This window comes from Devosia sp. ZB163 (genome assembly GCF_028613635.1).
In the GTDB taxonomy this organism is placed as follows: Bacteria; Pseudomonadota; Alphaproteobacteria; order Rhizobiales; family Devosiaceae; genus Devosia_A.
Genome location: NZ_JAQRMY010000003.1, coordinates 171,725 through 630,268 on the forward strand (window position 1 = coordinate 171,725; position 458,544 = coordinate 630,268).

Consider the following 458,544-nt stretch of genomic DNA (forward strand, 5'->3'; position numbering starts at 1 on the left):
ACGCACATCCTCGACAACAAGCACCGCACCACCGTGCTGCTCACGGCCGACCCCGACAAGGCGGCCAAGGAGAGCGCGGCCGAACGCGCCCGGCTCGATGCGGCGCAGGCCGGGCTCGATGCCAGCGGGCTCGCTGCCGTCGCCGAGCAGACGAGGCACCTCAAGGAGCTGCAGGAGCAGGCCGATCCGCCGGAGGCGCTGGCCCGCATTCCGACGCTCACGCTCGAAGACCTGCCGCGCGCCAACAAGGCAATCCCCATTGCCGAGGAAGAGCTGGCCGGCATCACGCTCTATACGCACGAACTGCCGACCAATGGCGTGGTCTATCTCGATGTCGGCTTCAACCTCGACCGGCTGCCCGGTCGCCTCTTGCCCTACCTGCCGCTGTTCACGCGGGCACTGACGCAGACCGGAACGAGCAAGGAAGACTTCGTTTCGCTCACCCAGCGCATCGGGCAGCTCACGGGCGGTGTCGGTTCCAACCGCTGGATCTCGACGCGCCGGGATGGCTCGGGCACGGCGGCGTGGCTGTTCGTGCGCGGCAAGGCGACGCCCGATCATGTCGGCGACCTGCTGGCGATCCTCCATGACGTCATCACCGATGCCCGGCTCGATAACCGCGAGCGCATCCGCCAGATGGTGCTCGAATCCAAGGCCGGGTTCGAGAGCTCGCTCGCCGGCATGGGCAACGGCATCGTCTCGATGCGCGTGCGCGCCGGGTTCAGCGAGGCCGACTGGCTCAACGAGAAGCTGGGCGGCGTCAGCCACTACTTCTTCCTCAAGGACCTCGCGGCGCAGATCGACGGCAACTGGCCGGCGGTGCAGGCGGCGCTCGAGGAAATCCGCTCGCTGCTGCTCGGCCGCAGCGGCATGATCGCCAATGCCACCGCCGACAGCTTCGCCATCGGCGCGCTGCGCCCGCAGCTCGAGTCATTCGTGAAGGGCCTGCCGGGCGGCGCCGGCAAGTCGACCGAAGGCTGGGGCTTCACGCCCGGGCCGCAGTCGGAAGGGCTCACCTTCCCGGGCCAGGTCAACTATGTGGCCAAGGGCGCCAACCTCAAGGAACTGGGCTTCGAGCCGACCGGGGGCACGGCGGTCGCCATCAAGCACCTCAACACCACCTACATGTGGGACAAGGTGCGCGTGCAGGGCGGCGCCTATGGCGGCTCGTCGGGTCTCGATCCGTTCGCCGGTACCTTCGCCTTCACGTCGTACCGCGATCCGAACCTGCTCGAGACGATCGACGTCTACGACAAGGCCTCGAGCTTCCTGAAGGCCGGGGTAGGGGAGCAGGACCTCGTCCGCTCCGTCATCGGCGTCATCGGCACGGTCGATACCTACCGGCTGCCCGATGCCAAGGGGTTCACGTCGCTCGCCTGGGAACTGGCCGGCGATACCGAGGAAGCCCGCCAGAAGCGGCGCGAGGAAATCCTCGGCGCCACCAACCGGGACTTCAAGGCGCTGGCCGAAGCCCTCGATCAGGTGGCGCGCCAGGGCCAGGTCGTGGTGCTGGGCTCGGAAAAGGCGATCAAGGCCGCCAACGACGAGCGCGGCGGGTTCCTCAAGGTGACGAAGGTTTTGTAGTGGCCGCCGCCAACCGCAGGCTGCGAGCACTGCTTCGCGCTCTATCGCCGTCATCCCCGGGCAAAACCCGGGGACCCGGCGATGCAGTATCCCATGGGTCCGCGGGTCAAGCCCGCGGATGACGACCGATGCATCGTCAGTGGAGTCGTTACTCGGAAGCCATAGCCGGGATCAAACCCTAGGAGCCGTATCATGTCCGACCAGATCATCGTCTGCCCGCATTGCGGCAGCAGCAACCGCATCGCCGCCGGCAGGCCGCTGAAGGAAGCCAAGTGTGGCAAGTGCCATCAGATGCTGTTCGACGGGCAGCCGGCGCCGGTCGACGCCGCTGCGTTCGACAGGCACGTGCAACGCAGCGACGTGCCGGTGGTGGTCGATTTCTGGGCCGACTGGTGCGGCCCCTGCCACGCCATGGCGCCGTCCTTCGAGGCCGCCGCGCGCGAGCTCGAACCGCGGATGCGCTTCCTCAAGCTCGATACCGAGGCTGAGCCCCAGATCGCCGGGCGCTACAACATCCGCGGCATCCCCAACCTGATCGTGTTCAAGAAGGGCCAGATCCTCGGCCAGCGCGCCGGCGCGATGGATGGACGCACGCTGACCAGCTGGCTCTCGCAGTACGCGACTTAGCCTCTATCGGTTCAGGATGGTCCGCAGCGCGGTGACGACGCCGTTGCCCCTCGGGTCGGGCGGGCTCTCCATGCGGTTGGTGAGGTAGGCGAAGCCGACCTTGTGCTCGGGATCGGCAAAGGCCACCTGGCCGCCGGCGCCATCGTGGCCGAAGCTGCGGGGACTGAGCAGCCGCCGTGCCTCGGCGTCGAGCATGAAGCCCATGCCCCACCGGTAGTATGGCCCCGGCCCGGGGTAGATGCCCGGCCCCTCGGACACCACGCGGGTCGCCTGCTCGACGACATCCGGGCCGACGAGGCGAACGCCCTCGGTTTCCGTCACGGCCGCCGACCAGACAGTGGCGAGACCTTCGGCCGTGGCGATGCCTCCGGCGCCGGGGATCTCGGCGCGGTGAAGGCGGGGATCGTTGAAACCGCCGGTTTCCGTCACCAGCGTCGGAGGCAGCGCGGCGCCGAGGGTTGCGGCACGCAGCGGCCAGTCGGGATTGGGCGGCGGCGGGCCCTCGGCAGGTGCAGGGGCGGGCGGAATGACCTCGAGGTGCGCGACCTGCTCGATCCTTTCGGGCTGGCCGATCCATACCTCCGCCCCCACCGGAGCCGCGATGTTCCGGGCGAAGTAGGCTCCAGGCGACAGGCCAGTCACCCGCCGGACGATTTCGCCGGTGAGCCAGCCATGCGTCAGCGAATGATAGGCATAGCCGGAGTCCGGTTCGAAGAGCGGCTCCTGTTCGGCCAGCACCCCAACCATCCGCTCCCAGTCGACGATGTCGTCGAGGGTCAGGTCGATGCGCGGCGCCAGCAGCCCGGCGCGGTGTGCCATGGCCTCGCGAACGGAAATGTCGGCCTTGCCGGCAGCCGCGAACTCCGGCCAGTAGCGCGATACCGGCGCGTCGTAGTCGACGAGGCCCTGCTCGACGAGTTGCGCGACCGCGAGGGACATCAGCCCCTTGGTGCACGAGAAGATCACGCTGGGCGTATCCACGGTCCAGGGGCGCCCCGACCGCGCATCGGCCGTTCCGCCCCAGAGCCGGGCCACCGTCTGCCCTTCGAGCCGGATGGCGAGCGACGCGCCCATACCCGGCCGGCCCTCGAAGCTCTGCGCGAAGGCGTCGGCGACGCTCTCGAAACCGGGGGCGACGGTGCCCTCTATCCTGATGGTCATGTCCGCCCTTTCGCGACGCTGGGGCCGAATTGATGGCGCATCCCGAGGCGGAAGGCGACATCGCCGAAAGGCGTATCCGACGGAGCTCAGTTCCGCGAAGCGTCGTCGCCGTCGCCGAACATGTCGTGGCGGTCGACGGTGGCGTAGTGCTTGTCGTCGCCCGGCATGTGGAGGGCCGACAGGATCGCGCCGAGCAGGCCGTGCTCGGGCTTGCCGGTGTGCTTGCGCGTCAGGTCCACGAGGTAGGCGGAGGTGGCATCGAGCCGGTTCGCCATCAGCCAGGCGAGGCGGAAGGTCAGCTCGGGGTCGGTCTTGAGGTACTGCCGCGCGTCGGCGATCACGCGGACGGTGGTTGGCTTGCTGGCACGTACCGTTGCGCTGGCGGGGCTGCCCAGCACCACCGACATCTCGCCGATGAGCGAACTCGGTGTGACGATCGTCGCGATGGAGATACCGTCGCGCTCGACGCCCAGTTCGCCGGACACGAGGACGAACAGGTCGCCGCCCGGCTGCCCCTGCGCGATCAGCGTCTCGTTGGGCGACAGCGTGCGCAGGGGGTGCGACGCGGCGAGGTCTAGCAGGCTCTCCATCGATCGGCTCCGGTTCGGGTCGGGCGGCAGACTATTCTGTAGAGTTGAGCGCGGATAGTGTTCCGATTCAGCATGTTGTGCGTTGAGACAGCAATCAGCGAATTGTTCGGTCCATGATCCCGTTTCTTGAACGCAACCTGCGCATTACTCCCATCGATGCCTATATCGACCCGCCGGTCCCACGGGCGCGGGCCATCATTACGCATGGTCATGCCGATCACGCGCGCGCTGGTCACGGCGCGGTGCTGGCGACCCCCGATACGATCGCGATCATGAAGGTGCGCTACGGCGAGGACGCGGCGCAGCGCTTCCAGCCGCTCGAGTTCGACACGCCGCTCCAGGTCGACGACGTCAGCATCACGCTGAAGCCCGCCGGGCACATCCTCGGCTCGGCCCAGGTGCTGATGGAGCACAAGGGGCAGCGGATCGTCGTCACCGGCGACTACAAGCGGCTGCCCGACCGCACGGCGCAGCCCTTCGAGCTTGCCGAATGCGACCTGCTGGTCACCGAGGCGACGTTCGGACTGCCGGTCTTCCAGCATCCCCGCCCGCTCGACGAGATCGGGCGCCTGCTGCGCTCGGTCCAGACCTTCCCCGACCGCGCCCATGTCATCGGCAGCTACGCGCTGGGCAAGGCGCAGCGGATGATCGCGCTGCTGCGCGACGCGGGCTACGACGCGCCGATCTACCTCCATGGTGCGATGATCCGGCTGTGCGAGCTCTATGTGGAACGGGGCATCGACCTGGGTGAACTCCGGCCCTCGCTCGAAGCCAGCAAGGCCGAGCTCGCCGGGCAGGTGGTGATCGCGCCGCCTTCCGCCATCAAGGACCGCTGGAGCCGCCGCCTCCCCGATCCGGTCCTCGCCGTCGCCTCGGGCTGGATGAGCGTCAAGCAGCGCGCCCGCCAGTCGGGGGTGGAACTGCCGCTCGTCATCTCCGATCATTGCGACTGGAACGAGCTCAACCAGACCATCGCCGAGACTGGCGTCAGCAAGGTGTGGGTGACGCATGGACGCGAGGATGCACTGGTCTATCAGTGCCGCAAGAACGGTCTCGAGGCGGAGCCGCTGAACATCCAGGCCTATGAGGAAGGCGAGGAGGGCGACGCATGAGGCGCTTCGCCCAGCTGATGGAGCTGCTCGCGCTCACGCCGTCGCGCAACCGCAAGATCGAGGCGCTCAGCGAATACTTCCGCGAGACGCCCGACCCCGACCGGGGCTACGCCCTCGCCATCCTCACCGGCGCCATGACGTTCAAGAACGTGAAGCCGGCGATCCTGCGCGACGTGGTGCTGGCGGAGGTCGATCCGCACCTGTTCGCGCTCAGCTACGACTATGTCGGCGACCTGGGCGAGACCATCGCGCTCATCTGGCCGCATCACGGTGACACCGAGCCGCTGCCCTCGCTCAGTGATCTGGTCGAGCTCTTCAACATGACGAGCAAGGCCGAGCTGCCGCGGCTCATCGGCTCGCTCCTCACCCGCGCCTCGATCAACGAGCGCTGGGCGCTGGTGAAGTTCGCCACCGGCGCGCTCCGCATCGGCGTCAACGCCCGTCTCGCCAAGACCGCCCTCGCCGAGATGAGCGGCAAGGACCTGCAGGACATCGAAGAGGTCTGGAACGGGCTCTCGATACCCTACACCGACCTCTTCGACTGGCTCGAGGGCAGGGCGGAGCGGCCCGAGATCGACCACACGGCGCGCTTCCATCCGCTGATGCTCTCCAACCCGATCGACGAAGAGAAGGACCTCGCGACGCTCGATCCGGCCCATTGGGTGGCCGAGTGGAAGTGGGACGGCATCCGCGTCCAGATCATCGCGGCGAAGGGCCGGGTCTCGATGTTCTCGCGCACCGGCGACGATATCGCGGCGGCGTTCCCCGATATCGTCGACAACGTCTTCGGCGATGGCGTGCTCGACGGTGAGTTGCTGGTCGGGGAGGGCTTCGAGCCGCTGCCGTTCAACGATCTCCAGCAGCGCCTGAACCGCAAGGTGGCCATAGGCAAACATCTGCAGACTTTGCCTGCATTTGTGCGCGTCTACGACATGTTGTTCCAGGGCGGTACAGACATCCGCAGCCTGAGCTGGACCGAGCGCCGCCAGCACCTCGAAACGTGGTTCGCCCAGCACCCGCAAACCCGCCTCGACCTCTCGCCCATCGTTCCGTTCACGAACTGGGACGAGCTCGCCGAAATCCGCCGGCGCGGCGCCGCCGAGCACGGGCACGAGGGGGTAATGCTGAAGCTGAGGAGCTCGCCCTACGTGCCGGGCCGACCTAAAGGCCTGTGGTACAAATGGAAACGCGATCCGAACGTCGTTGACGCGATCCTCATGTACGCCCAGCGCGGCCACGGCAAGCGCTCGTCCTTCTACTCGGACTACACGTTCGGCGTCTGGAAGGGGAACGAGATCGTCCCCATCGGCAAGGCCTATTTCGGCTTCACCGACGAGGAGCTGAAGCAGCTCGACAAATGGGTGCGCAACAACACCGTCGCGAGCTTCGGCCCGGTCCGCGAGGTATCGAAGGAACTGGTGTTCGAGGTCGCCTTCGACAGCGCCCAGCAGTCCGGCCGGCACAAATCCGGCATCGCCCTTCGCTTCCCGCGCATCAACCGGATAAGGTGGGACAAGCCGGCCAACGAGGCCGCGACGCTCGAAGACATGCAGGTCTTCCTCACCGCCACCTGAGGCCGGAAATGTCCCTTGCCGCCATCGAAAGGAAGATCATCGCGCTCGAAGGCGAGATGCTCGCCGCTGTCACCCGCGAGGACTACGAGACGGCCGCGCGGCTGCGCGACGAGATCGCTGCACTGAGGGGCAGCGGCGCAGTGCGCAAGCCGCCGCCGGGCGAGATGGGGCTCGGGACCCAAGTCCCGGTGGTCGAGCCGCCCAAAGGCTGGAAACGGCCCAAGAAGCCCGACCTGATGACCAATGTGAAGAGCCGGAAGCGGTAGCTACTTGTGGTAGTGGTACCGGCACTGCGCGATGATCAGGTTATCGCCCTCAGCTCGGTAGACTAGTCGGTGCTCTTCGGTGATGCGCCGCGACCACCACCCCGAAAAGTCGTCCCGTAGTGCTTCGGGCTTGCCGGTGCCTTCGTACGGTGTCCGGCTGCACTCCTTGAGCAACGCGTTCAACTTGCGCAGAATTCTTGGATCCGACTGCTGCCAGTGCTGATACTCGTCCCAACCGCGCTCGGTAAACACCAGCCTCATTCGGGCCAGGGGACTTCGATCAGCTTACCTGCCTCGTACTCGGCAATGGATTCACGGAGTTGCCTGGCGTTCTCCGGGCTCTTGAGGAGATGCTGCGTAGCCTCCCACGATCCGAACTCCTCAAGCGACATCAGGATGGCCGCCGGCTTTCCGCCCGATCGTACAATGATCAGCGGCTCGCGGTCGTTCTCGACACGATCGAGTTCGCTGGCGAGGTTCTTGCGGAAGTCGGTAGCAGTAGTGGCGCGCATGGCAGGAAAATATACGCTATCGCGTACGTTTTCAAGCCCGCGCCATCTGTTCGCCCGCGAGCTTGCGGATCTCGCGCAGCTCGGTGATCGTCGTCTCGAGGTCCTTCTTCTGCCGCTCGAGCAGGGCGAGGCGCTCGTCTACCTTGTCGGACAGCATCCTGACCTGGGCGCTCTGCGCGTGGGCATCGTAGAGGCTGAGATAGTCCGAGATATCGCGCAGCGAGAAGCCCAGCCGCTTGCCGCGCAGGATGAGGATCAGGCGGGCGCGGTCGCGGCGGCGGAACACGCGGGTGCCGCCGACGCGTTCGGGGTTGAGCAGGCCCTTGCTCTCGTAGAAGCGGATGGCGCGCGTCGAGATGTCGAACTCGCGCGCAAGGTCAGCGATCGCGAACAGATCGCGGCTTTCTTGTTCAGGCCGGTTCATGTGTCTTGCCCCGAGCTGCGTATTCCTCGCGCAGCTCCTTCTTGCTCAACTTGCCGATCAGCGTCTTGGGGAGCTGATCCTTGAAGATGATTTCCTTGGGCATTTCGATCTTGTTGAGCGTTTCCGCAAGGAATTTCTTGAGTTCGGCCTCGGTGACCTGCTGGCCGTCGCGCAGCTTGACGAAGGCGACGGGGGCTTCGCCCCGGTATTCGTCGGGCACGCCGATGACATTGACCTCGTCGATCGCCGGATGGTGCATCATCGCTTCCTCGATGTTGCGCGGGTAGACGTTGAAGCCCGAGCAGATGATCAGGTCCTTGATGCGGTCGACGAGGAAGACGTAGCCCTCGTCGTCGACATAACCGACGTCGCCGGTCCTCAGCCATCCGTCCATGAAGGCGTCGCGGGTCGCGTCGGGGTTCTCGTAGTAGCCCAGCATGACCTGCGGGCCCTTCACCTGCAGCTCGCCGCGCTCGCCGAGCGGCACGACCTCGCCGGTCTCGATGTTGACGAAGCGGATGTCGGTCGCCGGCAGGGGCTGGCCGATCGACATGGGTTTGCTCGGGACGCGCAGCGCCGCGCAGCAGACCACCGGGGAGGCTTCGGTGAGGCCATAGCCCTCGGCGAGGAGGGCGGTGCTCACCTTGCTCCAGTTGTGGCGGACCTCGTCGGCGAGCGGCGCACCGCCAGAAATGGTGACCTCGACTGAAACGAGGTTCGCCTTGGCCCGGTCGCCGGCCTTGGACAGGGCCTGTACAAGCGTCGGCACGGCCGGCAGCACGTTGGCGCCGGTGCGGCTCACGAGGTCGAGGAAGGCCTTGAGCTCGAAGCGCGGCAGCATCACCACCTGCGCACCTACCGACAGCGGCACGTTCATGCATACCGTCATCGAGAAGATATGAAAGAAGGGCAGCACCGCAACGACACGGCTGGGCGGATAGAACAGCCCGCAGCCCCAGGCATCGATCTGGCTGAGGTTCGCCGCGATGTTGGCGTGGCTCAGCATGGCGCCCTTGGGCAGGCCGGTCGTGCCGCCGGTATATTGCTGCACCGCGACGTCCGTGGCCGCGTCGATGGCGACCGGGGCCGCGGCAAGCTTCTTCGCGACGAGCGACTCGAAGGTCACCACGCGGTCGGCAATGTCGCTCTGGCCGGGCTTGGCCAGGTCCTTGCCCTTCACCATGGTGAAGAGCGTCTTCTTGAGCCCGGGCAGGGCGCTCGGGAAATGGCAGACGATGAGCTTCTTGACGTGGCCTGCTTTGACCAGCGCCTCGGCTTTGTCGAAGGTCAGCTTGAGGTCGAGCGTGATCATCAGCTCGGCGCCCGAATTGCCGACGATGTGGCCCAGTTCCTTGACCGTGTAGAGCGGGTTGCAGTTGACGACGATGCCGCCGATCTTGAGCACGGCGTAATAGGCGAACACGTAGAACGGAGTGTTGGGCATCAGCAGCGCGACGCGCGTGCCCTTCTTGACGCCAAGTTCCCGCTGGAGCGCGCCGGCAAGAGCTTCGATCTGCTTCGCCAGGTCGCCGAACTTGGTTTTCTTGCCCAGGAAGTCGAGGGCATCGGCATCGGGGGTGCGGCCGCAGGTGCGCAGGACCTGCTCATGCACCGGTGTGGTATCGATCGCCGTGTCCCAGGAGATACCCTCGGGATAGTGCTTCACCCACGGGCGGACAGCGCCCTCGGCTGCCGTTGCGGCCATATGCTCCTCCTCCGGACTGTGTCGCCCGCTTAACGCAAACTATCCCATCGATTGACGTAAGCGTCAAACGGGGGACGCGCCACTTTGATCCCGCGGAGTCCGGCATAGACGTTAACGTCCTTATGTTGACGTTAACGTCAACCAACGCTATCCTATGGCCAAGGGTGCAAGCTCGCGGCTAGACTTCGCAAACAGGAGTCGGACCGGGCGCGTGCAGGGCGGTGGTCTCCCATCGATCCAGCCAGCACCCGGCCGACCGGTCGAGGAGGACATTGATGGTCTGGATGCTCTTGATCCTGTCACTCGTCGCGTTCGCGGTGCTCGCCATGCGCCGTGCCCCGCTGTGGCAATGGGCGATCGCCGCGCTGGTGATCGGCGCGCTGAGCCGCATCTCGACCGCCAATGGCCTGTGGCTGATGACGGATACGCTGGGCTGGGTGCTCGCGCTCCTGCCGGCCGCCATCCTGGGCCTTCTCTCTCTCACGCCCATCCGCAAGCTCGTCCTGACCGGCCCGGCCTATGGCATGGTCAAGGCTATCCTGCCGCGCGTCAGCCGCACCGAGCAGGAAGCGCTGGACGCCGGTACCGTCGGCTGGGACGCAGAACTGTTCTCCGGCCGCCCGGACTGGACCAAGCTCCTCGGTGTCAGGAAGCCGACGCTCTCGACCGAAGAGCAGGCCTTCCTCGACGGGCCGTGCGAGAAGGTCTGCTCCATGATCGACGACTGGGACACGCGCAACAACCGCGCCGACCTGCCTCCCGCGGTCTGGACCTATCTCAAGGAGCAGGGCTTCCTCGGCATGCTCATCGGCCGCGAGCATGGCGGCCTCGGTTTCTCGGCCCAGGCGCAGAGCCAGGTCGTTTCCAAGATTGCGTCGCGCTCGATCGCGGCCGGCATCACCGTGATGGTGCCCAATTCGCTTGGCCCCGGCGAACTGCTCGAAAAGTACGGCACCGACGAGCAGAAGAAGAAGTACCTCCACCGCCTCGCCAAGGGGCAGGAAGTCCCGTGCTTCGCGCTCACCGGCCCGCATGCGGGCTCGGACGCGGCGGGCATGCGCGACGTCGGCGTCGTCTGCTACGAGATGTACGAGGGCAAGAAGACGCTGGGCGTCAAGCTCAGCTGGGACAAGCGCTACATCACGCTCGCCCCCGTCGCGACACTGCTCGGCCTCGCCTTCCACCTGCATGATCCCGAGCACCTGATCGGGGACACCGAGAATGTCGGCATCACACTGGCGCTCGTTCCGGCCAACCATCCCGGCGTGAAGATCGGCCGGCGGCACTATCCGTCGCGCTCGGCCTTCATGAACGGCCCGACGCAGGGGCGGAACGTCTTCGTCCCGATGGATTTCCTGATCGGCGGCACGCAGTATGCCGGGCAGGGCTGGCGCATGCTGATGGAGTGCCTCGCCACGGGCCGCGCCATCTCGCTGCCGGCCATCGGCACCGTCTCGATCAAGTACGCGCTCCGCGTCACCTCCGCCTATGCCCGCATCCGGCGCCAGTTCGGCATTCCGGTGGGGCTCATGGAAGGCGTTGCAGAGCCGCTGAGCCGGATGGTTCGGTCGTCCTACCTCTACGAGGCATCGCGCGCGCTCACCGCGTCGATGGTCGACGAGGGCCAGCGGCCGTCGGTGCTGTCGGCGTTGCTCAAGTATCGCACCACCGAGGCGATGCGCGACACGTTCAACGACGCCATGGACATCCATGGCGGGCGCGCCGTGCAGGACGGGCCGACGAACTACCTGTTCTCGGGCTATGCGACGACGCCGGTCGCCATCACGGTGGAAGGCGCGAACATCCTGACGCGCACGCTCATCACCTTCGCGCAGGGCGCGCTCCGGGCGCACCCCTATCTCTATGCCGAGATTTCGGCGGCGCAGAACAAGGACAGGAAGGCCGGCATCGCCGCGTTCGACAAGGCGTTCGCGGGCCATATCAGCTTCATCCTCCGCAACATGGCGGGCAGCTTCCTCCACGCCATCAGCGGCGGCCGGTTCGCCTCGACCCCGGTCGATCACGAGATGGCGCGCTGGTACCGCCAGCTCGCCCGCTACACGCAGAGCTTTGCGCTGGTGGGCGACTGGACCGTGGCCTTCCTCGGCGGCGACCTGAAGCGCAAGCAGCGGCTGTCGGGCCGCATGGCCGACATCCTCTCCGACCTTTACCTCCTCTCGGCGACGCTGAAGCGCTACGAGGACGATGGGCGGATCGCCGAGGACAAGCCGGTGGTCGATGCCGTTGCGCGCGACCTCATCTTCTCGATCGAACAGAGCTTTGCGGCGGTGTTCGCCAACTTCCCCAATGTCGTGCTGCGGAACCTGATGCGTGTGCTGGTGTTTCCGCTCGGACGCCACGCCAAGCCCGCATCCGATCGGGCGACCTACCGGCTGGCGCGTTCGGTCATGCAGCCCGGCGCTTTCCGCGACCGGCTGACCAAGGGGGTGTACGTGTCGACCGATCCAAAGGACATCACGGGCGTGCTCGAGGATGCGCTGGTGAAGGTCACCGGCGCAGCCGAGATCGAGACCAAGTTCGTCCGGGCCATCAAGAAGGACGTCATCGAGCGCCGGCTCGATCGCGACGCGATCTCCGATGCCGTCGAGAAGGGCGTGCTGACCGAGGCCGAGGCAGCGACCCTGCGGCTCGCCGACCAGGCCACCGACCGTGTCATCAAGGTCGACGATTTCGATCCCGACGAACTCGGGTCGCGGCAGGTGCGGCGCGAGCCGACACTCGAAGCCGCCGCCGAGTAGCAATCCCAACGAGGAGCCGGAAATGGCCCAAGTGCAGATGCCGCCGAGCCGTGCCTGGACGTTTCATACCGATTTCGAGGGCATCGGCTGGCTGACTATCGACGTCCCCGACGCGCCGGTGAACACCCTGAGCCGCGAGACGTTGACCGAACTGACCGGCATGGTCACGGCGATCGAGGAAATGGTGGCGGGTGGCGAGATCAAGGGCCTCGTGCTGCTCTCGGGCAAGGATTCGGGCTTCATCGCCGGGGCCGACATCACCGAGTTCGACGACATGGGCGATCCGGGCGTGCTGCGCGCCGCGCTCGACCGGGCCCATTCGCTGTTCGACCGGATCGAGGCGCTGAAGGTGCCGGTGGTCGCGGGCATCCACGGTTTCTGCCTCGGCGGCGGGCTGGAGCTGGCACTCGCCTGCCACTACCGGATCGCGGTGAACGACGACAAGACGCGCATCGGTTTCCCCGAGGTCAATCTCGGCATCTTCCCCGGCTTCGGCGGCTCGGGCCGCTCGGTCCGGCAGGCCGGGCCGGTCGATGCGATGCAGATTATGCTCACCGGCAAGATGCTCCGCGCCAGCCAGGCACGGCGCCTCGGCCTCGTCGACAAGCTGGTGCGCGTGCGCGACACGCTGCGCTGGGAAGCACGCAAGGCGGTGCTGCAGGCACGGAAGAGCAAGGAAGCGCCGTTCGCCAAGCGCGCCATGGCGCTGGGTCCGCTCCGCGGCTATGTCGCGGGCAAGATGCGGACCGAGGCCGGCAAGAAGGCGCGGCCCGAGCACTATCCGGCGCCCTATGCGCTGATCGACCTGTTCGAGGAGCACGGCAATAACTGGCGGGCGATGAAGGAGGGCGAGGCTGCCCGGTTCATCCCGTTGATGGCGTCCGACACCTCGAAGAACCTGCGCCGCGTGTTCTTCCTCTCGGAAGGTCTGAAGAAGCAGGGCGTGCGCGGCGCCGACAAGCCCGTGTTCCGGCGCGTGCATGTCATCGGCGCCGGCGTCATGGGCGGCGATATCGCTGCCTGGTGCGCGCTGCGCGGTCTCGGTGTCACGCTGCAGGATCTCGACATGGAGCGCATCAAGCCGGCGCTCGACCGCGCGAAGACGCTGTTCAAGAAGCGGCTCAGATCCAGGACCGAGATCGACAACGCAGTGGCCCGGCTCGAGGCCGATGTCACCGGCAAGGGCCTCGCCCGCGCCGACGTCATCATCGAGGCGGTGGTCGAGAATCTCGAGATCAAGCGCAAGATCTTCGCGGAGGCCGAAACGAAGGCGCGGCCGGGCGCGATCCTCGCCACCAATACGTCCTCGATCGAGCTCGAGCGCATCGCCGAGGGGCTGACCAATCCGGGCCGGCTGATCGGGCTCCACTTCTTCAACCCGGTGGCGCAACTGCCGCTGGTCGAGGTGATCCGCTCGAAGTTCAACACCGATGCCGATATCGCGCTCGGCGCCAGCTTCGCGCTCGCCATCGGCAAGTCGCCGGTGGTGGTGAAGTCGGCTCCCGGTTTCCTCGTCAACCGCGTGCTCATGCCCTACATGCTGGGCGCCGTGCAGCGGGTCGAGGCGGGGGCCAACAAGGAGCAGATCGACGCCGCGGCCGTCGCCTTCGGCATGCCGATGGGGCCGATCGAGCTGATGGATACGGTGGGCCTCGATGTCGGCAAGTCGGTCGCCGAGGAGCTCGGCAGTCCGGTGCCCGACAACAGCCAGTTCGCCCGGCTGATCGCCGACAAGAAGCTCGGCCGCAAGACCGGGCAGGGGTTCTACACCTGGACCAACGGCAAGGCGGTGAAGGGCGAAGTGCCCGAGCATGCCGATCTCGCCGGGCTGGGCCGGGAACTGGTGCAGCCGCTGGTCAATGCCACGGCCATCGCAGTGGCCGAGGGCGTCGTGTCTTCGGACGATCTCGCCGATATCGGTGTCATCTACGGGACGGGCTTTGCGCCGTTCCTCGGAGGGCCACTGCAGGCCCGCAAGGACGGGAGAGCCTGATGGTGGAAACTCGCAAGGTCGCCATTGTCGGCTCGGCCCGCATTCCCTTCGCCCGCGCCCATACCGGCTACGCCGAGGAGGGGAACCTCTCGATGCTGGGCGCGGCGCTCGGCGGTCTCGTCGACAAGTACAACCTCAAGGGCGAGGCGATCGGTGAAGTCATGGCCGGCGCCGTGCTCAGCCACAGCCGCGACTTCAACCTCGCCCGCGAAGCCAGCCTCGATGCCGGATTGTCCCCGCGCACGCCCGGCACGAACGTGCAGATCGCCTGTGGCACCTCGCTCCAGGCGGCGCTGTCGCTCGGCGCCAAGATCGCGGTCGGCGAGATCGACAGCGCCATCGCGGCGGGCTCGGACACCGTCTCGGACAGCCCGGTGGTGTTCGGCGACAAGTTCCAGCATCGCATGATCGAGCTGAGCCGCGCCCGCACCACGGGCGAGAAGTTCAAGGTGTTCAAGGGCTTCAACCTGGGCGAGCTCACCCCCATCGCGCCCTCGACGCAGGAGCCGCGCACCGGCCTCTCCATGGGACAGCACTGCGAGTTGATGGCCCGCCAGTGGGAGATCACCCGCGAGGAGCAGGACGCGCTGGCCCTCAAGAGCCACCAGAACGCCGCCCGCGCCTATGACGAGGGCTTCCACGACGACCTGATCGTCCCCTTCGCCGGCGTGCTCAAGGACAATAACGTGCGCGCCGACACCAGCCTCGAGAAGATGGCGGCGATGAAACCGGCCTTCGACAAGCAGTCGGGCAAGGGCACGCTGACCGCTGCCAATTCGACCCCGCTCACCGATGGCTCCGCCGCCGTGCTGCTCGCCAGCGAGGAGTGGGCCAAGGCGCGCGGCCTTCCCATCCTCGCCTACCTGACGCTGGGCCAGGTGTCCGCCAACGATTTCGCGCATGGCGAGGGGTTGCTGATGGCGCCGACCATTGCCGTCTCGGAAATGCTGCGGCGCTCCAACCTCACGTTCGACGACATCGACCTGTTCGAGATTCACGAGGCCTTCGCGGCGCAGGTGCTGTGCACGCTCAAGGCGTGGCGCGATCCGGACTACAACCGCAACACCCTCGGCCGCGAGACGCCGCTCGGCGAGATCGATCCCGACAAGATCAACACCAGGGGATCGAGCCTTGCTTACGGGCACCCGTTCGCGGCCACCGGAGCCCGCATTCTGGGGCTTACGGCCAAGCTTCTGGCGACGACGCAGAAGCAACGGGCGCTCATCTCCGTCTGTACGGCGGGCGGCATGGGCGTGGCTGCGCTGGTCGAGCGGGCGGCGTAACAAGTAACGCCGGGATCAACACTTTTCCCCATGCCCTGTAAGACTTGACGCATACGTCAAGTCACCGCTTGTCACGACATTTCTGATGCCATAGGGTCCGTACCCAATCCGGCGGTTCCGACCAGTCCGGTAAGAAAAAAGGCACGGCTTGCTAATGGCCGGCCCGATCTGGAAACGGTCTTTCAGGAGATGGGACAACAATGAGAATAACATCGGTCCTCAAAGCGGCCGCGACCGCTGGCGCGCTCTCGCTGCTGATGGCGAGCACGGCGCTGGGCGTCACGCTCAACACCATGAACGGCTCCGAGCCGGGCACCCTCGATCCGCACAAGGCGTCGGGTGACTGGCAGAACCGCATCATCGGTGACTACATCGAGGGCCTGATGGCCGAGGACGCCAAGGCCGCTCCGATTCCGGGCCAGGCCGAGTCCTACACCCTGTCGGAGGACGGGCTTGTTTACACCTTCAAGCTGCGCGACGGGATCCAGTGGAGCGACGGCACGCCGGTGACGGCCGCGGACTTCGAGTTCGCCTTCCGCCGGCTGTTCAACCCGGCGACCGCCAGCGAGTACGCCTACCTGCAGTATCCGATCAAGGGTGGCTCGGAGATCGCCGAGGGCACGATGACTCCTGATTCCGCCGATTTCGGCGTGAAGGCCATCGACGACAAGACGCTCGAGATCACCCTCGAGGCGCCGACCCCGTACTTCCTCGACGCGCTGACCCACTACACCGCCTATCCCGTGCCCAAGCATGTGATCGAGGCCAAGGGCGACGCCTGGACCAATGTCGAGAACATCGTCGGCAACGGCCCGTTCAAGGTCACCGAATGGGTGCCGGGCAACTACGTGAAGTCGGTCAAGTCCGACACTTACTATGACAAGGACAACGTCAAGATCGACGAAGTCCTCTACTATGTGCAGGACGACCTGGCCGCGGCGTTCAACCGCTATCGCGCCGGCGAGTACGATATCCTGACCGACCTGCCCGCCGACCAGCAGAAGATCGTGACGGACACCATGCCCGGCGAAGGCCGTTTCGCTCCGTTCCAGGGCATCCACTACTACGTGATCAACCAGGAGAAGGCGCCGTTCGACAACGTCAACGTGCGCAAGGCGCTCTCGATCTCGATCAACCGCGAGATCATCGGGCCCGATATCTGGGGCTCGGGCGAGCCGGCCGCTTATGCCTGGGTGCCGCCGGGCACCGGCAACTACGAGGGCGTCACGCCCTACACGCCGGAATATATCGAGCTGACGTACGAAGAGCGCGTCGCCGAGGCCAAGAAGCTCATGGCCGAGGCCGGGTACACGCCTGAGAACCCGCTGAAGCTGCAGCTGCGCTACAACACCAACGACAACCACCAGAACCTCGCCATCGCGATCTCGGCCATGTGGCAGGAGATCGGCGTGCAGGCCGAGCTGTTCAACGCCGAAACGCCGGTGCACTACGATGCCCTGCGCGCCGGTGACTTCGATGTCGGTCGTGCCGGCTGGCTCAACGACTACTCGGACCCGAGCAACACGCTCGAGCTGCTGAAGTCGGGCACCAAGCAGGCTGACGGCACCATCAACTGGGGCAACAACTACGGCCGCTATTCCAACGAGACCGTGGACAAGCTGGTCACCGATGCTGCCTCCGAGCAGGATCTGGCTGTCCGCGCCAAGCTGCTCGGCGATGCCGAGAAGCTCGCGATGGACGAGTTCGCCGCGATCCCGCTCGTCTGGTACCTTGCCAGCAACGTCGTCAAGCCGTCCGTCCAGGGCTTCGAGGACAATGCCAAGGACACCCACCGTACGCGCTGGCTGTCCAAGACCGAGTAACCCCGTATCCGGAACTGGCGCGGGCGCGAGCTTCTCAACTCGCGCCGGTTCCCCTTTGCCCGGCTTCTTGCTCCGGGCGGCAGCAGGAAAGGTGCGAACCGAATGCTCGGTTATGCGCTGAGGCGTGTGCTGTCGGCTCTGCCGATCGCGCTGATCGCCATCACGGTTTGTTTCTTCATCCTCAGATTGGCGCCCGGCGGGCCGTTCGACACCGGTCGACAGCTGCCGCCGGATACGCTGGCCAATCTCAGGGCGCACTACAATCTCGATCAGCCACTGTTCATGCAGTACCTGATCTACCTGGGCCGGCTGTTCCAGGGCGACCTGGGTCCCTCCATGGTGTTCGACGACTTCTCGGTCGCCGAGATGCTGGCTATCGGCCTGCCCTTCACCATGATGCTGGGCTTCTCCGCCTTCACGGTCGCGACCCTTGTCGGCCTGGTCGCGGGTGCCGTCGCCGCCATGAACCAGAACCACTGGCCGGACTACGTGCTGGTGGCGCTGGTGATGGTCGGGCTCGTCATTCCGAACTTCCTCATGGGCAGCCTGCTGCAGCTGGTGTTCGGGGTCTATCTCGACTGGTTCCCTGCAGGCGGCTACGTCCCGGGCTCCATCCCGCACCTCATCCTGCCCATCACCGTGCTGGCGCTGCCGCATGCCGGGCGCATCGCGCGCCTCACGCGCGGCTCGATGATCGAAGTGCTGGGCACCAACTACGTCCGCACGGCGCGCTCCAAGGGGCTCGGCGCACGGCTCATCCTCGTCCGCCACGCCATCAAGCCGGCGCTCATCCCGGTCGTCTCCTACCTCGGGCCGGGCCTCAGCTACCTGCTGACCGGTTCGCTCGTCGTCGAGCAGATCTTCGCGCTGCCGGGCATCGGCAAGTACTTCATCACCGGCGCGCTCAACCGCGACTACGGGCTCGTGCTGGGAACCACCATCCTGTACCTCTTCATCATTCTCGTGCTCAATCTGATCGTCGACGTGATCTACGCCTGGCTCGATCCCAAGGTGAGGTTCCGCTGATGGCCGGGATCACAGGCAAGGACGCCACCCTCACCGCATATGCGGAAGCGCTGGCCAAGGCCCCGAAGGGGCGTTCGCTCACCCAGGACGCATTTCGCCGGCTCAGCCGCAACAAGGCGGCGGTGGTCTCGATCTTCGTGGTCGTCGCGATCGTGCTGTTCGCCTTTGTCGGGCCGTACTTCGCGCCGTGGGCCTATGACAAGGTGGATTGGTCGTCCATCCGCAAGCCGCCCAACTTCGACAAGGGGCACTACCTCGGTACCGACGCGAACGGCCGCGACATGCTGGCCCGCGTCATGCAGGGCACGCAGATGTCGCTCATCGTGGCCTTCGTCGCCACGATGGTGTCGGTGGTGATCGGCATCACCTATGGCGCCATTGCCGGCTATTTCGGCGGCAAGGTCGATGCGGTCATGATGCGCTTCGTCGACATCATGTACGCACTGCCCTACATCCTGTTCGTCATCATCCTCGTGGTGATCTTCGGGCGCTCGCCGGTCCTGCTGTTCGTCGGCATCGGCTGCCTCGAGTGGCTCACCATGGCCCGCATCGTGCGCGGCCAGACGCTCAGCCTCAAGCAACGCGAGTTCATCGAGGCGGCCAAGGCCGGCGGGGCAGGGCCCTTCACCATCATCTTCCGGCACATCGTGCCCAACCTCACCGGGCCGGTGGTGATCTATGCCACGCTCACCATCCCCGAGATCATCATCACCGAGAGCTTCCTCAGCTATCTCGGGCTCGGCGTGCAGGAGCCGCAGACTTCGCTCGGCACGCTGATCTCGGCCGGTGCGCCGGTGATCGAGACGTTGCCCTGGATGCTGCTGGTGCCCGCGGCCGTGCTGATCACGATGCTGCTCTGTTTGACTTATCTGGGCGATGGTCTCCGCGACGCGCTCGATCCGAAGGACCGCTAGAATGGCCGATGTCCTCGTCGTCGATGGACTCGACGTCACCTTTGAGCTTCACGAATCCGAAGTGAAGGCCGTCTCCAATCTCGATTTTTCCCTGGCCGAGGGTGAGACGCTCGCCGTCGTGGGCGAAAGCGGGTCGGGCAAGAGCCAGGCCTTCCTGTCGATCATGGGCCTGCTCGCCAGGAACGGCCGGGCTTCCGGCCGCGCCATGATGGGCGATGTCAACCTGATCGGGCTCCCTCCCAGCGAGCTCGACCGCTATCGCGGCAAGGACATCGCCATGATCTTCCAGGATCCGATGACCTCGCTGAACCCCAGCCTCCGGCTGCGGACCCAGCTCGCCGAGGTGCTGGTGCGGCACCAGGGCTACGACAACGACAAGGCCTATCGTGCCGTGATCGAGATGCTGGAGCGGGTCGGTATCCCCGAACCGGTCAAGCGCGCCAACGCCTATCCGCACGAGCTCTCGGGCGGCATGCGCCAGCGCGTGATGATCGCGATGGCGCTGCTCTGCCGGCCCAAGATCCTCATCGCGGACGAGCCGACCACGGCGCTCGACGTGACGGTTCAGGCGCAGATGCTCGATCTGTTCAAGACGCTCACCAACGACTTCGGCACCGCGCTCGTCCTCATCACGCACGATCTCGGCGTCGTCGCCGGCGTCGCCGACCGCATGATGGTGATGTATGGCGGGCGCTGCATCGAGAAGGGGCCGACGGACAACCTGTTCTACGATCCGCGCCACCCCTACACGCTGGGGCTGCTGCACTCGACGCCTCACGTCGGCAAGCGTGCCGCGCGGCTCGATCCGATCCAGGGCCTGCCGCCCAGCCTCGAGCACCTGCCCAAGGGCTGCGCCTTCCACCCCCGCTGTGCCTTCCGCTTCGAGCGCTGCTTCGAGGAACGGCCGCCGCTGCTGCCCGTCGAGGACGTGCGCGAGAAGGCGTGCTGGTACCAGGGTGAACTCAAGTACGGGAAGGTCGCGTGATGCTCGATCGCACCGAAGACCTGCTCAAGGTCGAGAACCTCTCCAAGAACTTCTCCATTTCGGCGGGCCTGTTCTCCCGCCCGTTCCAGTTGCGTGCGCTGCAGGACATCAACTTCACCGTCAAACGAGGCGAGACGCTGGGGATCGTGGGCGAATCCGGCTGCGGAAAGTCGACGCTCGGGCGCTGCATCCTGCAACTGCTCTCGCCCGACGAGGGCAAGGTGCTGTGGCTCGGCCAGGACATCTCGCGCCTGCCCGAAGCCGAGATGCGCAAGAAGCGGCGCGACCTGCAGATCATTTTCCAGGACCCGCTGGCCTCGCTCAACCCGCGCATGACCGTGGGCGAGATCATCGCCGATCCGCTCAAGACGCTGATGCCCGAAGTCGACGCCAAGGGCCGGCGCGAACGCGTGATCAAGACCATGGAGGCCGTCGGCCTCCTGCCCGAGATGATCAACCGCTACCCGCACGAGTTCTCGGGCGGGCAGGCACAGCGCATCGGCATCGCGCGGGCGCTGATCAGCGAACCCAAGCTCATCGTCTGTGACGAGCCGGTGTCGGCGCTCGACGTGTCGATCCAGGCCCAGATCCTCAACCTGCTCTCCGACCTCAAGGAGCGGCTGGGCCTGACGCTGATCTTCATCTCGCACAACCTATCGGTCGTGCGGCACGTGTCGGACCGGATCATGGTCCTCTACCTCGGCCGCATCGTCGAACTCGCCGAGGGCGACGACCTCTACGAGGACCCCAAGCACCCCTACACCCGGGCGCTGCTCACGGCCGTACCCATCCCCGATCCCAAACGGGCGCGCCAGCGCTCGATCGAGGGGCTGGTGGGCGAGATCCCGTCGCCGATCAACCAGCCTTCGGGCTGCACCTTCCGCACCCGCTGCCGATTTGCCCAGCCGCGCTGCGCGGAGAAGGTGCCAACCCTCGAGACGCTCCCGGACGGCCGCGGCGTCGCCTGCATCCGCTGGCAGGAGATCGAACTGGCCTCCGGGGCATAGGCGTCCCAAAAAGGTCGAGTGGGATCAGTTGCCGTTGCGGCGCTCGTCGCCCTTGTAGGTGGCGCGCTTGCGGCGCCTGTCGGGGCCGACAAAGGCCTTGTCCTCGATGAACTCGCGGGGAGCCGCCAGGATCGAGACCAGGCGGCTCTCGATGTGCTGGGCCGAGAACGGCTTGCGCAGGAACTCGGTGACGCCGGCGTCGCGGGCCCGGGCGATCTGGTCGGCATCCGGGGCCGACGACATCATGATCACCGGCGTGTCGCGGTTGAGGCCCGCCGAGGCCTGGCGCAGGGCGCGCACCATGGCGATGCCGTCGGTCGGCATCAGGGTGTCGTTGATCATGACGGCGCCGTAGCGGTGCGTCTGCAGCATCAGCGAAGCGCCGTCCGCAGTCACGGTTTCATCGACGCGGCGGACCTTCAGGTGGCGCAGCATCTGCCCGATCAGCGCCGCCATATGGGGCGACGGATCGACCACAAGTACATCGAGTTTGCCAAAGCCGGGTTTCTGCATGATGGCGGAGAATGCCACGGGTGCATTTCGCCCAGGTTAATCTGCATGTAAGCGTTGACAGCCGGGGCTTTTGCCCTTAATCACAGCCGCAATTCGAAGGGCGCGCGGCGCCTCTTTTTATTTCGGTTCCGGGGTTTGGAATGAAGGTCACCAATTCGCTCAAGGCTCTGATGGGTCGCCATCGCGCCAACAAGCTCGTGCGCCGCCGCGGCCGCGTGTACATCATCAACAAGGTGGACAAGCGCTACAAGGCCCGCCAGGGCTGAGCTGCTGCTCACGACTGCACGTCATTGAAAGGCCCGCGAAAGCGGGCCTTTTGCGTTGGTGGGTCACTGAGACGGACGGCCCCCTCCCGGCCTCCCCCATAAAGGGGGAGGTGAAGAGACGGGGCTGTGGCTCGATCGTGCCTACGCACCGGAGGCCGGGAGGGGGCCGTCTCTCTCAGTCAGATCCCTACGCCGCAAACGCCGCGATGATCCGCAGCCACGAGCGGATACCCTTGTGGTAGCTCCTGAGGTCGTACTTCTCGTTGGGCGAGTGGATGCGGTCGTCGTCGAGCGCGAAACCGATCAGGAGCGTGTCGAGCCCGAGGATCTTCTTGAACTCGCCGGCAACCGGGATGGAGCCGCCCGAACCGATGAGCGCGGCCTCGTTGCCCCACTCGTCCTTGAGCGCGGCCGCGGCCTGCTTGAGGAAGGCGCCATCGGTCGGCACGGAGACGGCGGGGCTGCCGCCATGCTCTCCAAAGGTCACGGTGGCGTCGGGGGGCAGGCGGTCGGTGACGTGCTTCCTGAACGCGGCCCGGATCTTCGCCGGGTCCATGCCCGAAACCAGGCGGAACGAAATCTTGGCGCTCGCCTTGGCCGGGATCACGGTCTTGAAGCCGTCGCCGGTGTAGCCGCCGGTGATGCCGTTGATCTCGCAGGTCGGGCGCGAGCGGGTCTGCTCGAGCACCGAGCGCCCCTTCTCGCCGGCCGGGGTGGTCAGCCCGGCGCCCTTCATGAAGGCGGCCTCGTCATAGGGGAGGCGCTTCCACTGCGCCGCGATCTCTGCCGGCAGTTCGGCGACGTCGTCGTAGAAGCCCTCGACGGCGACGCTGCCATCCGGGTTGCGCAGCGAGGCGATGATGTCGGCCAGCACCTGGATCGGGTTGCGCGCCGCGTTTCCGTACATGCCCGAGTGCAGGTCATGGCTGGCGCAGGTGATCTCGACCTCCTCGCCGACGAGGCCGCGCAGCGAAGTGACGATGGCCGGGGTGTCGCGATTCCACAGGTCGGTGTCGCAGACCAGTGCGACGTCGGCTGTTCCGAGTTCGGCCCGGTTGGCCTCGAGGAAGCCGGGGAGGCTCTTGCCGCCCGACTCTTCCTCGCCTTCGAAGAACAGCGTCATCTTGATGGGCAGCGCGCCGTTGACCGCCTTCCAGGCCCGGCAGGCCTCGACGAAGGTCAGGAGCTGACCCTTGTCGTCGGAGGTGCCACGACCAAAGATCCGGGTCTCGCCGTCGTCGCCCACTATCGGCGTCGCGGTGAAGGGATCGGTGTGCCACAGGTTCAGCGGATCGACCGGCTGTACGTCGTAGTGGGCATAGAACAGCACGTGCGGGCCGCTCGCGGCCTGGTCGTGCGCCACCACCATCGGGTGCCCCGGGGTCTGCCGCACCGAAGCATCGAAGCCGAGCGCCGTGAGGTCAGCGGCGAGCCAGTCAGCGGCCTTCCGCACTTCGCCGGCATAAGCGGGGTCAGTGGAGATCGACTTGATCGCCACCAGTGTCTTCAGCCGCTCCACGCTTTCGTCGATGTGGGCATCGGCATGGGCGAGGGCGGCGTCGAGTGCGGTGGACATCGGGGCAATCCGTTATTGAAAGCAAAAATCCCTCCCTTTTTAAGGGAGGGATTGAGAAGTGACAGCCTAGGCAGGCAGGATCAAGAGGATCCGGCGCCATCCTGGCGGACGAAGGCGATGCGCAGCATGTTGGTCGCGCCGGGCGTGCCGAGCGGAATGCCGGCGGTGATGGCGATGCGGTCACCCGGGCGGGCGAGTCCCTCGTTGTAGGCGATGACGCAGGCGCGATCGACCATGTCCTCCAGGTTCACCGCATCGGGCGATTCCACGCAGTGGATGCCCCACACCACCGACAGGCGGCGCACGGTCCTGAGGTTCGGCGAGAGCGCGAGGATCGGCTTGGAGGGCCGCTCGCGCGCGGCGCGGATCGCGGTCGAACCCGACGAGGTGTAGGTGACGATGGCGGCCAGATCGAGCGTTTCGGCCACCTGGCGGGTCGCCGCGGAAATCGCGTCGGCTGCGGTCGCCTCGGGCTCGGCGGCCTGGGCGCGGATGATGCCGCGGTAGTTGACGTCGCTCTCGACGGCGACGGCCACCTTGTTCATCATGGCCACCGCCTCGACCGGGTACTGGCCCGAGGCGCTCTCGGCCGAGAGCATCACGGCGTCGGCGCCCTCGAAGACGGCGATCGACACGTCCGAGACTTCGGCGCGGGTCGGCACCGGCGAGGTGATCATCGACTCGAGCATCTGCGTCGCGACCACCACCGGCTTGCCGTAGCGGCGGGCGATGCGGATCATGCGCTTCTGCAGGCCCGGGACCTGCTCGAGCGGCATCTCGACGCCGAGGTCGCCGCGCGCCACCATGAAGGCGTCGCAGAGCTTGATGATTTCCTCGAGCCGCTCCACAGCCTGGGGCTTCTCGATCTTGGCCATCACGCCCGCCCGGCCCTGGACGATCTTGCGGATATCGATGATGTCCTCGGGCCGCTGCACGAAGCTGACGGCGATCCAGTCGGCCTCGGCCTCGAGGCCCTTGAGCAGGTCCGCGTGGTCCTTCTCGGTCAGCGCGCCCATCGGCAGGAGCGTATCGGGCAGGCTGACGCCCTTGCGGTCGCTGAGCTTGCCGCCGTAGATGACCTCGGTCTCGATCGCCCCGCCGCCGACCTTGGTGGCCCGGAGCTGGAGCTTGCCGTCGTCGAGCAGCAGGCGGTCACCCACAGAGACGGACTCGATGATTTCCGGATGGGGCAGGAAGACGCGTTCGACGGTGCCCGGTGCTTCGGAGCTGTCGAGCGTGAACTTGGCGCCAGCGACCAGCTGCACGGCGCCATCGGCGAAACGGCCGACGCGGAGCTTGGGGCCCTGCAGGTCGACCAGCACGCCGATCGGATGGTGCAGGCGCGCCTCGACGCTACGGATATAGCCTACCGTCTGCTTGAGCAGCTCGTGGCTGGCGTGGCTCATGTTGATGCGGAACACGTCCGCACCGGCTCGCGCCAGTTTCTCGATCGTTGCTTCGTCGTTGGAGGCGGGCCCCAGGGTCGCGACGATCTTCACGCGTCTCATGCGTTTCATTGAGTATCTGCACCTTCATCAGTGGGTGTGTCGTCCGCCGGCAAATTGCCGCCGTCGGTCGGCAGGTCGCCCTCCAGCGGGACGGTTTCGTCCTCGCCGCCGACCATGTCGCCCTCGGTCAGCTGCAGCGTCCAGTCGCTGCGATTATGGGTATCGACCTCGAAGAAGCCCGTGCGTTCGTAGCCGCGGGCCAGGCAATCCTCAACGCCGAAGATCGTGAAGGTCTCGTCGCGGGTGCACATGAAGACGCTTCCGTCCCAGGTCCCGCCGGTCACGTCGTCGGCAGCGTAGAGATAGTAGTAGCGGCGCGCCTCGAGGTTGCCGCGGAAAATGGTGACGCAGGCGCTGGGCTCAGCCACCCACCAGCCCTCGGACTGCCAACCCTTTTCGGCGCGATAGCCGAAGGCGACCGATATGCGGTTGGCGGTCTCGTTGCAGACGCGAAAACTGCCTTCGCCCGCATCTTCTGCGGCGGGTGCCGCCGGCTGTTCCTGCGCGATTGCTGCGGGCGCCGTGCCGCCGGCCCGAGGCAGAATGACCCAGATGGCCACGGCAACGAAAGCCGCGGCGAGCACGCCAGCAATGGCCAGGATATAGCGCAAGGGACTGTCCGGGTCTCGACGTCTGAAATCGTTTGCAGCGCGCGGACGTTTGTGCGCACCGCTCCGCCTGCTGTCAACCGCTATCGAAGGCTTTTGGCGGAAATGCGGGACCATGCGGGCGAGGGATGTGGATAGGTGTCGAACGGGCTTGAACCGCTCGCCGCGAACAGGTTGAACGGGCGCCTGAACGAATAAGGAATGTGACCATGTCCATCGTCTCCAGCGACAGCGTCGCGCAAGACCAGATCAAGGCTTTCATCGAACGCATCGAGCGGCTCGAGGAAGAAAAGGCCGCCATCGCCGGCGACATCAAGGAAGTCTACGCCGAGGCCAAGGGCAATGGCTTCGATACCAAGGTGCTGCGCAAGATCGTCTCCATCCGCAAGCAGGACGCCAATGAGCGCATGGAGCAGGAAGCCCTGCTCGAGCTCTACCTGACCGCGCTCGGCATGGCGGTGGCACCGAGCGACGACGACCTGTAAGCCTTTGGCGGCGGAGCATTGCTCCGCCGCGCCACCCCGCCCAAGGCGGGGCTTGCCCCCGACGCCGCGCACCGCTCTTCTGGCGCCCGCTACCGGAGGACCCCGCAAATGTCGAACATCCTGCTGACGGGCGCCTCGGGCCTTTTGGGCACGCATATGCGGCGCTGGTTCGCCGCGCGCGGGCGAAGCGTCGTTGCGACCGACATCCGGACCTCAGCTGACGGTGGCGACATCGTCCTCGCCGACCTCTCCGACCGGAGCGCGGTCGATGCGCTGATGCAGCGGGACATCTCGGCGGTGGTGCACCTGGGCGCCCACGCCACCGAAGCCGGCTGGCGGACCATCCTCGATGCCAATATCGTCGCCGCCTATAACATATTCGAAGCCGCACGGCAGGCGGGCGTGCGCCGCCTGATCTACGCCTCGAGCTACCACGTGGTGGGGATGTATCCCGCCGGTGACTTGCCGCTCGGACCCGACGCGGCAGTGCGACCGGACTCGCTCTACGGGGTATCCAAGGTCTTCGGCGAAGCGCTGGGCCGGCTCTATTTCGACAAGTTCGGCATCGAATGCCTCGCCATCCGCATCTGCACGGCGGGCGATCCGGGCACGCCGCGCGAGGCGCGCCTCTGGTGCAACCGCGATGACCTCGCCGGGTTGATCGAAGCCGGACTCGATGCGCCGGAGCTCGGCTACCGCATGGTCTACGGCATCTCGGCCAACCCCAATGCACCAGTGCCCGTCGAGAACGGAGCCAATCTCGGCTGGCGGCCGACCCATGCGTCGCCGGAACTGGGCACGCACGATCCCCACGCCGAACTCGATCCGGCCGACCCCCGGCACAAGCTACTCGGTGGAGCGTTCGCCCTCTGGGGACATCCCGACGACTAGGCTATTCGGCCGCCGTCCGCTCGTCATAGTCCGGAGCGTCGGGGTTGCCGGGGCCGGTCTCGGCACCGAGGTCGGGGAAGGCGACGATGCGCTGGTTGCGCAGGTCCATGCGGACGACGAGCAGTCCGCGCTCCTCGAAATAGGCGAGCAGGCGCCGGGCACGGCCCGTCGAGTGCGTGCCGTAGGCGCGGGCCAGGGATGCGTCGGAGGGGCAGGGCAGTCCTTCCACGGCGGCGCGGGCCAGAACGAGGAACACGCCCTGCACATCGTCGGCGAGCTGGTTCGACAGCGCCAGCGCCGTCTGCCAGGTTTCCGACTGCGCCGTCTCGTCGGCGACGCCGGCGCGGACGACTGCGAGCTTGCGGCGGAATGCGGGCAGGGCGAGTGCCTCGCCAGGGACGCGGCGGATGCGGCAGCGGACGAGGAAGTCCTGGTAGAGCACCGCGACCGAGCGATAGGCCGCGTCACGATCCTCGAGCAGTTCGCGGATGACGTCGTCGATGGCGCGGTCACGCTCGGCTGCATCGACCACCGGCTCATCGGCGCGTGGCTGCGGCACCTGCGTGCGCACGAGTTGCGCGAGCAGGTCGTTGGTCGAGGGGGGCGGCGGCGGGGGCGGGCGGCGCACCAGGCGCGGTGCGGCCTCGGGCAAGGGGGCGAAGATCAGCTCCCTGGCGTCAACCGGCGCATCCGGCAATGGCATCAGTTTGGGGCTCGACGAGCGCGCCGAGGTCTCGACCGGGCCGATCACCATGGGCAGCGGGCGGCGCGACATGGCGGGGCCGAGCGCGACGAAGTGCCCGCGCGCCAGATCGCGGAACATCTCGGCCTGGCGCCGCTCCATGCCGAGCAGGTCGGCGGCCCGCGCCATATCGATGTCGAGGAAGGTGCGGCCCATCAGGAAGTTCGACGCCTCGGCCGCGACGTTCTTCGCCAGCTTGGCGAGGCGCTGCGTGGCGATGACGCCGGCGAGGCCGCGCTTGCGGCCGCGGCACATCAGGTTGGTCATCGCGCCGAGCGAAAGCTTGCGCGCTTCGTCGGAGACTTCGCCGGCAATGGCGGGGGCAAAGAGCTGGGCCTCGTCCACCACGACGAGCATAGGGTACCAGTAGTCGCGGTCGGCATCGAACAGCCCGCCGAGGAAGGCGGCGGCGCAACGCATCTGCTGCTCGACATCGAGCCCCTCGAGGCTGAGCACGACCGAAACGCGGTGCTGGCGCACGCGGGTGGCGATGGTGGTCAGTTCGGATTCGCTGCGGGAGGCATCGACGACGAGGTGGCCGTACTTGTCGGCCAGCGTGACGAAATCGCCTTCGGGATCGACGATGCACTGCTGCACCCAGGGCGCGCTCTGTTCGAGCAGGCGCCTGAGGAGGTGGGACTTGCCGGAGCCGGAGTTGCCCTGCACCAGCAACCGCGTGGCGAGCAGTTCCTCGAGGTCAAGCTTCGCCTCGGCGCCACCCTGCGCCACACCCATGTCGATCGCGACCTGCATGGGACTTGGTTAGCTGATTCTTCGGTAGTTGCGTTCGCGGCGGCGCCCTCTCCCACACACATCGGTGGCTGTGGCGATGTGCGTGGCCCGCAGCCCGGGCAGCTTACGCCTTTGTCGTCCGCGGCACCGACTCGCTGTCGATGCCGAGCGTCGTCAGCGCCGTCGCCACGATGCCTGCGCGGTCCAGTCCGGCAACGGCATACATGTCGTTGACACCGGCCTGCTCCACGAAGGTGTCGGGGATCATCAGGGGCCGGAATTTCAGCTTGCCGTCGAGCAGGCCGTTGGTCGCGAGGAAGCTTGCGGCGTGGCTGCCGAAGCCGCCGATGCCGCCTTCCTCGATGGTGATCAGCACCTCGTGCTCGCGGGCGAGACGGGCGAGCAGCTCCTCATCGAGCGGCTTCAGGAACCGCATGTCGGCGATGGTGGGGTTGAGGCCGTAGCCCATCAGCTTCTCGCCGGCGGCGATCACTTCGCCGAGCCGGGTGCCGAAGTTGACCAGCGCAACGGACTTGCCTTCGCGCAGCACGCGGCCCTTGCCGATCTCGAGCACGGAACCGCGCTGCGGCAGGTCGACGCCGAGGCCGTCGCCGCGCGGATAGCGGAAGGCGATCGGGCCCTCGTCATAGGCCGCAGCGGTCGCCACCATGTGGCGCAGTTCGGCCTCGTCGCCGGCGGCCATGATCACCATGCCGGGGATCGCGCCGAGATAGGCATTGTCGTAGTTGCCCGCATGGGTCGGACCGTCGGCCCCGACATAGCCGGCGCGGTCGATGGCGAAGCGGACGGGCAGGCCCTGGACGGCGACGTCGTGGATCACCTGGTCGTAGGCACGCTGCAGGAAGGTCGAGTAGATGGCGCAGAACGGCTTCAGCCCCTCGGTCGCCATGCCGGCGGCGAAGGTGACGGCGTGCTGCTCGGCGATACCGACGTCGAAGATCCGGCTCGGGAACAGCTCGGCGAACTTGTCGAGGCCGGTGCCGTTGGGCATGGCGGCCGTCACCGCGACGACGCGGTCGTCGGCCCGGGCTTCCTCGATCAGGCTGTGCGCGAACACCGAGGTGTAGCTCGGGGCGTTCGACTGCGGCTTGGTCTGGGCGCCGGTGATGACGTTGAACTTGTTGACGCCGTGGTACTTGTCGGCCGAGTTCTCGGCCGGCGCGTAGCCCTTGCCCTTCTTGGTGACGACATGCACCAGCACCGGGCCGCCCTCGTGGTTCTTCACGTTGTGAAGCACGTCCATGAGGTCGTTGACGTTGTGGCCGTCGATGGGGCCGACGTAGAAGAAGCCGAGCTCCTCGAACAGCGTGCCGCCGGTGAAGAAGGAGCGGGCGAATTCCTCGGTCTTGCGCGCCGTCTCGTGGATCAGGCGCGGCATCTTCTCGGTGATCGATTTCGCCGTGTCGCGGACGCCGCGATAGAACGGGCCCGACACCAGCTTGGCGAGATAGGAGCGCATCGCCCCGGTCGGCGGCGCGATCGACATGTCGTTGTCGTTGAGGATGACGACGAGCCGGGCGTCCATCGCTCCGGCATTGTTCATCGCCTCATAGGCCATGCCGGCCGACATGGCGCCGTCGCCGATCACGGCGATGACGTTGCGCTTCTCGCCCTTGAGATCGGACGCGACGGCCATGCCGAGGCCGGCGGAAATCGAGGTCGAGGAATGGCCGGCGCCGAAGGGGTCGTATTCGCTCTCGGCCCGGCGGGTGAATCCGGACAGGCCATCCTTCTGGCGCAGCGTGCGGATGCGGGCGCGGCGGCCGGTCAGCACCTTGTGCGGGTAGGCCTGGTGGCCGACGTCCCAGATCAGGCGGTCATTGGGGGTATCGAAGGTGGCGTGGAGCGCGACGGTCAGCTCGACCACGCCGAGCCCAGCGCCAAGGTGTCCGCCGGTCACCGACACGGCGTCGATCACCTCGGCGCGCAACTCGTCGGCGAGCTGGCGCAGCTCTTCGCGCGACAGGGATTTGAGGTCAGCGGGAGTCGAAACCCGATCGAGCAGCGGTGTTTGCGGCTTGTCCAAAAAATACCGATCCTTCGCCGGTGACGGCCCGGTCTCAGTATCAGAGACTTAGAGGCTCAGGTTCGGCATTGCAACGCCTTGAGGGCGCGGCGTCTTAGCGTTCTGCAACGAGCTGAATGCCGCTCGTGACGAAGCGGTCGTAGGAGGGAATTACGGCATTGTCGGGAAGGAAGCCGACGCGGCCGGTGAGGGGACCGAGTTCGGTGGTCTTGTCGAGATAGCCCTCGGCCTCGAAGAACTCGGCCCAGAAGGCGGTTTCCATCGAAACCGGCTGCACCAGGGTGTCGTTCACGTGGTCGATCTCGGGCGCCACGAGTTCGGTCGAGCGCAGCGCGATGCTGAGGTTCGGCTGACGGCTCTGGGCCAGATTGGCCAGCGCCTGCTGCATCTCGGTGGGCGTCGAGTTCCCAACAAGGGCAACGAACGTCTGGTCGAACATGCCCTTGGCAGCCGCGAAGGTCTCGGCGCCGCCGAGCGAGGCGGTGTGGATATTGTCGGGCGCGAGCAGCTGTTCGCGGGAAGGCAGTTCCGGCACAAGCGCCGTCTCGCGCTCGATGAGCATCTGGAGCGCCTGCTGGGCGGCCGGGTTCACGCTGGTCGACACATAGGCGGCGAGCACTTCGCCCTCCCGGGGCGACATGTGGACGCGCGGCTTGGGCAGCGGCTGGTCGATGGAGGCGAGCGCGGCAATGGCGGTGTCCGCGCCGATCTCGCCACGCGTCGCGAGCTGGATACGCTCGGACTTGCTGAGCGGCACCGGCGCGCCGACTGCCTCGTAGGCGGCGATGTCGGCAACAGTCGTCGGGATGGCGCCGGCACGGTTCAGCGGCAGGGGCGCCGTCACGGCGAAGGTGGGCACCATGCGCTGGGCGGGTTCCTCGACCGAGGCGAGCATCACTGCGGCGCCACCGCTCAGGGTGCGCGGGCGGATGGCCGGGATCGGGGCCGTGGTCTCGTTGCCGTTGTCGGCCAGCATGATGTCCGGCTCGGGCGTGTAGATGGCTTCACCGTTGCAGGGGACCATGCGGCACTTGGTCCACTGGGCCTGCGCATAGGCGCGGCCATCGCTGGAAAGCGGCTTGCCGTCGGCGGGCAGGTGCAGGGTCTTGCCGTCGGGGAAGACCTTCTTGAGCTGGGCGCGGGTCATGCGCGGCCAGGCGCGGACATTGCCGGTATCCATATGGACGAACGGGCTGCCCGAAGTCGGGTAGTAGCCGACGCCGCCAACCTGGTGGCGCATCGCGGCGGCGCGCAGCTTGTCGAGGTTCACCCCGGGGATGAACACGTCCATCGCCTTGCCGCGCATGTGCTGGCTGTTGTCGGCGACGCCCGACGACTTGGAGGCCAGCATGGCGTTGGTCTTGGGCGAGCGGTAGGACGAAACGATGTTGTAGGGCTGCTTGGCGCCGACGTCCTGGTAGACTTCCCAGAGCAGGTCGAAGAGGGCGGGGTCCATCTTCGTGGGCTCTTTGGTGCGCCAGTCAGCCAGGAAGACGTTGAGCTGGCGGAGGACCGACTGGTCGTATTTGCCGTTGCGCTTGAAGGTGAAGCGGCCGGTTTCGCCGGTGTGGGTGTGGTGCAGCCAGATGGTCCGATCGCCCTCGGACCGGGTGGAGCCGAAAGCGGCGCTCACCGGCACGGTGGTCGGTGGCACAATGACGGTCAAAGCCATCGACGCGGCAAACAGCAGCCGCGGAAGCGTCCGCCAAATTCCCAACAGTTTCCCCGACACGCCCCGAACGACCCGTTGCAACCCGATAGACGAGAAACCGTAGCTCCAGTTGGATTAGAACTGATTAACGCTAACAGCCGGTGGCCGAGTGAGGCGGCCACGATGTGCATGTCTAGTGTCGGAATCCGGCCGAACCAAGGCTGAATTCCTAAGCAGCCGTAAACGCTTGGCCGCCAGGACGCAAGAACTGGATACGCAAAGGGCCGGTGCGTGCCCCGCAACCGACCCTCGAAATCTACGCATCAACCCGCAGCAGTTCTATAGCTCGAGCAGGTCTTTCAACCGCTGATTGTGCCCGTACACGTCGCCGTAGGAGCGGATCGTGCCGTCCTTGTCCACGCGTAGCGTGAAGTAGGAAAGGTGCACCGGAATCTTGGTCTTGAGGTTGAACCACTTCTCCTTGTCGCCGAAGGCGGCCTTGAGCGTGTCGGCGGTCATTTCCGGCTCCAGCGCCAGGAGGGCGTCGGCGAAATCCATCGGGTTCTCGACGCGCACGCAACCATGGCTGTAGGCGCGGAACGAGCGCGAGAACAGCGACTTGGACGGCGTGTCGTGCAGATAGATGTCGTGCTGGTTGGGGAACAGGAACTTCACCTGGCCCAGCGCATTGCCCGGCCCGGGCTTCTGGCGGATGTGGAACTGCTTGATGTTGGCCTGCGTCCAGTCGATCGCCGAGGCGTTCACGACCTTGCCGCCGTACAGCATCTCCATGTTCTGGCCGGAAAGGTAGCCGGGATTGGCGAGCAGGTGCGGCTTGATCTCGTTGACGGCGATCGAGGCGGGGACGTTCCAGTAGGGGTTCACGACGACATGCTCGATCTCGTCGTTGAACACCGGCGTCTGGTTCTTGGCCGTGCCGACGACGACGCGGGTCGTGTAGTGGACCGCGTCCTTGTTCATGATCCAGAGCCGGAACTCGGGGATGTTCACCGCGACGTGGAACTCGCCGAACGCGTTGGGCTCCCAGCGCCAACGCTCCATGTTGGCGATGATGTCTTCCTTGGTGGTCGCCGAGCCACCGTTGAGGGCGGCGATCGTCGCCGGGCCGATGGCGCCGTCGGCGTTCAGCCCGAGGCCTTCCTGGAAGGCCTTCACCGCCGCGACCAGCGGCTCGTCATAGTTGATGTCGGCCTTGGCCTCGGCGCCGGCCGTCTCCGGGATCTCGGGCTCGGGCACGTCGAGGCGCTGGCGCAGCAGCGTCACCCGCTCGTCCTGCATGCCGGGCTTGAGCAGCTTGCCCTCGGGGATGGTGATGGCCGCATCGATCACCGAGCCATCGTAGAAGCGGGCGAGCGCGGCCTTGAGGCCGAGGAACTCGGGCTGGGTCGGCGACAGCGCCAGCAGCACCTTGTCGGGCTCGCGGCTCTCGGCCAGCTTCACCAGAAGCTCGGCCTCGTTGATGCGCTTGGGCGTGATCGTCCAGTTCTTGTCGATATCGAGCGGGTTGACGCGACCGCCGAACGCATCCTGCGCGTAGCGGATGGCGGCGGCCGAGAACGCCGTCTCGAGCGCGGCGAGCTTGGCCGGGTCGGTGCCGGCCGCGGCAACGTCGAGGTTAGAGGTCAGGTAGTCGGCGGGGCGGAAGCCCTCGAGTTCGGCCTTCTTGAAGACGTCGACGATCTTTTCGGCATTGGGCGAGAAGGTGATGTCGCCGTCTTCGGTCTGGCTCAGCCAGAGCGGCTCGAAGTGGCGGGCGCCATAGAAGAAGTAGAGCTTCTGGGTCTGCTGGTAGGACCGCGAACCCTTCGTGGCCGAGGCATAGGCCTGCGACAGGCCGGCCTTGATGATGCGGGCAAGCTCGGTCTTGGGCGGCGCGATGACCACGCGGGTCGCCTCGATGCCGGCGACGTTCACCACTTCCTGCGCCAGCGCAGCAGCGGGCGGCGCAATCGCCACCGTGCTTGCCAACAACAAGGCCCTCAGCTTGTTCATCAAGTACTCCGTCCCCCGGGGTTCAAAAGCCAGCAAGGGACGCTGCTACGACCCGGGAGGAGTCGGACGTTGCCCCATACACAAAATTGCTTAGCTCATGAATCTCAATGCTGACAATTCCTCGCGAATTTGTGAGATCGAACTGTGGACTCGGAGCAACGGAGACCCCCGCTTTCCTAGGCCGCTTCGCTCTCCAGTCCCTCGTCAAAACCGTACTCGCGCAATTTGCGATAAAGTGTTGATCTGCCTATGCCGAGCGCCCTCGCGACCCGCGACATGCGGTAGCCGTAGTGGCGCAGCGCGAAGCCGATCAGTTCGCGCTCGACGTCTGCGAGAGGGGCAACTTCGCCACTCTCGGCAACAAAACGATCCGGGATCGCCCCCTTGCCCTGCTCACGCGGCATGAACCTCGCATCATCGATGTGAACCGGGGCTGAAGGGGCGGGCACGGCGCTGGTGAGTTCGCGCGCCGCGCTCTGGCCCGAAGAGAGGGCAACGATCTGAGGGAAGTCGGTCGTTTCGAGATAGGCGCCATCGCAGAGCACCACGGCCCGGTAGACCGCGTTCTCGAGCTGGCGGATGTTGCCCGGCCACTTGTACTGCTTCAGCATGAGCAGGGCGGCCTCGGATATCCCCACGACACGCTTGCCGGCCTCGGCGCCCAGCCTGGCGATGAAGTGGTCGATCAGGTTCGCGACGTCCTCGGCCCGGTCGCGCAGCGGGGGCACGTAGATCGGGAAGACATTCAGCCGGTAGTAGAGGTCCTCGCGGAAGGCGCCGTCCTTGGTCAGGTTGAGCAGGCGGCGGCTGGTCGCGGCGATGACTCGGACGTTGACGCGGGCCGGCCGGTCGGTCCCCGCCGTCTCGATCTCACCGTTCTCGACCGCCCGCACCAGCTTGGCCTGCGTTTCGAGGGGGAGCTCGCCCACTTCGTCGAGGAGGATCGTTCCGCCATTGGCTTCGGCGAACTTGCCGAACAGGTGAGCCTCGAGCTCGCCCGATGGGATCGCGCCGCAGTTCACGACGACGAAGGGCTTGCCGGCGCGGTCGCCGGCGCCCTGGATGATGCGTGCGACCAGCTCCTTGCCGACGCCGGGCTCGCCTTCGATCAGCACGGGGATGGTGGACTTGGCGGCCTTGGCCGACAGCGACATGACCCGGTCCATCACGGGGGCGCGCGACTTCAGGTCCTCGATCCCGAGCTCGCCCTTGAGGCGGCTGCGGTCGGTCCGCACCATGGCCTCGAGTTCGCTGAGTTTGAGGGCGTTGCGCAGCGAGACGATCAGGCGCTCGGGCGCCACGGGCTTGACGAAGAAGTCGGCCGCACCCTGGCGCATGGCGCTGACTACGGTTTCCATCGACGAATGCGCGGTCTGGATGATCACCGGCGTCGACAGGCCCTCCCGCCGCATGGCGTCGAGCACGCCCATGCCGTCGAGGTCGGGCATGACGAGGTCCAGCACGACGACGCCGATGCCGCGGTCGGCGCGCAGCCGATCCAGCGCCTGCATGCCGCTGCTTGCGGTCACCGCGGCAAAGCCGGCCCGGCTCGCAACTTCCGAAGTCAGCCGCAGCTGGACGGGGTCGTCATCGACGATCAGAACGCGCGTCATGGTCCTCCAAGACTCTGTCGTTGCGCGTACCCTCACCGGCGAATCGCGCTGTGCCGTTTTGATGCAGGGTGAATCGACTGAGTTAAGAGGCGATTAAGCCTAATGAATCCCCATTCGGCTTCACATCGGCCGGGGCGCTGGATAAGGTCGCGCGCGTCCGATTTTCCGAGGTGATCCAAGTGAGAAGCCAGCTCCCCCGCGCCCCCGAAGCCCAGGCACAGAAGGGCCATAACGAGCTCGGCGAACTGCCGGTCTGGAATCTCGACGACCTCTATCCCGGCAACGACTCGCCCCAACTCAAGGCCGATCTCGAGGCCGCCAAGAAGGAGGCCAAGTCGTTCGAGGCCGACTACAAGGGCAAGCTCGAGGACCTCGCCAAGTCAGGCCAGCTGGTTGCGGCGATCAAGCGCTACGAAGCGCTCAGCGACCTGACCGGCAAGCTCGGCTCCTACGCTTTCCTCCAATATGTCCGGAACACGCAGGATCCCGAGAAGGTCAAGTTCCTCGGCGACCTCAGCCAGGCGCTGACGGACCTCTCCACCGGGCTCATCTTCTTCGGCCTCGAGCTCAACCGCATCGACGAGGGTGTCCTCGAGACGGCCCTCGCCGGAGATGCCGAGCTCGGCCGCTACCGGCCGTGGTTCACCGAACTCAGGAAGGCCAAGCCCTACCAGCTCGAGGATCGCATCGAGGAGCTGTTCCACGAGAAGTCGGTCACCGGCGCCTCGGCCTGGAACCGGCTGTTCGACGAGACCATGGCCAGCCTCAAGTTCGACGTGGACGGCGAGGAGCTGAACCTCGAGTCGACGCTCAACTACATGTCGGACAAGAATGAGCAGAAGCGCGAAGCCGCCTTCCGCGGCATCTCGACGACGCTGCACGGCAACGAGCGCCTGTTCACGCACATCACCAACGTGCTGGCCAAGGACAAGGAGATCGCCGACCGCTGGCACGGCTTCCAGGATATCGCCGACAGCCGCCACCTCGAGAACTCGGTCGAGCGCGAGGTCGTCGATGCGCTGCAGACGGCCGTGCGCGCCGCCTATCCGCGGCTCAGCCACCGCTACTACAAGATGAAGGCCAAGTGGTTCGGGAAGGACCAGCTCAACGCCTGGGACCGCAACGCGCCGCTGCCGACCTCGGATGATCGCGTCTACGACTGGCAGAGCGCAAAGGACACGGTGCTCGAAGCCTATGGCGCGTTCTCACCCGCACTGGTCGAGATCGCCGAGCCGTTCTTCGCCAAGGGCTGGATCGATGCGCCGACCAAGGACGGCAAGTCGCCGGGCGCCTTCGCGCATCCGACCGTCCCGTCGGCGCATCCGTACCTGATGCTCAACTACCTGGGCAAAGCGCGGGACGTGATGACCCTCGCCCATGAGCTAGGCCACGGCGTGCACCAGGTGCTGGCCGGCCCGCAGGGCGCGCTGATGGCGCCGACGCCGCTGACGCTCGCCGAGACCGCCTCGGTCTTCGGCGAGATGCTCGCCTTCCGCTCGATGCTGGCCAAGACCACCGACCCCAGGCAGCGCTTCGCCATGCTCTCGAGCAAGGTCGAGGACATGCTGAACACCGTGGTGCGGCAGATCGCGTTCTACACCTTCGAGCGCGAGGTCCACACCAAGCGCAAGGAAGGCGAACTGACCACGGCCGATCTCAACAAGATCTGGCTCGATATCGGCGCCGAGAGCCTGGGGCCGGGGATCAAGCTCAACGACGGCTACGACATCTTCTGGGCCTACATCCCGCACTTCATCCACTCGCCGTTCTACGTCTATGCCTATGCCTTCGGCGATTGCCTCGTGAACTCGCTCTACGCCCAGTACGAGAAGTCGAGCGAGGGCTTTGCCGAGCGCTATTTCGAGCTGCTCAAGGCCGGCGGGTCCAAGCACCACTCGGAACTTCTGGCGCCGTTCGGACTGGATGCTCGCGATCCGAAGTTCTGGGACCTGGGGCTCGGGATGATCGAGCGGCTCATCAACGAGCTGGAAGCGACGCAGCCGTGAGACTTGCGTCGGAGTGACCTTCCGCCGCGCGTCCTTGTGCGGCGGATATGAGCGAAGTAAGAGAGTGCCCGAGGGCCGCTCCGATATTCGGCGCATCGCGCTGGTCGCGCCGGATCGGGGCCGCCGAGAACCATTCGACGATATTGGACTGAGGACCAGATGGCCAAGAAACCAGCCACCGCGCACGCCGACGAGATTCCCCCCGCCATGGATTATGCCCAGCACGAGGGGACCTACCGCGGCTTCATCGAGTTCGTGAAGTGGTCGATCGTGGCGATGGTGCTGACCGTGCTGTCGCTCTATGCGTTCATCGAAGGGCACGCGCCCATCATCGGCACGCTGCTGCTGCTGGCCATTCCGGTCCTGATCATCGGGGCCGTGGTCCTGAGGTCCCGCCGCACCTGACGGCTGGACCATTGCAGGCAGTGGTCGGCACGGCCGACTGACGGGGGCTTCGGAGACGTTCATGAAGATTGCAGTGTTGCGGGAACGCTCCGAGGGCGAAACCCGGGTCGCGGCGACGCCGGAAACCGTCGCCAAGCTGATCGGACTCGGCGCCGAAGTTGCGGTCGAGGCAGGGGCAGGGGAGTTCGCGCGCCTGCCTGACGCCGACTATGCGACCGCTGGCGCCTTGGTGGGCAATGCCGCGGCGACGATCAAGGGTGCCGACATCGTCCTTGCGGTACGTCGCCCGCTGGCCAGGGACATCGCCGGTGCTGCCGAAGGCGCGCTGGTGATCGGCACGATGGATCCCTACGGCAACGAAGGCGAGATCGCGAGCCTCGCCAAGGCCGGCGTTACCGCCGTCGCCATGGAGTTCATGCCGCGCATCACGCGTGCGCAGGTGATGGACGTGCTGTCGAGCCAGGCCAACCTCGCCGGCTACCAGGCCGTCATCGACGCGGCTGGCGCGTTCGATCGCGCCATGCCGATGATGATGACGGCGGCCGGCACGGTGCGTCCGGCGAAGGTGTTCGTCATGGGCGCCGGCGTCGCCGGCCTCCAGGCCATCGCCACCGCCAAGCGCCTCGGCGCGGTGGTCACCGCCACCGACGTGCGCGCCGCCGCTGCCGAGCAGGTGGCGTCACTGGGCGGCAAGTTCATCATGACCGACGCGCTCAAGGATGCGTCGGGCACCGGCGGCTATGCCCGCGAGCTCACCAAGGAAGAGCAGGCGGCGCAGGCCGAACTCGTCGCCGGCCATATCGCCAAGCAGGATATCGTCATCACCACGGCGCTGATCCCGGGCCGGCCGGCGCCCAAGCTCGTCAGCGCGGCCATGGTCGCCTCGATGGCGCCGGGCTCGGTGATCGTCGACCTCGCGGCCGAGCGCGGCGGCAATGTCGAGCTGACCCAGCCGGGCAGCGTGGTCACCACCGCCAATGGTGTTACCATCATCGGCTACCTCAACGTGCCGGGCCGCCTCGCCACGTCGGCGAGCCAACTCTATGCCCGCAACCTCTTCGCCTTCCTCGAGACGCTGATCGACAAGAAGGAAAAGAAGCTCGCGGTGAACTGGGACGACGAGCTGGTGAAGGCGACCGTCCTCACCCGTGGCGGCGCCGTCGTTCACCCCAACATCAAGGTCGAGGCGGCTGCTGCAGCCCCAGCCGCGGCAAAGAAGCCCGCTCCGGCCAAGGCCGAGACGGCTGCTGCGCCTGCCAAGGCGGCTCCCGCCAAGAAGCCGGCGGCCAAGAGGCCTGCCGCCAAGGCTGCTGCGGCCGACCAGCCCGCGGCTCCCGCCGCCAAGGCTCCGTCCAAGAAGGCCGCTACCGCCAAGGGGAAGAAGTAAATGGAACAGACCGCTGCACATGCGGACGCCATTGCGGACATGGCGAGCGCCGCCACGGGCGGTGCGATCGACCCGTTCGTCTTCCGCCTCTCGATCTTCGTGCTCGCGATCTTCGTCGGCTACTACGTCGTCTGGAGCGTGACGCCGGCCCTGCATACGCCGCTCATGTCGGTGACCAACGCCATCTCGTCGGTGATCGTGGTCGGCGCGCTGCTTGCCGTGGGCGTGCCGCTCGCGGCCGACAGCAACTGGGTGAGCAAGCTGTTCGGCTTCCTCGCGCTGGTCCTGGCCAGCGTCAACATCTTCGGCGGCTTCCTCGTCACCCAGCGCATGCTGGCGATGTACAAGAAGAAGGAAACCCCGACCAAGCCTGCGGCCGGGGGCCACTAAATGCTGTTCGACGCCAATATCGCGGCCGTTTTCTACCTCGTTTCCGGCGTGCTGTTCGTTCTGGCCCTGCGCGGACTTTCGAGTCCGGCAACGGCCCGCCAGGGCAACGTGTTCGGCATGGTCGGCATGGCCATCGCCATCGTCACGACGCTGCTCGTCGCCGGCATCCGTGACTGGGAGAGCTGGGCGCTCATCATCGGTGGCCTCGGGCTCGGCGGCGTCTTCGGCGCGGTCGTCGCGCGCAAGGTGAAGATGACCGACATGCCGCAGCTCGTCGCGGCGTTCCACTCGCTGGTCGGCCTTGCCGCCGTGCTGGTCGCCGCTGCTGCGCTCTATGCGCCCGAGGCATTCGGCATCGGCACGCCCGGGCACATCCACGTCCAGGCCATTGTCGAGATGAGCATCGGCGTCGCCATCGGCGCCTTCACCTTCACCGGTTCGGTGATCGCCTTCGCCAAGCTCAACGGCAACATGAGCGGCAAGCCGATCCTGCTCCCGGCGCGCCATCTCATCCACATTGCGCTGGGCGTGCTGCTCCTCGTCCTGATCTGGCTCTTTGCCGCCACTGTCGATCCGCTGTGGTTCTGGGCCATCACCATCGTGGCGCTGGTGCTGGGCGGCCTGATGATCATCCCGATCGGCGGCGCCGACATGCCGGTGGTCGTCTCCATGCTCAACTCCTATTCGGGCTGGGCGGCGGCAGGCATCGGCTTCACCGTGGGCAACACGGCGCTGATCATCACCGGTGCGCTGGTGGGCTCGTCGGGCGCCATCCTCAGCTACATCATGTGCAAGGCGATGAACCGCAGCTTCATCTCCGTGATCCTCGGCGGCTTCGGCGGCGACGCCGCTGCCGGTGGCTCGGGCGAAGAAGAGACGCGTCCGGTCAAGCAGGGCTCGTCCGACGACGCGGCCTTCATGATGAAGAACGCCGGCAAGGTCATTATCGTGCCGGGCTACGGCATGGCCGTGGCCCAGGCCCAGCACGCGCTGCGCGAGATGAGCGACCTGCTCAAGGCCGAGGGCGTGGAAGTGAAATACGCCATCCACCCCGTCGCCGGCCGTATGCCGGGCCACATGAACGTGCTGCTCGCCGAAGCGAACGTGCCCTATGACGAGGTGTTCGAACTCGAGGACATCAACTCCGAGTTCTCGCAGGCCGACGTCGCCTTCGTCATCGGCGCCAACGACGTGACCAACCCGGCGGCCAAGACCGACAAGACCTCGCCGATCTACGGCATGCCGGTCCTCAACGTCGAGGACGCAGGCACGGTGCTGTTCATCAAGCGCGGCATGGCGGCGGGTTATGCCGGCGTCCAGAACGAGCTGTTCTTCCGCGACAATACGATGATGCTGTTCGGCGACGCCAAGAAGGTCACCGAGGACATCGTCAAGGCGCTGGGGCACTGATCCGGGAGGGCAGGGATGCTGGAAGCGCTCCTGCCCTTCATCCTCACCAGCTTTGCCATGGAGCTGACGCCGGGCCCCAACATGGGGTACCTGACCGTGCTGAGCCTCGACCGGGGCCGCAAGGCGGGCCTCGCAGCCGCCGCGGGCGTAGCACTGGGGCTGCTGATCCTCGGCCTCGCCGCAGGCTTTGGCCTTGGCACCATCATCAGCGAGACGCGCTGGCTCTACGAGGCGCTCCGCTGGGGCGGGGTCGCCTATCTCGTCTGGCTCGCCTGGGATTGCTACCGGGAATCGCGCCGGCCGCTCGATGTCAGCGACACCGAGCGCAACCTCTCGGGCTATTTCGGCCGAGGCCTGCTGACCAACCTGCTCAACCCCAAGGCCGCGGTGTTCTACATCGCGGTGATGCCGAACTTCGTCGTCGTGGACCAGCCGACAGCGCCGCAGGCGCTCATCCTCACGCTGACCTATGTCGGAGTGTCGACGATCGTCCACCTGGGCATCGTCCTCCTCGCCAGCACGCTCCAGCCGCTCCTCGCATCGGACCGGACCAGGCGCGTCGCCGGCATCGTGTTCGCAGTGCTCCTCGTGTTCATCGCCATCTGGCTGGCGATAACGACGCATCGCGTGTGGTAGCCGTGTTCGCCGCATAGCGCGCCGCTCCGGCTTGTCCCGGTGATCCGCCCAGCGTCCCCTGGGGCAAAGGCCCTCCTCGCGAGGGGCTATGCCGATCCCACCCAACTGTGAAATGCTCCGGCCGTTGGCCCACCTTGGGGAATGGGGGCGGATATGACTGCAGCGAGCAGGATCAAGCGGCAGGCGGTTGTCGTCGTCCATGGTCAGGGCCAGCAGCGCCCGATGGGCACCATCCGCGATTTCGTCGAGGTGCTATGGACGGCCAATCCGGATGTGAAGCCGGATCCGCCTTATGGCCACGACACCTGGATCGTCCCGGACGAGAAGAGCGGGCTGCACGAGATGCAGCGCATCACTACGCCGCCGCACGGCGGGCGGCGCACCGACTTCTACGAGCTCTACTACGCCGACCTCCTGGCCGATACGCCCGTCCGCAACCTCTGGCGCTGGCTCGAGCGCCTGTTCTGGATCAGCCCGCTCGAGGTGCCCGCACGCATGCGCCGCCCGTGGCGGGCCTTCTGGTTCGCCAGCCTCTTCGCCATGCTGCTCGCCGCCTGGGTGGTCCTCGATGTCCCCCAGCTCCTCCACACCAACTGGATGCAGCCGTTCGAGGCAGGCAACCGGCTCGAAGTCGTGATCGGGGTGGCGATCATCGCCATTTCGCTGATGGTGCTGATCGTGCCGCAGATCTTCCCGTCCACCGTTCAGGCCAAGACCATCTCGCGCTGGGCCGTTGTCGGCGCCGTGTTCATCGGCCTCAGCCTCATCTCCTGGCACTCACCGGTTATCATCGCCGCGGCGGCGCTTGGGCTCATCGTCTATGTCGGGGTCACGACGCTGCTGCCGCTCTTCGGCGATGCGGCGAGCTACCTCAGCGCGCAGACCGAGACGGTGCGCAGCCGGCAGGCCATCCGCGAGCGCGGGCTGGCTCTGCTCAAGGCCCTGCACAACGACCCCGAGTGCGAACGCATCGTCATCGTCGCCCATTCGCTCGGCACCGTCGTCGCCTACGATCTGCTGCAACTGCTCTGGCACAGCGTGGGGCCGACCAAGAACAACTCACCGGACGCAAACGCCGCGAAGGCGCTGAAGGCCGTGCAGGACTTCGCCAAGGCCCCCAAGCCGGGCTGGGCCGATGGTGGCGTCGCCGTCTACCAGGACCGGCAGTGGAAGGCGTTCCTCGCGCTCAGCCGGCAGCCGCCGGTTACCCCCGAGGATGGCGGGCCGACCAGGCGCGGCTGGAAGGTCAGCGACTTCGTCTCGCTGGGTTCGCCCCTCGCCAACGCCTCGTTCCTCGTCACCGAGGGAAGCGCCGACTTCGCCAAGATGAAGACCGAGCGCGTGCTGCCCATCTCGCCACCCGAGCCGCGCGGCAAGGAGGAGGGCTTCCTCTACAAGGACGACGGACACTGGGTCACCCACCACGCCGCCGTCTTCAGCACCGTGCGCTGGACCAATATCTACGACGAGTTCGATCCCGTCTGGTTCTGGCTGGGCGATGTGATCGGCGGCGCCGTGTCCCCGGTCGGTCTCTTCGGTCCCGGCATCAAGGATGTGAAGGTCGATATCCTCGAGAACGGCCGCCGCACCTTCAGCCACAACCTCTACTGGGTCGACACCCGCGGGAAGGGCGAGACGCCGGTGGGCAGGGGGCGCTATGCGCCGCCGGTGCGCAGTGACGAGGCCGCCGACCAGATCGTCGAGCTGCGCGAGGCGGTCGGCATGGAGCGCGACTGAGCCCAACAAAAAAGGCCGCAGCATAAGCTGTGGCCTTCCGTGAGCATTATCGATTGTGGGTTCTTACGACCCGTTTGCCTGCACGCGGGTCAGTTGGTCCTTGATCTCCAGCTTCTTACGCTTGAGTGCCGCGATGTAGAGGTCATCGTGGCTGGGATGGCTCATCTCGTCCTCTATTCTTCGGTCGAGTTCGCGGTGACGCCGCTCCAACGACTCGATGTGGCCTTCAGTCGTCATGACAACTCCTTCCCACTGTCTCGGACGACTCAATCGTCACAAAAAATTCACGCGCTGTCGACGTGGCAAGGGTGCAACAGTTCGCGAGAGGTGGAAAAGCAGGTGCAAATATGGGCCTTATCGGATAGTTCTCAGGGCACCGGACACCTGCATTTGAGAGGGGCCACAGGTACCGTCGCGATGCTGCCGCTGACCAAGGAACAAGAAGCCGCGCTGGGCCTCGAACTGGCGGCCAAGCGCCAGGAGCACGCCGATCTCGACGCGGCGATCGCGACCCTGTCGACCTCCGGCTACAGCGACCAGATGCTGATCCAGCGGATGAAGAAGCGAAAGCTGTCGCTCAAGGATCGCATCGTCCAGCTCGAGAACATCCTGCTGCCCGACATCATCGCCTGAGCGCCCTGGCTTCGCGCCTCCGCGCGGCCCCTCCCCATTGGCGACCAGCCATGCTACAAACTGACCGACCGTTGGTCGGTGTGCCGTCAGCTTGCCCCTGGGAGGCCGAGATGCCGTTTCCTCGTATCGTGAAGGCTGCGCCGGTCCGGCGCGACGAAATCCTCGATGCCGCACAACGGCTGTTCGCCGGCAACGGGTACGATGCGACCTCGGTCAGCCAGATCATCGAAGCGGTGGGCGTCTCCAAGGGGGCCTTCTACCATCACTTCGAGTCCAAGGAGGACCTGATCGAGGCGCTGGCCTGCCGCTACGCGCGCGAATCCGCAGCCCTCGCCGACGAAGTGCTGGCCGACCCCACACTCGATGCCTTTTCCAAGCTCGTCGCCTTCCTCGGCACCATGCGCCGGCACAAGGCGGAGACGGCCGCGGAGCTTCGCGCCACGTTCGAGCCGATGTTCCGGCCCGAGAACCTGCAACTGTTCGAGCGGACGCAGCGGGCCGTGGCCGATGTGGTCCGCCCCATTCTTACGCGCATCATCGTCGAGGGCGTGGCGGAGCGGACGTTCGATACGCCCGATCCGGAGAACGCGGCCGAGACGATCATGCACCTGCTCACGGCTCACCGCGAACTCAGCGCGCAACTGCTGATGGCCCGCGACCGGCTGGCGTTCGAGCGGATCTCGCGGGTGCTGCTCGACAAGATGACCTATCTCGGCACGGTCATTGACCGTATCCTGGGCCTGCCCGAAGGCTCCATCGAGCTTGCGGACCGCTCGGTCCTCGATGCGCTGGCTTGTGGACTGGACGTGCCTTCGAGCGCCGCCTAGACCATCGGCGGCTTGCGCGCCGCCGGGCTCTTGCCTAAGGGTGGGCTTTGACGCGCGTGACACCCCGGGGGGACCAAAGTGCCGAGCTCGCCACCCGTCGCCATCATCATGGGCAGCCAGTCGGATTGGCCCAACCTGCGCCATGCCGCCGAAACGCTGGACGCGCTGAAGATCGACTATGAGACGCGCATCATTTCGGCGCACCGCACCCCCGACCGCATGTACAAGTTCGCCAAGGGCGCCAAGGCCGAGGGCTTCCAGGTGATCATCGCCTCGGCCGGCGGTGCCGCACACCTGCCCGGCATGGTCGCGGCGCTGACGCCGCTGCCGGTGCTGGGTGTTCCGGCCGAAACCAAGGCGCTGGGCGGCGAGGACAGCCTGCTTTCGATCGTCCAGATGCCGCCCGGCATTCCGGTCGGCACGCTCGCCATCGGCCGGGCCGGGGCGATCAATGCCGCGCTGCTCGCCGCCGCCATTCTTGCGCTCGCCGACCCCGAGGTCGCCGCGGCGCTCGACGATTTCCGTGCCGACCAGAGTGCTTCCATTCCCGAGTTTCCCTCCGACGATGTCTGACCACGAGCCGCTGCCACAGGGCAGCACCATCGGTATCCTGGGCGGAGGCCAGCTCGGCCGCATGCTGGCGCTTGCCGCCGCGCGGCTGGGGATGAAGACCCATATCTACTGCCCGGACGCGCACAGCCCCGCCTTCGACGTGACGCCGAACAAGACCGTCGCCGCCTATGACGACGAGGAGGCGCTCTCCGATTTCGCGGCACGGGTCGACGTCATCACCTACGAATTCGAGAACGTGCCGGCAAAGACCGCCGCGTTTCTGCAGGGTCTCAAGCCGTTGCGGCCGGGGGCCAATGCGCTGGCCGTGGCGCAGGACCGGCTGGCCGAGAAGGCCTTCCTCACCATCAACCGCATCCCCGTGGCGCCCTTTGCAGCCATCGCCGACCTCGACCGGCTCGAGGCCGAGCTAGAGGAGATCGGCACCCCCGCCGTGCTGAAGACCACCCGTCTCGGGTATGACGGCAAGGGCCAGCGCATCGTCAAGAACATGGAAGACGCGGCGCTCGCCTGGGAACTGCTCTCGCCCAAGCCGCTGGTGCTCGAAGGCTTCATCGCGTTCGAGCGCGAGATTTCGGTGGTCGTCGCGCGCAACGCCGCAGGCGAGGTCGCCGCGTTCGATCCGGCCGAGAACGTCCACCGCGACCATATCCTCAAGACCAGCACGGTGCCGGCGGAGATCAGCAAGAAGACGGCCAAACGCGCGATCGAGATCGCCGGCCAGATCGCCGAGGCGCTGGACTATGTCGGCGTGCTGGGCGTCGAGTTCTTCGTGTTGCCGGGGGGCAAGCTGCTCGTCAACGAGATTGCCCCGCGCGTGCACAATTCGGGGCACTGGACCGAGGCGGTGGCCATCACCGACCAGTTCGAGCAGCACATCCGCGCCGTGGTCAACTGGCCGCTGGGCGATCCAAGCCGGCTTGCCGACGTGGTGATGGAGAACCTGATCGGCGACGAGATCACCGCCATCCCCGGACGACTCGGCGAAGGCGCGCGGCCGCATGCCTACGGCAAGGCGGAGGCGCGCAAGGGGCGCAAGATGGGCCATATCAACCGGATCGCTCTCAAAAAGCGGGGAAAATGAGCGGTTTCGCGCACCCATAGGGTGTGGACAAGCCGCGGGGATTGGCCTATATAGCCGCCCACGAACTGACCGGCTCGCCGGTCGGCGCCCCTTTGGGACGCTCTCACCAGACAAACTGACGGATCATGAAGGGCGGTTACGCTTGCAAGTAGTTGTTCGCGATAACAATGTGGACCAGGCGCTGCGCGCGCTGAAGAAGAAGCTCCAGCGCGAAGGCGTCTTCCGCGAGATGAAGCTTCGCAACTACTACGAGAAGCCCTCCGAGAAGAAGGCTCGCCAGAAGGCTGAGGCCGTGCGCCGTGCGCGCAAGCTGGCCCGCAAGCGTGCCCAGCGCGAGGGCGGCCTGCCGTCCCCGGCCGCTGCTGCCCGGTCGGCCCGGCCGTAGGATTCAGGAACCATTTTGGGTTCCGTTCAGATTTAGTTCAGGAACGCCGCCTCAAAAGGGCGGCGTTTTTGTTATGTGCCGACGGCGGATCAGCGAGGGCTACTTGCCGCTGCCGGCATGGGATAGACTGCGGCCCGACTGGGTCGACTAAAACGCGTCAAACATTGGGGACTCCACAAGTGAAGAAACTGGTCGCAGCGGCTCTGGCCGCCACTATGCTCCTGTCCGCCGGCGCCGCCGAGGCTGCCACCAACGTCAAGGTGGGCGTGCTTTCGTGCAGCGTCGAAGCCGGCGTCGGCTTCATCATCGGCTCGTCCAAGGACATGACCTGCCGCTTCAAGCGCGACGGCTACAAGACCGAAGTCTATGACGGCAACATCAAGAAGCTCGGCATCGACATCGGCGTCACCGGCCGCACCGAGATCGTCTGGCTGGTGTTCTCCGCTTCGGACACCAAGTACGGCAAGGGCTCGCTGGCCGGCACCTATGTCGGCGGCTCGGCCGAAGCCACGATCGGCGTCGGCCTTGGCGGCAACTGGCTGATCGGCGGCTCGCGCAAGGGCTTCGCCCTGCAGCCCTGGTCGATCCAGGGCCAGACCGGCCTCAACTACTCGGTCGCCTTCTCGGGCCTGACTCTCTACTGAGCCGATCGCTCCACCAATTCGAACGCCGGTCCCTTGGGGCCGGCGTTTTTGTTTGGGCGCCCCCTCAGCCGGAACCGCTTGACCCGGAATATGCATCATCATACATATGCATGATGATGCAATCTCTCATGTTCCAGACATTGGCCGACCCCACGCGGTTACGCATCGTCGAGGCGCTGGCCGGCGGCGAGCAGGCGGTGGGTGACCTGGTTCGTGCCGTGGACATCGATCAGTCCGGGGTTTCGCGGCACCTGCGGATCCTCGGCGAAGCTGGCTTCGTCGCAATGAGGCCTGATGGGGCGCGGCGCCTCTATTCGCTCCGACCAGAGCCGTTCCGGGCGATCGACGATTGGGTTCGAAGCTATGGCAAGCTTTGGGAAAGCCGGCTCGATCGCTTCGACGCAGCCCTGGCGCGACGGCAGCGCGAGGAGCAGAAGTGATGGCGCATATCGGCGAGGTGGGCGCGGGAGCGATCAGGTTCGAGCGGGTCTACGACGCGTCGATCGAGGACGTCTGGGCGCTGTGGACCACGAAGGAAGGGCTCGAGGAGTGGTTCGCGCCCGAGGGTATGCGCTTCGAGGTGTCCGTTCTCGAACTGTGGGTCGGTGGTGCGTTCGGTCACGTGATGACGGCTGTTGGTACCGAGCAGGTCGCCTATTTGGCGAACCTCAACAGGCCGCTGTCGGCCTGGGTGAGCGGTCGGTTCATGGAGATCGTGCGCCACCAGCGACTTCGGATTCGCTTCGACATCGACTTCGTCCCTGGCGTCGAGTCGTATCCGTACGACATGCTGGTCGAGCTCCACGCAGAGGCCGGGCGAATTCGCATGGTCCTGACGGCCGATCGTCACCCGGACCCCGAAATGACACGCGGCGCAATCCTTGCGCTGACCACCCAGTTGCAGCGCTTCGACAGGGCCGTCGCGGCACGAGCAGCAAAGGAGCAACGACCCTGATGCGACCGCTTCTCTATTCCATCAACGTGACGCTCGATGGGTGCGTCCACCACAACGCCATCCCGGCAGGCGAGGCACTGCAGCAGGAGCAACTGCGCGCGACGCATCTGCATGCCACCGAGAGCATCGGCCGTGCCGACGCCCTGCTGTTTGGTCGCGTTACCTACGGCATGATGGAAGGGGCGTGGCGGCTGGAGACGCGGACCAGTACGCCGCCCGACTGGACGGAACCCTTCGCGCGGACCATCGACGCGATGAAGAAGTACGTCGTTTCAAGCACGCTCGACCGGGTCGACTGGAATGCGGAGCTCGTGAGCGGAAACCTGGGCGAGGCGGTACAGAAGCTCAAGCAGCAGCCGGGCAAGGCGCTGTTCACGGGCGGCGTGAAGCTCCCGATGGCGCTGGCGGAGCTGGGCCTGATCGATGAGTACGAATTCGTGGTCCAGCCCAGAATTGCCGGTCACGGGCCCACCTTGTTCGCCGGGCTCTCCAAGTACGTCGAGTTGAAGCTCATCGACCGCAAGGAACTCAGCTCAGGCGCCGTGGCGCTTCGCTACGAGCCGAGACGGTAGCGAGACCTTGCACCAGGCAGTGCCTCGTCGCCCTTCGGCCGAACGTCCGCTTGGGGCCAGAAGCGGTCATCTGCCAGCAGAGCTAGCCGCGGTTGACGATCCGTCAGCGGCGGCCAATAATCTCACCAGTATCTCCTAAATCTCGAATCGGAAGGATCATATCCCTGATCTAGGATCGCTGTTCTGACCTTCACGCTTACTTCCCTAAGAGTGGCGTACAGTCGGTTCAGCTCAGGCAGGCCCCCCATTTGTTCGGGACCGTATCGAACGATGAGATACTCCCGCAGATCGTGAATCCTAAGCAGATGCGCCTGCGTCTTGGTCCTGAGTATGAGACCCTTCTGCGTTACCATAGCAACCCGTTGCGCCAGATCATGCTGCATTCCACGCACCTCACTGGGGCTCACGTCGTGGAAGACGAGAAACGCATTGAGGTACATTTCGACGGCATGGATGGCGCAGAGTCGTGCTGGCGCAGACGATGAGCTGCTTGCGCGATCCGCCTGTGACAGCAAGACGTAGGCGGCAACGCAGTACTCGTCCGCTAATCCGATAAACTGCCCAACTGTGGCGTTGCTGCCGGGGTACGACATCTTCTGCGCGTTGGTCGCCACTGGCTGCTGCTCGTTAGCGGTGTCGGCCCCGGGAGACTTCATCTGCCTGCAATCACGCGCTGAACAAGTCTAAGACGGTTCATGTAGGAAGGGGCGAGGCAGCTACCGTTTCCTAGTCGTCTCATCGAGCGCCCGTGCCCCTACGGCTCACCATGCATGCATGGCTAGCGAAATTGGCGGATCCTGCAAGCGCCAACCCCGCGTTGCACCGGACTGGATGCCCAAAGCGTTAAGGGAAGCTTCCTGGGCCGAATGTCAGCTTCGGGCCAAAAGCGGTCACCGAAAAGGTCCGCATGCGCCAGAAGCGGACACCCCACGCCTTGCAACTCCTTTCCGACGCGGTCCTTTTGGCGCTAGCCTGCATAATGATGTAGGAGAGGTGACAGTGCACGAAGCTGAACTGAAGGCAGCACACGAGCATTCCTGGAAGCATAGGCAGGAAGTTGAGAGCAGCACGACTTGCGGCTGCTACTTTTGTCTCGCCACCTTTGCGCCTAGTGACATTACCGAGTGGATCGATGAGGGCTCGTGCGCAATGTGCCCACGCTGCGGGATCGACGCGGTGCTTGGCGACGCTTCAGGGCTTCCGGTGTCCGACGACGAATTTCTGCTTTTGATGCGCCGGGAGTTCTTCGGTCTCGATGACATAGCTATTCCCACGCCCTAACCTCGGGCTTCGGGCGTACTGGGGGCAACACCGGACCGGCGGCATTGCTGGGGGCAAGGGGATGCCAAGCCTACAGAACGGGTTTGGCCTCGGCCCGCCCGAAGAACGCCTTGGCGCGCTCCCAGATTCCGCGCGCCCACATGTCGCCATGGCCGGCGCCGGGTTCGATCCAGAGTTCGTCCTTGTTGGGCGCGAGCGCGTAGAGCCGTTCGCCGTGCTTCACTCCAATGGTGGTGTCTGCCGTGCCATGGGCGACCATGACCGGCTCGGCGACGTCGGCGATCCAGTCATCGACGTGGAACTGGTCGAGCATCAGCCAGTCCACCGGCAGGAAGCCATAGCGGTCGTGGGCGACCGACACGGCCGAGTCGAAGGGGGTTTCGAGCAGCAGGGCGTCCGCCTCGCGGTTCTTGGCCACCCAGGTCGAGGGGCCGGAGCCGAGCGAGCGGCCCCAGAGCACGATCGGGAAGCCCCTCGCCGCGGCCCAGTCATAGGCGGCAAGGCCGTCGTCGAGGATGTTCTGCTCGTTGATTTCGCCGGGCGAACCGGGGAAGCCGCGATAGTCGAAGGCGAGAAAGCCGTAGCCGTCGGCCACCATCGCCTCGTAGCGCTCGTGCTCGCGCGAAAAGCTCTGGGCGTTGCCGCGGAAGTAGAGGATCAGCGGCATTCCGGGCGCCGGGGCCTGGTACCAGCCGGCGAGCCTCGCGCCGCCCGTCGTCGGGATTTCCACCAGCTCGGCGTTGGCAAGCTTGGTCTCGGAGAGTTCGAACAGCCGCCCCGAGCGGTCGTACTGGAAGTCGCGCTGGAAGACGTACATGCCGCCCAGCGCGAGGCCGTAGGCGAGGGCGAACACGCCCACGAGCCCGATCGCTATTCGCCGGAACCACTTCATCGCTGCCTCCCCGACTCCTGTTGAGATGGCACGGCGAGTATGGCGAGGCAATGTCAGGCGTTAGCTGCCTTCAGCTTTTCGGGATCGAGCGCGAACTCGAAGGCGCGGGCGAACACTTCCTGTGGCTGGCAGCCCGAGACGGCGAACTTGCCGTCGAAGATGAAGAACGGCACGCCCTGGATACCCTGCCGGGCGGCATCGATGGCCAGTTCGTGGGTGATCGCCAGCTCACGCGGGTTGCGGACGGCGTCCAGCGCTTCCTCGCGCGTGAAGCCGTGCTGTGTCGCAATGTCGGCCAGCACCTCGTCGTCATTGATCAACTGATGATCCATGAAATAGGCCCAGGCGATGGCGTTGGTGAGCGCGTGCTGCGTGCCCTTGTCCCGCGCGAGCCGCGCCAGCGTGTGGCCCTTGCGGGTGGGGAAGGAGCGCGGCTGCTGGCTGAGATCGAGAGCGATGCCGGATGCCTTCGCCTCGTTCTCGACCCGCTCCCACATTTCCTTGGGGTCGCGTCCATACTTCTCGCGCAGCATGTCGGCGACGACGACGCCTTCCTCGGGCGTGTCGGGCGAGAGGTAGAACGGGTGGTTCTCGACGTCGACCTCGACGTCATCGGGCAGGGCGGCGATCGCCTGGTCGAGGCGTTCGGAGCCGACCAGGCACCAGGGGCACACGGTGTCGGTGAAGAGGTCGATCTTGATCTTGCGGGTCACGGGACATCCCTTGCTGCAGAAACCGAGACATGGCGGCTCGGCTCGCCGGACGCAAGAACGCACATGGAGGTGACTAACAGGCGGGCAGGGGCTCTACGGCTTGAAGTCGTTGATCTCGAACCAGTAGCCGTTGGGGTCCTCTACGAACACTGCGCGCATTCCGTCGGGCCGGACATTCACCTCGCCCACGTCGCCCTTCATGTTGGAGAAGGGGACGCCCAGGCCGCGCAGGTGGTCGAGCACGGCGTCGAGATCGGGCGCCGAGAGCGCGAAGTGGGTGCGCTTCTCGACATGGGTACGGCTGATATCGCCCGCCTGGACATGGAAGCGCTGGCCGTTTCCGAACTCGAACCAGCGGATCTCGGTGCCGCCCATCGGGTTGGCCACGGCCCGAACCTGCAGCACCTCGGTCAGGAACTTCGTCGTCTCGTCGAGGTCGCGGACGAGGAGGGCGATGTGGTCGAGGCGATAGTCGATGCTCATGGATCGCGACCTCAGGCAGTGGCACTGGCGAAGAAGACGTCGATCACGCCATCATAGATGAGCTTGAGCGACAGCAGGAACACCAGCCAGTAGGTCAGCTGGTAGAAGCGCTTCACCGAGATGCGGCGCACGGCCCAGACGCCGACGAAGACGCCAACGATCGCCACCGGCGCGAGGAAGGCGCCGTAGGTCAGGTTGGTGACGTTGAGCTGTCCGAGGAAGAAGTAGGGGATGAGCTTGGCCGAGTTGACGATGGCAAAGAAGAAGGCGGTCGTGCCCGAGTAGATCACCGGGTTCAGCCGCTGCGGCAGCACGTAGATCTGGAACGGCGGGCCGCCCGTGTGGCTGATGAAGCTGGTGAAGCCGGCAAAGCCGCCCCAGAAGGCGCCCCAGGGCTTCGAAGGCGGCAGACCCTCGAGTTTCTTGCGCAGCGGCAGCAGCGCATCGAGGATGAACAGCAGGGTGATGACGCCGACGAAGAGCAGCACCATGGCGTCGCTCACCACGGTCCACAGCGCCCAGCCGATCAGCGTACCGACGGCGGCGCCGGGCAGCATGATCTTCAGGATGTGCCAGTCCGCATCCTTGCGGTAGGTCCAGATGGCGATCGCATCCATCACCAGCAGCAGCGGCAGCAGCATGCCGGCCGCATCGCGCGGCGACATGACCAGCGAGAGCATGGGGACGGCGACCATCCCGAGACTACCGAGCAGGCCGGACTTGCTCAGGGCAACAATGAAGACGGCGAGGACCGCGACGGTCCAGAAGGCAAGATCGGGCATTTGGGCTGAAGCAACGGGGGCTGGAGGCGGGCCCCTACTCGGATGCCCGCGACGACTTGTTGTCAACCTCCGGTGGCGCTTCGTCCCCCGCTTGGGCGGTGCTGTCGCGATCGGCCTTCATCACGGCATCGAGCATCTCGGTGGAGCGGCGCACGAAACCGATATAGGCGGCCTGGTCGTGCCTGACCGCGTAGCTCTCCTCGAGCATCCTCGTGTCGTGCCGCTCGAAGGCCTCGGCGACACGCCGGGCGCGGTCCTCATCGTGGCCGAGGGCGACCAGCGCCTGCTCGCCCAGGCTGATGGCGGCGCGGAAGGTCTCGCGCTCGATGACATGGACCCCGAGCGCCATGAGGTCATGGGCATGCGAGCGGTCCACTGCACGGGCCGCCACGATCACATGGGGGAAGTTGCGTCGCACCTGCTCGGCAATGCCGAGGATGCGGTCGCCGCCGGCGACCGTGATGATCACCATCCGGGCCCGGTCGGCTCCGGCGGCGCGCAGGATCTCGACCCGCCCCCCATCGCCGTAGAAGACCTTGACGCCGAAGCGCTTCACCAGCTCGATCTGCGCCGGATCGTCGTCGATCAGGGTCATCTCGAAGCCCTGGGCGCGCAGCAGCCGCGTCACGATCTGGCCGAAGCGGCCGTAGCCGAGGACGATGACCTTGTCGTGCGGATCGACGACGTCGGGGCCGGGCGGCAGGTCGTCCTCATCCGTGTTGCCGGCGTTCAGCCGCGGGGCCCACAGGCGATCGTAGAGGAAGAGCAGCAGCGGCGTCGTGGCCATGGAGAGCGCCACCACGACGGTGAGCAGCTCGACTTCCGGCCCGCTCAGGTTGCCGGCGGTGCGGGCGAACTGCAGCACGACGAAGGCGAACTCGCCCGACTGGCTCAGCAGCACGCCGAGCAGGAGGCGCTCGGCCATATGCATGCGGAAGAACGTCGCGAGCACGAACAGCACCAGCATCTTGACGGCGATCAGCGCCACCACCAGCGCCAGCACCAGCAGTGGGTTCTGCACCACCACGTTGAAGGCGATGGACATGCCCACCGTGATGAAGAAGAGCCCCAGCAACAAGCCCTTGAACGGCTCGAGATTGCTCTCCAGTTCGTGCCGGTACTCGCTGTCGGCCAGCAGCACGCCGCCGAGGAAGGCGCCGAGCGCCGGTGAGAGGCCGAAGCTCTCGGTGACGAGCGCGGCGCCGATCACCAGCAGCAGGGCGAAGGCGGTGAAGGCCTCGGGCACGCGCGTTCGGGCCAGCCAGCTCATCAGCGGGCGGATGACGAAGCGCGAGCCGAACAGCGCCGCGATGAAGGCGCCGACGACGACGAGCGCCAGCCACCAGTCCGTGGGATTGTCCACCGCATCCAGCACGCCCTCGCCAATCGCCTCGACGGGAGCTCCCCCCATGCTGGCGAGCAGCGGGACCAGAGCGAGAACGGGGATCACGGCAACGTCCTGCACCAGCAGGATCGCCAGCGACGCCCGACCGGTATCGGTGCGCGTGATGTTGCGCTGGTCGACGGACTGCATGGCGATGGCGGTCGAGCTCATGGCCAGCGCGAGGCCGATGACCACCGCATCGGCCCAGGCGAAGCCGACGATGCGGACCAGGACGGCGATGATTGCGCTGGTCGCCAGCATCTGCGTCAGCCCGAGGCCCAGCACCTTGTGGCGCATGCGCCAGAGGTCGGTGCCATCGACCTCGAGGCCGATGAGGAACAGCATCATGACGATGCCGAACTCGGCGATCTGGTGGACGATCTCGGTATCGGAGACGAGGGCAAGGCCAAACGGCCCGATCAGCACGCCAGCGGCGAGGTAACCGAGGATGGTGCCGAGCCCGGCCCATTTGAACAGCGGAACGAGGAGGACCGTCGCTGCAAGCAGGACGAACATGGCCAGCAGCAGACTGACTTCCATCGTTTTGTGGCGCGCCGGGCGCGCCGCTCCCTCAGCTGTTGCTCAACCGTCGTAACGCGGCAACGCGGCCGCATGAAAGCACAAAGTGCAAAGCAAAAGGCCGTTCCCGCCAATCGACGGAAACGGCCTCGAAAAAGCTGCCTGCGGCGGGGGATTACTCCTCGTCGCTGTCCGCGCCCTTGAGCGACTTGAGCTTGGCGAAGACCGAGTCCGCGTCGATCTCTTCCTCCCGCTCGGGACGGCGGTCGCCCTGCTCCTCGTCGTCGACGTGCCCGCGGTTGGCGCCGGCCAGCGCTTCCTCGGCGGTGAGCAGCATGGTGCCCTGCTCGGCGATCTCGGCGCCCGGGGTGCCCTTGCTGGCGCGGCTCACTTCGAGGTCGAGGTCGATCTGGCTCGACAGGCCCAGCGTCACCGGGTCCATCGGGGTGATGTTGGCGTTGTTCCAGTGCGTGCCCTCGCGCACCGCGTCGATGGTCGACTTGGTGGTGCCCACGAGGCGCATGATCTGCGCGTCCTTGAGCTCGGGATGGTTGCGGAGCAGCCACTTGATCGCGTTGGGGCGCTCGTTGCGGCGCGAAATCGGGGTGTAGCGCGGGCCCTTGCGCTTGGGTGCAGCGACGCGGACCTTGGGCTCGCTCATCTTCATGCGGTAGTTCGAGTCGGCCTCGGCCTTCTCGATTTCCTCGCGCGTGAGCTGGCCGTTCTGGATCGGATTGGCGCCCATGATGCCGCTCGCCACGTCACCGTCGGCGACGCCCTGGACCTCGAGCGGGTGAAGTCCGCAGAAGGCCGCGATCTGCTCGAACGAAAGCGCGGTATTGTCGACCAGCCAGACGGCAGTTGCCTTGGGCATCAGAAGGGGCGTGGCCATCGGTAATATCTCCTTGAGGCGCGGCCCGGTTTTCCTCCGAACCGCTCCGCCTCGGGGTTTAATGCTGAGGGGGAACTACGGCCTATATACGCGCCGGCTCAAACCGATTCAATCGGATTGTCTGCATCGCCGCCAGTCTTGCGCAGGGTTTCACCCCACGATGTTATGAGGATCAGCTTGCCGAAGTTGTCCGAGCGCTCGAGTTCGACATGGCCGCGCGCCGCCTCGGTCAGCGGCACGGCACGGATGCGGGGCGGCCGGATGCGGCCGTCCGCGAGCCCGGGCCAGACATTGGCGCGGAGGCTCTGGGCGATCGCTGCCTTCACCTCGCGGGTCTGCGGCCTGAGCGTCGATCCCGAAAGGGTCAGCTGCTTCATCATCAGGAGGCCGGCATTGATCTCCGCCTTTGGCCCGGCCTGGGTCGAAACCAGCACGATGTGTCCGAAGCGGGCCGAAGCCCGGATGTTGCGATCGAGCGCGTCGCCGCCGACGATGTCGACGATCCGCTCGGCTCCCGTGCCGCCGGTGATCGACAGGGTACGCGCGACGAAATCCTCGGTCTTGCGATTGATGATCTCGGCAGCGCCGAGGTTTTGCGCATAGGCAGCCTTTGCGGCGTCGGAGACCACGGCGATGGGGATCGCTCCCGCCAGCTTCACGCGCTGGATGGCCGCGCCGCCGATGCCGCCCGCGCCACCGTGGATCAGCACGTGCATGCCGGCTTCGAGCCCGGCGCGCATCACGAGCGTCTGCTCGACGGTGAAGAAGGTCTCGGGGAGGGCAGCCCCTGCAAGCAGCGACCAGCCGAGCGGCAGGGGCAGGACCTGGCCGGCGGGCACCGCGACATACTCGGCGTAGCCCCCGCCATTGGTGAGTGCAACGACCGGGTCGCCCGGAGTGAAGTCCCTGACTCCCGGGCCGAGCGCGGCGATCTCGCCGCCGACTTCGAGACCGGGGAGGGGAGAGGCGTCGGCCGGCGGGTTGTATGTTCCGCGGCGCTGGCCGAGGTCGGGGGCGTTGAGGCCGGCCGCCGCGACCCGGATCAGCACCTCGCCCGGGCCGGGCACCGGGACCGGCATCATGACCGGCTGCAGCATTTCGGGGCCACCGAACGCGGCGATCTCGACGGCGATCATCTCGGCGGGGACGCTCATCACCTAGCTATGCGTCCGGTTACTCGCGCTGACAACCCGTTGAAGGAGTTGAACTCGGGGGCAGGCGGGCTAGAATTCTCCCTCAATCAACAAGAAGAGGGAGACGGCGATGTTCGAAGACGACCAGGTCAAGCGTCCCAAGGGCCATGAGGTCGGGATGCCGATCGACACCATGTCGGTCGAGGAACTGAACGATCGGATTGCGTTGCTGAAGCAGGAAATCGCCCGTCTCGAACAGGCCATCTCCGCCCGCGAGAAGACCCGCTCGGAGGCGGATTCGCTGTTCAAGCTTTAGGCGCTGGCGGACCGGGTCGCAACTGCACGGGAAGGCGTCGCGGTTCGGCTCGCGCCGTAAGCCTCGGGCGGTTCGCGCAGCCGGCGCAGACGCACCCCCCCCCTTCATTGTCACTCCCAGGAAGAGCGGAGCCCCTCCGTTCTTTGCGGCACGTCAGAGGTCACAGTTCGGCAAGGTTAAGAAAGCGATTCCTGTTAACCTCGAATTAACACTTCGGCGTTAACTTCGTCGTCATCCAGTTCTCTGGATTTGCAGAGTGGTTTCTCCCTCTGTTTGACGCCTCCCTGTTAACTTTCGAGAGCCGCCATTCGACGGCTCTTTTTCTTTTTTGGCGTTAAGCCAACGGCAATGCGCCGGGCGCAACATCGACCTGTTGGCCTCGCGGGGCCGTTTCGTTGGGCGCAGAAGCGTGGACGACAGCAGAAGCAATCGCAGCGCCGTGGCCCTGGGGCCGCGCATCGTGGCCTCGGGCGGGTTCGGTTCGCTCTATCGCGAGGGCATGGCCCTTATCGAGGAGGTCGCGGCCTATCTCGATGGCGAGGGGCGCACCGAGAGCAAGGTGCTCGGCCGCGAGGCGTCGCTGATCTATGCGACCGAAAGCATGCGGCTCACCACCCGCCTGATGCAGCTTGCCTCCTGGCTGTTGCTGCAGCGCGCCGTCAATGAGGGCGAGCTTACCCCCGAGAATGCCCGCGTCGAAAAGGAGAAGGTCCGCTTCTCCGCGACCCCCTCGGTCCGCGGCGGTCCCGGTTTCTCCGATCTCCCCGAACGCCTGCGCGGCTTCATCGCCAAGGGCGACCGCCTGTTCGACCGCGTGCAGCAATACGACAAGCTGGAACGCGGCGGCGTACCCGACTACGCCCCAGCGGCCGAGGGCGGCATCGCCGACCAGCTGAGCCGCCTCAAGGCCGCGTTCGGACGGCTCAAGGAATAAGTCGTCTCAAGCAATAGCGTGGACAGCAAAAAGCCCGGCGCAATGGCCGGGCTTTTGCAGTCTCGTCGGTGCGACGGCTTCTTAGAAGCCGAGGCCCTTGAACTTGTCCTTGAAGCGGGTGACGCGGCCACCGCGGTCCATCAGGTTGCCCTGGACGCCGGTCCAGGCCGGATGGGTCGTGGGGTCGATGTCGAGCTGCAGCGTGTCGCCTTCCTTGCCCCAGGTCGAACGGGTCTGGTAGGTCGTGCCGTCGGTCATCGCCACGTTGATGGTGTGGTAGTCGGGGTGGATGTCGTTCTTCATGGCGCTCGCCTCAAATCAAACGGGCGCCACGGCGCCCGGACTTATTCGAATTCGGATTGGCCGGGTTCATAGAGAAAATCCCGCCCTTGCGCAAGTGTGCGCCGCAGCTTGTCGTCAGGCGCGAGCGCAGCTCGTCGTCAGGCACGAGTTCGGCTTGTCGTTTAGCGCAGGCGCGGCTTGTCGTCATGCGCAAACGCGGCTTGTCGCCGGGCGCAAGTGCAGCTTGTCGCCGGGCGCAAGCGCAGCTTGTCGCAGGGGTGCAATTGGGTTGCGACGTAGGGCGCATGTGCCTATACCGGGGACGACTTGAGAAAACCCATGCCCAGCAAAGACCCAGCGGTCCCGACCGACAAGTTCGGCCCGAAGCAGTCGCGGGACCTGCGGCCGATCCAGCGGCTCGCCCCATTCGTCTTCAAGTATCCCTGGCGCCTGGGGCTGACCATCGGCTTCCTGCTGGTCTCGGCCATCTCCTCGCTGGTCATTCCCTCGCTCGCCGGCAAGATCATCGACAAGGGCTTCATCGAGAAGAACCTCGATATGGTGGCCCAGTACGGCATGCTGGCCATCGGCGTCGCGCTGGTGATGGCGCTCGCCAGCGCTGGCCGGTTCTATTTCATCTCGATCCTGGGCGAGCGCGTCCTTACCGACCTCCGGCGCAAGGTGTTCGAGCACCTGCTGACGCTCGACTCGCGCTTCTTCGACCTGCATCGGGTGGGCGAGCTCACGTCGCGCCTCAATGGTGACGTGGCGACGATCCGCGGCGCGATCGGCTCCAGCCTGTCGATGATGCTGCGCGGCGTGGTCACGCTGGTCGGCGCGGTCATCCTGATGTTCCTCACCAGCCCCTACCTGGCGCTGACGATCGTCATCATCGGGCCGGCCATCCTCGTTCCGGTTCTCCTCTATGCACGCCGGCTGCGCCGCATGTCGCGGCGGACCCAGGATGCGCTCGCCGACATGTCGGCCCTCGCCACCGAGGCGCTGGGCGCGAGCAAGACGATCAAGAGCTTCGTGCAGGAGCCGGAGCAGTCGCGCGTCTATGGTGAAAAGGCCGAGATGTCGTTCGAAGCGGAGGTGAGTCGCCTTGGCACGCGCGCAGCGCTGCTCGGCGGCCTGCTGTTCCTGTCGACGACCGGGCTGGTCGTTCTCGTCTGGTGGGGCGCCAATGCCGTGTTCCAGGGCACGGTCACGGTCGGCGAACTGGCGCAGTTCATGATCTATGCGCTGATGGCGAGCAACGCGCTCACCAATCTCTCCGAGATCATGGGCCTGCTGCACACCGTGTCGGGCGCAACCGAGCGGCTGGTCGAGATCCTCGATACCGAGCCCGCCATCAAGTCGCCGGCCAACCCCGTGCCGCTGCCCGAGCCGCCGCTGGGCACGGTCGAGTTCGACGAGGTCGATTTCTCCTATGGCACGCGCGACGACGAGCCGGTCATCGACAAGGTGAGCTTCTCGATCGCGCATGGCGAGACCGTCGCGCTGGTGGGCGCCTCGGGTGCCGGCAAGTCGACGATCTTCGCGCTGGTCCAGCGCTTCTACGATGTCACCGGCGGCCGGGTCCTCGTCGACGGCCTCGACGTCAGGGATGTCGAGCCGGCACAACTGCGGCGGCGCTTCGCCTATGTCGAGCAGGAGCCGACCATCTTCGCCGGCACCATCGCCGACAACATCCGCTTCGGGCGGCCCGAGGCGACGTTCGCCGAGATCGAGGCAGCAGCCAAGGCTGCGCTGGTGCACGACTTCGTCGTCGATCTGAGCCGGGGCTACGACTCGATCGTTGGTGAGCGCGGCGTCATGCTTTCGGGCGGGCAGAAGCAGCGGCTCGCCATCGCCCGGGCGTTGCTCAAGGATGCGCCGATCCTGCTTCTCGACGAGGCGACGTCGGCGCTCGATGCCGGCAGCGAGCGGCTCGTCCAGATGGCGCTCGATCGGCTGATGGAAGGGCGGACCACGCTGGTCATCGCCCACCGCCTCGCCACGATCCGCGATGCCAACCGCATCCTCGTCCTCGAGAAGGGCCGGGTGATCGACCAGGGCACGCACGAGCAGCTGGTCCGCAAGGGCGGCAAGTATGCGGAGCTGGCGAAGCTCCAGTTCCGCGACGAGATACTGCCGGCCGTAGCCGAATAGCACTATCGGTTCGGCGGCTCGGCGCTCAGCAAGCGCCGGACCAGGGCCGACCGGCTCCTGGCACCGGTCTTGTCGAACGTCCGCTGCAACTGGGTGCGCACGGTATTGATGCTCACTCCCAGCACCTCCGAGGCGGACGACAGGTCATGTCCGTCGACGATCAGCCGGGCCAACCTCGCCTGGGCCGGGGAAAGCCTGTAGACGGCCTCGGCTCCGGCGACGTGGCGTTCGACCATGTCGGCATGGTCGAACGAGACCATCACCTTGCCGTCCTCCAGCAGCACCCAGCAGAACAGCGGCTCGGCGGAATCGTCCGCCCCGAGCTGAACGGCCCAGTCCTGTCGGGGGGAGACGTTCAGCGGCACCTGCGCGTCCAGTTCGTCGAAGGCGAGGCGCAGCGTCTCGCGCAATTGCGACCGGCGCGCCCGCTGCCGGGCGAGCAGGCGGCCGCCGGAAACGACAAGGCCCGCGTGCTCGCGGATACGATCGCGCGCCTGCCCGTTCACCCAGACAACATGCGCGTCCCTATCGACCTGAATCAGTGGGCAGGAGGATTGTTCGGCGATGCTCTGCATCACCGAGAGGCAGGCAATCCTCCAGCCGCCGTCGACGCGATGGACGACCTTCAGCAACCGCTTCATGTCGGTGATGTCCTCGAGACCGATCTGATCGTAGGTCACCCAGCCCATGTTGCCATCGACGACGATGTTCACATTCTCCCAGCGCACCCGGCCTTCGAACGCGCTTGGTGTGGGGTGCCGCTGCATGACCTTGCGGATATGCGCCGCGATGGCGTCCCAGCCCTCATCCACGCGCACGCCGGTCGATGCGAACGAGTGCAGCCTGCGGGACTGTGGCGAGTGGACCCAGCAATCGGCCAGCGCGTCGAAATCGCGGCGAAGCCAGGCGTCGGTCTCGGCCCTGAGCATGGCCATGATGGCGTCGGCGTCCACGCCTGCACCGCTCATCGCGTTCATGCCCAGTCCCTCCGGATTTGTCATGCGCCCGCATGACACCTCGGCTCGATCGACTGTAGCACCATCCGGCCGTGCGGGGACGAATGGAGCGCCGGGAAAGATGCAGCAGAAGCTTATGGAAGAATCGAGGACATCCCTCGGTGTTTCGCCGCCCTTTGACCCCGAGTTCCTGGACGGTCTGATGGAGGTCGCGGGCCTCGACGTGCTCATCGTCACGTCCAGGCACAACGTCCAGTACATGCTCGGCGGCTACCGCTTCTTCATGTTCGACTACATGGATGCGATCGGCCTGAGCCGCTACCTCCCGATCTTCGTCTACCACCGCGGACACCCCGCCGAGAGCGCCTATATCGGCAACACGCACGAGGCTTTCGAGCAGGAACTGGGCCGGTTCTGGGTCGCCAATGTGCAGGCGACCTCGCGGACATCGGCCGATGCCATGCAGCTCTGCATCGAGCACCTTCGCCGCATCGGCCTCCCTTCGCGGCGCATCGGCATCGAGGCGGGCTTTCTCCCGGCCGACGCGTACCTGGTCCTCCGCGATGCGACGGAAGGGAGCGAGATCGTCGATGCAGTCGTGACGCTCGAACGCCTGCGCGCGGTGAAGACCCAAGCCGAACTGGCGCTGCTCCGACATGCATCGGAAAGCGTCGTCGATGCCATGCTGACGGTGTTCTCCGAGCTACGACCCGGACGGACAAAAAGCAATGTAGTTGAGGCACTTAGGCGTGAGGAGACCACGCGCGGCCTGATGTTCGAATACTGCCTGCTGACCGCCGGCCGGAGCTTCAATCGCGCTCCATCCGATCAGGTCCTCCGGGACGGCGATATCATGTCGCTGGATTCCGGCGGCAACTATCGCGGGTACATCGGAGATCACTGCCGCATGGGCATTCTTGGGGAGCCCGACGCCGAACTGGACGACCTCCTCGGGCAGATCGAGGAGGTCCAGCAGGCGGCCCGGAAGCCGCTCCTAGCTGGTGCGATCGGTGGGGACATCTACGCTGCCGTCGAGCCCTTCTTGGCGCGCCTGACGGCTGGCAAGGCGAGCTTTGTCGCCCATGGCATGGGCCTGATCAGCCACGAAGCGCCCCGCCTGACCGCAGACAGCCCGTGGCCCTATTCCGCCTACGACCGCGAGCGTCCGCTTGCTGCCGGCATGGTCATTTCGATCGAAACCACGCTCCAGCACCCCAGCCGGGGCTACATCAAGCTCGAGGACACCCTCGCCATCACGGCCAGCGGGTACGAGGCCTTCGGCGACCGCGGACGCGGCTGGAATCGCGCCGCAATCGCTGGACAACGGAAGAGCGGGCAGGGCGAGCAACGAACCGGATAGGTGCAGCAATGCGCACGGACGAAATCAGGTCGGCATATGCGTGCAGCGTGGCCCTGCTTGCCGTCGCAGGCGTGCTCCTCGTGACGAGGGAGTGGGCCGCAGTCCTGGCGGTCTTTCCCCTCTACTTCGCTCTCCAGATCGCGTGGTCGCAGTACTGGCTGGCTCGCAACAGGAGGGGCCCCCGAGCGGCGAGCGAGCAGAGGTACTGAGGCCGGATCAGCCGTCGGTCAGCTTGAACTCGATGCGGCGGTTGCGGGCGAAGGCTTCTTCGGTCTCGCCGGAGTCGATCGGGCGGCTATCGCCGAAGCCGGCGGCGACGAGGTGCTGGGCCGGAATCCCCTGCTCGACGAAGTACTTGGTCACCGCAATGGCGCGGGCGGCCGAGAGCTCCCAGTTGGAGGGAAACTCGGGCGTGTTGATCGGGCGCTTGTCAGTGTGTCCGTCGATGCGCAGCACCCAGTTCACGTCGTCCGGGATCTGCGACTGCAGTTCGCGGATGGCGGTCGCGAGCTTGGCCATTTCCGTGCGGCCCGCATCCGAGATGGTGGCCTGGCCGGCGGGGAAAAGCACTTCGGACTGGAACACGAAGCGGTCGCCGACCACCCTGACGTCGGTGCGGCCTTCCAGTACTTCGCGAAGTTTACCAAAGAAATCAGAGCGATAGCGGCTGAGGTCCTGCACGCGCTGGGCGAGGGCGAGGTTCAGCCTGCGGCCGAGATCGGCGATCTGGGTGCGGCTCTCGGTATCCTTGGTTTCCGACGCCTGCAGCGCCTCTTCCAGCGCGCCGATCTGGGTGCGGAGGGCGGAGAGCTGCTGGTTAAGCAGGGCGACCTGCGCCGCCGCCTCGTCGGAAAGCTCGGTTTGCGCCGCGAGATTGGACTCGAGGGCGGCGATCTGCGCGTCCTTGCCATCGCTGCCGCTGCCGATGCCGGCGAGCTGCGCGGTGACCCGGTCGCGCTCGTTGGACGTCGTGGTCAGAGTCGCGGAAAGTGTAGCGATCGTGGACTCGAGGTCGCTGGAGTTGGCCTTCTCCAGTTGCAGGAGTTCAGTGAGTTCCGCAATCTGGGCGTTCAGCCGGCTCATCGCGGTATCCTTGCCGCTGATCTCCTGGCCGAGGAAAAACTGGCTCAGCATGAACAGCGAGAGCAGGAAGATGATGACAAGAAGCAGGCTCGAGAGCGCGTCGACGAAGCCGGGCCAGTAGTTGGTGGTCTGCGATCGGCGTGAGCGGGCGAGGGCCATGGGGCGTGCTCCGGACTAGTTCGGACGCCGGTCGGATTCGCCTTCGCGGATCATGGCTTCCATCAGCTGCTGGAGCTTCTTGTTGGTTTCGCCCTGCTGGATGATGTGGCCGCGCAGGTCTTCCTGCTCGGCCCGGATGTGCTTGACGAGGCCGTCGATGCCGCGGGCGAGTTCGGCCATGGCGCGGATGGCGTTCTGCGAGGAATTCGAGTTCTGCAGGCTGTTGCCGAACTGGGCGAGCATGGCGCTCATTTCATCGCCCGAGAGGCCGAGGCCGGTTGCCTGCATCTGGGTGATGGGATGGTCGAGCTCAGTCATCGAGGTCATCCAGTCCTCGAGGTCCGTATAGAAGGCGTTCTGCGCCTGGCTCGCCTGGAGGTCGAGGAAGCCGAGGATCAGCGAGCCGGTAAGGCCGAGCAGCGAGGCCGAGAAGGCGGTGCCCATGCCGCCCAGCGGCGCGGCAAGGCCTTCCTTGAGGTTGGAAAAGAGCGTCGCCGTGTCGCCGGCCGTGGCATCCAGCGCCTGGATGGTGGTGGCAACGTGGGTCACCGTCTCGAGCAGGCCATAGAAGGTGCCGAGCAGGCCGAGGAAGACGAGGAGGCCGGTGAGATAGCGCGAGGTATCCTTGGCTTCGTCGAGGCGGTTGCCGACGGAATCGAGGATCGAGCGCATCGAGGACGGCGTGATCACCGCCTCGCCCAGCCGGTCGCGCAACAGGTTCGCGACGGGCGCAAGCAGGCGAGGCTGCGTCGAGGGCATGCGGCCCTCCTGCAGCGAATTCACCCAGTTGATCTCGGGAAAGAGCCGAACCACCTGGCGGAAGCTCAGGACGATGCCGATGCCGAGCGTCAGCAGGATCAGGCTGTTGATGAAGGGGTTGGCCCAGAAGAAGATCAGCAGCTGGTTGAACAGGATCGCCGCAATCAGCGCCACCAGCACCAGGAACACGATCATCTTGACGAGATAGACCGCCGGGCTCGCTAAGCGGTAGGGGTCATAGCTCTGCGACATCTCGCTGCCCTTGGTCGAGTGCAATCAGCCCGACAATACGGTGCTTCGGCGAAGCCACGCAACGGTCGGGGGCCGGCAAACCCGGTTAACCCCATGAAATGCCGGTAGTGTGACGTGAGGGTGGCGGGCTCGCGCAGTCGCGAGCCTACTTCACGCCCTTCACGATCTTCAGCAGCTGACCCTGGATGATCTCGTTGCCCGAGATCACCTGGCCGTTCCAGACCGAACCGGTGGTGCCGGCGAAATCGCTGGTGGTGCCGCCGGCTTCGCGCACAAGCAGGATGCCGGGCGCGACGTCCCAGGGCTTGAGGCCCGCTTCCCAGTAAGCATCGAAGCGGCCGGCTGCGACCCAGGCAAGGTCGGTGGAGGCCGAGCCGGTGCGGCGGATGCCGGCGACGGCGGGCGTCACCTGGGCGAGCTGTTTCAGCTGCATCACGTCGAGGGCGCGACCCTGCGAGTTGATGCCGGTGACGACGACGGCATCAGCAAGGTGACGACGGTTGGCGACGCGCAGGCGCTTGCGATCATTGAGCCAGGCGCCACCGCCCTTTTCGGCGGTGTAGAGCTCGTCCATTATCGGGTTGAAGATGGCCGAGGCCACGATCTCGTCGTTGCGCTCGAGCGCGATGGCGACGGCGAACATCGGAATGCCGTGGAGGAAGTTGGTGGTGCCATCGAGCGGATCGACGATCCAGCGGTGCTGGCCGTCCGAGCCCTTCACCTCGGTGCCTTCCTCGCCGAGGAAGGAGTAGGTCGGGCGGGCCTTCTGCAGTTCCTCGAACACGATCTGCTCGGCGCGCCGGTCGGCGTTCGAGACGAAATCGGCGGGGCCCTTGAGGGAAACCTGCAGGTTCTCGACCTCGCCGAAATCCTTGGCGAGGGAGCGGCCTGCCTTGGTTGCAGCCTGGACCATGATGTTGAGAAGCGCCGAGCGCATGGGGGGAACTCCGCGCGGAAAAGCAAGGGAACAGGGGAAGGCCGCTATGTGCCCGAGAACGGCGGCAAGCGCAAGCCGGGCTAGTTGCTCTTGGGCGAGGCTGCCGCCTTGCTTTCGGCCACCCTGGTGGGCGGCTCCGAGGGCCAGAAACGGGCGCGTTCCTCGGCCCGGGCCAACTGGTCGGCTGGCATGCCGGCGAGCAGCTTGTCGAGTTGGGCATCCTTCATGCCCTGCCGGCGGGCCAGAGACCGGTACATGGCGGCCTTCTCCAGATCGGCAGTAACGCCTTCGCCCGCTGCAAGAAGCTTGGCGTAGCGGTTCTGCGCCACGGGATTGCCGCCTTCGGCGGCGCGGTCATACCATTGCGCCGCCGCAACACGATCCTGCGTCACGCCGCGACCGAGATAGAGCATGGTGGCGTATTCGACCTGCGCAGAGGTCAGCCCATCTTCGGCGGCAAGGCGGAACTGTTCCGCCGCCGCCGCCGGGTTGGGGGCGATGCCAGCGCCTTCGGACAGCATCCCGCCGTAGTCGTAGCGCGCCTCGGGAACGCCAGCATTGGCTGCCTCGCCGATGAGGGCCGCGGCCTTGGTGAGGCTCGGCTCGACGTAGACACCTTCGACATGGAGCAGGCCGAGATTGTACTTGGCCATCACGTTGCCCGCGTCGGCCGACGTCTTGAACAGCTCGGCGGCGCGCTTGCGGTCCTTCTCGACGCCGCGCCCTTCCTGGTAGAGCAGGGCGAGCTCGAATGTGCCGAGGGCATCGCCGTTCTCGCTCGCCAGCCGGTACCAGTCGGCGGCCGCCTTGAGGTTCTCGCCGACGCCCAGTCCCTTGGCGTAGATCTCGCCGATCAGGGTCTGTGCGGGGGCATCGCCGTTCTGCGCACGCGGCAGGGCGAGTTCGAGTGCCGTCAGGTAGTAGCCGCGCTGGAAGGCGCCGAAGGCCGGGTCGGCCTTGTCGCCGAAGATGGCGCCGCTGATGGTTTGCGCGTCGCTGGGGGTGCCGGAATAGAACTCCTCGGGCACGGGCCCGATCGGCAGGTCCAGAATTCCGAGGTTGTCCAGCTGCATGCCCTTGGGGCGCAGGTCGATGAAGTCCTGCGCCGCTTCCTGCGCCATTGCCGGCAGGCTCAGCGCAGCAGCCAGCAGGGTGAGTGTCAGGCGCGCCTTCACTGGGCGGCCTCAGCTATCGGCAGGGGCAGACCGATGAATTCGCAGCCTTCGGATTCGTAGCTCGAGGGTCCGGCCTGCGGGTCCGACAGCACGCTTGGAATCTCCATGGTCTCCGCCCACCAACGCGCCAAGGCGCGCGCCTCGGCAGATATGGAGCCCGAAAGCGGCCCAAATAGGATGTAGTCGATGTCGAGCTCGCCCTTGTGCATGGCGTCGTCGCGCGAGCCGATATCGCCGATCCCCACGATCAGGTCGGGCTTGAGCGCGGCGATGGCTTCCTTCACTGCCTTGACCCCGCCCTGCACATGGAGGCCGTCGGCGCCGAGGAGCCGGACGAGCCCGGGTTCGCCCTCGACCAGTACGGCAGTGCCGTTAGCCTGGGCCAGCGGCACGATGGTCTTGGCCAGCGCCTTGTAGGCGTTCTCGCCGAGGCTGCCGCGCGGTAGCAGCAGCGCCGCCACTTCACCCTGGGCGAAGGCGCCCTTCAGGGCTTCGGCAAGCTGATCGGCGGCAAGGTCGGTGCGGGCGATGAGGAAGGTTTCGGCTGACATGGCGGTGTTATAGCGGCGGGAGCGCCGATGTGGAGCCGAATTCTGGCAGGAAACGGGCAGTCGGTTAGCGGAAAAGAAAAAGGGGCGCCGAAGCGCCCCAGTCGGGAGATCAGGAATGGTCTGTCAGGCCGCGAGGTCGAGGCCCGGGTTGTACTGGCCGATGGCGGCCAGTGCATTCATGTGGGCGCGGTGCGCGAAGGCCTGCTGGGCCGCCGGCACGTTCTTCGCCTCGCCGTTCCAGGTGACGAGCGCCGAGGTCTGGAGCGCGCGGCCATAGGAGAAAGTCAGGGCCCAGGGAAGGTTGTCGAACTGGTTCATGGCCGAGAGGTGGGCGGTGGCCTCCTCGTCGGACTGGCCGCCCGACAGGAAGGCGATGCCCGGAACCGCGGCGGGGACATAGCGGCGCAGCGTCTCGACGGTGCGGCGGGCCACTTCGTCGACGCCTGCACGATCCTTCGAACGCACGCCCGAAGTCACCATGTTGGGCTTCAGCAGCATGCCGCTCAGGTCAACGCCCGCAAGGCGAAGCTCACGGAACACGGCTTCGAGCGTCTCGCCCGTCACATCCTCGCAGCGCTGGATGGAGTGATCACCCGGCTCGCCGTCGGCAAGAACCTCGGGCTCGACTACCGGCACGATGCCGGCTTCCTGGCAGTACATGGCGTAGCGAGCCAACGCGTGGGCGTTGGCGCGAATGCCGTTGCGGGAGGGGGCATAGGAGGTGATTGCGATGACGCCGCGCCACTTGGCGAAGCCGGCGCCGAGCTTGGCGTAGTGCGCCAGACGCTGGCGCAGGCCATCGAGGCCCTCGGTGATCTTCTCGTCCCTGGTCCCCGGCAGGGGCAGGGCACCGCGATCGACCTTGATGCCGGGGATAACGTCGGTTTCCTCGAACAGCTGCCGAAACGGCGTGCCGTCCTTGGCCTTCTGCTCCAGCGTCTCCTCGGTGAGGATGACGCCCGAGATGTAGTCACGCATCGCGTCGGTCGAACGGAACAGCATCTCGCGATAGTCGCGGCGCGATTCCAGCGTGACGGGCAGCCCGATCAGCGCGAAGCGCTTGGCGATGGTGCCTTCGGACTCGTCGGCGGCAAGGATGCCCTTGCCGCGGGTGACCAGTTTCTTGGCGATTGCATTGAGCGAGGCCATGGGAGGGAGGGTCTCCGTTTGCATGGCCGAATAATGCCCTGCCGCCCCCGCCGGTTCGATTAGACGTTCAGTTATTAGACGTTCGTTTTCAGACGAAAGAGGGGATTACCCTTTCAGCGCCTCGACGCCGGGCAAGGCCTTGCCTTCCATCCACTCAAGGAAAGCGCCGCCGGCCGTCGAGACGTAGCTGAACTGGTCCTTGACGCCGGCATGCGCGAGCGCGGCGACCGTATCGCCGCCACCTGCGACCGAGACGACCTTGCCGGCCTTGGTGCGCTGGGCGACATACCGGGCGATTTCGACCGTGCCGTGGTCGAAGGGCTGCATCTCGAAGGCGCCGAGCGGGCCGTTCCAGACCACGGTCCTCGCCTCGTCGATGGCGGCCTTGATGCGCTCGATCGAACCGGGACCGACGTCGAGAATCATGCCCTCGGGATCCATGGCGTCGACGCCGTAGAAGCGATGCGGGGCATTGGCCTCGAAGTGCCAGGCGACGGTCGCGTCGATGGGCAGGATGATGGCGCAGTGGGCCTGATCGGCTTTCTCGCGGATGCGGTTGGCGGTGTCGGCCAGGTCCTTCTCGGCCAGCGACTTGCCGACGCCGAGCCCGCCGGCGTGGAGGAAGGTGTTGGCCATCGCGCCGCCGATCACCAGGGCATCGACCTTGGAGATGAGGTTTTCGAGCAGATCGAGCTTGGTCGATACCTTGGCGCCGCCGACGATGGCGATCACCGGACGTTCGGGAGCGCCGAGGCCCTGCTCGAGGGCCCGCAGCTCCTGCTCCATCGATCGGCCGGCAGCCGAGGGGAGCAGCCGGGCGATGGCCTCGGTCGAGGCGTGGGCGCGATGGGCTGCAGAGAAGGCGTCGTTGACGTAGATGTCGCCGAGCTCGGCCATGCGCTTGGCGAGTTCGAGGTCGTTCGCCTCCTCGCCCGGATGGAATCGGGTGTTTTCGAGCACGAGGATCGAACCGGCCGGGGCCTCGTCGATCGCCTGCTTGGCCTTGCTCACATCGACCCAGTCGGTCTCGACGAAACCAACGGGATGGCCGGTTTCCTCGGCGACGGATTGCACGACCTGCTCGAGCGAGAACTCGGGATCGACCTTGCCCTTGGGCCGGCCGAAATGGCTGAGGATGATGGCCTTGCCATCGACCTTGATGATCTCGCGGATCGTGGGCACCAGCCGCTCGATACGGGTGGCGTCGGTCACCTTGCCGTCGGCGACCGGCACGTTGAGATCGGCGCGCACCAGCACCCGCTTGCCCGAGAGATCGAAGTCATCGAGGGTCTTGAAGGCCGGCATCTGATGCACCTGCTGATGAAGTTAGGTGCCGCTGCTATAGCAAGGATTGTGGCAGTGGCAACAGCGGTACCAGCAAAAGCGAAGGGCGCCACGATGGGCGCCCTGCAGGTTTGTCAGATGCTTCAGGGCCGATCACGGCACAAGCATAAACCCGACCAAGGGCGCGCCCAGCGGCTTGACGGCCTCGAGCGATGCGCCGTTCCGGTCGCGATCGAGCAGAGTGTCCTCGCCAAGGGCGAAACGCGCGCCGACCAGGAAACGGTGGTCACGAACCTCGTTACTTGGGCCCTGATCAAATGAGGTCGACGCGTAATCGTAGCTGGCGAACAGCGACAGCGGCAGGTCGTCGAACTTGTACTCCGCTCCGATACCCGCGCTCACCGTCGTGAGGGTTGCATCGAAGATCTCGAACTCAAGCGTGTTTATCCCGACCCGTCCCTCGATGCTGAAATTCGGCGTCAGGAAATAGCGGGCCTCGAGATTGCCGAACCAGCCCGACAAGCCGAGGGAAGGGCCGCCAGATCCAAAGTCGTACTTCTGCATGCCGCCCTGACCATAGAGGGTCAGGTTGTCGACAAATACCTGAGCCTCACCGCCGAGATAGCTCCGGTTGGTTTCGCCGTCGCTGAAGCCGTTGTAGTCGGCGTTGTCGCGTCCGATCTGCACAAAGCCACCGACGAGGAAGCCTTCCTCGCGGTAGAAGCCGTGCAGGGCGCCGTCGAAATTCGATAGGGTGAGATCGTCCGACGACTCAGAAAGTGTACGCTGCATGAAACGGACATCGCCCTGTGCGCCCAGAACGGACGTGAACATGTAGGCGCCGCTCGCGAGGGCTTCGATCGCCCATCCGTCAACCACATCGGGGCTGCCGCCATCGAATTCGAGCGAAGTCGGGCCGACGCCGAGCGAGACGAAGCCCGTTGGATCGGCCAGTGCAGGTGTGGCAAGGCAAAGCGTTGCGAGGGACGCAGTGGCGCCCAGCATTCCAAATCTTGTCATTGGGAGTCCTCTAGGATCGTCAAATCAACGGAGCGATTCAATATGTGTTTCAATAGGCTGCCAGGCTCATGCGATCAACCCGGTGAACGGTCGTCTTCCACGGTAGTGGCTAGAATCCCACGATGCCTACAGCCGTCCCGGCGACTGCGAACAGCAGCGCGCCGAGGGCGATATGGCAGGCGGCGAAGTAGAGGTTGGTGTTGAAGGTGAAGCGGGCGAAGCCTTCGCTCGGCCAGTGCCGCGGGCCGATGCGGCGGCGCAGGGCGCGGTCGGCGAGAACCACGTAGAGGGCGAAGGCGGCGAGCTGGATGGGAAACCAGGCAGGATCGTGCCTGACGCCCATCAGCAGGCGGCCGGACAGGTTGGCGGCGACGAGGAGCCGCTCGATATCGCGCACGGGAACTGCCCCGAAGCAGGTTCGAATGGCTGAATGATAGGGGCGCCACGTAACGGTTTGCCGACTGATGCGCAAACCTGAGGTGACGGAGCCCGGCAGCTAGGTCCGGCTGAAGAGGGTTGGGTAGTCCACCACGAACCCGCCCCCGTCCACCGTGAGCACCTGCTCGAAGCTGCCATCGCCGGACTGGTAGCGGTAGTGGGTGGTGTCGAGCCGGGTGTAGATCTGGCTGTCGCGGAACGGCTCGAGGCTGTCGAGCGGCACCCAGGCCATATCGAACTGTTGCGGCACGCCGTCGGCGAAGCTGGTTCGGCGGATTGGCAGGGTGTTGGTGAAGGGCGTGCCGGAGATGTCGATATCGACGCAACCCTCGAGCCCGGGCGCGCGCTGGCCGTTCACCTTCCAGTCGCCCAGCCCGTTCGACAGCAACCGGAGCACGCGGCCATCGTGCAGGCGGAGAGTGAGGGAGCGGAAGGTCCAATCGGGTTCGAGCTGGATGTCATACTGGGCGCCGTAGGCGAAACCTTCGAACTCGCCGATCAGTACGCTGCGGACATTGATGCCGTCAGGGCTTTCCCAGACACGGCAATGTTCAAGCCCGACCTCACCGACTGGCTTCCAGCGGAGGTCGAGCTCGAAAGGCATCATCGTCGTCGTCGTCAGAGGGTCTTGGCGAACGCAGCCGTCATGTCGGCCATGCGGTTCGAGAAGCCCCACTCGTTGTCGTACCAGCCGAGGATGTTGACGAAGTTGCCGTCCATCACCTTGGTCTGGTCGAGCAGGATCGTGCAGGAATGCGGGTCGTGGTTGAGGTCGCTCGACACCAGCGGGTGCGTGGTGAAGGTCATCACGCCCTTGAGCGGGCCGTTGGCGGCCGCGATCAGCGCATCGTTGACTTCCTGCGGCGTGGTGTTGCGCTTGGACACGAACTTGAGGTCGACGAGCGATACGTTCGGGGTCGGCACGCGCACCGAGATACCGTCGAGCTTGCCCTTGAGCTCGGGGAGCACGAGGCCGATGGCCTTGGCGGCGCCGGTCGAGGTCGGGATCTGGCTCAGCGCGGCGGCGCGGCCGCGGTAGAGGTCCTTGTGCATGGTGTCGAGCGTCGGCTGGTCGCCGGTGTAGCTGTGCACCGTGGTCATCATGCCCTTCTCGATGCCGACGAGGTCGTTCATGACCTTGGCCATCGGCGCGAGGCAGTTCGTGGTGCACGAACCGTTGGAGATGACGACGTGCTCCTTGCCGAGTTTGTCGTGGTTGATGCCGTAGACGACGGTGAGGTCGGCATTCTCGGCCGGGGCCGAGACGATCACCTTCTTGGCGCCGGCGGCGAGGTGCGCGGCGGCCTTGTCACGGGTGGTGAAGATACCGGTGCACTCGAGCACGATCTCGACACCGAGCTCCTTGTGCGGCAGCTGGGCCGGATCCTTGACCGCGGTGACCTTGAACTTCTGGTTGCCGGCGGTGATGACGTCGCCTTCGACCTTCACTTCATACGGGAAACGGCCATGCACGCTGTCGTAGCGCAGCAGATGGGCGTTGGTCTCGACCGGGCCGAGGTCGTTGACGGCAACGACCTCGATATCGTTACGACCGCTTTCGACGATGGCGCGCAGGATGTTGCGGCCGATGCGGCCGAAGCCATTGATTGCGACGCGTACAGCCATGATGGCTCCTTGAGCAATTCTGGAAGTAGAGAGGAGAGGCGCGGTCTCTTACAACTGCGCCTTGACGGCTTCAACTGCCGCCTGCGCGGTGATGTGGAAGTGCTCGTAGAGTTTTTCGGCCGGGGCACTGGCGCCGAAGGAGTGCATGCCGACGAAGCGGCCCTTGTCGCCGAGCAGCTTCAGCCAGCTCATCTCGATGCCGGCCTCGATCGCCACCTTGGCGCGCGGCTTGCCGATCACCTCGTCGCGGTAGGACTGCGGCTGGTCGAAGAACAGCTCCATGGACGGGACCGAGACGACCTTGGCGTTGATGCCTTCGGCCTTCAGCAGCTCCAGTGCCGAAACGGCGATGGCGACCTCGGAGCCGGTGGCGAAGATGACCACGTCGGCATTCTTGTCGCCGGCGATGACATAGGCGCCCTTGGCGGACAGGTTGCCTGCGACGGTTTCCGTGCGCAGTGCCGGCAGGTTCTGGCGCGAAAGCGCGAGGATCGACGGCTTCTCGGCCTCGATGGCGAGCTGCCAGCACTCCAGCGTCTCGACCGCGTCGGCCGGACGGAAGACGAGCAGGCCCGGGATGGCGCGCAGAGTCGACAGGTGCTCGACCGGCTGGTGGGTCGGACCGTCCTCGCCGAGGCCGATCGAGTCGTGGGTCATCACGTAGATGACCTTCTGCTCCATGATGGCCGAAAGGCGGATGGCCGGGCGCGCGTAGTCGGTGAAGACGAGGAACGTGCCGCCATAGGGGATCAGGCCCCGGTGCAGCGCAATGCCATTCATCGCCGCCGCCATCTCGTGCTCGCGGATACCGTAGCGCATGTAGCGGCCGGTACGGTCCGTGGCGGTGAAGGGCAGGGTCTCGGGCGTATTGGTAAGGTTCGAGCCGGTGAGGTCGGCGGAGCCGCCGATGGTTTCGGGCAGTATCTTGTTGATCACCTCGAGCGCCATCTGGCTCGACTTGCGGGTCGCGACCTTGGGCTTGTCGGCGACGAGCTTGGCCTTGAAGGTCTCGATGGCCTCGTTCCAGCCCTTGGGCAGTTCGCCCCGGACGCGGCGCTCGAACTCGGCGCGCTTGTCGGCTGGTGCGGCGGCGAGGCGGCCTTCCCAGGCGCCGCGCTCGTTGGCGGAACGACGGCCAGCGGCGCGCCAGGCGTTGAGCGTATGGCTCGGAATCTCGAAGGCCGGGTAGTCGATGCCGAGCTTCTGCTTGGCGCCGGCCAGTTCGGCCGCGCCGAGCGGCGAGCCATGGACGCCATGCGAGTCGGCCTTGGTGGGCGCGCCAAAGCCGATGATGGTCTTGGCGGCAATCAGCGTCGGCTTGTCGGTCGACTTCTTGGCGTCGAGCAGAGCCCTCTCCACCTGATCCTGGTCGAGGCCGTCGATCTCGATGGTGTTCCAGCCACTGGCCTTGAAGCGGGCGATCTGGTCGGTCGAGTCGGCGTTCGAGACGCGACCGTCGATCGTGATGTTGTTGTTGTCCCAGATGACGACTAGCTTGTTGAGCTTGAGGTGGCCGGCCAGCGAGATGGCCTCCTGGCTCACGCCTTCCATCAGGCAGCCGTCACCGGCGATCACCCAGGTGTAGTGATCGACGATATCGGAGCCGAATTCGGCGGCGAGCTTGGCTTCGGCGACGGCGAAGCCGACCGAGTTGGCGATGCCCTGGCCGAGCGGGCCGGTGGTGGTCTCGATACCGGCGGCGAAGTGGTATTCCGGGTGACCGGCGGTCTTGGAGCCGAGTTGGCGGAAGTTCTTGATCTCCTCGATCGTCATGTCCTCGTAACCGAGGAGGTAGAGCGAGGAGTAGAGCAGCATCGAGCCGTGGCCGGCCGAGAGGATGAAGCGGTCGCGGTCGAACCACCAGGGATCCTGGGGATCGAACTTCATGACCTTGGTGAAAAGCACCGTCGCAATGTCCGCAACGCCCATCGGCAAGCCGGGGTGCCCCGAGTTGGCTTTCTCCACCGCGTCCATTGAGAGCGAGCGGATGGCATTGGCCATTTCATTGGCTTGGGCGGAGTTGGGCATGGGACCTGCTTTCGGCTGGCGGTGAAAAAGCCCGGAAACCGGGCGCCCCGCACCCTCCTAGCAAGGCGGCGTTGAGGCTTAGCAGGTTCCCTTGACCTGTCAATGTCGCCTCCCGGAGGGGGTGCAGTTGCCACGGCGCTCCAGCTTTGCGCTATAGTCGTAGGTGGAATCGCTATTTTTCCGCGACGGGGGGCACCGTGGCCGAGCCAGGCTCCGAGGATGGATATGAGGCAGCCGCCAGCCGGCTGGACAAGGCGTTTGCGCGCCTCGAAGCCAGCGTGCGCAGCCTGAACGGCCGGATCAGGGCGCATAGCCGGATCGAAGCGGACACGCAGAAGCTGATGGGCGAGCGCCAGCGGCTCGCCTCCGAGCTCGACAAGGTGTCAGCCAAGGCGAAGCGTCTCGACGACAGTTCGGCTGAGGTGGCGCGCCGGCTGGTCGTCGCCATGGAGTCGGTGCGCGAGGTTCTCGCCAAGGGAGAAACCTGATGCCCGAGGTCAATGTCGACATCAACGGCCGCAAGTACCGGATGGCCTGCGAGGAGGGGCAGGAGGAGCACCTGCTCAACCTGGCCCAGCAGTTCAACCGCTATATCGACGGCTTCAAGGGCGAGTTCGGCGAGATCGGCGACAACCGGCTCACGGTGATGGCGAGCATCGCCATTCTCGACGAACTGGCCGAGGCGAACCGCAAGATCGGTGAACTGCAGCAGGACGTTGCGAGCCTCAGCCGCGCCGGCGAGGCCATTTCGCACGAAGCCGAGGCGCTCGAGCAGAAGTTCGCCAAGCGCCTCAACGACGCCGCCCGCAAGATCGAGGCAATCTCCCAGGCCATCGACGAGACCGGCGCCGGGCCGGGCGGCTAGTTCTTCCGCACAATGCAGGCGCCGCCGGCGTCCTGCAGCTGGGCGCAGAGTGCTTCTGCGTCTTCGCGCTTCTCTCGACCGATCATCGCAATGTGTCGAAGCCGCGGGCCGAAGCTGGGGTTGCGGGCCATCAGCAGCATCATCTTTTCGTCGCCGATGACCTTGGAATAGGCGGCCTGGACGCGCTCGAAGCGGCGGACGACGACACCTTGCGAGAAGTTCTGGGCCAGCATCACGCCCCAGGGCTTCCACTCGCTGGGCGGCCGGTCCATGCGCGGCACTTCCTCGGCCTCGGCCATCTTCACGCAGGATTCGAGGAAGCCGCCAGACTTGTTTAGCGCGTAGTCGACGTTGTCGACATCGGTGAGCCAGGCTTCGGCCGCCAGGCCAGTGATGATCTGGACATACTTACGGGTCTCGCCCGGCAGATAGCCGCCCGCGTTCACATAGCTCGAGGCGCGCGCCTCACCACTATTGTAGGCGACCGCGGCGAGGCCGAGGTTGCCGTACTTGTTGGCGAGGAAGCGCAGGTAGCGTGCCGATTTCGCCAGCGCCTCGCTCGGATCGAAGGGGTCGGCGAGGCCGCGCAGCCGGGCCGTCGAGGGGATGAACTGGGCGATGCCCTGGGCTCCGGCGGTGCTCAGCGCCGCAGGGTCGAAGCGGCTCTCCTGCCAGATCAGGCGGGCGAAGTAGCCTTCGGGCAGGCGCTCACGCCAGGCGAAGATGTTGATGGCGCTGCAGGTGTCGCGGAAGAAGTGCTCCTGGCGGATGCAGACCGCCGTCCAGGGCGGAGCCGCAGGATCGGCGAGGAAGCATGAGCGGGGCGCATCGGTCTTCTCGGCCTCCACCGCCGGGACGGCGGAGGAGAACAGCAGGCTCAGAAGCGCAAATCCTAGGCCGATCAGGGGTCCGGCACGCATGATGGGGGAGGCTAGCCACGCCTCCCGGCGCATTCAAGCGCAACGCCCTGGGAAAGTTTGCCAAAGTTTTCGCGGCATTCTCGGGGTTGTACTTAGGTCAGCTGTTGAAGCGGCCCGGCTCCCAGTTCGCCAGCACGGCCTGTTGCAGGTCGATCTCCTCCATGATCTCACGCAGTACCTCGTCGTCGAGCTTGCGTTCGTCGCGGGCAGCAACGAGCGCGGCGCGGCGGGCTTCGAGCACGGTGCGTCCGAGATCGAGCACGAGTTGGTCGTGGTCGCTGTGCGACTGCCGCTCGGCTTCGTTGCGGACTTCGGTGCGGCCTGGATGTTCCGGCCCTCGGCCCAGATGGTCACCGCGAGTGCCGCGACCATGACGATCAGGATCTGTGAAACCACTGGCGAACCGGGCCTTGCTGCGTGCTTATGTGGGTCTCAGGCATGAAACAGAAAGAAACCGACTTGGCGTCGGCGCCATTGCCCTCCTATATTGTGATAGCTGCCCGGCGCGTGTTGGATCATTTTTCCCCGGGGCCGTACTGATCCTTATGGGAGCTGTCCCCGCCCGGACCCGTGGGTTCGGGCACACGGCGCCCACCTACGTAAGTAGGTTCCCGGGATCTGTATCCCACGGCCAGGGCGGCACCTGAATTCTCGCCAGAAAGCCTCGATGAGCGACGCAACGATCGAAGAAGCGAAAGCGGCGCTCAGGGCGGCGGCGCACAAGAAGCGGGCGGCCTTCCACCCCTCGCTGCGCGATGAAGCCGCCAAGGCCGCGGCGGCGCACTTCCTCGATACGATCCCGTTGCGGCGCGACGAAGTCATCGCAGGCTACTGGCCAATCCGCGACGAGATGGACGTGAAGAGCCTCCTGGGACGGCTCATGGACACCGGCCAGCCGGTCTGCCTTCCCGTCGTCCTCGGCGACGAGCAGCCGCTCGAGTTGAGGCTCTGGGAGGAGGGTGCTCCGCTCTACGAGGCCGGCTTCGGCACGCTGGCTCCGGCCGAGGAGGCGCCGCGCGCCGAGCCCGACGTGATCCTCATGCCGCTCCTTGGCTTCGATCGCCACGGCACCCGGCTGGGCTATGGTGGCGGCTATTACGATCGCACCCTTGCCAGCCTGCACAAGCGCCCGCGCCTCATCGGCTTTGCCTTCGCCTTGCAGGAAATTGACCAGATCCCGCGCGACGCGCACGATGTACCGCTCGACGCGATCGTCACCGAGCAAGGCGTCCGCCATTTCGAAAAGGCCCCCGTTACGTGAGATTGCTGTTTCTTGGTGACGTCGTCGGTCGCGCCGGCCGCGACGCGGTAGCCGACCGGCTCGCGGGTCTCATCGAAAAGCACAAGTTCGACTTCGTCGTCGTCAACGGCGAGAACGCGAGCCATGGCCGCGGGCTGACCGAGGGGCATTTCAGCGAGATCAGGGCGGCGGGCGCCGACGTCGTGACGCTGGGGGACCATGCCTTCGACCAGCGCGACACGCTGAGCTACATCACGCGCGAGCCGACACTGCTGCGGCCGATCAACCTGGCGCCCGGCACGCCCGGTCGGGGCGCCAATCTCTACGAGAGCCGGAACGGCTACCGCGTGCTGGTTATCAATGCGCAGGGCCGGGTGTTCATGGACCCGGTCGACGATCCGTTCCGCGCCGTGGAATCGGCCGTCGCCGCCTGTCCGCTGGGCGAGCAGGCCGATGCGATCGTCCTCGACTTCCACACCGAGGCAACCTCGGAGATCCAGGCCATGGGGCATTTCCTCGACGGCAAGGTCAGCCTCGTGGTCGGAACCCACACGCACATCCCCACTGCCGATCATCGCATCCTCAGGGGTGGGACGGCGCTGATGGCCGATGCCGGCATGTGCGGCGACTACGACTCCGTGATCGGGGTCGAGGTGGATGAGCCGCTCAACCGCTTCCTCACCGGCATCGCCAATGCGCGCTTCACGCCGGCCGAGGGGGAGGCGACGCTCTCGGGCGTCGCAATCGAGACCGATCCGGGGACGGGCCTTGTCACCAGGCTGTTCCCTGTCCGGGTGGGGGGTACGCTCGCGCAGGCCGAACCCGCGTTCTGACGGACCGTCTTCACATCACCGGGCGGTTTCAATATAAGCCCGGCCATCAATTTCTGGCTCTGACAACACGAGGAGTGACCGCATGGCCGGCCATTCACACGCCAAAAACATCATGCACCGCAAAGGCAAGTCCGATGCGGCGCGCTCGAAGGTCTTCTCCAAGCTCGCGCGCGAAATCACCGTCGCCGCCAAGCTCGGCATGCCCGATCCTGCCTTCAATGCCCGCCTACGCCTCGCGGTGCAGAACGCTCGCGCACAGTCGATGCCGCGCGACAATATCGAGCGCGCCATCAAGAAGGCGTCGGGCAATGACGGCGAGAACTACGATGAGATCCGCTACGAGGGCTACGGTCCGGGTGGCGTTGCCGTGATCGTCGAGGCACTGACCGACAACCGCAACCGCACTGCGTCGAACGTGCGCTCCACCTTCTCCAAGAATGGCGGCGCGCTGGGTGAAACCAACTCGGTCGGCTTCATGTTCGATCGCGTTGGCGAAATCTTCTACCCGGCATCGGTCGGCTCGGAAGACAAAGTGATGGAAGCCGCCATCGAGGCCGGCGCCGACGACGTCGAGAGCGACGACGACGGCCACTGGATCTACACCGCGTTCGAGTCCCTCAACGAGGTAGCTGCCGCGCTGGAGAAGGTGCTGGGCGAGGCGGAATCGGCGAAGTTCATCTTCAAGCCACAGAACGAAGTGCCGGTGGATGCCGAGAAGGGCGCGACCCTGCTCAAGCTGATCAGCATCCTCGAAGAGGACGACGACGTGCAGAACGTCTACGCAAACTTCGACATTTCCGATGAAGATATGGCCAAGATCGAAGCCTGATCAGGCCGCTGCCGCCGGCAGCGTTTCATAGTGCGAGATGGACGCGACCGCGACCTGGTTGCGTCCATTCTGTTTTGCGGCATAGAGCTGCTGGTCGGCGATGCGGAAAAGCTCGGTAAAGGGCAGGTAGCGGTCGTAGACAGCGCCGCCCACGCTCACGGTCAGCGGGTGCCGCTTGCCTTCGGGAACGAACTCGATGGCGGTCACCGCGATCCGCAGGCGCTCGGCGACTGCCTCGGCGACGAGTTCGCTGGTGCCGGGCAGGAATACTGCGAACTCCTCACCGCCGATGCGGCCCACCTTGTCGGCGGTGCGCAGGACGCCACGGATGGACTTGGCGATCAGCCGCAACGCGGCGTCGCCGTGCTCATGGCCGTAGGTGTCGTTGATGTCCTTGAAGTTGTCGGCATCGATGACGAGCAGCGAACCACGGGCGCCATCGGGCGCAAAGCGCGCATCGGCGAGGGTTTCCTCGACCTCGTCCGTAAAGGCAGCACGGTTGAGCAGCTTGGTCAGGCTGTCGCTGGCGGCGTGCTGGCGCAATAGCTCATGGGCTATCGCCAGCTCCCGCAGCTTGCTGAGGAGGAAGAACAGCAGCGGGAACGCAAGCCCCATCGGCACGAGTACATCCACGGCGATGGCACGCCGCAACTCGTCGGGGTTCAGGTTGGCGAAATTGAAGGAGTCGACGAAGACAGCGACGGCAATGCAGCCGAGCGTTCCCAGCACTGTCCAAAGAATAACGCGACCCCAGCCGGTGGGCGAAAAATCCAATGCACCGTCCTCGGCAGACCACGGAAAACCGGGGGACGGTAGCCGCGGGGGGTTGCGAAGGCCTGAAGCGCCGCGGTGCGATTTTATCTTTCGGCCAGCCCTGAGGCCAGCCGGGCAACCGCGGCGTCGTCGATGCTGCCGCCCAGCTTGACCCGGTTCCTGCCACCGTTCTTGGCGCTGTAGAGACGGCGATCAGCCACGCGGAACAGTTCGGCGAAGCTGACTTCCCCGGCACAGACGGCGCCGCCGATGCTCACCGACAGCCGTTGCACGAGGCCGTCGGAGGTGACGAACAGGGCGTTGACCGCAGCGCGTATCCGCTCGGCCGCGTGGTGGGCACTCTCGAAGCCGGCGCCGGGCAGGTAGACGCCAAACTCCTCGCCGCCGATGCGTCCGACCAGGTCGGTATCCCGGACGGACTGCCGGATCGCTTCCGCGACCATCTGCAGCACCTCGTCGCCACGATCGTGGCCGAAGCGGTCATTCACGCTCTTGAAGTTGTCCGCGTCGATGACGAGCAGGGCGCCGGACCCGCTCGCCTGGCTAAGGCACTTGCCGACCCGCCCGGTGAAGGCGCGACGGTTCAGGCAGTTGGTCAGCGAGTCCGTCGATGCGAGGGTTTCGAGGCGGCGATTGGCGTCGCGCAGCTTGGCCGACTGAATCTGGAAGTACAGCAGCATAGGGCCGCCGAGCAGGATCGGAAGGATGGCGGCGGCAATCGCCCCAGCTAGGTTCATGCCCTGCGAGAGAATCTGCATGACGATTTCGGAGAGGGCGACGGACGCCAAGGCACTGAGGATCGCGACCACCAGCGTCCTTCGCCAGACTTGCGCCCAGGCCGAAGCCGGCAACCTGATCGTATTCATCGCGCGCCCCAGATAGTTCGGGCAGACCGATAGGGGGCAATGCTTGAGTGCGAATTAACTCGGTCGCTCACATCGCGCCTAATCCCTCTGCTTTGTTTCCGTTTCGTTCACAAAGGCCTTGGTAGGGTCCGCGACCTGGCCTAATGCTCGGGAATGACGGAAACCGTGCGAATCATCGGCATCGACCCCGGACTCAGGCGCTGCGGCTGGGGGATCATCGAAAGTGTGGGCAACCGGCTGGCCTATGTCGCCTGCGGCACAATAACGCCGCCGACCGACGCTGCGCTCGCCGATCGGCTGGTCGAGCTGCATCGCGGCATCACCACAGTGCTCGACGAGTTCGCACCGGACGAGGCCGCGGTCGAGGAGACGTTCGTTTCGGCCGGGGCGCGTTCGGCCCTGCAACTGGGCCAGGCGCGCGGGGTCGTGCTGATGACGCCGGCGCTGCGCGGCTTGCCAGTGGGCGAGTACGCGGCAAACCTCATCAAGAAGTCGGTAGTCGGCACCGGACACGCCGAAAAGGGCCAAATCCAGATGATGATCAAGATCCTGCTGCCGACCGCCAGCTTCAAGGGAGCCGACGCAGCGGATGCGCTCGCCATCGCCATCTGCCATGCGCACCACCGCGCCATCCGCAAGCTGAGCATCCCGGCATGATCGGCAAGCTCAAGGGTCTCGTCGACGGGTTCGGCGACGACTTCGTGCATGTCGATGTGAACGGAGTGGTCTACGAAGTTTTCTGCTCGGCCAAGACGATGGCCTCGATGCCCCAGGTCGGGCACGCCTCGGTCGTCCATATCGAGACCATCGTGCGCGAGGATATGATCCGGCTCTACGGCTTTTTCACCGAGGCCGAGAAGGCGTGGTTCACCACGCTCATGACGGTGCAGGGGGTGGGCAGCCGTGTCGCCCTCGCCATCCTGTCCGTGCTAACCCCATCCGAGCTCGCCAGCGCCATCGCTCTGCAGGACAAGGCCATGGTCGGTCGCGCCAACGGCGTCGGCCCCAAGCTCGCCGTCCGCATCATCACCGAGCTGAAGGGCAAGGCCCCAGCGCCGGGCGCCATAGATGCCGGCGTACTCGGGCTGCAGGCAGCACTCGGCGAAGGTGTCGCCTCGGGCAATGTCGCCGACGCTGTCTCGGCGCTGACCAACCTCGGCTACTCGAGCGCCCAGGCCTCGGCAGCGGTGGCACGCGTCGTGGGCAAGGAAGGCGAGAGCCTCGCGACGGACAAGCTGATCCGGCTGGGATTGCGGGAGCTGAGCAGTGGCTGACCTGACCTCCGCCACCGCCGGGCGCGACGATCCGCTGGACGTCTCGCTCCGCCCGTCCGGTTTCTCCGAGTTCATCGGACAGGCCGAAGCGCGGGCCAATCTCGAGGTGTTCATCCAGGCGGCGAAGCATCGCGGTGCGGCGCTCGACCATGTGCTGTTCGTGGGACCGCCCGGCCTGGGCAAGACGACCCTGGCCCAGATCGTGGCGCGCGAACTTGGCGTCGGCTTCCGCGCAACCTCGGGTCCAGTGATCGCCAAGGCGGGGGACCTCGCGGCCCTGCTGACCAATCTCGAAGAACGCGACGTGCTGTTCATCGACGAGATCCACCGGCTCAACCCGGCGATCGAAGAAGTGCTCTATCCGGCGATGGAGGACTATCAGCTCGACCTGATCATAGGCGAGGGTCCTGCGGCCCGCTCGGTGCGCATCGATCTTGCGAAGTTCACACTGGTCGGCGCCACTACCCGCGCGGGGCTGCTCACCACGCCGCTGCGCGATCGCTTCGGCATCCCGATCCGTCTGAACTTCTACACGCCGGAGGAACTGGTGAAGATCGTCGAGCGCGGTGCCCGCCTGCTCGGCACACCCATGGCGCCAGATGGGGCGATGGAAGTGGCGCGCCGGTCAAGAGGCACGCCCCGTATCGCAGGCCGGCTGTTGCGCCGGGTCACCGATTTCGCGCTGGTCGACGGTGCGAAGGAAATCACCCGCTCGGTCGCCGACAAGGCGCTGCTGCGGCTCGATGTCGACGCGCGCGGGCTCGACCAGCTCGATCGTCGCTACCTCAAGGTGATCGCCGACTTCTACGGCGGCGGCCCCGTCGGCATCGAGACCATCGCCGCCGCGCTAAGCGAGCCGCGCGATGCGCTCGAGGAAATCGTCGAGCCCTACCTGATCCAGCAGGGTTTCATTCAGCGCACCCCGCGTGGCCGCATGCTGACGGCGCTGGCCTTCCAGCACATGGGTGTCAGTGTCCCGCAAGGCTTCGTCGGCATGCAGGGGAGCCTGTTCGAGGAGCCGGGCGACGATACATGACGACGCCCCCTACCATCGATCGCAGGATGATCTCCTTTCCCGACGGTGATCGGTTGTTCACCTGCCGGGTCGGGGCGATCGTCCGGCGCAACGGTCACGTCCTCGTTCATCGCGTGGTGGGCGATGACTGGGTGGTGCTGCCGGGGGGGCGACTCGAGCTGGGCGAGGCAAGCGATGTCGCCGTCGTGCGCGAGATCGGGGAGGAACTGGGCGTCGCCGCCGAGGTCGGTCCGCTTCACTTCCTGTTGGAGGGCTTCTATCGCGACCGCGGCCGTACCGTGCACGAACTCGGCTTCTACTACGAGGTCTCGCTGCCGGATGCCTTTCCGTTCAGGGTTGGCGAGGTGTGCCACCGTATCGAGGATGGCGGAGTGATGCTCGAGTTTCTTTGGGTGCCGTCGGACGAGGCGGGCCTGAACGAGGCGAACCTCTATCCCGGCATCCTGCGCGACCGGCTGGCAGAGCCGCCGGCGACGACCACCCACCTGATCGTCAGCGAGCTATGAGCATCAGCCATTTCACCGCGCGGGTTTACTACGAGGACACGGATTTCTCGGGAAACGTGTACCACGCGGCGTACCTCCATTTCTTCGAGCGGGCTCGGACCGAGTTCCTGCGCGAGCGTGGCATCCATCATTCCGAGCTGGTGAAAGACGGGATCGCCTTTGCGGTGCGCTCGATGAGCATCGACTTCAAGGCCGCCGCGCATATCGACGACCTGCTCGAGGTGACGACCGAAGTTGCCTCGATGACGCCGGCCCGGCTGAATCTCGTTCAGTCGATCCATCGCGACGGGGTGGAAATCACGCGCGCCGAGGTGCAGGTGGTGGCGATCAAGACCAGCGGCGGTGCGGTGCGCATGCCGCGCGAGCTCGCCGCGCTGCTCAAGGCATAGCAGAGGCCGCCCAGGGGCGGCCTCTGGTCAATCGTGGCAGATGCTTGCCCTACATGGCGGCAGGTTTCACCTGACCGCGGATCTCGCCGTCAGGATGCGCGGCAGTGTGGATGTTGAAGTACCACTGGCCATTTTGCAGCTGGCTGATCTGCTCGTCGGTCAGCGTCGCGTTGCCGCTGATCGGGCTGGCGAGGGCGCCCTCGATGGGCACGACCGGGGCGGCATTGGCCCCTTCAGCTGCCGGGCCGTGGAAGTGGGCGGCGGTCGCCTCGCCACTCAGGCCTTCGTAATTGATGGTCCAGGTGAAGACCTTCGAGTCGGTGTCGAGCGAGGCCTCAACCTTGCCGGTTGCGGTCGTTTCCACGGGCGGGACTTCGGCGGCGCCGGTCAGGTCTGCGGTGAAGTTCTCCATCGCGGCCCAGGCGGGCAGGCACGACAGTGCGAGAAGGGCGGTCGCACCGAGCAGGGCAGGGGGCAGATAACGCATAGTACCTTCCTCCACATCTTGTTGGTGCCGGCAGCGATCCCCCTCTCTGCGGGCTGCCCCCACAACGCCAGCTCGCGTCGGCCAGTTGCGCCGCGCCGATCTGTCGCGATCACAGGAACGCGATGAATCCCTTTCTTAACACTTGCTTGACCATAACTAAGGCAGTGCATCCCGAGCGCTGCCAAAGGTCCGGAAATCCGGGCTTTTCTCTTAAATTTGACAAATTTGGACCGCATCGACCCGACGATCAGGATTCGGTCGTAGTGGCCGGACTGAGAAGGACCCTTACATGGAAGCCATGGATGCCGTTGGCACGGTCGCTCCGCATGCCGACCTTTCGATCTGGGCGCTGTTCTGGCAGGCCGACCTCGTCGTAAAATCAGTGATGATCGGGCTAGTCGCAGCCTCCGTATGGTGCTGGGCCATCATCGTCGACAAGTCGATGCTGTTCGGCCGCGTGCAGCGCGAGATGAACCAGTTCGAGCGCGTCTTCTGGTCCGGCCAGTCGCTGGAAGAGCTCTATCAGCAGATGAGCGAGCGTCCCTCCATCGGGTTGGGCGCGGTGTTCGTCGCGGCGATGAAGGAGTGGAAGCGCAGCCACGAGCAGAACGCGTCCTCGTTCATCGGCGTGCAGGGTCGTCTCGACAAGGTGCTCGACGTGGCCATCGCACGGGAAAGCGAAGCGCTGGAGAAGCGACTCGGATTCCTTGCTACTGTGGGCTCGGCTTCGCCCTTCATTGGCCTCTTTGGTACGGTATGGGGCATCATGAACGCATTCACGGCCATCTCGGCCGCTTCGAGCACCAACCTCAGCGTAGTCGCAGGGCCGATCGCCGAGGCGCTGTTCGCGACCGCGCTCGGACTGCTCGCCGCTATTCCGGCGGTTATCGCCTACAACAAGCTCTCGGGTGATGCGAACAAGCTGATCGGCCGGCTCGAAGGCTTCGCCGACGAGTTCTCCACTATCCTCAGCCGGCAGCTCGAAGCGCGGGGCGCCCGCTAATGGCAATGGCCGTATCGAGTGGGGGCAATGGGGGCGGTCGCCGTCGTGGGCGCCGTCGTGGCGGCGGTGCCAAGCCCATGAGCGAGATCAACATCACCCCGATGGTCGACGTGATGCTGGTGCTGCTGATCATCTTCATGGTGGCGGCGCCGCTGATGACGGTGGGCGTGCCGATCGAGCTGCCGCAGACGCAGGCCAAGCAGCTCGACACCGAGCAGAAGCCGATCACAATCTCGGTCACCAACGAGGGCGCAATCTTCCTCGATGACAATCCGGTGACGCTCGAGGACCTGACGAACCAGGTCGCGGCGGTTGCCGTCAACGGTACAGAGGACCGCATATACGTGCGTGGCGATCTCGCAGCCAACTATGGCTCGGTGATGCAGGTGATGGGCGCGCTGTCAGGCGCTGGCTATGCCAAGATCGGCCTCATCACGGAACAGGCCGCGCAGCAGCAGGGCCAGTGAGCTGATGCGCACCGGGTTCACGGTTTCCACCATCGGGCATGTCGGACTGATCGTTCTCGCGGTCGTCGGCATCGGCATGGGGCGGCCGATGGACGTATCGCCGGTGGAGTCGATCGCGGTCGATCTGGTGCCGATTACGGAGTTCGACAACATCCGAAGGGGCGTGCTCGATAGCGAGATCGTCGAGACCGAGGCGCCCTCGATCACGCAGTCGGAGGTGCCACCCGAACTGGCGCAGCCCACGGGCAATACGCAGGAAGACCAGCCGACGCCGGCCGACAACGAGAAGGTCACCCCTGCGCCGACAGAAAATGCGGCGCCCGCGCCCGAGGCAGCTCCGGAACCAACTCCCGAGCCGGAGCCGGTTGAAACGCCGCCGGAGCCGGCAGCACGTCCCGAGCCTGCGCCGCAGCCCGAACCGGAGCCCGCTCCAGAGCCGGAACCGGCGCCCGAGCCGGAACCGGCCCCCGTCGCAACACCGACCGAGACCCCTGATCCGGCCGAAGCCGCGCCCAAGCCACGCACGCATACTGCATCGCTCGAGCAGAAGCGCGCCGAGTTCAAGAAGCAGCAGGAAGCGCAGAAACAGAAGCAGGCCGAGGAGAAGGCGGCAGAGGCCGCGAAGAAGCAGGCCGAGGAAGAAAAGAAGCGCAAGGCCGCCGAAGAGCAGAAGCGCATCGAGCAGGCCAAGGCCGACGAAGCCAAGAGGCTCGCCGACGAGGTCGCCAACATCATCAACAACGAGGACTCGCGCGGCGCGACGACGGGGCAGGGTGGCCAGGCCACCCTCGGCAAGGAAACCGGCCGCTCCGCGACGCTCAGCCAGTCCGAGATCGGTGCCCTGGTTGCGCAGATCCGTTCCTGCATTACGATGCCGGCCGGCGCCGAGGACGCCGATGCACGGGCGGAGTTCACGTTCACGATTGGCAACGACGGTATGGTGGTCGGCAGGCCGCAGATGACCAGTTCGCCGGCCAGTCAGATTGAAGACGCCTATGCCCGTGCGGTGTCGCGCGCCCTGCAGCGCTGCGGCCCATACACGATGGCAATGGGCCAGGACATTCGAGCCCAATTCTTAGCGCGGGAATTCTGAGTGAGCCTTGCGCCAAAAAGACAGATGGAGACGTAAGATGCCCCTGATCACCCGGCGCAACGCGCTGAAACTCGGCCTCGCCGGCGGTGCCTTCGCGCTTGCTACACCATCGCAGGCGCTGGTCGAGATCGTCGTCACCGGTGGTAACTTCACCCCGCTGCCGATCGCCATTCCCGACTTCGCCTCGTCCGACCCGGCCTTCGGCGCCGAAATTGCCGAGATCGTGCGCGCCAACCTGCGCCGCTCCGGTCTGTTCGTGCCTCTCGATCCTGCAACCTTCCCGTCCCGCGTCGGCGATGTGCAGAACGAGCCCGATTTCGCAGCCTGGCGCGCGGCTACGGTCGATGCGCTGGTGATGGGTTCGGTGGAGCGCGGCGCGGAAGTATCGTCGCAGGTCCGCGTCTGGGACACCCAGGCTTCGGCGCAGGTGGTCGGCAAGTCCTATCGCACGGATGCGCAAAACTACCGCCGCATCGCGCACATCGTCTCAGATGCGATCTATTCCGCCCTTTCCGGCGGCACGGGCTACTTCGATACCCGCATCCTCTACGTTGCGGAGACCGGTCCCAAGGCCAACCGCGTGAAGCGCCTCGCCATCATGGACCAGGATGGCTTCAACGTGCAGTATCTGAGCTCGGGCAAGGCCCTGACGCTCACGCCGCGCCTGTCGCCGGATGGTGGCTCGGTTGCCTTCACCTCCTATGAGGACGGCAATCCGCAGGTTTACGTTGCAGGCCTCGGCGGGGCCTCGAGGAAGCTGATCAATGGCGCGCCGATGTCGTTCGCGCCACGCTTCTCGCCCGATGGCGGCTCGGTGGTGTTCTCGGTGTCGAACGGCGGCACGACCAACGTCTATGCGGCCGGTGTCGGCGGCGGCAATCCCACCCAGCTCACCAGCGGTGCGGCGATCGATACCTCGCCCTGCTATTCACCCGATGGCTCGCGCATCGTATTCGAGAGCGATCGGGGCGGCAGCCCGCAGCTCTACATCATGGGCGCGGGCGGCGGCGGGGCGCAGCGTGTCTCCTATGGCGAAGGCATCTATTCCACGCCGGTCTGGTCGCCGCAGGGCGATCTCATCGCCTATACACGCCAGTCGGGCGGCCAGTTCCACATCGGCATCATGAAGCCCGACGGGTCGGGCGAGCGTATCCTGTCGTCCTCGGGCCAGGTTCAGGAAGGTCCGACCTGGGCTCCGAACGGCCGCGTCATCGGTTTCTTCCGCGAACCTGGCGGCGATGCTGGCCCGAGCCTGCACTCGATCGACATCTGGGGCCGCAACGAGCAGAACCTCGCCACCGAATCCTTCGCGTCCGACCCGAGCTGGTCGCCGCTCAGGGGGTAACAGCCCCGGAAGTAACGGCATGGAGACTGGTGGCTGCTCGGCCGCCGGCTGCTGTGCAGCGCCTTCCCTCCAGACGGAATCATGAAGCCAGTCGCGGTGCGATCATCGCGGCTGCCAGGGGTGGTCTATTGAAGTCGACGGCCGGGCAACACGTACGAGAACGTTAGCATCCTCCACCGGCTCATCACCGATTTGTGGCCGTGTCCTCCTGGCAACACCCACGGAGAAGCCCGGAATCTGGTCACATTCGTGCCCCAATGACCAAGAATTAACCAAGCGCGACAACCCCGGCTTAACATTACCGGCGGTATAAATTCGCCAATCAAATTCGTCCGACTAGGAGACAAAACCGGATGCGTTCTGTAACGCCCCTTACTGCCGTATTGCGCGCTGCCGCGCTGGTGGTTCTCGTGGTCGCCGTAGCGGCCTGTTCGCGCAATGGTGCTGGCGGTACCGGCGTAGGTAACCTCGGCCCGGGCGGCGGTGCTCCCGGCAGCCAGCAGGAATTCCTCGTTTCCGTCGGCGATCGCGTGTTCTTCGAGACCGATTCCTCGAACCTCACGCCCACTGCCGTGGCCACCCTCGACAAGCAGGCGCAGTGGCTAAACCGTTATACCAACTACCGTATCATGATCGAAGGTCATGCCGACGAGCGTGGTACCCGCGAGTACAATATCGCGCTGGGCGCACGTCGCGGTTCGATCGTTGTGAACTACCTGGTGTCGAAGGGCGTCGACCAGCGCCGCATCACCACCAAGTCGTTCGGCAAGGAACGTCCTGTGGCCATCTGCAATGATATTTCGTGCTGGTCACAAAACCGCCGTGCTGTGACGGTCGTACAATAGGTCGAGCGGGCTTCGGGGCGGGGCGCTGCTCATTCAGCGGCGCATTTCCCGTGCGTAATCCCCGAAGTTTGTTCGCTGGAGGCAAGAGCGCCGGGCGCCGCGTTGTTGGGCCCGGCGCTTTCTTTTTGTCGAAATCTTGCGCTAATCCAATGCTGTGCAGAAATTGGCCTGCTCAGACCCCGATGGAGCATCGATGCTGAAACTCCCTCCCATCCGCGGATCGGCCGTCGTCCGGCCCGCGCTTTTGGCCACTTTGTTCACGGCCGTAGCGATGCCTGCGCTTGCCGCCGGCGGCGATTTTGCGCTCACCCCTGACGCATCGGCGTCGCGGCCGGTGGCGGAAACGCGCATCCATGTGGCGCAGAACCAGCAGAACACGGCCCAGCTGCTCGTGCGTATCCAGGATCTCGAGAACCTGATCCGCACGCTCACGGGTCGGATCGAGGGGCTGGAGTTCCAGCTCACCCAGATGCAGACGCAGCTCGCCAAGCAGGCCGAGGACAACGAATTCCGGTTCCAGGAACTGGAAGGCGGTGCTGGGGGAAAACGACAGGCGGCAGCGCCAACTGACGGCGCGACGCCGTCCGATACGCTGCCGCAGACCCCGGCCCAGCAAGCACCTGTCGTCGCCGCAACGCCGGAGCAGCCGGCCGCGGGAGCGCCGCAGGATGACCTTCCCCTCGTCGATCTCGGCGATGGCGAACCCATGGACGGCGAGCCCATGCACGGTGACGTGGGCGATTCGGCCGATCCCCTGCTCAGGGGCGGTGTCGACCAGCTCGGCGCCTTGCCGGACGACCTGAGCCTCGACAGCGGACGTCCGCTCGACCTGTCCCTCGATGGAGGCCCCATCTCCAGCGGCGATGCCAAGGCGCAGTACGATGCGGGCTATGACGCCATTACCCGTGGCGACTATGCCTTTGCCGAGGATCAGTTCGGCCAGTTCGTGGCGCTGTATCCCGACGATCCGCTTACGCCCGACGCGATCAACTGGCTCGGTGAAGCGCTGATCCAGCGTGGTGCCTTCACCGACGCCGCACAGGTCCTCGCGGACGGCTACACCAAGCATCGCGAGAGCAAGCGCGCACCGGACATGATGCTCAAACTGGGCGTGGCGCTGGTTGGTGCCGACCAGGTGGATGTCGGCTGCCGGACCTTCTTCACGCTCAAGCAGCGGTACCGCGATCTGTCCCCCGCCTTTCAGAAGCGGCTCGACGAGGAGCAGCAGAAGGCGAAATGTCCCGTGACCAACTGATCGACAGCGAGGCGGTCTTCGCCCCGCTGTCCCAGTTCCGCCGTATCGGGCTCGCCGTCTCCGGCGGGCCCGACAGCCTGGCCCTGATGCTGCTGGCCGCCGACTACGCGCGGACACACGACCAGCATGGTCGCTTCACGGTCTATTCCGTCGATCACGGTCTGCGACCGGAAGCGGCCGATGAGGTCAGGTTCGTCGTCGAGACCGCCGGTCGACTCGGTTTCGCCGCCCGGGGCCTGCGCTGGGAAGGCGAAAAGCCCACCACAGCCGGCCAGCAGGCGGCGCGTCAGGCGCGCTACGCCCTCATCGCGGCCGCCATGGCTGAGGATAGCGCCGAGATTCTCGTCACCGCCCACCACCTGGGCGACCAGTCCGAGACGGTGGTGATGCGGCTTGCCCATGGCAGCGGCGTCGAGGGCCTGCGTGGCATGGACTATTTCGCCAAGGTGGCGGGGTTGGCCATCTGCCGGCCGCTGCTCGGGGTCGATCCGGCCGATCTCGCGGCCCTCGTCGCCGCCGCCGGGCTTACACCGGTCTTCGATCCCAGCAACAAGGACACCGACTACGAGCGCGTGCGCTGGCGCCAGATGCTGCCGCAGCTGGCGGCACTCGGCCTCGATCCGCGGCGCCTCTCGCGCTTTGCCGATCGCATGCGAGATGCCGACGAGGCCATCACAGCCATGGCCACCACGATCGGGGTCGAGGAAACGCCTGGCGCGGCCAGCCTTCAGCGCCAGGCGCTCATCGACGCGCCCCGTGCTGTTGCGATCCGAGCCATGGCGAACCTGCTGCGGCAGGTTGGCGGAGCACGCAAGCCGCATGACCTCGCGCCAGTCGAGGCGCTCACAGATCGGTTACGAGCCGAGGTAGCCCTGAAGCGGACAAGTTTGCATGGTTGTCTGGTGTCCAGTGATGGCACGACAATCGTCGTGGCGCGGGAACCAGGCCGTTCAGGCAAGGTTCAAAGCCGCAGGGATACGGCGGCCCCGTGACGTGGAATTAACCGGAAGAGAGCAAGCTGGCTCGACTTTCCGGCCAAACCGCCGCACCAGTCTACCTTGTAAGGCACTAGGGCGACGCCTACATTCGCCCTAACTTCCCGGCCCCCTTCCGGCCGGCTTCAGGACAGGATGATGAACGTCAATTTCCGGAACTTCGCCATCTGGCTGGTGATCTTGTTCATGCTGATGGGCCTGTTCCAGGTCTTTCAGTCGTCGACCCGCTCCATCGCGGTGTCGGACAAGAGCTATAGCCAGTTCGTTTCCGACGTGGACGCAGGCAGCGTTAAGTCGGTGACCATTACCGACAATATCGTCTCAGGCGAGCTCAGCAACGGCAGCAAGTTTGAGACCGTGCTGCCGCAGGGCGCCGATATCATTTCGCGCCTCGAGGACCGCGGCGTGCAGATTACGGCCCACCAGCCGGAGTCGAGCCCCTTCTGGGGCATGCTCCTCACCTCGTGGCTGCCGTTCCTCGTGATCATCGGCGTGTGGTTCTTCTTCATCCGGCAGATGCAGGGTGGGGGCCGTGGCGGTGCCATGGGCTTCGGCAAGAGCCGCGCCAAGCTGCTGACCGAGTCGCAGGGCAAGATCACCTTCGAGGACGTCGCCGGTGTCGACGAGGCCAAGCAGGATCTCGAGGAGATCGTGGAGTTCCTCCGCGATCCCGGCAAGTTCCAGCGCCTGGGCGGCAAGATCCCGCGCGGCGTGCTGCTGGTCGGCCCGCCGGGTACCGGTAAGACGCTCATCGCGCGCGCCGTCGCCGGCGAAGCGAACGTGCCGTTCTTCACCATCTCGGGTTCGGACTTCGTTGAAATGTTCGTCGGCGTGGGCGCTTCGCGTGTCCGCGACATGTTCGAGCAGGCCAAGAAGAATGCCCCGTGCATCATCTTCATCGACGAGATCGACGCCGTCGGCCGTCACCGTGGCGCAGGCCTTGGCGGGGGCAACGACGAGCGTGAGCAGACCCTCAACCAGCTGCTGGTCGAGATGGACGGCTTCGAGGCGAACGAGGGCATCATCCTCATCGCGGCGACCAACCGTCCGGACGTGTTGGACCCGGCGCTTCTGCGTCCCGGCCGCTTCGACCGCCAGGTCGTGGTGCCGAACCCGGACGTGCAGGGCCGCGAGAAGATCCTCAAGGTTCACGTCCGCAAGGTTCCGCTCGCTCCCGATGTCGATCTCAAGGTTCTCGCGCGCGGTACTCCGGGCTTCTCCGGCGCCGACCTCATGAACCTCGTCAACGAGGGTGCCCTGCTTGCGGCTCGCCGCAACAAGCGCTTCGTCACCATGGCGGAGTTCGAGGACGCCAAGGACAAGCTGATGATGGGCGCCGAGCGCCGCACCCTCAGCATGACCGACGAGGACAAGAGGCTCACGGCTTATCATGAGGCCGGGCACGCGCTGCTCGCCATCAAGATGGAAGCCTCGGACCCGATCCATAAGGCCACCATCATCCCGCGCGGTCGCGCGCTGGGCATGGTGATGCGCCTGCCGGAGCGTGACCAGGTCTCGCTGACCCGCCGCAAGGCCTATGCCGACCTCGCAGTCGCCATGGGTGGGCGCGTCGCCGAAGAGGAAATCTTCGGCTACGAGAAGGTGACCTCGGGCGCCTCGGCCGACATCAAGATGGCCACGGGTCTCGCCCGCGCCATGGCGACCGAGTGGGGCATGTCCGACAAGCTCGGCCCGCTGCTCTACGGCGACGCGCAGGACGAGGTGTTCCTCGGCCGCTCGATGATGCAGCGCAACACCCACATGTCGGACGAGACCCAGCAGGTGGTCGATGCCGAGGTGAAGCGCTTCGTCGACGAAGGCTACCAGACGGCGCAGAAGGTCATTCGCGAGTACATCGACGACCTTCATGCCATTGCCAAGGCGCTGCTCGAGTACGAGACGCTGACCGGCGACGAGATCCGCGGGCTGCTCGAGGGCAAGATGCCCCTGCGCCCCGAGGATACCGATCCTCCGGTCAAGTCGACCGGCGTGCCGACGGCTGGCAAGACCGGCAAGAAGCGCCCCGACGCCGACCCGGGCACCGCGCCCGAGCCGCAGCCGGGCAGCTGACACCAGCCAAGATCCCACAAGGGCCGCTCCAAAAGAGCGGCCCTTTCGTTTAGCAGGCCCACGGCTGCCTACATGGCCTCAGTGATTGCCGGTGGCGCCGTCGCCACACTTGCGAGGTCGCCCGCAGGGTAGCCCCAATCCCGCCCGTATTTGCCGGTTAACGAAACGGCACTATCTCTTTCGTATGTTGGGACCTCGGCGCTAGAACTGTGCCTAGATCCATCTGAGGGCTCTCATGGCGCGCAAGTATTTCGGCACGGACGGCATTCGTGGGCTGGCGAATGGGGACAAGCTGACGCCGGAACTCGCCATGAAGGTCGGCATGGCCGCGGGCCTCAAGTTCGTCAACGGCGACCATCGCAACCGGGTGGTGATCGGCAAGGACACGCGGCGCTCGGGCTATATGCTGGAGAGCGCGCTTACCGCAGGCTTCACAGCGGTGGGGATGGACGTCTATCTCCTCGGGCCAATGCCGACGCCGGCCGTCGCCATGCTGACTCGCTCGCTGCGCGCAGACCTCGGCGTGATGATCTCGGCCTCGCACAATCCGTTCGAGGACAACGGGATCAAGCTGTTCCGCAGCGACGGCTACAAGCTCTCCGATGCGCTCGAGGATGATATCGAGCGTCTGATCGATTCCAACATGCTGAGTGCCCTGAGCAAGGGCCGGGACATCGGGCGCGCCCATCGCGACGAGGCGGCGCAGACGCGCTACATCGAATACGCCAAGCGCACGCTGCCCAAGAATGTCGACCTCACCGGCCTGCGCGTGGTGCTCGATTGCGCCAACGGCGCCGCCTACAAGGTTGCGCCTACGGCTCTGTGGGAGCTGGGCGCGGAGGTGTTCACCATCGGCGTCGAGCCGGATGGCTTCAACATCAACGACAAGGTCGGCTCGACTGCACCCGAGGCGCTGATCGCCAAGGTCAGGGAGCTGCGCGCCGATATCGGCATCGCTCTCGATGGTGACGCCGACCGGGTGATCATCGTCGACGAGAAGGGCGACATCGTCGATGGCGACCAGTTCATGGCGGTGATTGCACAGTCCTGGCACGCGCGCGGCGACCTGCGCGGGGGCGGGCTCGTTGCCACGGTGATGAGCAATCTGGGTCTCGAGCGTTACTTGGGCGGTATCGGGCTCAGCCTCGAGCGGACCCAGGTGGGTGACCGCTATGTGCTCGAAGCCATGCGGGCCAAGGGCTTCAATGTCGGCGGCGAACAGTCCGGCCACATCATCCTTTCCGATTTCACCACGACCGGCGACGGTCTCATTGCCGGGCTGCAGCTCCTGGCCGTGGCCAAGCAGGCGGGCAAGCCGGTGTCCGATGTCTGCCGCCGTTTCGACAAGGTGCCGCAACTGCTGCAGTCGGTGCGCTACAAGGACGGCAAACCCCTGGAGCACAAGCTGGTCCAGCAGGCGATCAAGGAGAGCGAGGCCCGGCTCGGTGGATCCGGCCGCCTCGTCATCCGCGCGTCGGGCACCGAGCCTGTGATCCGGGTGATGGCCGAGAGCGACGACGAGGGGCTGGTTGCGGCGATCGTCAGCGAGATCACGGCGACGATCAACAAAGTGGCCTGAGAGCAGTTTCTGCGTACTGCCAAGTTACTGACTTGGCTTGTATTACTCCCATCTGTGTGCGGTCTCGTACCAAGGCTGCCTAACGATGGCATCACGCTCCGGCAACGGACGGGCGCGCCTTGATGGGGCGTGTCTTCCAAGTCGGGGGCACGGAGGCAATGGGGCCCTGGCTGTCGCGACCACAGCTGGGGTTCTCCGCTTTTTGGGTCGGGCCAAGTAATCGTCGGCCAGGGTGCAAGAGTTCGTTAACACTCCCGCTTCAGCCCGTATTAGGGATATCCGTTAGGGTTAAACGTACTTTAAGAAGTACTACGCATAGTTGTCCGCACTCGACTGACGTCGACGTGGCAACAAGGACGTACTCATGCGCAAGATTTTTGCTTCAGTGGTGGTGGCAGGAGCCGCGCTGCTGACTGTTGGCTCCGCCGCTGCAGCCGACATGCCCGAATACCCCGACATCCCGGAAGTGGATTACGACATCGGTGGCTCGTTCTACCTGCGCGGCAGCGCGGCGCTGAACTGGCACTGGGGTGGGGAGCTGAACCATCCGCTCGCGAGCGAGACCTGGGAATACACCGAGTACGGCTACGGCTACAGCTGGGGCGCGGGCTTCGGCTACGAGACCGGCACTGGCCTCCGCTTCGACGGCACGATCGACTCGGTCGAGACCACCGGCCTCAAGATCACCAAGGCCGGCATGCCCGACCCGGATGCAAACGGCGACTACACGCTGATGCTGCGCTCGACGGTTGCACTCGCCAACGTCTACTACGATTTCGGCCTCGGCGGTGACTGGGGCTACTCGTCCGGCTCCGGCGGCGCCTTCGGCTATGTCGGCGCCGGTCTCGGCGCGGCCTGGAACCACTCCGAGGTCAACGCCCCCGTCAACAATCCGGTCCCCACCGGTACCAATGTCAGCGTTGCGGGCGCCCTCATGGCCGGCGTCGGCTACGACATGGGCACCTGGGTCGCCGATCTTGGCTACCGCGCCCTCTACATCGACCAGGTCAGCAACGCCCCCACCGCGGACGCCGACCTCTACTACGAGGCCGACAACAACTGGATCCATGAAGTTCGCGGCACCGTCCGCTATCGCTTCAACTAACCAGCCGCGATTGACAGCAGTCTTCATTGGAACGGCGCCCAGAAGGGCGCCGTTCTGCTTTGCGCCGCCAGGCCGGCTTGCTCACACGGGGGCACCTCGACCGACTCGGCCCGGGCAGCTACACCCACTGCATGCGTCCACCCGCCATCACCATCGAAGATCGTACGCTTGCTCGCGCCGATATCGTTGCCCTTCAAGGCGATGATCCGGTTCGTCTCGTCGGATGCGCCCTTGACGAAACCAAGCTCTCCGATCTCGATTTCACCGGCTGGGTATTCGAGCGCTGCAGCCTTGCGCGCGCGGACCTCGGCAACGCCGTGCTTGAGTTCAGCCGCTGGCTTAACTGCCGCGGGGCGTTCGCGCTGTTTCGCGGCGCCAATCTCGAGGATGCGGTGTTCCGGTCGTCGGACTTCAACAACGCGAGCTTTCGGGCGGCGACGCTCTCTTCGGCCGCATTCGAGGACTGCAAGCTCACGGGCTGCGATCTCACCGACGCCAAGTCGATGGATGTGCGCTTCACCAATACTCTGCTGGTCTCGGCCAAGCTCCCCGAGTTCAACTTCCGCAAGGACAAGCTGGTCGGCGTCGATCTCAGCTCGGCCGAACTCGTCAAATGTGATTTCCGCGAAGCGACGTTCGAGAACTGCAGTCTGCGCGAAGCCAATATCGATCAGGCGCGTTTTCAGGACGCGGACCTGCGCGGGGCCGATCTCGGCGGGTTGTCGATCCTCGCGCAGGCGGGCCGCTTCAAGGGTGCCGTCGTGTCGGCGGCTCAGGCCGAACTGATCCTCAGTCAGACGGGACTAAAGGTGCGAGCGCGGTAGCGCCCACCGATTTGTCGGACGAGGCGATATCCAGTGCGGGTGCGGTAGACTCGTTGCTGGCGAGCTGGAACCGCTCGAACCGGCCAAGTTCCTCCTCAACCATCGCCTTGTGCTCGGCGGCGTTGCCTTTGCCGACCCAGTGCCAGGACTGGATCAGCATCTTGCCGGCCGCACGGTCGGTCTTCAGGTCCTGCGCCGCAACGATCTCGTCCCCCGCCAGCACCGGCAGGGTGAAGTAGCCGAACTTGCGCTTGGCCTTGGGAACGTAGGCCTCGAACACATGGTCGTAGCCGAAGAACAGGCTCAGCCGGCGGCGCTGGATGATCAGCGGGTCGAACGGCGAGAGGATGTGGACGAGGGGAGGACCCTGCGGCTCGGGTGGCTCAAGTGCTTCGGGGCGGGCGTAGTGGATCGTCGGGTCATCGCCAACCGTCACCGGCACCAGCTTCTTCGTCCGCACCCGCGTCTCGATCAGTTTGGCGATGCCGGGAGTGAAGCGGAGCTTGGGGTGCATCACCGATGGGCCGCTGATCAGGCCCTGCGCGGTGAGGGCCCGATCGACCAGGTGCTCGTCGATCTGCCGCTCGGTAGCGGCGCGCGGGCGCGGAGGCCAGCCGAAATGGCGGTCGATCAGCTCGTAGGTCTTCACCATGCCGTTGCGCTCGGAAATGGTGAGTTCGCCCGAGTAGAACCCGTACTGGAGTACGCGCTTGGATGGCTTGCGACTGGCCCAGGGATGATCCTTCTCGACCAGTTCGTCGTCCTCGATATCGCGGATCGAGATGGCGCCGTCCTTCCTGATCTGGCGCAGGAGGCGTTTCAGGTCGTTGGGATCGGCATCGGCGTACCAGCGAAGCGGCTCGGAACGGTGCTGCCGCATCTCGTCGAGATAGAACGGCATGTCGCGCAGAGGCACGTAGGCGAGGGCGTGGGTCCAATACTCGAAGATGGACTTGTCCTTCGACTGCGCATGCGCGAGGTCGGCGCGGCGGTAGTTCGGGATGCGCGAGAACAGGATGTGGTGGTGGGCGCGCTCGATCACGTTGATCGTGTCGATCTGCACGTAGCCCAGGTGTTCGATCGCGGCCTGCGTCGCCGTCGGCCCGGCGCCGAAGGGCTGGCGTTCGTCGAGCCGCTGTGCGTGCAGCCAGACGCGGCGGGCGTGGGGGACTGTGAGGGCGACCGGTTTCTTCATGGTGACAAGCGTAACGCGGGACCCTGCCAAGGCGTGTCAGGCTTTGTCATTTCTTCCACATGGCAAGGAGGCCCGCACCGATATCGACGCGCGGTGCTGCGGGGGCGATGCCGCGGATCTCGGCCGGCTTCACTGCCGGCCAGAAGACGTCGTCAAACAGCGGGAGCATGGCCTTGGTGATGAAGCGGGTGCGCTGGGCGTAGACGTGCTTGTCGCCATAGGGCGTCTGCTGGTGGACGTAGAAGCGCTGCGGCACCATCAGGTGCAGCTCGTCCTTGGCGCGGGTCATCGCCACGTACAGCAGCCGCCGCTCTTCCTCCAGCTCGTGGGTCGAGCCGGTGCCGAGATCGGAGGGGATGGCGCCGTCGACGACGTTCAGCACGTGGACGTTCTTCCACTCCTGCCCCTTGGCCGAGTGGATAGTCGAGAGGATGAGGAAATCCTCATCGAGCATGGGGACGCCGGCCTGGTCGGACGTGGCGTCGGGCGGGTCCAGCGTCAGCTCGGTGAGGAAGCGCTCGCGGCTCGGGTAGCCCGATGCGATCTGCTCGAGCTGGTGGAGGTCTTCCTTCCTGACTTCGGCATCCTCGTAGACCGCTTCCATCAGCGGCTCGTACCACATCCGAGCGCGCAGGAGTTCCGACGGCCAGCCGCCTCCGCCTTCCCCCAGATGGCGCACTGCCTCGATGAAGCCGGGCCAACCCTCAGAACCGCGGGGCGGAGGCGGCGCGTTCAGCAGCTCCATTAGCGGATCGGCGCTCTCGGCCATGCGGTCGAGTAGCTTGCCGGCGGCGCCCGGGCCGACGCCGGGGAGAAGCTGCAGCACGCGGAAGCCGGCGACGCGGTCGCGCGGGTTGTCGACGAAGCGCAGCAGCGACAGCATGTCCTTGACGTGCGCGCTGTCGAGGAACTTAAGCCCGCCGTACTTCACGAACGGGATATTGCGGCGGGTGAGCTCGATCTCGAGTTCGGCCGAGTGCGAGGACGTCCGGAAGAGCACCGCCTGCTGCTTCAGCGTCGTGCCGCCCTCACGGCAGGCGAGGACGCTTTCCACGACGTAGCGGGCCTGGCTCGGCTCGTCCTTCACCGTCACGAGGTGTGGTTTCTCGACAGCGATACGGTCGGTCCAGAGGTTCTTGGTGAAGCGCTCGGCGCTTTCCGAGATCACGGCGTTGGCGGCCTCGAGGATCGGCTGGGTCGAGCGGTAGTTGCGGTCGAGCGTCACCATGCGCGCGGCCGGGCTGAACGACGCCGGGAAATCGAGGATGTTGCGCACGGTGGCGGCACGGAACGAGTAGATCGACTGGGCGTCGTCGCCCACGACCGTCAACCCTTCGCCGGCCGGCTTCATGGCGAGCAGGATCGAGGCCTGCAGACGGTTGGTGTCCTGGTACTCGTCGACCAGCACATGATCGAAGCGGGTGCCGATGTCCTCGGCGATCGAGGGTTCGCGCATCATGGCGGCCCAGTAGAGCAGCAGGTCGTCGTAATCGAGCACCTGCTGGCGTTGCTTCTGCTCAACATAGGCGGCGAAGAGGTCGCGCAGCTCGTTGGCCCACATGGCGACCCAGGGGAAATGGGTCTTAAGCACCGGCTCGAGTTCGTCCTGCGCGTTGACCACGCGCGAGTAGATAGCGAGGCAGGTGCCCTTGGTGGGGAAGCGCTTCTTGGCTTCCGAGAACCCCATCTCGTGGCGGATGATGTTGATGAGGTCGCCCGAGTCCTCGCGGTCGTGGATGGAGAAGCCGGGGGTGAGGCCGATCTGCTCGGCATGCTCGCGCAACAGGCGCGCGCCGATGCCGTGGAAGGTGCCGGCCCAACTCAGCGCATCGGTGACGACGCCGGCCTTGGCACCCAGCACCTGCGCAACGATGCGCTCGACGCGACGCTGCATCTCGCTCGAGGCGCGGCGCGAGAAGGTCATCAGCAGGATGCGACGCGGGTCGGCGCCGTTGACAATGAGGTGCGCGACGCGGTGCGCCAGCGTGTTGGTCTTGCCCGAGCCTGCACCGGCGATCACCAGCAGCGGCCCGCCCAGATGCTCCACGGCCAGCCGTTGCTCGGGGTTCAGCTTGTCGAGATAGGTCGGGGCAGTAGCAGGCAACACGCGAATCGATCCGGAAGAGAGATCGGATCAGGAAGCATCATTCCTGCTTTGTTCGCAATTCACGGTACGTGGGCGGCAGCTACGAGGCGGGGCGAAGGCGCTGCCCATACATGATCTCGCCGGTGCAGGTGTCGACGTCCAGCAGGTAGACCCAGTCACCCTGCGTTGCACGCACCTGGATACGATCGTCGTTTCGCACGTTGAGATAGATGTTGCTGAAGCCTTCGTTGGCGATGACCTGGCGTATGCGGTGGTCGGTCAGCTCGATGGGGCAGCCCGGCCAGTACCAGCTATCGTCGTCGTCCATGAACATGGTCTGGCCGTGCGCCGGTGCGGCAAGGGCAATCATTACGCCAACCAAGGCGGCACGGCAGAACGGAGCCGCAGGCATCTCATCCTCCAATCCTGGGCAGGGCCGCAGTTCGCGGTCCTGAAGCTTTATCAACGCGGTGGGGTCTCAAGCGTTGCCAGACGGCTTCGCGGCCCCTAGTCCCCGGCCTTGCCCAGCTCGCGCTGCTTCTTGAGGAAGGCGACACCGGCCGTGTAGCGGTCATGCATGCGGGCGAAGCGGCCAAGGGTATCGCTGGGCAGGCCCAGTTCGATCAGCTCGGCGTGGATGTCCTTCAGGCTGTTCTCCATCTCGTCCATCTCGACGAACATGCGGTCGATCTGCTCGCGGGACAGACGCACCATCGTTGCCATAGCCGTCTCCTCCGGGCCGTTGCAGATGTTGCCGGCTACGAGCTTGCCATGACTATCAGCAGTCGTCGATGTGTGCTGCTATGCATTTGTAATCATTGAACGATTCTGACGATGCTCTTGTCATGAGCGCCGACGCAGCTGATATTCTGGACAGGTCACATGCTGCTGGAGGTGAATTTCATGCCGTCAGTGACCAGGTTGGGCTCGGCTGTCCATGGTTATGGGCTGACGACCGCCCAGATCATCTACCACGTGCCCGACAACTACGCGCTGCTGCAGGATTTCCTCTGGCAGGAGTACGATGTGTTTCCGGAGTTCCCGACGCTGAGGAAGTTCCTCGCCTTCTGGGAAGATCAGATCGAGGGTCGGCTGCATTCCATAACCGTTGCGCACGCCTGCCTGATCCACCCGATCGAGCTCTACCCGTTGCAGAGCACCAGACTGCACTAGGCGGCCATGTTCCGGAGGTAGTGACGCCAGGCGTCGGACTCGACGAACTGCCAGTCGGGGGCAGGGCCGCGGCCGGCTGGCAGGGTTCGCAGATGCTCGATCAGGAGCAGTGCGTCGGCAGTCTTGGCCCCGATGCGCGCTTCGCGATAGGCGGCCCTCAGGTGGGGGAGACCGGCGGTGGAGACGATCTCGTCGACGGTACGGTCGGCGAAATAGATCGATTGCGCGGCCGCGAGCAGGTCCCTTGCCTCGGACTGTGTGGCGAGCCCGCGCCCTGCCATCGCCACGACAGTTGCTTCGACGTCGACCAACGGTTCGCTCAGCGGCATGAAGTCGAGCTCGCCCGGGGCGTGCGCCAGGCACACATCGGCATCCTCGATCCGGTGGCCGTCGCGATAGCTCCGCGCGATGGGACCGACGGCCTCCATGCCGAAGGGCGCGCATTCGGCAGCGCGCAGCGCACCGAGCGAGGCCGCGCCCAGCACCCGCACGCCCTGCTTGAGGGCGAAGAGGATTTCCTTGTGCCAGACCGACGGCACGAAGCCGAAGACCCCGTCGACGAGGCCGATCGCATCCGCGCCCTCGAGCACAGCGCGGTGGAGGTCGCCCTGCCGTGCCGGCGGGCGTACGTCGAGGCCGTAGGGGTCGTAGCTGACGCCCCAGAGCGAGGGGCCGACGAACAGGACCTTCACATGAACCCCAGCATGGCTGCGGCAGCCCGCGACCCGGGGCGCCAGTTGCGATTGGTGAGCCGGTCTTCGAGACCGGGGACGAAAACCTTGACGACGTGGATGCCCATCCGCTCGCCACCCACGGGGACGACGATGACCCGACGCAAGCCGGCGCGGGCCAGGCCGGCGCGCAGCGCTGCCAGCAGGCCCTCTTCACCGACCGGACTCGCGAGGCCGGTTGGGGCCGCCCGCGTCGCCGACGAGGCCTCGGTCAGCACGGCAATGGTGCGTCCCAGCGTCATGTCGTATTCGGTTTCGACAATATCGTCGCGGGCCCCGGCGATGTTGGTGATCCGGGTCTGCGCCGCCTCGACGATGGCGCGCCGCGCTGCCACGGCCCCCACGGGATGGCAGCTTGCTCCGGTCGCTACGTCGAAGTGCTTGTCGGCGCCGTCGGAGGGCCAGAGCACGGCATAGAGGGTCGGCAGTCCGGTATTGCTGGTTTGGTCGTAGAGGCGCAGTCGATAGCCGGCTTCAGTTATGCGGAAAACGAGGGCGTCGATGTCGGGATCGTCGAAGGCGGCGGGCTCGACCGCTGTCGCGCGGGCGGCCACATCGCTCTTATAGCCCCAGAGACAGACCGCATCACGCTCGATCGCTTCGCACAGCGCATGGACCAGCGCCCCGGAGTGGCTGATGCCTGCTGCTATGCCGTTGGTCGATTGCGCCAGGCCAGGGAGGTCAGCCGGCGGCGTTCCCAGCACCACCGCGTCGTAGGGTACCAGCACCGTGGTGCCGGTCTCCAGCGCGTAGCCCTCGAGCCAGCGGATCGGCCTGTGCTCGTCGAGCACGAAGTCGCGCGGCATCAGTGGGGCGATGTCCATGGTCTCGATGCCGGCAGACTGCGCCTCGGCGTGGCTCATGAGCCGCTGCGGTGTCTCCGGGGCCTCCGCAACCGCGTATTCGGCTGCCTCCATGACTGCCGAGATCTGGGCCGAGACATCGTCGATGCCCTTGCCCTGGTGGCTGGCGATGGTGGCCGAGTTTGGCCGGATTGCCGCGTAGCAGGGGATACCGATCCGATCGAGGCCGGTCTGGCGGGCGAGCCGGGTGATGCCAATTTCTCTAAAATGCAAAGACAAATCCCGCAGCAATGCCGCGGGATTCCTCTGCTCGCCGGTGGAACTGGCCGCCGGGCGGGTGCTGTCTTGGTGAAGCAAGGCTTACTTGGCGTGGAAGTGCCAGACGGCGCTGCCGTCTTCGCGCTGGCCAGCGGCCACTGCGATATCGATGCCGTCGACGATGGTGTTGCCCGCGGCGAGTGCAGAGCGGACGTTCGAGGGAACCACGGTTTCATGATCCACCGGGGTAACAGTCATCAGCTGAGTATCCACGACGAGCAGCTGAGAGGAATCTTTCTGACCAATAATGACGTAGCGCATAAGTATTTCTCCTTTTGCGGCCTACTTGAATCCGGCCTTTCGCAACGCCTCTATATACAGATCGACATCCGCAGGATCGCGCTGTGGCATTCGAGATACCCAACGAGCGGTTGTAAAATCCGGCTGCAATTTAAGCGCTTGCAACCGATAGCGTCGTGCCAGATCCATCTGGCCGGCCATCGCGGCAGCCGCCGCCATGAGGCGGAATGCGGGTTCCGGATTGCGCATCTGGTTGAGGTATCGGAGCGCCTCCTCCCAGCGTCCCCTGAAGAAATTGATGCCGCCCAGGGTCCACAGATACTCGTCCGGCGGGACCGGATTGAGCCGCACTGCGGCCTCGATCTTCTCCTGCGCGGCAGCGAAGTCGGAGTTGTGGACAAGTGTGTCTGCGAAGTCGGCCAGAACGTCGGCATGGTTCGGCGCGAGGTCGGCCGCCATCGCCATATGGGCAAGGCTCTGGTCGAGGTCACGGTCGAACAGCGCGACGCGGCCGAGCTCGCGATAGGCCGTGCCGTCATTGGGGTCGATCGACACGGCGCGCTCGGCGTGGAGCTTGGCCTTGTCGAGCAAGGCCCGGTCCGAACCGGCCCGCAGTACCCACTCAACCACGTAGGAACGGGCGAGGGCGCTCTCGATCGAGGCCTGGTCCGGATCGATGTCGCGGGCGATGCGCAGGGACTTCCTGCCGCGCCGGATCTTGGGCAGGTCGAAGGTGCGCAGGTTGTGGCGCCCGGCCAGATAATGGGAATAAGCGTCGGCATCGCGCTGGGTGCGCTCCTGCTGGAGCTCGGCCGTCTCGATCGAGTCGGCCAGCGCACGGGCGACGCCGTTGGTGAAATCCCAGTAGTGCTCGGGCGCCTTCAACGTCGAGAACGAGAACTTGTCGGCCCAGACGATTTCGCGCCCGGCGGCGCGAACGAGGCGGATCGCGAGCGACAGTCCATCACCCGAGAAGTGGGGGGCGATGCGGCTTTCGACGGCATAGTCGATCTGGTGCGAGCGGATCTCGTCGAGCGCCGAGAAGGGATCGAGCTGCCAAGCCGTGTGCGGAGCAATGACCGCGACAGACTTCAGTCGCGAGAGGCCTATGGTGACGTCCTCAACGAGCGCCGGGGCGAGATGCTTGGGCACCTCGGCGTGCTTGTAGTCCTGAAGCGGTGGCAGCAGCACGACGCGCGGCACGAAGCTCTGCCGCTGTTCGCCTTCGTCGGCGCCCCGCCGTGCGACGGCCCGCGCCTGGGCAGGGGAGGAGGCGGGGCTGTCCTCGGGGCCGAACATGTCCGCCGTCTCGGCGGAAGGCTCGAGGCCCAGGCCGTGGCGCAGCCGGTTGCGGAAGGCGGCGAAGGCCGCTCGGGCGCCGCTCTCGTTGTTCTCGGCACGGAACAGCTCGATCGTGGCGCGGCACACGACATCGGAATAGGGCAGGCGCTCGGTCAGGCGGCTCAGGGCCGAGTGGCCGGCGCGACCGCCGATCCGGAGCGCCGCTTCGGTCGCCTGCATGGCGAACTGGTTCTCTATCCGTGTGCGCTCGAGGGTGAGCCACTGGCTGAGCTCGGGACCGAGACCATCGACGGCGGCAAGCAGTTCGCCTCGGTACATGGAAATGAGCCGCTCCAGCTCGGCGCCATCAGCGGCGGTGCGGATGCGGCCGATCTCGCGCAGGTCGAGTTCGATGTTGCGCGCCAGCTCGATCTCGGTGGCGTCGGCATCGAACAGCTGGAAGCCGTGCTTGGATTCGAGCTCACGCGTATGCAGCAGGGTCTGGCGAAGGTTGGTCATCGCCTGCTCCGCCGTACTCGCCTCCCACACGCGCTCGGCGAGGGTTGAGCGGCGGGTCCGATTCGAGAACTCCAGGTAAAGAACGGCGGCGAGGGAGAACGCCTTCTGACGCAGCTTGACTGCCGAGCCGTCGGCCAACCGAAGGACTGGGTTGCCCAGAAGCTGCAGAGTGACGATTTCAGCCATGCAAAGCGTTCGACATTGTTAAGATATTCCTTGAATCCGAGGAAGTTTACTTGACGAAGTAAAGGCCAAAGCGTAGCCACGTAACGGCTGGATAACGCGTTGAAGTAAGCTAGGACTGTGCGGTAGGCCAGCGAAATAAAGGCGCGAAACTGCGAAGGTGGGTCGCAGTTTCTCGCGCATAGGACCCGAAACCTAGGCAACATTCCGAGGGAAGTATGGAATCTGGAACGTCGAACCTTGCCGCAGCAGCAGCGGTCTCGGAAGCGCGTAGTTCCCAACTGGTCGAACTGAGCGCTGATATCGTCAGCGCTTACGTGAGCCACAATGCACTCAGCGCAAGCGACTTGCCCAAGCTGATTGCCAGCGTGCATTCGGCCCTGACCGGGCTCGGCGGCGTCGTTGAGCCAGAGGTGGTCGTCGAGCTCAAACCGGCCGTGCCGGTGAAGAGGTCGATTACTCCCGAGTATTTGATCTGCCTGGAAGACGGCAAGAAATTCAAGTCCTTGAAGCGTCATCTCAGGACCGAGTACGACATGTCGCCCGAAGAGTACCGGGCCAAGTGGGGCCTGCCGCCTGACTATCCCATGGTGGCTCCGACCTATTCGGAGGCCCGCTCGCGTCTCGCCAAGACCATAGGCCTCGGACGCAAGCCAAAGGCGACCTCGTCGCGTGGCCGCGCCAAGGTCGTCGCCTGACACGACCGACAAACTGATTGATCCCTGCGCCCGCTCCGGCGCGAAGGGTCACGGGCGGCGTCCGCCGCCTTGGCAATGTGAAGCTGCTCCCTCGTCTGGTGGGGGAGGGAGCAGCCTAAGGGCACAGGACCCGAGTATCCTATGCACGCCCATGCTGTGCCATATCTCGTGATGTCCCCGTTATGCTCCGAACCGTTTGAGCCGCACGGGGGTGCGGAATCGTACACACCTCATACCAGAGCAGATCGAGGCAGCGGGCGATGCCCTCGGCCCGAAGGGTTGTGCCGGAGGTGTGGCGCTAAGTCATTGGATTGACACATGGCCCCCTGACGAGCCCGAGGCCCGGCCAACTCCTGATGCCGGCTTAAGCGAGCGAAATCCACAGCGGCACTTGACTCGCGGACATTTCGACGGAATTGTGAAACCGGTTTCAACGCGGGGCAATGAGCGGTTGCGGATTGATCTGACCATCCTCGGTCCTCATCTCGGCTTTCTTGCCGAGGGGGCATTGCTGACGGCGGAGGTCTGCGGGCTCGCGCTGATCGGTAGCGTCATCCTGGGCATGCTGGTCGCCATCGCGCGCACGTCGCAGGTCAAGTGGGTGAACGGGCTTGCGTTTGCCTATGTCGACCTCTTCCGCAACGTCCCCTTCATCGTCCAGCTCTTCTTCTTCTATTACGGGCTGCCAGAGATCGGCATCTATATCGACGCCTTCACCACCGGCGTCATCGCCCTCTCGATCTCAGGTGGCGCCTATGCTTCCGACGCCATCCGCGCGGGCATCCTTGCCATCGACAACGGCATCCTCGAAGCGGCCGAGGTCAGCGGGCTGCCGCGCCGCGTGACCTTCACGAAGATCGTGCTGCCGATTGCGCTGCGTACCTCGGTCCGGCCGCTGGGCTCGGTGCTGATCAACATGATCCTCACCTCGTCGGTGCTCTCGACCATCACTCTCAACGAGCTCACCGGCAATGCCAAGATCGTCGCCTCGGACACGTTCCGTCCGTTCGAGGTCTATGTCGTTCTGCTCGTGGTCTATGCCGCGCTCACCTACCTCGTCTCGATCGGCGTGAGCATGCTTCACCGCTGGCTCAACCGTGACATGCAGGAGCGGGTGAGCTGATGCGCTATACCGAGTTCACTCCCTTCGATCTGTGGTTGCTGGCTCAGGGGCTGGGCGTCACCATCGGGCTCTTCCTCGTCACCTCGCTGATCGGGCTCGCGATCGGCACGCTTTGGGGCGTTATCCGTTTCTATCGCGTGCCGGTGCTGACAGAGGTCGTGACGTTCGTTGCTGAAGTCCTCAAGAACTCGCCCGTTCTGGTGCAGCTGTTCCTGGTGTTCTTCGGCTTTCCGGCCTTCTTCAAGGTCAACATGACCCCGGTCGAGGCCGCGGTCATCACGCTCTCGGCCAACACGGCCGCCTTCGTCTACGTGATCGCGGTGTCGGCCATCGAGTCGATCGGCCGCGACCAGATCGAGGCAGCGCGCGTCTTCGGCCTCTCACGCTGGCAGGTGCTGCGCCATGTGATTGCGCCGCAGGCGGCCGCTTTCTCCATCGGGCCGCTGACGGCGCTGCTGGTCAACCAGCTGCAGGTCACCTCGCTGATCTCGGTGATCGGCGTGATGGATCTCGCCAAGATCGGCGCCAACCTCAACCTGAGGACGCTGAAGCCGTTCATCGTGTGGACCGTGGTTGGCATCCTCTACTACCTCACCGCCAAGCTCGTCGCGATGCTGGGCGCCAAACTCGAGAAGCGCCTCCGCGCGCACAGCGCATTCCGGGGCCTTTAAGCGATGCTCAAAGTCGAAAACGTCAAGAAGTCCTTCGGTGCCGCCACGGTGCTCGACGGCGTCAACCTCACGGTCAACCCGGGCGAGGTGGTGTCCATTCTCGGCTCGTCCGGCTCGGGCAAGTCCACGCTGATCCGCTGCATCAACGGGCTCGAAAAGCTCGATGGTGGCCGCATCACCGTCGACGAGTTCGACGTTGCCAAGCCCAAGGAACTGGCCGAGGCGCGCAAGCGCTCGGGCACGGTGTTCCAGCTGTTCAACCTCTACCCGCACATGACGGCGTTGCAGAACGTGGCGCTCGCGCCGGTCGAAGTACTCAAGCGCCCGCGCGCCGAGGTCGAAGCCGAGAGCCGCGCACTTCTCACCTCGGTGGGGCTCGGCGATCGTGCCGACGCCTATCCATCGCAGCTCTCGGGTGGCCAGCGCCAGCGCGTCGGCATCTGCCGGGCGCTCGCCATGAAGCCGCGCTACCTGCTTCTCGACGAGGTCACGTCGGCGCTCGATCCCGAGATGACGGCCGAAGTCCTGGCGATCCTCGCCAAGCTCGCGGGGAGTGGCACCACGATGGTGTTCGTGACGCACGAGATCGAATTCGCGCGGCAGATCTCGAACCGCATCGTCTTCCTCGAGAAGGGCAAGCTGATCGTCGACCTGCCCACAGAACAGTTCTTCGATTCCCAGGGCGGCCTGGCGCAACCGCGCGTCGCCCAGTTCCTCTCCAAAATGCGGAAAGACTAGTCGTTCCATGTTGTTGCTCGCCAATGCCGAGGCCTGGCCCGGCTTTCCCACCAGCGTCGAGATGCTGAAGGCCGGCGCTGACAGTCTCACCGCGATGGTCGAAGGGATCAGCAAGGTGGAGGCCGATCCGCGCGTCCGCAGCGTCGGATACGGCGGCTGGCCCAATATCCTTGGCTTCATGGAGTGCGATGCGGCCGTCATGGACGGCAACACGCGCGAAATCGGCTCGGTCGGCGCGGTGCCCAACACGATGCCGGTGGCAAGGCTCGCCCACGAGGTGATGAAGCGCCTGCCGCACGTCATGCTGACCGGCGACGGCGCGCGACGCTTTGCGACTGAAACCGGTTTCGCTGTCGACGACATGCTGCTCGACGACAGCAAGCGCGTGTGGTGGGAGCGGCTGGTCAAGGAAATGAGCCTCGAGGATGTCGAGCACTTCCCCAACGTGCCGCTGGCGCCGCTGCTCAAGACGATCACCGATCCCGAGCGCGTGCGCGACACTACGGTGTTCCTCAGCGCCGACGCGGGGCGCGGCATCCATGCGGCGACGTCGACGTCCGGCTGGGCCTGGAAGTATCCCGGCCGGCTGGGCGACAGCCCGATCCCCGGCGCCGGCTTTTATGCCGATAGCCGCTACGGCGCGGCCGCCTGCACACATACCGGCGAGATGACGATGCGCTGCGGCACGGCCCGCACGATCGTGCTCGCGATGAAGCTCGGCCACTCCCTTTCCGACGCGGTGAAACTCGCCGTGGAGGAACTGGACGAACTGGGCGGCGGGTTCCTCGGCGGGGTGGTCATCCACGCCGTCGACGCCAAGGGGAACCATGAGGTGGTGAATTTCCGGTGCGAGGGCGAGATCCGCTACTGGCTCTGGGATGACTCGATGGCGGAGCCTGAGCTCCGTCCTGCGAAGACTGCTTGATCCACAGGAGAGGAATGAAGATGAAGCGCATCCTGACTGCTATTGCCGCGCTGGCGCTGGTCGCCGGTACGGCTGTCCCGGCCATGGCCGGCATGATCGACGACATCCGCCAGCGCGGCGTGGTCCGCATCGGCGTGTCGCTGGGCGGCGAGCCGATCGGCTTCCGCGATGCCCAGAACAACCCGGTCGGCTACGACGTCGACGTCGCCACCATGCTGGCTGCCAAGCTCGGCGTGCCGGTCGAGTTCACCGACGTGTCGGGCGACGCCCGCGTCTCGATGCTGGTCTCGGGCCAGCTCGATATCGTCGTCGCCAACACCTCGGCGACGCTCGAGCGCGCCAAGTCCGTCAACTTCTCGATCCCGTACAACCGCGCTGGTCTGCGCGTGATCGTGCAGGCGGACTCGGGCATCACCACGCTCGAAGGCCTCGCCGGCAAGAAGGTCGTGGTTGGTCGCGGCACCACCGGTGAGACGTTCCTCAAGACCGCCGTGCCGACTGCCGAGCTCGTCTATGTCGACCAGTTCGCGCCCGATGGCGTGCTGCAGCTGCAGCAGAAGCGCGTCGATGCGGCCATCGAGGACTCGTCGCTGCTCGACTACCTCGCCACCCAGAACCCCACGCTGGTGACGATCCCGGGCCTCTATTCCAACGATCCGATCGGCATTGCCGTCGCCAAGGGCGACCCGGAATTCGTGCGCTGGATCGACATGTTCGTGTCCGACTACATCCAGTCGGGCGCCTACGCGGCGAACTACAAGAAGTGGTGGGGCGAGACCGCCAACCCGCCGCAGCTCAATCCCATCTGGTAATCGATCGCCAGACCTGAGCGTTCGGGGTCGCAGCAATGCGGCCCCGATCTCATTCAGCCGGCGCTGGCGCGAGACACGAAGCGTGTCGGCACCACTACCGGCGGACGACCGGGCGTGAAGTTCTCGGGGTCCGAGATCATCCGCACCATCTCCTGCACATAGACGGCCTTGTCGTAGCCGATCGAGGCGATGGGGTAGGCGTCGAAGTCGAGCAGCGAGAGATCGTCGAAGCCGTAGAGACGGAAGGCCCGTGGCTTGTTGTTGGCGAACTGCTCGCGGTACACGTCGAAGATACCCATGGCCATGGCATCGGACGTGCAGAACACGGCGTCTGGAAGTGCCTCGCCTGCGAACTCGGCCGCTGCGGCGTGCCCGCTGACATATGAGTAGTCGCCCTGGACAAGCTTCATCAGCTCGATGCCATGCCGCGTGAGCGCCTCGCGATAGGAGGCGACGCGCGTCTGCTCAATCAGCGACGTGGCGCGGCCGGTCACGAGGATCGCTGTCCTGACGCCCTTCCTGGCCGCGTCGGCCACCGCCTCGCCGATGCCCTGCGCCTCGTCGGGCATGATGGCGGGCGAGAGCCGGTCGTGCCGGGCGTTGAGCATGATGACGTGGTCGGTGCGGAACATCCGGCGCACCGTGGCGGCATCGGCAAAATCGGAAAACACCAGCGCGGCATCGACATGGTAGGCGACGCCCCGGCGCAGGAACTCATCGACCTTGTCGACCGAGCCGACGCGGATGAGGATCACCTGCTTGCCCACGGCCTGGATATCGGCCAGCAGCCGGTCGAAAAGGTCAAGATCGGACAGGTCGTGGATATGGTTCACCACCACGGCGACGAGGTTCACCGTCTTGGTGGTGAGGCTCTGCGCCAGGAGGTTGACGCGAAAGCCGAGGCTCTTGGCTGCAGCGAGCACACGCTCGCGCTTGTCGGCAGAGACCGGGCGCGGCTGGGGCGAGAGCGCGCGCGACGCAACGGCCTTGGACACACCGGCCACGCGCGCCACGTCGGCAATGGTGACCTTGGCTCCCGATGCCGCATCGTCGTTCATTGCAGCACCTTCACAACATCCACCGAACCGGGCGCCTCAAACGCATGATTACCTGCTTAGACATCGGCGGTTCGGGCATCAAGGGCGCCGTTGCGCGAAGCGCTGCCGACCTCCAGATGCTCGGCCGCCTGGGTACCCCGCTCAATGACTGGGAGGCCTTCGTGGCGGCAGTCGGCGAGGTCGTGGCCCTGAGCCCGGCACCAGCGGGCTCGCCCGTTTCGATCGCCATCACCGGTGTCATCGATCCGGTCACCGGCATCATCAAGTGCGCGAACATTCCCTGTATCGACGGCCGTAAACTGGCTTCCGAGCTCAGCGAGCGGCTGGGTCGGCCGGTGCTGGTCGCCAACGACGCCGATTGCTTCGCGCTCGCTGAAGCGGTGGTCGGGGCGGGCAGGGGGCATCGCATCGTCTTTGGCGCCATTCTGGGCACCGGGGTGGGTGGCGGGCTCGTCATCGAGGGCCGGATGATCGTCGGGGCCGGCGGTATCGCCGGGGAATGGGGCCACGGTCCCATTGCGGCGATGCGCGTCGGCGATCCGCCGGTCGATCTGCCGCGTCTCCCTTGCGGATGTGGACAGGTTGGTTGCCTCGATACGGTCGGCGCGGCGCGCGGCATCGAGCGGTTGCACCGGTATTTCCACGGCGAGACGCTCGATAGCGTTGCGATCATCGAGGCATGGGAGCGGGGCGACGCCCGCGCTGCCCGCACGGTTGCCTACTATCTCGAACTCGTCGCCGAGCCTCTGGCGCTGGTCGTCAACGTGGTCGGTGCGGATATCGTGCCGGTTGGCGGCGGCCTCTCGAAGGCCACGCGCCTGATCGCGCGCCTCGACGAGGAAGTGCGCAGGCGCATCCTGCGCAGGACCGACGCGCCGCTGGTAGTGCCCGGACAGCTGTCTATAGAACCCGGCCTGATCGGCGCCGCGACCCTTGGGGGACTCTCATGAAACTGGAAGTATGCGTGGCCGACCCCCGCAGCCTGATCGAGGCCGTCGCCGGCGGGGCCGACCGCATCGAGCTTTGCTCGGCGCTGGAACTGGGCGGGCTGACGCCGCTGCCCGGCGTGATGGCGCTCGCCGCGGCCTCGGGTGTACCGGCCTATGCCATGATCCGCCCGCGCTCCGGCGACTTCGTCTTCGACGAGGCCGATGTCGATGCGATGCTGCGCGACATCGATGCCGTTCGAGCGGCTGGCCTCGCCGGTGTGGTCATCGGGGCCAACCGGTCCAGTGGCGAGCTCGATGTACCGCTGCTCGAGAAGCTGCTGGCGCATTCGGCGGGTCTCGGCTCGACCCTCCATCGTGCCATCGACCTCGTGCCCGACTTTGCCGAGGCCACCGAAGCAGCGGTAGGGCTTGGCGTTGAGCGTATCCTCACCTCAGGCGGCGCGCACACAGCACTCGAGGGGATCGACCAGATCGCCGTCGCCCATGCGACGGCGCGCGGCCGCGTCGTCATCATGGCCGGCTCAGGCCTTCGCCCCGACAATGTCGCGCAGCTTCTCGCCGCGGCTCCGGTCGATGAGGTTCATTCTTCGTGCGCCGCCAGTGTTGGCGAGTCCGCGTCCGGTGCGGTTCGCCTGGGCTTTGCGGCGAAGACCCGTCGAGCCACCGACCGCGCGGTCGTCGGCGCGTTCAAGGCCGCACTGGCAGCCTCAGGTCGATAGCGCTTACTGGTTCGGCCGACTCACCGAGTTGCGGACGATGAGCTCGCTGCGCAGCAGGATCTCGTTGCGGTCCGGGCGGTTGCCCTCGAGCAGGCCCAGCAGCATGTCCATGGCGGCCTCTCCGATCCTGAGGCGGGGCTGCTTCATTGTGGTCAGCGAGGGCGTGACGAAGCTCGCGAACGAGATGTCGTCGAAGCCCATCACCGAGAACTGGCGGGGCAGGTCGTAGCGGCGCGTGTTGAGGGCGATGATGACACCCAGCGCCGTGGCGTCGTTGACGCAGAGAAAGGCGGTGGGCAGCACATCGCGCACGAACATGTGCTCGGCCGCCTGCCGGCCGCTCTCCGTCGTGCCGTCGCCATCGAGGATCAGCAGGGGGTCGACAGCAATCCCGGCGCCTTCGAGCGCTGCGCGGTAGCCGCGCTCGCGCAACTGGCTGACGGCGCGGCTGGTCGAGCGGCCGATGAAGGCGATGCGGCGATGTCCCTGCGAGATCAGGTGCTCGGCCGCGAGGCGCGCGCCCTCGAAATTGTCGACGCCGACGAAGGGTACGTCGCTGCCGGGCACCGGCTCGTTGACGGCCACCATCGGTGGCAGACGGGTTTCGGGCCCATGCTGGTGACCGAAGGGGAGGTGCCCGGTGAGCAGGATCAGCCCGTCCGCCTGGTTCGAGCTGATGAAGCGGAGATAGTCGGTCTCGCGCTCGGGGTCGTTCTGGGTATTGCCGATCAGCACGCCGTAGCCGCGCTTGCTCGCCTCGGTCTCGAGCCCGACGAGGATGTTGGAGAAGTTCGGGTCACCGACATCGGGCGCCAGAATCAGGATCATGTTGGATCGCCGCATGCGCAGCGACCGGGCCATGGCATTGGTGGTGTAGCCCGTCCGCGCAATGGCGTCGTTGACCTTGCGGCGGGTCTCGTCGGCGACCTTGGTGGGCTCGTTGATGGCGCGGCTGACCGTGGCGATGGAAACGCCGGCAATCGCCGCAACGTCTTCAATCGTAGCCAGTTTCTGGTGCTGCACGCGGCGCTCCGTCCACCGCCTCCAGGCGCGGTGGTCCCCTGAGTCGGGTTTATCAGAAGGCGTGGGTTTCGCCAGTCATCGCGCGCCGAAGCTACACGATTAGCCTGCCATGTAAACCTTTACATAGATCATGAAAACCTTTACATCGCTCGGTACGGAGGCAGAGCACGGGCAAACCGGCCGCTTTCGGGGGAGGGCTCACGACATGACGGATGCCGCTGACGCATCAGCGCCGCCAATCCTTGCGGCGAGCCGGATCTCGAAGTCGTTCAACGACGTCCCGGTGCTGTTCAGCGTCGATTTCGACGTGAAGCGCGGCGAGGTCCATGCACTCATCGGCGAGAACGGGGCCGGCAAGTCGACCCTCATCAAGATTCTCTCCGGCATCGAGCAGCCGAGCTCAGGCACGGTGATGTTCGACGGCAAGCCGGTCACGCTGCCGGCCGACGGGCAGGCGGAGGCGATGGGCATCGTGCTCATCCACCAGGAACTGAACCTCGCCGAGCACCTGACGGTGGCGGAGTCGATCTTCCTCGGCCGCGAGATCCGGCGCTTCGGCTTCCTCGACGTGCGCCAGATGCGCGACAAGGCGCGCGACATCATGGAAAGCCTGCATGTGCATGTCGATCCCGACGTGCGCATCAGCACGCTGTCGGTCGCCGACAAGCAGATGGTCGAGATCGCCAAGGCGATCAGCCGCGATGCGCGCGTGCTCATCATGGACGAGCCGACGGCGGTGCTGTCGGTGGGCGAGACGGAGACGCTGTTCGAGCAGATCCGTCGCCTTACGGCGCGAGGCGTCGCCGTCATCTTCATCTCCCACAAGCTCGACGAGGTCATGCAGCTGGCGCAGCGCGTCACCGTCCTCCGCGACGGCCAGCTGATCGCCACCGTGAGCGCAGCGGCGCTGACACCGGACTCGGCGGCGCAGATGATGGTCGGCCGTGAGCTCAATAACCTCTACCCGCCCAAGCGTGAGCCCGATGTCGATGCGCCGGTCGTGCTCGCAGTGCGCGAACTCCGCGCGCCTGGCGTCAAGGACATCTCGTTCGACCTGCGGAAGGGCGAGATTCTCGGCTTTGCCGGCCTCATCGGCTCGGGGCGCACGGCGGTAGCCGAGGCGATAGCGGGCCTCAGCCACAAGACGGGGGGCGAGGTCGAGATCAACGGCAAGCCCATCAGTTTCACCCGCGTGTCCCAGTCGGTTGCGGCCGGCCTCGCCTACATGACCAAGGACCGCAAGGGCAGGGGACTGCTGCTCAACATGGGCCTGCAGCCGAACCTCACGCTGCTGACGCTCAAGAAGCACCTCAAGTTCGGTTTCCTCGACAGCGCGAGCGAGGCGAGTGCGCTGGAGCGTGCGGTGCGCCGCTTCGATATCCGGGCCCGCGATCCCTCCGTCGCCGTGGGCCGCCTCTCCGGTGGCAACCAGCAGAAGCTGATGCTTGGCAAGACCATGGAGAGCGAGCCCGAGATCATCATCATGGATGAGCCGACGCGCGGCATCGACGTGGGCACCAAGCAGCAAATCTACCACATCATCGCGGCCCTTGCCGCCGAGGGGAAGTCGATCATCGTCATCTCGTCCGAGATGCAGGAGGTGATCGGGCTCAGCCACCGCGTGGTCGTCATGCGCGAAGGGCGCCTCGCCGGCCTGCTCGAGGGCGCCGAGATCACCGAAGCAGAAATCATGCGGTACGCCGCCGGCATCAAGCAGAGTGGAAATGATGAGCGCATCAGCGCCTGACATATCGGCCAAGCCGACCAAGGGCTTTCGCCTCGACCTCAAGACTGTCGGACCGCTGGTGGCGCTGCTGCTGCTGGTGATCCTCGGCATCTCACTCAACGAGAATTTCCTCAGCTACAACAACCTCACCAACGTTCTCGCGCGCTCGTCTTTCATCGGCATCATCGCCATCGGCGCCACGTTCGTCATCACCGCTGGCGGGCTCGACCTGTCGGTCGGTTCGATGGCTGCGGTGATCGCGGGCATCATGATCATCGTGATGAACTCGCTCATCCCCTCGATGGGCGTCACCTGGGGCGTCGTCCTCATCGGCATGGCGGCCGGGCTGCTGCTCGGTGGCACAGCCGGCGTCGGCAACGGGCTGATGATCACCCGCGGGCGCATCGAGGCGTTCATCGTGACGCTCGGCACCATGGGCATCTTCCGCTCGCTGGTGACCTTCCTCGCCGATGGCGGCACGCTCTCGCTGAACTTCCAGGTCGCCGACCTTTACCGCCCGGTCTATTACGATGGCCTGTTGGGCGTGCCGTGGCCGATCATCGTCTTCGCCCTCGTGGCGATCGGCGGCGAGATCGTCATGCGCCGCACCGCCTTCGGCCGCTACTGCGCCGCCATCGGCTCCAACGAGCAGGTCGCACGCTACTCCTCGATCAGCGTCGATAACGTACGGCTGCTGACCTACATCCTGCAGGGCGTCCTGGTCGCCGTCGCGGTGCTGCTCTACGTGCCGCGCCTCGGCTCGGCCTCGAGCACGACGGGCGTGTTGTGGGAGCTCGAGGCGATCGCTGCGGTGATCATCGGCGGCACCACGCTCAAGGGCGGCTATGGCCGGATCTGGGGCACCGTGGTGGGCGTCGTGATCCTGGGGCTCATCGGCAACATCCTCAACCTGCAGAGCTTCATCAGCCCGTACCTCAACGGGGCTTTCCAGGGCGTCATCATCATTCTCGCCGTGCTGCTGCAGCGGGGCCGCCGCAGCGCCTGAGCGACTGCGCGTTCGCATCGCCCATCAAAGGGCATTTTGGGAGGACTACGAATGAAACTGGTGAAATCCATGCTGGCCGCGGCAGTTATCGCCGGCAGCCTCGGCGGTGTCGCCGTCGCCCAGGACAAGGTGACCATCGGCGTCTCCGTGCCGGCGGCCGACCACGGCTGGACGGGCGGCGTCAACTACTTCGCCCAGCAGGCCATCGAGCGGCTCAAGACCACCTACCCGAACGTCGATTTCGTCTTCGCCTCGGCGCCCGACGCGCCCAAGCAGATCGCCGACATCGAGGACATGGTGTCGACCCGCAACATCGACGCGCTCGTCATCCTGCCGGGTGATCCGGACGCGATGACCTCGGCCATCAAGCAGGTCAAGGATGCCGGCAAGTTCGTCACCGTCGTCGACCGCCAGCTGTCGATCAACGGCGTCGAGAACCTCTATGTCGCCGGCGACAATCCGGGCCTCGGTGCCAACTCGGCCGAGTACTTCAAGCAGGCGCTGCCCGAGGGCGGCAACATCGTGATCCTGCGCGGCCTGCCGATCCCGATCGACCAGCAGCGCTTCGACGCCTTCGTTGCGGGCATCGAAGGCACCAACATCAAGGTGCTGGACGACGAGTTCGCCAACTGGAACCGCGATGACGGCTTCAAGGTGATGCAGGACTTCCTGACCCGCTTCCCCGACATCAAGGCGGTGTGGGCGCAGGACGACGACATCGCGCTGGGCGCCATCGAGGCGATCAAGCAGGCCGGCCGCGAGAACGACATGTTCATCGTCGGCGGCGCGGGCATGCAGCAGATGCTGCAGCGCGTGGCGGCAGGCGACAAGCTCGTCCCGGTCGACGTGAGCTACAGCCCGGCGATGATTGCCACGGCCATCGAGCTGACGACGTCGCACTTCACCGGCGGCATCCAGGTGGCGGGCCGCTACATCCTCGACTCGACGCTGATCACCAAGGAAAACGCGGCCGAGTACATCGACGCCGAGAGCCCGTTCTGAGGTAGTTCGACACCGGGAGGCGCAGTACCTGCGCCTCCCATGACCATGAGAGCGGGTCCCGTCATGGGGCCCGCTCCTTCGTTTGGCGGCCAGGCATCGATTGGCGCTCTGGTGCTGGCCACGATGGTGAAGTAGCGCTGCCTCGAACTCCTGGCGCCTGTCACTCCCGCGTTAACGATTTATCAACCACACGCATTGTGGCCGCATTTGTTCTGGTACGGAACTATGCGCCAGCGCCCCGTGTCCGACTGTGACTGCGCGGTTGCTGGCAACTGCAGCAGCATGAGGATCGATCGGACAGGTGAACTGGTTCAAGCGCAAGCTCAGCGACTGGGTGGTGGAAGCCCATACGCGCGACCTCGCCCAGTTTCTCGAAACCTTGCCGAGGGATGCGCGCACCCTTGGCGCGGCGGCTGCCGCCGCCAACGACCTGCGCCTGCGGATGCTCCATGGCCATGGCTGGGACCTTCGTGACCCTTCCGTCATGCGCAAGAGCCCCAAGGCAATGGCCGAGCTGGGTGCCTTCATCGAGAGGCTCCGCAAGGAAGGGCAGGACGCTCTCGCGGCCGTCGCCATGATCTGGCTGCACACGATCCGGGCAACGCAGTGGCCCGAGCTGCGTCCGCTGGCCCTCGAGATGTGGCAACTCATCGCCGAAGGCTTCGATCACATCGAGCAGGTGGAGGAGGAGCTGTTTGCCGCGACCGGCAGGCGGCACCTGCTCGACGACGCTACCGTGATCCCGCCCGTCCTCTTCCGCCTCCGCTAGCGGAGCAGCGCCGAAGGCAGGGGCAGCTGCGTCAGCGCTCCTAGCGGCTGCGCCAGTGGGCGACCGGCTCACTGAGCGTCTGCAGGATCTCGGGGGACTCGCCTTCGATGCGGCGGAGAAGCAGCCGGGTCAGTTCGAGCCCGGCCGCGTAAACGTCTTCCTCGATCGTGTCGACGCCCGGGAAGACGGTCGAGAGAATGTCCGAAGTCTGCTTGCAGATGAAGTTGAGATCGCGGCCCAGCAGGACGCCGCCATCCTCGAGGCCGCACAGCATCGAGATGGCGCGGGTCTCGCTGTCGCAGATGATGCCGTCGGGGCGATTGGGCTGGTCTGCGAGATCGCGGCCGAACTGGCGCATCTCCGCCGATGCCGGGCGGATGCCGTTCTGCACGACCACACGGCCGTTGAGACCGAACCGCGCCGTCATGCGATCGAAGGTCGTGATGATGTTGTGGTAATTGTTGGTGGTGTCGTCGCCGACCGACATCAGCACTTCGTGCGCGCCCTTTTCCGCCAGCCGCTCCACCGCCATTTCGATGAACGTCTCGGAATGGAAGTCGTGGAAGGGGTGGGGAGTGAAGAACTCCGTCCGCCCGTGGCAGACGAACGGGAAGTCGTGCTCCATCATCAGTTGCACCCGCCGATCCCGCGCGCCCGTGTGGGTGATGATCACCCCATCGGCGGTGCGGTTCTCTAGGATGTAGCGGATCGTCTCGACCGAGCGGGTCCGGTCGAACTCCGGCATCACGGTCAGGTGGTAGCGCGTGCCGCCGATCGCCTCGCCGATGCCGCGGATCATGTGGCGTGCGAAGTCGATGGCCTCGTCCGAGCCATCGAGCACCAGGGCGATCACGTTCGTCTTGCCGGTCCTGAGGCGCACGCCGGCGCGGTCCGGGATGTAGCCCACCGACGCCGCAGCCTCGGCCACCTTCCGCCGCGTCTCCTCCTTCAGCGCCGCGCCGCCCCGCAACGACAGGGAGACGGTGGAAAGGCTGAGGCCGGTGATCTCGGCAATGGTCTTGAGCGTCGCCCGCTTGCCATGCGGCCGCCGCGCTGCCTTCTCGCTCCGGTTGATTTTCTTCGTCATGTCCACGCCTGAGCCCGCCCCCTCATACACTGACGCCAGCCCGAACGGAACGGCAGAAAATTGCATCGATGCAAACGATTGCATGCTCTGGGTGTGGCTGCTCGGCGCCTAGTAATAGACTGAAGTATCAGCGAATCTTTCCACCACAGGTGCTCCGTTCCACATTCTACATCGCATGCATTGCAACGTTACAATAAATGCGCTTAGCTTTGCCCGCACTCAGGAGGTGCCGCGCAGCCGGCGCATGACGGTTGCGACGCCGAACATTGGAGGAGGGACACATGCTGAAGAGGACTTTGCTGTCGTCAGCCGCTGCGCTGACGATGCTGGCGGCTGCGGTGATGCCAGCGCAGGCGGTGAGCATCGCCTATGCCGAGTGGCTTGCCTCGCTGGTCGAGCCCGGCATCGCCGCCTACGAGGCGGCCACCGGTGAGAAGGTCGAGGCGATCAAGCTGCCCAACCAGGGCTTCGACACCCGCATCCCGCTCGATCTCGCCTCGGGCTCGGCAGCCGACGTGGTCGCCGTGGATAGCTTCATGGTCTCCGAGCTCGCCTCGTCGGGCTACCTCGAGCCGCTCGACGACATGGCCAAGGGCTGGGACCAGTACCAATACTACATGAAGGGCCTGCTCGATGTCGTCTCCTACGACGGCAAGGTCTACGCGCTGCCCACCGACACAGACGTGCGCATGCTGTGGTACAACAAGGCCAATCTCGAGAAGGCCGGCATCGCGCTGCCGTGGGAGCCCAAAAGCTGGGCCGAGGTGCTCGACGCCGCCCAGAAGGTGAAGGATGCCACCGGCATCGAGAACGCTTTCATCCTCCCTGCGGGCACCAAGCAGGGCGAAGCCGCCACCATGCAGGGCTTCTACATGGCTCTGCTCGGGGCCGACGTTCCGGAAGCTGGCCGCAACCGCCTGCGTGACTGGGCTGCCGGCAAGTGGGTGGGCGACAGCCCGGGCCTCCGCCGCACCGCCCAGCTTTATCACGACGTCTATGTCGACAAGAAGCTCGGTACCTCGGCCATCAACTATGCCACCGATATCGGCGCAGCCGTGCGTGAAGCCATCACCTCCGGCCAGGCCGGCATCGTCGCCTCGGGCTCGTGGGAGAACTCGTGCTTCTGGGATTGCTCGGGCGAAGGCATCCCGAGCCAGGACGAGCGTAACGCCATCGTCGGCTGGACGCCGTGGCCGGGCTCCGGCGAGCCGGGTACCCGCACGTCGACCAATATCTCGGGCGGCTGGGCCATCGCCCTGAACTCCAAGGCCGCAGACAAGGCCGCCGGCTTCAAGCTGCTGACCTCGATCTTCGACAAGGCCAACTTCATCGACTGGACGGTCCGCAACAAGCGCATGGCGGTCCGCACGGACATCTCGGAAGACCCGGCCTACACGTCGGATGCGTACCTCGCCAAGGCGACGGCGCTCGCCGCCGAAACGACCGGTCGCGACACCTATCCGGGCTACCAGAAGGTCTCGGCCCTGGTGCAGCAGATGACCGCTTCGATCCTCGATGGTGCCAGCGTCGATGACGCGATCAACGAGTATCACGCCTCGCTCGTCGACGAGTTCGGCGAAGAGAACGTCATCACCTACGAGTAGCAGTCCGACCTCCCGGCGGACGGCGGCACCCGGCGCATAAAGCGTCCGGTGCCGCCGCTTACCCGGCACGTACCAGCGAGACCCGAGCGCAATGAAAGCCAGCGCACCACCGTGGCTAGCCTCCGGGCGCGGCCTGACGATCGTCGCCATGCTGCCCGCCCTGATCCTCATCCTGGCGCTGATCTACTTCACCGTCTGGGTGATCGCGTTCAGCTTCACCAACCTCGAGCTGGTCGGCCCCAGGTCGATCAACTGGGAATGGATCGGGCTCGACAACTACGCCCGACTTTTCACCCGCAAGGGCTTCCTGGATTCGCTGTGGACCAGCATCCTGTTCACGTTCTTCTCCGCCATCGTCGGCCAGAGCGTGCTGGGCTTCCTGTTCGCTGTCGCGATGCGGAACAACTACTCCGGCCTCAAGACGGCCTTCGAAGTCGCGATCATGCTGGGCTGGCTGCTGCCCGATGTCGTCGCCGCGTTCCTGTGGTCCTCGACCCTGTCCGACAACGGCCTCGTCAACACGCTGGTCGTCAAGCCGCTGGGCCTGTCGTCCGTCAACTTCATCAACCAGTTCGCGCTCCCGGTGGTGATCATCGCCAATATCTGGAAGGGCGTCGCATGGTCCTACCTGCTGTTCTCGGCGGCCCTCGACTCCATTCCGCGCGAGACCATCGAGGCCGCCAAGGTGGACGGCGCGTCGGCGTTGCAGCGCACCTACCTCGTCATACTGCCGATGCTGCGGCACCACATCGCGACGAACCTGCTGTTCATCACGATCTGGACCTTCACCTACTTCCCGCTGATCTACGCCATGACGGGCGGCGGACCGGGACGGCAGACCGAGGTGCTGCCGGTGTTCATGTACAACCAGAGCTTCGGCATCGGTAAGCTCGGCTATGGCGCGGCCATCTCCGTCGCAATGCTCCTCGTCGTCGGGTTCCTCTCGATCTTCTACCTGCGCATGATGAAGGAGCCCAAGTGATGGCGAGCAATACCATGCACTCGCGGCTCACCTCGGTCGCGCTGGCCTTCGCGGCGGTTATCTGGGTCAGTCCATTCTCCTGGCTGATCCTCACCGCCTTCGACGACCGGGCCAAGAACCTGCTGCGCCTGCCCGAGCAGTTCGGCGTCGCCAACTTTGCGGAAGCGCTGAGCGGCATGGCCGGCCAGCAGCTGCTCAACTCGGTGTTCATTGCCGCCGCCACCGCGACGCTGACCACCCTCGTCGGAGCCGCCGCGGCCTATCCGCTGTCGCGCATCCGCGTCCCGGGCCGGAACGCGTTCCTCTGGACGCTGGTGCTGCTGCGCCTGCTACCGGCGGCTGGCGTGATCGTGCCGATCTACTTCACCGCGCGCTGGCTTGGTGGGCTGAACAACTTCGGCGTGGTCATCGCGCTGACCATCCTCAACCTGCCGTTCACGCTGCTGCTGCTGAAGAACTTCTTCGACACGGTGCCGATCGAGCTCGAGGAGGCCGCCTACGTCGAAGGCGCGACGCTCTGGCAGATCGTCACCCAGATCGTCGTGCCCCTGTCGCGGGCGGGCCTCGCCGTGGTGTGGTTCTTCTCCTTCACCGGCGCCTGGAACGAGTTCCTGCTGCCGCTGATCTTTTCGCGCACCGAGGCGGGGTTCCCGATGTCGGTCGGCCTCTATGCCGCCTTCGGCATCCAGGGCGCCATCGATTACGGCTTCCTCGCCGCCTTCTCCATCGTCTACGCCGCGCCGGCTATCGGCGTCTATTTCCTGCTCCGGCGGAACCTCAACACGGGGTTCGCGGGCGTGGGTGTAAAGGGATAGTTCAAATGAACGCGCTTTCTTCCAGGCTGGGCCTGCTCGATGACGACATCAAGCAGGAGGAGAAGCTCTTCCGCCTCTGCAGGGACCTGCATGCCAAGATCCTGACGCCGATCGCTGGTGATTTCGCCTGGCGCTACCAGCCGGCCGACATGGATGCCGCGGCAGCCCTCGCCGCCGACTGGTGCAGCTGGCCCGAGTTCACGCCAACCACTGTCTGGGCCAAGAAGCAGGGCCATACGTGGTTCGCCGCCGAGGTCACCGTGCCCGAGGCGGCGCGCGGCAGGACGTTCGTGTTGCGCTTCACCTCGCAGTGGCAGGATCGTCCCGGCACGACCGATCCGCAGTGCCTCGCCTATCTCGACGGCAGGATCGCGCAGGCGATCGACGGCAATCACAACGAGCTGGTTATCGCCCGTGACGCGGTTCCCGGCACCAAGCGGACACTCCTCGTCAACGCCTTCACCTTTTTCGATCGTCCGCTCGTCGGCTTCAAGGTTGAGCTGATGGTTCGGCACGCCCGCGCCGAAAAGCTCTACTTCGACCTGATGACGCCGCTCGAGGTCGCGAGCCGCCTGCCGCAGACCGATGCGCGCCGCCACGCGGTGCTCAACCTCGTCGAGAAGTCGCTGCGCGCCATGGACCGGCGCGACGGGGTGACGCCTGAGTTCGAGGCCTCCCTCGATGCGGCGGAGGCAATCGCCGGCCAAATCTACGAGCTCGTCGATACCGAGGTGCAGCCGACCATTTCCGCCGTCGGCCATACCCATCTCGATGTCGGCTGGCTGTGGCGGGTGATGCACACGCGCGACAAGACGGGCCGAAGCTTTGCCACCGTGCTCAACCTGATGGCCGAGTACCCGGACTTCGTCTTCATGTACAACCAGTCGGTGCTTTTCGACTTCCTCAAGCGCGACTATCCCGAGCTCTGGGAGGGCGTCGTCGCCCGGCAGAAGACCGGCCAGTTCGAGATCGAAGGCGCAATGTGGGTCGAGCCCGACGCGAACATAGTCTCGGGCGAGTCCATGGTCCGCCAGATCATGCGCGGGCGCCGCTTTCACATCGAGCACTTCGGCGTCACGCCCAAGACCGTGTGGCTGCCGGACACGTTCGGCTATTCCGCCAACATGCCTCAGATCCTCGAGCGCTCCGGCCTCGAGTATTTCGTCACATCGAAGCTCAGCTGGAACGACACCGACCGGCACCCGTACGACACGTTTTTCTGGCGCGGCATCGACGGCACCAGGACCAAGGCGCAACTGATCACCGCCCAGCGGTTCGAGAGCGACCGGATCTTCACCACCTATAACTCGGACCTCTCGGTGAGCGAGGTGATGGGGGCCTGGAAGCGCTACGAGCCGAAGGCGGTGAACGACGAAGTGCTGGTCTGCTACGGCTATGGTGACGGCGGCGGTGGCCCGACCCGGGCCATGATCGAGCGCGGCATGCGCCTCGAGCGCGGCATCCCCGGCGCCCCCAAGGTGAAGCTCGAGGGCATCGGTCCGTTCCTCGATCGGCTCGGCAAGCGCATGGACGAGAACGCCACGCGCTTTCCGACCTGGAACGGCGAGCTCTACCTGCAGTACCACCGCGGCACGCTCACCAATGTCGCCAAGAACAAGGCCAACAACCGCAAGGCCGAGCGGCTGCTGCGCGAGCTCGAGTTCCTCAGCGCCATGGCTATGCGGAGCGGCACGCCATATCCCAGCGAGAAGCTCAACGAGTTCTGGGAACTGGTGCTGATCAACCAGTTCCACGACATCCTGCCGGGCACCTCCATTCCCGAGGTCTACGAGGATTCCGACGCCGAGTACGGCATGCTGTTCTCGACGCTCGGCTCAAAGAACGGCCCCTGGCACAGCGCCGCAAGCGCCGTTGCTCCGACAGGCGCCGGGACGCTGCGGCTCTTCAACTTCACCGGCCATGCCCGAGACAAAGCTCTGGTCCGGATCGAGGGCGCAGCCGAAGGCGCGGCCCTCACCCAGGGCGGCGAGACGCTGCCGCTGCAGGCGCTCGTCTCCGCCGACGGCACAGCTACGCTGGGCGCGCCGGCCAGCGTTCCGGCGCTCGGCTGGGCCGCAGCCTCGCTCGTCGTCGGGGCGGGGGGCCCGAAGTCGACTCTCTCGGCCTCCACGGGCCATCTCGAGAACGAGTTCGTCCGCGTCACGTTCGACAAGAAGGGCGAGATCACCTCGGCCTTTGACAAGCGGCACGGGCGCGAACTCATCGCTGCGGGCGAAGCGGCGAACCGCCTCGTCGCCTATGAAGACAAGCCCCTCAACTGGGATGCGTGGGACATCGATCGCTACTTCGAGGAGCAATCCTGGCGACTATCGGCGGGCGAGGCGAAGATTGAGCTAGTCGAAACTGGCCCGTATCGCGCTGCCCTGCGCATCGAGCGCAGGTACCAGAAGTCGCGCATCGTGCAGGTGGTTTCGCTCGAGGCGGGCGCCCGCCAGGTCGAGTTCGATACGTTCGTCGACTGGCAGGAACGGCAGACTGTGCTCAAGGCGGAGTTCCCGTTCGATCTCAATGTCTCGGAGATCCGCTCGGAAATCCAGTTCGGGCATGTGACGCGCGCCACGCACCGCAACACCAGCTGGGATCGGGCCCGCTTCGAAGCCAGCATGCACCGCTGGGTCGACATCAGCGAGCCCGACTTCGGCGCGGCGCTGCTCAACGACTGCAAGTACGGCTATGACGCCGTCGAGCAACTGGTCCGGTTGACGCTGCTCCGTGGCGCCACCTTCCCGCACCCCGAGGCTGACCGCGGCGAGCACCGGCTGAAGTACGCACTCTTCGTCCACGACGGCCTCCGCGACTTTGCTGACGTTCCGGTCGCTGCGGAGCGCTTCAACAACCCGGTCGCAGTGTTCGGCGACGCGTCGGCCATCTCCGATGGCCCCGCCACTCCGGCAACCTTCTCCTTCGCGTCGGTCGACAAGCCGAACGTGACGCTCGAGACGGTGAAAAAGGCCGAGAAGAGCGACGCGCTGGTCCTTCGCGTGTTCGAGCACGCCAACGCCCGGGCCAACGCCTCCATTTCGTTCGGCGTGCCGATCCGCTCGGCCAAGCTGGTCAACCTGATGGAGGAGGGCGGAGAGCCGGTCGAGGTGACCGACAACACCATCACGCTCAACCTCAGGCCATTCGAGATCGCTACGGTGAGGCTCGAACCCGACTGAGCCGGTCCCACCTCTCTTAAGCACGGGGCGGCGCTGTGCGTCGCCCTTGTTCATCCCAGTCGCGATTGCGGTTCCAGTTTCAAGTATGTCCGGCGGACTGGAATGGCCGCATGAGTCATTCTCTGCTACGACAAGCGTGTCGATCTGATGTTTGGCGACTCATTGTGCGGTATGGTACGAAGTTGCTGTAATGAAATAAGTATTTACAGTCAGTCGGTGGCCGTTTAACCAATGTTTAGGGATTTTCTACCAAATATTAATGGGTCGTTGTAGCGTGCTGCTAGGCGATCGTCGCAAGTGCCTGATTTGGGTGCAGGAATGTCGAATCTCTGTCGGGTTGCGTTTGTAGATGACCATCCTGTCCTGCTCGATGGCATCGCGGTGCTTTTTGGCCGCAATCCCGCGTTTGAAGTCGTTGCGACAGGGAATTCCGCCGATGCAGCGCTCCGCATCGTCGAGAAGCACGCCCCGGAAATACTGTTCCTCGACCTGAGCATGCCGGGCAATGTATTCGGCGCGATCGCGGAGATCTCGCGCAGCCAGCCCAATGTCAAGACGGTCGTCTTCACTGCATTCTCCAGCGTCGACTCCGCACTGCGCGCCCTCGATGCTGGCGCCATGGGCTTTGTGCTGAAGGGCAGCACGCTGACCGAGATGTTCGAAGCAACCGAGGCGGTCCGGCACGGCGAGCTTTTCATCACCAAGCAGTACGCCAGCCAGGTGATGGGCGGCCTGAGAAACCGGGCGCGACAGGACGAGATCAACAGGGCGATCAAGCTCAGCGTGCGCGAGAAGCAGATACTCGAGCACCTGATGCACGGCAGGACCAATCGGGAGATTGCCGACAGCCTCCTGCTCAGCGAAAAAACGGTCAAGCACTACATGACCAACATGATGAGCAAGCTGCACGCCCGCAACCGGGTCGAGCTGGTCATCGAAGCGCAGAAGTCCGGCCAGCGCGAGCAGTTCGCACCTGCTAGGTACTGATCGGCAGCGTAACGCGGATCTTCCGGCCGCGCGGTCGCAGCGCCGTGATCTCGAGCGTTCCCTTCAGCGCGCCGACGCGGTTGCGCATTCCGGCAAGCCCGAGCTTGTGGCCCGCCTTGGGCGCCTCGTCGCTGGGGGCGGTCCCGCCTGTATCGGCAACTTCGATGATGAGGTCGGTCGCAATGCCCCGCGCGCTGACGGTCACCTCGGCCCCCGGTGCGTGCTTGAATGCGTTGGTGAGGCCCTCCTGCACGACCCTGTAAGCGCAGGTCTTGACGGCATCGGAGACTGTCTCCGGCAAGTCACTGAACGTCGCGAACACCTTGGAGCCCGTCAGGTCCTCGTGGCGGAAGACCGCGAGTTCCAGCGTCTCGCGGATGCCGATGTCGCCGATCTCCGGGAGGCTGAGGCCGGCCGAGTTGTTGCGCAGTTCGGCGAGGCACGTCTGGGTGATGGTGATGAGTTCGTCGACCTGACTGGCGGAGAGCCCTTCCGGTGGCACCGACGAGGTCCCCGCGGACAGGCGTAGCATTACGAGGCTCAGCAACTGCACCGGCCCATCGTGCAGGTCGGAGCCGATCCGGGCCAGCAGGTGCTCGTTCGCTTCGCTCGCATCCAGCCTGGCCCTGTCGGCGCTCAGCATCAACTCGCGGTTGAGCGATGCCAGCTGCTGGGCATCCTCGACGTGTTGCCGAAGGTCGGCCCGCTGGCGAGCAATCGTGAGCGTGCCGTGATGCACGATGAAGTAGAGCGCCCCGAGCATGAGGGCGGTCGTCAGGCTCACAGTCATGAAGGTCGTGGTCCGGCTGTTCGCGAGCTCCGAGACCAGGAGGTCGGCCTCCTCGTAGAGCTCTCCTACGGCAATGACCTCGCCGGTTCGCAGGTCGTGCAGAGGCGCGTAGACCTCGATCAGGGGAACGCCCAGGTCGTTCTCGTGCTCGCTTTCGGGCGTATCCGCGTCATCGAGCGCGACGACCGTCTTGCCGCTTGCCGCCGCCGGCACGTCGTCCACGTCGAAGACTTCGCCGACATTCTCCTTAAGGGTGCTGTAGAGCAGCTTGCCGTTGAGCGACCAGATCTTGATCGAGACAAGGCGTTCGCCGAGCGGCGTGTCTACGAACAGCGCGTCGAGCTCGCCCACTTCCTGCGCTGTAAGCGGACCTTCCGGCGCCATCTGCTGGATATGCGGCTCGAGAAACGCACCGAGGAATGCTGCCCATTCCTCGCCGGCCGTGCGCAGCGCCGTCTGCCTGATGAGGTCCCCCACCAGCGTTCCAAGGATCGCCATCGACAGGGTCAGGACGAGTCCGCCGACGGCAAGGAATTGTACCGACAGGCTGAGATTTCCCCACCTGGGGAGGGTGAAGGTTCGGGACTTTGGTCTGATCAGATCCGGCACCAAAGTCCTGCACCTCGGAAGGTCGAAGGGGGAAGCAGATCACCAGACCTTCTACGCTAACGCTCGACCACGAGAACCGGCAACCCTCAGGGTAAGGCAATCCCCCGTGTTCGGCGTGGGTTGCAGGGGCGCGCTCAGGTCCCCGTCAGCAGGAGGGTTACCATGGTTACCTACATCCGGTCGGATCTCGACTTCATCCTCGCGCAGATCAAGATCGCCGAGGACCACGCGCTTTATGTGCAGAGCGGCGGGACGCAGGGTAAGCCGCTCTACGGACCCGGCGGTTCGATCCCGACCTACAATCTCTCCTGGGGCCTGCGCTCCGTCGACGGGACCAACAACAACCTCCTCCATCCGACCTGGGGCTCGGCCGACCAGCCCTTCCCGGAGAACCTGGGCACGGTGTGGCGTCCGGGGCAGGTGATGAATTTCGGGCCCGCCGGCTCCACGGCTGCGACCTATCTGCCGATGTCGGGCACTCCGACTTCGTCGCAGGATCCGAACTTCCTAGTGGTCGACTCGAGCCTCCGAACGATTTCGAACCTGATCGTCGACCAGACCCTCGCCAACCCCTCCGCGATCCTCACCGCCCTGCAGCGCGCCGGCGTCGATGCCGGCCAGCAGATGGCCATCACCGCGCAGATCTCGGCTGCCTATGCACCGGTCCGCCCGCTCTATGAAGACCTGGGCGATGCGCAGCGCGCCTACGCCAACGCTTCCGCCGCCGCAGCCGCGAGCCCGAACAACGTCGCACTGCAACAGGCTGCCGCAACTGCCTTGGCGGCTGTCAACGCAGCCGAACAGGCAATCGCCGACTCTCCGGCAAATGCTGCGCTCCTCACCCTGCTCGAGGCCAACGGCATCGAGATGGACGGGCTCAACGTATCGATCCCGAACGTTGCGCCGGACGAGGGCCTGTCCGCGCCCTTCAACTCGTGGTTCACGCTGTTTGGCCAGTTCTTCGATCACGGCCTCGACCTCGTCGGCAAGGGCGGGAGCGGTACGGTCTACATCCCGCTCCTCCCCGACGACCCGCTCTTCAACGCCGCCACACCGGGGCTCAACTTCATGGTGCTCACCCGCGCCACGGTGCTGCCCGGCCCCGATGGCAATATGGGCACCGCCGACGACATCCGCCCAGTCAACACCACGACGCCGTTCGTCGACCAGAACCAGACCTACACCTCGCACCCCTCGCACCAGGTGTTCCTGCGCGAGTATGCGCTGAACGCGGCCGGCAAGCCGGTCTCGACGGGTGAGCTTATTCAGGGCGTGCACGGCGGCATGGCGACGTGGCTCGACGTCAAGATTCAGGCGGCCGATCTGCTCGGCATCCAACTCCTGGACTCCGACGTCGGCAACATTCCGCTATTGGCGACCGACGCCTATGGCGAGTTCATCCGTGGCGCCAACGGGTATCCGCAGATCGTCACCGGGACAGGTCTGATCGAAGGCAATCCGGCGGCCAATGGCGGCCTCGGCGTGCTGCTGCCGGCCAATACGGTCTACACCGGGCATGCATTCCTTGCCGATATCGCGCACAGCGCGGTGCCGACAGGCCTCGCTGACGGCGACATCGAGATCGGTCTCAACAATCCGGGCAACTTGCCGGGCGTCTATGACAACGAGTTGCTCGACGCGCACTACATCGCCGGCGATGGCCGCGCAAACGAGAACATCGGCCTGACCGCCGTGCACCACGTGTTCCATGCCGAGCACAACCGGCTGGTCGAGCACACCAAGGTTACGGTGCTCGAGTCGCGCGACGCGGCCTTCATCAACGAATGGCTGCTGACCGATCTGACCCAGGCACAGGTTGATGCACTGGTCATTCCGCCGGAGGGGCCGGCGCGTGACACGTTCCTCGCCACCTTCACCTGGGATGGCGAGCGGCTGTTCCAGACAGCCAAGTTCGGCACCGAGATGCAGTACCAGCATCTGGTGTTCGAGGAGTTCGCCCGCAAGATTCAGCCCAACATCAACGTCTTCCTCGTCCCGGACGGGTATGACGTGACGATCAACCCGGACATCGTCGCCGAGTTTGCGCACGTGGTCTACCGCTTCGGGCACTCGATGCTGACCGAGTCGATCGACCGGTACGACCCGACTTTCACCGATAGCGATATCGCCCTCGTCGAGGGCTTCCTCAACCCGGTTCAGTTCGAGACCAACGGGACCACCTCGCCGGTCGACGCCGAGATCGCGGCTGGCGCCATCATCCGCGGCATGACGCGGCAGGTCGGCAACCAGATCGACGAGTTCGTCACGAGCGCCCTCCGCAACAACCTGCTCGGGCTGCCACTCGACCTCGCGACCATCAACCTCGCCCGCGGCCGCGATACGGGCGTGCCCTCGCTCAATGCGACGCGCCGCGAGTTCTATGAGGCGACCAACGAGGAATCGCTGCTCAAGCCCTATGAGAGTTGGGTCGATTTCGCCGGACACCTCAAGAACGAAGCCTCGATCATCAACTTCATAGCGGCCTATGGCACGCACTCGCTGATCACCGGTGAGACCACCGTGGAGGGCAAGCGCGACGCCGCGCTGACCCTGATCACGGGCGTCGCCGTGGGCAAGTTCGCTCTGATCCCCGGTTTCGTCGTGCCGACGGACGCCGTGGACTTCCTCAACGCCACCGGCACCTATGCCGGCGGCGCGCTCGGCGGCCTCGAGAATGTCGACCTGTGGATCGGCGGCCTTGCCGAAGAGACCATGCCGTTCGGCGGCATGCTGGGCTCAACCTTCAACTTCGTCTTCGAGACGCAGATGGAGAAGCTGCAGAACGGCGACCGCTTCTACTACCTGCAGCGCCTTGATGGCCTGCACCTGTTCAGCGAGATGGAGGCCAATTCGTTTGCCGCCATGATCATGCGGAACACCGACGCCACGCACCTGCCTTCGGACGTGTTCTCGACCCCCGGCCTCATCCTCGAGGTTGACCGGACCAAGCAGTACAACGAGGGCCTGGGCGAAACGGCCGGCGCCGACGGCATCCTGCTCGATGACCCGAATACCGCGGTCAACGAAGCCGCCGACAACCTCGGCAACGACCCGACCGGCGGCGGCATCCTGACCCCGCTGGTGATCCGCAACAACCCGGCCACGGTCGGGCCGGACACCAACTACCTGCGCTATACCGGTGACGAGCACGTGCTGCTCGGCGGCACAGACCAGGCCGACATCCTGATCGGCAGCATCGGTGACGACACGTTCTTCGGCGATGGCGGCAATGATCGGATCGACGGCGGGTTCGGCAACGACATCATCAATGGCGGCGACGGCGACGACATCATCCGCGATGCCGGCGGCGACGACAACATCAAGGCCGGCAAGGGCAATGACGTGGTCAACGCCGGCAACGGTCTCGACCTGGTGCTCGCCGGCGACGGCCAGGACTTCGTGGTGCTGGGCACCGACATGGGTTCGGAGGTGTTCGGCGGCCTCGGCAACGACTTCATCCTGGGCAACAAGAACGCCGAGCGCATTCTCGGCAACGAGGGCGACGACTGGCTGGAGACCGGCACGTTCGACGGCGCGCCCGGCGACAACTTCGACGAGATCTTCGCCCGTGACGGCATCGACGGAAACGATGTGTTTCTCGGCGATGGCGGTTTCGACGAGTTCATCGGCGAGGGTGGTGACGACGTCTTCGTGGGCAGCCCCGGCCGCGGCAAGATGGCCGGCATGTCGGGCTTCGACTGGGCGACCTACAAGGACAACGCCGCCTTCGTGAATGCCGACCTGTCGGTGGGCATCGTGTTCGACGAGGCGCCCACCCTGCCGCAGAACTCCGCGCTCGACGAGTTCGAGTCCGTGGAGGGTCTCTCCGGCACCCAGTTCGACGACGTGCTCAAGGGCTCGAACGAAGACGCGACCACCATGCTGCCGCTCGCCCAGGGCGGCTCGACCGGGTACCTCGGCAGCGCACTCGACGCCCAGGGCATAGCGCTCATCAATGGCCTGCAGGCCGTACTCGGCGCCGGCGTCACCTCGTTCGCCTCGGGCGATATCATCCTTGGCGGTGACGGCAGCGATCGCATCTACGGCCAGGGTGGCGACGATATCATCGATGGCGACAAGTGGCTGAACGTTCGCATCAGCATCCGCCAGTTCGTCGTCGGGACCCCCGGCGGGATGGGTGCCGAACTCTATGGCGCCAACAACCTCAAGAGCATGACCAGCCCGGTCACCATCAACGGCGTCACCAAGCCGCTGACTGCCTGGATGCTCGAGGGCACCATCAATCCCGGCCAGTTGACGATCGTACGTGAAATCCTCTCGGACCCGACACCGGGCAACAGCATCGACACCGCTGTGTTCCTGGGCAATCGCTCGGAATACACATTCGCCGCGACCGCGGACGGGCAGGTGATCGTCACGCATGCGATCGAGAACCAGCTCGATGGTACCGACAAGCTGCGCAACATCGAAAAGGTCGAGTTTCTCGACGGCAACGCGCTGAACATCATCACCGGCACTCCGTACAACGATAACGGCGTTGCGCCGCTAGGCGCTCCGCCGCTGAACCAGCCGGTGCTCAACGGCACGGCAACCGGCGACCTGATCCTCGGCCTCGCGGGCACCGACGTGCTCAACGGCCTCGGCGGCAACGACGTCCTCGTCGGCGGCGCTGGCGGCAACACGGGGACCTTTGCAGACGACTTCAGCTCGACCAGCAACAACAATCGCTACAACGACTCCGACGGCACGCTGACCTGGGCATCGAACTGGAGCGAGTCGGGCGACGACAACAGTTCCACGTCCGCGAACGGCCAGATCCGTGTCACCGATGGGGTGCTACAGTTCGACTCCGGCGACGGCGCCTCGATACAGCGCACGTTCAACCTCACCGGCGCTACGGCCGTGAATCTGAGGTACTCCATCGCCGAACAGAACCTCGACCTGAACACCGACGACGCCATCAACGTGTGGTTCTCCCGCGACGGCACCGAGGCGAACTATGTCCTGATCGACACTATCAACAGTGCCACCAACACCGCCTCCCGCAACATCGACCTCTCCGGCTACGGGCCATTCGGGACGGCGTCCATCCGCTTCGTCGCTTCCGGACTTGAGGCAACGGCTGGCAGCTCCGACATCGTCAACATCGACAATCTCGTGGTGACGGCATCCATTCCCACTCTCCACATCGGAACGGACACGCTCAACGGTGGAGCCGGCGACGACACCTACTCGTTCACGATGGGGGATGGCGACGACGTCATCAACGAGCTCAACAACGAGGGCTCGGCCGACCTGATCTCGATCCTCGCCCCGACCACGGGCGTCGATCCGGCGACCGACCTGCCGATCCGGACATTGACGGCGTTGAATGCCGCCGACAATGACCAGGGTACCGCCAATGGCGACCTGGTGCTCAACTACAGCCTGACGGACGGCGCGACTACGGTCGCGCAGACCATCACCGTGGTGAACCACTTCGACGGTGCGAACAACACCCAGCAGGGCGTCGAGCGCATCAACTTCAACGGCGCCAGCTTTGCCGGCTACGCACTCGGCAGCGCGGACTACCTGATCAGCCGGACCGATCCGGCGAACCGGGACAGTGCCGCCAACGGCGTCAACCTCTCCACCTCGCTGGCCAACAATATGATCGTCGGCGAGAACGGGACCGCCGACGCGATTACCGGTGGTCTCGGCAATGACCTGATCTTCGGCGGCACCGGCGACAACGACCTGTTCGGCGGCGACGGCGACGACCTGCTCGTCGGCGGCTCGGGTAATGGCGACGATGACCTGATCGATGGCGGCCTCGGGGCAGACACGATGGTCGGCCTCGCCGGCAACGACGACTACGTGGTCGACGACGTGCTCGACGTCGTGGTGGAGGCCGCAGGTGGCGGCACCGACGAGGTGCTGACCGAAATGGCCGCGCTCTCCATCGAGCTCATGGCGAACGTCGAGAACCTCACCTACACCGGCATCGATGCCGACCAGTTCGTCGGTACCGGCAACAGCATCGCCAACGTCATCTCCGGCGGCGACCTGGCCGATACGCTGAACGGCCTTGCCGGCAACGACACGCTCAATGGCGGTCTGGGCGCCGATATCCTCAACGGCGGCGACGACAACGACACGCTGAACGGCGGCGACGACAACGACACATTGAACGGTGGCCTCGGCAACGACACTCTAGATGGCGACGCCGGAGCCGACACCATGACAGGCGGTGACGGCAATGATGTCTATATCGTCGACGATGCCGGCGACACGGTCAGCGAGACCAATGCGGCCGCGGCCGGCGGTATCGACCGGGTCGAGTCCTCGGTGAGCTTCGTCCTCGGAGCAAATGTCGAGAACCTGACGTTGACCGGCGGTACTGCCGCGATCAACGGCAGCGGTAATGCACTCGCCAACACGATCCTCGGCAACGACGGCAACAACCAGCTGTTCGGCGGGGACGGGGCCGACACCATCACCGGCGACGACGGCAACGACCTGATCGACGCCGGCCGGGGTGACGACAACATCATCGGCACCGACAACGACGACAACGACATAATCATCGGCGGTGCCGGCAACGATACGATCAACGTCGGCGGTGGCTTCAATACCCTCGTCTACAACGCGGGCGGTTTCGGCAACGACACCATCACCAGCTTCGACGCTGATGGCGGCCAGGCCACCAACCAGGACAAGATCGACCTGAGCGGCCTGGGTATCACATCGGTCAACTTCGCGGCCCGCGTGACTGAAACTGCAGTCACCGGACCGGCCGGCCGGCTGCTTACCATCAACGACGGCAACGGCAACGTGCTGGGCACGATCCGCATCAATGGCGTCACCGACGCCCAGATCGACATCAGCGACTTCACCCTCGCGACCGTCCCGACGACCACGATCAATGGCCTCCAGACCGCCCAGACCACGACCGGCGGAGCGGCCGCGGAGATCATCAACGCCAATGGCGGCAACGACACGGTCAACGCCAATGGCGGCAACGACGACGTCAGGGGCGGCGAGGGCGCCGACGTGCTCAATGGCGGCGACGGCAACGACACGCTGTCGGGCGGTATCGGTTCGAACACCGGCACCTACGCCGATACCTTCCAGACAGTCTCTTACAGCAACAGCAACGGTACGGTCCCGTGGGTGGGTGGCTGGACCGAGGGTGGTGGCGAAACGACAGATCCGAACGCTGGAGATATTCAGATCAACACCGCCAACGGCAGCCGGCTTCACTTCGAGGAAGGCATCGACGGTGGCGAGTTCATCCAGCGCTCGTTCAATCTGACCGGAGCGACATCGGCCTCGGTTCAGTTCACCTACGTGGGGGATAGCAGCCTCACGGGCACCGAGAACGTGACCGTCCAGGCCTGGAACCACACCACGAGCAGCTGGCAGACCTTGACCGGCGGCGTTCTGAGCACGGCGAGCGGCACCTTCAATGTCGCCTTGACGGCTGCTCAGATCGGGCCTCAGTCGGCCATACGCTTCCAGGCCAATGGCGCCTGGGATAATGGCGACAACTTCTTCGTCGACAACTTCACCGTCACCGTCACGGCTCCGAACCTCAACGCCGGAGTCGACACCATCAACGGCGATGCCGGCGACGACACGATCACCTGGGCCGCGAACGCGGCAGGCACGCCGACAGACGGCCGCGACGTCGTCAACGGTGGCACCGAGATCGCCCTCGGCGACACCTTCGCCATCACGGGTAATTCCGAATCCGAAACCTACCGCATCTACGCGATGACGGCCGGGCAGAACGCGACGCTTGCCGCAACGCTCGGAACAGTCTTCGCGGCGGGCACCGAGATCGTCATCACCCGCACCGTCGGTGCGACGACTTCGGTGGTGGCCGAGCTCTCCGAGATCGAGGAAATCCGTATCAACGGCGCGGATCCCTCCGGTAACGGCAGCTCGGGTGGCGACAGCTACGAGGTGTTCGGCGACTTCTCCTCGACCAGCCTGCGCCTCAACACCATCACCATCGATGGCGACGCCGGCAACGACACGATCGACATCACCGGGCTCGACTCGGCCCACCGCATCGTGTTCCGCTCCAATGGCGGGCACGACACCATCATCGGGACGCTGCGCCCCGAGGACGTGATCGAACTGCCGGGCGGAGCAAGCGCCTCCGGGTATCAGAGCACGACCGACCAGGACGGCGTCACGACCGTGACCAACGGCACCAACTCGGTCAGCTACAAGTCGACCGGCACCGGACCGCAGATTGGTGGTCCGGGTACTGGTGGCGAGCAAGAAGAAGCGCCGCCCAGCCCCGTGGTGTCAGAAGAAGAGGACGAGGTAGCTCTCGCACCCCGCACCGGCACCTCCCGCAGCGACATTCTCACCGGGACGAGCTCTGACGACCATCTGATCGGGCTTGAAGGCAACGACGTGATCATCGGCCGCGGCGGCGCGGACCTACTGCTGGCAGGAGCTGGCGCGGATTTCGTCGCGGGCTCGGCGGGCCAGGACACCATCTACGCCGACGCCGGCAATGACACCGCCATGGGTGGCGATGATGCCGACCTGATCTATGGCGGAGATGGTGACGATCGCCTCTTCGGCAACGATGGCAACGACACGATCGACGGTGGCAACGGCAACGACAAGGCCATCGGCGGACATGGCAACGATCGGTTCGTCGCCCAGGTGAACGACGGCAACGACTCGTACTTCGGCGACGACATGTCAGGCGGCAACGGCAACGATACGCTCGACATGGCCGCGATCACCGCCAACATCACCGTCGACCTGGGCACGGGTGCCCAGGGGCACGGCAGCGCAACGAGCTCCCAGTCGGGTTCGGATACGCTGTGGGGGATCGAGAACGTCGTTACCGGCTCGGGCGCCGACAGGATCATCGCCAGCGAAGCCGTCAACGTGATGAACGGCGGTGCAGGGAACGACACGTTTGTCTTCAAGTCGGTGGCTGCCGCCAATGGCGACACGATCGTCGGCTTCCAGGCGGGCGACAAGATCGACCTGAGCAACATCGACGCCAACACGACCGTCTCCGGCAACCAGGCCTTCGGCACCACCATCGTCAGTTCGGGCGTGGCCGCCGTCGGTCAGCTGCTCGTCACACATGAGACGATCAACGGCGTCGAACACACGGTGATCCAAGGCAATGTCGACGGCGACAACCCCGCCGAGTTCAAGCTGAACATCGTGGGGAACCACAACCTCACGGCCAGCGACTTCACGCTCTGATCTGTCGGGGCGGTGCCAATGGCACCGCCCCGTTTCGATAGCTGCAAGCGAGATCGTTGGGGACCCTTATGCGCATCAACAATACCAAGGCGCTGGCCGAAGAGCGCGTCAACGACGCGCTCAAGCGCGAGTTCCGGGGGATCGGGCTCTACCTGTTCTCCGTCTCGGGCATCATCAACATCCTCGCCCTCACCGGCGCGTTCTACATGCTGCAGATCTACGATCGGGCGCTCGCCAGCGGCAGCATCCCGACGCTGGTGGCCATTTCCGCCCTCGCCATCGGCCTCTATCTCTTCCAGGGGCTGTTCGACATCGTGCGCTCCCAGATCCTCGTGCGCGTCGGTGCGCGCCTCGATCGCAAGTTCGCCCCGATCGCCCACAAGGTTGCGATCGACATGCCGCGGTTCGGTTTCTCCACCGCCGAGTCGCTCGAGCGTGGCCGGGACGTCGATACCGTTCGCGGCTTCCTCGGCAGCCAGGGACCGATGGCGATCTTCGATATGCCATGGATGCCGGTCTACATGATCTTCGTGTACCTGCTGCACCCGCTGCTCGGTGCCATGACGCTCGGCGGCGCCGTGATCCTGACACTGCTGACGATCATCAACGAGCTGCTTTCGCGCCGCCTCGCCAATGCGACGCAGCAGGCCGTCGTCAGCCGCAACGCCGTCGCCGATTCCAATGCGCGCAACGCCGATATCCTGAAGGCCATGGGCTTTGCCGGCCGTGCCGTCGCCAGGTACGACAAAGCCAATCGCGAGCACCTGACGCTCCAGACCAGGGGCAACGACATCAGCGGCACGCTGGGCGCCATGTCCCGCGTGCTGCGCATGCTGCTGCAATCGGCGCTCTTGGGCCTCGGGGCCTATCTCACCATCATCGGCGATCTTTCCGCTGGTGCCATCATCGCCTCGTCAGTGGCTGCAACCAGAGCCCTTGCTCCCATCGACCTGGCCATCGGCAACTGGAAGAACGTCGTCGGGGCCCGCAACTCCATGCGCCGCCTGCGTGACACGCTGGTCTCCCTCGGCGACGCCAAGGAGCCGATGCCGCTGCCGGCGCCCGCGAAGTCCCTCAAGGTCGACAAGATCACCGTCTCGGCGCCCGCCAATGGCCGCGTCCTCCTGAGCGAGGTGAACTTCGAGCTCCAGGCCGGACAGGCCCTCGGGATCATCGGACCCAGCGCCGGCGGCAAGACGACTCTCGCCAAGGCCCTTACCGGCATCTGGCCGACGTTGCGCGGCAGCGTGCGGCTCGACGACGCCGACCTCGGCCAGTGGTCCGACGAAGCACTGGGCAGCCACGTCGGCTACCTACCGCAGGACGTTGGCCTGCTTGACGCGACGATCGCCGAGAACATCTCGCGGCTGGGCGTCACTCCCGATCCCGCCCGCATCGTGGCTGCGGCCAAGGCTGCCGGCGTCCACGACATGATCGTGCGGCTCGACGGCGGCTACGACACGCCGCTTGGCCCCCAGGGCAACGTCCTCTCGGCCGGTGAGCGCCAGCGCATCGGCCTCGCCCGCGCGCTCTATGGCGACCCCTTCCTCGTCGTGATGGACGAACCGAACTCCAACCTCGACGGCGAGGGCGAGCAGGCGCTGACGCGCGCCATCGAGGGGATCAGGGAGCGTGGGGGCATCGCGGTGATCATCGCCCACCGCCCCAGCGCCCTCGTCGCCGTCAACCTCGTTGCGGTGATCCAGAACGGCCGCATGACGGCATTCGGGCCCAAGGACGAAGTGCTGCAGCCGCAGCGCACGACCAGCAACGTGGCCCGGGCCGACTTCTCCAAGGGAGGGGCAGTCGCATGACGATCCAGGTAAAAGGCACCAAGGAAGCCGAAGCCGCCTCCCCGGCCGAACGCTACCGCTTCCGGCCGAGCCAGGCCGCGACCAGGCTTCCGTTGTTCTTCGGCGTCGTTCTCGCCGCAGTCCTCGGCTTCATCAAGACGGCGATGTCCTCGACGGAAGTGACGGTTCACAATGAACCCGAAGCGACGGCGGATCAACGACCGCGCGGCATGCCGTCCGCACCGTCCGATGACGCGAGCCAGTCGGCCAAATCGGCAGCCGCCGAAGATGGGGAGACAACCAAGTCCCCAGGGGTGCGCGATGATTTCGACAGCACCCGCTCGTTCCATCGCACCGACAATGTGGTGCCGTTCCCGGTCCGCAAGCACACGCTGGTCGACTCCCCGCCGATCGACAGTTCCAGCATCCTTGCCCCACAGGCACCGCCCCCGATTGAGGCCGAGCCCCAGGCCGGCGAGCGTGCTCGTGTCCAGGGCGGCTCCTCGACGCAGTCGCCAGGCAGCGGCGGAGGCGCGTCGTCCGGCGAGCCACAGCGGCGCAACCGTGCGCCCGATGTCCGCGATGGGCCGATCCTGCTGCAGGAGGCGTTTGCGGGGACCGCCGTCGTCATCGGCCTCGATCAGTTGCTGGCGCAGGCCGTCGATCGAGATGGGGATCAGCTCACGGTCAGGAACGTCACCGTCTCCTCGGGGGCGATCGTCCAGACGGAGGCGGGCTTCATCTACAACTCGGGCCCACAGGCCGCCGCAGGCCAGGTCCAGGTCAACTTCGAGATCAGCGACGGCACGACGAGCGTCCCCCGCACGGCCTTCATTCCGATTGTCCGCGGTCCCGTCAACGGGACCGAGGCCGCAGATCAGATCGCGGGCACCGAGGGACCCGACACGATCCATGCCCTCGCCGGCGCCGACCTTGTCAGCTCCCTGGGCGGAGACGACTTCATCGTCGGTGGAGACGGCGACGACAAGATTTCCGCAGGTGCCGGCAACGATGTGGTCTGGGCCGGCGCCGGCAATGACGTCGTCCTCGGCGGAGATGGCAAGGACACGCTGTCCGGCGGCGATGGCGATGATCGGCTGGCCGGCGAGGCAGGGAGCGACGTGCTGCTCGGCGAGGCGGGGAACGACATGCTCCTGGGCGGCGCCGATGACGATACGGTCGTCGGAGGGGAGGGCGCCGACATCATTGATGGTGGCGAAGGTGCCGATCTCCTGCAGGGAGACGCGGGCGCCGATGAAATCCACGACGGCGCTGGCGAAGACATCGTTTTCGGCGGTGAGGGCAACGACCTGGCCGTCGCCGCGATGGATGCAACCGTCGACTACCTCGAGGGCGGCGAGGGCTTCGACACCATCGACTATTCCGCCGCCAGCGCGCCGATCACCTTCGACCTCACTGCCGGCTCGATCATCAGCGACGAGGCCGGAGACGACAAGTTCAGCGGCTTCGAGGCCGTCGTCGGCGGCAGCGGTGCCGACATCTTCATGGTCGGCGACGCCGAGATGCAGCTGACCGGGGGCGACGGAGAAGACACCTTCATCTTCGCGCTGCCGGAGGACGTCGATCGACCGACGCTGGTCCACGACATCCTCGATTTCGTGGTCGGCGATCACATCCAGGTCGAGGCGTTCGAGTTCACGATGTCCCAGGACGAGGCCGCCGAGGATCGCTTTGGTCACTACTACCGTGACCGGGACGAGGATGATCCGAACGCCCTCAGGCTGCGCATCCGCTACGTCGATGACGATGATGGCAAGGAGCTAACGGTCTTCGAATTCGACACCGACGGCAACTTCGAGTTCGAGATGACCGTCACCGTTCAGGGCCATCAGCAGCCCTTCGTCTACGAAACCGCTGCGGTCTAGGGGAGCACGAGGATGGCTACGTTCGATATCCCGACGGGTGGCGCTGCCAGCTTCGAAAAGCGCAAGCCGGCCAAGCGTGTCCGCGAGAAGTCCTTCGGGCTTGGCGGGCATGTCGCCTTCGGCTTCGTGCTCGCCTTCGCCCTGATCGGTGGCTGCGGCTACTGGGTGTCCAATACCGTCATATCTGGCGCCATCATCGCGCCGGGACTCGTCAAGGTCGTCGAGGACGTCAAGACCGTCCAGCACCGCGACGGCGGTATCGTCGCCGAGATCGCGGTCCGCCAGGGCGATACGGTCGAGGCCGGCCAGTTGCTGATCCGGCTCGACGATGCGCAGACCCGCGCCGAGCTCGCGATCATCAACGGGCAGCTCGGCGAGCTGAACGGGCGCCGTATGCGCCTCGTCGCCGAGCGGGACGGCAGCACCGAGCTGGTGTTCCCGGATACGTTCGACGCCGCCGATCCGGCACTTGCCGACCTGATTGCCGGAGAGAGCAAGCTGTTTGCCGGCAACCTCCTGAACCGGACCCGGCTCAAGGCCCAGCTCGAACTGCAGCAGCAGCAGCTCGACCAGGAACTTGCCGGCCTGCAGTCGCAGCTCGACTCCCTCAACGACGAGATCTCGCTCGTTTCATCCGAACACCGGAACCTTGTGCTGCTCAAGGAGAACGGCCTCATCGAGGGGTCACGTGTTGCCGCCAGCAGCCGTGACCTCACCCGCATGGAAGGCCAGCTCGGCGAGATCAGCGCCTCGATGGCTCGCACCCAGTCGCGCATGGGCGAAGTTGCCCTGCAAATCCTCGCCGTCGATGAAACCGCCCGCAACGATGCGCAGCGCGAGCTCCGCCAGCTCGACGCCCTCCTCGCCGAGCTCGAAGAGCGCGGCATAGCGATCGAGGACCGGCTGTCGCGAACCGACATCCGGGCGCCGACAGCCGGCACGGTGAACGAGCTGCATGTCACGACCATCGGCGGCATTGTCACGCCCGCCGAGACGCTGGTCACCATCGTTCCCGCCGATGCCGAACTGCAGGTCGAGGTGCGCCTGCGCACCATCGACGTCGACCAGATCACCGTCGGTGGACCCGCACGGCTGCGGTTCTCTGCCTTCAACTCCCGCACCACCCCCGAGGTGAAGGGCGCAGTCCGCCGGGTCTCGGCCGCGGCGCAACGCGACCCCGCGACCGGCGAGACCTACTACCTCGCCGATATCTCCTTCGACCGCAACGAACTGGCCGACAGCCTCGATCTCCGCCCCGGCATGCCCGTCGAAGCTTTCGTCGAGACCGCGCAGATGACCCCGCTGGCCTACCTCGCCAAGCCGTTCACCGATCAGATCGCGAGGGCGTTCCGGGAGGAGTAAGGGCGAGGGCTGTTGGTGGTGCGACGGCGGGCTGGGGAGTGAACTCTCTCCTGCCAACTGGTGCGTTAACGTACCATCAACCACAAATCCGGCCATCTGAGGCGGGTATCGTCGCGATTCGTCTTGCTGTCGTTCCATCAGCGGAAAAGCTCGCCGGGCGAAGTGCAGTGCCCGGTTCGGTTCAATATTTCCTAGAGCAATTCCATGACGAAGATCCTGCCTGTCCTCATCGCGCTAGCCCTGCTGCCGTCGCTACAGCTTCCCGCCCTTGCGGGTACGCAGCTCGCCAATTCCGGCCTCAGCCCCTACTGTGGTCCCGATGGGGCCGCAAACTACAAAGCCCCGGGTGGCTTCTGCGACCAGCTCGACGACCTCAACACGCTGATGCCCAAGGGTGATGGCGAAGTGTGCGGCAACGTGGCCGAGACGCGCATCACCTTTGACGACAAGTCTGGCCGCCTCCTTGTTGCCGTGCCGGACTACGATCCCTGCTGCCACGTCACCTGGCTGAACAATGTTGACCTGCCGGTCGAAGCCATCCGCGTGGCCACGGCCTGCTGACAATCCTCGTCGGCGGTAACGCCGACATCGGATCACATATGTGAATGCCGGCTCCGCAGGCCGGCATTTCACTTCCGTGACTGTCGCTAGGCCTGTCAGGCGATGAGCGGCAATTTGCAACGGCGCAAGCGCCTTCCCCAGCGCATCGATCTTCGATACTCGTCCCGCCGCACGTGTAGATGGCCGGCTCCTCCGGGAGGCGGACTGGTTCGAGTTCGGAATAGCGCATGATCCGCCTGGAAAGTATCGGCAAGCAGAACGGCAAGCAGATCGTCTTCATCGAGGCGTCGGCCTCGCTGCTCAGAGGCGAGAAGGCCGGCCTCGTCGGTCCCAACGGGGCGGGCAAGACCACGCTGTTCCGCATGATCATCGGCGAGGAGCAGCCCGATGAGGGGCAGGTCTCCGTCGATCGCGGCACCAGCATCGGCTATTTCAGCCAGGATGTCGGCGAGATGAGCGGTCGCAGCGTCGTGGCCGAAGTGATGGACGGCGCCGGGCCGGTCAGCGAACTCATGGCCGAAATGGCTGTCCTCGAAGCCGCCATGGCCGATCCGGATCAGGCCGACGCCATGGACGACATCATCGTCCGCTATGGCGACGTGCAGGGCCGCTTCCAGGAGCTAGACGGCTATTCGCTCGATGGCCGCGCCCGCGAGGTGCTCGACGGCTTGGGCTTCTCGCAGGAGATGATGGAGGGCGATGTCGGCGCGCTGTCGGGCGGCTGGAAGATGCGCGTGGCGCTGGCCCGCATCCTGCTGATGGCGCCCGATGTGCTGCTGCTCGACGAGCCGAGCAACCACCTCGACCTCGAGAGCCTGATCTGGCTCGAGGCCTTCCTCAAGACCTATTCCGGCGCGATCCTTATGACCTCGCACGATCGCGAGTTCATGAACCGCATCGTCAACAAGATCGTCGAGATCGATGGGGGCGCGCTGACCTCCTACACCGGCGACTACGATTTCTATCAGCAGCAGCGCGCGCTGTCCGACAAGCAGCAGCAGGCCCAGTTCGAGCGCCAGCAGGCGATGCTCGCCAAGGAGATCGCCTTCATCGAGCGCTTCAAGGCGCGCGCCTCGCATGCCGCGCAGGTGCAGAGCCGGGTCAAGAAGCTGGACAAGATCGACCGGGTCGAGCCGCCAAAGCGCCGGCAGACCGTCAATTTCGAGTTCCGCCCTGCGCCGCGGTCCGGCGAAGACGTCGTGATGCTGAAGAACGTCGCCAAGCGCTATGGCAGCCGTACCATCTACGATGGCTTCAGTTTCCATATCCGCCGCCAGGAACGCTGGTGCATCATGGGCATCAACGGCGCCGGCAAGTCCACGCTGCTGAAGCTGGTCGCTGGCGCGGCCGATCCCGACGACGGGACGGTCAACCGCGGCCCCAGTGTCAAGATGGGCTATTTCGCCCAGCACGCAATGGACGTGCTGGATGGCGACCGCACGGTGTTCGAAACGCTGCAGGACAATTTCCCGCAGGCGAACCAGGCGCCGCTGAGGGCGCTGGCCGGCTGCTTCGGCTTTTCAGGCGACGAGATCGACAAGAAATGCCGGGTGCTGTCGGGTGGCGAGAAGGCCCGCCTCGTGATGGCGATCCTGCTGTTCGATCCGCCGAACCTGCTGGTGCTCGACGAGCCGACCAACCACCTCGACATCTCCACCAAGCAGATGCTGATCTCAGCGCTGTCGCAGTACGAAGGCACGATGCTCTTCGTCTCGCACGATCGGCACTTCCTCGCCGCGCTGTCCAACCGCGTGCTCGAACTGACGCCCGAGGGCATCCACACCTACGGTGGCGGCTATACCGAGTATGTGCAGAGCACCGGCCAGGAGGCGCCGGGCCTGCGCAGCTGAGCCGGAGCCACGCTCCCGGACGAGTTGGGCCCGCGTAATACCACTTCCTGGCCCTGCGGGTCGCCGTCGGCTCGGACCAGACAGGAAGTTCATGGATTCCCAATAGCTTGAGTCATCGCGCCCGGCTGTTCTGGAACCAGCACAAAAAGCCCGAAGCCGCAGAGTGGTCTTCTTGACTCCGACATGAGATCGATCTCAGCATGGGATCGGTCCCACATGGACCGGGGGAGAGTTCGGGGCGAATGGCGACCATCACTGATGTGTCGAAGCGGGCGGGGGTATCCCGTTCCACCGTCTCCCGGGTCGTTGCCGGCAACGGCTATGTCTCGGAGGCGAAGCGTCGCGACATCGAGAAAGCCATCGCCGAACTCGGCTACCGTCCGAACACGCTGGCCCGGTCCCTCCGTTCCAACCGCACGAACATGATCGGCGCGGTGATGGTGGACGTGGGTACGGCCTACTTCGCCAACATGGTCTATGGCCTGCAGCGGGCTACGCGCCGCGCCGGCAAGGCCCTGATGGTGAGTTCGGGCTATGCCGACCAGGACGAGGAAGCGCGCGCCATCATCGAACTTGTCGATCGCTCCTGCGACGGCATCCTGCTCTATGTCGAGCAGCCCGTACGTGCCGACGCGGCGGAAATCCTCCGCTCAGCCCGCATCCCCGTGGTGAACGTCGGCAGCAAGGGCGGCGAGGTGGCGCAGGGAACCGTGACGCTCGATAATTTCGGCGGCGCCCGCGATGCGCTCAACTTCCTGCTCGCACGCGGTCACCGCAAGATCGTCTACCTCTCCGGCCAACCCGATTTCGGCGACACCATCGCGCGCCGCCAGGGCATTGCCGCGGCGCTGGCCGAGCACGGGATGAGCATGGACGATATCTATGTCGTCGGTGGCGAGTTCAGCCAGGAGTTCGGGTACGCGGCCACCATCGCACTGATCGAGGAGGGCCGCGATTTCACGGCGATCTTCGCCGGCGACGACGACATGGCAGCCGGTGTCCTGCAGGCGCTGCGGCACAAGGGCAAGTCCGTACCGGACGAGATTTCGGTCATCGGTTTCGACGACACCTTTCACGCGCAACACCTGTGGCCGCCGCTGACGACGATCAGGCAGCCGGTCGATACGATCGGCGAGACAGCGGGCACGCTGCTTCTGAAGCTGCTGAGTGAGCCCGGTTCCGGACCGCTCAGGTCCGTCGTCGACACCGAACTCATCGTTCGCGAGAGCGTGGGGCCGGCACGAGATCAGTCGAGGGAGGCATAGGGAGCAAGGATCGAACCGCGTGTCCGGCGGAGGGAAGCCGGGCAGGGCGGGGACGTGACTGAGCCATCGGCACGGCCCCGCCGCGGCCGAGGCAGGGAGTTTATGGGATCGATCTCACACTCAGATGTGGGCGACCCGTCAACAGGAGGAAAGATTGCTTAGAACCAGTTGTTTGACGGTCCTGGCCGGCGTTCTGCTGACCACGAGCGCGTTTGCGCAGGACGAAGTGATCCTGCGGTTGTTGCCGTATCACACCGACGCAATGGTGGAGAATTTCAACCCGAACAATCCCACCGGCCCGCAGCAGCGGACGCGCGACTTCACCTACGAGCCGATGTGGATCGACAACCTGTGGCACCCGGGTGAGAACGAGGCGGCGCTCGCCGTGTCGTTCGAGATCCCCGAGGACCTCAAGAGCATCACCTACAAGCTGCGCGAAGGGGTGAAGTGGAGCGACGGCGAAGATTTCGACGCCGACGACGTGGTGTTCAGCTTCGAGTACGCCAAGGCGCACCCCGACTTCCCGATGGGCATCGACGTGTACAATGCCGAGGCCGGCACCGGTAACGTCGTCAGCGCCGAGAAGATCGACGACCACACCGTCAAGTTCAACCTCAACAAGCCCGATGCGCTGGCCCGCTATGGCCTTGCCGGCCTCTATCCGCTGCCCGAGCACATCTGGAAGTCGGTTGACGATCCGAAGAACTTCGCCAACCTCAATCCGGTGGCCACCGGTCCCTGGACCAAGGTACGCAACTTCTCGCGCAACGGCTACGAAATCTGCCGCAATGAGCTCAGCCGCTTCAACGCCGAAAATGCGATCGACTGCCTGAAATTCCCGCAGATGAACGGCAACGAGCAGACCGTGGCCGCTCTCTCAGCGGGCGAACTCGATTGGCTCGGCGACGGACTCACCGACCCCGACGTGACCTTCCTGCCGCAGTCCGAGTTCAACAATTACTGGCTGCCCGCCGGGTCGGACGTGAACCTGCAGCTCAACACCACCAAGGCGCCCTTCAACAACCTCGAGTTCCGCAAGGCCATGTCGGTCGCCATCGATCGCGACACGCTGGTCGAGATTTCGACCTTCGGGCTGACGACGCACACGAAGTTCCCGATCGGCACCGGTGAGATGTTCAACACCTGGTACAACGAGGCGGCGCTCGAGCCCTATACCTGGCTGATGAAGTACGATGCGGAGAAGGCCAAGGAACTGCTCGACACGGCCGGGTTCGTCGACAAGGACGGCGACGGCTGGCGCGACAATCCGGATGGCACGCCCATCGCCTTCGGTATCTCCATGCCGTCGGGCTGGACCGACTGGGTCAACACCGGGCAGACCGTGGCCGAGAACCTTCAGGACGTCGGCATCAACGCCAGCCTGAAGACGATGGACCAGGGCGCCTGGTTCGACGGCGTGCCGCAGGGCAACTTCGACGTCTACGTGATGTGGACCAATGGTGGCCCGACGCCGCACAGCCAGTATCACCCGATGTTCAATCCGCGCCAGATGGTGCCCGGCCAGATCGACTTCCAGGCCATGCACCAGATGCCGCTGCCGGCTGCCGAGGAGGCGCTCGTCCGCTTCCAAAGCACGTCCGACCGCGATGCGCAACTCGCGGCTCTGCTCGAGGTGCACAAGGCCGTGGCCGAGAACGTGCCGGTGGTGTCGCTGTTCGCCAACCCGACCTGGTTCGAGTACTCGACCCGCCGCTTCACCGGCTGGGTGACCAAGGAGAACCCGTTCGTCCGTCCGCAGGTGCATGACGGCACCCGCGAACGCGTCTTGCACGCCCTGGCATTGAAGCCGATCGCGCAGCACTAAGGCTCGAATCCGCGGGCGATCCCCAGGAGTCCCAACGCTCCTGTGTGGATCACCCCGGTGTAGCGGGCGGAGGCGGTCCATCCGGCTCCGCCCGGCACTGGCGAAGGAACAGGACGGATGATCTTTCTGCTGCGGCGGCTCGCCTTCTATCTGGCGGCGCTCCTTGTCGCGATCACGCTGAACTTCTTCATACCCCGGCTGATGCCGGGCGATCCCTCGGCACGCATCATTGCGTCGTTCCAGGGCCGGCTCAACGAGTCGCAGATCCAGGCGATCCGCCAGTCCTACGGCCTCACGGGTTCGCTGTGGGAGCAGTACCTCACCTATCTGGGAAGCGTCGCGCGGCTCGATTTCGGCATTTCGACGGTGCAGTTCCCCGAGCCGACGGCGTCGCTGCTGTTCTACGGCGCCGGCTGGACGCTGGTGCTGGTGGGCATCGCCATCTTCTTTGCCTTCATCATCGGTTCGCTGATGGGCATCCACGCCGCCTGGCACCGCGGCAGCTTCTTCGACAGCGTGTTCACGCCGATCAATGTGATCCTCAACGCCTTTACCCCCGCGATCGTGGCGCTGCTGCTGTTCTACGCCTTCTCGCTGGAGCTCAAGTGGTTCCCCCTGGGGCGGGCACATGATCCCAACCTGATGCCGGGCTGGTATCCTGAGTTCATCCTCAGCGTCCTCTACCACGCCACCCTGCCGGTGCTTTCGATCTTCCTCGTCAGTTTCGGCGGCTGGCATCTGGGCATGCGCAACGTGATGATCAACCTGCTCAACGAGGACTTCGTCGTGCTGGCGAGGGCCAAGGGCCTGTCGGACCAGCGCGTGCGCTACCGCTACGTGGCCCGGAACGCGATCCTGCCGCAAATCACCGCGCTGGCCCTGTCTATCGGGTTCCTCCTCGGCGGGGCGCTGGTGACCGAGCAGGTGTTCAACTACCCGGGCCTCGGCAAGTTCACCTTCACCGCCATCCAGAGCCGGGACTACTCCTTCATCCAGGGGCAGCTCCTGCTGCTCACCATGTCGGTGCTGGTGGCGAACCTCGTTTCCGACATCGCGAATGTCATCCTCGATCCCCGCCTGAGACGCTGAGAAGGCAAGCAGATGAGCGAACTCACTCAGTCGTCACCCCTTGCGCTCGGAGCGCAGCCGGACACGGGCGCGGCACTTGCTCCCACGCAGCTCGAGCTGATGCGCGAGCTGGGCGTCAAGCCCCGGCCGGGCTGGACCAGCCGACTGTCGCCCGGACTCGCAGCGTTCGTCACCAACGGCAAGGGGATGGCGGGCATCGTCATCCTGCTGATCCTGGTGCTGACCTCGCTGTGTGCACCGCTGCTCACCGATTTCGACCCCAAACGGCGCGCCGGCAAGCCGCATGTCGAGCCGGGCTACGAGCACGTCCTCGGCACCACGCGCATGGGAAAGGACGTGTTCACCCAGCTCGTCTATGGCGGCCGGGTAAGCCTCGCGGTGGGCTTTGGTGCCGGCATCGCAGCGGCGATGATCGGCCTCGCCATCGGCATCTCGGCCGGTTACTTCGGCGGCCGCGTCGACGATATCCTCAGCTTCTTCGTCAATGTGGTGCTGGTCCTGCCGGGGCTGCCACTCATCATCGTGATCGCGACAATGGTGGAGGAAGCCAGTCCGCTGGTCATCGGCCTGGTCCTTGCCCTGACCGGCTGGGGCTGGGCCGCGCGTACCATACGAACGCAGACGTTGGCCCTGCGAACACGTGAGTTCGTGCTCTCCGCGGAGCTGATGGGCGAGAAGAAGTGGCGGATCATCCTCGTCGAGATCTTCCCCAACATGCTGAGTTTCGTGATGGGCGGGTTCGTCCTGGGCACGATCGCGGCGATCCTTGCCGAAGCCGCACTCGAGTTCATCGGGTTGGGCGATCCCAACGCGGTGACCTGGGGCACGATGCTGTTCTGGGCGCAGAACAACCTCGCCCTGCAGAGTGGTGCCTGGTGGGAAATCTGGCCCCCGTGCATCGCGATCATGCTCACCGGCGCCGCGCTGGTGCTGGTCAACTTCGCAGTGGACGAGATCACCAACCCGCAGCTCAGGGCGAGCCGCCGGATCGGCGGCATCCGCCGCTTCCTCAATCGTCGCGGGAGGAGCGCCGATGTCTTCTAGTCCAGTCTCTCGTCCGCTGATGGAAGTGCGGGGCCTCACCGTCGACTACGTGGGCGAGACAAGCGTCGCCCGCGCCGTCAACGGCATCGACTTCGACATCCGCGAGGGCGAGGCGTTTGGCCTTGCCGGCGAAAGCGGCTGCGGCAAGTCCACCGTCGCCTTCGCGTTGGCTCGACTGACCCGGCTACCCGGCCTCGTCAGCGGCGGTTCGGTCCGGTTCGGCGGCGAGGAAGTGCTGAGCTTCGGTAAGGCCCGGCTCAAGGCCTATCGCTGGCGCGAGGTGAGCTTCGTGTTCCAGTCGGCGATGAACGCGCTGAACCCGGTGATCCCGGTGAGCGAGCAGATCATGGACGTGATCGAGACACACGAGCCGCGGCTCGGCGAGAAGGGCGCCCGCGCCCGCGCGGTCGAGATGTTCGAGCTCGTCGGCATCCCGCCGGCGCGGCTCGACGACTACCCGCACCAGTTCTCGGGCGGTATGCGCCAGCGCATCTGCATCGCCATCGCGCTCGCCCTGAAGCCGCGCCTCATCATCATGGACGAGCCGACCACCGCGCTCGACGTCGTGGTGCAGCGCGACATCATCGAACAGATCGTCGAGCTCAAGGCGCAGCTCGGCTTCTCGGTGCTGTTCATCACCCACGACCTCGGCCTGATGATCGAGTTCTGCGATCGCATCGGGGTCATGTACTCGGGCGAACTGGTGGAGGTGGCGCCGGCGAGTTCAATCCTCACCAACCCGCAGCACCCCTATACGAAGGCGCTCGGCAACAGCTTCCCGCCGCTCACCGGTCCGCGCCAGCGGCTGGAGGGCATCGCCGGATCGCCGCCCGACCTCAGGATGCTGCCCAAGGGCTGCCGCTTTGCGCCACGCTGCCCGCACGCGATGCAGGTCTGCGCCGACACGGCGCCCGAGCTGCGCTTCTACCCGGCCCAACAGAGCGAGGCGGCATGTCACTTGCTGAACTAGAACGGAGCGGGCCGGCCACCGCCCCCGGTCGTACGGTCGTCGAGATGGACGGCGTGGACAAGGATTTCGTCCTCGGTTCGCTGCTCAACCGCACCGTGCTGCGCGCTCTTTCGGGGATCTCGCTGAAGCTCGTCAGCGGTCGTGCTCTTGCGCTGGTCGGTGAATCCGGCTCGGGCAAATCCACCTGTGCGCGCATGGTGGCCCGGGTGTTCCAGCCGACGCGGGGCACCATCAGTTTCGAAGGCGAGAACATTGCCGGCTTCACCGGCCGGCGCCTCGATCGCTACCGGTCCGAAGTCCAGATGGTGTTCCAGGACCCCTTCGGCTCCCTCAACCCGACCCAGACCATCGGCTATCACCTCGAGCGGCCGTTGCGGCTGCACCGACCTGAGATATCCGGCAAGGCGGTCGAGGAGGAGATGCTGGCGCTGCTCGAGCGCGTCGGCCTGAGGCCGGCGGCGGACTATCTGAAGCGCCGCCCGCACGAACTCTCCGGCGGCCAGCGCCAGCGCGTCGCCATCGCCCGCGCCCTCTCGGTGCAGCCCGTGGTACTCCTGGCCGACGAGCCGACCTCGATGCTCGACGTGTCGGTGCGGCTGGGCATTCTCAACCTGCTCGAGGACATGAAGTCGCAACGCCAGCTGGCGGCGCTCTACATCACCCACGACATCGCCACGGCGCGCTATTTCGCCGAAGATACGGCGGTGCTTTATGCCGGCCATCTGCTGGAGCAGGGGCCGAGCGAAGAGATCACAGAGCGACCGCAGCACCCCTATACGCGGTTGCTCATCGAGGCCGTGCCCAACCCGGCGCGCAAGATCTCGACGACGCGATCCCGGCGCGCCACCGACATTCCGCTCTGGACCAACCAGAGCCGCGGCTGCCCGTTCGTCTCGCGCTGCCCGCGCGTCACTGCGATCTGCAAGGAAACCATGCCCGCCCCGACGCAGATCGGCTCATCCCATACGGTTCGCTGTCATAATCTTTAGCGCGGCGGACGCCAGCCGATCAGCCGGCATCCTCGAGGATCATGGTTGCTGCCTTCTCCGCGATCATGATGGTCGGCGCATTGGTGTTGCCCGAGGTGATGGTCGGCATCACCGAGGCGTCGGCGACGCGGAGGCCGGCAAGGCCGTTCAGCCTCAGTCGCGGGTCGACCACCGCGACGGGGTCGCTGCCCATGCGGCAGGTGCCAACGGGGTGGAAGATGGTGGTGCCGATGTCGCCCGCGGCTTGCTCCAGTTCGGCATCGCTGTTGAATCTGGCGCCCGGCCGGTACTCCTCCGGCCGGTGCGGCGCGAACGCCTGGCTCTCCAGCACGATCCGCCGCACCAGCCTGATACCCTCGACCGCCACCTCGCGATCGGCTGATGCCGAGAGATAGTTGGGCTGGATAAGCGGCGGCGTCGACGGATCGGCGCTGGCCAGGCGGATGTGGCCCCGGCTTTGCGGGCGAAGGTTGCAGACCGTGGCGGTGAACGCCGGGAAGCGGTGCAGCGGCTCGCCGAACTTGTCGAGGCTCAGCGGCTGGACATGGAACTGCAGGTCGGGCGTGGCGCGCTCCGGCGACGAGCGGGTGAAGCCGCCCATCTGCGAGGGCGCCATGGTCATCGGCCCGCGCCGCGCCAGCGCATACTGCATCGCCATGCCGGCCTTGCCCGCGAGGCTGTTGGCCGAGACGTTGAGCGTCGGCAGGCCACTGACCTTGAAGATCATGCGCAACTGCAGGTGATCCTGCAGGTTCTCTCCCACCTGCGGCAGCTCGTGCTTCGTGGCGATGCCGTGCTCGGCCAGCAGTCCCGGGTTACCGATGCCCGACAGCTGCAACAGTTGCGGCGAGTTCACCGCACCGGCGGAGAGCACGATCTCGCGGCCGGCGCGCAGGAGCTTGGTCTGGCCCTGGTGCCGGATCTCGATACCGGTGACGCGACGTCCTTCCACGACGAGGCGCAGCGCCTGCGCGCCGGTCCATAGGGTCAGGTTCGGCCGGCCGAGCGCCGGCTTCAGGAACGCCGAGGCCGCCGACCAGCGCAGGCCTTTGCGCTGATTGACCTCGAAATAGCCGACACCCTCGTTGTCGCCGCCGTTGAAATCACTGCTTGCGGGAATGCCCTGCTCGATCGCCGCGGCGCGGAACAGGTCGAGCACCTTCCAGCTGAGCCGCATCTGTTCGACCCGCAGTTCGCCATCCTGGCCGTGGTGCGGGCTCGGCGCGCCCTCGCGGCGCTCGCTCCTGAGGAAATGCGGCAGCACGTCGTCCCAGCCCCAGCCGGGATTGCCGAGCTGGCGCCAGTGGTCGTAGTCGGCGGCCTGGCCGCGCATGTAGATCATGCCGTTGATCGCCGACGAGCCGCCGATCACCTTGCCGCGCGGATAGCCCAGCGACCGCCCATTCAGTCCCGGTACCGGCTCGGTGCGATAGCACCAGTCGGCCCGCGGGTTGCCCATGGCGTAGAGGTAGCCGACGGGAATGTGGAACCAGATCCAGTCATCCTTGCCGCCGGCTTCGAGCAGCAGCACCGAATGCCGGCCGGACGCTGTCAGCCGGTTGGCGAGCGTGCAGCCGGCGCTGCCCGCCCCGACCACGATGTAGTCGAAGCGCGGCGCGCCCGTGTCGACGATCTCGGCGTTCAGCTCAGCCCCCTCTGCTCCCCGTCCGCACTGACCACGCGTTCGCCGAGATCGTCAACCTCCCAGCGCCTCATCGAGATTTCTGCAAATTTGCAATGAACTGTTGCAAGCATGATTTTGCGCTGCTAGCGTCCGGCACGATCCGATCCCGACGGTGCGGGGAAGTCAGCGAAGTCTGGCGCCAGCCGCGTGGGACGATCGGGGACCGAGGAATCCTGAGGAGGAAAAACTGGACAACACGGTAGGACGTTTGTTTGCGGCAACCGGGCGCCTGACGCGGCTCGCCCTTGCCACCACTGCACTCGCGACGCTCGCTACGGCCGCGTCGGCGTCGGAGCTGTCGGGCACCATCACGGTGTGGAGCTGGACGGCGCCGGCCGATGGCCTCGAAGCGGCGGTCGCCGGCTTCAACGAGCTGCATCCCGGAGTCACCGTGAAGGTGGAAGACGTCGGCAACCCGGCGATCTGGGACAAGATCACGACCGGTATGGCGGCCGGCGGGGCGGGGCTCGCCGACGTGCTCAACATCGGCATCGACTATATCGGCAACTACATCGAGACCTTCCCCACCGGCCTCGTCAACCTGAGCGAAGTGGGCGCGGACGACCTCGCGGCGCAGTTCCCGTCGGGCATGTGGGCCAGCGGTTCGTCAGCCGACGGCGCCGTCTACGGCATCCCCTACGAGGTCAACACCTCGGGCTTCTTCTACCGCAAGGACCTGTTCGATCAGGCCGGCATCGACATCAACTCGATTGTCACCTGGGACGACCTGATTGCGGCTGGGCCGAAGCTGAAGGAAGCCACGGGGGCGGACCTCATCGCCATGGACAAGGCGGCGACGGTCGCCGACTCCGCCGGGCTATGGCAGCTGCTGACCAACCTGCAGGGCGCATTCTACTTCAACGCCGCCGGCGAGATCACCATGAACGGGCCGGCCGGCCTGCGCTCGCTCGAACTGATCAAGAAAGCCAACGACGCGGGCATCGTCGCCGACATCCCGGGCGGCTGGGACAACTTCATGATGCAGATCAAGGGGCAGACCAACGTCGCGGTCATCCCGGCTGCCTCGTGGGCCGCCGGTGTGTTCGAGAACGAGGCGCCCGATATGGCCGGCAAGTGGCGCTTGCGCCTGCCTCCGTCGGTCGAGGCCGGTGGTCTGACCGCAGCTATCTCGGGCGGCACGTACCTGTCGGTGGCGGGCACCAGCCCGAACAAGGAAGCGGCCTGGGAGTTCGTGAAATACGCCCTGGGCACGCTCGAGGGCCAGCAGGCGACCTATGAAGGCGGCGGCATGTTCCCCGGCTTCAAGCCGATGCTGGAGAGCGACGGCTTCGTCAAGAAGAGCGACTACTTCGATGCCGAGGTGAACAAGTTCTTCATCGACGAACTGGGCCAGAACACCCCGGTGGTGAACTACACCACCGACTACGCCCGGGCGCTCAAGGCCTATACCGACGCGCAGACGCAGGTGCTGCTGAGCGGCGCCGATCCGAAGACCGTGCTCGACGAGGCCGCTGCGCTGGTCGCCGGCCAGACCGGCCGGACCATCGCCGCCAACTGATACGCTCCGCCTGAGCGTTACGGCGGCAGGATGCCGGGTTTCCTCCCCGTCCTGCCGCCACCCTTTCCCTTCGGTGGTCCAGATGACGTCGTCCAAGCTGCAGCCGGCCACGCGCCGGCGCTGGCGAGGCTCCGCGCCGCGCCTCACGCCCTACCTGTTCCTGCTCCCCGTGCTGGTGCTGTTCGCGGGCTTCAAGGTCTACCCGTACATCTATGCGGCCTGGCTGAGCCTCACCAAGATCATCAAGGGCCAGACAACCTTCGTCGGGCTGGGGAATTACGGGCGGCTCGCCACCGATCCGATCTTCTACAAGGCGCTGACCAACACGCTGATCATCCTCGTCACCCAGGTGCCGCTGATGCTGGGGTTGGCGCTGCTGCTGGCGGTCGCCTTCAACTCGACGTTGCTGCGCTTCCGCGCCTTCTGGCGCACCGCCTACTTCGTGCCGATCGTCATGGGGCTGGTCGCCTACGGCATCCTGTTCTCGACGCTGCTCAATAGCCACCACGGGCTGGTGAACTTCCTGCTCGAGTCGGTGGGGCTGCCACGCGTGCCGTGGCTCGCCGATCCCGTGTGGGCCAAGGTCTCCATCATCATCGCGCTGACCTGGCACTACACCGGCAACAGCGCGGTCATCTACCTCGCGCAGCTGCAGTCGATCCCCGGCGAGCTTTATGAAGCGGCCGAGATCGATGGCGCCACCGCGTGGCAACGCTTCTGGCACATCACCCTGCCGGGGCTCAGGCCGGCCATCACCCTCACCGTCGTGCTCTCGACCATCGGCACCCTGCAGCTCTTCGACGAGCCGTACGTCTTGACCAATGGCGGCCCTAACAACGCCACCCTGACCATCGGCATGTACCTCTACCAGAACGGCTTCAAGTACTTCGACTTCGGCTACGCCTCAGCCATCGGCTACGTGCTGACCGGCATCATCGGCGTGATCGCTCTCGTCCAGTTCCACTTCCTCAGGGAGAGGCAGGCATGAGGATCAATCGCAGCCCGCAAACTCGCGTTGCCAGTCTCGCAGTCAGCGCCGTCGTCGCCATCGGCGGCGCGCTGATGCTGGCGCCGTTCTACTGGCTGATCGTCGCCAGTACGCACCGGACGCGCGACATCTTCTCCAACCCGCCGAACCTCGTGCCCGGCGACCAGCTGTGGACCAACCTCGTCAACCTGTTCGTGGGCGAGGGGTTCGGCCACGCCGTGCTCAACTCGACGCTGGTCGCGACGATCTACGCGCTGCTCGGCGGCCTGGTGTGCACGGCGGCGGGCTACGCCTTCGCCAAATTCCGCTTCGCCGGGCAGGGTGTGCTGTTCGGCATCGTGCTGGTGATCCTCGCACTGCCCTCGCAGGTGACGCTGGTGCCGCTGTTCCAGATCATGGTGCAACTCAACTGGCTCAACACCTACCAGGCGTTGATCCTGCCCAACCTGGCGCTGCCCTTCGGCATCTTCCTGATGCGGCAGACCATGCAGTCAGTGCCGGATGAGCTGATCCAGGCGGCGCGCGTCGACGGAGCCGGCGAGTTCCGCATCTTCGCGCAGATCGTGTTGCCGACGATGCGGCCGGCACTCGCGGCGCTGGGCATCTTCCTGTTCCTCGCGCAGTGGAACGACTTCGTCTACCCGCTGATCGTGCTGCGCACGTCGGACGCCTACACCGTGCCCGTCGCCCTCGCCTCGCTGCAGGGCCTCAGCGACACCGATTACGGCCAGCTGCTGGCCGGCACGATGGTGTCGGTGCTGCCGGTACTCGGGCTGTTCCTGTTCCTGCAACGTCATTTCGTCGCCGGCATCCTCGCCGGGGCGGTCAAGCAATAGCATCTCAAGGAGACTGGCACCGTGTTGCTGGAAGACTACGTATCCGTCATGGCCCCCGCCGCCACCGGCATTCCCGGCGTCGAGGTGACGATCGGCACCGGCTGCCGTGTGGTAGGGAAACAGACCGTCGGCGCGCTGGAAATCACCACGATTGAGACCGATGGCGCGATCGTCCGGGTCTCGCTCGAGGTCCCCTTGGGCGACGTCGAGGGCTACTGGTACCCGAACGGCTCGATGCGCGCGCTGCCCGCCGACTGGAGCGGCCGCGACAAGACCAGCATCATTTCGTCGAGCCCGCTCGGTTGCGTCTACGACCGGCAGGGCAAGGCCATCCTTGCTTTCTGCTTCGACCAGCAGATCGAGGAGAGCCAGCTCCGCTTCGGCGTTTCCGAGGAGCACAAGAGCTTCGTCATCTACTACGAGCACGACCCCAAGGGTCCGCGCACTATCCGTCTCGCAACGGCACGCGCCGGCCTCGATCATGCCGAAGCGGTCGGGCTGCTGCGCGACTGGCTGCGCGACGATATCGGCAGCCCGCTGCCGGTGCCCTTCGCCGGGACCGTGCCGGTCTACTGCACCTGGTATGCCTATTCGCAGAACATCGACGCGCAAAAGGTCGAGCGCGATGCGGCGCTGGCGGCCGAACTCGGTTGCCGCGCGGTGATCATCGACGATGGCTGGCAGAAGCTGGCCACCGGTCGTTGGTATGCGGGATGCGGCGACTGGGTGGCCGATCCCCGGAAGTTCCCCGACATGCGCGGCCATGTCGAGAGGCTGCACGAACTCGGACTGTCGGTGATCCTCTGGGTCGCGCCGCTGCTGCTGGGCGAGAACAGCGACGTCTATCCGCGGCTGAAGCGCTTCGCGCCCTATCATAATGGTGACGGCTGGCGCGCCTCCGCGCTTGATCCGCGCTATCGCGAAGTGCGGGATCACTTCGTTCAGACCTGCATCCGGCTCGTCCGCGACTATGGCGTGGACGGGCTGAAGATCGACTTCCTCGATGGCGTCGTCGCCTACCAGGGCACGCCAACCGGCGGTGACATCCCCGATATCGGGCAGGCGCTCCACGCCACGCTGCAGCAGTTGCAGGCGGAGCTGAAGGAAGCCGGGCTCGACGAGGTGCTGATCGAGTTCCGGCAGGCCTATGTCGGGCCGGCAACAGCGCCCTATGGCAACCTGCTGCGGGTGGGCGATTGCCCGGTCGACGCCAACCAGAACCGCCGTGCCACGGTCAACATGCGGATGATCGCGGCCGGGCAGGTGATCCACTCCGATCCGACCGTGTGGGACCACCGCGCCGGCGCGGAGCCCGCGGCCCGGCAACTGCTCAACGCCTATTTCAGCGTGCCGCAGGTCTCGATGGACCTCACCAGCCTGCCGCAGGTGCAACGCGACGCGGTTCAGACGGTCCTGTCGCACTGGATGGAAGACCGCGAGACGGTGCTGTTCGGTCAGGTGCGCGCCGGGTTGCCGTCGGAAGGATATCCGGTCGTGCAGGCGCGGCATGAGGACCGGCTGGTCGTCGGGGTCTATCAGCCGCTGGTCGTCGAAATCGACCTCGATGGCGTCGACGAGTTGCGGCTGCTCAATGCGACTTCCCACGATCGGATCGTTGTGCGATGGACCGGCAGGCGCGTGCGGCTCCGGGGGATCGCCCATTCCGCCCGCGGCGACGCGGGTACGCAGATCGAACTTGCCCAGACGCAGGGGCTTACAGAGCTGCAGATTCCGGTGTCTGGTATTGCGACGCTGCATGTCTTGAACGAGTGACAACAGGGGAAACGTGGACAGGTCCGATGACAGCAATGGGCAGCGCAACCAGCGCGGTCGCACCGGCGGGACGGAAGGCGCGGCCCATCGGCCCCGCCCCCGTTCGCCAGCTGCCAATATCGGGCTCGCCACTGTCGCGGAGCTCGCCGGGGTCAGCGAAGCCACGGTCAGCCGCGTGCTCAACCGCAAATATGGCGTATCGGCCGCGACGCGCGAGGCGGTCGAGGCCGCCCTGCGCAAGTCGGGCTATGAGCGCCAGCTGAAGGGCGAGCTGGTGCTGCTGCTTGTGCCGGGCGTGGGCGAGCAGATCTTTGCCGACATGTGCGAAGCGATCGAGAACGAGATCGCGCCCTACGGCTTGCGCGCCGTGATCTGCCCCGGCACGCAGCGCGAGCGCGACTATGTCGAGGCGATGATCGACGCCGGTATCGCCGCCGTTGTGTTCCTGTCGTCGAGCAACACGGTGCGCAACGCCGATCCGGTAGCGCGCCAACTGCTGCAATCGCGCGGCATCCCGTTCCTCTGCGTCAACGGCGGCTTCCCGGATACGCCCTCGCCGGTGTTTTCGACCGACGACTGGCGCGCCGCCGAGATGGCGGTGGCGCATCTCTACGATCTCGGGCACCGGCGGATCGGCATGTGCGCCGGCCCGGTGGGCAACACCCCGGCCGACCGGCGCGTCGAGGGGTTCGTCCAGGCAATGGACCGGCGTGACCTGCCCAACTCCGAGGATTTCGTCGTTCGCCAGTACTACAACATCGAAGGCGGTCGGCATGCTGCCGAGGAACTGCTGCAGATGGGCGTCACCGCGATCGTCGCCTCCAGCGACGACATGGCGCTCGGCGCAATGCGCGCCATCCAGCGCGCCGGGCTCAAGATCCCCTCCGACATCTCGGTGATCGGCTACAACGATTCCTACATGCTGGATTTCACCGATCCGCCACTGACCGCGGTGCGTCAACCGGTCGAGCGCATCGCCGAGAACACTACCCGCGCCATCGTGGCGCTGACCGCCAACCGCTCCCTGCCGACGGCCGAAGTGCTGATCGAGCCGGAAATCCGCCTCCGCGGCTCAACCGCGCCGGTCTCAGCAAAGTAACGAACGCCGCCCAGCGGCCACACCGTGTATGGACATGGCCGGGCGCTCCGTTGGCCTCGCCGCTGCAGTGCGCGCCGCGTCACCCGCCCGGCCGCATTTGTCAATGACGATGACGGAATCGTACAAATGGTCCAGAAATCAACCAAAGGCGACCCAATTTTGCGCCTGAGTTCATCGGTTTCCCATGACAATGTCATGGTCATTGACAAATGTGGCCTGCCGGATAACCTGATGACGCTCCCGATGGTCGGGTATGCCATTGGCGCCCAGACCACCCACACCGCCGCCGTGGGACGTTGCGCGGCCTGTGACTGCCTAGCGGGACGCAACAGGGGGATTGAAAATGGGTTCGATTACGAGACGTCTGTTCCTGGGGACATCGGCTGCAGCCTTGGCTGTGGCAGCGAGCGGCATCCTGCCGGCACTGGCTGCCGCCGCCACGGGCGAAGCGCCGATGCTGAAGGCGCTGGTCGATGCCGGGACGCTTCCGCCGCTGGCCGATCGCCTGCCGGTCAACCCAATGGTGGTGACCCCGCTCAACGAGGTCGGCAAGTATGGCGGCACCTGGCGCAGCGCCATTGTCGGTGGTGGTTCGCTGTCGATGCTGTTCCGCTACCAGGCCTATGAGCCGCTGATGCGCTACAACCCCGAATGGACGGGCGTGATTCCGAACGTGGCTGAGTCCGTCGTCGCCAACGATGCCGCCACCGAGTTCACCTTCAAGCTGCGTGAGGGCCACAAGTGGTCCGACGGGCATCCCTACACCACCGATGATGTGATGTTCTGGTACGAGGACGTGTTCTCTAACCCCGAGATCGAGGTCACCAACCAGGACCACCTGATCATCGGCGAAGACAAGGCGGTGTTCACCAAGGTCGACGACGTCACGTTCACCGTGAGCTTCAAGAACTCCAACGGCCTGTTCCTGCTGCTGCTCGCCTGGGCCGATAGCGACCAGACGACGCGTTTCCCCAAGCACTACCTCAGCCAGTTCCTGCCCAAGTACAATCCGGACGCCGACAAGCTGGCGACCGAGCAGGGGCTGTCGGGCTGGTTGCAGTTGTTCCAGAAGAAGTCGGGCGCGGCGCTCGAGGATGATTTCTTCCTCAACAGCGAAATCCCGGTCCTGCATCCGTGGAAGATGAAGGTGGCGCCGGGCGAGAGCACCGAGTTGGCGGTTGCCGAGCGCAATCCGTTCTATTTCAAGGTCGACACCGCCGGGAACCAGCTGCCCTACCTCGATGCCATCAACTACGCGCTGGTCGCCGATGCGCAGGTGCTGCTGCTCAAGTGCCTGCAGGGCGAGATCGATCTGCTCGACCAGTACATCGGCACCCCGACCAACAAGTCGGTGCTGTTCGACGGCAAGGAACAGGGCGATTACGACTTCTACACCACGCTCTCGACCCAGCCCAACGAGATGGCGATCTGCCTCAACATGACCCACCCGGACGCGGTCAAGGCGGAGCTCTATTCGAACAAGGACTTCCGGATCGGCCTGTCGCACGCCATCGACCGCCAGGCGCTGATCGACTCCGTCTTCGTCGGCATCGGCTCGGCGTCGCAGCCGGCCATTGCCGAGGGTGACCCGCTCTACAACGAGCGGCTGGCCAAGCAATTCACCGAGTTCGATGTCGCCAAGGCCAACGAGTTCCTCGACAAGGCGGCGCCGAACAAGGATGCCGAGGGCTATCGCCTCGACAGCTCCGGCCGCCGGATCACCATCGTCTTCGAGCAGGACCAGAACCGGCTCGAAATGGTGGATATGATGCAGCTGATGATGCCGATGCTGAAGACCGTGGGCATCGACGGGCAGCTCAAGCTCATCGACCGCTCGCTCTGGGAAGTGCGCATTCGGCAGAACATGGACTACGACGCCACGACCAACCGCTTCGGCGGCGGCATCGGCCTCGCTGCCCTGCTCGATCCGCGCTACTTCGTGCCCTACAGCGGCAACGCCTTCTACGCCATGGGCTGGCAGATCTGGTACAACGACAAGACCGCCGCAAACGCCGTCGAGCCGCCCGCCCAGGTGAAGGAAGCGCTTGCCCTCTACGACGAGATGAAGAGCACGATCGACGACGCCAGGCGAGTCGAGGCGTTCAAGCAGATCCTCGAGATTGCTGCCGACCAGTTCTATTCGATCGGGATCAAGGTGCCCAACGACGCCTACGGCATCGTGCGCAACAACTTCCACAACGTGCCAGAGCGCATGCCGAACTCCTTCGGCTATCCCACTCCGGCACCGACCAACCCCGAGCAGTACTTCAAGGCCTAGAGCGTCCACCCCGCTCTAGTCTTCCGATGGGAGTGGGGCGCTTCGGCGCCCCCCGATCGTCGCGCCATTTTCCTATTTCTGCGGAACCACGATGAACGAGACTCTAAGGGTTACGGGCGGCTTGCGGTCGTCCACATGGTACGAGACGGCGACGCGCTGGACCCAGCTGACGCTGGTCGAAGACGACCCGCAGACCTACGACCTCGATTTCTGGCTCCGCATCTTCGACGAGACGGAATCCAACGCCACGTGCCTGTCGGCCGGCGGCTACGTCGCCTACTATCCCTCCAAGATCCCGTTGCAGCATGTCAGCCGCTCGATTGGCGACGCAGATCCGTTCGGAGATCTGGTTGCCGGGGCGCGGGCCCGCAACATGCATGTGGTGGCGCGGGTCGATCCGCATGCCGTGCATGCCGATGTCGCGGCGGCGCATCCCGAGTGGATTTCGGTCACCGCCGAGGGCGAACTGAGGAAGCACTGGTCGTTTCCCGACGCCTACATCACCTGTGCCTGGGGCGACTACAACCGCGGCTTCATGAGCGAGGTGATCCGCGAGGTCGCCGCCAACTACGACATCGACGCGGTGTTCGCCAACCGCTGGTCGGGGCATGGCGTCTGCTACTGCGCGCATTGCAGCGCCACCTTCAAGGCCGAGTCCGGCTACGACCTGCCGCGCCAGAAGGACCCGCATGACAAGGTCTGGCAGGCCTGGCTCAACTGGTCGCGCCGGGTGCTGACCGACCTCGTGGCGCACTGGAACGGCGTCGTCGCCAGCGAGCGTCCGCACGGCCGCTTCATCCCCAATATCGGCAATTCCTCGATGCTGGAGTTCGATCTCGACGAGATCGAGAAATACTGCCCGATCCTGTTCGTCGACCACCAGGGCCGCACCGGCGTGGTGCCGATCTGGTCGGCCGGCCGCGACGGCAAGCGCATGCGCGGCGCCATGGGTGACCGGCCGATCGGGCTGATCACCTCGACCTCGGTGGAGGAGAAGTGGCGCTGGAAGGACTCCGTTCAATCGCCCGAGGAAATCCGCATGTGGATGACCGACGGGTTGGCGCATGGGCTGCGCCCCTGGTTCACCAAGTTCAACGCCAAGGTGCCGGACAGCCGCTGGGTCAAGCCGATCGCGGAGAGCTTCCAGCTGCACGCGCGGCTGGAGCCGGAGCTCGGCCCGCTGCATCCGACGGCCGAGATCGCCATGCTCGATCCCTCGACCACGCTGCGCAGCTGGGATTCCGACGATCGCGAGAGCGCCGAGGCGCATGAGTTCGGGCTCTATCACGCGCTGGTCGAGGCGCGGCTGCCGTTCGAGCTGCATGCCGATCTCGATGTCGCCGACGCCAAGCTCGATCGCTACAAGCTGATCGCGGTGGCCAACGCCTCCTTCCTGTCCGAAGCGCAGTGCGACAGCCTCACCCGCTATGTCGAGCGAGGCGGTAGCCTCGTCACCAGTTTCGAAACCTCGCTCTATGACGAGTGGGGCGTGCCGCGGGCCGATTTCGGGTTGTCGAAACTGTTTGGCGCCAGTGTCGCCGGCCCGACGACTGCGCATGCCAAGAACACCTACGTGCAGCTGACCTCGGATCATCCGCTGACCGCCGGGTTTGGCGACGCGACGCGCATCATGGGCGGCACGCGGCAGATTCCGGTGCGGCTGCATGAGGGGGCCGGGTCGGAAATCCCGTTCCGCTTCATTCCGGCCTTCCCCGACCTGCCGATGGAAGAGATCTATCCGCGCGAGCCGGCGACGGCACCGGCGGCGATCGTCCGCACCTTCAAGGGCGGCGGCCGGCTGGTGTACTTCCCGTGGAATCTCGGCGAGACGTTCTGGGAGGTGCTGAACCTCGACCACTCGACGCTGATCGGCAATGCCGTGCGCTGGGCCCTCGGAGCACGGTCGCGTGTGGACGTATCTGGTCCGGGCGTACTCGATATCGCGACGCGCGAGGGGAAGGGCAGGCTTGCCGTGCAACTGGTCAATCTCACCAACCCGATGATGATGAAGGGGCCGATCCGCGAGATTATCCCTGTAGGGAAGCAAGTCGTCTCGGTGGCGCTGCCGGCCGGCGTGACAGGCGCGGCGGTGCGGCTGCTGGTGTCGGGCGTGTCGCCAATGGTGTCGGTTGGCGGCGGGCGGATCGATATCGAGGTGCCGCAGATCGTCACCAACGAGGTCGTCCTCATCGACTTCGCCCGCTAGGATCAACCGGATATGCTCAGCTTCATCCTCAAGCGCGTGCTCTACATGGTCCCGACTTTGATCGGGATGTCGCTGGTGTCGTTCTTCATCATCCAGCTGCCGCCGGGGGACTTTCTCACCTCGCTGATCTCGGCCATCGCCGATTCCGGGCAGAGCCTCGACTCGGCGACGGTGGCCGCACTCACAGCGCAGTACGGGCTCGATCAGCCGTTCTACGTCCAGTACTGGAAGTGGATCTCCGGCATCCTGTTCCGCGGCGATTTCGGCTGGTCGTTCGACTGGGGCCAGCCGGTGAGCAAGCTGATCTGGGACCGCATGGGCATCACCCTGTTCGTGTCGACGCTGAGCCTGATCCTGATCTGGGCCGTGGCACTGCCGATCGGCATTTACTCGGCGGTGAAGCGCTACTCGATCGGCGACCACATCTTCACGCTGCTGGGCTTCATCGGCCTCGCCATCCCGACCTTCATCATGGCGCTGGTGCTGATGTACGTGTCGTACAAGTTCCTCGGCCAGAGCGTCGGCGGGCTGTTCTCGCCCGAGTATCAGGATGCGCCATGGAGCTGGGCCAAGCTCTGGGATCTCTGCCTGCACCTCTGGATCCCCATCGTCGTCATCGCCACCAACTCGACCGCGGCGCTGATCCGGGTGATGCGGGCCAACCTCTCCGATGAGCTGAACAAGCCCTATGTGGTGACGGCGCGGGCCAAGGGGCTGAGCGAGTTCACGCTGATCATGCGCTACCCGGTGCGGATTGCCCTCAACCCGTTCATTTCGACCATCGGCTGGGTGCTGCCGGCGCTGATCTCCGGCGTCACCATCACCGCCATCGTCCTCAACCTGCCGATGGCCGGGCCGCTGCTGCTGCGCGCGCTGGTCAGCCAGGACATGTACCTGGCGGGCGCCTTCATCCTGCTGATGAGCGTCCTGACCCTGGTCGGCATGCTGATCTCCGACATCCTGCTCGCTGTGCTCGATCCGCGGATCCGGCTGCAATGAGCCTAGAACCCGACAAGGCCTTCATGTCTGCCGCCGACCTCACCGCCGACCTGCCGCCCGAAGAGGAGACGCAGTTCGTCGCCAGCGCCGGAGCGAGCGCCGCCGTCGCCGGGCAGTGGACGCTGATGCTGTGGAAGTTCCGCCGCCAGAAGGTTGCGATGGCCTCTCTGTTCATCGTGCTGCTGCTCTATCTGGTGGCGATCCTCGCCGAATTCCTCGCGCCCTACGGCGTCGACATGACCCGGCCGCAATATACCTACGCCCCGCCGCAGGGGATCAGCCTGTTCGTCACCGGCGCCGATGGCGGCTGGCAGTTCCTGCCGCATGCCTCGGGCTACAAGATCGTCGTCGACCAGGAGGCCATGCGGCGGACGTTCGAGGTCGATCCGGACAAGATCATCCCGATCGGACTGTTCGTTACCGGCGAGACCTACAAGCTGTGGGGGCTGTTCGAGAGCAATCTGCATTTCATCGGCCCGACCAACCCGGCCGACACGGTGTACTTCCTCGGCAGCGACCGGATCGGGCGCGACGTGCTCAGCCGGCTGATCTATGGCACCCGCATTTCGATGTCGATCGGCCTCGTCGGCGTGGTCATCAGCCTGGCGCTCGGCGTCTTTCTCGGCGGCATTTCCGGCTACTATGGCGGGGCGCTCGATACGGCGATCCAGCGTCTGGTCGAAGTGGTGAGCGCCATGCCGACCATCCCGCTCTGGATGGGACTGGCGGCGGCGATCCCGCTCGCCTGGCCACCGGCGCTGGTCTATTTCACCGTGACGGCGATCGTCTCGCTGCTGGGCTGGACCTCGCTGGCGCGCGAAGTGCGCGGACGGTTCTTCGCGCTGCGCGAGGAGGACTTCGTCACCGCGGCGCGGCTCGACGGGTCGAGCGAGATGCGGCTGATCTTCCGGCACATGCTGCCTTCGATCACCTCGCACCTGCTCGCCATGGTGACCCTCGCGGTGCCGGCGATGATCATCGCCGAGACCTCGTTGAGCTTCCTCGGCATCGGACTGAAGCCACCGGTGGTGAGCTGGGGCGTGCTGTTGCAGGATGCGCAGAATCTCCGCGCCATCGCCAATGCGCCGTGGCTGCTATTCTGGCCGGCGCTGGCGGTGATGGTGTCGGTGTTGAGTTTCAACTTCCTCGGCGATGGCCTGCGCGACGCGGCGGACCCCTATGACAACTGATCTCCCCACCACCGCCCCGACCGTGCTGGAAGTCCGCAGCCTCTCAGTCGAGTTCGCGCTGCGTGGCGGCACCTTCACTGCCGCCCGCGATGTCGGCTTCAAGCTGCAGGCGGGGCGGACCCTATGCCTCGTCGGCGAGAGCGGCTCTGGCAAGAGCGTCACGGCGCGGGCGATGATGCAACTGATCGATGCGCCCGGTCGCATTGCACGCGGCAACATCATGCTCGGCGGCGCGGGCGCGCCGGTCGATATCGCGACGCTCAATCCGCGCGGCGAGGCGATCCGCGCCATTCGCGGCCGGCGCATCGGCATGATCTTCCAGGAGCCGATGAGCTCGCTGTCGCCGGTGCACACCATCGGCGCGCAGATCGTCGAGGTACTGCGGCTGCACTTGAAGATGGACGCCAAGCAGGCCCGGGCGCGCACCATCGAGCTGCTGCGGCAGGTCGAGATTCCCGATCCCGAGCGCAATATCGACCGCTACACCTTCGAGTTCTCCGGTGGCATGCGGCAGCGGGCGATGATCGCCATGGCGCTCGCCTGCAACCCGCAGGTGCTGATCGCCGACGAGCCGACCACCGCGCTCGACGTGACCACCCAGGCCGAGGTCCTCGACCTGATCTCGCGCATGCAGCGCGAACTCGGCATGGCCATGCTGCTGATCACTCACGATATGGGCGTGGTGGCGGAAGTCGCCGACGACGTGGCGGTGATGTATCGCGGCAAGATCGTCGAGGCCGGGCCGGTGGACGAGGTGTTCCACAATGCCCGTCATCCCTACACGAGGCGGCTGCTGAGCTCGGTGCTGAAGCTCGAACGGACATCCGAACTGAAGCAGGCGCCGGCTGCCGCGGCGGCCGAGCCGATTCTCTCGGTGCGCGATCTCGGCAAGGTGTACCAGCCGCGCAAGAGCCTGCTGAGCCGCACGCCTAAGGTGGCCGTCAAGGCGGTCGATGGCGTTAGCTTCGACCTCATGGCCGGCGAAAGCCTCGGCATTGTCGGCGAAAGCGGGTCCGGCAAGACCACGCTCGGCCGGCTGATCCTCCGCATCGTCGAGCCGACCGATGGCGCGGTGACCTACCGGCCGCAGAGCGGCGCGCCGATCGATGTGCGCGGGCTGGACAAGCAGGGGCTGCGCAACCTGCACCAGCAGGTGAGGCTGATCTTCCAGGACCCGTTCGCCTCGCTCAATCCAAGGATGACCGTGCGCCAGATCATCGCCGATCCGCTGGTGGTGAACCGTATCGCCAGCGGCGCGGCGCTCGAGGCGCGGGTGTCGGAACTGCTCGGCATGGTCGGGCTCGACCCGGCGGTGATGGAGCGCTATCCGCACGCATTTTCCGGAGGACAGCGGCAGCGTATCGGCATCGCCCGGGCGCTGGCGCTCAACCCGCGCATCCTCATCGCCGACGAGGCGACCTCGGCGCTCGACGTCTCCATCCGCAGCCAGATGCTCGACCTGCTGCTGGAGCTGCAGCAGCGGCTCGGCCTCAGCTTCCTGTTCATCAGCCACGACATTGGCGTGGTGCGCTATTTCTGCGACCGGGTGGCGGTGATGCGGCGCGGCAAGATTGTCGAGATCGGAGCGGCCGAGACTATCTGCACGGCGCCCGAACACCCCTATACCAAGGCACTGATTTCGGCCGTGCCGCATCCCGATCCGCGGCACAAGCGCATGCGAACGCGCACCCACCTCGACGCCTGACAAGTACAACAAGGACAAACGACAAATGGTGAAAGCAGCATTCCTGGGCCTCGGCGTGATGGGCTACCCGATGGCGCGCCACCTCAAGGCCAAGGGCCACGACGTGACGGTTTACAACCGCACCACCGCCAAGGCCGAGAAGTGGGTGTCTGAGCACGGCGGCCGGCTGGCCAGGACCCCGGTTGAAGCTGCCGAAGGCCAGGACATCGTCTTTGCCTGCGTCGGCAACGACAACGACCTGCGTGAGGTGACGCTGGGCGAGCAGGGCGCGTTCAAGGGCGTGAGGAAGGGCGCGATCTTCGTCGACCACACCACCGCCTCGGCCGGCATCGCGCGCGAACTCCATGCTGCGGCGACTGCCGCCGGCTTCGGCTTCCTCGATGCGCCGGTTTCGGGCGGGCAGGCGGGCGCCGAGAATGGGCAGCTGACGGTGATGGTCGGCGGCGACCAGCCGGTGTTCGATGCGGCGCAGCCGACCATCATGAGCTTTGCCAAGGCGGCGCGGCTGTTGGGCGAGTCCGGCGCCGGCCAGCTGGCCAAGATGATGAACCAGATCTGCATCGCCGGTGTGGTGCAGGGTCTCGCCGAGGCTATCCATTTCGGCAAGGCGTCGGGTATGGACATCGAGGCGGTGATCGACGTCATTTCCAAGGGCGCCGCGCAATCGTGGCAGATGGAGAACCGCTACAAGACCATGAACGCCGGCAAGTTCGATTTCGGCTTCGCTGTCGACTGGATGCGCAAGGACCTCGGCATCGTGCTCGAGGAAGCGCGCTCGAATGGCGCCAAGCTCCCGCTGACCGCACTGGTCGACCAGTTCTATGCCGAGGTGCAGGGCATGGGCGGCCAGCGCTGGGACACGTCGAGCCTGCTCGCCCGGCTCGAGCGCTAGGTAACGCGCGCATGGCCAAGGCACAGTCTCCACCGGTCGCCCGCCAACTATCGGTGCGGGCGATCATGGAGGCGATTCTCCACAAGGGTCCGACCTCGCGCGCCATGCTGGCCAAGCTCACCGGCCTGTCACGGCAGACCACGACGCAAGTGGTATTGGAGCTGGAACGCGACGGCCTTCTGCAGGTCAGCGGGCGCATGCAGGGTCCGGTCGGACGCAGCGCCCCGACCTACGAACTCAATCCGCGTGCCGCGTACGTTCTGGGCATCCGCCTGGAAGGCAGCGCCGTGCAGATGGCGTTGGCCGATATCCGTGGCGACCTGGTGGCGGAGCTCTCGGAGCCGACCCATCCAAGTGGCGGCCTCGAGGTCGTGCGACAGCTTGGCCGGCTCTTTGTTGCCCTGCTCGCGACTGCGCATGTGGAACGTGATCGGGTCCGCTTCGGCGTCATGGGCAGCCCCGGCGTAGTAGATCCCAAATCGGGCCGCATCGATATCGCGCCGAGCATCCCGCATCTGGGCGACATAAACGTCGTGGAGTCGGTGCGCAGCGAGCTTGGCGTGGAGCTCACGATCGAGAACGGCGTCAAGCTCGCCGCGCTGGGCGAGCTCTGGCAGGGTGAGGCTCGAGGCGCCCGAAACTTTGTCTATTTCGGCATCGGCAGCGGTGTTGGCATGGGTATCGTCTCCGAGGGCAAGCTGTTGCGTGGCGCGCGAGGTGCAGCCGGCGAGATTGCCTATCTGCCCATCGGTGGCGACCCCTTCGATCCGGCCGGCTTCGCCAACGGCACGTTCGAAAGCTCCGTCGACAGCGCCGCCATCGTCCGCCGCTACGAAGGCTACGGCGGTGAACCCGACCAGGACGTAGCTGCCATCCTGGCGCGCCTCGATACCGGCGACCGGTTCGCGGCAGCGGCGATCGACGAGACGGCTCGCCTGCTTGTCCTGGCGATCAGCGCAGCATGCGCCGTCGTCGACCCCGAACTCATCGTGCTCGGAGGCAGCGTCGGCGCGCGGCCTGAGATCTCCCGACGGGTGGGCAACCTGTTGCCCCGCGCGATCCCCCGACCCTTGCCGGTAAGGTCCAGCGCCCTCGGCAACAGGGCGACACTGGTGGGTGCGCTGGGCCAAGCCCTGAACCGCCTCCACGCCAATCTCTTCGGCGTCGAGGCCGTGCGCGGCGAGTCGACGCCGACAACCAGCTTTGCAGCCCCGCCCGAGACCGCCAGGTCAAACGCACCCTAGCTGCCTTGCCGAATGTCCCCTGCGAGCAGCTGCAGCTTGCGGAAAGCGGCGAAGCGCCGGTGATGGAATGCCTGCAATCCTTCGTCGGGGGTAATCACTTCCGCGACCGATGACATTGCGGACATCGCCTCGATCAGAGAGGCGTACGCTCCGGCGGCGCTCGCGCCCAGCATGGCGGAGCCGAGCAGCACCGGCTCCGGCGATGCCGTAGCGACGACCGGCAGTCCGCTAGCATCGGCGAGTAGTTGCCGGACAAGACGCGACTTGCCGGCACCGCCCTGTTGTTGGTCGCGTAAGCGAACAGCCCCATTTGCAAGGTTTGCCGGCGCAAGCGAGTTTGGCAGGGGGCTACGCTCCGGCTGTGCCCGCCTCCGCTTCGATGCACATGGCAATACCCATGCCCCCGCCGATGCAAAGGGTGGCGAGGCCCTTGCGAAGGCCTGCCCTCCGCAAGGCATGGATGAGGGTGACGAGGATGCGCGCTCCCGAGGCGCCGATGGGGTGGCCGATCGCGATGGCCCCGCCATTGATGTTCACCTTGGCCGGATCCCAGCCCAGCCGGGCGTTGACCGCGAGCGCCTGCGCTGCGAAGGCCTCGTTGGCTTCGATGAGCTCGAGATCGTCGACTGACCATCCTGCCTTGCCGAGCGCCTTCAGGCTGGCCGGCACGGGCCCCAGGCCCATGATCTCAGGTTCCACCCCAGCGGTTGCCCAACTCGCGATCCGTGCGAGAGGCGAGAGGCCGCGTCGTGCGGCCTCCTGCTCGCCCATGAGCACCAGGGCAGCAGCACCATCGTTGAGTCCCGATGCGTTGCCGGCCGTTACGGTGCCGCCCTCGGCAAAGGCGGGCCATAGGCCCGCAAGGGCTTCCGCTGTCGTTTCGGGACGCAGGTGGTCGTCGGCGGTCACAAGACGCGTCCCGCCTCGCTGCGGCACCGAGACCGGCGCGATCTCGGCGTCGAACCTGCCGTCCGAGCGCGCCGTTGCCGCCTTCTGCTGGCTCGCGAGCGCGAAGGCGTCCTGCTGTTCGCGGGTGATGCCCAGGCGCGTTGCTACCGTCTCGGCAGTCACGCCCATGTGGTAGCCCCCGAATGCGTCGGTGAGCCCGTCGAGCACCATCGAGTCGGCGAACTCCAGTGGGCCGGGCCGCGTGCCGGCACGCAGTCTGGCGACGTGGGGGGCGCGCGACATCGATTCCTGGCCGCCCGCCACGACGATGTCGGCGTCTCCCGCGCTGATCTGCTGGACGCCAAGGGCTACTGCCCGCAATCCCGAGCCGCACACCTGGTTCAGTCCGAAAGCCGTCGCGGAGTCGGGTATGCCTGCACAGATCGCTGCTTGCCGGGCGGGGTTCTGGCCCGCTCCGGCGGTCAGCACCTGTCCCAGGATCACCTCGTCCACCCGCTCGCGCGGAAGTCCTGCCCGCTTCAGGGCGGCGCGGATCGCTGTGGCCCCCAGGTCGTGGGCAGGCACGCCCGCCAGCGGGCCGAGAAAGCTGCCCACGGGCGTGCGCGCTGCTCCAACGATCACCACATTGCTCAAGGTTTTCTCCTCACTTCTGGCCGTCAGGCTCTTGCCGTCCGTTGACTCACAGGATCGGGTATGCATATAACCGGCCGGCCGGTAAGTAATTATCCGCGGCGGTTGTGGCAAGCGTATCGTGATGCCAGATTGGCGCTGTTCGCAGGAAGCGGATGGCAGGTGAGGGGACGGACTGAACGATGAAGGCCCTGGTCGGCGTCAAGTGGGTGCTGGATTTCAGCGTCAAGGTTCGCCTCAAGAGCGACGGCACCGGCGCGGATCTTGCCGGCGCGCGCATGAGCATGAACCCCTTCGACGAGATCGCTCTCGAACAGGCGATCCGGCTCAAGGAAGCCGGAGCGGTCGATGAGATCGTTGTTGTCTCGGTCGGCCCACGGCCTGCAGCCGACATTCTGCGCCGCGCCCTCGCAATGGGTGCCGATCGCGCTGTGCTGGTGAGGTCCGACGCACCGGTCGAGCCACTCGGGGTCGCAAAGGCGCTCAAATCCCTGGTCGAGCGCGATGGCGCCGGTCTGGTCCTGCTGGGCAAGCAGGCCATCGACGACGACAACAACCAGACCGGACAGATGCTCGCCGCGCTTCTGGGCTGGCCGCAGGCGACCTATGCCGCCGAGCTGGCGGTCGAGGGCAACGTGGCGACCGTGACCTGCGAAAGCGACGATGGCCTCGAGACGGTCAGGCTCACCCTGCCGGCAGTGGTGACTGCGGATCTCCGCCTCAACACCCCGCGCCACATCTCGCTGCCAAACATCATGAAGGCCAAGAACAAGCCGCTCGAGGAGATCGCTCCGGAGGCCCTGAACGTCGACCTGCGGCCACGCCTGAAGGTCCTCAGGACCGATGAACCGGCAAAGCGCCGGGCCGGTGTCATGGTGGCCAGTGTCGATGAGCTGCTCGACAAGCTCCGGGGCGAGGCCAAGGTAATCTGAGGCAATGCAACAGATGTACGAGACGATGACGCGATGAGCATTCTGGTATTGGCCGATCACGCAGCAGGCGCCCTGCAGCCGTCGACGGCGCGGGTCGTTACGGCTGCACGGCAGATAGGTGGCGACGTCGTTCTGCTCGTCGCCGGCCAGAACTGCGCTGCCGTCGCCCGGGAGGCGAGCGCGATCGACGGAGTCGCCCGGGTTCTGCTCGCCGATGCCGACGCCCTCGCGCACCAGCTGCCCGAGGCGCTTGCAGCCCTCATCGCGGAGCTGGCGCCGGACTACGATGCCATCCTGGGGTCGTCCGGACTGGTTGCCAAGCGCTGCCTGCCCCGCGTTGCCGCGCTGCTCGATGTCATGCAGGTTTCCGAGATAATTGCCGTGGTGGCTCCGGACACATTCCGGCGCCCGACCTATGCGGGCAATGCGATCGAGACCGTCCAGTCGACCGACTCGAAGCGGGTCCTGACGGTCCGCACCACGGCCTTTGCGCCCGCTGGCGCTGGTGCATCTGCCCCGATCGAAACGATCTCGCCAGGACCATCCGGCGATACACGCTCGAGCTTCGTCGGTCGTTCGTCGACCGGCTCGGATCGTATCGAGCTCGGCTCGGCCCGTCGGGTCGTGTCGGGAGGGCGCGGGCTTGGCTCGCGCGAAAGCTTCGACAAGCTGGTCTATCCACTCGCCGACAAACTGCAGGCGGCGGTGGGGGCCTCGCGTGCGGCCGTTGATGCCGGTTACGTGCCCAGCGACTGCCAGGTCGGCCAGACCGGCAAGGTGGTGGCGCCCGAACTCTATCTGGCACTGGGCATTTCCGGTGCCATCCAGCATCTGGCGGGTATGCAGGACAGCAAGGTCATCGTGGCCATCAACAAGGATCCCGATGCACCGATCTTCTCGATTGCCGACTACGGCCTCGCGCAGGACCTCTTCGAGGCCGTGCCCGAGCTGATTGCCAAGATCGGCTGACTAGGGGAGGGCCGGGAGTGATGACAGAGCATTGCGATCATCGCCCCGTCCTTCAGCGTAACGGAGCCGGCGTTGCGGGCACTTGCGCCCCGGCTTCAAGTCAATCCGCGATGGTCGGGCGCCGATTGCGTCCGGCATCGCCGATCCGAACGGTCCAGGCGGAGTAGTCACAAGCCAAGGTCTAGTCGCTTAATACTCAGGGCCAATAGCGTCGGCCAACATTCTATATAATATGGAATGCGCCAGGACCGTGTTCACGTTCCTGAGCCAAAAAGGAGGAAAAGGTGGAGGAGTGCACGAAGAAGACTGTCACGGCGTGGGGCCCGTCGCTGATGCGGCTGACCGGTGCGGGCGTGGCGCTGACGACCGTATTGCTGGGGTCGGCCTGGGCGCAGGACCAGGTCGAGATTCGCATCATGGCCGTCGATTCCTATGCCAAGAGCTGGCAGGACAACCTTGTTCCCAAGTTCAACGAGGCATTCCCGAACATCAAGGTGACCATCGACGCCACGACCGGCGCGGAAATGCTCGCCAAGATGATGCTGGACGCGGTCGACCCCAACCCGGTCTACGACATCGTGCTGGCTGACGATCCGTGGGTGCCCCAGCTGGCCGAGATCGGCGCTCTCAAGGACCTCAAGGGGCCCGAGATCGCTGCCATGACTGATCCGGGCTACGACTGGGACGACTTCAACGCCACCCCGCTCGCCGCAGGCGAATGGAAGGGCGGCCAGTATGCCGTGCCGGTGCGCTCGAACATGCTGCTCATGTTCTACAACCGCGAACTCTACCAGAAGGCAGGCCTGCCCGAGCCGACCCCGGCACTCACCTGGGACGATTTCTTCGAGCAGTCCCCCAAGCTCTTCCTCGACACCGACGGGGACGGCAATGTCGACGCCTGGCCGTTCACCACCTTCTTCTCTCGTGACGTGCTGACGCCGACCATCTGGCAGACCATCCTCAATTCCAATGGTGGCCAGCTGCTCGACGAAAACGGCAAGCCGGCCTTCAACAACGAGGCAGGCGTCAAGGCCGCGGAAATGCAGAAGCGTCTGATCGAGATCGCCCCGCCGGGCGCGCTCGGCCACGGCTTCTCGGAATCGCTGCAGGCGTTCCGCCAGGGGCAGGCCGCTGTCATGTTCACCTGGGGTAGCGTCTACAAGGCGACCGCGCTCGATGCGACCATCAGCAAGGTGACCGATGGCAAGCTCGGTATGCAGACGCTGCCGGTCGGCTCCGTCAGCGGCGGCGCACATCGTGGCATCTGGAATGCCGGCATCATGGCCAAGACCCAGCATCTCGAGGAGGCCTGGACCTTCCTGCAGTGGCTGACGTCCAAGGAAGGCGAACAGGTCAACGTCTCGACCGTGGGCTCGTTCCCGGCGCGCAAGTCGACGCTCGCCGGCGAGCCGCCGCAGGAGTGGATGCGTCCGGTCTTTGCCACCCTGCAGCAGGCCTATGACGTGGCCGCAGAGGGCAAGATGTGGCGTATCCGGAGCCCCAAGTCGGACGCGACCCAGCAGATCCAGGCCGACGAGATCGCCCGCTTCCTCGCTGGTCAGGCGACGGCGGAAGAAGCTCTGAACTCGGCGGCCCAGCAGATCGAGGGCGTCCTCGAATAGGCAGTGCGCAGGCGTCGCGACGCCGTGCTGCCTCATCCCCACGAAGGCTGCGCCCGGACTTCCAAGTCCCCGGGCGCGGCCCAACCAGGCCCACACATGGCTGTTCGCGCCAGACGCTTGTCTGGCGTGGGAACAACCGAGGAACCCATGCGAAACAAAGCGATCATTGCCGAGGTTAAGACGCTCTCGGCCAACATCTCATTCCGTAACTATCAGTTCTTGAAGATCACGGCCGAGGACGGCACGGTCGGCTGGGCCGAGTTCGACGTCAACTTCGGCTCGCCCGGCGTCGCTCACATCATCAACGAGCTCAGCCATCGCCTGATCGGCCAGAGCGCGATGTACCACGAGTTCATCTTCGAGGATCTGCGCAACATGACTCGCCCCGGCTGGGGCGGCGTCATCGGCGAAGCGCTGGGCGCGATCGAGAATGCGCTGCTCGACCTCAAGGCCAAGTCGCTGGATGTGCCGGTCTACATGCTGCTGGGCGGCAAGGTTCGCGACAAGCTGCGGGTCTACTGGTCGCATTGCGTGTCCTATCGCCATGGACGGGCCAGTCACTACCCCGAGGACAAGCGCATCTACGACATAGACGGCGTGCGCAAGATCTCGCGCGAAGTGGTGGACCAGGGCTTCACCGCCCTCAAGACCAACATCTTCCAGTATGACGGCGAGGGCCGCATCTCGGGCTGGGGCCCGGGCATGGGCGCGCCCTACGAGCCGGGCCGCAACATAGAGCGCAAGACGATCCGCGACCTGCACCACCACCTGAGCACGATGCGGGAGGCCGCCGGTCCTGATGTCGACATCCTGATCGACCTCAACTTCAACATGCGCACCGAGGGCTACCTCAAGGTCGTCAAGGCGCTTGCCGACCTCGATCTGTTCTGGATCGAGATTGACACGATGGATCCCAAGTCGCTGGCCTACATCCGGTCGCAGAGCAAGCACCCGATCTCGTCGTGCGAGACCCTGATCGGACTGAACCAGTTCCTGCCCTATTTCGAGAATCAGGCAGTCGACGTCGCCATCGTGGATACCCCTTGGAACGGCGTCTGGCAGTCGATGAAGATCGCCGCGGCGGCCGCTGCCTACGACGTCAACGTCGCGCCGCACAATTTCTACGGGCATCTCGCGACAATGATGAATGCGCACTTCTCGGCGGCAGTGCCGAATTTCCGCATCATGGAAACCGACATCGACCGCATCGCGTGGGACCATGAACTCTTCACCCATGCGCCCGAGTACAAGGACGGCTACCTGATCGTTCCCGATCGGCCGGGTTGGGGCACCGAACCCAACGAAGCTGCGTTCGCCAAGTACCCGCCGAATCCCGCGCTGGGGCCGGCCAAGCGCACGACGCCCGGCTTCCTGACAATCTAGCTGGCCAACTGAAGTACCGAACGGACCGTCCGATGGTTGAAGTCAACGAAGCAGTCGATGTCGTCATAGTGGGTGCCGGAGCCTCCGCCGCAGCCTTTGCATGGAGTCTTGCCGAAACCGGTATGCGCATCCTCTGCGTCGAGCAGGGCGACTGGGTGAAGGCCGACTCCTTCCCCAGCGTCGGGCGGGATTGGGAAGAGCGCGCGGCAACCGACTTCGCCATCAGTCCCAACGTGCGGCGGCGACCGGAGGACTATCCGGTCAACGACGCGGACTCGCCCATCGCGGTGGCCAACTTCAACGGTGTCGGGGGAGGGACCATGCTCTATGCAGCGCACTTCCCCCGCCTTCATCCTTCCGACTTCCGCGTGAAAACGCTCGACGGGGTCGCCGACGACTGGCCTGTCGACTATGCGACGCTCGAGCCCTTCTTTGCGCTCAATGACGAGAAGATGGGCGTCTCCTCGCTGGCCGGCGATCCGGCCTATCCGCCCAAGCCGCAGGTCATGCCGCCCATTCCCATGGGCCGTTCCGGCGTGACCATCGGTCGGGCCATGAACAAGCTGGGCTGGCATTGGTGGCCCTCGGACGCGGCCATCACCACCCAGACCTATGCCGGGCGCGCACCCTGCATCAACCTGGGCCAATGCGGCTCGGGTTGCGCCCAGGGCGCCAAGGCCAGCACCGATGTGACCTACTGGCCCGAGGCCATGCGCGAGCGCGTCGAGGTGCGGACGCACTGCCGCGTCAGTCGCGTCGAGACCGATGAGAACAACCGGGCGACCGGGGTCTACTATTACGACGGCGACAACATCGAGCGCTTCCAGCCCGCCGAGATCGTGGTGATGGCTTCCAACGGCGTTGGCACGCCGCGGCTGCTGCTCAACTCGGCATCCGAGCGCTTCCCAAATGGGCTCGCCAACTCGAGCGGTCTCGTCGGCAAGAACCTGATGCTGCACCCCTATGCCCAGGTCCGCGGCTACTTCGACGAGCCGATGGATGGCTATCGCGGACCGCACATCTGCACCTGGAGCATGCAGTTCTACGAAACCGACCCGAGCCGCGATTTCGTGCGCGGCTACAGCTACCAGTTCTCGCGCGGCCACGGCCCGGTGACGGCTGCCGTCAACGGCATGGCTGACGGCCTCATTCCCTGGGGCGAGGGGCATCATGAGGCCTTTCGCTCAGTCTTCGATCACTCCGCCGGCATGGTCTCGATCTGCGAGGATCTGCCCGAGGAGATCAACTCGGTCACGCTCGATCCCAATCTGCGTGACAGCAACGGCATTCCGGCGCCGAAGCTGACCTATCGGCTGAGCGAAAACACGAGGCGCATGCTCGATCATTCGGTGGCGCGCGGTCGCGAGATACTGACGGCCGCCGGCGCGCGGCACATCACCTCGCGGTCGCCGCTGCCCTACGCGGGCTGGCACCTGATGGGAACGGCGCGCATGGGGACCGATCCCCGGCGCTCGGTGGTCAACGAATGGGGCCGCAGCCACGACGTCAAGAACCTCTTCGTCATTGACGGCAGCGTCTTCGTGACCAGCGGAGGGGTCAATCCGACTTCGACCATCCAGGCCCTGGCGCTCTACTTCGCCGACCAGGTGAAGTCGCGCATCTACGATCTGTTCGATTGAGGGGCCAGGCATGAGCACGAACGATCCATACGACTTTTCGGCCCGTGAGCGCGACATTCTGCGCATCGTCGTCGGGCATATCATTCCGGCCAGCGCCGCCTATGGCCTGCCCGGTGCCGACGATGGGGCGATCCTTGCCGACATCCTGCGCTCGGCCTGGCGCGAGGGGCGCAAACTCCATGAGGCCGCGGCCGAGATCGATGCGGCCTCGGGCGGCACGTTCGCGACGATCCCGACAGGGGAACAGGCGACCGTGCTGCAGCGCTTCCGCGAGCAGCATCCGGGTCTGGCCCGTGCCTGCGAGGTGGTCACGGCCCGCTGCTACTACCGCGACGACCGGGTCATGCGTTCGATCGGAATGGAAGTCCGGCCGCCGTTTCCGCTCGGCTTCGCGGTCGAGCCAAGCGAACTCGACCTGCTCGAGCCCGTCCGCCAACGCGGCAAAATCTACAGAGACGCGAACTAAGGGGAGAAGAATGGCGGACCTGACCGTTTCGTCAGCCAGACCGGCACGCACCGTTGCGACCTGGAACAAGCTGAGCGACCTGACATCGCGCTGGTCGTTCATGCTGCCAACGATCATCCTGCTGACTGCCGTACTGGCCTATCCACTGCTCTATGCAGTGCAGATCAGCTTCTCCAAGTTCGACCTCATGACCTTCGGTCCGGGCGACTGGGTCGGCTTCAGCAACTACATCAAGGTGCTGTCGGACTACCGGTTCTGGGACTCGATCCGCGTGACCCTGGTCTACCTGGCCTTCGCGCTGCCCATCCAGATCGCGCTCGGCTTCGGCATCGCCTATGTCATCAACGCACCCTGGTGGGGGCGCTCGGCTGTCCGCGCGCTCTTCATCATTCCGCTTGTGGTGGCCCCCGTCGTCGCCGGTGGCATCTGGCGCATGATCCTCGACCCGCTCTGGGGCCTGATGAACTGGGTGCTCGGGCTCGTCGGCATCCCGGCACTCGACTGGTTCGGCGATCCGAACCTCGCCATGGCGACGATCGTGATCATCGACGTCTGGCGGTGGACGCCCTTCGTCGTGCTCATCGCCACCGCGGCCCTGCTGTCGCTGCCCAAGGACGTGTTCGAGGCTGCCCGGATCGACGGCGCAAACTGGTGGCAGACCCTTTGGATGGTGGCGTTGCCACTGCTCGTGCCGGTGCTCGCCGCAACCTTCATCGTGCGCTGGCTCGGGGCGGTCAAGATGTTCGACATCGTCCTCGCGTCGACCTTTGGCGGACCGGGCAAGTCGACCGTGGTGGTCAACCTCTTCATCTACCAGGAGGCCTTCCGGTCCCTGCATTTCTCGGAATCGGCCGCCATGGCGATCATCGTCCTGGTGCTCACCATGATCATCACCGGAATCCTGCTCGGCCTCAGCCGCAAACTGGAGGACGTGCAGTGAGCACTCTTGTCCATCGACGTCGGTTTCGGCTGGGCCACACCGTGCGCGTGGTCTCGGGCGTCCTCATCGCCCTGCTGTTCCTGTTCCCGATCTTCTGGATGGTGCTGACCTCGTTCAAGCAGCAGGTCGATATCTTCGTCAGCCCTCCCAAGCTGATGTTCGAGGTGTCGTTCGATGCCTACATCAAGTACCTCGAACGACCCGACATCATCCACAAGCTGGTCAACACGATCATCGTAGCGGTCGGTTCGGCGCTGCTTTCGATCGTTGCCGGCTCGATGGCCGGCTATGCGCTGGCCCGGATCAAGCTCACGGGAGCCAACGCCATCGGCGTGCTGATCCTGCTGTCGCGCGGCGTTCCGCCGATCGCCCTGGCGGTGCCGATGTTCCTTGTGGCGCGCAAGCTCGGGCTCACCGACAAGCACATCACTCTCATCGTCGCCTATGCCACCTTCCTTATCCCCTACGTGATGTGGCTGATGCGCGGCTTCTTCCTCGCGCTTCCCAGGGAGCTCGAGGAAGCAGCGGTGATCGACGGCTGCTCGCGCTTCGGCGCCTTCATGCGGATCATCGTTCCGCTCTCGATGCCGGGCATCATCTCGACCTTCATCTTCTCGATGATCATGGCCTGGGAAGAGCTTCTGTTCGCCCTAGTGCTCACCAATCGTGACGCTACGACCATTCCCGTCGTCATCGCAGGTATCGCCGGAGATACAGATACCGGTGCGAACTGGGGTGCATTGACGGCGATGGGAACCATCACTGTGGTTCCGGTGGTGATAATTGCGCTACTAGTACAGAAGTGGCTTATCCAAGGCTTGGCAGACGGTACGACAAAATGACGGCCGGCGGACGAGTAACCGAAGACCTGAGCTGGCTCGACCTGATCAACAAGGAAAGCGTCGTCCTCACCAAGTCTCAACTGGCGCGGCGACACATCCAGAAGATGATCCTGTCGGGCGAGATTCGACCGGGCGATCGCCTGACCACGCGTGAGGTGTCGCAGGCACTCGGCATCAGCGAGACGCCGTGCCGCGAGGCGGTCAACAGCCTTGCGGCTGAGGGCTGGCTCGAGGTGCAGAGCCATGTGGGCGCGGTCGTTCAGGGGCTGCGCATCGACCAGATCAAGGAGATCAGCGCGCTGCGCGGGTTGATCTGCGAACTGGCGATCGAGCTCAACGCGTCGCGCTACGATGCCGACTTCCTCGGCCGGCTGGACGAGAATATCGAGCGCTCGTTCGCGGCGCTCGAGATCAACGACTTCGGCACGTTCGGGGCGCTCAACTATCAGTTCCACAAGATGCTCTGTGACGGCCCTGGCAGCCCCTACAGCTATCGCATCCTCGAGAACATGCTCGGGCTGATGTCGTCGCGACGACACGGGATTCCCGCCTACCGGGAGCGGCTTGAGGAGGCCATCCAGGAGCATTGCCAGATCCGGGATCGGCTCAAGTCCGGCGACTTCGAAGGCGCCGCCCGGATCGCCCGCCAGCACGAACTCAACACCGGCAAGTTCCTCATCCGCAAGATGGCCGAACTCGAGGAAGCCAAGGCCGGGACCTCGCCCTGACGTCATTCCCATGCCGCAGCGCTTCGCGGGGCAGCCCATCTGGTTGTCCGCGGTTGCGGGGTGGCCCTGTTGTTACGGAACAGAAACATGCGCAAGCTCGACAAGCACTATATCGGCGGCCAATGGGTGCCCTCCCGAGGCAAGCGGGAACACCCCATGGTCAATCCCTCCACCGAGGAGGTGATCGGCGCCGTGACCCTTGGCGATGCCGCCGATGTCGAGGCGGCCGTCGCGGCCGCCAGCAGCGCTTTCCCGAAATGGTCAGGGAGTCCCGTCGAGGAGCGTATCCGGCTGATCGAGCGGACGCGGGAGATCTACAAGCGGCGCCTCAACGAAATGGGTGCCGCCATCTCCGCAGAGATGGGGGCGCCCATCGACCTCGCTGGCGAGCGCCAGGCGCCGGCGGCCGCCAATCACATGACCAACTTCCTGCGCGTCATGGAGACGTTCTCGTTCTCCGAGCCCTTCGCCGACTACGCGCCTGACGATCGCATCCTGATGCAGCCGATCGGCGTCGTTGGCATGATCACGCCGTGGAACTGGCCGATGAGTCAGGTCGGCCTCAAGGTGGTCCCGGCCTTGCTCGCCGGTTGCACCATGGTGCTCAAGCCGTCCGAGTTCGCTCCGCTCTCATCGAACCTGCTTGCCGAAATCCTTGACGAAGCCGGTGTTCCGGCCGGCGTCTTCAATCTCGTGCACGGCGACGGCGCCGGCGTTGGAGCGAGCCTGTCGGCGCATCCGGGTGTCGCCATGATGAGCTTCACCGGCTCGACGGTCGCCGGGCGCGCTGTCATGAAGACCGCCGCCGACACGTTCAAGCGCGTGGCACTTGAACTCGGAGGCAAGGGCGCGAACCTCATCTTCGCCGATGCCGACGACAAGGCCGTCGAGCGCGGGGTGCGCCAGTGCTTCTCGAACAGCGGACAGAGCTGCAACGCGCCGACGCGCATGCTGGTCGAGCGATCCATCTATGCCCAGTCCGTCGAGCGTGCCCGTGAGGTGGCCGAGTCGGTCGTCGTCGGAAAGTCCGACGCTTCTGGCCCGCACATCGGCCCGGTGGTTTCCGGCCGGCAGTACGAACGCATCCAGGCCCTTATCGAGACCGCACTTGCGGAGGGGGCGAGGCTCGTCGCCGGTGGACCGGGCCGCCCGAGTGGCTTCAACAGCGGTTACTTCGTTCAGCCCACGGTCTTTGCCGACGTCACTCCCGACATGACGATTGCGCGCGAGGAGGTCTTCGGGCCGGTGCTTTCGATCATTCCGTTCGAGGACGAACGGCACGCCCTCGAAATCGCCAACGACACGCCTTACGGGCTCACCAACTATGTGCAGACCCAGGACCTCGAACGTCGGCGTCGCCTGGCGCGCCACCTGCATTCGGGCATGGTCGAGATGAATGGGCAGCCGCGCGGCGCGGGCGCACCGTTCGGGGGTGTCGGCTTCTCGGGCCTTGGCCGCGAGGGAGGCAAGTGGGGGCTCGAGGAGTACCTGGTAGTCAAGTCCGTTTCGGGCTGGAACTAGCGGGTCACCCGGTCACGTCTTCATGATGCCATGAGCCAGCATGTCGAAATAGTCGTCCGCGAACTCGACGGCGCGCCGCGCGCCCTTGGGATCGAACCAGCGCGTCATCCAGTTGAGCATCGAAAGCGCGCCCAGCGCCACCACGGCGGCATTGGCCTCGCGCAGTTCGCCGCTGGCGATGCCGCTGCTCACGATGCCGCGGAACAGGGTCTCGTACTTCTTGCGGATCGCCCGTTCCTCGTCGCTGACGACGCGATTGAGGCCGCCGAAGCCGTGCAGCAGCGTGACGTACTCGGTGTAGTTGCTTTCGAAGAACTCGGCATGGGCGCGCATCGCCGCCCGCAACCGCAGGGTTGCACTCTCTTCTTCGGGCGGCAACGCGGCGCCGACATGGTCGTGGAGTCGCTGCAACAGGTCGGTCACGATCGCTTCGTAGATCACCTGCTTGGTCGAAAAGTAGTGATAGACCGCCGCCTTGGAGACACCGACGGCGCTGGCAATGTCCATCAGCGAGGTTTCCGCGTAGCCGCGTTGGGCAAACAGGTTCGACGCAAGGCGCAGGATGGTCTCGCGCGGTGCATCCATCGAGGACGGTCGGCCAACTCGCCTGGGTTTCTGTGCCGACACGCCCTGTTCCTCCGTCGTCGTCCCGTCACCCCTGTTACACCAATCATCGTTGCGTCGAGAAGCATGCAAAGCCCCCTTGCCGGTAGGCCGCTAGCGGAAGTGGTTGAATCATGAACCTGCCGCTCGAAGGTGTCCGCGTGCTCGACCTGTCGCGGGTGTTGGCCGGCCCGCTCAGCGCCATGGTCCTCGCGGATCTCGGGGCCAACGTCATCAAGGTCGAACGCCCGGGCTCCGGGGACGGCACGCGCGACTGGGGCGTCGAGCTCGGTCCGCGTGAGAGCACCTATTTTCACGCGTTCAATCGCAGCAAGCGATCGGTTACGGCCGACCTGGGCAGCCCGGAAGGGCAGGGGCTGGTGCGTAGCCTCGTCGCGGAGGCGGACGTCGTGGTCGAGAACTACCTGCCCGGCACGCTCGAGCGGTTCGGGCTCGGCTATGAGGACCTGCGCGCGGTGAACCCACGCCTCGTCTATTGCGCCATCTCGGGCTACGACAGCGCCGGACCCGAGGCGGGACGCGCCGGCTATGACCTGGTGCTGCAGGGCGAAACCGGAGTCATGGCCACCAACGGCGAGGCAGACGGCGCGCCGCTCAAGCTCGGCCTGCCGGTCGTCGATCTGTTCACCGGGATGTACGCGGCGCAGGCCATGCTCGCGGCCCTGCTGCGCGCCCACCGGTCGGGCGCCGGCTGCCGGATCGATGTGTCCCTCGCCGATTGCGGCCTCGCCATGACGTCCTACTACGGCATCGAGGCCATGGTGCAGCGGGCCGAGATGCCGCGCTATGGGAACATGCATTCCTCGATCGTGCCCTATGGCGTCTTCAATGCCGCCGATGGGCCCTTCGTCCTGGCCGCCGGCACGACGGCGCAGTATTCCAAGCTCTGCATAGACATCCTTTGCCGTCCTGACCTGGCTGACGACGAGCGATTTGCCACCAACCTCAGTCGTGTCCGCCACCGCGCCGTTCTTCTCGATGAGCTCGGCCGGGCCTTCTCGGAGCGGGAACGCGATCGGCTGCTGGCACAGATGGCCGAATGCGGCGTGCCGGCGGGCCGGGTCGAGGGTCTGTTTGCGGCGCTGGACAGTGGTCGTGCCGAGGCGATGACGACTGTTCATCGCGAGCCGGGAAAGCCAGATGCCCCCGGCTTTCTGCCGCCCTGGCGCTTCGACGGTTCCCGCCCTCCGGCCCAGCGTCCTCCGCAACTCGGCGAGCATGATCACGACGTCCGGCAAGGGCTGTGGAAGACCTGAATCCAGGGGTCCAAGACACTGTGCGTGAACGAAAATAATTATTGACCGGCTGGCCGGTAAATATTAGATCGGTTGGACAGGCCAAGATGGAAAAGGTTGCCGCGATGTCGTTCGACTGGAGTGATCCCCTTCTGCTCGAGCACGAGCTGGATCAGGATGAGATCATGATGCGCGACGCCGCCCGGTCCTTCGCGCAGGATTGCCTCGCTCCACGCGTCAACCGCGCATACATGGACGAAGTGGTCGATCGCGACGTCTTCAACGAGTTCGGCGATCTTGGCCTCCTCGGCATCACCATCCCGGAGGCCTATGGCGGTCTGGGCGGCAGCTACGTGACCTACGGCCTTGTCGCCCGCGAGATCGAGCGCATCGACTCCGGCTATCGATCCATGCTGAGCGTCCAGTCCTCGCTGGTGATGTACCCGATCCATGCCTTTGGCACGGAGGAGCAGAAGACGCGCTATCTGCCGCTCCTCGCCCGCGGGGAGATGGTCGGCAGCTTCGGCCTCACCGAAGCCAATGCCGGCTCCGACCCTGGCGGCATGACGACGCGCGCGGTCAAGATCGAAGGCGGCTACCGCATCAGCGGCAGCAAGCTCTGGATCTCCAACGCGCCGATCGCCGACGTCTTTGTCATCTGGGCCAAGTCCGACGCACATGACGGCAAGATCCGCGGCTTCCTCGTCGAGAAGGGGACCAGGGGCCTGTCGGTCAACAAGATCGAGGGCAAGCTTTCGCTCCGCGTCTCGGTCACGGGCGAGGTCGTACTCGACAATGTCGAGGTCTCGGACGATGCCATCCTGCCTGGCGTCTCCGGCCTGCGTGGTCCGTTCGAGTGCCTCAATCGCGCTCGCTACGGGATATCGTGGGGCGTGATGGGGGCCGCCGAAGACTGCTGGCACCGGGCCCGGGCATATGGCCTGCAGCGGGTCCAGTTCGGCCGGCCGCTCGCTGCCACCCAACTCTTCCAGAAGAAGCTCGCCGACATGCAGACCGAGATCGCGCTCGGCCTTCAGGCCGGGCTCAGGGTCGGGCGCCTGATGGACGAAGGCAAGCTCGCGCCGGAAATGGTTTCGCTCATCAAGCGCAACAATGCCGGCAAGGCGCTCGATATCGCGCGCACGGCCCGTGACATGCTCGGCGGCAATGGCATCCAGATCGAGTACCACGTCATGCGGCATGCCCAGAACCTCGAGACGGTCAATACCTACGAGGGCACGCACGACATTCATGCCCTGATCCTGGGGCGCGCGCAGACTGGTCACCAGGCGTTCTACTGACGCAACCCGACAGGTGGATTCCGTCATGCCCAGCCCGAGCCATGTCCGCTGCTTCCGCGACGACGACATTGCCATCGTCGAGGTCGACAATCCGCCGGTCAACGCGCTCAGCCACGCCGTGCGGCGGGCGTTGTTCGACACACTGCAGGACCTCGAGGCCGACGCCAATGTCGCCGGCGTCGTGATCGCCTGCCGCGGCAAGACCTTCTTTGCCGGCGCCGACATCGCCGAATTCGACAAGCCGCCTGAAGCGCCGGTGCTCGGCGATCTCATCGCCCTGCTCGACCAGATGACGACCCCCACCGCTGCCGCGATGAAGGGCACGGTCCTGGGCGGCGGGCTGGAGTTTGCTCTGGCCTGCCGGATGCGTATTCTCGACAGGGACGCGGTGGTCGGACTTCCGGAGATCAAGCTGGGCCTCATCCCCGGTGCCGGGGGCACCGTACGCCTGCCGCGACTAGTCGGGCCCGATGTCGCGCTCGGGATGATTGCGACCGGCGAGACCCTCGATGCCTCCCAGGCGCTGGCGCACGGACTGGTCCACGCCACGGTCGACACCGATCTGACCGCGGCGACAATCGCCCATCTACGGGCACATCTGCACAGCCCGCCCGCGCGAGTGCGCGACATGGTCGTCCCGGCTTATCCCGCCGGCCTCGATGCCTTTGAAGACAGGGCCGGGGGCCTTGCTGAAAAGTCTCCGGGAGACGGAGCGCAGGCCGCAGCCATCAAGGCCGTACGCAACTCCCTCGCACTCGGCTTTGACGCTGCGCTTGCCGAGGAGCGGCTGCTGTTCGAGGCGCTGCGCGCCAGTCCTGCCTCCAGGGCGCAGCGCCATCTCTTCTTTGCCGAACGACGCACCCTTGTTCTTCCCGATCTCGACCTGCGCTCCATTACGCCGCGGCCGGTGCAGTGCGTCGGAGTTGTCGGGGCAGGGACGCTGGGAAGCGGTATCGCCGCCGCGCTCGCCGCGGCCGGCTACACGGTGAGGATACGTGAAACGTCCGAGGCGGCGCTCGAGGCTGGTCGCGAACGCGTCTGGCGCATCTTCGACAGCATGGCGAGGAAGGGCGGCCTTGATGCCGCGGCCGCCCGCGACCGCGTCATAGGCACACTCACGCTGTCCGATTTCGCCGACTGCGATCTCGTGATCGAGGCTGCCTTCGAGGACCTCGACGTCAAGCGCGCCATCTTTGCCGAGCTCGACCGGGTTACGAGACCCGGAGCGATCCTTGCGACCAATACATCCTATCTGGACGTCAACGTCATCGCCGAGGCCACCGTGAGAGTGGCGGACGTCGCCGGCATGCACTTCTTCTCGCCTGCGCATGTCATGAAGCTGGTCGAGGTGGTGCGGACCGGCCGAACCGCACCCGACGTGCTCGCGACCCTCGCCCGGGTCGCCAAGGTCATGGGCAAGGTGCCCGTGGTCGTCGGCGTCTGCCACGGCTTCGTCGGCAACCGCATGCTCGGCGCCCGTAATGCACAGATCCCCCGCCTGCTCATGGAAGGCGCCCTGCCACAGGACATTGATGGTGCCCTGCGTGACTTTGGCTGGCCCATGGGGCCGCTGCAGATGTGGGACATGGCCGGCCTCGACATTGCCTGGCGCAACCGCAGGTTTCTCGGAGAAGCCGAGCCCATCGGCGATGGTCTCTGTGCCCTTGGCCGCTTCGGTCAGAAGACCGGCCGCGGCTACTACTCCTATGTCGACGGACGCCGCGACCCGCTCCCCGACCCGGAGGTTGCAGATCTGATCAAGCGCCTTTCCAGTGAGGCCGGCATCACCCGTCGGCGCGTCTCCAGCGAGGAGATCATCGAGCGCACGCATCTCCCCATGATCAACGAGGCCTGCAGGATTCTCGAGGAGCGGATCGCGGTCCGGTCGGCCGACATCGATGTGATCTGGGCCAATGGCTACGGCTTCCCACGCGCGCTTGGCGGGCCGATGCACTGGGCCGAGCGCCTTGGCTGGCGACGGATCGTCGATGGTCTCTCCACTTGGCACCGCGAGACCGGCGACGACGTGTTCAGGCCGTCCGATCGTCTCCTCGCAATGTCCGCTGCTTGAAGGCAGAGCCATGACCAGCCGGGACCGCATTGATGTGGATGTCGTCATCGTCGGCGCAGGCCCGTCCGGGCTCGCCGCTGCGATACGGCTCAAGCAACTCGCCGACGCCGAGGGCCGACCGCTGTCGATCATGGTGCTCGAGAAGGCCGCTGATATCGGCGCGCATGTTCTGTCCGGCGCTGTGATGGATGTATCCGCCCTCGATGCACTCCTCCCTGATTGGCGCGAGCAGGGGGCGCCGCTCGGATCCGAGGTCACCTCCGATCATTTCGTCTATCTCACGCGCAGCGCCGCGATCGAAGTTCCGCACGCACTCTTTCCCCCGCAGCTCGACAACAGTGGTTGCCGGATCGTGAGCCTCGGTCTCGTCTGCAGGTGGCTGGGTGAGCGGGCGGCGGAGATGGGCATCGACATCTTCCCCGGCTTTGCCGCGTCCGAAGTGCTCTTCGACGACAGCGGCGCCGTCGCAGGAGTCGTCACCGGCGACACGGGTCTGGCCCGCGATGGCCAACCCAAGGGCAGTCATGCCCCCGGCATGGAAATCCGCGCCCGCTATACGCTGATCGCCGAGGGCGCGCGCGGATCGCTCGCCAAGCAGCTCATCGCCCGCTACCGGCTCGATGCCGATTGCGACCCCCAGCACTACGGGCTTGGCATCAAGGAGACCTGGGAGATCCGGCCCGACCGGCATCGTCCCGGTCTCGTCGAGCATCATTTGGGCTGGCCGCTGTCGGACGACACCGGCGGCGGTGGCTTCGTCTATCACACCGAGGGGAACCGGGTCTCGCTCGGCTATGTCGTTCACCTCAACTACACCAACCCCTGGCTCTCGCCATTCGACGAGATGCAGCGCTGGAAGACCCATCCCCGGCTGCGCGTGCTGCTCGAGGGTGGCCGGCGCATCGGCTACGGCGCCCGGGCCATGACTTCGGGCGGATGGCAGTCCATTCCCGAGCTGGCCTTTCCCGGAGGCGCTCTTGTCGGTTGCTCCGCCGGGTTGATGAACCTGCCGCGCATCAAGGGCATTCACAACGCCATGTGGTCGGGCATGCGGGTCGCCGAGGCCCTGTCCGAGGCGCTGCACGCCGGCCGAGGCAACGACCTGATCGAGGGCCTCAAGGATCAGGTGCTGCGCGGACCCATCGAAGCGGACCTGCGCCCGGTCCGCAACGCCAAGGCGCTGCTGTCGAAGCTGGGCACGCGGCTGGGCCTGCTCGTGACCGGCTTCGACCTCTGGTGCGCGGCACTTGCCGGCAGGTCGCTGCTCGGCACGCTGCGGCATCGCACGCCCGATCATGCCACCCTCGCGCCGGCCGCCCGAAGCCGGCCCATCGAGTATCCGCGGCCCGATGGCACGCTGACCTTCGACCGGGCCTCGTCGATCTTCCTTGCCAACCTCGCGCATGCCGAGGATCAGCCGGTCCATCTCCGCCTGCGCGATCCCGATCTGCCGCTGCGCATCAACCTTCCGCTCTACGCCGAGCCCGCCCAGCGCTATTGCCCCGCCGGGGTCTACGAGGTCGTGCGCGACGAGACAGGCCAGCCCTCCCTCCGGATCAACAGCGCCAACTGCGTGCACTGCAAGACCTGCGACATCAAGGATCCGCAGCAGAACATCGACTGGGTCCCGCCCGAAGGTGGCTCGGGGCCCAACTATGCTGGAATGTGAGAAGGCGTACCGGAGGTGTGAGTGATGGCCGAGGCATACATCTGCGCCTACCGGCGCACACCGATTGGCCGGTACGGCGGCGCCCTTGCTTCGATCCGCCCCGATGATCTCGGAGCGGTTCCGCTCAGGGCGTTGATCGCCGAGCATGCGAGCGTCGACTGGGAAGCGGTCGCCGACGTGATCCTCGGCAATGCCAATCAGGCCGGCGAAGACAACAGAAACGTGGCGCGCATGAGCCTGCTGTTAGCGGGCTTGCCCGAGAGCATCGCCGGCACGACGGTCAACCGGCTTTGTGGGTCCGGCATGGATGCGTTGATCGTGGCGGCCCGCGCAATCAGGTCGGGGGAGGCAGAACTGGTGATTGCCGGCGGCACGGAGTCCATGTCCCGTGCGCCCTTCGTGCTGTCCAAGGCCGACGCGGCATTCTCGCGGGCTGCGGAAATCCACGACACCACGATCGGATGGCGCTTCATCAATCCGCTGATGAAGGAGCAGTACGGCGTGGACCCGCTACCCCTGACGGCCGAGAACGTGGCCCGGGAAGCGGGGGTGGACAGGCAGACCCAGGATGCATTCGCCCTGCGCAGCCAGACGCGGGCCGTGGTGGCGCAACGGAACGGCAGGCTGGCGCGGGAGATCGTGCCGGTTGCGGTTCCGCAGCGCCGCGGCGGGCCGGTCACTGTCGAGCAGGACGAGCATCCCCGCGCCGATACCACCCTCGAGGCGCTCAGCAAACTCAAGCCGCTCTTTCCGGATGGGACCGTAACGGCGGGCAACGCCTCCGGGCTAAACGACGGCGCGGCCGCGTTGATCATCGCGTCCGAACAAGCGGCCGCAAGGCACGGCTTTACCCCTCTTGCCCGCATTCTCGGCGGCGCGGTGGCTGGGGTCGCCCCCCGGCTCATGGGCATGGGACCCGTTCCGGCGTTCCACAAGCTCAGTGCACGGCTCGGCCTTCCAATATCGGATTTCGACGTCATCGAGCTCAACGAGGCTTTTGCCAGCCAGGCCGTCGCAGTCCTGCGCGAGCTCGGCGTCGCCGAAGACGATCCACGCGTGAACCCGAATGGCGGGGCCATCGCCCTTGGCCATCCCCTTGGGATGAGTGGCGCCCGGATCTCCGGCACGGCCGCGCTGGAACTTGCCCTCACCGGAAGGAAGCTGGCCCTGGCGACGATGTGCATAGGGGTGGGGCAGGGCATCGCCGTCGCCCTTGAACGCCCGTGATGAAGCAGCCAGTGACCAAGGTGCTAGCTCGATAGCATGCCGGCAATAGCGATCAGTTCCTTCTCGCGTTCCTCGTTCCAGCGAGATGGAAAAAGATCAGCCTCGACACTCGTTCTCGATGATCGACTCCGGCTTCATCTCGATGGAGAAGCCCGGACGGACCGGCGGCATGCAGGCAGCGTTCCGGATCACACACGGGTCGACGAAATGTTCGTGCAGGTGATCGACATACTCGATGAAGCGCCCGTCCTTTGTACCCGACACGACCAGGTAGTCGATCATCGACAGGTGCTGGACGTATTCGCAGAGGCCGACGCCACCGGCGTGCGGCCAGAACGGCAGGCCGTACTTGGCCGCCATCAGCAGGACTAAAAGCACCTCATTGAGTCCGCCGATGCGGCAGGCATCGATCTGGACGATGTCGATGGCGCCTTCCCTGATGAACTGCTTGAACAGGATGCGGTTCTGGCACATCTCGCCGGTCGCGACCTTGACCGGGGCGATGCCGGCGCGGATTGCCTTGTGACCCATCACGTCATCGGGACTCGTGGGCTCCTCGATGAAGTAAGGGTTGAAGCGCTTGAGTTCGTTCACCCACGAGATCGCCTCGTGCCTACAGACCGACGCACCGGCAAGCCGCTAGGCAAGGCGGACATGGAGTGGTTCTTCAAGAACGTCTTGGTTCAACTGATGACGCTGCTGATCCGAAGGTCCCCTGCTCTCTCGCCGTTGCTGCCGCCTCGCCGATCATCGACGACCACACCAAGGCCGGCGAGGGCCGAGGGCCACTCGAAGCTGAAGGCAAGACCGCACCAGAGCCGGCGCTGAGCCCCAAGCACCAGAAACAGCTGGATGAACTCAACGCCGCCGACCGACAAGTTCGATACGCTTTATCTCGATATCCAGGCTCAGGCACACATGGAAGCGATCGCGCTCTTCCGCACCTTCGCCGGCTCAGGCGACGACCAGACGCTGGTCGGAATCGCCAAGGAAGCGCTGCCGACGCTGGAGACGCACATGGCACACGTAAAGAAGCTCATCGGATCGGACTGACCAATAGGAAGGGGCGAGTAAGTATCCGCCCATTCGAAGTTGAGGACATCGACCACATGCTTGGGCAACCCGCCGGCTGCGAATGCCTGCTGCGCCGATACGGCGAGGACGAGGGGAGCACTGGCGACGAGGGCTGCCGGTGCGGCCAGCGCGAGAACAGGTGGCGGCGGCTGGCGTCGATGCGCTCGCCAACGTCCTGGTCAATATCGTCGAAGATGAAGGTTTCATTGCTCATGATCGATCTCCCCAAGCGAGCGAGTTGGCGGTAGCAGCCGTGACGATGAACGGCGCCGCCTTCGGCAGCACATCCGATGGCAGCAGCGCTGCGTCGAGACCCTTGGAGTCGACCTTCTTGCCGCCGGCCGCATTGCTGCCGAAGCCGGACAGCAGGAGAGCGATGGTTGCGGCGTGGCGTGCCTCGACCGAGACGATCGAGCCCGCAGCGGCGAGGCAGTCGACGTTCTTGATCAGCTGGCCAGCACCGTCATATGCGGCGACGCCCAGGTTCTCGAACACGTCGGCGGTGCCCAGCACGCTCTTGCGGCTGGAGAAGTCCACGGCCGAGAAGTCGACCTTGAGCGCGGGGATGGCTTTGCGACCAAGGGCTCCCTTGAGGAACTTGGCGTGCGCCACCTCATGGTCACGGATGACCTTGAGGTTCGACAGCTCGGTGCTGGTTGCACCCTCGTAGGGTGTCTTGACCACCTGCGTGTAGAAGGCAGCCTCGAGCTGTTCGAGCGCGTAGGCGTAGTTCAGGACGCCCACGTCGCCCTCGCCAAGGTCGGCAGCCAAAGCGGCTGAGATGCCGAAATTAGGAAGGACGGCGCCGGCAATGGCGATGCCTGCTGCGGCACCGGACCATTTGAGGATGTGACGGCGGGATAGTCTTGGCATGTTGATCTCCCGATCCTAGTTGCGCGTGGAGCAACCGGATCGGCGGAATCTAGAGTTTCCGGCAAACCCCGATCAAATCTGCCCCTTGGCGAGAAACTATTGCAGCGAAGTGTAGTTCGCGCGTGCGGCTCTGGGCGCCAGTTCGGTATACGCAGGATTTTAAGGGCTTCTGGCTATGGTACTACCACCTAGTACGAGGTCGGCGATGACAGCGAACGGTGCGGTACACTTGTCCGAGGTTGTGGGCGCACTCAGCTATGCCCTCGACATTACCGAGGGCCAACCGGTCGGACACAGCATTCGTAGCTGTTGGCTTGGCATGCATGTCGCGCGACATATTGGTCTTTCTGAAACCGCGCAATCCGACCTCTATTACACTCTGCTCCTCAAGGACATCGGCTGCAGCTCGAACGCTGCGCGCATTTGCCGGCTCTATCTGGCCGATGATCTGAACTTCAAGCAGGCCTACAAATTCGTCGACAGCCGGTTGCCCGACGTTCTCCGTTTTCTCATCGCCAATACGGCGAGAGGCTCGGGCATGGTCGAGCGCTTGCAAACCCTGGTGCACATCGCGCGAAACGGCGGTGAAATCGCCCGGGAGCTGATCGAGACGCGTTGTCAGCGCGGAGCGGACATTGCCCGGACGATGCGCTTTGGCGAGGATGTCGCGCAGGGCATCCTCGATCTCGATGAGCATTGGGACGGATCAGGGCATCCGCTCGGCCGGACGGGCGAAGAGATTTCGCTCTTTTCTCGCATCGCGCTTCTTGCCCAGGTTGCCGATGTGTTTTTCATGCGCGGAGGACCTGATGCGGCCTTGGCCGAGGTAGAGTCCCGCAGCGGCAGATGGTTTGATCCAAGCATCGTCGATGCCTTCAAGGCCGTCGCCAACAATCCGCACATCTGGAACACGATGCGGTCCGACGACCTTCCCGCTCATGTCGTCGCGATGGAGCCGGTCACCCTCGTGCGTGAAGTCGACGAGGACTATCTCGACGATATCGCGGCAGGCTTCGCACAGGTGGTCGACGCCAAGAGCCCCTTCACTGCAGGCCACAGCGACCGCGTGGCGCTGTTCGCCGACCTCATCGCCGGAGAGCTAGGATATAGCGCCACCCGGCGTCGATGGTTGCGCCGCGCTGCGCTGCTCCACGACATTGGCAAACTCGGCGTTCCGAACTCGATCCTCGACAAGAATGGCAAGCCTGATCCCGAGGAGTGGGCGAGTATTCGCCGACATCCGGAACTTGGCCGCACTATTCTCGCCAAGATTGCTGCGCTCGAGGACACGGCCACCATTGCCGGCAGCCACCATGAGCGGCTTGACGGCGGAGGGTACCCTCGAGGCATCGGCGCGAACGAAATAGATCTCGACACTCGTATCGTCACAGTCGCCGATATCTTCGACGCTCTGACGGCCGATCGCCCATACCGCAAGGCGATGCCGCCGTTGCAGGCCTTCTCCGTGATGCAGGCCGATATCGGCACTGCAATCGACGAAGCCTGCTTTGCAGCCCTCCAGCGTGGCTTCGTTCGGATGAAGGACGTCACCAACGATGGTGAGAACCTTCGGCAAGCTTCTTAGCGACCGCTCTTGGCCATAGCGGTCGCTGTTGCTCGCTGCTCAAATAGCGGACATTCTTGCACCGAAGGCGGCGCCAGGATGTCAGGTGAAGCGGACCTGAGGCTTGAACCAGCAGCTTTTGGCAGACCAGCAGGGAGCTGAAGGCGTGCTCCGGGACGATGAGCGCCGACAAGAGTTTTTGTTCAGACTCACCGCCGTGATGGGAAAACTACCGAAAGCGCTCCTCGCGAAGGTCGAGGCGTTCATTGAACTAGCGCGAAACCACCTCAACCCAAGGCAGTTGAATGACCCAGATCTCGAAAAGCTTGCGATCGGGCTGAAGGCCAGGCCCCTTTCAAAGGGGTGGGTGACGCCTGAGGATTTCGTCGAGAAGATACTGATCTACGCCGATGATGCAGAAGGCTGTCAAGTATCATTTCCAACATCAACAACGCCACCAGCCTGAGCGATCTGCTTCAGCGTCACGACATCAAGTTTGACGGACTGACCGACCGCTAGATCTATAGCTGTCGGCCTCAGAGCCCTATCGCCTTCGCCAGAGTGTGTTCGATCACTAGATCCGACCGGCCGCCCCTCTACCGCAGCCCCTGGGCGCAGATGATCTTGGTGCCTTCGTGAGAGTGCTTCCAGTCGCGCGAGGCTGTGACCGCGATCAAGGTGTTGGTCTTGCCGCAGACACTGTCTTTGAACTGGCCGCCCCGATCGACGATCATGCTCGCGACAGCCTTCCGTGGGCCGATCTGGAACTTGCCCGTGAGGACAAACATGCGGCCGTCGAGGACGACCTTGGAGTGGTCCTAGACCGCGCCGTCGACGATAGGCGCCGCGTAACCCTCCGCGCATCGCGTGACGATGGCGTCCACCTCGGGGCGCAACTGGTCAGGACTGTCTTCGATCCGGATTGAGGACCTGCGCGATCAGCGCTTCACCGTAGGAAGGGCGTGGGCACCGCACGACCGGTGTTGGCAGCTCCACTCACAGTCCGGGTCACGGACCGCTAGGTTCGTGACTCAGCTGGCGCAGGGCACGGCTGACCAAGTGCGCGCCTGGGGACGCCTCCATGCCGACGCCACGGCGACAGCTTCTTGAACGTCTCGATCAGAGTGAGCCGCCCAATCTTGCGTCGGAACGCAATCTTGCCGTCAGTGCCAAAGCCCACAAGGTGCAAGACCTCCTTGCCAATGTCGATGCGAGGGGAGCGGTGGTTGTGTCCATGGCCTGTTTCTCCCACAGAAGCGGAGCAGTCTAGAACCGCGCCGCGGGGGAACAGCCGGTTCATCCCATCAACGGACCGCCTGCCCATCCGGCGAACATCTCGACGCGCGGCACGAAAGGCGCCGAGGAACGTTCACGGAGTACAAGGAGTGTCCCGATGCCGGACAACGCCGAAGAACGTCTCCCCGCCAGCAGCCTGCACGATACCGACGCAGTCGCCGAGGACGGTTTTGTACATGTACGTGGCGCTCGCGAGCACAACTTGAGAAATGTCGATGTCGATGTTCCGAGGAACGCCCTGGTGGTGTTCACCGGTGTGTCCGGATCGGGCAAATCATCGCTCGCGTTCAGCACGCTGTATGCCGAAGCACAGCGGCGATATCTCGAGTCTGTCTCACCTTATGCCCGTCGCCTTTTCCATCAGCTCGGTGTTCCCGATGTCGACCAGATTGGGGGGCTTCCCCCCGCGGTGGCGCTGCAGCAGCAGCGCGGGTCGCCCACTGCTCGGTCTTCGGTCGGAAGTGTCACCACACTCTCCAACCTCCTTCGGATGCTATACTCCCGCGCCGGGAAATATCCGCCGGAGCAGCCGCACCTCGATGCCGAGTACTTCTCGCCGAACACTCCAGAGGGTGCCTGCCCGAAGTGCCACGGGCTCGGCCGCATCCATGAGGTTACTGAGGCGTCGATGGTGCCTGATCCGTCGCTGACCATCCGCGAACGCGCGGTGGCAGCATGGCCCAGCGCGTGGGGTGGGCAGAACCTGCGCGACATCCTCATCACGCTCGGCATCGACGTCGACACTCCCTGGCGCGAGCTGCCCAGGAAGACGCGTGACTGGATTCTGTTCACCGACGAGCAGCCCGAGGTTCCCGTCTATCCCGGCTACACGACCGCTGAAGTCAAGCGGGCCATCCGCGGCAAGGTGCAACCGGCGTATATGGGCACATTTTCGAGCGCTCGCCGGCATGTGACGCACAGCTACGCCACCACGATGAGCGCGATGATGAAGCGACGCGCTGCGCGGTACATGGTGAGCCGCCCCTGCACGCTTTGCGGCGGGCAGCGCCTCAGGCGCGAGTCGCTGTCGGTCACCTTCGCGGGATTGAACATAGCCGAACTCGGCGACCTGCCGATGAGCCGGCTGGCGTCGATGTTCGCTTCCTACGCCAAGGGCGAGAAGCTACGGAGCCTGCGTGAGAAGTTTCCCGAGAAGGCGGTTGTCGTCGAACGCATCGCTTCCGACCTGTGCCGGCGGCTCGCCGTCCTTCTGGATCTTGGCCTCGGCTACCTCACCGTTGAGCGCTCGACGCCGACATTGTCCGTCGGTGAACTGCAGCGACTGCGGCTGGCAACGCAGGTCGTCTCGAACCTGTTCGGCGTGGTCTACGTGATGGACGAGCCTTCGGCTGGACTCCATCCGGCCGATACTGAGGCGCTGCTCCGTGCCCTCCGCCGATTGAAGGACGTCGGAAACTCGCTGTTCGTGGTCGAGCATGAACTCGACATCATCAAGCAGGCCGACTGGGTCGTCGATGTAGGTCCTGGCGCGGGGGAGATGGGTGGTCGGATAGTCTATAGCGGCCCGTTGGCTGGACTGACAGCAGTCGAGACATCGGAGACCGGTCGTCACCTTGCTCGAAACCATACTGAATCGAAACGGGCGCTGCGGGAACCGAAGGGCTGGTTGAAGCTGGAGGGGGTGACACGGAACAACCTGCGCGATCTGCATTGCGAATTTCCTCTAGGGGTCCTGACGACGGTGACGGGGATCTCCGGCTCCGGCAAATCGAGCCTGGTGGCACAGGCCTTGGTCGACCTTGTCAGTGATGCATTGGGAAAGGTGCCGCGGATCGAGGTCTCGACCGACACGGACACCCCAGAGGAGGATATCGTGCCCCCGACGGAGGGCAGGATCGTCGAGGGCATGGAGCAGATGCGCCGCCTTGTGGAAGTCGATCAGAAGGCGATCGGCCGCACTCCACGCTCGAACCTGGCGACCTATACCGGCCTCTTCGATCACGTACGCTCGCTTTTTGCCAGCACGCCGCTGGCCAGGCGCAGGGGCTACGATGCCGGACGGTTTTCCTTCAATGTGGCCAAGGGGCGCTGCCCGCGTTGTGACGGAGAGGGCTTTGTGATGGTCGAACTTCTGTTCCTGCCCAGCGTCTACACCCCTTGTCCCGTCTGCCACGGCTCGCGTTTCAACGAGAAGACCCTTGAGGTCGAATACCGGGGCAAGACCATCGCGCAGGTCCTCGAAATGACGGTGAACGCGGCCGCCGATTTCTTTGCGGAAACGGCGCCGATCAGCCGACCTCTACAGGTCCTCAAGGACGTAGGGCTGGGCTATCTGCGGCTCGGCCAGCCGGCGACCGAGCTTTCCGGCGGCGAGGCGCAACGGGTGAAACTGGCGACCGAGCTGCAGCGAGGCGGCAGGGGCGGCACGCTCTATATCCTCGATGAGCCGACCACCGGTCTCCACCCTAGCGATGTCGAGCGCCTGCTGACGCACCTGAACGCTTTGGTCGACGCGGGCAACACGGTGATCACCGTCGACCACGACATGGGCGTCGCCGCCGCCAGCGACTGGGTCATCGACCTTGGGCCGGGCGCTGGGGACGAGGGGGGGCGAATAGTGGCCAGCGGAACTCCAGCCCAGGTGGCTGCGAGTGAGAAGAGCAGGACGGCCCGCTATCTGAGAAACTACCTTTAGCGTTGGTGCCCTATCTTCGTATGCGGGCAAAGTTTCTGAGGAGAACCTGCGGCTGCGGCTGCTGGTTTTCGTCACCGAGACAGGACCGTTAGGCCCTGCCAAGGTCGCTTCGAGCCTAGGCGCCGCTCCTTATCCTGAATTCACAGCACAGTGCAAAATCGTCCCTGACGGTTACCCGCATGGACTTCGCAGGGCCGTCATCAGGCAGGATGTTGGAGGCGACCTCGGTCAAGACGGCGACGGCGTTGCGCGTCAAGGTCGGCCAGCTCCTGACCGACATCGTCGATCACCACCAAATTGGCTTTGAGCGGCCAGGCGCACTCTCTACTTTGCCGACTCGCCGTAAGCGATACGCCAGATGCTGCCATTGCCGTCCTCGCTGACGAATAGCGAGCCGTCCCGCCCGACGGCGACGCCGACCGGGCGGCCCCAGACATCGGTATCCGAAACCACCATTCCAGTCATGAAGTCCTCATAGGCGCCGGTCGGCTTGCCAGCCTCATCGAACAAGAGGCGGACAACCTTGTAACCGGTGCGCTTGCCGCGGTTCCAGGAGCCATGCATCGTAACGAAGGCGCTGCCCTTATATTCGGCCGGGAACATTTCTCCCTCGTAAAAGGCGATCTGCAGTGGCGCCGAATGGGCCTGCATCAGCACGTCTGGTATCGTCACCTTGTCCTTGAGGTCGGGACGCTCGCCGGCGTGACGCGGGTCTTCGTGTCCGCCGATATAGTACCAGGGCCATCCATAGGTCGTGCCCTGCTGCATCGCGGTGGCATACTCGAATGGTACGTCGTCGCCCAGCCCGTCCCGCTCATTGACGACGCACCAGGGACTGCCCGTCGCTGGTTGGATGGCGATGCCCGAGCAGTTGCGGAGCCCGGTTGCATAGACCTGCTGGTTCTTGCCGTCCGGATCATAGGCAAGGACCATGGCCCGCCCTTCCTCCGTGTCCCAGGTCGCGCCGAGCGGCAGGTTCTTGTTGACCGCGTCGATGCCACCCATGAACGAGACGGGGAACATGTCGAGCGCGACATTTGATCCCGACCCCACCGTGAGCAGCAAGGTCTTGCCATCGGGCGTAAAGGTGATGTCGCGGGTATAGTGGTGCGTCCACAGGATGCGTGGAACAATGACTTCAGGCTCGCCTTTCGCCCTGATGTCACCGCTCTGGTAAGGGTAGCGGATGACGCTGTCGCTATTGGCAATGTAGATCCACTTCGGGTCGGCGCCCGCCGGATAGAATGCTATGCCGTAAGGTTTGTTCAGGCCGTTGGCGAAGACTTCCGGCTGTGCCGTCTTGCCGTCTTCTCCCACGCGCAGCACCTTGACATCGTCCGACATGCTTTCGGCGATGAACAGGTCGCCATTGGGGGCAACGCGTATGGCTCGCGGTCCCTTGAGATTCAGCGCAATCGGTTCGACGGTGAAACCGTCTGGCACGAGCGGCCTGGCACCGTCCGGGATCGGAACGATCGTGCCAAAATTCTGCGTTTCGCTCGCGGTGGGCTGGGGCATATCCTCAACCGTGAACTGGCGGCCGACGCCCGGCTTGTCCTGCTCCCAGCCGCCGAAGGCGTCGGGGCCGGTCAAAACCTGGCCGCTGTCCTGCGCCTTGGCATGCTCAAGCCCGACACCTGCCAGTAATGTCAATGTCAGCATGACAGTCCTTGCAACGCCAAACATATGAATGCTCCTTTCGCGCGGATCGTCTCCGACGCCGGGCAGACTGCAATGGCTGGCGGGTTGGTACCCTGACGGCTGTCAACACGTGAAAGGCGTCCCGGCCATCACCCCACTGCCGCATTCACCCCGTCGACTATCGCGATATATGGCGAGTCCGAGGTGACGATCCGGGTCGTCAACGACACCGGTGAAACGTCTTTCGGGTCGTTGTCGATCAATTCGTTGCCGCCGCTACCAGATGGTCGGGAGTTCGTCAGCGGTCCACATATCCGCGACTGCGGGTCACTCGACGAACTGCCGTCCGGTTCCTCCTGCGAGATGACGGCAACTGTCATAGGATATAGCCTAGGCAGTCTTGACTGGCCGGGCATCGGCAGCGGTGAAGGCTATGGCCGCCCCGCTGGTCGTCTACATCCCACCAAAGAAGCTGAGCACCGGCTTCTCGGGCTTGGACGGCTCCGGCGCCCTTGGTTCCGTCGCCACCGGCCTCAGCTGGCAAAGCCCGGGCGCCCTGAGCCTTGACGGCGGGCTGCTGTTCAACATCGACGGTAGTGGGGAGACTTTCGTCGGGGCACGCGTCGGAAGTTCCACGCGCTTCTGACCAACATGACAGAACCTCAGTTCGCACCATCATTGAGGGCAAGTCGTCCATCTCCGCTGTGGTGTGGTCGGCTGCGTCGCCTCTCATCTTGAGTGGTGCATGCCACTGCATATTCGAGCTGCGTAGGTAGGTCAGCAAGGACACGACGCCCCTCGCGCTGCTCCAAGGCGACTGCTGGAGGCCGTCGCTGCGGCTGGATTGCATCTGGCTTGGGGCAACAGCCGCATCGCTTCCCCCATTGACGCCGTCCTGCCTTGGGGAGTATCTGCCCGTCTCAGGACACCTTGCCCTAACGCAAGGCTTTCGACCTGGGAGGGTCGCCATGGCTGATATGCCCCTGACTGCGCCGGCAGTGAAACCGGCTAACCCCAATTTTTCGTCGGGCCCCTGTGCCAAGCGTCCTGGTTGGACGGTGGATGTGCTTGCCAACGCGCTCGTTGGCCGCTCGCACCGCGCCAAGCCGGCAAAGCAGCGCATCGAGAAGGCCATCCAGCTCACCCGTGAGCTGCTGGAGGTCCCGGCCGACTATCTGATCGGCATCGTCCCCGCGTCCGATACCGGCGCCGTCGAGATGGCGCTGTGGTCGATGCTCGGCGCCCGCGGCGTCGACATGCTGGCCTGGGAATCGTTCGGCGAGGGCTGGGTCACCGACGTCCAGAAGCAGCTCAAGCTCGACAACGTCCGCACGCTCAAGGCTCCGTACGGCGAGCTGCCGGACCTCTCGACCGTCAACTTCGACAACGACGTGGTCTTCACCTGGAACGGCACAACCTCGGGCGTGCGCGTCCCGAATGCCGACTGGATCCCGGCCGACCGCAAGGGCCTCACCATCTGCGACGCGACTTCGGCCGCCTTCGCGCAGAACCTCGATTTTTCGAAGCTCGATGTCGTGACCTTCTCCTGGCAGAAGGCGCTCGGCGGTGAAGCCGCTCACGGCGTGCTGATCCTCTCGCCCCGCGCTGTCGAGCGGCTCGAGACCTACAAGCCGGCCTGGCCGCTGCCCAAGATCTTCCGCATGACCAAGGGCGGCAAGCTCATGGCCGATATCTTCGAGGGCGCCACCATCAACACCGTCTCGATGCTCTGCATCGAGGACGCGGTCGATGCGATGGAGTGGGGCAAGACCGTGGGTGGGCTCAAGGGCATGCAGGCCCGGGCCGACGCCAACTACAAGGTGCTGGCCGACTGGGTCGCCAAGTCCGACTGGGCGGCGTTCCTCGCCAAGAACGAAGCCGAGCGCTCGAACACCTCGATCTGCCTCGTCATCAAGGACCCGGCAATCACGGCGCTCAGCGACGACGCACAGGCGGCCTTCGCCAAGGCGATCGTCTCCCGCCTCGACAAGGCCGGCGTCGCCTATGACATCGGCGGCTATCGCGATGCTCCGACGGGCCTCAGGATCTGGGCCGGCTCCACGGTCGACACCGCGAACCTCGCGGCGCTGACCCCGTGGCTGGACTATGCCTTCGCCGCCGAGAAGGCCGCGCTGGCGCAGGCCGCCGCCTAAGCATCGATGCTTCAGCCGCCCCGGTGGGGCGGCTTCTTCCCCCACAGTTTCATGCGGTCTGAGGCCAAGCCCGGAGCCGCAACATCATGGAGGGCGACATGCCCAAGGTTCTCGTTTCGGACAAGCTGTCGAAGACCGCCGTCCAGATCTTCAAGGACAACAATATCGACGTCGACTACCTGCCCGATCTCGGCAAGGACAAGGACAAGCTGTTCGAGGTCATCGGCCAGTATGACGGCCTCGCGATCCGCTCGGCCACCAAGGTCACCGAGAAGATTCTCAGCGCTGCCAAGAACCTGAAGGTCATCGGCCGCGCCGGCATCGGCGTCGACAATGTCGATATCCCGGCCGCCACCAAGGCCGGCATCATCGTGATGAACACGCCGTTCGGCAACTCGATCACCACGGCCGAGCACGCCATTGCCATGATGATGGCGCTGGCCCGCCAGCTCCCCGAAGCCGACGCCTCGACCAAGGCGTCGAAGTGGGAAAAGAACCGCTTCATGGGCGTCGAGGTCACCAACAAGACTCTCGGCCTCATCGGCGCCGGCAATATCGGCTCGATCGTCGCCGACCGGGCGCAGGGCCTCAAGATGAAGGTCGTGGCGTTCGATCCGTTCCTGACGCCCGAGCGCGCCCAGGCGATCGGCGTGGAGAAGGTCGACCTCGACGAGCTCTTGAAGCGCGCCGACTTCATCACGCTGCACACGCCGCTGATCGATGCGACCCGCAACATCATCAATGCCGACGCCATCGCCAAGATGAAGGACGGCGTGCGCATCATCAACTGCGCCCGCGGTGGCCTCGTCGACGAAGCGGCGCTCTACGATGCGCTGAAGTCGGGCAAGGTCGCGGGCGCGGCGTTCGACGTCTTCGTCGAGGAACCGGCTGAGAACAACCCGCTGTTCGAGCTCGCCAACTTCATCGCCACCCCGCACCTCGGCGCCTCGACCACCGAAGCGCAGGAGAACGTGGCGCTGCAGGTAGCCGAGCAGATTTCGGCCTATCTCAACACCGGCGAGATCACCAACGCGCTGAACTTCCCCTCGATCACCGCCGAGGAAGCGCCGCGCCTCACCCCGTGGGTGCGCCTCGCCGAAGCGCTGGGCTCGTTCGCCGGCCAGCTGACCGAGACCTCGATCAAGGGTATCCGGATCGAGTACGAGGGCAATGTCGCCGCGCTCAACACCAAGCCGATGACGGCGGCCGCGATCAACGGCGTGCTGAAGCCGCAGGTGGCCGAGGTGAACATGGTTTCGGCCCCGCAGATCGCCAAGGATCGCGGCATCAATGTCGAGATCATCACCCGCGACCAGCAGGGCGCCTATGAAGGCTACATCCGCCTCACGGTGATCACCGAGCGGCAGGAGCGGGGCCTTGCCGGCACGATCTTTGCCAACGGCAAGCCGCGCATCATCCAGGTCAAGGGCATCAACATGGATGCCGAGCTGACCCCGGCGATGCTCTACGTCACCAACGAGGACAAGCCGGGCCATATCGGCCGCCTCGGCACTCTGCTCGGCAACCTCGGCATCAACATCGCCAACTTCAACCTCGGCCGGGCCGAGGTGGGTGGCGATGCCATCGCGCTGCTCTCGATCGACGGTTCGGTCACGGCCGATCAGCTCAACGAGATCGCGGCCCTGCCCGGCGTGCGCCAGGCCAAGGCACTGGCTTTCCAGTAAGCGAACGAGGCGCCGGCAGCAGCAATGCCGGCGCCTCTTCTCCTCTCGGGCAGGCTGGACGCTCGTCACGATCCCAGCGCGATTATGAGGTCCCCCGCCCAAGGGGAAACTCAGGCCGTGGTGCGCAGGCCGATCCTGCCGAGGCCGATCCACTGCATGGCTGCCAGCGCAGCCACCGCGACAGCCTGGACGATGACGAAGCCGACTCCGAACATGGTGAGAGGCAGCACGCCTGGCACCAGCACAATGGCACTGCCGATCACCCACACGCAGTTGATCAGGACGATCAGCATGGTGGGCCCGCGCGGCGTCTCGCGCTGAGCGGCAACCCAGGCAATGAAAGCGCCAAGTGCCAGCAGGAACAGCCCGAGAGGCATAGATATGGCGGCTGGGATGCCTGTGAGGCTGGCGACGAGTTCGCCGCCGGCGACAAGCAGCAGCCCGCCGGCAAGGCCTCCTGCAGCATCCACGACAAGGGCGAGGCGGGTGAGGTTCATTTCATTTCTCCGTCGGGTTCGTGATTGACGGCGACACATTTCTACCTCCCGCTTCCTCGTCTCAACTAACGCAGAGGTAATTGAACCGGCGGTGCGACCGGATAGGGTTCGGCTCATGACACATGCACAGGCCACAGCCTCCGACCGCTCCATCGGCGACTACATCCGCGACTGGCGGCAGCACCGGCGCTTCAGTCAGCTGGCGCTGGCACTCGAGATCGAGCTTAGCCAGAAGCACCTGAGCTTTATCGAAAGCGGCCGATCGATCCCGAGCCGCGAGGTGGTGCTGCGCATCGCCTCGGGCCTGTCGGTCCCGCTGCGCATACGCAACCTGATGCTGCTCGCCGCGGGCTACGCTCCCGTCTATCCCGAGCGGCGGCTCGATCACCCCGATCTCGCCCCGGCACGCGCCGCAGTCGACCTGGTGCTGAAGGCGTATGAGCCGTACCTGGCGATCGCCGTCGATCGCAGCTGGAACCTGGTGTCGGCGAACGCGGCGGTGGCGCCGTTTCTTGCGCAGGTCACCAATCCCGAGCTGCTGCAGGAGCCGATAAACGTACTTCGCCTCAGCCTTCATCCGGAGGGTCTGGGCCGGTTGATCGTCAACTACGACGAGTGGGCACGCGACCTGTTGCGGCGGGTTGCGGCACAACTCGAAGCAAGCGGCGATCCGGCGATCGCCGATCTGCTCGGCGAATTGCGCGATCTCTCCGGCATTGCCGCCGGCCATGAGGGTCGCGACGAGCATGGCGGCGTGTTCGTGCCGATGAAGGTGCGGTTCGGCGACGCGATCGCGAGCTTCATCTCCACCACGACCGTGTTCGGCACGCCCACCGAGATCACCCTCAGCGAGCTGGTGATCGAGGCGTTCCTCCCGGCGGATGCAGAGACGGCGGCGTTGCTAGCGGCAGTGGCGGGGTGATCAGGTTGCAGCATTCGGGCAGTGGCCACCCCCACCCTTACGCCGGCTTCCACTCGTAGTAAGCGATCGGATCACCGAAGATCGGGTGGAGTTCGTCCCGCAGGTGCATCAGCCCGTGCTTCTCGTAGAACCGTCGCGCCGGCATGTTGCCGGTGCGGGTGAACAGCGCGAAGCCGCCGGGCATCTGGGCCTTGGCGGCATCGAGCAGGACGAGGCCGAGGCCCATGCCGCGCGCTTCGGGATGCATGAACAACTGGTCGAGAACGCCGGCCGCCGGCTTGATGGCCAGGAAGCCGATGAGTTCCGCGCCGGCTAAAGCCACCGTCACCTGCCACCCGGCCTCGATCTCGACATCCACCCGTGCCCTCAACCGGTCGAGTGTCGGCATCGCAGCCGGGCCGACCCCCGGCAAGCTGGCACTCATGTGCCAGATCGCAGCGATCGCGTCGTAGTCGGTCGGTGTCGCCGGACGGAGCAGGATCTCAGTCATGCTGCGCGCCGTGCGCTCCACTCGGCCAGCACGATGCCGGCGGCGACCATTATCGCGGCAACGAGGTGGAAGGGCTGCAGCGCTTCGCCGAGCACGATCACCGATCCGACCGTGCCGAACAGCGGGATCAGGTTGACGAACAGGCTGGCGCGGTTGGAGCCGATCAGTTCGACGCCGCGGACATAGAGCATCTGCGAGATCACCGAGGGGAAGATCACCGTGTAGGCGGCAATCATCCAGCCCTGCATGTCGATGGCGGCGAGGTTGGCGGGGAGGTTCGCCGTGCCGTTGCCGAGTGTCCCCTGGTAGGCGAGCGAAGCGATGATCGCGCCGGTGCAGGTCGCGGCGAGAAAGCTCATCCAGTGGGTCTGTGGCCTCCAGCGCAGCGCGATCGAATAAATGGCGTAGGCGAAGCATGCGAGGATCACGAGGAGATCGCCGAAGTTCACCTCGAGCGTCAGTATGCGGCTGAGGTCGCCATGTGTCGCGATGATCGCAACGCCCAGAATGGTGACAAGAACGCCCAGCAACTGCAGGCTGCTGACGCGCGTGCGGAACAGCGCGAAGTTGAGGATGATGACGAAGATGTTGACCGCCACCTGCTCGAGCGAGGTGTTGACGCCCGACGTGTAGTAGGCGGCGACGTAGACGAGCACGTTGAAGGTGGCAAAGCCGACGGCGCCATAGAAGAGATAGAGCCACCACTTGGCGCGGATCACCGGCCAGTCGCGCTTCAGCGGTCCGATGGCGAAGGGCAGTACCAGCAGCAGCGCGCCGGTCCAGCGCAGGATCATCAGCGAGTGCGCATCGATGTGCCCGACGGCCAGCTTGCCGGCGACGACATTGCCGCCCCAGAAAAGGGTAGTGAGGACGAGGATGAGGTAGGGCCGGTCCATCAGCGCAAGCGAGGACTGCGCCGGAGCGGGGGAGGTGGTCATTGGCATCGTCTGGTATGAGGCCAGCCGCCACCGAAGCGGCGGCCGATCGAAAGCGCGACCTTATTCAGGCCGATCGGGTTCCGCCAGTCAGGCCGGTGGGATGTTCTGGTTCAGCCTGAACAGGTTCTGAGGGTCATACTGGCGCTTGACCTGTCTGAGCCGGTCCCATGTCGCACCGGGATAGGCGGCGCGAACGCGTTCCGGACCTTCGTCGCCGACGAAGTTCACGTACACACCGTCATCGCCCTGGTGCAGCGCCTCGGCGAAGTCGCCGACCCAGCGCTGCTTGACCGGTTTGTCGGCCTCGCCGGCATAGAAGGCCGCAACGTTGATCATGATCGGGCTCTTGCGGTGGGCGTAGGCCGTCGCGTCGGGGGAGACGCGGCTGAGGGCGCCGCCGAGCACCCGGATCTGGCAGACGCGGAGCGGCGCGTCCGACTCCTCGAGATAGCCGATGATCGTCTGCGCCTCGTCGCGGCCGATCTGCCTCGTCATCAGGTTCAGCGACACCGCCGTCGGGTGGTAGTCCGGGTCCTCCGGCGGATACATGCCGGCATAAGGCCCTGGCTTCACGAAGTCGGCGATCGGCGTCGCGAGGGCGCGGAACGGGGCGAGGGCGCGCTGGGCCGCGTCGTCGTCGCCGGCAAAGGCCATCATCCCCATGATCACCATCTTGCCGTGCGCCTCGGCGGGCAGGAACGGCATGGGTGGCGCGGGCATGACATTGGCGATGGTCGACAACTCCTCGGGGGCCTCGGCCGCCGCCTTGGCGAAGCCGGCGATGGTCTCCGGAGTTGCAGGTAGCAGCAGCATGCCACCGGTGAAGGCCGGGAGCGGGTGGAGCCTGAACTGCAGCTTCGTCACCACGCCGAAGTTGCCACCGCCACCGCGCAGCGCCCAGAACAGGTCCGGGTGGCTGGCTTCGTCGACCAGCAGCACCTCGCCGTTCGCGGTGACGATCTCCACCGCAAGCAGGGAGTCGATCGAAAGACCGTGCTTGCGGGAGAGGTAGCCGACACCCCCGCCCAGCGTGATGCCGCTGAGGCCTACGGTTCCGGCATCGCCGAAGCCGACGATGAGCTGGTGTTCGGCAAGGGCCTCGGTGAGTTCGACCGCCGTAGTGCCGGCCCCCGCCCATACGGTCCGTGCGGCTGGGTCGATGTCGATGCTCTTGAGGTTGCGCACATCGATGACGAGGCCGCCATCGGTGGTCGAGTGGCCGGCGGCGCTGTGGCCGCCGCTGCGGACAGCGAGTTCGAGCCCGTTGTCGCGGGCGTGGGCAATCGCTGCGATGACATCGTCGGTGTCGGCAACCCGCAGGATTGCGGCGGGGCGCTTGTCGAGGCCGCCGTACAAGACGGTCCGGGTTTTTTCGTAGTCCGGATGATCGGGTGCAATCACGGCGCCGGTGATGTCGGCAGGTAGTCGGGTGGTGGTCGCGGCAGTCGAGGTGAGGGGCATAGGAATAGCCTTGGTTCTCGGGTTGTCGCGCTGGGCTGCGGTAACATGGGTGTGACCATGTGTGATTTCAATGCGTGCGTCTTGACCTGCGATGTTTCACGTAACATATGAAGTTACATGAAACGAGACAGCCGCCTTTCCACCGTCCTCCACGTCCTCCTGCACATGGCCGATCCAAGCGGTCCGGTGCGGTCCGATGTCATGGCCAGGGCGGCGAACACCAATCCGGTGGTCATCCGCCGCACCATGGCCGGCCTCAAGCAAGCGGGCTTCGTGCGCTCGGAGAAGGGCCATGGTGGTGGTTGGGAGCTCAACTGCGACCTCGACAAGGTGACCTTGCGCGACATCTACCTCGCGCTGGGTTCGCCCACGTTGCTCGCCATGGGCAACCGCACGGAGTCGCCGGGCTGTCTCGTCGAGCAGGCCGTCAACCGCGCGCTGGGCCAAACCTTCGATGAGGCCGAGGCCCTGATCCTCGAACGCTTCGGCGGGGTGACCCTGGCCCAGCTGGCAGCCGATATCCGCGGCAACCACAAGCACCAGGAACACACACATGCTTCATGACGCCATCGTCATCGGCGGCAGCTTCGCCGGCCTCTCCGCCGCAACCTACATCGCCCGCGGACGACGGACGGTCGCCATCATCGACACCGGATTGCCGCGCAACCGGTTCGCTGCCCACTCACACGGCTTCCTCGGGCAGGACGGCAGCGAGCCGGGCGCCATCCTTGTCACGGCGCGGGCGCAGGTCGAAGCCTATCCGACCGTCAGCTTCATCAGCGGCGAGGCCATCTCCGTTTCAGGCGCGCGCGACGGCTTCGTCGTGAAGCTCGCCGACGGCACCGAGGTGGAAGGTCGGCGCATCGTTCTCGCCTTCGGCGTCTCCGACAGCCTGCCGGACCTGCCGGGTCTCCGCGAGCGCTGGGGCAACTCGGTGATCCACTGCCCCTATTGCCACGGCTTCGAGTTCAGCGGGCAGCAACTGGGCGTCCTCAACATGCACCCGCGCTCGAGCCATCAGGTGCAGTTGATCTCCGAATGGGGCCCGACGACGTTCTATCTCAACGGGGGCGAGATCGCCGACGATGCCCGCGGGGAACTCGAAAAGCGCGGCGTCGCGATCGAGTCGCGTCCCGTCACCGCACTCCACGGCGAGGGCAAGAGCCTCTCCGCCATCGAGTTCGCCGACGGCACGGAGCGGGCGATCGATGCGCTCTATATCGGCGCACCGACGCGCCTCAACAGCTCGATCGCAGCCGAACTCGGATGCGCGATGGAGGAGGGGCAGGTCGGCCCGTTCATCAGGACCGATGGCATGAAGATGACCAGCGTGCCGGGCGTCTACGCCGCCGGCGACATCACACGGGCCATGCACAATGTCACATTTGCGGCATCAGACGGAGTAATGGCGGGCGTCGCAGTGCACGCGTCCTTGATCTTCTAAGTGCCGGGCTGCGACGCATCGGCGTTTGTCATTCGCCCCCCTTTGCTCTAAAGCACGTCCGCAACTGCTGCGGACTGCCCTTTTGTTGCGTCCGCCGGCAGCTTGCAGCGACATCGGAGCAGAACCTTAGCAGCTCCCGGCAAGAGGCCGGCGGGCTGCCGATTCCTGAGGGGCATCAAGCGCATGGCAAATGTGATCGTCGTCGGCAGCCAGTGGGGTGACGAAGGCAAGGGCAAGATCGTCGACTGGCTGAGCGAACGGGCCGACGTGGTCGTGCGCTACCAGGGCGGGCACAATGCCGGCCACACGCTGGTGATCGACGGGACCAGCTACAAGCTGGCGCTGCTGCCCTCGGGCGTCGTGCGCGGCAAGCTCAGCGTCATCGGCAACGGTGTCGTCGTCGATCCGCACCACTTCGTCGCCGAGGTCGAGAAAATCGGCGCACAGGGCATCGAGATCACTCCCGAAGTGCTGAAGATCGCCGACAATGCGCCGCTGATCCTCAGCCTCCACCGCGAGCTCGACGCCGTGCGCGAGAGCGGCAATTCCGGGCTCAAGATCGGCACCACGCGCCGCGGCATCGGCCCGGCCTACGAGGACAAGGTGGGCCGCCGCGCCATCCGCGTCTGCGATCTGGCCGAGCCCGAGACGCTGATGCCCAAGATCGAGCGCCTCCTCTCCCACCACAACGCGCTGCGCCGCGGCATGGGCCTCGCCGAGCTGTCGGCGGAGTCCCTCTACAACGAGTTGACCGAGGTCGCCGGCAAGATCCTGCCCTATGTCGATCAGGTCTGGCGCCTGCTCGACGACAAGCGGCGCGCTGGCGCACGGATACTGTTCGAAGGCGCACAGGGGGCGCTGCTCGACAACGATCACGGCACCTATCCGTTCGTCACGTCGTCGAACACCGTCGCCGGCCAGGCGTCGGCCGGCTCGGGCCTTGGCCCTACGGCGATCGGCTATGTTCTCGGTATCACAAAGGCTTACACGACGCGCGTGGGCGAGGGGCCGTTCCCGTGCGAGCTCGATGACGAGATCGGACGGCACCTTTCGACCGTCGGCCGCGAGGTCGGCGTGAACACCGGACGGCCCCGGCGCTGCGGCTGGTTCGATTCCGTACTTGTCCGACAGACCGTGAGAACATCGGGGATAAACGGCATCGCGCTCACCAAACTGGATGTTCTCGATGGCCTCAAAGAGCTCAAAGTATGTGTGGGCTATGAGCTGGACGGTCAAAAAATTGACTACTTGCCTGCCTCAATGGGGGCACAAGCTGCTGTTAAGCCGATCTACGAAACCCTTGAGGGGTGGTCGGAGACAACAGCTGGGGCAAGAAGCTGGTCTGAACTCCCGGCCCAAGCGGTGAAGTACGTTCGGTACATCGAGGAACTGATCGGGGCACCGGTAGCCATGCTGTCCACGAGCCCCGAACGTCTGGATACCATTCTGGTGCAGGACCCGTTCCAAGACTGAGAATTTTTCGTTAGAACAGGCCCTAAAATTATGGATGTCGTTTAGCGAATGGCGGACTACAAAGAGCTGTTGCGCAGGGCCGTAGAGGCGCTGCCCGAGAATAACGGAGCGGCGCGTCGCGCGGTCTACGAGAAGGCACGCGCCGCGCTCGTGGGGCAGTTGCGCGCCATCAATCCGCCTCTCGCAGCTCGCGACATCACCGCGCACCGTCTCCAGCTCGAAGATTGCATCCGTCAGGTCGAGCAGGAAGCCAGCGAGGCCGTTATCGCCGGCCTCGGCTCGGGCAAGGAAGACAATCCGCCCCCGCCGCCGGTCTATTTCGAGCCCCCGGCCAAGAAGGCTGCGCCCGCCGTGGCGCGTCCTGTCGCCAAGGCGGCGCCGGCTCCCGTCAAGGAGCCGCCCAGGCCGCTGCCGCCGGGCGGCACGATCGAGGAGATCATCGCTGCGGCCAATGCCGAGCAGACCCAGCCCCAGGCCGACCAGTCGCGCCAGATCGTGCGCGCCGACGCCAAGCCGATGGGCAAGCCCGTGCCCAAGCTCGTCCCTTCGAGCCGGCCGCAGATTGCCGCTCCCGTCATCCACGCTGCACACGCAGAGGATGAGGTAGAGGAAGAGGCGCCGCGCGCGCCCGTTCGTCCGAACAGCGGCGGTCGTCCGCTGCCGTCGATCGTCGCACGCGCCGAAGCCGCCAAGAGCCGTACCGGTAACGCCGCCTTCGGCGCACCCATCGGTGGCCCGGCCCGTGGCCCGGTACTCGAGCCGCGCCGTGACATTGCCGCTCCCCGGCTTGAGCCGGCCGCCCGCAACGGTCAGGCAACCGCCCGCCAGCTCGAATCCGACCCGGTTGCCCTGTTCGAGGAGCCGCCGATCGCTGCCGCCATGTCGGCCGTGCGTGAAGTCGAAGTCGAGCCCGCTCCGGCGGATCCGCAGGGTGCGATCGATCGCGCCATCGCGACGCTCGACCGCGAGGCGCGTGGCGATGCTGATCTCGACGAGGGCCTGAATGCCTTCGACACCGAGGACGATGGTGACGAGGAGCCCGCGCACGTCAACGGTTTCGCGCCCTCCGTTCTCAAGGCCGACGCACCTTCGCGCCCGTTGCAGGGCAAGACGGCAAAGGCCACTGATTTCGCCCGCGATGCTCGTGCTCCGCGCAAGCGCGAGGCCGAGCCCCGGATCCCCCGTGCGCGCCAGGAAGATGACCGGCGCGGCCTCGGGGCCGTGACCATTTTCCTCATCGTGTTTGCGGTCCTGCTCGTTGGCGCCGGTGGCGCCGGCTTCTGGGCCTGGCGTGAGGGCTTTATCGATCTCGATGCCATGTTCGGGCGTGCGCCCACGACCGAGCAGGTTGCCACCGCTCCGGCTACTCCGGCCGAGACGACCGCCGAGGGTCCGGCGACGGGGCCGGGCAACACCGATACGCCCGCAGAAGCCGCGGCTCCGAAGGTCGAGCTCGAGCGCCTTGGCGCCGATCCTGCCGCTGCTGCCGCGCCTGCTGCCGAAACCGCGGCGCTGCCGCTGGTCGAACCCAGTTCCGAACGGCTCGGGGCCGAGCCCACTCCGGCTGCCGCCGCCTCTGCCGAGCAGGCGGTCGCGGCCGTCGATCCGGCTAACCTTGCCGGCAGCCAGTCGCTGCTGCTCGAGGCCTCCGACAGCGGTACCACGGGCGCCGTCCCGTTCTCGGGCACGGTCGAGTGGAGCCAGGGGACCGACGAGATGGGCCTGCCCACTCTGGTCGGCAAGGCAAACATCCCGGCGCGCAACCTCGCCGTTGACGTGCTCATCCGCAAGAACTCCGACAGCAGCCTGCCGGCCAGCCACCTGATGGAAGTCAACTTCCGGGTGACCGACAGCTTCATCGGCGGTTCGATCGCGGGGCTCCCGGGCGTTCTGCTCAAGAACGAAGAACTGGTGCAGGGCACGCCGCTGGTCGGTGCTTCGGCCCGGGTCGTCGGCAACTCGTTCCTGTTTGCGCTCAGTGCCACGCCGGCCGATATCACGGCCAACTCGGCCCTGCTTACCTCGCGCAAGTGGATGGACCTCGCCCTGATCTACGCGACGGGCAAGCGCGCCATCATCACGCTCGAGAAGGACGCGACCGCAGAGAAGATGTTCGCCGACGTGGTGGCCGAGTGGAACAAGCAGGTCGCCGCACAGGCCAACTGATCGCGTGAAACAGAATCATCGAAACGCCCGGGCCCCAGGTCCGGGCGTTTTTGCTTTGTGGGGACCGCTGTTCACCGGCTGTGCCACATCGCCCCCTCGCCCCTCTGGGGAGAGGGCCGGGGTGAGGGGCGCCAAGCGCACCGATGGCGGCCCCTCACCCAGACCTCACGCCTCTGGGAAGAGGCGACGCGCCTTGCACCGCCATACGCCCAACGACTAAAGCTGCTTCAACACCCGCGAAAGGCGTCGCGCAGGGCGTCGAGGTCGTCGAAGCCAATATCGCTGAGCCGCGCCGAGAGCCGGACGGCGCGCTGAACGTTCTCGAACATCTTCCGCCCCTCGGGGGAGCGGGCTGGGCTGGCTTCGGTCATAGCGCGGGTCCGGTGGAATCGATGGTAAGCCCATGCCGCCGGCTTGGCGTGCGCCTTATGTCTCGAACAGCATTCCGTCGCGCAGCTGGTAGCGCCGCGCTGCCAGTGCCTCGACGTCGTCCACGTGGTGGCTGACCAGCAGGGTGATCCAGCCGTGCCGCGCGGTGAGCGCCTTCACCAGCGAGCGGATGGTGGTTCGCGTCTCGTCGTCGAGAGCGGAGAACGGCTCGTCGAGCAGCAGCACCGGCCGGTCACGGAGCAGGGTGCGGGCGAGCGCGACGCGCTGCCTCTCGCCGCCCGACAGGGTATCGGCCCGTTGCCCGAGCACATCGGGGAGGCCCACTTCGGTGAGGGCGGCGCTGATGAGCTGGTGCTTTTCGTCCCGCGGCTTGCCGCGGGGCAGGCCGAGTTCGAGGTTGTGGCCGGCAGAGAGGTGGTCGAACAGGGTCTCGGACTGGAACAGGATGGAGACCGGCCGTTCCTCCGGCTGGAGGCGGAGGAGGTCGATGCCGTCCAGTGTCAGCGTGCCGGCCGAGGGTTCGAGGAAACCGGCGACGAGGTCCAGCAGCGTCGACTTGCCGGCGCCGCTCTGGCCGCTGATGGCGGTGACCTCGCCCGGACGCGCCGAGAAGCTCAGGTCGAAGCGGCGGGTCGCGCCGGGATGCGTATAGGTCAGGTGGGAGGCTTCAAGCATCGGTCAGCTTTCCAACCAGCTTCGGCAACAGCACGAAGGCGGTGATAGTGAGGACGAGCATCAGCGCGGCGATGGCGGCGGCGTCATTGCTGCGATAGGCGCCGAGGGCCCGGTACATGAGGAGCGGCAGCGTCGCGAAGTCCTCGGTGCCGAACAGGGCGATGACGCCGAGATCCCCAAGCGAGAAGCAGAAGCTCAGGGCGAGGACGACGCCGATATCGCGTCCGATCAGCGGCCACTCGACCGCACGGAACTGCTGCCAGCCCGTCAATCCGAGCGAACGGATCAGGCGGCCGCGCTTCTCCGCGATAGCGTCGAGCGGCGGAGCCAGGGTCGCGAGCGCGAAGGGCAGCGACAGCAGCGCGTTGGCGCAGAGCACCACGACCGGAGCCGCCGTCTCGGGCAGCAGTCCGGCGTTGCGGACGAGGAGGAACGCGCCGAGCGAGAGAACAACCGCGGGCACCGCGAGGTAGGCGTAGGCAGGAGCGCCGATGCTGATCCGCAGCAGCGGGGCCCGGGTGGCAGCCCGTCCAAGACCCACGCCAAGGGCGAGAGTCAGCGTCAGAAGCGCCGATCCGGTGCCGATAGCGAGACTGGTGCCGAGCGCCCGCCAGAAGCTGGCCCGGCTCATCACATCCGCGATGCCAGGACCGATACCATCGATCAGGATGGCGACGAGCGGCATGGCGAAACCGACGATACCGAATGCGAGCACCGCCCACTGCAATGCCCGGGTGAGGCCGTGGTCGCGCCAGCGCGGCGGCGCCGAGGCCCCTGTGCTGGCGGAGACGGGAGCGAAAGCTGCGGCAGCGAGAATGATGCTGCTGCAGATGCCGATCTGGACCAGCGCCAGCGTCACCGCGCCCTGGAGGTCGAAGTCGAGCCGGACGGCCGCATAGATCGCGACTTCGAGCGTCTGGTTCGCCGGACCGCCGCCGAGGAGGAGGACGATCGGGAAGCTCGTGAAGGCGAGGAGGAAAATGATGGCGGCGAGACCGGGGAGCGACGAGGCCAGCATCGGCCAGTCGATCACCCGGAAGCGCGTCCATGGGCTCAGCGCCAGGCTTTGTCCCGTCTTCAGCCGCCGCTCGGGAATGGCGTCGAGCCGCGCGAGGAGGATGCGGGCGGCAAAGGCGCCGTCGAGGATGACGTGGGCGGCAAGGATGCCGCCGAGGCCGAAGATGGGGACCTCGAACGAGTGACCGGTCAGCGCCAGCGCAGTCTGGTTGATCCAGCCGGAGCGGCCCCACACGGCGAGCAGTCCGAAAGCGACGATCAGTCCCGGCGTGACGATGGCCGAGGCGAAGAGCCCGACGATCAGGTCGCGGCCAGGGAAGCGCAGGCGGTTCAGCGCCCAGGCGATCGCCGTGCCGACGAGCAGCGACAGCACGGTGGTGAGCCCGGCCTGGATGCTGGTCATCCCGACGAGATGCAGGACGTCGACACGGGAGGATTGCGCCGCAGCACCCGCCGCGGTCGTGAAAATCGCGTAGAGCACCGCCACCACCAGAGTGGCGATGGCGGTGGCGATGGCCGCCCCGGCGAAAAGCCGGAGCGGGCGGTTGGGCAGGGTGCGGCTATTGAAGGGCGGCGAGAGCAGCATCGACCCAGGCCCGACCATTGGCAGCAAGCGTCGCTTCGTCGATCGGAAGCACCTTGTCGGGCGGCGTGCCGAACGCCGCCGGCAGCTCGTCGCCGATGTCGATGACCGGGTACATCCAGTTGGTGGTCGGGATGATCTTCTGCGCCTCAGGCGTCATGAGATAGGCGAGGAACGCCTTGCCGAGGTCGGGCTGGTCCGAGCTCTTGAGAATGCCGGCAACCTCGACCTGCGCCACGTAGCCCTCGGAGAAGGGGGCGTAGGCGTAGTTGTCCTTCTGCTCGGCAATGGCGTGGTAGGCGGGCGAGGTGGTGTAGCTCAGCACCATGTCGGCCTGGCCGTCGAGGAAGAGGCCATAGGCCTCGCTCCAGCCGCGCGTCATGGTCAGCACATGCGGCTTCAATCCCTTCCAGATCTCGGGGGCGCGATCGCCGTAGGCCGCTTGAATCCACAGCACGTGGCCGAGGCCGGGAGTGGACGAACGCGGGTCCTGGATCACGACCTTGAAGCTGTCGGGCAGTGCGATCAGTTCCTCGAACGAGGTCGGCGGATTTGGCGTCTTCGCCTTGTCATAGACATAGGCGAAATAGCCGTAGTCGAAGGGGATGAACTCGGGATCGCTCCAGGGCAGGACGAGGCCTTCGGGCGTCAGTCCGTGCGGCGCGAAGAGGCCGGTGGCGCGGGCCTCGCCGGAGGTTGCGGTATCGAGGCCGAGGACGACGTCTGCCTTGGTCGCTGTACCCTCGAGCTGCACCTTCCTCAAGTTCGAGATCGCGTCCTCGGAGGTCGTGAACGCGATGGTGCAGTTGCAGGTCTTTTCGAAGCCGGCCTTGAGTAGCGGCCCCGGGCCCCACTCGGAGGCAAAGCCGTCATAGGTGTAGACGTCGAGGACCGGCTTGTCCTCAGCGAGGGCAGGTGAAGCGGTGGCGCAGATAACTGCCGCCAACGCGAAGAGCTTGAACGAACGCATGTCGTTCCCTTCGGTTTGCGGCCATGTGGATTGAAGGGCACGTGCATGGATCGGACGCCTGGGCGCCCTTGCCATCTCGAACTTCCTCCGCCAGCATGACCTGGTTCAGGTTCAATGGGTAACTCTCAGCTCCGGATCAACCGGAACACCCCAGCGAGACGCCCTGAGACATAGACAGAGTTTCCCCTCCGTGCAAGCACATGCCCCTCAGCCTTCCGTCGCTGTGTTCGACGACCTTCTCGTCGTCGTGGGCGGTGGAACTGTCGACAACGACCTGATCCAGGAGCTCTACGCCTCGGGCGGGCATCTGGTGGGCGCCGATGGCGGCGCCGACCAGATCGTTGCGGCCGGGCTCAAGCCTGAACTGATCGTGGGCGATTTCGACTCGCTCAAGAACCCGCACTCGTGGCTGGGCAAGACGCGGCTCATGCAGATCAGCGAGCAGATGACCACCGACTTCGAGAAGGCGCTCTACTCGACCCGCGCCCCCGTGACGGTGGCGCTGGGCATGACCGGGCGGCGCTTCGACCATACGCTGGCCGCGCTCGACGCGGTCGCCAAGTACGCGCATCGCCGCCGCATCGTGCTGGTCGACGAGCAGGACATCGCGCTGGGCCTGACCGAGACGTTTTCGTTCAAGGTCGAGCCGGGCGAGCGCGTGTCGCTCCATCCGCTGATGCCGGTGACCTTCTGGCGCTCGGACGGGCTCAAGTACCCGCTGGATGCGGTCAAGCTCGCGCCCGGCGTGCGCACCGGAACTTCGAACGAAGCCCTGAGCGGCCCGTTCACCGTGGTGCCGGAAGAGGGGGTGCATGCGCCCTATCTGCTCATCCTGCCGCGCAAGTACCTGGCGTCGCTGATCGCCAAGCTGCTGCTCGAAAAGCGGTAGCTGTTCGTCGCGGTCACACTGCAGATGAATCCGGCAAGTAACTGCGGGGCCATCCAAATTCCGCCAACATCGTTCTTCATCCCCGCCGGCATAACTTGGGGCATATCGTGAAAGCATTGTTTTTGGCGCTGGTGCTGGCGCTTGCCGGTGTTTCGGCGGGCCGGGCCGAGGTGGTTTGTACGCTCATGGTGGATGCGGGCAGCGGTGCGGTCCGCCTGCAGGAGGGCGGCGGGTGCGAGGTGCCAGCCGCGCCGGCCTCGACCTTCAAGGTGCCGCTGGCGGTGATGGGGTTCGACGCCGGCGTGCTCGCCTCGCGCACCGAGCCGGCCTGGCCGTACAAGGAGGAGTATCGAGCCCAGCGGCCGCGGTGGCGGGTGACCATAACGCCCGAGAGCTGGGTGCATGAATCGGTGCTGTGGTACTCGCGCGAGCTGGTGCAGCGCCTGGGGGCCAGCAAGTTCGCCCGCTATGTCGCAGCCTTCGACTATGGCAATGCCGATGTCAGCGGCGACCCGCGCCGCAACAACGGCCTGACCCATTCGTGGCTCAACTCGTCGCTGAAAATCACGCCGGCCGGGCAGGTGCAGTTCTTCCGCCGGATGCTGGCGGGCGAGCTACCGGTCACGGCCGAGGCGCATCGGCTGACCATGGACGTCATGCCGAAGTTCCTCGCCGGGCGCTGGATGGTCTGGGGCAAGACCGGCACGTACTACGAGCGCCACGGCGATGGTTCGACCAACACCAATCGCCAGTACGGCTGGTTCGTGGGCTGGGCGGAGCAGGGCAAGGAGCGACTGGTCTTTGCCTACCTGATCCACGACACCAAGAAGATCGGCACCCCCGCGGGCCCGCGGGCGCGCGACGCGCTGCTGGCGCGCTTTTCCAAGCTCGGCTGAGCCCGGAAACAAAAAGGCCGCCCGGAGGCGGCCTTTCTTTATCGTGCTGACAATCGCTACAGCGCCGCTTCGCGGGTCTTGGCGTGGGCGGCCTTCTGAACGGCCTCCTGCACCTTCTCGAACGCGCGCACCTCGATCTGGCGGATGCGCTCGCGGCTGACATTGTATTCCTGAGCCAGCTGTTCGAGCGTGGCCGGATCGTCGCGCAGGCGGCGGGCCTGGAAGATGGCCTTCTCGCGCTCGTTCAGGTCCTGCATGGCGTTGTTGAGCAACCCCATGCGCTCGCTGAACTCCTCGGACTCGCCGAGCGTCGTCTCCTGGTCAGGCGAGTCGTCGGTAAGCCAGTCCTGCCACTCGGAGGCGCCTTCGTCGGCGCGCATCGGCGCGTTGAGCGAAGCGTCGCCGGAGAGCCGCTGGTTCATCGACACGACGTCGGCTTCGGTGACGTTGAGCGTGGTCGCGATCTGCTTGATCTGGTCGGGGTGCAGGTTGCCGTCATCGAGGGCGGCGATCTGCCCCTTGATCTTGCGCAGGTTGAAGAACAGGCGCTTCTGCGCGGCCGTGGTGCCGATCTTCACGAGGCTCCACGAGCGCAGCACATATTCCTGGATGGCAGCGCGAATCCACCACATCGCGTAGGTCGCGAGGCGGAATCCCTTCTCGGGCTCGAAGCGCTTGACCGCGTGCATGAGGCCGACATTGCCCTCCGAGATCACCTCGGAGATGGGCAGGCCATAGCCACGGTAGCCCATGGCAATCTTGGCCACGAGCCGCAGATGGGACGTGATAAGTCTCTGGGCCGCAGAAGGATCCTCATGCTCGCGATAGCGCTTGGCGAGCATGTATTCTTCGTTGGGCTCCAGCATCGGAAACTTGCGAATTTCCTGGAGATAGCGGCTGAGGCCACCCTCGGCCGACAGCACAGGCAGATTAGTCTGGGCCATGATGCACCCTCGTCTTTCCCCCGTCGTCACGGGCAGATGTCAGCCCGCATCCAGTCCGGCATGTGGGCTGACTGTCTTGATTATATAGGTCGAAAACGAGCTTTGATAAGACCCACTTCGACCCCACCGGAATGCACGAAGTCGCATTACGGTTGCATGACATGAACCTTACATTTTCGTCAGGTCGGTATCCGGGCGACGACACGGTCGAAGGGCTCGATGGCGTCCTGCAGGGCTTCGAGGTCCGGCGGCAGGGGAGCCTCGAAGGCCATCTCCTCGCCCGTCGTGGGGTGCTCGAAGCCGAGTTCGGCGGCGTGCAAGGCCTGGCGGCCCAGCGCCACAACGGCAGCCTTGGCCGCCTCGGGAAGGCGATTGACCTTGGTGGCAAAGCCGGGGGCATAGAGCTGATCGGCGACCAGGGGATGGCCGATATGGGCCATGTGGACGCGGATCTGGTGGGTGCGCCCGGTTTCTAGTTCGCAGCGGATGCGCGTGATGTCCCAGCCTTCGTCGCCGTAGCGCGCCTCGACGGCATAGTGGGTGATGGCCTCCCGGCCGTCGCGGCGCACCGCCTGCTTCAGCCGGTTGCCGGGATCTCGGCCCAACGGGGCCTCGACCGTTCCGGCCGCCTGCTGGGTGCGTCCCCAGGCATAGGCGATGTAGGCGCGGTGCAGCGGTCCGGTGCGGCCGTGATCGGCGAACTGGGCGGCCAGGTGGTTGTGCGCGGTCTCGGTCTTGGCAGCGACCATGACCCCCGAGGTGTCCTTGTCGAGCCGGTGGACGATGCCCGGGCGCTTGACGCCGCCGATGCCCTTGAGGCTGTCGCCGCAGTGGTAGAGCAGGGCGTTGACGAGCGTGCCGTCGGGATTGCCGGCGGCGGGATGGACCACCATGCCCACCGGCTTGTTGATGACGATCAGGTCGTCATCCTCATAGAGAATGTCGAGCGGGATGTCCTGGGGGACCGGCTCGGCTTCGACCGGCTCGGGGGCGACGAGGAGGATCTCCTCGCCTTCGCGGAGCTTGTATTTTGGCTCCGCGACGGGTCGTCCATTGATCGAGACGCTTCCGGCAAGTATCAGGTCCTTGATCCGGTTGCGCGAGAAGACCGGCACAGCCCGGGCCAGCGCCGCATCGAGACGGCTGCCGGCGTCGGTCGCGTCGACCGTCACCAGCCATTCCTGTTCCTCGCCGGAAAAGTCCTGCATGAGCGATCCTCAAGAGAAAGACAAGAACACCGCGGAGCTGACGCCAGAGGTCAAGACGGTGCTGAACCGCGCCCGGAAGAGCTTCTTCGTGTCTATCGGGCTGCTGGTGGTTGGCCTTATGGCCGTAGGGGCGGCGCTTGTCTACCGCTCTTCGCAGAACGAAGCCAAGACCGGCGGCGACTATGTGATCACGGCGCTGAAAATTCCCGAGGGCGGGGAAGTCGTCTCGGCGGTTGCCGCCGACGGGCGCGTGACGGTGACCTACAAGCTCGGGCCGATGACGAGCGTACGCGTGTTCGACGGCAAGTCCGGCGAGATGATCCGCGAAATCCCGGTGGTCAGCGAGTAGCTTCCCCGAGGTCAGCGAGCAGCTTCCCTGGGGTCAGCGAGTAGCCTCCCTGAGGTCAGCTCAGCGAGCAAGCTGACGTCCCGTCAGTTGCCGTCCCGCATTTCGCGCAGCGCCTGCAGGCGGTCGGAGACGGTGTTGCCTTCCGGCACATTGCCGTTGCGGACAGCGGGGCCACGCACCGGCGCCTTGGCTGCGGCCTCCTCGGCATCGACGAACTTCTGCATGCGTGCGGCGAGGCTCTCCTCCTCGTCGATCGGCTCGTTGCCTTCGAGGGCATAGACCAGTCGGCTGACATCCGAGGCGATGTCGTTGAGCTTCTCGCGCAGGTGCGACTGCTCGATGCGGTCGCTGTCCCAATCGGCCATGACGGTCTGCTCGACGCCGGCAATCTTCACGCGGAGCTTTTCCATCTCGTCCTCGAGGCTAAGCTTTTCGGCGAGCAGCATGTCGCGCTTCACATCGCCATCCTCGACCAGCTTGGTGGTTTCGGCGAGGAGGGTCGAAACCCGGCTCTCGGCGTCGGCGATGCGGGCCTCTGCCTCGGCCAGCTCGCTCTGGGTGGCGGTGGCGGAGTCATCGCTGCGGCTAAGCTGCTGGCGCAGTTCGGCGGCTGCCGACTGGGCGGCGGCGAGGCCCGAGTTGGCGCTCTCGAGCTGGGCGATCAGGTTGCCATTCTGCGTCTCGAGGAACGAAGCGCGCTTCTTTTCGATCTCGAGGTAGCTCAGGAGTTCGTCGATATCGGCGTTGTAGTCGCCGCTGAGCGTCTTGCCGTCGATCTTGCGGGGCTTGGGGCCGCTGCCGCGCAGGCTCTCGCGCGCTGCCTCGAGCTGGCTCGATTTCTCGCCGAGCTCGCGATCGCGCATCCTCAGCTTCTGGGCGAGGTCGGCGCCTTCCTTCTCGAGTTCGAGGATGCGCCGGCGGGCTTCCGCCTCGCGCTCTTCGAGCTCGCGGACGACCTGCAGGTGACTGTCGCGCTCGCCCTTGATGCCCCCGAGCTCGTTGCGCTTGCGGTTGATGTCGCGGAGCTGGTCGGCGAGCCGGCGGCGCAGGGCCTCGACGTTCATCTCGAGACGGCGGGTGGAAAGGGCGAATTCGGCGCGCAACTGATCCTTGTCGGCGCGGAACTCCGCCATGGTCATGGGCGTCGCCGCCTCGATGCGCTTCTTGGTGAGGCGCACGGCGCGGCGCCAGACGGCAGGCAGGATGATCAATGCCAGGAGCCCGGACATGAGAAGCCCGAGCACGAAGTACATGATGTTCTCAATGACCATTATTCAACTCCGCCAGCGCACGGGGCGGCCCTGCGCCCTCAGATTAGCGGAAGTCGAGAGCCCGGTCACGGCACGGTTCCGTAAACCGGGCCGTGACCCACATCTATCTGATGTATGCGGAGGCTGAGTGACGCCTGAACCGTCCCGCGGTCAGAACGGGTTCCAGGTCGGTTCCTGGGTGAACTTGAGATAGCCCACGTTGACGCCGAGCCGCGCGCCCACGCCGGAGCGGATCGGGACCATGACGACGTCGCCGTACTTGATCACGGTCATGCCGAGCCCGCCGACCACATAGGCGGAACCGTCGACGCCGGGGTAGCGGCCATAGACGTCGGAGACCGAGGCGAGGTTGTAGACCAGCATCATGACCTTGGAGCCATCGCCGCCGAAATCGAGCCCGACGGTCGGTCCCTGCCAGAAGAGGGGGTGTTCGCCCTGGTTGCGCGTGTACATGGTGCCTTCGCCGTAGCGGGCGCCGGCAAAGATAGCGCCCCCGGCTTCCTCGCCCAGCACATAGGCATTGGGCAGGCCGAACTGGCTCACTGCCCGCTCGACCAGCGAAGCGAGGCCCTGCGCGACCGAGCCGAAGAATTCATGGCCGGTGTTGACCAGTTCCTCGCCCGAGAAGGTGTCGGAGAGCGAGCCCTGCTGCTGGGCTTGGGTGAGGGTGGGGGTGAGAACGAGCGTCGCTGCGGTCAGTGCGAGGAACGCAGCGAGGATCAGGTAGACCATGCGATTGAGCATGTGGGCGCTCCCGGGGGGCTTAGTTCGAGCGGCGGACCATTTACGCGGTACTTACCGTGTGACGCTAAGGTTCAGCGCATCCGGTCTGCCTGAGGGGCCCTCAAGCTAGGCCTTCATGGCGGCAATGATGCGGCAAAAGCGTAAACAAAACTTAACCATAAGCGGGTTTTTTGCAGCACTAACGGTGCTCTACGCACTGGCCGGTATGCCGGCTGTGGCGGCCTCGCTCGTCAACGCGATCGTCACCGATCCGCTGACCGGGGTGGCGCTCGAGGGCTACGATCCGGTGAGCTACTTCACCGACCCGGAGCCGGTCGCAGGCTCATCCGAGCATGGCTACGAGTGGGCGGGCGTACACTGGTACTTCAGCTCGCCCGCCAACCGCGACGTGTTCATGCGGAACCCCGAGATCTATGCGCCTCAGTATGGCGGGCATTGCCTCGTCAGCCTGTCGCGCGGGTTTCTGTCGGACGGCAACCCGCGCCTGCATGCAATCAAGGGCGGCAAGCTCTATCTCTTCTACTCGGTGGCCAACCGCGAGGCCTTCTTCCGGAGCCAGGACGGAGTCGTGGAGAGCGCCGACAGCAACTGGCCGGGGCTCAGGAAAGGGCTGACCGGGGAAGAGGAAAGCACCGTCGACGCCCTGGCGCCGCCGGCAGGACACTAGACCGCCTAGGGCAGGTAGCCCGTTGCGGGTACTGTTACGCAAACTGATTCGAAGGCAAGGACTCCATCAATGTCGGATATCATCGAGCTCAAGGCGACCGACCTGGCGGCCATGCTGTGCTCCCGCGTTTGCCATGACCTCATCAATCCGGTGGGCGCGATCGGCAATGGTCTCGAAGTGCTCGCCGATCCGAGCCAGACGGCGATGGCCGAGGGTGCGCAGGAGCTGATCGCCAATTCGGCCAAGCAGGCCCGCGCCAAGCTCGAGTTCGCCCGGCTCGCCTTTGGCGCCTCCTCGACTGCCGGCACCGATTTCGACACCCGTGAGTGCGAGCGCGTCGCCCAGCTCTATTTCGAGATCGAGAAGGCCGACCTCGACTGGCAGGTGCCGCTGATCCTCTTGCCCAAGCACAAGGCCAAGCTGCTGATGAACATGCTGCTCATCGCGGCGATGTCAGTGCCGCGCGGCGGTGTCGTGACGGTCAAGGTCGAAGGGCCGGCCGGTCAGGAGCGCTTCACGATCACCTCGAAATCCGATCCGGAGAAGCGGCAGAAGACCCTGATGCCGCAAGGCACCGAAGGGCTGCTGGCGGGCAATCCCGAAGGCGGCGTCGATGCGCGCGGCATCCAGCCGTTCTACACGGGCATCCTCGCCCGCATGACCGACATGGAACTCAAGGTCGGCATCGAGAACGACGTGTTCGAGTTCACGGCGACGCCCAAGGCCGTAGCGGCGGCGGCCTGACGGCCGCCACTGGGTCCGGCGTCAGCGAAGTCGACGTACTCGACCCGCAGGTCGCCTGCGCTGCCGGAGACCGACGCGGGCCTGAGGCCCGTTCGGCGGGAAAAATAAGGACATAGCTGCCCAGGAAATGGGCAGCCGACAATGGCCAGCCGTTCGGAATGGTGGCTGCCGCGCAAGCGCGCAGCGGCCTCAGCTGATCTCCGGCATCGGGCGAGTCCCCGACAGCAGCAAGGTCAGTTCGGCCTGCCGCCGCGTGCCGGTCTTGTTCAGTACCGCGTTGAGCTGGTTGCGGATCGTCGCCGGCGACAGGTTCAGCAGTTCGGCGAGGCCCTCGACGTTGAGACCGGACGCGATGCCGCGCGCCACCTTGGCCTCGGCCGGCGTCAGGTCGAAGAGCCCGGTGAGGATATGGGTGAGCGGCGCCTCGGGCATGGTGACCGGGGTGACCACGATCAGGCCCTCGGCGCGGGTGAAGACGTCACCGGCGGCGCGGCGGATCGGCACCAGGTGGACGACCAGGGCGGACTCGGCCTCGGTCGCGCGCACCGGTATGGAGCGGATGATGGGGTTGAGCTCGTAGCGCAACTGCCCCATGGCGGCGGCCACCAGTTTCTGCGCGTCGGTATCGGCAAAGGCGAGCCCGCCATGGGCGGTGAAGACGATCCGCGGCGCCAGTTCCTCGAACGGGGAGTTGACCGCGAGGAGCTTGCCCATCCGGCCAACGACGGCGCAGGGCAAGCCGACGTGCTGCAGTGCTTCTGCCTGGCTCGAGGCGGCCCGCATGCCCAGGCGGTGCGACACCAGGGCGGCCCGGGCGAGGTGCGGGCGATATCCGTCGAGCAGGCCCATGATCTCGCGGCTGAAAGGGTCCGCCCCGCGCCGACGGGCGAAATCGAAGACAATGAGGTCGCCGGTCGGCGTGGGAACGGCCGTGCCGGCCGTCCAGTCGAAGCCATGCTTGCGCACGAACGAGGTGTAGATGGGGTCGGCATCGAGTTCGGCCGCCGTACAGAGCTCGAGGTCGGTCGAGAAGGCGCTGGGGTAGCGTTCGAGCGAGCGCGCGAAACGGACGTTGGGATACTCGCGGCCGTTGGCGACATAGTCGGCATAGCCGTCGCGATAGGCCTCCGTCGCGATGTAGCGGCCATAACCGTCGTTGTCGGCTGAGAGCAGGGCGGCCGCATCGGCGCCGGCGAGCAGGTTGAGGCGCTCAAGTACGCGCGGCCAGAGCTCGGGTATGGCGGCCGCCTCGTAGATGGAGTCTGGCAGACTGTCCGGCTCGTTCACCGCAGTCTCTCCACATGTTGTCGAGAGCGCGGCTGGGTCGAGTAAGTCACGTATGAGCCCCTGGATACGCACGATAAGATTAAGTTCGAATTCAGTAGTAACACGGATGCCGCTATCCGACAAACCGCGTTCCGAACGAATTGGTGCGTACTCGGTTGCCCCCGAACACCCCCGTCATTGCGTCGCGCATCTTCATTCAGTCGACGCGAAAACATCGCGGGAGGCGAATCTAGTGGATTTCGCACGCCGTGCCGACAAAAATGTTGGTCAGGTGCCGTCTGTTGCCAAAAAAGTTCGTGAACAGACGGTCGAGTGGCGTTGCGATCACGCAGTGCCATTCGCCGCATCCGTAATTGGGCGCTAACCATTCATAGGCAGATTTGAAGGATAGGAGATGCGAGCGGCCACCCGCCGCCGTCGGAGAAGCGTCATGAAGTCCTGCCTGGTGGTCGATGATTCCAGCGTGGTCCGGAAAGTCGCGCGCCGTATCCTCGAGGATCTCGACTTCATCGTCGACGAGGCCGAGGACGGGCAGGAAGCCTTCGACAAGTGCCGTCAGGAGATGCCCGACGCAATCCTTCTTGACTGGCAGATGCCGATCATGAGCGGGCTCGAGTTCCTCAAGCTGCTGCGCGGCTATGTCGGTGGGCATGTCCCCCGCGTCGTCTACATGGTCACCGAGAACGACATCGGCCAGATCGCGATCGCGCTGAAGGCGGGCGTCGACGACTACATGATGAAGCCGTTCGAGCGCGACCACCTCGAGTCCAAGTTCACCGAGATGCAGAAGGGGCGCGTTAGCGTCGCTTGAGCGTAGGCGGCTTACAACGCCGTTCGCTCAGTTGCCTGCCCACCACGGTCGTTTCCCGATCCCATTGCCGAAACACCCAGCCGTCAGTCCCGCGGAAGCGGGAACCTGGTGCGGTATCCTGGGTGCTGGCGGGTGTTGCAGGCATCCCCCTTGGTTTAGCGGGAATGACGACGGGGGTTGGTGCCCAAAACAGAAACCCCGCGCCTCTCGGCACGGGGTCTCAGGTCCGCCGCAAGCAGACGTAGAAATCAGGCGACGCTGGATTCCGCGAAGCTCTCGTTCTCGTCGGGCTCGCGCAACACGTAGCCGCGGCCCCAGACTGTCTCGATGTAATTCTTGCCACCCGTGGCGACGGAGAGCTTCTTCCTGAGCTTGCAGATGAAGACGTCGATGATCTTCAGCTCGGGCTCATCCATGCCGCCGTAGAGGTGGTTGAGGAACATTTCCTTGGTGAGGGTCGTGCCCTTGCGGAGCGAGAGGAGCTCCAGCATCTGGTATTCCTTGCCGGTGAGGTGCACGCGCTGCGACTGCACTTCCACGGTCTTTGTATCGAGATTGACGCTCAGGTCGCCGGTATTGATGACCGACTGGGCATGGCCCTTGGACCGGCGTACGATGGCGTGGATACGTGCGACCAGTTCGTCCTTGTGGAAGGGCTTGGTCATGTAGTCGTCGGCGCCGAAGCCGAGGCCGCGCACCTTGTCCTCGATGCCGGCGAGGCCGGAAAGGATCAGGATGGGGGTCTGCACCTTGGCTACGCGCAGGGTGCGCAGCACTTCGTAGCCCGACATGTCGGGCAGGTTCAGGTCCAGCAGGATAATGTCGTAGTCGTAGAGTTTGCCGAGATCGACACCCTCTTCGCCCAAGTCCGTCGTATAGACGTTAAAGCTCTCAGACTTGAGCATCAGTTCGATGCTCTGCGCCGTTGCGCTGTCGTCCTCGATCAAGAGCACACGCATGCCGTCAATCCCCTTAAACCGTTCCTGCTGGAACCATGGATGAAGCGCCCTGCGCCTTCACCCTTAACCGAACCCTACTGGATATGACCCAAACCTAAGCGCAATTAGTTAACAAAGTTTAATTCTGATCCGCAAGATGCAAACCTTATCTCGCTAACGATATATTAAATCGTTGAAAATGCTGAATAATTTGGCGCTCCGTAACTTAATTTTTTAGGTTAAGAAAGCTCTTCAATCGACTCTCGTGACTCATGGAAACCGGGCCCCGGATGTGGAAATCCCGGAGGGGCGCAAAATGGGCGGAGGTCGGATGAGAACGCCATGGTTAACGCTTTTTGCTTAACGTTCGGTTACCCTCAAAACCTAGCGATTCGTTAGCCCCGATCGAGGTCTATGCAGTCCCTAAAAGCCTCAATCGATGCCATCGAGGACGTGGAAGTCTTCGGACGGGTGAAAACCGTGCAGGGTCTGCTCGTCGAGATCGTCGGGCCGGTGCGCGAGCTTCGCGTCGGCGGGCGGGTGGAGATCGAAACCAGCGCTGGAGCCATGCTCGGGGCCGAGATCATCGGCTTCCGCGACGGCCATGCGCTCTGCCTCCCGTTCGGGGCTCTCACGGGCGTGCGGCTGGGGTGCCGGGCGCTGTTCAAGAAGCATGACGGGGCCGTGCAGCCCTCCGAGCACTGGCTCGGACGGGTGATCAACGCCGATGGCCAGCCCATCGACGGCAAGGGTCCGCTGCTGGCGGGAACCACGGCCTACCCCCTGCGCCAGGTGCCGCTGCCGGCGCACGAGAGGGTGCGCGTGGGTGACCCGCTCGACATGGGGGTGAGGACGCTCAACACCTTCACCACCATGTGCGAAGGCCAGCGCATGGGTATCTTCGCCGGTTCGGGCGTGGGCAAATCGGTACTGATGTCGATGCTGGCGCGTAATGCGCAGGTCGACGTGGCGGTGATCGGGCTCATCGGCGAGCGCGGCCGCGAGGTGCAGGAGTTCGTCACCGACTATCTGGGCGAAGTCGGCATCCAGCAGGCGGTGGTCGTCGTCGCGACGAGCGACGAGGCGGCGCTGATGCGCCGGCAGGCGGCCTATCTTACTCTGGCGCTTTCGGAATTCTTCCGCGACCAGGGCAAGCGCGTGCTGTGCATGATGGACAGCCTCACCCGTTTTGCGCAGGCGCAGCGCGAGATCGGGCTGGCGATCGGCGAGCCGCCAACCGCCAAGGGTTACCCCCCGACAGTGTTCACCGAGCTGCCGCGGCTGCTCGAGCGGGCAGGACCTGGGTTAAAGGACTCAGGCTCCATTACCGGACTGTTTACCGTTTTGGTGGAAGGTGATGACCACAATGAGCCCATTGCGGACGCCGTACGCGGCATCCTCGACGGGCACATCGTAATGGAGCGCTCGATCGCGGAACGGGGAAGATACCCGGCGGTCAACGTGCTCCGGTCCATCTCGCGTACCATGCCGGGATGCGTGCCGGTGAATATCCGGCCCATGCTGCAGAAGGCGCGAGAGCTCATGTCGACATTTGCCGACATGGAGGAACTGATCCGGCTGGGGGCATACCGCAAGGGATCGGATCCGGGTGTGGACCGTGCCATCGCAATCAACCCGGCGCTGGAGTCGTTTCTCACCCAGCAGCGGGAAGAGCGCACCTCGATCGCCGACGGCTATGTGATGCTGCAGGCAATCCTGGACAAGGTGGGCGGGGAATCCGCACCAGTGAAGTGAATGACTTGAGTGTGTAAGGAGTACAAGTCATGAAGTCGCGCAGCGAAAGCCTGATCCGGCTCAAGAAGTTTCAGGTGGACGAGAAGCGCCGGCAGCTGACGCAGATCGAGATGATGATCGCCGATTTCGAGCGCATGGCGTCCGAACTGGACCAGCAGATCGAGATCGAGCAGCAGAAGACCGGTATCTCGGACGTCGCCCATTTCGCCTATTCGACCTTTGCCAAGGCCGCCATCGCGCGCCGTGACAACCTGCTTGCCTCGGCCCGCGACATGAAGGGCCAGCTCGAGGCCGCCCAGGATGCGCTGGCCGAAGCGGTGGAAGACCTCAAGAAGGTCGAACTGCTCGATCAGCGCGAGCACAGCCGCGAGGCTGCGGCGGAGGCGAAGGCCGAGCAGTCCGAATACGACGAGATTGGCCGTCTGCGCCACATCCGGCGGTAGTCAAAGCCAGCCGTGAACAGGGAAAGGCCCGCTTGCGCGGGCCTTTGGCGTTTGTACCTCAGTTTGCAGGAACTGTTGCGCCGTCCGCCGCCGGGGCGCCGGCGTCGGTCGTCTCGAACCCGGGGGCGGCTTCGAGGGCCTCCTTGGTGGTGGGGAGGACGAAGCGCTCCGTGCCATCCTCGGCCGTGACCCACTCGAGCTCGGCGTAGTTCACCGCGACGTTCTTCTCGCCGATGCCGAGGAAACCACCGACACCGATGACAACGGCGCCGATCTGGCCGTTCTCGCCGACCACCAGGTTGTTGACGTCGCCGATATGCTCGGCGTCGGCCGCGGTGGAGGAATAGACCTGCTTGCCGATGATCTCGGTGGCGAGGTTATCCTTGTCGGTGACGGTGTATCCGGTCGCGAGGATGGAGGTCGGAGCGGTCACCGCGGTCGTCGCCGCCGGAGCCTCGGTGGTGGCCGGCGTATCCTGGGCCATGGCGCCAGTCGTCAGCAGGGCGGCAAGCGCGGTCGTGGTCAGCAATGTGCGGAACATTGTATCGTCCTCTCGTTCGTGTCTGTCAAAAACAAGGCCGTGCGGCACACGCTTGGCTGTTGCGTGCTGCACGGCCCGATGCAGACTGAACGTGACGGAGTGCGAGTTGTTCCCCGTCGCGGACGGTCAAAAGGCCGGCCCCGTTTTCCGAGGTCCGGCCTTTCACGCCTCCCAGCGTGGGTGTGAGGCGGCATGTCGCCTCTCATCACTACAAATAACGCAAAATTGTCGGCAACGGGCGGATCGCCGGGTTAACGGGTGAACGAGCCGTTAACGGGCGGGCCGATCAGTAGGTCTTCATCGACCGGTGCAGGATCCCCGAACCGTCGTCGAAAGGCTCGCCGAAGGCCGCAAAGCCGAGCTTTTCGTACACTGCCAGCTTGTCGTGCTGGGCGGCGAGATAGAAGCGGGCTCCGCCTCTCGCCCGCACCAGTTCCATCGCGTGGTGGAGAAGCCTCGTCGAAATGCCGTGGCCGCGCCAGTGCCGGGCGACGACCACGCGGCCGATCTTGGCGTGCTCCGGCGTGTCGATGATCCTCAAGGTGCCGACGACGGCGCCTGCCGCGATTGCGACCACATGGGTCGCGGTCAGGTCGTCCGCGTCGAACTCCTCGGATTCCGGGATGCGCTGCTCGAGGATGAACACCTCCCGCCGGAGCGCGAAGGCGGCGTTCGCGAGTGGGGAGAACACGGGAACCGTGAGGATTGTGATGTCGTCGGCCATGGCCGGGAGACAATCATATCGATGGCGCCGGCGCTACGGTCACTGCGTGATGGGAACGTTGATCGGGATCGGCCCCGAGGGCCCGGGGACGGTCCACAGCGATGTCCCCGCTTCATGGATGATGCGGAGCACGAAGCCGAGCTTGTCGATCACCTCAGGCGTCAGGACGAACGGATAGGCGTCGTGCTGGCCGACCGCGCGATTGAGGTTGTTGATCAGCGAGGACAGCGGGACCCAGTTCTCGACCAGCTCGGCGATGTCAGGCTCGTCATAGGGCTGGTAGTCGAGGTCGACGGTGAGCTGGCCGGACTTGTCCACCTTGGGCTTCAGCTGCACGCCGAACGCCGCCGCCATTTCCGTAGTGTCCACCAGATGGAGATAGTGTGCAAAGGTCTCGGCGAAGTCCTCCCAGGGGTGGGCGGTGGCATAGGCCGAGATGTAGCGCTGCTGCCATTCGGCGGGCGCTCCGCGCTCGTAATAGTCCTTCAGCCCGTCCGCATAGCTCGGATCGTTCTCGTCGCCGAACAGACGCCTGAACTCGGCGTGGGAGGGGCGGCCGTTGACGAGGACGCTCCAGTAGTAGTGGCCGATCTCGTGGCGGAAGTGGCCGAGCAGGGTCCGGTACGGCTCCTTGAACTGCGTACGCCGATACTCGCGCGCCGCATCGTCCGCTTCCTTCAGCGCAATCGTGATGATGCCGCTCGCATGTCCGGTGAGGACCGGCGTCGACGACAAGTCCTCGTTGGGAAAGCGGAAGCCGAGGCCATGCACCGGATCCTCGACACGATTGGCGAGCGGCAGGTGCAGCCGCAGCAGCGAATACACGAGCCGCTTCTTGGCCCGCTCGATGGATTGCCAGCGCATGAGGTCGACCGGCTGGTCGATGTCGGGCACCAGCTCGTTGTGCCGGCAGGCACGACAGTAGGGGCCCGCGCCCGGTGAATGGATGATGAGCCAGTTGCAGGCGCCATGGGCGGCATTGGCGCAGAAGACGAACTGCATGTTGTCGACGAAGGGTGCCGTCCATACGTCGGGACCGCCTTCGAGCGAGAGCATGCGGTTCAGCAGCGGCGCATAGCCAAGCCGCCGGCCGCAGCGTTCGCAGCGGGTGTTCTCGAAGTAGAGCAGGTTGCCGCAGTGATCGCAGCGGAAGAGCTTCATGGCCGGAGTCCGGGACGCCCGCTGACAATGCCTCATGGTGTTGGACAGTTCCTGTGCGGGAGGCCGAAAAATTAAGGCTAAACCGGCAGGATCGGCCGCGAGAGGGCCCGGATGCACACCAGACTCGAACAGCTCCCGCAGCCGATGCGATGGGCGCCCGTCGCCGTCGCGGCTGCCGCAATCCTGCTGCTGCTCTGGCTGCTGGCCATGCCGGGGTCGGCGCCGGATGCAGGGGCGGCCGCGGTGCCCGGGGAGGGCGACCTCGTCAGCTACCAGCGCATCGTCGAGCGGATGAAGTCCGGGGCCGACTACTATGACGCGGCCCACGGGGTGCTGGTGGCGGACGGCTACGGCACTCGCTCGGTGTTCAACTGGCGGACGCCGGCCTGGCCGATGCTGCTCTCGACGCTTCCCCTGGCGGCGGTTCAGGGCCTCGTCGGGGCACTGGCGGTTGCAGGGCTGGCCCTGACCTACTGGGTCCTGCGCCGCGATGCCGGCGTCGCGGTCGCGGCGCTCGGGCTCGTTGCCGTCGGCGGCAGCCTCGGAGCGATCGTCTCGCCGGCCAGCCTCTATTTCTCGGAAGTCCCGGCGGGCACGCTGATCCTGCTGTCGGTGGTGGCCTATGCCAATGGCTGGCGCCGGGGCGGGCTCGTCGCGGCTCTTGCGGCGCTGTTCCTGCGCGAGTTCGCCGCGCCCTATGTCGTGATTGCCGCCATCCTCGCCCTGCGCGAGCGGCGCTGGGGCGAGGTCGCAGGCTGGACCGCGGGCGCGATCGCGTACGCCGCCTATTTCGGCTGGCACTGGTGGCAAGTTACCCAGCAGCTTGGGCCGATGGATCGTGCCGACCCCGAGAGCTGGCTGCAGTTCGGCGGCATCGGGTTCGTGCTGAAGACCGTGGGCTTCAATGGCCTGTGGAGCCTCGGCCCCGAGTGGCTCGCGGCAATCTTCCTCCCGCTCGGGCTGCTGGGGCTCTGGGCCTGGCGCGGCGGCACGCTGGCGCTCGCCGCGGTCGTGGCCTATGCCGTGCTGTTCGCGGCGGTGGGCAAGCCATTCAACTCCTATTGGGGGGCAGTCTACACGCCGCTGCTGATGCTAGGAGTGGGGTGGGGGATCGGCGCGCTTGCCGGCCTCAGACCCAGGTTGACCGAGAGCCCGCAGCCGTGACCAAACGCATGTCGAAGACCCTCGCCACCGAGATCGCGGACCGGACGCTCAAGGTGGTAAACCCGGCAAACCGGCCGCTCGCCCTCGGCGAGGCACTCCGTCGGCACGGCTTCGGCTCCGCCATCCTGCCGCCGGACGGGCTGCCTGCGGACCGGGCGGCGCTGGTCGCGTGGCTGCTGGCGACCTACGCCGACTGACCGCGGCGCTTCGGGAGCTAGATGCTCCCGATCGTCTTCAGCCGCACGCGCGGATGCACTTCGTTCTGGCTCATGACCACCGTCTGCGGGCGGAAGCGCTCGATGATGGCGCGGACATGCGGGCGGATACCTGGCGAGGTGATAAGCACCGGGATCTCGCCCATCTGGGCCGCGTTCTCGAAACCCTGCTGGATGCCGACGATGAACTGCTGCAGGCGCGAAGGTGCCATGGCGAGGTGGCGCTCGTTGCCATCCCCGATCATGGCCTCGGCGAAATCGCGCTCCCACTGCGGTGACAGCGTCAGCAGCGGCAGGTTGCCGTCTGGCCCGAGGTTAGCGGCGCAGAGCTGGCGCGACAGGCGCGAGCGGACGTGCTCGGCGATCGACTGGGCCGTGCGGCCCGGGCCGGCGATCTCGGCGATGCCCTCGAGGATGGTGGGCAGGTCGCGGATCGAGATGCGTTCGGTGAGCAGGGTCTGCAGCACGCGCTGGATGCCCGACACCGAGATCTGGCCGGGCACGATGTCCTCGACGAGCTTCTGCTGGTCCTTGGGCAGGCCCGAAAGCAGCGACTGGACGTTGGCGTAGCTCAGGAGGTCCGAGACGTTGGCCTTCAGCACCTCGGTGAGGTGGGTCGAGATAACCGTCGAGGGATCGATGATCGAATAGCCGCGCAGCTCCGCCTCGTCGCGCAGGGCCGGCTCGATCCAGGTGGCGGGCAGGCCGAAGGTCGGCTCGGTGGTGTGGATGCCGGGCAGGTTGATCTCCTTGCCCATCGGGTCCATCACCATCAGCTGGTGCGCGAAGATCTGGCCGCGGCCGGCATCGACCTCCTTGATCTTGACCCTGTAGTCGTTGGGCTCGAGCTGCATGTTGTCGAGGATGCGGACCGGCGGCATGATGAAGCCGAGTTCGGTCGCGAGCTGGCGCCGCAGCGCCTTGATCTGCTCTGTGAGCCGGTCGGTGCCGGTGTCGTCTTCCTTGACCAGCGACAAGAGGCCATAGCCCAGCTCGAGCTTGAGTTCGTCGATGCGCAGGCTGTCGGTGATCGGCGCTTCCTCGGACGGCTTCAGCTGCTGCGCCTCGGCCATGGCGGTCTCGATGATCGCCTTGTCGGCAGCGACGGATTTCCGCTTGCCGGACTTGAAGGCGAGCCAGCCGACGCCACCGGCGAGGGCGAGGAACGGGATGATCGGCATGCCAGGCAGCAGGGCGAGGCCGCCGATGACGGCCGCCGACATGCCGAGGGCCTTCGGATAGTGGGTGAACTGGGTGACCAGCGCCTTGTCGGCCGAGCCGGTGACGCCGGACTTCGACACGAGGATACCGGCGGCGGTCGAAACGATGAGCGCCGGGATCTGGCTGACGAGGCCGTCGCCGATGGTAAGCAGGGTGTAGACGCCGCCAGCTTCCTGGAAGCTCAGGCCTTCCTGCAGCATGCCGATGACCATGCCGGCGATGATGTTGATGAAGGTGATGAGCAGGCCCGCGATGGCGTCGCCGCGCACGAACTTGCTCGCACCGTCCATGTTGCCGAAGAAGGCGCTCTCGGCTTCGAGATTGGCGCGGCGTGTCTTGGCGGTCGTCTCGTCGATGAGCCCGGCCGACAGGTCGGCGTCGATGGCCATCTGCTTGCCCGGCATCGCGTCGAGGTTGAAGCGCGCCGCGACTTCGGCAATGCGGCCCGAACCCTTGGTGATGACGATGAAGTTCACGATCAGGAGGATCGCGAAGACGACCACGCCGATGACGAAGTTGCCGCGCGTGACGAACTGGCCGAAGGCCTCGATGACGTGGCCGGCGGCATCGGTGCCGTTATGGCCCTCCGACAGAATCAGTCGGGTGGTCGCGAGGTTGAGTGCCAGGCGGAGCAGCGCCGAGATCAGCAGCACCGTCGGGAAGGACGAGAACTCGAGCGGCGTCTGAATGAACAGCGCCGTCATCAGGATCAGGACCGAGAACACGATCGAGATGGCAAGCAGCAGGTCGAGCAGCAGCGGCGGCAGCGGCACGATCAGGACGAGGATGATCCCCATCACGCCTGCGGCAAGACCGATCTCGGACGTGCCGATCGCCTTCATCAACCCCTTCAGTGAGAAGGCAGGGAGCTTCATGCCACGGTCGGGGCCGGGGGCGGAAAGATCAGCCACGGACGGCCTCGAAAGTCAGTGCCTCAAGGTACTCCCCACCCTGTCCCTCCCCCGCAAGGGGGGAGGTGACCTGCGCTCGCAAGTCGTCGCGGGCCACGGGCAGGTGTGATGACGTCTCCCTCCCCCTTGCGGGGAAGGAACAGGGGTGGGGGTACGTTTCGAGCACCAGACTATCCATCCTCACGCCGCCGAGTTCCGCTGTTCACCCGGGCCGGGCACGGGGATGCCTTCGTCCATGTACTGGTTGAGCTTGTTGCGCAGGGTGCGGATCGAGATGCCGAGGATGTTGGCGGCGTGGGTGCGGTTGCCGAGCACGTGATCGAGCGTGTCGAGGATGAGGTCGCGCTCGACGTCGGCGACGGTGCGGCCGACCATGGAGCGGGCGATGGTCTCGGCGGTCTGCGCGGCCTGGGCGGCGAGCGACGCGGTGGCGACCACCTCGGAGAGGCCCGTGCCGTCGGGCATGGCGATGGCATCGGGGCCGATGACCTCGCCACCGGAAAGCAGCACCGCGCGATGGAGCGTGTTCTCGAGTTCACGCACGTTGCCCGGCCACGGGGCCTTGAGCAGAGCGGCGCGGGCCTCCTCGGAGAGGGTGCGCTGGCCGAGGCCGTTCGCCTTGGCATACTTCTCGACGAAGTGGTCGGAGAGGGCGGCGACGTCGGCCGGGCGTTCGCGCAGCGACGGGAGCTTCAGGTTCACGACGTTGAGCCGGAACAGCAGGTCTTCGCGGAAGCTGCCCTCTTTCACCGCCTCGGCGAGGTTACGGTTCGAGGTGGCGATGATGCGGATATCCACCGGCACGGGCTTGGTGCCGCCGACGCGGTCGATGAGGCGTTCCTGGATGGCGCGGAGGAGCTTGGCCTGCAGCCGCACGTCCATCTCGCTGATTTCATCGAGCAGCAGCGTGCCGCCCGAGGCTTCCTCGAACTTGCCGATACGGCGGGCGATGGCGCCGGTGAAGGCGCCCTTCTCGTGGCCGAACAGTTCGCTCTCGAGCAGCGCCTCGGGGATGGCGGCGCAGTTGATCGAGATGAACGGGCGCGAGGCGCGCTTGGAACGGGAGTGGAGGTACTTGGCCATCACCTCCTTGCCGGTGCCGCTCTCGCCGGTGATCAGCACAGAGGCGTCGGACGGGGCGACCTGGTCGGCGAGCTTCACCACGCGAGACATGGCCGGGTCGCGATAGAGGAAGTCGGTCGACTCGCGGGCAACGGCGGCGATCACCGCGGCGATCAGCTCGGCGTCGGGGGGCAGGGGGATGTATTCCTTGGCGCCGGCGCGGATGGCGTTCACGGCCGCCGCGGCGTTGCTCTCGGTGCCGCAGGCGACCACGGGAATGACGAAGCGCTCGGCCTCGAGCCCGGCGATCAGCCCGGCAATGTCCATCATCACATCGACCAGCATCAGGTCGGCGCCGCGCCCGGCGCGGAGCGAGGCGAGCGCGATCTCGATGGAGGGAGCGTGGGCAACCTTGGCGCCGCCATCCATGGCGAGCTTGGTGGCGGTGGTGAGCTGGCCTTCGAGGGCGCCGACGATCAGTAGCCGCATGGTGCGCTCCTACGCTGCCTTGATAATTTCAGTCATGGTGACGCCGAGCCGGTTCTCGACGAGGATGATCTCGCCGCGCGCGACCAGTCGGTCGTTGACGTAGATCTCGACGGCTTCGCCCACCTGGCGATCGAGCTCGACGACGCTGCCGACATCCATCTTGAGCAGGTTGGCAACGGGGACCTTGGCGCGCCCGAGGACGACCGAGATGCGGACGGGGACGTCGAAGACCGCTTCGAGGTCGGCGGCCGTCTTCTCGCCGGCGGCCATCTGGCCGTCGCGGCCCGGGGCCGTCATTTCCTCGAACTCGACCCCGGGGTTAATGCCGCCGGTGCTCATTGTTCGGTCTCCTGGTTGCGGATGCCGCGGGCGGCAAAGTATTCGGCGATCTTCAAGTCGATCTCGGTGCTGAGTTTGCGGATGTCGCGAACCACCCCGCCATCGGCCCATTCGATGCGCGCATCGCCGATGGCGACATCGGGGTCGCCGAGGACGACGAGGCGGCCGGTGAAGCCGGAAGTGGTCATCTTGCCGGTGGCGATATCGCGCACGGCGTCGGCAAGCATGGGCTCGCAGCGGATGACGAGATGGGGCACGCCGTCGAGCGTCGCCATGCACTCGGCAACCAGGGTCTCGATCTCGACGGTCGGTTCGCGGGCGATGAGGCCGCCGGCAAGCTTGCGCGCAATCGAGAGCGAGAGCTCCACGCCGTCGGCGACGGCCTGCTTGCGGGCATCGTCCATGGCGGCGGCCATGGCGGCGACGCGCGATCCGAGAGCTTCGGCTGCGGCGGCCTGGGCCTTGGCGGCATTGGCGAGGGCGGTGCGCTCACCTTCGGCCCTGCCGGCGGCGACGCCTTCGGCGCGCGCGGCGGCCAGCAGCTCGACCATGGCGGTCTCGGGGACCATCGAGTGGCTGTCCTCGTTGCGGCCGAGGTCGAGGTCGAAGGTGAAACGGGCGGGAGAGGCGGTCATCAGCCGATCATCTCCTCATCGGCCTTGCCCTTGGTGATGACGATCTCGCCCCGGGCGGCGAGGTCCTTGGCGGTGGCGACCATGCGGCCCTGCGCCTCGTCCACGTCCTTGAGGCGCACCGGGCCCATGGCCTGCATGTCTTCCTTGAGCATCTTGCCGGCGCGAGCCGACATGTTGGCGAAGAACACGTCCTTGACCATGTCGTTGGCGCCCTTGAGCGCAAGCGCCAGCTCCTTCTTGTCGAGCTTCTGGACCAGGGTCTGGATGGCGCCGGCTTCGAGGCGGGCCAGGTCCTCGAAGGTGAACATCAGGGCCTTGATGCGATCGGAGCCGTCGCGGTCGCGGTCCTCGAGCGTCGTCAGGAAGCGTGCTTCGGTCTGGCGGTCGAAGGCGTTGAAGATCTCGGCCATCTGCTCGTGGCTGTCGCGGCGCTTGGTGGTCGAGAGCGTCGACATGAACTCGGTGCGCAGCGTCGTCTCGATCTTCTCGAGGATTTCCTTCTGCACCGGGTCGAGCGCCAGCATGCGCTGGACCACTTCCATCGCCAGCTCCTCGGGCAGCGAGGCCAGCACCTTGGCGGCGTGGTCGGTGGCGAGCTTGGAGAGGACGACGGCGATGGTCTGCGGGTACTCGTTCTTGAGGTAGCTCGCGAGCACGTCTTCCTGAACGTTCGAGAGCTTCTCCCACATGTTGCGGCCGGCCGGCCCGCGGATCTCCTCCATGATGGAATCGACCCGGTCCGCCGGCAGGAACGAGAGCAGCAGGCGCTCGGTGGTATCGGTGTTGCCCGAGAGCGAGCCGTTCGAAGAGATCGTTGTCACGAACTCGATGAACAGTGTGTCGAGCATCTCCTGGGTGATGGGGCCGAGCTTGACCATGGCGCGGGAGAGCTGGCGGATCTCCATCTCGTCCAGCTCCTCGAGGATCGGCTTGCCGAAATCCGGACCGAGCGCCAGCAGCAGGACGGCGGCCTTCTCGTCGCCCTTGAGGGTGCGCTGCTTGGCATCGGCGCCGACCACCAGCTGGGTGGTGAGCGCCTGTTGAGTATCGTTTTGTGCGAGGGAGTTGGGGGGCATCTAGTTCATCCTCACGCGGCGCTGGCGAGCCAGTCGCGCACGATCAGCGCGGCCTGCTTGGGATGCTCTTCGACGAGGTTGCCGACGGTGCGAAGCGTGTTGGCCTGGGTTTCACCCATCGACTTGGCGTTCTTCATCCAGGCGGGGTCGCGCGGCGTGCTGGGGCCGTCCTCGTCCTCGAACTCGCCGTTGAGGCTGGGAAGCGATGAGGGGGAGCCATCGGGGCCGAAGCCGCCGGCGCCGGGAATGGCGCCAAGCTCGGCGCTCGGCGGCAGGGCCAGGGTCTTGGGCTCGGGCGCCAGCACGCGCTTCAGCAGCGGACGCAGCACGAAGAAGACCAGCGCCAGCGCGATCAGCAGCGTAACCGCCATCTCGGCGCCGTTCATCAGGTCGTCGCGGGTGAAGTCGAAGAGGCCGGCTTCCGCGGTGCCCACGGCCGCGAGCTCCGGGCGATCGGCGAACTGCAGGTTCGCGACTTCCACCTGGTCGCCGCGGCCTTCGCTGTAGCCGGAGGCCGACTTCACCAGCGCGATGATCTGGTCGATCTCGGCCTGCGAGCGCGGCGTGTAGGTGGAGGTGCCGCTGGCGTCGGCAACATAGGTGCCATCGACCACGACCGCGATCGAGAGCCGCTTGATGCCGCCGGCTTCGGTCATCTCGGTCTGGGTGACCTTGGAGATTTCGAAGTTCGTCGTCTCTTCGGTGGTGGTCGAGTCTTCGGCGGCGCCGCTGGCCGAGCCGGTATTGGTCGAGGCGCCGGGAAGCTCGTTCGAGACGCTGACCTGGCCGCTGTTGCCGTTGGTGGACGAGTTGGCGAGGTCGCGCGTCTGGGTCGAGCGGACGACCTGGCTGTTCGGGTCGAACGTCTCCGACGTCTTGCTCAACCGGTTGAGGTCGAGCTCGGCGTTCACCTGCACGCGGGCGCGGCCGGGTCCAACGACATTGGCGAGCAGGTCCTCGAGGCGGGCGCGGAGGCGATTCTCGAGATTGAGCGTGCGCTCCTCGGTCTCGCCGGCGATCATGTCTTCCGCGCCGTTCCCGGCGCCGGAGGCGAGGAGGCGACCGGTGTCGTCGACCACCGATACGCGCGAGGGGGTCAGTCCTTCGATGGCGGACGCGGCGAGGTGCTGGATGGCCCGAATCTCTCCGGCGCTCAGTTCGCCGCGGACGGAGAGGACGATCGAAGCCGTGGGGTCCTTCTGCTCGCGGCTGAACAGGGCCCGCTCGGGCAGCACGAGGTGGACACGGGCGCTCTTGATGCGGGCGAGGGATGAGATGGTGCGGGCGAGCTCGCCCTCGAGCGCGCGGACGTTATTGATGTTCTGAACGAAGCTCGTCGCGCCCAGTGTCGACTGCTGGTCGAAGATCTCGTAGCCGACCTGGCCGCGGGTGGGCAGGCCGTCCTGGGCGAGCGACATGCGAATCGTGGTGATCTGGTCGCGCGGCACCAGTATGGTGTCGCCCTCACCACGGATTTCGTAGGTGACGTTCTGGGTCTGCAGCTCGCTGACGATTGCCGCCGAGTCCTCGAAGGACAGCCCTGAGTAGAGCGGCGCCAGCGGAGGGGTCGAAGCGCGCATGATGAGGAAGGCGAAAAAGCCCAGCATCACCACAGCGATCACGCCCATGGCGGCGACCCGCGCCAAACCAAGGCGGTTGAAGAACGTTACCAACCCGTCCACGCGGGATCACCCCTACCTAGTCGTGGGTGCGCGTGAACGCACCGAGCCCATAGGCAAAAATTACCGACCTGATGGTAAACAAGGCGTTAACTCGGTATCGCAAAATGCGAAAAGCGGCAGGGTTTGCCCAGTGACAGTTAAGGAGAAGTGAGTATGGGGGACCTTCGAATCCTGGGACGGGTTACGTCGATCAACATGCGCAAGGTGTTGTGGACGGCGGACCTTATCGGCACCGAGTACGTGACGGAGCTCTGGGGGCTGCCCCACCGCGACCCGCATGAGCCGGAATACCTGGCGCTCAACCCCAATGCGCTGGTGCCCGTCATCATCGACGACGGGTTCGTCCTGTGGGAGAGCAACGCCATCATGCGTTATCTCGCCGACACGCGGCGAAGCGGGCTCTGGCCGGTCGGCGCCAAGGAGCGGGCACTGGTCGACCAGTGGCTGACCTGGCAGGTGGCCGAACTCAATGCGCAATGGGGCTATGCCGTGCAGGCGCTGATGCGCCGCAACCCCGCCTTCACCGACGAGGGGCGGATCGCCGAGTCGATCAGGAAGTGGACGGCGGCGATGCAGATTCTCGAGAACCAGTTGATCAAGGGCGGCGGATATGTCGCCAACCACCGGATGAGCATCGCGGACCTCGCGGTGGCCCTATCGGCGCACCGCTGGTTTTCGACCCCGTTCGAGCACCCGGACTTTCCGGCGATCAGGGACCACTACGAAAAGCTGAAGGCGACGCCCGAAGGGCAGAAGTACATGAGCGCGGAAACGCCGTAGCCGCCAAGCTCGCGGGTTGTCGCCCCGGCGGAAAGCACCGCACTCGCCACTCCATCCACCGTCATCCCCGGGCTTGACCCGGGGACCCAGCGATCTCTCAGCGCACTCCGCCGCTCATCACCGGGCACCGATCGCGAAAAGCCCGCCCAAAGCAACAAGCCCGCCGCGGCCTTGCCGGGCGGGCTCGAAACTCATGGGCGAAGGGCTCAGCCTTCGCGGTAGTGCTGAATCCAGGTCGTACGGAGCCCGGCAAGGCCATGCTTGTCGATGGCGGCCTGCCAATTGAGGAACTCGTCGACGGACAGCGTATAACGTTGACAGGCCTCCTCGAGGCTCAGCAGCCCTCCGCGAACGGCGGCGACGACCTCAGCCTTGCGGCGGATGACCCAGCGGCGGGTGTCCTTGGGGGGTAGGTCCGCAATCGTCAACGGACTCCCATCCGGACCGATTACGTACTTTACACGGGGACGCATTTGGACGGTCATTGTACTCACTTACTCAACCTGACCACGCCGCAGAAGCTACCGGATCGCGCTTAAAATTCGCCTAAGGCATTACTTAAAATGCGTTAAGAGCGGATGCCCTGTGGATATGCGGTCGCTTGTGAAGTCGAGGTAGGCGAGAGGTAGTTCCTGCGCAAGATTTGGTCGCAAGTTGTATCGAATGTGACGGGTCGGGGTGCCAGTCGACTGTTGAAAGGGGCTCTGCATGGCCAAGGACTTTCCCGCGCTGAACGCGCACCACCGCGACTTCATCGGCCGCCAGCATTTCTTCTTCACCGCGACGGCGGCGGCGGGCGCGCGCATCAATATCTCGCCGCGCTCGACTGACCTGTTTCGGGTCATGGGCGACAATTCGGCCTGCTACCTCGATCGCACCGGGAGCGGCAACGAGACCGCGGCGCACCTCAAGGCGGACGGTCGGATGACGATCATGTTCTGTGCCGTTGACGGGCCGCCGCTGATCCTGAGGCTCTACGGACGCGGGCGGATTATCCCGCGGGGTGGCGAAGAATATGCGCGCCTGCTGGCCGAGCAGTTCGCCGGCACCGAGCCGCTCGGCGCACGGCAGATCACCTGGCTCGACTTCGACCTGGTGAAGACCTCATGCGGCTACGGTGTGCCGCTGATGGACTATGTCGGGGAGCGTGACACCATGGATCGCTGGGCCGAGGCCAAGGGGCCGCAGGGGATCGTCGACTACTGGGCCGAAAAGAACATGGTCAGCCAGGATGGGCTGCCGACGGGGTTCGGGGAGTAGGGGCCGGTCTCCTCCCTTCTGGGAGGTTCTTCTCCTTCTGGAGAAACTGACCAGCGACCGAGAACGGGCTAGGCCGGCGTCTCGGCCGGTTTGTCGTCCGCCGCCGTCTTGGCGCGTACCGAAAGGATGGCCGACATGTTGATGCGGGCGCCGCCGACGATGAGCACCGGTTCGGATCCCGTAAAATCGATGCCGGTGACTTCGCCGGTCATCTCGGTGGCGACGCCGACCAGCTTGCCGGTCGCGGTGTCGCGCGCCTCGATGCTGACAGTATAGCTGCCGTCGGGCTTCTCCTTGCCGTCATTGCCGATGCCGTCCCAGGTGAAGACGCTCTCGCCCTTATTCACCGTGCCGGTCTTGGTGTAGACGACGTTGCCCTTGGCATCCTTCACCGTGGCGACGATGTCGGCCTTGCTGTCGACGGCGAAGTGCCAGGTCGCCTTGCCGTCCACCAGCTCGGCCTTCGTGCCGGACGCGGTGACGATCTTGCCGACGTAGCTCACGGCCTGCGAGTTGTTGGCGGTCTGGGTCGAGGTCATCATGGCCTCGAGGAATTCGTTCGTCTTGAGCTGCTGCTCGACGCCGGTGAACTGCACCAGCTGCTGGGTGAACTGGTTGGTATCGAGCGGATCGAGCGGGTTCTGGTTCCTGAGCTGCGTGGTGAGCAGTTGCAGGAACGTGTCGAAGTTCTGCGCGATGGTCTGGCGGCTCGTCGAGGCGGCGCTACCGCCAGGGGAACCGACTCCGGAAACGGCCATCTTTGTCTCCTCTGGGCGGGATCAGGAAAAGTTGCAGACTTTTCCGGTTCGATCCCGCGACAAGCAAAAAGCTAGGGCAGCACGCCCTAGACGAACAGGTTGACGCCGCCGGCCGAAGCCGTGCCGCGGTAGGTGGATGTAGCGATCTCGGATGCCAGGGGCTCTTCGCCGCCCAGGCCGGAGCCGTTGCCGGCAAAGCCCGGCTGCTGGCCTTGGCCCTCGCCCATGCCACCCTGGCCGGCGAAGGGGTTCTGGCGCAGCGAGAACTCGAGGTTGGTCTTGCTGGCATCGAGGCCCGCCTGCTGCAGGGCCTGCTGCAGGGCGCGCTGGTCGCGCTGCATGAGATCGAGCGTTTCGGGGCGTTCGACTGTCATGCGCGCGTTGACCGTGCCGGACTTGTCGACCTCGAGCTTCACGTCGATACGGCCAAGATCGGGCGGATCGAGCCTGATCTGGAACCGCGAGTTGCCGGCCTCGAACTGGCGCACGACCTCGAAGGCCACCTGCGGCAGGTTCACCTGCTGGAGCGGCGTCTGGTAGGCGGCATGGACAGTACGGGCGGCTTGCACCGCGGCGGGCTGGGTCGGCTGGGCGGCGGTGCTCGAAGCATCTGCGGCAGTCGACTGCGGTGTCGAAGCCTGAGCGGGCGCCGGGGCGGGCTTGGCTTCGGCCGTGTCCGGCTTCTCCGGTCGGGCCGTGGTCGACGCCGCGACGGGGCGGGCGATCTCGGGCTCGGTGGCTTCGAGCTTGGGCGCCGGATCCGACACGGCGGGAGCGGCGGCAACCGGCTCATCCTTTTTCGCCGGGGCAATGACGGCCTGGGGCAGTTCGAGCGACGGCGCAGCAAAGGTCTTGGCTTCCACCGTCTTGGTGGCGGTGGGCTTCGGCGCAGCGAGGGCCTCGAGGATCCGCCCGAGCTCAGGCTCGGCTCCGGCATCATCGAGCCCGAGGGCGGTTACGAGTTCGTCTGGCAGGGTGCCCGACTTCAGCGTCTCGGCCAGCGCGTCGAGCTTCTTGGCGAGCTCGGGGTCCTGGGCAGCCAGCTTTTCGCTGAGCTTGCCGATGTAGAGCCCCATCTGACGCAGGGCCGGCGGCGCCTCATCGAGCGTCGTCGCACCCTTGGCCGGCGCCGGCGCAGCGGCGGTGCCCGGGGGTTCCTCGGCAGCGGCCGGATCGACACCGGCCACGAGCCTGGCGAACTCGGCGGGTATCTCGGGCAGATCGGCGGCTGGCGCAGGCGGCGCCGGCTGGGGCGCAGTCGCGGCGGCCTCTGGCCGATCAGTGGTTGGCGAAGCAGCGGTCGGCGGTGCCGGTGCGGGCGGCGGGGCTTCCGTTACACTCGGCAGCACGCCCTCGCCGCTCGCGAGCGCGCTGATGCGCGGGTCGACGCTGGGCGGCGGGCTGACGGTGCCGAGGTAGATGGCGAGGGCGTCCATCGCCTCGTTGAGCTTTTTCTCCAGCGCCGGGTCGACGGGCTGGCCGGACTCGACCGCATCGCTCAGCGCAACGAGAGCGTCCCCGAGGTCCTTGAGCAGCGACTTGCCCTGCGTCTTCTGCAGGTCCTTGAGCTGGGTGCCGACGGCCGTCGATGCTTCTGCCGAGTTCTCGGCATCATCGACCTCGTCCGGCTGGCCGTCCTTCTCGGGTTCCTTGGCAGGGGAGGTGGCTTCCGCTGCAAGGGTCTGGATCAATGCGCCGAACTCGACCGAGGTGATCTTGTCGGTTGCGGCCTCGTCCGGCGTCTGGCCGGGAGCGAGCATGGCGAGGAGCGCTGCGAAGAGACCCTCGGATGCCCCCTCATCGGCGGCAGCCGTCGTCCCTCCGGTAACCAGACCGGGAGTAGTCGCAGGTGCAAATCCGACCGTAACCGTCACGAACGCCTCGCGGGACACAATGCTCCAGCCAGAGCAATGCAAGGCGCGTGCCGGATGGAAGAGTTATGTATTTCAATCGGTTAAAGCTGGATCAGCGCCGACCGGATCGGCAAAGCCTGCGCGGGGCGGCAAAATGTGCCCAGCAGCCTGTCGCTTGCTCCCGCGGCCGTTCCCTCTTATACCGCGCCGCATCCGTCGGACCTTGAACCCTTCTGGATGAGAGATATGGACCTGAATTCGCTTGATCTGCCCAAGCGTCCCGAGGACACGCGCGTCGTCGTCGCGATGTCGGGGGGCGTCGATAGCTCCGTAGTCGCCGGGCTGCTGGCCCGCCAGGGCTACGATGTCGTGGGCGTCACCCTCCAGCTTTACGACCACGGCGAAGCGACGCACCGCAAGGGCGCGTGCTGCGCCGGGCAGGATATCCATGACGCGCGGCGGGTGGCGCAGGCGCTTGATATCCCGCACTACGTGCTCGACTACGAAGAGCGCTTCAAGAACTCGGTGATGAAGCCGTTCGCCAACGCCTACCGGCAGGGCGAGACGCCGGTGCCGTGCATCGCGTGCAACCAGAGCGTCAAGTTCGTCGACCTGATGGAAGTCGCCAAGGACCTCGGCGCCGACGTGCTGGCGACCGGTCACTATGTGCAGAGCAAGCTCGTCGACGGCCGCCGCCGGCTGTTCCGGCCGGTCGATGACAGCCGCGACCAGAGCTATTTCCTCTTCGCCACGACGCAGGATCAGCTCGACTTCCTGCGCTTCCCGCTCGGTGGCATGACCAAGCCGGCGGTACGCGAACTCGCCCGCGAGTTCGGGCTCGAGGTCGCCGAAAAGCACGACAGCCAGGACATCTGCTTCGTGCCGCAGGGCAAGTACACGGACGTGATCCGCAAGATGCACCCCGAGGCGCTCGAGAAGGGCGAGATCGTCCATCTCGACGGGCGCGTGCTCGGGCAGCATGACGGGATCATCAACTACACGATCGGCCAGCGTAAGGGTCTCGGCGTCGCCGCGGGCGAGCCGCTCTACGTGGTCAAGCTCGACCACCGCACGGGCCGGGTCATCGTCGGCCCGCGCGAAGCGCTCATGACCAGGACGGTGCGCCTCCGGGACGTGAACTGGCTCGGCGATCGCGCGCTGGAGTCGCTTGCCTCGGGCAACGGCATGCCGGTCGAAGTGAAGGTCCGTTCGACCCGGCCGCCGCAGGCCGGCGCCGTGCACATGGAAGATGGGCAGGTTTTCGTGACTTTGTTCGCGGGCGAATATGGAATTTCACCAGGCCAAGCCTGCGTGTTCTATGCCGATCCAACGGACACGACCGAGGTCCTGGGCGGCGGCTTCATCGCCGAAGCCGTGCCAAGGGCGCTGGTGGCGTAGCCTCAGTTCCCGGCCGGCGCCGGCTCGGCCGGTGCCTCTGTCCCGGCCTTGGCGGCCTGCGTAGCCTCCTTCAGCTCCTGGTAGTTCGTGAGACCACCGAACAGGGCGGAGATGAAGTAAACCACGAGCAATCCGCCAAGAACCAGCAGCACGACGCGGCTCGAGTTGAGCTTCCAGGGGCTCTGAGGCTTGTTCGCGTCTTCGCTCATGGCGGTGGGGTACGCCTTGCGCGGGCCCGGTGCAAGGCGGAGGGTTGTCGCGGGGCCTTCGCGAAAAAGTGCACCGCCAACCCAAGGATCAGCTGGCGTTCATCGTCTCACTTCTAGAGTGCCGCGCGAAAGCTCCTGAAGGTGCTGAGATCCTTGACGTCTGAGTTCATCGACACCGGGGTGATGGATGCCCCAACCGCCGACGAGGCGCTGATCGCTCGCGCGGTTGGCGGCGATCGCGTTGCCTTTGGCGAACTGATCGAGCGGCACTACGACTTCGTCTTCCGCACCGCCTGCAAATGGTGCGGCAAGGTGTCGGACGCCGAGGACGTGGCGCAGGAGGTCTGCATCAAGCTTGCCTCGACGCTGCGGAGCTTCGATGGTCGCTCGGCGTTCACCAGCTGGCTCTACCGCATCACGCTCAATGCGGTGCGCGACATGCAGCGGGCGCGTACCAGGCACGGGCGTCGCCTCGACCGCTATGCCGAGGTGGCGCCGGACGAATACCTGCCCGAGCAGGAAGATGCCGCCGCAAGCCGCGAACTGTGGGAGGCGGTCCGCCGCCTGCCCGAGCAACAGCGCGACGCGGTGCTGCTGATCTACTCCGAGGGGATGAGCCACGCCGAGGCCGGCGCGGTCATGGGCTGCAAGGAGGCAACCGTTTCGTGGCACGTCCACGAGGCCAGGAAGACGCTGAGGGGGCTCCTATGAGCAACCACATGAACGACAAGCTCAATTCCCTGCGCGGCGCGCCGACGCCCGGCCCATCCGAGGCGGCGCGACGCCGTGCGCTCGATGCGGCAATGCTCGCGTTCGATGCCGAGCAGGAGAAGACCAGGAATCCTGCCCAAGGAAATCCGTTGATCGAACGTCTCAGGTCCATTCTCGCCAATGCGAAAGGGATCTGGACCATGGACAACCGCCTCTCCTACGGCCTCGGCACTGCGGCCGTTGCACTGCTGCTTCTGCCGCTCGGCTACCAGCTCTACACGTCGACGGCGATCACGCCCATGGGCGTGCCGCCGGTGGTGGTCAGCACCACTGACGCGGACAGGCCGGTGGCACAGCCCGAGCCGGCGCCGTTGGAAATCGGTCGTGCCGACGAGCTGAAGAAAGAAGCGGCCGGCAACGCGGCTGCCGCGACCGCTGCGCAGGAAGTTCCGGCAGCTGTCGGGGCCGATGCCAGCACTTCAAACCTTGCGGCAGCCATGCCGGAAGGCGAGGCCGACCTTGCGCTGCGCGACGAAGCTGCACCGCAGAGCAGCATGGCCATGGATGCTTCACCGCCAATGGTGGCGCCGGCGCCGATGGCCGAGATGCGGATGGCAGCTCCCAAGCAGATGGCCGCGCCCGGCGTGTTGCAGGTCGAGTCGTTCGCCTCGACCCCAGCTCCGATGACGAGGCAGGAAAGGATCGTGGTCCTGCCCACTGAGCCGAGCGGCGACGCGTTCACCGGGTTCACGGAGTCGCCGGTCAAGGTGGTGAAGACCGATCCGGTCTCAACCTTCTCGATCGACGTCGACACGGCCTCCTACGGCTATGTGCGGCGCTCGCTGACCGAGGGCTGGGTGCCGGAGCCCGATACGGTGCGGCTCGAGGAGCTGATTAACTACTTCGACTACAACTACCCGCTGCCGACCGACGCTGCGGCGCCGTTCAAGCCGACATTCTCGGTGTATCCGACGCCGTGGAACGGCAAGACGCAGATCGTCCAGATCGGCATCAAGGGCTACGTCCCGCCGGTCACCGAAGACAAGGCGTCGAACCTCGTGTTCCTGATCGACACCTCTGGGTCGATGGACGAGCCGGACAAGCTGCCGCTGCTGAAGCGGGCGTTTGCTCTCCTGGTCGAGCAGCTCGGCGCCAACGACACGATCTCGATCGTTGCCTATGCCGGCTCGGCCGGCGTGGTGCTGGAGCCGACCAAGGGCAGCGAGAAGGCCAAGATCCTTGGGGCGCTCGAGAACCTATCGGCGGGCGGCTCGACTGCGGGCGCGGAGGGGATCGAGCTCGCGTATCGGCTGGCCGAGCAGAGCAAGGTGTCCGGCGGCGTCAACCGGGTGATCCTCGCGACCGACGGCGATTTCAATGTCGGCATCGACGATCCGGAAGACCTCAAGACCTTCATCAAGGGCAAGCGCGACACCGGCGTGTTCCTGTCGGTGCTCGGCTTCGGCCAGGGGAACCTGGGCGACGACACGATGCAGGCGCTGGCGCAGAACGGTAACGGCAATGCCAGTTACATCGACAGCTTCAAGGAAGCGCAGAAGGTGCTGGTCGAGGATGCCGGTGGCACGCTCGAAACCATTGCCAAGGACGTGAAGATCCAGGTCGAGTTCAACCCGGCGGTGGTCAGCGAGTACCGGCTGATCGGCTACGAAACACGGGCGCTGAACCGCGAGGACTTCAACAACGACAAGGTCGATGCCGGCGAGATCGGGGCCGGGACTACGGTCACCGCGCTCTACGAGATCACCCCAGTCGGCTCGGGCGCCGAGTTCAGTGACCCGCTGCGCTACGAACAGGGTGGAACGGCCGGTGCCGCGGCCGTGCCCGCCAGTACAGGCGAGATCGGCTATCTCAAGCTACGCTACAAGTTGCCCGAGGGTGACAGCTCAACGCTGGTCGAGCAGCCGATCGGCCGGGACCTCGCGGTGACTGACCTCGGCCAGGTCTCGGACGACTACCGCTTCGCCGCCGCGGTCGCCGCCTTCGGGCAGAAGCTCAAGGGCTCGAACTATGGCGAGATGAGCTGGAACGACATCCGCACCCTTGCCCAGGGTGCTCGCGGTGCCGACGAAAAGGGCTACCGGGCCGAGTTCATGCAGTTGGTGGACATGGCCAAGGTCCTCGCGCCGGATGACCGGCAGTAACAAGCGTTGGCCGTCAGCCAGGGTGGTTTGTGAGCAGCGAGGTCGCACCGCCACAACTTCGCAGTTGTGGCGGTGCATGGATGACTAGGCCAACGGCTTCAGGCCTGCCTCGATTTCGGTCCGACGACCTTCGAGGAAGGGCGGGAGCGCGAGACGTTCGCCCAGGGTCTCGAGGGGCTCGTCGGCGGTGAAGCCTGGGCCGTCCGTGGCGATCTCGAACAGGATCCCGTTCGGCTCGCGGAAGTAGAGCGACTTGAAGTAGAAGCGCTCGACCTCGCCGGAACTGCGGATGCCGAACTCGGCAGTGCGCTTCACCCACTCGTCGAATTCGCCCTTGTTGGGGGTGCGGAAGGCGACATGGTGGACGCCGCCGGCGCCCTGGCGGGCCATCGGCAGGTCGGGGTTCACCTCGACATGAAGCTCGGACGGTGCGCCACCGGGGCCCATTTCGAAGACGTGGATCTCGCCGCTCTTCTCACGCGCCGGGTAGGAGCGGACCTCGCGCATGTTCATGACGCGGGTCAGCACCGGCTCGGTGCGGCGCAGGTCGGGGACAGCCAGGGTGATAGGGCCGAGGCCAAGAATCTGGCGTTGGGCGGGGATGGGGCTCTGGTCCCAGGGATGGCCGTCGGCTGCCTTGGGGTCGGCAACGAGGCGGAAGCGCTGGCCTTCGAAGTCCTCGAAGTCGAGCGACAGGTGGCCGGCACGTTCCTTGATGTTGCCCGACGCGATGTCCTGCTCGGCCAAATGCTCCTTCCACCACTGGAGATCGGATTCGGAGCGGACGCGCAGGCCAGTGCGGGAGACCTCGTGATTGCCGCGCTTGGCCGGGGCTGCGGGCCAATCGAAGAAGGTCAGGTCAGCGCCCGGGGAGGCGACCGCGTCGCCATAGAACAGGTGATAGGCGCTGACGTCGTCCTGGTTCACCGTCTTCTTGATGAGCCGTAGGCCCAGGGTACGGGTGTAGAAATCGACATTGCGCTGCGCCTGCGCCGTGATGGCGGTGAGGTGGTGGATGCCGGTGAGCTCGAGGGTCATCGTGACCTCCCTGGGTTGATCGTTGCCCATACTTAGTCGCCACGGGCGGCGGAACAGAGCCCCGCGGAGCATGACGCGCCGTCAACGCAGAGTGAACAATCGTCGTTCCAATGGGAGGCACAAACGAAAATGGGGCACCTCGAGTGCCCCATCCGGTATTCACTGGGTCCGTATCGGACCGCTTTTGCAGGACCGATCAGTCCTTGGCGCGCTCGACGTAGCTGCCGTCTTCGGTCATCACGACGACGCGGGTGCCGACACCGATGTGCGGCGGGACCATGGTCTTGACGCCGTTGTTGAGCGTCGCGGGCTTAAACGAGGAAGAGGCGGTCTGGCCCTTCACCACCGGCTCGGTATCGACGATCTCGAGGGTGACGCGCTGGGGCAGTTCGATCGACAGGGCGACGCCTTCGAAGGTACGGATGTAGACTTCCATACCGTCGACGAGATAGGCGGCCTGGTCGCCGATGACGTCGTCCCGTACGGCGATCTGCTCGTAGGTGGTGGGCTCCATGAAGTGGAAGCCTTCGCCGTCGTGGTAGAGGAACTGGTAGGCGCGCTCGTCGACGTCGGCCTTCTCGACCATCTCGACCGTACGCCAGCTGGCGGCGACTTTCACGCCATCCGAGATGCGGCGCATGTCGACCTTGGTCACCGAGTTGCCCTTGCCGGGATGGATATTTTCGGCGACCAGCACGATGTAGAGCTTGCCGTCGTCGTGCTCCACAACGTTGCCCTTGCGCAGCGACGAGGCGATGACCTTGACCATTAGTTCTTCCTTGTTCAACGGTTGGCGAGGGCCTAGAGAGCGGCAGCAAAAGGCCGGGCCGAACGCGCTAATCTGATGTATCGGTGCCGCCGATACCCTAATTCCGCGAAAACCGCCAGTCCCGAGCCGAAAGACGCGCCTTGCCCGCTCCCTCATCAGTCCCGCCGGTCTCCCCGTGGTGGACGCCCTCGGTGCATGCCGACCGGCGCCCGGTGCTGCTGGCGCGCAACCGGATCGAACTGGCGGTACGCAAGTACCTGGCCGAACGGGATTTTCTGATGGTCGATCCGCCGGGATTGCAGCGCAGCCCGGGCAACGAAACCCACCTCCATGCCTTTGCCACGACGGCCATCGGCAATGACGGGGTGGGTGAGACGCTCTATCTCCATACCTCGCCGGAATTCTCGATGAAGAAGCTCCTGGCGGCGGGGGAGCGGCGGATCGCGAGCCTCGGGCATGTCTGGCGGAATCGGGAGCGGAGTGCGCTGCACCATCCCGAGTTCACGATGCTGGAGTGGTATCGGGCGGGGGAGCCGTATGACGCGGTGATCGCCGACTGCGTGGCGCTGCTGCGGATCGCGGCGGAGACGGCCGGGGTGACGGCGCTGCGGTTCCGGGGGCGGGAGTGCGATCCGTTTGCGGAGCCGGAGCGGCTGGGAGTTGTCGAGGCATTTCAACGGTTTGCGGGGATCGACCTGTTCGCGACGATGGATGCGGATGGGGTGACCGACGCGGAGGCTCTGGCTGCCGAGATGCGGCGGGTGGGGCTGGAGGTGCCGCGGGAGTACACCTGGTCGTACCTGTTCAGCCGCGTGCTAGTGGAAAAAGTCGAGCCAAATCTGGGGCTTGGGCGGGTGACGGTGCTGGATAGGTATCCGGCGGCGGAGGCCGCACTTGCTCGTCGCACGGCGGGCGACCGGCGGCTGGCGGAGCGGTTCGAGCTCTATGCGTGCGGGGTGGAACTGGCGAACGGGTTCGGCGAACTCACGGATGCGCCCGAGCAGCGGCGGCGGTTTGCCGATGAGATGAACGAGAAACAGCGGCTTTATGGCGAGCGTTATCCGATCGATGAAGAGTTGCTGGCAGCGCTGCCGCTGATGGATGACACCAGTGGTGTGGCACTCGGGTTTGACCGGCTGGTAATGCTGGCGGTCGGCGCACGGCGGATAGAAGACGTGCTGTGGGTGCCGGTGGTCGGAGGCGACAGATGAAGCAGGATCGCGCGATACGGACGGCCAAGGAGCTGGTGTCAGCGGGGCTGCTGGATGCCGGGCGGCTTGATGATGCCGAGGCGGTAGCCAAGCAGTATGCCATTGCCATCACGCCGACGGTGGCGGGGCTGATCGATCGGGAGGATCCGGCTGATCCGATTGCGCGGCAGTTCGTGCCGGACCTGGCTGAGCTGGCGACGACGCCGGAGGAGCGGGCGGACCCGATCGGGGATCAGACTCACTCGCCGGTTGAGGGTATCGTCCACCGTTATCCCGACAGAGTTCTGCTCAAAGCAGTGCATGTTTGCCCGGTGTATTGCCGCTTCTGTTTCCGGCGCGAGATGGTGGGGCCGGAGGGGCTCGGGACGCTGTCGCCGGAGGCGATGGACAGGGCTATCGGCTACATCGAGACGCATCCCGAGATCTGGGAAGTGATCCTCACGGGCGGCGATCCCCTGGTGCTGTCGGCGCGGCGGCTTGCCGAGATGATGGCGCGGCTCGCGCATATCCCGCATGTGAAGATCGTGCGCTTCCACACGCGTGTGCCGGTGGTCGAGCCGGAGCGGGTGGACGACAAGCTGATCGCGGCGCTGAAGGCGAGCGGCAAGACGACGTACCTCGCGCTCCACGCCAACCACCCGCGTGAGCTCACGGAGGCGGCCCGCGCTGCCTGCGGGCGGCTGGCGGATGCGGGCGTCGTGCTGCTGAGCCAGTCGGTGCTGCTGCGTGGCATCAACGACGATGCCGATGTGCTCGCGGCGCTGATGCGCGGGTTCGTCGAGGCGCGGGTGAAGCCCTACTACCTGCACCATCCCGATCTGGCTCCGGGGACGGCGCATTTCCGGCTCTCGATCGCCGAAGGGCAGGCGCTGGTCGCGGCGCTGCGTGGGCGGGTGTCGGGGCTGTGCCAGCCGACCTATGTGCTCGATATCCCGGGTGGCTACGGCAAGGCGCCGATCGCTGCGAGCAATGCCGAGGCGACCGGTGAGGGGACCTACGCAGTGTCGGACTGGCAGGGCGGGGTGCACCAGTATCCACCGGCCGGGAGCAACGAGGCGCCATGAGCGACAAACGCTGGCCATTCCCGTGGCCCGAGGACAGCATCGCACACTACACGGCCTATCGGGTGCCCGAGCCGCCGGCGATCGACGGCAGGCTCGACGAGGCAGCCTGGGGGCTGGCGCCGCGTTCGCCGCGGTTTGTCGACCTGATCACCGGCAAGCCGACGGTGCACGACACGCGGGCTGCGGTGCTGTGGGACGACACCCATCTCTATGTCGGGTTCTGGGTGGAGGAGCCGTTCGTCGAGGCGAAGCTGACCGAGCGGGACTCGCTGATCTGGAGCGAGAACGACATCGAGGTATTCGTCGCGGGCGCCGACGCCTATTACGAGCTCGAGCTCAATGCGCTGGGGACGATCTACGAGGCCCTGTTCGTGTGGGAAGACGCCTACGAGCGGGCCGGCTTCAGCAAGGCGCCGGAGTTTTCACGAACGGCGCCGGGGGCAAAGCCGTGGAACGGGGTGGGGTTCGACAAGCACCCGCGCGGGCCGCGGCTGGGGCTGTTCAACTGGGATATGCCGGGGCTGCGGGCTGCCGCTGCCGTAGACGGGACGATCAACGACAATGCCGACCGCGACCGCGGCTGGACGGCCGAGATCGCCATTCCGTGGGCCAGCATGGGGTGGCTTGCGACCGACGGACGGGCGCTGCCGCCGCGCGACGGCGACACCTGGCGGATGGATTTCTCGCGCTTCAACACCTATCGCGGGGCAAAGCCCGCCGAGGATTCCGGCGGCTGGGCGTGGAGCGCGCACGGGGTGTGGGATTCGCACGTGCCCGAGCTGTTCCCGCATGTGCATTTTTCGACGAAGGTGGTCGGCGGGGAGGGGTAGGGCCGCACACGTCTACGTCGGTGGATATGTCGGGAGCAGCGCTCGGCAACCCACTCGATGTCATCCCAGCGAAAGCTCGGACCCATCTATCCGCTGGTGCGGGCTGGGAGTTGGGTCCCAGCTTTCGCTGGGATGACATCCGGTGGCGTGGTGTGCTCCGGTTATCCCCTGACGCCGCTCAGTTCCCCCAATAGTTCGGGTCGAGCAGCTTGCCGTGGGCCCAGGCTTCGATCAGGGCGCCGGCGATGGCGCCGGGGCGGGGGCGGTTGATATCGGGGTGGGTGCCAGCGAGGATATCGAGCACTTCGGCACGGCTGACCCAGCGGGCGTCGGAGAGTTCGACCGGATCGATGGTGATGGCTTCACTCAAGGCATCGCCCTGGCAGCCGAACATCAGCGACATCGGGAACGGCCAGGGCTGCGAGGAGACATAGCGCACCGGGCCGACCTTGATGGCGCTCTCCTCCAGCGTCTCGCGGCGGACGGCGGCCTCGATGGTCTCGCCCGGTTCGACGAAGCCGGCGAGCAGCGAATACATGCGCTCGGGCCAGCTCGGGCTGCGGCCGAGCAGCAGCAGGTCGCCGCGGGTGATGGCCATGATCACCACGGGGTCGGTGCGGGGGAAATGCTGGGTGCCGCATTGCGGGCACTTGCGGACCCAGCCGCTGCTCTCGACGCCACTCGGCGCGCCGCAATTGGCGCAGAAGCGGTGGGTGGAGTGCCAGCTGATCAGTGCGCGACCGGTGGCGACGGTCTCGCCCTCCAGCCGCGTCAGCGTCGGCATCAGGCCGCGGATCTCCATGAACTTCATGTCCGGGAAGCCGGGGTGGATCTGCTGGGTCTGGTCGATGAACTGACCGATGGTGGTGGCGTCCTCGGGCGGCGACCAGAGCGGCAGGTCGGCCGCAAAGCGTGGGCCGTCGGGGGTCAGGCCGACGAAGAGCGGCGCTTCGCGGCTATCGGAGAGGGCGGGGTGATCGAGCGGCACGGCGGCGGGGCGGCCATCGGCATCGGCGAGGAGCTTGCCGCGCCAGAGCACCAGCGTACGGGCCCGGGCGTCATCACGCGCCTCGGTGGTGGTGCGCAGGTGCGCGACGCGATCGAGCTCGCCCGGCTTGAATGCAAATGAGTAGTCCACGACCCGCCCCTCCAGATGGTCGGGAGGGTGTAGGGGGATGCGGGGCGAGCCGCAAGCGGGTGCCGTGTCAGAAATTCCACTTCATACCCGTGCTGATGCCGCCGTCGGCGGGTCATCGAGCATCCGGGCGGGGGGAGATTGTAGGATCGCCTGCCCGACGACCCTACAACCCCCTGATCCGCGATTGCCACCGGCGGATCATTTCTTCTGCAGCCGCTTCCGCGCCCTGCATGTTGGCACTCTGGTAGACATCGACTTCCACGCCGCCAGCCGCGAGCTTGTCGACGGCTTCGGCGACGACGGTATTGAGGATGAAGACCCCGGCAATGGTCGAGGTCGGTCCCATGCGTCGCTCGTGGCCGACGACGAGGGCGGCATCGCCATACTCGCCGCCGTTGTCGAGCACGAGGTCGGTCACCTGATAGAGGAGCTTGCCCGAGCCGTGCCGGGAGGTGATGGCGGCGGCGTGGCGCATCGAGGTGAGCGCGATCGTCGTGGCGCCGCGCGCCCTGCAGGCGAGAGCCATCTCGATGGGGTAGGCGTTGCGGCCGGAATTGGAGGCGATGAAGACGACGTCGCCGGGCCCGACGGGGTAGTCGGCCAGGACGCGCTCGGCGCGGCCTTCCTCCCGTTCGAGCAGGGTGGAGCGTTCGGCTCCCAGGTGCAGCATGAGGTCGGGATCGAGGATGGCCTGGGCAGCGGCGATACCGCCGGCGCGGTAGAAGACTTCTTCGGCGATCAGGTGCGAATGTCCGGAGCCGGCCACGTAGATGAGCCGGTCGGCGGCGAGCGCGGCGGCGACGGCGTCGCGGGCAGCGTCGAGCGAGGCGACCTGCTCTGTCAGCACGCGGTCGATGATGCCGACAACCTGGTTGCGGTAGCGCTGGCGGGGGGTGTCGATCATGACGTTAGCCCCTGATTTCGCCGACATACTTGTAACGGTCCCCGCGGTACCAGGTCATTGCATCCTCGACGACCGTGCCGGTCTGGCCATAGCCGAGCTGCGCGACCTCGAGCACGGCGGCGCCCGGGCGGATGCCCAGGTGGGCGGCGAGCGCTTCGTCTGCCTCGGTGGCAGAAAGGCTCTGCAGCACGCGGTGGGGGCGGGCGTTGCGCGCATCCATCCGCTCGTAGAGGGAGCCCGAGCCGTCGTAATCGGCGCCGACGGCCTCGACCGGAACCACGGCGCGCTCCAGCGCGATTGCCTCGCCGCCGGCGAGGCGCAGGCGAACGAGCGTGAGGATGGGCGAGCCAAGCGGCAGGCCCGTGCGGAAAGCGGCATCGGCGCCGATCCGGCCGATGGAGCACTCGAGCACCCGGGACGTCGGTTCGAGCCCGCGCAGGCGCATGTCTTCGGTGAAGCCGGAGAGGCGCGAAAGGGCCTTGGGGATACGACCGACAACCACAGTGCCGGCGCCCGGCCGCGTGGCGACGATGCCCTGTTGTGCGAGCTCCTTCAGCCCCTGCCGGAGAGTGGAACGCGACACGTTCAGTTCATCGGCCATCTCGCGCTCAGAAGGGAGCGATTCGCCGGGCGCAATGGCGCCCGAGTCGAGCACGGCGGTCAGCGCATGGCGTAGCCGCTCGCCCAGAGGGCCGTGCTGTGCCGCCATCCTTTCGAGTACCGCTGCGTAGAAGTCCAAGAGTCCTCCGGACACTGGTTGGGTGCCTGATCTTTTGGCAACTGGTATGATTTTGGATTGGTGTTTGCAAGCCTGTTGCGCGGAATGTCGCTGTTATTATCGGTGCTAGACAAACTGGTTTAAACCAATAACATACCAGTTTGGCAGGGGAGATAGCTGCCGAGGGATTTGGGGCGAAAACAGGGTGTTACCTAGGATGGCCAAGAGATTCACGCTGGCGACAGCCACCGCATTGCTGCTGCTGACCACGGCGGCGATCGCGCAGACCGAGGTGCGGTTCACGCACTCCATTACCGGCGGCGCGAGCCGCGAGGCGCTCGATGCGATCATTGCCGATTTCGAGGCGGCCAACCCCGACATCAAGATCAAGGAAATCGTCTTCGACGACGATCAGTATTCCAACCAGGGCCTGATCACGCAGCTCAAGAGCAACGAGGTCCCGGACATCTTCTTCGAATGGGCCGGCTATCCGGTGCAGCGCGATGTCGAGGCGGGTTATGCCTATGACCTCAGCGAAGCCATGGCCACCGACGGCTGGAAGGAAAGCTTCTCCGACGCGGTGTGGACTGATGGCGCCGGGACCATGGTCGACGGCAAGCCGTACCTCGTGCCGCTGTCGCTCGATCTGACCAACACCATCTGGTACAACAAGAAGATCTTCGCCGAGCACAACCTGACGCCGCCCAGGACCTGGGACGAGTTCGTCGCGCTCAACAAGACGCTGGCCGAGGCTGGCGAGACGCCGATCGTCGAGGGCAACAACGAATTCTGGCCGCTGGGCAACTGGGCCGGCCACATCGCCGCCATGGTGGTTCCGCCCGACGCCTATGTCGCCGCCTTCAAGCAGGAAGCGCCGTTCAATACGCCGGAGTTCGAGAAGGCGCTGAACCTGCTCGTCGGCCTGCACGAGGTCGGTGCGTTCAACAAGGACATGCAGGCGCTGGGCGCCGATCCGGCGATGGCGACGTTCTTCCAGGAAGGTGCCGTGATGCACCCGATCGGATCGTGGCTGGTGTCGGAGACGGGCAACCTCGCCGACGAAGGCTTCGAATACAGCCAGTTCAACACGCCGCCGATCGATCCGGCTCACCCGCTGGCCAACAGCGTCATCGGCACGATCACCGGGCTCGTCGTCCACAAGAACGCGCAGCATCCGGCTGAGGCGATCAAGTTCCTCAAGTTCCTCACCTCCGAAGCCAGCCAGGTCAAGTGGGCCGAGAGCGGGCAGATGAGCCCGGTGCAAGGCGTGAGCGACAAGGCCAAGCTCGACGAGCAGACGCAGGCGATGCTGGCGCTGATGAGCGGCGCTTCGGGCATCGTGCCGCCGCCGGACAACAAGTACCCGGTGCCGGTCGCCGAGGCCTTCTACCAGGCCGCCGCGTTTGCGGCGTCGGGCGAAAAGAGCGCCAAGGACGCGCTGGTCTGGCTCGACGAGACGCTTGCCGCGATGGGCAAGCAGTAAGCCGGCGCCGTATTTTGCAAGACCGTTCGGCCCCAATCAGCACCGGCGCCGCGAACATGTTGTTCGCGGCGCCAGCGATGCTCCTGTTCGCGACCTTCGTGCTGCTGCCGCTGGGCGCGTCGGTCTATTATGCTTTCACGTTCTGGGACGGGTTCAGCGCGCCGCGGTGGGCCGGGTTCGCCAACTTCGCCCGGGCGCTGACCGATCCGACGTTCCTCATGTCGTTCGTCCACGTCGTCTTCTACATCGCCGCGACGCTCATCTTCGAGGTGACGTTCGGGCTGGTGATGGCGGTGCTGCTGAACTCGGACCGGCGTGGCTTTTCGCTGATGCGCGGGATGTTCTTCGCGCCGGTGGTGCTCTCGATGTCGGCGGCGGGCGTGTTGTGGAAGTTCGTGCTCGACTACCGCACCGGGCTGCTCAACTCGACGCTGAGGTCGGTGGGGCTGGGTGACTGGGCGCAGCCGTGGCTGGCGCAGCCGGAGACGGCGCTGCTCTTCATCTGCATCGTCTCGGGCTGGAAATATGCCGGTTTCTACATGGTGATCTTCTTTGCGGCGCTCAGGCGCATTCCGCGCAACCTCTACGAGGCGGCGCGGCTCGATGGGGCCAATGGCGTGCAGCAGTTCACCGCGATCACGCTGCCGATGCTGAAACAGAACGTCATCGTCTGCATCCTCCTCGCGGTGACCGGCGGCTTTGCCGGGTTCGACCTGTTCTTCACCATGACTAACGGGCAGCCGTTCGGGGCGACGGAAGTCCCGGCGACCTGGATCATCAAGCAGGCCTTCGACCAGAACCAGATCGGCTATGGCGTGGCGCTCACGGTGGTGCTGACGGTGGTCGTGTCGCTGATCTCGATCGCGTACCTCAAGATTTCGGAGCGCGGCAATGTCACGCGCTACTGAACGGCGACGCAACGCAGCCGAGTGGCTGCAGTTCGGCACCGCCGGCGTCATCGTGCTGGTGATGTTCTATCCGGCGATCTGGATGGTCTATTCGTCGTTCAAGTCGAACCGCGAGATCTTCCGGGCGCCGTTCGCCCTGCCGTCGCAGTGGCGCTGGGAGAACCTCATCGAAGCCTGGAATGTCGGCGGGCTCGGGACGCTCTACCTCAACTCGGTGTTCGTGACGCTCGTTGCCGTCAGCATGTGCGTGCTGTTCGCGACGGCGGCGGCGTTCGCGTTCACGCGGCTCGAGTTTCCGGGGCGGAAGCTCATGTACCGGATCCTGCTGATCGGGTTGCTGCTGCCGCCGCCTTCGGTCGCGATCGCGCTGTTCACGCAGTTGCGCGACATGCACCTGCTCAACACGCCGTGGGCGCTGATCCTGCCCGGGGCGGCGTGGCAGCTGGCGTTCACCGTGTTCCTGATGCGGGCCTATTTCATCTCGATCCGACCCGACATGGAGGAAGCGGCGCGGCTCGATGGCGCCAACACCTGGGAGATCTTCTGGCACGTGTCGGTGCCGATGGTCTGGCCGGCCATGCTGACGATGGTGGTGCTCAACACGATCAGCGTCTGGAACGAGCTGCTGTTCGCGCTGCTGTTCATCACCGACGACGCGCAGCGCACCCTGCCGGTCGGGCTGGTGCGATTCTCGGGTTACCACAGCACCGACTATTCGCTGGTGTTCGCGGCGCTGACCATCACCACGGTGCCGATCCTCATCCTCTACTTCATCCTGCAACGGCATGTGATCGCCGGGCTGACCGCAACAGCGATGGACTGACCCATGGGAACTGTTCACGACTTTCCGAATGTCACGGCATCGCCGCCCGGCCTTTCCGGCTGGTCGCTCGAGGTGCTGCTGGATCAACCCGAGCGGCGAGGCAGCGGGGCCGTCAAGGCGACGCCGGCGTTTCTTTCGGGCGTGATCGAGGGCTTCTACGGCCGCGCCTGGACGCATCCGCAGCGGGTCGAGATGCTCGACTGGATCGCCAATGCCGGGATGAACAGCTTCGTCTACGGACCCAAGGACGACATCAAGATCCGAGCGCGCTGGCGCGAACTCTACAACGCGGCGGAAGCCGCAGCACTCCGGGAGCTGGTCGAGGCGGCACGTGCGCGCAAGCTCAACTTCATGGTGGCGATCGCCCCATGTCTCGATGTCGTCTATTCGGACGCAAGCGACCTCGAGGCGCTGAAGCGCAGGCTCGACCAGCTCCTGGACCTCGGCATCACGCATTTCGCACTGCTGTTCGACGACATCCCGCCGACCATGATGCCGAGCGACGAGAGGGCCTTCCCGTCGTTCGCGGCGGCGCAGAGCTATTTCGCCAACGAGGCGTTCCGGCATGTGCGGGCGCGGGCGCCACAGGCGACGGTGCTGTTCTGCCCGACCGAGTATTGCGGGGCGTTCGCAGGGCACGACGTGCCGGGCTCGAAGTATCTCAATACCATCGGCGCCGAGCTCGATCCCGAGATCGGGGTGTTCTGGACGGGGCCGGATATCGTCTCGAAGACGATCAGCGCCGAGAGCCTGCGCGAGGTCGGCCGGGTGCTGAGGCGCAAGCCCGTGATCTGGGAGAACTTCCACGCCAACGACTACGACATCCGCCGCATCTATGCGGGCCCGCTCGGCGGGCGGCATGCCGACATCCTGCCGCTGATCGGCGGGATCATCACCAACCCCAACAACGAGTTCGAGGCGAACTTCGTGCCGGTGCAATCGACCGGGGCGTTCGCGTCCGGCTCGCATGACGAGGCGGCGGTATTCGCGGTGGCGCTGAAGGCCTGGCAGCCGCGGTTCCGGCTGGCCTTCACCGGGCAGACCGAGACGCTGACTGAGGAGGAAATCCGGCTGCTCTGCGAGCTGTTCTACCAGCCGTTCCGGTGCGGGCCGCAGGTCGAGGGGCTGCTGCAGACGGCGCGCCGGCTGATGAGCGAGTGGCGGCCGGACGTGCGCAGCGAGAGCTGGCAGCAGGGACACGACGCGCTGGTGGGGCTGCGCGACCGCGTTCGCGAGCTGTTCAACCGCATGACCGAACTCGAGAACCGCGACCTGTTCTATGCCTTCCACCCCTATCTATGGGAGGCGCGGGAGGAGATGACGCATCTGGTCACCTATCTCGACTGGCTGGCGGGCGATCCGCCTGATCATGCCGAGTTTCCCGATCGCGACCGAATCTATAACTTCTACCGCCTTGGGTTCACCGTCGCCGTGCAGGAGCTGCTGCCGCGCGATGCGCGAGGGCGATATAGGCATGGACGTTGATCTTGGTGACGGCTACCGGCTGAGGAACGCGACTGAAGCGGACCGGCCGGCGCTGGAGATGGTCTGTCTCAAGACGGGCGACTCCGGGAAGGACGCGACGGCGCGGGAAGACGATCCCCGGCTGCTCGGGCTGATCTATGCCGTGCCCTACCAGGTATTCGCGCCCGAGTTCGCCTTCGTCATCGACGGGCCGGACGGGGTCGTCGGCTATGTGCTGGGGGTGAGCGACACCGAGGCCTACGACAAGTGGGCGACGGAGGAGTGGTTCCCCGAGGTGGCGCGGACGCTCGACGATCCTGGGCCGGACAAGGCGAAGTGGCAGGGCAGCGACTGGGCCCGCCGCGCCATCCACTACCCGAGCTTCACGCATCTGGAGGCGCTGCGTCCCTATCCGGCGCACGGGCATATCGACCTGCTGGAGACGGTGCAGGGCAGGGGCTTCGGGCGCAAGGCGCTGGATCACCTGACGGCGGCGATCGCCGCGTCCGGCGCCAAGGGACTGCACCTGGCGGTCAGCCCGACCAATACGGGCGCGCTGGCGTTCTACGAACGGGTCGGGTTCAGGCGGCTGACGGGCGGGGATGTTCCGCGCGGTGCGGTGTACATGGTGAAGGAGCTCTAGGAGCTCCTTCTGCCTATGGCCTGTCCGGCATGATGCGGAAGTCGGCGCCTTCGGGCAGCAGTTGGCCGCCGTCGACGACGATGGTGGTGCCGGTGATGTAGGCCGCTTCGTCCGAGGCGAGGAACAGGAAGGCGTTGGCGACGTCGCGCGAGCTGCCGAGGCGGCCGAGCGGGATGGCGTCCTCCATGCCCTTGATGAACTCGGGCGAGCGATGGAACTGCATGGCCTCGGTCATGATGTTGCCGGGCTCGACGCCGTTGACGGTGATGCCGTAGCCGGAGAACTCGAGGGCGGCGGCGCGGATCAGGCCGTTGATGCCGGCCTTGGTGGCCGAGTAGTGGCCGTGGCCGGGGCTCGTGACGTGCGGCCCGGTGATCGACGAGGTGAAGAGGATGCGGCCCGAGCGCTGGCGCTTCATCGGCTCGAGGGCGGCGCGGGCGGCGATGAAGCTGCCGCGCAGGTTCACGCCCATGACGCGATCCCAGTCGTCGACCGAGGTGTCTTCGAGCAGCTGCCAGGGATAGATGCCGGCGTTCTGGACCATGATGTCGAGCCGGCCGAAACGCTCGACGGCGAGGGCGACGGCGGCTTCGGCGTCGGCGAGCTTCGAGATATCGACATAGGCGAAGGTGGCGCCGAGTTCGGCGGCGGTGGCGGCACCGGCCTCGCGCTCGGTATCGGCGACGATCACGCGGGCGCCTTCCTCGACGAAGCGGAGGGCGGTGGCCTTGCCGATGCCGCGCGCCGCGCCGATGACGATGGCGACCTTGCCTTCAAGACGTCCGGTCATGCGAGTTTCTGCCTCAGTCTGAGTTTCAGGGCATCGAGCAGCACCGCGGCGAGGACGAGCAGGCCATGGATCACCTGGGTGAAATTGGCCTGGACCCCCATCAGGTTGATGGCGGTGTTGATCGAGGAAAGAAGGAGCACGCCGGCATAGACGCCGGGCAGGGCGCCGACGCCGCCCTTGAGGCTCACGCCGCCGATGACGACGGCGGCGAAGGCGTTGAACAGCATGCCGGTGCCGAGGTTGGCGGTGGCGCCGGAGGTGCGGATGGCGAGCAGCCAGCCCGAGAGGCCGGCGATGGCGCCGGCGAGGATGAAGGTGATGACGAGGATGCGGTTCACCTTGATGCCGGCGCGATAGGTGGCGTTCTCGTTGCCACCGATCATGATGAGATGGCGGCCGAACGGGGTCTTGGCCATCACGAACGAGAAAGCCACGAAGCAGAAGATGGCGATCCACGCGGTCAGCGGCAGGCCGAGCAGGCGCTGGATGCCGAACCAGCGGATGGCGGGGGCGAGGTCCTGGGCCGAGCGCCCGCCCGACACGGCGAGCACGATGCCGCGCACCCAGATGTAGCTCGCCAGCGTGACGATGAAGGCGTTCATCCGCAGCTTGACGATGAGGAAGCCGTTGATGGCGCCGACGATGCCGCCGGCCAGCATGCCGAGGAACAGCGAGACCGGGACCATGATCCAGGCGGGCTCGAGCGTGATGCCCATGCCGATGCCGGCCGAGCAGAAGAGAATGCCCACAGTCATGGCGCTGAGCGCGGCGACGGACTCGACCGAGAGGTCCATGTGTCCGGCGATGATGACGAGCGCGAGCCCGATCGACATGACGCCGAGGACGCTCGAGGCCTCGATGATGTTGGCGAATATGCCGAGCTGGAAGTAGTTCGGGATGAACAGCGAGAATGCCGCAAGGATGGCGAGCAGCATGAACCAGACGAGGTTATCGAGGATGAACTCGAGAGTGCGGCGGGTGCGTGGGGTCATGCTCGTGGATGGCTCGGTTGCGATGTCTCAGTCGGTCTCCCTCCCCTTGATGGGGAGGGGTAGCGTAGCTTGGTCGCATCGCGACCTAGCGAAGCTGGGTGGGGTGGGCGGCAGGTCGGATCGAGTGTGAGTCTACCCCCACCCTAGTTCCGCTACGTCGCTACCGCTCCCAGCTCCACTACCCTCCCCACAAGGGGGAGGGAGGGGCGGTGTGCTTGGCGCCCCCTCACCCTGACCCTCTCCCCCAAGGGGAGAGGGGACGATGTGGCACCAGCAGTGGCTACTCGATCGACTTCACCGTGTCGGTCGGCGGCTTGAGGTTGCCCCAGAACTTGGGGTCATCGACGTTGGATTTGTCGATGGCGGCGCCCGGGAGCTTGATGTTGGGGCCCCAGGCTTCGGTGGTGACGGTGCCGTCGAGGCCGATGATGTCGTACTGGCCGGGTGCGATCTCGGCCTTGTTGACGATCTTGTCCATGAAGGCGGCGACGGCGGCGGCCTGGGCGTAGAGCGGCTGCTCGACTTCGACGTTGAGCCAGCCCTTGCGGATCAGGTCGAGGCCGACCGGGGCGCCGTTCGAGCTCATCAGCATGATGTCGCCAGGCTGCTTGCCGGCCGCTTCGAGCGCGGCGACGACCGCGACCGAGAGGTGGGCGGCGTGGCTGAAGATGAGGTCGATGTCGGGATTGGCGACGAGCTGGTCAGCGGCGATGGTGCCGGCGTTGCTGGCTTCCCACTGCATGGCCGGCACGGAGATGATCTTCACGTCCGGGAACGCGGCCATCTTCTCCTCGAAGCCCTTCTGGATGTCGAGCGTGTACGGGTCGCCCGGATCGCCGAGGATCTGCAGGATCTTGCCCTTGGGCGAGCCGTGCTTCGCAGTCAGCAGCTTTTCGGCCTGCTCGGCGGCGATGTAGCCAATCTCGACGGTGCCGGCGACCGAAGTGAAGGCCGAGGGGGTCGAGGTGATCTGGCGGTCAAACTCGACCACCGGGATGCCGGCGGCCATTGCCGCCTCGATCGAGGGCTTGAGGGCGTTGAAGTCGACGGCGGCGAGGACGATCGCAGCGGGCTTGAGCGCGATGACGTCGTTCATCTGGCTCTGCTGCATGTCGGTCTTGTTGTCGGCGTTGAGCGTCTTCACCTCGTAGCCGACCTGCTTGAGGAAGGTCTCGAGGGCCGAGACCGAGCCGGTCTGGAATTCGTCGAGCAGCGTCGGCACGAGGTAGTAGACCGTGCCCTTGGTCTGGGCGAAGGCCGGCGTCAGCATGGCAAAGGCCACCGCCAGAACGCCGAAGACGGATAGGAGTATTCGCTTCATTTCGTTCGCTCCTGTTTGCCGGATTCCCTGTTACTGCCCCTCAGCCTGCCGCTCCGGCAGCGGCGAGGGTTTCCCCGGTGATCATCCTGACCACCGCATCGGGGCTCGTATCCTTTCGGGCAACGTCGCCGGCCACGACGCCCTGGCGGATCACCACGATCCGGTCGGCGACCTGGAAGGCCTGCTGCATGATGTGGGTGATGATGACGACGCCGATGCCCTGGTTGGCGACGGCGCGGATCATGTCGAGGCCGCGGCGCGTCTGTTCGACGCCGAGGGCGGCGAAGGGCTCGTCGAGCAGGACGAGCTTGCCGCCCCAGTGGACGAACCGGTTGAGCTCGATGGCCTGGCGCTGGCCGCCCGAGAGATGCTCGACCTTGGTGCGCAGCGAGGGGATCCTCGTTCCGGCATTGGCGAGCGCCTTGGCCACCACGGCCTCCATGGCCTTCTCGTCGAGGACGGGGATGCCGAGCACCCGGCGCGTCAGTTCGCGGCCCATGAAGAAGTTGGCGACGACGTCGACATTGGTGGCGAGCGAGAGGTCCTGGTAGACGGTCTCGATACCCGCCGCCTTGGCCTCGGCCGGCGATTTGGCGAGGAACTCGCGGCCCTCGAAGAGCATGCGGCCGGAGGTGGGTTCGAGGCCGCCCGAAATGATCTTCACCAGCGTCGACTTGCCGGCGCCGTTGTCGCCGAGGAGCGCCACTACCTCGCCCTTGCCGATGGTAAAGCTGATGCCTTTCAGCGCTTCGATGGCGCCGAAGTTCTTCCGGATATCCTCGAGGACGAGCAGGGGCGCGAAGCTGGTCATGCGGCGATGCCCTTTGTCTGGTCGCGGCCTGGTGCGAAGAGTTGGCCGAAGCGGGGGGAGAGGACGCCGGTGACGGCGAGCGCAGCGGCGCCGCGCAGCACGGTGTGCGGGCCGCCCTTCGAAACGATGAGCCGCGGCACCTTGCGGTCGCTGCGGGCGGAGACGGAGTTGGGCAGATCGGTTGCGGCGCGCACCAGTTCGTCGACGAGGCCGGCATGGGCGAGGCCGCCCAGGATCACCGTTTCCGGATCGAACAGGTTCTCGATGGTGATGAGCGCGGCGTGCAGCAGCGGGCGGATCTCGTTGACCCAGTCGGCCTCGCCGAGCCCGCGGCGGGCGAAGGCATCGAGCGAGATGTAGCGCTCGAGGCAGCCGCGATTACCGCAGGGGCAGAGTTCGCCGCCTGGGACCAAGGGGATATGGCTGATCTCGCTGGCATTGCCCCAGGCGCCGCGCAGCGCCACGCCATCATGCACCATGATGCCGCCGAGCCCGACGCCGATGAACAGGTAGTAGAAATCGGCGAACTCGGCGCCCCGGCCGTAGAGCCGCTCGCCGAGCGCGGCGGCAGCCATGTCGGACTCGATGAAGGCGGGCAGCCCGGTGACTTCGGCAAGCCGCTCACGCAGCTGCACGTTGCCCCAGCCGACCATGGTGGTGGGGCCGACGAAGCTCATCGACGCGACACCGAACGGGCCGGGCAGCGACAGGCCGACGCCGAGCATGCGGGCGCCGTGCCGCATTGCGCGCAGCTCGTCGACCATGGCGCGGATCAGGGTGAAGGCCTCGTCCGGCGTGGCGCGGGTGGCGCTGCGATGCGTGCTGCCGATGACGTCGCCGGCGAGGTTGATCAGTGCCGCATCGATGCCCAGCGGGGTGATGTAGACGCCGATGGCGTAGCCACCCTCGGGATTGATGCGCAGCGTCGTGGGTGGCAGGCCGCGGCCGCGCGGTTCCTCGCGATTGGCGAGGATATAGCCCTGTTCCTCGAGCTCGCGGATGATGGTGGAGACGGTCTGGACAGTGAGCCCGACCTCGGCTGCGATGCGGCCGCGCGTGGTGGGGCCACCCGAGCGGATCGCTTCGAGCACGATGCGCCGGTTGTATGGCCGGCCGAATTCCTGGTTCGTCCCTCTCAGGCCCAAGGCGTCCCTCCCGAGCGGGGGCAGACTGAACCCGCGGATTTATTAAGTCAAATGGAATTCAAAAATGGCCCGCGACTGCGATGCTGGGTTGCAGGCGACAGTGCTTGCGTACGCCTTCGGAACGTGGCGATTAGTCGGTCATGCCGGCAGCAGACCTCTCGATCCTCGTCATCGACGAAAACCGCATCCGCGCCACGATCATCGAGGAGGGGCTGCGCGAGGCGGGGCATACGCGCGTCACCGTGGTGCACGAGATCAACGAGGTGGCGCGCGTGATCGAGCGCGAGGCGCCCGACGTGGTGGTGATCGACCTCGAGAACCCCAATCGCGACCGGCTCGAACATTTCTTCACGCTGAGCCGCGCGCTCAAGAAGCCGATCGCCATGTTCGTCGACCGGTCCGACTCCGCCCAGATCGAGGCGGCAGTCGAGGCGGGGGTTTCCGCCTATGTCGTCGACGGCCTGAAGAAGGAGCGGGTGAAGCCCATCCTCGACATGGCCGTCAGCCGCTTCAATGCCTTCGCCCGGCTCACGCGCGAGCTGGAGCAGGCGCGCAGCGAGCTCGAGGATCGCAAGGTCATCGAGCAGGCCAAGGCGATCCTGATCAGGACGCGCGGGCTGCAGGAGGCCGAGGCCTATGCGCTGCTGCGCAAGACGGCCATGAACCAGGGCCGCCGCATCATCGAAATTGCCCAGAACCTCGTTACGGCCGACAGCCTGCTCGGCCCGAAGGAATAAGCCATGTCCCTTACGCCACTGACCGCCGGTTTCCTGCCCCTCTTCGACAGCGTGCTGCTGGTACTGGCGCGGGAGAAGGGGTTTGCGGCAAACGAGGGGATGGACCTGCTGCTGATGCGCGAGACCTCCTGGGCGAACATTCGTGACCGGGCGGCGCTGGGGCATTTCGATTTCGCCCAGATGCTGGCGCCCATGCCGATCGCGGCGACGCTGGGGCTCAACCCGCTGTCGGCGCCGATGATCGCGCCGATGACGCTGGGGCTGGGCGGCAACGGCGTGACGGTGAGCGCCGACCTCTGGGCGCGGATGGCCGAAGCGGGAGCGCCGGCGACGCTCGAGGCGGGGCCGGTGGGAGCCGCGCTGGCGAAAGTGGTGCGTTCGCATGAACGCAAGCTGCGCTTCGGCGTGGTGCACCAGACCTCGCCGCACAATTACGAGTTGCGCTACTGGCTGTCGGCGAGCGGCATCGTGCCAGACCGGGACGTCGAGATCGTGGTGCTGCCGCCGCCCTACCTGCCGGACGCGCTGGGGGCAGGCGGGATCGACGGCTATTGCGTGGGCGAGCCCTGGAACACGGTGGGGGTGAAGCGCGAAGGCGGACACATCGCGACGGTGAAGGCTGCCATCTGGCGCAACAGCCCGGACAAGGTGATCGGCATGCGGGCGGCCTGGGCGGAGGCCAACAGCGAACTCGTCGCCGGGTTGATCCGTGCTGTGCATCACGCGGCGCGCTGGTGCGGCGAGCCGGCCAACCATGCGGAGGCGGCCGCGATCCTGTCGGCGCCGCAGTACCTGGACCTGCCGGGGGAGGTGATCAGCCCCTCGCTTACCGGCCGGTTCGATGTCGGTGCCGGCGTGGCGGTGACCGTGCCGAACAGCTTCGTGCCCTATGCGGGGGCGGCCAACTTCCCGTGGACCAGCCAGGCGCTGTGGTTCTACAGCCAGATGGTGCGCTGGGGCGAGGTCGAGCACAGCGCCGATCGGGCGCGGGCGGCGGCGGCGACGTTCCGGCCGGATGTGTACCGCTCGGCGCTGGTCCCGCTTGGGGTGCCGACACCGGTGGCCGACAGCAAGATCGAGGGGCTGTTGGCGGAGCCGACCGAGGTGGCGGCGACGGGCGGGACGCTGGTCATCGGGCCGGATGGGTTCTTCGACGGGCAGGTGTTCGATCCGGCGGCGTTGGATGCGTACATCGCGGCGCAGCGCCGGTAGCGGCGTCCCGGCTCGGGGCGGCCGGGTGACGCTTCGTTAAGCTACTGACAGGCCTTCATTCATTTGTTGTTCAGGCCCGTTCATCTTAGGGTAGGACAGCGTCCAGGACAGATTCAGGGGTGAGGGTTATGAAGCGGCTTGTTCGGTCCGCCTTTTGGCTTGTGGCGACCGCGTTTCTCTCCCTCAGTCCGGTAGCGGCCCAGGAGCGCAGCATCACGCTGCTGCCCGGGACGGACCTGCCCGGCTTCGACTATTCGGTGAAGAAGGACGTATCGCTCGACGCCTGCGAGGCGGCGTGCACGGAGGACCGGCTGTGCCGGGCCTTCACCTTCAACGAGAGCGCCAAGTGGTGCTTCCTCAAGGGCGATGTCGGCACCGAGGCGGCCTTCGAGGGCGCGACCTCGGGTCGTGTCGAGTTCACGCCGACGCGTGACGAAATCAACCAGCAGCGGCTGGGGGAGCTGCCGTTCCCGGCGCAGGACCTGCTCGACTCGGCGCGCTACTACGCCAATGGCCTGCCGCAGACCGATGCGCCCCCGCCGGGCGTAACCTATGACGACCTGGTCGCTTCGGGCGACGAGGCATCGGCACAGTCGAATCCGTCCGCGGCGATGGTGTCGTACCGCCAGGCGCTGGCGATCAACCGCAACGATCCGGCGCTGTGGCTGAAGCTTGCGGCCGAGGGCGAAGCGCGGGCCGATATCGAGGCGGCGGCTGGCAACGGCACGTATGATCTGGCGGTGAACGGCTCGTACGCGGCGCTCAATGCCTTTATGCTGTCCGAGACGCCGCAGGAGAAGGCGGCAGCGCTCGGGGTGCTGGGCAAGGCGCTCGAACGGCGCGAGATGTGGCGCGAGTCGATCGCTGCTTATCGCGCCAGCGTCGGGCTCATCGACGATACCGTGCTGCAGGCCCGTCTCGACAAGGTGGTGGCTGAGCACGGCTTCCGCGTGACCTCGAACCAGGTGGATGCCGAGGCGGCCGAGCCGCGGATCTGCGCGGTATTCTCCGATCCGCTGCCGGCCGGTGACACGGACCTGTCGAGCTATGTCGTGGTCGACAACGCGCCGACCGTCGCCATCGAGAGCGACCAGAGCCAGATCTGCGTGACCGGCGTCGAGCACGGCCGGCGCTACCATATCCGGCTGCGTGCCGGGCTGCCCTCGGCCAATGGCGAGCAGCTGCGTTCGGACGTGGAGCTCGATCTCTATGTGCCCGATCGCGCGCCTTTCGTCGGCTTTGCCAACAACGCATACGTCATGCCGGCCGGGCTCGGTGGCGGGCTGCCGATCACCTCGATCAATGCCAAGAGCGCCGACGTAGTGATCTACCGGATCGGCGATCGCAACATTGCGACGGCTGTGCGCAACGGCATCTTCCAGCGCACGCTCGACGGCTATTCGGCCGAGGACGTGGCCAACAGCTATGGCGAGAAGACCTGGGAGGGGTCGGTCGACCTCGCGCAGGGCGCGCCCAATGCGATGACGGTGACGGCCATTCCGGTCAGCGAGGCGATCCAGCAGCTGCAGCCGGGTGCCTACGTGGTGACCGCCAAGGTGAGCAGCAGCCAGCAGGAATACTGGCGCGAGATGGCGACGCAGTGGTTCATCGTCACCGATCTCGGGCTGACGACGGTGTCGGGAGACGACGGCGTCCATGCCTTCGTGCGCTCGCTGACGAGCGCGCAGCCGGTGGCGAATGCCAAGGTCCGGCTCGTTGCGGTGAACAACGAGATCCTCGGCGAAGCGACGACCGACGCCGAAGGGCGGGCCGACTTTGCGCCGGGCCTCGCCCGCGGCGAGGGCGGACGTGCGCCGCAGCTGGTCGTGGCCGAGACGGGTGGTGGCGACTACGCCTTCCTCGATGTGTCGAAGTCGGCGTTCGACCTCACCGATCGCGGCGTCGAAGGGCGTCCGTCACCCGGGCCGCTCGATGTCTTCGCGACCACCGAGCGCGGTGTATACCGGCCGGGCGAGACCGTGTTCCTGACGGCGATCCTGCGCGACATCAAGGCCAAGGCGGTCACGGACCTGCCGTTGACCATGCAGGTGCAGCGGCCGGACGCGGTGATCGACGAGACGCAGGTGATCAATGACGGTGGCGCGGGCGGCTATTTCCAGGCCATCGACCTTGCGCCCGAGGCGATGCGCGGCTCGTGGTCGATCCGGCTCTATGCCGATCCCAAGGCTTCGGCGCTGACCACGGTCGGCTTCCTCGTCGAGGACTTCGAGCCGGAGCGCCTGGCCTTCGAGATCAGTGCTGCGGACGAGCCGATCGTCACCGGCGAGGTGACCCCGGTCACGGTTGCAGCCAAGTATCTCTATGGCGCGACGGCGCCGGATCTTGCGATCGAGGCCGACGCAGTGCTGCGTCCGGTGAGCTCGCTGCCGGGCTTTGCGGGCTATACGTTCGGCCGGCTCGATGATCCGTTCCAGACGTCGCGTGAGCCGCTGGGCGTGGTCGGTACGACCGATGCGGACGGCAATGCCACTGCCGAAGTGGTGGTGAGCGAGCCGCAGGCGACGACCAAGCCGCTCGAGGCCCAGCTCATCATGCGGCTGGTCGACTCCAATGGCCGCGCCGTCGAGCGCAGCCTCAGCCGACCGGTGCTGGCGACGACCGATCGTATCGGCGTCAAGCCGCGCTTCGAGTCGGCGGACGGGCTGACCGAGGGCAGCCAGGCGGTCTTTGACGTGATCGCGGTGGCGCCTGACGGCGCCCAGATCGACAAGGCCGGGCTCGAGTGGAGCCTGTCGCGCGTCGAGACCAACTACCAGTGGTATCGCAACAGCGGCGTGTGGAAGTGGGAAGCCATCACCACGACGCGCGAGGTGGCGAACGGGACGGTGGACACGACCGCTTCCGGGCCCGCGGCCATCTCCGCGGCTGTCGACTGGGGTCTCTACCGGCTCGAAGTGTCGAGCACGGGCGAGGGCGCCACGTCGACGAGCTACGAGTTCTATGCGGGCTACTACTACCCGCAGGTGGGTTCGGACACGCCGGATACGCTGTCGGTTGCGCTCGACAAGCCGGCCTATCGCTCGGGCGAGACGGCGGTGCTGAAACTCGATCCGCAGTTTGCGGGCACTGCGCTGGTGATGGTGGTCGACGACCGCATCATCGACATGAAGGCGGTCGAAGTGCCGGAGGGCGGGGCCTCGGTCGAGCTGCCGGTCACCGATGACTGGGGGCCGGGCGCCTATGTGACGGCCATGCTCTACCGGCCGGCGAGCGCTGAAGCCAAGCGCATGCCGGCGCGGGCGCTCGGTGTCGCCTTTGCCGATGTGGATCCGGGTGACCTCAAGCTCGACATGGCGCTCGAGGCCCCTGAGACGGCATTGCCGCGGCAGGCCTTCAGCACCACGGTGAAGCTGGCCAACGTGCAGCCGGGCGACAAGGCCTATGTGGCCGTCGCGGCGGTGGACCTCGGCATCCTCAACCTCACCAAGTTCCAGGTGCCGGATCCCGACGGCTACTTCTTCGGCCAGCGCCAGCTCGGCATGGAGTTCCGCGACCTCTACGGCCAGTTGATCGATCCGATGCAGGGCACGCCCGGCGCGTTGCGCGTCGGTGGTGACGAAGGCGCGTCGCGCCTCGGCACGCCGCCGGCGACGACCGTACTGGTGGCGCTCCATTCGGGCATCGTGGAAGTTGGTCCGGACGGCACGGCCACAGTCAGCTTCGACATGCCGGACTTCAACGGCACCGTCCGGCTGATGGCCATGGCCTGGTCGGCGAAGGCCGTCGGCCATGCTTCGGCCGACGTTGTCGTCCGTGATCCGGTGGTGGTGAACCTGAGCCCGCCGCGGTTCCTCCGCTATGGGGATACGTCGCGGCTGCTCGTCGAGGTGACCAATATCGCCGGCCAACCGGGCACCTATACGGTGTCGCTCGATACCGGGGAGGGGCTCTCGACGGATGCGCTTGAGAGCACGATCGAGCTTGGCGTCGGCGACAGGGCGGGGCTCGACCTCAAGCTCACCGGCACGGGGATCGGCGACAACAAGCTCACCGTGACCGTGCGGGCGCCGAACGGCGATGCGCAGGTGAAGGAACTGACGCTCGGCGTCCGCGCGGCAAGTGCCCCGCAGACGACGAGCCAGCTGATCCCGCTCGCCGTGGGCGAGACAGTGACGCTCGACGGCAGCCTGTTCGACGGCATGGTGCCGCACACAGGCGAAGTAACGCTGGCGCTGGGCCCGATCGCACGTCTCGACGTGCCGGGCATCCTGCTGGCGCTCGACCGTTACCCCTATGGCTGTGCCGAGCAGATTTCGAGCCGGGCACTGCCACTACTCTATCTCAACGAGGTCGCCTCGATGGTGGGGATCGGCACCGATGCCGAACTCGACCAGCGCATCCGCGATGCCATCAGGAACCTGCTCAGCAAGCAGACGTCGAGTGGCGGCTTCGGGCTGTGGGATCCGTATTCGACGACCGACCTGTGGCTCGACTCCTATGTCAGCGAGTTCCTGATCCGCGCCAAGGCGGCCGGGTACGAGGTGCCGGAGCTGGCGATGTCGCGGGCGCTGGACAACCTGAGCAACCAGGTGTCCTACGCGGCCGACTTCTCGCTGGGCGGCGAGGACGTGGCGTTCGCGCTCTACGATCTCGCCCGGGCCGGCCGGGCCGCCATCGGCGACCTGCGCTACTATCTCGAGGCACGGCTGAACAACTTCGGCTCGCCGCTGGCCAAGGCCCAGCTAGGTGCGGCGCTCGCCCTCTATGGCGACCGGACGCGCGCGGCGACCGCCTTTGCGGCGGCGGTCGAGGGCCTCGGCGTGGCCGAGGAGCGCTACAAGTACCGTGGCGACTACGGCAGCCTGCTGCGTGATACGGCCGGCGTGCTGGCGCTTGCGGCGGAGTTCAAGCCGTCGGGCGTGGACATCGCGGAGCTGACGACCAAGCTCGCCAATATGCGTGATCGCGAGCGTTGGACGTCGACCCAGGAAGACGCCTGGACGCTGGTTGCCGCTTCGGCACTCGGCCAGTCGGCCGCAGATGGGTCCCTCGCCATCGACGGCGAGGCGCTGACCGGTTCGCCGTACCGCCGGTATGACCAGGAGCATTTCGACGGGCTGACCGTCGAGGTGACCAACAACGGCAACCAGCCGACCGACATGAAGGTGACCACCACGGCCATCCCGGCCGAACCGCCGACGCCGAGCGAGAACGGCTTCACGCTCACGCGGGACTACTACACCGTGACCGGCGAGCCGGCCGACTTCTCGGCGGTGCGCCAGAACGACCGGTTCGTGGTGGTGCTGACGGCGCAGCCGACGCGGCTGGGTTCGGGCCAGTACGTGATCGCCGATCCGCTGCCGGCCGGGTTCGAGATCGAGAACCCCAACCTGCTGCAGGGTTCGGGGGTTGCCGATCTCAGCTGGCTGACGGTGGACCAGCCGACGCACGTGGAGTCGCGGACCGACCAGTTCGTCGCGGCCTATCGGTTCACGTCGGATATCTCGAGCGTCACCGCGGCCTACCTGGTCCGCGCCGTGTCGCCGGGGACGTTCGTGATGCCGGGAGCGACGGTCGAGGACATGTATCGTCCTGATCTGCGCGCCAACACCAGTGCGGGCTCGATCGAGATCGGCCCGACCGGGCCGTGACGATGGGCGGCAAAGCCGGTGCGGAGGGCTCCCCCGCACCCCAGCCCTCTCTCCAGCGAGGAGAGGGGGCGCGACGCCGGCGACTTGTGCCGGGGTTCCTCGCTGCGGGGTTGGTGCTCCTCGCATGGAGCGGGCTGATGGCGGGCCAGTACGGTCTCGCCGTGCTGCGCGACATCCGGGAGACCATTCCGGCGCCGCCGGCGATCGCGACGCTGCCGGTATCGAAGGCGGTGGTCGACAAGGCGGGACTGCTGTTGCGGCCCTTCACCACCGATGGCGGGCGCTGGCGGCTGCCGGTGACGATTGCGGACGTCGACCGGCGCTTCCTCGACATGCTGCTGGCCTATGAGGACCAGCATTTCGCCGAGCACCACGGGATCGAGTGGAGCGCCATGGTGCGCGCCGCGCTGCAATATGCGGGCGCTGGCGGGCAGATCGTTTCGGGCGGTTCGACGCTGACGATGCAGGTGGCGCGCCTCCTGGAGCGTGAGCCGACGCGGAACCTGGGCGGCAAGATCCGGCAGATGGTGCATGCCGACATGCTGGAAGGGCGGCTCAGCAAGGACGAGATCCTGACGCTCTACCTGACGCTGGCGCCCTATGGCGGCAATATCGAGGGTATCCGGGCGGCGAGCCTCGCCTATTTCGGCAAGGAGCCGAACCGGCTGACGACGGCCGAGAGCGCCCTGCTGGTGGCTCTGCCGCAATCGCCCGAAGCGCGGCGGCCGGATCGCGACTCCAAGGCAGCGCTGGCGGCGCGCGACCGGGTACTCGACCGGATGGTGGCGCAGGGCGTGATCAGCGCCGAGGAAGCCGAGATTTCGCGGCTCGAGCCGGTGCCGACGATGCGGCGCGAGTTTCCGATGCATGCCGCCCATCTCGCCGAGCAGGCCGTGAAGGCGCGGCCCAATGCGCGCGAGATCGAGTTGACCGTCGACCGGCGACTGCAGGCGGCGCTCGAAAAGCTCGGGGCGGACCGGGCGGCGCAGCTGGGCTCGAAGCTTTCGGTGGCGATCGTGGTTGCCGATCAGGCGAGCGGGAACATTCTTGCTTCGGTGGGATCGGCCGGGCTGTTCAACAGCGAGAGCGACGGCTTCGTCGACATGACGTCGGCGGTGCGCTCGCCCGGCTCGACGCTGAAACCGCTGATCTACGGGCTGGCGTTCGAACTGGGGATGGCGCATCCCGAGAGCCTGATCGAGGACCGGCCGACGGCGTTCAACGGCTACGTGCCGGTCAATTTCGACGGCTTCAACCGAGGCACGGTGACGATCCGGCAGGCGCTGACGGAGTCGCTCAACATCCCGGCGATCGTGGTGCTCGACGCGGTCGGGCCGGCCCGGCTCGTGGCCCGGATGAAGCGGGCGCATGCCAAGCCGCTGCTGCCGGTGGATACGGCGCCGAGCCTTGCGGTCGGCCTCGGCGGCGTGGGCGTGACGTTGCGCGACCTGGTCTCGATCTATGCGGCGATCGCGCGTGGCGGCTCGCCGGTGGTGCTGCGCGACGGCGTGCAGCCGCCGCCCACGGAGGAGGCCGTGCCGGCGCCGGTGCTCGACCCGGTGGCGGCCTGGTATGTGGCCAATGTTCTCGCCGACGTGCCGCCGCCGCTCAATGGCTCGGCGGGGCGGATCGCCTACAAGACGGGGACGTCCTACGGCTATCGCGACGCCTGGGCCGTCGGCTTCGACGGCAAGACCGTGATCGGGGTGTGGGTCGGGCGGCCGGACAATTCGGCGGTGCCGGGGATCACCGGCATTTCGGCGGCGGCGCCGATCCTGTTCGAGAGCTTCGACCGGCTGAGCCGCACCACGGTGCCGCTCCGCGAGGCGCCGCGCGGGGTGATCTTTGCCTCGAACTCGGAGCTGCCCAATCCGCTGAAGCGTTTCCGGCACCCCGACGAGCAGAAGGTGAAGCGCGATGCGGCGCCGGAAATCGCCTATCCCGAGGACGGCGTGGACGTCGATCTCGGCATCGCGTCGGGCGACAGCGTGCCGCTGATCGTCAAGGTGCGCAACGGCGTGCCGCCCTTCACCTTCTTTGCCAACGGGGCGCCGTTCGGACGCTCGGCCTTTGCCCGGCAGGAGAGCTGGCGGCCCGATGGGCCGGGCTTCGTGACGCTTTCGGTGGTGGACGCCGAGGGGCGCTCGGACAGCGTGAAGGTGTTCCTCGACTAGCCGTCCGGCGGCTACTCGTATTTGGCGCGCAATCTATTCGAATCCGCCGCGCGGGGCTCAGCATTCGGCAAGCTCTGGCGGTCAGTGTCGGCACTGCCTCACACCACTTCTGCCGCCGCGCCCCCGCGTGGCGGATCAAACGGGTGAGCATTCATGCACAGACCAACATCCAATCCGGCGCTTGCCCTATCGCGGGTGACGCCCGTTTCGATGTTCGGCCGACTGGCTGTCCTGGGAGTTGCCCTGGCGCTGTCCCCGATGCTTCCCGTTCCGGCGGGGCAGGTGGCGGTTCGGGACGATGCCAGGATCGTGCAGGTCGCGTGCCTCGTCACCGACTACCGCAAGGGACAGTGCGACCGCCCGACAAGGGGCTGAGGCCGCACGACAGGGTGTTACCGTTCCGGCTTCCTCACGGCCACCTCGAGAGGACTCTCGCCATGCCTTGGTTCCACGACAAGTTCACGGCCCTTATCCGGGGCTCGAAGCCCGACCGCGCGCCCGTACGCATCACCAAGGCGTGGCTAGGGATACCCGACGCCCGCGGTGGGCTGTTCGGAGCGCAGGCGCCGGCCTATCGGCCCGTGCGCGTGCGGCGAGACCGCTGATGCTGGCCTGCTGCTCGGTCCCCGACTATCGCGAACTGATGCGCATGGCCGCTGCCGGCCGCGACCGAGGCCGCAAGGCAGAAGAGCGGGTGGCGGCCTCAACTGACGAGCGAGGGCAGGGCGCCCCGGCGGAAACGACGCCAGCGGCCGACAGACCCAGCGAACTCGATCGCGCGACCAACTGAGGAGGAACCGATGGCCAAGACCGACAAGCCAAACATCCTGATCATCTGGGGCGACGACATCGGCTGGTTCAACATCAGCGCCTACAATCACGGGATCATGGGGTACCGGACCCCGAACATCGACCGCGTGGCCAAGGAAGGCGTAATGTTCACCGACTGGTATGGACAGCAGAGCTGCACCGCCGGCCGGGCCGCCTTCATCACGGGCCAGAACCCGATCCGCACCGGCCTTACCAAGGTGGGGCTGCCGGGCGCCGACCTGGGGCTGAGGCCCGAGGATCCGACGATCGCGGAGCTGCTGAAGCCGCTGGGCTATGTGACCGGCCAGTTCGGCAAGAACCACCTGGGCGATCGCGACGAGTTCCTGCCTACGGTGCATGGGTTCGACGAGTTCTTCGGCAATCTCTACCACCTCAACGCGGAGGAAGAGCCGGAGAACCCGGATTACCCCAAGGACCCGGAGTTCAAGAAGAAGTTCGGGCCGCGCGGGGTGCTCCATTCGTGGGCCAACGCGGACGGCTCGCAGAAGATCGAGGATACCGGGCCGCTGAACACCAAGCGGATGGAAACGGTGGACGAGGAGTTCCTCGACGCGAGCCTCAAGTTCATGAAGAAGGCGAATGCCGACGGCAAACCTTTCTTCTGCTGGTGGAACTCCACCCGCATGCACGTGTGGACGCACCTGAAGAAGGAGTCCCAGGGCAAGACCGGCCTCGGGACCTATCCGGACGGCATGGTGGAGCATGACGGGCATGTCGGGCGGCTGCTCGACTTCCTCGATGAGCTCGGCATCGCCGACAACACGATCGTCATGTACTCCACCGACAACGGCGCCGAGGTGATGAGCTGGCCCGACGGCGGGAGCACACCGTTCCGCGGCGAGAAGGACACGAACTGGGAGGGCGGCTGGCGCGTGCCCTGCGCGATCCGCTGGCCCGGCGTGCTGCCCAAGGGTGTCGTCTCCAACGAGATCTTCGCGCACATGGACATGTTGCCCACGCTGGTCGCGGCCGCGGGGGACCCCGACATCGTCGCCAAGTGCAGGAAGGGGCACAAGGTCGGCAGCAAGACCTTCAAGGTCCATCTCGACGGCTACAACATGCTGCCCCTGATCAAGGGCGAGGCGAAGGAAAATCCGCGCAAGGGCATCATGTACTGGAGCGATGATGGTGACCTCATGGCCATCCGCATCGGCCCGTGGAAGGTGCATTTCATGCTTCAGGAGGCGGAAGGCTTCGGTGCCTGGGAGCGGCCGTTCGTGAACCTCAGGTTCCCGGACCTCTACAACCTGCGGTCCGATCCGTTCGAGCGGGCCGACACCTCGATCTTTTATGGCAAGTGGAAGGGCGACCGCATGTTCGTGGTCGTGCCGGCCCAGGCGATCGTCGCGGACTTCCTCAAGACGTTCCAGGAGTTCCCGATCCGGCAGAAGCCCTCGAGTTTCTCGCTCGACGACGTCATGGCCCAGGCAGAACGAGCCCACAAGCAACTCGAAGGCGCGACCGGCGGCGGACCGAAGTAAGCGCCCTCTCGGAGCGGCGGGTAGGCCTCCGCCGCTCCTCCCCATTACGGAGGACCCTCACTCCTCGCGGACGACATCAAGGAGTGAGACGACATGGCAAAGACCGACAAACCCAACATTCTCGTCATCTGGGGCGACGATATCGGCCAGTCCAACCTGAGCTGCTACACGCACGGGCTCATGGGTTACCGGACGCCCAATATCGACCGGATCGCCAGGGAGGGGATGCTCTTCACCGACAGCTACGGCGAGCAGAGCTGTACGGCCGGGCGGTCGGCGTTCATCACCGGACAGAGCGTCTATCGTACCGGTCTCAGCAAGGTCGGCGTCCCGGCGGCACCGCAGGGGATGATGGACAGCATCGTTACCATCGCCCAGCTGCTGCGCGACCAGGGCTATGCAACGGGCCAGTTCGGCAAGAACCACCTCGGCGACCTCAACAAGCACCTGCCGACGGTGCACGGGTTCGACGAGTTCTTCGGCAACCTCTATCACCTCAACGCCGAGGAAGAGCCGGAGATGTACAACTACCCCACGGAAGAGGAGATCCCCAACTTCCGCGAGCGGTTCGGTCCGCGCGGCGTCATCCATTCGTGGGCGACTGACAAAGACGATACGACCGTGCAGGAGCGCTGGGGCAAGGTCGGCAAGCAGAAGATCGAAGATACCGGCCCCTTGACCACGAAGCGGATGGAGACCTGCGACGACGACTTCGCCGCTGCAGCAACGGACTTCATCAAGCGCGCCGAGAAAGCCGGCAAGCCCTGGTTCGTGTGGCTCAACACGACCCACATGCACCTGTTCACGCACACCAAGAAATCGAGCCTCGGGCAGGCGGGCCGCTGGCAGTCGCCGTACCACGACACGATGATCGACCACGACAAGCTGGTCGGGCAGGTGCTCGATCTACTGGATGATCTGGGGATCGCCGAGAACACCTTCGTGCAGTACTCGACGGACAATGGTCCGCACCGAAACTCGTGGCCGGATGGTGGAATGACGCCGTTCCGCTCGGAGAAGAACACCAACTGGGAAGGTGCCTTCAGGGTGCCGCTGCTGATCCGTTGGCCGGGCCATGTGGCAGCGGGCTCGGTGGCGAACGGCATCGTGCAACACCACGACTGGCTGCCGACGTTCCTCGCCATGGCTGGTGCCCCCGACATCATCGACAAACTCAAGAAGGGCTACAAGTCCGGTGATGGCAGGACCTACAAGAACCACATCGACGGGTTCGACCTGGGCGATTACATCGCAGGCAAGTCCAAGGAGAGTCCACGCAACGTCTACTTCTACTTCTCGGACGATGGCGACGTGCTGGCCATGCGCTACGACAACTGGAAGATGGTGTTCATGGAGCAACGGGCCAAGGGCACGATGCAGGTCTGGGCAGAGCCCTTCACCAAGCTCAGGTTGCCCAAGCTCTTCAACCTGCGGACGGACCCCTACGAGTTCGCCGATATCACTTCGAACACCTATTACGACTGGTTCATACACAACGCCTACTTCATCTATGCGGCGCAGGCGGCGGTGCAGAAGTTCCTCGATACGTTCAAGGAGTTTCCACCGGCACAGCATCCCGGCAGCTTCACCGTCGAGGATGCACATCAGGCTGTCGTCTCGTCCGCGAGCGGCAACTGAGCGATACCTCCGGGGCGGCGCTCGCAACGCCGCCCCGTACCATCAGGGCAGAAACAGAAGACTGACCGGAGCCCCCCGATGGAACGTGACGACAATACCCACACGGCAATGGCGACCACGCCGCTTGCTTCGTGGAACGAAGGCCCAGCCAAGCAGGCGATCATGGATTTCGTCGAGCGCGTGACGGTGCCGATCAGCCCCGATTTCGTGCCGGTAGCCCAGAGGATTGCGACCTTCGACAATGACGGAACTCTGTGGTGCGAGCAGCCGATGCAGGTGCAACTGTACTTTGCCGGTGAGCGCCTCGATCAACTGGCGAAGAGAGATCCGTCGCTAAGGGATCGCGAGCCGTTCAAGTCGTACCTGGCCCGGGACATCGAGAGCATGAAGCGTTTCGGCAAGCGTGGCCTGCTCGAGGTTGGCCTCGCGGCGCATGCCGGCGATACAGAGGAAGAGTTCGAGGTTGAGGCGCGCGCCTGGCTGGACCGGGCGCGGCACCCGAAGCTCGGGGTGCTGTTCAAGGAACTGACCTACCAGCCGCAGCGTGAGCTACTCGACTATCTCAAGGCACATGGATTCAAGAACTTCATCGTGACCGGCGGCGGGATCGATGTGGTAAGGGCGCTGGCCGAGGACGCCTATGGCATCCCGCCGGAGCAGGTCGTGGGATCGAGCAACAAGACGAGCTTCGAGATCCGCGACGGCAAGGCGGTGGTGGTCAAGCAGGCCGAGCTCGGCAGCTTCGATGACCGCGAGGTGAAGCCGCAGAACATTGCGCTCCACATCGGGCGGCGGCCGATCCTCGCCTTCGGCAACTCGGACGGCGACCTCGCCATGCTGCGCTACACGCTGACCGGCGGCGGGCCGCGTCTCGGGCTGCTGCTGCATCACGACGATGACGAGCGCGAGTTCGCATACGATCGCGAGTTTCAGCTGAGCCCCCTGGTAGAGGCCCTCGACCATGCCGATGAGTACGGCATCACGGTCGTGAGCATGAAGAGCGACTGGCGGACGGTGTTTGGCGCCGACGTCAAGCAGGCCGCGGCATGAGGGGGAGGCGGGCCATGCAATTCTCTATCCGGGTTCTCCTCCTGTGCGGCAGCGCCGTCGCGTCCCTCGCCATCTTCACCTTTGCCGCGGCGCAGGTGCCGGAGACGAGCCGGCCGGTGGTCGAGGTCGACAGGGTGGCGTGGCCGATCTGCCTTGCAGATGCGGCGATCGTGGCGAGCGATGGCCTGCTGCCATGGACGATGGACGCGAGTCCGAAGCAGTCCAGGGGCAGCCGCGCGAACGAATGAACTCATTCTCCAGGGCCAAGCAACGCAAGTAACCGGCCAAGGAGCAGGCGATGACGACCGCGACGTTCAAGGGCAAGATCAGCCTCGATATCCGGGACTCCAAGCCCGATTGGACGCCGTTCCTCGCCAAGAAGGCGCCAAAGGATTCACCCAACGTTCTGGTCGTACTCTACGACGACACGGGCCTGGCGGCCTGGGAGCCGTTCGGCGGGCGCATCGAGATGCCGACGCTCAAGAAGCTGGCGGATCGTGGGCTGCGGTTCTCGCAGTGGCACACGACAGCGCTCTGCTCGCCGACGCGCTCGTGCTTCCTGACCGGGCGTAACCACCACCAGAACGGCTTCGCCACCATCTCGGAGGCGGCAAGCGGGTTCCCCGGCTACAACTCGCACATCCCGCCGCAATGCGCTTCGATGGCGACAGTGCTGCGCGAGGCCGGATGGAGCACGTTCTGGGTCGGCAAGAACCACAACATCCCGGTCGACGAGTGGACCATGGGCGCCTCGAAGAAACGCTGGCCGCTCGCCCAGGGCTATGACCGGTACTACGGCTTCGTCGGCGGCGAGACCAACAACTGGTACCCGGACCTCGCCGAGGACAATCACTACATCGACCAGCCCTACCTGCCGGAGCAGGGCTATCACCTCAGCAAGGACCTCGCCGACAAGGCGCTCGAATTCATCCGCGACAGCCGGCAGACCGAGCCGGACAAGCCCTGGTACCTGTGGTTCTGCCCGGGCGCCAACCACGCGCCGCACCACGCTCCCAGCGAGTTCATCGACAAGTACCGGGGACGGTTCGACGACGGATACGAGGCCTATCGCGAGTGGGCGCTGCCGCGGATGATCGAGCGCGGCATCATGCCCAAGGGAACGCAACTGACCCCGCTCAATCCGATGGCCGAGGGCACGTTCAGCCCGGCCGACGCGGTGCGGCCGTGGGACACGCTGTCGGCCGACGAGAAGCGCCTCTTCTCGCGCATGGCGGAGGTCTATGCCGGCTTCTCCGAGTACACCGACAGCCAGGTGGGGCGCATCGTCGAGTATCTCGAGGAATCCGGCCAGCTCGACAACACGCTGGTGATCTACTGCGCCGACAACGGCGCTTCCGGGGAGGGGTCACCGAACGGTTCGGTGAACGAGGGCAAGTTCGCGAACGGCTATCCGGACGACATCGAGCAGAACCTGATGCTGATCGACAAGCTCGGTTCGCCCGACACCTACAACCACTATCCCACGGGCTGGGCCGCGGCGTTCTCGACCCCCTTCCGCATGTTCAAGCGCTACTCGTACCAGGGCGGCGTGGCCGACCCGCTGGTGATCAGCTGGCCGCGCGGGATGAGGGCGCGCGGGCAGGTGCGCAGCCAGTACCACCACTGCACCGACATCGTGCCCACGATCCTCGATTGCTGCGGCGTGAGCTTCCCCAAGACGGTCGACGGCTACGAGCAGGTGCCGTTGCCGGGGGTGTCGATGCGCTACAGTTTCGACCAGCCGCACGCGCCGACACGCAAGGAAACGCAGTACTACGAGATGCTGGGCACGCGCGGGATCTGGCATCGCGGCTGGAAGGCCGTGACCGAGCACGGGCCGATGACCGACCTGGGGCACTTCGACAAGGATCGCTGGCAGCTCTTTCATACCGAAGTCGACCGTTCGGAGGCCCGCGACCTTACCGAGCAGTATCCCGACCGGCTGAAGAAGCTGATCGCCCTCTGGACGACGGAAGCCGAGAAATACAACGTCCTGCCGCTGTCCGACCTGGGGCTGATGGGACTGCTCAAGATGGAGTTCAAGCCGCCGGTGCCGGAGAGCGGGCAGTTCGTCTACTATCCGGGAACGAGCGAAGTTCCCGAGCGCTCGGCCGCCAATACGCACGGCGTTTCGTTCAAGGTGCTGGCCGACATCGAGTTCACCCCAAGGACCCAGGGCGTGATCTTTGCCCATGGCTCGCGCTTTGGCGGTCACTCGCTGTTCGTGAAGGACGGTAAGGTCTACTACTCCTACAACTTCCTCGGCATCGCGCCCGAGCAGAAGCTGGTGGGCGAGGCGCCCAAATCCGGCGAGCACGTGGTGGGCGTCGAGTTCACCAAGGAGCGCTCGGGCTCGTTCCAGGAGTCCTACGGGCCGGCCAAGCTGTATATCGACGACAAGGTGGTGGCCCAGAGCGAGATCCGGACGATGACCGGGCACTTCGCCATCACCGGGGAGGGGCTGTGCATCGGCCGTGACGGCGGCGACGCCGTCTCGAGCGAGTACGAGCCCAATTTCGACTTCACCGACGGAAAGCTGGGACGCGTCGTCTTCGACGTGGGCAAGGATGCCTACATCGATGTCGAGGCGCACCTGGCGGCCGCCATCGCACGCGACTAGCGGAGGGCAGCATGACCGTAGCGCAAATGCTGCTGATCGTCCTCAACGTGAGCATCGCAATCGTCGTCCTCGGCCTGGGGCTGGGGGCGAGCCTCAACGATGCCGCCTACCTGGTCCGTCGTCCCGGGGCGCTGCTGCGGTCGGTGTTCTCGATGCATATCGTAATGCCGGTGGTCGCGGTCGTGCTGGTGATCGCGTTCGGTATGCGGGGGCCGATCGGTGTTGCACTGCTGGCGCTCTCGCTGTCGCCGATGCCGCCCTTCCTGCCGCTGACCCAGACCAGGGGAGGGGGAACCCATGCCTATGCCATCTCGCTGCTCGTGATCACGGCACTCCTCGCCGTCGCCGTGGTCCCGCTGGGTCTCATGGCCATCAGCGTGGTCGCCGGCGCCAAGGCCGATGCTCCCGAGATCGCCGGAACGCTGGCGCTCACCGTGACACTGCCACTCGTCACCGGCATGGTCGTGCACGACCTCTATCCCGGTCTCGCGCGGCGCCTGGTGAAGCCGATATCGACGCTCGGCCTCGTGCTGCTCGTCCTCGCGTTCATCCCTGTCGCTGCATTCGAGTGGGGCAGGATGTGGTCGATGGTCGGGAACGGGGTGCTCGGGGCGCTCGTGATCTTTGCCCTCGTGGGGATTGTGGTGGGCCATTTCCTGGGAGGGCCGACCTCCGCTGACAGGCTCGTCCTCGCCACGGCCACCGCCGCCCGGCATCCGGGCATCGCAATCGCCGTGGCCGCGGCGAACTCCGAACAGGTGACGCTGGTTGCCGCGGTGGTCATCTGGCATCTGCTTGTGGGGGCGGTAATGGCCATGCCGTACACGCGGTGGATGCACCTGCTGCCGACGCCGGAACCTCAACAAAAAGCGGACAAAACCCCCCGGCATTTCCCGCCAATTAGATAAGACTGCGGGCTTCTGCCTTCATCAGAACGGAAGGCCGCTCTCCCGATACTGATAGCGCCTCACTCAAGCCGCTCGGCAGACTATCGGCCGGGCGGCCTTTCTAGCGGACTCGTTCCGCCTTGAGTGAGGACGGACGATGGCCCTCCCCCTTCAGCAGCCGCCAGTGCGGCCCGAGCGCTTCAAGGCGCCGCCGCTGCCGGCGATGCCCGTGGTGGACCTCAGCAAGCCGGACGTAGCCTCAGTCGAATACTCCCAGCACCGCACCGGCCTCAGCCGGCACCGCACGGAACTATCGGAACACCGCACGGACCTCTCGGAGTTCCGCACCGATCTTTCGGGCGAGCGCACCGAGATGTCGATGCGGCGGACCGGCATGTCGTTCCAGCGCACACGGCTGAGCGCGGAGCGGACCCTGATGTCGGTGATCCGCACGTCCCTGTCGCTCATCAGCTTCGGCTTTACGATCTTCCAGTTGATCCGGGGACTGGCCCAGACGGGCACGATTGAAGTGGGCCAGCATGCGGCGCGGAACTTCGGCGTGACCCTGGTCGGACTCGGCATCCTGCTTCTGATCGTCGGGATCATCTACCACATCCAGTTCATGCTCGGGCTGCGCTACGAGCGCGACGACATGCAGAGGGAAGGGCTGGTCTACGCCCAGAGCCACTTCCCCATCTCGTTCACATTGATCACGGCCTTCGTCCTGCTGGCGATCGGCGTTTCCGCCATTACCAGCATGGTCTTCCAGGTCGGCCCCTTCTTCTGAGCAGGCGGGACAGATAATGACATCGGCAGCAGCGAAGGAGCGCGTGAGATCCAAGGGCGCCCCTCCGACGGAGAGCCTGGTCTGGATCCCGGGCGGCACCTTCACCATGGGTTCCGACGTGCACTATCCCGAGGAGGCGCCGGCGCATCGGGTGACGGTCGACGGGTTCTGGATCGATCGGTACACGGTGACCAACCGCGAGTTCGAAGCGTTCGTCGCGGCAACGCGCTACGTGACGCTTGCCGAGCGGCCGGCCAATCCCGACGACTACCCGGGCGCGCTGCCGGAGTTGCTCGAGCCAGCGTCGACCGTATTCAGCCGGCCGCTCGGTCCGGTCGACATGCGCAACCACTACAACTGGTGGAGCTATGTGCGGGGCGCCAACTGGCGACACCCGGGCGGGCCGCATACCAGCATAGACAGGCTGGCCGAGCATCCGGTGGTGCATGTGGCGCTCGAGGATGTCGAGGCCTATACGCGCTGGATCGGCAAGGAGCTGCCGACCGAAGCCGAATGGGAGTTCGCGGCGCGCGGCGGGCTCGACCATGCGGAATTCGTGTGGGGCGACGAGATGGCGCCCGACGGACGCCACATGGCCAACACCTGGCAGGGGACGTTCCCCTATCTCAACACGGCCGAGGACGGGTTCGAAGGCACGGCGCCGGTCGGGAGCTATCCGGCCAACGGGTACGGGCTCTACGACATGGCCGGCAATGTCTGGCAGTGGACGCAGGACTGGTACACGCCGCAGCACATGCCGCACCTGGCCATCAATCCCCACGGGGGCACGCGCGAGGGCAGCTTCGATGGCCGACAGCCGGGTGTGCAGCTGCCGCGCCGGGTGACCAAGGGCGGCTCGCACCTGTGCGCCCCGAACTATTGCCGGCGGTACCGGCCGGCAGCACGGATGGCGCAGCCGGTCGACACGTCCACTTCGCACCTGGGTTTCCGTTGCGTGGTGCGGCCGGGCAGGTAACCGGCCGGCGCCGTCCTTAGGAACCCAGCAGGACAGGGCCCGCCGATCTGGCGAGCACCAGGGTGGAGGAAACAAAGGCGATCACCAGGGCGACGGCGATGACCGCCACCATGGTTCGAAATGTGGAACGCCCGGGAAGGACTGGCATGCAGATACTCCTCGCTCCGGCATCGGGCGGCTACGTCGCCCTGACCGAATGGCGCCATCCGGTGGCGCGGGGCCGTCGCGCACGGAGGGCGGATCGTCAGCCGGCCTGTGCCGGGTGTGGAGTGAGGCAGCTCACTATGGGGCCGCCGGCCCGGAGCTCAAGTCCAAACGCCATGCAATATTTCCACATAATTGACGGCCTGGCGGAACTTGCCGCCAATCCGGTGGTGCCGGCGAAAGTAATCGACCGAGCCGGCGCCGTTGTCCGGCGATGCATACAAGATCGGAGGAACGAATGACTGCCAGTCGTCTCGCGTCGCTTGTCGGGCTTGTTGTAATCCTATGGACGCCGTCCGCCTTTGCCGGACAGGTCGAGCGAGGTTGCAGGTTTGCCTGCTACGAGTATCTGCACGTGGAGCAGATCGGGTATGATCGCTACCATGTGTGCCGTAGTGGCAGGTGCATCGACTTCTCGGATCCCTGCTTCCGCAGGAGCAAGCCGTCGTTCGACGGGTGGACCCGGGACGTTCCCGACCCCAGTGTGTACGGGCTGTACTAGCAGTTCGATCCCTGTGGCCGCTTCCGCGCTGCCAACGTGCGCTTGGACACTGAGCGCCGGCGGCTGGTTGACTCTCCATCGCTTCGCCGAACACGCTGAAGAACTGCCCGCCCCACCGCTTTGCCACGTGCCGAAATCTTCGTGATCCCAGTGGCTTAGTGACAGCATCAGATATCGGCGCGTCGGGCCTGCGCTCCGGAAATCGTAATTTTCGCTGCCCGTTCCCGCGAGAGGAGCGAGCGCGACGACGTTCCAGGTCCTCTTTACGTGGACCCTGGAGAGCGCTGCGAGGCCGCAGCGAGTGGAGACAACTCCTCCCCCTCCCTCGGGCGGTCTCGCAGCGCAGTTTTTCCGATGATAGGTAGTAATACTCTCGAGATATTTCACATTGTGCGGTATCGAACAAAGAACAACAAAGGTTAGTTCAAGCTTGTTTGATCTGTGCTATGATAGATATACGCGTCCGGTACCGCACACCATCGTCTGAAAATTGATTGAACAACAGGTACACTTATACCATCTTGGTTTCTGTTTTCATTAAGACTTGGAAATAGGGTGGTTCATGTCGAACGAGGTTGAGATGTGAGGCCTCGGCTTCGTTCGGTTCGACCTCGTGCCCATGTTTCCAGGTGGCTCCCCATCGCTGACTCGCGAGCCCCCAAGGCCACCAGTGACCGACGCAACCCTCGGTCGGAAACTGCATAGGGTCGATAGGCCATCCGGGCGGAGGCCCTGCCGTCCGGATGGCCACCCCTCAAGCCGCCATCGCGGGCCATACTGCCTGGCGGCGGATCCAACCACCGAGCTGGAGATACGTTGATGCGTAGGATGCTTGTTGGCTTGTCGGCAGTGCCAGCCCGGACATTGGCGCAGGGGACGTCAAGGCAGGCGCTCGGGCAGGGCGCCTACCTTTGCGGGCTCGACGCACTCGCCCTCACCAGTTCGCTTGAGCCGGAGCTTTGGGTGCTCCAGGGCAATCAGGCCGCCGGCATAGTGGTCCCAGAACCACGCTAGGCGACAGCGAGAGATCGCCAGGGCCCCCGACACCGCGCAACTCCGGCGGCGTCCACAAATCCGGCACCCAGGTGCCCGCCTCACATCTGAATTCTCCGGCACGTTTCGGGCTGGAGCTTATGGATCGGATGCGCGGCGGCATCATTCCTTTCGTCCGTTCGTCCGGTAGCCAAGGCCTCGAATTGAGGCCGCTCGAGCGCAGCTGCAGCTCCACACCGGGGCTCGGCGCACTCGCAGAGATGGGTCCTGAAGTGGGCCACCTAGTGAGGCATGAAAGGAACTGGACTATGACTTCTCGTCTGAAAGTTGCGGCCGCCGGCGTCATCGTCGCGGCCTCGCTGGGGGGCATACCCCCGGCCATGGCACAGACCTACCTGGGAGCACCGGTTGTCGTAGACGTTGCCCCCTTCCAGGTCGCAGAGCGGCTTTGCCTGAGGTTCGACAACAAGTCGCTCATCGACAGGGATGATGAAGGACAGGACGCCTATGACCGCGCTGCGGCCCTGGGCAACCGGTGCTTCAGCAACATCCGCCGGCTGAACTACGGCGTGACCATCCTGCCGTTCCCGCGTAGCGACACGCTCAACGATCGTGACTTCTACTTCCTGACGCGTGAGCAGCGTCGCGCTCTCGGGATTGGCGATCCTCCGTGAGCCATTCTACGGCCGCCGCTGCTTCGGCAGCGGCGGCTCCTTCGTGCCACCGGCGCCCACTGGAGCGCCGGAGTACCCGGCGGTGACCGGCACCGGAGGCAGTTTCCAATGCTCCCCTCAAGTCTGAGACCAATGCTCTTCGCGGCGCTGGCCGCGCTGCCCGCAATTGCCTACCCCGTCGCGCCCCCAGCTATGGCCACGAGCCTCCTCAGCGACGACGACGATGATGATGACGACCACCCGTGCATGACTTCAAACCGCATGCGGCAGTTCCTCGCCAGCAAGGGTTACCAGAACATCCGGTTGAACAGTCCGATCGGAAGCCGGTGGCAGGCCAAGGTGGAAAGCCATGGCCAGACGCTTCTGGTCGTGGTCGATACCTGCAGGGGCGTCATTGTCGGGCGCCAGGTCCTGGGCACCAACTAGCGGCAGTCAAGACCTTCTTCAACGACCGATCCACTCGATCGACCGGAGCAGATTTGCTTGCGGGCGACAGGACTTACGACGGTCGTGATGGGTGTCCGCAAAACTGTTCCAGCCGTGGAAACGACGAGCGACAGTTGGTGTCGAAGGCATAGTAATTCATTTCATGTTGGTCGTAACGGTGTGCTTGATCTGAATAGGCTTGTGTTATAGCGTACGGACTAGTCGGCATGACTAGTCATATGTGCGCAAGCGCACGTATCGGCGAAGTACTTGTGTACAATTGGGTGTGACTTGCAGGGTGATACCCTGCAGCCCCAGGGCCATAGTGCGGAGCAGCGTAACCGCCCCGCCGCCGACTTGGTACCGAGACGGCAGAAAGCCGTCAGTGCTTCGACATGGCTACGTGCCATGTGGCGCCGGAGCACGTGGGAACTGCGTGGGGGGCAGATTCTCCTGATCGTAGGTTTGGCATGAGCGGTTACCCGAAACCGTTCTGACGCGTGTACGCGTTGGCCGCTGTCCTGCGGACGGCAAAGGGTGGTCGCTCCACGACAGGGAGCGCATGTTGTCGATTATTTCCCCTCGGTTCGAAAACGGGCTGTTGGCGAGGCTTCCAGATTTCGATCTGGACCTGCTTGGGCCCTTGCAACGGATTGATCTGGCCCCACACAACGCACTCGAAGTAGCAAATCGGGAAGTGGATTCGATCTACTTCATCGAGAGAGGCTTTGCTTCGGTTGTCGCAGACGATGCTGACGGCGGCATCATCGAAGTGGGGCTCATCGGCCCGGAAGGCATGACAGGTCTTGCGGTCGTCCACGGTGCTGAACACAGCCCGTTCTCGACCTTCGTGCAAGGCGCTGGCAGTGCCATCCGAATAGACCCCGACAATCTTCGGGAAGCCATGCGGGCAAGCCCGTCGCTACACAACCTGTTCATGCGTTATGCGCAGGCGTTCGCGATCCAGGTGGCGTCGACCGCGTCGGCGAACGGGTTGCTGCTGCTTGAGCAGCGGGTGGCGCGCTGGCTGCTGATGGTCGGTGACCGGCTCGGCGAGTCCTTCCAGATCACGCACGAGTTCCTGTCCGTCATGCTGGCGGTACGGCGGGCGGGTGTTACCCGCGCGCTGCAGGATCTCGAGGCCCGCGGGCTCATCCGGACGATGCGTGGCGTGGTTTCCATCGTCAACCGCAACGGCCTCGCGCAGTTCACGAATGGCGCCTATGGCGTCGCCGAGCGCGAGTACGAGGCGTTGATGGGCGACTACCACCCGCAGCCGGTCGAAGAGATCAGGCACGCGAGCCACAAGGTCGGCTAGTTCGCGCGCCTCAAAGCAAAAGGGCTCCCGACGAGGGAGCCCTTCATTGCCCGGATCTGCCGATTAGTTCTGGATGACCATCTTTTCGAGGGCCGCAAGGTCGGTCGGGAGTTCGGCGTCGCCCACGGGCAGGCCATTCACCTGCAGGATGTAGGCCACGAGGTCGGCATAAGTTCCGTCGCCCAGTTGTCCCGGGCGGGACGGCGGCATGCGATCGTGCGCGTGCGTGTAGAGAGCCGCCGCAGTCTTTCCCATCCACTTGCCATCGAAATAGGCGCCTGCCAGGGGCGGGCCGTAGTTGGCGCTGATCAGGTCCGGGCCGTGGCACGAGACGCAGTTGGCGTCGTAGGCAGTCTTGCCGCGGGCGGCCTGCTCGGCGGTGAAGCTTACGGGCTCGCCGGATGCGCCGACGGTGGCAGCGTCGCCGGCGGCGGGGGTTTGTTCCGTCGTTGCCGCGGCGGCGCCATCGCCCTCACCGGTATAGGTGTAGACGAGGATGGCGCCGGGGTTCTGGAGGGTCGTGCCGGCGCCGCCATCCATGGTGCCCACGAGGCCGCTGACGTCGGTCGCCACGTACATGGTCTTCATGTCGGGGCTGAGGGCCATGTCGCGCAGGCGGTTCTCGGACTGGAAGTAGCGCTCGATCGGGCCGGCGACCGTCTTGCCGTCGGCGTCGAGCGGGATGCGGTAGATCGAGCCGCGCTTCAGCGTCGTGACCAGCAGGGAGTTTTCCCAGCCCGGGATGCCTTCGCCGGCTGCGGGGAAATAGGCCTGCATCGACGAGGTGGCGACGGTCGGCCAGCAGATGAAGTCGATGCCGCCGCAAGCCGGGTCGGTGAAGTCCCAGTCGCTGGGCACGGTGAACAGGGTCGCGACGGGATCCTGCATCTCGTTGGGCCAGCTGGTCTCGTCCTCGACCGGCACCGAGGGATCGATCTTGATGTCCGAGAAGGTCAGCTGGGCGCAGGGCGTGGTGGCGTCGACCCAGCGGGCGCGCTGATAGGCGCTGTCGTCCCTGAAGCCGACGACGTGCGGCCAGCCGTAGTTCCCCCCGGCGACGAGGGCGTTGACTTCGTCATCGGTCTTGGGGCCCTGCTCGGACGCGTAGAGGGTGCCGTCGGGGCCGAAGTCGATGCCCTGCATGTTGCGGTGGCCGTAGGTGAAGACGTGGCTCCTGACGCCCTCGATCTCCGGGTTGTCCTCGGGGATCGAGCCATCGATGTTGAGCCGCAGCGACTTGCCCTGGTAGGCGATCCAGTTGCTGGCGCCCACCTCGTCCGCGGTCGGCAGGCGCTGGGCCTCGATGGGGATGCACCAGTTGCCGAGCTGGTCCTTACCGCCGTCGCCGATGGTGTAGTAAAGCTTGCCGTCGGGGCCGAGCTTGAGGCGGCCGGAATTGTGGTCGTTGAAGGCGGGAAGGCCGGCGATCACTTCCTTCGCCTCGCCGAGGGTGCCCGCGTCCTTGTCGAAAGTGAAGCGCACGATCTTGGTGAAGAGGTCGTGGTAGGGACTGGCGGGGTCGGTGACCCACGGCACGCCGCCGCGCGCGGTATCCACGTAGGTGTAGGCGGCATAGACGTGGTCGTTGCCGGTGTCCTGCAGCAGGCCTGGATCAAGCGCCAGACCGAGCAGACCGTCCTGTCCGCCGGGTGCCGAGACTTCCTCTATGTCGATCGCTACCTGTTTGGTCCCGTCCTCGGGATTGACGCGGGTGATCTTGCCGCCGGTTCGTTCGGTGACCCAGAGCCAGTTGTCCGGACCCCAGGTAACCTCCCACGGGCCCTCGAGGCCATTGGTGAGCTCCCTGACCTCGAACTGCTTGGTGCCGGTGACGGCCGAGTCCGGAGGGTTCTGGGCGAAGGAGGGGGCGACGGCTCCTGCGATGAGCAGGATGGAGGCAAAGGCTAACGTTGCGGAAAGTCTCATGCGTTCCTCCAATGGCAATTGATCAAAATAATACCTGAACCGACCGCTCCGTTCCGTGGGACCGGCAGCCATCGGACGCAGGAGGACGCGGGCATGAAAACGCCCGCGACCAGCTGGGACTAAGCGTCGTGCTTCCAGCCGAGGATGCGTTCGGCCTTGGTGGAGTTGAAGAAGCTCTTGCGGCCGCTCATGTCGCCCTTGATCGCGACGCCCGGGAAGAAACGCTGGGCGATCTCGAGGCTGGGGACGTTGGCCGTTGTATCGGGTGCCACGATGTAGAAGGCCTCGTGGCCCTTGAACCGGCCCTCAAGGCTCAGCAGGCACGCCCGCGCCGCCGCATCGAAGCGGGTGTAGGCGAACAGGTGCTTGCCGGGCGCCGGGGCGTCGAGGGTGAAGTTCCTCGCCGCGAGTTCCCGCTCGGGCACCACCCAGTGGAAGCGCATCGAGGCGATCGAGATGTCTTCCCAGCGACGGGCGAAGGCATCGGCCTGCGCCTCGCAGATCCACTTCGACAGGCTGTAGGGCTCCTCCGAGTAGTTCGGATGCTCTTCGTCGATGGGGAAGTAGTCGTAGCGCGGGTCACGGCTGTAGGAGTGGCCGATGGCGTTGACGCTCGACGCCTGGCAGATGCGCATGATGCCGTTTTCGACAGCGGCCTGGAGCGCGTTGTAGCTACCCACGACGTTGTTGTTGTGGACGACATGGTCGGGGTGCCGGCCGGGGGAGGGAATGGCCGCCATGTGAATGACGGCATCGCATCCCGCGAAGGCGGCGACGAGCTTGTCGTACTCGTCCATGTCGGCCTGGATGAAATGCAGGCCCTTGGTCTCTTCGGTCTCGGGCGCGGCGACACGGTCGATGCAGACGAGGTCGTGACCCTGGCGGCGGGCTTCCGTGATGATGGCGCGGCCGACGCCGCCGGATGACCCGGTGAGTGCAATCTTCATTTTTGAAATCTCAGCCCTTATAGACGGCTTCGTGGAGGCCGCGGATGTAGCCGATGGCGTAGAGGCGGCCAAAGGCGGAATAGCCGGCGTGTTCGTTGCTGTCGCCTTCGACGGTAGGGACGTGATCGGGACGGAGGACGCCGTCGAAATCGATGTCCTTATACGCCTTCATTGTTGCGAGCATGTCGGTCTTGCCGGCGTCGTGCCAGGTCTCGTGGAAGTTGGTCGGCACACCCGCGACGTCACGGAAGTGGACGAAGCTGATGTTCTTCTTGCCGAAGCCGCGGATGACCTTGGGCAGGTCGTCCGTCATCAGGGTGAAGTTGCCCTGGCAGAGCGTGATGGTGTTGTAGTCGGACGGCAGCATGTCGACGAGTCGCTGGAAGTTCGGCACTGTGCGCATAATGCGGGAAACGCCCTTGATCGGGGTGATCGGCGGATCATCGGGGTGCATCGAGAGCTTCACGCCGGCCTTCTCGGCGACGGGGAGCACGCGGCGGAGGAAATACTCCAGCGTCTCCCAGAGCTTTTCTTCCGAGATCGGCGGGTTCGAGGTGATCGAATCCGGCACGTCGTCGACGTTGAAGGCGGTGACCACGGAGCCGCCGCGGCTCGGGAGCGCCATGTTGGTGCGGACCCAGTTGAAATCGGTCATCCACTCGTAGCACCAGACCGGGATGCCGAGCTTGCCCATGTTGGTGATGAGCTCGCAGACGACATCGATCTCGGCGTCGCGCCCCTCGAGGCCACGCTTGGCGAGGTTGAGCGGCGGACGGCTCTCGATGACGCGGATCTCGTAGCCACCCTTTTCGTACTCGTCCTTCATGCGCTGCAGCGCGCTGAGCGACGAGACGCGCTCGTTGGCCTGCAGGCTGTCGAAGGGCAGGCCGGCTACGGCGAGGTCGACGCCGCACTGCTTGGCGAGCTTCCAGACGGGGGAGTATTTTGGAGGGATGACCTCGGCGATCTCGAGCATTTTCTATCCTGGGGCGGAGATGCGGGCCGCGCACAGGCGGCTCGGGAAATGAATGGCGGCCGTTCGGCCGTTACAACGTCAGTTGATGGCAGTGCTGAACCGGGCGGGTCGGCCGCCCGATGCAAAGGAGGTCGAGCGCCTGCACCGGCCTCAGGTCGTCTCGCTGTGGAACTCGGCCTGCGATTCCTTGGACCGGATCGAGTGCTGGCCCCACTTCTGGTCGAGATTGGGCCACGGGATCGAGTCGACGAGCAGGCGTGTGTAGGCGTGCTGCGGGTTGCGGATAACCGTCTCCACGTCGCCCTTTTCCACCACGTCGCCGCGGTAGAGCACAGTGATCGAGTCCGCCACGTGATAGGCCGTGGTCAGGTCGTGCGTGATGTAGATGATGGTGACGCCGTGCTGGGTGTGCAGGTTCTTGAGCGACTCGAGGATGTTGGCGCGCAGCGAGGCGTCCACCATCGATACCGGTTCGTCGGCGATCAGGAGGCGCGGCTTCAGCAGCAGGGCGCGGGCGACGTTGATGCGCTGGCGCTGGCCGCCCGAGAGCTGGTGCGGGAAGCGGCCGAGCACGTCCTCGGGGCGAAGGCCGACGGCTGTCAGCGCCTCATCCATCTTGTTACGCGCGTCCTTGCCGGATTTGGCCAGCTTGAACTGCTTGATCGGGACCGTGAGCAGGTGATCGACCGTGTAGAACGGGTTGAACACCGCAAACGGATCTTGGAACACGGCCTGCACTTCGCGGCGATAGGCCATGCGATCCGGGCCGCGCAGTGAGACGATGTTCTGACCCTTGTAGAGGATCTCGCCTGTCGTTGGCGTGATGAAGCCGAGCAGCAGCATGGCGAGCGTCGTCTTGCCCGAGCCGGATTCGCCGGCGACGGTCAGGATGGTCGGCTCGTCTTCCATAAGGGTGAGCGAAAACTCCTTGAGCGCGATCTTGGCATGCGAGGACAACAGGCCGCGCTGGTAGACCTTGGTGACGTTCTTGATTTCCAGGAGAGGGGTCTTGGACATCGGATCAGGACTCCTGGTCGTAGAGATGGCAGGCCACGAGACGGCCGCCGGGAAGCACGTTCACCTTCGGCTTTTCCGCCCTGGAGCGATCCGAGGCGAAGGGGCAGCGCGGGTGGAAGGCGCAGCCCGAAGGCAGACGGAGCAGGGACGGGGCGAGGCCCGGGATGCCCTTGAACTGGCCGCGGTTGTCGAGCGTGGGCAGGCTGGAGATGAGAGCCTGCGAGTAGGGGTGCTTGGGGTCGGTGAACATTTCACGGACCGTCGCGACCTCGACGAGGCGGCCGGCATACATCACCGCCACCTGGTCCATGGTCTGGGCCATCAGGCCCATGTCGTGGCCGATCAGGATGACGGCGGCGTTGAGCTCGTCCTGCACCCGGTCGATGGTTTCCATGACCTGGCGCTGGGTGACCACGTCGAGCGCGCTGGTGGGCTCGTCGGCGATGATCACCTGCGGCTTCAGCAGCACGCCGATGGCGATGCAGACGCGCTGCTTCATGCCACCCGACAGCTCGTGCGGGTACATGCGGGAGACGCCGGGGTCGAGATCGACGGAGCGCAGCGCGTGGGCGATGCGATCATCGATCGAGGAACGGCTTTCGCCCCGCGTGTGCGACTTGATGGCGTCGACCATCTGGGCACCGATGCGCATCACCGGGTTGAGCGAGTTCATCGCGCCCTGCGGGATGTAGGCGATCTTGGAAAGACGCGCCTTGCGCATGCCCTCTTCGTCGAGGGATTGCAGGTCGGTGCCGCCGACCCAGACGTTTCCGCCTTCGATGCGCCCCGGCGGCTTGATCATGCGCATCATGGCAAGGGCAAGGGTGGACTTGCCCGAGCCGGATTCGCCGACCATGCCCATCTTCTGGCCCGCGTGGAGCGTGAAGCTGACATTGTCGAGCGCGCGGGCGCGGCCGAGATCGGTGTAGTACGTGACGACGAGATCGTCGACGCGCAGGACAGGTTCGGCCGTACCGGGACGCGCGTTTCGGCCGGCGGCGGCTTCGGTGGTTGCGAGATTCATGGTCATTACTCCGTCCGCCGCACGCGCGGATTGGCCAGTTCGTCGAGACCCATGTTGATCAGGGCAAGCGAGCCCAGGATCAGGATCATGGCGACCGAGGGGGCAATGGGCCACCACCACCAGCCGTTGAAGAAGGCGCCCTGCAACTGGGCGGCCCAGATTATGTTGCCGAGCAGCGGTTCGCGCAGCGGGCCGAGGCCGAGCACGGCGAGGTAGAAGGACGCGAACACCGCAGAGAACACCTGGCCGACGAAGGCCGCCGCGATGAACGGCAACAGGTTAGGCAGGATTTCCTTGAAGATGATCGACAGGTCACCGACGCCACTGAGCTTGGCGACGGACACGAACTGCCGCTCCTTCATGGTGAGCACCTGGGCGCGGACGACGAGCGTCGGTCCCATCCAGGCGAGCATCACGACGATGAGCGCCATGGTGATGATGGTGACGTCGCGCTTGTCGAGCGAGCCGGCCACGACGACCTGGATCAGGAGAACCGGGATCGGTGTCAGGATCTGGCAGATGGTGCGGATGGTCGAATCTACCCAGCCGCCGAAATAGGCCGAGATGAAGCCGAGCACGACGCCGATGAAGGTGCCGATGCCGCCGGCGATGAGGCCGATGATGGCGGTTTGCCACATGCCCACCACCATGGCGGCGAGCAGGTTGCGGCCGAAGAAGTCGGTACCGAACGGGTATTGCAGGCTCGGTGGCTTCTTGGTGGCCACCGACAGGGGATAGGCCTGCTTGGGGTTGATCGTCAGCATGCCGATGACGGTGAACAGGATCAGCGCAAGCAGGATGGCGAGACCGATGGCGAGACCCTTGTTGCGCTTCAAATACCGCAGGATGAGGGTCAGGCGGCTCGGCTGCTGGATGTCGGCTTCAGGCGCCGCGGTTGCAATCACGGTGGTCAATTGTCCGGGCTCCTACTGGTTACGCACGCGCGGGTCGAGCAGCGGGTAGATGAACTCGAGGACGGCCATCAGCACGGCGATAGCGATCGTGATGAAGAGCACGATGCCGTAGATTGTGGGGAAGTCGTTCGAGCGGATGGCGTTGTTGAGCACCGTGCCAAGGCCGGGGAGGCCGAAGATGCCTTCCACGATAATGGCCGAGGTGACGACGGTGCCTAGCGCGAGTGCGAGGCCGGTAACCTGCGGCAGCAGCGTGTTGCGCAGGTAGTAGTCGCGGAAGATGCGTCCGCCAGTGAGCCCCTTGTGCTCGGCGTAGTTCACGTAGTCCTCGCCTTGGATGGTGACACCCATGCCACGCATCGAGAGCACCCATCCGCCGACGGAGCCGAGGATCAGTGACAGGGCCGGCAGCAGTTGGTGGCGCAGCAGGTCGAAGGCAAATTCCCACGACCAGTTCGGCACCACGCCGATGGAGTAGGCGCCGCCCAGAGGCAGCATCTTGAGACGGAAGCCGATGAAGAACAGGAGCAGCACGCCCATGATCACGGGCGGCACGCCGGTCAGCAGCACGAAGGGCGTGGCGACCGAGCGGACCCAGCGGGGGGCCTTCGGCCAGGCCGAGAGCGCACCGAGCAGGTTGCCGATGACGAAGCTGAGGATGGTGGTGACCAGCAGCAGGAAGAAGGTCCAGGGCAGGGCCTGGGCGATGATGTCGGTAACCGTCGACGGATAGCGGTTCAGCGAGTAGCCGAAATCCATCCGGATCACGTTGCCGAGGTAGTTCCAGTATTGCTCGAGCAGCGGCTTATCGAGGCCGAACTGCTGGTTCATGCTGGCGATTATGGCTTCGAGGTCGCCCGGCGAGAAGCCGCCGGAACGGGCGAGCTCGGCGAAACGCTCACGAATGGCGTTACGCGGGCTCAGGCGGGGAATGAAGAATACGATCGTCGACGCGGCCCAAATGACCAGTACCAGGAAAGACAGGCGCTTTGCGATCAGCTTGAAGTTCACTTGGGCAACTCCGGCACCATGAAGAGGGGGAGTGCGCGCGAACGCGCACTCCGATGTCGGGACGACTTACTGCGCGCCGGTCGGCTGCAGGGACGTGATGACCAGCAGGCCGGTATGAGCCCAGAAGGCACCGTTCGTGCCCATTGCCGGGTTCTCGGCGGTCGGCCAGTTCTTCCAGTAGTGCTGGTTGTAGGCGATGCGGTGCAGCCACTGGATGATCGGGATATCGATCTGGTCACGCCAGTAGATGCCCAGGGCCTTGGCAGCGCCTTCCTGGAAGGCCGGATCGTCCGACGAAAGCGGGGCGATCGAGTCCAGGATCTGGTCGTACTCGGGGTTCGAGTAGCGCGAGAAGCGGTTGTTGCCGGCCGAGGTGCCGATGGCTTCGCTGTACTTGCCGTGGAAGAGGTTCAGAGCCTCGAACGGGTCGTAGAGCGATGCGCCGTGGCCGAACATGTACAGGCCGGCCTTGCCGTCTGCCATGTTCTGGTAGGAGTCGGGACCGAAGTTGATGGCGGCGTCGAAGCCGGCCTGGCGGAGCATTTCCACGAGGATCGGAACGATGTCGCTATGGATGCCTTCGAAGCCCTGGATGGTGGCGTCGACGGTGTTGCCGTCCTTTTCCCACAGGCCGTCGCCGTTCATGGTGAAACCGGCTTCGGTCATGAGGGCCGCGCTCTGCTCGGGGTCGAACAGGCGGGGCTGGTACTGCTCCTCGAGCGCCTTGACGGCGGGCGAGTCAGCAAAAGCCTGCAGGTTCGGATAGAGCGGGAACGGGTAGATGGTGGCGATCTGGGCACCCTCGTACAGGATGTCGTTGATCACGTCGCGGTTGATGACCAGGGCCATGGCGCGGCGGACGCGGACGTCGTTGTACGGCTCGAGCTGGGTGTTCATCCAGAGCGAGTTCGGCCACCAGTCGAGATAGCCGAAGGGCGACTCGGAACCGGTGTGGGTGGTGATCTCCGGGTTCTGGGCAAGGATGTTGCCGATAACCGAGGAGCGCATGTCGAGGGCGGAGTCGAACTCGTTGTTCACGACGCGCTGGGCGACGGTGTCCATCGAGACGCCAGTGATGTTGGCAATGATGACGCGCTTGACGGCCGGCTCGGCGATACGGCCGGCCTTAACGGCCCACCAGTCCGGACGGTAGTCGAAGATCTTCTGGTTGGCGTTCCACGCCACCAGGTCATACGGACCCGAGTGCGGGATTTCGGTCGAGCCGGGTTCCATGTTCACGTCCGGCTTGGACGACAGGAATGCCGAGGGAACGATCGGGATACCGGTATCGAACTTTTCGGTCAGCACTTCGAACTTGAAGCGCGGAGCCGGGGCCTTGAAGTTCACCTTCACGGTCAGGTCGTCGACGATGTCGGTCGAAGCGACGAACTGGGTGAAGTGGGCGTTGTAGGGCAGCTTGGAATTGTTCAGCTGGCCATCGAACGTGAACTTGACGTCGGCGGAGGTGACGGGCGTGCCGTCGGACCACTTGGCGTCCTTGTTCAGCTTGATCTCAAGCGCGGTGAACGTGTCGTCGGTGTATTCCATGCTGTCGGCCAGCCACGGAACATACTCGCCCTTGAAAATGGCGAAGTACATCAGCGGCTCCCACATGAAGGCATTGCCTTCCTGGTGGGTGTAGCCCGGCAGGGCCCACGGGTTGGTCACGCCGATCGGCGAGGACAGAGCCACGCCCCAGCCGAGGACAACCGTCTGGTTGCGCGGCACGTCGGGCAGCGGTGTGGCCGGCACGATTTCCTTGGGCGCAGTTGCGGCGAGCGGGCTTTGCGCCAGCGCTGCCATAGGCATCGACATGACGCCGAGCGCCAGCAATGCAGCTGTTACTATTCTACGTTTGACCATGTGACTGGTTCTCCCTTGACCGTCGAATGGATGGGCATTGGTCGCCTTATCGGCTGACCTTCTTCTGTCGGGGGTAGCGTTTGCCCCGAACGTCCTCCTCACCTCCAAGACAAGCTCGTTATCTTGTTCTCTTGCTCGGTGGGGACGGGCCCTGCCAGCAGCGGACCAATGAACGGTCCGCGCATGCCGCGAGACGACTAGGCTGGTTCGACCGGCCCAAAGGGGCCGTGCGGCATTTCCGGACTTTGGCTGAAGTCGCTGCGGTCCATGGTGGACCAGGAGCGAAGAAATCACCGACCGCCATCGGGGCGGCCGCGTTTCACTTATGCGGTCTGTCCGTCCTGCCCATCGGACGACCTAGTTCATACCCTGCTGCATTTGGCCTGGCGTCTCCCCCACCAATTCTGCCGTCCGACCCCTCCTGGGCCCGCCCGGCGATTTCTCCCAATAATTCAAGCGTTAGCCAGCGGAATCGAGTGAGTCAACAGCTGGAATGGTAGGCTACCAGACAAGGGTGCTCCCGCTCGGGGCCAGCGCCCCGCAAAGCGCTTTGAACTTACGGTGTTTTTTCCGTTTGGTTCGTGGAGTGTACTAAATCAGAAAAATCATGTGCGATGATCACGCAGACGTGCATCGTTGCAGGCAGGCTGACGCAGAATGGGTGCGAAGCTGTCGCTCCGCACCCTCGGGATTTCACGATGTCGGGCTCGTCAGCCCTTGATGCCGGCCGAAAGCATGATCGCTTCGGTGACGCGCCGCTGGAAGATCAGGTACACGATCGCCACCGGCAGGCCGGCGAGGATGGCGCTGCCGAGGTCGCGGGCATACTTCACGCCGAAGGCGTCGGTGACCTGCGTGATGCCGACCGTCACGTTCATCATCTGCTCGTTGGTGACCGAGAGGAAGGGCCACAGGAACTGGTTCCAGGCACCGATGAAGGTGATGATGGCGAGCGCGGTGGTGATGCCCCAGTTCATCGGCAGGTAGAGCCGGAAGAACATCTGGAACTCGTTGGCGTTGTCGAGCTTGGCGGCCTCGCGCAGTTCCCTGGGCACGGAGTCGAAGAACTGCTTGTAGATGATCACCGTCACCGGCCCGTAGACGAGCTGGGGCAGGATCACGCCGAGCCAGCTGTTGAACAGCTTGAACTGGCTGATCAGCACGAAGTGGTTCACGATCAGCGCCGGAATGGGGATCATGAAGCTGGCGAGGATGATCCACCAAAGGATGCGGCGACCGGGGAAGTTGAGCTGGCTGATGGCATAGCCGGCGAGCGACGAGATCAGCACGACACCGACCGTGACCGAGGCCGCCGTCACCAGCGAGTTGATGTACCAGGTGCCGATCTTGGTGTTGAACAGCACGTGGGTGTAGGCGTCGAGCGTGAACCGCTGCGGCCAGAGCTGGATGCCGGGCTGCACGATGTCGTTCTCGACCTTGAGGGTCGTCACGACCGCCCAGTAGAGCGGGAAGGCCCAGAAGATCGCGCCGAGAACCGTGATGACGGTGGCGATCAGGCCGAAGACGTCGAGCGCCTTGATGACCTTGCGCTTGCGCGGGCTGAGGCCGGCGATCTCCCCGGCTGCGGGAGTGGTAGCGACCGAGCTCATTTGTTACCTCGCGCGCGGAGCATCTGGAACTGCAGTACCGAGAAGACGACGATCACGAGGAACAGGACCACCGCGACGGTGGCGCCGTAGCCGCCGTTGTTCTTCTGGAAGGCGCTGCGATAGATGAGCTGGACGAGGCCCATCGTGGCGTCCGAGCGGCCGCCGTTGCCGAACAGGTAGACCTGGTCGAAGATCTTGAACTGCGCGATTAGCTGGATGGTCAGCACCAGCACCGTGATCGGCCAGATCAGCGGCCAGGTGATGCGGGTGAACTGGCGCCAGCGCGGCGTGCCGTCGAGCGCGGCAGCCTCGTAGATCTCGGGTGAGATGTTCCGCAGGCCGGCGATGAAAAGCAGGATGTTGAAGCCGATCGTCCACCAGACGGTGATGAAGGCGACCGTCGGCATGAACAGCGGCAGGGTGCGGAACACTGGCACGTTGTCGCCGGCGACGAGGGCGATCAGCGGCTGCAGGATGCCGAACTGGCTGTCGAACATCCAGCCCCAGACGCGGAACACCACAGAGACCGGCAGGATGTACGGAATAAAGAAGCAGGCGAGGATCAGCGACTGCATCCAGCCCTTCAGCCGGTTGACACCGACGGCGATGGCGAGCGCCACCATGGTGGCGGGGACCACCGTCAGGATCACGAAGTAGACCGTGTTCCACAGCGCCACGCCGAACAGCTTGTCCTTGAACAGCTTCAGATAGTTGTCGAAGCCGATGAAGGTGCCCGGGCCGATCAGCGGCGCCTTGTGGAAGCTGAGCCAGATCATCTGCAGCGTCGGGTAGATGAACAGCACGGCGTAGACGACGACGAAGGGCAGAACGAAGATCAGCGCCGCCAGCACCTCGTTGCGGTTGAAGCGTTTCTTGCGTGCCGGCAACGGCACGTCGGCGGCAGTATCTGCGGCTGACATTGGTTCTGGCCTCCCCTTCCAGTCAAAAAAAGTCCGGCCGGCGCCCGGAGAGCGCCAGCCGGTCGGAGATTACTCCACCTGACCTTGAAGGTCGTCGCGCATCTGCTCCATGGCAGACTGCGGATCGATTTCGCCGTTGACGGCGGGCATCAGGTAGTTGCCGGCCGCGTCGTAGACGGGGGAGGCAACGCCAGCGAGCACCGACGACGGATCGAACACGGCGGTATCAGCGAGCACCGAGTAGGTGGCGTTCGGCTGCTTGGTCTTGAACTCTTCGCTGTCGCGGACCGGCGAGTAGGCCGGGATGTGGCCGGCATCGGCCCAGGCGAGGGAGTTCTTGTTCATCCAGGCGATGACCTGGAGAACGGCGGCGCGCTTTTCGGGCGAGACTTCGTTGCCGACGCGGTTCGGGATGGCGAAGGCGTGCGAGTCAGCCCAGGTGGCCGGGTGGTCGAAGAAGGTCGGGAGCGCGATCGCGCCCCAGTCGAACAGCTCGCCCTTGGCGTTGAGGTCGGTCATGGTGGGGACTTCCCACACACCATTGATGTGCATGGCCGCCTTGCCGCCCGTGAACAGGGCGATCGAGGCCGGGTACTCGGTGGCGGCCGGTGCGAGACCGTCCTTCACCCAGTCGGCAACCACGGTGGTGGCCTTGACGGCCTTGTCGAGGTTGTCGCCCGACAGGAAGTTACCGTCGGCGTCGAGGAACTGACCGTCCTGCTGGCCGAGCAGCGAGTAGAAAATGCGCCACTGGCTGTCGCCGGCGGCGGAGTGGATCGACACGCCGTACTCGGCGCCGCCGTCCTTGAGCTTCTGCAGCGCGGCCTTGAAGTTGTCGACGCCATCGAGGCCGGTCGGCAGGCCGTTATCGCCGAGCAGGCCAGCGGCCTTCAGCATGTCCTTGTTGTAGTAGAGGACGATCGAATGGATATCGAACGGGATGGCGTACTGCTTGCCATCGACCTGGGCGGCCTTCCAGTTCGAGTCCGCGTAGTCCGAACCGGCGAGGCCTGCAGCGGCGATCTCGTCGGCGGTGATCTCGCTGAGCGCACCCGAGGAGACGCCGAGCGGCAGGCGCGAGAGGTGATAGGTCATCACGTCCGGGCCTTCGCCGATGGCGGCCGAGGTCTGGACCTTGGTGTAGAACGGGGTACCCCACTCGAGGGTGGTGCCCTGGATCTCTATCTTGCCGGCGTTCTCGGCGTTGAACTTCTCGATCAGCGCCTTCATGCGGACGCCGTCACCGCCGCCGAGGAAGTCCCACCAGGTCACGACTTCCTGGGCATGCACAAGGCCGGTGGTCGACAGCAGACCTGCCGACAGCACTGCCATTTTCAGAAACGACTTCATCACTTCATTTCCTCCCAAAGGATGAGCTCCATGCGTCTTTGCTTCACCTGGGCCGGCGACCCTCGCCGGTCCTGTCCCGCTGGCCACGCATTGAGCAGTGGCGGCCATTCGGGACATCATCTCTGACCTATCTACCGATACGGATCAGGAATGCTGATATATAAGGGCGTATTTCCACTTTATCCGGATATGCTTGGTCAGGCGGCGCTGTACGCCACATCCTTCGCGTCGAAGAGATGCGCCGCGGCGCCGTCGATATCGAGCCGCACCTGGTCGCCGACATTGAGCCTGGACTGGCCCTCGTCCTCTGCGATCACCACCGAGTTGTCGGCCAGGCGCACATAGGCCAGGGTCCGCTCGCCGAGACGCTCGACGACGTCGGCCTTGCCGGAAATGGCGCCCGTCGCCGAGACCTTCACGGACTCGGGCCGGATGCCAAAGGTCACGTTGCCATCGCCGGGCAGGCGGGCCGCGGCGATACCGGTCTGGATCTCGGAGTTGTCAGGGAGCTTCACCAGCACCTTGCCGTCGCGATCGGAGATCTTCTGCACCGGCAGGAAGTTCATCGAGGGCGAACCGACGAAGGCGGCGACGAAGCGCGACGCAGGCCGGTTGTAGATCTCCATCGGCGTGCCGATCTGCTCGATCTTCCTATTGTTCATCACCACGATGCGGTCGGCGAGCGTCATGGCCTCGATCTGGTCGTGCGTCACGAAGATCATCGTGGTCTTCATGCGCTGATGCAGCTGGGCGAACTCGATGCGGGTGCGCACGCGGAGGCCTGCGTCGAGGTTCGAAAGGGGCTCGTCGAAGAGGAAGGCCTTGGGATCGCGGACGATGGCGCGGCCGATGGCGACGCGCTGGCGCTGGCCACCCGAGAGCTGGCCGGGCTTGCGGTCGATCAGATGTTCAAGCTCAAGGGTTTTCGCTGCGGCGGCGACGCGACGGGCGATCTCGTCCTTGGGCATGCGGATGTTCTGCAGGCCGAACGACATGTTCTCACGCACACTCATGTGCGGGTAGAGCGCGTAGTTCTGGAAGACCATCGCGATCTGGCGGTCGGAGGGCGGCAGCTGGTCGACGCGACGATCGCCGATGTGGATTTCACCACCGTCGATGTCCTCGAGGCCGGCGATCATGCGCAGCAGGGTGGACTTGCCGCAGCCGGACGGCCCCAGGAAAACCATGAACTCACCAGACTCGATGGTCATCGAGACGTTCTCGATGACGCGCACCTGTCCGAAATGCTTGCTGACGTTTACGAGCCTGATATCGGCCAAGTCGCGTACCTCCCCGGTAGTCTACCGGCCCGAGTGTCCCTTGGGGATCTACCGAGCCGGGCTGATGCTATTGCGGCTGACAATATTGTCAATCCTGTATCAAATGGAAGCGGAAAATTCTGCTGACAATACAAGTAGTTAGCGTGCGTCGATATCCGCCGGAAGGCGTTCGACATGCTTCCTAACCCGAAAATCTGATTCAGTTTTGCCGCTCAATCGACCTCCAGATTTGAGGTGGTCGCCACAAGACCGTCGAACAGAGCCGTGGCGACAGGATCGCTCCCCGGTGCGTCGTTCGTGAGGCGGAAGGTGGTGACGACCATGGCGCCCTTGCCGATGGGACGGCGGGCGATGGTGGCGGCGGGCTTGTTGACCCAGCCGATCACCACACCTGCATCGACGAGCCCCTCGTATTCCCAGGAGCGGAAGCCCGTGAGCACGTGGTGCGGCACGACGCGGTCGAAGGACACGTCGAGCAGAGGACCACCCGGCAGGTCGGCGAAGACGCCGGAGCGCTTGATCCACGAGAAGTTCGCGATCCAGTCGCCGCGCCACAGCGTGCCGTCGCGCAGGACGAGCCCGATATTGGGCAACTGCGTTTCCGAGCCGAGATGGCGCGCGCGCTCCTTGCTGGCCGGCATGGTGGGCGGCTCGGCGCGGGGCTGGTCGACGCGCAGGTTGCGATGGGTCGCGACCGAGCCGTCGGCGAGGACGAGGTAGCGGGCGCCGTGGCGCATGGCCTCGATGTCGGCCTCGTCCAGTGCGTGGGTGAGGACGAGGTCGGCGGAAGCGGCGTCGGTGACGGTGTAGCCGAGGCCACGGGCGAAGGCGGCGAGGCCAGCATCGGCAGCTGCGATCCGGGCTGGGCCGGCGCTGCGCTTCGCATAGACCGAGACTTCGATCTGGTTCTTCGCCAGTTCCTGGCCGCCTGCTTCGAGCTTGAGAACGATGCTCGCAACGCGGCTCGCGCCATCCAGCTTGATGTCGGTGGTGCCGAGATCGACGACCGAGAGGCCAGCCGTGGCTGGCACGTCAATTCTGCCGCTCTGGCCGTCGACCGACCAGGTCAGCGTTGCACCGGCTGGCACGGACCTGCCACCGGTTGCGACCTTGAGCTTCAGAGCGACGCTATCACCGGACCACACGGCATGGTGCTCGATCTGCGGCACGATGACGATGTCGTTGTTGACCTCAGCAAAGCGATCGTGGAAGGCGCGCGGGTTGCGGTTGATGTCGAGCAGGCCGTTGGCTTCCCAGTGCACGTCCGTCATCTCGGTGATGACGTAGCCCTGGATCGGCGCGTGGGCGCGCATCGACTCGATCTCGTATTTGAGATTGGCGAACTGGTACCACTGCACCTTGTCGATGAAGCTGTCGAAGCTGCCGAAGACGTTCTGCAGGTGGTAAGTCGCGAAGCGGTTGCGGATGCCGTGCGGATAGGCAGCGCCGTCGCCCCAGTTGCTGCCGGTCTCGGCCCACCACGGCTCTTCGCCGGCGGGAGTCTTGACCTGATCGGGGTGGGGCAGGCCCCAGACGCCGAACTCGGAGACGACCAGCGGCTCGTCGCCGCGGCGCTCGCCATCGCCGTGGGGCGTCCACGTCCAGTCGGACGCGTCGGCGAATTCCTGCGTGAGCTTTTCCCACTCGGCGCGGCGTTCGGGGACCGAGCGGTAGTAGTGGTAGTCGTTGATGTCGGTCTTGACGTGGAAGTTCGGGATGCACGCCGAATTGTCGACGACGAGGCGGCGCGGATCCTTGGCCTTCAGCCAGTCATAGGTGTCCTTGAGCCACTGGCGGTGGTCGGCATTCTCGACGAGGCGGGTGCCCCAATCCTCGTTGATGATGGTCCAGGTGACGATCGAGGGGTGGTTGCCGTCGCGGGCGAGGATGCCCTCCATCGTCTCGCGCATGCGCTGGGCTGCGGCGCTGGTGAAGTACTGGACGTTGGGGATTTCGGTCCACACCAGCAGGCCGAGGCGGTCGGCGACCTCGTAGTAGCGCGGGTCGGCCACCTTGATGTGGCAGCGCAGCATGTTGAGGCCGAGGTGCTTGGCCTTCCTCGCCTGGTCCTCGAGGAACTCGAGGGAGGGCGGGGTGCAGATGCCTTCGGGGTAGTAGTCCTGGTCGAGGGCGCCGCGGATGTAGAGCGGCTCGCCGTTGAGGTAGAACTTGCCGTCGCGGGTCTCGATGGTGCGGACGCCGAAGGTGTGCGTGGTGGTGTCGACGACGGCGCCGCCCGCGATGAGCTCGAGCTTTGCGGTATAGAGATTGGGGTGCTCGGGCGACCAGAGGCGGGGCGAATTCAGCTTGAGTTTCAGGCTGTTGCCGGTGGTCTCGGCGGTGACGCCGTCGATGGTGGCGCGGATGGTGGCGCCGGCTGCGGCAGCGGAGCGCTGGAAGGCGAAGGTCACTTCGCCGGAGATGTCGGCGTCGATGGCGACGTGGGGGAGGTGGCGCTTGTCGCGGGCGATGAGCCTGACCGACTGCCAGATGCCGCCGAGCGGACCGTACCAGCTCTGCTTGCCATGCGGGATCTCACCGAAGGGGAAGTCAGGGTATTCGGTCACATCTGCGCTGGGCAAAGTGACGTGAACTTCCAGTGCACTTTCGGCCGGAGTCCCCTCGGGGACGACGAACTCGAAGGGGAGGTAGCCGCCCTCGTGGGTGCCGAGGGTTTTGCCGTCGAGGCGGACCTCGGCGAAGTAGTTCACCGCGCCGAAATGGAGCGCGAGCTCGCGACCCTGCCAGTTGGCCGGGATGGAGAGCTGGCGGGCGTAGATGGCCTTGCCGGTCGAGTGGCGCAGGTCGGCGAATTCGGCTTGCCAGGGGCCCGGCACGGTTGCCGTGCGCCAGTCGCCGTGGCCCTCCAGACGAAAGCGCCAGGCGCCGTCGAGCGAGATTTCCTCGCGTGCGGATGCGCCGGCCCTGGTGGCCGTAGTCTCGCCGATCATGCAGTCCTCCCTAGCAGCTAATATTTATTAGCATTTGGCATATGGCTAGCGTCTTTCCCCACACTACGCAAGCCTTCGGCTGCTAATGGAGTTTAGCAGGGGCAGTTGCGCATGGCCCCTCGCGGCTGATAGTGCTGGCCCTGGAGGACGTTGGAGGTACGGTTGGCGAAGCGGCCGACGATGATCGACATTGGGGAGCGCGCCGGGGTCTCGCAGGCCACGGTGTCGCTCGTGCTCAATCGCGTGTCCAACGCGCGCGTCGCCGAGGCGACCCGGCAGCGCGTGCTCGAGGCAGCGGATGCGCTCGGCTATCGCAAGGGCACCCAGCACCACGTTCCCGACAACAAGACGCGGGTGATTGGCCTCCTCATCGACGAGGTCACGACGACGCCGTTCGCGACGCCCTTCATCGAGGGGGCGCGCGAAGAGGCGGCGCTGCAGGACGTGGTGGTCGCGACGTTCTGCACGCGCGGCGATGCCAAGCTCGAGGGGCTGGCGCTCGATATGCTGCTGCAGCACGATGCGATCGGCGTGCTCTACACGAGCCTGATCACGCGGCCGGCCGAGCCGCCCGAGCGGCTGCGCGACGTGCCGACGGTGATGGTCAACTGCTACGACCGGAACCGGCTCTACCCCTCGGTGGTGCCCGCCGATGTGACCGGTGGGTTTGCGGCCACGGAAGCGCTGCTCAAGGCGGGGCACAGGCGCATTGCCCACCTCGCCGGCGAGAACTGGATCGAGGCGTCCGAGGATCGCGAGCGCGGCTACCGGCAGGCGCTGGCCTCATGGGACGTGCCGATCGACGAGAGCCTGATCCTGCGCGGCGGCTGGACGATTCCCGGCGGACGGGAACTGGCGTTGCAACTGCTCGACCTGCCGAGCCCGCCGACGGCGATCTTTGCCTTCAACGATCGCATGGCGGTGGGGGCCTATGACGCGCTGCGCAGCCGGGGCCTGAGCGTGCCGCATGACATATCGGTGGTGGGGTTCGACAACGAGGACACCAGCGCCTATCTCGAGCCGCCGCTGACCACGGTGGTGCTGCCGCACGAGGAGATGGCGCGCTGGGCGGTCGGCACGCTGCTCGACGAGCATTTGCCCGTCGCGTCGCCGCGGCGGATCAAGATCGAGTGCCCGCTGATCGAGCGCGGCTCTATTGGGCCGGTGCCGGTGCGGGTTGCTGCGGAGTAGGTCGCTTCCCTTTTTCACAGGTGCTGAGGGGTGGTCGAGGCAGGGCTGCGCTGATCGCGACCTGCTGAGACGCTGACCCCGGCCCTCTCCCCTCAGGGGAGAGGGGGCGATGTGGCTCGGACGCCGGCTCGCCATTCCGGCCGGGCTTTCCCGAACCGCTCCCAGGCGTACCAGCCAAGCGACAGGACGACGAGAATTGTGACGGTCACGATGGCCGCGACCAGTGTCGTGCGCACCGGCTTGCCCATGAGGTGCCGGGTGAGGAAGAAGCCAAGATTGGTGAGGACGAGGAAGCTCAGCACGTGCCGCCCCGGCGTCAGCAGGATGTCGGGGATGCGAACGCGGCTGGCGACCCAGCGGCTGAGGGCGAGATAGGCGAGGAGGATCGCTGCGGGCCCGACGATCCAGAGGATGGTGGGCGGGAAGCGCTGCGGGAAGCCGCCCGTCTCGTAGGTGACCCAGAACAGGTAGCCGGTGATCGCCAGCGCCGGGACGAAGTGCCAGCCCCGAACCGGATGGCTGCCGTACCAGATGCCGAGCAGGAACCAGGGCAGGTAGGGCAGAAGCGGGAAGTTGGCGAAACCGGTGTGGCTGACGAGGGTCGGCAACAGCGGGAAGATCGCGCCCGTCGTGTAGAAGGTCGTGAGCAGGCAGGCGGCGCTGACGCCGGCGAGCAGCCAGGGGTTGCGGCCGATGGCGAGCAGGGCGGGGCGCGCGAACAGTTGCACCACTGCCAGCACGAAGAAGGTGGCGAGGAACTCGCTCCAGCCGAACAGGCGCTGCATGGTCAGGACGTCGAGCGCGAGCTCGAGGTTGAGCGGCTTGCGATCGACCCAGATGGCGAAGGCGAAGGACGAGGCATAGACGGCAAGCAGCAGGAGCAGCACCGGCCGCAGCCGTTCGAACCAGGTGCGCTTGCGTCCCTCGGGCTTGGGCAGGCCGAGGCCGAGGCCGAAGGCGAAGATAAAGCCCGAAAAGCTCACGAGGTTTGCGTATTCGGCAAAGATCGCGGCGTCCGGCTTGGGCCGGAAGGTGACGAGCTGGATGACGTGCGCGCCGACCATGGCGACGACCAGCAGGGTCTTGATGAGGTCGAGGTCCTGCGCGCGGGAGGCGCTGGTGCCTGGTCGGGGTTCAGGGGAGCGGGTCGAGTTCGGGCCAGCCATCTGCAGTCCATCGGAGGGGCGAGAACTGGAGCTTGGACACTCCGAGGTCGTCACCGTCGTAATAGTGGTAGGCGAGCATGTCGCCCCTGGTGGTGCGGATCGCTTCCTGCCCGCCGGGGCCGATGAAGCGGCCGGTCTTGCCGAGGAGCAGCGTGCCGCCGCCCTCGAGCATCGGCTTGCCGTCCTTGTCGAGGTAGGGGCCGGTGACGCTGTCGGCGCGGCCGATGCGCATGTTGTAGGTGCTGTCGAGCTGCTTGCAGCACTGGTCGAAGGAGACGAAGAGGTAGAACCGGCCGTCGTGCTCGAGAATGCTCGTCGCCTCGATGCCGGCGCCCTGGCGGGAGGCGAGGTCGTAGGTCGGGGTGTCCTCGGCGAGGAGCTTGCCGGTGACGGGATCGAGCTCGCGCATCTTGATGCCGTTCCAGAACGAGCCGTAGGCGAGGTAGGCGCGGCCGTCAGTCGTGTCGATCCGCCAGGGGTCGATGGCGTTCCAGTCGTCCTTGCCGTTGGACTTCAGCACGAGGCCCTGATCCTGCCAGCCCTCGCCGGGCTTGTCGGGATCGAGCGCCGTGCTGGTCATGAGGCCAATGGCGCTGGTGTTGATGCCGAAGGACGAGACCGAATAGTAGAGGTACCAGGTGTCGCCGTGCTTGCTGACCGAGGGCGCCCAGATGTTGAGCGACTGGTAGCCGAGCTCCTTGCGCTGCCACTTGGGGACACCCTTGCCGATCGAGCCGGCGTCGGTCCAGGCAATGCCATCGGGTGACGTCTTCGCCCGGATCGCACCGCGATAGAGGCCGCCTTCCTGGCCGGTCTGGAAGGCGACGTAGCGGCCATCGACCTCGATGATGCTCGGATCGTGGATGCGGACATCGCCGGTGAGGGCGGGCTGGGCTTGCTCCGCGACGGCGGGAGCTGCGCATAGCAGCAGGGCCGCCACGAGGGCGGCGCGGACCAGACGCATCGCTCTCCTCCAGCGCGATGAATGGGGCTGCAGGCATCCCAGAGTTGGGGGCGGGATGTCAACCGATCACGCAATCGGGAACGCAGGCTTAACGCGATCTTAAGTCCGATCCGCAAAATCGTCATGAAAACCGGGCACGTGCGCCCAGTCAGTTGCCGCGTTTCCGGCGAGTCGTTTGTGCCGAGGCTTTCATGTACCGCGTTAACAAGCCCCTCTCCTCCATTTCCCGTCGTTCGTTCGCGCTGGGTGCCGCCGCCCTCGTGGCGTCGTCTGCTTTCACGCCGGCTTTTGCCAGTGTCGACAGCTTTGTCGACGGCGTGTGGAAGCGGGCCAAGGCCCGTGGCGTTTCCAAGCGCGTCTTCGATATCGCGATGGGCGAGTTCTCGCCGTCCGGCAAGGTGATGGAACTGAGCCGCAAGCAGCCCGAGTTCGTGAGCACGGCCGCCGACTATGTCGGCAAGCGCGTGACCGAGACGCAGGTCGGCAAGGGCCAGGGCATGAGCGGCGAGTGGGAGCAGACGCTTGCCGCCGTCAGCTCGCGCTACGGCGTACAGGCCGAAGTCATCCTCGCCATCTGGGGCATCGAAACCAACTATGGCGGCTATATGGGCGGCACCAACTCGGTGCATGCCCTGGCAACGCTCGCCTACGGCGGCTATCGCGCCGACTATTTCGGCAGCGAGCTGATCACGGCGCTCGAGATCCTCGAGGGTGGGCACGTCCGGGCCAAGAACATGGTCGGCTCATGGGCCGGCGCCATGGGGCATCCGCAGTTCATGCCGTCGAGCTTCATGAAGTACGCCGTCGACTTCAAGGGCGACGGACACAAGGACATCTGGGGCTCGGTGCCCGACGCGATGGCCTCGATCGGGAACTACCTGCGCTCGTTCGGCTGGCGGCCCGGCGAGACATGGGGTTACGAGGTAAAGCTCCCACGCGACTTCAACTACCAGAACGTCTGGAGCGGCATCAACGCGACGCTCGGCGACTGGAACGGCGTGGGCGTGAAGCGCGCGAACGGCAAGGCGTTTCCGCGGGCCAGCGATGTGGCGCGGCTCTACATGCCGATGGGCGGCAACGGGCCGGTCTTTGCGGTGCTCGAGAACTTCGGCGTCATCAAGCGCTACAACAACTCCGACAGCTATGCCCTTGCAGTTGGCCATCTTGCCGACCGGATCATCGGCAGCCGCGGCTTCGTTTCGACCTGGCCCAAGGACACGGCGCTGACCAAGGACGACCGCAAGCAGTTGCAGGCCAAGCTGATCAAGCGCGGCTACGAGCTGGGCACACCGGACGGCGTCATCGGTCCGAAGACCCGGGCGGCCGTGATCGACTGGCAGAGCCGGTCCGGACTGCTGCCGGACGGCCATGTGTCGGGCAATTTGCTGCGGGCGCTGAGCTAAGTCTCAGCCGCTGCTGTCGCGGGTAAGTGAAATCAGTAAAAATGCGTGGCGGCATAAGGGTACGTCCTTAATGCCGCCCCAACTACTCTCGGCTGTGTTCAGCGGACGAGAAGACCATGCAGAAGCGTGGCGTGCCTATATCTCCAGACAAGAGATCGACACTGCGTCTGGCGGAGGTGGCGTGGCCGTTCATCGCCATTATCATCCTGCAGGCCGCCCTCGCTACTTTCAGTCTCCAGGTGGTGACTTCGCTGCGAGCCTATGTTGCCGGCGAGAGCTTGTGGTCCAAGGGCCAGCATGACGCGATCTACTTCCTCAACCGTCATATAGACACGACCAATCCCGCCTATCTCGTGCGCTACAAGACGGCGCTCGACGTGCCCATGGGAGATCGCGACGGGCGGCTGGCGCTCGAACGGCAACCGTCCGATCGGTCCGCGGCGGCTGCCGGATTCGCGAGGGGCGGTCATCACCCCGCTGACATCCCCGGGATCATCTGGGGTTATGAGAACTTCACCTGGTTCCCCTACATGCGGGTGGCGATGGAGCATTGGCGCAATGCCGAGCCCTCGCTGTTCCAGCTACAGGAACTGGCCGACGAAGTGTCGACGACCGAACAGGCTTCGGGCGCGCAGCGGCAGGCCTGGAAGGCGCGCCTCGACGGGATCTACGATATCGTACGGCCACTTGCCCTCGCATACTCAAGTACTCTGGGAGAGGGGACCCGCTTCGTCCAGAGCTTGCTGCTGGCCGCCAACCTCGCCATGGCGGCGGGGTTCGTGGCGCTGACCATGTGGCGGCTCAGCAAGTTCGTGCGGCACCGGCGGGCCATCGAAGATGAGCTGGCCTGGCTTGCCTCGCACGACGACCTGACGAAGCTGCCGAACCGCTCGGCATTCGAGCGCGCGGTGAGCGCGACGCTGGCCGACGGAACAGCGCGGGCGGTGATGTTCATCGACCTCGACCAGTTCAAGGTGGTCAACGATACCGGCGGGCACGCGGCGGGCGACAGGCTGCTCCGCACCATCGCGGAACAGGTGCCGGGGACGCTGGGGAACCACGCGCTGCTGGCCCGGCTCGGAGGCGACGAGTTCGGCGTGCTGCTGACCACGCCGACCGATCGGGAGGTCACCGCCATCGCCAACCGGCTGCGCCACACGCTGGCCGAGCTGCCCTTCATCTGGGAGGGGCAGCATTTTGTCGTCAGCGCCAGCATCGGCCTCGTGCGGCTGGGGCGGGAGAAGCACACGCTCGAATCCGCCATGCGCGCCGCCGACATCGCCTGCTACATGGCCAAGGAGAAGGGGCGGAACCGCGTCCATGTCTACGCGGCCGACGATACCGAGCAGGCGGAACTGGCGGGCAACATGGGGTGGGTGCAGCGGCTGCAGGCCGGGCTCGACGAGGATCGGTTCGTACTCTACGCGCAGGAGATCGTGCCCATCAGCGCACAGGCCGGTCACGGTTATTGCGAGATCCTGATGCGCCTCAGCGAACGGGGCGAACTGGTGTCGCCGGGCCGGTTCATCCCCGCGGCCGAGCGCTTCGGGCTGATGCCGCAGCTCGACCGGTGGGTGGTGCGCAAGGCGCTCGAGACCATCGCGGCACGGCTGGCGCGGGGTGTGGGTGGCGATGCCACGTACTCGATCAACATTAGTGCGCTGACCCTGTCGGACGAGGCTTTCGTGCCGTTCGTGCGGCAGCAGCTGAAGCGCACGCAGGTGCCGGCGCAATCGCTGTGCTTCGAGATCACCGAGACGGCGGCGGTCGCCAATCTCGAGCGGGCCAATGCGTTCATCAGCGCGCTGCGGCAGATGGGTTGCCGGTTCGCGCTCGACGATTTCGGCGCGGGCATGTCGTCGTTCCACTACCTCAAGCGGCTGCCGGTCGACTGGATCAAGATCGATGGCGGGTTCGTGCGCAACATGCTGCGCGACCGCACCGACCTCGCGGTGGTGGAGATGATCAACCACCTGGGGCACGTGACGGGGATGAAGACGGTTGCCGAATTCGTGGAGTCGGCCGAGATCCTCGTCGCGCTGAGGGGGATCGGGGTCGACTACGCGCAGGGCTACCACGTGGCGAGGCCGCAGCCGTTCCTGGCCGACCCTGTGGTCGAGGAAGAGCAGCGGCTCACCGCGTAGGTGGGGTGACGCCGGCTCAAGCCGGCGTCGGGGCCTCGGGATCGATCAGGCCGGCCGAGGTCAGGTCGGACCAGAATGCGGCCGGTATCGCCTCCTGCACGAAACCGACGTTGGCCGTGACCTCCTCGGGCCTGGCGCCGCCGGGGATCACGGAGACCACGGCGGGATGGGCGAGGGGGAACTGCAGCGCCGCGGCCTGGAGCGAGACGCCGTGGCCGGCGCAGACCGCCTGGATGCGGCGGGTCTTGTCGAGGATATCGGGCTCGGCGATGCCGTAGGCGTAGCGCGCGCCGGGGATGGGGCCGGTAGCGAGGATGCCCGAGGCATAGGGGGCGCCGACGATGACCGAGATGTTCTCGTCGACGCACCGCTTCAGCCCGGTCCGCAGCGCCGACTGGTTGAGCAGGGTGTAGGGCATCGCCACGATGCAGAAATCGAGCTGCACGCGCGGGGCGATGGTATCGAGCGAGTCGGCGTGGTTGAGGCCCATGCCGATGGCCTTGATGTGGCCGGTGCGCTTCAGTTCCTCGAGGGCGCGGATGCCGCTCGCCTCGAGATCCTCGAGCTTCGGGCCGCCGGGGCTGGCAGCTGCTTCGGGATCGTGGATGAGGAGCGCGTCGATGGTGTCGAGGCCGAGGCGGAGCAGGCTCTGCTCGTAGGAGCGCATGATGCCGTCATAGGAATAGTCCCAGACGATCTCCATGTTCAGTCCGCCGCCCCAGGGGGTGCGGTCGAAGGTGCGGGGATCGGCGGGGCGCTTGAAGTAGCGGCCGACCTTGGTGGTGATGACGAACTCGTCGCGGGGCTTGTCGATGAGGAAGGTGCCGGTGCGCAGCTCGCTCAGACCCCGGCCGTAGAACGGGGCCGTGTCGTAGTAGCGGACGCCGCCATCCCAGGCGGCCGCCAGCGTGGCGTTGGCCGTGTCGCCCGAGACGCGGTTGTACATCCCGCCCAGGTGCGCCGCGCCGAAGCCCAGCGGCGGCAGCGACAGGGAGGTTGCGGCGACCTGGCCGCGATCGGAAAGCTTGATAGTCACAGAGTCATCTCCTCGGGGGCGTAGGTGAAGTGCTGGTTCAAAAGGAGATCTCCTCCGTGTCGTCGTATTCCGTGACCGATCCGGGCCGGTCGCGCCTTGATCAGGCGGGGATGCGGTAGAACTTGCGGGCGTTGTCGCGGAACAGGCCGGCCCGCTCGGTTTCCGAGAAACCGGCGGTGATGTTGTCGAAGGCGCGCCAGACCGTGCGGAAGTCCGAGTAGAGCTTGTCGACCGGGAAGTTGGACGCAAACATCGCGCGCTCCGGGCCGAAGGCCTCGATGGCCTCGAGGACGAGCGGGCGGATGCTCTCGGTGGTCCAGCCGTGGTCGAGCATTCCCAGCCCGCTGACCTTGGCGACGATGTTGGGCTGGGCGGCGAGGGTGCGAAGGCCGGCCTTGTACTGCTTCCAGCCGGCCAGATCGCGATCGGCCCACATACCGGTGTGGTTGAGGATGATGCGGGTGTCGGGTGCCGCGGCTGCGAGGGCGGCGGCCGCGTCCATCTGGTGGGGGTAAAGCTGCAGGTCGAAGCTCAGGCCGCGCCGGCCCAGTTCACGCAGTCCTTCAAGAAACTGCGGCACCGCCATCAGGTCGCGCGAGACGTAGCTGCGGGCCGGGTTGGCGTGCATGTTCACCACTTGCCGGATGCCGCGGAAGATGGGGAACGCCTGGTGCCGGTCGAGCAGGGCAGGGAATTCCGGCGAAGTCAGGTCGCCGTTGCCGACGATGACCAGCGGCAGCGGGTTCGCGTCGGCGACCTTCTGCAGGGTCTCCGTTTCCTTGATCGGGTCGGTCGGGAAGGCCTCGACGTGGACGGCGCCGACGATCTCGAACTCGTCGCCGCCTTCCTCGAGGTATTCGTCGATCAGGTAGCTGCGGCAGATGGCGGCGTTGGCGCCGCCTTTGCCGGGCTTTTCGAAGTGCGGGTAGATGCGCGTCCAGAGATCCCACAAATGGATATGCGGGTCGACGATCTGCAGTCTGCTCATGGTCCCCTCCGGTCCGGTGTCGCAGCCGGAGGTGGCAGTGCCTCCGCTGCTGTTCGCTGCGGCTTTCCCCGGGCCGCAGAACGGCCGGGATGTCAGTTGACCGGACGAGTCAAGTCAACCGGGCGGGGCTAAGACTTTCGGGCGGGTCAATGCGAACGCCCGATCAACCGCGAGCGCAAGGCGTTGGAGATGTTGTCGAAAATGAACACCACGGCGAGGATCAGCAGCACCATGTAGGCGACCTTGTCCCAGTCGGAATTGGTGCCCATCGCCTCGAGCAGCTTGAGGCCGATGCCGCCTGCGCCGACCGCGCCGATCACGGTGGCCGACCGGGTGTTGCTCTCCCAGAAATACAGCGACTGCGAGATGAAGACCGGCAGCACCTGCGGCACCACGCCGAAGCGGTTGACGACGCTGGGCGCCGCGCCCACCGACTTGACGCCCTCGCGCTGCCGGTCGTCGACGTTCTCCAGCGCTTCGGCATAGACCTTCCCGAGTGCGCCGGCGTCGGTGAAGAAGATCGCGGCGATCCCGGGGATCGGGCCCGGGCCGAAGCCGCGGGTGAAGAACAGCGCCCAGATCAGCATGTCGATCGAGCGCAGGAAGTCGAAGGTGCGCTTCATCAGCCAGTTGACCGGCCGGGACCGTGTGATGTTGCGCGCGGCGATGAAGGCGAGCGGGAAGGCGAACAGAGTCGCGAGCAGCGTGCCGACGAAGGCCATCACCAGCGTCTGGAGGAGTTTTGAGAGGATGTCGCCGTGCTGCCAGACGCCGTTGCCGAGGAAGTTCTGCACGGCCGTATCGAAGTTGGAGCGCGTGGGGTCGATGCGCTCGGAGCTGAGCATGAGCTGGATCACTTCGAGGGGGTTGAGGCCCCAATAGGCAGAGCGGGTATCGAACCAGAAGTTGGACCAGCCGAGGAAACGGCGCTGCACATAGACCTGGTTGGTGCGCACCTCGGCCTGACCGGCAAAGCCGTAGTCGACGATGACCTTGGTGCCGTCCTGCCGGACTGCGCCCGGTGCATCCGGCGGCGCGGTGACTGTGTCGGTGCCGATCGTGATCTCGTGCGGTTCGCCGCCGACATAGGCGGTGACGAGGCTCGGCGTGACCTCCAGCCGGTCGGCCTCGCTGCCGAAGGTCACGGTCATCGAGCCGTCATCGTGCAGCGTCAGCCAGTCGATAATTGCATCAGCGGGATATTGCCCGCGGCTCGACCAGGTGGCGGTGACCTTGCCGTCGGCGAACTTCAGTCGGGGCTGGGCGCGCCACGAGTACCAGTCCTGCAGGTAGAGCGCCGCGCGGTCCCACTTGCCGTTCTCGAAGGCCGGGCCGACGTTGAAGAACACGTAGCAGAAACCGAGGTAGAGCACTGTGGCCACGAGCCCGATCGGCAGCGCCCAGCGCTTCCACCATGGCTTGTGCAGCACGGCGGCATGCGACGACTTCAGTCGGGCGCGTTCGGTTTCATCGATTGCGAGCACGTTCGACATCACGCCGCTCCCCGTCCGAATTCGAAGGCCTGGTTGCCGACCAGTCGCCGGCGCAGCCAGCCCGAGAACTGGTCGACCGCGATGATCGTCACCAGCAGCAGGATGATGATGGCGTAGGTCTTGGCGGCGTGATTGTTGCCGATCGACAGGCGGAACGCCTCACCGATGCCGCCGCCGCCGACAGCGCCGATGATGGTCGAGGCGCGCACATTGATCTCGGTGCGCAGCAATGTGTAGGACACGAAATTGGGCAGCACCTGTGGCAGCATGCCGTAGCGCACGCGCTCGAGCCAGGTGGCGCCGACGGCGCGCAGACCTTCGTCCGGCTTCATGTCGGCATTCTCGACGACTTCGAAGAACAGCTTGCCGAGCGCCCCGATGGTGTGGAGCGAGATGGCGAAGATCGCCGCGATCGGCCCGATCGAGAGGATGGCCGTGAGGAGGCCCGCGATCACGATCTCGGGGAAGGCGCGCAGCACCTCCATGATGCGGCGCACCACGAAGCGGACGACCCCCGCACCGACGAGGTTGGTCGCCGCAAAGAAGCACAGCACGAACGCCAGGCCGCCACCGATGATCGTGGAGACGATCGCGATGTTCACCGTGATGATCAGTTCGTAGATGAAGTGCGGGATGTAGAGCGTCTCGGTCAGATAGAAGCGCTGCGAGGTGAAATCGTACTTCATCGAGCCGTCGGCATAGGGTGACGGCAGGTCGAACATGGCGCGGAAGATCTCGAGCGGATCGTTCGGCACGAAGCTGCGCAGAAAATCGAACAGGTAGGGCAGGCGCTCGAAGAACTTGCCCGAGTTCGCCGCGTTGGCGAAGTTGAGCGACATGGCCAGCACGATGGCGAACACGACCAGCGCGATGATGGAATAGACGCGCCGGGTGCGGATCTGCTGGCGATAGTGACCGAAGACGGTCTTCGTCGCGTCGCTGATGCCGCCGGTCGCCGGATCGTGGGCGAGATGCGCCATGCCCTGCTCCTGATGTCGGAACGGCGGCACCTGAGAGGAGAGGCACCGCCGTTCGCGTTCATTCGTTGGTGGATCAGTCGCCGATCACGGACTTACGGGCGGCGACAATGGTGTCGTAGAAGGACGGCTCGACTTCGACATAGGCGGTGTTCTCGCCCTGGGTGAAGCCCTGGAAGCAGGCGAGGTCCTTGGTCGGCAGCTCGAGGAAGAAGGCCTGGACCTTCGCCTTCAGATCTTCCGGCAGCTTGTTGGAGACCATCAGCGGGCCGTTCGGGATCTGCGGCGAGCGCCACAGCTCGACGATATCGTCGGTGTCGAGGATGCCCTTTTCGACCATGGTGTGGAGGTTGCCGGTGGTGTAGCCCTCGGCCCACTCGCCGACGCCCGAACCGAAGGTGGTGCCAGCGTCCCAGGTGCCGTCGAGCACGCCGAGAACGAGGTTCTCATGGCCGCCGCCGAAGCCGGTCTCGCCGAAGAACTCGGCCACCGGGCCGCCGATATCGGCCGGGAGCGACACGTTCGGGACGAGGTAGCCCGAGGTCGAATCCGGGTCGGCGAAGCCGAGCTTCTTGCCCTTGAGATCGGCCAGCGAGGCGAAGCCCTTGTCCTTGCGGGCAACGAGCAGCGAGTAGTAGCCGGTCGAGCCGTCGGCGCCGGCAGTGGTCAGGATCGGATCGACCGCGGCCGGGTCCTGCAGCACGATGGCGGCATAGGACGAAGCGCCCATCTGGGCGATGTCGATGGTGCCGCCGAGCAGGCCCTGGATGACGCCGTTGTAGTCGGGCGACGGGAAGATCTGCACTTCCGGCACGCCGGTCGCGGCCTTGAGGCCCTCGGCGACGCATTCGGTCTTGCGGATCTGGTCGGCTTCGTTCTCCGAGCCGTCGAGGCCGATGCGGAGGACCGAGACATCCTGCGCGAAGGCAGTGCTGGTCATGGTGAGGGCGAGGGTCGCCATCAGGACGTTGCGGATCGCGGACATGGATGTCTCCTTTAGTGACGCGATTGGCTTTCCGCCACCTGCCGTGCCGCGCGAGCAGGCGGCTAACCGGCAGGCGCGAAAACTGGGGATGTCAGTTGGGAAGGCCGGCCGGAGCGAGCGGAGCCTCGAGGGCACCCGCCGCGAGATCGGCATGCTTCTTCTTTTTCTTCTTGGGGACGATGGCCTCGAGGCTGGTCGAGGTCATTTCCTCCGAGAACGCTTCTTCGAGGCCGTCGGCGCCGTAGAGTTCACGGGCCACTTCGGTGGTCAGCTGCTCGGGCGTGCCGTCGAACACCACGCGGCCCGCCGACATGCCGATGATCCGCTCGCAATAGGCGCGGGCGGTATCGAGGGTGTGGAGGTTGGTGATCACCGTGATCCCCTGCTCCTCATTGATGGCCTGCAGCGAGTCCATCACGATCTTGGCGTTGCGCGGATCGAGCGAGGCGATCGGCTCGTCGGCGAGGATCACCTTGGGCTCCTGCATCAGGGCGCGGGCGATGGCGACGCGCTGTTGCTGGCCACCCGAGAGGGTCTGCGCCCACTGGCTGGCGGTCTGGGCGATATCGAGACGCTCCAGCGCCTTGAGCGCCATCAACTGCTCGTCTTCGGAGAAGATCTGGAGCAGGCTCATGATGGTGTTGCGGCGGTTGAGCCGGCCGAGCATCACGTTGGTGATGACGTCGAGGCGCGGCACGAGGTTGAACTGCTGGAAGATCATGGCGCAGTCGCGCTGCCAATCGCGCAGGGCCTGGCCACGCAGCGACGACACTTCAAGACCGCCGAACTCGACGCTGCCCTCGGAAACGTCGATCAGCCGGTTGAGCATACGCAGCAGGGTCGACTTGCCGGCGCCGGAGCGGCCGATGACGCCGACCATCTGGCCGGCGGGGATTTCGAGGTTGACGTTGTCGACTGCCACCTTGGCGCCGAAGCGACGTGTAACCTGAGAAATCTTCAGCATGCGGGGACCCCGTCCAATCGACGGGGCCAACTCGTAAGGCGGCTACAAGAAGCGTGGATGAAGGTAGGGTGACGTCTTCATGACAGTGGAAGAGCCCGGCCGGAGCGGCGGCAGGCTCACATGAAGAGGCGCGCGATGAAGAACGCGGCGCTGCCGAACAGCAGCAGCGCCGTCACCAGCAGGGCGCCATCGCGCACGGTGATGGCGAGCCCGAGCGTGGCGATGATCACCCCGGCGGTGGTCGAGGCGCCGGGGAGGAGCTCGAGCGGGGGCATGGTGAGGGCGACAAGGATGCAGACGAGCGCGGCGAGGCGTACGCCGATGCTGTCGACCAGCCAGGCGAGCCGCGGCTTGATGGCCTTGTCGACCCATTTCACGCCGGGCCGCATGAAGGTGATGACCTTGTGCGCGCGCTCGGCGGAGAGCTTGGCTTCGCGGAATTTTCTCGGCAGCCAGACGGTGCGGCGGCCGGCCAGCACCTGCACCGCGATGAGGATCACGGTAATGGCCACCATGGTTGGCAGGGTCGGGATCAGGCTCAGCGGCGACACCACGATCATCGCCGGAAAGAACAGGAGCGGGCCGGCGAAGCGCTTGCCGGCGACCTCCTCGATGGTCCCGACCGAGATGCCTTCGCCGTTGCCCGAGCGCTCGGCGATCCTGTCGATGAGGTGAGCCAGGGTCAGGTCGGGTGCTTCGGCCAATCAGTGATCCGTCGGTGGCACGGGGGAATCCGTCCCTAGCGGCACCGACCGGCCGAGGCAACCACATGACAAAGCTGTTAGCGCAACCGGCTATTCATATTTCTCGAGGAACGCCTCGATCTCGAGTGCGCGGAAATCCGGCAGCGCCTGGTGGAGCCTGTCGTGGCTCCAGTCCCACCAGCCGAGCGCGAGGAGGCGATCGGCGATGGGGGCGTGGAAGCGCTGGCGGATGGGCTTGGCGGGGACGCCGACGGCGATGGCGAAATCAGCCACGTCCTTGGTGACGACGGCGTTGGAGCCGACGATGGCGCCGTGCCCGACCTTCACGCCCGGCATGATCACCGCGCCGTGGCCGATCCAGGTGTCGTGGCCGATCTCGATGCCGTTGTCGGCGCGCCAATCGAAGAAGGCGTCGTCGTCTTCTTCGCCGTCGAAGTACCAGCTCGAGCGGTAGGTGAAGTGATGCAGCGAGGCGCGCTGCATCGGGTGCTTGCTGGCGTAGATGCGAACGTTCGCCGCGATGTTGGCGAACTTGCCGATCTCGGCGTAGGCCACCTGCGTGCCGTCGACGAGATAGGAGTAGTCGCCCAGCGTCGAGCGGTTGACGTGACAGTTGGCGCCGATCTCGGTGTACCGGCCGAGGACGGAGTCATGCACCTCCGCCGTGGGGTGGACGACGGGCGTTTCCGAGAGCTTCAAGCGGCCTTCCTCGCGGCGAACAGGGTGACGTCGACGATGCGGTCGGCGACCTGGGCACGGACTTCCTCGTCGTGGAAGATGCCGAGCAGGGCGACACCGGCCTGCTTCTTTTCGGCGATCATCTCGACCACCACGGCGCGATTGGTGGCATCGAGCGACGCCGTCGGTTCGTCGAGCAGCAGAACCGGATGCGGGGTGATGAAGCCGCGGGCGATGTTCACGCGCTGCTGCTCGCCGCCCGAGAAGGTGGCCGGCGGCAGCGACCACAGCCGCTCCGGCAGGTTCAGGCGGGCGAGGAGTTCGCGGGCCTTGGCCGTGGCTTCGTCGCGGGAGGTGCCGCGGCTGACCAGCGGCTCGGCCACCACGTCGACCGTGGTGACGCGCGGCACGGTGCGGAGGAACTGGCTGACATAGCCGATGGTGTCGCGGCGGAGATCCAGCACGGTGCGCGGGCTGGCGGTTGCGAGATCGACGGGTCGGCCGTGATGGATCAGCGAGATGGAGCCGGCATCGACGCCATAGTTGCCGTAGACCATCTTGAGCAGGCTCGACTTGCCGGCGCCGGAAGGGCCGCCGAGCACGACGCACTCTCCGGCGTTCACCTCGAAGGCGACGTCGGAGACGACGGGGAGGATGATCCCGTCGCGGAGGTGCATGGTGAAGGATTTGGCGACGTCGGAAACTGAGAGAAGGGTGGTCATGCGGCTGCCCTTTCGTTGACTGAGAGAGACGGTCCCCTCCCATCCTCCCCCATAAAGGGGGAGGTGAAGAGAGGCCGGTGCTTGGGCGAGATCGTGCCACATACTCGATGCGGCACCTCCCCCTTCATGGGGGAGGATGGGAGGGGGCCGTCCGCCGGTAATTCCCCCATCGTCACACCTGCAAGATCGAGGAAACGAGCAACTGCGTATACGGCTCGCGCGGATCGTCGAGCACCCGGTCGGTGAGGCCCTGCTCGATCACGTGACCGTCCTTCATCACCATCATCCGGTGCGACAAGAGCCGCGCCACCGCCAGATCGTGCGTGACGATGATGGCCGAGAGACCGAGATCGGCGACGAGGCCGCGGATGAGGTCGAGGAGGCGCGCCTGCACCGAGACGTCGAGGCCGCCGGTGGGCTCGTCCATGAAGACGAGGCGCGGGTGGGTGACGAGGTTGCGGGCGATCTGCAGCCGCTGCCGCATGCCGCCAGAGAAGGCGCGGGGCTCATCGTCGACGCGGTCCTCGGCGATCTCGACGCGGCCCAGCCACTCGATGGCGGTCGAGCGGATGTTGGCGTAGTGGCGGTTGCCGACGGCCATCATGCGCTCGCCGACATTGGCGCCGGCCGAGACGGTCATGCGAAGGCCATCGGCCGGATTCTGGTGGACGAACCCCCAGTCGGTGCGCATCAGAAAGCGGCGTTCGGCTTCGCTGAGGTCGTAGAGATTGCGCCAGACTTCATCGCGCATGCGGTACTCGGCGAGGCCGGAGGTCGGCTCCAGCCTGGTCGAGAGGCAGTTGAGCAGTGTCGTCTTGCCCGAGCCGGATTCGCCGACGATGGCCAGCACTTCGCCGGGCCAGAGTTCGAACGAGACGTCGGCGCAACCCATGCGGCTGCCGTAGAACTTGCTGAGCTGGTTGACGCGGAGGAGGGGCTGGTCAGACATTGGCGTCTCCACTGGCGCGGGGGGTAGGCTCCCCTCCCCCTTGAGGGGTGGGGGTGGGGGTCCATCGGTGGCCCACCGAACCACCCCCTCCCTCAATCCCTCCCCTCAAGGGGGAGGGAGGCGCAAGACCGCAGGACTCGGGCATCATTCTGCTGCCTCCAGGGCGTGGCCGGCGAGCTTGCCGCGGTGGCCGTGCGCGCCGCGATCTTCGCAATTGTCGGTGTCGGAGCAGACGAACATGCGCCCGCCCTTGTCGTCGAGGATGACCTCGTCGAGATAGACCCCGGTCGCGCCGCAGAGCGCGCACGGTTCCTCGAAGTGCTGGATCTCGAACGGGTGGTCCTCGAAATCGAGGCTCACCACTTCGGTGTAGGGCGGCACGGCGTAGATGCGCTTCTCGCGGCCGGCGCCGAACAGCTGCAGCGCTTCCGACATGTGCATCTTGGGGTTGTCGAACTTCGGCGTCGGCGAGGGGTCCATGACGTAGCGGCCCTCGACTTTCACCGGGTAGGCGTAGGTGGTGGCGATGCGGCCATGCTTGGCGATGTCCTCGTAGAGCTTCACATGCATCAGCCCGTATTCCTCGAGCGCATGCATTTTCCGCGTCTCGGTCTCGCGCGGCTCGAGGAAGCGCAGCGGCTCCGGGATCGGCACCTGATAGACCAGCACCTGGCCCTCGGTGAGCCTGGCCTCCGGGATCCGGTGGCGGGTCTGGATGATGCTCGCTTCGGCGGTGTGCGTGGTCACCGCGACATTGGCGACCTTGGCGAAGAAGGCGCGGATGGACACCGCGTTCGTCGTGTCGTCGGCACCCTGGTCGATAACCTTGAGCACATCTGATGGACCGATGATCGCGGCGGTGACCTGCACGCCGCCAGTGCCCCAGCCGTAGGGCATCGGCATCTCGCGGCTGGCGAACGGCACCTGGTAGCCGGGGACGGCGATGGCCTTGAGGATGGCCCGGCGGATCATCCGCTTGGTCTGCTCGTCGAGATAGGCGAAGTTGTACTTGGCGATGTTCATTCTGCCGCCTCCGCGGGTGAGGTGTCCTCGATGCTTCCGGGCACTTCCCCCCTTGCGGGGGAGGCTGGGAGGGGGGAAGCGGCATGCTCGGAGTGTGGGGCTCCCCCCACCCCAGCCCTCCCCGCGGGGGGGAGGGTGCTGGCCGGTGCATCCGTCTCGTGCTCGGCGCGCATTTCGCGCAGCAGCCCGAGTTCGCCCTGGAAATCGACGTAGTGCGGCAGCTTCAGGTGTTCGACGAAGCCGGTCGACTGCACGTTGTCGGAGTGCGAGATGACGAATTCCTCGTCCTGCGCGGGATGGTTCACATCCTCGCCGAGCTCGCCGGCGCGCAGCGAGCGATCGACCAGCGACATCGCCATGGCCTTGCGCTCGGCCTGCCCGAACACGAGGCCGTAGCCGCGGGTGAACTGCGGCGGCACCTTGGCGTTGCCCTTGAACTTGTTGACCATCTGGCACTCGGTGACCCGGATGCGCCCGAGGTTCACGGCAAAGCCGAGTTCCGGGATATCCAGTTCGACTTCGACCTCGCCGATGCGGATTTCGCCGACGAACGGGTGCGAGCGGCCATAGCCGCGCTGCGTCGAGTAGCCCAGCGCGAGGAGGAAGCCCTCGTCGCCGCGGGCCAGCGCCTGGAGACGCCGGTCGCGGTTGAGCGGGAACTCGAGGGGCTCGCGGGTGAGGTCGCCGATCTCGTCCTGCACCTCGGAGACGTCGGGCTCGATCAGGCCCTGGTGGTCGAGCAGGTCGGTGACCCGCGGTGCGGGCTCGTCGTCGCTGAGCCGGATGACCGCCTCATCGACATCGGCGCCCTCGGCAATGCTCGGATCGAGCAGACGGTGCGTGTAGTCGAAGGTGGGGCCGAGCAGCTGGCCGCCCGGCAGGTCCTTGAACGTCGCCGAAACGCGCCGCTCGATCTTCATCGCGGCGGTGTCGATCGGCTTGGAGTAGCCGAAGCGCGGCAGCGTGGTGCGATAGGCGCGGACGAGGAAGATCGCCTCGATCAGGTCGCCGCGCGACTGGATGATGGCGAGCGCCGCCAGCTCGCGGTCATAGAGCGAGCCCTCGCCCATGGCGCGATCGACCGCAAGGCCGAGCTGCTCGATGATCTGGTCGAGGCGCAGCGCCGGCACCGAACGATCGCCACGGCGGCGATCGGCAAGCAGCCGGTGGGCATTGGCAATGGCGGCCTCGCCGCCCTTTACGGCAACATACATATCAGGCCTCCGAAATGCGGGTGGTGCGGGGCAGACCGACGACCGTGCCAGCGCGGACGAGCAAGAGGTCGACGCCGCGCGGGAAGCGGGCGCGGTTCTCCGCCCACTGGTCGATGAAGTCGCCGCCGGGGAGGGGCAGCTCGGTGGTGAGCTGGTCCTTGATGCCTGGCCCCTTCAGCGTGACGGCACGCGGGGCGGCAGCGGCGGCGAGCACCACGGTGGTCGAACGGTCGGGGTACTCGTCGGTGCCCTGGCCGAAGCAGTCGAGGCTGGGGAGCAGAGCGACATCGCTGACCAGTGCGAACGCCGCCGCGCCGATATCTGCGGTGACCGGGGCGCCGCAGTGGAACGCCAGCCACAAGGTCACCGCCTCGTTCGCAGCGAGCACCGGATCGAGCCAAACCAGCGTGTCGTGATCGCAGAGCGTCAGCGCAACGGCGCCGAGTTCGGGCGTCAGCGGCGCCGGCGGCGCGGCATCGGACGCGATCGACTGCACCGTGCCGGGACGGGCCAGCGCATCCATCACGGCGCGGAAGACGTTCTGCGCGCCCAGCACCAGATCGGCGAAGCCGCCTTCGATTGTCGTGTCCATCAATCGTCTCCGCGGACCATGGTGAAGAAGTCGACCTTGGTGGCCGCCGTCTCGTCGCGGAGCCTGGCATCGGCCGCGGCCTGCTCTTCGCGCAGCGGCTTCAGCACCAGCGTTTCGACCGCTTCGGCGTCACGCTGCAGCAGCGCATCGAACAGCGCCGACTGCACCGCCTTGTCGCCGTCGCGGCCGAGGCAATAGGCGTGCCCGACTTCGCCGGTTTCGAGCCGCACCGTGGCGCGGGTCACCGTCGCTTCGCCGAGGTTGAAGGCGTTGCCGCCGCCACCGGCGCGGCCGCGTACCATGACCAGCCCGGTCTCGGGACCACGCACCTTGTGATACGCGGGCTTGTCGGACCAGGCGGCCCAGAGCTCGCCGAGCCGCTTCGGCGTGGCGTGACTCAACACCGCCATCGCCTCCTGCCGGGGGGTGTTCGCAGGCAGTTCGGACATTGCCTCTTCGCTCCAACTTGTATAGTAAAATAGACAAGTAATGTCGTTTCGCCCCGCTATAGGCCGACCGTGTGAAGATGCAATGACAATCTTGAGCCGTACCGAGATCGAACCCGCCGGAGGGGTGGCGCTGTGGCGCCAGATCGCCGACGCCATCCGTCTCGACATCGTGGGCGGCAAGCTCGAGAGCGGCGATCGGCTCGATGGCGAGCTGCCGCTGGCCGAGCGCTTCGGGGTCAACCGGCACACGGTGCGGCGGGCCATCGCGGTGCTGGTGGAGGAGGGGGTGCTGCGGGCCGAGCATGGTCGCGGCACGTTCGTCGCCGAGGCGCGGCGGCTGAGCTATCCCATCGGGCGGCGCACGCGCTTTTCGGAAGGGCTTGCCGGGCAGGTGCGGGAGCGGCGCGGACAGCTGCTGTCGAGCCGGATCGAGCGGGCGAGCGCACGGCTGGCGGCAGCGCTGCAGGTGAAGCCGGGAACGCGGCTACTCCGGCAGGAGACGATCTCGTTCGCCGACGGGCGGCCGCTGGCGCGTGCTACCGGTTGGTTGCCGGAGGCGCGGTTCAGCGGGTTCGATGCGGCCTATCTCGAGGCGGGATCGGTGACGCTGGCGCTCAGGCGCTATGGCATCGAGGACTACTCGCGCGGCTCGACGCGGATTTCGGCGCGGCATGCGACGCTCGACGAGGCGCAGGCGCTGAAGCTGGCGCCGGGCTCGGTCGTGCTCGTTTCAGATGCGGTGGACCTCGACATGGATGGCACGCCCATCCACGCGATGCTGACGCGGTTTCCGGCCGATCGGCTGGAGCTGGTGGTGTAGCCGGCCGCCGTTCGGCAGCCGGCCAGCCGGGTATCAGTCGAGGCGCGACAGGTCGCGCACGGCGCCCCTGGCGGCGCTGGTGGCGAAGGCGGCGTAGGCCTTGAGCGCGGTCGAGACGTTGCGCTTGCGCGGCTGGGCCGGCTTCCAGCCGAGCTTGTCCTGCTCGGCGCGGCGCGCGGCGAGCTCGGCGTCGGAGATCTTGAGGTTGATGGTGCGGCCGGGGATGTCGATCTCGATGATGTCGCCTTCGCGCACGAGGCCGATGGTGCCGCCCTCGGCCGCCTCGGGCGAGACGTGGCCGATCGAGAGACCCGAGGTGCCGCCCGAGAAGCGGCCGTCGGTCAGGAGGGCGCAGGCTTTGCCGAGGCCCTTCGACTTGAGGTAGCTCGTCGGGTAGAGCATTTCCTGCATGCCGGGGCCGCCGCGTGGGCCCTCGTAGCGGATCACCACGACATCGCCGGCCTTGATCTCGTTGGAGAGGATGGCCTTGACGGTAGCATCCTGGCTCTCGAACACGCGGGCGGGGCCGGTGAACTTGAGGATCGACTCGTCGACGCCGGCGGTCTTCACGATGCAGCCGTCGAGCGCGACGTTGCCCTTGAGCACGGCGAGGCCGCCATCGCGCGAGAAGGCATGCTCGGTGCTGCGGATGACGCCGTTGGCGCGGTCGAGGTCGAGATCCTTCCAGCGGGCGCTCTGGCTGAAGGCCTCGGTGGTGCGGACGCCCCCGGGGGCAGCCATGAAGAAGTTGCGCACGCCATCGGAGTTGGTGCGGGAAATGTCCCAGCGGTCGAGGGCATCGCCGAGGGTGGCGGCGTGGACGGTCGGCTCGCCGCGGTTGATGAGACCGCCACGATCGAGCTGGCCGAGGATGGACATGATGCCGCCGGCGCGGTGCACGTCTTCCATGTGCACGTCCGACTTGGCCGGGGCGACCTTGCAGAGCACAGGCACCTTGCGGCTCAGCGCGTCGATGTCGTCCATGGTGAAGTCGATCTCGCCTTCGGCGGCGGCGGCGAGGATGTGGAGCACGGTGTTGGTCGAGCCGCCCATGGCGATATCGAGCGCCATGGCGTTCTCGAAGGCGGCCTTGGTGGCGATTGAGCGCGGCAGGACCGAGGCGTCATCCTGCTCGTAGTAGCGGCGCGCGAGATCGACGATCAGGTGGCCGGCTTCCTGGAACAGGCGCTTGCGGTCGGAGTGGGTGGCGAGCGTCGAGCCGTTGCCCGGGAGCGACAGGCCGAGCGCCTCGGTGAGGCAGTTCATCGAATTGGCGGTGAACATGCCCGAGCACGAGCCGCAGGTCGGACAGGCGGCTTCCTCGATGGCCTTGAGGTCGCTGTCGGAGATCTTGTCGTCGGCGGCGGCGACCATGGCGTCGACGAGGTCGAGCGCCTGGAGTTGGCCGGCGAGCACGACCTTGCCCGCTTCCATCGGGCCGCCGGAGACGAAGACCACGGGGATGTTGATGCGGAGCGCCGCCATCAGCATGCCGGGGGTGATCTTGTCGCAGTTGGAGATGCAGACCATGGCGTCGGCGCAGTGGGCGTTGACCATGTACTCGACGCTGTCGGCGATGAGCTCGCGCGAGGGCAGGGAATAGAGCATTCCGTCATGGCCCATGGCGATGCCGTCATCGACGGCGATGGTGTTGAATTCCTTGGCGACGCCGCCGGCTGCCTCGATCTCGCGCGCGACGAGCTGGCCGAGATCCTTGAGGTGCACGTGGCCGGGAACGAACTGGGTGAACGAGTTGACCACGGCGATGATCGGCTTGCCGAAATCGCTGTCCTTCATGCCCGTGGCGCGCCATAGGCCGCGGGCACCTGCCATGTTGCGGCCGTGGGTGGTGGTGCGGGAACGGTACTGGGGCATGAGCTGATTTCCTCGTCGGACGTCACACTGCCATTCCACAACCGATATGGAACTGCAAGGCGACCTGAGGCCGATGCGTCCACTCGGTGGTCAGGTCTGGGGTCGCGGCGACAGCGGCCTGGCGTCGCCGCTCTGGCCAACAGCGCGAAACCTGGTTCGGGCTTTCGCGAAATGCGCTATGTGCCTCGGCACAACACCCGCATGACTCGACTGGTCATGGGCAATCCTTCGGAACCACCTTGAGCCGACCCAGCTATCCATTCGAGGTCAAGTCTCGCGACATCTGGCGCATCGCGCTGCCGGCCTCCGTTGCCTTCATCACCGAGCCGCTGGCCGGGCTGAATGACATCACGGTCATCGGGCGGCTGGGCGATGCGGCGCTGCTGGGCGGGCTCGTCCTCGGCGCGCTGGCCTTCGATTTCATCTTCTCGATGGCCTATTTCCTCAGGACGGGGACGGCGGGGCTCACGGCGCAATCGATCGGCTCCCGCGACCCGCAGGATGGACTGATCCATCTCAGCCGGGCGGTGGTGGCCTCGCTGATCATCGGCCTCGCCATGATCATCCTCAGCGGGCCGCTCCTTTACGTCGCGGGGTTGGCGCTGGCTCCGCCCACGCCGGGGGTGGCCGACGCGATGGCGGCCTATTTCCACGTGCGCATCTGGTCGGCGCCGTTCTCGCTGATCAACTACGCCCTGCTCGGGTGGTACTACGGCCGCGGCAATGCCCGCACCGGCATGATGCTGCAGTTCATCATCCACCTCGTCGACATCTTCCTGTCGGTCTACTTTGTCTATGGCCTCGGCTGGGGCATTTTCGGCGCGGCCCTGGGCACGGTGCTGGGGCAGGTGGTCGCTGCCTTGGTGGGCCTCGTGCTCGTGGTCCGGCACTTTGGCGGACTGCGCAGGCTCGCGCCCCTTATCCACCCGACCGAACTCTTCGATCCGACGGGACTCCGCCGCATGATCGGTCTCTCGCGCGACCTGATGCTGCGTTCGATGGCGCTGATGGGCACCTACCTGATCTTCGCCGCGCAGGGATCGCGCATGGGCGAGATCGCCCTGTCGGCCAACGCCATCCTGCTCAACCTGCTGATGATCTCGGGGTATTTCCTCGATGGCATGGCCCAGGCTGCGGAGGCGCTCTGCGGCAAGGCGGTCGGCGCAAACTACCGGCCGGCCTACGAGCGCGCCTATGCCCTCTCCATGCGATGGGGACTGGCTGTGTCGGCCGGCCTCGCGGCATTCTGGCTGCTGGGCGGACCGTTCGTGGTCGACTTCATGACCACGAGCGAGCCGGTGCGGGCATATGCACGGGAGTTCCTGTGGCTCGCGGCCCTGTGCTCGCTGACCGGCATGCCGGCCTTCGTCTACGACGGGATACTGGTCGGCTCGACGCTCAACATCACCATGCGCAACGGCATGATCGTGGCGCTGCTCGCGTTCCTCATCGGGATCTTCGCGTTCCAGCCGCTTGCCGGAAACATCGGCCTGTGGCTGGCGATACACGTCTTCTATCTCGCCCGCGCCGCCTATTACTGGCAGGCGCTCGATCGCAGGAAGCCGTCGCTGTTCTCCCAGCCATCAGCCGCCGGCAGCTGATCGATCGAGGCCGGGTGTTGGCGCACCCTGCGCGCCCAATGACCGGGTCAGCAGCAGGCCGGCGAGGAAGGTTGGCAGCGCGGCAGCCAGGCTCCCAAGGCGAGCGCCTGGAAGAAGAGCGACGACATGATAAGGTGTTGCGGCTTAATCATTTTTTCGCGGTTGCCTGCCTCGCTGCGTTCGGCCACTGTGGCGGGCGAACGAGGGGAAGCGATCGAAATGACAAGGCTGGGTGAGGCACGTTCGCTGGTCTGGCAGCATGGCGTGGTCAGCGTCGAAAGCCTGGGTGGCATGATCGGGCCGACGCTGTTCGTGCTCGATGGCGGCAGGCAGGTGGCGCCGTTCCAGGTCGCGCCCTGGGCCACCGAGACGGTGGACGCCGAGGTCCCGGGAATCCTCAAGCGGCTGCGGGGTGAGTGGCCCTGCGTGCCCTTCGGATCGGACGCCGATCGTGCGCCGGCCGGCGGGTGGCCGGGGTCCGTGGCGGCGCCGACAGTCGATCCGTTCCCGCATGGCTATTCGTCCAACCACGCGTGGCGCTTCGAGGCAGGGGAGGCGGGCAGCATCGTACTCGCCATCGACTATCCGGAGGACCATCCGGTGCGGGGCTTGAAGCGGACCGTGACGCCGGACCCAAATGCGAGCGCGATGGATTTCGAGCTCGAGATCGACGTGCGGCGCGATTGCACGCTGCCGATGGGCCTCCACCCGTCGTTCCGGTTGCCGGCGAAGGCGGGGGCGATGCGGATCGAGGTCGGTTCCGAGGTCGCGGGGATGACGTTCCCGGGGCCGGTCGATGCGTCCTCGATCTTCAGGCAGGGGGAACTGCTCGAGCCGTGGCACGATGTGCCGCTGCTCGCCGGCGGGCGGCTCGATGTGCGGCAGGTGCCGTTGCCCCAGGCGACCGAGGAAGTGCTGCAACTGCTCGAGATGCCGGGCAGGGCCGCTCTGTGGAACACGGCGGAGGGCTATCGCGTCAAGCTGGCGTGGGAGGCCGAGCACTTTCCGAGTGCGCTGTTGTGGTTTTCCAACCGGGGGCGGCAGTTCGCGCCCTGGAACGGGCGGCACCTGGCGCTGGGGCTCGAGCCGGTCTGTTCGGCGTTCGACCTGGGCCAGCAGGTTTCGTCGGCCGACAACCCGATCTCGCGACGGGGGACGCCGACGGCGCGGACGTTCCGCGCCGGTGAGCGGTTCGTGACCCAGTACCGGATCGAGGTGGAGGCGGCGGAGATCGAGCAGGGTTGAACTGCCCCTCACCCCGGCCCTCTCCCTAGCGGGGAGAGGGGGCGATGGGGCAGCGGTCGTGCGGTGAGCGTCCCCTCTCCCCAATGGGGAGAGGGTCAGGGTGAGGGCTGCCTGCTCGTGGTCAGTTCGCGAACCGTACGAGGACCGTGCGGATCTCGAGCGGGGCGAGGTCGACGCTCAGCGTCTTGCCGTCGAGCTTGAGGGCCTGGCCCGGGTGCTCGATGGGGTCGGCGCTGCGGGCGGCGGCAGGCCGGCCGGTGAAGGTCACCGTCTGGGACTGCCTGTCACCCGAGAGGTTCTGCAGGCGCAGCACCACCCAGCCGTCATCCTCGCCCGGCTTGGTGGTCACCAGCACGGGGGCCTTGCCGGTCGAGAGGTAGCTGTCCGAGCGCTTGCCGGTCGGGGCGATGTCACGCATGGCGACCGGCGGAACGGCGACTTCGGCGGCGAACTTGGCCGATGCGGCGGCGTCAGTCGGGCCCTTGCCGGTGGTCAGGCGATAGCGCAGCGGGATGCGTCCGCTCTGGGCCGACTTGAAGTTGACCAGCCAGTGGTTGTTGAGCGCCCAGCTCATGATGGTCGGGCCCTCGGGCTGGAGCGTGCGGTTCCACTTGCCGGTGGTGATGCCACCCAGGTGGGCGAGCGGCGTATCGAGCGGAACGACGGTGACGTTGCGATCGCCGTCGCTCACCGAGGCCCAGCGGCCGAGCGGATACCAGTCCTTGGCGGCGCCATCGAGCTGGTCCTTGTTGGGCACGGAGGGCACGCCGTTGAGATCGAGCAGGAAGTCGGCGCGCTTCAAGTTGAACGGGAAGGCGATGAACACCGCCTCGGCCTCCGGATGCTCGAGCTTGTCGATGCTCCAGTCGACGACGACGCATTTGGTATCGGCATCGAGGGCATAGACGACGGTCGCGGCCGAGACGCCGGGGGCTTCGATGCGGACGGTGATCGAGGCGCGGCCTTCGTAGATGCTGGCATCCTCGAGCGTCACGCTGCTGGCGGTTTCGCGCCGCCACGGCGTGTCCTTGTGGCCGGTGAAGAACTCCGGCTTGTCGAAGCTGATGTCGGCGATGGCCAGCCGGTCGTCGGGCGAGTCCACGGTCTCGTAGACATACTCGCCGGGGCCCCAGCCCTGGTACTTGCCGGCGAAATCGTGGTTCTGCTCCTTGTCGAAGAGCTCGGCGATGGCGCCGGTCTTCCTGCCGATCCGCACCCGGTAGTGCCTGTTCTCGATGGTATCGCCGCTGGCCTTGAGGTCAGCAGAGGGGACGCCGTCCTCGAGGTTGAGGAAGGCGTAGCCCATGGGCGGAATGGTGCCGGCGACGCGCCGGATCTCCGGGTAGGGGCGGGGGCCGCCCCAGGTGCTGCGGCGGTTGAAGAAGGTATCGAGCATGCCGACCGGGGCGGCGCCGCCGCGCGGCTCAGGCTCCTCGACGATGACCTTGCGCTCCCAGGGCAGGGTGTTGAAGACGAGCACATCCCGGATGCCTGAATCCTTGAAGGCCTCCTTGGGGTCGAGATTGCCGAGGTTGAAGATGCCTTCCGGGCCCTTGGTGCCGAGGGGTGCGGCGAGCGCGTTGGCCGCTTTCGCCACCGCGTTGTGACCTTCCATGGCGGCGGTGTAGGCGAAGCCGGCCTTGCGGTTCCATTGCGCCTGGCTGAACAGCGAATGTGGCGCCTCGACGGATGAGTAGGCGCCCCAGGTGTGCTCGTCGAAGAGCGTCATCGACTCGTAGGTGCGATCGGCCAGCTCGGCGTTCCAGTCGGTCGCGCCCTGGCTGCGGCGCCAGCTTTCCAGCGTTTCGCCGATGCCGACGATCTCGTGCGCGGCGCGGTTCACCGCGACCTCGAAGGCCGAGGAGCCGACGCCGTCGGCCCAGTGGTCGGTCCAGTCGCCGCGCTGGGTGCCTATGACGCCGGCGTACTTCTCCTCCAGCAGGCGACCGAAATCGGTGACCGTGATGAACTCCATCCGGTACGGACGGCCTTCCTCATTCCAGCGCTTCACGAACTCGGGCATGCGCGCGTCGGGCGGGCCGTTGTCGACGCGGACCGGGTGGGTGGACTCGCAGTAGAGGAAATCGAAGGGGTAGCTGTCGTCGTTCTCGAGTTCGTCGATCCAGCGCGGCAGCAGGCGATCGACCAGATCCCAGTTGCCGAGGCCGGCCTGGCTGCGGCCGAAGAGGTAGTGGTAGCCGTTCCAGGCCAGCACCTGCTTGCCGCTCGGGCCTTCCCAGCGGAACGCGCCGGGGAAGGGCTTGGGGCGGGCGCCGCGGATCGGGTTGATGGCGGCGGTGTAGAACTTGATGCCGAGGTCCGCCAGCAGGTCGGCATAGAGCCAGGAGACGCCGTTGACGTCGTCCTGCATCGCCGCCTCGACCGAGAAGCCGAACTCGTCGCGGATGGCGCGGAGCGGGTAGAGCGAGCGGTGCATCTGCTCGATGTTGAGCAGCGGCGTCATGTTGTACTGCATGCCGGCGATATCGATGCGGCCCTGCTCGTGCCAGTGGCGGAACCGGCTGATCTCGCCGGGACTGGCCTGGCGCAGGTACTTGAGGAAGGGACCGGTGGTCTCCACCGTCCAGCGATACTGTGCTTCGACGGGGTAGCTGTCGGTCTTCTCGATCAGGTCGAGGGCCTGGCCGACGAACTCGCCGTGCTGGCGCAGCGCCAGCTCCTGGTAATCGGTGAACCCGATATCGGTATGGGCATGGTTGCAGACGTATATCGTCTTGATCTTGCTCATGGTTTCTTCTCCTCCCAGTATCTGCTCAGGTCAGTGCAATGCGGGTCCAGGCGCGGGGCGCGACGGTGAAGCTGACGGCGCCCGCGCTCAGCGGCAGGGGTTCGATCTCGTCGCCGGAGAGCGAGGTGCGGCTGGCCTTGGTGGGCTTGAAGCTGCCGGCCCCGACCTTCGCCGCCACCGGTTCGTCGCCGGGGTTGAGGATGGTTAGGGCGACGCCATTGCCGGACTGCTCGAGCCGGGTGAGCAGCGCCGTGCCGAGCTCGGGCTTGAGCAGGCTTGCCTCGCCCGTCCGCACCGCGCCGCGTTCGGCAAAGAGGTGGGCCGCCAGAGGCTGGGCGTAGGCGAGGGCGGCCTGGGCCGATGCGCCGATCTCGCGGCGGGTCGAGGGGACGACGACGAAGCGGAACTTGGTCTGCCCGCCCTGATCGGCCTGGAAGTTGGTGCTCCAGTAGTTGTTGGTGAGCCAGGCGATGAGCGTTGGGCGCTCGCGGACGACGCGGCCGTCGGGGTCGCCGAAGCGGCCGAAGGTGAAGCCGCCGACCTGCCAGAGCGGCGCATCGGGGCAGGCGACGGTCAGCTCGTGCTGGTTGTCGCCGATGCGGATGAAGCGCTGTGCCGTGATGTAGTGCCGGCTGGCGTAGGGGAGCTGCTCGTCGTCGAGCCTGGTCACTGCGCCGCCGGTTTCGTAGTGGCAATCCCAGTTGGCGCCGAGGGCGGCGGGCATGGGCAGGTAGAGCGCATGCGGCTCGGCGAGCGGCTGTTTCGTGACGGTCGCTTCGACATGGAGCGCGCCTTCGTCGCCGACGAGGCGGTAGAGCACATCGACCTTGTCGCCGTTGGGCAGCTCGAAGGACTGGGTGACCTGGGCGCTGCCGCGCTCGACGCTTTCAGTCGTGCCGGTGAGCGAACCGGAATGGCGCTCGGCCTTCCAGTCCCGGTGCCAGGCCCGGTTCCAGTCGGGGGACTCGATCTCGACATTATCGAACATGTCGGTGCGGATGCCCGAAGCGATCTGCTCGAGCACCGGCACGCCGAACTTCAGGTGCTCTGCCGCTTCGCCGGCATACTCGGTGCCGTCGAGCTTGAGCGAAGTGACGCCGCCGGTCCTGCGGTCGACGGTGACGCTGATCCGGCCGTTGGAGAGCACGCCATCGCGGGCCGTGAGCTTGGCGGCGTCGGCGATGCGCACCTTGGCGGCGGGAATGGTGACGTAGGAGAGGGGCGGCACGTCGACCGGAGCGATCCAGTAGGCGCGGTCGTCAGCGAGGTCGGACATGACGACGTCCTGGCGCTGGATGCGGTGCGAGGAGGGGCCGGTAGGGATCAGGTCCTCGAGGCCGAAGCCGCGCCTGGGATCGGGCGCTCCGCCCATGGGCGGCAGGTAGGGCAGGCGGACCGACTGCTTCACCGCGAAGGCGTGCGGGTTGTAGAGCAGCAGGGTCGGCTCCTCGCCGCCGGCGTCGATGGCGAGGCGCTCGAGGCCGTCGCGGCGCAGCATGCGGGCGATGCTGGCGCCGTCGGCGACGGTGGCGAGCTTGAGCAGCTGCTGGGTGCGGGTTTCGGGCGACCAGGGCTGGCTGATCGAGCGGTCGGCGCCCCAGGTGTGCTCGGCGTAGAGCGCGAGGCCCTTGCGCGCGGTGTCGTGCAGCATGGCGCGACGGCGCGGCTCTTCGGTCGGGTGCCAGGCGTCGAGGCCGGTGGCGGCGTCGAGGTCGCGCTGGCCGCGCATGGCCTGCGCCGTCTCGTGCGCGGTCGAACCGGCGCCGAAGTTCCACCAGTCGGTCCAGTCGCCGCGCATGGTGCTCATGGTATCGGCCGGCTGCTGGCGGACGCGATCGAAGAACTCGGTGATGGTGCCGATGCGCAGCTTCACGCCGCCGGTCGAGGCGTTGCCCTCGTTGAAGCGGCGGACGAAATCGGGCAGGGCGGCCTGCGGCGAGCCGTTGTCGTGATAGCGGATGTTGGTGATCTGCATCATGAGGAACGGATGCGGATAGCCGCCGTCCTCCCAGCGCTTCGTCCACTTGGGCACGCGGTGGCGGGCCTGCTCCATGTCGACCGGGATCATCAGGCTGCGGTCGGACGTGGCGCCGTAGATGAAGCCGTTATAGGCGGTGATGGTGCGACCGCCCGGCGCCTGCCAGTTGAAGGCGCGCGGCCAGGGTGCGAGCGCGTGGCCGTAGTGCTCGTTGATGGCCATGGATATGCCGGTGATGCCGTGGTCGAGCAGCGCATCGACAACGCCCCAGGGCAGGCCGTTGACGTCGGTGTTCATGGCCGATCGTACGGTGATGCCGAGGTCGCGGAAGAACCGGAGCGGCTTCAGCACGTCGAGGACCATCGAGTGGTCCATGAGCGGAGTCATATGCCAGCCCATGCCGGCGACATCGATCTGGCCGCGCTTGACGGCGGCGAGGAAGCGGTCGCGGTCGGTGTTGGTGGCGTTCACCCACCAGTCCATCGTTCCGCCGGTGATCTCGCAGGTCCAGCGGAAGCGGGCGTCGTCGGGGTAGTCCGCCGTCGCTTCGGCGATATCGAGCGCCTCGTCGATGAAGCGGCGGTGGAGTTCCATCACCACCGGCTGGGGGTGGGTATAGCCGATGTCGGTATGGCTGTGATGGACGAAGAGGATCTCGTTGATCATGGGTGGCCCGCTGGCGGTAGAGGTGGGTGAGGGATAGCGCCGGCCTAGAAGGCGGCGAGCTTGACCGACATCGGCGTGCCGATCTCGAGATGCTGGATGGGTTCCGAAAGTGTCCCGCTGGCGTGGTCGACGCGGAAGACGGTGAGGCGGTCGGAATCCTGGTTGGCGACGACGAGGTGCTTGCCCGAGGGCGAGAAGGCGAGGTCGCGTGGAGTGTTGCCGCCGCTCTTGACGCGCGCGGTCCGGGTCAGCCTGCCGTCGGCTTCGATGCGGAGGACGAGGATTTCGTCGCAGACGCGCAGCGAGACGAAGAGGTGCCGGTTGTCGGGGGCGAGGAGGATGCCGGCCGACTGCACGATGCCGCCGTCGAGCGAGGGGATGCGGAAGGCGTCGCGCTGGCTCAGTGCGCCGGTCGTGGGATCGACTGCGAGACTGACGACCGTCGCGATCAGCTCGCTGACGACGAAGAGCGCGCTGCCGTCGGGATGGAAGACGAGGTGGCGCGGGCCGAGCCCGGGCGGGAAGGCGAAGTCCTTGTCCGGTGCGCGGGTCAGGCTGCCATCGTTACCGAAGTCGTAGGCGACGAGCTTGTCGATGCCGAGATCGGCGACATAGACGACGTCGCCGGCGGGAGATGAAACCACGCAGTGCGCGTGGGCGCTCAACTGGCGGTCGCGGTTCGGGCCGCTGCCCGTGTGGCGCACGCTGGCGATGGGATCGCCGAGCGATCCATCGGTTCCGATGGGGAAGACCGTGAGGGCGGCGTCGGGGTAACCCTCGGGGTTGGCGCCGTTGTAGTTGGCGACCAGGAGGAAACGGCCGTCGCGCGAGAGGCTGGCGTGGCAGGCCTCGTTGCCGAGCGTGGGCTGGCGGCCGATGAGCCGCAGGCCTTCCGCCTCGACGGCATAGGCGGCGATGGCGCTCTGGTTCGTGCCGGTGATCTCGCAGGTCGAATAGAGCCGCCCGCGTGCCGGGTCGGTCACCAGCCAGGCCGTGTCGTCCACGCCGCCGGTGAAGTCGGCGAGGCGAAGCTCACCCGTGTCGTCGTTGAAGACCAGCCGCCCGATGCCCTGGCCGTTGGCAGCCCCGTACTGGGGCATCGGGCGCGTGAGGCTCCCGGTGAACGCATAAATGGGCACGTCGCCCTCCCCTTTGCCCTGCTTCGTGCCGCTTTCGTGCGGCTTCGCGCTGCCCCCCTCGGGCACCGCGGAAGTCGATTGACACGACTAGTATGGTAGAACTACAAGTATTTGACAAGGGAGGGAGCTGGCGTTGAGCGATCAAGTCAACAATGCGGGCGACACGGTGCTGGTGACCGGCGCGGCCATGGGCATCGGCCGCGGCGTCGCCGAAGTGCTGACGGCCGAGGGCAAGAATCTCGTGCTGTTCGACAAGGACGGCGAGGCGCTCGAGGCGACCGCGAAGGCGCTGGGCGGCAAGCATGCCATCAAAGTCGGCTCGGTGACGGACCTGAGCGATTGCGAGGCTGCGGTGCAGCTCGCGGTCGACCGCTTCGGCGGGCTCGGCGGCGTCTCCCACAATGCCGGCATCCAGACCTATGGCGACGCGGTGACGACGACGCCCGAACTCTGGGCGAAGACGCTCGATGTGAATCTCACCGGCGGCTTCTATGTCGCCAAGGCAGCGATGCCGGAGCTGCGCCGGAACAAGGGCGCCATCGTTCTTACGGCCTCGGTGCAGGGCATGGCCGCGCAGAAGGGGGCGCTCGCCTATGTCGTCTCCAAGCACGGCCTTATCGGGCTGGTCACCGGAATGGCGATGGACGAAGCCGCGAACGGCGTGCGCGTCCTCGGCGTCGCACCGGGTTCGGTGGAAACGCCGATGCTGCGCTGGGCCATCAATCTCGATCCCAATCCCAAGGCGCTCGATGACGAAATCGACGCCATGCATCCCATCGGCCGGCGTGGCCAGCCAAGGGAGATCGGGGAGGTCATCGCATTCCTCCTCTCGGACAAAGCGTCGTTCATGACCGGCGAAACGGTGCGCGTCGACGGGGGCATGCTCGCACGCATCCCCGGCGCGCCCCGCAAGGCCGATCAGTAGTCAGAGCTCGGTATTCATGAAGATCGTAGACATCAAAGCCACTACAGTCGCAGTGCCCCTCGAGGCACCGTTGCGCCATGCTTCGGGCGCCCACTGGGGCCGGTTCGTGCGCACCCTCGTCGAAGTGGTGACGGACGAGGGCATCTCCGGCTGGGGCGAACTCGGCGGCGGCGGCGAGAGCGCCGAGAACGCAGTGCGCGGCCTGCTGCCATATCTCAAGGGGCATGATCCGCTGCAGCTCGAACAGCTGCGCTGGAAGATCATGAATCCGGTGGCGAGCCTCTACAACTCGCGCATGCAGGTCCACGCGGCCATCGAGATGGCCTGCATGGACGTGGCCGGCAAGGCACTCGGTGTCCGCGCCTGCGACTTCATCGGCGGGGCGCTGCGCGAGTCGATCCCGTTCGCGAGCTATCTCTTCTATCGCTATGCCAGCCCCGAGAACGGGTTCGGCGACGAGTTCGGCGCCGATGAACTGGTGGCCGAGGCCAAGCGGCAGAAGCAGTTGCACGGCTTCAAGTCGCACAAGCTCAAGGGCGGGGTGTTCAAGCCCGAGCACGACGTCGAGGTGTTCTCGGCAATTGCAGAAGCGCTGCCGGGCGACAGGTTCCGGCTCGACCCCAACAGCGTCTGGTCGGTCGAGGAGTCGATCTGGGTCGCCAAGGAGATCGAGCACATCCGCAACGACTATTTCGAGGACCCGTGCTTCGGTCTCGAAGGGATGCGGCGGCTGCGCGACCGCATCTCGATCCCGACGGCGACCAACACCGTGGTGGTGAACTTCGAGCAGCTGGCCACGTGCATCAAGCATGATGCCATCGACGTGATCCTGCTCGATACGACCTTCTGGGGCGGGTTGCGCCAGGCCTACAAGGCCGGGCAGGTGCTCGAGACGTTCCAGTTCGGGGCCAGCGTCCACTCGTCGGGGGAACTCGGCATCCAGCTCGCGAGCATGCTGCACCTCGGTGCAGCGCTGCCCAACATGAGCTTTGCGGCCGACGCGCATTACCACCACCTGCTCGACGACATCATCGTGGGCGGCAAGATGAAATATGTCGACGGCGAGATCGCAGTGCCCAAGGGGCCGGGCCTCGGCGTCGAGGTCGATCGCGAGGCAGTGGCGAAGTACGCGGCCTATTACCGCGAGGTCGGCGGGTACACCTACGACCGCGATCCGGGCAGGCCCGGGTGGTACTCGGTGCAGCCCGAGAGCCGTTACGCCAATCCGGCAGAGCACTGAGGGACCGCGGAATGGCAACAGTAACCCTGCGCGATATCGTCAAGATCTACGGCGAGTTCGTCGCCATCAAGGGCATCGACCTCGATATCGAGGATGGCACGTTCGTCGTTCTCGTCGGCCCGTCGGGCTGCGGCAAGTCCACCCTGCTGCGCATGATCGCGGGCCTCGAAACCATCTCGCATGGCGAGCTCAGGATCGGCAGCAAGCTGGTCAACGACCTGCCGTCGCGTGAGCGCGGCATCTCCATGGTGTTCCAGTCCTATGCGCTCTATCCGCATATGAGCGTGCGCGACAACCTGGGGTTCGGGCTCAAGATCAGCGGCGTGGCCAAGCCGGAGATCGAGCGGCGTCGGACCGAGGCGGCCTCGATGCTGGGCCTCAACCCGTACATGGATCGCCGTCCCTCGCAGCTGTCGGGCGGGCAGCGGCAGCGCGTCGCCATCGGCCGCGCCATGGTGCGCGAGCCGCAGGTGTTCCTGTTCGACGAGCCGCTGTCGAACCTCGATGCGAAGCTCAGGAACCAGACGCGCGTCGAGATCAAGCGGCTGCAGCGCCAGCTGGGCGCGACCGTGGTGTTCGTGACCCATGACCAGGTCGAGGCGATGACGCTCGCCGACAAGATCGTGGTGCTCCACGACGGCGAGGTGGCGCAGATCGGCTCGCCGCTCGACGTGTTCGAGCGGCCGCGCAACCAGTTCGTCGCCGGCTTCATGGGCGCGCCGTCAATGAACTTCATCCCGGCGACGGTCGGCGAAGGTTCGACCATCAGCGCAGGGGGCATCGAGATCGCGGTTCCCGCCGATCGGTTCCACCTGCCGGCAGCGGGCACCGAGGTCACGCTCGGGGTGCGGCCGGAGGACGTCGTGCCGGAGGGGCACGGCACCCGCCCGAACCTGGGTGCCGACTTCACGGGGCAGGTCGAGTTCGCCGAGATGCTCGGCGACCAGAGCCTGCTCTTTACCAGCCTGGGCGGGTCGGAGGTCGTCGCACGCATGCAGCATCCGCGTGCGCTCGAGCCCAACGAGGCCGTGCGCTTCAGGATCGATGGCGGCCGCGTGCACATCTTCGACCGCCAGACGGAGAATTCGCTGCTGCGCTAGCGGCAGCGAGAACGACAGAACCAAAAAGGGAGAGAACGTTATGTCGTTACTTAGGAAAATCGGAGCAGTAGGCCTCGCGACCGCGCTGACAGTCGGCACGGCAGCGGCGGCCGACCTCGCACTCTACTCGGACAAGACGCCGTGGAACGCCGGCATGACCGGTCTCGCCGAAGCGGCGAGCGCGGCATCGGGCGCCACCGTCAAGCTGCAGGAAATCACGCCGACGGACAAATACCAGGCGTTCATGCAGACCTCGATCGCCGGCAACAACGTGCCTGCGTTCTTTACCTGGTGGAACGGCCAGCAGCTGAACGACCTCGTCGCGACGGGCGTCGCGGCCGACCTCACGCCGTATTGGGAAGCGGCGATCGCCAACGGCGATTTCTCGGCCGACCAGCAGGCGCTGGTGAATGTCGACGGCAAGCCGTACGGCATCCTGCTCAACGTCGCCAACTGGGTGATGTTCTACAACAAGAACCACTTCGAGAAGGCCGGCATCGCCGGTCCGCCGACCAACTGGGCCGAGTTCGTCGAGGCCTGCGACAAGCTGAAGGCCGCCGGCTTCACCCCGATCAACGGGCCTGCCTCGGGTGGCTGGATGCCGTTCATCTGGTTCAGCCAGCTCGTCCTGGGCACCAACCCCGACTCCTTCGTCGGTCTCACCGACGGCTCGGTCGCCTATGACAGCCCCGACGTCCAGAACGCCTTCAAGGTGTGGGGCGACATGTATGCCAAGGGCTACTTCACCAACCCGCAGGAGAGCGGCCAGGACGACCAGAAGCTGTTCGTCGACGGCACGTCCTCGATGTTCCTCGTGGGTGACTGGCACTCGGGCTCGTTCGTCGAGGCCGGCATGAAGGCAGGCGAGGATTTCGGCACCTTCCTCATGCCCGCGCTCAGCCCCGACGTGCAGCAGTCCGTGATCGTCGAAGCCTCGCCGATCGTCGTCTCGAAGGCCGCGCTCGAGGCCAATCCGGACCTCGGCAAGGGCGTCCAGGCGATGATGGGCGTCGATGCCGCCAACATCCTCGGCTCCACGGTCCAGGTCTACAACGGCAACCTCAAGGCGCAGGCGCCGAACGTGATCATCGAGGCGAACAAGGAACTCGTCGCGAACGCCAAGCCGCGCGCACTCGTGCGCTGGTGGGAAGCGGTTCCGTCGCAGATCCAGGGCGACCTCGTGGCCGCCATGGGCGAGTTCATGTTCAACCCGACGCCGGAGCAGGCGACGGAGTCCATGAGCACCATGCAGTCGATCAACGCCGATTACTGGGCTAGCAAGTAAGCTGCCTTCCGCCGGTCGCGCTCATCCGGGCGCGGCCGGCCCTCTTGTTTCGGAGCCCCGCGAATGATCCCAGCCTCCGCCATACTGAGCCCCGAAGTGCTCAGGGAAGCGCGCCACCGCGAGCGCCGTGTCGCCTGGCAGCAGACCCGCATCGCGTGGCTGTTCATCGCCCCGGCGGTGATCATGGTCACCGTCTTCCTGCTGGCGCCGGTCGTCTTCAACGTCGTGCTCAGTTTCACCAAGTGGCAGAAGTTCACCGGGCTCGACCAGTTCGCCGGCTTCAACAACTACGCGCGCCTGTTCCGCGTGCCCTACTTCTCCGAAGCGCTGGGCAATACCGCGTTCTGGGTCGTGGGCGCCGTCATCTTTCCGCTCGCCGTCGGCCTCGGGCTGGCGCTGCTGCTGCGCAACATCCCGTTCCAGGAAACGTTCAAGAGCCTCTATTTCCTGCCGCGCGTGCTGGCGCCGACCGCGGTGGGCGCCATCTGGTACTACGTCTACACGCCGCATGGGGTGCTGAACTCGGTCATCTCGGGCGTCACCGGTTCGCCCTTCGATTTCGGCTGGCTCTACTCGTCCGATACCGTCACCGGCTCGGTGATCGTCACCTTCGTGTGGCAGACGCTCGGCATCACCATGGTGCTGCTGCTGCTTGGACTTGCCGCCATTCCGCGCGACCCGATCGAGGCGGCGCGCGTCGACGGGGCGTCTTCGGGGCAGATCTTCCGCCACATCATCTGGCCGCTGCTGCTGCCGACGGTGCTCGTCGTCACCATCCTCAATGTCGCGGCGGGTTTCACCACCTTCGACCTGCTGTGGGTGATGGCCGGCGACTATCCGGGCAAGCGCACGCTCTCCCTGGCGGTGTACATGTACTACGAGTCCTTCTCCAACGGGGCCTGGGCCTATGGCTCCGCCGTGGCGGTCGTGCTCGGCGCGATGGTGATCACCGTCAGCGCGTTGCTGGCAGTCGTCCAGTCGCGCGTCTCCAAGAACATTCGCTGAGGTCTAGAGATGGCCGTTGATATCACCGACCGGCAGTTCATCGCGGATCTCATCGAGAAGGAGCGGCGCGCGCAGCGCAGCGGCGGCCGGTGGCTGGTCGTGCCGATCCTCGCGATGACGATCGCCTACCTGACGCCGCTCTACTACCTGTTCGTCACGGTGTTCAAGACGAGCGAGGAATACGCCCGGAAGGGCGTGCTCGAGCTGCCGGACTCGTTCGCGCCGATCATCGACAACGCCGTGCAGGCGTGGACGATCGCGCATCTGGGCGAAGCGGCGATGAATTCGTTCAGCTACGCACTGGTCGGCGCCGTGCTGGCGGTCGCCTTTGCCGCCGCGGCGGCCTATGGCATGACGCGGCTCAACCTGCTCGGCGCCAACGGCTGGTTCATGCTGATCTTCACCGGCACGCTGTTCCCGTTCCAGATGTACCTGGTGCCGCTGCTGTTCGGCTATCAGCGGGTGGGGCTGGTGAACACCTGGTTCGGCATGCTGCTCGTCTATGTGGCGATCTGCATCCCGTTCCCGCTGCTGGTGCTGCGGAACTCGTTCTCGTCCATCACCCGCGAGGTGGACGAAGCGGCGCGCATCGAGGGGGCGAGCGAGTGGCGCGTGTTCATCTCGATGATCGTGCCCAACGCGGTCGGCCCGATGATCGCGCTGTTCCTGTTGCAGTTCACTTTCATCTGGAACGACCTGCTGTTTTCCTCGATCCTCGCCAACGGAATCGAGGTGCGCTCGGTGATGGTGGCGCTCCAGTCGCTGCAAGGCACCTATTCGGCGCTGGGCCCCAATGTGGTGATTACGGCCACGCTGATTTCGAGTATCCCCACGGTGCTTCTGTTCATCGCGCTGAGAAAGTACTTCATGGCCGGCCTCCAACTCGGGACGAAATGAGCATCAACGTGGCAAGGGGATCCAGGGGAACGCTTCTGGGAGACGACAGCAAGGCTGAGCGGCAGGAAAGCAGCTCGATTGCCGCGCAGGTCCATGACGTACTGATGGAGCGCATCCTGGACATGGAGCTTCCGCCCTTCCAGGAACTGTCGGAAGCCCGTCTCGCCGCGGAGTTCGGCGTCAGTCGCACGCCGGTTCGCGAGGCCCTGGCGCGCCTCGCCCGCCGCGGCCTCGTCGAAATCCTGCCGCAGCGCGGCACGATCGTCTCGCCGCTGAGCGAGGAGCTGATCGCCAAGTCCCGCTTCATCCGCGAGGCGCTGGAGCGGCCGCTCGCCCGGCTCGCCGCCGAGAAGCTGACGCCGGAGATCGCCGCGCTGCTGATGCGCGAGATCGCGCTCCAGAATACCTTCGCGAACCTCTCGGACGACCAGAGCTTCCTCGAGTCCGACGAGCGCTTCCATGCGCTGATCGCCAAGGCGGCCGGCTTCGAGTCGATCTGGGACGACGTGCGCGAGGCCAAGTTCCACATGGACCGGGTGCGCCGCCTGTCGCTGTTCAGCCAGGAGCACATGTTCTTCATCGTGCGCGAGCACGAGGAGATCCTCGAGCGGCTTAAGGATCACGACGTCGAAGGTGCCGATCGCAGCATTTCGGTGCACCTGTTCTCGGTGATGCGCGAGCTGGACCACATCCGCTCCGACCATCCCGAGTACTTCACGCGCGATGCCAAGCCGCCGGGCTGACGGCCGAGCCGACAGCGCCGTGCGGGGGGCTTGCAGCGCTTCTGTACTGGAAGTCGCTAGAATCGGGAACGGCGGTTGGCCGCTTCAGCCGGACGTGTCTCCGGAACCATCCCGCGGGTCCCCGAGCCGGTGCTCGGCGTCGTTGTTCTCGCCGGGGCGCTTCTGGGGCAGGGCGGCGGCGGTGATGCGGTCGTAGCAGTCGCAGGCGTGGTCACGCAGGACCTTGCGGTCGAGCACCGCGACGGAGCCGCGGGAGTAGCTGATGGCTGCCGAGCGCATCAGCGACGACCAGGTTTCGCTGACGGTCGCCCGTCTCAGCCCGAGCGCCAGACCCAGCGATTCCTGGGTGAGCATGAAGGGCTGCTGCTCCATGCGGTCATGGGCCTGCAGCAGCCAGCGGCTGATGCGCTGTTCGGCCGTATGGGTGCTGTTGCAGTAGACTGTCTCCATGAGCTGCGAGATCAGCGCCACCGAGTAGCGCAGCATGGCTTCGCGCACGCACACGAAGCGCTCCATGGCCTCGTCGAGATCGTCCATCGAGACCCAGGAGGCGTAGCCGGGCACCTGCACGACAGTACGGCTGATCGCCCCGCTGGCCCCCATCAGGTAGGTGAAGCCGAGAAAGCCCTCGTTGCCAATGGAGGCCTTCTCGAGCGACTTGCCGTCGGGCGTGGCCGCCAGAAGAGACAGTACCCCGGTGTGCGGAAACACTGCATGGGTGAAGGTCTGGCCTTCCTCATACAGCACCTCGCCCAGTTCCAGCGGTCGCGTCTCCCATCGTTCGGCCAGGAACTCCTGGGCGACTAGGCGCGTCGAGCGGATTACGCGGTTGAACGTCGAATAGGGAGAGATGTCCTGCATGTCGTGCTGACTACTACTATGACCACATCATCGTGGGGAATTGGCGTTAATCACTCATTAACGATTCTATATGTACGGTGGCGTACATAAGAACTCGGGGGTGGGTTCCGGTCAGGACGGTCGTCGCGTCACCCGCATCCCGGTCTCCTATCAGGTATTCATATCCGTATTCCCCCAGGTGACACATGTCGAACAATGGCGTTCGAAATGGCGGCGGAGCTTTGTCCGGAGAACCGCTGGAGACGCAGTCCCCGAGCTGGGGCCTGAGCCCTGCCGATGAGCTGAGCGCGTATCGCCGGGCGCTCGAACACCAGGTCATCGTCGCCGCCACCGACCGCGCCGGTCGCATCACCTACGTCAACGAGAAGTTCTGCGAGACGAGCAAGTACTCCAGTGCGGAACTGATCGGTCGCAAGCACAGCGTCGTCAACTCGGGCTACCACCCGCGCAGCTTCTTCGTTTCGATGTGGAAGACGATCGCCAGCGGGGCGTCCTGGCAGGGCGAGATCTGCAACCGCGCCAAGGACGGCAGCATCTACTGGGTCGACACGACCGTCGTGCCGCTCTTCGATGCGGCCGGCAAGATCAACGGCTATCTGTCGATCCGCTACGAGATCACCGCCCGCAAGCGCGCCGATGCCGCCCTGCATGAGGAAGTCATGCGGCGGCGCGAGGCCGAGACGCTGCTGCTCGAGGTGATCGAGGCGCTGCCCGACGGCGTGGCGGCCTATGACCACGACGACAGGCTGATCCTGTTCAACTCCGCCTATCGCGATTTCTACGACCGGTCGGGGGGCGCCATCCAGAACGGGGTGAAGTTCGAGACGGTGCTGCGCAAGAGCTTCGACAACGGCCAGTTCCAGTTTTCTTCCACCGATCCGGTGGCGCGGCAGCGCTGGTTCGATCGCAAGGTGAAGGAACATCGCAGCCCCGGCCGGCCGCATCTCCAGCATTTGTGGGACGGGCGCTGGCTGCAGGTGCAGGAGCGGCGCTCGCCGGTCGGCTATGTCGTGGGGGTTCGCACCGACATAACCGCGCTCAAGCAGGCCGAACGCCAGATCAAGGACCAGGCCGAACGCGATCCGCTGACCGGGCTCTACAACCGGCGCGTGTTGCTCGACCGGCTGGACCGGCTGCGCACGCGGCAGCGCAAGGGCGACCCCCCGGTGGCGCTGGTCCTGCTGGACCTCGACAACTTCAAGGACATCAACGACACGCTGGGCCATGGCGCAGGCGACGAACTGCTCAGGATTGCCGCCGATCGCATCCGGGAGTCGATCCGCTCCACCGACACGGTGGCGCGACTGGGCGGTGACGAGTTCGCGGTCATCCTCAACGACGTGCGCGACGACGAAGTCGTTCGCCGCCTCGTCGCGAGGCTGACGACGCGGCTGGCGCAGCCGGTGCGCCTCGCCGACCGCAACGTGAACCCGGGAGCAACCCTGGGCGTCAGCGTCTATCCCCGCGACAGCAGCGATGCCGGGGAGCTGCTGAAGTTCGCCGATATCGCGCTGTATCACGCCAAGGCCCGGGGGCGCGGCAGTTTCTGCTTCTTCGATGCGCAACTGCGCGCCGAACTGCAGCGCCGCGAGGCGATCGCGGCAGGCCTGCGCACGGCCATCGAGCGGCGGACGGTCGGCATCGCGCTCCAGCCCCAGTTCGCCCTGGGCAGCCAGCGCCACGAGGGCTTCGAGGTCCTGGCGCGCTGGAGCAATACCCTCAAGGCAACACCATCCGAATTCATCGCGGTGGCGGAGCAGGGCGGGATCATCGGGGAACTGGGTCTCCTGGTGCTCGACAAGGCCCTGGCTGCGGTCGCGCAGCTGCGGCGGTCGGGCTACGATCCGGGCCGGCTGGCGGTCAACGTCGCGGCGGCGCAGCTCAAGGATCCGGGTTTCCCACGTGACGTTGCGGCGCTGCTGCACCGTCACGGCGTCGAGGCCTCATCACTCGAGATCGAGGTCACCGAGAACGTGTTGATCGACCGGTCGGCCGCAGTTCTCAGGCAGGCGCTGACGGAGCTTCATGCGCTCGGCGTGCAGATCGCGCTCGACGACTTCGGCACGGGCCACGCCTCGCTGACGCACCTCAAGAGCATGCCGGTCGACCGACTGAAGATCGATCGCAGCTTTGTCTCCGGCGTCGGGAGCAATGCCGGCGACGAGGCCATCGTGCGGACCATCGTCACGCTGGCGCACAGCCTCGGCAAGCAGGTGGTCGCCGAGGGGATCGAGACCGAGCGGCAGCTGCAGTTCCTGCGCGAGCTGCGCTGCGACACCGGGCAGGGCTACATCGTCAGCAAGCCGCTGCTCGAGGCAGAACTCGAGCTGTACCTCGCGGCCCAATCGGCGCCGGCGGCCCGGAGAGCCGGCTAGTCTACGCCCACCAGAACTATCATCCAGGAACCCATTCAGGCATCAGCGAAACGAGGCCGACCATGCACACGACCACGCCGTCCGAACTGCAATCTCGCCTCGACTTCATCAAGCTGGACCAGGAAGCCCTCGATGGTGTCGCCTCGATTACCCCTATAATCGAGCGACACCTCGATCTGGCGCTGACGCGCTTCTATGAGCGGCTGATGGCTGCCCCCGAGGTCGCCCGCCACTTCTCCGGGCCCGAGCAGGCCACGCGGGCCAAGTCCAACCAGTCCAAGCACTGGCGCGCCATAGCCGGCGGCAAGCTCGATGGCGAGTACATCAAGAGCGCGACGATCATCGGCAATGTCCATGCGCGCATCGGGCTCGAGCCGCGCTGGTACATCGGCGGCTATGGCCTGATCGTCGAGACGCTGATCGAAGGCGTGCTGGCCGACGCGCTGAGCGAGCGCCTTCCCAAATCGCGCCTCGGTTTCGATCGACGGTTCAGCCGCCGGGAGGTGCTGGCGGCGACCAACCAGGTCGGCAGGCTGATTACGTCCCTCGTGAAGGCGACGTTGGTCGATGTCGACATTGCCGTCAGCACCTATTTCGAGCGCAAGACTGCCGAGGCCGCCGAGCTCAACCAGCAGATCGGCCGGGTAGCGGAAGCGGCCGAGAACGGGGACCTTGCGGCCCGCGTCGAATGTGGATCCACCGATCCCGCGATCCTCGGCCTCGCCCAGGGGGTCAATGCCCTGCTGGCGACCGTCGAGAAGGGCATCGGCGCTACCGCTGCAACGATGGCCCGGTTTGCCGAGGCCGATCTCACCGGGCGCATGGATGGCGTGTTCAGCGGCGCCTTCGCGGAGCTGCAGTCCGATGTGAACTCCGTGGGCGACAAGCTCACCACGATCATCCGCCAGTTGCGGGAGACGACGGGGGCGTTGCGGACGGCAACCGGCGAGATCCTCGCCGGCGCCAACGACCTCAGCGAGCGGACGACGCGGCAGGCGGCGACGATCGAGGAGACCTCCGCGGCGATGGAGCAGCTGGCCGACACCGTCGCCGAAAACGCCGCGCGGGCGGAGACGGGGGCCGGTAAGGCAAGAACCGTGGCCGCGGCGGCCGTGACGGGGGGCGAGGCGATGCAGCGCGCGCATTCGGCGATGGAGCGGATCAGCCTCTCGTCGGGGAAGATCGCCAGCATCATCGGCTTGATCGACGACATTGCCTTCCAGACGAACCTTCTCGCCCTCAATGCATCCGTCGAGGCGGCGCGAGCGGGCGAATCCGGCAAGGGGTTTGCCGTCGTGGCGGTCGAAGTCCGCCGGCTGGCGCAATCGGCGGCCGAGGCTTCCTCCGACATCAAGTCGCTCATCGACGTCAGCATGGCCGATGTCGCCGACGGATCGAAGCTGGTCGAGGAGGCGGCGAAGCGGCTCAAGGACATGGTCGGTCCGATCGAAGAGAACACCGCCCTGATGGAAGCCATCGCCGGCGCCACCAGCCAGCAGGCCTCCGCCATCAGCGAAATGCACGTCGCGGTGCGTCAGCTCGACGAAATGACCCAGCACAATGCGGCCCTCGTCGAAGAGACGAACGCCGCCATCGAGCAGACCGAAGGACGCGCGGGGGAACTCGATCGGCTCGTCGATGTGTTCCACATCGGTCGACAGGATGCCGCCCCGACAGTCGTGCGGCCTGCGGCGCGCAGCCAGTCACCCAGGTCCGCCGCGAACCAGCCGCATCAACCACGCAAGGTTGTGGGCAGCAACTGGAACGAGTTCTAGGCCGAGCCCGCCCCGGTGTGTGAAGTCTCCATTTCTCCAAAATGGATCCTGCGAAGCACGATTTGCTCACATGTTGACGGAGTCGGCAAAAACATGCCCTAATGACGAAGATTTGTAGAACGTGAGTGAGCCGTGTCAGTCGAGGTGGAGTCGGATCGTGCCTGGCGCACGCGGGCGATAGCGCTGCTGGAAGCGGAGGGCAGGCGCTCGGCCGATACGCACCTTGTTGCCCTCAATGTGCCGGGACTGCCGGACATCGACATCTACCTCAAGGATGAGTCTTCCCATCCAACGGGCAGCCTGAAGCATCGGCTGGCACGCTCGCTGTTCCTCTATGGGATCTGCAACGGCAAGATCCGCGAGGGCATGACGCTGACCGAGGCTTCGTCCGGCTCGACAGCCGTCAGCGAAGCCTACTATGCGCGCCTTCTCGGGCTCGATTTCTGCGCCGTGCTGCCGCGCTCGACCAGTTCCAGCAAGGTCGAGGCGATCGCGCGGCAGGGCGGGCGGTGCCATTTCGTGGATCGGCCCGGGGCCATCTACGAGGCGGCGGCGGAACTCGCGGCGCAGTGCAGGGGGTACTACCTCGACCAGTTCACTTTCGCCGAGCGGGCGACCGACTGGCGAGGCAACAACAACATCGCGGAGTCGATGTTCACGCAGCTCGAGAACGAGCGGCATCCGGTGCCGAGCTGGATCGTGATGAGCGCCGGAACCGGCGGCACTTCGGCGACCATCGGGCGCTATATCCGCTATCGGGGGTTGGCGACGCGGCTCTGCGTGCCGGATGTCGAGTACTCGGCGTTCTACGAGGGCTGGCGCAGCGGCGATCGCAGCGCGGTCGCCGAGCGCGGCTCGCGCATCGAGGGCATCGGCCGGCCTCGGGTCGAGGAGTCGTTCATCCCCGAGGTGCTGGATGAGATGATCCGCGTGCCCGATGCGGCCTCGCTGGGCGGCATGCGGGTGCTCTCCGGCCTCCTGGGCCGACGCGTCGGCGCCTCGACCGGGACCAATTTCGTGGGGCTGTGCTGGGCCGTGGACCGGATGCGCCACCACGGCGAGCCCGGCTCGGTCGTCTCGCTGATCTGCGATAGCGGCGAGCGCTACGCCGACACCTATTTCAACGAGACCTGGCTTGCAGCGCAGCAGCTCGATCCGGCACCTTATGTCGCGATGATCGAGTCGTTCCTTGCCGGCGGCGCGTTCGCGCCGGAGCTCCTGATGGCAGCCCGGCAGTCACCCACCAGCAACGCTGCCTGAAGGAGTGCCCTCATGGGCGAAATCAAGACTGATCGTGCGCCCGCGGCCATTGGGCCCTACGCGCAGGCCCGCACCCATGGCGGCTTGCTGTTCATCTCCGGCCAGCTGCCGATCGATCCCGCAACCGGGCAGATCCCGGCCGATCCGGTGGAGCAGATGCATCAGGTGCTCCGCAACCTCAGTGCCGTCGCCGAGGCGGCCGGCACCGACATCCGCAAGGCGATCAAGACGACAGTGTTCGTCACCGATCTCAGCATCTTCAAGGACCTGAACTCGGCCTATGCGACGGCTTTCGTCGCGCCGTTCCCCGCCCGCGCCACAGTGCAGGTCGCGGCCCTGCCCATGGGGGCGAAGGTCGAAGTGGAAGCCGTGGTCGAGCTCTGAACTCGATATCGCGGCAGGCATGGCGGCCTTCGGGCCGCCTGTGCTTCCGGCTGCGGCTGCCTAGGCGGGCTGTGGCGGCAGGAAGAGGCCGGCGCCGGCATTCCATGAGTGCGACATGCCCATGAAGGCCTGGGCGTACATGGTGCCGCGGAGGCAGCCGCGGAGGCGGTAGAGCGCGCTGTAGTAGTCGAGATAGGGGAAGCTCGAGAGGCCGCGCGCCAGCTCGTAGGTGGAGGCGGCTTCGCGCCAGGGCTCGAAGCCCGAGGAGACATCGACGAGATAGGTCGGCGTGAAGCCTTCGTCGTCTTCCCAGTTCTCGCCGAACAGAAGCAGCGAGGGACTGAAGGCGGGGGACTCGCGCTCGAGCGTGGGCAGCGCGGCGTAGAACACGCCGGTCTTGGTCAGTTCTGAGGCGGCACGGTGGTCCTTGTGCCAGCTGCCGTGCCAGTGGGTGATGACGACGTTGGGGCGGATGCGCCGGATGACGTCGCAGACGGCGAGGGCGGTCTGCTCGTCATTGGGGAGGAAGGCGTCCGGGAAATCGAGGGTCAGCCACTTGGCGCCGAGGCGCGAGGCGGCATCGGCGGCTTCCTTGCGCTTCTGTTCGGCATAGAGCGAGGTCGAGAGGCACCGGTGGCCCTGCTCGCCCATGGTGAGGTGGAGGAACGTCACCTCGATGCCGCGCGACGCGGCGACGAAGGCCAGCGGCCCGGCGATCATCTCGCCGTCGAAGGCGTGGGCGCCGACGATCAGGATGCGCTCGGCGCCGAAGATCTGCTGCTCGATCATGACCGGGTTCCGCTGCTGAGTGAGGCGAAGGTGGCGCGCCAGCCGGCGAAGCCGGCGAGATGCATGCTGGCGGCCGCGAGCGCCGCGTCAACCGTGGGAAAGCGCACGTCGTACCCCGGCAGGTGCGCGAGGATCGCCTCGCTCACGACCGGATGCAGCTTCAGCACGCCGCCGATGAAGCCGATGGGCCTAGCCTCGGTCCGTGCGACCAGCGCCGAGGCGAGGGCCGCAAGCTCGCGTCCCGCGTCGCCGAGGATGCGGAGGGCGAGCGCGTCGCCGGCCGCTGCGGCCTTGGCCACGCCCGTCGCGAGCGCGCCGATCTCGCCCCGGTCGCCGCCATAGACGAACTGGCGGACACTCTGCCACTCGCTGCCGCCGGTGATGGCGAAGATGGCGTCGGCAAGCGCCTGGATGCCGGTGAAGTCGCCGTGGCGATCGAGGTGACGGAAGGCCTCGTCGAGCGCCCGCAGCGCGATCCAGCTGCCCGAGCCGGCATCGTCGATGAGGATGCCGCGCCCACCGACCCTGACATAGCCGGCCTCGAGCCCGACGTGCAGGCCGATGGAGCCGGTGCCGGCGGAGACCAGGTGGCCTTCCCCGGGCGCGAAGGCGGCGGCGTAGGCGAGCATGATGTCGTCGACGACGATGAGGTTGTCCTGTGCGACGCCAAAGGTGGTGGCGAGCATCTGCTTCACCTCTGCCTCGACGACATTGCCGAAGCCTGTGATGCCGGCCGCGACGCCGTTCACCGCGGGCGTCGCCTTGCGGACGTCGGTGGCGATCGCCGTCAGGGCATTCTGCAGCCGCTCGCGCGCCACGGGATTGAAGACGTGGCCGGTTGCGCCGGAGGTGGCGCCGCGCGCCAGCTCATGGCCGGAAGCATCGCACAGCACCCAACGGCTGGCCGTGCCGCCGATATCGATGCCGAGCTGGTGGAAGCTCAAGCCGGTACGCCTTCGCTGACGAAGCGGCGGGTGATCTCGCGCGGGTTGGTGATCATGGTGCCGACGACGACGGCGTAGGCGCCGGCCTCGAAGCCCTGCCGGACATGGTCGGGCGTGTTGAACCGGCCCTCGGCGACAACGGGCACGCTCGTGCGGGACACCAGTTGCTCGATCAGGGCCAGGTCGGGCTCCTTGGGCTTGGACTGCGTTGCCTCGGTATAGCCGGAGAGCGTGGTGGCGAGATAGGTGGCGCCCCAGTCGGCGGCGGCGAGGCCCTCGTCGAGGGTCGAGATGTCGGCGAACACTTCGGCGCCCAGTTCCTCGCGGATGCGGCGGACGATCAGGGCAGGGGACTCGCCATCGCGCGGGCGCATGGTGCAGTCGAGCCCGACGATCTCGGCGCCGGCAGCGACGATCGCCTCGGCGGCGGCGAAGCTGGGGGTGATGTAGACCGGATGGTCGCCGAAGATCTTGTGGATGCCGATCACCGGCAGCCCGGCGGCCTTCACGGCGCGAATGTCGTCAGGGCCGTTGGCGCGGATCGCACCGGCACCGCCGTCGCGGGCAGCGAGGGCCATCGCGCCCATGAAGACGGGACCGTGCAGCGGGTTGTCGGCCCGCGCCTGGCACGAGACGATGAGCCGATTGGCCGGTAGGGCGAGCGTCACTTCACGGCTCCGGAGGTCATGCCGTTGATGAACTGCTTGGACAGCAGGATGTAGATGATGATGATCGGCAGCACCGAGAGCGTCAGGCCGGAGAACAGCACGCCCCAGTCGGTGTTGTACTCGCCCATGAAGGACGCGAGGCCCTGCGGCAGCGTCTTCAGCCCATCGGACTGGATGAAGACGAGCGGGAAGAAGAAGTCGTTCCAGATCGGCACGACGTTCTGGATGCCGGCGATGACCATGGCCGGCCGGACCAGCGGCAGCATGATCTTCCACATGATCAGCGCTTCGCTTGCGCCATCCATGCGCGCCGCATCCTCGAGCTCGCTCGGAAGCGTGCGGATGAAGCCGGTCATGATGAACACGGTCGTGGGCAGGCCGGTGGCGACATAGACCACGATCAGGGCGGCGTGGGAGTTGAGGATCCCCAGGTCGCGCATGAGGATGAACAGCGGGATGATCGCCAGCTTCAGGGGCAGCGTGAGCCCGGCGACGAAGAACATCAGGATGAAGCCCGACCCGGTGAAGCGATAGCGGGCGATCGCATACGCCGCCATGGTGCCCAGCGTGAGGATGAGCAGCATCGAGACGCCGGTGACGAAGAACGAGTTGCCGAGGTAGCGCAGGAAGTTCGTCTGCGTCCAGATCTTGGTCAGGTTCGTCAGGTTGGTGAAGTCGGGGATCGAGAACGGCGACTGGAAGATCTGCACGTTCGTCTTGAACGCGGAGAACACCATGATCACGATCGGCACCAGCATCACCAGCGTGTTGGCGATCAGCACGACCTGGACCAGCGCATCGAGCGTCCACACCGTGGAGCGGTTCGACGAGACGGTGGGGACGGACGATACGGAACGGGCGGAGGCGGTCACAGCTCGATCTCCCGGCGGCGCATGCGGATGGTGAGTGTCCCCGCCACAATGGCGATGAACAGGAAGATCAGCACGGCGAGCGCACTGCCCGCGCCGAAGTCCGGCGGCGCACCAGACTGGTTGCCGAAGGCGGTGCGGTAGAAATAGAGGCCGAGCACGTCGGTCGAACCATGCGGCGAGCCTTCAAGGCCGACCATGATGTAGGGCAGCTCGAACCAGTTGAACGCGCCGACGAACAGCAGCGTGAAGACCACGGTGGCGCTCGGGGCGACGAGCGGCCAGACGATCTTGGTGATCTTGACCCATTCGCTCTGGGTTTCCATGCGCACGGCGTCGAGCACCTCGCCGGGAATGCGCTGCATGCCCGCGAGGAAGACGAGGGTGGGGAAGCCCACCATGTGCCAGGCATTGGCAAAGACGATGGACCACAGGGCGGTCGTATCCTGGCCGAGCCAGGGCTGCGTGAGGAAGCCGAGGCCGAGGGCCTTGAGGCCGGCATTCACCGGTCCGAACAGCGGATGGAAGAACAGCCGCCAGAGGAAGCCGACGACGATCGTCGAGAGCACCACCGGCAGGAACACCGCGATGCGGTGGAAGCGGAAGCCGGGCAGTTCGCGCCAGAGGAAGTAGGCGAGGACGAACCCCAGCCCGTTCTGGAACACCATCAGCGCGAAGAACACGAAGACGTTGTGACTGAACGCGTTGACCGTGCGGCTCGCGAAGGGCTCGACGAACAGGACCTTGTGGAAATTCTCGAACCAGACGAAGTCCCCGCGCGCCAGCCCGCTCCACTCGAAGAACGCGTAGGCGAAGGCGGAGATGATCGGATAGACGATGAACAGGCACACGAAGACGAGCGGCGGCATGATCAGTGCGGCGATCCAGAGCCGGCGGCCCGTCAGCTGTTTTGTGAACATGCACCTGATCCAGTCGATTGTCGGCAGTCGCGGGTAGAGAGGTCCGGGCGCCGTGCGCCCGGACCGGAATTGAGCTTACTTCTGGAAGGGCTCGTACCAGGCGGCCACACCCTCGGTGATGACCTTGCCGATACCTTCGGGGGTCTGCTGGCCAGCCGACATCTTCTGGATCTCGGCCTGCAGCAGCGCCGAACCCGACGGCTCGGCATAACGGAAGTGCACGAACATGATGTACGGGATCGCCGTCTTGTTCATCTCCGAGACTTCCTGCAGCAGCTCGCTCTCGAAGGTCACGCCGGGGATCGGCGAGATGTTCTTGAGGCCGTTGGCGAACGCCTGGCCGAACTCGAGGCTGGCGAGGTAGTTGGCGAACTTGAGCGCAGCTTCCGGATGCTTGCTGGTGGCGTTCACCGCATAGCCGCCGTCGAAGTAGATGCTGCCCAGCTTCTCGTCCTCGGCAGTGGCGCCGGGAGCAGCGAAGATGCCCATGTTGAGGCTCGGGTTCTGCGTGGCGAACGAGGCCAGCTCGAACGAACCGCCAGCGAACATGCCAGCGAGGCCCGAGATGAACAGCTGCTGGGCCGACGGGTAGTCGAGGCCGACGAAGCCCTCGGGGAAGTACTTGGTCGAGATCTCGTCGTACTTGGTCAGCGCCTCGATGTAGCGCGGATCGGTGAAGTCGGCCTTGCCGGCGATCATGTCTTCGTAGAAGGCACGGCCGAAGGTCGAGGCGGTGAGCGCGTGGAACGTGGATTCGTTCTGCCAGGCGGTCGCGGTGCCGTTGGCGAACGGCATGACGCCGGCGGCCTTCAGCTTCTCGGAAGCGGCGAGCAGTTCGTCCCAGGTCTGCGGCTCGGTGATGCCGTGCTGGTCGAACAGATCCTTGTTGTAGATCACCAGCATGGTCTGGCTGGCGAACGGAATGGCGTAGGTCTTGCCGTCGGTGCGCGAGGTTTCCGACGCGATGGCGGCGGGGGAGAACCCGGCCAGGGCCGGCACGTTCGTCTCGTCGAGCGGCAGCAGGAAGCCGCCGTTCGAGATCGTCTCGAGGCCGCCGTAGGAGCGGACCATCATGACGTCGGGGCCGGTGCCGCCGGTCAGCGAGGTCGAGAGCGCTGAGAAGTAGTTGGTGCTCTCATAGGACGAGAACGTGACGGTGATGCCCGGGTTGGCCGCCTCGAAGGTGTCGATGTACTGCTCGTACTGGGCCTTGTCCTCGGCACGCCACGTCCAGAAGTTCAACTCCTGGGCCATTGCGCCGAACGTAGACAGTGCGGTGCCGGCGAGCACTGCCGCCCCTAACACGAAATGCTTCATTGAAATCCCTCTCTGGTCCCTGTTGCAGTGGGTCTTGTCGCCGCCCTCAGGCAGGCAGGCGCTGCTTTGTTGCGCTGCTGAAGAAATGGGCCTTGTTGGGCAAGAGCCCGACGCGAACCGGCGCATCGATCGCGAATTCGGTGTCCGGAGTGCAACGCACGCTGATGAGCTGGCCGTTGGCGAGCCGCACATAGGTGAAGGCGTTGTCTCCGAGATATTCGGTGTAGACGACCCGGGCGGAGAGGCCCTCGCCATCCTCGCCCGGGGTGATCACGACGGCATCGGGCCGCACGCCGACGATCACCTGCCGCTCGTCCGCCGCCGGCAGCCTGCCGGGCACGACGCTGCCGGTGCCGGCGATGCCGATGCGATCGCCGTCGCGCTCCATTTCGAGCAGCGACATCTGCGGCGAGCCGATGAAGGTGGCGACGAATGTGTTGGCGGGCGTCTCGTAGAGCTCGCGCGGGGAGCCGAACTGTTCGACGCGCCCCTGGTTCATCACCACGATCCGGTCGGCGAGCGTCATGGCCTCGACCTGGTCGTGCGTGACGTAGATGGTGGTGCCGCCGATATCACGGTGGAGCTTGGCGATCTCGAGGCGCACTTCGGAGCGGAGCGCTGCGTCGAGGTTGGACAGCGGTTCGTCCAGCAGCAGCAGCTCGGGCTTGCGCACGAGGGCGCGGCCGATGGCGACGCGCTGGCGCTGGCCGCCCGAGAGTTCCTTGGGCCGGCGCTTCAGCAGCGCGTCGAGGCGCAGCATGCGGGCAGCCTCGGCGATGCGCCGCTCGACCTCGGCATTGTCGAGGCCCATCAGGCGGGCGCCGAACGTCATGTTCTCGTAGACGTCCATATGCGGGTAGAGCGCGTAGGACTGGAACACCATGGCGATGCCGCGGCGCGAGGGCGCCACGTCGTTCATCTTGGTGCCGGCCATCCAGAACTCGCCGTCCGTGATCGGATCGAGACCGGCGACCAGCCGCAGCAGCGTCGATTTTCCGCAGCCGGACGGGCCGACGAAAACGACGAGTTCCTTGTCCTTGATCTCGAGGTCGATGCCATGCAGCACGTCGACGGTGCGGAAGCGCTTCTTGATGCCGCGCAGGGATAGATCAACCAAGTCAGACTCTCCGCTCGCTGGCGTCGTGGGAAACCGGAGCGGAATGGATGGCCGCCCGCGTGACCGAAACGGCCCGCGCATGCGCTGTTGTCCGAATGAAGACTTCCACTACCAACGCGCCCCCACCGGCAATGCCTCGCCCCCTCGGCAGCGACGCTGGCCGGGTCACGATGGAATATTAAATTCCAGAAAACGCTCGTGTCAAGAATATGGTATTACGACGAAGGCATGACTATGCAAGCGCATTTCGTTCATTCCTTGAGCACGTTCACCGCTGCCTCGCTGCGGTGGATGAAGTCGTTGGCATGCGGCTGGCGCCTGAGCAGCAGGATGAACAGCATATCGGTCAGCATCAGTTGCGCGTCGCGCGAGGTGATGGCCGATGAGCGCACGCGTTCCTCGTCGGCGATGGTGTAGAGCTGGATGTTCGACAACTCGAGCAGGGGGTTGGGCTGCATGCCCGTGATCGAGATGACGGTCGCGCCCCGCGCGCGCGCCAGTTCGGCAATGCGCAGGGTCTCGAGGCTGGCGCCGGTATAGGAGAGCGCGATCAGCACGTCCTCGTGGTTGAGGGTCGAGGCGTTCGAGATCTGGATGTGGCTGTCATTGTCGAGCAGCACGGTTCGCCCGATCTTGAGCAGCTTGTAGGAGAAGTCCCGCGCTACCAGTGATGAGGCGCCAACCCCCGCCAGCTGGACCCGGCGGGCGCCGACGAGCGCCCGCAGTGTCGCCTCGATCGTCTCCTCGGTGTTGGCGGCCATGGTCTCGCGCATCGAGAGCAGCTTGCTGCCGATCATCTTCTGCAGGATCGTCATGTAGCTGTCGTTGGCGCCGATCGAGCCGTGGATCACGCCGGCGGGCGCCTGCCACTCCTGGGCCTTGGCCTTGTTCACCGCGAGCTTGAGCTGCTGGTAGCCTTCGTAGCCCTGCTTCTGGCTGAACTTGACGACGCTCGACTGGCTGCGGCCAGTCTGTTTGGCCAGCGCGGCCGACGACAGGCCCATCATCCGCTCGGGATCGTCGAGGATGAACTGGGCGATCTGCCGATCGGCCTCGGTCATGGTATCGAGCTTGGCGGCGAGTAGCTTGAGAACGGACATGGCGCTGCATCTCGTCTGCAGGAAGGGTGGTGCGCGCCGGCCTGGGAGAACGCAAGCCTGACCGTCGGCGCTCCTATGCACTTGGAATAGTCTATTCCAAGTATCGTTGACAGATGGAATAGACACTTTTACCACTGCTGCGCAGAAACAAGGCAGGGCGGATATGGTGAAAGACAGCTTGATCGCGGAGCTCGGGCAGCTCGTCTCCGAGGCCCGCAATCCTCGTACCATGCAGATCGACCTGATGGGAGCCGCCGACATCGTTGCGGCCATGAATCGCGAGGATCGCGACGTGGCGGTGGCGGTCGAGCAGGTGCTGCCGGCCGTGGCGGCGGCAGTCGAGCGCATCGTCGAGGCCTTCCGGTCCGGTGGGAGGCTCATCTATTTCGGTGCCGGCACGAGCGGCCGGCTCGGCGTGCTCGACGCTTCGGAATGCCCGCCGACATTCGGCGTGCCCGACACCATGGTGGTGGGCATCATCGCCGGCGGCGATCGCGCCCTGCGCCATCCGATCGAGGGCGCCGAGGACAGTCCGCAGCAGGGGCGTGACGATCTCGCCGCCCGTTCCCTTTCAGCCAAGGATGTCGTGGTCGGAATCGCGGTCAGCGGCCGTACGCCCTATGTCATCGGCGGGCTGGAGTATGCGCGCCAGGTCGGCGCCACCACCGTCGCCCTCTCGTGCAACCCCGACTCGACCATCGCGAAGATAGCCGACATTGCCATCTCGCCGCTGGTCGGTCCGGAAGTCCTCACCGGCTCGACGCGGCTCAAGTCCGGCACGGCGCAGAAGCTCGTCCTCAACATGCTGTCGACCGCCAGCATGATCCGCATCGGCAAGTCCTACGAGAACCTGATGGTCGACGTGTCGGTGAGCAACGAGAAGCTCGCGGCGCGGGCCACACGCATCATTGTCGAAGCCGTCGGCTGCCCGAACGCTCAGGCAGAAGAGTTGCTGGCGCAGAGCGGAAACGACGTGAAGCTCGCCATCCTCATGGGTCTCACCGGCATGCCGCAGGCCGAAGCGGAAGCGGCGCTCAGGCGCGAGGACGGCTTCCTGCGCCGCGCGCTGATCGCGCATCCCGGGGCGGCCGGGTAACGACACGGGGGAGGGGGAGCATGGCGGATCCAGAGTTGCAGAAGCGGTTCGATGCCGCCTACGCGCCTCTCGAGCAGGCGATCGACAGCGGCCGCGTGCCGGGCGGGGTGCTCGGCATCATCGACCTGAAGCACGGCCGGATCGTCGACGCGAAAGGCTCGGCCTGGGTCGTGCCGGAGCGGCGGCCGATGACGGTCGATACGTGGTTCGACCTCGCCTCGCTCACCAAGGTGCTGTTCACCACGCCGCGCATCCTGGCGCTCCACGCGGCCGGGCGGCTCGACCTCGATGCGCCGCTGACCTCGGTCATCCCCGACTTCAGGCAGTTCACGCCGGAGGCCTGGGAGCGGAAGGTGACGTTCCGGCAGTGCCTCGGCCACCAGACCGCATTCCCCAACGACGTCGCCATCTTCACCTATGGCGAGAACCCGCGGCTGCTGCGCAACTTCGTGCTGCAGCACCGGTGGGAGGCCGTGCCCTCGATCTATACCTGCGTCAACTTCATCCTGCTCGGCATCGCACTCGAGCGCCTCGAAGGCAGGATGATCCGCGAGATGGATCCCGGCCCGGGTTTCGCCTTCTCCGCGGCGCCCGAGCAGGCGGCAGCCACCGAGTTCTGCACCTGGCGCGACCGGATCGTGGTGGGCGAGGTGCATGACGAGAACTGCGCCGCTTTGCAGGGCGCGGGCAATGCCGGGCTGTTCGGCACGGTCCACTCGGTGCTCGACGCGGCAGAGGCGCTGCTGCGCGGCGACGCCGCCGGTGATCCGCTGGTGAAGCTGCAACGCGCCCCGCTCGGCGCGACCCGCACGCATGGCTGGGAACGTCCCTATGTCGGCTGGACCGGCGGCGATGTGGCCAATGCCTCAACCATCGGCCACACCGGCTTCACCGGCACCGGCCTCTGGATCGATTTCGACAATCAGCGGGCGTGGACGCTGCTGACCAACCGCGTGCACCCGAGCCGCTATTCCGACAGCGGCATCCTGCAACTCCGCCGCGCGGTCGGCGACGCCGTCAACGCGTAGGTCATAGCACTCACCGGCGGTGCTCGAGGCGGGGCCAGTCGGCCTCGCATAGCGCCTGTTCTGCGTCTTTCCCGAGCGTCCGAGGCTGCCCTCCGTCCAATTTATTCAAAGGAGCATTCCTCCCAGAACGCTTTCTGAAGGGGTGCGTGCGATAGCTGCCACCCGCCTCACGGAGATGAGGGAACCGCTGCGGTCCCCGTCCACGCCAAGAGCAACCTGGAGGCGGCATTATGACATCGAAACCACTGGCCCGGAGCCTTGCGGCTCTGACGGCCACTGCCATGCTGACGGCAGCCGTGATGCCGGCATCGGCGCAAACCACGCCTGACAGAGCCCCGTCGGCCGAACGGCCGAACATCCTGTTCATCATGGGCGATGACATCGGCTACATGCAGCCGAGCATCTATCACCGCGGCCTGATGGTTGGGGAGACGCCGAACATCGATCGCATCGGCAACGAGGGCGCGCTGTTCACCGATTACTACGCCGAGCAGAGCTGCACCGCCGGGCGCAATGCCTTCATCACCGGCATGCACCCGTTGCGCACCGGCATGATCCCGCCGCAGCTGCCGGGCAGCCCCTCCTATCTCCGGCCGGGAACGCCGACGATTTCGAAGTTCCTGCACGACCTCGGCTACAACACCGGCGAGTTCGGCAAGAACCACCTCGGCGACCACACCGATGCGCTGCCGACGGCGCATGGATTCCAGGAATTCTGGGGCTATCTCTATCACCTCGATGCCATGCAGGGGGTGAGCTTCCCCGACATCAACAAGAGCCCGACCGAGCAGACGGTCGCTCCGCCGTGCAAGAACACCCCGGTTCCGGGGATGACGGAAGTGGCCGGCGCCGTCGATCCGGCGACGACCATCTGCCTGATGCCGCCGCGACCCGTGATGTTCTGCACGTCCTCGGACGGCACGGCCGCCAACCAGACCTGCAAGGATGAGGGTCCGCTGACGCTCGAGCGCTCCAAGACCATCGACGAGGAGATCTCGGCCAAGGTCATCGACTTCCTCGACCGGAACGATCCGTCCACGACCAACAAGCCGTTCTTCGTCTGGTACAACCCGGCCCGCATGCACATCACCACCGTGCTGTCGGACAAGTACTACAACATGGTCGGCGAGATCGGCGGCAAGGACTGGGGTGTCAACGAAGCCGGCATGAAGCAGATGGACGACAATATCGGGCTCGTCCTCGACAAGCTCGAGGCGATGGGCCAGCTCGACAACACCATCGTCGTCTTCACCACCGACAACGGCGCCGAGACGCTCAGCTTCCCGGATGGCGGAACGACTCCGTTCAAGGGCGGCAAGCTCACCACCTGGGAAGGCGGCATGCGCGCGCCGATGGTCATCCGGTGGCCCGGGCACATCGAGCCGGGCACGGTGAAGAACCAGATGTTCGCTTCGCTCGACTGGTTGCCGACCTTGGTCGAAATCGCCGGCGGTCCGAAGGGGAACGACCTGAAGGCCCAGATCGAGAAAGGCGAGTATCCCGGTATCGTCAAGACCACGCTCGACGGCGTCAACCAGCTCGCCTTCCTCGAAGGAGATGCCGACTCCGCCCGCAACACGTTCTTCTACTACTCGGGCAAGGACCCGTCGGCGGTTCGCTACAAGAACTGGAAGATGTACTTCGCCATGGTGTCGGACAGTCCGGAAGGCTTCCTGACCGGCGTGATCCCCTATCACTGGACGCAGGTGGTCAACATCAAGCGCGACCCGTTCGAGACCTCGGTCGGATCGCAGCTCAAGACCCTGTTCGGTCAGGCCGGCGCCCTTGCCGGGCCGCTGACCGCCTATGTCTATGACTGGAACATGCTGCCCATCGGCCAGGCCCTGTGGCTCAAGGAACTCGAGAGCTACAACACCTACCCGCCGATGCAGGACCCGGCCAGCTACAACCTGGACCAGGTGCTGGCCCAGGTGAAGGCCATGAACTCGGCGCACCGCGCCGGCGAGTAGCGCCTGCTCCTGAAACGGGGAGGCTGGCACACCGCACGCCTCCCCCACCGGAGACTCCAATCATGCCTAGATCGCTTGACGGACGGGAAGGCACGTCCATGCCCATCCAGATGAAGTTGGTCGCCGTGCTCGTCGTCTGCCTCGGCTTCCTGGCCGCCCTGGCGGGCGTTACGCAGGCAGCCGACAACCCGGTCACCGCCATCGACATCGCGCTCGAGCCGGATGCGACGATGATGAAGCATGCCGAGGCGGCGAATGCGCAACTGCGCGAGGTCAATCCCAAGGGCTACGCCCTCGATGCGTCGCACGCGCCGCACATCACGATGCTGCAGCGCTTCGTCAATACGGCCGACCTCGACAAGGTCTATGCCGCGGTCGGCGACGTTCTCGCCGGCGAGCAGCCGGCCGGATGGTCCCTCGATGCCTACAAGTATGACGGCGCCGTCTGGAACGGCGAGGGGCTCACCGTCATCCTCGTCAAGCCGACGCCCGAACTCATCGCGTTCCAGCAGAAGCTGATCGACGCGGTCGCCCCCTTCACGGTCGAGACCGGCACCGCCGCGGCCTTCTTCACGACGCCGGAGGAGCCGGACATCAACCAGCAGACGATCGACTACGTGACCACGTACGTGCCGGAGTCGAGCGGCGACAAGCTCGCGCCCCATGTCACGGTCGGCGTGGTTCCCCCCGACTACATGAAGAAGCTGATCGCCGAGCCCTTCGACGCGTTCACGTTCTCGCCCTCGGCGCTGTCGGTCTACCAGGTCGGCAATTTCGGCACGGCCCGGAAGAAGCTCAACGCGTGGGAGTTCTAGCAGATGAGAAAGCCGACAAAGGTGCAGCATCACTGGGCGTTCGGATGGGCTGCGCGGCTCGCATTCGCCGCCATCCTCGCGACAGTCGCGGCGACTTCGGCCTATGCGCAGACCGATCCGTTGCCGTCCTGGAACGAAGGCGTCGCCAAGACGGCCATCATCGACTTCGTGAAGGACACGACCGATCCCGCGAGTGCCGAACTCGTGCCTCCGGAGGAGCGGATCGCCACCTTCGACCAGGACGGCACGCTCTGGGTCGAGCATCCGATGTACAGCCAGATCGTCTACGTCCTCGACAGCGTGCCGGCGCTGGTCAAGGCCAAGCCGGAACTCGCGGAGAAGGAGCCGTTCAAGACCGTCCTCACCGGAGACCTGGAGGCGATCGCCAAGCTTCCCAAGGAGCAACTCGAGGACCTTCTCTCCGAAACGCTGACCGGCATGACGGTGGACGTGTTCCAGCAGAACGCCGCCGCGTGGATGGCACAAGCCAGAGATCATCGTTGGAAGCGGCCGTACAACGAACTGACCTACCAGCCGATGCAGGAGGTGCTGCAGTACCTGCGCGACAATGGCTACAAGACCTACATCGTCACCGGCGGGGGCCAGGACTTCGTCCGCAGCTACGCCGAAAAGACCTATGGCATCCCGCCCGAACAGGTGATCGGCAGTGCCAGCGGGGTCACCTACGGCTACGACAAGGACGGCAAGCCGATCCTCACCAAGGATCCCAAGCTCCTCATCAACGACAATGACGCCGGCAAGCCCGAGAGCATCCACCTGATGATCGGGCGCCGTCCGCATGCCTCGTTCGGCAACACCGCCGGCGACCAGCAGATGCTGGAATACACCGCCGCAGGCGATGGCCGGCGCCTTGCCATGCTGATCCTCCATGACGATGCGGAGCGTGAGTACGCCTACGGCCCGGCCCAGGGCCTGCCCGACACCAACATCGGCGCCTTCTCGCAGGCCCTCTACGACGAGGCGATCAAGGACGGCTGGATCGTGACCAGCATGAAGAACGACTGGAACCGCATCTTCTCGTTCGAGTGAGCTCGCTTCGGCGGCGCCGGGATCCCTGAGGAGCGATGACCGGTTCGATTCTGGTGCAGATCGTCTGGGCTGGTGCCGCGATCGCGGTGGCGATCGCCATCCAGTTCACCGGCCTCGTCCTCATCGCCCGGGTGCTCAGGCGGTGGCAGGCGTTCGGCCAGTCAGCACGCCCCCACTGGCGCGTCATAGCGCTGGGCGTGGTCACCTACCTGCTGTTCATGCTGCACCTCATACAGATCGTCGCCTATGCGCTCGTCTACTATGCGATCGGCGCCATCCCCACGCTGCGGTCGGCGCTCTACTTCTCTGCAGCGACCTTCACGACGATCGGCGGCACGCAGGTGCGGACGGAAGAGCCCTGGCAACTGTTCGCCGCCCTCCAGGGATTGAGCGGCATCGTGCTGGTCGGCGCCTCTGTCTCGTTCCTCGTCGCCATTGTCCACCGCATGCATTTCTGGGCCGACGATTAGCTCGCGAGTTGAAGGGCGCGCCTGCTGTGTCAGCCCTTCGATCAGTTCGGTCACGGCGGCTATCTATATCGGGCGATACGCAGGTAGGCTGGCTGAATTGTCTTTGATTCGCAGTCGTTAGGCACTCGCCGATACTGCGGGTGGTCGTAGTCGTTCCGTTCATTTTTCAAGCCGTTACGCATCGACTGCCGATGCGCTCAAAGTTGGTCAGCGCGATGTCTCCCAAAGCCCCGATCCGATGCGCCCATGGCGCCTTCGTACTTGCCTTGGCATGCCTTGCCACGGGGAATGCTGCTGCGGCGACGTTCACCGTCACGTCCAGCACGGACGACGCGACAGGGGCGGTGGTGGGGACGCTTAGTTGGGCGATCACCCAGGCCAATACCGGGTCGGGCCACACCATCGTTGTACATGACAGCGTTACCAGCATTACTGTCAGTGGAACGCTGCCCGCCTTGAGCCAGGCGAGCACTGTCGTCACCGATGGCAGCGTCGCCCTCATCGGGAGCGGGCTATCCGGAACAGGTTCGGTGGTTATTGCATCGGGCAGCACGCTCAGCGGCGAGACCGGAGCGGACTACGGGAACTTTGCAAACTGGACCCAGCCAATGGGCGGGGCCAGCGGCGGTATCGTGCTTGGTTCCGGACTGAGCGTCAGCAACCTTGGTACCGTGACCGGCGGCAAGGGCGGCGATGGCGGCGATAACGTAACCCCGTCCGATTGGTATTCCCTCGGCGCGCATGGCGGCCCGGGCGCGGACGGGAGCACGGCCCTGTCCGGCACCGGTTTCGTGCTCGACAATGCCGGCCAGATCGTCGGAGGCGAAGGCGGCGAAGGTGGACACGGGGCCGGCGGGACGACGATGCCGGGCAGTGGAGACTACGGTGGCGCAGCCGGCGCCGGTGTCGGCGGCGACGGCTTCGTTCTCTACAATTCGGGAAGCATCACAGGGGGACTCGGTGGCATCGGCGGCCTTGCCGGGACGACGCCCTATGCCGGCCCGCCCGCGACCGACGGCGCCAACGGAGTGGGCGTGCTGTCGTCGGGTGGCGCGACCATCTTCAATAGCGGCACCATCGCGGGCGGTGGGACGGGACCGACGCGTGCCAACGCCATGGCCTTGTCCGGTGGCGGCAATACGCTGGTGATCGAGGCCGGCGGAAGCTTTGTCGGCAACGTGGTGAGCACGAGCGGCGCAGGCGCCGATGGCGACGCGCTGGTGCTGGGAGGCGATGTCGATGCGATCGGCGGGAACTGGTTCGATCTTGGCAGCATCGGCGCCGCGGCGACGTTCCGAGGGTTTGCCAGTTTCGGAAAGTCGGGTGCGAGCACCTGGACGCTGACCGGAAGCGGGCAGCAGGACTGGAGCGTCGGTTCCGGCACGTTGCTTGTCGATGGCACTGCGGGCAGTGCGCTTGTCTATTCCGGTGCGACCCTGGGGGGCAGCGGCCAGCTTGCCGATATCGTGGTGCGGAGCGGCGGCATCCTGGCGCCGGGCAATTCGATCGGGACGCTCCAGGCATCGGGCAATGTCAGTTTCGCCGCCGGCTCGACCTACGAGGTCGAAATCGCCGGCGACGGCACGAGCGATCGCGTTCTGGCCGATACCGTCACCATCGATGGCGGAACGGTGGAGGTTGCGGCTCTCGACGCCAGCACAAGCTATCTGGACGGCACCACCTATCGCATCGTCGACACGACCGATGGGCGCACGGGCCGCTTCTCCGGCGTCTCCACGCGATCGGCCTTCATCGTGCCGGTCCTCGTCTATGACGATGCCAACGCAGTCGACCTGAGCATCTTCCTCGCGCCGGTGCTGTTCCGGCCGGTGGCCCAGTCCGCCAACCAGCGCGGTACCGCGGCGGCATTCGAGGATTTCGACCAGACTTCCGGCTCGGACGCGCTTGCCGTGTTCAACCAATTGCTGCTGTCGTCGTCCGACGAGGCGCAGCGAGCCTTCGATCTTGCCTCGGGCGAAGTGCATGCCGACGGCCAGCATGTCATCGACCAGACGTTCTCGCTGTTCTCGGCGACGCTGGGTGCGCCCAGGAGCGCCGGATCGACGCAGACCGCGACCCTGAGCTATGGCCCGGAGCCGGGGACGGCCGTGGCCAGCCTGCTGGCGATCGATGCGGCGGACGTCGCGCCCGAGTCGCGCCAGTTGCTGTGGCTGACGCCGATGGCCGGCCGGGGCATGGTCAGTGCCGATGGCAATGGCGGCGATCTCGCATGGCAGTCAGCGGGCCTCGGCGGCGGCTACGAAGGCTGGACGCAACTGGGGGGCGGCGACGCCCGGTTCGGGGTCGGCCTGGGCTACCTTGCCTCGCACGGCTCGGCACTCGGAGGCCTGTCCGTCATGGATGGCCGCGGCGGCAATGCCGGTCTTTACGGCGACTGGGCCAACGGTCCGCTGTCGCTTGGCGGAACGCTGTCCTATGGCGCCGCCCACGTCGCGACCAGCCGTGACATCGTGATTGGCGGCCTCAGCCGCACGGCGGTGGCCGACTACTGGACGCAGGCGCTCGGCGGAACGCTGGAGGCCGGCTACGACCTGCCGCTCGGGGACAGGTTCGTCCTGACCCCCACGGGCACGGCCGAGGCCGGATGGTCGCACAGCGGCGGCGCCACCGAGACCGGGGCAGGGTCCCTGAACGCCACGATCGAAGCATCCGACGCCTGGCAGCTGGACGTCGGGATCGGCGCCGCCCTGGCGCACCGGGTCGTGCTCGACGAGGCCGGCGAACTGACGCTGCGCGGCAAGGCGCTGTGGATGCACGGCTTCGGCGACACCGCCGGCGAGCGGACGGTGTCCCTCGCCGGAGGCGGTGATCCGTTTGCCGTGCGCAGCGCGGCGACCGATCGCAATAAAGTGCGGCTCGGCATCGGCGCGGACCTGCTGGTCGGGGGGACGTCGACCGTCTCGCTGGACTATACGGGCCAGTTCTCGCGAGACCAGCACAGCCACATCGGCCAGTTGGGGCTCAAGGCGGCGTTCTAGTGCTGCCAGGCCAGGAGCTCAGGAGAGGCCCAGTCCTGCACGCAGTCCGTCGTGTAGGCTACGGCGCGACCGCGGCCGTAAGCGCCGAGCACGATCAGCGGGTCGCCCATCGCGGTGTAAGCGATGATTGGGCGTGACGCGGCTGCAGCGAAGACATGCGGGATGCGCAGGGTTGCGCGCGGCGGAGCTAAGGGCTCAATTGCCTGCGACGGGGCGGTCGGCCTCGTCGTGGAACGGCCAGCTCTTCCCCCGCCCGGCGGTGGAGCCTGCCGCGGCTGTCGCCCTGAAGCACGCGGCCTGAGGCGCCGCTCTTCCGTTCGCGGTCAGGGCTCGCGGTGGGCGAGCCAGGGCATCTGGGTGGCGAACTTGCCGCCCGAGCAATCGATCATCGTGCCCGTGATGTAGGACGCGAGGTCGGACGCGAGGAAGCAGATGAGATTGGCGACGTCCCTCGGGCTGCCCCAGCGGCGCAGCGTGAGGGTATCGAGGAGCCGGCCCTTCTCCGCCTCCGTCCGATCGGCGAAGCGGTTCATGCCGGTCGGGATCATGCCCGGGGCGTAGCAGTTGACGGTGATCTCGTGGGCGCCCAGCTCGCCGGCCAGGACGCGCGTAAACGCCTCGACCCCGTACTTGGAAGCCGCATAGGCGGCCCCTCCGATCGAGGGAACGATGGCGGCGAACGATGCGGCATTGAGGATGCGTCCCGAGCGCTGGCGCTTCATCACCGGGATCACCGCCTGGCACATCAGGAACGTGCCCTTGAGGTTGACGTCCATGTTGAGGTCCCAGGTCTCCTCGGCCAGTTCCTCGACCCGTGCGCCGCTGGCCACGCCCGCATTGTTGATGAGGATATCGATGCGGCCGAAGGCCTTCTCCACCGCCTCGACGACCGCCTTGTTGTCGCTGGACTCGCGCACGTCGCAAAGGAGCTGCAGGCCATTCCAGCCGTTGCGCTTCCATTCGGCGCCGGCTTCGTCGAGCAGCTCCTGCCGGATGTCGGTGATGACGACGATGGCGCCTTCGCCCGCGAGCGTCCTGGCGATTTCATTGCCGATGCCGCGGCCCGCGCCGGTGACGATGGCAACCTTGTTCCTGAGATCGATCTGCATTTCAGAGCACCTGGTGACTGGAAGACTAGTTTGCTGGAATCAGGGAGGGCGCAGATTTCGAACCGCACTCGATCCTGACTTCCGTGAGGTCGGAGGCACGAAGCCGCACTGTCGCCGCTCCATCGGAACGGACGAAGACAACGAGGCGGCCGTCGTGCGTGCGGCGTTGTTGCGTCGCGTATGGCGTGTTGTCGCTGAGGTCGCCATTCTCGATGCCGAGCAGGTCGCCGCCTTCCACTTCGGCCGATATGTCTCGCTCGTCGCCCGCCACCCGGCCGAGCGCGTCGCGCAACCTGCACTCGATCTGGATGATGCCGTCGGCGGGGAGGCCGGCGTCGGTGCAGCGGCGCAGGGCGTCGGCGGGGGCTGCCCACGCGGTCGCCTCGAGGCGCACCGCTTCTCCTCGGGGCCCCAGTTCATCCCGCGCCACAACCTGGCCGCTGCGGCGAGCTTCGAGCACCAAAGGCGCCGACCGCGGCGCCGTCACGGCAACCCAGTAGCCGTGCTGCTCGTCGCGCGTCAGCGGGATCTCCTCGCCGCCGCAGGTCAGCCGTGGATCGCCGCTGGCAAAGCAGAGGATTTCGATCGCCTGCTCGCCGGTGCCGTCCCAGCGGCGTGCGATCGGGTGCGACCAGAAGTTCTTGTCGGCAGCTTCGACATGCGGGCGGGTGACAATGTAGGCGACCGGCTCGTCGGTCCACCAGCTGCGGCGCAGGTGGAAGGTGTGCTTCTCGAAGCCGGCGATATCAAGCAGACCTGCGCCCGAGCCGTGGATCGGCCAGCCATAGGCCTCGCCGAGATAGTCGATGCCGGTCCACAGGAACTGGCCGGCGATGTAGGGCTTCTGCTCGACATGAAGCCAGTCGGTGTAGCGGTGGCCATTCTCGCTGCCGAGCAGTGGCTTGTCGGGCAGGTGGCGATGGTCCGCCTCGTACAGGTACTCCTTGTAGTTGTAGCCAACCACGTCGACGCGGTCGAAGAAGCCGGTGTGGCGGGACAGCTCCGGGAACGCGACCCCGAGCGTCACGGGGCGCGTTGCGTCCGCCTGCCTGACGATGTCCACAAGCCGGCTCGCGATGGTTGGTAGCCGCCGCGCATCGGGTCGGTTGGGGTCGTAGGCGCGCTGCTTGGCCGACTTGTTGGCGTCGTTGTTGCCGGTCATCGCCTCGAACCGGGCGCTGGCATAGGGGTCGTTCGGGTAGTCGATCTCGTTGCCGATGCTCCAGGCGATGATCGAGGGGTGGTTGCGGTGGGCGTCGACCATGGCGACGAGGTCGCGCTCGTGCCAGGCGTGGAAGTCCCTGGCGTAACCCTGGTGCCGCGGCGGGTAGACGTTGTGGCCCTGCCACCACTTGTTCTTGGCGTTCTCCCACTCGTCGAACGCCTCGTCGATGACGAAGAAGCCGAGCGCGTCGCAGAGCCGGTAGAGTTCGGGCGCGTGCGGGTTGTGCGCCATGCGCACCCCGTTGCAGCCCATGTCCTTGAGCTTGAGCAGCCGGCGCAGCCAGACTTCGGTCGGCACGGCGGTGCCGAGGGGGCCGGCATCCTCGTGCAGGCACACGCCCTTGAGGGTGCGGGGCTCGCCGTTGATGAAGAAGCCGTGGTCGGCGTCGAAGCGGAAGGTGCGGATGCCGACCGTCTCCTCGTAGCGGGCGTGCTGATCTCCGCCCCAGCTCAGCGTCGTCGTGAGGCGGTAGAGGTGCGGCGTGGTGTCCGACCACAGCTCCGGCTGCGGCACCTGTCCCACGATCTCGGCGCTGGCGGACGCACCCGCGGGCATGTCGACGTCGATGGCGAAGGTGTGGACGCGGCCAGAAGACAGTGAACGCAGTTCATGCCGCGCGCGGACGGTAACCGCCTCGGTCGTATCGTTGACGAGCACCTGGGCGATCCGGATCGTCGCTTCCGTTGCATCGGCCGTCAGCGTCGTGAACGTGGTCCCGTGCTCGGCGACGCGCACCGGCTCGTGCACCTCGAGCTCGACGCGGCGGGTGATGCCCGAGCCGTTGTACCAGCGGCTGTCGGAGATGTCGGTGTGCTCGACGCGCACGGTGACGACGAGGTCGTCGCTGTTGGCGTAGGAGAGGATTTCGGTGAGGTCGTGGGAGAACTCGGCATAGCCCGAAGGCCGGACGCCGAAATGGTAGCCGTTCACCCAGACCTGGGCGTTCTTGTAGACGCCGTGGAAGACCAGCCGCACGTGCTTGCCGGCGATCTCGCCGACCTCGCGCAGCGAGACGTGCGCCCTGTACCAGCCGATACCGCCCGGCAGATAGCCGGTGCCGCTCGAATGGCTCTGCGAGAAGGGCTGCTCGACGCTCCAGTCGTGCGGCACGGTGACCATGCGCCATGACGAGTCATCGAAGCCCTTCGCCCAGGCGTCGGGTTCGTCCCCGAGCGTGAAGGCCCAGCGGCGGATATCGAAAGTATGCATGAAGCCCGAGCCCTATCTCTCGCCGGATGCTGCGGCGATGTATTTTTGGAAGACGCCTGCGAACAGGCGGCCGTTGATGGTGGCGATGCCGGCGAAGCCGACGAGGAACCAGAAGAGGCCGAAGCCGGTCACATGCGGATAGAAGACGGTAGCGGCAGCGCAGAGCCCGATGACGGCCAGCGCGGCGATCGCCGTGACCGGATGCTTCCACGACAGCAGCCGTGCATTGCGCAGCACGTCGCGCGTCCTGCCTTCGAAGCTGGCGAGATACGGGAAGGCGAACAGCGCGGTCGTGACGAGCGTGAACGCCAACACGTACCAGACCGCCAGCAACAGCAGCTCGGCGAGAGTGCCGAACGCGAGGTTGGTGACGACGACGAACCACGCCGCGAGCACACCGGCCATTAGCGCGAGCACCAGCCCGATGATCGTCGCCTGGCGGAAGTTCCGGCGGAACGAGCGCAGGTAGTCGCCGGTGACGGAGTTGCACTCACCGGTCGCGATCCGCATGGCGGTGAAGTTGAGCGCGGTAAGGGATGCGCCCAGCGTTACGACCGGGAGCGATGTCGCGATGAATATCAGGTTCAGCAGCATCAGGTCGGCGACCGTGCTCAGGCCGCGCATCAGCGTGGAATCGGGCGAGAACAGGGTGTTCATCGGCAGCTCCTCGGGGAAAGCCGGGCGGAGTGCGCGCTCCGCCCGGTCATGGTCCGGGGCCTAGAGGCCGCGGGCTGCCTTCCAGGCGTCCATGTCCGCCTGGATGGAGGCGCGGGCGTCCTCGTAGCCGACGTCCTTGAGCTTCTGGCGCATTTCGGCGACGGCTGCGGCCGGGTCGTCGAACTTGCCGTACTGCAGTTGCGGGATGTACTCGGAGAGCACGCCGCTCATGGCCGCCAGCGTCGGATCGATCGCCTGCTTGTTGATGAGCAGCGTCGAGTAGGGGTACTCCTTCGCCGTCGCATCGAGTTCGGCGATGATCTCGGCCCGGTTCGGTGCCTGTGTGGTCCGCGGCAGTTCGAACTCGTCCGTACGGCCCCACCAGTAGTCGGTGCCGAGGTCCATGGTCGACTGGTCCCAGCCCTCAGGACGGCCCAGCTTGCCGTCGGCGGTGATGACGTAGTCGGTGCCCTCGATGCCGAAGTTGAAGAGCATGTAGATTTCTTTGTCGTTGCGGATCAGGTCGTAGACCTGAAGCGCCTTCTCGGGGTTCTTCGAATAGGCGCTCACGGCCATGGCGCCGTGCGTGAAGATGTCCTTGAAGAAATTGCCGTTCTCCTTGCCCCAGTAGAAGAACTTGGGGTCGGATCCCGGCTGCTTGGTGTTCATGTTGTTGACGATATCGTTGATGAACGTCTGCGTATGGTGCTGGTCCGTCCCCGACAGGGCGGCGTAGAGCTCCTCGCGGGTTTCGCCGTCGAAGTTGAGCGCGTCTTCGCGCCACACGCCGATCTCGTTCCACTGCTTGGCCAGCTTGGCAGCTTCCACCAGAGCGTCGCCTTCCATGTACCAGGAGGTGACGGTGTAGGGAGCGGCCGCGGAGGTGTGGAACGGGAAGTAGTTGCCAGCACTGAGGCCCCAGATCGGGTGCATGTCCGTGTGACCCTGGATGTAGCCGGTCAGCGCCGCCTCGTTGGCACCGGCGACGTCCCACGGATAGGCGTCGGGCTTGTTGGCCTTCACCCACTCGAAGTACTTGGTGAAGTCCTCGAACCTGGTGATCTCGCCGTTCTCGAAGCCGGCTTCCCTGGCCCAGTCGCCGCGGTAGAAGAAGCCGTGGTTGGTGTACTGGGTGTAGTTGTCCTCGGGCATGAAGTAGATCTTGCCGTCGGCGAGCTTGGTGAGGTCCCAGTGGCCGTCGGCTTCGACCTGTGCCCAGGTCTTGGGGGCGTTGGCCTGCAGCATTTCGGGGGGCAGCGGCAGGAACGCACCCTTCTCGGCGTTCTCCCACGCGTAGAGCCAGTCCGTGGCGGTACCGATCAGGTCGACATTGTCGTCGCCCGAGAGCAGCTGGACGTTGTACTGGGTCTGCCAGTCGGCCCACTCGATGTAGAACAGGTCGAGCTTGGCGTTCGCCTTCGCCACCAGCAGCTCGTTGAGTTTCTCGAGCATCGCCTCGAGGCGGCCGTTGGTGGGCTTGTTGCCCATCGTCAGCATGGTGATCTCGACGGGCGCATCCTGGGCGAGCGCACCCGCGGTCAGCGCGGGCATGCTCATGCCGAGCGCGAGCAGCGCCGCACCGGCCCGTACGATGTTCCTTCTATGCATGTCATACTCCTCCTCTGAGTATTGTTGCTTTCGTTCTCGCGGCCGGTCCCTCAACCGGCCGCCTACCTGGTCAGGCGATCATCCTTTCACCGCGCCGATGGTGATGCCGCTGACGAAGTATTTCTGGATGAAGGGGTAGAGCAGCAGGATCGGGCCGATGGCCACGATGGCGCTCGCCATCTTCAACGTGTTGCTGGGCAGGTTGGTGATGCTGACATTGGACCCGGCGACCGAGTTCCTGAGCGCATTGGCCGTGTTGATGATGTTGTAGAGGTGGTACTGGAGCGGTTTGAACTCGACCGTGCTGCCGAGGTACAGCGAGCTCAGATACCACTCGTTCCAGTAGCTCAGCGCGAGGAACAGCCCGATCGTCGCCAGCGCCGGCTTCATCATCGGCAGGCACAGCTGGGCGAAGATGCGGAAGTCGCCGGCGCCGTCGACCTTGCCGGACTCGATGATCTCGTAGGGCACGGTGCGCATAAAGTTCTTCATCAGGATGATCAGCCACGGCGTCATCAGCAGCTGCAGGAACACCGCGAAGTAGCTGCCGCGCAGGCCGAGGTCGCGCGCAATCCAGAGGAAGGTCGGCGCGAGGCCGGCCGAGAACAGCGTGGTGAAGTAGATGAAGAACGACACGTGGTTGCGGAAGGGGAAGTCCTTCCGGTTGAGCGCGTAGCCCGTCATCGCGATGATGAAGAGGCCGATCGCGGTGCCGAACACGGTCATCGTGATGGTGACGATGTACGAACCGATGATCTGCCGCGGCGCCTTGAAGATCCACTCGTAGGCCGCGAGCGAGAAGTCCTTGGGCAGGAGGCCGAAGCCGGTCTTCATGATCGTCGCCTCGCTCGAGAACGAGGCCGAGAGGATGAGGACGAACGGCAGCAGGCAGAACAGCGCGAACAGGGTGATCGTGACGTAGGAGATCGCCTGGACCACCACGTCGCTGCGGTCGAGCCTGATCGCGCGCGGCTTGGCCGGACCCATGCCGACGCCCTCGACCTCGACGATGATGTTGCTCTCGGAGGCGGTGCGATCGGTCATCAGAACAGCGCGTAGTCCTTGTTGATCCTGCGGACGATCCAGTTCGCCGTCATGACGAGGGCGAAGCCGAACAGCGACTGGTAGAGGCCCACGGCCGTCGAGGTGGTGAAGTTGTTCTGCGAGAGCACCATCCGGTAGACCGAGGTCTCGATGATGTCGGTGGTCTGGAACAGCGAGGCATTGTTGCCCACGAGGTTCCAGAACAGGCCGAAATTGCCGTGCATGATGCCGCCCAGCGAGAACAGCACCAGGATGATGAAGGTCGGCTTGAGGCTGGGCAGCGTCACGTAGCGGATGCGCTGCCAGGCGGAGGCGCCATCGACGGTTGCCGCCTCATAGAGGCTCCGGTCGATGCCCATGATCGCCGCGAAGTAGACGATCGAGCCGTAGCCGGTCGACTGCCACAGGTGCACCATGATGATGATGAGCGGCCAGGCTCCGGCGGTCGAATAGATCTTTATCGGGTCGCCGCCGGTCTGCCGGATCAGCGCGTTGATGGCGCCGGTGTCGTAGTTCAGCAGGTTAAAGGCGATGACGCCGACGAGCACCGCCGAGATGAAGAACGGCAGGAACATCGCGGCCTGGCTGATCTTCTTGAAGAAGGTCGAGCGGATCTCGTTGAGCATGATCGCGATGGCGATCTGCAGGATGTTGCCCAGGATGATGAAGGCGAGGTTGTAGAGGATGGTGTTCCGCGTCAGCAGCCAGAGCTGGCCGGACTTGATGAGGAACTCGAAGTTCCGCAACCCGACGAACGGGCTGCCGAAGATCCCGTCGCGGTAGTTGAAGTTGGTGAAGGCGATCCACGCTCCGGGGAGCGGGGCGTAGTTGAAGATGACGAAGAAGACGATCGCCGGGACGCACATGAGCAAGAGAACCTTGCTGTCCGCCAACTGCCTGAGCAGGGACTTGCGTGCCTGTGACGTACCGTTCCGTGACATCTTCCCCCTCTCTGCGGCCGGCGCGGCGTCCCTCCAGACGCTGCCACCAGAGCGAGGCTGACCGTCGATACGCGGCAGCTCCCCGGGCGGCTCGCAACCAACCGCGCCCGAGCTATGGCCCCGGGTCGGTCTAAGCGAAGTCGGCGACGTTCAGCGAACGTCGGGATAGTCTTGGCGTCGTTCGGCTATGCGGGACGTCCCGGCGGACGCCGGGTCACGTGATGAGCCATTGATTCCCCTCCCGGATCGGCGCGGGTCTCCCGTCCCGCGCCATCATTGTTAGCGAGGGTAATGTCGGTGCGCAAGTTTTCAGTAAATATTTAGCTGGCGGGTCCCGGAGGGAGGGGACGCGTGCTTCCGCGCCAGCGGATGCTGGTGGCGAGGGTGACCCGCTTGGGCAGTTCGCGCCCGCCCATCCGCTCGAGCAGGAGCTCGACGGCGCTCTCGCCGATCTCCTCGGTGGCAAGGTGCACCGTGGTCAGCGGCGGGCTCATGAACTGCGCCACGGAGATGTCGTTGAAGCTGGCGACGGCAATGTCGTCGGGGATGCTGAGGCCCATCTCGTGGATGGCGCGATAGGCGCCGACGGCCATGTTGTCATTGGCGGTGATGAGCGCGTCCGGCCGGTTTGGCTCCGACAGGATCTGGCGCGTCAGCTTGTAGCCGCTCTCTTCGGTCTTGTTGCCGGTGAGGCAGATGCGCTCGTCGAAGACGCCGGCCTCGCGCGCCCACTCGATGTAGGCACGGCAGCGCTTCTCCGGCTGCGTGCGGGCAACGCCGTCGTAGATGTCGACCCATCCGGCAAAGGCGATCCGCCGATAGCCGGCCTGCGTCAGGGACTGCAGGAGTTTCCTCGTCGCAAGCATCAGGTCCGACTCCACGGAGTCGAGCTCATCGGTCGGCGGCGAGAAATCGGCGAAGACGAGGTTGCGGTTGTGTCGCCTGAGCCAGGCAATCTCGTTGTCGTCATGCCGGCCGATGGCGATGATCCCCGAGGCGCTACGCAGCAGCGAGGCCTCCGGCAGGCTGTCGGTGTGGTAGACCTTGACCGTCTCGATCTTCAGCGCCTGGCAGCGGCTCTCGATCCCCAGGCGCAGCCCGACATAGTAGGGATCGACCAGTTCCTGCTCGGGCCTCAGGTAGTGAACAAGCGCGACCTTGCTGAGCCCCTGCTGATAGGCGCGATTGCGCGCGCGGGGCGTCTCGTACTTCATCACCTCGGCGGTTTCGATGATGGCCTGCCGCGTCTTGGCAGTGACGGAGAGCGTCTGGTCGAAATTGAGCACACGCGACACCGTCGCGGGTGACACACCTACCGCGTTGGCGATTTCCTTGAGCGTAGCCACAAGAGTTCCCCAGCAACTGGAGCCTTGCTTAGGCAAAAAAACCGGCCCTGCGCAAGCGGCAAGGACAGATGGCGCAGTCGACACGGACCGGGGTGGCTCGAAAGCACCAACAAACAGCAGGTCCCGGCCGCCACTCGCTGCCGGGACCTGGAGGTCGGTCATTCACGCCGCCAGCCGCAGGGCGGGGCGCTTGTCGGCGGCATGCTCGACGGCCCAGTTCAGCGCGAGGTCGGCGACGGCTTCCCAGCCCTTGTCCATCAGGGTCCAGTGCGAGCGATCATCGAAGATCTTGAGCTCGGTGGTCGAGGCGGCCTTCTTCTGCTGGCGATAGATCGCGTCGGTCATCGAGGCGTCGGCGATCAGGTCCTTGCCGCCACCGATGAGCAGCAACGGGGCGCGGTTCTGCTTGGCCCAGTCGATCTTCATCGGGTTGATCACGCCGTCCCAGTAGGCCTTGCCGGGGGTCGGCACGATGTAGCGGTCATACTTGGCTTCCGGGTTGGGTTCCGTCTGGGCGAAGCGGGTCGAGAAGAACTTCAGCGACATGTGCTTGACCTTCTTCCAGCTGAGCAGGTCGCTGAACACCGGCAGGGCCGAGACGAGGGCCTGGGGCCCGAGCGGCACGCCGGGGGTCGGTGCCGGGTTGATGGCAACACCCGCTACACCGAGGCCGCGGGCCAGCAGCTGCTGCACGACGACGCCACCGAGCGAGTGGCCGATCAGGATGGGCCGTTCCGGCAGGGCCCGGATGATCCTTTCGAAGTGATCGACGATCTCGCGCTGGCCGACCTTGGCCAGTTCGGGCGCCGGGTCGGCCCGCAGCGCAGACGGGGCACGATCATCGAACGGCCAGGCGGGGGTGAGCACGGTGTAGCCCTGGGCTTCGTAGCGGGCCTTCACGTTTTCCCAGCTGAGGCTGTTGAGCCAGGCGCCGTGGATCAGAACGATTGTCTTGGTCATTTTGGGTCTCTCCTTGTTTGGGCGAACCCTTGTCCGCCGCGATGTGATGACCCTAAGCTCAGCCCAGACGGGCGACGATTGCCGCAACTGACATAGTCGGGGCCAGAAGTGACAAAGACGACTGACGCACTCAGACACACCGAAATCGGCCTGCTGCTCTATCCCGGCTGCGCCATGGCCTCGGTGCATGGGCTCACCGATGCGTTCCAGGTGGCCAACGACTATGCCCGCCAGCACGGCGGCGTGGACCGCATCCGAACCAGCCACTGGAAGCTGGGCGAGACCGGCTTCGCGCGCAGTCACGACAGCGATCCCGGCGCCGCCGGACAGCCCGACTACATCGTCATCCCCGGCCGGCTGGCCGATCCGCTGACCGCCGACGAGACGGCGGACTTCACGGGCTGGCTGCGCGAGCGTCACGGCACCGGAGCCACCATCGCCTCGATCTGCGGCGGGGCGTTCATGCTGGGCCATAGCGGACTGCTGTCGGGCCGCCGGGCGACAACGCACTGGCTCTACGCCGATGCGTTCGCCACCGCTTTCCCCGATGTGGAGGTCACCGCCGGTGACATGATCGTCGAGGACGGCGACATCATCACCGCCGGCGGCATGCTGGCCTGGACCGACCTGGGCCTGCGGCTCATCCACCGCGTGCTCGGCCCGACGGTCGTCGGCGACACCGCCAAGTTCCTGCTCGTTGATCCCGCGGGCCGGGAACAGCGGCACTACAGCACGTTCGCGCCGCGTCTCTCACACGGCGACGATGCGGTACTGAGGGTTCAGCACTGGCTGCAATCGCACGGCAGCGAGGAGATCAACATCGGAGCGCTGGCGGAGCGTGCCGGGCTCGAGACGCGCACCTTCCTCCGCCGCTTCCAGAAAGCGACGGGACTGCGGCCGACCGAGTATGTGCAGGCGCTGCGCATCGGCCTCGCGCGTGAGCGGCTGGAGTTCAGCCGCGACACGGTCGAGCGGATAGCCTGGAACGTCGGCTACAAGGACCCATCGGCGTTCCGGCGCGTGTTCCAGAAGATGACCGGTCTCTCCGCCAGCGCCTACCGCGAGCGCTTCAGCGCTGCGGTGCGGACTTAGGTCAGCATCATCAGTCCTCGGCGCCCTGGCGCGAAGGGCTTTGCCTGTCGGCGTAGACGGCGGCTGTCGAGAGGCCGAAGGGTTCGCCGTCAAGGTTGGCGAAGGCCAGTTCGATGGCCTGGCGCAGGTAGTCATGCATCGTCGGAGCCCTCAACGCGCGCCGGCTGCGAGAAGGATCTTCTCGATTTCGGAGTAGCCCCTGCTGCGGGCGTGTGCGAGGGGCGGTATGCCATCGCCATCGGTAAGGTTCACGTTGGCGCCGGCATCGACGAGAAGCTGGACGATGGCGGTGTGACGCGCTCCACCGTCGCCGAGGATGATCGCCTCGAGCAGGGCCGTCCAGTTGAGGTCGTTGATATGGTCGAGATCGGTGCCGGCCTCGATGAGGGCGCGCACGGTTTCGATATGGCCGCGCTCGGCGGCGGGGATCAGGGCCGTGCCGCCGTAGCGGTTGGTGCTGCGCAGGTCGGCGCCATGGGCGAGCGTCATCCCGAGGATTTCCAGATGCCCTCGGGCGCCGGCAAACAGATAGGGACTGTCGTTGATGCGATCCTTGGCGTTGACGTCGGCGCCGGCTTCGATGAGGACGCGGGCGGCATCGATATTGTTGGCACGGGTGGCGACCAGCAGCGCGGTCTCGCCGTCGGCGTTGCGTGCATCGATCTCCGCACCGGCGGCAAGGAGCGAGGTGATGGCCGCAACATCGTTGCCGGCCGCAGCGGAATGCAGTTCGTTCATTTCCTGACCCTGGACGGGAAAGGCGAGCGTCACGATCGCTGCAACCATCGAGACAATTCGGAACATTCTTGCCTCCCCTGTCGGTTGGCGCCAGCTTTGCCGGAGACTACCTGAGCCTGGTTGCAGCCTGGTTGATGGCAGCTGCACAAGCCTCATCAAAGTCCCCGCAGGAAGCGCCGCAGATGGTGCAGGACAGCGCCGTTGGAACGGCAGCAGTCGGCACGACAGCCTGTGCTGCGCAATCGGGTCCCCTTTGCGGCAGGCCCGCCTGCATCTATGACTTTGCGGCTTTGATGGAGGGGACATCGTGCAGGGCATCGAACTGTCGCGCCGTTTCTACGCCGAGGTTGTGCGGCCCTGGCTGAGCACGACAGCGCCCGGACTGCAGCATGCGGCCGCGCTGGTCGGCTATGGCTCGGAACTGCTTGGGTTCGACGACGAGCTCTCCAAGGACCACAACTGGGGGCCCCGGGTTCATGTCTTTCTCGGGCGCGAGAGTTTCGACCAGCGGGCTCACGGGCTGGTGGACGAGTTCCGGCGGATCGCGCCGACGCAATTTCTCGGTGAGCCGATCGGCTGGCGCAACCGGCCGCATCCTCCGGCTGGTGGCAGCGAGGCGGTCGGCGCCATGGACCACGGCCTCGAGATCCACACCGTCGAGGGCACGCTCGATCGGATACTGGGCGTTCGCTCCGTCGACGGCCTCACCCCGCTGCAGTGGCTGGCCTTCCCGGAACAGCGGCTGCTTGCCTTCACGGGAGGCGGGGTCTTTCACGATGACGACGACCGGCTGACTCGGGCCAGGTCGGCACTGGCCTACTTTCCCGACGACGTCTGGCTCTACAAGATCGCCTGCCAGTGGCGCCGCATCGCCGAGGAGCAGGCTTTCGTCGGTCGGGCAGGGCAGGTCGGCGACGATCTGGGCTCACGCGTGGTCGCGAGCCGGCTCGCGCGCGACGTCATGCGGATGGCATTCCTCCTGTCCCGCCGCTACGCGCCGTACTCGAAATGGTTCGGCAGCGGGTTCGCCAGGCTGCCGCTCGCGGACGCGCTCACACCAATTCTGCGGCAGGTCCTCGTGGCCGAGCATTGGCAGGAGCGCGGCGAGGCACTGGCGTCGGCCTATCTCGTGCTGGCCCGTCGCCAACAGGCGGATGGCATCGGGGGCAAGGTCGAGCCGGTGATCGGCCCCTACCACGAACGTCCGTTCACGACGATCAACGCCGACGACCTGGTTGCAGCAACGCTCACGGGCGTTGAGGCCCCCTCCATCCGCTTCCTGCCGGTGGTCGGCTCCATCGACCACGTGAGCGACCTCACTCCCGTGCTCGAGAATCCGCCGGCGACGCAGCGGATGATGCACGCGCTGCTCGGCTGACGGGGAAGGTGCTCACGCGCGTCGTCGTCGTGACTTGGCGAAGGTGTCGAAGGCGACGGCGAGCACGATGATGACGCCGATGATGATCTGCTGGATGTAGGACGAGACGTTGAGGATCACGAGGCCGTTGATCAGGACGCCGATGAGCAGCGAGCCGATGACGGTGCCGAAGATAGTGCCGACGCCGCCGAACAGGCTCGTGCCGCCGATCACCACCGAGGCGATGACGGTGAGCTCGTAACCGGTGCCGGCGACGGCCTCGGCCGAGTTGAGGCGCGCGGCGAGGACGAATGCCGAGAGCCCGGCGAAGAAGCCCATGATCACGTAGACCGAGCAGATGATCCAGTTGACGTTGAGGCCCGAGAGGCGCGCCGCCTCGGGGTTGCCGCCCACGGCATAGACGCGGCGGCCGTAGCGCGTGTAGCTGAGCACGATGTGGGCGAGGACGGCGGCGATCACGAAGATGATCACCGGGACCGGCACCTCGAACACCTTGCCCTGGCCCCACCAGGCGAAATCCTTGTCGAAACCCGAGATCGGACCACCGGCCGCGAACAGCAGCGCTGCCCCGCGGAAGACCGACATGCCGCCGAGGGTGACGACGAACGGGGGCACCTTGAACCGGGTGATGGCGAAGCCCTGCACATAGCCGCCGATGAGGCCGATGGCGATGGCGCCGAGCGCGGCAAGCTGCCAGCCATAGCCGATGGCGTCGTCGCCGACGGTGAAGCGGTCCGACAGTCCGCCCTTGGCGATGGCCGCCGCAACGAGCCCGGCAAAGGCGAGGAGCGAGCCGATCGAGAGGTCGATGCCGGCGGTGAGGATGACGAACGTCATGCCGATGGCGAGAAGGCCGGTGATCGACACCTGCCGCGCCACGTTGAACAGGTTCACCGAGGTGAAGAAGCGCGGCTCGAGCAGCGCGAACACGGCCATCAGCACGATGAGGAAGATGAGCGGCGCGAAACGCGCGGCGAAGCCGAATGGGTCGAAGCCTGCGGATTTTTCTGGAGTTGCTCTGAGTTCGGTCACCTGATCCCCCTCGGTGCGCTCATGCCGCCTCGCCGACACTGAGCGTCATCATCGTCATCAGCTTTTCCTGGTCGGCGTCGTCGCGCCGGATTTCGCCGGTCACCACGCCCTCGCGCATCGTGACGATGCGGTCGGAGATGGCGAGAATTTCGGGGAGCTCGGAGGAGATGGCGATCACGGCGATGCCGGCATTGGCCATCTCGAACAGCAGGTTGTGGACCTCGACCTTGGCACCGACGTCGATGCCGCGGGTCGGCTCGTCGACGATCAGTACTCGGGGGCCAAGCGCCAGCCAGCGCGCCAGCACCACCTTCTGCTGGTTGCCGCCCGAGAGGTTGCCGACCAGCTGGTCGGGCCCGGCCATGCGGATGTTGAGCTTCCGGCGGTACTCGTCGACCAGCCCGAGTTCCTTGTCGGCGGAGACGAAGGAGAGGGCATTGCTGATCCGGTCGAGCACGGTGATCGACAGGTTCGTGCGGATGGCGAGGGCGAGGAACAGCGCCTGCTGCTTCCGATCCTCGGGCACGAGGCCGATGCCGTGGCGGATCGCCTCCTGCGGCGTGCGGATGCTGACCGGTTCGCCGTCGACGAGGATGCGGCCGGAATCGAAGGGGTCTGCACCAAAGATGGCGCGTGCGGTCTCGGTGCGACCGGCGCCGACGAGTCCGGCAAGGCCGAGGATCTCGCCGCTCCGCACCTTGAACGATACGTTGCGCAGCTCGATGGCATGGGGCGAGGTAGGCGTGCGGAGCCGGACGAGGTCCTCGACCGCGAGCGCCACGGGACCGACCAGGCCGGCGCTGCGGCGGGCGAGCAACCCGCTGAGCTCGCGGCCGACCATCAGGCGGATGATGCCTTCGATGCTTGTCTCGGCAACCGCGCCGGCGCCGGCATTCCGGCCGTCGCGCAGCACGGTGTAGTTGTCGCAGATCTCGAACACTTCCTCGAGCCGGTGTGTGACGAAGATGGTCGAGATGCCTTCCGACTTGAGGGTGCGGACGAGGCGGAAGAGCTTTTCGACTTCGGCGCGGCTCAGAGCGGAGGTCGGCTCGTCCATGACGATGAGCTTGCTCTGCATCGACAATGCGCGGGCGATCTCGACCAGCTGCTGCTCGGCCACCGAGAGGTCGCGCACGAGCGTGCGGACGCTGCGATCGAGTCCCAGCCGCCGGGTGAGGGCGGAGGTGGCCGACTCCAGCTCGGCGCGATTGATGAACAGGCGGGATCCCGGCTCGCGCCCGATGAACACATTGTCGGCGATCGACATGTTCGGGGCGAGGGTGAACTCCTGGTAGATGGTGACGATGCCGCGCTGCTGCGCCTCGTGCGGATTGGCGAGGACCACCGCCTTGCCGTCGATCTCGATCGTGCCGGCATTGGCCGACTGGGCCCCGGCAAGGATCTTGAGCAGGGTGGATTTGCCGGCGCCGTTCTCGCCGAGGAGCGCGTGCACCTCGCCGGCGGCGACGGTGAACGAGACGTCGTCCAGCGCCTTGACGCCGGGAAACGACTTGGAGATGCCGCTCATCCTGAGCAGGGGTGGGGCAGTGTCCATCGTGGCGTTGCTCGCGTGGCGATGGCCGGGCCGCCCGGAAGCGGCCCGTACCGGATGGGCGGTTACTTTACCTCGCCCAGGCGCTCGCCGACATCGAGGTTGTCCTTGGTGATGGCGACAGGCGTCAGCAGCGTCACCTGCTCGGCGGGCTTGGTGCCGTTCTTGACGAAATCCATGAGGATCTGGACGCCGGTGGAGCTCTGCTTGCCGGGGAACTGCTCGATGGTCGCGGTGAGCCCGCCGTCGCGCACCTGCGCCAGCGCTTCGGGCAGCGCGTCGAAGCCGATGATGGCGATGCCGGTGAGGCCGCGGCCCTTGACCGCTTCCATGGCGCCCAGCGCCATGTCGTCATTGGCGGCGACGATCACCTGCGGCGGTTCGGCGAGGCCGGACAGCGCGGCTTCGGTCACGGACAGGCCCTTGGCGCGGTCGAAGCCGGCGGTCTGCTCGAAGACGATCTTGTACTTGTCGCCGGCGGCGTCGAGCACGTTGTGAAGACCCTTGTTCCGGTCGATGGCCGGCGAGGCGCCGGACTGTCCCTGCAGGTTGATGATGGTCGCACCCTGGGGGAACATCTGGACGATCAGGTTGCCCTGCGCTTCGCCGCCCTTGACGTTATCGGCGCCGACATGGGCGAGGATGCCGTCAACCGAGGCGACGCGGCGGTCGACGGTGACGACGGGAATGTTGGCTTCGATCGCCTGCTGGATGGCCGGGGCCATGGCATCGACCTCGTTGGGGCTGATGATGATGCCCTTGACGCCGCGTGCGATGGCCGCCTCGACGTCAGCCGTCTGCTTGGGAGAGGACACCTGGCCGTCGCTCTCGATCGGCGTGCCACCCTGTGCCTCAACGGCGGTCTTCATGGCGTTCATCATGTGCACGAAGAACGGAAACGTCAGGCCCGGAACGGATGTCAGGATCTCGGGTTTGTCCTGGGCCATGGCGGCGCCGTTCAAGACGAGCGCAAGGCTGCCGGCGACGGCTATCGACTTGATCAAACGATGCATAGTTTCCTCCCACGCTCTTTCTGCAGAGCGTTCGACAGAGTGCCGCAGCGGAGGCGAAAGTCAATGAGCCTGAAGTCGTTGTCGATAGGAGTACTTTCCGTATCGGCGGGTACGACTGCGCTATAGGTGACGCGAAAGACCGTGGTGAATGTACGATACTGTACAAATCCATGAGCACCTGGGCGTCTGCTGGTCATTCATCAAGCGCGGCGTCGTCGGGTGCATACAATTGACATTAATGCGCGCAATAGAGTAATTGCGTAAAATTGTCCAGTTTAACTCGGACGATGTGTAGTAATTGCGCAGATGCGTACTGATGTACGCGTAAACGCTACGTAGTAACATGGGAGTAACGCATGACAACGGAACATGAAGGACATGCGAAAGTCGGGTTCGCAGTGAGCGAGAAGGAATTCGAAGTTGCCCGCCTCGACAGCCAGCCCAAGGATTTCTCGTGGCCAAGGCTGTTCGCGGGGGATTGCACCCTGAGCGGGAACAATCTGCGCGTCTTCGACAATGGAACGGCCGAGTGGCGCGCAAGCGTCATGTCGCAGGATGACGGCGAGGATTCCTGGGGATGCCGGTTCCAGTTCCAGGACGACCACGGGGTCGTCATCTGGCAGCACGGCTGGATATGGTCCCCGACGCTTCACCCGACCCCGGTCGACTGGGTGAGCCTGAACCAGATCTTCTTCCCCTCGTACATCTTCCAGAGCCTCTCGAGGGTCGTGATGGAATATCACTGCTGAGCGGCGGTCCCGGCGCATAGTCGAGGACAACTCGACCGCGTGCGATAGGAGTCATGAGACGAACCGCTTCGGCGCATGTCGGCTTCTGCATCAACGTGCTGGCGAGCCTCTTCAGGCCGTCGTCAGCACGCGATCGAGGCTGGACAGCATGCGGTAGGCGCCGTGCCAGTAGAGCAGGGGCTCGGCGCGGTCGCGGATCACCACCGACTTCGGACGGCCGATGAGGATGGTGTGCGAGTGGCGGTCGATGGCCTCCTCGAGCTCGCAGTCGATCAGGGCGAGGGCGCCCGGATTGCCGAGCGCGCCCGATGGCATCTGCTGCCAGGTGGCGTCGCGGTAACGCGCGGCGCCGCGGCTGCCGTCGCGGCCGGTGAAGTGCTCGGCAATGTGCAGTTGGTCGCTCGCCAGCACGTTGATGCAGAAGGCGCCATGCTCGAGCAGGACCGACGACACCGAGGACTGCCGGTTGAGGCAGACCAGCAGTGCCGGCGGATCCATGCTGAGCGAGGTCACCGAGGTGGCGGTGAGACCGGTGCGGCTTTCGCCGCGACCGGTCGTCACCACGCTGACCGCGGCCGCGAGGTGGCGCATGGCGGTCTTGAAGCCCCGCGTCTCGTCGGTGGGATCGGGGATCACCTCGGCAACGGTCATGGTCAGGCTGCGGCCGGGGTCGGTTCGCCGATCGACAGCATCAGCCGGTTGGCCCAGTTGAAGAAGGCGGCGGCCTGGATCAGGTCGGCGATGGCGAGATCGTCGAGGCCCTGCTGGCGCAGCGCGGCGATCTCGTTTGGTCCGAATTCCGACGGGGTCGCGGTGAGCTTCACCGAGGCATCGACCAGCGTATTCCAGCGCGGATCGAGATCGGCTTCGACGCCCTCGGCGAGCAGCTTGTCGACGTCATCCGGGCGCTTCGAGTAGGTCGCGGCGAAACGGGCGTGGACCGAGGCGCAGAAGATGCAGCCGTTGTAGCGCGAGGTTGCGGCCGCGGCGAGTTCGCGCTCGGCGCGGGGCAGGCCCGCGTCGGGATTGTAGAAGATGTCCTTGTCGGTGCGGGTGCGGGCGCCGAGGATGTCGGGGTCGCGGGCCAGCAGCATGAAATAGGGCGACTTGGCGCGGCTCGCTTCGGTGAGCCCGTCCCAGTGGCGCTGGGTCAGGTTCTCTTCCTGCAGCGGCTCGAGCCAGGGGGCCCAGCCGATGTTGTCGCGGGTGAAGGCGACGGGGCGGTTTGGATCGGAATAGGAGATGGCGGTTTCGGTCATGGTTCTGAACCTTACTCGGCGGCAACGGACTGCTGCTCGCTCTGGGCGAGCGCGCGGAGGCCGGTGACGACACGGATCTGGAAGGAGAGGAAGGCAACGAGCTGGCTGAGCGTGACGATGTCGTCGGTGGACCAGCCGGCGTTCAGCAGGGCCTCGAGGGCTGCCGAACTCGCGTCGCGCGGGCGGAAGACGAGCAGGTGGGCATGCACCAATGCTGCGCCGAGGCGGCCGAGCACGGCACGGTTGGCCGAGTCCGGAGCATAGACGAGGCCGGGCTTGTCTTCGTCGCTCAGCGGGCCTTCGGGGTAGTTGCCGTAGGGGCCGGAGGTTTCGCCGCGACGGATCTCGCTGCTGATGGCGCCGAGCAGGCCCGGGCGATCATGGTGGCCTAGGGCTTCGCGATAGAAGGCGGCCACGGACTCGTCGCGGTGTAGGCCGGCGACGAAATAGGCGATGGCGTAGCGCTCCTCGATCAGCACGGTGCCGGGCGCGGCGGGCTCGAACAGTGCCTCGTAGCTCAGCTGGGCATTGTCGCGCGCGGCCTGGCGGTTGGAGCGGACGCGGTCAAGCGACGAGCCGGGTACGATCCCGACGAGCTTGTCGATGACGTCGATCTTGGTGGTCATGGTGGTTGGCTCCTTGTTCGTTCAGCGCACGACGCTGAGGCGCGGTGCGGGCTTTGCGGATCGTGCCCAGCCCAGTTGCGGGGCGACGTGGGCGGCGATCAGCTCGATCGAGCGCAGCGTGAGTTCGTGCGGCGGATCGACCGAGTGGACCTGGAAGACGATGTCGGTGACGCGCGGCAGCGTGCTGTCGCGGGAAAGGCTCTCGAGCACGTCGTCGACGGTGCCGACATGGGTGTCGGTGGCGGCGATGAGGTAGTCGAGATCGTCGCTCTCGAACTTGTGGCCGCTCTTGGCGAGGCCGATCGCGGCCTTGCGCAGCCCGATGCCGGCGTAGTGGCGCGCCTCGTCGCGGCTGTCGGCGACGAACAGGGTGCGCGAGGCGGTGATGCGCGGTGCGATCTCGCCTGGCAGATTTTCGAGATAGGCGTCGATGATCGGATGCTGCAGGTCGGCCAGCGAGGCCCCGAGGTTCTCCGCCGGGCGAGGCTGCGTGCGCGACAGCATCAGGCCGTCGCCGGCCTTGCCGGCGCGGGCGCCGCCGGCCACCGAGAAGGTGGCCTGCCAGAACCGTTCCAGCAGTTGCGGAGCGGCGGGGTAGAGCCGGGTATCACCGGCCAGGGGAGAGCCCGACAGCGCCGTGCGGAAGGTCTCGAGATGCTTGTCGTAGATGGTCGCCTTGTCCTTCACGTCGTAGCCGAAGGCGGTGAAGGACGAGGGGGTGCCGCCGGAGCCGAGGCCGAGCTCGAGCCGGCCGCCCGAGAGCAGGTCGAGCACCGCGGCATCTTCGGCGGCGCGGATCGGGTGTTCGAGCGGCAACGTGATGATGCCGGTACCCAGCCTGATGCGCTCGGTGCGCGCCGCGACATGGGCCAGGAACACCAGGGGCGAGGGCAGGCCGCCCTCGTCGCGGTGGAAATGGTGCTGGGCGATCCAGGCGCTGTCGAAGCCATTGGCTTCGGCGTGGACGATCTGCTCGGTGGCGAAGCGGTAGCGGTCGCCGGGCGAGGCATCTTCGAGCAGCCGGGTGAAGAAACCGAGGCGCTTGGGGAGGATCGTATCAGGCAAGAGCGTGGCTCCTTTTTCCGGGAATGGCGTCGATGAGTTCGCGCGTGTAGTCGCTCTGGGGGCGAAGGAAGACGTCCTCGACGCTCCCGGCTTCGACCTGCTGGCCGTTGTGAAGCACCGACACGGTGTCGGAGATCTGCCGGACTACGGCGAGGTCGTGCGAAACGAAGAGGTAGGTGAGCCCGCGCTCCTTCTGCAGCTCGTCGAGCAGCTTCAGGATCTGGGCCTGCACGGTGACGTCGAGGGCGGAGACCGCCTCGTCGAGCACCAGCACCTTGGGATCGAGGATCAGCGCGCGGGCAATGGCGACGCGCTGGCGCTGTCCGCCGGACAGGGCGCGCGGGCGGCGCTTGCGCAGCGCCTCGGGCAGGCCGACGCGTTCGAGCAGGGCGTTGACCTTCTGGGCGCGGACGGCAGCGTCGCGTTCGCCGAAGTTGATCAGCGGCTCCTCGACGATGCCGAACACGGTCTGGCGCGGATCGAGCGAGGAGAAGGGGTTCTGGTAGACGAGCTGGATCGTCTGCCGGAATTTCCGCAGCGCCTCGCCCTTCAGTGCGGAGATGTCGGTGCCCGCGATGCGGATGGCGCCGGCCGTGGGGCGGCCGAAACCGACGATGTCGCGGACCGTGGTGGTCTTGCCCGAGCCGGATTCGCCGACGATGGCGTGGGTGGTGCCGGCGCGGACGGTGAAGGAGACGCTGTCGACGGCGCGGAAGGGTTCCCGGCCGCTGGACTGGTACTCGTGAACGAGGTTGTCGACGATGATGGCGTCCTCGCCCGGGGCGGGCGCGGCGCGGAAGGTCCTGGCGGAAAGCGACGGGGCGTCCGCCAGCAGGCGCCGGGCGTAGGGGCTGCGAGGCGACGCCAGCAGCGACGCCGTTTCGCCGGTCTCCTGGATGCGGCCGCCCTGCAGCACGACGATGCGGTCGGCGCGGTCCGCGGCGACGCCGAGGTCGTGCGTCACCAGCAACACGGCGGTGCCGTTCTCGCGGCGCAGCTCGTCGATGAGATCGAGAATGCGGCGCTGCACGGTGACGTCGAGGGCGCTGGTCGGCTCGTCGGCGATGATCAACTGCGGCTTCAGGGCGATGGCGGTGGCGATGAGCACGCGCTGCTTCATGCCGCCCGAGAGTTCGTGCGGATATTGCCTCGCGCGCAGTTCGGGATCGGAGAGGCCGACGCGGCCGAGGAGTTCGATCACCCTAGCCTCGATCAGACTGCGGTCACGTTCGCCGTGGATGCGAAGGATTTCGCCGACCTGCGCGCCGACGGTCCTCACCGGGTTGAGGGAACTCGTGGGGTCCTGCGGGATGAGGCTGATCTGGCGCCCGCGGATGACGTCGAGGCGCTTGCCGCTCCAGCGCGAGATATCCTCGCCGTTGAGGCGGATGGCGCCGGTTTCGATGCGGCCGTTTTCGGGCAGCAGGCCAATTACCGCCTGCGCGGTGGTGGTCTTGCCCGAGCCGGATTCACCGACGAGCGCGACCACCTCGCCGGGGGCGATGGCGAAGCTCACCTCGTGGGTCACCCGCGCGGTGTGGTCGCCTTCGCGATAGGCGACCGAGAGGTTTTCGACCGAGAGCAGGGGCGTGGTCACTTGCGGCCTCCGAGCGACTGGCTGATGCGGTTGGCGGAGAGGACGACGAGCACGACGACGATGCCAGGCGCCGTGGTGAGCCACCAGGCGGTCCCGATGTAGTTGCGGCCCTCGGCGATCAGCAGGCCCCATTCGGGGGTCGGCGGCGGGGCGCCGTAGCCGAGAAAGCCGAGGGTGGAGATGGCAAGGATCGCGCCGCCGAACTGCAGCGCCGCGAAGCCGAGCACCGAGACCAGCGAGTTGGGCAGCACATGGCGCCACAGCACGGCGAGGAAGGTGCCGCCCGAGCCGAAGGCGGCCTCGACATACTCTGAGCGCCGGACACGCACCACTTCGGAGCGGGAGAGGCGGGCGAAGGCTGCAACCGAGGTGATGCCGACCGCGATGGCGGCGTTCACCGTGCCGAAGCCGAGAAGGATGATGATCGAGAGCATCAGCAGCAGGCCCGGGATCGACAGCAGCACGTCGACGAGCCGCATGATGCCGTCCTCGACGATGCCGCCGGTCGAGCCGGCGATGACGCCGAACGCGGTACCGACAACGAGGCCGACGGCGACCGCGACGAAGGCGCCGGTCAGCGAATGCACCGCGCCGTAGACGATGCGGGTGAACAGGTCGCGGCCGAGCGCGTCGGTGCCGAGGATATGGAGTGCGCTCGGTGCCTTCAGCTTTTCCACCGGCACGCCCTGCACGGGGCTGTAGCTGGTGAAGAGCTGCGGGAAGAGCGCGAACAGCACCACGATGGCGATGACGATCCAGGCGAGGACGAGCCCCGGCTGCAGGCGCCTGAGGCGCGCGCCGAGGCCGCTGGCGGTGCGGCCGTGCGAGGCGGAGGCGAGGCCGTCCACTGTACCGATGCTGCTCATGCGAGAACTCCCTTGGCCTTGCGGAGGCGCGGATCGAAGACGGGGTAGAGAAGGTCGACGGCGAGGTTCACCAGCACGAAGGCGGCGGCCGAGAACACCACCACGGCCTGGATGACGCTGGTGTCCTGGAAGCGGACCGAGCGCTCCGTGAGCCCGCCGATGCCGTTGAGGCCGAACACCGTCTCGGTGATGACGGCGCCGGCGAGGAGTTCGCCGAACAGGATGCCGGCGATGGTGAGGGTCGGGAGCAGCGCGTTCCTCGCCACATGCTTCCACAGCACCCAGGTGGGCGAGGCACCCTTGGCGCGGGCGACCGCGACGTAGCCCTGCGTCGAGGCCTCATCGATGTTGCGCAGCAGGATCTGCGCCAGCGGCGCCGAGATCGGCACGGCGAGGGTGATGACGGGGAGGATCAGGCCCTCGATCTCGCCGGGGTTGATGACGGAGATCCACTTCAGCCGGAACGAGAAGATCTGGATCAGCATGATGCCGAGCCAGAACACCGGGATGGAGACGAACAGCGCCGGGATCGACTGCAGCGCGCCGCGCAGCCAGGCAAAGGGCGCCAGCGTGGCGAGGAACGCGATGGCGAGCGCCAGAGCCGTCGCGAGAATGAGGCCGAGACTGGCGAGGCGCGCCGTGGCCGGCAGGTTGGCGAGCAGTTCATGCGCCACCGGCACCGAGCCGACCACCGAGTAGCCGAACTGGCCGGTGAGGAAGTTGCCGAGCGTGTGCAGGTATTGCTGCCAGAGCGGGCTGTCGACGCCGTAGGCCTCGCGCAGGGCCGCGATCTGCTCGGGGCCGAGGCCGAGCTCGGGGTTCTGGAACTTGATGAGGATGGCGTCGCCGGGCAGCGCCTGCAGCAGCAGGTACGACACCGTGAAGGCGATCCAGAGGACGAGCAGGGCCTGTCCGAGGCGGCTCAGGATGTAGCGCGACATTGGCGGCGCTCCGGCAAGGAAAGGGGCGGGGTAGCCCCGGGCATCGCTGCCCGGGACCGGGGGAGTACGATCAGTGGGCTGCCAGCCAGGTGTTGTAGAAGCTCGGCCGGCCGACGGCCTCGAACTCGAGCCCGTTCACGTAGGGGGCCGTGGCGAAAGCCTGCGGCTCTTCGAAGAACGGGATCGTGTAGGCCTGGTCGAGAACGTGGTTCTGGATCTCGCCGGAGATGGCGAGGCGCTTCTCGCGATTGGTCTCGGCGGCGAGGCCTTCGAGCAGGGCGTTCAGCTTCTCGTCGACGAAGTTGGTCTTGTCGGACGAGCCGCCCTTCTGCAGCAGCCAGTCGCGGTTCTTGGGGTAGTAGGCCGACTTGATCACGTCGGGATCGGCGCGGCCGACCATGGTCACGTTGACCGGGGTCTTCAGCGGATCGAGCAGGTCGAGCGTGCGGCTGCCCGCATCACCGGCCAGCACGTTGAGCTTCACGCCCACCTGGGCCCACTGCTGGGCGAGCAGTTGCAGCACGCCCTCGTTCTGCGGCTGCGGCAGCGAGACGTAGACGGTGAGGTCGAGCTTGCTGCCATCCTTTTCGAGGATGCCGTCGGCGCCCGGCGTCCAGCCGGCTTCGGCGAACAGGGCCTTGGCCTTGTCCTGGTCGAAGACCAGCTTGTCGCTCAGATCGACATAGCCGGCCGCCTGCGAGGAGAGGATCGACGTCGCGAGCGGGTAGTTCGCCGAGAACAGGGTGTCGACGATCTCCTTGCGGTTGGTCGCAAGGAGCAGGGCCTGGCGGACCCTCAGGTCGGCGACCAGCGGATTGTCCGGGCGGAAGCTGATGGCGTTGTTGAGGCCACGGGTGCCCGGTGCATAGATCGGGAAGCCGGCGTCCACCACCTGCGGCTCGTCATAGGCCTGGATCTGCCGGATGGCGTCGGCCTGGCCGGCGAGCAGGGCGCCGATGCGCACGCTGTCCTCGGGGGTGATGATGTACTTGATGCCGTCGAGATAGGCGCGGCCCTGGTGCGCAAACTTGACCGGACCCCAAGTGTAGTCCTCGCGGGCCTTGAGGTTCAGCTCCTTGCCGAGCGTCTCGCTCTCGACCACGAACGGGCCGGTGCCGATGATCTTGGTGGCATCGCCGAGCTCGTCATAGGGCCGGGCGAGCGTGGACGCCGCGACGATGCCCGACCCGATCACGGCAGTCCCCTGCAGGAAGCCCGGCGAAGGCGCCTTGAAGTGGAACCTGACGGTCAGGTCGTCGATGACCTCGGCGCGGTCGTAGTTGTTGATGACTTCCGAGACCGGGTACTTCAGGTCCTTATTGCCGAGGCCGAAGGTGTCGTAGTTGAGCGCTACGGTCTTGGCGTCGAGGGGCGTGCCGTCCGAGAAGGTGACGCCCGGACGGAGCTTGAAAGTGTACTCGGTGGCGGTGTCGTTGACTTCCCAGCTCTCGGCCAGCCACGGCTCGATCTCGAGCGTCTGGGGGTTCTGGTAGGTCAGCTTGTCTGTGATCTGGTTGAGCACGCCGCCGTTCGGATAGAACCCGCCGGCCGGGGGGTAGAGGTTCGTGTGAGCCTGCTGCTCGAGATAGATCAGCGTGCCGCCGGTGACGGGCGCATCCTGCGCGAATGCGGGCATTGCCATGCCGGCGAGGAGCGCTCCGGCGAGACCCTTCAGCGCCGTGCGGCGGTCGAGTGTGAGAATGGAGCGTACCAACGCTGCCTCCTTGAATTGCACCATCCGGCCCTCGCCGGACGTCACAGAAGGGTAGCGCGCGCCCCGAGATGCACAACTAACTCTATCGAAATAGTAGTCTTAATTGTCGCCCGCCGATGGACGTGAATTCTCCGAGTTTTCCGTTCGGGAGAACCGTACGCTGCGAGCGTGGCCCCGGCGCAGGGCGGACACCGGAGGGCAATTGGCTGGGCAACGGCGAGGCCCCCCGCGGACCTCCATCGCTCTGCCGTGCTACAGAATCTCTCTCATCCGCTGGTCGACGATCTCGCTTTGCCTGATCCGCCGGAGCCAGCCCTGGGATGCCGAGGGCGCACCCAGGCAGGGGAGCTCGCCGTTGTCAGAAGCCTGCCCGAACAAGCTACCGGCCTGGGTCGGGAGCGGGCATTCCCGGATGTTTCGAGGAGTGTCCGCAACTGGGCGCATAGCGGCCTTTAGCGGCTCCTCCGATTACTGCCAGATGTTGATGGTCGCCAGGATTCGCATCAGGTGGTCGGAGACCAGCTCCTCCGCCCGCTTGGCGTTGCGGTCGGCGATGGCATCGACGATGGCCTTGAGGTCCTTGTGCGTCTGCTGCTTGACCGGATCGGGGGCTGGTTTGTCGGTGTCGTGGCCGTCGAACAGCACGGCGCGGCGGTCGTCGAGGATCGAACTCATGATCTGCACCAGGAACTTGTTCTTGGTGGCCGCGAACATGGCCCGGTGCAGCGCGTAGATGCTCTCCTTGAAGTCTTCCCAGGTTGGCGCCGAGACGATTTCGTCGAGCACCCGGCGCATTTCAGCGATCTCGGCTTCCTGCACCCGGTTGACCACCAGATGCATCATCGCCGGCTCGAACAGCAACCGGCCTTCGACGATCTCGGCGAACGACGGCACGCCGTCATGCGGGGTGGCGCTCGTCTGGTCCATGCGATCGAAGACGTTCTGCGCATCGTCGGTGAGGAAGGTGCCCGAACCGACGCGCCGGTGGACGAGACCTTGACGCTCCATCATCGCCAGCGCCGAACGCACCGCCGTGCGGCTGGTGTTGAGCTGCAGTGCCAGTTCGCGCTCATTGGGCAGCTTGGCGCCCGGCACCATCAGCCCATCGCGAATTGAGCGCAGGAGCGAGCGATAAACCAGGGATGGCGTGGCCCGCTCGTTGGTAGAGATGGAGGCGAGCTGCGGCGTCGCGCCGTTGGTATTCATTGCGGATGGTCCTCGAAGCGGTCAGCAATGAGCAGAATCAGTCTGTCATTGTCAACCATTGCAGTCCCATCGGACTGTCATGGCTTGGGCGGTTCCGGAATGCGCCAACCGCGAAAATCCTCGATGAAGGATGCGAGCGCCGCCACCGAACCATCGAAAAAGGCCTGTCCCGCCTCCGCGCTCGCCAGGGACGGATCGCCGAGGGTCCCGGTGGGCGAGAGATCCGCGAAATCGTGGTAGACCCGCACCGCCTGGCTGCCGATGAGGTCCGTGGTCAGGTAGCGAGAGCCCGGATCGGGATAGATGGTCTTGGCGCGGTCGATCTTTACCAGCTCGGGCCGCAGGTGCTGGACCAGCGACGTCTCGAACTCGCAGGCATGCCCCATGCCACCGGACTCGGAGTGCCGTAGTTCTGCGATCGAGTCGCGGGCCAGCGCGAAATAGGTGAGAGTCACGATCCGCGCGGTACCATAGTGCTTGTGCCCCAGCGTCGAGGCCAGCACGTCAATCACCCCGCCATTGCCGCCGTGGCCGTTGACCACGAGAATGCGGCGGAAGCCGTGCCTGACCACCGAGGCTACCACGTCCTCGGCCACCCCCATCAGCGTCTCTGCACGCAGCGTCACCGACCCGGGAAAGCGCATGTGGTGGGCCGAAAAGCCGTACCATGGCGGCGGCAGTACCACGACATTGCCGGCCCTGCCTGCCGCCGCCAGCGAGATTTCATGCGCCAGGATGGTGTCCGTGCCCAGCGGCATGTGGTCGCCGTGCTGCTCCACCGAGCCGATGGGGAAGACCACGACGGTCTTCTCCCGGTCGAGGGCGCCGATCTCCGGCGAAGTCAGTTCGTCCCAACGCATCAGCGCACCGTGAATGTTGCAGTCTTGAGATCGCACATGGCGGTGAGTGCATGCTTGCCGCCGACGCGGCCCATGCCGCTGTCCTTGCCGCTTGCGCCGCCGAAGGGGATGTGGAGTTCCCAGTAGTTGGAGGTGTCGTTGATGTTGACGATGCCGGTCGGCATCTCCTCGATATAGCGGAACGCCCGGTTGATATCCTGGGTGAAGACCGACGAGACGAGACCGTAGCGATTGTCACGCGCCAGCTCGAAGGCCTGCTCGTCGTTGTCGATCACCAGCAGCGGCGCTACCGGCCCGAATGTCTCCTCGGTGTTGATCAGCGCCTCGCGGGAAACGTTGGTCAACACGGTCGGTTCGAAGAACAATGGACTCAGCGCGTCGTCCGGCCGCTTGCCGCCGGTGATGGCCTGGGCGCCGCGGTTGAGGGCGTCGCCGACATGCTCGGCCACCTTCCTGGCCACGGCCGGATTATTGAGCGGCCCCATGGTCGTGCCAGCCTTCCGCGGGTCGCCCAGCACCACCTCGCGCGCCTTGTGCGCCATGCGCTCGGCGAACTCGTCATAAACCTTGCGGTGCACGAGGATGCGCTCGGACGACGAGCAGACCTGCCCGGCATTGACGAACGAGCCCGAAGCCGTGGCCGCCGCTGCGAGGTCCAGGTCGGCATCCTCGAGGATCACCACCGGACCATTGCCCCCGAGTTCCATGAGCTGCGGCTTGCCGGCGGCGCGCTGGCTTATCAGCTTGCCGGTCGCGGCGCTGCCTGTGAAGCCGACGGCGTCGGTGCCGGGGTTCGAGACGATCTCGTCGCCCACCACCGCGCCGGCGCCCGTGACAAGGTTGAGGATGCCCGGCGGCAAGTCGGCGTCTTCGATCGCTTCGACCAGCGCCACCGCGACCAGCGCTGTCGTAGGGGCAGGGGCCCAGACGATGGTGTTGCCGGCCGCGAGGCCCGGCGCAATGTACTCGACCGGGATGTTGACAGGGAAGTTCCACGGCGTGACCACCGCATAAACGCCACGCGGCCGGTAGAAAGTCATCACCCGCTTGGTGGGATCTTCGGTTGGGATGGTCGCTCCCTCGAGATACTTCACGAGGTCAGCGGCGAGGTTGAAGCCGTCCACTGACTTGCCGACTTCGAAGAACGCTTCGGCATAGGGCTTGCCCTGTTCCAGCGTCAGCAGCGTCGCCAGCTGTTCGCGCCGCCTCGCGATGGCGTCGCCAATCCGACGCATGGACCTTGCCCGGTCCCAGGTCGAAACCTTGCGCCATTCGCCTTGGGCCGTGCGTGCAGCGGCGATCGCTTCCTGAGCAAGTACGCGAGAACTCCAGGTCAGCTGACCGATCTCGCTCTCATCGATGGGCGAGCGCTGCGTCCTGATTTCGCCCCGAGGGTCACCCCGCCATGCGCCGCCGACATAATTGGTTTGAGCGTTTTCGGCCATGCGTGCCTATTTCATAAAAGTGGTTGCAAATGATCACAAGTGGTTCATATAGTCCAACCAGCGGGCGGGGTGTCAACGGGAAATGGGGCCTCCGCCGTCGAGCACGGTTCGCCACCAGAGCGAACCGCTAGAGGACAGAGAGGATGGACCCAAAATGCAGCTCAGGAAACTCCTGACCGCCTCGGCTATTGCCGTTGGCCTCGCCGCCCAGCCTACGATAGCGCAGGACATCACGCTTGAATTCGTCGTCTGGAACTATTCCCTCGAGACCGTTCAGGACAACGTCGCCAAGTTCGAGGCAGAAAATCCCGGCATCAAGGTCAACGTCACCGACTATGCTTGGCCGGACTACAACGACAGTCTGATCCTGCGCATTCGAGGCAATACGCCCACCGACGTTGTCTACGGTGGTCAGGATTGGTTGCCTGCATGGGGTGCGGCGGGCTTCATCGCGCCGCTCGACTCCGTCGCCCCGGCCGGCGCCATCGACGAGCTGACCAAGGACATTGCCGGCTTCGCTCTGACCGACGTCACCTACGACGGCAAGGTCTATGGTCTGCCTTACTACTCGGACACCATCAGCTTCATCTACAACAAGAAGATACTTGAGGATAACGGCATCCCCGTACCCACGACCTGGGAAGAGGTCACTGCCGCGGCCGAAAAGCTCAAGGCCGGCGGCATGGATAAGCCGATCATCTACGAATACGACCAGGAACTGCCCAACTTCTACGACGCCTTCGTGGCCCAGTCCTATGGCCGTGGCGCCGAGATGTTCGATGCCGACCTGAACCCGCTCTTCGCCGATCCCGGGAATGGAGCCTACAAGCAGTTGCAGTGGCTCGCGGATGCCTGGTCCAAGGGCCTCGTGCAGCCCGACTCGCATGAGTCGACCATCATCCCGGCGATGAACACGGGCAATCACGCCTTCACGGTCGTGTTCACCTACGTGCTTGCCGCGCTCAACGATGCCGCAACCCAGCCGCTCGCCGGCCAGTTCGCAATCGCCCCGATGCCGGGCGAGACGCATTCGACGCTCGGCTTTGCCAAGTCCTACGTCATCACCGCCAAGACTGCGGCCGATCCAGCCCGCGCCGAGGCGGCGTGGAAGTTCGTGAACTTCATGGCCGGCAAGCCCTATACGGTCGCCAAACGGTGGGCTGTCGAAAAGGGCCTCGGCTTCGGCCAGCTGCCGCTGTTCGAAGACCAGGACGTGATCACGGCCTGGGGCAAGTGGGCTGACGTCGCCGCACTTGGCAAGCAGGCGTCCATCGCCAAGGCCGGCACCTATACCGAGTTCTCCTCGGTCTGGTCCGCTTACTTCCGCCCGCTGCTCGCCCAGGCCATGGTCGGCGAAACGCCGGTGGACGAGGTGATGAAGGCGGGCGCGCAGCGCTGGACCGAGCTCAAACAGCAGTTCGCCTCACGCTGACTAAGCAGCTTGCTCCTCCCGAGGCCGGTGGGCGGCCAAAGCCGCCCATCATCTCCCCCTGAGGCGACCATGTGGACCATCAATCGCTATCCGGGCGCGTGGCTGTTGCCGGCGTTGCTGCCCGTCATCCTGCTGACCGTCTATCCGATCGGTCACGCGCTGTGGACCTCGCTGCACGAGGTGATGATCCTGTTTCCCGGCGAGCCCTTCGTCGGCCTCAAGAACTATCAGCGGGTCATCGTCGGTGATTATTTCGGCGTCGCCCTCCGCAACTCACTGGTCTTCACGCTGATCGCTGCGCCCTCGGTGGTGGTGTTCGGCACGCTGATCGCGCTGTTCCTGCAGAAGCGCTTCTTTGGCTCGCAGGTGCTCCGCTCCGTCGTGCTGCTACCCTGGGTACTGCCCGGCGCCATCTCCGCGGTGCTCTGGGTCTGGGTGTTTCATCCGAGCTTCGGCTTCCTCAATGGTCTGATGATCGACCTCGGGGTGATCGACACTCCCATCGGCTGGCTCACCAATCCGCGCACTGCGCTCGGCGCCGTCATCGTCGCCCATGTCTGGACGCAAATCCCCTTCGCCGTCGTGCTGATGATGGCCGCGCTCTCGACCATCAATGGCGAGACCCTTGAAGCCGCCGCCATCGATTGCCGGAGCGCGTGGAAGCGCTTCCGCTACGTCATCCTTCCCGAGATCAAGTCGATGATCGTGGTGCTACTGGTCTACAACGCGCTAACTGCCTTCACGAGCTACGACATCGTCTATGCGATGACCGGCGGCGGACCGGGCACCGCGACGACGCTGCTCAGCTTCCAGATCTGGCGCGAGAGTTTCTCCATGTACGATTTCGGCGCCGGGTCGGCGGTGGCCTTCATCGTCGTGCTCATCAGCGCAATGCTGATCGTCGCGATCACCAGGGCGCTCCCCTCCGACCTCTTCGCGGGGGAATGAGATGGCGGGCCGCCTGCATCCGCTACTCACCTTCGCCTTCGGCGCGCTGATCCTGCTGTTCAGTGGTGGCCCCGTGCTGCTGTCGCTCTATGGCAGTCTGGTGCCCGACAAGGTTTTGCTGAGCCCCGATAAAAGCCTCTTCACCGAAGGGCCGAACTTCGACACTTATCGCTACGTCTTCACCGGCCAGTTGCCCGACAGCTACAATGCCGAAGGCACCAATCGCGCCATGATCTCGGATGCTGCCCGCCAGGTACCGCAGGCCCTGGTCAACTCCTCGCTCAACGCGCTCGCCGCCATGGTGCTGAACCTCATCCTCGGCGCCCCCGCCGCATTCGTCTTTGCGCGCTACATCTTCCCCGGCAAGAAGGTGAGCTTCCTCTATCTCATCCTCTCGCCGCTGGTGCCGGCCGTTGCGCTGGTAACGCCCATCTACATGATGCTGCAGGCCATGAACCTGGTCGGCACCCAGCTCGGCATCATCCTCGTCCATACGGCCAAGGCGCTGCCCTTTACCGTGCTGATCCTTTCCGTCTTCTTCCGCAAGATCCCGGCCGAGATCTTCGAGGCTGCCGTGCTCGATCATTGCGACCGCTTCCAGACCTTCTGGCGCGTCGCCGTACCGCTGGCGCTGCCCTCCATTGGCGCCACCGGCCTGTTCGCGTTCATGTTGAGTTATTCGGAGTTCATGTTTGCGATGATCCTGTCCGGAAGCAGCGAAACGCGCCCCGCTTCCGTGGTGATGGCGGCCCTCGCGCGCAACACGGACGTGAGCTGGAGCCTCCTCAACACCGCGATCTTCATCGCCATCGTCCCCACCCTGGTATTGGTCATCCTCGTCTGGCGCTTCGTCGTCGAAGGCCTCCTCTCCGGCGCGGTAAAGGGTTGAAACAGTGAGCGATTTCCACCCCCTCAAGACCCGTCCCGGGAACGCACGCCAGCACGTGACCGCCGGCCCCTATTCACCGGTGCTCGAAGTCGATGCCCGCCACCTCGTGGTGCTCTCCGGTCAGGTCGCGGTCGACCTCGAAGGCCATGTCATCGGCACCACCATCGAAGAGCAGACCACCGCCACTTTGCGCAATTGCGCCGTGCAGTTGGCGACTGCCGGCTGCTCGCTGGCCGACGTGTTCAAGGTGAACATCTACCTTACCGACCTCGTCGACTGGGCGCGCTTCAACAGCATCTACGAAGAGCTCATGCCCGAGCCGTTGCCGGTACGCACCGCAGTGCAGGCGATCCTGCTCCCGGGCTATCTCGTCGAAATCGAAATGTGGGCCGTAAAGGCGAAAGGCTGAACCGTGGCGTCGATCGATCTCCAGAACATCCGGAAGACCTTCGGCAAGGTCGAGGTCGTGCACGATCTCAGCCTCGCGGTCCGCGACCGCGAACTGCTCGTCTTCGTCGGCCCCTCGGGCTGCGGCAAGTCGACGTTGCTGCGCATGATCGCCGGCCTCGAGGAAATCTCGTCGGGCGAGCTGCGGATCGGAGGCAAGGCCATGAACAGGGTGCCGGCCGCCGATCGCGGCATCGCCATGGTGTTCCAGAGCTACGCGCTCTACCCACACATGACAGTGGCCGAGAACATGGGCTTCGCCCTCAAGATGATGGGCGTTGGCAAGGCCGAGATGGAGGACAAGGTGCGCGCGGCCGCGCGCATCCTGCAGCTCGAAGCTCTCCTTGATCGCAAGCCGCGGCAGCTTTCCGGCGGCCAGCGCCAACGCGTCGCCATCGGTCGCGCCATCACCCGCTCGCCCGATGTCTTCCTCTTCGACGAACCGCTCTCGAACCTCGATGCGGACCTCCGCGCCCAGATGAGGGTCGAGATCGCGCGGCTGCACGACGAACTCAAGACGACCATGATCTACGTTACCCATGACCAGATCGAAGCGATGACCCTGGCCGACCGCATTGTCATCCTCAACAACGGTCGCATCGAACAGGAGGGCGCGCCGCTCGATCTCTATCAGCAGCCGGCCAGCCGCTTCGTCGCAGGCTTCCTCGGTCAGCCCAGGATGAATTTCGTGCCCGTGGTCAGCGATGGCGCCGATCTCCGGCTGGGGGCAGGGGGCCCGGTCCTGGTCAGCCGCCCGCTCGCTGCCGGCAAGCCGCTGGAACTGGGTATCCGCCCCGATGCCATCGCGATCGCCGAAACCGGTATTCCCGCGCACATCGTCCTGGTGGAACGCCTCGGCGGTTCGAGCCTCGTTCACACCCGCGTCGAGGGACTGGAACCGCTCCTCACCATAGAGCTGCCCGGCACCTTCGAGGCCGCGACCGGCACCGCGTTGAAACTCGCTTTCGACCCATCCCGCGCCCATGTTTTCGACAGTGCGGGACACGCCGTATGATGCCGCCTCTGCACCATGGGAGGACAATGAGATGGACATGCTGATCGACGGCAACTGGACCAGCGCATCTGATGGCGCAGTCGATCCGGTGCTCAATCCAGCCGATGACTCCGAGATCGGCACGGTGCCGCGTGCGACCGCCGCCGATGTCGAACGCTCCGTCGCCGCCGCGCAGCGGGGCGCCAGGGCCATGGCGGCCATGCCGGCCTGGCGCCGCTACGAGATCCTCGAAGCGGTAGCGCGCCGCATCGAAGAGAACCAGACGCGGCTCGGCGAACTGCTGTGCCGCGAGAACGGCAAGCGTATTGGCGAGACGACAAGCGAAGTCGGGGTCGCCGCCCGGATCTTCCGCGGCTATGCCGAAGAGGCCAAGCGCCTGTTCGGCAGGTCCGTGCCGCTCCACGCCATTCCGGGTCGCGAGAAGTCGCTGGCCATAACCACGCGCTACCCGCTGGGCGTGATCGCAGCTATTGTGCCGTTCAACTATCCGGTCGAACTCTGGAGCCACAAGGTCGCAGGTGGTCTCGCAGCCGGCAACGCCGTGATCACCAAGACGCCCGAGGATTGTCCGCTCGCCATCCTCGACGTCGCCCGCTTCATGGAAGAGGCGGGCCTGCCCGCTGGCGCCCATCAGGTCCTGACCGGTGGTCGCGAAGTGGGCGAGGCGCTGGTGCGCTCGCCCGGCGTGCAGATGATCGCCATGACCGGCTCCACCGCTGCTGGCAGGCGGATCCTCGAAGTCGCCGCCCAGACCCTCAAGAAGGTGCACCTCGAACTCGGCGGCAACGACGCCACGATCGTGTGCGACGACGCCGATGTGGAGGCGACCGCTGATGCGCTGATCGCTGGCCGCTTCACGTCCGGCAACGGTCAGATCTGCTGCGCAGTCAAGCGCGTGCTGGTGGCGCGTCCGGTCTATGACCGGCTGCTCGCCGCCGTCACCGATCGCACCCGGGCGTTGCGCATCGGCGACCCGATGGACCCGGCGACCAATGTCGGTCCTCTGATCAACCGGCGCGGTGCCGAGCGCGTCGAGGCTCAGGTGGCGAAGGCCGTCGCCGATGGTGCCACCATCGTCATCGGCGGCAAGCGCCGCGACAATTTCTTCGAGCCCACAATCCTGACCGGCGTCACCCCCGGTACGCCTGCCTTCGCCGAGGAAACCTTCGGCCCGGTTCTGCCGCTGATCCCCTACGATGATTTCGAGGCGGCGCTGGGGCTCGCCAATGACAGCCCGTTTGGGCTGCAGGCCGCGATCTTCAGCCATGACATCCGCCGCGTCATGCGCGCCTATGAAGTGCTCGATGTGGGCACGGTGGTGGTCAATCACACCACCGCCGTGCGCGTCGAGACGCTGCCCTTCGGCGGCAACAAGGGATCGGGCAACGGACGCGAGGGCATCCACGACACGCTGCACGAGATGAGCAAGGAAAAGACCCTGCTCCTGCACGAAATCTTCGGTGGCCTCTGATGGCAGCGCTTGCGCTCTCGCACATCCGCAAGAGTTTCGACGGCAACCCGGCAGTCCGCGACATCTCCTTCGCGGTCGGCGCCGGCAAGGTACTCGCGCTCGTGGGCGAGAACGGCGCCGGCAAGTCGACGCTGATGCGCGTGCTCTCGGGCGCGGTGATCCCCGATGGCGGCACCATCGAGCTCGACGGCAAGCCGGCGAGGATTACCGGCCCGGCCGATGCAATGGCTCACGGCATCCGCATCGTCTACCAGGAGTTGAGCCTGCTGCCGCATCTGAGCGTGGCCGAGAACATCCTGCTCGGCCGCCTTCCGACGCGCGGCCTGCCCGTCATAGTGGATTGGGCGAAGGCCAACCGCATCGCCACCGAAACGCTGGCGGCTTTCGGCTTCTCCGACATCGACCCGCGCGCTCTGGTGCGGACGCTGAGCGTCGCCCGCCAGCAACTGGTCGAGATCGCCAAGGCGCTGGTAACCGAGCCGAAGATCCTCGTCCTTGACGAACCCACCGCCGTACTCTCGGCCGCCGAGGCGACGCTGCTCTTCGCCAAGGTCCGCGCGCTCGCCGCAGCCGGCACCACGGTCATCTACATCTCGCACCGGCTCGAGGAGATCTTCGATATCGCCGACGAGGTTGTCGTGCTCAAGGACGGGCAGTCTGTGCTGCATGGCGATATCGGTACGCTCGACCAGGCGAGCGTTATCGAAGCCATGGTCGGCCGCCCGCTCGAGGCAATCTATCCCGCTCGCGATCGCGTGCGTGGCAAGGTCGTTCTCGATGTCGAAAAGCTGACCGACGGTGCCGTCTTCTCCGATATCGGCTTCTCTGTGCGTGCCGGCGAGATCGTGGGCATGTTCGGCCTCGTTGGCTCGGGCCGCACCGAGATCGCCAAGACACTCTTTGGTGCCCATCATTTCGAGAGCGGTCACATCAGTCTCGATGGGGCGCCGGTCCGTTTCGATACGCCCGCGGCGGCGGTCGGCGCGGGTCTTGCTCTCATCACCGAGGATCGCAAAGGCGACGGGCTCGCGCTCGATGCCAGCATCCTCGACAATGCCGGCCTCGCGAGCCTTGGACGCAGCGCGCGGGCGGGGATCATCAACGATCGGGAGCAGCGTCGCATCGTCGATGCCAAGCTTCGCGAACTTTCCACCCGCATGCGCAGTGTCGACCAGCCGGTGCGCCAGCTTTCGGGCGGAAACCAGCAGAAGGTGGTGTTGGCCAAGTGGCTGCTGGTCGAGGGCGCGCGGCTCTACATCTTCGACGAACCGACGCGGGGCGTCGACATTGCCACCAAGGTAGAAATCTACCAGCTGATTGCCAACTTGGCGCGTGCCGGTGCGGCCGTGCTGCTGATCTCCTCGGAGATGCCGGAGGTGCTGGGTCTTTCCGATCGCCTTCTCGTGCTGCGTGAGGGGCGCATAGCCGCCGAACTCGTGCCCGACGGTTTCAAGCCCGAATTGGTCTTTGCCCACGCGGCGGGTCTTCATCCCGGAACGGATACACTGCAATGACGGACACGGCGCATGCCGCGGCTCGCCCCGCTCCCTGGCAACGGCTCTCGCGGGCCGACTTGATCTTTGCCGTCGCCATCGTGGCGCTGGTGATCTTCGCGTCCTTCGCTTCCGAGGCGTTCCTCACGCAGCGCAACCTCGTCAACATCTCGCGCCAGATGGTGACCAACGGCTTTCTTGCGCTCGGCATGCTGATGGTCGTCCGCACTGGCGGCATCGACCTCTCCGTCGGCTCGGTGCTGGCCTTTGCCGGTCTGCTGGCGACCGGCCTGCAGGAGCAGATGCATTTCTCTGCCGCCATTGCCATCGCGCTCGCCATGGGTGTCGCTGTCGGCTGGATCAACGGCTTGCTCGTTGCCCGTTTCAACCTGCAGGCGTTCATCGTCACCCTCGCTACCATGGGCTCACTGCGCGGCCTGCTCTATGTCTATGCGCCGACGCCGCGCTACCCGGCCGACGAGATGTTCCGCGCCATTCTCGGCGGTGCCTTCGTTGGGCCGATTCCAGTCAACTTCATCCTCTTCGCCATCGCCGTGCCGGCGGTGTGGTTCTATCTCAACCACACTGTCTCAGGCCGTGCCGCCTTCGCCATCGGCGTCAACAAGGAGGCCGTGCGTTTGGCCGGCGTCAATGTCGGCCGCCACATCATCTTTGCCTACGTCGCCTGCGGCCTGTTCGCCGCCATCGCCGGCGTGCTGCTCGCCAGCCGGCTCGGCATCGCCCAGCCCAGCGTCGGCGTCGGTTACGAACTCGACGCCATCGCCGCAGTGGTGATTGGTGGCGGCCTGCTCGGCGGCGGGGGTGGCACGGCCATCGGTGTGCTCGGCGGCGTTGTCGCGCTCGCCGTCGTCGACAACGTGCTCAACCTCTTCAACGTCGATTCTTACTACCAGCAGCTTCTCAAGGGCCTGATCATCCTCGTCGCGGTTCTCGCCCGGCGAAAGAAGGCCTGATCAAAAGGCTGGGCGGGGACCCGGCCGCATTACAGGAGGACGCAGTGACCATCGTCTCAAGACTGAAGACTCTCGGCCTCGCGGCAGCCGCCGCGACCCTCATCTCCGGTGCTGCCCTGGCGCAGGAGACGATCAAGATCGGCATGGTGAACCTCTCGCTCTGTTGCGCCTATTTCGTCGGCATGGACGCCGCCGTGAAGGATGCCGCCAAGGTCTATTCAAACGTGGAAATCCTCTCGACCGACGCCAATGGCGATGTCGAGAAGCTGACCTCGGACGTCGACGACCTGCTCAACCAGGGTGTCAAGGGCCTGATCGTTTCGGGTGCCTGGATCGAAGCCGCTCCCGCGGCGCTCGAAGCCATCAACCAGGCCGGCGTGCCGGTGGTGATGGTGGACCGCCTGCTCAAGGGCGGCGATCATACCAGCTGGGTCGGCCCCGATAACCGCGCTATCGGCGAAGGGATCGGTGACTACATCGTCAAACGTCTCGGCGCTGAAGGCGGCAAGGTCGCTATCATCCGCGGTGGCCCGGCCGACAACACCATCGGTTCGAACCGTTCCGAGGGCGTGCAGTCGAAGTTCGCCGGCTCGAAGGTCGAGGCGGTCATCGCTTCCGATTGGGGCAACTGGAGCGCCGACGGCGGTTTCACCCAGATGGAAGACCTGCTCGCTCAGCACAGCGATCTCAAGGGCGTGTTCTGCGAGAACGACTCCATGTGCCTGGGGGCGCAGAAGGCTATCTCCGATGCGGGCCTGTCGGACCAGATATTCATCACCTCCGTCGATGGTGAAAAGGGTGCGCTCGCCGAGATCATGAAGGCGGGCGGCAACTATGCCGCGACCGGTCTCAACAACTCCGACCAGATCGGGCGGGCCGGCTTCTACCGCCTGATGGCGATCCTCGCCGGCGCCGTCGCCGAAAAGGAAACGGCTCTTCCGTCGCCGATCATCACCTCTGACAACGTGGCAAAGTTCTACGACGAGAATAGCCTGTTCTAGGGTGGCAGTGGCGTGGCGCTCGCGTCACGCCCCCAAAATACGCGCCGCTGGCCGGGCCCCGGGGGAAAGTTCGCAGGGCCCGGTCATTGGTGAATGCCTAGAGGGGGATGGCCTCCAGGGTCCGCAGGGCCTCGAGGCAGGCGGCGGCGGCTTCCCGGCCTTTGTTTTGCTCGTCATTCCGGCTGCGCTGGATCGCCTGTTCGTCGGTATAGGTGGTCAGGATGCCGAAGGTGATGGGTTTGCCGGTTTCGAGCCCGGCCTGCATCAACCCATGAGCGGCAGCCTCGCTGATATACTCAAAATGTGCCGTGTCGCCCTTGATGACGCAGCCCAGGCAGATCACGCCGTCGAAGCCGGACTGCGCCAGGCGTTTGGCGATGAGCGGGATTTCGAAGGCGCCGGGCGCTGCATAGATATTGGCGGAAGCGACCGAGACACCATTTTCGCTGAGATAGGCCAGTGCCCCGTCGCGCAGACCATGGGTGACCTCGGGGTTGAACTGGCTGACCACAAGGGCAAGGCGGGGTGCGGTTTCAGGCATTCTGGTTCTCGTGGTTCTGGTGGGTGAACGTGTGGCCGAACTTGTCCCGCTTGGTAGCGAGATAGCGCCAGTTGTGGGGATTGGCCGGAATTTCTAGCGGCACGCGCTCGGCGACCTGGATGCCGTATTGCTCGAGCGACAGGGCCTTGTCCGGATTGTTCGACAACAGCCGCAGACGCGCGATGCCGAGCGCCCGCAGAATTTGCCCGGCAATGCCGTAATCGCGGGCATCGGGGGCAAAACCCAGCGCGGTATTGGCTTCCACTGTGTCGTGGCCCTGGTCCTGCAGGGCGTAGGCGCGGATCTTGTTGGCAAGGCCAATGCCACGGCCTTCCTGCCCGCGCATATATATCACCGCCCCGCCGTCACCGGTGGCGATCTGGCGCAGGGCCTCCTGCAATTGCGGCCCGCAATCGCAGCGCAGCGACCCCAGTGCATCCCCGGTCAGGCACTCGGAATGCAAACGCACCAGCGGGGTGCGCCCGAGCGGGTTGCGGATCAACGCCAGATGCTCGGTGCCGTCCAGCCGGCTGCGGAAGGCGCGAACCTGCAAGGGGACCGGTGAATGCTCGGTGGGCAGCTCAGACGTTGCAACCTCATCGACCAGTGTTTCGTGCGCGAGGCGATGGGCGATGATGTCCCTTATGGCGAGGATGGGCAGCTTTTGCTCCCGGGCGAAGATTTCGAGATCGGGCCGCCGCGCCATGTGCCCGTCGTCTCGCATGACCTCGCAGATGACACCGGCGGGCCGCAGCCCGGCCAGCCGCATGAGGTCGATGGCGCCTTCTGTGTGTCCGTTGCGCGCCAGCACGCCATCGTCGGCCGCCCTGAGCGGAAAGACATGCCCCGGGGACGCAATGTCGGAAGGCCCGGCTTGGGGGGCGGCCGCAACCTCGATTGTCCGGGCCCGGTCATGCGCCGAAATGCCGGTGGTGATCCCTTCAGCGGCCTCGATGGAAACGGTGAAGGCGGTGGAACGCCGGGCCCGGTTATTGGCCACCATCGGGGGCAGGCCAAGCCGGTCCACCTGTTCGCCGGTGAGCGCCAGGCAGATCAGGCCGCGGCCATGGCGGGCCATGAAGTTGATCGCTTCCGGGGTCGCAAATTCGGCGGCAATGACAAGATCGCCTTCGTTCTCGCGATCCTCGTCATCGACCAGGATCACCATGCCGCCGTTGCGCAACTGGGTCAGGGCTTGAGATAGGGCAGACATAGCCGCTCCACATATTTGGCCATGACGTCGATCTCGACATTGAGGGCGTCGCCGATGGGGAGGGCATTGAGATTGGTGTGCTCCCAGGTGTGCGGGATGATGGTCACCAGCACGGCAACACCCTCGTCCCGATCCTCGAGGCCATTGATGGTGAGGCTGATGCCGTTGAGGGCGATGGAGCCCTTCTCGACGCAATAGCGTCCCAGAGCTTCGGGCAACAGGAAGACGTGTCGCCAGGCGCCGTCGGCCTCGACCCGCTCAACCAGTCGGGCCAGCCCATCGATATGGCCCTGCACCAGATGGCCGGAGAGTCTCGTCTCGAGGGTGACGGCCCGTTCCAGATTGGCGAATTGGCCGACGGCCAAGCCGCCAAGATTGGTGCGTGCCAGGGTTTCTGGGCTGATGAAGAAGCGGGCGAGGCCGGTCTCATCGAATTGGGTGACTGTCAGGCACACGCCGTTGACGGCAATGCTTTCGCCCAGCGCCAGGTCGGGCCAGCCGCTTTGAAGTTCGATTTCCAGCGACCCGCCGCGGGACGCGACCAGAGTCACCCTCGCCAGTTTTTCAATGATGCCCGAGAACATCTCGATCCTTTCCTTGCAAGTGAAATTGGGGAGCCGGATTCCGGCGAAGGGTCACCCGGTCGGTGCCGTCCGTGTTGGCGGCCTGCTCGATCAGCACGTGCTCGTCCCACAGGCCTGCCGAGAGCATGTGCGTCGTCAGGGTCGGACCGGCTTCGACGAGCACTTCCATGCCGGCGGCAGCGCCGATCGTTTGCAGCGCTTCATGCACATCATCAGCCAGATAGACGGCAAAGCCGCGCGTGCGGGCAGCGGCCAGCCAGGGTTCAGGAATGCGCCTGCGGCGGTCGAGCAGGACCAGCATGCGCTGCTTGTCCGGGTGGTCAGGGACCAGGCGCACGGTGAACTGCGGATCGTCGGCCAACACGGTCCCGGAGCCCGTGAGGATGGCGTCGGCCCGGCGCCTCAGGCGATGGGCCAGTTCCAGCGACGACGCGTTGGTAAAGGTCTTTTGTCCATTCGGAGGGACCATGCTGCCGGACGTCGAGATGGCCTGCTTGACTGTGACGAAGGGCAGTCCCGTCTGAACGCGCCTGGAGAACGGTGCGACGAGCCGCTCCGCCTCGGCAAGGACCGCAGCGGCCGACGGGTGGTCCAGATCGGACAGGAAGTTCACGCTGAGTCCGGCCGCCCTCAGCCGCTCGGCGCCGCCACCCGCAACACCGGGATTGGAATCGCGGCAGGCAATCCAGACACGGCGCGCACCTGTGGTCAGGATTGCCTCCGCGCAGGGCGGCGTGCGGCCGTGATGATTGCAGGGTTCGAGCGTCACCAGAACAGTATCGATCCTGTCGGCAAGGCCGGCGGCACGGGCCAGGGCGATGGCCTCGGCTTCGGCATGGGGCTGCCCCGCCCGCCGATGCGCACCGGCGGTCAGTTCCCGTCCTTCGGCATCGAGCAGGATGCAGCCGACCGGCGGGTTGGGCGCGGTGGCCCCTTCATGGGCCCGAGCCAGCTCCAGAGCGCGCGCGAACGCGCGCAGGATCACCTGCGCCGAAGGTTCTGGATTGATACTGCCTGTGGTCTTGTCCATGCCCGTCTCGTCTTCACTTCAGACGAGTTCCAGGGCAAATGACGACAGACACGAGCTCTCCGGTGAACGGAAAGCGCGCGTCAACGATCATCGGTTCTCTTCCATCCGGACTATACCGTCGGCCCCGGAATTACACCGGGTCTGCTGACCCCACCCCGAAGGATGGGCGCTCGCGGGCTGATGTGCCGATAGACACAATTACCGCCGGTGGGGAATTGCACCCCGCCCTGAGAACTCGGGGCTATGAATAGGGAGCCAGGTCATGCAGATCAAGTGGGCACAAGGGCGTAACTTGCGCGGGTAGTGAGTGGACCTTCCATCGCGAGCCTGGCGGAACCCTTGAGCCCGGCTACCGCAAGACCTGTCGAGGCGCAGTGGAAACCTGGTCGCGACCGCAGGGTTGCCGAGCCTATCGATGCCCGGCTCAAGGGATGGCGCAGCCTACTTGTCCTGTGCGGTGATCGTCGGCCGCACGCTGTCGATAATGGCCTTGGGTGCGGGCGAGTGCCAGATCACCTGATAGGCCTCGATGACATCGGATTGCGTGACCTTCCGACCGGACAGCGCCACCCATGGAGGCACCGGTAGCCCGAGCAGGGCGGCCAGCGTCACGCGCGCGGCGGCGCTGCCTTGGTCATACGGCAAACTGGGCCCCAATTCCCTTGATCATGCCCCGGCGCGCCATATCGAGGGCAACCTCGTTGCCCAGGTCCACCGTGGTGAATGGGAGCTCGATGCCATTTTGGGCAAGCGCCCGGACCGCCTTCATCGCGGGGACGTCCCAGACTGCGAAAATTCCGGAGAGACCGGGCGTCTTCTGCACCATTTCCAACGCGGCCGGGCCCGCGCCTTCCAGTTCGGCAAACCGCTCCCGCACAAGCGTGACGTCGGGCCGATGACTGCCCATCCATTTGCGGAATGCGATCTCACGTTCGTGGGTGGCGAAGAAGTCGATGCCATAGCCGAGAATCCCGGCGGCACCATTTGGGGGAATGTGGGCCGACAGCATCGCGGCGCAACTCTGCCCGAGACCAAAATTGTCGGTGGAGACGACGCTCGCGTAGTCGGTGCCCGGGAGCATGCCGGTGGGGGCGTTGTCGAGCAGCACCAGCTTGCGTCCGCTCAGCGTCAGGTCCCGATGGGCTGCCGCCACGCGCGCGTTGCCAATGGGGATCGAGATGACCGCGTCTACCGGTTCGCGTGCCAGCCGGGTCAAGGCAGCGACCTGCAGATCGACGTCGAAATTGCAGTCGACCACTTCGACCAGGGCGGCCGAATAGAGGCCCAGGGTCGCGGCGATTCCGGCCAGTTCCTGCTTGGACCAGTCGCTGGTGGTTGTGTGCAGAACCAATGCCACGGAAAACCGACGGGTCAGGGCCTGCGCGGCGTCAGCCGGGGTCAACTGGATCTGGTCGGCGGGAACGGCGCGCTCCCCATGTGGGCCGAGGCCTGCAATCGACATGGCGGTATCCCCCGGTGTCTTGCTGTTCATGGCGCAACGCGCCCCGCCGGTGGTGCAGCCTCGGCTGCAGCCGATGCCGACATGCGCTCGAGGCGCTTCTGGAAATCGGGATGGCGGACGGGCGAGCCCAGCCCAATCCAGCCCTGCAGTGTGGCGGGCGCGAAGAGTTCCTCCACCACTACCTGGGCGGCACCGACCAGGCCGGAGGAGGCGCCCATCTGCGAGCGAATGATCTGCAAGTCACGCGACACCATGGGATGGGACTGACGATAGACCGCCTCGCGAATGCCGGCGAGGAGGCTGTCGCCGCCCGACTCGGCAACTACGCCACCGACAACTATCAGTGCCGGATTGACCAGGTTGGTCAGCGGCGCGAGTGCCTCGCCCACCATGCGGCCGCAGCGGCCAAGCAGGTCCACGCAGAACAGGTCGCCCAGTTGCGCCGCATGCCCGATATCGACCACGGACAGTTCGCCCTGTCGGGCGAGCGCCTGCGCTAGGTATGGACTGCGGCCATCCTCGGCTGCAGCCATGCCTTCCCGGGCGATGACGTCGGCACCGGCCACGGCCTCGAGCAGATCCTCGCCGACGCGGCTGTGCCCGATCATGCCGGCAGCGCCCTGGGCGCCGCGGTGAAGCCGGCCCTCGGAAATGAGGCCTGCACTGATCGAACGGCCCAGCTTGACGTAAATTATGTCGCTCAGCCCGCGGCCGCCGCCGGACTTGGCCTCGCCCATGGTCATCGTCTGGACGCCGCTGCGCGCGAAAATCGGCACGCCGAACCGCATCGAAAGACGCTCGAGGAACGGGAAGCCCTGCCATGTTTGCACGGTCTGCAAGACCGGCACGGTTTCGAAGTCCGTCGGCGGCTTCTCGATCGGTCCCGGCAGCGCAAGTCCGATTCCCCATGGCGCCGGCTTCTCGGTTTCCCTGAGCAGCCAGTCGAAGATGGTCGCCAGCCGATCCAGAATGACCTCGGGGCCCGAGTCGAGCTGGGCAGCTTCGTGATGCTCCACCAGTAGTTGGCCGTTCAGGTCGGCAATACCGAGCGCGATGGAGCTCTGGTCGATCGCCGAAACCAGCAATGAGCCGGCATCTTGGCGGAACTGCATCTGCCGGGGCGCGCGGCCGCCGGTAGCCTGGCCCAGTTCGCCCTCCTTGAGCAGGCCCAGTTCGATCATCGTCGCCAGCCGGTCGGCGACGACCGCCCGGCCCAGTTCGGACCTGCGTTCGAGTTCCTGCCGTGTCGTGGCGGCTCCGGTCCGTACCAGGTTGAGCAGCAGGGCCAGACTCGCCTGGGCCGCATCGACACTGCGCGGTCGGCCAACCGACCGCAGCGTTGCCTTCTCCTGCGCCACGACTCCATCCCTTCACTCGGCTTCACAATCAACCTAGACCGCCGGGTTCTTCCCTTCAAGCTATCGCTTTTGCTCTTTTTTCAGCAGAAGTCTGGCTGCTTATGTCGATTTAGCGTTGACTTGCTGTTTTTGTGCCGCGTAACCTCTGCTCAACAACGGGCAGCGGCAGCGCCAGCCCAATTCCCGGCAAAGCCGGATCTGCTTGAGGAGGACTGCATGGCCGTCAGACTGGCCTATCACGCCAACTGCTGGGGACCGCTCGGCGGCAATGCCGTGGGGGTGACGTCCGTCACCCAACTGACCTACCGGACCTTTGCCGACATGGACCGTGCCTTCGCTGACATCGCGCGGGCGGGCTATGAGGGCCTGGAAATCTTCGACGGCAATCTGCTCGACGAAGCGCCGGCGGATCTTCGCCGCAAGCTCGCCGATGTCGGCCTTGAGCTGGTCTCGACCTATTCGGGCGGCAACTTCATCTTTCCGGACATCCTCCCCGAGGAACTGGCGCGGATCGAGCGGGTCGCCGCTGCCGCGGCCGAGGCCGGCGCCAGCCACTATGTCATCGGCGGCGGCGCCAAGCGCGCCAGCGGCATTCAGGACGACGACTACAAGCGGCTGGGCGAGGCGCTCGACAAGGCCGGAGAAATCGCCCGGCGCGCCGGATTGCGGCCTCACTATCATCCGCACCTCTCCACAATCGTGGAGGGTCCGGCCGAGGTCACCAGGATCTTCGGGCTCACGGGGCTCGATTTCTGCCCCGATACGGCGCACCTGGCGGCAGCCGGTGGCGATCCCGCGGCCCAGGTCCGCGAATTCGCCGGACGCATTGGCCTCGTGCACCTGAAGGGCCTGCAGCGCGAGCCGTTCGGCTTCACCCCGCTCGACGCGGGCGACCTCGACAACGGCGCGGTCATCCAGGCGCTCAAGGACATCGATTATTCGGGTTGGGTCATGGCCGAACTCGATAGCTGGCCCGATCCCCATGAGGGAGCGGTGCGCAGCCACGCATTCCTGAGACGGCACTTCGCCTGATCAGGCCAACACCAGAGTCACCAAAGGGAGGAAACCATGGGACACTTGAAGACGGCGGGGCTGCTGACCGCAGCGTTGCTGGCCGGCACGATGGCCGGGGCAGCTTTTGCACAGAGCCCTGACGAAGCGCTGGCCGGTCTCGCCAACCAGACACTGAGCACCGGCCCGGGCGGCGAGCGGCCGGTCTCGGCATCCGAAGTCAACCTGAACGATGACGAACTGGCCCGGATCAAGGCCATGGGTGCCACGGCCGCCATCGTCATGCACTATGGTGGCGACGACTGGAGCCAGGCTCAGATCAATGGGCTCGAGACCCAGTTCGAGGCCATGGGCATCAAGGTGATCGCCACTACCGACGCCGGGTTCAACGCCGCCAAGCAGGTCTCCGACATCGAGACAATCCTGGCGCAGAAGCCAGACATCATCATCTCGATCCCGACCGATCCGACCGCTACCGCAAGTGCCTACCGCCAGGCCGCCGAGGCCGGCGTCAAGCTGGTGTTCATGGACAACGTCCCGGCCGGATTCGTTGCGGGCAAGGACTATGTCAGCGTCGTCTCCGCCGACAACTACGGCAACGGCGTCGCATCGGCGCATCTCATGGCCAAGGCGCTCGACGGCAAAGGCCAGATCGGCATCGTGTTCCACGCCGCGGACTTCTTCGTGACTCGCCAGCGCTACGATGCGTTCAAGGCCACCATCGAACAGAACTACCCCGACATCGAGATCGTCGCAGAGCAGGGGATTGGCGGACCCGACTTCACCGGTGACGCCGACCGCGCCGCTTCGGCCATGATGGTGGGCAATGCCGGTATCGACGGCATCTGGGCCGTCTGGGACGTGCCGGCCGAGGGCGTGATCGCCGCGGCTCGCGCCAATGGCCGCGACGACCTGGTCATTACCACGATCGACCTGGGTGAGAACGTCGCCATCGACATGGCACGCGGCGGCTTCATCAAGGGCCTGGGCGCACAGCGGCCGTTCGACCAGGGCGTGACCGAGGCAAAGCTCGCCGGCTACGGCCTGCTCGGCAAGGATGCCCCTGCCTATGTGGCCCTGCCGGCCCTGCCGGTCGAAAAGGCCAACCTGCTGGATGCCTGGCAGGCGGTTTACTCCAAAGAAGCACCTGCCACCATCCGTGACTCCATGAACTAGGCGCGCCTCCCGGCGCCTATGCGGGGGCGGATTCCCTCTTCCGTCCCCGCTTCATCCCCAAAAGCGAGACAGCAAATGCAGAAGCTCAATGTCGCCATGATCGGCGGTGGTTTCATGGGCAAGGCCCACGCCATGGCCTATGCCGCCATGCCGATGTTCTTCTGGCCGGCGCCGGCCATTCCGGTGCGCAAGGTGGTCGTGGACGTGAACCAGGAGATGGCCGAGACGGCCCGCGACCGCTTCGGCTTCGAGGAAGGCTCTGCCGACTGGCGCGCCGTGATCGCGCGGCCCGACATCGACATCATCGACATCTGCACGCCCAACAACTCCCATGCCGAGATCGCCATCGCGGCGGCCAGGGCGGGCAAGCACATCATCTGCGAGAAGCCGCTGGCGCGGACCGGCGCGGAATCCAGGACCATGCTCGACGCGGTCCAGGCTTCCGGGTCCATCCACATGGTGGCCTTCAACTACCGCCGCACCCCGGCAGTGGCGCTGGCCAGGAAGCTGATCGAGGAAGGCCGCATCGGCGACATTCTCAATTTCCGCGGCACCTATCTCCAGGACTGGTCCGCCGATCCCGACAGCCCGCTGTCGTGGCGCTTCCAGAAGTCGGTCGCAGGCTCCGGCACCGTGGGCGATATCGGCACGCATGTGGTCGACTTTGCCCGCTACCTCGTCGGCGAAATCGCTTCCGTCAACGCGCTGGTCAAGACCCACATTCCCACGCGCCCCAAACAGTCGGGCGGCGTCGACAAGCTTGGCGTTGGCGGCGGCGACAAGAACGCCGAACGCGCTCCCGTCGATGTCGACGACGAAATGCTGACCATGCTCAAGTTTGCCAACGGCGCGATCGGCTCGATCGAAGCCACGCGCAACGCCTATGGCCGCAACAACTTCCTCACCTTCGAGATCCACGGCACCAAGGGGTCGCTGGCCTTCAACTACGAGCGGCGAGACGAGCTCCAGGTCATGTTCGCCGATGACGTGGGCGATGCCCGAGGCTTCCGCACGGTCTATACTGGCCCCGCCCATCCATACGGATCGGGGCTCTGGCCCATCCCGGCGCTCGGCATCGGCTATGGCGAGACCAAGATTGTGGAATGCTACGATCTGTGCACCGCCATCGTCACCGGCAAGCAGCCATCGCCCAACTTCGAGGATGGGTATCGCATTGCCCTGATCGCCGATGCCATCCTGGCGTCGGGCGAAAGCGGCCAGTGGGTGGACATTCCGTGACCGACATGGCGGCTCAGCCGACCGCGGTGGAGATGAATGCCATCTCCAAGCGCTTTGGCGGCGTCCATGCGCTGCGGGAGGTGAGCCTGAGCGTGCGGCGTGGCGAAATCCACGCCCTGCTCGGCGAGAACGGTGCGGGCAAGTCCACCATTCTCAAGATCCTGCGGGGTGTCCAGGCGCCCGATAGCGGCAGCATCGCCATAGGGGGAGAGGCGTTTGACCGCCTCTCGCCGCAACTGGCCCGGCAAAAGGGCATCGGCATGATCTTCCAGGAAATGAGCCTGGTGCCGACGCTGAGCGTGGCGCAGAACGTCTTTCTCGCCAGCGAACCGCTGACCCCGGCAGGGCTGATCGACGATCGCGCCATGGAGCGGCGTAGCGCGGAGATCTTCGCTTCGATGGGCGTGAGCGTCGATCCCGCTGCGATGGTGGCGGACCTCTCCACCGGCCAGCAGCAACTGACCGAAATCGCCAAGACGCTGTCGCAGAATGCCGAAGTGCTGGTGCTCGACGAGCCGACCTCGGCCCTGACCGCGAGCGAAGTGGATATTCTGTTCGACCTGCTGCGGCGACTCAAGAGCGAAGGCAAGGCGATCATCTATGTCAGCCACCGCATGGACGAGATCTTTCGCATTGCCGACCATGCGACAGTGCTGCGCGACGGGCGGCTGATCGACAGCCGTCCCATCGCAAATTACACCCTGGCGACGCTGATTGCCGACATCATGGGCAAGGAAACCCGTGACCTGTCGGAATTTACGACCGAAACCACGGCGCAGGATGACGTGATCCTGAGGGTCGAGAACCTTGCGAGCAAGCTGCGGCAGGGCGGAGACGTCAGTTTTTCGCTGCGACGCGGCGAGGTGCTGGGGATTGCGGGTCTGCTCGGGGCCGGTCGCAGCCGGCTCGCGCGCATGCTGTTCGGACTCGAGCCGATCGCCCGCGGCACCATCACCCTGCGGGGGCAAGCCGTGTCCATCGGTTCGGCGCGCCAGGCGACCGAACTTGGCCTTGCCCTCGTGCCGGAGGACCGGCGCCGGCAGGGGCTGGTGCTGACCCATTCCATCCAGGACAATATCGAGCTGCCGATCCTCAAGCGGCTCGGTGCGACGCCGTTTGTCGATCGGGTGAAATCGCGCAGGACGACGGATGAGCTGATCAAGCGCCTTGCCATCAAGACGGCATCGCGGGAAGCGGCGGCCAATTCCCTCTCGGGCGGCAATCAGCAGAAGATCGTCATCGGCAAGTGGCTGGCGACCGATCCCGATATTCTCATCATGGACGAACCCACGGCCGGCATCGATATCGGCTCCAAGGGGGAAGTGCTGCGCCTCGTGCGCGCGCTGGCCGGGGAGGGCAAGTCCATCATCTTCATTTCGTCCGAACTTGCCGAACTTGCGGCGGTCAGCGACCGCATCGCGGTGATGTCGGGCGGGCGCCTCGTCGAAACGATCGAGAAGGCGGACCTGTTGACCACGACCGGCGACGCAGCCGAATTGCGCGCCGAACAGAAGCTGCAGCTGATCGTGCAGCGAGGAGGAAACTATGGCTGACACCATGGCGGTGGCAGGCCGCGAAACGCCGCTCGGCTATTTCAAGCGCACGTGGCGGCAGAACATCATCTATATCGGCTTCGTCGTCGTGTTCCTGTTCTTTGCCCTCACCCTCCACGACAAGGGGTTCCTGGAGCCCAACAACATCCTCAACATCGCCCGCCAGACCGCGATGATCGCGGTGATGGCGGTGGCGATGACGCTGGTCTTGTCCTCGGGCGAGATCGACCTGTCGGTCGGTGCGGTGGCGGGGCTGGCCTCGGTCACGACGGCCATGGCCGTCGCCTGGGGCGGGCTGCCTGCTGGCATCGCAGCGGGCATCATGACCGGCGTAACCGTCGGGCTGATCAACGGCTTGCTGTCGACGCGGCTGATGATTCCGACCTTCCTCACGACCCTCGCCATGATGGGTATCGCCAAGGGCACGGCCATGTGGATTTCCGGCACTGCCGCCATTCCCGTACTGGACCGGACCTATCCGGCCATTTTTGGCGGCGGCAATATCGGGCCGATCCCCACGCTGCTGCTCTGGATGCTGGTGATCGGTGTCATCGGCCATATCGTGCTGCGGCGCACCAAGTTCGGCCGGCAGGTCCTGGCCGTCGGCGGCAATGTCGTGGCGGCGCGCTATAGCGGCATCAATACCGGCCGGATAAAGCTCTGGGTCATCGTCATTTCCGCCGTCACCGCCTCGCTTGCCGGCATGCTCTATGCCGGCCGGTTGCAGACTGGGCGCTTCCAGCTCGGCGAAGGAGACGAATTGTCGGTGATCGCGGCCGTGGTGCTCGGCGGAACGAGCCTTTTCGGCGGCAAGGGCACCGTCGTGGGCTCGATCATCGGCGCGCTGATGATCGGCGTCATCAACAATGGCCTGATCCTGATGGGTCTTGAATATTCCCAGCAACTCATCGCACGCGGCGGAATCATCATCCTCGCCGTGGCCCTGAGCCAGGCGGGCACTCGGCCCACCTGACGCCCGGGCGACAGATTGAACGGTCGGCCAAAGATCTTCCCGTTTTGGTTGTGTGAAGGCGGCAGGCTGGAAACGGCGGTCTGGCGGCGATAGTGTTCCCGCGCGATGGGGGAGCCTGATGCCGAAAGACGAGATAGCCGACCAGATCATGGCGGACCTGGAAAAGCTGAACCGCCGTCCCCTGACCCCCTCCGCGCCCTCCTGGATACGCTGCGACATCGTTGTGGTGGAGGAGATAGAGGAGCGCCCACAAGGCCACGTTGCCTACTTCCTGGCGCCACCTCGCGTCGGTGAGCACGTAGGCGAATTTGGCACCGTCGTGTCAGTCACCCACGGCCCAATGCTTCCCGAGGGCTCGTCTCTTCCCTACCCTTACATCACGGTGTTCGTATCGCGGACGGGAGCCTGATGTGACGCTGGCGTGACAGCAATGTCACGCCCGGCACGGCCGTCGCGGTGCCTGCATTCGTGGAGCTCTGGATGTGAACGCCCGGTCGGCTGGACGGCCTCTGTGACGTCGGCGTGACCGAAGGCCAACGCGTGCGCCTGTGGGCCTGCTACCCAATGGGCAGCCGGTGGTAGTGGCCTCATCTTCGTCCCCGCCCAAAGCCAAAGGCGAGAGCCTCCCGGAAGGCCACGAACTGCCGCCATGCAAAGGACGGCTTTCGCCCCAGCTTGGCCGGTGATGCTTCGTGCGGAGGGGAAACCTCGGCGATATAGTCCCGGATGCGCTCACGCTGATCGGTCGAAAAGCCGAAGGCTGCACTCCAGTGTTTTGTGAACAGCCATGGAGTTCCTTCTCGATCAAAGTGTTCGACCAAGGTGTGCCCGTTTCCTGCAGGAATGGTACGGACATGTCGTAGACCGTACGGCTCTGCGAACAGCCTGATGGACTTGAGACCGGGAGCAACCACAGCGCGTACCGCGTAATGGCGAACCAGCTCTAAGTTTACCTCAGCGCAAAACGGCAGATGCGGTGAGCGCTGGATTGGTACTGTGAACTTTTCCGTGAAGGCCGCATCGCTGTTCACGGAACTCCAGAGAAAGAACTCCGACATAACCACATTGGTGGTGCCGCAGAAATACTCCACGAGCGAACGCCATCGCTCGGAGGCTGGTGGCCTGCGCCCCAACCGCTCTCTGAAATCAAAGAGGCTGGTTTCCTCAGTCGGCTTCGGCCAGGCTTCCCAGTCGCCCTTTTGCTCTCCGGGATTGATCCCCATCACAAGGAACTCGAAAGTCTGCGATGATCGGTCTAGTGGCAGGTCGTAGAGAAAGTGGTGGGCCCTGAGCAGGTCGTTGTTGGCCTGCGTGTATGATCTGATGCGCTCAATCTGACGATGTAGCATTGCTTCCCGTTCCGTTGCCCATGAACTAACAGATGTCAAGCAAATATCTACCTCGGGCTGGCCGATCGCAAATACAAAACCAATTCGCCATCGCCGATGTCCGAGCTGAACGTTGTGCCGTCCTGAAAGAACCCGTTATTCCCAAGTATGTGGGTCATTGGGGCGTTGGTTGTCTGCGTCGTCGAGAAGATGCCCTTTTGTCCGGCACGGACGATCAAATCCCTAGAGAGGGGGGAGATCAGCTTCGCGTTGCGATGCTCCTGGGTCATGAAAACCCAACCGAACTCGTATGGGTAGCCCGCTGCTACCGCTTGCGAACTCCCGCACCGACCCTACCGCCTCTCTGTACGCACGCTGCAAACGCGTCGAGGTCGGCGACGGTAAAGTCGGCAGGCGAGCGTATTTCGCGCATGTAGTGGAGTTGGTCCATGCTCGACACTAATCACGAACGGCCTTGTTCTGTAACCGCTCCCCGCAGGTTGGATTTCTTGGCAACAGTGGGGATGGATGATGGGATATGAGCTTTCCCGTTCGCAAATTGCGATATGTTTCAAAGTCATACTGAAAAACGGTGGTAGCGGAGGAGGGATTTGAACCCCCGACACACGGATTATGATTCCGCTGCTCTAACCAACTGAGCTACTCCGCCCCGTAGTGCGGGCGGGCTGGGCCGCCGCGGGGCGCTATGCGCGGCGCCTTATTAGGTTTGGTGGGGGTGGGTGTCAAGCGGGCGTGGCGGGGTGGGCCGCGCATTGCAGTGAAAAGCAGGCGTATCGACCTGCGGCCCCCTTCACCGCCTTGCCTCCCGCCGGGGCGGGACCCTGGGGCAAAGCGGGTCGGGGCCTTGAGGCGATCGGTACCCGGGTCGGCCTTGAGGCCTTGCACCGGGGATCGCCTCCCTCGCGTCCCCGGTTTTCGCCGGGGAAACTGGTCGTCGCTTCAGCGGCTCGCGGGTTTCACGTCCCGGGCGCTGCGCGGCGTCGGGATGTCTTAGTTGGCCGCGACGGGACTGGAAACCGGAAGGTTACTTTAGTGTTAACGCAGGCGGTTCAGCTGTGCCGTCGCGGCACAGCCGTGGCCCCATAGGGCAGCCTCGTCCCGGCCCAGCCTCTTTACCATGCGGGAAGGGGGCGTGCGGCACGGCTTGCTTCGACATGAAGGTGGCGGTTTTGTCGTCCACGTCGCATCATCTGGCGCCCTCTCAGCCGAAAGCCCGCACGTGTTCCTTCGCCTGCTTCCTGTCCTCGCCTGGCTGTTGCTCGCCGCCGTTGCCTTCGTCACGCTGGCGCCCATCGGCTTCCGGCCGGTCAGCGGGTTCTCGCCCAATCTCGAGCGGTTCGCGACCTTCGGGCTCCTGGGCTTCGTGTTCGCGCTCGCCTATCCGCGCCGGGTCTGGCTCATCCTTGCGATCGTCATCGCGTCGGCGGTGGCCTTCGAGGCGCTGCAACTGATGGCCCACGGCCGGCACGGGCGCCTGCTCGATCTGGGCGTCAAGATCGCCGGCGGCGTCATCGGGGTAGGGGCGGGGCGCCTCGTCCGGCTCGCCATGGGGCGGCCCGCCCGCTAGTCGCGGTTGCCGTCGGGGTCGTCCTTCAGCCAATCGTCGTACTTGCGGTTGCGCCGGTGCTGCTCGAGCGCCTGCAGATAGTATTCCTGGTGCCGGCCATGGGGGCGGCCGGCCTGCTCCCACAGGAAGTAGGCGGTGCGGCGAACGGCTTCGCGGAAGACGTCGTCCTCGGCCGGTTCGTCGCGGTCAGGATTGCTCATCGGGGGGTCTTCGCGCGCCATGGCCACGCAACGTTGCCGCTCGCACTAGGTTGCATTCCTGCAACGCTACACGAGCCAATGTGTCAGTCATACGAAAGACGGCCCCCGCGCTTGCATATCTGCCTTGAACCGAACGCAAATCGGCGCGAAGAGAAAGGCCTTCCTCAGGTTCTTCCTGGCCGAATCCGACCGCCAATATTCCGGCGGAAGGCGGCCCTGCTGTATAATGTCTGGACCCGCAAATTGAGCTCGAATGCTCCGCGCAGCGCCTATTCACCTGGCGATGCAATGTCACATGTCGTCGCCACGCAGGCCGGCAAGGGACTGACCACGCTATGGCGCATCATGGTCCTCACCTGGCGCCATCCCTGGATGGTCATCATTACCCTCGCCTCCACCATCATCATGTGCGTGCTGCAGCTGTGGGTGCCTCGGCTGCTTGGCCAGGCGGTGGATCAGGCCGAGGGCGTGCTCGATGGGGCAGGGGCGGTGGATGCGCTGTGGACCACGGCGTGGATCCTGCTGGTTGTCTCGATCGGCCGCGGCATCTTCACGATGACCATGAACTACTTTGGCGAAGCGGTCGGCCATCACACGGCCTATGAGCTCCGCCTCGCGGTCTACGAGAAGATCCAGCGGCTGAGCTTCTCGTACCACGACAAGGTCCATACCGGCGACCTGATCACCGTGGGCATGCTCGATCTCGAGGGCGTGCGCATGTTCTTTGCCACGGGCGTGCTGCGCGTCGTGCTGCTCGGCATCCTGATCGGCGTCGGCGCCTACATGATGATGTCGACCGACCTGCTGCTCGGCTGCCTTGCCCTCAGCTTCGCGCCGTTCGTTGCCTGGAACTCGTCCAAGACCCAGCTGACGCTGCGCGCCACCTGGCTGAAGCTGCAGGAAATGCTGCAGAACCTTTCCCGCGTCATGGAAGAGAACCTCGGCGGCATCCGCGTGGTCCGCGCCTTTGCCGGCCAGGACCACGAGCTGAAGAAGTATGACGAGGCCTCGGACGCGGCGCTGGCGCTGGCCCACAGGCGCGTCGATATCCGCGTTTCCAGCACCTCGCTGATGAACATCAGCTTCCTGCTGTCGATGGGCCTGGTGCTCTGGGTCGGCGGCGAGAAGGTGCTGGCCGGCGAGATGACCGTCGGTACGCTCGCGACCTTCCTCACCTTCATGACGATCCTGCAGATGCCGGTGCGTCAGCTCGGCCTGCTCGTCAACTCGTTCGCCCGCGCCTCGACCTGTGGCAATCGCCTGTTCGCCTTCCTCGACCTCGATATCGAGATCAAGGACAAGCCGGGCGCCAAGCCGCTGGTGGTCACCGAAGGCACCGTGCGGTTCGAGAATGTCGATTTCGCCTATCCGAGCGCCCCCGCCCGCAAGGTGCTGCAGGGTGTCAGCTTCGAAGGCAAGAAGGGCGAGACCATCGGCATCGTCGGCCGCCCCGGTTCGGGCAAGTCGACCATCGCCCACCTGATCCCGCGCTTCTACGACGTGGATGGCGGCAAGGTCACCATCGACGGGCAGGATGTCCGCGACGTGACGCTCGGCAGCCTCCGCCAGTCGGTGGCCGTGGTGCAGCAGGACTCGTTCCTGTTCACCACCAACATCGAGAACAACATCGCCTATGGCGATCCGTGGGCGAAGGAGGGCCGCATCGCGCGCGCTTCCGAGTTCGCGCAGCTGCACAACTACATCATCGGGCTGCCCACCGGTTACGAGACCATCGTGGGCGAGCGCGGCGTGTCGCTGTCGGGCGGCCAGCGCCAGCGTCTCAACATCGCGCGCTCGCTGATGCTGCGCCCCTCGGTGATGGTGTTCGACGACTCGACCGCCGCGGTCGATGCCGGCACCGAGCAGCGCATCCGCACGGCGATGAAGCGGTTCGCCAAGGACCGCGTCACCCTCATCATCTCGCACCGCCTCAGCTCGCTGATGCACGCCGACCAGATCCTCTTCATCGAGGACGGCGCCATCGTCGAGCGTGGCACGCATGAAGAACTGCTCGCGCTCGGGGGCCGCTACCGTGCCCTCTACGACCTCCAGGTCAAGCCTGGCGACGACGCCCTGGAGGCCGCAGAATGACCGACGTGACCGTCAACGACGACGAGAGCGAAGACCGCCGCCAGCGTCCGCCACGCGCCGTGGTGGGCTCCAGCCTCGACCGCGAGGAAGAGGTGTTCGGCAAGGCTTACGATCCCAGGATCGTCCGCCGCATCTGGGCCTTCGTGAAGCCGTACCAGAAGCAGATCTACATCTCGGTCGCCGCGGTGCTGGTGTTCACGCTGACGCAGCTGGCGCTGCCGCTGATCATCCGCTTCGCCATCGACGCCGGCATGGCGGCGGGCGGCGGCGGGCGCGTGGTGCTGCTCTGGGCCATGGTCGGCTTCGCCATCACCATCGCCTTCAATTTCGTCGCCAGCTGGATCCAGGAATCCGTCGTCGGCAAGGCGGCGGAGAACGTGCTGTTCGACATGCGCCGCGCCATGTTCGAGCACCTGCAGCGCGTCTCGCTCAGCTGGATGGACAAGACCGAAGTCGGCCGCCTGATGTCGCGCCTGATGGGCGACGTGAACTCGATGCAGGAGTTCCTCGAGACCTCGGTGCTGTCGGTGGGCGACATTGTCCTGCTCTTCGGCATCGTCGGCGTGCTGCTGTGGCTCGATCCGCTGCTCGGGCTGGTCACCATGGCCACCATGCCGGTGCTGTTCATCGTGCGCCTGTTCTGGCTGCCGCCGGCCAAGGTCAGCTTCATGGCGGCGCACCACACCAACTCGTCGGCCAACGGCGCCCTCGCCGAGGGCATCAACGGCGTGCGCACGGTGCAGAGCCTCGACCGGCAGAAGGTCAATTTCGACCTCTACGAGGAAAAGGCCCGCGCCAACCTTCGGGCGCACCTCCGCGCTGCCAAGTTCGCCCAGGTGATGGTGCCGATCGTCGATACCCTCACCGGCATCTCGATGGCGACGGTGATCGTCCTCGGCGGCCAGATGGTGCTCGGCCATCAGGTCGAGGTCGGCGTCATGGTCGCGTTCCTGTTCTACATCCAGCGCTTCTTCGATCCGATCCGCTCGCTCACCATGCAGTATTCGGTGTTCCAGCGCGCCATGAGCTCGGGCACCCGCATCACTGAAGTGCTCGACGTCCCCGTCAACATCGAGGACAAGCCGGATGCCGTGGCGCTCACCGGCCAGATGGATGGCTCGGTCGAGTTCAAGAACGTCACCTTCGGCTATCGCAAGAACCAGCCGGTGCTGAAGAACGTCAGCTTCCGGGTGAACCCGGGCGAGACGGTCGCCATCGTCGGCCCCACCGGCTCGGGCAAGTCGAGCTGCATGTCGCTGGTCCATCGCTTCTACGACGTGTGGGACGGTTCCGTGACGGTCGGCGGCACCGACGTGCGCGACGTGACCCAGGACTCGCTCGGCGAGCAGGTCGCCATGGTGCTGCAGGAGCCGTTCCTGTTCACCGGCACGGTGATCGAGAACATCCGCTACAACAAGCAATCGGCCACCCGCGAACAGGTGATCGACGCGGCCAAGGCCGTCGGCGCGCACGATTTCATCATGTCGCTCGCCGATGGCTACGACACCAAGCTCGAGCAGCGCGGTGGCAACCTGTCGCTTGGCCAGCGCCAGCTCATCAGCTTCGCGCGTGCGCTCGTCGCCGACGCCAAGATCCTCGTCCTCGACGAGGCCACGGCGAACATCGACAGCTACACCGAGATGCTGATCCAGCGCGCGCTGAAGCGCCTGCTCGAAGGCCGCACCGGCCTCGTCATCGCCCACCGCCTCGCGACGATCCGCGGCGCCGACCGCATCATCGTCCTGCAGAACGGCGAGCTCTTGGAATCGGGCAACCACGAGCAGCTGATGAAGAAGCAGGGCCTCTACGCCAAGCTCTACACCATGAACTACTCGAGCTTCGACGACATGCCCGAAAACGGCGACGAAGCCCCACCGACGGGGAAGGCGACCTGAGTCTCCGCGCACGGTGTTTAGTTTGTGTCCCTCATCACCGGGCTTGTCCCGGTGATCCAGCTACGCGGCGTCTGCCGCGTGAGAAGAGTCCTTTCGCAGCGCCGACGCGCGGCGGCTGGATTGCCGGGACAAGCCCGGCAATGAGGGGCCGATAGCAGCAACAGTTCTTGATCACCCGGAACCATCACATGTCCCTTCCGCACCACACCCTGAACGACGGCACCACGCTCCCGGCCGTCGGCCTCGGCACCTACGCGCTCCGCGGCATCCCCGGCGCCGAGGGCATGGCCGAAGCGCTGCGCCAGGGCTACCGCCTGCTCGACTCCGCCGTGAACTACGAGAACGAGGGCGCCGTCGGCAAAGCCGTCCGCATGTCCGGCGTGCCGCGCGAGGAAATCCGCGTCACCTCCAAGCTCCCCGGCCGCCATCACAAGAAGCCGAACGTCACCTGGGCCATCGAGGAGTCGCTGCTCCGCTCCGGTCTCGACTATCTCGACCTCTACCTGATCCACTGGCCCAACCCGAGCCAGCAGCTGTTCGTCGAAGCCTGGGAGGGCATGATCGAAGCCCGCGAGCGCGGTCTCGTCCGCTCGATCGGCGTCTCGAACTTCCTCCCCGAGCACCTCGACCAGCTGATCGCCAGGACCGGCGTCGCCCCGAGCGTCAACCAGGTCGAGCTGCACCCCTATTTCAACCAGCCCGAACAGCGCGCCGCCGACAGGCAGCGCGGCATCCTCACCCAGGCCTGGACCCCGATCGGCAAGGGCACGGGCCTCCTCGCCGAACCGCAGGTGGTCGCGGCGGCCAAGAAGCACAACCGCACCCCGGCGCAGGTCGTCCTCCGCTGGCACACCCAGCTCGGCGTCCTGCCGATCCCCAAGTCCGCCACTCCGTCGCGTCGCGCCGAGAACCTCGACATCGCCGGCTTCCAGCTCGACGATGCCGACATGGCTTCGATCGACACGCTCTCGCGCCCCGACGGCCGCCTGTTCGACGGCGATCCGCGCACGCACGAGGAGTTCTGATCGGCACTCGCCGAGGCTCAGCCGCTCCGCCAATTGCCCATGGCCGGGCCTGTCCCGGCCATTCCTGCCCCGAGCGCTCCCGCCGCGCCGACCGCAGTATCCCTCTCTTCCGCTCCTCACGGCATTGGGAGATGATGACGGCGAGCGGGTAGACATCACCGCCAGGCAATGACGGGGATAGTGTCGATGCGCAAACTCATCGTCTGCAACATCATATCTCTCGACGGTTTCTTCACCGGGCCCGATGGCAACGTGATGGTCATGCCATTCGACAAGGGCTTTTCGGAGTACAACGTGGAGCGGCTGCGCGAGGCGGACACGCTTCTGCTTGGTCGCAAGTCGTTCGAGGGCTTTCGCCAGTACTGGCCGTCCGTTGCCGACGACGCCAGCCAACCGCCGCTGGAACGCGAAATCTCGCGGCTGAACACCGCCGCCGAGAAGGTCGTCGTGACCGACAGTCTCGGCAACGGCGACCTCGATGGCTGGGGCCCGGCGCGTGCCGTCCGCCGTTCCGATGCGATCGATGCAGTCGCGGCGCTGAAGCAGAAGCCCGGCCGCGACATCGTGGTGTTCGGCAGCCGCACCCTGTGGAACCACCTGCTCGCCAACGGCCTCGTCGACGAGCTGCACTTCATGATCGGCGCCGGCCTCGTCGGTGAAGGCCTGCGCGCCTTCGAAGGCAAGCCGCCGGTCGGCCTCAGGCTCCTCGACGCCGGCCCGGTCGAAGACTCGAGCCTCGTTCTCGTCCGCTACGCAGTGACGTAAGTCCCGCGCCTCGACCCCAGGACGCGGCGCGCCTAGTGCGCGCCGGTCTTCGAGACGAGATTGACCACCAGCACGCCGGCAATGATCAGGGCGAGGCCGATGATGCCGGCGAGGTCGAGCTTCTGGCCCAGGAAGAACTGGCCGATACCTGCAATCAGCACGATACCGAGGCCCGACCAGGTGGCGTAGGCGATACCCACCGGAATGGTCTTGAGGGTCAGCGACAGGAAGTAGAACGCCGCAGCGTAGCCGATGACGGTGATGATGCTCGGCACCAGCTGCGTAAAGCCATCGGCCGCCTTCAGGGCAGTCGTTGCGGCGGCCTCGCAGATGATGGCGATCAGCAGGAAGACGAAGTTGTTCATGGAAAGCTCCGGGTTTTGACCGGTCTCTCCCAGATCACCGGAATTGAGCGCCGTCACGCTCACTTTCCCGTGATCGAGGTTGTCAGGTGACCTTCGCCTCAGCCTCGGCGATGACCCGCCGGATCGCCGATCCCAGTGTCGCCGGCTCTGCTGCTGCCTCGCCTGTCGCCCATGGCGAGCCCTCCACCACATGTGTGCCGCGCGCAGACAGCGAGATGCCTGCCGGCGTCGTCTCGAGCATGACCGACATGCTCCGGCTCGCGAACGAGCGCACCGACGCGGCGCCGCTCACCTGGTACGCGCGCCAATCGGTCAGCTTGTGGTCGCGCTGGCTCGGTGGCCGGCGCTTCACCATTGCGGCGAGGTGGTGCAGCGCGACCTGGCCGAGTTCCGCATCCGTGGTGCCGATCGGCAGTACGGTCGGTTCGCCGGTCTCGACCATCATCTCCCACGGCGCCGTCATGATCGAAGTCACGATGTAGTGCCGGTTCGCGTAGCAGTAGAGAGTGGCCGAGAGCTCCATGCCCAGCCGTCGGCGCAACGCCGCGACGGTGGATGCGTCGCGGTCACCCAGCAAAGATCCCAACAGCCTGCCGAGCATTCGAGCCCCCTTGTCGGCCGCGACAATAGACAAGGCGGCGGCCAGGCAAATCGCCACCTTCCAACCTGGTTTCGCTTCGCTTAAGGGACCCTCCTCGGCGAAACCTGTTCACGGCGACGCCCGTCTCCCCAAGTCTCTTTAGCGACACTAAAAACCCACGCGTCCCACCACATTTTCCCCACACAAATCAGCGAGCCGTGCCACACTATGGACACGGGGGCAGCAATGGCCGAACTCGACGAAATCCGCAGCCGCATTCGGGCTGCGATCCTCGCTGATGAGGAGGAGACGGTAACGCGTCTCGTCGAGGAGGCATCGCTGAGCGGCGCGGACCGCGCTGCGATCGGCAACCGCGCGCTGAAACTCGTCGAGAAGGTGCGGGCCGGGCAGTCGGCCGGCATGCTCGAGTCCTTCCTTGCCGAATACTCGCTGTCCACCCACGAGGGCATCGCGCTGATGTGCCTCGCCGAGGCGCTGCTGCGCGTCCCCGACACGGCGACCATGGACGACCTGATCGAGGACAAGATCGCGCCATCGCGCTGGCACGAGCATCTCGATCGCGCCAACTCGGCGCTGGTCAACGTCTCGACCCTGGCGCTCACGCTCACCGGCCAGGTGCTGCGCGATCGCGAAGGCATTGCCGGCATGATCCAGGGGTTCGTGCAGCGCATCGGCGAGCCGGTGATCCGCGCCTCGGTAATGCAGGCGATGAAGATCCTCGGGAGCCAGTTCGTGCTCGGCCGCGACATCGAGGAAGCGACCCGCATCGCGCGCAAGGCCGAGGCCAACGGCTTCACCTATTCCTACGACATGCTGGGCGAGGCGGCCCGCACCGAGGCTGATGCGAAGCGCTATCGCGCCGCCTATGCCGAGGCCATCGCCGTGCTCGCCACGCGTTCCACTGCAGGCTCGGTGCGCGACAATCCCGGCGTCTCGGTGAAGCTCTCGGCGCTGCATCCACGCTACGAGTTCATGAAGCGCGAGCGGGTGATGGACGAGCTGGTCGAGCGCACGCTCGCCCTCGCCATGATGGCGCGCGGCGCCAACATGGGCTTCAACATCGATGCCGAGGAGGCCGACCGGCTCGACCTCTCGCTCGACGTCATCGCCGCCGTGCTGGCCGACGAGCGCCTCGCCGGCTGGGACGGGTTCGGCATCGTGGTGCAGGCCTATGGCCAGCGTGCCAGCTATGTCATCGACTGGATCGAGGCGCTGGCCGAAAAGCTCGACCGGCGCGTCATGGTCCGGCTGGTCAAGGGCGCCTACTGGGACAGCGAGATCAAGCGGGCGCAGGTGCTGGGCCTCAAGGGCTTCCCGGTCTTTGCGCGCAAGCCCGCGACCGACATCAGCTACATCTCCAACGCCCGCCGGCTGCTCTCCAAGACCAGGCGCATCTACCCGCAGTTTGCGACGCACAACGCGCACAGCGTGTCGGCTGTGCTGCGCATCGCCGAGGTGCTGAAGGTCGGCAAGGCCGAGTACGAATTCCAGCGCCTGCATGGCATGGGCGAGCGGCTGCACCAGACCCTGCATGACGAGCAGGGGACGCGCACCCGCATCTATGCGCCGGTAGGGCGCCATTCCGACCTGCTCGCCTATCTCGTCCGGCGGCTGCTCGAGAACGGCGCCAACGGCTCGTTCGTCAACATGATCGCCGATCGCGACGTGCCGGCCGCCGACGTGGTGCAGGATCCCTTCGAAGCCATCGCCACGGCCAGGAGCCGCGTCACCGCTCCGCACGACCTGTTCCTGCCCGAGCGCGACAACTCGCGCGGCCACGACCTCACCGATCCGGTCGAGGTCGCCTACATCCTCGCCGATCGCAACCGCTTCCGCCCGAGCGAGAAGCGCTGGCACGCCGTGCCCGGTTCGCTCGTCGCGGGCAGCCAGTCCGAGCAGCACACCATCACCAACCCGGCGACTGGCGAGACCGTCGGCGATGCCATCGGCGCCGGCCCCGAGACGATAGAGCTCGCCATCGCTTCGGCCCGCGATGCCGCCCCGGCCTGGGGCGATCGTCAGGTCGGCGAGCGCGCGCTGCTGCTGCGCCAGGTGGCCGATCTCTATGAGGCCAACGCGGCTGAGTTCTTCGCGCTCTGCGCCCGCGAGGCGGGCAAGACGCTCGCAGATTCCGTCAGTGAAGTGCGCGAAGCCGTTGATTTCCTGCGCTATTACGCCTCTCAGGCGGAAGCGTCCGAGCCGCGCCACCCGCTCGGTGTGTTCGCCTGCATCTCGCCGTGGAACTTCCCGCTGGCGATCTTCACCGGCCAGATTGCGGCCGCGCTCGTTGCCGGCAACACCGTGCTGGCCAAGCCCGCCGAAGCGACACCGCTGATCGCCGCGCTCGCCGTCCGCCTCATGCATCAGGCCGGCATCCCCGAGGATGTGGTGCAACTGGTGCCCGGCTCGGGCAGCACCGTCGGCGCCGCGCTCACCTCCGACCGGCGCATCGACGGGGTTTGCTTCACGGGCTCCCTCGCCACGGCCAAGTCGATCGACCAGAAGATGGCCGATCATCTCGCCCCCGGCGCGCCGTTCATCGCCGAGACCGGCGGGCTCAACGCCATGATCGTCGACTCGACCGCGCTGCCCGAGCAGGCGGTGCGCGACATCCTCGCCTCCGCCTTCCAGTCCGCCGGCCAGCGCTGTTCGGCGCTGCGCATCCTCTACGTGCAGGAGGATGCGGCCGAGCGCACGCTCGAGATGCTCAAGGGCGCCATGGACGAGCTCAAGCTCGGCGACCCCTGGGAGCTCGATACCGATGTCGGCCCCGTCATCGACGCGAAAGCCAAGGCCAAGTTCGACGCCTATATCGAGGGCTTCGCCGCACGCGATGCGGTCCTCCACCGGCTGTTCACGCCCAAGGAGGGGACGTTCGTCTCGCCGGTCGTCCTCAAGGTCTCCGGCATCGCCGAGATGAAGGAGGAGATCTTCGGGCCGGTGCTCCACGTCGCGACTTTCAAGGCCGAGGAACTGGATGCGGTCATCGCCGCCATCAACGCCTCCGGCTTCGGGCTGACCTTCGGGCTCCACACCCGCATCGACGGGCGCGTCGAGGAGGTCTCCGAGCGGGTCCGCGCGGGCAATATCTATGTCAACCGCAACCAGATCGGCGCCGTGGTCGGCTCGCAGCCGTTCGGCGGCGAAGCGCTCTCGGGCACCGGGCCCAAGGCGGGCGGGCCGCACTATCTCAAGCGGTTCTGGCGCCTGCACGAGCGGTTCGAGCCGTCCGCCGCCGTCAATCCGCTCTCGGGTCTCTCGATCGGCTTCGCCATCGCGGCGGTCGACCAGGTCAAGATCGGCATCGAGCGCGTCGGGATCGAACCGGCACAGCAGGAGATGCCGGGCCCGACCGGCGAGAGCAACACGCTCTACACCTGGCCGCGCGGCGTCGTCCTCTGTCTCGGCCCCGATACGGCAAGCGCCCACCTGCAGGCGAGCCTCGCGCTCGAACAGGGCAACGGCGTCCTCGTCGTCGCCCCCGGCGCGGTCAAGATCGCCGAGGAACTGGGCGTCAATGGCGAGCCCATCGGCGGCCTCGACAAGAAGCTCTCGCCCGCCGCGATCGAAGCCGGCCTCAACGTCGATGCGATCATGCATTTCGGCGTCGAAGCCGAACTCAAGCCCTGGCGCCAGGCCCTCAGCCGCCGCGAAGGCGCCATCGTCCCGCTCATCACCCGCCCCGCCGACGCCGAACACCTGATCCGCGAACGGCACGTCTGCATCGACACCACCGCCAGCGGCGGCAACGCGGAACTGCTGGCAGGGATGTAGGGCAGGGCCGTGCCCCTCGCGTCCCCTCGCCCCTCAGGGGAGAGGGCAAGCGCAGCTTACGAGCGTCGCGAGTTAGCGAAGCTAGGGTGAGGGGTGCAGCCCATCGGCTCGCTGTCTTTCCCAGCTATGCCACGACATCCCACCCCTCATCCGGCGCTGCGCGCCACCTTCTCCCCTGAGGGGAGAAGGGAAGGGCCCTAGATCGCCTGCCCATCTTTCGCGAACACATGGTACCGCGCCGGATCGACATACGCCGTCAGCGTCGAGCCCAGCGCCAGCGACCGCTGGCCGTCCACCGCAATCGTCAGTGGCTGGCCATCGCCGGTCGTGGTGTAGACCATGGTCTGGCCGCCCAGTTGCTCGACCAGGTCGACCTTCACCTCGGCCAGCGGTACGCCCGAGCCCTCGACGATGCCGATATGCTCGGGCCGCACGCCGAAAGTCACCGCATCGCCGCCCGCGCCGACCGCGCGGTTGACGACGATCTCGCTGCCCCCGGCGCGGAGCTTGGCGCCGGCGCCGTCGGCGTTTTCCACCGTGGCCTCGAGGAAGTTCATCTTGGGCGAGCCGATGAAGCCGGCGACGAAGCGGTTGCGCGGGTTGTTGTAGAGCTCGAGCGGCGCGCCGACCTGCTCGATGATCCCGGCCTGCAGCACCACGATCTTGTCGGCCATGGTCATGGCCTCGACCTGGTCGTGGGTCACGTAGATCATGGTATTGCCGAGGTCGTTGTGGAGCTTGGCGATCTCCACCCGCATCTGCACCCGCAGTTCGGCATCGAGGTTCGAAAGCGGCTCGTCGAAGAGGAAGATCCGCGGCTCGCGCACGATCGCCCGCCCAATGGCAACGCGCTGGCGCTGCCCGCCCGAGAGCTGCTTGGGCTTGCGCTTCAGGAGCGGCTCGATGCGCAGGATTTCGGCGGCGCGCTGCACGCGTTGCTCGATCTCGGCCTTGGGGAAGCGCGCCGTCTCCAGCCCGAAGGCGAGGTTCTGGTAGACGTTCATGTGCGGATAGAGCGCGTAGCTCTGGAACACCATGGCGATGCCGCGCTTGGCCGCCGGCACCTCGTTCATGCGTTCGCCGTCGATCAGCAGCGCGCCGCCCGAAATCGGCTCCAGCCCCGCGATCATGCGGAGCAGGGTGGACTTGCCGCAACCCGACGGCCCGACGAACACGGTGAACTCACCCGGATCGATGGTGAGATCGACGCCATGGATCACCTCCACGTCGCCGTACTTCTTCACCACCTGCTGCAGAACGACGCTCGTCGACATCAGTGCCTCCCTGCGCACACTGCGCTTGCTGCATGCCCCTCATCACCGGGCTTGTCCCGGTGATCCAGCCACGCGGCGTCTGCCGCGTGGGAGGGGTCGTTTCGCCCCGCCGACGCGGAGCGGCTGGATTGCCGGGACAAGCCCGGCAATGAGGCGAATGGATGCGATTGTGTGTTGCTCACGCAAACCCCTCGGGAAGCCAGCTGTGATATTTCGGGTGTTCGGGACCCACGGGGAAGCTCACTTCCTCGCGCGTCTCGCTCGAATGATAGAACGCCGTGACGATCTCGAGCGCGCGGCGCGAGTCTGCGCTCGTCACCGGCATCGGGCCCAGCCCCTCGAGCGCGTCCCAGAACAGGCGCATCTGCGTGGTGAAGCGGGATGGCACATCCACCCAGCCGGCCAGCAGCGTCTCGATCGCGGCCTTGGTCGCGTCGTTCCGCGGCAGGATCTTCCAGATCGCCTTGCCCGGATTGTAGGCCTCGTGATCGCTCTCGATGGTGACGTTCTCGAACGCCAGCCGGATGCGGGAAATCTCGTCCGCCGAGCCCAGCGTTGCCGTGAAGCTCGCGAGCGCGCCCGAGGCCATTTCCACCGAAGCCGAGATGCAGTCCTCGACCTCGATCGTGTTGACCCGCGTCGCGACGCGCCCGAACAGCGCCTTGGGCTCGCCCATCAGGTAGGTGAAGATGTCGTGCGGGTGGATGGCGTGCGTCATCAGCACGCCGCCGAGCTCGGTCTTCCATTTGCCGCGCCAGGGCACCGAGTAATAGTCCGGCCCGCGCCGCCACAGCGTCTCGACCGTGCCCACGTAGGGCTTGCCGGCGAGGCCCGCGTCGATGACCCTTTTCACCTGCTGGATGCCGTTGCCGAACCGGTACTGGAACACCGGCATCAGCTTGCCCTTCGATTTCTTCTCCTCGGCAATCACCTCGTCGACCTCGGCGAGCGAGCCCACCAGCGGCTTCTCGCAGATCACGTGCTTGCCGGCCCTGAGCGCCGCCATCACCATGGGGTAGTGGACCATGGGCGGGGTGCAGATATCGATGATGTCGAGGTCGTCCATCTTCAGCAGATCGTCGAAGTTCTCGATGCGCCTCTCGATGCCGAACTCGTCGGCCAGTCCATTGCGGCGGCCGGGATCGAGATCGCAGATGGCGATCACCTTGTACTTGTCCTTGTTGGGCTCGTAGCCCTCGACAATGTGACTGCGCCCGATGCCGCCGCCCACGACCGCGACCGTGTAAACCCTGCTCATTGCTGCCAAACCGTTCCGACTTCGGCCATCTTCTGGGCCGTCAACGCCAATTCCATTGCCTTGAAGGCGCGCACCTGCGGCATGGCCGTCTCGGTGCGGTTGAGCACGTCATCGATCAGCTGCCGCCCATAGGGGAGCACCTGGTTGGCACAGCTGAGCCGGTGCGTGCCCTTCTTGTCGACGAGGAACAGGTGGTCCGTCCCCGGCTCGCCCGCGATGTCGATGTATTTCCTGAGCTCGATGTACCCCTCGGTCCCGAGGATGGTCAGCCGCCCGTCACCCCACGTCCCGAGCCCGTCCGGCGTGTGCCAGTCGACGCGCACGTAACCGGTCGTGCCGGGCGAGCGCAGGTGCATGTCGCCCACGTCCTGCAGCCCGGGCTTGTCCGGGTTGGCGCGGTTCGCCACCGTCGCCGAGATCACCTCGGCATCGGTGTCCGTGCCCGAAAAGAACAAGAACTGTTCACACTGGTGCGAGCCGATATCGGTCAGGATGCCGCCATAGCGCGGCCGGTCGTAGAACCAGTCCGGCCGCTGGTTGTTGCGGATCTGGTGCGGCCCCAGCCCCACCGTATGCACCACCTTGCCGATCGCCCCGGCAGCGACTAGCTCGCCCGCCTTCACGGTCGAGCGCGTCTCGAAATGCTCCGAATAGCAGACCGAATAGATCTGCCCGGTCTCGGCCTGCACGCGCTTCAGCTCACCCAGCTGCTCGAGCGTCGTCATCCCCGGCTTGTCGCTCATCACGTCCTTGCCGTGCCGCATGATCTCCATCGAGATCCCGGCGCGCTCGTTGAGCACCGCCGCCGTCAGCACCAGCTGGATCGCGGGATCCTCAAGGATCGCCCGCCGGTCGGCCACGCGCCTCGCCTGCGGGTACTTCTCGGCAAAGGGCTTGGCGAGGTCATCCTCGGGCGAATGAAACGCCACAAACTCCGCGCCCTCGCGCAACAGCAGGTTCACCTGCCCGTAGATATGGGAATGGTTGAGGCCAATGGCCGCGAATTTGATGGGCATTACTTCTTGTCTTCGTAGAGCTCGGATGGCGCGGCGTGACCTTCTCCCTTGATGGGAGAAGGTGGCCGAAGGCCGGATGAGGGTGGGGCGGCGCGACGTGAAAGCGCGTCAAAGATCAGGTCCAGTACACCGTCGCGGTTATCGCTGACCTCGCTGTTCCAGACCCGCAGAACTTCGAAGCCTCGCCTCGCCAGTTCCGCGTCTCGACGCGTGTCTCTAGCGGCATCCTCAAGATGCTGGCTGCCATCCAGTTCGACGACCAGCCTGGCGTCGAAGCAGGCGAAGTCGGCGACATAAGGCCCGATCGGCACCTGCCGGCGAAACTTGTGGCCAGCCAGCCGTCGGTCTCTGAGGATCGACCACAGACGCTTCTCGACCTCGGTGCTGTTCCGTCGAAGGGTGCGAGCGAACTTCACCGGGCCAGTGCGCTTGGCCCCACCCTCATCCGGGCTTCGCCCACCTTCTCCCATCAAGGGAGAAGGCCCGACTGAGATGCCGGTGGAGGACCCTTCTCCCCTTGTGGGAGAAGGTGTCCGAAGGGCGGATGAGGGGTGAGCCGCGCGCTCGGAGCTCACCGCTTCATCCCCGTAGTCGCAATCCCCTCGATCAGCAGCCGCTGGAAGAACAGGAAGAACACGAAGATCGGCACGAGGCTCAGCACGCTCATGGCGAACAGCCCGCCGAAGTCGCTCTCGCCCGTCGAGTCGGTGAACGTCCGCAGCCCCAGCATGACCGTGTATTGCTTCATCTCGTTGAGGTAGATGAGCGGGGCGAAGAAATCGTCCCAGGTCCAGATGAAGGTGAAGATCGCGGCCGTCGCCAGCACGGGCAGGCTGAGCGGCAGCATGATCTTGTAGTAGATGCGCCAGGCCGAGCAGCCGTCCATCATCGCGGCTTCGTCGAGTTCGCGCGGGATGCCGCGGAAGAACTGGACCATGAGGAAGACGAAGAAGGCATCGACCGCGAGGAACTTGGGCACGACCAGCGGCAGGATGGTGTCGACCCAGCCCAGCTCGCGGAACAGCACGTATTGCGGGATCAGCGTCACCTGCCCGGGCAGCATCAGCGTCATCAGCATCATGGCGAACCAGAAGCTGCGGCCCTTGAAGCGCAGGCGCGCGAAGGCGAACGCCGCCATCGAGCAGGCGATGAGATTGCCGATCACGCAGGTGACCGAGATCACCAGCGAGTTCCAGAAGAAGGTGCCGAAGCTGACGCGCAGCCCGTTCCAGCCGCGGAAATAGCTGTCGAGGCTCCAGACGCTCGGCATCAGCGTGCCCGAAAAGATCTCGTTTTCCGGCCGGAACGAGGCCGAGAGCATCCATAGCAGCGGATAGAGCATCAGGATCGATGCGCCGATCAGCGCGACATGCGCGAGCACGCCGAGGACGCGCTTCCGCGCAAGCTTGCCCGGCGAAGCCTCGGTGACGACAGTGAGCTTGGGGGCCGCGGCGGTGACGGTCATCTTGTGCCTCGCTGCAGCCACTTGCCCAGGTCTGCTCCCCTCCCCCTTGAGGGGAGGGGCGGGGGGAGGGGGTGGTGAGGTTGTGCCGGATGGCCGGGCCGATGCTGACTGCTCGACCCCCACCCCCGGCCCCTCCCCTCAAGGGGGAGGGGAGCGCCGAACTGCGCGAGGTGCACATCAATCATCATAGTGCACCCAGTACTTGCTCGTGAGGAACGAGAACGCCGTGAAGCACCCGACCAGCACCAGCAGGAACCACGCCAGCGCCGAGGCATAGCCCATGCGGAAGAAGCCGAAGGCCTCCTGGTAGAGATAGAGCGTGTAGAACAGCGTCGAGTTGATCGGGTTGCCCGTGCCGGCCGAGATGATGAAGGCCGGGGTGAAGCTCTTGAACGCCTCGATCGTCTGGATGATGGCGTTGAAGAACACCACCGGCGTGAGCAGCGGCAGGGTGATCTTCCAGAACTGCCGCCATTTGCTGGCGCCGTCGAGGCTCGCGGCCTCGTACATGTCCTGCGGGATCTGCCGCAGCCCGGCGAGGAAGATGATCATGGGCGAGCCGAACTGCCAGATCGACAGCACGATCAGCGTCCACAGCGAATAACGCGGGTTGGAAATCCAGCTCGGGCCCTGGATGCCGAAGATCGAGAGGAAGTCGTTGACCAGCCCGTCGCCGGAAAAGAGCTGGCGCCACAGGATCGCGATGGCGACGGACGCGCCGAGCAGGCTCGGCAGGTAGAACAGCGCGCGATAGAGCGGCAGGCCGCGCATGCCGCGGTTGAGCAGCAGCGCCACGCCGAGTGCGAAGGCGAGCTTCAGCGGCACCGAGAAGATGACGAAGGTCAGCGTCACCCGCATCGAGGCGATGAACTTGGGGTCGGCCGTGAACATGCGGATGTAGTTATCCGCGCCCACCCATTCGGGTGAGGTCAGCAGGTCGAAATCGGTGAAGCTCAGATAGAACGAGGTGATGATCGGCCCGATGGTCAGGCCGAGAAAGCCGATGAACCAGGGCAGCAGAAAGAGGTAGCCGGGGGCGTGGTTTTCCCACACCCTCGACCACCACGACTGGTGCACCGCACCCCCGGCATGGGGGACTCCGGCCTCCATGGCGGGCGCGGTCATGACGTCAGGCCGCGCGGTTCAGGATGTCGGTCGCGCCCTTGACGAGCTCGGGTCCGGCCTGTTCCGGGGTCTTGGCGCCGAAGCCCACTTCCTGGCCGAGGATACGGAACAGGGAAGCGTCGATCTCGCCGGCAGCGGCCGGCGGGGACGGGGGCAGGGCGCCGAGAAGCGGCCCGAGGTTGGCGACGAAGTTCAGCGCCACCTGGCTCTGCTCGTCGAGGGTCGGGGCGAGCGCGTCGCGCACGGCCTTCGAGCAGGGGATGCCGCGTTCGACGCCGAGCACCTTGCTGGCGTCCTGGTCGTTGACGAAGAAGCTGATGAACTTGGCCGCGTCTTCCTGCTGGGTGGACGAGCCGCCGATCGAGAAGAACATCGAGGGCTTGCGGTAGTGGCCGCCAGGCGCGTCGGTGGCGATGCGCGGGAAGTTCGAGATGGTGATCTTGTCCTTGTTGATCGCCTGGAAGGCCACCAGCTGGTTGGAGTTGGACGGGATCACCGACGCCTTGTTCAGCGTAATCATCGTGGTCTCGAGCGGACCGGTGTCGAGCGCCTGGTCGTCGGGGGAGACGCACACGCCGGCGGCGCGGAAGTCGGCCCACATCTTGTACCACTCGGTCGCATCGGTCTCGTCGAAGGCCACCTTGCCGTCGGCGGTGTAGAGCGCCTTGCCGCGCTGGCGCAGCCAGTTCTCGTACATCGGCTCGGAGACCGAACCGTCGGCGACCACGGCCTTGCCGACGCCCTTGGACTTGAACGCTTCGCTGATCGCAGTCAGGTCGGCATAGGTCGTGTTCGGGCCGGGCACGTCGAGGCCGGCCTTCTCGAAGTCGGCCGTGTTGATCATCAGGGCCACCGAGTTGGCGCCGAGGCTGATGCCATAGAGCTTGCCGTCGACCTTGCCGCCATCGAGCTGGTCCTGGTCGAAATCGCTGAGGTTCAGCGCGCCGCCGACCAGGTCGTCGAGCGGGGCGATGGCGTTACGCTTGGCGTATTCGACGATGTAGCGGTAGTCCATCTGGATGACGTCGGGCGCATTGCCGCCGGCGGTTTGCGTCGCGAGCTTGGGCCAGTAGTCGTTCCAGGCGAGGAACTCGCCCTCGATCGCCGGGCCGCCGGCCTTGGCGTAGAGATCGGTCACCCCGTAGGTGCGATCGGCGCGGGCCTGGCTGCCCCAGAAGATCAGGCGCAGGGCTTCCTGCGCAAATGCAGGCGAGATGCCGGCCGCGGCGGCGAGCGCCGTCGAGCCGAGCAGAAACTGACGGCGGTCTAGCTTCATGGTCATAGATTTCCTCCCGTTCATCCTCCGGGGGCGGCTCGGCCGACCCCGATCCCTCATGCGCTCTTGTTGGCGCTAAATAACTAATTGGTTACAACCATGAGCCGGGACACGGGGGCTGTCAAGCGGCCAAATACTGGCGGAAGTCCGTGGTCCATGGGCGCACAAACCCCATACGGGACCCGGGTTTTGACCCCAAGTTCCAACGCGGTCCAGCTGTCAGGCTACGCTCAGGCGGCGTTCAGATTAAGGGCGGAAACGGTCAGCCAGGCTGCCGAAAAGGGACGGCTCAGCGGCGCGTCCTGAGGTAGTCGACGACCATCTGCACGGCCTGCGCCTCGCGGTCCTGGATCAGCGCGAACTGGCTGAGATCCTTGCCGAAAACGACGCTGAGCGTCTGCATGTTGGAGACGTAGAAATAGCAGAGCGAGATGATCGAGATGTAGAGCTGCATCGGGTCGACGTCGGTGCGGAAGGTGCCTTCCGCGTGGCCGCGCTTCACGATCTCCTGCAGCTCGCCCACGATGGGTGAGCGGATCTCCTCGACATGCTTGATCTTCTTGACGAAGCGGGCGTTCTGCAGGTTTTCCACAGACAGAAGCCGGGGAAACCAGGGGTTCGCGAGGAAGTGCCGGAATGTAAACCGGATGATCCGGTCCACAGCCTCAATAGGATCATACTGGCTGATCCGTAACTCCCGCTCGCCGCGGCGGATCTCCTGATAGGCATCAAGAAGAACCGCCTCGTAGAGGGCCTCCTTGTTGCCGAAATAGTGGTAGAGCAGCCGCTTGTTGGCCTTGGCCCGCGCCGCAATCGAGTCCACTCGGGCGCCGTCGAACCCCAGTTCGCAGAACTCGTCTCGGGCCGCCTTGAGGATCGTCGTCTTGGTCTTTTCGGCATCGCGCGGGCGCACCGGGGCAGCGGACTGGGCAGCCTTGCCGGCGCTCCTCCTCACCTTCACCGCTGTCGCCTCGTCGGCCATCTAGTCCCCTCCCGCATCGCTGCGGTTACATTGCGCCCCGTGCCGCCATTGGCATCCGGACGCCCCAAGAGCAAGCTACGCTTCGAACGAAAATCGTTCTTTCGTTGAGTGGCAAATGGCCCGCCTTGACGGTCCATCCTAGCCATGTCTATCTAAGTAACCAAGCAGTTACAAAGAGTGGACGAGGGAGGGGTCGGATGGCCGAGCGCAGGCTGGGTTTGATCATGCACGGCGTGACGGGCCGGATGGGCTACAACCAGCACCTGGTGCGCTCCATCCTCGCCATCCGCGAACAGGGCGGCGTCGCCCTCGCCAACGGCGACCGTCTCGTCGTCGATCCGATCATCGTCGGCCGGGATCGCGAGAAGATTCAACGACTTGCCGAAAAGCACCAGATCCCGCGCTGGTCCACCGACCTCGACGCCACCCTCGCCAATCCCGATGACACCGTGTTCTTCGACGCCGGCACCACGCAGATGCGCGCCGAACTGCTCAGCCGCGCCATCGACGCCGGCAAGCACGTCTATTGCGAAAAGCCGGTCTCCGACGACCTCGAGTCCGCCATCGCCCTGGCGAAGAAGGCGAAATCGGCCGGCATCAAGCATGGCGTGGTGCAGGACAAGCTGTTCCTGCCCGGCCTCTTGAAGCTCAAGATGCTGAAGGACGCCGGCTTCTTCGGCCGCATCCTCTCGGTCCGCGGCGAGTTCGGCTACTGGGTGTTCGAGGGCGACTGGGGCCAGCCGGCGCAGCGCCCGAGCTGGAACTATCGCAAGGCCGATGGCGGCGGCATCATCCTCGACATGCTCTGCCACTGGCGCTACGTGCTCGATAACCTCTTCGGCGAGGTCGAGGCCGTAAGTTGCCTCGGCGCCACGCATATTCCGACCCGCGTCGATGAGCGCGGCAACACCTACACCGCCGATGCGGACGATGCGGCTTACGCGACCTTCCAGCTCGCCGGCGGCGTCGTCGCCCACATCAATTCGAGCTGGGACGTTCGCGTCCGCCGCGACGATCTCGTGACATTTCAAGTGGACGGCACGCACGGCTCGGCCGTCGCCGGCCTCCACAAGTGCTTCAGCCAGCACCGGGTCAATACGCCGAAGCCCGTGTGGAACCCTGACCAGCCGCAGACCATCGACTTCTTCCAGAACTGGGAAGAAGTGCCCGATAACTGGCCGGCCCAGAACGGCTTCAAAGCGCAGTGGGAAATGTTCCTCAGGCACGTCGCCGAGGACGCGCCCTGGCCCTACGGCCTCGAAGCCGGCGCCAAGGGCGTGCAGCTCGCCATGCTCGGCCTGCAAAGCTGGAAGGAGCGCCGCTGGCTGGATGTGCCGGCGCTGGGGATTTGAGATGCTGACTGAGAGAGACACCCCCCTCCCATCCTCCCCCACAAGGGGGGAGGTGCCTGCCGGCGTGTCGGGCACGATCGAGCTCTACCCTCGACTCTTCACCTCCCCCCTTGTGGGGGAGGCCGGGAGGGGGCCGTCTGCCTATGGTTGAACTCCTGCTCCCCAACCCCGATCGCACCCTCACCACCTATCGCCTCAGCGGCACGCCGATCCCGTTCGAAAAGCACGCCGCCAGCGATTTCCCGCGCATCGCCTATGCCGCCGCGCACGTCGTCGCCGACCCGTTGGCGTCGAACGATCCGTGGCTCAACCCGGCGATCGACTGGGACACCACGCTGAAATTCCGCCACCGCCTGTGGGACCTCGGCCTCGGCGTCGCCGAAGCCATGGATACCGCGCAGCGCGGCATGGGCCTGACCTGGACCGACGCGCAGGAGCTGATCCGACGCGCCCAGGCCGAAGCCCGCGGCCGCTCGGACGCGCTGATCGCCTACGGCGCCGGCACGGATCACCTCGTGCCTGGCCCGAATGTCACCGTCGATGACGTGATCCGCGCCTATGAGGAGCAGGTCGGCTTTGTCGAAGGGCAGGGCGGCCGGGTCATCCTGATGGCTTCGCGCGCCCTCGTCGTCGCGGCGAAATCGCCCGACGATTACGCCCGCGTCTACGGCCGCATCCTTTCCCAGGTGAAGCAGCCGGTGATCCTCCACTGGCTGGGCGAGATGTTCGATCCCGCACTCGAAGGCTACTGGGGCAGGGCCACGCATGACGAGGCAATGGATGTCTGCCTCGACGTCATCGCCGCCCATGCCGACAAGGTCGACGGCATCAAGATCTCGCTCCTGAGCAAGGAGAAAGAGATCGCCATGCGCCGCCGCCTCCCGGCCGGCGTCCGGATGTATACCGGCGACGATTTCAACTATGCCGAGCTGATCGCCGGCGACGAGCAGGGCCACTCCGATGCGCTGCTCGGCATCTTCGACGCCATCGCGCCTGCCGCCTCCGCCGCGCTCGCAGCGTTGGGTCGCGGCAGCGACAACGAGTTCTTCGAGCTGCTCGAGCCCACCGTGCCGCTCAGCCGCCACATCTTCCAGGCGCCCACCCGCTTCTACAAGACTGGCGTGGTTTTCCTCGCCTATCTCAACGGGTTACAGGACCACTTCACGATGATCGGCGGCCAGCAGTCCACCCGCTCGCTGCAGCACCTCAGCGAACTGTTTCGGCTGGCGGACAAGGCGCGCGTGCTGGCCGATCCGGCACTGGCCGCGGAGCGGATGAAGCGCGTGCTGGCTGTGCATGGGGTGGTTTGATCGTGCCCGCGAACCCCTCATCCGGCGCTGCGCGCCACCTTCTCCCCGACGGGGAGAAGAACAGGGCGCCGACTGCGCAGTCGGTATTCCTCTCCCCGTCGGGGAGAGGGTGGACCGGCGAAGCCGGGACGGGTGAGGGGTGATGAGCGCGATGTCTAGCGGCCAGCTCTCCATGAACCTCGCCACCCTGCGCAACGGCTCGACCTTTGCGCAGATGATCGACGACTGCCTCCGCCACGGCGTCACCGCCATCTCGCCCTGGCGCGATCAGGTCGCCTCCGTCGGCCTCACCGAGGCTGCTCGCATCATCAAGGCCAACGGCCTGCGCGTCACCGGCCTCTGCCGTGGCGGCATGTTCCCGGCAGAAACCGCTGCGGGCCGGCAGGCCAATATCGACGACAACCTGCGCGCCATCGATGAAGCCGCGGCGCTCGGCGCCGATTGCCTCGTCCTCGTCGTCGGTGGCCTTCCCGGCTCGTCCAAGGACATTGCCGGCGCCCGCCAGATGGTCACCGACGGCATCGCCGCCATGCTTCCGCATGCCCGCGCCTCCCGCGTGCCCCTCGCCATCGAGCCGCTGCATCCGATGTATGCCGCCGACCGGGCCTGCGTGAACACCATCGACCAGGCGCTCGATATCGCTGCGCAACTCGGCGAAGGCGTCGGCGTCGCCATCGACGTCTACCACGTCTGGTGGGACCCGAACCTTGCCGCCGCCATCGCCCGCGCCGGACGCGAGCAGCGCATCTTCGCGCACCACATCTGCGACTGGCTGGTGCCCACCACCGACATGCTGCTCGACCGCGGCATGATGGGCGACGGCGTCGTCGACCTCAAATCCATCCGCGCGATGATCGAGGCCGCCGGCTACCACGGCCCGCAGGAAGTCGAGATATTCAGCCGCGACAACTGGTGGAAACGCCCGGGCGACGAGGTTGTGCGTACATGTGTGGAGCGCTTCGAAACCGTCTGTTGACGCTCGAACGCACTGTTCGATTGATCGAGGTCAATGCGCAGCTGAACCGGCTCCATCAGGCTCCTATGTCGTTAGGATCGTAGTGATGGAGACTGAAGATGAGCTTTGACTTCAACGGCAACGTAGCGATCGTCACCGGTGGCGCGTCTGGTATCGGCGAGGCCGTGGCCAAGGCTCTCGCGGCCGGCGGCGCCAAGGTCGTCGTGGCGGATCTCAACGCCGATGCGGCCAGGGCGACGGCGGAGTCCCTCACCAAGGCTGGCGGCACCGCAGCAAGCTTCGCCGTCGACGTGGCCGATCCCAAGCAGAACGAAGCCATGGTCGCCTTCGCGCAGAAGACCTATGGCGGCCTCCACCTGGCTGTGAACAACGCCGGCATCGGCGGCGCCTCCGCGCCGACCGGTGAGTATCCCGTCGATGCCTGGGACAAGGTGATCGGCATCAACCTCGACGGCGTTTTCTACGGCATGCGCTATGAGATCCCGGCCATCCTCGCCTCCGGCGGTGGCGCCATCGTCAACGTCGCCTCCATCCTGGGCTCGGTCGGTTTCGCAAACGCTCCGGCCTATGTGGCGGCCAAGCATGGCGTGGTCGGTCTCACCAAGTCCGCGGCCCTCGAGTATGGCGAGAAGGGTTTGCGCGTGAACGCCATCGGCCCCGGCTTCATTGAAACCCCGCTGCTCACCAAGACGATGGACGATGCGACGCTGAAGTTCATCGCCAGCAAGCACGCCATGAACCGGCTTGGCCAACCCGAGGAAGTCGCGGCCCTGACGGCGTTCCTCCTGTCCGACGAAGCCAGCTTCATCACCGGCAGCTATCACCTCGTCGACGGCGGCTACACAGCGCCGTAGTTGTACGAAAGCGCGGCTTGCGCCCAGCGCGCAGGCCGCTAATCTCCGCGCCAAAATGCGAGGAGACTTCATGCATATTCTGATCATCGGAGCGGCCGGCATGATCGGCCGCAAGCTCACGTCTGCGCTGCTCAAGTCGGGGCAGGTGGGCGGCAAGGCCATCAGCAAGTTCACGCTCACCGACGTGGTGGAGCCGGCCAGGATCGACTTCAACGGCGACGTGCAGACGCTGGTCTCCGACGTCTCGCTGCCGGGCGAGGCCACCAAGCTGATCGCCGGCCGTCCGGACCTGATCTTCCACCTCGCCGCGATCGTTTCGGGTGAAGCCGAGGCCGATTTCGACAAGGGCTATCGCATCAACATGGATGGCATGCGCTTCCTCCTCGAAGCCATCCGCCAGGAAGGCCTCAAGGCGCCATATCTGCCGCGCCTCGTCTTCACCTCGTCGATCGCCGTGTTCGGCGCGCCGTTCCCGGACGCCATCGGCGACGAGTTCTTCAACACCCCGCTCACCAGTTACGGCACGCAGAAGGCAATCTGCGAGCTGCTGCTCAACGACTATTCGCGCAAGGGCTTCGTTGATGGCGTGGGCATTCGCCTCCCCACCATCACCATCCGCCCGGGCAAGCCGAACGCCGCGGCGTCGGGCTTCTTCTCCAACATTCTGCGCGAGCCGCTGGTGGGGCAGGAGGCAGTGCTGCCGGTATCGAAGGACGTGCGCCACTGGTTCGCCAGCCCGCGCGCCGCGATCGGCTTCCTGACGCATGCGGCGGAACTCGATACGACCAAGCTCGGCTGGCGCCGCACGCTGTCGGTGCCCGGCCTGTCCGCCACCGTCGGCGAGGAAATCGAAGCGCTCCGCCGCGTGGCCGGCGACAGTGCCGTCAAACTTATCCGCGAAGTGCCGGACCAGCGTATCATCGGCATGGTCGACGGCTGGCCGAAGAACTTTGCTGCCAAGCGCGCCGAGTCCCTGGGGTTCAAGGCGGAGAAGACCTTCGACGAAATCATCCGGATCCACATCGAGGACGAGCTCGGCGGCCGCATCGGCGGCTGATCGATCAGAACCGGCGCGTGCGCCTTGTAACCGGCCAGTTCAGTCCGGGAAGCAGCGGCGCACGCCAGGTCACGACCAGCCCGAGCCCGTCGGCGGTAATCTCGGCCGTGCCGGGCATGGCGATCACGTGGCGGTCTTCCTGCAGCACCGCGTCCGTGGCGTAGCGGACGCGGATCGCCAGTTCGCCCCGGCGCGGGGTCAGCGTCACGAGCTTGATGAGGTCGTTGTCGAGCGAGAAGGCATAGGTCCGTTCGCTGTCCGGCAGGGCCAATGGCCGGCGGGGTGTACGCGGATCAATGAATTCGGCTGCGGACATGCCCGCGTCAGGCGCGGGCATGTCCGCAGCCGCGCGCGTATTCATGGCTGCTTCAAGGTCCACGCTGTCCGGTGCCTCCCGTTCGGTTCAGGCAACGTACGAGTCTCGCGCGACGTCAACAATGCGGACAATTGCCGATACGCGCTCGCAACTCCTGGCGCCCGGCGGGCGGTGGATAAGTCCAATCTGAAACCACCGCCTGGTGTGCAATGCGGTCGAGCTGTCCGGCGATATTCAACTGATGTGGCAGTACGTTAGGTGACGATACAGATGTGGAGCGGCGCTATCGAACCCTTCAGCACCTGCGCCGTTTGTACCATTTGGTGCCGCAAGACCATTGCATCTCGCGAAATTGGTTCTAGAGTGGCATTGCTTAGGTATTTAACTGGAATGCCAAGTTGATGCGTTTATTCATTCTCATGGTGACCGCGACGAGCGGCGCCGAGCATTTCTAGAGCTAAACGATATCCTCCCGGAGCCGCAGTCAATGTCGCTCCAACCTTAGGCAGCGGCGGTCCTGCCGCCGCTGCTTTCTCCTTGAAATGGAGCATTAGCCTCCGTTTCCCTCCTTCCTTGCGGGAGAAGGTGGCGCACAGCGCCGGATGAGGAGCAACAACCATAGGTCGCCCGGTCGGAGCGCAAGCCAGCTTGACCGGTTATGGAAGCCACTCCCTCATCCGCCCAAGGGCACCTTCTCCCAGAGGGAGACGTCGATGGATCAACGCCTCCCCTCAGAAAGAGGAGCGCGTCACTTTTTCGGCAGCCACTTCTTCGCGATCTTGCACACCATCGTATAGGCCGGGTCATAGACGTTCCCGACCTCGTAGCGCACCACCTGGCCCATCAGGTGGCTGGCTGCCGTCTTGCTCAGCCCGTAGTCGGTGCAGAGCCAGTTGAACATGTCGGTCGTTGCGTGCTGCAGCGCCTGGTCGAGCGGGCGGGCATTGCCGACCGAGAAGATCTCGTCGTCATTCTCGCCGCGCGGCCAGACCAGTTTCCTGTCCTTTTCGACCGTCAGCCGCACCTCGACCTCGTAGCTCGTCTCGATGCCGGTGCCGACGATCTCGCCGTCGCCCTGGATGGCATGGCAATCGCCCAGGAAGAACAGCGCGCCGTCGACGGCCACCGGAAACCATATCGTCGCGCCGGGCCGGCAGCCGCGATAGTCCATGTTGCCGCCATTCTCGGCGCTGGTCGCGGTGGAGAAGGCCTGGCCGAGCGCGGGCGCCACGCCGAAGCAACCGATCATCGGCTCAAGCGGCAGCACGAAGTGCTCCAGCCCGGGGACCGGGTCCTTGAGCTGCGCTGTCCCCGCCTGCCGGTCGATGGCCCAGGTCACAGGATCGCGCGAGGGCAGGTCGCGCACGGATTCCGGATCGACGACGTTGCCGGCGAGCGAAGAGCGCGTCCAGCCCGTCGCACGGTTGGGCGTCATGCGGATGATGTCGACCTTCAGTGCATCGCCCGGCGCGGCTCCCTCGATATGGATAGGCCCGTTCATCGGGTTCGGGCCAGGCCGCCGCTTCTCGCCGTCCTTGTCGATGCCCCAGGCATCGAGCGTCTCGGTGATCACCGTGTCGCCAGACGCTACGGTCAGGGCAGGGGGCAGCGTCCCCAGGACGTTGTGCCATTCGGTGGGGACGAAGCGGTGCGTGGTCATCAGTGGTTCCTCCTGTTGCCACAAGGGGTAGCGGGTGGACGGCACCCCGTCCACTGCGCCGAAGGATTGAATATTGCACACCAGTGGCGCCCTGCGGCCGGGCCTGCTACCAACCCGGCGTCCACGGCAGCCGGTGTCGCGGAGCCCGAGCCGAGCAGGAAATGCGCCGCATACACATCGTTGGAGTGAACCCGAGGACGGGAACGACCCTGCTGGCCGAATGCATGCGGCTCTGCTTCAGGATCGACAGGTCGGCGGCGCACGAAGAACGGCTTTATCGGCTTCGGCGGTGCGCGGGTATTTCTCTCACAAAGGCCCCGCAGGATCTGCGGTATCTGGCGCCGCGCCTGTGGCTGGATCCGCGCTTCCATGCCATCTGCATGGTGCGCGATCCCCGGGACACGGTGATCAGCAAGCACGGCAGCATGCCAGACGACTATTGGGTGCACACCTCGATCGGCCGCTTCAAGGAGGGGTGGAACCTGGTCCAGCGGCACGCGAACCATCCCCGGTTCCTGTGGATCAAGTACGAGGACCTCATCGCACGTCCTGACGAGGTTCAGGACCGGATCGCGGCCCGGTTCCCGTTCCTGTCGAAGACCGGCCGGTTCTCCGACTTTCACTCCAGGGGTGACGTATCAGTCGGGTCGCAACTCGCCCTCAACGGCGTACGTCCGATCGACCGCGACAACCACGGGAAATGGACGGCCCACAAGGAGCGGCTGCGCGAGAAGCTCGAGGAGGGCGGCCGTATCGATGACGAGTTGATCCAGCTTGGCTACGAGGCCGACCGCGACTGGATGGCGCGGCACGGTATCCACCTGACCGCCGCCGCGGGGACGAACGATACGGAACGCGCGCGTCGCCACAGGCGGGATCGGTTCCGCAGCAACAGGTCGGCCATCACCGCGGCGCTCTGCGCCCGCCTGGGGCTCGACATCGGCTAGCGGTCACAGCCCAGCCAGCCACTCCGCGTATTCGCCCTCGTGCGTCCCTTCGAAGTTTTCCTGCCCCCGCTTGGTCAGCAATCCCCGGCGGGGCGGGATGAACGAGTAAATCCGGCCGCGCCGGTGCTCGCGCCAGTTGATGTTCACGGCGGCGAACCTGGGGAAGAACTCGAGGTCGTCATAGGGCAGGTGGTCGTGGATCCACCAGGCCAATGCCTCCCAGCGCCCGGTAGCCTCGTAGTAGGGGATCAGGGCGTGGACGATCACGCAGGCGGTGGCGCCCATGCCGCCGGTGGCATCGCGGCGATCCCAGATGTGGCCGGCGAAGTTGGTCTCGTTGCGCCCGCAGTTGAGGTCGTGCTCGTTGCCGAACTGGTTGACCTCGACCGAGCGGAAGGCCGAGCGGATCGAGATGCGGCCGAAGCGGGCCCGCAAGGGCTCGAGGCACTCTTCGCACAGGCGCCGACCTGCGGCGATGGCGAGGTCCGGATCGTCGGGGATGTTCGGGATGCCGTAGAAGCTCGCGATCTCCGAATGGAGGAAGTCGCGCATGAAGAAATTCTCGCTGAGCCGCACCCGGCCCAGTTCCTCCAGCGCTTTCATGCTCTGTGGCTTGCGCATCTTGTCGCCCCTCACTTCTCGCCGTCATATAGTCTGCGCTATCAATGGGTTGAGGGCGACCCGTTTCCAACGAGGAACAGACTGATGCTGAAGTTGATTGCCGGCCTGATGCTCGCCGTCTGCCTCGCCACCACCCCGGCCATGGCCCAGTCCGATGCCGACATCGATGCTGCCATCGACAACGTGCTCGGCGATCACACGGTCTATCGCGCCGCGTTCGATGCCATCCAGGAGGCCGTCGCCGATGGCGATGCTGCCGGCTTCGCCGAATGGGTGAGCTATCCGCTCAAGGTGGTTGCCGATGGCGAGGAAATGACGATCGCCGACGAGGCACAACTCGTCGAGCACTACGACAGCATCATGACCGATGAGATCCGCAACGCCGTGACCGAGCAGACCTGGGCAACGCTGTTCGTCAACTACCAGGGCCTCATGTTCGGCAACGGCCAGGTCTGGCTCAACGGTGTCTGCGAGGACGACACGTGCGAGGCGTTCGACGTCAAGGTCATCACCATCCAGTCGGCCAGCTAGCCCCACCCCGGATCATCTGCTGTAGTCTCTCGGGAAAGGAGATTCCCGGGGGCACCATGCTTGATACGATCTTCTACGTCGCGATCACCGCCGAAGCCATGTCGGCTGCGCTCGCCGCCGGTCGCCGCAACATGGATTGGTTCGGCGTGTGCGTCATTGCCTGCGTCACGGCGCTTGGCGGTGGCACCGTGCGCGACCTGGTGCTCGGGCACTATCCGCTGGTCTGGGTCGAAAACCCGTACCTGCTGGTCGTCTGCTGCATCGCGGCGTTCGTTCCGATCGTCATGGCGCGCTACATGGCGGCGTTGCGCTGGCCGTTCCTGTTGCTCGACGCGGTTGGCCTCGCCACCTTCACCATCATCGGGTGCAATGTCGCGCTGGA

General features: G+C 65.7%; 410 protein-coding genes, 1 tRNA gene, 1 other RNA gene, 3 pseudogenes and 2 riboswitches (2 of these 417 only partly in view). Of the genes and pseudogenes, 224 read left to right on the forward strand and 191 right to left on the reverse strand.

Annotated features, from left to right (window positions below; translation table 11 throughout):
* Nucleotides 1-1,584, forward strand: the 3' portion of a protein-coding gene (locus PRN20_RS14795) for an insulinase family protein (RefSeq protein WP_273958290.1). It extends 1,335 nt beyond the left edge of the window; the window shows 1,584 of its 2,919 coding nt (coding positions 1,336-2,919); the start codon falls outside the window, past its left edge; its stop codon occupies nt 1,582-1,584.
* 192 nt (nt 1,585-1,776) lie between these two features.
* On the forward strand, nt 1,777-2,211 hold the full coding sequence (gene trxC / locus PRN20_RS14800; protein ID WP_273958293.1) for a thioredoxin TrxC: 435 nt from the start codon (nt 1,777-1,779) through the stop codon (nt 2,209-2,211).
* 3 nt (nt 2,212-2,214) lie between these two features.
* Here the strand turns inward: trxC and PRN20_RS14805 are convergent, their stop codons facing one another.
* Together PRN20_RS14805 and PRN20_RS14810 are read right to left on the reverse strand one after the other, a co-directional pair.
* The gene (locus PRN20_RS14805; protein ID WP_273958294.1) at nt 2,215-3,372 is read right to left on the reverse strand and encodes a serine hydrolase domain-containing protein; all 1,158 of its coding nucleotides are present in this window, start codon (nt 3,370-3,372) and stop codon (nt 2,215-2,217) included.
* A gap of 86 nt (nt 3,373-3,458) precedes the next feature.
* Nucleotides 3,459-3,962: a Crp/Fnr family transcriptional regulator gene (locus PRN20_RS14810; RefSeq protein WP_273958296.1), complete on the reverse strand. Its 504-nt coding sequence runs from the start codon at nt 3,960-3,962 to the stop codon at nt 3,459-3,461.
* A 113-nt stretch (nt 3,963-4,075) separates the two neighbouring features.
* On the opposite strand from PRN20_RS14810, the gene PRN20_RS14815 reads away from it, so the two are divergent.
* From PRN20_RS14815 to PRN20_RS14825, 3 genes are read left to right on the forward strand one after another with little or no spacing between them, the layout of a single operon-like run.
* Nucleotides 4,076-5,074: a ligase-associated DNA damage response exonuclease gene (locus PRN20_RS14815; protein ID WP_273958298.1), complete on the forward strand. Its 999-nt coding sequence runs from the start codon at nt 4,076-4,078 to the stop codon at nt 5,072-5,074.
* Nucleotides 5,071-6,648: a cisplatin damage response ATP-dependent DNA ligase gene (locus tag PRN20_RS14820; protein ID WP_273958299.1), complete on the forward strand. Its 1,578-nt coding sequence runs from the start codon at nt 5,071-5,073 to the stop codon at nt 6,646-6,648. The genes PRN20_RS14815 and PRN20_RS14820 overlap by 4 nt, the downstream gene beginning before the upstream one ends.
* Nucleotides 6,649-6,656: 8 nt before the next feature.
* Nucleotides 6,657-6,914 (forward strand): UvrB/UvrC motif-containing protein, encoded by a 258-nt coding sequence (locus PRN20_RS14825; protein ID WP_273958300.1) that lies wholly within the window; start codon nt 6,657-6,659, stop codon nt 6,912-6,914.
* On the opposite strand, the gene PRN20_RS14830 is transcribed toward PRN20_RS14825, so the two are convergent.
* From PRN20_RS14830 to PRN20_RS14845, 4 genes are read right to left on the reverse strand one after another with little or no spacing between them, the layout of a single operon-like run.
* On the reverse strand, nt 6,915-7,175 hold the full coding sequence (locus PRN20_RS14830) for a Txe/YoeB family addiction module toxin (RefSeq protein ID WP_273958301.1): 261 nt from the start codon (nt 7,173-7,175) through the stop codon (nt 6,915-6,917).
* A complete protein-coding gene (locus PRN20_RS14835; RefSeq protein WP_273958302.1) occupies nt 7,172-7,426 on the reverse strand; it encodes a type II toxin-antitoxin system Phd/YefM family antitoxin in 255 nt (84 codons plus the stop codon). The genes PRN20_RS14830 and PRN20_RS14835 overlap by 4 nt, the downstream gene beginning before the upstream one ends.
* A 31-nt stretch (nt 7,427-7,457) precedes the next feature.
* Entirely contained in the window at nt 7,458-7,850 is a 393-nt protein-coding gene (locus tag PRN20_RS14840; RefSeq protein ID WP_273958303.1) for a MerR family transcriptional regulator, read from the reverse strand.
* Nucleotides 7,837-9,555 (reverse strand): long-chain-fatty-acid--CoA ligase, encoded by a 1,719-nt coding sequence (locus tag PRN20_RS14845; RefSeq protein WP_273958304.1) that lies wholly within the window; start codon nt 9,553-9,555, stop codon nt 7,837-7,839. The genes PRN20_RS14840 and PRN20_RS14845 overlap by 14 nt, the downstream gene beginning before the upstream one ends.
* Nucleotides 9,556-9,830: 275 nt before the next feature.
* Between PRN20_RS14845 and PRN20_RS14850 the strand changes: the two genes are divergently transcribed.
* The 8 genes from PRN20_RS14850 to PRN20_RS14885 all read left to right on the forward strand — a co-directional run bounded on the left by PRN20_RS14850 (nt 9,831) and on the right by PRN20_RS14885 (nt 21,345).
* Complete coding sequence (locus PRN20_RS14850; RefSeq protein WP_273958305.1) at nt 9,831-12,314, forward strand: acyl-CoA dehydrogenase; 2,484 nt, start codon at nt 9,831-9,833, stop codon at nt 12,312-12,314.
* A 22-nt stretch (nt 12,315-12,336) separates the two neighbouring features.
* Nucleotides 12,337-14,307, forward strand: coding sequence for a 3-hydroxyacyl-CoA dehydrogenase NAD-binding domain-containing protein (locus PRN20_RS14855; protein WP_273958306.1), 1,971 nt, complete (start codon nt 12,337-12,339; stop codon nt 14,305-14,307).
* Nucleotides 14,307-15,590: an acetyl-CoA C-acetyltransferase gene (locus PRN20_RS14860; protein ID WP_337956253.1), complete on the forward strand. Its 1,284-nt coding sequence runs from the start codon at nt 14,307-14,309 to the stop codon at nt 15,588-15,590. Before PRN20_RS14855 ends, PRN20_RS14860 begins: the two co-directional genes overlap by 1 nt.
* A gap of 206 nt (nt 15,591-15,796) precedes the next feature.
* Nucleotides 15,797-17,413: a peptide ABC transporter substrate-binding protein gene (locus PRN20_RS14865; protein WP_443112583.1), complete on the forward strand. Its 1,617-nt coding sequence runs from the start codon at nt 15,797-15,799 to the stop codon at nt 17,411-17,413.
* 102 nt (nt 17,414-17,515) lie between these two features.
* Nucleotides 17,516-18,439 (forward strand): ABC transporter permease, encoded by a 924-nt coding sequence (locus PRN20_RS14870; protein WP_273958308.1) that lies wholly within the window; start codon nt 17,516-17,518, stop codon nt 18,437-18,439.
* Nucleotides 18,439-19,353, forward strand: a complete 915-nt coding sequence (locus tag PRN20_RS14875) for an ABC transporter permease (protein WP_273958309.1) — start codon at nt 18,439-18,441, stop codon at nt 19,351-19,353. Before PRN20_RS14870 ends, PRN20_RS14875 begins: the two co-directional genes overlap by 1 nt.
* Before the next feature lies 1 nt (nt 19,354).
* Nucleotides 19,355-20,338, forward strand: a complete 984-nt coding sequence (locus PRN20_RS14880; protein WP_273958310.1) for an ABC transporter ATP-binding protein — start codon at nt 19,355-19,357, stop codon at nt 20,336-20,338.
* Nucleotides 20,338-21,345 carry an ABC transporter ATP-binding protein gene (locus PRN20_RS14885; RefSeq protein ID WP_273958312.1) on the forward strand — a complete coding sequence of 336 codons (1,008 nt, stop codon included), beginning with the start codon at nt 20,338-20,340 and terminating at the stop codon, nt 21,343-21,345. Before PRN20_RS14880 ends, PRN20_RS14885 begins: the two co-directional genes overlap by 1 nt.
* Before the next feature lie 24 nt (nt 21,346-21,369).
* On the opposite strand, the gene PRN20_RS14890 is transcribed toward PRN20_RS14885, so the two are convergent.
* Complete coding sequence (locus PRN20_RS14890; protein WP_273958313.1) at nt 21,370-21,876, reverse strand: response regulator; 507 nt, start codon at nt 21,874-21,876, stop codon at nt 21,370-21,372.
* A gap of 122 nt (nt 21,877-21,998) precedes the next feature.
* On the opposite strand from PRN20_RS14890, the gene ykgO reads away from it, so the two are divergent.
* Nucleotides 21,999-22,124, forward strand: a complete 126-nt coding sequence (gene ykgO, locus PRN20_RS14895; protein ID WP_055046235.1) for a type B 50S ribosomal protein L36 — start codon at nt 21,999-22,001, stop codon at nt 22,122-22,124.
* Nucleotides 22,125-22,311: 187 nt separating this feature from the next.
* Here the strand turns inward: ykgO and PRN20_RS14900 are convergent, their stop codons facing one another.
* The 3 genes from PRN20_RS14900 to PRN20_RS14910 all read right to left on the reverse strand — a co-directional run bounded on the left by PRN20_RS14900 (nt 22,312) and on the right by PRN20_RS14910 (nt 25,819).
* Complete coding sequence (locus PRN20_RS14900; protein WP_273958314.1) at nt 22,312-23,700, reverse strand: M20/M25/M40 family metallo-hydrolase; 1,389 nt, start codon at nt 23,698-23,700, stop codon at nt 22,312-22,314.
* An 80-nt stretch (nt 23,701-23,780) separates the two neighbouring features.
* Entirely contained in the window at nt 23,781-25,217 is a 1,437-nt protein-coding gene (gene pyk / locus PRN20_RS14905; protein WP_273958315.1) for a pyruvate kinase, read from the reverse strand.
* Nucleotides 25,214-25,819: a DUF1036 domain-containing protein gene (locus PRN20_RS14910; protein WP_273958316.1), complete on the reverse strand. Its 606-nt coding sequence runs from the start codon at nt 25,817-25,819 to the stop codon at nt 25,214-25,216. The genes pyk and PRN20_RS14910 overlap by 4 nt, the downstream gene beginning before the upstream one ends.
* Nucleotides 25,820-26,025: 206 nt before the next feature.
* Between PRN20_RS14910 and PRN20_RS14915 the strand changes: the two genes are divergently transcribed.
* Both PRN20_RS14915 and PRN20_RS14920 read left to right on the forward strand, forming a co-directional pair.
* Nucleotides 26,026-26,301, forward strand: coding sequence for a DUF2312 domain-containing protein (locus PRN20_RS14915; RefSeq protein WP_273958317.1), 276 nt, complete (start codon nt 26,026-26,028; stop codon nt 26,299-26,301).
* Between the two features lie 108 nt (nt 26,302-26,409).
* Nucleotides 26,410-27,192, forward strand: coding sequence for an NAD-dependent epimerase/dehydratase family protein (locus PRN20_RS14920; protein ID WP_273958318.1), 783 nt, complete (start codon nt 26,410-26,412; stop codon nt 27,190-27,192).
* A gap of 1 nt (nt 27,193) precedes the next feature.
* Here the strand turns inward: PRN20_RS14920 and PRN20_RS14925 are convergent, their stop codons facing one another.
* The 5 genes from PRN20_RS14925 to PRN20_RS14945 all read right to left on the reverse strand — a co-directional run bounded on the left by PRN20_RS14925 (nt 27,194) and on the right by PRN20_RS14945 (nt 35,990).
* Entirely contained in the window at nt 27,194-28,687 is a 1,494-nt protein-coding gene (locus tag PRN20_RS14925) for an ATP-binding protein (protein WP_273958319.1), read from the reverse strand.
* 103 nt (nt 28,688-28,790) lie between these two features.
* Nucleotides 28,791-30,713 carry a 1-deoxy-D-xylulose-5-phosphate synthase gene (gene dxs, locus PRN20_RS14930; RefSeq protein ID WP_273958320.1) on the reverse strand — a complete coding sequence of 641 codons (1,923 nt, stop codon included), beginning with the start codon at nt 30,711-30,713 and terminating at the stop codon, nt 28,791-28,793.
* 94 nt (nt 30,714-30,807) lie between these two features.
* The gene (locus PRN20_RS14935; RefSeq protein ID WP_273958321.1) at nt 30,808-32,385 is read right to left on the reverse strand and encodes a DUF882 domain-containing protein; all 1,578 of its coding nucleotides are present in this window, start codon (nt 32,383-32,385) and stop codon (nt 30,808-30,810) included.
* A gap of 318 nt (nt 32,386-32,703) precedes the next feature.
* Nucleotides 32,704-34,377 carry a L,D-transpeptidase family protein gene (locus tag PRN20_RS14940; protein ID WP_273958322.1) on the reverse strand — a complete coding sequence of 558 codons (1,674 nt, stop codon included), beginning with the start codon at nt 34,375-34,377 and terminating at the stop codon, nt 32,704-32,706.
* A 176-nt stretch (nt 34,378-34,553) separates the two neighbouring features.
* Complete coding sequence (locus tag PRN20_RS14945) at nt 34,554-35,990, reverse strand: sigma-54-dependent transcriptional regulator (RefSeq protein ID WP_273958323.1); 1,437 nt, start codon at nt 35,988-35,990, stop codon at nt 34,554-34,556.
* Between the two features lie 179 nt (nt 35,991-36,169).
* Between PRN20_RS14945 and PRN20_RS14950 the strand changes: the two genes are divergently transcribed.
* From PRN20_RS14950 to PRN20_RS14980, 7 genes and pseudogenes are all read left to right on the forward strand, one after another.
* Nucleotides 36,170-37,996 carry a M3 family oligoendopeptidase gene (locus tag PRN20_RS14950; RefSeq protein WP_273958324.1) on the forward strand — a complete coding sequence of 609 codons (1,827 nt, stop codon included), beginning with the start codon at nt 36,170-36,172 and terminating at the stop codon, nt 37,994-37,996.
* A gap of 159 nt (nt 37,997-38,155) precedes the next feature.
* A complete protein-coding gene (locus PRN20_RS14955) occupies nt 38,156-38,401 on the forward strand; it encodes an aa3-type cytochrome c oxidase subunit IV (RefSeq protein ID WP_273958326.1) in 246 nt (81 codons plus the stop codon).
* 61 nt (nt 38,402-38,462) lie between these two features.
* Nucleotides 38,463-39,788, forward strand: coding sequence for a Re/Si-specific NAD(P)(+) transhydrogenase subunit alpha (locus PRN20_RS14960; protein ID WP_273958328.1), 1,326 nt, complete (start codon nt 38,463-38,465; stop codon nt 39,786-39,788).
* A 24-nt stretch (nt 39,789-39,812) separates the two neighbouring features.
* Nucleotides 39,813-40,178 (forward strand): annotated as a pseudogene (locus PRN20_RS14965) (NAD(P) transhydrogenase subunit alpha); the annotation flags it as partial.
* Nucleotides 40,179-41,588, forward strand: a complete 1,410-nt coding sequence (locus PRN20_RS14970) for an NAD(P)(+) transhydrogenase (Re/Si-specific) subunit beta (RefSeq protein WP_273958329.1) — start codon at nt 40,179-40,181, stop codon at nt 41,586-41,588. It abuts the pseudogene before it with no gap.
* Nucleotides 41,589-41,603: 15 nt separating this feature from the next.
* Nucleotides 41,604-42,224, forward strand: coding sequence for a LysE family translocator (locus tag PRN20_RS14975; RefSeq protein ID WP_273958330.1), 621 nt, complete (start codon nt 41,604-41,606; stop codon nt 42,222-42,224).
* A 153-nt stretch (nt 42,225-42,377) separates the two neighbouring features.
* A complete protein-coding gene (locus PRN20_RS14980; protein ID WP_273958331.1) occupies nt 42,378-43,961 on the forward strand; it encodes a hypothetical protein in 1,584 nt (527 codons plus the stop codon).
* A gap of 63 nt (nt 43,962-44,024) precedes the next feature.
* Here PRN20_RS14980 and PRN20_RS14985 read toward each other — a convergent pair whose 3' ends face one another.
* A complete protein-coding gene (locus tag PRN20_RS14985) occupies nt 44,025-44,198 on the reverse strand; it encodes a YdcH family protein (RefSeq protein ID WP_273958333.1) in 174 nt (57 codons plus the stop codon).
* A gap of 180 nt (nt 44,199-44,378) precedes the next feature.
* On the opposite strand from PRN20_RS14985, the gene PRN20_RS14990 reads away from it, so the two are divergent.
* The 9 genes from PRN20_RS14990 (at nt 44,379) to PRN20_RS15030 (ending at nt 49,631) form a co-directional block, all read left to right on the forward strand.
* Nucleotides 44,379-44,594 (forward strand): YdcH family protein, encoded by a 216-nt coding sequence (locus PRN20_RS14990; protein WP_273959031.1) that lies wholly within the window; start codon nt 44,379-44,381, stop codon nt 44,592-44,594.
* 110 nt (nt 44,595-44,704) lie between these two features.
* Nucleotides 44,705-45,421 (forward strand): TetR/AcrR family transcriptional regulator, encoded by a 717-nt coding sequence (locus PRN20_RS14995; RefSeq protein ID WP_273958334.1) that lies wholly within the window; start codon nt 44,705-44,707, stop codon nt 45,419-45,421.
* A 78-nt stretch (nt 45,422-45,499) separates the two neighbouring features.
* Nucleotides 45,500-45,994: a 5-(carboxyamino)imidazole ribonucleotide mutase gene (gene purE, locus PRN20_RS15000; RefSeq protein ID WP_273958335.1), complete on the forward strand. Its 495-nt coding sequence runs from the start codon at nt 45,500-45,502 to the stop codon at nt 45,992-45,994.
* Entirely contained in the window at nt 45,987-47,075 is a 1,089-nt protein-coding gene (locus PRN20_RS15005; RefSeq protein WP_273958336.1) for a 5-(carboxyamino)imidazole ribonucleotide synthase, read from the forward strand. Before purE ends, PRN20_RS15005 begins: the two co-directional genes overlap by 8 nt.
* A 142-nt stretch (nt 47,076-47,217) precedes the next feature.
* Nucleotides 47,218-47,460, forward strand: coding sequence for a 30S ribosomal protein S21 (gene rpsU / locus PRN20_RS15010; RefSeq protein ID WP_273958338.1), 243 nt, complete (start codon nt 47,218-47,220; stop codon nt 47,458-47,460).
* 179 nt (nt 47,461-47,639) lie between these two features.
* On the forward strand, nt 47,640-48,104 hold the full coding sequence (locus PRN20_RS15015; RefSeq protein WP_273958339.1) for a DUF992 domain-containing protein: 465 nt from the start codon (nt 47,640-47,642) through the stop codon (nt 48,102-48,104).
* 128 nt (nt 48,105-48,232) lie between these two features.
* Nucleotides 48,233-48,544 (forward strand): ArsR/SmtB family transcription factor, encoded by a 312-nt coding sequence (locus PRN20_RS15020; protein ID WP_273958340.1) that lies wholly within the window; start codon nt 48,233-48,235, stop codon nt 48,542-48,544.
* Nucleotides 48,544-49,059, forward strand: a complete 516-nt coding sequence (locus PRN20_RS15025; RefSeq protein ID WP_273958341.1) for an SRPBCC family protein — start codon at nt 48,544-48,546, stop codon at nt 49,057-49,059. The genes PRN20_RS15020 and PRN20_RS15025 overlap by 1 nt, the downstream gene beginning before the upstream one ends.
* Entirely contained in the window at nt 49,059-49,631 is a 573-nt protein-coding gene (locus PRN20_RS15030) for a dihydrofolate reductase family protein (protein ID WP_273958343.1), read from the forward strand. The genes PRN20_RS15025 and PRN20_RS15030 overlap by 1 nt, the downstream gene beginning before the upstream one ends.
* 122 nt (nt 49,632-49,753) lie before the next feature.
* Here PRN20_RS15030 and PRN20_RS15035 read toward each other — a convergent pair whose 3' ends face one another.
* On the reverse strand, nt 49,754-50,245 hold the full coding sequence (locus PRN20_RS15035) for a hypothetical protein (protein WP_273958344.1): 492 nt from the start codon (nt 50,243-50,245) through the stop codon (nt 49,754-49,756).
* Nucleotides 50,246-50,630: 385 nt separating this feature from the next.
* On the opposite strand from PRN20_RS15035, the gene PRN20_RS15040 reads away from it, so the two are divergent.
* Complete coding sequence (locus PRN20_RS15040) at nt 50,631-50,912, forward strand: cytoplasmic protein (RefSeq protein ID WP_273958345.1); 282 nt, start codon at nt 50,631-50,633, stop codon at nt 50,910-50,912.
* Between the two features lie 70 nt (nt 50,913-50,982).
* On the opposite strand, the gene PRN20_RS15045 is transcribed toward PRN20_RS15040, so the two are convergent.
* The 7 genes from PRN20_RS15045 to PRN20_RS15075 form a co-directional block, all read right to left on the reverse strand.
* Nucleotides 50,983-51,804, reverse strand: coding sequence for an alpha/beta hydrolase (locus PRN20_RS15045; RefSeq protein WP_273958346.1), 822 nt, complete (start codon nt 51,802-51,804; stop codon nt 50,983-50,985).
* Nucleotides 51,805-51,857: 53 nt separating this feature from the next.
* A complete protein-coding gene (locus tag PRN20_RS15050) occupies nt 51,858-52,517 on the reverse strand; it encodes a DsbA family oxidoreductase (protein ID WP_273958347.1) in 660 nt (219 codons plus the stop codon).
* Between the two features lie 93 nt (nt 52,518-52,610).
* The gene (locus tag PRN20_RS15055) at nt 52,611-53,000 is read right to left on the reverse strand and encodes a VOC family protein (RefSeq protein WP_273958349.1); all 390 of its coding nucleotides are present in this window, start codon (nt 52,998-53,000) and stop codon (nt 52,611-52,613) included.
* Nucleotides 53,001-53,011: 11 nt separating this feature from the next.
* Nucleotides 53,012-53,782: a sulfite exporter TauE/SafE family protein gene (locus PRN20_RS15060; protein WP_273958351.1), complete on the reverse strand. Its 771-nt coding sequence runs from the start codon at nt 53,780-53,782 to the stop codon at nt 53,012-53,014.
* A 34-nt stretch (nt 53,783-53,816) separates the two neighbouring features.
* The gene (locus tag PRN20_RS15065; RefSeq protein ID WP_273958353.1) at nt 53,817-55,706 is read right to left on the reverse strand and encodes a monovalent cation:proton antiporter-2 (CPA2) family protein; all 1,890 of its coding nucleotides are present in this window, start codon (nt 55,704-55,706) and stop codon (nt 53,817-53,819) included.
* 154 nt (nt 55,707-55,860) lie between these two features.
* A complete protein-coding gene (locus PRN20_RS15070) occupies nt 55,861-56,577 on the reverse strand; it encodes a DUF1013 domain-containing protein (protein WP_273958354.1) in 717 nt (238 codons plus the stop codon).
* Between the two features lie 98 nt (nt 56,578-56,675).
* Entirely contained in the window at nt 56,676-57,731 is a 1,056-nt protein-coding gene (locus PRN20_RS15075; RefSeq protein WP_273958356.1) for an NAD(P)H-quinone oxidoreductase, read from the reverse strand.
* Between the two features lie 109 nt (nt 57,732-57,840).
* Between PRN20_RS15075 and PRN20_RS15080 the strand changes: the two genes are divergently transcribed.
* Together PRN20_RS15080 and rcdA are read left to right on the forward strand one after the other, a co-directional pair.
* Nucleotides 57,841-58,026, forward strand: coding sequence for a DUF1192 domain-containing protein (locus PRN20_RS15080; protein WP_273958358.1), 186 nt, complete (start codon nt 57,841-57,843; stop codon nt 58,024-58,026).
* 409 nt (nt 58,027-58,435) lie between these two features.
* Nucleotides 58,436-58,960, forward strand: coding sequence for a protease adaptor protein RcdA (gene rcdA / locus PRN20_RS15085; RefSeq protein ID WP_273958360.1), 525 nt, complete (start codon nt 58,436-58,438; stop codon nt 58,958-58,960).
* A gap of 81 nt (nt 58,961-59,041) precedes the next feature.
* Here rcdA and rpmE read toward each other — a convergent pair whose 3' ends face one another.
* The gene (gene rpmE / locus PRN20_RS15090) at nt 59,042-59,263 is read right to left on the reverse strand and encodes a 50S ribosomal protein L31 (protein ID WP_273958361.1); all 222 of its coding nucleotides are present in this window, start codon (nt 59,261-59,263) and stop codon (nt 59,042-59,044) included.
* Between the two features lie 318 nt (nt 59,264-59,581).
* On the opposite strand from rpmE, the gene PRN20_RS15095 reads away from it, so the two are divergent.
* Nucleotides 59,582-61,396, forward strand: a complete 1,815-nt coding sequence (locus tag PRN20_RS15095; protein ID WP_273958362.1) for an ABC transporter ATP-binding protein — start codon at nt 59,582-59,584, stop codon at nt 61,394-61,396.
* A 2-nt stretch (nt 61,397-61,398) separates the two neighbouring features.
* Here the strand turns inward: PRN20_RS15095 and PRN20_RS15100 are convergent, their stop codons facing one another.
* Nucleotides 61,399-62,373, reverse strand: coding sequence for a LuxR family transcriptional regulator (locus tag PRN20_RS15100; RefSeq protein ID WP_273958363.1), 975 nt, complete (start codon nt 62,371-62,373; stop codon nt 61,399-61,401).
* Between the two features lie 100 nt (nt 62,374-62,473).
* Between PRN20_RS15100 and PRN20_RS15105 the strand changes: the two genes are divergently transcribed.
* The gene (locus PRN20_RS15105; RefSeq protein ID WP_273958364.1) at nt 62,474-63,712 is read left to right on the forward strand and encodes a M24 family metallopeptidase; all 1,239 of its coding nucleotides are present in this window, start codon (nt 62,474-62,476) and stop codon (nt 63,710-63,712) included.
* 216 nt (nt 63,713-63,928) lie between these two features.
* Here the strand turns inward: PRN20_RS15105 and PRN20_RS15110 are convergent, their stop codons facing one another.
* The 12 genes from PRN20_RS15110 to tkt all read right to left on the reverse strand — a co-directional run bounded on the left by PRN20_RS15110 (nt 63,929) and on the right by tkt (nt 76,173).
* Nucleotides 63,929-64,954, reverse strand: a complete 1,026-nt coding sequence (locus tag PRN20_RS15110; RefSeq protein WP_273958366.1) for a peptidoglycan -binding protein — start codon at nt 64,952-64,954, stop codon at nt 63,929-63,931.
* Nucleotides 64,955-64,969: 15 nt separating this feature from the next.
* Nucleotides 64,970-65,965 (reverse strand): flagellar motor protein MotA, encoded by a 996-nt coding sequence (locus tag PRN20_RS15115; RefSeq protein ID WP_273958367.1) that lies wholly within the window; start codon nt 65,963-65,965, stop codon nt 64,970-64,972.
* Between the two features lie 145 nt (nt 65,966-66,110).
* Nucleotides 66,111-66,902: an inositol monophosphatase family protein gene (locus tag PRN20_RS15120; RefSeq protein WP_273958368.1), complete on the reverse strand. Its 792-nt coding sequence runs from the start codon at nt 66,900-66,902 to the stop codon at nt 66,111-66,113.
* 80 nt (nt 66,903-66,982) lie between these two features.
* The gene (locus PRN20_RS15125) at nt 66,983-68,077 is read right to left on the reverse strand and encodes a tetratricopeptide repeat protein (RefSeq protein ID WP_273958369.1); all 1,095 of its coding nucleotides are present in this window, start codon (nt 68,075-68,077) and stop codon (nt 66,983-66,985) included.
* A complete protein-coding gene (locus PRN20_RS15130; RefSeq protein WP_273958370.1) occupies nt 68,074-68,628 on the reverse strand; it encodes a thiamine phosphate synthase in 555 nt (184 codons plus the stop codon). The genes PRN20_RS15125 and PRN20_RS15130 overlap by 4 nt, the downstream gene beginning before the upstream one ends.
* A gap of 123 nt (nt 68,629-68,751) precedes the next feature.
* The gene (locus PRN20_RS15135) at nt 68,752-69,777 is read right to left on the reverse strand and encodes a class I fructose-bisphosphate aldolase (protein WP_273958371.1); all 1,026 of its coding nucleotides are present in this window, start codon (nt 69,775-69,777) and stop codon (nt 68,752-68,754) included.
* Nucleotides 69,778-69,882: 105 nt separating this feature from the next.
* Nucleotides 69,883-71,082, reverse strand: coding sequence for a phosphoglycerate kinase (locus tag PRN20_RS15140; RefSeq protein WP_273958372.1), 1,200 nt, complete (start codon nt 71,080-71,082; stop codon nt 69,883-69,885).
* A gap of 132 nt (nt 71,083-71,214) precedes the next feature.
* Nucleotides 71,215-72,066: a hypothetical protein gene (locus PRN20_RS15145; RefSeq protein WP_273958373.1), complete on the reverse strand. Its 852-nt coding sequence runs from the start codon at nt 72,064-72,066 to the stop codon at nt 71,215-71,217.
* Between the two features lie 124 nt (nt 72,067-72,190).
* Nucleotides 72,191-72,478: a hypothetical protein gene (locus tag PRN20_RS15150; protein WP_273958374.1), complete on the reverse strand. Its 288-nt coding sequence runs from the start codon at nt 72,476-72,478 to the stop codon at nt 72,191-72,193.
* Between the two features lie 99 nt (nt 72,479-72,577).
* The gene (locus tag PRN20_RS15155; protein ID WP_273958375.1) at nt 72,578-73,126 is read right to left on the reverse strand and encodes a putative glycolipid-binding domain-containing protein; all 549 of its coding nucleotides are present in this window, start codon (nt 73,124-73,126) and stop codon (nt 72,578-72,580) included.
* Nucleotides 73,127-73,137: 11 nt separating this feature from the next.
* Entirely contained in the window at nt 73,138-74,145 is a 1,008-nt protein-coding gene (gap, locus tag PRN20_RS15160; RefSeq protein WP_273958376.1) for a type I glyceraldehyde-3-phosphate dehydrogenase, read from the reverse strand.
* A 48-nt stretch (nt 74,146-74,193) separates the two neighbouring features.
* On the reverse strand, nt 74,194-76,173 hold the full coding sequence (gene tkt, locus PRN20_RS15165; protein ID WP_273958377.1) for a transketolase: 1,980 nt from the start codon (nt 76,171-76,173) through the stop codon (nt 74,194-74,196).
* A 197-nt stretch (nt 76,174-76,370) separates the two neighbouring features.
* Here tkt and PRN20_RS15170 point away from each other — a divergent pair, with 197 nt between their 5' ends.
* Nucleotides 76,371-76,661 (forward strand): DUF4164 family protein, encoded by a 291-nt coding sequence (locus PRN20_RS15170; RefSeq protein WP_273958378.1) that lies wholly within the window; start codon nt 76,371-76,373, stop codon nt 76,659-76,661.
* Nucleotides 76,661-77,038 carry a cell division protein ZapA gene (locus PRN20_RS15175; protein ID WP_273958380.1) on the forward strand — a complete coding sequence of 126 codons (378 nt, stop codon included), beginning with the start codon at nt 76,661-76,663 and terminating at the stop codon, nt 77,036-77,038. The genes PRN20_RS15170 and PRN20_RS15175 overlap by 1 nt, the downstream gene beginning before the upstream one ends.
* On the opposite strand, the gene PRN20_RS15180 is transcribed toward PRN20_RS15175, so the two are convergent.
* Complete coding sequence (locus PRN20_RS15180; protein WP_273958381.1) at nt 77,035-77,958, reverse strand: lytic transglycosylase domain-containing protein; 924 nt, start codon at nt 77,956-77,958, stop codon at nt 77,035-77,037. The two genes, PRN20_RS15175 and PRN20_RS15180, sit on opposite strands and share 4 nt — an antisense overlap.
* Before the next feature lie 97 nt (nt 77,959-78,055).
* Entirely contained in the window at nt 78,056-78,220 is a 165-nt protein-coding gene (locus tag PRN20_RS15185) for a hypothetical protein (RefSeq protein ID WP_273958382.1), read from the reverse strand.
* A gap of 228 nt (nt 78,221-78,448) precedes the next feature.
* Between PRN20_RS15185 and ssrS the strand changes: the two genes are divergently transcribed.
* The 4 genes from ssrS (at nt 78,449) to PRN20_RS15205 (ending at nt 80,860) form a co-directional block, all read left to right on the forward strand.
* A non-coding RNA gene (gene ssrS, locus PRN20_RS15190) (6S RNA) lies at nt 78,449-78,605 on the forward strand.
* A gap of 20 nt (nt 78,606-78,625) precedes the next feature.
* Nucleotides 78,626-79,219, forward strand: coding sequence for a 5-formyltetrahydrofolate cyclo-ligase (locus PRN20_RS15195; protein ID WP_273958383.1), 594 nt, complete (start codon nt 78,626-78,628; stop codon nt 79,217-79,219).
* Complete coding sequence (locus tag PRN20_RS15200; protein ID WP_273958384.1) at nt 79,216-80,031, forward strand: TIGR00282 family metallophosphoesterase; 816 nt, start codon at nt 79,216-79,218, stop codon at nt 80,029-80,031. The genes PRN20_RS15195 and PRN20_RS15200 overlap by 4 nt, the downstream gene beginning before the upstream one ends.
* 82 nt (nt 80,032-80,113) lie before the next feature.
* A complete protein-coding gene (locus tag PRN20_RS15205; RefSeq protein WP_273958385.1) occupies nt 80,114-80,860 on the forward strand; it encodes a YebC/PmpR family DNA-binding transcriptional regulator in 747 nt (248 codons plus the stop codon).
* Here PRN20_RS15205 and PRN20_RS15210 read toward each other — a convergent pair whose 3' ends face one another.
* Nucleotides 80,861-81,634, reverse strand: coding sequence for a GGDEF domain-containing protein (locus PRN20_RS15210; RefSeq protein ID WP_273958386.1), 774 nt, complete (start codon nt 81,632-81,634; stop codon nt 80,861-80,863). It lies immediately after the preceding gene.
* A gap of 83 nt (nt 81,635-81,717) precedes the next feature.
* Nucleotides 81,718-82,500, reverse strand: a complete 783-nt coding sequence (locus tag PRN20_RS15215; protein ID WP_273958387.1) for a GGDEF domain-containing protein — start codon at nt 82,498-82,500, stop codon at nt 81,718-81,720.
* A gap of 153 nt (nt 82,501-82,653) precedes the next feature.
* Between PRN20_RS15215 and ruvC the strand changes: the two genes are divergently transcribed.
* The 5 genes from ruvC to PRN20_RS15240 are packed head-to-tail and all read left to right on the forward strand — an operon-like array spanning nt 82,654 to nt 85,705.
* Nucleotides 82,654-83,157 carry a crossover junction endodeoxyribonuclease RuvC gene (gene ruvC, locus PRN20_RS15220; protein WP_273958388.1) on the forward strand — a complete coding sequence of 168 codons (504 nt, stop codon included), beginning with the start codon at nt 82,654-82,656 and terminating at the stop codon, nt 83,155-83,157.
* Nucleotides 83,154-83,774 carry a Holliday junction branch migration protein RuvA gene (ruvA, locus tag PRN20_RS15225; RefSeq protein WP_273958389.1) on the forward strand — a complete coding sequence of 207 codons (621 nt, stop codon included), beginning with the start codon at nt 83,154-83,156 and terminating at the stop codon, nt 83,772-83,774. The genes ruvC and ruvA overlap by 4 nt, the downstream gene beginning before the upstream one ends.
* Entirely contained in the window at nt 83,767-84,810 is a 1,044-nt protein-coding gene (gene ruvB, locus PRN20_RS15230; RefSeq protein ID WP_273958390.1) for a Holliday junction branch migration DNA helicase RuvB, read from the forward strand. The genes ruvA and ruvB overlap by 8 nt, the downstream gene beginning before the upstream one ends.
* Nucleotides 84,807-85,316, forward strand: coding sequence for an NUDIX hydrolase (locus tag PRN20_RS15235; RefSeq protein WP_273958391.1), 510 nt, complete (start codon nt 84,807-84,809; stop codon nt 85,314-85,316). The genes ruvB and PRN20_RS15235 overlap by 4 nt, the downstream gene beginning before the upstream one ends.
* Nucleotides 85,313-85,705, forward strand: a complete 393-nt coding sequence (locus PRN20_RS15240) for a YbgC/FadM family acyl-CoA thioesterase (RefSeq protein ID WP_273958392.1) — start codon at nt 85,313-85,315, stop codon at nt 85,703-85,705. The genes PRN20_RS15235 and PRN20_RS15240 overlap by 4 nt, the downstream gene beginning before the upstream one ends.
* Before the next feature lie 49 nt (nt 85,706-85,754).
* On the opposite strand, the gene PRN20_RS15245 is transcribed toward PRN20_RS15240, so the two are convergent.
* Nucleotides 85,755-86,192, reverse strand: coding sequence for a CHRD domain-containing protein (locus PRN20_RS15245; protein ID WP_273958393.1), 438 nt, complete (start codon nt 86,190-86,192; stop codon nt 85,755-85,757).
* 298 nt (nt 86,193-86,490) lie between these two features.
* Here PRN20_RS15245 and tolQ point away from each other — a divergent pair, with 298 nt between their 5' ends.
* From tolQ to PRN20_RS15300, 11 genes are all read left to right on the forward strand, one after another.
* Nucleotides 86,491-87,195, forward strand: coding sequence for a protein TolQ (gene tolQ / locus PRN20_RS15250; RefSeq protein WP_273959032.1), 705 nt, complete (start codon nt 86,491-86,493; stop codon nt 87,193-87,195).
* On the forward strand, nt 87,195-87,662 hold the full coding sequence (tolR, locus tag PRN20_RS15255) for a protein TolR (protein WP_273958394.1): 468 nt from the start codon (nt 87,195-87,197) through the stop codon (nt 87,660-87,662). The genes tolQ and tolR overlap by 1 nt, the downstream gene beginning before the upstream one ends.
* Before the next feature lie 88 nt (nt 87,663-87,750).
* A complete protein-coding gene (locus tag PRN20_RS15260; protein WP_273958395.1) occupies nt 87,751-88,755 on the forward strand; it encodes a hypothetical protein in 1,005 nt (334 codons plus the stop codon).
* 37 nt (nt 88,756-88,792) lie between these two features.
* Complete coding sequence (gene tolB, locus PRN20_RS15265; RefSeq protein ID WP_273958397.1) at nt 88,793-90,100, forward strand: Tol-Pal system beta propeller repeat protein TolB; 1,308 nt, start codon at nt 88,793-88,795, stop codon at nt 90,098-90,100.
* A 353-nt stretch (nt 90,101-90,453) separates the two neighbouring features.
* Complete coding sequence (gene pal, locus PRN20_RS15270) at nt 90,454-90,945, forward strand: peptidoglycan-associated lipoprotein Pal (RefSeq protein ID WP_273958398.1); 492 nt, start codon at nt 90,454-90,456, stop codon at nt 90,943-90,945.
* Between the two features lie 271 nt (nt 90,946-91,216).
* A complete protein-coding gene (ybgF, locus tag PRN20_RS15275; protein ID WP_273958399.1) occupies nt 91,217-92,200 on the forward strand; it encodes a tol-pal system protein YbgF in 984 nt (327 codons plus the stop codon).
* Nucleotides 92,182-93,192, forward strand: coding sequence for a tRNA lysidine(34) synthetase TilS (gene tilS, locus PRN20_RS15280; RefSeq protein ID WP_273958400.1), 1,011 nt, complete (start codon nt 92,182-92,184; stop codon nt 93,190-93,192). The genes ybgF and tilS overlap by 19 nt, the downstream gene beginning before the upstream one ends.
* 141 nt (nt 93,193-93,333) lie before the next feature.
* Complete coding sequence (gene ftsH, locus PRN20_RS15285) at nt 93,334-95,265, forward strand: ATP-dependent zinc metalloprotease FtsH (protein WP_273958401.1); 1,932 nt, start codon at nt 93,334-93,336, stop codon at nt 95,263-95,265.
* Between the two features lie 235 nt (nt 95,266-95,500).
* Entirely contained in the window at nt 95,501-96,844 is a 1,344-nt protein-coding gene (gene glmM, locus PRN20_RS15290; protein WP_273958402.1) for a phosphoglucosamine mutase, read from the forward strand.
* A 364-nt stretch (nt 96,845-97,208) separates the two neighbouring features.
* Nucleotides 97,209-97,949 (forward strand): outer membrane protein, encoded by a 741-nt coding sequence (locus PRN20_RS15295; protein ID WP_273958403.1) that lies wholly within the window; start codon nt 97,209-97,211, stop codon nt 97,947-97,949.
* A 131-nt stretch (nt 97,950-98,080) separates the two neighbouring features.
* Complete coding sequence (locus PRN20_RS15300; protein WP_273958404.1) at nt 98,081-98,773, forward strand: pentapeptide repeat-containing protein; 693 nt, start codon at nt 98,081-98,083, stop codon at nt 98,771-98,773.
* On the opposite strand, the gene PRN20_RS15305 is transcribed toward PRN20_RS15300, so the two are convergent.
* The 4 genes from PRN20_RS15305 to PRN20_RS15320 form a co-directional block, all read right to left on the reverse strand.
* Nucleotides 98,739-99,968: a winged helix-turn-helix domain-containing protein gene (locus PRN20_RS15305; protein WP_273958405.1), complete on the reverse strand. Its 1,230-nt coding sequence runs from the start codon at nt 99,966-99,968 to the stop codon at nt 98,739-98,741. The genes PRN20_RS15300 and PRN20_RS15305 overlap by 35 nt on opposite strands.
* Before the next feature lie 46 nt (nt 99,969-100,014).
* A complete protein-coding gene (locus tag PRN20_RS15310) occupies nt 100,015-102,072 on the reverse strand; it encodes an ATP-dependent helicase (RefSeq protein ID WP_273958406.1) in 2,058 nt (685 codons plus the stop codon).
* Between the two features lie 82 nt (nt 102,073-102,154).
* Nucleotides 102,155-102,466: a hypothetical protein gene (locus PRN20_RS15315; RefSeq protein ID WP_273958407.1), complete on the reverse strand. Its 312-nt coding sequence runs from the start codon at nt 102,464-102,466 to the stop codon at nt 102,155-102,157.
* Between the two features lie 95 nt (nt 102,467-102,561).
* Nucleotides 102,562-102,777: a hypothetical protein gene (locus PRN20_RS15320; protein WP_273958408.1), complete on the reverse strand. Its 216-nt coding sequence runs from the start codon at nt 102,775-102,777 to the stop codon at nt 102,562-102,564.
* Between the two features lie 180 nt (nt 102,778-102,957).
* On the opposite strand from PRN20_RS15320, the gene PRN20_RS15325 reads away from it, so the two are divergent.
* The gene (locus PRN20_RS15325) at nt 102,958-103,227 is read left to right on the forward strand and encodes a protein usg (RefSeq protein ID WP_273958409.1); all 270 of its coding nucleotides are present in this window, start codon (nt 102,958-102,960) and stop codon (nt 103,225-103,227) included.
* Here the strand turns inward: PRN20_RS15325 and PRN20_RS15330 are convergent.
* The 4 genes from PRN20_RS15330 to PRN20_RS15345 form a co-directional block, all read right to left on the reverse strand.
* The gene (locus PRN20_RS15330) at nt 103,224-103,919 is read right to left on the reverse strand and encodes a TfuA-like protein (RefSeq protein ID WP_273958410.1); all 696 of its coding nucleotides are present in this window, start codon (nt 103,917-103,919) and stop codon (nt 103,224-103,226) included. The genes PRN20_RS15325 and PRN20_RS15330 overlap by 4 nt on opposite strands.
* Nucleotides 103,916-105,034, reverse strand: a complete 1,119-nt coding sequence (locus tag PRN20_RS15335; RefSeq protein WP_273958411.1) for a YcaO-like family protein — start codon at nt 105,032-105,034, stop codon at nt 103,916-103,918. Before PRN20_RS15335 ends, PRN20_RS15330 begins: the two co-directional genes overlap by 4 nt.
* Before the next feature lie 87 nt (nt 105,035-105,121).
* Entirely contained in the window at nt 105,122-105,340 is a 219-nt protein-coding gene (locus PRN20_RS15340) for a hypothetical protein (RefSeq protein ID WP_273958412.1), read from the reverse strand.
* A 21-nt stretch (nt 105,341-105,361) separates the two neighbouring features.
* Nucleotides 105,362-107,305, reverse strand: a complete 1,944-nt coding sequence (locus PRN20_RS15345; RefSeq protein WP_273958413.1) for a BTAD domain-containing putative transcriptional regulator — start codon at nt 107,303-107,305, stop codon at nt 105,362-105,364.
* Between the two features lie 215 nt (nt 107,306-107,520).
* Here PRN20_RS15345 and PRN20_RS15350 point away from each other — a divergent pair, with 215 nt between their 5' ends.
* From PRN20_RS15350 to PRN20_RS15375, 6 genes are all read left to right on the forward strand, one after another.
* Nucleotides 107,521-108,000: a MucR family transcriptional regulator gene (locus PRN20_RS15350; protein ID WP_273958414.1), complete on the forward strand. Its 480-nt coding sequence runs from the start codon at nt 107,521-107,523 to the stop codon at nt 107,998-108,000.
* A gap of 451 nt (nt 108,001-108,451) precedes the next feature.
* Nucleotides 108,452-109,123, forward strand: a complete 672-nt coding sequence (locus PRN20_RS15355) for an amino acid ABC transporter permease (protein ID WP_273958415.1) — start codon at nt 108,452-108,454, stop codon at nt 109,121-109,123.
* Entirely contained in the window at nt 109,123-109,794 is a 672-nt protein-coding gene (locus PRN20_RS15360) for an amino acid ABC transporter permease (protein WP_273958416.1), read from the forward strand. Before PRN20_RS15355 ends, PRN20_RS15360 begins: the two co-directional genes overlap by 1 nt.
* Before the next feature lie 3 nt (nt 109,795-109,797).
* The gene (locus PRN20_RS15365) at nt 109,798-110,532 is read left to right on the forward strand and encodes an amino acid ABC transporter ATP-binding protein (RefSeq protein WP_273958417.1); all 735 of its coding nucleotides are present in this window, start codon (nt 109,798-109,800) and stop codon (nt 110,530-110,532) included.
* A 7-nt stretch (nt 110,533-110,539) separates the two neighbouring features.
* On the forward strand, nt 110,540-111,457 hold the full coding sequence (locus tag PRN20_RS15370; protein WP_273958418.1) for an isoaspartyl peptidase/L-asparaginase: 918 nt from the start codon (nt 110,540-110,542) through the stop codon (nt 111,455-111,457).
* 20 nt (nt 111,458-111,477) lie between these two features.
* Nucleotides 111,478-112,269 (forward strand): transporter substrate-binding domain-containing protein, encoded by a 792-nt coding sequence (locus tag PRN20_RS15375; protein ID WP_273958420.1) that lies wholly within the window; start codon nt 111,478-111,480, stop codon nt 112,267-112,269.
* 53 nt (nt 112,270-112,322) lie between these two features.
* On the opposite strand, the gene PRN20_RS15380 is transcribed toward PRN20_RS15375, so the two are convergent.
* The gene (locus PRN20_RS15380) at nt 112,323-113,327 is read right to left on the reverse strand and encodes a LacI family DNA-binding transcriptional regulator (protein WP_273958422.1); all 1,005 of its coding nucleotides are present in this window, start codon (nt 113,325-113,327) and stop codon (nt 112,323-112,325) included.
* 44 nt (nt 113,328-113,371) lie between these two features.
* Between PRN20_RS15380 and PRN20_RS15385 the strand changes: the two genes are divergently transcribed.
* Together PRN20_RS15385 and PRN20_RS15390 are read left to right on the forward strand one after the other, a co-directional pair.
* Nucleotides 113,372-114,277, forward strand: coding sequence for an ROK family protein (locus tag PRN20_RS15385; protein WP_273958423.1), 906 nt, complete (start codon nt 113,372-113,374; stop codon nt 114,275-114,277).
* The gene (locus PRN20_RS15390; RefSeq protein ID WP_273958424.1) at nt 114,274-114,996 is read left to right on the forward strand and encodes a copper homeostasis protein CutC; all 723 of its coding nucleotides are present in this window, start codon (nt 114,274-114,276) and stop codon (nt 114,994-114,996) included. The genes PRN20_RS15385 and PRN20_RS15390 overlap by 4 nt, the downstream gene beginning before the upstream one ends.
* A gap of 3 nt (nt 114,997-114,999) precedes the next feature.
* On the opposite strand, the gene PRN20_RS15395 is transcribed toward PRN20_RS15390, so the two are convergent.
* Complete coding sequence (locus PRN20_RS15395) at nt 115,000-116,019, reverse strand: LacI family DNA-binding transcriptional regulator (RefSeq protein ID WP_273958426.1); 1,020 nt, start codon at nt 116,017-116,019, stop codon at nt 115,000-115,002.
* Nucleotides 116,020-116,224: 205 nt separating this feature from the next.
* Here PRN20_RS15395 and PRN20_RS15400 point away from each other — a divergent pair, with 205 nt between their 5' ends.
* The 4 genes from PRN20_RS15400 (at nt 116,225) to PRN20_RS15415 (ending at nt 120,522) form a co-directional block, all read left to right on the forward strand.
* Nucleotides 116,225-117,766, forward strand: a complete 1,542-nt coding sequence (locus PRN20_RS15400) for a sugar ABC transporter ATP-binding protein (protein ID WP_273958427.1) — start codon at nt 116,225-116,227, stop codon at nt 117,764-117,766.
* The gene (locus PRN20_RS15405) at nt 117,747-118,751 is read left to right on the forward strand and encodes an ABC transporter permease (RefSeq protein ID WP_273959033.1); all 1,005 of its coding nucleotides are present in this window, start codon (nt 117,747-117,749) and stop codon (nt 118,749-118,751) included. Before PRN20_RS15400 ends, PRN20_RS15405 begins: the two co-directional genes overlap by 20 nt.
* A gap of 51 nt (nt 118,752-118,802) precedes the next feature.
* Nucleotides 118,803-119,753, forward strand: a complete 951-nt coding sequence (locus tag PRN20_RS15410; RefSeq protein ID WP_273958428.1) for a substrate-binding domain-containing protein — start codon at nt 118,803-118,805, stop codon at nt 119,751-119,753.
* Between the two features lie 301 nt (nt 119,754-120,054).
* Nucleotides 120,055-120,522, forward strand: a complete 468-nt coding sequence (locus PRN20_RS15415) for a hypothetical protein (RefSeq protein ID WP_273958429.1) — start codon at nt 120,055-120,057, stop codon at nt 120,520-120,522.
* A gap of 40 nt (nt 120,523-120,562) precedes the next feature.
* On the opposite strand, the gene PRN20_RS15420 is transcribed toward PRN20_RS15415, so the two are convergent.
* Nucleotides 120,563-121,609, reverse strand: coding sequence for a LacI family transcriptional regulator (locus PRN20_RS15420; RefSeq protein ID WP_273958430.1), 1,047 nt, complete (start codon nt 121,607-121,609; stop codon nt 120,563-120,565).
* A 281-nt stretch (nt 121,610-121,890) separates the two neighbouring features.
* Here PRN20_RS15420 and PRN20_RS15425 point away from each other — a divergent pair, with 281 nt between their 5' ends.
* From PRN20_RS15425 to PRN20_RS15445, 5 genes are all read left to right on the forward strand, one after another.
* The gene (locus PRN20_RS15425; RefSeq protein WP_273958432.1) at nt 121,891-123,213 is read left to right on the forward strand and encodes an extracellular solute-binding protein; all 1,323 of its coding nucleotides are present in this window, start codon (nt 121,891-121,893) and stop codon (nt 123,211-123,213) included.
* A 91-nt stretch (nt 123,214-123,304) separates the two neighbouring features.
* Nucleotides 123,305-124,195, forward strand: coding sequence for a carbohydrate ABC transporter permease (locus PRN20_RS15430; RefSeq protein WP_273958433.1), 891 nt, complete (start codon nt 123,305-123,307; stop codon nt 124,193-124,195).
* Nucleotides 124,195-125,010: a carbohydrate ABC transporter permease gene (locus PRN20_RS15435; RefSeq protein WP_273958434.1), complete on the forward strand. Its 816-nt coding sequence runs from the start codon at nt 124,195-124,197 to the stop codon at nt 125,008-125,010. Before PRN20_RS15430 ends, PRN20_RS15435 begins: the two co-directional genes overlap by 1 nt.
* A 5-nt stretch (nt 125,011-125,015) precedes the next feature.
* Nucleotides 125,016-128,192 carry an alpha-mannosidase gene (locus PRN20_RS15440; RefSeq protein WP_273958435.1) on the forward strand — a complete coding sequence of 1,059 codons (3,177 nt, stop codon included), beginning with the start codon at nt 125,016-125,018 and terminating at the stop codon, nt 128,190-128,192.
* A 318-nt stretch (nt 128,193-128,510) separates the two neighbouring features.
* On the forward strand, nt 128,511-129,179 hold the full coding sequence (locus tag PRN20_RS15445; protein ID WP_273958436.1) for a LuxR C-terminal-related transcriptional regulator: 669 nt from the start codon (nt 128,511-128,513) through the stop codon (nt 129,177-129,179).
* Here PRN20_RS15445 and PRN20_RS15450 read toward each other — a convergent pair.
* Complete coding sequence (locus PRN20_RS15450; RefSeq protein WP_273958437.1) at nt 129,169-130,578, reverse strand: sensor histidine kinase; 1,410 nt, start codon at nt 130,576-130,578, stop codon at nt 129,169-129,171. The two genes, PRN20_RS15445 and PRN20_RS15450, sit on opposite strands and share 11 nt — an antisense overlap.
* A 162-nt stretch (nt 130,579-130,740) precedes the next feature.
* On the opposite strand from PRN20_RS15450, the gene PRN20_RS15455 reads away from it, so the two are divergent.
* The 12 genes from PRN20_RS15455 (at nt 130,741) to PRN20_RS15510 (ending at nt 154,401) form a co-directional block, all read left to right on the forward strand.
* The gene (locus tag PRN20_RS15455; protein ID WP_273958439.1) at nt 130,741-139,767 is read left to right on the forward strand and encodes a peroxidase family protein; all 9,027 of its coding nucleotides are present in this window, start codon (nt 130,741-130,743) and stop codon (nt 139,765-139,767) included.
* A 68-nt stretch (nt 139,768-139,835) separates the two neighbouring features.
* The gene (locus PRN20_RS15460; RefSeq protein ID WP_273958440.1) at nt 139,836-141,581 is read left to right on the forward strand and encodes a type I secretion system permease/ATPase; all 1,746 of its coding nucleotides are present in this window, start codon (nt 139,836-139,838) and stop codon (nt 141,579-141,581) included.
* Entirely contained in the window at nt 141,578-143,446 is a 1,869-nt protein-coding gene (locus tag PRN20_RS15465) for a calcium-binding protein (protein ID WP_273958441.1), read from the forward strand. Before PRN20_RS15460 ends, PRN20_RS15465 begins: the two co-directional genes overlap by 4 nt.
* A 12-nt stretch (nt 143,447-143,458) precedes the next feature.
* Entirely contained in the window at nt 143,459-144,808 is a 1,350-nt protein-coding gene (locus PRN20_RS15470) for an HlyD family type I secretion periplasmic adaptor subunit (RefSeq protein WP_273958442.1), read from the forward strand.
* A gap of 204 nt (nt 144,809-145,012) precedes the next feature.
* Nucleotides 145,013-145,369 carry a hypothetical protein gene (locus PRN20_RS15475; protein WP_273958443.1) on the forward strand — a complete coding sequence of 119 codons (357 nt, stop codon included), beginning with the start codon at nt 145,013-145,015 and terminating at the stop codon, nt 145,367-145,369.
* A 227-nt stretch (nt 145,370-145,596) separates the two neighbouring features.
* On the forward strand, nt 145,597-147,219 hold the full coding sequence (locus PRN20_RS15480; protein ID WP_273958444.1) for an ABC-F family ATP-binding cassette domain-containing protein: 1,623 nt from the start codon (nt 145,597-145,599) through the stop codon (nt 147,217-147,219).
* A 242-nt stretch (nt 147,220-147,461) separates the two neighbouring features.
* Entirely contained in the window at nt 147,462-148,484 is a 1,023-nt protein-coding gene (locus tag PRN20_RS15485; protein ID WP_273958445.1) for a LacI family DNA-binding transcriptional regulator, read from the forward strand.
* Between the two features lie 154 nt (nt 148,485-148,638).
* Entirely contained in the window at nt 148,639-150,309 is a 1,671-nt protein-coding gene (locus tag PRN20_RS15490; RefSeq protein ID WP_273958446.1) for an ABC transporter substrate-binding protein, read from the forward strand.
* Between the two features lie 117 nt (nt 150,310-150,426).
* On the forward strand, nt 150,427-151,398 hold the full coding sequence (locus PRN20_RS15495) for an ABC transporter permease (RefSeq protein ID WP_273958447.1): 972 nt from the start codon (nt 150,427-150,429) through the stop codon (nt 151,396-151,398).
* Nucleotides 151,399-151,584: 186 nt separating this feature from the next.
* Nucleotides 151,585-152,442, forward strand: coding sequence for an ABC transporter permease (locus PRN20_RS15500; protein WP_273959034.1), 858 nt, complete (start codon nt 151,585-151,587; stop codon nt 152,440-152,442).
* Nucleotides 152,432-153,412, forward strand: coding sequence for an ABC transporter ATP-binding protein (locus tag PRN20_RS15505; RefSeq protein ID WP_273958448.1), 981 nt, complete (start codon nt 152,432-152,434; stop codon nt 153,410-153,412). The genes PRN20_RS15500 and PRN20_RS15505 overlap by 11 nt, the downstream gene beginning before the upstream one ends.
* Entirely contained in the window at nt 153,394-154,401 is a 1,008-nt protein-coding gene (locus PRN20_RS15510; RefSeq protein ID WP_273958449.1) for an ABC transporter ATP-binding protein, read from the forward strand. Before PRN20_RS15505 ends, PRN20_RS15510 begins: the two co-directional genes overlap by 19 nt.
* A 19-nt stretch (nt 154,402-154,420) precedes the next feature.
* Here PRN20_RS15510 and PRN20_RS15515 read toward each other — a convergent pair whose 3' ends face one another.
* Nucleotides 154,421-155,998 (reverse strand): GMC family oxidoreductase, encoded by a 1,578-nt coding sequence (locus PRN20_RS15515; RefSeq protein ID WP_273958450.1) that lies wholly within the window; start codon nt 155,996-155,998, stop codon nt 154,421-154,423.
* 295 nt (nt 155,999-156,293) lie between these two features.
* Between PRN20_RS15515 and PRN20_RS15520 the strand changes: the two genes are divergently transcribed.
* From PRN20_RS15520 to PRN20_RS15575, 12 genes are all read left to right on the forward strand, one after another.
* A complete protein-coding gene (locus PRN20_RS15520; protein ID WP_273958451.1) occupies nt 156,294-157,604 on the forward strand; it encodes an ABC transporter substrate-binding protein in 1,311 nt (436 codons plus the stop codon).
* An 82-nt stretch (nt 157,605-157,686) separates the two neighbouring features.
* The gene (locus tag PRN20_RS15525; RefSeq protein WP_273958452.1) at nt 157,687-158,592 is read left to right on the forward strand and encodes a carbohydrate ABC transporter permease; all 906 of its coding nucleotides are present in this window, start codon (nt 157,687-157,689) and stop codon (nt 158,590-158,592) included.
* Nucleotides 158,589-159,428 (forward strand): carbohydrate ABC transporter permease, encoded by an 840-nt coding sequence (locus PRN20_RS15530; RefSeq protein ID WP_273958453.1) that lies wholly within the window; start codon nt 158,589-158,591, stop codon nt 159,426-159,428. Before PRN20_RS15525 ends, PRN20_RS15530 begins: the two co-directional genes overlap by 4 nt.
* 21 nt (nt 159,429-159,449) lie before the next feature.
* Entirely contained in the window at nt 159,450-161,201 is a 1,752-nt protein-coding gene (locus tag PRN20_RS15535; RefSeq protein ID WP_273958454.1) for a glycoside hydrolase family 36 protein, read from the forward strand.
* Nucleotides 161,202-161,214: 13 nt separating this feature from the next.
* Nucleotides 161,215-162,300, forward strand: a complete 1,086-nt coding sequence (locus PRN20_RS15540) for a LacI family DNA-binding transcriptional regulator (RefSeq protein WP_273958455.1) — start codon at nt 161,215-161,217, stop codon at nt 162,298-162,300.
* A 343-nt stretch (nt 162,301-162,643) separates the two neighbouring features.
* Entirely contained in the window at nt 162,644-164,578 is a 1,935-nt protein-coding gene (locus tag PRN20_RS15545; protein WP_273958456.1) for an ABC transporter substrate-binding protein, read from the forward strand.
* A 91-nt stretch (nt 164,579-164,669) separates the two neighbouring features.
* Nucleotides 164,670-166,784 carry a hypothetical protein gene (locus PRN20_RS15550; RefSeq protein ID WP_443112573.1) on the forward strand — a complete coding sequence of 705 codons (2,115 nt, stop codon included), beginning with the start codon at nt 164,670-164,672 and terminating at the stop codon, nt 166,782-166,784.
* Nucleotides 166,785-166,796: 12 nt separating this feature from the next.
* Nucleotides 166,797-167,783, forward strand: a complete 987-nt coding sequence (locus PRN20_RS15555; protein WP_273958458.1) for an ABC transporter permease — start codon at nt 166,797-166,799, stop codon at nt 167,781-167,783.
* Nucleotides 167,780-168,973, forward strand: a complete 1,194-nt coding sequence (locus PRN20_RS15560; RefSeq protein WP_273958459.1) for an ABC transporter permease — start codon at nt 167,780-167,782, stop codon at nt 168,971-168,973. The genes PRN20_RS15555 and PRN20_RS15560 overlap by 4 nt, the downstream gene beginning before the upstream one ends.
* On the forward strand, nt 168,963-170,678 hold the full coding sequence (locus tag PRN20_RS15565; protein WP_273958460.1) for an ABC transporter ATP-binding protein: 1,716 nt from the start codon (nt 168,963-168,965) through the stop codon (nt 170,676-170,678). Before PRN20_RS15560 ends, PRN20_RS15565 begins: the two co-directional genes overlap by 11 nt.
* Before the next feature lie 25 nt (nt 170,679-170,703).
* Nucleotides 170,704-171,570 (forward strand): NAD(P)-dependent oxidoreductase, encoded by an 867-nt coding sequence (locus tag PRN20_RS15570; RefSeq protein WP_273958461.1) that lies wholly within the window; start codon nt 170,704-170,706, stop codon nt 171,568-171,570.
* A gap of 11 nt (nt 171,571-171,581) precedes the next feature.
* Nucleotides 171,582-172,814, forward strand: coding sequence for an ROK family transcriptional regulator (locus PRN20_RS15575; RefSeq protein ID WP_273958462.1), 1,233 nt, complete (start codon nt 171,582-171,584; stop codon nt 172,812-172,814).
* Here the strand turns inward: PRN20_RS15575 and PRN20_RS22895 are convergent.
* Both PRN20_RS22895 and PRN20_RS15585 read right to left on the reverse strand, forming a co-directional pair.
* A complete protein-coding gene (locus PRN20_RS22895; protein WP_443112574.1) occupies nt 172,811-173,272 on the reverse strand; it encodes an FGGY-family carbohydrate kinase in 462 nt (153 codons plus the stop codon). The two genes, PRN20_RS15575 and PRN20_RS22895, sit on opposite strands and share 4 nt — an antisense overlap.
* A complete protein-coding gene (locus PRN20_RS15585; RefSeq protein ID WP_273958463.1) occupies nt 173,163-174,356 on the reverse strand; it encodes an acetyl-CoA C-acetyltransferase in 1,194 nt (397 codons plus the stop codon). Before PRN20_RS15585 ends, PRN20_RS22895 begins: the two co-directional genes overlap by 110 nt.
* 179 nt (nt 174,357-174,535) lie before the next feature.
* Between PRN20_RS15585 and PRN20_RS15590 the strand changes: the two genes are divergently transcribed.
* The 10 genes from PRN20_RS15590 (at nt 174,536) to PRN20_RS15635 (ending at nt 185,396) form a co-directional block, all read left to right on the forward strand.
* Nucleotides 174,536-175,285: an electron transfer flavoprotein subunit beta/FixA family protein gene (locus tag PRN20_RS15590; RefSeq protein ID WP_273958464.1), complete on the forward strand. Its 750-nt coding sequence runs from the start codon at nt 174,536-174,538 to the stop codon at nt 175,283-175,285.
* Between the two features lie 33 nt (nt 175,286-175,318).
* On the forward strand, nt 175,319-176,254 hold the full coding sequence (locus PRN20_RS15595; RefSeq protein ID WP_273958465.1) for an electron transfer flavoprotein subunit alpha/FixB family protein: 936 nt from the start codon (nt 175,319-175,321) through the stop codon (nt 176,252-176,254).
* A 284-nt stretch (nt 176,255-176,538) separates the two neighbouring features.
* Nucleotides 176,539-177,876: an ABC transporter substrate-binding protein gene (locus PRN20_RS15600; protein ID WP_273958466.1), complete on the forward strand. Its 1,338-nt coding sequence runs from the start codon at nt 176,539-176,541 to the stop codon at nt 177,874-177,876.
* Between the two features lie 147 nt (nt 177,877-178,023).
* Nucleotides 178,024-179,259, forward strand: coding sequence for a mandelate racemase/muconate lactonizing enzyme family protein (locus PRN20_RS15605; RefSeq protein ID WP_273958467.1), 1,236 nt, complete (start codon nt 178,024-178,026; stop codon nt 179,257-179,259).
* Between the two features lie 32 nt (nt 179,260-179,291).
* Entirely contained in the window at nt 179,292-180,899 is a 1,608-nt protein-coding gene (locus PRN20_RS15610) for a GMC family oxidoreductase (RefSeq protein ID WP_273958468.1), read from the forward strand.
* A gap of 10 nt (nt 180,900-180,909) precedes the next feature.
* Nucleotides 180,910-181,365 (forward strand): hypothetical protein, encoded by a 456-nt coding sequence (locus tag PRN20_RS15615; protein ID WP_273958469.1) that lies wholly within the window; start codon nt 180,910-180,912, stop codon nt 181,363-181,365.
* A gap of 10 nt (nt 181,366-181,375) precedes the next feature.
* On the forward strand, nt 181,376-182,305 hold the full coding sequence (locus PRN20_RS15620) for a carbohydrate ABC transporter permease (RefSeq protein ID WP_273958471.1): 930 nt from the start codon (nt 181,376-181,378) through the stop codon (nt 182,303-182,305).
* A complete protein-coding gene (locus tag PRN20_RS15625) occupies nt 182,302-183,147 on the forward strand; it encodes a carbohydrate ABC transporter permease (protein ID WP_273958472.1) in 846 nt (281 codons plus the stop codon). Before PRN20_RS15620 ends, PRN20_RS15625 begins: the two co-directional genes overlap by 4 nt.
* A complete protein-coding gene (locus PRN20_RS15630; protein WP_273958473.1) occupies nt 183,144-183,875 on the forward strand; it encodes a GntR family transcriptional regulator in 732 nt (243 codons plus the stop codon). Before PRN20_RS15625 ends, PRN20_RS15630 begins: the two co-directional genes overlap by 4 nt.
* Nucleotides 183,876-183,962: 87 nt before the next feature.
* Complete coding sequence (locus PRN20_RS15635; protein ID WP_273958474.1) at nt 183,963-185,396, forward strand: aldehyde dehydrogenase family protein; 1,434 nt, start codon at nt 183,963-183,965, stop codon at nt 185,394-185,396.
* Nucleotides 185,397-185,408: 12 nt separating this feature from the next.
* Here the strand turns inward: PRN20_RS15635 and PRN20_RS15640 are convergent, their stop codons facing one another.
* A complete protein-coding gene (locus PRN20_RS15640) occupies nt 185,409-186,023 on the reverse strand; it encodes a TetR/AcrR family transcriptional regulator (protein WP_273958475.1) in 615 nt (204 codons plus the stop codon).
* 110 nt (nt 186,024-186,133) lie between these two features.
* Here PRN20_RS15640 and PRN20_RS15645 point away from each other — a divergent pair, with 110 nt between their 5' ends.
* The 5 genes from PRN20_RS15645 to pcaF all read left to right on the forward strand — a co-directional run bounded on the left by PRN20_RS15645 (nt 186,134) and on the right by pcaF (nt 193,523).
* Complete coding sequence (locus tag PRN20_RS15645) at nt 186,134-187,276, forward strand: CaiB/BaiF CoA transferase family protein (protein ID WP_273958476.1); 1,143 nt, start codon at nt 186,134-186,136, stop codon at nt 187,274-187,276.
* Between the two features lie 86 nt (nt 187,277-187,362).
* Nucleotides 187,363-188,556, forward strand: coding sequence for an acyl-CoA dehydrogenase (locus PRN20_RS15650; RefSeq protein ID WP_273958477.1), 1,194 nt, complete (start codon nt 187,363-187,365; stop codon nt 188,554-188,556).
* Between the two features lie 25 nt (nt 188,557-188,581).
* A complete protein-coding gene (locus PRN20_RS15655) occupies nt 188,582-190,627 on the forward strand; it encodes a 3-hydroxyacyl-CoA dehydrogenase NAD-binding domain-containing protein (protein WP_273958478.1) in 2,046 nt (681 codons plus the stop codon).
* A gap of 10 nt (nt 190,628-190,637) precedes the next feature.
* Entirely contained in the window at nt 190,638-192,296 is a 1,659-nt protein-coding gene (locus tag PRN20_RS15660) for an electron transfer flavoprotein-ubiquinone oxidoreductase (RefSeq protein WP_273958479.1), read from the forward strand.
* A 24-nt stretch (nt 192,297-192,320) separates the two neighbouring features.
* Complete coding sequence (gene pcaF, locus PRN20_RS15665) at nt 192,321-193,523, forward strand: 3-oxoadipyl-CoA thiolase (protein WP_273958480.1); 1,203 nt, start codon at nt 192,321-192,323, stop codon at nt 193,521-193,523.
* A 96-nt stretch (nt 193,524-193,619) separates the two neighbouring features.
* On the opposite strand, the pseudogene PRN20_RS15670 reads toward pcaF, so the two are convergent.
* Nucleotides 193,620-194,132, reverse strand: a pseudogene (locus tag PRN20_RS15670) (enolase C-terminal domain-like protein); the annotation flags it as partial.
* Nucleotides 194,133-194,375: 243 nt separating this feature from the next.
* Here PRN20_RS15670 and PRN20_RS15675 point away from each other — a divergent pair.
* Complete coding sequence (locus PRN20_RS15675; RefSeq protein ID WP_273958481.1) at nt 194,376-194,576, forward strand: DUF4142 domain-containing protein; 201 nt, start codon at nt 194,376-194,378, stop codon at nt 194,574-194,576.
* Between the two features lie 231 nt (nt 194,577-194,807).
* Here the strand turns inward: PRN20_RS15675 and PRN20_RS15680 are convergent, their stop codons facing one another.
* On the reverse strand, nt 194,808-195,470 hold the full coding sequence (locus tag PRN20_RS15680; RefSeq protein ID WP_273958482.1) for a ferritin-like domain-containing protein: 663 nt from the start codon (nt 195,468-195,470) through the stop codon (nt 194,808-194,810).
* Between the two features lie 205 nt (nt 195,471-195,675).
* Between PRN20_RS15680 and PRN20_RS15685 the strand changes: the two genes are divergently transcribed.
* Together PRN20_RS15685 and PRN20_RS15690 are read left to right on the forward strand one after the other, a co-directional pair.
* The gene (locus PRN20_RS15685; RefSeq protein ID WP_273958483.1) at nt 195,676-197,055 is read left to right on the forward strand and encodes an HD-GYP domain-containing protein; all 1,380 of its coding nucleotides are present in this window, start codon (nt 195,676-195,678) and stop codon (nt 197,053-197,055) included.
* Nucleotides 197,056-197,158: 103 nt separating this feature from the next.
* Nucleotides 197,159-197,500 carry a hypothetical protein gene (locus PRN20_RS15690; RefSeq protein WP_273958484.1) on the forward strand — a complete coding sequence of 114 codons (342 nt, stop codon included), beginning with the start codon at nt 197,159-197,161 and terminating at the stop codon, nt 197,498-197,500.
* Nucleotides 197,501-197,630: 130 nt separating this feature from the next.
* Here PRN20_RS15690 and PRN20_RS15695 read toward each other — a convergent pair whose 3' ends face one another.
* Nucleotides 197,631-197,822 (reverse strand): hypothetical protein, encoded by a 192-nt coding sequence (locus tag PRN20_RS15695; protein WP_337956257.1) that lies wholly within the window; start codon nt 197,820-197,822, stop codon nt 197,631-197,633.
* Between the two features lie 605 nt (nt 197,823-198,427).
* On the opposite strand from PRN20_RS15695, the gene uvrA reads away from it, so the two are divergent.
* On the forward strand, nt 198,428-200,986 hold the full coding sequence (uvrA, locus tag PRN20_RS15700) for an excinuclease ABC subunit UvrA (protein WP_273958485.1): 2,559 nt from the start codon (nt 198,428-198,430) through the stop codon (nt 200,984-200,986).
* A gap of 324 nt (nt 200,987-201,310) precedes the next feature.
* Here the strand turns inward: uvrA and PRN20_RS15705 are convergent, their stop codons facing one another.
* Complete coding sequence (locus PRN20_RS15705; protein WP_273958486.1) at nt 201,311-202,672, reverse strand: PQQ-dependent sugar dehydrogenase; 1,362 nt, start codon at nt 202,670-202,672, stop codon at nt 201,311-201,313.
* Nucleotides 202,673-203,060: 388 nt separating this feature from the next.
* On the opposite strand from PRN20_RS15705, the gene PRN20_RS15710 reads away from it, so the two are divergent.
* From PRN20_RS15710 to serA, 3 genes are all read left to right on the forward strand, one after another.
* Nucleotides 203,061-203,273 carry a hypothetical protein gene (locus PRN20_RS15710; protein ID WP_273958488.1) on the forward strand — a complete coding sequence of 71 codons (213 nt, stop codon included), beginning with the start codon at nt 203,061-203,063 and terminating at the stop codon, nt 203,271-203,273.
* Between the two features lie 331 nt (nt 203,274-203,604).
* Nucleotides 203,605-204,780, forward strand: coding sequence for a phosphoserine transaminase (locus PRN20_RS15715; RefSeq protein WP_443112584.1), 1,176 nt, complete (start codon nt 203,605-203,607; stop codon nt 204,778-204,780).
* 98 nt (nt 204,781-204,878) lie between these two features.
* Nucleotides 204,879-206,465 (forward strand): phosphoglycerate dehydrogenase, encoded by a 1,587-nt coding sequence (serA, locus tag PRN20_RS15720; protein WP_273958490.1) that lies wholly within the window; start codon nt 204,879-204,881, stop codon nt 206,463-206,465.
* 110 nt (nt 206,466-206,575) lie between these two features.
* On the opposite strand, the gene PRN20_RS15725 is transcribed toward serA, so the two are convergent.
* Nucleotides 206,576-206,962: a hypothetical protein gene (locus PRN20_RS15725; protein WP_273958491.1), complete on the reverse strand. Its 387-nt coding sequence runs from the start codon at nt 206,960-206,962 to the stop codon at nt 206,576-206,578.
* Nucleotides 206,963-207,077: 115 nt separating this feature from the next.
* Between PRN20_RS15725 and PRN20_RS15730 the strand changes: the two genes are divergently transcribed.
* Complete coding sequence (locus PRN20_RS15730) at nt 207,078-207,884, forward strand: helix-turn-helix domain-containing protein (protein WP_273958492.1); 807 nt, start codon at nt 207,078-207,080, stop codon at nt 207,882-207,884.
* Between the two features lie 37 nt (nt 207,885-207,921).
* Here the strand turns inward: PRN20_RS15730 and PRN20_RS15735 are convergent, their stop codons facing one another.
* The 3 genes from PRN20_RS15735 to PRN20_RS15745 form a co-directional block, all read right to left on the reverse strand.
* Nucleotides 207,922-208,374 (reverse strand): GNAT family N-acetyltransferase, encoded by a 453-nt coding sequence (locus PRN20_RS15735; RefSeq protein WP_273958493.1) that lies wholly within the window; start codon nt 208,372-208,374, stop codon nt 207,922-207,924.
* Nucleotides 208,371-209,312 carry a DMT family transporter gene (locus tag PRN20_RS15740; RefSeq protein ID WP_273958494.1) on the reverse strand — a complete coding sequence of 314 codons (942 nt, stop codon included), beginning with the start codon at nt 209,310-209,312 and terminating at the stop codon, nt 208,371-208,373. The genes PRN20_RS15735 and PRN20_RS15740 overlap by 4 nt, the downstream gene beginning before the upstream one ends.
* A gap of 87 nt (nt 209,313-209,399) precedes the next feature.
* Nucleotides 209,400-210,773: an FAD-binding oxidoreductase gene (locus PRN20_RS15745; protein ID WP_273958495.1), complete on the reverse strand. Its 1,374-nt coding sequence runs from the start codon at nt 210,771-210,773 to the stop codon at nt 209,400-209,402.
* Nucleotides 210,774-210,890: 117 nt separating this feature from the next.
* Between PRN20_RS15745 and PRN20_RS15750 the strand changes: the two genes are divergently transcribed.
* The 4 genes from PRN20_RS15750 to PRN20_RS15765 all read left to right on the forward strand — a co-directional run bounded on the left by PRN20_RS15750 (nt 210,891) and on the right by PRN20_RS15765 (nt 215,856).
* Nucleotides 210,891-211,337: an Rrf2 family transcriptional regulator gene (locus PRN20_RS15750; protein ID WP_273958496.1), complete on the forward strand. Its 447-nt coding sequence runs from the start codon at nt 210,891-210,893 to the stop codon at nt 211,335-211,337.
* Complete coding sequence (locus PRN20_RS15755) at nt 211,327-212,217, forward strand: NAD(P)/FAD-dependent oxidoreductase (protein ID WP_273958497.1); 891 nt, start codon at nt 211,327-211,329, stop codon at nt 212,215-212,217. The genes PRN20_RS15750 and PRN20_RS15755 overlap by 11 nt, the downstream gene beginning before the upstream one ends.
* Nucleotides 212,218-212,400: 183 nt before the next feature.
* Nucleotides 212,401-213,690: an adenylosuccinate synthase gene (locus PRN20_RS15760; protein ID WP_273958498.1), complete on the forward strand. Its 1,290-nt coding sequence runs from the start codon at nt 212,401-212,403 to the stop codon at nt 213,688-213,690.
* Nucleotides 213,691-213,738: 48 nt separating this feature from the next.
* The gene (locus PRN20_RS15765) at nt 213,739-215,856 is read left to right on the forward strand and encodes a hypothetical protein (RefSeq protein ID WP_273958499.1); all 2,118 of its coding nucleotides are present in this window, start codon (nt 213,739-213,741) and stop codon (nt 215,854-215,856) included.
* Between the two features lie 227 nt (nt 215,857-216,083).
* Here PRN20_RS15765 and PRN20_RS15770 read toward each other — a convergent pair whose 3' ends face one another.
* From PRN20_RS15770 to thiB, 4 genes are read right to left on the reverse strand one after another with little or no spacing between them, the layout of a single operon-like run.
* Nucleotides 216,084-216,227, reverse strand: coding sequence for a hypothetical protein (locus tag PRN20_RS15770; protein ID WP_273958500.1), 144 nt, complete (start codon nt 216,225-216,227; stop codon nt 216,084-216,086).
* 55 nt (nt 216,228-216,282) lie between these two features.
* On the reverse strand, nt 216,283-216,921 hold the full coding sequence (locus tag PRN20_RS15775) for an ATP-binding cassette domain-containing protein (protein WP_273958501.1): 639 nt from the start codon (nt 216,919-216,921) through the stop codon (nt 216,283-216,285).
* Complete coding sequence (locus PRN20_RS15780; protein WP_273958502.1) at nt 216,914-218,524, reverse strand: hypothetical protein; 1,611 nt, start codon at nt 218,522-218,524, stop codon at nt 216,914-216,916. The genes PRN20_RS15775 and PRN20_RS15780 overlap by 8 nt, the downstream gene beginning before the upstream one ends.
* Nucleotides 218,499-219,491, reverse strand: a complete 993-nt coding sequence (thiB, locus tag PRN20_RS15785; RefSeq protein WP_273958503.1) for a thiamine ABC transporter substrate binding subunit — start codon at nt 219,489-219,491, stop codon at nt 218,499-218,501. Before thiB ends, PRN20_RS15780 begins: the two co-directional genes overlap by 26 nt.
* Before the next feature lie 65 nt (nt 219,492-219,556).
* A riboswitch (TPP riboswitch) is annotated at nt 219,557-219,654 on the reverse strand.
* A gap of 27 nt (nt 219,655-219,681) precedes the next feature.
* On the opposite strand from thiB, the gene PRN20_RS15790 reads away from it, so the two are divergent.
* Nucleotides 219,682-220,380, forward strand: coding sequence for a thiamine diphosphokinase (locus PRN20_RS15790; RefSeq protein ID WP_273958504.1), 699 nt, complete (start codon nt 219,682-219,684; stop codon nt 220,378-220,380).
* Nucleotides 220,381-220,484: 104 nt separating this feature from the next.
* Entirely contained in the window at nt 220,485-221,276 is a 792-nt protein-coding gene (gene blaOXA, locus PRN20_RS15795; protein ID WP_443112585.1) for a class D beta-lactamase, read from the forward strand.
* Nucleotides 221,277-221,332: 56 nt separating this feature from the next.
* Here the strand turns inward: blaOXA and rpoH are convergent, their stop codons facing one another.
* Both rpoH and PRN20_RS15805 read right to left on the reverse strand, forming a co-directional pair.
* Nucleotides 221,333-222,220: an RNA polymerase sigma factor RpoH gene (gene rpoH / locus PRN20_RS15800; RefSeq protein ID WP_273958506.1), complete on the reverse strand. Its 888-nt coding sequence runs from the start codon at nt 222,218-222,220 to the stop codon at nt 221,333-221,335.
* 179 nt (nt 222,221-222,399) lie between these two features.
* The gene (locus tag PRN20_RS15805; RefSeq protein ID WP_273958507.1) at nt 222,400-223,428 is read right to left on the reverse strand and encodes an RluA family pseudouridine synthase; all 1,029 of its coding nucleotides are present in this window, start codon (nt 223,426-223,428) and stop codon (nt 222,400-222,402) included.
* Between PRN20_RS15805 and PRN20_RS15810 the strand changes: the two genes are divergently transcribed.
* Nucleotides 223,427-223,777, forward strand: a complete 351-nt coding sequence (locus tag PRN20_RS15810) for a hypothetical protein (protein WP_273958508.1) — start codon at nt 223,427-223,429, stop codon at nt 223,775-223,777. The two genes, PRN20_RS15805 and PRN20_RS15810, sit on opposite strands and share 2 nt — an antisense overlap.
* 83 nt (nt 223,778-223,860) lie before the next feature.
* On the opposite strand, the gene PRN20_RS15815 is transcribed toward PRN20_RS15810, so the two are convergent.
* Both PRN20_RS15815 and PRN20_RS15820 read right to left on the reverse strand, forming a co-directional pair.
* On the reverse strand, nt 223,861-225,048 hold the full coding sequence (locus PRN20_RS15815) for a hypothetical protein (protein ID WP_273958509.1): 1,188 nt from the start codon (nt 225,046-225,048) through the stop codon (nt 223,861-223,863).
* A 150-nt stretch (nt 225,049-225,198) separates the two neighbouring features.
* Nucleotides 225,199-225,792 carry a DUF1134 domain-containing protein gene (locus PRN20_RS15820; protein WP_273958510.1) on the reverse strand — a complete coding sequence of 198 codons (594 nt, stop codon included), beginning with the start codon at nt 225,790-225,792 and terminating at the stop codon, nt 225,199-225,201.
* Nucleotides 225,793-225,976: 184 nt separating this feature from the next.
* On the opposite strand from PRN20_RS15820, the gene PRN20_RS15825 reads away from it, so the two are divergent.
* Nucleotides 225,977-226,459 carry a YHS domain-containing (seleno)protein gene (locus PRN20_RS15825; protein ID WP_273958511.1) on the forward strand — a complete coding sequence of 161 codons (483 nt, stop codon included), beginning with the start codon at nt 225,977-225,979 and terminating at the stop codon, nt 226,457-226,459.
* 69 nt (nt 226,460-226,528) lie between these two features.
* On the forward strand, nt 226,529-227,203 hold the full coding sequence (gene chpT / locus PRN20_RS15830; RefSeq protein WP_273958512.1) for a histidine phosphotransferase ChpT: 675 nt from the start codon (nt 226,529-226,531) through the stop codon (nt 227,201-227,203).
* 189 nt (nt 227,204-227,392) lie between these two features.
* On the opposite strand, the gene PRN20_RS15835 is transcribed toward chpT, so the two are convergent.
* Entirely contained in the window at nt 227,393-228,490 is a 1,098-nt protein-coding gene (locus tag PRN20_RS15835; protein WP_273958513.1) for a helix-turn-helix transcriptional regulator, read from the reverse strand.
* Nucleotides 228,491-228,920: 430 nt separating this feature from the next.
* Here PRN20_RS15835 and PRN20_RS15840 point away from each other — a divergent pair, with 430 nt between their 5' ends.
* Nucleotides 228,921-229,301, forward strand: a complete 381-nt coding sequence (locus tag PRN20_RS15840) for a response regulator (RefSeq protein ID WP_273958514.1) — start codon at nt 228,921-228,923, stop codon at nt 229,299-229,301.
* A 248-nt stretch (nt 229,302-229,549) separates the two neighbouring features.
* Here PRN20_RS15840 and ctrA read toward each other — a convergent pair whose 3' ends face one another.
* Nucleotides 229,550-230,260 carry a response regulator transcription factor CtrA gene (gene ctrA, locus PRN20_RS15845; RefSeq protein ID WP_273958515.1) on the reverse strand — a complete coding sequence of 237 codons (711 nt, stop codon included), beginning with the start codon at nt 230,258-230,260 and terminating at the stop codon, nt 229,550-229,552.
* Between the two features lie 393 nt (nt 230,261-230,653).
* On the opposite strand from ctrA, the gene fliI reads away from it, so the two are divergent.
* Both fliI and fliJ read left to right on the forward strand, forming a co-directional pair.
* A complete protein-coding gene (gene fliI, locus PRN20_RS15850; RefSeq protein ID WP_273958516.1) occupies nt 230,654-231,994 on the forward strand; it encodes a flagellar protein export ATPase FliI in 1,341 nt (446 codons plus the stop codon).
* Between the two features lie 29 nt (nt 231,995-232,023).
* Nucleotides 232,024-232,437: a flagellar export protein FliJ gene (fliJ, locus tag PRN20_RS15855; RefSeq protein WP_273958517.1), complete on the forward strand. Its 414-nt coding sequence runs from the start codon at nt 232,024-232,026 to the stop codon at nt 232,435-232,437.
* Between the two features lie 58 nt (nt 232,438-232,495).
* Here the strand turns inward: fliJ and PRN20_RS15860 are convergent, their stop codons facing one another.
* From PRN20_RS15860 to PRN20_RS15870, 3 genes are all read right to left on the reverse strand, one after another.
* A complete protein-coding gene (locus tag PRN20_RS15860; RefSeq protein WP_273958518.1) occupies nt 232,496-232,978 on the reverse strand; it encodes a PRC-barrel domain-containing protein in 483 nt (160 codons plus the stop codon).
* Nucleotides 232,979-233,264: 286 nt separating this feature from the next.
* The gene (locus tag PRN20_RS15865) at nt 233,265-233,702 is read right to left on the reverse strand and encodes a GNAT family N-acetyltransferase (RefSeq protein WP_273958519.1); all 438 of its coding nucleotides are present in this window, start codon (nt 233,700-233,702) and stop codon (nt 233,265-233,267) included.
* Nucleotides 233,703-233,741: 39 nt separating this feature from the next.
* On the reverse strand, nt 233,742-234,863 hold the full coding sequence (locus PRN20_RS15870; protein ID WP_273958520.1) for a zinc-binding metallopeptidase family protein: 1,122 nt from the start codon (nt 234,861-234,863) through the stop codon (nt 233,742-233,744).
* A gap of 111 nt (nt 234,864-234,974) precedes the next feature.
* Between PRN20_RS15870 and PRN20_RS15875 the strand changes: the two genes are divergently transcribed.
* Entirely contained in the window at nt 234,975-236,027 is a 1,053-nt protein-coding gene (locus tag PRN20_RS15875; RefSeq protein ID WP_273958521.1) for a hypothetical protein, read from the forward strand.
* Nucleotides 236,024-236,224, forward strand: coding sequence for a hypothetical protein (locus PRN20_RS15880; RefSeq protein ID WP_273958522.1), 201 nt, complete (start codon nt 236,024-236,026; stop codon nt 236,222-236,224). Before PRN20_RS15875 ends, PRN20_RS15880 begins: the two co-directional genes overlap by 4 nt.
* A gap of 17 nt (nt 236,225-236,241) precedes the next feature.
* On the opposite strand, the gene flhA is transcribed toward PRN20_RS15880, so the two are convergent.
* From flhA to fliF, 6 genes are all read right to left on the reverse strand, one after another.
* The gene (gene flhA / locus PRN20_RS15885; protein WP_273959035.1) at nt 236,242-238,338 is read right to left on the reverse strand and encodes a flagellar biosynthesis protein FlhA; all 2,097 of its coding nucleotides are present in this window, start codon (nt 238,336-238,338) and stop codon (nt 236,242-236,244) included.
* 216 nt (nt 238,339-238,554) lie between these two features.
* Nucleotides 238,555-239,925, reverse strand: a complete 1,371-nt coding sequence (gene flbD, locus PRN20_RS15890; RefSeq protein ID WP_273958523.1) for a sigma-54-dependent transcriptional regulator FlbD — start codon at nt 239,923-239,925, stop codon at nt 238,555-238,557.
* Between the two features lie 9 nt (nt 239,926-239,934).
* Nucleotides 239,935-240,222, reverse strand: coding sequence for a flagellar motor switch protein FliN (gene fliN / locus PRN20_RS15895; protein ID WP_273959036.1), 288 nt, complete (start codon nt 240,220-240,222; stop codon nt 239,935-239,937).
* Nucleotides 240,223-240,260: 38 nt separating this feature from the next.
* On the reverse strand, nt 240,261-240,899 hold the full coding sequence (locus PRN20_RS15900) for a FliH/SctL family protein (RefSeq protein ID WP_273958524.1): 639 nt from the start codon (nt 240,897-240,899) through the stop codon (nt 240,261-240,263).
* Nucleotides 240,899-241,975: a flagellar motor switch protein FliG gene (gene fliG, locus PRN20_RS15905; RefSeq protein ID WP_273958525.1), complete on the reverse strand. Its 1,077-nt coding sequence runs from the start codon at nt 241,973-241,975 to the stop codon at nt 240,899-240,901. Before fliG ends, PRN20_RS15900 begins: the two co-directional genes overlap by 1 nt.
* An 11-nt stretch (nt 241,976-241,986) precedes the next feature.
* Nucleotides 241,987-243,657 (reverse strand): flagellar basal-body MS-ring/collar protein FliF, encoded by a 1,671-nt coding sequence (gene fliF, locus PRN20_RS15910; RefSeq protein ID WP_273958526.1) that lies wholly within the window; start codon nt 243,655-243,657, stop codon nt 241,987-241,989.
* A 153-nt stretch (nt 243,658-243,810) separates the two neighbouring features.
* On the opposite strand from fliF, the gene PRN20_RS15915 reads away from it, so the two are divergent.
* A complete protein-coding gene (locus PRN20_RS15915) occupies nt 243,811-244,437 on the forward strand; it encodes a glutathione S-transferase family protein (protein ID WP_273958527.1) in 627 nt (208 codons plus the stop codon).
* 206 nt (nt 244,438-244,643) lie between these two features.
* Here the strand turns inward: PRN20_RS15915 and sciP are convergent, their stop codons facing one another.
* Entirely contained in the window at nt 244,644-244,922 is a 279-nt protein-coding gene (gene sciP / locus PRN20_RS15920; protein ID WP_055046067.1) for a CtrA inhibitor SciP, read from the reverse strand.
* A 223-nt stretch (nt 244,923-245,145) separates the two neighbouring features.
* Here sciP and PRN20_RS15925 point away from each other — a divergent pair, with 223 nt between their 5' ends.
* Nucleotides 245,146-245,697: a pyridoxamine 5'-phosphate oxidase family protein gene (locus PRN20_RS15925; protein WP_273958528.1), complete on the forward strand. Its 552-nt coding sequence runs from the start codon at nt 245,146-245,148 to the stop codon at nt 245,695-245,697.
* A gap of 68 nt (nt 245,698-245,765) precedes the next feature.
* On the opposite strand, the gene PRN20_RS15930 is transcribed toward PRN20_RS15925, so the two are convergent.
* Entirely contained in the window at nt 245,766-246,455 is a 690-nt protein-coding gene (locus PRN20_RS15930) for a flagellar hook assembly protein FlgD (protein ID WP_273958529.1), read from the reverse strand.
* Nucleotides 246,456-246,541: 86 nt separating this feature from the next.
* Nucleotides 246,542-248,329 carry a flagellar hook-length control protein FliK gene (locus PRN20_RS15935; protein ID WP_273958530.1) on the reverse strand — a complete coding sequence of 596 codons (1,788 nt, stop codon included), beginning with the start codon at nt 248,327-248,329 and terminating at the stop codon, nt 246,542-246,544.
* A 225-nt stretch (nt 248,330-248,554) separates the two neighbouring features.
* Here PRN20_RS15935 and mnmA point away from each other — a divergent pair, with 225 nt between their 5' ends.
* Nucleotides 248,555-249,706, forward strand: a complete 1,152-nt coding sequence (mnmA, locus tag PRN20_RS15940) for a tRNA 2-thiouridine(34) synthase MnmA (protein ID WP_273958531.1) — start codon at nt 248,555-248,557, stop codon at nt 249,704-249,706.
* Between the two features lie 2 nt (nt 249,707-249,708).
* Here mnmA and PRN20_RS15945 read toward each other — a convergent pair whose 3' ends face one another.
* On the reverse strand, nt 249,709-249,915 hold the full coding sequence (locus tag PRN20_RS15945) for a hypothetical protein (RefSeq protein WP_273958532.1): 207 nt from the start codon (nt 249,913-249,915) through the stop codon (nt 249,709-249,711).
* Nucleotides 249,916-250,098: 183 nt separating this feature from the next.
* Here PRN20_RS15945 and PRN20_RS15950 point away from each other — a divergent pair, with 183 nt between their 5' ends.
* Entirely contained in the window at nt 250,099-250,626 is a 528-nt protein-coding gene (locus tag PRN20_RS15950) for an RNA polymerase sigma factor (protein WP_273959037.1), read from the forward strand.
* Nucleotides 250,623-252,788: a vWA domain-containing protein gene (locus tag PRN20_RS15955; protein ID WP_273958533.1), complete on the forward strand. Its 2,166-nt coding sequence runs from the start codon at nt 250,623-250,625 to the stop codon at nt 252,786-252,788. Before PRN20_RS15950 ends, PRN20_RS15955 begins: the two co-directional genes overlap by 4 nt.
* Before the next feature lie 84 nt (nt 252,789-252,872).
* Here the strand turns inward: PRN20_RS15955 and PRN20_RS15960 are convergent, their stop codons facing one another.
* Together PRN20_RS15960 and efp are read right to left on the reverse strand one after the other, a co-directional pair.
* Nucleotides 252,873-253,826 (reverse strand): ring-cleaving dioxygenase, encoded by a 954-nt coding sequence (locus PRN20_RS15960; protein WP_273958534.1) that lies wholly within the window; start codon nt 253,824-253,826, stop codon nt 252,873-252,875.
* A gap of 196 nt (nt 253,827-254,022) precedes the next feature.
* A complete protein-coding gene (efp, locus tag PRN20_RS15965; RefSeq protein WP_273958535.1) occupies nt 254,023-254,595 on the reverse strand; it encodes an elongation factor P in 573 nt (190 codons plus the stop codon).
* Nucleotides 254,596-254,786: 191 nt separating this feature from the next.
* On the opposite strand from efp, the gene epmA reads away from it, so the two are divergent.
* From epmA to PRN20_RS15980, 3 genes are read left to right on the forward strand one after another with little or no spacing between them, the layout of a single operon-like run.
* On the forward strand, nt 254,787-255,806 hold the full coding sequence (gene epmA, locus PRN20_RS15970; RefSeq protein ID WP_443112575.1) for an EF-P lysine aminoacylase EpmA: 1,020 nt from the start codon (nt 254,787-254,789) through the stop codon (nt 255,804-255,806).
* Nucleotides 255,803-256,870, forward strand: coding sequence for a lysine-2,3-aminomutase-like protein (locus PRN20_RS15975; protein WP_273958537.1), 1,068 nt, complete (start codon nt 255,803-255,805; stop codon nt 256,868-256,870). The genes epmA and PRN20_RS15975 overlap by 4 nt, the downstream gene beginning before the upstream one ends.
* Nucleotides 256,867-257,700, forward strand: coding sequence for a carbohydrate-binding family 9-like protein (locus tag PRN20_RS15980; RefSeq protein WP_273958538.1), 834 nt, complete (start codon nt 256,867-256,869; stop codon nt 257,698-257,700). Before PRN20_RS15975 ends, PRN20_RS15980 begins: the two co-directional genes overlap by 4 nt.
* 178 nt (nt 257,701-257,878) lie before the next feature.
* Here the strand turns inward: PRN20_RS15980 and nudC are convergent, their stop codons facing one another.
* The 3 genes from nudC to PRN20_RS15995 form a co-directional block, all read right to left on the reverse strand.
* Entirely contained in the window at nt 257,879-258,838 is a 960-nt protein-coding gene (gene nudC, locus PRN20_RS15985; RefSeq protein WP_273958539.1) for an NAD(+) diphosphatase, read from the reverse strand.
* Nucleotides 258,839-259,001: 163 nt separating this feature from the next.
* Nucleotides 259,002-259,742 carry an SIS domain-containing protein gene (locus tag PRN20_RS15990; protein WP_273958540.1) on the reverse strand — a complete coding sequence of 247 codons (741 nt, stop codon included), beginning with the start codon at nt 259,740-259,742 and terminating at the stop codon, nt 259,002-259,004.
* Between the two features lie 4 nt (nt 259,743-259,746).
* Entirely contained in the window at nt 259,747-260,481 is a 735-nt protein-coding gene (locus PRN20_RS15995; RefSeq protein ID WP_273958541.1) for a GntR family transcriptional regulator, read from the reverse strand.
* Between the two features lie 196 nt (nt 260,482-260,677).
* Between PRN20_RS15995 and PRN20_RS16000 the strand changes: the two genes are divergently transcribed.
* The 5 genes from PRN20_RS16000 (at nt 260,678) to PRN20_RS16020 (ending at nt 265,781) form a co-directional block, all read left to right on the forward strand.
* The gene (locus PRN20_RS16000) at nt 260,678-261,943 is read left to right on the forward strand and encodes an ABC transporter substrate-binding protein (RefSeq protein WP_273958542.1); all 1,266 of its coding nucleotides are present in this window, start codon (nt 260,678-260,680) and stop codon (nt 261,941-261,943) included.
* 77 nt (nt 261,944-262,020) lie between these two features.
* Entirely contained in the window at nt 262,021-262,851 is an 831-nt protein-coding gene (locus PRN20_RS16005; RefSeq protein WP_273958543.1) for a carbohydrate ABC transporter permease, read from the forward strand.
* Nucleotides 262,835-263,674, forward strand: coding sequence for a carbohydrate ABC transporter permease (locus PRN20_RS16010; RefSeq protein ID WP_273958544.1), 840 nt, complete (start codon nt 262,835-262,837; stop codon nt 263,672-263,674). Before PRN20_RS16005 ends, PRN20_RS16010 begins: the two co-directional genes overlap by 17 nt.
* A 3-nt stretch (nt 263,675-263,677) precedes the next feature.
* Nucleotides 263,678-265,159, forward strand: coding sequence for a beta-N-acetylglucosaminidase domain-containing protein (locus tag PRN20_RS16015; RefSeq protein ID WP_273958545.1), 1,482 nt, complete (start codon nt 263,678-263,680; stop codon nt 265,157-265,159).
* Nucleotides 265,149-265,781, forward strand: coding sequence for a GNAT family N-acetyltransferase (locus tag PRN20_RS16020; protein WP_273958546.1), 633 nt, complete (start codon nt 265,149-265,151; stop codon nt 265,779-265,781). Before PRN20_RS16015 ends, PRN20_RS16020 begins: the two co-directional genes overlap by 11 nt.
* Nucleotides 265,782-265,794: 13 nt before the next feature.
* On the opposite strand, the gene PRN20_RS16025 is transcribed toward PRN20_RS16020, so the two are convergent.
* The 5 genes from PRN20_RS16025 to PRN20_RS16045 form a co-directional block, all read right to left on the reverse strand.
* A complete protein-coding gene (locus PRN20_RS16025; RefSeq protein ID WP_273958547.1) occupies nt 265,795-266,571 on the reverse strand; it encodes an SDR family oxidoreductase in 777 nt (258 codons plus the stop codon).
* Nucleotides 266,568-267,563, reverse strand: a complete 996-nt coding sequence (locus PRN20_RS16030) for an ABC transporter permease (RefSeq protein ID WP_273958548.1) — start codon at nt 267,561-267,563, stop codon at nt 266,568-266,570. Before PRN20_RS16030 ends, PRN20_RS16025 begins: the two co-directional genes overlap by 4 nt.
* Nucleotides 267,564-267,843: 280 nt before the next feature.
* Nucleotides 267,844-268,884 (reverse strand): sugar ABC transporter substrate-binding protein, encoded by a 1,041-nt coding sequence (locus tag PRN20_RS16035; RefSeq protein ID WP_273958549.1) that lies wholly within the window; start codon nt 268,882-268,884, stop codon nt 267,844-267,846.
* 40 nt (nt 268,885-268,924) lie between these two features.
* Nucleotides 268,925-269,695 (reverse strand): ATP-binding cassette domain-containing protein, encoded by a 771-nt coding sequence (locus tag PRN20_RS16040; RefSeq protein WP_273958550.1) that lies wholly within the window; start codon nt 269,693-269,695, stop codon nt 268,925-268,927.
* A complete protein-coding gene (locus PRN20_RS16045) occupies nt 269,692-270,840 on the reverse strand; it encodes an ROK family transcriptional regulator (RefSeq protein ID WP_273958551.1) in 1,149 nt (382 codons plus the stop codon). The genes PRN20_RS16040 and PRN20_RS16045 overlap by 4 nt, the downstream gene beginning before the upstream one ends.
* Before the next feature lie 140 nt (nt 270,841-270,980).
* On the opposite strand from PRN20_RS16045, the gene PRN20_RS16050 reads away from it, so the two are divergent.
* From PRN20_RS16050 to PRN20_RS16115, 14 genes are all read left to right on the forward strand, one after another.
* Nucleotides 270,981-271,577: an ANTAR domain-containing response regulator gene (locus tag PRN20_RS16050; RefSeq protein ID WP_273958552.1), complete on the forward strand. Its 597-nt coding sequence runs from the start codon at nt 270,981-270,983 to the stop codon at nt 271,575-271,577.
* A 3-nt stretch (nt 271,578-271,580) separates the two neighbouring features.
* Nucleotides 271,581-272,789 carry a CmpA/NrtA family ABC transporter substrate-binding protein gene (locus PRN20_RS16055; protein WP_273958553.1) on the forward strand — a complete coding sequence of 403 codons (1,209 nt, stop codon included), beginning with the start codon at nt 271,581-271,583 and terminating at the stop codon, nt 272,787-272,789.
* A gap of 128 nt (nt 272,790-272,917) precedes the next feature.
* A complete protein-coding gene (locus PRN20_RS16060; protein WP_273958554.1) occupies nt 272,918-278,401 on the forward strand; it encodes an alpha-2-macroglobulin family protein in 5,484 nt (1,827 codons plus the stop codon).
* Between the two features lie 137 nt (nt 278,402-278,538).
* Nucleotides 278,539-280,575, forward strand: coding sequence for a penicillin-binding protein 1C (pbpC, locus tag PRN20_RS16065; RefSeq protein WP_273958555.1), 2,037 nt, complete (start codon nt 278,539-278,541; stop codon nt 280,573-280,575).
* Nucleotides 280,576-280,728: 153 nt separating this feature from the next.
* Nucleotides 280,729-280,950, forward strand: coding sequence for a hypothetical protein (locus PRN20_RS16070; protein WP_273958556.1), 222 nt, complete (start codon nt 280,729-280,731; stop codon nt 280,948-280,950).
* 229 nt (nt 280,951-281,179) lie between these two features.
* Nucleotides 281,180-281,365, forward strand: coding sequence for a hypothetical protein (locus tag PRN20_RS16075; protein ID WP_273958557.1), 186 nt, complete (start codon nt 281,180-281,182; stop codon nt 281,363-281,365).
* Complete coding sequence (locus PRN20_RS16080; RefSeq protein WP_443112586.1) at nt 281,283-282,887, forward strand: arylsulfatase; 1,605 nt, start codon at nt 281,283-281,285, stop codon at nt 282,885-282,887. The genes PRN20_RS16075 and PRN20_RS16080 overlap by 83 nt, the downstream gene beginning before the upstream one ends.
* Before the next feature lie 93 nt (nt 282,888-282,980).
* On the forward strand, nt 282,981-284,525 hold the full coding sequence (locus tag PRN20_RS16085) for an arylsulfatase (RefSeq protein ID WP_273958559.1): 1,545 nt from the start codon (nt 282,981-282,983) through the stop codon (nt 284,523-284,525).
* 78 nt (nt 284,526-284,603) lie between these two features.
* A complete protein-coding gene (locus PRN20_RS16090; protein ID WP_273958560.1) occupies nt 284,604-285,575 on the forward strand; it encodes an HAD family hydrolase in 972 nt (323 codons plus the stop codon).
* 14 nt (nt 285,576-285,589) lie between these two features.
* Nucleotides 285,590-285,823: a hypothetical protein gene (locus PRN20_RS16095; protein ID WP_273958561.1), complete on the forward strand. Its 234-nt coding sequence runs from the start codon at nt 285,590-285,592 to the stop codon at nt 285,821-285,823.
* Nucleotides 285,824-285,873: 50 nt separating this feature from the next.
* Nucleotides 285,874-288,195, forward strand: a complete 2,322-nt coding sequence (locus tag PRN20_RS16100; protein ID WP_273958562.1) for an arylsulfatase — start codon at nt 285,874-285,876, stop codon at nt 288,193-288,195.
* Between the two features lie 11 nt (nt 288,196-288,206).
* The gene (locus PRN20_RS16105; RefSeq protein WP_273958563.1) at nt 288,207-289,103 is read left to right on the forward strand and encodes a bile acid:sodium symporter family protein; all 897 of its coding nucleotides are present in this window, start codon (nt 288,207-288,209) and stop codon (nt 289,101-289,103) included.
* A gap of 136 nt (nt 289,104-289,239) precedes the next feature.
* Nucleotides 289,240-289,869 (forward strand): YidH family protein, encoded by a 630-nt coding sequence (locus PRN20_RS16110; RefSeq protein WP_273958564.1) that lies wholly within the window; start codon nt 289,240-289,242, stop codon nt 289,867-289,869.
* A gap of 16 nt (nt 289,870-289,885) precedes the next feature.
* Nucleotides 289,886-290,845: a formylglycine-generating enzyme family protein gene (locus PRN20_RS16115; protein WP_443112576.1), complete on the forward strand. Its 960-nt coding sequence runs from the start codon at nt 289,886-289,888 to the stop codon at nt 290,843-290,845.
* A 16-nt stretch (nt 290,846-290,861) separates the two neighbouring features.
* On the opposite strand, the gene PRN20_RS16120 is transcribed toward PRN20_RS16115, so the two are convergent.
* Nucleotides 290,862-290,993, reverse strand: coding sequence for a hypothetical protein (locus tag PRN20_RS16120; protein ID WP_273958566.1), 132 nt, complete (start codon nt 290,991-290,993; stop codon nt 290,862-290,864).
* Nucleotides 290,994-292,852: 1,859 nt separating this feature from the next.
* Between PRN20_RS16120 and PRN20_RS16125 the strand changes: the two genes are divergently transcribed.
* The 3 genes from PRN20_RS16125 to PRN20_RS16135 all read left to right on the forward strand — a co-directional run bounded on the left by PRN20_RS16125 (nt 292,853) and on the right by PRN20_RS16135 (nt 294,962).
* Nucleotides 292,853-293,218, forward strand: coding sequence for a hypothetical protein (locus tag PRN20_RS16125; RefSeq protein ID WP_273958567.1), 366 nt, complete (start codon nt 292,853-292,855; stop codon nt 293,216-293,218).
* 108 nt (nt 293,219-293,326) lie between these two features.
* Nucleotides 293,327-293,644, forward strand: coding sequence for a hypothetical protein (locus PRN20_RS16130; protein WP_273958568.1), 318 nt, complete (start codon nt 293,327-293,329; stop codon nt 293,642-293,644).
* Between the two features lie 562 nt (nt 293,645-294,206).
* Complete coding sequence (locus PRN20_RS16135) at nt 294,207-294,962, forward strand: Crp/Fnr family transcriptional regulator (RefSeq protein ID WP_273958569.1); 756 nt, start codon at nt 294,207-294,209, stop codon at nt 294,960-294,962.
* Between the two features lie 63 nt (nt 294,963-295,025).
* On the opposite strand, the gene PRN20_RS16140 is transcribed toward PRN20_RS16135, so the two are convergent.
* The 13 genes from PRN20_RS16140 to PRN20_RS16200 form a co-directional block, all read right to left on the reverse strand.
* Entirely contained in the window at nt 295,026-296,888 is a 1,863-nt protein-coding gene (locus PRN20_RS16140; RefSeq protein ID WP_273958570.1) for a glucose/sorbosone family PQQ-dependent dehydrogenase, read from the reverse strand.
* A gap of 119 nt (nt 296,889-297,007) precedes the next feature.
* On the reverse strand, nt 297,008-297,835 hold the full coding sequence (locus PRN20_RS16145) for an NAD-dependent epimerase/dehydratase family protein (protein WP_273958571.1): 828 nt from the start codon (nt 297,833-297,835) through the stop codon (nt 297,008-297,010).
* Between the two features lie 10 nt (nt 297,836-297,845).
* Nucleotides 297,846-298,811: a mannonate dehydratase gene (locus PRN20_RS16150; protein ID WP_273958572.1), complete on the reverse strand. Its 966-nt coding sequence runs from the start codon at nt 298,809-298,811 to the stop codon at nt 297,846-297,848.
* 150 nt (nt 298,812-298,961) lie between these two features.
* Nucleotides 298,962-299,828, reverse strand: coding sequence for an ABC transporter ATP-binding protein (locus PRN20_RS16155; RefSeq protein ID WP_273958573.1), 867 nt, complete (start codon nt 299,826-299,828; stop codon nt 298,962-298,964).
* Between the two features lie 4 nt (nt 299,829-299,832).
* Nucleotides 299,833-300,852 (reverse strand): ABC transporter ATP-binding protein, encoded by a 1,020-nt coding sequence (locus PRN20_RS16160; protein ID WP_273958574.1) that lies wholly within the window; start codon nt 300,850-300,852, stop codon nt 299,833-299,835.
* Between the two features lie 5 nt (nt 300,853-300,857).
* Complete coding sequence (locus PRN20_RS16165; protein ID WP_273959038.1) at nt 300,858-301,757, reverse strand: ABC transporter permease; 900 nt, start codon at nt 301,755-301,757, stop codon at nt 300,858-300,860.
* A 21-nt stretch (nt 301,758-301,778) separates the two neighbouring features.
* The gene (locus tag PRN20_RS16170) at nt 301,779-302,777 is read right to left on the reverse strand and encodes an ABC transporter permease (protein ID WP_273958575.1); all 999 of its coding nucleotides are present in this window, start codon (nt 302,775-302,777) and stop codon (nt 301,779-301,781) included.
* 66 nt (nt 302,778-302,843) lie between these two features.
* On the reverse strand, nt 302,844-304,640 hold the full coding sequence (locus tag PRN20_RS16175; RefSeq protein WP_273958576.1) for an ABC transporter substrate-binding protein: 1,797 nt from the start codon (nt 304,638-304,640) through the stop codon (nt 302,844-302,846).
* Nucleotides 304,641-305,350: 710 nt separating this feature from the next.
* Nucleotides 305,351-306,250 carry a carbohydrate ABC transporter permease gene (locus PRN20_RS16180; RefSeq protein ID WP_273958577.1) on the reverse strand — a complete coding sequence of 300 codons (900 nt, stop codon included), beginning with the start codon at nt 306,248-306,250 and terminating at the stop codon, nt 305,351-305,353.
* Nucleotides 306,247-307,170 (reverse strand): carbohydrate ABC transporter permease, encoded by a 924-nt coding sequence (locus PRN20_RS16185; protein ID WP_273958578.1) that lies wholly within the window; start codon nt 307,168-307,170, stop codon nt 306,247-306,249. Before PRN20_RS16185 ends, PRN20_RS16180 begins: the two co-directional genes overlap by 4 nt.
* A 69-nt stretch (nt 307,171-307,239) precedes the next feature.
* Nucleotides 307,240-308,520, reverse strand: a complete 1,281-nt coding sequence (locus PRN20_RS16190) for an ABC transporter substrate-binding protein (protein WP_273958579.1) — start codon at nt 308,518-308,520, stop codon at nt 307,240-307,242.
* Between the two features lie 197 nt (nt 308,521-308,717).
* The gene (locus tag PRN20_RS16195; RefSeq protein ID WP_273958580.1) at nt 308,718-309,800 is read right to left on the reverse strand and encodes an ABC transporter ATP-binding protein; all 1,083 of its coding nucleotides are present in this window, start codon (nt 309,798-309,800) and stop codon (nt 308,718-308,720) included.
* Between the two features lie 212 nt (nt 309,801-310,012).
* Nucleotides 310,013-312,751, reverse strand: a complete 2,739-nt coding sequence (locus PRN20_RS16200; protein ID WP_273958581.1) for a glycoside hydrolase family 2 protein — start codon at nt 312,749-312,751, stop codon at nt 310,013-310,015.
* A 162-nt stretch (nt 312,752-312,913) separates the two neighbouring features.
* Between PRN20_RS16200 and PRN20_RS16205 the strand changes: the two genes are divergently transcribed.
* Nucleotides 312,914-313,942, forward strand: coding sequence for a LacI family DNA-binding transcriptional regulator (locus PRN20_RS16205; protein ID WP_273958582.1), 1,029 nt, complete (start codon nt 312,914-312,916; stop codon nt 313,940-313,942).
* Between the two features lie 92 nt (nt 313,943-314,034).
* Here the strand turns inward: PRN20_RS16205 and PRN20_RS16210 are convergent, their stop codons facing one another.
* Both PRN20_RS16210 and PRN20_RS16215 read right to left on the reverse strand, forming a co-directional pair.
* Nucleotides 314,035-315,108 (reverse strand): hypothetical protein, encoded by a 1,074-nt coding sequence (locus PRN20_RS16210; protein ID WP_273958583.1) that lies wholly within the window; start codon nt 315,106-315,108, stop codon nt 314,035-314,037.
* Entirely contained in the window at nt 315,077-316,072 is a 996-nt protein-coding gene (locus PRN20_RS16215) for an arabinan endo-1,5-alpha-L-arabinosidase (protein WP_273958584.1), read from the reverse strand. Before PRN20_RS16215 ends, PRN20_RS16210 begins: the two co-directional genes overlap by 32 nt.
* A 191-nt stretch (nt 316,073-316,263) precedes the next feature.
* Here PRN20_RS16215 and PRN20_RS16220 point away from each other — a divergent pair, with 191 nt between their 5' ends.
* Together PRN20_RS16220 and PRN20_RS16225 are read left to right on the forward strand one after the other, a co-directional pair.
* Complete coding sequence (locus PRN20_RS16220; RefSeq protein ID WP_273958585.1) at nt 316,264-317,475, forward strand: lytic murein transglycosylase; 1,212 nt, start codon at nt 316,264-316,266, stop codon at nt 317,473-317,475.
* Between the two features lie 116 nt (nt 317,476-317,591).
* The gene (locus tag PRN20_RS16225; protein ID WP_273958586.1) at nt 317,592-319,619 is read left to right on the forward strand and encodes a putative bifunctional diguanylate cyclase/phosphodiesterase; all 2,028 of its coding nucleotides are present in this window, start codon (nt 317,592-317,594) and stop codon (nt 319,617-319,619) included.
* A 16-nt stretch (nt 319,620-319,635) separates the two neighbouring features.
* Here PRN20_RS16225 and PRN20_RS16230 read toward each other — a convergent pair whose 3' ends face one another.
* From PRN20_RS16230 to phnG, 14 genes and pseudogenes are all read right to left on the reverse strand, one after another.
* Nucleotides 319,636-320,655: an aldo/keto reductase gene (locus PRN20_RS16230; RefSeq protein ID WP_273958587.1), complete on the reverse strand. Its 1,020-nt coding sequence runs from the start codon at nt 320,653-320,655 to the stop codon at nt 319,636-319,638.
* Between the two features lie 100 nt (nt 320,656-320,755).
* A complete protein-coding gene (locus PRN20_RS16235; protein WP_273958588.1) occupies nt 320,756-321,643 on the reverse strand; it encodes an amidohydrolase family protein in 888 nt (295 codons plus the stop codon).
* A 146-nt stretch (nt 321,644-321,789) separates the two neighbouring features.
* Entirely contained in the window at nt 321,790-323,136 is a 1,347-nt protein-coding gene (phnE, locus tag PRN20_RS16240; protein ID WP_273958589.1) for a phosphonate ABC transporter, permease protein PhnE, read from the reverse strand.
* Nucleotides 323,136-324,116 carry a phosphonate ABC transporter, permease protein PhnE gene (phnE, locus tag PRN20_RS16245; RefSeq protein WP_273958590.1) on the reverse strand — a complete coding sequence of 327 codons (981 nt, stop codon included), beginning with the start codon at nt 324,114-324,116 and terminating at the stop codon, nt 323,136-323,138. The genes phnE (PRN20_RS16240) and phnE (PRN20_RS16245) overlap by 1 nt, the downstream gene beginning before the upstream one ends.
* Before the next feature lie 73 nt (nt 324,117-324,189).
* A complete protein-coding gene (gene phnD / locus PRN20_RS16250) occupies nt 324,190-325,098 on the reverse strand; it encodes a phosphonate ABC transporter substrate-binding protein (protein ID WP_273958591.1) in 909 nt (302 codons plus the stop codon).
* 91 nt (nt 325,099-325,189) lie between these two features.
* Entirely contained in the window at nt 325,190-326,062 is an 873-nt protein-coding gene (gene phnC / locus PRN20_RS16255) for a phosphonate ABC transporter ATP-binding protein (protein WP_273958592.1), read from the reverse strand.
* A 116-nt stretch (nt 326,063-326,178) separates the two neighbouring features.
* The gene (locus PRN20_RS16260) at nt 326,179-326,766 is read right to left on the reverse strand and encodes an exopolysaccharide biosynthesis protein (protein WP_273958593.1); all 588 of its coding nucleotides are present in this window, start codon (nt 326,764-326,766) and stop codon (nt 326,179-326,181) included.
* A gap of 90 nt (nt 326,767-326,856) precedes the next feature.
* The gene (locus tag PRN20_RS16265; RefSeq protein ID WP_273958594.1) at nt 326,857-327,465 is read right to left on the reverse strand and encodes a DapH/DapD/GlmU-related protein; all 609 of its coding nucleotides are present in this window, start codon (nt 327,463-327,465) and stop codon (nt 326,857-326,859) included.
* Nucleotides 327,462-328,166 (reverse strand): phosphonate C-P lyase system protein PhnL, encoded by a 705-nt coding sequence (gene phnL, locus PRN20_RS16270; RefSeq protein WP_273958595.1) that lies wholly within the window; start codon nt 328,164-328,166, stop codon nt 327,462-327,464. The genes PRN20_RS16265 and phnL overlap by 4 nt, the downstream gene beginning before the upstream one ends.
* A 172-nt stretch (nt 328,167-328,338) precedes the next feature.
* Nucleotides 328,339-329,115 (reverse strand): phosphonate C-P lyase system protein PhnK, encoded by a 777-nt coding sequence (phnK, locus tag PRN20_RS16275; RefSeq protein ID WP_273958596.1) that lies wholly within the window; start codon nt 329,113-329,115, stop codon nt 328,339-328,341.
* A 144-nt stretch (nt 329,116-329,259) separates the two neighbouring features.
* The gene (locus PRN20_RS16280) at nt 329,260-330,138 is read right to left on the reverse strand and encodes an alpha-D-ribose 1-methylphosphonate 5-phosphate C-P-lyase PhnJ (RefSeq protein ID WP_273958597.1); all 879 of its coding nucleotides are present in this window, start codon (nt 330,136-330,138) and stop codon (nt 329,260-329,262) included.
* 155 nt (nt 330,139-330,293) lie between these two features.
* Nucleotides 330,294-331,352: pseudogene (locus tag PRN20_RS16285) on the reverse strand (carbon-phosphorus lyase complex subunit PhnI); the annotation flags it as partial.
* Between the two features lies 1 nt (nt 331,353).
* Complete coding sequence (phnH, locus tag PRN20_RS16290; RefSeq protein WP_273958598.1) at nt 331,354-331,944, reverse strand: phosphonate C-P lyase system protein PhnH; 591 nt, start codon at nt 331,942-331,944, stop codon at nt 331,354-331,356.
* Nucleotides 331,944-332,393: a phosphonate C-P lyase system protein PhnG gene (phnG, locus tag PRN20_RS16295; RefSeq protein WP_273958599.1), complete on the reverse strand. Its 450-nt coding sequence runs from the start codon at nt 332,391-332,393 to the stop codon at nt 331,944-331,946. The genes phnH and phnG overlap by 1 nt, the downstream gene beginning before the upstream one ends.
* A gap of 82 nt (nt 332,394-332,475) precedes the next feature.
* Here phnG and phnF point away from each other — a divergent pair, with 82 nt between their 5' ends.
* Nucleotides 332,476-333,213, forward strand: a complete 738-nt coding sequence (phnF, locus tag PRN20_RS16300) for a phosphonate metabolism transcriptional regulator PhnF (protein ID WP_443112577.1) — start codon at nt 332,476-332,478, stop codon at nt 333,211-333,213.
* A 33-nt stretch (nt 333,214-333,246) separates the two neighbouring features.
* Here the strand turns inward: phnF and ilvD are convergent, their stop codons facing one another.
* Nucleotides 333,247-335,088, reverse strand: a complete 1,842-nt coding sequence (ilvD, locus tag PRN20_RS16305) for a dihydroxy-acid dehydratase (RefSeq protein ID WP_273958600.1) — start codon at nt 335,086-335,088, stop codon at nt 333,247-333,249.
* Between the two features lie 239 nt (nt 335,089-335,327).
* On the opposite strand from ilvD, the gene PRN20_RS16310 reads away from it, so the two are divergent.
* A complete protein-coding gene (locus tag PRN20_RS16310) occupies nt 335,328-336,689 on the forward strand; it encodes an MATE family efflux transporter (RefSeq protein WP_273958601.1) in 1,362 nt (453 codons plus the stop codon).
* A 219-nt stretch (nt 336,690-336,908) separates the two neighbouring features.
* A complete protein-coding gene (locus PRN20_RS16315) occupies nt 336,909-337,934 on the forward strand; it encodes a hypothetical protein (RefSeq protein ID WP_273958602.1) in 1,026 nt (341 codons plus the stop codon).
* 121 nt (nt 337,935-338,055) lie between these two features.
* On the opposite strand, the gene PRN20_RS16320 is transcribed toward PRN20_RS16315, so the two are convergent.
* The 3 genes from PRN20_RS16320 to PRN20_RS16330 are packed head-to-tail and all read right to left on the reverse strand — an operon-like array spanning nt 338,056 to nt 344,466.
* Nucleotides 338,056-340,683: a glycosyl hydrolase-related protein gene (locus PRN20_RS16320; protein ID WP_273958603.1), complete on the reverse strand. Its 2,628-nt coding sequence runs from the start codon at nt 340,681-340,683 to the stop codon at nt 338,056-338,058.
* A gap of 25 nt (nt 340,684-340,708) precedes the next feature.
* On the reverse strand, nt 340,709-343,327 hold the full coding sequence (locus tag PRN20_RS16325; protein WP_273958604.1) for a hypothetical protein: 2,619 nt from the start codon (nt 343,325-343,327) through the stop codon (nt 340,709-340,711).
* 44 nt (nt 343,328-343,371) lie between these two features.
* Nucleotides 343,372-344,466 (reverse strand): lactonase family protein, encoded by a 1,095-nt coding sequence (locus tag PRN20_RS16330; protein WP_273958605.1) that lies wholly within the window; start codon nt 344,464-344,466, stop codon nt 343,372-343,374.
* A 133-nt stretch (nt 344,467-344,599) separates the two neighbouring features.
* Between PRN20_RS16330 and PRN20_RS16335 the strand changes: the two genes are divergently transcribed.
* The 7 genes from PRN20_RS16335 (at nt 344,600) to PRN20_RS16365 (ending at nt 351,661) form a co-directional block, all read left to right on the forward strand.
* Nucleotides 344,600-345,391 carry an SDR family NAD(P)-dependent oxidoreductase gene (locus tag PRN20_RS16335; protein WP_273958606.1) on the forward strand — a complete coding sequence of 264 codons (792 nt, stop codon included), beginning with the start codon at nt 344,600-344,602 and terminating at the stop codon, nt 345,389-345,391.
* A gap of 16 nt (nt 345,392-345,407) precedes the next feature.
* Nucleotides 345,408-346,631, forward strand: coding sequence for an enolase C-terminal domain-like protein (locus tag PRN20_RS16340; RefSeq protein ID WP_273958607.1), 1,224 nt, complete (start codon nt 345,408-345,410; stop codon nt 346,629-346,631).
* Nucleotides 346,632-346,642: 11 nt separating this feature from the next.
* The gene (locus PRN20_RS16345; RefSeq protein ID WP_273958608.1) at nt 346,643-347,731 is read left to right on the forward strand and encodes an ABC transporter ATP-binding protein; all 1,089 of its coding nucleotides are present in this window, start codon (nt 346,643-346,645) and stop codon (nt 347,729-347,731) included.
* Nucleotides 347,732-347,771: 40 nt separating this feature from the next.
* Complete coding sequence (locus tag PRN20_RS16350) at nt 347,772-349,016, forward strand: ABC transporter substrate-binding protein (protein WP_273958609.1); 1,245 nt, start codon at nt 347,772-347,774, stop codon at nt 349,014-349,016.
* Between the two features lie 63 nt (nt 349,017-349,079).
* Nucleotides 349,080-350,021: a carbohydrate ABC transporter permease gene (locus PRN20_RS16355; RefSeq protein ID WP_273958610.1), complete on the forward strand. Its 942-nt coding sequence runs from the start codon at nt 349,080-349,082 to the stop codon at nt 350,019-350,021.
* A gap of 9 nt (nt 350,022-350,030) precedes the next feature.
* Entirely contained in the window at nt 350,031-350,918 is an 888-nt protein-coding gene (locus PRN20_RS16360; protein ID WP_273958611.1) for a carbohydrate ABC transporter permease, read from the forward strand.
* Nucleotides 350,915-351,661, forward strand: a complete 747-nt coding sequence (locus PRN20_RS16365; protein WP_273958612.1) for a GntR family transcriptional regulator — start codon at nt 350,915-350,917, stop codon at nt 351,659-351,661. Before PRN20_RS16360 ends, PRN20_RS16365 begins: the two co-directional genes overlap by 4 nt.
* Nucleotides 351,662-351,745: 84 nt before the next feature.
* On the opposite strand, the gene PRN20_RS16370 is transcribed toward PRN20_RS16365, so the two are convergent.
* The gene (locus PRN20_RS16370) at nt 351,746-352,522 is read right to left on the reverse strand and encodes a Crp/Fnr family transcriptional regulator (RefSeq protein ID WP_273958613.1); all 777 of its coding nucleotides are present in this window, start codon (nt 352,520-352,522) and stop codon (nt 351,746-351,748) included.
* A 221-nt stretch (nt 352,523-352,743) separates the two neighbouring features.
* Between PRN20_RS16370 and PRN20_RS16375 the strand changes: the two genes are divergently transcribed.
* From PRN20_RS16375 to PRN20_RS16390, 4 genes are all read left to right on the forward strand, one after another.
* The gene (locus tag PRN20_RS16375) at nt 352,744-354,897 is read left to right on the forward strand and encodes a sensor domain-containing protein (protein ID WP_273958614.1); all 2,154 of its coding nucleotides are present in this window, start codon (nt 352,744-352,746) and stop codon (nt 354,895-354,897) included.
* A 62-nt stretch (nt 354,898-354,959) separates the two neighbouring features.
* Nucleotides 354,960-356,672: a globin-coupled sensor protein gene (locus PRN20_RS16380; RefSeq protein WP_273958615.1), complete on the forward strand. Its 1,713-nt coding sequence runs from the start codon at nt 354,960-354,962 to the stop codon at nt 356,670-356,672.
* Nucleotides 356,673-356,804: 132 nt separating this feature from the next.
* Nucleotides 356,805-357,932 carry a PLP-dependent cysteine synthase family protein gene (locus tag PRN20_RS16385; protein ID WP_273958616.1) on the forward strand — a complete coding sequence of 376 codons (1,128 nt, stop codon included), beginning with the start codon at nt 356,805-356,807 and terminating at the stop codon, nt 357,930-357,932.
* Between the two features lie 12 nt (nt 357,933-357,944).
* The gene (locus PRN20_RS16390) at nt 357,945-358,316 is read left to right on the forward strand and encodes a Rid family detoxifying hydrolase (RefSeq protein WP_273958617.1); all 372 of its coding nucleotides are present in this window, start codon (nt 357,945-357,947) and stop codon (nt 358,314-358,316) included.
* Between the two features lie 60 nt (nt 358,317-358,376).
* On the opposite strand, the gene PRN20_RS16395 is transcribed toward PRN20_RS16390, so the two are convergent.
* From PRN20_RS16395 to PRN20_RS16430, 8 genes are all read right to left on the reverse strand, one after another.
* On the reverse strand, nt 358,377-359,105 hold the full coding sequence (locus PRN20_RS16395; RefSeq protein ID WP_273958618.1) for a PIG-L deacetylase family protein: 729 nt from the start codon (nt 359,103-359,105) through the stop codon (nt 358,377-358,379).
* The gene (locus PRN20_RS16400; protein ID WP_273958619.1) at nt 359,102-360,049 is read right to left on the reverse strand and encodes an N-acetylglucosamine kinase; all 948 of its coding nucleotides are present in this window, start codon (nt 360,047-360,049) and stop codon (nt 359,102-359,104) included. Before PRN20_RS16400 ends, PRN20_RS16395 begins: the two co-directional genes overlap by 4 nt.
* Complete coding sequence (locus PRN20_RS16405; protein ID WP_273958620.1) at nt 360,046-360,717, reverse strand: N-acetylmannosamine-6-phosphate 2-epimerase; 672 nt, start codon at nt 360,715-360,717, stop codon at nt 360,046-360,048. The genes PRN20_RS16400 and PRN20_RS16405 overlap by 4 nt, the downstream gene beginning before the upstream one ends.
* Entirely contained in the window at nt 360,714-361,589 is an 876-nt protein-coding gene (locus PRN20_RS16410; protein ID WP_273958621.1) for a carbohydrate ABC transporter permease, read from the reverse strand. Before PRN20_RS16410 ends, PRN20_RS16405 begins: the two co-directional genes overlap by 4 nt.
* Entirely contained in the window at nt 361,586-362,506 is a 921-nt protein-coding gene (locus PRN20_RS16415) for a carbohydrate ABC transporter permease (RefSeq protein ID WP_273958622.1), read from the reverse strand. Before PRN20_RS16415 ends, PRN20_RS16410 begins: the two co-directional genes overlap by 4 nt.
* Nucleotides 362,507-362,581: 75 nt before the next feature.
* Complete coding sequence (locus PRN20_RS16420) at nt 362,582-363,823, reverse strand: extracellular solute-binding protein (protein ID WP_273958623.1); 1,242 nt, start codon at nt 363,821-363,823, stop codon at nt 362,582-362,584.
* Nucleotides 363,824-363,869: 46 nt separating this feature from the next.
* Nucleotides 363,870-364,940, reverse strand: coding sequence for an ABC transporter ATP-binding protein (locus PRN20_RS16425; RefSeq protein WP_273958624.1), 1,071 nt, complete (start codon nt 364,938-364,940; stop codon nt 363,870-363,872).
* Between the two features lie 251 nt (nt 364,941-365,191).
* Nucleotides 365,192-366,040, reverse strand: a complete 849-nt coding sequence (locus PRN20_RS16430; protein ID WP_273958625.1) for a MurR/RpiR family transcriptional regulator — start codon at nt 366,038-366,040, stop codon at nt 365,192-365,194.
* Nucleotides 366,041-366,203: 163 nt separating this feature from the next.
* Between PRN20_RS16430 and murQ the strand changes: the two genes are divergently transcribed.
* The 7 genes from murQ to PRN20_RS16465 all read left to right on the forward strand — a co-directional run bounded on the left by murQ (nt 366,204) and on the right by PRN20_RS16465 (nt 375,468).
* Nucleotides 366,204-367,136 carry an N-acetylmuramic acid 6-phosphate etherase gene (gene murQ / locus PRN20_RS16435; protein ID WP_273958626.1) on the forward strand — a complete coding sequence of 311 codons (933 nt, stop codon included), beginning with the start codon at nt 366,204-366,206 and terminating at the stop codon, nt 367,134-367,136.
* A 20-nt stretch (nt 367,137-367,156) separates the two neighbouring features.
* Nucleotides 367,157-368,164: a serine hydrolase domain-containing protein gene (locus PRN20_RS16440; protein ID WP_273958627.1), complete on the forward strand. Its 1,008-nt coding sequence runs from the start codon at nt 367,157-367,159 to the stop codon at nt 368,162-368,164.
* 299 nt (nt 368,165-368,463) lie between these two features.
* Nucleotides 368,464-370,134 carry an arylsulfatase gene (locus PRN20_RS16445; RefSeq protein WP_273959040.1) on the forward strand — a complete coding sequence of 557 codons (1,671 nt, stop codon included), beginning with the start codon at nt 368,464-368,466 and terminating at the stop codon, nt 370,132-370,134.
* 62 nt (nt 370,135-370,196) lie between these two features.
* Nucleotides 370,197-370,949: a 2'-5' RNA ligase family protein gene (locus PRN20_RS16450; RefSeq protein ID WP_273958628.1), complete on the forward strand. Its 753-nt coding sequence runs from the start codon at nt 370,197-370,199 to the stop codon at nt 370,947-370,949.
* Between the two features lie 3 nt (nt 370,950-370,952).
* Nucleotides 370,953-371,999 carry an HAD family hydrolase gene (locus PRN20_RS16455; protein WP_273958629.1) on the forward strand — a complete coding sequence of 349 codons (1,047 nt, stop codon included), beginning with the start codon at nt 370,953-370,955 and terminating at the stop codon, nt 371,997-371,999.
* 35 nt (nt 372,000-372,034) lie between these two features.
* Nucleotides 372,035-372,469 carry an ion channel gene (locus tag PRN20_RS16460; RefSeq protein ID WP_273958630.1) on the forward strand — a complete coding sequence of 145 codons (435 nt, stop codon included), beginning with the start codon at nt 372,035-372,037 and terminating at the stop codon, nt 372,467-372,469.
* A 215-nt stretch (nt 372,470-372,684) separates the two neighbouring features.
* Nucleotides 372,685-375,468 (forward strand): autotransporter outer membrane beta-barrel domain-containing protein, encoded by a 2,784-nt coding sequence (locus PRN20_RS16465; protein ID WP_273958631.1) that lies wholly within the window; start codon nt 372,685-372,687, stop codon nt 375,466-375,468.
* Here PRN20_RS16465 and PRN20_RS22900 read toward each other — a convergent pair.
* From PRN20_RS22900 to PRN20_RS16505, 9 genes are all read right to left on the reverse strand, one after another.
* Complete coding sequence (locus tag PRN20_RS22900; RefSeq protein ID WP_443112587.1) at nt 375,465-375,668, reverse strand: glutamine amidotransferase; 204 nt, start codon at nt 375,666-375,668, stop codon at nt 375,465-375,467. The genes PRN20_RS16465 and PRN20_RS22900 overlap by 4 nt on opposite strands.
* 123 nt (nt 375,669-375,791) lie before the next feature.
* Complete coding sequence (locus PRN20_RS16470) at nt 375,792-376,577, reverse strand: SDR family NAD(P)-dependent oxidoreductase (protein WP_273958632.1); 786 nt, start codon at nt 376,575-376,577, stop codon at nt 375,792-375,794.
* Between the two features lie 25 nt (nt 376,578-376,602).
* Nucleotides 376,603-379,011, reverse strand: a complete 2,409-nt coding sequence (locus PRN20_RS16475; RefSeq protein WP_273958633.1) for a glycoside hydrolase family 2 TIM barrel-domain containing protein — start codon at nt 379,009-379,011, stop codon at nt 376,603-376,605.
* A gap of 12 nt (nt 379,012-379,023) precedes the next feature.
* Nucleotides 379,024-379,668 (reverse strand): YesL family protein, encoded by a 645-nt coding sequence (locus PRN20_RS16480; RefSeq protein ID WP_273958634.1) that lies wholly within the window; start codon nt 379,666-379,668, stop codon nt 379,024-379,026.
* Between the two features lie 60 nt (nt 379,669-379,728).
* Entirely contained in the window at nt 379,729-381,276 is a 1,548-nt protein-coding gene (locus PRN20_RS16485; protein ID WP_273958635.1) for a DUF3502 domain-containing protein, read from the reverse strand.
* A gap of 78 nt (nt 381,277-381,354) precedes the next feature.
* On the reverse strand, nt 381,355-382,320 hold the full coding sequence (locus PRN20_RS16490) for a carbohydrate ABC transporter permease (RefSeq protein ID WP_273958636.1): 966 nt from the start codon (nt 382,318-382,320) through the stop codon (nt 381,355-381,357).
* Nucleotides 382,320-383,261 carry an ABC transporter permease gene (locus tag PRN20_RS16495; protein ID WP_273958637.1) on the reverse strand — a complete coding sequence of 314 codons (942 nt, stop codon included), beginning with the start codon at nt 383,259-383,261 and terminating at the stop codon, nt 382,320-382,322. Before PRN20_RS16495 ends, PRN20_RS16490 begins: the two co-directional genes overlap by 1 nt.
* 320 nt (nt 383,262-383,581) lie before the next feature.
* Nucleotides 383,582-384,607 (reverse strand): LacI family DNA-binding transcriptional regulator, encoded by a 1,026-nt coding sequence (locus PRN20_RS16500; RefSeq protein WP_273958638.1) that lies wholly within the window; start codon nt 384,605-384,607, stop codon nt 383,582-383,584.
* A gap of 162 nt (nt 384,608-384,769) precedes the next feature.
* Nucleotides 384,770-385,567 (reverse strand): alpha/beta hydrolase, encoded by a 798-nt coding sequence (locus tag PRN20_RS16505; RefSeq protein ID WP_273958639.1) that lies wholly within the window; start codon nt 385,565-385,567, stop codon nt 384,770-384,772.
* Nucleotides 385,568-385,741: 174 nt separating this feature from the next.
* On the opposite strand from PRN20_RS16505, the gene PRN20_RS16510 reads away from it, so the two are divergent.
* Nucleotides 385,742-386,659, forward strand: coding sequence for a GlxA family transcriptional regulator (locus PRN20_RS16510; RefSeq protein ID WP_273959041.1), 918 nt, complete (start codon nt 385,742-385,744; stop codon nt 386,657-386,659).
* Between the two features lie 10 nt (nt 386,660-386,669).
* Here the strand turns inward: PRN20_RS16510 and PRN20_RS16515 are convergent, their stop codons facing one another.
* Both PRN20_RS16515 and PRN20_RS16520 read right to left on the reverse strand, forming a co-directional pair.
* Complete coding sequence (locus PRN20_RS16515) at nt 386,670-386,798, reverse strand: hypothetical protein (protein WP_273958640.1); 129 nt, start codon at nt 386,796-386,798, stop codon at nt 386,670-386,672.
* Nucleotides 386,799-386,809: 11 nt separating this feature from the next.
* Nucleotides 386,810-387,445, reverse strand: coding sequence for an ankyrin repeat domain-containing protein (locus PRN20_RS16520; protein ID WP_443112588.1), 636 nt, complete (start codon nt 387,443-387,445; stop codon nt 386,810-386,812).
* A gap of 259 nt (nt 387,446-387,704) precedes the next feature.
* Between PRN20_RS16520 and PRN20_RS16525 the strand changes: the two genes are divergently transcribed.
* On the forward strand, nt 387,705-388,775 hold the full coding sequence (locus PRN20_RS16525; protein WP_273958641.1) for a DUF4037 domain-containing protein: 1,071 nt from the start codon (nt 387,705-387,707) through the stop codon (nt 388,773-388,775).
* A gap of 12 nt (nt 388,776-388,787) precedes the next feature.
* On the opposite strand, the gene PRN20_RS16530 is transcribed toward PRN20_RS16525, so the two are convergent.
* The 3 genes from PRN20_RS16530 to PRN20_RS16540 form a co-directional block, all read right to left on the reverse strand.
* Nucleotides 388,788-389,807, reverse strand: coding sequence for an ABC transporter permease (locus PRN20_RS16530; protein WP_273958642.1), 1,020 nt, complete (start codon nt 389,805-389,807; stop codon nt 388,788-388,790).
* A 19-nt stretch (nt 389,808-389,826) separates the two neighbouring features.
* On the reverse strand, nt 389,827-391,362 hold the full coding sequence (locus tag PRN20_RS16535) for a sugar ABC transporter ATP-binding protein (protein WP_273958643.1): 1,536 nt from the start codon (nt 391,360-391,362) through the stop codon (nt 389,827-389,829).
* Between the two features lie 62 nt (nt 391,363-391,424).
* Complete coding sequence (locus PRN20_RS16540) at nt 391,425-392,372, reverse strand: substrate-binding domain-containing protein (RefSeq protein ID WP_273958645.1); 948 nt, start codon at nt 392,370-392,372, stop codon at nt 391,425-391,427.
* 356 nt (nt 392,373-392,728) lie between these two features.
* Here PRN20_RS16540 and PRN20_RS16545 point away from each other — a divergent pair, with 356 nt between their 5' ends.
* The gene (locus tag PRN20_RS16545; RefSeq protein WP_273958646.1) at nt 392,729-393,121 is read left to right on the forward strand and encodes a DUF6294 family protein; all 393 of its coding nucleotides are present in this window, start codon (nt 392,729-392,731) and stop codon (nt 393,119-393,121) included.
* A gap of 111 nt (nt 393,122-393,232) precedes the next feature.
* Here PRN20_RS16545 and PRN20_RS16550 read toward each other — a convergent pair whose 3' ends face one another.
* From PRN20_RS16550 to PRN20_RS16600, 11 genes are all read right to left on the reverse strand, one after another.
* Entirely contained in the window at nt 393,233-393,772 is a 540-nt protein-coding gene (locus PRN20_RS16550; RefSeq protein WP_273958647.1) for a flavin reductase family protein, read from the reverse strand.
* 2 nt (nt 393,773-393,774) lie between these two features.
* Complete coding sequence (locus PRN20_RS16555; RefSeq protein ID WP_273958648.1) at nt 393,775-394,380, reverse strand: alkylhydroperoxidase domain protein; 606 nt, start codon at nt 394,378-394,380, stop codon at nt 393,775-393,777.
* 11 nt (nt 394,381-394,391) lie between these two features.
* On the reverse strand, nt 394,392-395,006 hold the full coding sequence (locus PRN20_RS16560) for a CMD domain protein (RefSeq protein WP_273958649.1): 615 nt from the start codon (nt 395,004-395,006) through the stop codon (nt 394,392-394,394).
* A gap of 21 nt (nt 395,007-395,027) precedes the next feature.
* A complete protein-coding gene (locus PRN20_RS16565) occupies nt 395,028-396,071 on the reverse strand; it encodes a putative FMN-dependent luciferase-like monooxygenase (RefSeq protein ID WP_273958650.1) in 1,044 nt (347 codons plus the stop codon).
* Complete coding sequence (locus PRN20_RS16570; RefSeq protein ID WP_273958652.1) at nt 396,064-397,668, reverse strand: dipeptide ABC transporter ATP-binding protein; 1,605 nt, start codon at nt 397,666-397,668, stop codon at nt 396,064-396,066. The genes PRN20_RS16565 and PRN20_RS16570 overlap by 8 nt, the downstream gene beginning before the upstream one ends.
* Nucleotides 397,665-398,534, reverse strand: coding sequence for an ABC transporter permease (locus tag PRN20_RS16575; RefSeq protein WP_273958653.1), 870 nt, complete (start codon nt 398,532-398,534; stop codon nt 397,665-397,667). The genes PRN20_RS16570 and PRN20_RS16575 overlap by 4 nt, the downstream gene beginning before the upstream one ends.
* Nucleotides 398,531-399,475 (reverse strand): ABC transporter permease, encoded by a 945-nt coding sequence (locus PRN20_RS16580; RefSeq protein WP_273958655.1) that lies wholly within the window; start codon nt 399,473-399,475, stop codon nt 398,531-398,533. The genes PRN20_RS16575 and PRN20_RS16580 overlap by 4 nt, the downstream gene beginning before the upstream one ends.
* A gap of 70 nt (nt 399,476-399,545) precedes the next feature.
* Nucleotides 399,546-401,117, reverse strand: coding sequence for a TIGR04028 family ABC transporter substrate-binding protein (locus tag PRN20_RS16585; RefSeq protein WP_273959043.1), 1,572 nt, complete (start codon nt 401,115-401,117; stop codon nt 399,546-399,548).
* Nucleotides 401,118-401,657: 540 nt separating this feature from the next.
* On the reverse strand, nt 401,658-402,395 hold the full coding sequence (locus PRN20_RS16590) for a FadR/GntR family transcriptional regulator (RefSeq protein WP_273958656.1): 738 nt from the start codon (nt 402,393-402,395) through the stop codon (nt 401,658-401,660).
* Nucleotides 402,396-402,472: 77 nt separating this feature from the next.
* Nucleotides 402,473-403,255, reverse strand: a complete 783-nt coding sequence (locus PRN20_RS16595; RefSeq protein WP_273958657.1) for a creatininase family protein — start codon at nt 403,253-403,255, stop codon at nt 402,473-402,475.
* Entirely contained in the window at nt 403,255-404,700 is a 1,446-nt protein-coding gene (locus PRN20_RS16600; protein WP_273958658.1) for an aldehyde dehydrogenase family protein, read from the reverse strand. Before PRN20_RS16600 ends, PRN20_RS16595 begins: the two co-directional genes overlap by 1 nt.
* Nucleotides 404,701-404,854: 154 nt before the next feature.
* Between PRN20_RS16600 and PRN20_RS16605 the strand changes: the two genes are divergently transcribed.
* The 9 genes from PRN20_RS16605 (at nt 404,855) to PRN20_RS16645 (ending at nt 414,370) form a co-directional block, all read left to right on the forward strand.
* Entirely contained in the window at nt 404,855-406,132 is a 1,278-nt protein-coding gene (locus PRN20_RS16605) for an ABC transporter substrate-binding protein (RefSeq protein ID WP_273958659.1), read from the forward strand.
* Nucleotides 406,133-406,201: 69 nt separating this feature from the next.
* On the forward strand, nt 406,202-407,080 hold the full coding sequence (locus PRN20_RS16610) for a carbohydrate ABC transporter permease (protein WP_273958660.1): 879 nt from the start codon (nt 406,202-406,204) through the stop codon (nt 407,078-407,080).
* Nucleotide 407,081: 1 nt separating this feature from the next.
* Nucleotides 407,082-407,969 carry a carbohydrate ABC transporter permease gene (locus tag PRN20_RS16615; protein ID WP_273958661.1) on the forward strand — a complete coding sequence of 296 codons (888 nt, stop codon included), beginning with the start codon at nt 407,082-407,084 and terminating at the stop codon, nt 407,967-407,969.
* 4 nt (nt 407,970-407,973) lie between these two features.
* The gene (locus tag PRN20_RS16620) at nt 407,974-408,378 is read left to right on the forward strand and encodes a RidA family protein (protein WP_273958662.1); all 405 of its coding nucleotides are present in this window, start codon (nt 407,974-407,976) and stop codon (nt 408,376-408,378) included.
* A gap of 3 nt (nt 408,379-408,381) precedes the next feature.
* Nucleotides 408,382-409,431, forward strand: coding sequence for an ABC transporter ATP-binding protein (locus PRN20_RS16625; RefSeq protein ID WP_273958663.1), 1,050 nt, complete (start codon nt 408,382-408,384; stop codon nt 409,429-409,431).
* A 31-nt stretch (nt 409,432-409,462) separates the two neighbouring features.
* A complete protein-coding gene (locus PRN20_RS16630) occupies nt 409,463-410,902 on the forward strand; it encodes an aldehyde dehydrogenase family protein (RefSeq protein WP_273958665.1) in 1,440 nt (479 codons plus the stop codon).
* Nucleotides 410,902-412,416: a sugar ABC transporter ATP-binding protein gene (locus PRN20_RS16635; protein WP_273958666.1), complete on the forward strand. Its 1,515-nt coding sequence runs from the start codon at nt 410,902-410,904 to the stop codon at nt 412,414-412,416. Before PRN20_RS16630 ends, PRN20_RS16635 begins: the two co-directional genes overlap by 1 nt.
* Nucleotides 412,413-413,369 (forward strand): ABC transporter permease, encoded by a 957-nt coding sequence (locus PRN20_RS16640; protein WP_273958668.1) that lies wholly within the window; start codon nt 412,413-412,415, stop codon nt 413,367-413,369. The genes PRN20_RS16635 and PRN20_RS16640 overlap by 4 nt, the downstream gene beginning before the upstream one ends.
* A 44-nt stretch (nt 413,370-413,413) precedes the next feature.
* Nucleotides 413,414-414,370, forward strand: a complete 957-nt coding sequence (locus PRN20_RS16645; protein WP_273958670.1) for a substrate-binding domain-containing protein — start codon at nt 413,414-413,416, stop codon at nt 414,368-414,370.
* Nucleotides 414,371-414,467: 97 nt separating this feature from the next.
* On the opposite strand, the gene ribH is transcribed toward PRN20_RS16645, so the two are convergent.
* The 7 genes from ribH to PRN20_RS16680 form a co-directional block, all read right to left on the reverse strand.
* The gene (gene ribH, locus PRN20_RS16650) at nt 414,468-414,911 is read right to left on the reverse strand and encodes a 6,7-dimethyl-8-ribityllumazine synthase (protein ID WP_273958671.1); all 444 of its coding nucleotides are present in this window, start codon (nt 414,909-414,911) and stop codon (nt 414,468-414,470) included.
* The gene (ribB, locus tag PRN20_RS16655; RefSeq protein ID WP_273958673.1) at nt 414,904-416,124 is read right to left on the reverse strand and encodes a 3,4-dihydroxy-2-butanone-4-phosphate synthase; all 1,221 of its coding nucleotides are present in this window, start codon (nt 416,122-416,124) and stop codon (nt 414,904-414,906) included. The genes ribH and ribB overlap by 8 nt, the downstream gene beginning before the upstream one ends.
* A complete protein-coding gene (locus PRN20_RS16660; protein WP_273958675.1) occupies nt 416,100-416,708 on the reverse strand; it encodes a riboflavin synthase in 609 nt (202 codons plus the stop codon). The genes ribB and PRN20_RS16660 overlap by 25 nt, the downstream gene beginning before the upstream one ends.
* Nucleotides 416,689-417,738 (reverse strand): bifunctional diaminohydroxyphosphoribosylaminopyrimidine deaminase/5-amino-6-(5-phosphoribosylamino)uracil reductase RibD, encoded by a 1,050-nt coding sequence (ribD, locus tag PRN20_RS16665; protein ID WP_273958676.1) that lies wholly within the window; start codon nt 417,736-417,738, stop codon nt 416,689-416,691. Before ribD ends, PRN20_RS16660 begins: the two co-directional genes overlap by 20 nt.
* A gap of 89 nt (nt 417,739-417,827) precedes the next feature.
* Nucleotides 417,828-417,977: riboswitch (FMN riboswitch) on the reverse strand.
* Nucleotides 417,978-418,179: 202 nt separating this feature from the next.
* The gene (locus PRN20_RS16670) at nt 418,180-418,383 is read right to left on the reverse strand and encodes a hypothetical protein (RefSeq protein ID WP_273958677.1); all 204 of its coding nucleotides are present in this window, start codon (nt 418,381-418,383) and stop codon (nt 418,180-418,182) included.
* Complete coding sequence (locus PRN20_RS16675; protein WP_273958679.1) at nt 418,373-419,230, reverse strand: substrate-binding domain-containing protein; 858 nt, start codon at nt 419,228-419,230, stop codon at nt 418,373-418,375. Before PRN20_RS16675 ends, PRN20_RS16670 begins: the two co-directional genes overlap by 11 nt.
* Nucleotides 419,227-420,558, reverse strand: a complete 1,332-nt coding sequence (locus PRN20_RS16680) for an ROK family protein (RefSeq protein ID WP_273958681.1) — start codon at nt 420,556-420,558, stop codon at nt 419,227-419,229. Before PRN20_RS16680 ends, PRN20_RS16675 begins: the two co-directional genes overlap by 4 nt.
* Nucleotides 420,559-420,774: 216 nt before the next feature.
* Between PRN20_RS16680 and PRN20_RS16685 the strand changes: the two genes are divergently transcribed.
* The 6 genes from PRN20_RS16685 (at nt 420,775) to PRN20_RS16710 (ending at nt 426,919) form a co-directional block, all read left to right on the forward strand.
* Nucleotides 420,775-421,590: a sugar phosphate isomerase/epimerase family protein gene (locus PRN20_RS16685; RefSeq protein WP_273958682.1), complete on the forward strand. Its 816-nt coding sequence runs from the start codon at nt 420,775-420,777 to the stop codon at nt 421,588-421,590.
* A gap of 36 nt (nt 421,591-421,626) precedes the next feature.
* Complete coding sequence (locus tag PRN20_RS16690; RefSeq protein WP_273958683.1) at nt 421,627-422,745, forward strand: substrate-binding domain-containing protein; 1,119 nt, start codon at nt 421,627-421,629, stop codon at nt 422,743-422,745.
* Between the two features lie 75 nt (nt 422,746-422,820).
* Nucleotides 422,821-423,984: a Gfo/Idh/MocA family protein gene (locus PRN20_RS16695; protein WP_273958684.1), complete on the forward strand. Its 1,164-nt coding sequence runs from the start codon at nt 422,821-422,823 to the stop codon at nt 423,982-423,984.
* 5 nt (nt 423,985-423,989) lie between these two features.
* Nucleotides 423,990-425,537, forward strand: a complete 1,548-nt coding sequence (locus PRN20_RS16700; protein WP_273959044.1) for a sugar ABC transporter ATP-binding protein — start codon at nt 423,990-423,992, stop codon at nt 425,535-425,537.
* Entirely contained in the window at nt 425,530-426,510 is a 981-nt protein-coding gene (locus PRN20_RS16705; RefSeq protein WP_273958685.1) for an ABC transporter permease, read from the forward strand. The genes PRN20_RS16700 and PRN20_RS16705 overlap by 8 nt, the downstream gene beginning before the upstream one ends.
* Nucleotides 426,511-426,628: 118 nt before the next feature.
* Nucleotides 426,629-426,919, forward strand: a complete 291-nt coding sequence (locus PRN20_RS16710; RefSeq protein WP_273958687.1) for a hypothetical protein — start codon at nt 426,629-426,631, stop codon at nt 426,917-426,919.
* 178 nt (nt 426,920-427,097) lie between these two features.
* Here PRN20_RS16710 and PRN20_RS16715 read toward each other — a convergent pair whose 3' ends face one another.
* The gene (locus PRN20_RS16715; protein ID WP_273958689.1) at nt 427,098-427,859 is read right to left on the reverse strand and encodes a hypothetical protein; all 762 of its coding nucleotides are present in this window, start codon (nt 427,857-427,859) and stop codon (nt 427,098-427,100) included.
* A 572-nt stretch (nt 427,860-428,431) separates the two neighbouring features.
* A tRNA-Met gene (locus PRN20_RS16720) sits at nt 428,432-428,508 on the reverse strand.
* A 483-nt stretch (nt 428,509-428,991) separates the two neighbouring features.
* On the opposite strand from PRN20_RS16720, the gene PRN20_RS16725 reads away from it, so the two are divergent.
* Nucleotides 428,992-429,426 carry a VanZ family protein gene (locus PRN20_RS16725; RefSeq protein WP_273958691.1) on the forward strand — a complete coding sequence of 145 codons (435 nt, stop codon included), beginning with the start codon at nt 428,992-428,994 and terminating at the stop codon, nt 429,424-429,426.
* On the opposite strand, the gene PRN20_RS16730 is transcribed toward PRN20_RS16725, so the two are convergent.
* Nucleotides 429,423-429,626, reverse strand: coding sequence for a DUF2934 domain-containing protein (locus PRN20_RS16730; protein WP_273958692.1), 204 nt, complete (start codon nt 429,624-429,626; stop codon nt 429,423-429,425). The genes PRN20_RS16725 and PRN20_RS16730 overlap by 4 nt on opposite strands.
* A gap of 288 nt (nt 429,627-429,914) precedes the next feature.
* Between PRN20_RS16730 and PRN20_RS16735 the strand changes: the two genes are divergently transcribed.
* The 4 genes from PRN20_RS16735 to PRN20_RS16750 all read left to right on the forward strand — a co-directional run bounded on the left by PRN20_RS16735 (nt 429,915) and on the right by PRN20_RS16750 (nt 435,402).
* The gene (locus PRN20_RS16735; RefSeq protein WP_273958693.1) at nt 429,915-431,717 is read left to right on the forward strand and encodes an ABC transporter ATP-binding protein; all 1,803 of its coding nucleotides are present in this window, start codon (nt 429,915-429,917) and stop codon (nt 431,715-431,717) included.
* Nucleotides 431,714-433,612: an ABC transporter ATP-binding protein gene (locus PRN20_RS16740; protein WP_273958694.1), complete on the forward strand. Its 1,899-nt coding sequence runs from the start codon at nt 431,714-431,716 to the stop codon at nt 433,610-433,612. The genes PRN20_RS16735 and PRN20_RS16740 overlap by 4 nt, the downstream gene beginning before the upstream one ends.
* A gap of 188 nt (nt 433,613-433,800) precedes the next feature.
* Nucleotides 433,801-434,637, forward strand: a complete 837-nt coding sequence (locus PRN20_RS16745; RefSeq protein ID WP_273958695.1) for an aldo/keto reductase — start codon at nt 433,801-433,803, stop codon at nt 434,635-434,637.
* A gap of 186 nt (nt 434,638-434,823) precedes the next feature.
* Nucleotides 434,824-435,402 (forward strand): dihydrofolate reductase family protein, encoded by a 579-nt coding sequence (locus PRN20_RS16750; protein WP_273958696.1) that lies wholly within the window; start codon nt 434,824-434,826, stop codon nt 435,400-435,402.
* 32 nt (nt 435,403-435,434) lie between these two features.
* Here the strand turns inward: PRN20_RS16750 and PRN20_RS16755 are convergent, their stop codons facing one another.
* Both PRN20_RS16755 and PRN20_RS16760 read right to left on the reverse strand, forming a co-directional pair.
* A complete protein-coding gene (locus PRN20_RS16755; RefSeq protein ID WP_273958698.1) occupies nt 435,435-435,767 on the reverse strand; it encodes a DMT family transporter in 333 nt (110 codons plus the stop codon).
* Between the two features lie 82 nt (nt 435,768-435,849).
* Nucleotides 435,850-436,368: a hypothetical protein gene (locus PRN20_RS16760; RefSeq protein WP_273958701.1), complete on the reverse strand. Its 519-nt coding sequence runs from the start codon at nt 436,366-436,368 to the stop codon at nt 435,850-435,852.
* 225 nt (nt 436,369-436,593) lie between these two features.
* On the opposite strand from PRN20_RS16760, the gene putA reads away from it, so the two are divergent.
* On the forward strand, nt 436,594-440,142 hold the full coding sequence (gene putA / locus PRN20_RS16765; protein ID WP_273958702.1) for a bifunctional proline dehydrogenase/L-glutamate gamma-semialdehyde dehydrogenase PutA: 3,549 nt from the start codon (nt 436,594-436,596) through the stop codon (nt 440,140-440,142).
* A 197-nt stretch (nt 440,143-440,339) separates the two neighbouring features.
* Here putA and PRN20_RS16770 read toward each other — a convergent pair whose 3' ends face one another.
* From PRN20_RS16770 to PRN20_RS16805, 8 genes are all read right to left on the reverse strand, one after another.
* Nucleotides 440,340-441,416, reverse strand: a complete 1,077-nt coding sequence (locus tag PRN20_RS16770; RefSeq protein ID WP_273958703.1) for an ABC transporter ATP-binding protein — start codon at nt 441,414-441,416, stop codon at nt 440,340-440,342.
* A 178-nt stretch (nt 441,417-441,594) separates the two neighbouring features.
* Nucleotides 441,595-442,674, reverse strand: a complete 1,080-nt coding sequence (locus PRN20_RS16775; protein ID WP_273958704.1) for a Gfo/Idh/MocA family protein — start codon at nt 442,672-442,674, stop codon at nt 441,595-441,597.
* Nucleotides 442,671-443,690 carry a Gfo/Idh/MocA family protein gene (locus tag PRN20_RS16780; RefSeq protein WP_273958705.1) on the reverse strand — a complete coding sequence of 340 codons (1,020 nt, stop codon included), beginning with the start codon at nt 443,688-443,690 and terminating at the stop codon, nt 442,671-442,673. The genes PRN20_RS16775 and PRN20_RS16780 overlap by 4 nt, the downstream gene beginning before the upstream one ends.
* Complete coding sequence (locus tag PRN20_RS16785; RefSeq protein ID WP_273958706.1) at nt 443,690-444,106, reverse strand: endonuclease domain-containing protein; 417 nt, start codon at nt 444,104-444,106, stop codon at nt 443,690-443,692. Before PRN20_RS16785 ends, PRN20_RS16780 begins: the two co-directional genes overlap by 1 nt.
* 155 nt (nt 444,107-444,261) lie before the next feature.
* Nucleotides 444,262-445,032 (reverse strand): carbohydrate ABC transporter permease, encoded by a 771-nt coding sequence (locus PRN20_RS16790; protein ID WP_273959045.1) that lies wholly within the window; start codon nt 445,030-445,032, stop codon nt 444,262-444,264.
* A gap of 300 nt (nt 445,033-445,332) precedes the next feature.
* Complete coding sequence (locus PRN20_RS16795) at nt 445,333-446,280, reverse strand: carbohydrate ABC transporter permease (protein WP_443112578.1); 948 nt, start codon at nt 446,278-446,280, stop codon at nt 445,333-445,335.
* Between the two features lie 4 nt (nt 446,281-446,284).
* Nucleotides 446,285-447,562 (reverse strand): ABC transporter substrate-binding protein, encoded by a 1,278-nt coding sequence (locus PRN20_RS16800; RefSeq protein WP_273958707.1) that lies wholly within the window; start codon nt 447,560-447,562, stop codon nt 446,285-446,287.
* A 283-nt stretch (nt 447,563-447,845) separates the two neighbouring features.
* Entirely contained in the window at nt 447,846-448,538 is a 693-nt protein-coding gene (locus PRN20_RS16805) for a TetR/AcrR family transcriptional regulator (RefSeq protein ID WP_273958708.1), read from the reverse strand.
* 197 nt (nt 448,539-448,735) lie between these two features.
* Between PRN20_RS16805 and PRN20_RS16810 the strand changes: the two genes are divergently transcribed.
* The 5 genes from PRN20_RS16810 to denD all read left to right on the forward strand — a co-directional run bounded on the left by PRN20_RS16810 (nt 448,736) and on the right by denD (nt 454,087).
* On the forward strand, nt 448,736-449,890 hold the full coding sequence (locus PRN20_RS16810; RefSeq protein WP_273958709.1) for a Gfo/Idh/MocA family protein: 1,155 nt from the start codon (nt 448,736-448,738) through the stop codon (nt 449,888-449,890).
* Nucleotides 449,891-450,033: 143 nt separating this feature from the next.
* A complete protein-coding gene (locus tag PRN20_RS16815; protein WP_273958711.1) occupies nt 450,034-451,200 on the forward strand; it encodes a dihydrodipicolinate synthase family protein in 1,167 nt (388 codons plus the stop codon).
* A gap of 151 nt (nt 451,201-451,351) precedes the next feature.
* A complete protein-coding gene (locus PRN20_RS16820; RefSeq protein WP_273959047.1) occupies nt 451,352-452,176 on the forward strand; it encodes a sugar phosphate isomerase/epimerase family protein in 825 nt (274 codons plus the stop codon).
* Between the two features lie 98 nt (nt 452,177-452,274).
* Complete coding sequence (locus tag PRN20_RS16825) at nt 452,275-453,030, forward strand: SDR family NAD(P)-dependent oxidoreductase (protein WP_273958712.1); 756 nt, start codon at nt 452,275-452,277, stop codon at nt 453,028-453,030.
* 70 nt (nt 453,031-453,100) lie between these two features.
* A complete protein-coding gene (gene denD, locus PRN20_RS16830; RefSeq protein WP_273958713.1) occupies nt 453,101-454,087 on the forward strand; it encodes a D-erythronate dehydrogenase in 987 nt (328 codons plus the stop codon).
* A gap of 4 nt (nt 454,088-454,091) precedes the next feature.
* On the opposite strand, the gene PRN20_RS16835 is transcribed toward denD, so the two are convergent.
* Nucleotides 454,092-454,403 (reverse strand): hypothetical protein, encoded by a 312-nt coding sequence (locus PRN20_RS16835; RefSeq protein WP_273958714.1) that lies wholly within the window; start codon nt 454,401-454,403, stop codon nt 454,092-454,094.
* 748 nt (nt 454,404-455,151) lie between these two features.
* The gene (locus PRN20_RS16840; protein ID WP_273958715.1) at nt 455,152-456,063 is read right to left on the reverse strand and encodes an acetamidase/formamidase family protein; all 912 of its coding nucleotides are present in this window, start codon (nt 456,061-456,063) and stop codon (nt 455,152-455,154) included.
* Between the two features lie 161 nt (nt 456,064-456,224).
* On the opposite strand from PRN20_RS16840, the gene PRN20_RS16845 reads away from it, so the two are divergent.
* A complete protein-coding gene (locus PRN20_RS16845) occupies nt 456,225-457,010 on the forward strand; it encodes a sulfotransferase domain-containing protein (RefSeq protein WP_337956259.1) in 786 nt (261 codons plus the stop codon).
* 3 nt (nt 457,011-457,013) lie between these two features.
* On the opposite strand, the gene PRN20_RS16850 is transcribed toward PRN20_RS16845, so the two are convergent.
* Nucleotides 457,014-457,631 carry a hypothetical protein gene (locus PRN20_RS16850; protein ID WP_273958718.1) on the reverse strand — a complete coding sequence of 206 codons (618 nt, stop codon included), beginning with the start codon at nt 457,629-457,631 and terminating at the stop codon, nt 457,014-457,016.
* Between the two features lie 84 nt (nt 457,632-457,715).
* Between PRN20_RS16850 and PRN20_RS16855 the strand changes: the two genes are divergently transcribed.
* Together PRN20_RS16855 and PRN20_RS16860 are read left to right on the forward strand one after the other, a co-directional pair.
* Nucleotides 457,716-458,162, forward strand: a complete 447-nt coding sequence (locus PRN20_RS16855) for a hypothetical protein (protein WP_273958719.1) — start codon at nt 457,716-457,718, stop codon at nt 458,160-458,162.
* Nucleotides 458,163-458,218: 56 nt separating this feature from the next.
* Nucleotides 458,219-458,544, forward strand: the 5' portion of a protein-coding gene (locus tag PRN20_RS16860; protein ID WP_273958720.1) for a trimeric intracellular cation channel family protein. The gene runs 289 nt beyond the window's last position; only the first 326 of its 615 coding nucleotides appear in the window; its start codon is at nt 458,219-458,221; its stop codon lies off the right edge, out of view.

Bases quoted from the DNA above. Each gene is read 5' to 3' on its own strand.
- trxC (WP_273958293.1), top strand. From the start codon at position 1,777: ATGTCCGACCAGATCATCGTCTGCCCGCATTGCGGCAGCAGCAACCGC.
- PRN20_RS14805 (WP_273958294.1), bottom strand. From the start codon at position 3,372: ATGACCATCAGGATAGAGGGCACCGTCGCCCCCGGTTTCGAGAGCGTC.
- PRN20_RS14810 (WP_273958296.1), bottom strand. From the start codon at position 3,962: ATGGAGAGCCTGCTAGACCTCGCCGCGTCGCACCCCCTGCGCACGCTG.
- PRN20_RS14815 (WP_273958298.1), top strand. From the start codon at position 4,076: ATGATCCCGTTTCTTGAACGCAACCTGCGCATTACTCCCATCGATGCC.
- PRN20_RS14820 (WP_273958299.1), top strand. From the start codon at position 5,071: ATGAGGCGCTTCGCCCAGCTGATGGAGCTGCTCGCGCTCACGCCGTCG.
- PRN20_RS14825 (WP_273958300.1), top strand. From the start codon at position 6,657: ATGTCCCTTGCCGCCATCGAAAGGAAGATCATCGCGCTCGAAGGCGAG.
- PRN20_RS14830 (WP_273958301.1), bottom strand. From the start codon at position 7,175: ATGAGGCTGGTGTTTACCGAGCGCGGTTGGGACGAGTATCAGCACTGG.
- PRN20_RS14835 (WP_273958302.1), bottom strand. From the start codon at position 7,426: ATGCGCGCCACTACTGCTACCGACTTCCGCAAGAACCTCGCCAGCGAA.
- PRN20_RS14840 (WP_273958303.1), bottom strand. From the start codon at position 7,850: ATGAACCGGCCTGAACAAGAAAGCCGCGATCTGTTCGCGATCGCTGAC.
- PRN20_RS14845 (WP_273958304.1), bottom strand. From the start codon at position 9,555: ATGGCCGCAACGGCAGCCGAGGGCGCTGTCCGCCCGTGGGTGAAGCAC.
- PRN20_RS14850 (WP_273958305.1), top strand. From the start codon at position 9,831: ATGGTCTGGATGCTCTTGATCCTGTCACTCGTCGCGTTCGCGGTGCTC.
- PRN20_RS14855 (WP_273958306.1), top strand. From the start codon at position 12,337: ATGGCCCAAGTGCAGATGCCGCCGAGCCGTGCCTGGACGTTTCATACC.
- PRN20_RS14860 (WP_337956253.1), top strand. From the start codon at position 14,307: ATGGTGGAAACTCGCAAGGTCGCCATTGTCGGCTCGGCCCGCATTCCC.
- PRN20_RS14870 (WP_273958308.1), top strand. From the start codon at position 17,516: ATGCTCGGTTATGCGCTGAGGCGTGTGCTGTCGGCTCTGCCGATCGCG.
- PRN20_RS14875 (WP_273958309.1), top strand. From the start codon at position 18,439: ATGGCCGGGATCACAGGCAAGGACGCCACCCTCACCGCATATGCGGAA.
- PRN20_RS14880 (WP_273958310.1), top strand. From the start codon at position 19,355: ATGGCCGATGTCCTCGTCGTCGATGGACTCGACGTCACCTTTGAGCTT.
- PRN20_RS14885 (WP_273958312.1), top strand. From the start codon at position 20,338: ATGCTCGATCGCACCGAAGACCTGCTCAAGGTCGAGAACCTCTCCAAG.
- ykgO (WP_055046235.1), top strand. From the start codon at position 21,999: ATGAAGGTCACCAATTCGCTCAAGGCTCTGATGGGTCGCCATCGCGCC.
- PRN20_RS14900 (WP_273958314.1), bottom strand. From the start codon at position 23,700: ATGTCCACCGCACTCGACGCCGCCCTCGCCCATGCCGATGCCCACATC.
- pyk (WP_273958315.1), bottom strand. From the start codon at position 25,217: ATGAAACGCATGAGACGCGTGAAGATCGTCGCGACCCTGGGGCCCGCC.
- PRN20_RS14915 (WP_273958317.1), top strand. From the start codon at position 26,026: ATGTCCATCGTCTCCAGCGACAGCGTCGCGCAAGACCAGATCAAGGCT.
- PRN20_RS14920 (WP_273958318.1), top strand. From the start codon at position 26,410: ATGTCGAACATCCTGCTGACGGGCGCCTCGGGCCTTTTGGGCACGCAT.
- PRN20_RS14925 (WP_273958319.1), bottom strand. From the start codon at position 28,687: ATGCAGGTCGCGATCGACATGGGTGTGGCGCAGGGTGGCGCCGAGGCG.
- PRN20_RS14935 (WP_273958321.1), bottom strand. From the start codon at position 32,385: ATGGCTTTGACCGTCATTGTGCCACCGACCACCGTGCCGGTGAGCGCC.
- PRN20_RS14940 (WP_273958322.1), bottom strand. From the start codon at position 34,377: ATGAACAAGCTGAGGGCCTTGTTGTTGGCAAGCACGGTGGCGATTGCG.
- PRN20_RS14945 (WP_273958323.1), bottom strand. From the start codon at position 35,990: ATGACGCGCGTTCTGATCGTCGATGACGACCCCGTCCAGCTGCGGCTG.
- PRN20_RS14955 (WP_273958326.1), top strand. From the start codon at position 38,156: ATGGCCAAGAAACCAGCCACCGCGCACGCCGACGAGATTCCCCCCGCC.
- PRN20_RS14960 (WP_273958328.1), top strand. From the start codon at position 38,463: ATGAAGATTGCAGTGTTGCGGGAACGCTCCGAGGGCGAAACCCGGGTC.
- PRN20_RS14970 (WP_273958329.1), top strand. From the start codon at position 40,179: ATGCTGTTCGACGCCAATATCGCGGCCGTTTTCTACCTCGTTTCCGGC.
- PRN20_RS14975 (WP_273958330.1), top strand. From the start codon at position 41,604: ATGCTGGAAGCGCTCCTGCCCTTCATCCTCACCAGCTTTGCCATGGAG.
- PRN20_RS14980 (WP_273958331.1), top strand. From the start codon at position 42,378: ATGACTGCAGCGAGCAGGATCAAGCGGCAGGCGGTTGTCGTCGTCCAT.
- PRN20_RS14985 (WP_273958333.1), bottom strand. From the start codon at position 44,198: ATGACGACTGAAGGCCACATCGAGTCGTTGGAGCGGCGTCACCGCGAA.
- PRN20_RS14990 (WP_273959031.1), top strand. From the start codon at position 44,379: ATGCTGCCGCTGACCAAGGAACAAGAAGCCGCGCTGGGCCTCGAACTG.
- PRN20_RS14995 (WP_273958334.1), top strand. From the start codon at position 44,705: ATGCCGTTTCCTCGTATCGTGAAGGCTGCGCCGGTCCGGCGCGACGAA.
- PRN20_RS15005 (WP_273958336.1), top strand. From the start codon at position 45,987: ATGTCTGACCACGAGCCGCTGCCACAGGGCAGCACCATCGGTATCCTG.
- PRN20_RS15020 (WP_273958340.1), top strand. From the start codon at position 48,233: ATGTTCCAGACATTGGCCGACCCCACGCGGTTACGCATCGTCGAGGCG.
- PRN20_RS15025 (WP_273958341.1), top strand. From the start codon at position 48,544: ATGGCGCATATCGGCGAGGTGGGCGCGGGAGCGATCAGGTTCGAGCGG.
- PRN20_RS15030 (WP_273958343.1), top strand. From the start codon at position 49,059: ATGCGACCGCTTCTCTATTCCATCAACGTGACGCTCGATGGGTGCGTC.
- PRN20_RS15045 (WP_273958346.1), bottom strand. From the start codon at position 51,804: ATGAAGTGGTTCCGGCGAATAGCGATCGGGCTCGTGGGCGTGTTCGCC.
- PRN20_RS15055 (WP_273958349.1), bottom strand. From the start codon at position 53,000: ATGAGCATCGACTATCGCCTCGACCACATCGCCCTCCTCGTCCGCGAC.
- PRN20_RS15060 (WP_273958351.1), bottom strand. From the start codon at position 53,782: ATGCCCGATCTTGCCTTCTGGACCGTCGCGGTCCTCGCCGTCTTCATT.
- PRN20_RS15065 (WP_273958353.1), bottom strand. From the start codon at position 55,706: ATGGAAGTCAGTCTGCTGCTGGCCATGTTCGTCCTGCTTGCAGCGACG.
- PRN20_RS15070 (WP_273958354.1), bottom strand. From the start codon at position 56,577: ATGGCCACGCCCCTTCTGATGCCCAAGGCAACTGCCGTCTGGCTGGTC.
- PRN20_RS15075 (WP_273958356.1), bottom strand. From the start codon at position 57,731: ATGAGCGTCCCCGCCGAGATGATCGCCGTCGAGATCGCCGCGTTCGGT.
- PRN20_RS15080 (WP_273958358.1), top strand. From the start codon at position 57,841: ATGTTCGAAGACGACCAGGTCAAGCGTCCCAAGGGCCATGAGGTCGGG.
- rpmE (WP_273958361.1), bottom strand. From the start codon at position 59,263: ATGAAGAACGACATCCACCCCGACTACCACACCATCAACGTGGCGATG.
- PRN20_RS15095 (WP_273958362.1), top strand. From the start codon at position 59,582: ATGCCCAGCAAAGACCCAGCGGTCCCGACCGACAAGTTCGGCCCGAAG.
- PRN20_RS15100 (WP_273958363.1), bottom strand. From the start codon at position 62,373: ATGAACGCGATGAGCGGTGCAGGCGTGGACGCCGACGCCATCATGGCC.
- PRN20_RS15105 (WP_273958364.1), top strand. From the start codon at position 62,474: ATGCAGCAGAAGCTTATGGAAGAATCGAGGACATCCCTCGGTGTTTCG.
- PRN20_RS15110 (WP_273958366.1), bottom strand. From the start codon at position 64,954: ATGGCCCTCGCCCGCTCACGCCGATCGCAGACCACCAACTACTGGCCC.
- PRN20_RS15115 (WP_273958367.1), bottom strand. From the start codon at position 65,965: ATGTCGCAGAGCTATGACCCCTACCGCTTAGCGAGCCCGGCGGTCTAT.
- PRN20_RS15120 (WP_273958368.1), bottom strand. From the start codon at position 66,902: ATGCGCTCGGCGCTTCTCAACATCATGGTCCAGGCTGCAACCAAGGCA.
- PRN20_RS15130 (WP_273958370.1), bottom strand. From the start codon at position 68,628: ATGTCAGCCGAAACCTTCCTCATCGCCCGCACCGACCTTGCCGCCGAT.
- PRN20_RS15135 (WP_273958371.1), bottom strand. From the start codon at position 69,777: ATGGCCTCGCTCAATGCAATCGCCAAGAAACTGGTCACCCGCGGCAAG.
- PRN20_RS15140 (WP_273958372.1), bottom strand. From the start codon at position 71,082: ATGCCGGCCTTCAAGACCCTCGATGACTTCGATCTCTCGGGCAAGCGG.
- PRN20_RS15145 (WP_273958373.1), bottom strand. From the start codon at position 72,066: ATGCTGGGCGCCACTGCGTCCCTCGCAACGCTTTGCCTTGCCACACCT.
- PRN20_RS15155 (WP_273958375.1), bottom strand. From the start codon at position 73,126: ATGATGCCTTTCGAGCTCGACCTCCGCTGGAAGCCAGTCGGTGAGGTC.
- gap (WP_273958376.1), bottom strand. From the start codon at position 74,145: ATGGCTGTACGCGTCGCAATCAATGGCTTCGGCCGCATCGGCCGCAAC.
- tkt (WP_273958377.1), bottom strand. From the start codon at position 76,173: ATGCCCAACTCCGCCCAAGCCAATGAAATGGCCAATGCCATCCGCTCG.
- PRN20_RS15175 (WP_273958380.1), top strand. From the start codon at position 76,661: ATGCCCGAGGTCAATGTCGACATCAACGGCCGCAAGTACCGGATGGCC.
- PRN20_RS15180 (WP_273958381.1), bottom strand. From the start codon at position 77,958: ATGCGTGCCGGACCCCTGATCGGCCTAGGATTTGCGCTTCTGAGCCTG.
- PRN20_RS15195 (WP_273958383.1), top strand. From the start codon at position 78,626: ATGAGCGACGCAACGATCGAAGAAGCGAAAGCGGCGCTCAGGGCGGCG.
- PRN20_RS15205 (WP_273958385.1), top strand. From the start codon at position 80,114: ATGGCCGGCCATTCACACGCCAAAAACATCATGCACCGCAAAGGCAAG.
- PRN20_RS15215 (WP_273958387.1), bottom strand. From the start codon at position 82,500: ATGAATACGATCAGGTTGCCGGCTTCGGCCTGGGCGCAAGTCTGGCGA.
- ruvC (WP_273958388.1), top strand. From the start codon at position 82,654: ATGACGGAAACCGTGCGAATCATCGGCATCGACCCCGGACTCAGGCGC.
- ruvA (WP_273958389.1), top strand. From the start codon at position 83,154: ATGATCGGCAAGCTCAAGGGTCTCGTCGACGGGTTCGGCGACGACTTC.
- PRN20_RS15235 (WP_273958391.1), top strand. From the start codon at position 84,807: ATGACGACGCCCCCTACCATCGATCGCAGGATGATCTCCTTTCCCGAC.
- PRN20_RS15240 (WP_273958392.1), top strand. From the start codon at position 85,313: ATGAGCATCAGCCATTTCACCGCGCGGGTTTACTACGAGGACACGGAT.
- PRN20_RS15245 (WP_273958393.1), bottom strand. From the start codon at position 86,192: ATGCGTTATCTGCCCCCTGCCCTGCTCGGTGCGACCGCCCTTCTCGCA.
- tolQ (WP_273959032.1), top strand. From the start codon at position 86,491: ATGGATGCCGTTGGCACGGTCGCTCCGCATGCCGACCTTTCGATCTGG.
- tolR (WP_273958394.1), top strand. From the start codon at position 87,195: ATGGCAATGGCCGTATCGAGTGGGGGCAATGGGGGCGGTCGCCGTCGT.
- PRN20_RS15260 (WP_273958395.1), top strand. From the start codon at position 87,751: ATGGACGTATCGCCGGTGGAGTCGATCGCGGTCGATCTGGTGCCGATT.
- tolB (WP_273958397.1), top strand. From the start codon at position 88,793: ATGCCCCTGATCACCCGGCGCAACGCGCTGAAACTCGGCCTCGCCGGC.
- pal (WP_273958398.1), top strand. From the start codon at position 90,454: ATGCGTTCTGTAACGCCCCTTACTGCCGTATTGCGCGCTGCCGCGCTG.
- ybgF (WP_273958399.1), top strand. From the start codon at position 91,217: ATGCCTGCGCTTGCCGCCGGCGGCGATTTTGCGCTCACCCCTGACGCA.
- tilS (WP_273958400.1), top strand. From the start codon at position 92,182: ATGTCCCGTGACCAACTGATCGACAGCGAGGCGGTCTTCGCCCCGCTG.
- ftsH (WP_273958401.1), top strand. From the start codon at position 93,334: ATGAACGTCAATTTCCGGAACTTCGCCATCTGGCTGGTGATCTTGTTC.
- glmM (WP_273958402.1), top strand. From the start codon at position 95,501: ATGGCGCGCAAGTATTTCGGCACGGACGGCATTCGTGGGCTGGCGAAT.
- PRN20_RS15295 (WP_273958403.1), top strand. From the start codon at position 97,209: ATGCGCAAGATTTTTGCTTCAGTGGTGGTGGCAGGAGCCGCGCTGCTG.
- PRN20_RS15300 (WP_273958404.1), top strand. From the start codon at position 98,081: ATGCGTCCACCCGCCATCACCATCGAAGATCGTACGCTTGCTCGCGCC.
- PRN20_RS15305 (WP_273958405.1), bottom strand. From the start codon at position 99,968: ATGAAGAAACCGGTCGCCCTCACAGTCCCCCACGCCCGCCGCGTCTGG.
- PRN20_RS15315 (WP_273958407.1), bottom strand. From the start codon at position 102,466: ATGCCTGCGGCTCCGTTCTGCCGTGCCGCCTTGGTTGGCGTAATGATT.
- PRN20_RS15320 (WP_273958408.1), bottom strand. From the start codon at position 102,777: ATGGCAACGATGGTGCGTCTGTCCCGCGAGCAGATCGACCGCATGTTC.
- PRN20_RS15325 (WP_273958409.1), top strand. From the start codon at position 102,958: ATGCCGTCAGTGACCAGGTTGGGCTCGGCTGTCCATGGTTATGGGCTG.
- PRN20_RS15340 (WP_273958412.1), bottom strand. From the start codon at position 105,340: ATGCGCTACGTCATTATTGGTCAGAAAGATTCCTCTCAGCTGCTCGTC.
- PRN20_RS15345 (WP_273958413.1), bottom strand. From the start codon at position 107,305: ATGGCTGAAATCGTCACTCTGCAGCTTCTGGGCAACCCAGTCCTTCGG.
- PRN20_RS15350 (WP_273958414.1), top strand. From the start codon at position 107,521: ATGGAATCTGGAACGTCGAACCTTGCCGCAGCAGCAGCGGTCTCGGAA.
- PRN20_RS15360 (WP_273958416.1), top strand. From the start codon at position 109,123: ATGCGCTATACCGAGTTCACTCCCTTCGATCTGTGGTTGCTGGCTCAG.
- PRN20_RS15365 (WP_273958417.1), top strand. From the start codon at position 109,798: ATGCTCAAAGTCGAAAACGTCAAGAAGTCCTTCGGTGCCGCCACGGTG.
- PRN20_RS15370 (WP_273958418.1), top strand. From the start codon at position 110,540: ATGTTGTTGCTCGCCAATGCCGAGGCCTGGCCCGGCTTTCCCACCAGC.
- PRN20_RS15375 (WP_273958420.1), top strand. From the start codon at position 111,478: ATGAAGCGCATCCTGACTGCTATTGCCGCGCTGGCGCTGGTCGCCGGT.
- PRN20_RS15380 (WP_273958422.1), bottom strand. From the start codon at position 113,327: ATGAACGACGATGCGGCATCGGGAGCCAAGGTCACCATTGCCGACGTG.
- PRN20_RS15385 (WP_273958423.1), top strand. From the start codon at position 113,372: ATGATTACCTGCTTAGACATCGGCGGTTCGGGCATCAAGGGCGCCGTT.
- PRN20_RS15390 (WP_273958424.1), top strand. From the start codon at position 114,274: ATGAAACTGGAAGTATGCGTGGCCGACCCCCGCAGCCTGATCGAGGCC.
- PRN20_RS15400 (WP_273958427.1), top strand. From the start codon at position 116,225: ATGACGGATGCCGCTGACGCATCAGCGCCGCCAATCCTTGCGGCGAGC.
- PRN20_RS15405 (WP_273959033.1), top strand. From the start codon at position 117,747: ATGAGCGCATCAGCGCCTGACATATCGGCCAAGCCGACCAAGGGCTTT.
- PRN20_RS15410 (WP_273958428.1), top strand. From the start codon at position 118,803: ATGAAACTGGTGAAATCCATGCTGGCCGCGGCAGTTATCGCCGGCAGC.
- PRN20_RS15420 (WP_273958430.1), bottom strand. From the start codon at position 121,609: ATGACGAAGAAAATCAACCGGAGCGAGAAGGCAGCGCGGCGGCCGCAT.
- PRN20_RS15425 (WP_273958432.1), top strand. From the start codon at position 121,891: ATGCTGAAGAGGACTTTGCTGTCGTCAGCCGCTGCGCTGACGATGCTG.
- PRN20_RS15430 (WP_273958433.1), top strand. From the start codon at position 123,305: ATGAAAGCCAGCGCACCACCGTGGCTAGCCTCCGGGCGCGGCCTGACG.
- PRN20_RS15435 (WP_273958434.1), top strand. From the start codon at position 124,195: ATGGCGAGCAATACCATGCACTCGCGGCTCACCTCGGTCGCGCTGGCC.
- PRN20_RS15440 (WP_273958435.1), top strand. From the start codon at position 125,016: ATGAACGCGCTTTCTTCCAGGCTGGGCCTGCTCGATGACGACATCAAG.
- PRN20_RS15445 (WP_273958436.1), top strand. From the start codon at position 128,511: ATGTCGAATCTCTGTCGGGTTGCGTTTGTAGATGACCATCCTGTCCTG.
- PRN20_RS15455 (WP_273958439.1), top strand. From the start codon at position 130,741: ATGGTTACCTACATCCGGTCGGATCTCGACTTCATCCTCGCGCAGATC.
- PRN20_RS15460 (WP_273958440.1), top strand. From the start codon at position 139,836: ATGCGCATCAACAATACCAAGGCGCTGGCCGAAGAGCGCGTCAACGAC.
- PRN20_RS15465 (WP_273958441.1), top strand. From the start codon at position 141,578: ATGACGATCCAGGTAAAAGGCACCAAGGAAGCCGAAGCCGCCTCCCCG.
- PRN20_RS15470 (WP_273958442.1), top strand. From the start codon at position 143,459: ATGGCTACGTTCGATATCCCGACGGGTGGCGCTGCCAGCTTCGAAAAG.
- PRN20_RS15475 (WP_273958443.1), top strand. From the start codon at position 145,013: ATGACGAAGATCCTGCCTGTCCTCATCGCGCTAGCCCTGCTGCCGTCG.
- PRN20_RS15480 (WP_273958444.1), top strand. From the start codon at position 145,597: ATGATCCGCCTGGAAAGTATCGGCAAGCAGAACGGCAAGCAGATCGTC.
- PRN20_RS15485 (WP_273958445.1), top strand. From the start codon at position 147,462: ATGGCGACCATCACTGATGTGTCGAAGCGGGCGGGGGTATCCCGTTCC.
- PRN20_RS15495 (WP_273958447.1), top strand. From the start codon at position 150,427: ATGATCTTTCTGCTGCGGCGGCTCGCCTTCTATCTGGCGGCGCTCCTT.
- PRN20_RS15500 (WP_273959034.1), top strand. From the start codon at position 151,585: ATGGCGGGCATCGTCATCCTGCTGATCCTGGTGCTGACCTCGCTGTGT.
- PRN20_RS15505 (WP_273958448.1), top strand. From the start codon at position 152,432: ATGTCTTCTAGTCCAGTCTCTCGTCCGCTGATGGAAGTGCGGGGCCTC.
- PRN20_RS15510 (WP_273958449.1), top strand. From the start codon at position 153,394: ATGTCACTTGCTGAACTAGAACGGAGCGGGCCGGCCACCGCCCCCGGT.
- PRN20_RS15525 (WP_273958452.1), top strand. From the start codon at position 157,687: ATGACGTCGTCCAAGCTGCAGCCGGCCACGCGCCGGCGCTGGCGAGGC.
- PRN20_RS15530 (WP_273958453.1), top strand. From the start codon at position 158,589: ATGAGGATCAATCGCAGCCCGCAAACTCGCGTTGCCAGTCTCGCAGTC.
- PRN20_RS15545 (WP_273958456.1), top strand. From the start codon at position 162,644: ATGGGTTCGATTACGAGACGTCTGTTCCTGGGGACATCGGCTGCAGCC.
- PRN20_RS15550 (WP_443112573.1), top strand. From the start codon at position 164,670: ATGAACGAGACTCTAAGGGTTACGGGCGGCTTGCGGTCGTCCACATGG.
- PRN20_RS15555 (WP_273958458.1), top strand. From the start codon at position 166,797: ATGCTCAGCTTCATCCTCAAGCGCGTGCTCTACATGGTCCCGACTTTG.
- PRN20_RS15560 (WP_273958459.1), top strand. From the start codon at position 167,780: ATGAGCCTAGAACCCGACAAGGCCTTCATGTCTGCCGCCGACCTCACC.
- PRN20_RS15565 (WP_273958460.1), top strand. From the start codon at position 168,963: ATGACAACTGATCTCCCCACCACCGCCCCGACCGTGCTGGAAGTCCGC.
- PRN20_RS15570 (WP_273958461.1), top strand. From the start codon at position 170,704: ATGGTGAAAGCAGCATTCCTGGGCCTCGGCGTGATGGGCTACCCGATG.
- PRN20_RS15575 (WP_273958462.1), top strand. From the start codon at position 171,582: ATGGCCAAGGCACAGTCTCCACCGGTCGCCCGCCAACTATCGGTGCGG.
- PRN20_RS22895 (WP_443112574.1), bottom strand. From the start codon at position 173,272: ATGCCTTGCGGAGGGCAGGCCTTCGCAAGGGCCTCGCCACCCTTTGCA.
- PRN20_RS15590 (WP_273958464.1), top strand. From the start codon at position 174,536: ATGAAGGCCCTGGTCGGCGTCAAGTGGGTGCTGGATTTCAGCGTCAAG.
- PRN20_RS15595 (WP_273958465.1), top strand. From the start codon at position 175,319: ATGAGCATTCTGGTATTGGCCGATCACGCAGCAGGCGCCCTGCAGCCG.
- PRN20_RS15605 (WP_273958467.1), top strand. From the start codon at position 178,024: ATGCGAAACAAAGCGATCATTGCCGAGGTTAAGACGCTCTCGGCCAAC.
- PRN20_RS15610 (WP_273958468.1), top strand. From the start codon at position 179,292: ATGGTTGAAGTCAACGAAGCAGTCGATGTCGTCATAGTGGGTGCCGGA.
- PRN20_RS15615 (WP_273958469.1), top strand. From the start codon at position 180,910: ATGAGCACGAACGATCCATACGACTTTTCGGCCCGTGAGCGCGACATT.
- PRN20_RS15620 (WP_273958471.1), top strand. From the start codon at position 181,376: ATGGCGGACCTGACCGTTTCGTCAGCCAGACCGGCACGCACCGTTGCG.
- PRN20_RS15630 (WP_273958473.1), top strand. From the start codon at position 183,144: ATGACGGCCGGCGGACGAGTAACCGAAGACCTGAGCTGGCTCGACCTG.
- PRN20_RS15635 (WP_273958474.1), top strand. From the start codon at position 183,963: ATGCGCAAGCTCGACAAGCACTATATCGGCGGCCAATGGGTGCCCTCC.
- PRN20_RS15645 (WP_273958476.1), top strand. From the start codon at position 186,134: ATGAACCTGCCGCTCGAAGGTGTCCGCGTGCTCGACCTGTCGCGGGTG.
- PRN20_RS15650 (WP_273958477.1), top strand. From the start codon at position 187,363: ATGGAAAAGGTTGCCGCGATGTCGTTCGACTGGAGTGATCCCCTTCTG.
- PRN20_RS15655 (WP_273958478.1), top strand. From the start codon at position 188,582: ATGCCCAGCCCGAGCCATGTCCGCTGCTTCCGCGACGACGACATTGCC.
- PRN20_RS15660 (WP_273958479.1), top strand. From the start codon at position 190,638: ATGACCAGCCGGGACCGCATTGATGTGGATGTCGTCATCGTCGGCGCA.
- pcaF (WP_273958480.1), top strand. From the start codon at position 192,321: ATGGCCGAGGCATACATCTGCGCCTACCGGCGCACACCGATTGGCCGG.
- PRN20_RS15675 (WP_273958481.1), top strand. From the start codon at position 194,376: ATGAACTCAACGCCGCCGACCGACAAGTTCGATACGCTTTATCTCGAT.
- PRN20_RS15680 (WP_273958482.1), bottom strand. From the start codon at position 195,470: ATGCCAAGACTATCCCGCCGTCACATCCTCAAATGGTCCGGTGCCGCA.
- PRN20_RS15685 (WP_273958483.1), top strand. From the start codon at position 195,676: ATGACAGCGAACGGTGCGGTACACTTGTCCGAGGTTGTGGGCGCACTC.
- PRN20_RS15695 (WP_337956257.1), bottom strand. From the start codon at position 197,822: ATGTTTGTCCTCACGGGCAAGTTCCAGATCGGCCCACGGAAGGCTGTC.
- uvrA (WP_273958485.1), top strand. From the start codon at position 198,428: ATGCCGGACAACGCCGAAGAACGTCTCCCCGCCAGCAGCCTGCACGAT.
- PRN20_RS15705 (WP_273958486.1), bottom strand. From the start codon at position 202,672: ATGTTTGGCGTTGCAAGGACTGTCATGCTGACATTGACATTACTGGCA.
- PRN20_RS15710 (WP_273958488.1), top strand. From the start codon at position 203,061: ATGGCCGCCCCGCTGGTCGTCTACATCCCACCAAAGAAGCTGAGCACC.
- PRN20_RS15715 (WP_443112584.1), top strand. From the start codon at position 203,605: ATGCCCCTGACTGCGCCGGCAGTGAAACCGGCTAACCCCAATTTTTCG.
- serA (WP_273958490.1), top strand. From the start codon at position 204,879: ATGCCCAAGGTTCTCGTTTCGGACAAGCTGTCGAAGACCGCCGTCCAG.
- PRN20_RS15725 (WP_273958491.1), bottom strand. From the start codon at position 206,962: ATGAACCTCACCCGCCTCGCCCTTGTCGTGGATGCTGCAGGAGGCCTT.
- PRN20_RS15730 (WP_273958492.1), top strand. From the start codon at position 207,078: ATGACACATGCACAGGCCACAGCCTCCGACCGCTCCATCGGCGACTAC.
- PRN20_RS15735 (WP_273958493.1), bottom strand. From the start codon at position 208,374: ATGACTGAGATCCTGCTCCGTCCGGCGACACCGACCGACTACGACGCG.
- PRN20_RS15740 (WP_273958494.1), bottom strand. From the start codon at position 209,312: ATGACCACCTCCCCCGCTCCGGCGCAGTCCTCGCTTGCGCTGATGGAC.
- PRN20_RS15745 (WP_273958495.1), bottom strand. From the start codon at position 210,773: ATGCCCCTCACCTCGACTGCCGCGACCACCACCCGACTACCTGCCGAC.
- PRN20_RS15750 (WP_273958496.1), top strand. From the start codon at position 210,891: ATGAAACGAGACAGCCGCCTTTCCACCGTCCTCCACGTCCTCCTGCAC.
- PRN20_RS15755 (WP_273958497.1), top strand. From the start codon at position 211,327: ATGCTTCATGACGCCATCGTCATCGGCGGCAGCTTCGCCGGCCTCTCC.
- PRN20_RS15760 (WP_273958498.1), top strand. From the start codon at position 212,401: ATGGCAAATGTGATCGTCGTCGGCAGCCAGTGGGGTGACGAAGGCAAG.
- PRN20_RS15765 (WP_273958499.1), top strand. From the start codon at position 213,739: ATGGCGGACTACAAAGAGCTGTTGCGCAGGGCCGTAGAGGCGCTGCCC.
- PRN20_RS15770 (WP_273958500.1), bottom strand. From the start codon at position 216,227: ATGACCGAAGCCAGCCCAGCCCGCTCCCCCGAGGGGCGGAAGATGTTC.
- PRN20_RS15775 (WP_273958501.1), bottom strand. From the start codon at position 216,921: ATGCTTGAAGCCTCCCACCTGACCTATACGCATCCCGGCGCGACCCGC.
- PRN20_RS15780 (WP_273958502.1), bottom strand. From the start codon at position 218,524: ATGCTGCTCTCGCCGCCCTTCAATAGCCGCACCCTGCCCAACCGCCCG.
- thiB (WP_273958503.1), bottom strand. From the start codon at position 219,491: ATGCGTTCGTTCAAGCTCTTCGCGTTGGCGGCAGTTATCTGCGCCACC.
- rpoH (WP_273958506.1), bottom strand. From the start codon at position 222,220: ATGGCCCAGACTAATCTGCCTGTGCTGTCGGCCGAGGGTGGCCTCAGC.
- PRN20_RS15810 (WP_273958508.1), top strand. From the start codon at position 223,427: ATGAGCGATCCTCAAGAGAAAGACAAGAACACCGCGGAGCTGACGCCA.
- PRN20_RS15805 (WP_273958507.1), bottom strand. From the start codon at position 223,428: ATGCAGGACTTTTCCGGCGAGGAACAGGAATGGCTGGTGACGGTCGAC.
- PRN20_RS15815 (WP_273958509.1), bottom strand. From the start codon at position 225,048: ATGGTCATTGAGAACATCATGTACTTCGTGCTCGGGCTTCTCATGTCC.
- PRN20_RS15820 (WP_273958510.1), bottom strand. From the start codon at position 225,792: ATGCTCAATCGCATGGTCTACCTGATCCTCGCTGCGTTCCTCGCACTG.
- chpT (WP_273958512.1), top strand. From the start codon at position 226,529: ATGTCGGATATCATCGAGCTCAAGGCGACCGACCTGGCGGCCATGCTG.
- PRN20_RS15840 (WP_273958514.1), top strand. From the start codon at position 228,921: ATGAAGTCCTGCCTGGTGGTCGATGATTCCAGCGTGGTCCGGAAAGTC.
- ctrA (WP_273958515.1), bottom strand. From the start codon at position 230,260: ATGCGTGTGCTCTTGATCGAGGACGACAGCGCAACGGCGCAGAGCATC.
- fliI (WP_273958516.1), top strand. From the start codon at position 230,654: ATGCAGTCCCTAAAAGCCTCAATCGATGCCATCGAGGACGTGGAAGTC.
- fliJ (WP_273958517.1), top strand. From the start codon at position 232,024: ATGAAGTCGCGCAGCGAAAGCCTGATCCGGCTCAAGAAGTTTCAGGTG.
- PRN20_RS15860 (WP_273958518.1), bottom strand. From the start codon at position 232,978: ATGTTCCGCACATTGCTGACCACGACCGCGCTTGCCGCCCTGCTGACG.
- PRN20_RS15865 (WP_273958519.1), bottom strand. From the start codon at position 233,702: ATGGCCGACGACATCACAATCCTCACGGTTCCCGTGTTCTCCCCACTC.
- PRN20_RS15870 (WP_273958520.1), bottom strand. From the start codon at position 234,863: ATGAAGCTCTTCCGCTGCGATCACTGCGGCAACCTGCTCTACTTCGAG.
- PRN20_RS15875 (WP_273958521.1), top strand. From the start codon at position 234,975: ATGCACACCAGACTCGAACAGCTCCCGCAGCCGATGCGATGGGCGCCC.
- flhA (WP_273959035.1), bottom strand. From the start codon at position 238,338: ATGAAGCTCCCTGCCTTCTCACTGAAGGGGTTGATGAAGGCGATCGGC.
- flbD (WP_273958523.1), bottom strand. From the start codon at position 239,925: ATGCGGCTACTGATCGTCGGCGCCCTCGAAGGCCAGCTCACCACCGCC.
- fliN (WP_273959036.1), bottom strand. From the start codon at position 240,222: ATGACGGCCCCGGGCCGCGACGGCCAGATGGCCGCCGGCGAGAAGACG.
- PRN20_RS15900 (WP_273958524.1), bottom strand. From the start codon at position 240,899: ATGACCGCCTCTCCCGCCCGTTTCACCTTCGACCTCGACCTCGGCCGC.
- fliG (WP_273958525.1), bottom strand. From the start codon at position 241,975: ATGCCCCCCAACTCCCTCGCACAAAACGATACTCAACAGGCGCTCACC.
- PRN20_RS15915 (WP_273958527.1), top strand. From the start codon at position 243,811: ATGGGGGACCTTCGAATCCTGGGACGGGTTACGTCGATCAACATGCGC.
- sciP (WP_055046067.1), bottom strand. From the start codon at position 244,922: ATGACCGTCCAAATGCGTCCCCGTGTAAAGTACGTAATCGGTCCGGAT.
- PRN20_RS15925 (WP_273958528.1), top strand. From the start codon at position 245,146: ATGGCCAAGGACTTTCCCGCGCTGAACGCGCACCACCGCGACTTCATC.
- PRN20_RS15930 (WP_273958529.1), bottom strand. From the start codon at position 246,455: ATGGCCGTTTCCGGAGTCGGTTCCCCTGGCGGTAGCGCCGCCTCGACG.
- mnmA (WP_273958531.1), top strand. From the start codon at position 248,555: ATGGACCTGAATTCGCTTGATCTGCCCAAGCGTCCCGAGGACACGCGC.
- PRN20_RS15945 (WP_273958532.1), bottom strand. From the start codon at position 249,915: ATGAGCGAAGACGCGAACAAGCCTCAGAGCCCCTGGAAGCTCAACTCG.
- PRN20_RS15950 (WP_273959037.1), top strand. From the start codon at position 250,099: ATGGATGCCCCAACCGCCGACGAGGCGCTGATCGCTCGCGCGGTTGGC.
- PRN20_RS15955 (WP_273958533.1), top strand. From the start codon at position 250,623: ATGAGCAACCACATGAACGACAAGCTCAATTCCCTGCGCGGCGCGCCG.
- PRN20_RS15960 (WP_273958534.1), bottom strand. From the start codon at position 253,826: ATGACCCTCGAGCTCACCGGCATCCACCACCTCACCGCCATCACGGCG.
- efp (WP_273958535.1), bottom strand. From the start codon at position 254,595: ATGGTCAAGGTCATCGCCTCGTCGCTGCGCAAGGGCAACGTTGTGGAG.
- PRN20_RS15975 (WP_273958537.1), top strand. From the start codon at position 255,803: ATGAAGCAGGATCGCGCGATACGGACGGCCAAGGAGCTGGTGTCAGCG.
- PRN20_RS15980 (WP_273958538.1), top strand. From the start codon at position 256,867: ATGAGCGACAAACGCTGGCCATTCCCGTGGCCCGAGGACAGCATCGCA.
- PRN20_RS15990 (WP_273958540.1), bottom strand. From the start codon at position 259,742: ATGATCGACACCCCCCGCCAGCGCTACCGCAACCAGGTTGTCGGCATC.
- PRN20_RS16000 (WP_273958542.1), top strand. From the start codon at position 260,678: ATGGCCAAGAGATTCACGCTGGCGACAGCCACCGCATTGCTGCTGCTG.
- PRN20_RS16005 (WP_273958543.1), top strand. From the start codon at position 262,021: ATGCTCCTGTTCGCGACCTTCGTGCTGCTGCCGCTGGGCGCGTCGGTC.
- PRN20_RS16010 (WP_273958544.1), top strand. From the start codon at position 262,835: ATGTCACGCGCTACTGAACGGCGACGCAACGCAGCCGAGTGGCTGCAG.
- PRN20_RS16015 (WP_273958545.1), top strand. From the start codon at position 263,678: ATGGGAACTGTTCACGACTTTCCGAATGTCACGGCATCGCCGCCCGGC.
- PRN20_RS16020 (WP_273958546.1), top strand. From the start codon at position 265,149: ATGGACGTTGATCTTGGTGACGGCTACCGGCTGAGGAACGCGACTGAA.
- PRN20_RS16025 (WP_273958547.1), bottom strand. From the start codon at position 266,571: ATGACCGGACGTCTTGAAGGCAAGGTCGCCATCGTCATCGGCGCGGCG.
- PRN20_RS16030 (WP_273958548.1), bottom strand. From the start codon at position 267,563: ATGACCCCACGCACCCGCCGCACTCTCGAGTTCATCCTCGATAACCTC.
- PRN20_RS16035 (WP_273958549.1), bottom strand. From the start codon at position 268,884: ATGAAGCGAATACTCCTATCCGTCTTCGGCGTTCTGGCGGTGGCCTTT.
- PRN20_RS16040 (WP_273958550.1), bottom strand. From the start codon at position 269,695: ATGACCAGCTTCGCGCCCCTGCTCGTCCTCGAGGATATCCGGAAGAAC.
- PRN20_RS16050 (WP_273958552.1), top strand. From the start codon at position 270,981: ATGCCGGCAGCAGACCTCTCGATCCTCGTCATCGACGAAAACCGCATC.
- PRN20_RS16055 (WP_273958553.1), top strand. From the start codon at position 271,581: ATGTCCCTTACGCCACTGACCGCCGGTTTCCTGCCCCTCTTCGACAGC.
- PRN20_RS16060 (WP_273958554.1), top strand. From the start codon at position 272,918: ATGAAGCGGCTTGTTCGGTCCGCCTTTTGGCTTGTGGCGACCGCGTTT.
- pbpC (WP_273958555.1), top strand. From the start codon at position 278,539: ATGGCGGGCCAGTACGGTCTCGCCGTGCTGCGCGACATCCGGGAGACC.
- PRN20_RS16070 (WP_273958556.1), top strand. From the start codon at position 280,729: ATGCACAGACCAACATCCAATCCGGCGCTTGCCCTATCGCGGGTGACG.
- PRN20_RS16075 (WP_273958557.1), top strand. From the start codon at position 281,180: ATGCTGGCCTGCTGCTCGGTCCCCGACTATCGCGAACTGATGCGCATG.
- PRN20_RS16085 (WP_273958559.1), top strand. From the start codon at position 282,981: ATGGCAAAGACCGACAAACCCAACATTCTCGTCATCTGGGGCGACGAT.
- PRN20_RS16090 (WP_273958560.1), top strand. From the start codon at position 284,604: ATGGAACGTGACGACAATACCCACACGGCAATGGCGACCACGCCGCTT.
- PRN20_RS16095 (WP_273958561.1), top strand. From the start codon at position 285,590: ATGCAATTCTCTATCCGGGTTCTCCTCCTGTGCGGCAGCGCCGTCGCG.
- PRN20_RS16100 (WP_273958562.1), top strand. From the start codon at position 285,874: ATGACGACCGCGACGTTCAAGGGCAAGATCAGCCTCGATATCCGGGAC.
- PRN20_RS16105 (WP_273958563.1), top strand. From the start codon at position 288,207: ATGACCGTAGCGCAAATGCTGCTGATCGTCCTCAACGTGAGCATCGCA.
- PRN20_RS16110 (WP_273958564.1), top strand. From the start codon at position 289,240: ATGGCCCTCCCCCTTCAGCAGCCGCCAGTGCGGCCCGAGCGCTTCAAG.
- PRN20_RS16115 (WP_443112576.1), top strand. From the start codon at position 289,886: ATGACATCGGCAGCAGCGAAGGAGCGCGTGAGATCCAAGGGCGCCCCT.
- PRN20_RS16120 (WP_273958566.1), bottom strand. From the start codon at position 290,993: ATGCCAGTCCTTCCCGGGCGTTCCACATTTCGAACCATGGTGGCGGTC.
- PRN20_RS16125 (WP_273958567.1), top strand. From the start codon at position 292,853: ATGACTTCTCGTCTGAAAGTTGCGGCCGCCGGCGTCATCGTCGCGGCC.
- PRN20_RS16130 (WP_273958568.1), top strand. From the start codon at position 293,327: ATGCTCCCCTCAAGTCTGAGACCAATGCTCTTCGCGGCGCTGGCCGCG.
- PRN20_RS16135 (WP_273958569.1), top strand. From the start codon at position 294,207: ATGTTGTCGATTATTTCCCCTCGGTTCGAAAACGGGCTGTTGGCGAGG.
- PRN20_RS16140 (WP_273958570.1), bottom strand. From the start codon at position 296,888: ATGAGACTTTCCGCAACGTTAGCCTTTGCCTCCATCCTGCTCATCGCA.
- PRN20_RS16145 (WP_273958571.1), bottom strand. From the start codon at position 297,835: ATGAAGATTGCACTCACCGGGTCATCCGGCGGCGTCGGCCGCGCCATC.
- PRN20_RS16150 (WP_273958572.1), bottom strand. From the start codon at position 298,811: ATGCTCGAGATCGCCGAGGTCATCCCTCCAAAATACTCCCCCGTCTGG.
- PRN20_RS16155 (WP_273958573.1), bottom strand. From the start codon at position 299,828: ATGTCCAAGACCCCTCTCCTGGAAATCAAGAACGTCACCAAGGTCTAC.
- PRN20_RS16160 (WP_273958574.1), bottom strand. From the start codon at position 300,852: ATGAATCTCGCAACCACCGAAGCCGCCGCCGGCCGAAACGCGCGTCCC.
- PRN20_RS16175 (WP_273958576.1), bottom strand. From the start codon at position 304,640: ATGGTCAAACGTAGAATAGTAACAGCTGCATTGCTGGCGCTCGGCGTC.
- PRN20_RS16180 (WP_273958577.1), bottom strand. From the start codon at position 306,250: ATGAGCTCGGTCGCTACCACTCCCGCAGCCGGGGAGATCGCCGGCCTC.
- PRN20_RS16185 (WP_273958578.1), bottom strand. From the start codon at position 307,170: ATGTCAGCCGCAGATACTGCCGCCGACGTGCCGTTGCCGGCACGCAAG.
- PRN20_RS16190 (WP_273958579.1), bottom strand. From the start codon at position 308,520: ATGAAGTCGTTTCTGAAAATGGCAGTGCTGTCGGCAGGTCTGCTGTCG.
- PRN20_RS16200 (WP_273958581.1), bottom strand. From the start codon at position 312,751: ATGATCGGCGAGACTACGGCCACCAGGGCCGGCGCATCCGCACGCGAG.
- PRN20_RS16210 (WP_273958583.1), bottom strand. From the start codon at position 315,108: ATGGCTGGCCCGAACTCGACCCGCTCCCCTGAACCCCGACCAGGCACC.
- PRN20_RS16215 (WP_273958584.1), bottom strand. From the start codon at position 316,072: ATGCGTCTGGTCCGCGCCGCCCTCGTGGCGGCCCTGCTGCTATGCGCA.
- PRN20_RS16220 (WP_273958585.1), top strand. From the start codon at position 316,264: ATGTACCGCGTTAACAAGCCCCTCTCCTCCATTTCCCGTCGTTCGTTC.
- PRN20_RS16225 (WP_273958586.1), top strand. From the start codon at position 317,592: ATGCAGAAGCGTGGCGTGCCTATATCTCCAGACAAGAGATCGACACTG.
- PRN20_RS16235 (WP_273958588.1), bottom strand. From the start codon at position 321,643: ATGAGCAGACTGCAGATCGTCGACCCGCATATCCATTTGTGGGATCTC.
- phnE (WP_273958589.1), bottom strand. From the start codon at position 323,136: ATGTCGAACGTGCTCGCAATCGATGAAACCGAACGCGCCCGACTGAAG.
- phnE (WP_273958590.1), bottom strand. From the start codon at position 324,116: ATGGCGCATCTCGCCCACGATCCGGCGACCGGCGGCATCAGCGACGCG.
- phnD (WP_273958591.1), bottom strand. From the start codon at position 325,098: ATGTCCGCGATCCGCAACGTCCTGATGGCGACCCTCGCCCTCACCATG.
- phnC (WP_273958592.1), bottom strand. From the start codon at position 326,062: ATGCTGAAGATTTCTCAGGTTACACGTCGCTTCGGCGCCAAGGTGGCA.
- phnL (WP_273958595.1), bottom strand. From the start codon at position 328,166: ATGACCACCCTTCTCTCAGTTTCCGACGTCGCCAAATCCTTCACCATG.
- phnK (WP_273958596.1), bottom strand. From the start codon at position 329,115: ATGTCTGACCAGCCCCTCCTCCGCGTCAACCAGCTCAGCAAGTTCTAC.
- PRN20_RS16280 (WP_273958597.1), bottom strand. From the start codon at position 330,138: ATGAACATCGCCAAGTACAACTTCGCCTATCTCGACGAGCAGACCAAG.
- phnH (WP_273958598.1), bottom strand. From the start codon at position 331,944: ATGGACACGACAATCGAAGGCGGCTTCGCCGATCTGGTGCTGGGCGCG.
- phnG (WP_273958599.1), bottom strand. From the start codon at position 332,393: ATGTCCGAACTGCCTGCGAACACCCCCCGGCAGGAGGCGATGGCGGTG.
- phnF (WP_443112577.1), top strand. From the start codon at position 332,476: ATGACAATCTTGAGCCGTACCGAGATCGAACCCGCCGGAGGGGTGGCG.
- ilvD (WP_273958600.1), bottom strand. From the start codon at position 335,088: ATGCCCCAGTACCGTTCCCGCACCACCACCCACGGCCGCAACATGGCA.
- PRN20_RS16315 (WP_273958602.1), top strand. From the start codon at position 336,909: ATGACAAGGCTGGGTGAGGCACGTTCGCTGGTCTGGCAGCATGGCGTG.
- PRN20_RS16320 (WP_273958603.1), bottom strand. From the start codon at position 340,683: ATGAGCAAGATCAAGACGATATACGTCTGCAACCATGCCCATACCGAT.
- PRN20_RS16325 (WP_273958604.1), bottom strand. From the start codon at position 343,327: ATGATCAACGAGATCCTCTTCGTCCATCACAGCCATACCGACATCGGC.
- PRN20_RS16340 (WP_273958607.1), top strand. From the start codon at position 345,408: ATGAAGATCGTAGACATCAAAGCCACTACAGTCGCAGTGCCCCTCGAG.
- PRN20_RS16345 (WP_273958608.1), top strand. From the start codon at position 346,643: ATGGCAACAGTAACCCTGCGCGATATCGTCAAGATCTACGGCGAGTTC.
- PRN20_RS16350 (WP_273958609.1), top strand. From the start codon at position 347,772: ATGTCGTTACTTAGGAAAATCGGAGCAGTAGGCCTCGCGACCGCGCTG.
- PRN20_RS16355 (WP_273958610.1), top strand. From the start codon at position 349,080: ATGATCCCAGCCTCCGCCATACTGAGCCCCGAAGTGCTCAGGGAAGCG.
- PRN20_RS16360 (WP_273958611.1), top strand. From the start codon at position 350,031: ATGGCCGTTGATATCACCGACCGGCAGTTCATCGCGGATCTCATCGAG.
- PRN20_RS16365 (WP_273958612.1), top strand. From the start codon at position 350,915: ATGAGCATCAACGTGGCAAGGGGATCCAGGGGAACGCTTCTGGGAGAC.
- PRN20_RS16370 (WP_273958613.1), bottom strand. From the start codon at position 352,522: ATGCAGGACATCTCTCCCTATTCGACGTTCAACCGCGTAATCCGCTCG.
- PRN20_RS16380 (WP_273958615.1), top strand. From the start codon at position 354,960: ATGCACACGACCACGCCGTCCGAACTGCAATCTCGCCTCGACTTCATC.
- PRN20_RS16390 (WP_273958617.1), top strand. From the start codon at position 357,945: ATGGGCGAAATCAAGACTGATCGTGCGCCCGCGGCCATTGGGCCCTAC.
- PRN20_RS16395 (WP_273958618.1), bottom strand. From the start codon at position 359,105: ATGATCGAGCAGCAGATCTTCGGCGCCGAGCGCATCCTGATCGTCGGC.
- PRN20_RS16415 (WP_273958622.1), bottom strand. From the start codon at position 362,506: ATGTTCACAAAACAGCTGACGGGCCGCCGGCTCTGGATCGCCGCACTG.
- PRN20_RS16420 (WP_273958623.1), bottom strand. From the start codon at position 363,823: ATGAAGCATTTCGTGTTAGGGGCGGCAGTGCTCGCCGGCACCGCACTG.
- PRN20_RS16430 (WP_273958625.1), bottom strand. From the start codon at position 366,040: ATGTCCGTTCTCAAGCTACTCGCCGCCAAGCTCGATACCATGACCGAG.
- murQ (WP_273958626.1), top strand. From the start codon at position 366,204: ATGGTGAAAGACAGCTTGATCGCGGAGCTCGGGCAGCTCGTCTCCGAG.
- PRN20_RS16440 (WP_273958627.1), top strand. From the start codon at position 367,157: ATGGCGGATCCAGAGTTGCAGAAGCGGTTCGATGCCGCCTACGCGCCT.
- PRN20_RS16445 (WP_273959040.1), top strand. From the start codon at position 368,464: ATGCCGGCATCGGCGCAAACCACGCCTGACAGAGCCCCGTCGGCCGAA.
- PRN20_RS16450 (WP_273958628.1), top strand. From the start codon at position 370,197: ATGCCTAGATCGCTTGACGGACGGGAAGGCACGTCCATGCCCATCCAG.
- PRN20_RS16455 (WP_273958629.1), top strand. From the start codon at position 370,953: ATGAGAAAGCCGACAAAGGTGCAGCATCACTGGGCGTTCGGATGGGCT.
- PRN20_RS16460 (WP_273958630.1), top strand. From the start codon at position 372,035: ATGACCGGTTCGATTCTGGTGCAGATCGTCTGGGCTGGTGCCGCGATC.
- PRN20_RS16465 (WP_273958631.1), top strand. From the start codon at position 372,685: ATGTCTCCCAAAGCCCCGATCCGATGCGCCCATGGCGCCTTCGTACTT.
- PRN20_RS16470 (WP_273958632.1), bottom strand. From the start codon at position 376,577: ATGCAGATCGATCTCAGGAACAAGGTTGCCATCGTCACCGGCGCGGGC.
- PRN20_RS16475 (WP_273958633.1), bottom strand. From the start codon at position 379,011: ATGCATACTTTCGATATCCGCCGCTGGGCCTTCACGCTCGGGGACGAA.
- PRN20_RS16480 (WP_273958634.1), bottom strand. From the start codon at position 379,668: ATGAACACCCTGTTCTCGCCCGATTCCACGCTGATGCGCGGCCTGAGC.
- PRN20_RS16485 (WP_273958635.1), bottom strand. From the start codon at position 381,276: ATGCATAGAAGGAACATCGTACGGGCCGGTGCGGCGCTGCTCGCGCTC.
- PRN20_RS16490 (WP_273958636.1), bottom strand. From the start codon at position 382,320: ATGACCGATCGCACCGCCTCCGAGAGCAACATCATCGTCGAGGTCGAG.
- PRN20_RS16495 (WP_273958637.1), bottom strand. From the start codon at position 383,261: ATGTCACGGAACGGTACGTCACAGGCACGCAAGTCCCTGCTCAGGCAG.
- PRN20_RS16505 (WP_273958639.1), bottom strand. From the start codon at position 385,567: ATGACCAAGACAATCGTTCTGATCCACGGCGCCTGGCTCAACAGCCTC.
- PRN20_RS16510 (WP_273959041.1), top strand. From the start codon at position 385,742: ATGGCCTCGGTGCATGGGCTCACCGATGCGTTCCAGGTGGCCAACGAC.
- PRN20_RS16515 (WP_273958640.1), bottom strand. From the start codon at position 386,798: ATGCATGACTACCTGCGCCAGGCCATCGAACTGGCCTTCGCCAACCTT.
- PRN20_RS16520 (WP_443112588.1), bottom strand. From the start codon at position 387,445: ATGGTTGCAGCGATCGTGACGCTCGCCTTTCCCGTCCAGGGTCAGGAA.
- PRN20_RS16535 (WP_273958643.1), bottom strand. From the start codon at position 391,362: ATGGACACTGCCCCACCCCTGCTCAGGATGAGCGGCATCTCCAAGTCG.
- PRN20_RS16540 (WP_273958645.1), bottom strand. From the start codon at position 392,372: ATGCATCGTTTGATCAAGTCGATAGCCGTCGCCGGCAGCCTTGCGCTC.
- PRN20_RS16545 (WP_273958646.1), top strand. From the start codon at position 392,729: ATGACAACGGAACATGAAGGACATGCGAAAGTCGGGTTCGCAGTGAGC.
- PRN20_RS16550 (WP_273958647.1), bottom strand. From the start codon at position 393,772: ATGACCGTTGCCGAGGTGATCCCCGATCCCACCGACGAGACGCGGGGC.
- PRN20_RS16555 (WP_273958648.1), bottom strand. From the start codon at position 394,380: ATGACCGAAACCGCCATCTCCTATTCCGATCCAAACCGCCCCGTCGCC.
- PRN20_RS16560 (WP_273958649.1), bottom strand. From the start codon at position 395,006: ATGACCACCAAGATCGACGTCATCGACAAGCTCGTCGGGATCGTACCC.
- PRN20_RS16575 (WP_273958653.1), bottom strand. From the start codon at position 398,534: ATGAGCAGCATCGGTACAGTGGACGGCCTCGCCTCCGCCTCGCACGGC.
- PRN20_RS16580 (WP_273958655.1), bottom strand. From the start codon at position 399,475: ATGTCGCGCTACATCCTGAGCCGCCTCGGACAGGCCCTGCTCGTCCTC.
- PRN20_RS16585 (WP_273959043.1), bottom strand. From the start codon at position 401,117: ATGGCAATGCCCGCATTCGCGCAGGATGCGCCCGTCACCGGCGGCACG.
- PRN20_RS16590 (WP_273958656.1), bottom strand. From the start codon at position 402,395: ATGAATACCAACGGCGCGACGCCGCAGCTCGCCTCCATCTCTACCAAC.
- PRN20_RS16595 (WP_273958657.1), bottom strand. From the start codon at position 403,255: ATGCGTTGGGACGAACTGACTTCGCCGGAGATCGGCGCCCTCGACCGG.
- PRN20_RS16600 (WP_273958658.1), bottom strand. From the start codon at position 404,700: ATGGCCGAAAACGCTCAAACCAATTATGTCGGCGGCGCATGGCGGGGT.
- PRN20_RS16605 (WP_273958659.1), top strand. From the start codon at position 404,855: ATGCAGCTCAGGAAACTCCTGACCGCCTCGGCTATTGCCGTTGGCCTC.
- PRN20_RS16610 (WP_273958660.1), top strand. From the start codon at position 406,202: ATGTGGACCATCAATCGCTATCCGGGCGCGTGGCTGTTGCCGGCGTTG.
- PRN20_RS16615 (WP_273958661.1), top strand. From the start codon at position 407,082: ATGGCGGGCCGCCTGCATCCGCTACTCACCTTCGCCTTCGGCGCGCTG.
- PRN20_RS16630 (WP_273958665.1), top strand. From the start codon at position 409,463: ATGGACATGCTGATCGACGGCAACTGGACCAGCGCATCTGATGGCGCA.
- PRN20_RS16635 (WP_273958666.1), top strand. From the start codon at position 410,902: ATGGCAGCGCTTGCGCTCTCGCACATCCGCAAGAGTTTCGACGGCAAC.
- PRN20_RS16640 (WP_273958668.1), top strand. From the start codon at position 412,413: ATGACGGACACGGCGCATGCCGCGGCTCGCCCCGCTCCCTGGCAACGG.
- ribH (WP_273958671.1), bottom strand. From the start codon at position 414,911: ATGCCTGAAACCGCACCCCGCCTTGCCCTTGTGGTCAGCCAGTTCAAC.
- ribB (WP_273958673.1), bottom strand. From the start codon at position 416,124: ATGTCTGCCCTATCTCAAGCCCTGACCCAGTTGCGCAACGGCGGCATG.
- PRN20_RS16660 (WP_273958675.1), bottom strand. From the start codon at position 416,708: ATGTTCTCGGGCATCATTGAAAAACTGGCGAGGGTGACTCTGGTCGCG.
- ribD (WP_273958676.1), bottom strand. From the start codon at position 417,738: ATGGACAAGACCACAGGCAGTATCAATCCAGAACCTTCGGCGCAGGTG.
- PRN20_RS16675 (WP_273958679.1), bottom strand. From the start codon at position 419,230: ATGAACAGCAAGACACCGGGGGATACCGCCATGTCGATTGCAGGCCTC.
- PRN20_RS16685 (WP_273958682.1), top strand. From the start codon at position 420,775: ATGGCCGTCAGACTGGCCTATCACGCCAACTGCTGGGGACCGCTCGGC.
- PRN20_RS16690 (WP_273958683.1), top strand. From the start codon at position 421,627: ATGGGACACTTGAAGACGGCGGGGCTGCTGACCGCAGCGTTGCTGGCC.
- PRN20_RS16695 (WP_273958684.1), top strand. From the start codon at position 422,821: ATGCAGAAGCTCAATGTCGCCATGATCGGCGGTGGTTTCATGGGCAAG.
- PRN20_RS16700 (WP_273959044.1), top strand. From the start codon at position 423,990: ATGGCGGCTCAGCCGACCGCGGTGGAGATGAATGCCATCTCCAAGCGC.
- PRN20_RS16705 (WP_273958685.1), top strand. From the start codon at position 425,530: ATGGCTGACACCATGGCGGTGGCAGGCCGCGAAACGCCGCTCGGCTAT.
- PRN20_RS16710 (WP_273958687.1), top strand. From the start codon at position 426,629: ATGCCGAAAGACGAGATAGCCGACCAGATCATGGCGGACCTGGAAAAG.
- PRN20_RS16715 (WP_273958689.1), bottom strand. From the start codon at position 427,859: ATGCTACATCGTCAGATTGAGCGCATCAGATCATACACGCAGGCCAAC.
- PRN20_RS16730 (WP_273958692.1), bottom strand. From the start codon at position 429,626: ATGAGCAATCCTGACCGCGACGAACCGGCCGAGGACGACGTCTTCCGC.
- PRN20_RS16735 (WP_273958693.1), top strand. From the start codon at position 429,915: ATGTCACATGTCGTCGCCACGCAGGCCGGCAAGGGACTGACCACGCTA.
- PRN20_RS16740 (WP_273958694.1), top strand. From the start codon at position 431,714: ATGACCGACGTGACCGTCAACGACGACGAGAGCGAAGACCGCCGCCAG.
- PRN20_RS16745 (WP_273958695.1), top strand. From the start codon at position 433,801: ATGTCCCTTCCGCACCACACCCTGAACGACGGCACCACGCTCCCGGCC.
- PRN20_RS16750 (WP_273958696.1), top strand. From the start codon at position 434,824: ATGCGCAAACTCATCGTCTGCAACATCATATCTCTCGACGGTTTCTTC.
- PRN20_RS16755 (WP_273958698.1), bottom strand. From the start codon at position 435,767: ATGAACAACTTCGTCTTCCTGCTGATCGCCATCATCTGCGAGGCCGCC.
- PRN20_RS16760 (WP_273958701.1), bottom strand. From the start codon at position 436,368: ATGCTCGGCAGGCTGTTGGGATCTTTGCTGGGTGACCGCGACGCATCC.
- putA (WP_273958702.1), top strand. From the start codon at position 436,594: ATGGCCGAACTCGACGAAATCCGCAGCCGCATTCGGGCTGCGATCCTC.
- PRN20_RS16770 (WP_273958703.1), bottom strand. From the start codon at position 441,416: ATGTCGACGAGCGTCGTTCTGCAGCAGGTGGTGAAGAAGTACGGCGAC.
- PRN20_RS16775 (WP_273958704.1), bottom strand. From the start codon at position 442,674: ATGAGCAGGGTTTACACGGTCGCGGTCGTGGGCGGCGGCATCGGGCGC.
- PRN20_RS16780 (WP_273958705.1), bottom strand. From the start codon at position 443,690: ATGCCCATCAAATTCGCGGCCATTGGCCTCAACCATTCCCATATCTAC.
- PRN20_RS16790 (WP_273959045.1), bottom strand. From the start codon at position 445,032: ATGCTCTATCCGCTGCTATGGATGCTCTCGGCCTCGTTCCGGCCGGAA.
- PRN20_RS16795 (WP_443112578.1), bottom strand. From the start codon at position 446,280: ATGACCGCGCCCGCCATGGAGGCCGGAGTCCCCCATGCCGGGGGTGCG.
- PRN20_RS16800 (WP_273958707.1), bottom strand. From the start codon at position 447,562: ATGACCATGAAGCTAGACCGCCGTCAGTTTCTGCTCGGCTCGACGGCG.
- PRN20_RS16805 (WP_273958708.1), bottom strand. From the start codon at position 448,538: ATGGCCGACGAGGCGACAGCGGTGAAGGTGAGGAGGAGCGCCGGCAAG.
- PRN20_RS16810 (WP_273958709.1), top strand. From the start codon at position 448,736: ATGGCCGAGCGCAGGCTGGGTTTGATCATGCACGGCGTGACGGGCCGG.
- PRN20_RS16815 (WP_273958711.1), top strand. From the start codon at position 450,034: ATGGTTGAACTCCTGCTCCCCAACCCCGATCGCACCCTCACCACCTAT.
- PRN20_RS16820 (WP_273959047.1), top strand. From the start codon at position 451,352: ATGTCTAGCGGCCAGCTCTCCATGAACCTCGCCACCCTGCGCAACGGC.
- PRN20_RS16825 (WP_273958712.1), top strand. From the start codon at position 452,275: ATGAGCTTTGACTTCAACGGCAACGTAGCGATCGTCACCGGTGGCGCG.
- denD (WP_273958713.1), top strand. From the start codon at position 453,101: ATGCATATTCTGATCATCGGAGCGGCCGGCATGATCGGCCGCAAGCTC.
- PRN20_RS16835 (WP_273958714.1), bottom strand. From the start codon at position 454,403: ATGTCCGCAGCCGAATTCATTGATCCGCGTACACCCCGCCGGCCATTG.
- PRN20_RS16840 (WP_273958715.1), bottom strand. From the start codon at position 456,063: ATGACCACGCACCGCTTCGTCCCCACCGAATGGCACAACGTCCTGGGG.
- PRN20_RS16845 (WP_337956259.1), top strand. From the start codon at position 456,225: ATGCGCCGCATACACATCGTTGGAGTGAACCCGAGGACGGGAACGACC.
- PRN20_RS16850 (WP_273958718.1), bottom strand. From the start codon at position 457,631: ATGCGCAAGCCACAGAGCATGAAAGCGCTGGAGGAACTGGGCCGGGTG.
- PRN20_RS16855 (WP_273958719.1), top strand. From the start codon at position 457,716: ATGCTGAAGTTGATTGCCGGCCTGATGCTCGCCGTCTGCCTCGCCACC.